This is a genomic window from Natrinema gelatinilyticum, assembly GCF_024266705.1.
In the GTDB taxonomy this organism is placed as follows: domain Archaea; phylum Halobacteriota; class Halobacteria; order Halobacteriales; family Natrialbaceae; genus Natrinema; species Natrinema gelatinilyticum.
On sequence record NZ_CP100756.1, the window covers coordinates 55,838 to 517,210 of the forward strand.

At 61.9% G+C, this 461,373-nt stretch carries 405 protein-coding genes, 3 tRNA genes and 18 pseudogenes (2 of these 426 only partly in view); 198 read left to right on the forward strand and 228 right to left on the reverse strand.

The features are described from left to right. From NJU76_RS00300 to NJU76_RS00320, 5 genes are all read right to left on the reverse strand, one after another. On the reverse strand, window positions 1–678 hold the 5' portion of the coding sequence (locus NJU76_RS00300; protein ID WP_254530832.1) for a universal stress protein. 219 nt of this gene lie to the left of the window's left edge; the window shows 678 of its 897 coding nt (coding positions 1–678); it begins with the start codon at window positions 676–678; its stop codon lies off the left edge, out of view. A gap of 53 nt (window positions 679–731) precedes the next feature. After that, entirely contained in the window at window positions 732–1,133 is a 402-nt protein-coding gene (locus tag NJU76_RS00305; protein ID WP_254530833.1) for a universal stress protein, read from the reverse strand. Between the two features lie 148 nt (window positions 1,134–1,281). Further along, a complete protein-coding gene (locus tag NJU76_RS00310; protein ID WP_254530834.1) occupies window positions 1,282–1,701 on the reverse strand; it encodes a universal stress protein in 420 nt (139 codons plus the stop codon). A gap of 334 nt (window positions 1,702–2,035) precedes the next feature. After that, window positions 2,036–2,488 (reverse strand): MaoC family dehydratase, encoded by a 453-nt coding sequence (locus NJU76_RS00315; RefSeq protein ID WP_254532513.1) that lies wholly within the window; start codon window positions 2,486–2,488, stop codon window positions 2,036–2,038. Window positions 2,489–2,603: 115 nt separating this feature from the next. Continuing rightward, window positions 2,604–3,926, reverse strand: a complete 1,323-nt coding sequence (locus tag NJU76_RS00320) for an MFS transporter (RefSeq protein WP_254530835.1) — start codon at window positions 3,924–3,926, stop codon at window positions 2,604–2,606. A gap of 340 nt (window positions 3,927–4,266) precedes the next feature. Here NJU76_RS00320 and NJU76_RS00325 point away from each other — a divergent pair, with 340 nt between their 5' ends. The 4 genes from NJU76_RS00325 (at window position 4,267) to NJU76_RS00340 (ending at window position 10,688) form a co-directional block, all read left to right on the forward strand. After that, complete coding sequence (locus tag NJU76_RS00325; protein ID WP_254532514.1) at window positions 4,267–5,196, forward strand: NAD-dependent epimerase/dehydratase family protein; 930 nt, start codon at window positions 4,267–4,269, stop codon at window positions 5,194–5,196. Window positions 5,197–5,840: 644 nt separating this feature from the next. Then, complete coding sequence (gene ppc, locus NJU76_RS00330; protein WP_254530836.1) at window positions 5,841–8,531, forward strand: phosphoenolpyruvate carboxylase; 2,691 nt, start codon at window positions 5,841–5,843, stop codon at window positions 8,529–8,531. Between the two features lie 120 nt (window positions 8,532–8,651). Continuing rightward, window positions 8,652–8,736: transfer RNA gene (locus NJU76_RS00335), tRNA-Ser, on the forward strand. Window positions 8,737–9,053: 317 nt separating this feature from the next. Next, window positions 9,054–10,688: a 4Fe-4S ferredoxin N-terminal domain-containing protein gene (locus tag NJU76_RS00340; protein ID WP_254530837.1), complete on the forward strand. Its 1,635-nt coding sequence runs from the start codon at window positions 9,054–9,056 to the stop codon at window positions 10,686–10,688. Window positions 10,689–10,738: 50 nt separating this feature from the next. Here the strand turns inward: NJU76_RS00340 and NJU76_RS00345 are convergent, their stop codons facing one another. From NJU76_RS00345 to NJU76_RS00360, 4 genes are all read right to left on the reverse strand, one after another. Next, the gene (locus NJU76_RS00345; RefSeq protein ID WP_254530838.1) at window positions 10,739–12,400 is read right to left on the reverse strand and encodes a right-handed parallel beta-helix repeat-containing protein; all 1,662 of its coding nucleotides are present in this window, start codon (window positions 12,398–12,400) and stop codon (window positions 10,739–10,741) included. A 261-nt stretch (window positions 12,401–12,661) separates the two neighbouring features. Continuing rightward, window positions 12,662–14,194 (reverse strand): (R)-citramalate synthase, encoded by a 1,533-nt coding sequence (locus tag NJU76_RS00350; RefSeq protein ID WP_254530839.1) that lies wholly within the window; start codon window positions 14,192–14,194, stop codon window positions 12,662–12,664. Window positions 14,195–14,416: 222 nt separating this feature from the next. Next, window positions 14,417–14,788 (reverse strand): DUF192 domain-containing protein, encoded by a 372-nt coding sequence (locus tag NJU76_RS00355; RefSeq protein ID WP_254530840.1) that lies wholly within the window; start codon window positions 14,786–14,788, stop codon window positions 14,417–14,419. A 146-nt stretch (window positions 14,789–14,934) separates the two neighbouring features. Next, window positions 14,935–17,397, reverse strand: coding sequence for a methyl-accepting chemotaxis protein (locus tag NJU76_RS00360; protein ID WP_254530841.1), 2,463 nt, complete (start codon window positions 17,395–17,397; stop codon window positions 14,935–14,937). Window positions 17,398–17,523: 126 nt separating this feature from the next. Between NJU76_RS00360 and NJU76_RS00365 the strand changes: the two genes are divergently transcribed. Beyond that, a complete protein-coding gene (locus tag NJU76_RS00365) occupies window positions 17,524–18,051 on the forward strand; it encodes a DUF7097 family protein (protein ID WP_254530842.1) in 528 nt (175 codons plus the stop codon). A gap of 74 nt (window positions 18,052–18,125) precedes the next feature. Here NJU76_RS00365 and NJU76_RS00370 read toward each other — a convergent pair whose 3' ends face one another. From NJU76_RS00370 to NJU76_RS00380, 3 genes are all read right to left on the reverse strand, one after another. Further along, entirely contained in the window at window positions 18,126–19,055 is a 930-nt protein-coding gene (locus NJU76_RS00370) for an SDR family oxidoreductase (protein WP_254530843.1), read from the reverse strand. A gap of 343 nt (window positions 19,056–19,398) precedes the next feature. Then, window positions 19,399–20,190, reverse strand: coding sequence for an endonuclease V (locus tag NJU76_RS00375; RefSeq protein WP_254530844.1), 792 nt, complete (start codon window positions 20,188–20,190; stop codon window positions 19,399–19,401). A 74-nt stretch (window positions 20,191–20,264) separates the two neighbouring features. Further along, window positions 20,265–21,206 (reverse strand): rhomboid family intramembrane serine protease, encoded by a 942-nt coding sequence (locus NJU76_RS00380; RefSeq protein WP_254530845.1) that lies wholly within the window; start codon window positions 21,204–21,206, stop codon window positions 20,265–20,267. A 156-nt stretch (window positions 21,207–21,362) separates the two neighbouring features. Here NJU76_RS00380 and NJU76_RS00385 point away from each other — a divergent pair, with 156 nt between their 5' ends. From NJU76_RS00385 to NJU76_RS00395, 3 genes are read left to right on the forward strand one after another with little or no spacing between them, the layout of a single operon-like run. Next, a complete protein-coding gene (locus NJU76_RS00385; RefSeq protein WP_254530846.1) occupies window positions 21,363–21,803 on the forward strand; it encodes a DUF5788 family protein in 441 nt (146 codons plus the stop codon). After that, window positions 21,800–23,551 (forward strand): DNA polymerase/3'-5' exonuclease PolX, encoded by a 1,752-nt coding sequence (gene polX, locus NJU76_RS00390; RefSeq protein WP_254530847.1) that lies wholly within the window; start codon window positions 21,800–21,802, stop codon window positions 23,549–23,551. Before NJU76_RS00385 ends, polX begins: the two co-directional genes overlap by 4 nt. A gap of 51 nt (window positions 23,552–23,602) precedes the next feature. Beyond that, entirely contained in the window at window positions 23,603–24,094 is a 492-nt protein-coding gene (locus NJU76_RS00395; protein ID WP_254530848.1) for a Mut7-C RNAse domain-containing protein, read from the forward strand. Window positions 24,095–24,130: 36 nt separating this feature from the next. Here the strand turns inward: NJU76_RS00395 and NJU76_RS00405 are convergent. Together NJU76_RS00405 and NJU76_RS00410 are read right to left on the reverse strand one after the other, a co-directional pair. Continuing rightward, a pseudogene (locus tag NJU76_RS00405) lies at window positions 24,131–24,860 on the reverse strand (enolase C-terminal domain-like protein); the annotation flags it as partial. Between the two features lie 226 nt (window positions 24,861–25,086). After that, a complete protein-coding gene (locus NJU76_RS00410; RefSeq protein WP_254532515.1) occupies window positions 25,087–25,839 on the reverse strand; it encodes a PHP domain-containing protein in 753 nt (250 codons plus the stop codon). A gap of 430 nt (window positions 25,840–26,269) precedes the next feature. On the opposite strand from NJU76_RS00410, the gene NJU76_RS00415 reads away from it, so the two are divergent. After that, a complete protein-coding gene (locus NJU76_RS00415; protein WP_254530851.1) occupies window positions 26,270–26,557 on the forward strand; it encodes a DUF7565 family protein in 288 nt (95 codons plus the stop codon). Between the two features lie 294 nt (window positions 26,558–26,851). Here NJU76_RS00415 and NJU76_RS00420 read toward each other — a convergent pair whose 3' ends face one another. Together NJU76_RS00420 and NJU76_RS00425 are read right to left on the reverse strand one after the other, a co-directional pair. After that, complete coding sequence (locus NJU76_RS00420; protein ID WP_179259903.1) at window positions 26,852–27,289, reverse strand: transcription elongation factor Spt5; 438 nt, start codon at window positions 27,287–27,289, stop codon at window positions 26,852–26,854. Further along, window positions 27,289–27,468 carry a protein translocase SEC61 complex subunit gamma gene (locus tag NJU76_RS00425; protein ID WP_254530852.1) on the reverse strand — a complete coding sequence of 60 codons (180 nt, stop codon included), beginning with the start codon at window positions 27,466–27,468 and terminating at the stop codon, window positions 27,289–27,291. The genes NJU76_RS00420 and NJU76_RS00425 overlap by 1 nt, the downstream gene beginning before the upstream one ends. A gap of 155 nt (window positions 27,469–27,623) precedes the next feature. Between NJU76_RS00425 and NJU76_RS00430 the strand changes: the two genes are divergently transcribed. Beyond that, window positions 27,624–27,806, forward strand: coding sequence for a hypothetical protein (locus NJU76_RS00430; RefSeq protein ID WP_254530853.1), 183 nt, complete (start codon window positions 27,624–27,626; stop codon window positions 27,804–27,806). Here the strand turns inward: NJU76_RS00430 and NJU76_RS00435 are convergent. The 3 genes from NJU76_RS00435 to NJU76_RS00445 all read right to left on the reverse strand — a co-directional run bounded on the left by NJU76_RS00435 (window position 27,803) and on the right by NJU76_RS00445 (window position 30,960). After that, window positions 27,803–28,975 (reverse strand): S1C family serine protease, encoded by a 1,173-nt coding sequence (locus tag NJU76_RS00435; RefSeq protein WP_254530854.1) that lies wholly within the window; start codon window positions 28,973–28,975, stop codon window positions 27,803–27,805. The genes NJU76_RS00430 and NJU76_RS00435 overlap by 4 nt on opposite strands. A 97-nt stretch (window positions 28,976–29,072) precedes the next feature. Beyond that, complete coding sequence (locus NJU76_RS00440; RefSeq protein WP_254530855.1) at window positions 29,073–29,726, reverse strand: bifunctional 4-hydroxy-2-oxoglutarate aldolase/2-dehydro-3-deoxy-phosphogluconate aldolase; 654 nt, start codon at window positions 29,724–29,726, stop codon at window positions 29,073–29,075. A 175-nt stretch (window positions 29,727–29,901) separates the two neighbouring features. Continuing rightward, window positions 29,902–30,960 (reverse strand): TrmB family transcriptional regulator, encoded by a 1,059-nt coding sequence (locus NJU76_RS00445; protein WP_254530856.1) that lies wholly within the window; start codon window positions 30,958–30,960, stop codon window positions 29,902–29,904. Between the two features lie 205 nt (window positions 30,961–31,165). Between NJU76_RS00445 and NJU76_RS00450 the strand changes: the two genes are divergently transcribed. Next, window positions 31,166–33,208, forward strand: coding sequence for a DUF7997 domain-containing protein (locus tag NJU76_RS00450; RefSeq protein WP_254530857.1), 2,043 nt, complete (start codon window positions 31,166–31,168; stop codon window positions 33,206–33,208). Between the two features lie 109 nt (window positions 33,209–33,317). Here the strand turns inward: NJU76_RS00450 and NJU76_RS00455 are convergent, their stop codons facing one another. Then, entirely contained in the window at window positions 33,318–34,454 is a 1,137-nt protein-coding gene (locus NJU76_RS00455) for an ABC transporter ATP-binding protein (RefSeq protein ID WP_254530858.1), read from the reverse strand. Window positions 34,455–34,753: 299 nt separating this feature from the next. Here NJU76_RS00455 and NJU76_RS00460 point away from each other — a divergent pair, with 299 nt between their 5' ends. The 3 genes from NJU76_RS00460 to NJU76_RS00470 all read left to right on the forward strand — a co-directional run bounded on the left by NJU76_RS00460 (window position 34,754) and on the right by NJU76_RS00470 (window position 37,931). Beyond that, on the forward strand, window positions 34,754–35,971 hold the full coding sequence (locus NJU76_RS00460) for an extracellular solute-binding protein (protein ID WP_254530859.1): 1,218 nt from the start codon (window positions 34,754–34,756) through the stop codon (window positions 35,969–35,971). A gap of 26 nt (window positions 35,972–35,997) precedes the next feature. Further along, on the forward strand, window positions 35,998–37,029 hold the full coding sequence (locus NJU76_RS00465; RefSeq protein ID WP_254530860.1) for a carbohydrate ABC transporter permease: 1,032 nt from the start codon (window positions 35,998–36,000) through the stop codon (window positions 37,027–37,029). A 62-nt stretch (window positions 37,030–37,091) separates the two neighbouring features. Next, entirely contained in the window at window positions 37,092–37,931 is an 840-nt protein-coding gene (locus NJU76_RS00470) for a sugar ABC transporter permease (protein ID WP_254532516.1), read from the forward strand. On the opposite strand, the gene NJU76_RS00475 is transcribed toward NJU76_RS00470, so the two are convergent. The 8 genes and pseudogenes from NJU76_RS00475 to NJU76_RS00510 form a co-directional block, all read right to left on the reverse strand. Beyond that, on the reverse strand, window positions 37,889–38,317 hold the full coding sequence (locus tag NJU76_RS00475) for a hypothetical protein (RefSeq protein WP_254530861.1): 429 nt from the start codon (window positions 38,315–38,317) through the stop codon (window positions 37,889–37,891). The genes NJU76_RS00470 and NJU76_RS00475 overlap by 43 nt on opposite strands. A gap of 212 nt (window positions 38,318–38,529) precedes the next feature. Then, on the reverse strand, window positions 38,530–39,768 hold the full coding sequence (locus NJU76_RS00480) for a mandelate racemase/muconate lactonizing enzyme family protein (RefSeq protein ID WP_254530862.1): 1,239 nt from the start codon (window positions 39,766–39,768) through the stop codon (window positions 38,530–38,532). Between the two features lie 91 nt (window positions 39,769–39,859). Then, window positions 39,860–40,102: an alanyl-tRNA editing protein gene (locus tag NJU76_RS26690; protein WP_340681225.1), complete on the reverse strand. Its 243-nt coding sequence runs from the start codon at window positions 40,100–40,102 to the stop codon at window positions 39,860–39,862. A 170-nt stretch (window positions 40,103–40,272) separates the two neighbouring features. Then, entirely contained in the window at window positions 40,273–40,803 is a 531-nt protein-coding gene (locus NJU76_RS00490; RefSeq protein WP_254530863.1) for a helix-turn-helix domain-containing protein, read from the reverse strand. A 115-nt stretch (window positions 40,804–40,918) separates the two neighbouring features. Next, window positions 40,919–41,286 (reverse strand): annotated as a pseudogene (locus NJU76_RS00495) (J domain-containing protein); the annotation flags it as partial. A 118-nt stretch (window positions 41,287–41,404) separates the two neighbouring features. Further along, complete coding sequence (locus NJU76_RS00500) at window positions 41,405–42,685, reverse strand: DNA polymerase Y family protein (RefSeq protein WP_254530864.1); 1,281 nt, start codon at window positions 42,683–42,685, stop codon at window positions 41,405–41,407. A 284-nt stretch (window positions 42,686–42,969) separates the two neighbouring features. Further along, a complete protein-coding gene (locus NJU76_RS00505; RefSeq protein ID WP_254530865.1) occupies window positions 42,970–43,299 on the reverse strand; it encodes a transcription factor S in 330 nt (109 codons plus the stop codon). Between the two features lie 287 nt (window positions 43,300–43,586). Further along, complete coding sequence (locus tag NJU76_RS00510; protein ID WP_254530866.1) at window positions 43,587–44,567, reverse strand: beta-ribofuranosylaminobenzene 5'-phosphate synthase family protein; 981 nt, start codon at window positions 44,565–44,567, stop codon at window positions 43,587–43,589. An 857-nt stretch (window positions 44,568–45,424) separates the two neighbouring features. Here NJU76_RS00510 and ilvD point away from each other — a divergent pair. Next, on the forward strand, window positions 45,425–47,152 hold the full coding sequence (ilvD, locus tag NJU76_RS00515) for a dihydroxy-acid dehydratase (protein WP_254530867.1): 1,728 nt from the start codon (window positions 45,425–45,427) through the stop codon (window positions 47,150–47,152). Window positions 47,153–47,552: 400 nt separating this feature from the next. Here the strand turns inward: ilvD and NJU76_RS00520 are convergent, their stop codons facing one another. Next, window positions 47,553–47,984, reverse strand: a complete 432-nt coding sequence (locus NJU76_RS00520; protein ID WP_254530868.1) for an FAD synthase family protein — start codon at window positions 47,982–47,984, stop codon at window positions 47,553–47,555. A 100-nt stretch (window positions 47,985–48,084) separates the two neighbouring features. Further along, window positions 48,085–48,582, reverse strand: a complete 498-nt coding sequence (locus NJU76_RS00525) for a Mov34/MPN/PAD-1 family protein (RefSeq protein ID WP_254530869.1) — start codon at window positions 48,580–48,582, stop codon at window positions 48,085–48,087. A 257-nt stretch (window positions 48,583–48,839) separates the two neighbouring features. Between NJU76_RS00525 and han the strand changes: the two genes are divergently transcribed. Next, window positions 48,840–50,744 (forward strand): Hef-associated nuclease, encoded by a 1,905-nt coding sequence (gene han, locus NJU76_RS00530; RefSeq protein ID WP_254530870.1) that lies wholly within the window; start codon window positions 48,840–48,842, stop codon window positions 50,742–50,744. Between the two features lie 316 nt (window positions 50,745–51,060). Further along, window positions 51,061–54,885 (forward strand): glycoside hydrolase family 97 N-terminal domain-containing protein, encoded by a 3,825-nt coding sequence (locus NJU76_RS00535; protein ID WP_254530871.1) that lies wholly within the window; start codon window positions 51,061–51,063, stop codon window positions 54,883–54,885. A gap of 80 nt (window positions 54,886–54,965) precedes the next feature. On the opposite strand, the gene NJU76_RS00540 is transcribed toward NJU76_RS00535, so the two are convergent. The 4 genes and pseudogenes from NJU76_RS00540 to NJU76_RS00555 form a co-directional block, all read right to left on the reverse strand. Then, window positions 54,966–55,289 carry a ribbon-helix-helix protein gene (locus NJU76_RS00540; protein WP_254530872.1) on the reverse strand — a complete coding sequence of 108 codons (324 nt, stop codon included), beginning with the start codon at window positions 55,287–55,289 and terminating at the stop codon, window positions 54,966–54,968. 203 nt (window positions 55,290–55,492) lie between these two features. After that, window positions 55,493–56,197 (reverse strand): annotated as a pseudogene (locus tag NJU76_RS00545) (RNA-guided endonuclease InsQ/TnpB family protein); the annotation flags it as partial. 184 nt (window positions 56,198–56,381) lie between these two features. Further along, window positions 56,382–57,548: an ISH3 family transposase gene (locus NJU76_RS00550; protein ID WP_254530873.1), complete on the reverse strand. Its 1,167-nt coding sequence runs from the start codon at window positions 57,546–57,548 to the stop codon at window positions 56,382–56,384. 48 nt (window positions 57,549–57,596) lie between these two features. After that, window positions 57,597–58,157 (reverse strand): annotated as a pseudogene (locus NJU76_RS00555) (RNA-guided endonuclease InsQ/TnpB family protein); the annotation flags it as partial. Between the two features lie 160 nt (window positions 58,158–58,317). Here NJU76_RS00555 and NJU76_RS00560 point away from each other — a divergent pair. The 4 genes from NJU76_RS00560 (at window position 58,318) to NJU76_RS00575 (ending at window position 62,948) form a co-directional block, all read left to right on the forward strand. Further along, window positions 58,318–59,316: an IS110 family RNA-guided transposase gene (locus NJU76_RS00560; protein WP_254530875.1), complete on the forward strand. Its 999-nt coding sequence runs from the start codon at window positions 58,318–58,320 to the stop codon at window positions 59,314–59,316. A gap of 616 nt (window positions 59,317–59,932) precedes the next feature. After that, window positions 59,933–60,856 (forward strand): HhH-GPD family protein, encoded by a 924-nt coding sequence (locus NJU76_RS00565; protein WP_254530876.1) that lies wholly within the window; start codon window positions 59,933–59,935, stop codon window positions 60,854–60,856. Between the two features lie 415 nt (window positions 60,857–61,271). Further along, window positions 61,272–61,970 (forward strand): helix-turn-helix domain-containing protein, encoded by a 699-nt coding sequence (locus NJU76_RS00570; RefSeq protein WP_254532518.1) that lies wholly within the window; start codon window positions 61,272–61,274, stop codon window positions 61,968–61,970. Window positions 61,971–62,381: 411 nt separating this feature from the next. Then, the gene (locus NJU76_RS00575; RefSeq protein WP_254530877.1) at window positions 62,382–62,948 is read left to right on the forward strand and encodes a DUF7344 domain-containing protein; all 567 of its coding nucleotides are present in this window, start codon (window positions 62,382–62,384) and stop codon (window positions 62,946–62,948) included. Between the two features lie 46 nt (window positions 62,949–62,994). On the opposite strand, the gene NJU76_RS00580 is transcribed toward NJU76_RS00575, so the two are convergent. Further along, on the reverse strand, window positions 62,995–63,444 hold the full coding sequence (locus NJU76_RS00580; protein ID WP_254532520.1) for a hypothetical protein: 450 nt from the start codon (window positions 63,442–63,444) through the stop codon (window positions 62,995–62,997). Window positions 63,445–64,248: 804 nt separating this feature from the next. On the opposite strand from NJU76_RS00580, the gene NJU76_RS00585 reads away from it, so the two are divergent. The 3 genes from NJU76_RS00585 (at window position 64,249) to NJU76_RS00595 (ending at window position 67,101) form a co-directional block, all read left to right on the forward strand. Beyond that, the gene (locus tag NJU76_RS00585) at window positions 64,249–64,980 is read left to right on the forward strand and encodes a GNAT family N-acetyltransferase (RefSeq protein WP_254530878.1); all 732 of its coding nucleotides are present in this window, start codon (window positions 64,249–64,251) and stop codon (window positions 64,978–64,980) included. A gap of 542 nt (window positions 64,981–65,522) precedes the next feature. Beyond that, complete coding sequence (locus NJU76_RS00590; RefSeq protein ID WP_254530879.1) at window positions 65,523–66,704, forward strand: redox-regulated ATPase YchF; 1,182 nt, start codon at window positions 65,523–65,525, stop codon at window positions 66,702–66,704. 148 nt (window positions 66,705–66,852) lie between these two features. Beyond that, on the forward strand, window positions 66,853–67,101 hold the full coding sequence (locus NJU76_RS00595) for a hypothetical protein (RefSeq protein WP_254530880.1): 249 nt from the start codon (window positions 66,853–66,855) through the stop codon (window positions 67,099–67,101). Between the two features lie 63 nt (window positions 67,102–67,164). On the opposite strand, the gene NJU76_RS00600 is transcribed toward NJU76_RS00595, so the two are convergent. Beyond that, the gene (locus NJU76_RS00600; RefSeq protein WP_254530881.1) at window positions 67,165–68,025 is read right to left on the reverse strand and encodes a UbiA family prenyltransferase; all 861 of its coding nucleotides are present in this window, start codon (window positions 68,023–68,025) and stop codon (window positions 67,165–67,167) included. A 109-nt stretch (window positions 68,026–68,134) separates the two neighbouring features. On the opposite strand from NJU76_RS00600, the gene NJU76_RS00605 reads away from it, so the two are divergent. Both NJU76_RS00605 and NJU76_RS00610 read left to right on the forward strand, forming a co-directional pair. Next, window positions 68,135–69,823: a thiamine pyrophosphate-binding protein gene (locus NJU76_RS00605; protein WP_254530882.1), complete on the forward strand. Its 1,689-nt coding sequence runs from the start codon at window positions 68,135–68,137 to the stop codon at window positions 69,821–69,823. Window positions 69,824–69,993: 170 nt separating this feature from the next. Continuing rightward, window positions 69,994–70,233, forward strand: coding sequence for a histidine kinase N-terminal 7TM domain-containing protein (locus tag NJU76_RS00610; protein ID WP_254530883.1), 240 nt, complete (start codon window positions 69,994–69,996; stop codon window positions 70,231–70,233). Here the strand turns inward: NJU76_RS00610 and NJU76_RS00615 are convergent. Then, a complete protein-coding gene (locus tag NJU76_RS00615; protein ID WP_254530884.1) occupies window positions 70,202–71,749 on the reverse strand; it encodes a TrkH family potassium uptake protein in 1,548 nt (515 codons plus the stop codon). The genes NJU76_RS00610 and NJU76_RS00615 overlap by 32 nt on opposite strands. A 441-nt stretch (window positions 71,750–72,190) precedes the next feature. Further along, the gene (locus tag NJU76_RS00620; RefSeq protein WP_254530885.1) at window positions 72,191–73,618 is read right to left on the reverse strand and encodes an FAD-binding oxidoreductase; all 1,428 of its coding nucleotides are present in this window, start codon (window positions 73,616–73,618) and stop codon (window positions 72,191–72,193) included. Window positions 73,619–73,878: 260 nt separating this feature from the next. On the opposite strand from NJU76_RS00620, the gene NJU76_RS00625 reads away from it, so the two are divergent. Together NJU76_RS00625 and NJU76_RS00630 are read left to right on the forward strand one after the other, a co-directional pair. Then, the gene (locus tag NJU76_RS00625) at window positions 73,879–74,886 is read left to right on the forward strand and encodes a TIGR04024 family LLM class F420-dependent oxidoreductase (RefSeq protein WP_254530886.1); all 1,008 of its coding nucleotides are present in this window, start codon (window positions 73,879–73,881) and stop codon (window positions 74,884–74,886) included. 134 nt (window positions 74,887–75,020) lie between these two features. After that, the gene (locus tag NJU76_RS00630) at window positions 75,021–75,422 is read left to right on the forward strand and encodes a DUF7344 domain-containing protein (RefSeq protein WP_254530887.1); all 402 of its coding nucleotides are present in this window, start codon (window positions 75,021–75,023) and stop codon (window positions 75,420–75,422) included. A gap of 54 nt (window positions 75,423–75,476) precedes the next feature. On the opposite strand, the gene NJU76_RS00635 is transcribed toward NJU76_RS00630, so the two are convergent. The 6 genes and pseudogenes from NJU76_RS00635 to NJU76_RS00655 form a co-directional block, all read right to left on the reverse strand. Continuing rightward, complete coding sequence (locus NJU76_RS00635; protein WP_254530888.1) at window positions 75,477–76,442, reverse strand: NADPH:quinone reductase; 966 nt, start codon at window positions 76,440–76,442, stop codon at window positions 75,477–75,479. A gap of 274 nt (window positions 76,443–76,716) precedes the next feature. Continuing rightward, on the reverse strand, window positions 76,717–77,253 hold the full coding sequence (locus NJU76_RS00640) for an IS630 family transposase (protein WP_340681236.1): 537 nt from the start codon (window positions 77,251–77,253) through the stop codon (window positions 76,717–76,719). Further along, on the reverse strand, window positions 77,217–77,735 hold the full coding sequence (locus NJU76_RS00645; RefSeq protein ID WP_254530415.1) for an IS630 family transposase: 519 nt from the start codon (window positions 77,733–77,735) through the stop codon (window positions 77,217–77,219). The genes NJU76_RS00640 and NJU76_RS00645 overlap by 37 nt, the downstream gene beginning before the upstream one ends. A gap of 55 nt (window positions 77,736–77,790) precedes the next feature. Next, window positions 77,791–77,930: pseudogene (locus tag NJU76_RS26830) on the reverse strand (DUF2080 family transposase-associated protein); the annotation flags it as partial. Between the two features lie 130 nt (window positions 77,931–78,060). After that, window positions 78,061–78,390, reverse strand: a complete 330-nt coding sequence (locus tag NJU76_RS00650; RefSeq protein WP_254530889.1) for a DUF7344 domain-containing protein — start codon at window positions 78,388–78,390, stop codon at window positions 78,061–78,063. Window positions 78,391–78,535: 145 nt separating this feature from the next. Then, window positions 78,536–79,657 (reverse strand): pyridoxal phosphate-dependent aminotransferase, encoded by a 1,122-nt coding sequence (locus NJU76_RS00655; protein ID WP_254530890.1) that lies wholly within the window; start codon window positions 79,655–79,657, stop codon window positions 78,536–78,538. Between the two features lie 267 nt (window positions 79,658–79,924). Between NJU76_RS00655 and NJU76_RS00660 the strand changes: the two genes are divergently transcribed. Further along, the gene (locus tag NJU76_RS00660; RefSeq protein WP_254530891.1) at window positions 79,925–80,548 is read left to right on the forward strand and encodes a DUF6517 family protein; all 624 of its coding nucleotides are present in this window, start codon (window positions 79,925–79,927) and stop codon (window positions 80,546–80,548) included. 264 nt (window positions 80,549–80,812) lie between these two features. Here the strand turns inward: NJU76_RS00660 and NJU76_RS00665 are convergent, their stop codons facing one another. Together NJU76_RS00665 and NJU76_RS00670 are read right to left on the reverse strand one after the other, a co-directional pair. Further along, window positions 80,813–81,676 carry a 2-oxoacid:ferredoxin oxidoreductase subunit beta gene (locus tag NJU76_RS00665; RefSeq protein WP_254530892.1) on the reverse strand — a complete coding sequence of 288 codons (864 nt, stop codon included), beginning with the start codon at window positions 81,674–81,676 and terminating at the stop codon, window positions 80,813–80,815. After that, window positions 81,676–83,430 (reverse strand): 2-oxoacid:acceptor oxidoreductase subunit alpha, encoded by a 1,755-nt coding sequence (locus NJU76_RS00670; RefSeq protein WP_254530893.1) that lies wholly within the window; start codon window positions 83,428–83,430, stop codon window positions 81,676–81,678. Before NJU76_RS00670 ends, NJU76_RS00665 begins: the two co-directional genes overlap by 1 nt. A 289-nt stretch (window positions 83,431–83,719) precedes the next feature. Between NJU76_RS00670 and NJU76_RS00675 the strand changes: the two genes are divergently transcribed. Further along, entirely contained in the window at window positions 83,720–84,358 is a 639-nt protein-coding gene (locus NJU76_RS00675) for a ferredoxin--NADP reductase (RefSeq protein WP_254530894.1), read from the forward strand. 166 nt (window positions 84,359–84,524) lie between these two features. Beyond that, on the forward strand, window positions 84,525–85,439 hold the full coding sequence (locus tag NJU76_RS00680; RefSeq protein WP_254530895.1) for a hypothetical protein: 915 nt from the start codon (window positions 84,525–84,527) through the stop codon (window positions 85,437–85,439). Between the two features lie 16 nt (window positions 85,440–85,455). Here the strand turns inward: NJU76_RS00680 and mce are convergent, their stop codons facing one another. The 5 genes from mce to NJU76_RS00705 form a co-directional block, all read right to left on the reverse strand. Further along, window positions 85,456–85,845, reverse strand: a complete 390-nt coding sequence (mce, locus tag NJU76_RS00685) for a methylmalonyl-CoA epimerase (protein ID WP_254530896.1) — start codon at window positions 85,843–85,845, stop codon at window positions 85,456–85,458. A gap of 177 nt (window positions 85,846–86,022) precedes the next feature. Then, the gene (locus tag NJU76_RS00690) at window positions 86,023–86,856 is read right to left on the reverse strand and encodes an aldo/keto reductase (protein ID WP_254530897.1); all 834 of its coding nucleotides are present in this window, start codon (window positions 86,854–86,856) and stop codon (window positions 86,023–86,025) included. Window positions 86,857–87,024: 168 nt separating this feature from the next. Further along, entirely contained in the window at window positions 87,025–89,289 is a 2,265-nt protein-coding gene (locus tag NJU76_RS00695) for a PQQ-dependent sugar dehydrogenase (RefSeq protein WP_254530898.1), read from the reverse strand. A 288-nt stretch (window positions 89,290–89,577) separates the two neighbouring features. Next, on the reverse strand, window positions 89,578–91,260 hold the full coding sequence (locus NJU76_RS00700) for an acyl-CoA mutase large subunit family protein (RefSeq protein WP_254530899.1): 1,683 nt from the start codon (window positions 91,258–91,260) through the stop codon (window positions 89,578–89,580). 238 nt (window positions 91,261–91,498) lie between these two features. After that, window positions 91,499–91,924, reverse strand: a complete 426-nt coding sequence (locus tag NJU76_RS00705; RefSeq protein WP_254530900.1) for a DUF7967 family protein — start codon at window positions 91,922–91,924, stop codon at window positions 91,499–91,501. Between the two features lie 56 nt (window positions 91,925–91,980). Here NJU76_RS00705 and NJU76_RS00710 point away from each other — a divergent pair, with 56 nt between their 5' ends. Next, window positions 91,981–92,220: a DUF8142 family protein gene (locus tag NJU76_RS00710; RefSeq protein ID WP_254530901.1), complete on the forward strand. Its 240-nt coding sequence runs from the start codon at window positions 91,981–91,983 to the stop codon at window positions 92,218–92,220. On the opposite strand, the gene NJU76_RS00715 is transcribed toward NJU76_RS00710, so the two are convergent. From NJU76_RS00715 to NJU76_RS00740, 7 genes and pseudogenes are all read right to left on the reverse strand, one after another. After that, window positions 92,221–92,811 (reverse strand): GNAT family N-acetyltransferase, encoded by a 591-nt coding sequence (locus tag NJU76_RS00715; RefSeq protein WP_254530902.1) that lies wholly within the window; start codon window positions 92,809–92,811, stop codon window positions 92,221–92,223. Between the two features lie 446 nt (window positions 92,812–93,257). Next, the gene (locus NJU76_RS00720) at window positions 93,258–94,142 is read right to left on the reverse strand and encodes a M48 family metallopeptidase (protein WP_254532522.1); all 885 of its coding nucleotides are present in this window, start codon (window positions 94,140–94,142) and stop codon (window positions 93,258–93,260) included. A gap of 267 nt (window positions 94,143–94,409) precedes the next feature. Then, a complete protein-coding gene (locus NJU76_RS00725) occupies window positions 94,410–94,739 on the reverse strand; it encodes a DUF5789 family protein (protein WP_254530903.1) in 330 nt (109 codons plus the stop codon). A gap of 1,687 nt (window positions 94,740–96,426) precedes the next feature. Beyond that, window positions 96,427–97,598, reverse strand: a pseudogene (locus tag NJU76_RS00730) (ISH3 family transposase). A 55-nt stretch (window positions 97,599–97,653) separates the two neighbouring features. Beyond that, a pseudogene (locus tag NJU76_RS26835) lies at window positions 97,654–97,893 on the reverse strand (RNA-guided endonuclease TnpB family protein); the annotation flags it as partial. 229 nt (window positions 97,894–98,122) lie between these two features. After that, window positions 98,123–99,052: a DUF7983 family protein gene (locus NJU76_RS00735; RefSeq protein ID WP_254530904.1), complete on the reverse strand. Its 930-nt coding sequence runs from the start codon at window positions 99,050–99,052 to the stop codon at window positions 98,123–98,125. A gap of 183 nt (window positions 99,053–99,235) precedes the next feature. Next, window positions 99,236–99,889, reverse strand: a complete 654-nt coding sequence (locus NJU76_RS00740; RefSeq protein ID WP_254530905.1) for an HAD family hydrolase — start codon at window positions 99,887–99,889, stop codon at window positions 99,236–99,238. A 167-nt stretch (window positions 99,890–100,056) separates the two neighbouring features. Here NJU76_RS00740 and NJU76_RS00745 point away from each other — a divergent pair, with 167 nt between their 5' ends. Next, complete coding sequence (locus NJU76_RS00745) at window positions 100,057–101,724, forward strand: aldehyde ferredoxin oxidoreductase C-terminal domain-containing protein (protein ID WP_254530906.1); 1,668 nt, start codon at window positions 100,057–100,059, stop codon at window positions 101,722–101,724. A 23-nt stretch (window positions 101,725–101,747) separates the two neighbouring features. Here the strand turns inward: NJU76_RS00745 and NJU76_RS00750 are convergent, their stop codons facing one another. The 3 genes from NJU76_RS00750 to NJU76_RS00760 form a co-directional block, all read right to left on the reverse strand. Continuing rightward, entirely contained in the window at window positions 101,748–102,029 is a 282-nt protein-coding gene (locus NJU76_RS00750) for a MoaD/ThiS family protein (RefSeq protein WP_254530907.1), read from the reverse strand. Window positions 102,030–102,243: 214 nt separating this feature from the next. Next, window positions 102,244–102,747 (reverse strand): YciE/YciF ferroxidase family protein, encoded by a 504-nt coding sequence (locus NJU76_RS00755; RefSeq protein WP_254532524.1) that lies wholly within the window; start codon window positions 102,745–102,747, stop codon window positions 102,244–102,246. A 135-nt stretch (window positions 102,748–102,882) separates the two neighbouring features. Next, complete coding sequence (locus NJU76_RS00760) at window positions 102,883–103,455, reverse strand: NAD(P)/FAD-dependent oxidoreductase (protein ID WP_254530908.1); 573 nt, start codon at window positions 103,453–103,455, stop codon at window positions 102,883–102,885. Between the two features lie 176 nt (window positions 103,456–103,631). On the opposite strand from NJU76_RS00760, the gene NJU76_RS00765 reads away from it, so the two are divergent. Continuing rightward, entirely contained in the window at window positions 103,632–105,197 is a 1,566-nt protein-coding gene (locus NJU76_RS00765; RefSeq protein ID WP_254532525.1) for an FAD-dependent oxidoreductase, read from the forward strand. A 29-nt stretch (window positions 105,198–105,226) separates the two neighbouring features. Here the strand turns inward: NJU76_RS00765 and NJU76_RS00770 are convergent, their stop codons facing one another. The 5 genes from NJU76_RS00770 to NJU76_RS00790 form a co-directional block, all read right to left on the reverse strand. Beyond that, a complete protein-coding gene (locus tag NJU76_RS00770; protein WP_254530909.1) occupies window positions 105,227–105,973 on the reverse strand; it encodes a hypothetical protein in 747 nt (248 codons plus the stop codon). A gap of 171 nt (window positions 105,974–106,144) precedes the next feature. Further along, window positions 106,145–107,278 (reverse strand): sugar-transfer associated ATP-grasp domain-containing protein, encoded by a 1,134-nt coding sequence (locus tag NJU76_RS00775; protein WP_254530910.1) that lies wholly within the window; start codon window positions 107,276–107,278, stop codon window positions 106,145–106,147. A 302-nt stretch (window positions 107,279–107,580) separates the two neighbouring features. Next, window positions 107,581–108,756 carry a molecular chaperone DnaJ gene (gene dnaJ, locus NJU76_RS00780; protein ID WP_254532526.1) on the reverse strand — a complete coding sequence of 392 codons (1,176 nt, stop codon included), beginning with the start codon at window positions 108,754–108,756 and terminating at the stop codon, window positions 107,581–107,583. 328 nt (window positions 108,757–109,084) lie between these two features. After that, window positions 109,085–111,001 (reverse strand): molecular chaperone DnaK, encoded by a 1,917-nt coding sequence (gene dnaK, locus NJU76_RS00785; protein WP_254530911.1) that lies wholly within the window; start codon window positions 110,999–111,001, stop codon window positions 109,085–109,087. Between the two features lie 613 nt (window positions 111,002–111,614). Then, window positions 111,615–112,715 carry a nucleotide exchange factor GrpE gene (locus tag NJU76_RS00790; RefSeq protein ID WP_254530912.1) on the reverse strand — a complete coding sequence of 367 codons (1,101 nt, stop codon included), beginning with the start codon at window positions 112,713–112,715 and terminating at the stop codon, window positions 111,615–111,617. Window positions 112,716–112,925: 210 nt separating this feature from the next. On the opposite strand from NJU76_RS00790, the gene NJU76_RS00795 reads away from it, so the two are divergent. Continuing rightward, window positions 112,926–114,383, forward strand: coding sequence for a DEAD/DEAH box helicase (locus NJU76_RS00795; RefSeq protein ID WP_254530913.1), 1,458 nt, complete (start codon window positions 112,926–112,928; stop codon window positions 114,381–114,383). 236 nt (window positions 114,384–114,619) lie between these two features. On the opposite strand, the gene NJU76_RS00800 is transcribed toward NJU76_RS00795, so the two are convergent. After that, the gene (locus tag NJU76_RS00800; protein WP_254530914.1) at window positions 114,620–114,781 is read right to left on the reverse strand and encodes a hypothetical protein; all 162 of its coding nucleotides are present in this window, start codon (window positions 114,779–114,781) and stop codon (window positions 114,620–114,622) included. A gap of 206 nt (window positions 114,782–114,987) precedes the next feature. On the opposite strand from NJU76_RS00800, the gene NJU76_RS00805 reads away from it, so the two are divergent. From NJU76_RS00805 to NJU76_RS00815, 3 genes are all read left to right on the forward strand, one after another. Further along, window positions 114,988–116,568, forward strand: coding sequence for a DUF790 family protein (locus NJU76_RS00805; protein ID WP_254530915.1), 1,581 nt, complete (start codon window positions 114,988–114,990; stop codon window positions 116,566–116,568). A gap of 96 nt (window positions 116,569–116,664) precedes the next feature. Continuing rightward, entirely contained in the window at window positions 116,665–117,633 is a 969-nt protein-coding gene (locus NJU76_RS00810) for a malate dehydrogenase (RefSeq protein WP_254530916.1), read from the forward strand. Window positions 117,634–117,766: 133 nt separating this feature from the next. After that, window positions 117,767–118,213, forward strand: a complete 447-nt coding sequence (locus NJU76_RS00815; protein ID WP_254530917.1) for a response regulator — start codon at window positions 117,767–117,769, stop codon at window positions 118,211–118,213. 74 nt (window positions 118,214–118,287) lie between these two features. Here NJU76_RS00815 and NJU76_RS00820 read toward each other — a convergent pair whose 3' ends face one another. Beyond that, on the reverse strand, window positions 118,288–119,952 hold the full coding sequence (locus NJU76_RS00820) for a hypothetical protein (protein WP_254530918.1): 1,665 nt from the start codon (window positions 119,950–119,952) through the stop codon (window positions 118,288–118,290). A gap of 432 nt (window positions 119,953–120,384) precedes the next feature. Here NJU76_RS00820 and NJU76_RS00825 point away from each other — a divergent pair, with 432 nt between their 5' ends. From NJU76_RS00825 to NJU76_RS00835, 3 genes are all read left to right on the forward strand, one after another. Continuing rightward, a complete protein-coding gene (locus tag NJU76_RS00825; RefSeq protein WP_254530919.1) occupies window positions 120,385–121,497 on the forward strand; it encodes an OBG GTPase family GTP-binding protein in 1,113 nt (370 codons plus the stop codon). 134 nt (window positions 121,498–121,631) lie between these two features. Further along, window positions 121,632–123,347 (forward strand): Na+/H+ antiporter NhaC family protein, encoded by a 1,716-nt coding sequence (locus tag NJU76_RS00830; protein ID WP_254530920.1) that lies wholly within the window; start codon window positions 121,632–121,634, stop codon window positions 123,345–123,347. A gap of 48 nt (window positions 123,348–123,395) precedes the next feature. Continuing rightward, entirely contained in the window at window positions 123,396–124,190 is a 795-nt protein-coding gene (locus tag NJU76_RS00835; RefSeq protein ID WP_254530921.1) for a VOC family protein, read from the forward strand. Window positions 124,191–124,322: 132 nt separating this feature from the next. On the opposite strand, the gene NJU76_RS00840 is transcribed toward NJU76_RS00835, so the two are convergent. From NJU76_RS00840 to NJU76_RS00860, 5 genes are all read right to left on the reverse strand, one after another. Further along, window positions 124,323–125,801: an NAD-dependent epimerase/dehydratase family protein gene (locus NJU76_RS00840; protein WP_254530922.1), complete on the reverse strand. Its 1,479-nt coding sequence runs from the start codon at window positions 125,799–125,801 to the stop codon at window positions 124,323–124,325. Between the two features lie 91 nt (window positions 125,802–125,892). Then, the gene (locus tag NJU76_RS00845; protein ID WP_254530923.1) at window positions 125,893–127,119 is read right to left on the reverse strand and encodes a DegT/DnrJ/EryC1/StrS family aminotransferase; all 1,227 of its coding nucleotides are present in this window, start codon (window positions 127,117–127,119) and stop codon (window positions 125,893–125,895) included. Window positions 127,120–127,255: 136 nt separating this feature from the next. Beyond that, window positions 127,256–127,639, reverse strand: coding sequence for a universal stress protein (locus NJU76_RS00850; protein ID WP_254530924.1), 384 nt, complete (start codon window positions 127,637–127,639; stop codon window positions 127,256–127,258). 418 nt (window positions 127,640–128,057) lie between these two features. Beyond that, on the reverse strand, window positions 128,058–128,369 hold the full coding sequence (locus NJU76_RS00855; protein WP_254530925.1) for a DUF7521 family protein: 312 nt from the start codon (window positions 128,367–128,369) through the stop codon (window positions 128,058–128,060). After that, window positions 128,366–128,713 carry an ArsR/SmtB family transcription factor gene (locus NJU76_RS00860; protein ID WP_254530926.1) on the reverse strand — a complete coding sequence of 116 codons (348 nt, stop codon included), beginning with the start codon at window positions 128,711–128,713 and terminating at the stop codon, window positions 128,366–128,368. Before NJU76_RS00860 ends, NJU76_RS00855 begins: the two co-directional genes overlap by 4 nt. A gap of 702 nt (window positions 128,714–129,415) precedes the next feature. Between NJU76_RS00860 and NJU76_RS00865 the strand changes: the two genes are divergently transcribed. The 4 genes from NJU76_RS00865 to NJU76_RS00880 are packed head-to-tail and all read left to right on the forward strand — an operon-like array spanning window position 129,416 to window position 132,337. Continuing rightward, window positions 129,416–129,595 carry a signal peptidase complex subunit 2 gene (locus NJU76_RS00865; protein WP_254530927.1) on the forward strand — a complete coding sequence of 60 codons (180 nt, stop codon included), beginning with the start codon at window positions 129,416–129,418 and terminating at the stop codon, window positions 129,593–129,595. Then, window positions 129,592–130,395 carry a cupredoxin domain-containing protein gene (locus tag NJU76_RS00870; RefSeq protein ID WP_254530928.1) on the forward strand — a complete coding sequence of 268 codons (804 nt, stop codon included), beginning with the start codon at window positions 129,592–129,594 and terminating at the stop codon, window positions 130,393–130,395. Before NJU76_RS00865 ends, NJU76_RS00870 begins: the two co-directional genes overlap by 4 nt. Next, window positions 130,392–132,146, forward strand: coding sequence for a b(o/a)3-type cytochrome-c oxidase subunit 1 (locus NJU76_RS00875; RefSeq protein ID WP_254530929.1), 1,755 nt, complete (start codon window positions 130,392–130,394; stop codon window positions 132,144–132,146). Before NJU76_RS00870 ends, NJU76_RS00875 begins: the two co-directional genes overlap by 4 nt. Then, entirely contained in the window at window positions 132,146–132,337 is a 192-nt protein-coding gene (locus tag NJU76_RS00880; RefSeq protein WP_254530930.1) for a CbaC protein, read from the forward strand. The genes NJU76_RS00875 and NJU76_RS00880 overlap by 1 nt, the downstream gene beginning before the upstream one ends. A 30-nt stretch (window positions 132,338–132,367) precedes the next feature. Here the strand turns inward: NJU76_RS00880 and NJU76_RS00885 are convergent, their stop codons facing one another. Further along, window positions 132,368–133,132 carry an alpha/beta hydrolase family protein gene (locus NJU76_RS00885; protein WP_254530931.1) on the reverse strand — a complete coding sequence of 255 codons (765 nt, stop codon included), beginning with the start codon at window positions 133,130–133,132 and terminating at the stop codon, window positions 132,368–132,370. 438 nt (window positions 133,133–133,570) lie between these two features. Between NJU76_RS00885 and NJU76_RS00890 the strand changes: the two genes are divergently transcribed. Further along, window positions 133,571–133,735 carry a hypothetical protein gene (locus NJU76_RS00890; protein ID WP_254524272.1) on the forward strand — a complete coding sequence of 55 codons (165 nt, stop codon included), beginning with the start codon at window positions 133,571–133,573 and terminating at the stop codon, window positions 133,733–133,735. Window positions 133,736–134,238: 503 nt separating this feature from the next. Further along, window positions 134,239–135,363 carry a tyrosine-type recombinase/integrase gene (locus NJU76_RS00895; RefSeq protein WP_254530932.1) on the forward strand — a complete coding sequence of 375 codons (1,125 nt, stop codon included), beginning with the start codon at window positions 134,239–134,241 and terminating at the stop codon, window positions 135,361–135,363. Window positions 135,364–135,441: 78 nt separating this feature from the next. Here NJU76_RS00895 and NJU76_RS00900 read toward each other — a convergent pair whose 3' ends face one another. The 10 genes and pseudogenes from NJU76_RS00900 to NJU76_RS26940 form a co-directional block, all read right to left on the reverse strand. After that, window positions 135,442–137,268, reverse strand: a complete 1,827-nt coding sequence (locus NJU76_RS00900) for a Na(+)/H(+) antiporter subunit D (RefSeq protein WP_254530933.1) — start codon at window positions 137,266–137,268, stop codon at window positions 135,442–135,444. Continuing rightward, window positions 137,268–139,259 carry a proton-conducting transporter transmembrane domain-containing protein gene (locus NJU76_RS00905; RefSeq protein ID WP_254530934.1) on the reverse strand — a complete coding sequence of 664 codons (1,992 nt, stop codon included), beginning with the start codon at window positions 139,257–139,259 and terminating at the stop codon, window positions 137,268–137,270. The genes NJU76_RS00900 and NJU76_RS00905 overlap by 1 nt, the downstream gene beginning before the upstream one ends. Continuing rightward, a complete protein-coding gene (locus tag NJU76_RS00910; protein ID WP_254530935.1) occupies window positions 139,259–140,860 on the reverse strand; it encodes a proton-conducting transporter transmembrane domain-containing protein in 1,602 nt (533 codons plus the stop codon). The genes NJU76_RS00905 and NJU76_RS00910 overlap by 1 nt, the downstream gene beginning before the upstream one ends. Further along, on the reverse strand, window positions 140,853–141,230 hold the full coding sequence (locus NJU76_RS00915; protein ID WP_254530936.1) for a cation:proton antiporter subunit C: 378 nt from the start codon (window positions 141,228–141,230) through the stop codon (window positions 140,853–140,855). The genes NJU76_RS00910 and NJU76_RS00915 overlap by 8 nt, the downstream gene beginning before the upstream one ends. Beyond that, the gene (locus tag NJU76_RS00920) at window positions 141,223–141,750 is read right to left on the reverse strand and encodes an MnhB domain-containing protein (RefSeq protein WP_254530937.1); all 528 of its coding nucleotides are present in this window, start codon (window positions 141,748–141,750) and stop codon (window positions 141,223–141,225) included. Before NJU76_RS00920 ends, NJU76_RS00915 begins: the two co-directional genes overlap by 8 nt. Further along, window positions 141,751–142,290, reverse strand: coding sequence for a DUF4040 domain-containing protein (locus tag NJU76_RS00925; protein WP_254530938.1), 540 nt, complete (start codon window positions 142,288–142,290; stop codon window positions 141,751–141,753). Beyond that, on the reverse strand, window positions 142,287–142,667 hold the full coding sequence (gene mnhG, locus NJU76_RS00930) for a monovalent cation/H(+) antiporter subunit G (RefSeq protein ID WP_254530939.1): 381 nt from the start codon (window positions 142,665–142,667) through the stop codon (window positions 142,287–142,289). Before mnhG ends, NJU76_RS00925 begins: the two co-directional genes overlap by 4 nt. Next, window positions 142,664–142,942 (reverse strand): cation:proton antiporter, encoded by a 279-nt coding sequence (locus NJU76_RS00935; protein WP_254530940.1) that lies wholly within the window; start codon window positions 142,940–142,942, stop codon window positions 142,664–142,666. The genes mnhG and NJU76_RS00935 overlap by 4 nt, the downstream gene beginning before the upstream one ends. Beyond that, a complete protein-coding gene (locus tag NJU76_RS00940) occupies window positions 142,939–143,973 on the reverse strand; it encodes a monovalent cation/H+ antiporter subunit E (RefSeq protein ID WP_254530941.1) in 1,035 nt (344 codons plus the stop codon). Before NJU76_RS00940 ends, NJU76_RS00935 begins: the two co-directional genes overlap by 4 nt. 144 nt (window positions 143,974–144,117) lie before the next feature. Then, window positions 144,118–144,393 (reverse strand): annotated as a pseudogene (locus tag NJU76_RS26940) (zinc ribbon domain-containing protein); the annotation flags it as partial. A gap of 419 nt (window positions 144,394–144,812) precedes the next feature. Between NJU76_RS26940 and NJU76_RS00950 the strand changes: the two are divergent. From NJU76_RS00950 to NJU76_RS00960, 3 genes are all read left to right on the forward strand, one after another. Next, a complete protein-coding gene (locus NJU76_RS00950; RefSeq protein WP_254530942.1) occupies window positions 144,813–145,145 on the forward strand; it encodes a (2Fe-2S) ferredoxin domain-containing protein in 333 nt (110 codons plus the stop codon). A 179-nt stretch (window positions 145,146–145,324) separates the two neighbouring features. Continuing rightward, entirely contained in the window at window positions 145,325–146,683 is a 1,359-nt protein-coding gene (locus NJU76_RS00955; RefSeq protein ID WP_254530943.1) for an MmgE/PrpD family protein, read from the forward strand. Window positions 146,684–146,828: 145 nt separating this feature from the next. Then, entirely contained in the window at window positions 146,829–147,902 is a 1,074-nt protein-coding gene (locus tag NJU76_RS00960) for a quinone-dependent dihydroorotate dehydrogenase (protein WP_254530944.1), read from the forward strand. 102 nt (window positions 147,903–148,004) lie between these two features. Here NJU76_RS00960 and NJU76_RS00965 read toward each other — a convergent pair whose 3' ends face one another. Next, window positions 148,005–149,372: a dihydroorotase gene (locus tag NJU76_RS00965; RefSeq protein WP_254530945.1), complete on the reverse strand. Its 1,368-nt coding sequence runs from the start codon at window positions 149,370–149,372 to the stop codon at window positions 148,005–148,007. A gap of 661 nt (window positions 149,373–150,033) precedes the next feature. Here NJU76_RS00965 and NJU76_RS00970 point away from each other — a divergent pair. The 4 genes from NJU76_RS00970 (at window position 150,034) to NJU76_RS00985 (ending at window position 154,066) form a co-directional block, all read left to right on the forward strand. Continuing rightward, a complete protein-coding gene (locus tag NJU76_RS00970; RefSeq protein ID WP_254530946.1) occupies window positions 150,034–150,237 on the forward strand; it encodes a hypothetical protein in 204 nt (67 codons plus the stop codon). A gap of 55 nt (window positions 150,238–150,292) precedes the next feature. Next, complete coding sequence (locus NJU76_RS00975) at window positions 150,293–151,282, forward strand: NAD-dependent epimerase/dehydratase family protein (RefSeq protein WP_254530947.1); 990 nt, start codon at window positions 150,293–150,295, stop codon at window positions 151,280–151,282. 440 nt (window positions 151,283–151,722) lie between these two features. Beyond that, on the forward strand, window positions 151,723–152,223 hold the full coding sequence (locus NJU76_RS00980) for a helix-turn-helix transcriptional regulator (RefSeq protein ID WP_254530948.1): 501 nt from the start codon (window positions 151,723–151,725) through the stop codon (window positions 152,221–152,223). Between the two features lie 178 nt (window positions 152,224–152,401). Continuing rightward, window positions 152,402–154,066, forward strand: a complete 1,665-nt coding sequence (locus NJU76_RS00985) for a DUF7282 domain-containing protein (RefSeq protein WP_254530949.1) — start codon at window positions 152,402–152,404, stop codon at window positions 154,064–154,066. Window positions 154,067–154,829: 763 nt separating this feature from the next. Here NJU76_RS00985 and NJU76_RS00990 read toward each other — a convergent pair. The 3 genes from NJU76_RS00990 to NJU76_RS01000 form a co-directional block, all read right to left on the reverse strand. After that, the gene (locus NJU76_RS00990; protein ID WP_254530950.1) at window positions 154,830–155,660 is read right to left on the reverse strand and encodes an IS5 family transposase; all 831 of its coding nucleotides are present in this window, start codon (window positions 155,658–155,660) and stop codon (window positions 154,830–154,832) included. 85 nt (window positions 155,661–155,745) lie between these two features. Then, window positions 155,746–156,249, reverse strand: a complete 504-nt coding sequence (locus NJU76_RS00995; RefSeq protein ID WP_254530951.1) for a DUF7344 domain-containing protein — start codon at window positions 156,247–156,249, stop codon at window positions 155,746–155,748. A gap of 402 nt (window positions 156,250–156,651) precedes the next feature. Then, window positions 156,652–156,813 carry a DUF7563 family protein gene (locus NJU76_RS01000; protein WP_254530952.1) on the reverse strand — a complete coding sequence of 54 codons (162 nt, stop codon included), beginning with the start codon at window positions 156,811–156,813 and terminating at the stop codon, window positions 156,652–156,654. A gap of 606 nt (window positions 156,814–157,419) precedes the next feature. Here NJU76_RS01000 and NJU76_RS01005 point away from each other — a divergent pair. The 3 genes from NJU76_RS01005 (at window position 157,420) to NJU76_RS01015 (ending at window position 159,457) form a co-directional block, all read left to right on the forward strand. Next, window positions 157,420–157,752, forward strand: a complete 333-nt coding sequence (locus tag NJU76_RS01005; RefSeq protein WP_254530953.1) for a winged helix-turn-helix domain-containing protein — start codon at window positions 157,420–157,422, stop codon at window positions 157,750–157,752. A 234-nt stretch (window positions 157,753–157,986) separates the two neighbouring features. Beyond that, a complete protein-coding gene (locus tag NJU76_RS01010; protein WP_254530954.1) occupies window positions 157,987–158,262 on the forward strand; it encodes a PadR family transcriptional regulator in 276 nt (91 codons plus the stop codon). A 205-nt stretch (window positions 158,263–158,467) separates the two neighbouring features. Next, window positions 158,468–159,457: a DUF1616 domain-containing protein gene (locus NJU76_RS01015; protein ID WP_254530955.1), complete on the forward strand. Its 990-nt coding sequence runs from the start codon at window positions 158,468–158,470 to the stop codon at window positions 159,455–159,457. A gap of 623 nt (window positions 159,458–160,080) precedes the next feature. On the opposite strand, the gene NJU76_RS01020 is transcribed toward NJU76_RS01015, so the two are convergent. Beyond that, window positions 160,081–160,605 carry a DUF7344 domain-containing protein gene (locus NJU76_RS01020; RefSeq protein WP_254530956.1) on the reverse strand — a complete coding sequence of 175 codons (525 nt, stop codon included), beginning with the start codon at window positions 160,603–160,605 and terminating at the stop codon, window positions 160,081–160,083. Window positions 160,606–161,070: 465 nt separating this feature from the next. Between NJU76_RS01020 and NJU76_RS01025 the strand changes: the two genes are divergently transcribed. Genes NJU76_RS01025 through NJU76_RS01045 form a run of 5 tightly spaced genes read left to right on the forward strand, consistent with a single transcriptional unit; the run spans window position 161,071 to window position 166,513 of the window. Beyond that, complete coding sequence (locus tag NJU76_RS01025; protein ID WP_254530957.1) at window positions 161,071–161,661, forward strand: acyltransferase; 591 nt, start codon at window positions 161,071–161,073, stop codon at window positions 161,659–161,661. Continuing rightward, window positions 161,658–162,866 (forward strand): DegT/DnrJ/EryC1/StrS family aminotransferase, encoded by a 1,209-nt coding sequence (locus NJU76_RS01030; RefSeq protein WP_254530958.1) that lies wholly within the window; start codon window positions 161,658–161,660, stop codon window positions 162,864–162,866. Before NJU76_RS01025 ends, NJU76_RS01030 begins: the two co-directional genes overlap by 4 nt. Then, on the forward strand, window positions 162,863–163,888 hold the full coding sequence (locus NJU76_RS01035) for a Gfo/Idh/MocA family protein (RefSeq protein WP_254530959.1): 1,026 nt from the start codon (window positions 162,863–162,865) through the stop codon (window positions 163,886–163,888). The genes NJU76_RS01030 and NJU76_RS01035 overlap by 4 nt, the downstream gene beginning before the upstream one ends. Continuing rightward, window positions 163,888–165,438: a nucleotide sugar dehydrogenase gene (locus NJU76_RS01040; RefSeq protein WP_254530960.1), complete on the forward strand. Its 1,551-nt coding sequence runs from the start codon at window positions 163,888–163,890 to the stop codon at window positions 165,436–165,438. Before NJU76_RS01035 ends, NJU76_RS01040 begins: the two co-directional genes overlap by 1 nt. Then, window positions 165,431–166,513, forward strand: a complete 1,083-nt coding sequence (locus NJU76_RS01045) for a glycosyltransferase family 2 protein (RefSeq protein ID WP_254530961.1) — start codon at window positions 165,431–165,433, stop codon at window positions 166,511–166,513. Before NJU76_RS01040 ends, NJU76_RS01045 begins: the two co-directional genes overlap by 8 nt. On the opposite strand, the gene NJU76_RS01050 is transcribed toward NJU76_RS01045, so the two are convergent. Both NJU76_RS01050 and NJU76_RS01055 read right to left on the reverse strand, forming a co-directional pair. Beyond that, window positions 166,498–166,704, reverse strand: a complete 207-nt coding sequence (locus NJU76_RS01050; protein ID WP_254530962.1) for a hypothetical protein — start codon at window positions 166,702–166,704, stop codon at window positions 166,498–166,500. The two genes, NJU76_RS01045 and NJU76_RS01050, sit on opposite strands and share 16 nt — an antisense overlap. Before the next feature lie 320 nt (window positions 166,705–167,024). Beyond that, complete coding sequence (locus NJU76_RS01055) at window positions 167,025–168,125, reverse strand: DUF354 domain-containing protein (RefSeq protein ID WP_254530963.1); 1,101 nt, start codon at window positions 168,123–168,125, stop codon at window positions 167,025–167,027. A 228-nt stretch (window positions 168,126–168,353) separates the two neighbouring features. Between NJU76_RS01055 and NJU76_RS01060 the strand changes: the two genes are divergently transcribed. Beyond that, window positions 168,354–169,340 carry a glycosyltransferase gene (locus NJU76_RS01060; protein ID WP_254530964.1) on the forward strand — a complete coding sequence of 329 codons (987 nt, stop codon included), beginning with the start codon at window positions 168,354–168,356 and terminating at the stop codon, window positions 169,338–169,340. A gap of 121 nt (window positions 169,341–169,461) precedes the next feature. On the opposite strand, the gene NJU76_RS01065 is transcribed toward NJU76_RS01060, so the two are convergent. The 4 genes from NJU76_RS01065 to NJU76_RS01080 all read right to left on the reverse strand — a co-directional run bounded on the left by NJU76_RS01065 (window position 169,462) and on the right by NJU76_RS01080 (window position 173,544). Then, complete coding sequence (locus NJU76_RS01065) at window positions 169,462–170,445, reverse strand: NAD-dependent epimerase/dehydratase family protein (RefSeq protein WP_254530965.1); 984 nt, start codon at window positions 170,443–170,445, stop codon at window positions 169,462–169,464. Further along, on the reverse strand, window positions 170,442–171,377 hold the full coding sequence (locus NJU76_RS01070) for a DUF362 domain-containing protein (protein WP_254530966.1): 936 nt from the start codon (window positions 171,375–171,377) through the stop codon (window positions 170,442–170,444). Before NJU76_RS01070 ends, NJU76_RS01065 begins: the two co-directional genes overlap by 4 nt. Next, the gene (locus tag NJU76_RS01075; RefSeq protein ID WP_254532528.1) at window positions 171,374–172,480 is read right to left on the reverse strand and encodes a Gfo/Idh/MocA family protein; all 1,107 of its coding nucleotides are present in this window, start codon (window positions 172,478–172,480) and stop codon (window positions 171,374–171,376) included. Before NJU76_RS01075 ends, NJU76_RS01070 begins: the two co-directional genes overlap by 4 nt. A gap of 134 nt (window positions 172,481–172,614) precedes the next feature. Next, complete coding sequence (locus tag NJU76_RS01080; RefSeq protein ID WP_254530967.1) at window positions 172,615–173,544, reverse strand: polysaccharide deacetylase family protein; 930 nt, start codon at window positions 173,542–173,544, stop codon at window positions 172,615–172,617. 268 nt (window positions 173,545–173,812) lie between these two features. Here NJU76_RS01080 and NJU76_RS01085 point away from each other — a divergent pair, with 268 nt between their 5' ends. Beyond that, the gene (locus tag NJU76_RS01085) at window positions 173,813–175,405 is read left to right on the forward strand and encodes an alkaline phosphatase family protein (RefSeq protein WP_254530968.1); all 1,593 of its coding nucleotides are present in this window, start codon (window positions 173,813–173,815) and stop codon (window positions 175,403–175,405) included. Between the two features lie 121 nt (window positions 175,406–175,526). On the opposite strand, the gene NJU76_RS01090 is transcribed toward NJU76_RS01085, so the two are convergent. Together NJU76_RS01090 and NJU76_RS01095 are read right to left on the reverse strand one after the other, a co-directional pair. Beyond that, complete coding sequence (locus NJU76_RS01090; RefSeq protein WP_254530969.1) at window positions 175,527–176,924, reverse strand: PAS domain-containing protein; 1,398 nt, start codon at window positions 176,922–176,924, stop codon at window positions 175,527–175,529. 216 nt (window positions 176,925–177,140) lie between these two features. Beyond that, window positions 177,141–178,448, reverse strand: coding sequence for a hypothetical protein (locus NJU76_RS01095; RefSeq protein WP_254530970.1), 1,308 nt, complete (start codon window positions 178,446–178,448; stop codon window positions 177,141–177,143). A gap of 358 nt (window positions 178,449–178,806) precedes the next feature. Between NJU76_RS01095 and NJU76_RS01100 the strand changes: the two genes are divergently transcribed. The 4 genes from NJU76_RS01100 (at window position 178,807) to NJU76_RS01115 (ending at window position 186,068) form a co-directional block, all read left to right on the forward strand. Then, window positions 178,807–180,609, forward strand: coding sequence for a hypothetical protein (locus NJU76_RS01100; RefSeq protein WP_254530971.1), 1,803 nt, complete (start codon window positions 178,807–178,809; stop codon window positions 180,607–180,609). Between the two features lie 654 nt (window positions 180,610–181,263). Beyond that, on the forward strand, window positions 181,264–182,217 hold the full coding sequence (locus NJU76_RS01105) for a hypothetical protein (protein ID WP_254530972.1): 954 nt from the start codon (window positions 181,264–181,266) through the stop codon (window positions 182,215–182,217). Window positions 182,218–182,754: 537 nt separating this feature from the next. Continuing rightward, on the forward strand, window positions 182,755–184,566 hold the full coding sequence (locus tag NJU76_RS01110) for a hypothetical protein (protein ID WP_254530973.1): 1,812 nt from the start codon (window positions 182,755–182,757) through the stop codon (window positions 184,564–184,566). A 341-nt stretch (window positions 184,567–184,907) separates the two neighbouring features. Next, complete coding sequence (locus tag NJU76_RS01115; protein ID WP_254530974.1) at window positions 184,908–186,068, forward strand: glycosyltransferase family 4 protein; 1,161 nt, start codon at window positions 184,908–184,910, stop codon at window positions 186,066–186,068. A gap of 262 nt (window positions 186,069–186,330) precedes the next feature. Here NJU76_RS01115 and NJU76_RS01120 read toward each other — a convergent pair whose 3' ends face one another. From NJU76_RS01120 to NJU76_RS01130, 3 genes are all read right to left on the reverse strand, one after another. Continuing rightward, on the reverse strand, window positions 186,331–188,097 hold the full coding sequence (locus tag NJU76_RS01120) for a hypothetical protein (RefSeq protein WP_254530975.1): 1,767 nt from the start codon (window positions 188,095–188,097) through the stop codon (window positions 186,331–186,333). Window positions 188,098–188,385: 288 nt separating this feature from the next. After that, window positions 188,386–190,209: an asparagine synthetase B family protein gene (locus tag NJU76_RS01125; protein ID WP_254530976.1), complete on the reverse strand. Its 1,824-nt coding sequence runs from the start codon at window positions 190,207–190,209 to the stop codon at window positions 188,386–188,388. 687 nt (window positions 190,210–190,896) lie between these two features. After that, a complete protein-coding gene (locus NJU76_RS01130) occupies window positions 190,897–191,493 on the reverse strand; it encodes a DUF7344 domain-containing protein (RefSeq protein ID WP_254530977.1) in 597 nt (198 codons plus the stop codon). 1,543 nt (window positions 191,494–193,036) lie between these two features. Between NJU76_RS01130 and NJU76_RS01135 the strand changes: the two genes are divergently transcribed. After that, window positions 193,037–193,996 (forward strand): transcription initiation factor IIB, encoded by a 960-nt coding sequence (locus tag NJU76_RS01135; protein WP_254530978.1) that lies wholly within the window; start codon window positions 193,037–193,039, stop codon window positions 193,994–193,996. Here the strand turns inward: NJU76_RS01135 and NJU76_RS01140 are convergent. Then, window positions 193,989–194,165 carry a hypothetical protein gene (locus NJU76_RS01140; RefSeq protein ID WP_254530979.1) on the reverse strand — a complete coding sequence of 59 codons (177 nt, stop codon included), beginning with the start codon at window positions 194,163–194,165 and terminating at the stop codon, window positions 193,989–193,991. The genes NJU76_RS01135 and NJU76_RS01140 overlap by 8 nt on opposite strands. A 553-nt stretch (window positions 194,166–194,718) precedes the next feature. Here NJU76_RS01140 and NJU76_RS01145 point away from each other — a divergent pair. Both NJU76_RS01145 and NJU76_RS01150 read left to right on the forward strand, forming a co-directional pair. Then, on the forward strand, window positions 194,719–196,635 hold the full coding sequence (locus NJU76_RS01145; RefSeq protein ID WP_254530980.1) for a DEAD/DEAH box helicase: 1,917 nt from the start codon (window positions 194,719–194,721) through the stop codon (window positions 196,633–196,635). Between the two features lie 138 nt (window positions 196,636–196,773). Continuing rightward, window positions 196,774–198,531, forward strand: a complete 1,758-nt coding sequence (locus tag NJU76_RS01150) for an ATP-binding protein (RefSeq protein ID WP_254530981.1) — start codon at window positions 196,774–196,776, stop codon at window positions 198,529–198,531. 147 nt (window positions 198,532–198,678) lie between these two features. Here the strand turns inward: NJU76_RS01150 and NJU76_RS01155 are convergent, their stop codons facing one another. Further along, complete coding sequence (locus NJU76_RS01155) at window positions 198,679–199,803, reverse strand: DegT/DnrJ/EryC1/StrS family aminotransferase (RefSeq protein ID WP_254530982.1); 1,125 nt, start codon at window positions 199,801–199,803, stop codon at window positions 198,679–198,681. Between the two features lie 259 nt (window positions 199,804–200,062). On the opposite strand from NJU76_RS01155, the gene NJU76_RS01160 reads away from it, so the two are divergent. Together NJU76_RS01160 and NJU76_RS01165 are read left to right on the forward strand one after the other, a co-directional pair. Continuing rightward, a complete protein-coding gene (locus NJU76_RS01160; protein WP_254530983.1) occupies window positions 200,063–201,691 on the forward strand; it encodes an alkaline phosphatase family protein in 1,629 nt (542 codons plus the stop codon). Continuing rightward, window positions 201,688–202,698 carry a lipid II:glycine glycyltransferase FemX gene (locus NJU76_RS01165; RefSeq protein WP_254530984.1) on the forward strand — a complete coding sequence of 337 codons (1,011 nt, stop codon included), beginning with the start codon at window positions 201,688–201,690 and terminating at the stop codon, window positions 202,696–202,698. Before NJU76_RS01160 ends, NJU76_RS01165 begins: the two co-directional genes overlap by 4 nt. 27 nt (window positions 202,699–202,725) lie before the next feature. On the opposite strand, the gene NJU76_RS01170 is transcribed toward NJU76_RS01165, so the two are convergent. Further along, window positions 202,726–203,031, reverse strand: a complete 306-nt coding sequence (locus tag NJU76_RS01170; protein WP_254530985.1) for a MarR family transcriptional regulator — start codon at window positions 203,029–203,031, stop codon at window positions 202,726–202,728. A gap of 380 nt (window positions 203,032–203,411) precedes the next feature. On the opposite strand from NJU76_RS01170, the gene glmM reads away from it, so the two are divergent. Beyond that, window positions 203,412–204,758 (forward strand): phosphoglucosamine mutase, encoded by a 1,347-nt coding sequence (gene glmM, locus NJU76_RS01175; RefSeq protein ID WP_254530986.1) that lies wholly within the window; start codon window positions 203,412–203,414, stop codon window positions 204,756–204,758. 89 nt (window positions 204,759–204,847) lie between these two features. On the opposite strand, the gene NJU76_RS01180 is transcribed toward glmM, so the two are convergent. Next, window positions 204,848–205,054, reverse strand: a complete 207-nt coding sequence (locus NJU76_RS01180) for a DUF7563 family protein (RefSeq protein WP_254530987.1) — start codon at window positions 205,052–205,054, stop codon at window positions 204,848–204,850. 332 nt (window positions 205,055–205,386) lie between these two features. On the opposite strand from NJU76_RS01180, the gene glmU reads away from it, so the two are divergent. Next, window positions 205,387–206,568, forward strand: coding sequence for a bifunctional sugar-1-phosphate nucleotidylyltransferase/acetyltransferase (gene glmU, locus NJU76_RS01185; protein ID WP_254530988.1), 1,182 nt, complete (start codon window positions 205,387–205,389; stop codon window positions 206,566–206,568). 526 nt (window positions 206,569–207,094) lie between these two features. Here the strand turns inward: glmU and glmS are convergent. After that, window positions 207,095–208,906: a glutamine--fructose-6-phosphate transaminase (isomerizing) gene (gene glmS / locus NJU76_RS01190; protein WP_254530989.1), complete on the reverse strand. Its 1,812-nt coding sequence runs from the start codon at window positions 208,904–208,906 to the stop codon at window positions 207,095–207,097. A 626-nt stretch (window positions 208,907–209,532) separates the two neighbouring features. Here glmS and NJU76_RS01195 point away from each other — a divergent pair. Beyond that, complete coding sequence (locus NJU76_RS01195) at window positions 209,533–209,712, forward strand: DUF5786 family protein (RefSeq protein ID WP_254530990.1); 180 nt, start codon at window positions 209,533–209,535, stop codon at window positions 209,710–209,712. Between the two features lie 358 nt (window positions 209,713–210,070). On the opposite strand, the gene NJU76_RS01200 is transcribed toward NJU76_RS01195, so the two are convergent. The 7 genes from NJU76_RS01200 to NJU76_RS01225 all read right to left on the reverse strand — a co-directional run bounded on the left by NJU76_RS01200 (window position 210,071) and on the right by NJU76_RS01225 (window position 217,369). Further along, a complete protein-coding gene (locus NJU76_RS01200; protein ID WP_254530991.1) occupies window positions 210,071–210,805 on the reverse strand; it encodes a helix-turn-helix domain-containing protein in 735 nt (244 codons plus the stop codon). A 240-nt stretch (window positions 210,806–211,045) separates the two neighbouring features. After that, a complete protein-coding gene (locus NJU76_RS01205; protein ID WP_254530992.1) occupies window positions 211,046–214,252 on the reverse strand; it encodes a bacterio-opsin activator domain-containing protein in 3,207 nt (1,068 codons plus the stop codon). A 269-nt stretch (window positions 214,253–214,521) separates the two neighbouring features. After that, window positions 214,522–214,944: a universal stress protein gene (locus tag NJU76_RS01210; RefSeq protein ID WP_254530993.1), complete on the reverse strand. Its 423-nt coding sequence runs from the start codon at window positions 214,942–214,944 to the stop codon at window positions 214,522–214,524. 86 nt (window positions 214,945–215,030) lie between these two features. Beyond that, entirely contained in the window at window positions 215,031–215,162 is a 132-nt protein-coding gene (locus tag NJU76_RS26485; protein ID WP_256566120.1) for a hypothetical protein, read from the reverse strand. A gap of 140 nt (window positions 215,163–215,302) precedes the next feature. Further along, entirely contained in the window at window positions 215,303–215,977 is a 675-nt protein-coding gene (locus NJU76_RS01215) for a cytochrome c biogenesis CcdA family protein (protein WP_254530994.1), read from the reverse strand. A gap of 1 nt (window position 215,978) precedes the next feature. Next, on the reverse strand, window positions 215,979–216,596 hold the full coding sequence (locus NJU76_RS01220; protein WP_254530995.1) for a TlpA disulfide reductase family protein: 618 nt from the start codon (window positions 216,594–216,596) through the stop codon (window positions 215,979–215,981). A 2-nt stretch (window positions 216,597–216,598) separates the two neighbouring features. Beyond that, on the reverse strand, window positions 216,599–217,369 hold the full coding sequence (locus NJU76_RS01225; RefSeq protein ID WP_254530996.1) for an SCO family protein: 771 nt from the start codon (window positions 217,367–217,369) through the stop codon (window positions 216,599–216,601). Between the two features lie 299 nt (window positions 217,370–217,668). Here NJU76_RS01225 and NJU76_RS01230 point away from each other — a divergent pair, with 299 nt between their 5' ends. Next, entirely contained in the window at window positions 217,669–218,811 is a 1,143-nt protein-coding gene (locus NJU76_RS01230; protein WP_254530997.1) for a DUF7350 domain-containing protein, read from the forward strand. A gap of 584 nt (window positions 218,812–219,395) precedes the next feature. On the opposite strand, the gene NJU76_RS01235 is transcribed toward NJU76_RS01230, so the two are convergent. Continuing rightward, on the reverse strand, window positions 219,396–220,544 hold the full coding sequence (locus NJU76_RS01235; RefSeq protein WP_254530998.1) for a M24 family metallopeptidase: 1,149 nt from the start codon (window positions 220,542–220,544) through the stop codon (window positions 219,396–219,398). 285 nt (window positions 220,545–220,829) lie between these two features. Between NJU76_RS01235 and NJU76_RS01240 the strand changes: the two genes are divergently transcribed. From NJU76_RS01240 to NJU76_RS01250, 3 genes are all read left to right on the forward strand, one after another. Beyond that, entirely contained in the window at window positions 220,830–222,527 is a 1,698-nt protein-coding gene (locus tag NJU76_RS01240) for an alpha,alpha-trehalose-phosphate synthase (UDP-forming) (protein WP_254532530.1), read from the forward strand. A gap of 3 nt (window positions 222,528–222,530) precedes the next feature. Continuing rightward, complete coding sequence (gene otsB / locus NJU76_RS01245) at window positions 222,531–223,394, forward strand: trehalose-phosphatase (protein ID WP_254530999.1); 864 nt, start codon at window positions 222,531–222,533, stop codon at window positions 223,392–223,394. A gap of 186 nt (window positions 223,395–223,580) precedes the next feature. Continuing rightward, window positions 223,581–223,931, forward strand: a complete 351-nt coding sequence (locus NJU76_RS01250; protein ID WP_254531000.1) for a winged helix-turn-helix domain-containing protein — start codon at window positions 223,581–223,583, stop codon at window positions 223,929–223,931. A 115-nt stretch (window positions 223,932–224,046) separates the two neighbouring features. On the opposite strand, the gene NJU76_RS01255 is transcribed toward NJU76_RS01250, so the two are convergent. The 4 genes from NJU76_RS01255 to NJU76_RS01270 all read right to left on the reverse strand — a co-directional run bounded on the left by NJU76_RS01255 (window position 224,047) and on the right by NJU76_RS01270 (window position 227,873). Beyond that, window positions 224,047–224,796, reverse strand: a complete 750-nt coding sequence (locus tag NJU76_RS01255) for a peptidase M10A and M12B matrixin and adamalysin (RefSeq protein WP_254532532.1) — start codon at window positions 224,794–224,796, stop codon at window positions 224,047–224,049. 111 nt (window positions 224,797–224,907) lie between these two features. Continuing rightward, window positions 224,908–225,174, reverse strand: coding sequence for a hypothetical protein (locus NJU76_RS01260; protein WP_254531001.1), 267 nt, complete (start codon window positions 225,172–225,174; stop codon window positions 224,908–224,910). Window positions 225,175–225,354: 180 nt separating this feature from the next. Further along, a complete protein-coding gene (locus tag NJU76_RS01265; protein ID WP_254531002.1) occupies window positions 225,355–227,460 on the reverse strand; it encodes a bacterio-opsin activator domain-containing protein in 2,106 nt (701 codons plus the stop codon). Between the two features lie 161 nt (window positions 227,461–227,621). Continuing rightward, window positions 227,622–227,873 (reverse strand): MTH865 family protein, encoded by a 252-nt coding sequence (locus NJU76_RS01270; RefSeq protein WP_254531003.1) that lies wholly within the window; start codon window positions 227,871–227,873, stop codon window positions 227,622–227,624. A gap of 192 nt (window positions 227,874–228,065) precedes the next feature. Between NJU76_RS01270 and NJU76_RS01275 the strand changes: the two genes are divergently transcribed. The 4 genes from NJU76_RS01275 to NJU76_RS01290 all read left to right on the forward strand — a co-directional run bounded on the left by NJU76_RS01275 (window position 228,066) and on the right by NJU76_RS01290 (window position 231,029). Next, complete coding sequence (locus NJU76_RS01275) at window positions 228,066–229,058, forward strand: transposase (protein ID WP_254531004.1); 993 nt, start codon at window positions 228,066–228,068, stop codon at window positions 229,056–229,058. Window positions 229,059–229,116: 58 nt separating this feature from the next. Further along, entirely contained in the window at window positions 229,117–229,590 is a 474-nt protein-coding gene (locus tag NJU76_RS01280; protein WP_254531005.1) for a helix-turn-helix domain-containing protein, read from the forward strand. Continuing rightward, entirely contained in the window at window positions 229,580–230,248 is a 669-nt protein-coding gene (locus NJU76_RS01285; RefSeq protein WP_254532533.1) for an IS630 family transposase, read from the forward strand. The genes NJU76_RS01280 and NJU76_RS01285 overlap by 11 nt, the downstream gene beginning before the upstream one ends. Before the next feature lie 391 nt (window positions 230,249–230,639). Then, window positions 230,640–231,029, forward strand: a complete 390-nt coding sequence (locus NJU76_RS01290; protein ID WP_254531006.1) for a ribbon-helix-helix domain-containing protein — start codon at window positions 230,640–230,642, stop codon at window positions 231,027–231,029. 72 nt (window positions 231,030–231,101) lie between these two features. On the opposite strand, the gene NJU76_RS01295 is transcribed toward NJU76_RS01290, so the two are convergent. Both NJU76_RS01295 and NJU76_RS01300 read right to left on the reverse strand, forming a co-directional pair. Next, window positions 231,102–232,703, reverse strand: coding sequence for a cobyric acid synthase (locus tag NJU76_RS01295; protein WP_254531007.1), 1,602 nt, complete (start codon window positions 232,701–232,703; stop codon window positions 231,102–231,104). Between the two features lie 139 nt (window positions 232,704–232,842). Beyond that, window positions 232,843–233,532 (reverse strand): cob(I)yrinic acid a,c-diamide adenosyltransferase, encoded by a 690-nt coding sequence (locus tag NJU76_RS01300; protein ID WP_254531008.1) that lies wholly within the window; start codon window positions 233,530–233,532, stop codon window positions 232,843–232,845. A gap of 146 nt (window positions 233,533–233,678) precedes the next feature. Between NJU76_RS01300 and NJU76_RS01305 the strand changes: the two genes are divergently transcribed. Next, window positions 233,679–234,038: a winged helix-turn-helix domain-containing protein gene (locus tag NJU76_RS01305; protein ID WP_254531009.1), complete on the forward strand. Its 360-nt coding sequence runs from the start codon at window positions 233,679–233,681 to the stop codon at window positions 234,036–234,038. 283 nt (window positions 234,039–234,321) lie between these two features. Then, complete coding sequence (locus NJU76_RS01310) at window positions 234,322–234,771, forward strand: universal stress protein (protein ID WP_254531010.1); 450 nt, start codon at window positions 234,322–234,324, stop codon at window positions 234,769–234,771. A 185-nt stretch (window positions 234,772–234,956) separates the two neighbouring features. On the opposite strand, the gene msrA is transcribed toward NJU76_RS01310, so the two are convergent. Then, window positions 234,957–235,490, reverse strand: coding sequence for a peptide-methionine (S)-S-oxide reductase MsrA (msrA, locus tag NJU76_RS01315; RefSeq protein ID WP_254531011.1), 534 nt, complete (start codon window positions 235,488–235,490; stop codon window positions 234,957–234,959). Window positions 235,491–235,634: 144 nt separating this feature from the next. Here msrA and NJU76_RS01320 point away from each other — a divergent pair, with 144 nt between their 5' ends. Then, the gene (locus tag NJU76_RS01320) at window positions 235,635–236,405 is read left to right on the forward strand and encodes an enoyl-CoA hydratase/isomerase family protein (protein ID WP_254531012.1); all 771 of its coding nucleotides are present in this window, start codon (window positions 235,635–235,637) and stop codon (window positions 236,403–236,405) included. 57 nt (window positions 236,406–236,462) lie between these two features. Here NJU76_RS01320 and NJU76_RS01325 read toward each other — a convergent pair whose 3' ends face one another. Next, window positions 236,463–237,128 carry a 2,5-diamino-6-(ribosylamino)-4(3H)-pyrimidinone 5'-phosphate reductase gene (locus tag NJU76_RS01325; RefSeq protein ID WP_254531013.1) on the reverse strand — a complete coding sequence of 222 codons (666 nt, stop codon included), beginning with the start codon at window positions 237,126–237,128 and terminating at the stop codon, window positions 236,463–236,465. A gap of 204 nt (window positions 237,129–237,332) precedes the next feature. On the opposite strand from NJU76_RS01325, the gene NJU76_RS01330 reads away from it, so the two are divergent. The 5 genes from NJU76_RS01330 (at window position 237,333) to NJU76_RS26945 (ending at window position 241,187) form a co-directional block, all read left to right on the forward strand. After that, entirely contained in the window at window positions 237,333–238,022 is a 690-nt protein-coding gene (locus tag NJU76_RS01330) for a metallophosphoesterase family protein (RefSeq protein WP_254531014.1), read from the forward strand. Next, window positions 238,019–238,954 (forward strand): hypothetical protein, encoded by a 936-nt coding sequence (locus NJU76_RS01335; protein ID WP_254531015.1) that lies wholly within the window; start codon window positions 238,019–238,021, stop codon window positions 238,952–238,954. The genes NJU76_RS01330 and NJU76_RS01335 overlap by 4 nt, the downstream gene beginning before the upstream one ends. A 294-nt stretch (window positions 238,955–239,248) precedes the next feature. After that, window positions 239,249–239,476 carry a DUF7511 domain-containing protein gene (locus NJU76_RS01340; RefSeq protein ID WP_254531016.1) on the forward strand — a complete coding sequence of 76 codons (228 nt, stop codon included), beginning with the start codon at window positions 239,249–239,251 and terminating at the stop codon, window positions 239,474–239,476. 390 nt (window positions 239,477–239,866) lie between these two features. Beyond that, window positions 239,867–240,862, forward strand: coding sequence for a phosphate uptake regulator PhoU (locus tag NJU76_RS01345; protein WP_254531017.1), 996 nt, complete (start codon window positions 239,867–239,869; stop codon window positions 240,860–240,862). A gap of 79 nt (window positions 240,863–240,941) precedes the next feature. Next, window positions 240,942–241,187, forward strand: coding sequence for an outer membrane protein assembly factor BamB family protein (locus NJU76_RS26945; RefSeq protein WP_425604306.1), 246 nt, complete (start codon window positions 240,942–240,944; stop codon window positions 241,185–241,187). Between the two features lie 57 nt (window positions 241,188–241,244). Here NJU76_RS26945 and NJU76_RS01350 read toward each other — a convergent pair whose 3' ends face one another. The 3 genes from NJU76_RS01350 to NJU76_RS01360 all read right to left on the reverse strand — a co-directional run bounded on the left by NJU76_RS01350 (window position 241,245) and on the right by NJU76_RS01360 (window position 245,623). Next, window positions 241,245–241,616: a 30S ribosomal protein S8e gene (locus NJU76_RS01350; RefSeq protein ID WP_254531018.1), complete on the reverse strand. Its 372-nt coding sequence runs from the start codon at window positions 241,614–241,616 to the stop codon at window positions 241,245–241,247. A 279-nt stretch (window positions 241,617–241,895) separates the two neighbouring features. Continuing rightward, on the reverse strand, window positions 241,896–243,260 hold the full coding sequence (locus NJU76_RS01355) for an outer membrane protein assembly factor BamB family protein (RefSeq protein WP_254532535.1): 1,365 nt from the start codon (window positions 243,258–243,260) through the stop codon (window positions 241,896–241,898). 107 nt (window positions 243,261–243,367) lie between these two features. After that, on the reverse strand, window positions 243,368–245,623 hold the full coding sequence (locus NJU76_RS01360) for an NADP-dependent malic enzyme (protein WP_254531019.1): 2,256 nt from the start codon (window positions 245,621–245,623) through the stop codon (window positions 243,368–243,370). A gap of 151 nt (window positions 245,624–245,774) precedes the next feature. Here NJU76_RS01360 and NJU76_RS01365 point away from each other — a divergent pair, with 151 nt between their 5' ends. Beyond that, on the forward strand, window positions 245,775–246,239 hold the full coding sequence (locus tag NJU76_RS01365) for a phosphopantetheine adenylyltransferase (RefSeq protein ID WP_254531020.1): 465 nt from the start codon (window positions 245,775–245,777) through the stop codon (window positions 246,237–246,239). A 172-nt stretch (window positions 246,240–246,411) separates the two neighbouring features. On the opposite strand, the gene NJU76_RS01370 is transcribed toward NJU76_RS01365, so the two are convergent. Beyond that, window positions 246,412–246,720: a cyclin family protein gene (locus NJU76_RS01370; protein WP_254531021.1), complete on the reverse strand. Its 309-nt coding sequence runs from the start codon at window positions 246,718–246,720 to the stop codon at window positions 246,412–246,414. Window positions 246,721–247,177: 457 nt separating this feature from the next. On the opposite strand from NJU76_RS01370, the gene NJU76_RS01375 reads away from it, so the two are divergent. The 5 genes from NJU76_RS01375 to NJU76_RS01400 all read left to right on the forward strand — a co-directional run bounded on the left by NJU76_RS01375 (window position 247,178) and on the right by NJU76_RS01400 (window position 251,488). After that, window positions 247,178–247,262: transfer RNA gene (locus NJU76_RS01375), tRNA-Leu, on the forward strand. A 174-nt stretch (window positions 247,263–247,436) separates the two neighbouring features. Further along, window positions 247,437–248,198: a class I SAM-dependent methyltransferase gene (locus tag NJU76_RS01380; protein WP_254531022.1), complete on the forward strand. Its 762-nt coding sequence runs from the start codon at window positions 247,437–247,439 to the stop codon at window positions 248,196–248,198. A 1,177-nt stretch (window positions 248,199–249,375) separates the two neighbouring features. Then, entirely contained in the window at window positions 249,376–249,522 is a 147-nt protein-coding gene (locus NJU76_RS01390; RefSeq protein WP_254531024.1) for a hypothetical protein, read from the forward strand. Window positions 249,523–249,906: 384 nt separating this feature from the next. Beyond that, on the forward strand, window positions 249,907–250,719 hold the full coding sequence (gene dacZ / locus NJU76_RS01395; protein ID WP_254531025.1) for a diadenylate cyclase DacZ: 813 nt from the start codon (window positions 249,907–249,909) through the stop codon (window positions 250,717–250,719). A 1-nt stretch (window position 250,720) separates the two neighbouring features. After that, window positions 250,721–251,488 (forward strand): mechanosensitive ion channel domain-containing protein, encoded by a 768-nt coding sequence (locus tag NJU76_RS01400; RefSeq protein WP_254531026.1) that lies wholly within the window; start codon window positions 250,721–250,723, stop codon window positions 251,486–251,488. Window positions 251,489–251,595: 107 nt separating this feature from the next. Here the strand turns inward: NJU76_RS01400 and NJU76_RS01405 are convergent, their stop codons facing one another. After that, complete coding sequence (locus NJU76_RS01405; RefSeq protein ID WP_254531027.1) at window positions 251,596–252,417, reverse strand: nucleoside phosphorylase; 822 nt, start codon at window positions 252,415–252,417, stop codon at window positions 251,596–251,598. 59 nt (window positions 252,418–252,476) lie between these two features. Here NJU76_RS01405 and NJU76_RS01410 point away from each other — a divergent pair, with 59 nt between their 5' ends. The 3 genes from NJU76_RS01410 to NJU76_RS01420 all read left to right on the forward strand — a co-directional run bounded on the left by NJU76_RS01410 (window position 252,477) and on the right by NJU76_RS01420 (window position 254,290). After that, entirely contained in the window at window positions 252,477–252,905 is a 429-nt protein-coding gene (locus NJU76_RS01410; RefSeq protein ID WP_254531028.1) for a DUF488 family protein, N3 subclade, read from the forward strand. Window positions 252,906–253,049: 144 nt separating this feature from the next. Continuing rightward, window positions 253,050–253,604, forward strand: coding sequence for a winged helix-turn-helix domain-containing protein (locus NJU76_RS01415; RefSeq protein WP_254531029.1), 555 nt, complete (start codon window positions 253,050–253,052; stop codon window positions 253,602–253,604). After that, on the forward strand, window positions 253,511–254,290 hold the full coding sequence (locus NJU76_RS01420) for a M23 family metallopeptidase (RefSeq protein ID WP_254531030.1): 780 nt from the start codon (window positions 253,511–253,513) through the stop codon (window positions 254,288–254,290). The genes NJU76_RS01415 and NJU76_RS01420 overlap by 94 nt, the downstream gene beginning before the upstream one ends. Window positions 254,291–254,340: 50 nt before the next feature. Here NJU76_RS01420 and cdd read toward each other — a convergent pair whose 3' ends face one another. The 3 genes from cdd to NJU76_RS01435 form a co-directional block, all read right to left on the reverse strand. Further along, complete coding sequence (cdd, locus tag NJU76_RS01425) at window positions 254,341–254,730, reverse strand: cytidine deaminase (RefSeq protein ID WP_254531031.1); 390 nt, start codon at window positions 254,728–254,730, stop codon at window positions 254,341–254,343. A 103-nt stretch (window positions 254,731–254,833) separates the two neighbouring features. Beyond that, a complete protein-coding gene (locus tag NJU76_RS01430; protein WP_254531032.1) occupies window positions 254,834–256,237 on the reverse strand; it encodes a phosphohexomutase domain-containing protein in 1,404 nt (467 codons plus the stop codon). 79 nt (window positions 256,238–256,316) lie between these two features. Beyond that, complete coding sequence (locus NJU76_RS01435; RefSeq protein WP_254531033.1) at window positions 256,317–256,955, reverse strand: MaoC family dehydratase; 639 nt, start codon at window positions 256,953–256,955, stop codon at window positions 256,317–256,319. A gap of 279 nt (window positions 256,956–257,234) precedes the next feature. Between NJU76_RS01435 and NJU76_RS01440 the strand changes: the two genes are divergently transcribed. The 5 genes from NJU76_RS01440 to NJU76_RS01460 all read left to right on the forward strand — a co-directional run bounded on the left by NJU76_RS01440 (window position 257,235) and on the right by NJU76_RS01460 (window position 261,054). Further along, a complete protein-coding gene (locus NJU76_RS01440) occupies window positions 257,235–257,549 on the forward strand; it encodes an AbrB/MazE/SpoVT family DNA-binding domain-containing protein (RefSeq protein ID WP_254531034.1) in 315 nt (104 codons plus the stop codon). 2 nt (window positions 257,550–257,551) lie between these two features. Beyond that, a complete protein-coding gene (locus NJU76_RS01445) occupies window positions 257,552–258,037 on the forward strand; it encodes a hypothetical protein (RefSeq protein WP_254531035.1) in 486 nt (161 codons plus the stop codon). Window positions 258,038–258,080: 43 nt separating this feature from the next. Further along, complete coding sequence (locus NJU76_RS01450) at window positions 258,081–258,629, forward strand: poly(R)-hydroxyalkanoic acid synthase subunit PhaE (RefSeq protein ID WP_254531036.1); 549 nt, start codon at window positions 258,081–258,083, stop codon at window positions 258,627–258,629. After that, window positions 258,626–260,077: a class III poly(R)-hydroxyalkanoic acid synthase subunit PhaC gene (phaC, locus tag NJU76_RS01455; protein WP_254531037.1), complete on the forward strand. Its 1,452-nt coding sequence runs from the start codon at window positions 258,626–258,628 to the stop codon at window positions 260,075–260,077. Before NJU76_RS01450 ends, phaC begins: the two co-directional genes overlap by 4 nt. 233 nt (window positions 260,078–260,310) lie before the next feature. After that, on the forward strand, window positions 260,311–261,054 hold the full coding sequence (locus NJU76_RS01460; protein ID WP_254531038.1) for a 3-oxoacyl-ACP reductase family protein: 744 nt from the start codon (window positions 260,311–260,313) through the stop codon (window positions 261,052–261,054). Between the two features lie 192 nt (window positions 261,055–261,246). Here the strand turns inward: NJU76_RS01460 and moaC are convergent, their stop codons facing one another. Both moaC and NJU76_RS01470 read right to left on the reverse strand, forming a co-directional pair. Further along, the gene (gene moaC, locus NJU76_RS01465; RefSeq protein ID WP_254531039.1) at window positions 261,247–261,795 is read right to left on the reverse strand and encodes a cyclic pyranopterin monophosphate synthase MoaC; all 549 of its coding nucleotides are present in this window, start codon (window positions 261,793–261,795) and stop codon (window positions 261,247–261,249) included. Beyond that, the gene (locus NJU76_RS01470) at window positions 261,788–263,215 is read right to left on the reverse strand and encodes an NAD(P)H-hydrate dehydratase (protein ID WP_254531040.1); all 1,428 of its coding nucleotides are present in this window, start codon (window positions 263,213–263,215) and stop codon (window positions 261,788–261,790) included. Before NJU76_RS01470 ends, moaC begins: the two co-directional genes overlap by 8 nt. Before the next feature lie 205 nt (window positions 263,216–263,420). On the opposite strand from NJU76_RS01470, the gene NJU76_RS01475 reads away from it, so the two are divergent. Beyond that, window positions 263,421–263,582: a hypothetical protein gene (locus NJU76_RS01475; protein WP_254531041.1), complete on the forward strand. Its 162-nt coding sequence runs from the start codon at window positions 263,421–263,423 to the stop codon at window positions 263,580–263,582. Between the two features lie 107 nt (window positions 263,583–263,689). Here NJU76_RS01475 and NJU76_RS01480 read toward each other — a convergent pair whose 3' ends face one another. Further along, complete coding sequence (locus NJU76_RS01480; RefSeq protein WP_254531042.1) at window positions 263,690–263,968, reverse strand: acylphosphatase; 279 nt, start codon at window positions 263,966–263,968, stop codon at window positions 263,690–263,692. A gap of 148 nt (window positions 263,969–264,116) precedes the next feature. Between NJU76_RS01480 and NJU76_RS01485 the strand changes: the two genes are divergently transcribed. The 3 genes from NJU76_RS01485 to NJU76_RS01495 all read left to right on the forward strand — a co-directional run bounded on the left by NJU76_RS01485 (window position 264,117) and on the right by NJU76_RS01495 (window position 266,147). Next, entirely contained in the window at window positions 264,117–265,208 is a 1,092-nt protein-coding gene (locus tag NJU76_RS01485) for an MBL fold metallo-hydrolase (RefSeq protein WP_254531043.1), read from the forward strand. After that, window positions 265,208–265,456 carry a hypothetical protein gene (locus NJU76_RS01490; RefSeq protein WP_254531044.1) on the forward strand — a complete coding sequence of 83 codons (249 nt, stop codon included), beginning with the start codon at window positions 265,208–265,210 and terminating at the stop codon, window positions 265,454–265,456. The genes NJU76_RS01485 and NJU76_RS01490 overlap by 1 nt, the downstream gene beginning before the upstream one ends. A 529-nt stretch (window positions 265,457–265,985) precedes the next feature. Continuing rightward, window positions 265,986–266,147, forward strand: a complete 162-nt coding sequence (locus NJU76_RS01495; RefSeq protein WP_254531045.1) for a hypothetical protein — start codon at window positions 265,986–265,988, stop codon at window positions 266,145–266,147. 75 nt (window positions 266,148–266,222) lie between these two features. Here NJU76_RS01495 and NJU76_RS01500 read toward each other — a convergent pair whose 3' ends face one another. Further along, a complete protein-coding gene (locus tag NJU76_RS01500; RefSeq protein WP_254531046.1) occupies window positions 266,223–266,468 on the reverse strand; it encodes a hypothetical protein in 246 nt (81 codons plus the stop codon). A 208-nt stretch (window positions 266,469–266,676) separates the two neighbouring features. Beyond that, on the reverse strand, window positions 266,677–267,657 hold the full coding sequence (gene twy1 / locus NJU76_RS01505; protein WP_254531047.1) for a 4-demethylwyosine synthase TYW1: 981 nt from the start codon (window positions 267,655–267,657) through the stop codon (window positions 266,677–266,679). A 374-nt stretch (window positions 267,658–268,031) separates the two neighbouring features. Between twy1 and NJU76_RS01510 the strand changes: the two genes are divergently transcribed. Then, entirely contained in the window at window positions 268,032–268,862 is an 831-nt protein-coding gene (locus NJU76_RS01510; protein WP_254531048.1) for an IS5 family transposase, read from the forward strand. Between the two features lie 85 nt (window positions 268,863–268,947). On the opposite strand, the pseudogene NJU76_RS01515 reads toward NJU76_RS01510, so the two are convergent. The 4 genes and pseudogenes from NJU76_RS01515 to NJU76_RS01525 all read right to left on the reverse strand — a co-directional run. Next, window positions 268,948–269,043 (reverse strand): annotated as a pseudogene (locus NJU76_RS01515) (DUF234 domain-containing protein); the annotation flags it as partial. A 44-nt stretch (window positions 269,044–269,087) separates the two neighbouring features. Continuing rightward, a pseudogene (locus NJU76_RS26950) lies at window positions 269,088–269,294 on the reverse strand (hypothetical protein); the annotation flags it as partial. Window positions 269,295–269,513: 219 nt separating this feature from the next. Continuing rightward, window positions 269,514–270,692 carry an enolase C-terminal domain-like protein gene (locus NJU76_RS01520; protein ID WP_254531049.1) on the reverse strand — a complete coding sequence of 393 codons (1,179 nt, stop codon included), beginning with the start codon at window positions 270,690–270,692 and terminating at the stop codon, window positions 269,514–269,516. Between the two features lie 290 nt (window positions 270,693–270,982). Further along, complete coding sequence (locus NJU76_RS01525; RefSeq protein ID WP_254531050.1) at window positions 270,983–271,318, reverse strand: hypothetical protein; 336 nt, start codon at window positions 271,316–271,318, stop codon at window positions 270,983–270,985. Between the two features lie 273 nt (window positions 271,319–271,591). On the opposite strand from NJU76_RS01525, the gene NJU76_RS01530 reads away from it, so the two are divergent. Further along, window positions 271,592–271,942, forward strand: a complete 351-nt coding sequence (locus NJU76_RS01530) for a hypothetical protein (RefSeq protein ID WP_254531051.1) — start codon at window positions 271,592–271,594, stop codon at window positions 271,940–271,942. Between the two features lie 79 nt (window positions 271,943–272,021). Here NJU76_RS01530 and NJU76_RS01535 read toward each other — a convergent pair whose 3' ends face one another. The 4 genes from NJU76_RS01535 to glpK form a co-directional block, all read right to left on the reverse strand. Then, window positions 272,022–273,356 (reverse strand): metallophosphoesterase, encoded by a 1,335-nt coding sequence (locus NJU76_RS01535; RefSeq protein WP_254531052.1) that lies wholly within the window; start codon window positions 273,354–273,356, stop codon window positions 272,022–272,024. Between the two features lie 169 nt (window positions 273,357–273,525). Continuing rightward, window positions 273,526–274,209 (reverse strand): HAD-IIB family hydrolase, encoded by a 684-nt coding sequence (locus NJU76_RS01540; RefSeq protein ID WP_254531053.1) that lies wholly within the window; start codon window positions 274,207–274,209, stop codon window positions 273,526–273,528. Between the two features lie 179 nt (window positions 274,210–274,388). Then, window positions 274,389–275,462 carry a DUF7973 family transport facilitator gene (locus NJU76_RS01545; protein ID WP_254531054.1) on the reverse strand — a complete coding sequence of 358 codons (1,074 nt, stop codon included), beginning with the start codon at window positions 275,460–275,462 and terminating at the stop codon, window positions 274,389–274,391. A 3-nt stretch (window positions 275,463–275,465) separates the two neighbouring features. Then, window positions 275,466–277,007: a glycerol kinase GlpK gene (glpK, locus tag NJU76_RS01550; protein ID WP_254531055.1), complete on the reverse strand. Its 1,542-nt coding sequence runs from the start codon at window positions 277,005–277,007 to the stop codon at window positions 275,466–275,468. A 311-nt stretch (window positions 277,008–277,318) separates the two neighbouring features. On the opposite strand from glpK, the gene glpA reads away from it, so the two are divergent. The 6 genes from glpA (at window position 277,319) to NJU76_RS01580 (ending at window position 285,176) form a co-directional block, all read left to right on the forward strand. Further along, on the forward strand, window positions 277,319–279,028 hold the full coding sequence (gene glpA, locus NJU76_RS01555) for an anaerobic glycerol-3-phosphate dehydrogenase subunit GlpA (RefSeq protein ID WP_254531056.1): 1,710 nt from the start codon (window positions 277,319–277,321) through the stop codon (window positions 279,026–279,028). Then, on the forward strand, window positions 279,029–280,321 hold the full coding sequence (glpB, locus tag NJU76_RS01560) for a glycerol-3-phosphate dehydrogenase subunit GlpB (protein WP_254531057.1): 1,293 nt from the start codon (window positions 279,029–279,031) through the stop codon (window positions 280,319–280,321). It begins immediately after the preceding gene. After that, on the forward strand, window positions 280,318–280,461 hold the full coding sequence (locus NJU76_RS01565) for a hypothetical protein (protein WP_254531058.1): 144 nt from the start codon (window positions 280,318–280,320) through the stop codon (window positions 280,459–280,461). Before glpB ends, NJU76_RS01565 begins: the two co-directional genes overlap by 4 nt. Continuing rightward, window positions 280,458–281,834 (forward strand): anaerobic glycerol-3-phosphate dehydrogenase subunit C, encoded by a 1,377-nt coding sequence (locus tag NJU76_RS01570; RefSeq protein WP_254531059.1) that lies wholly within the window; start codon window positions 280,458–280,460, stop codon window positions 281,832–281,834. Before NJU76_RS01565 ends, NJU76_RS01570 begins: the two co-directional genes overlap by 4 nt. Then, window positions 281,834–283,003, forward strand: coding sequence for a Cdc6/Cdc18 family protein (locus NJU76_RS01575; RefSeq protein ID WP_254531060.1), 1,170 nt, complete (start codon window positions 281,834–281,836; stop codon window positions 283,001–283,003). Before NJU76_RS01570 ends, NJU76_RS01575 begins: the two co-directional genes overlap by 1 nt. Before the next feature lie 67 nt (window positions 283,004–283,070). Further along, complete coding sequence (locus NJU76_RS01580; RefSeq protein WP_254531061.1) at window positions 283,071–285,176, forward strand: hypothetical protein; 2,106 nt, start codon at window positions 283,071–283,073, stop codon at window positions 285,174–285,176. Window positions 285,177–285,254: 78 nt separating this feature from the next. On the opposite strand, the gene NJU76_RS26490 is transcribed toward NJU76_RS01580, so the two are convergent. The 5 genes from NJU76_RS26490 to NJU76_RS01600 form a co-directional block, all read right to left on the reverse strand. Next, complete coding sequence (locus tag NJU76_RS26490; protein ID WP_256566128.1) at window positions 285,255–285,389, reverse strand: DUF7503 family protein; 135 nt, start codon at window positions 285,387–285,389, stop codon at window positions 285,255–285,257. A 581-nt stretch (window positions 285,390–285,970) separates the two neighbouring features. Further along, complete coding sequence (locus NJU76_RS01585) at window positions 285,971–286,324, reverse strand: OsmC family protein (protein WP_340681237.1); 354 nt, start codon at window positions 286,322–286,324, stop codon at window positions 285,971–285,973. After that, complete coding sequence (locus NJU76_RS01590; protein WP_254531062.1) at window positions 286,325–286,576, reverse strand: hypothetical protein; 252 nt, start codon at window positions 286,574–286,576, stop codon at window positions 286,325–286,327. A gap of 230 nt (window positions 286,577–286,806) precedes the next feature. Then, complete coding sequence (locus NJU76_RS01595) at window positions 286,807–287,601, reverse strand: helix-turn-helix transcriptional regulator (protein ID WP_254531063.1); 795 nt, start codon at window positions 287,599–287,601, stop codon at window positions 286,807–286,809. Window positions 287,602–287,851: 250 nt separating this feature from the next. Continuing rightward, on the reverse strand, window positions 287,852–290,761 hold the full coding sequence (locus tag NJU76_RS01600; RefSeq protein ID WP_254531064.1) for an oligosaccharyl transferase, archaeosortase A system-associated: 2,910 nt from the start codon (window positions 290,759–290,761) through the stop codon (window positions 287,852–287,854). A gap of 141 nt (window positions 290,762–290,902) precedes the next feature. On the opposite strand from NJU76_RS01600, the gene NJU76_RS01605 reads away from it, so the two are divergent. The 8 genes from NJU76_RS01605 (at window position 290,903) to NJU76_RS01640 (ending at window position 300,594) form a co-directional block, all read left to right on the forward strand. Beyond that, entirely contained in the window at window positions 290,903–292,057 is a 1,155-nt protein-coding gene (locus NJU76_RS01605) for a glycosyltransferase (protein ID WP_254531065.1), read from the forward strand. 406 nt (window positions 292,058–292,463) lie between these two features. Then, window positions 292,464–293,612 (forward strand): glycosyltransferase, encoded by a 1,149-nt coding sequence (locus NJU76_RS01610; protein WP_254531066.1) that lies wholly within the window; start codon window positions 292,464–292,466, stop codon window positions 293,610–293,612. Between the two features lie 64 nt (window positions 293,613–293,676). Continuing rightward, complete coding sequence (locus NJU76_RS01615) at window positions 293,677–295,056, forward strand: sulfatase (RefSeq protein ID WP_254531067.1); 1,380 nt, start codon at window positions 293,677–293,679, stop codon at window positions 295,054–295,056. A 68-nt stretch (window positions 295,057–295,124) separates the two neighbouring features. After that, the gene (locus NJU76_RS01620) at window positions 295,125–296,033 is read left to right on the forward strand and encodes an alkaline phosphatase family protein (protein WP_254531068.1); all 909 of its coding nucleotides are present in this window, start codon (window positions 295,125–295,127) and stop codon (window positions 296,031–296,033) included. Further along, window positions 296,033–296,956 carry an alkaline phosphatase family protein gene (locus NJU76_RS01625; protein WP_254531069.1) on the forward strand — a complete coding sequence of 308 codons (924 nt, stop codon included), beginning with the start codon at window positions 296,033–296,035 and terminating at the stop codon, window positions 296,954–296,956. The genes NJU76_RS01620 and NJU76_RS01625 overlap by 1 nt, the downstream gene beginning before the upstream one ends. Further along, entirely contained in the window at window positions 296,956–297,981 is a 1,026-nt protein-coding gene (locus NJU76_RS01630; protein WP_254531070.1) for a glycosyltransferase family 4 protein, read from the forward strand. The genes NJU76_RS01625 and NJU76_RS01630 overlap by 1 nt, the downstream gene beginning before the upstream one ends. After that, window positions 297,971–298,900, forward strand: coding sequence for an LTA synthase family protein (locus tag NJU76_RS01635; protein ID WP_254531071.1), 930 nt, complete (start codon window positions 297,971–297,973; stop codon window positions 298,898–298,900). Before NJU76_RS01630 ends, NJU76_RS01635 begins: the two co-directional genes overlap by 11 nt. 254 nt (window positions 298,901–299,154) lie before the next feature. After that, window positions 299,155–300,594: a lipopolysaccharide biosynthesis protein gene (locus tag NJU76_RS01640; protein ID WP_254531072.1), complete on the forward strand. Its 1,440-nt coding sequence runs from the start codon at window positions 299,155–299,157 to the stop codon at window positions 300,592–300,594. Window positions 300,595–301,550: 956 nt separating this feature from the next. Here the strand turns inward: NJU76_RS01640 and NJU76_RS01645 are convergent. The 5 genes and pseudogenes from NJU76_RS01645 to NJU76_RS01665 form a co-directional block, all read right to left on the reverse strand. Further along, complete coding sequence (locus NJU76_RS01645; protein WP_254531073.1) at window positions 301,551–302,654, reverse strand: IS630 family transposase; 1,104 nt, start codon at window positions 302,652–302,654, stop codon at window positions 301,551–301,553. 239 nt (window positions 302,655–302,893) lie between these two features. Beyond that, the gene (locus NJU76_RS01650; RefSeq protein ID WP_254531074.1) at window positions 302,894–304,435 is read right to left on the reverse strand and encodes a hypothetical protein; all 1,542 of its coding nucleotides are present in this window, start codon (window positions 304,433–304,435) and stop codon (window positions 302,894–302,896) included. Window positions 304,436–304,485: 50 nt separating this feature from the next. Continuing rightward, window positions 304,486–304,920, reverse strand: a pseudogene (locus NJU76_RS01655) (ISH6 family transposase); the annotation flags it as partial. A gap of 161 nt (window positions 304,921–305,081) precedes the next feature. Continuing rightward, window positions 305,082–306,332 (reverse strand): arylsulfotransferase family protein, encoded by a 1,251-nt coding sequence (locus tag NJU76_RS01660; protein WP_254531075.1) that lies wholly within the window; start codon window positions 306,330–306,332, stop codon window positions 305,082–305,084. 696 nt (window positions 306,333–307,028) lie between these two features. Next, entirely contained in the window at window positions 307,029–308,282 is a 1,254-nt protein-coding gene (locus tag NJU76_RS01665; RefSeq protein WP_254531076.1) for an RNA-guided endonuclease InsQ/TnpB family protein, read from the reverse strand. A 429-nt stretch (window positions 308,283–308,711) separates the two neighbouring features. Here NJU76_RS01665 and NJU76_RS01670 point away from each other — a divergent pair, with 429 nt between their 5' ends. After that, on the forward strand, window positions 308,712–310,256 hold the full coding sequence (locus NJU76_RS01670) for a glycosyltransferase family 39 protein (RefSeq protein ID WP_254531077.1): 1,545 nt from the start codon (window positions 308,712–308,714) through the stop codon (window positions 310,254–310,256). A 633-nt stretch (window positions 310,257–310,889) separates the two neighbouring features. On the opposite strand, the gene NJU76_RS01675 is transcribed toward NJU76_RS01670, so the two are convergent. Beyond that, window positions 310,890–312,149 (reverse strand): Zn-dependent hydrolase, encoded by a 1,260-nt coding sequence (locus NJU76_RS01675; protein WP_254531078.1) that lies wholly within the window; start codon window positions 312,147–312,149, stop codon window positions 310,890–310,892. A gap of 1,460 nt (window positions 312,150–313,609) precedes the next feature. On the opposite strand from NJU76_RS01675, the gene NJU76_RS01680 reads away from it, so the two are divergent. The 3 genes and pseudogenes from NJU76_RS01680 to NJU76_RS01695 all read left to right on the forward strand — a co-directional run bounded on the left by NJU76_RS01680 (window position 313,610) and on the right by NJU76_RS01695 (window position 316,816). After that, the gene (locus NJU76_RS01680; protein ID WP_254531079.1) at window positions 313,610–314,950 is read left to right on the forward strand and encodes a coiled-coil domain-containing protein; all 1,341 of its coding nucleotides are present in this window, start codon (window positions 313,610–313,612) and stop codon (window positions 314,948–314,950) included. A gap of 115 nt (window positions 314,951–315,065) precedes the next feature. After that, the gene (locus NJU76_RS01685; RefSeq protein WP_254531080.1) at window positions 315,066–315,539 is read left to right on the forward strand and encodes a hypothetical protein; all 474 of its coding nucleotides are present in this window, start codon (window positions 315,066–315,068) and stop codon (window positions 315,537–315,539) included. Beyond that, window positions 315,536–316,816, forward strand: a pseudogene (locus NJU76_RS01695) (MFS transporter). Before NJU76_RS01685 ends, NJU76_RS01695 begins: the two are co-directional and overlap by 4 nt. Before the next feature lie 197 nt (window positions 316,817–317,013). On the opposite strand, the gene NJU76_RS01700 reads toward NJU76_RS01695, so the two are convergent. Next, the gene (locus tag NJU76_RS01700; RefSeq protein WP_254531083.1) at window positions 317,014–317,190 is read right to left on the reverse strand and encodes a hypothetical protein; all 177 of its coding nucleotides are present in this window, start codon (window positions 317,188–317,190) and stop codon (window positions 317,014–317,016) included. Between the two features lie 65 nt (window positions 317,191–317,255). On the opposite strand from NJU76_RS01700, the gene NJU76_RS01705 reads away from it, so the two are divergent. Together NJU76_RS01705 and NJU76_RS01710 are read left to right on the forward strand one after the other, a co-directional pair. Further along, window positions 317,256–317,513, forward strand: coding sequence for a sulfurtransferase TusA family protein (locus tag NJU76_RS01705; RefSeq protein ID WP_254531084.1), 258 nt, complete (start codon window positions 317,256–317,258; stop codon window positions 317,511–317,513). Next, a complete protein-coding gene (locus tag NJU76_RS01710; protein WP_254531085.1) occupies window positions 317,514–317,903 on the forward strand; it encodes a DsrE family protein in 390 nt (129 codons plus the stop codon). Window positions 317,904–317,943: 40 nt separating this feature from the next. Here NJU76_RS01710 and NJU76_RS01715 read toward each other — a convergent pair whose 3' ends face one another. From NJU76_RS01715 to NJU76_RS01725, 3 genes are all read right to left on the reverse strand, one after another. Continuing rightward, window positions 317,944–318,378 (reverse strand): CBS domain-containing protein, encoded by a 435-nt coding sequence (locus NJU76_RS01715; RefSeq protein ID WP_254531086.1) that lies wholly within the window; start codon window positions 318,376–318,378, stop codon window positions 317,944–317,946. A gap of 643 nt (window positions 318,379–319,021) precedes the next feature. After that, window positions 319,022–320,389 carry an FAD-dependent oxidoreductase gene (locus NJU76_RS01720; protein ID WP_254531087.1) on the reverse strand — a complete coding sequence of 456 codons (1,368 nt, stop codon included), beginning with the start codon at window positions 320,387–320,389 and terminating at the stop codon, window positions 319,022–319,024. 89 nt (window positions 320,390–320,478) lie between these two features. Then, complete coding sequence (locus tag NJU76_RS01725) at window positions 320,479–321,792, reverse strand: DUF389 domain-containing protein (protein ID WP_254531088.1); 1,314 nt, start codon at window positions 321,790–321,792, stop codon at window positions 320,479–320,481. A gap of 640 nt (window positions 321,793–322,432) precedes the next feature. On the opposite strand from NJU76_RS01725, the gene NJU76_RS01730 reads away from it, so the two are divergent. The 4 genes from NJU76_RS01730 (at window position 322,433) to NJU76_RS01745 (ending at window position 324,738) form a co-directional block, all read left to right on the forward strand. Next, window positions 322,433–322,720: a DUF357 domain-containing protein gene (locus NJU76_RS01730; RefSeq protein ID WP_254531089.1), complete on the forward strand. Its 288-nt coding sequence runs from the start codon at window positions 322,433–322,435 to the stop codon at window positions 322,718–322,720. A gap of 252 nt (window positions 322,721–322,972) precedes the next feature. Then, entirely contained in the window at window positions 322,973–323,950 is a 978-nt protein-coding gene (locus tag NJU76_RS01735; RefSeq protein WP_254531090.1) for a transcription initiation factor IIB, read from the forward strand. A gap of 105 nt (window positions 323,951–324,055) precedes the next feature. Then, the gene (locus NJU76_RS01740) at window positions 324,056–324,235 is read left to right on the forward strand and encodes a DUF7836 family putative zinc-binding protein (RefSeq protein WP_254524387.1); all 180 of its coding nucleotides are present in this window, start codon (window positions 324,056–324,058) and stop codon (window positions 324,233–324,235) included. 266 nt (window positions 324,236–324,501) lie between these two features. Continuing rightward, window positions 324,502–324,738 carry a UPF0058 family protein gene (locus NJU76_RS01745; RefSeq protein WP_254531091.1) on the forward strand — a complete coding sequence of 79 codons (237 nt, stop codon included), beginning with the start codon at window positions 324,502–324,504 and terminating at the stop codon, window positions 324,736–324,738. 181 nt (window positions 324,739–324,919) lie between these two features. On the opposite strand, the gene NJU76_RS01750 is transcribed toward NJU76_RS01745, so the two are convergent. Further along, entirely contained in the window at window positions 324,920–325,405 is a 486-nt protein-coding gene (locus tag NJU76_RS01750; RefSeq protein WP_254531092.1) for a DUF555 domain-containing protein, read from the reverse strand. Window positions 325,406–325,564: 159 nt separating this feature from the next. On the opposite strand from NJU76_RS01750, the gene NJU76_RS01755 reads away from it, so the two are divergent. Both NJU76_RS01755 and NJU76_RS01760 read left to right on the forward strand, forming a co-directional pair. Continuing rightward, window positions 325,565–326,461 (forward strand): DNA-3-methyladenine glycosylase family protein, encoded by an 897-nt coding sequence (locus NJU76_RS01755; RefSeq protein ID WP_254531093.1) that lies wholly within the window; start codon window positions 325,565–325,567, stop codon window positions 326,459–326,461. A 691-nt stretch (window positions 326,462–327,152) separates the two neighbouring features. Then, on the forward strand, window positions 327,153–327,533 hold the full coding sequence (locus NJU76_RS01760) for a PaaI family thioesterase (RefSeq protein ID WP_254531094.1): 381 nt from the start codon (window positions 327,153–327,155) through the stop codon (window positions 327,531–327,533). Window positions 327,534–327,570: 37 nt separating this feature from the next. On the opposite strand, the gene NJU76_RS01765 is transcribed toward NJU76_RS01760, so the two are convergent. The 9 genes from NJU76_RS01765 to NJU76_RS01805 are packed head-to-tail and all read right to left on the reverse strand — an operon-like array spanning window position 327,571 to window position 337,380. Further along, a complete protein-coding gene (locus tag NJU76_RS01765; protein WP_254531095.1) occupies window positions 327,571–329,013 on the reverse strand; it encodes a lipopolysaccharide biosynthesis protein in 1,443 nt (480 codons plus the stop codon). Continuing rightward, window positions 329,010–329,927 carry an alkaline phosphatase family protein gene (locus NJU76_RS01770; protein ID WP_254531096.1) on the reverse strand — a complete coding sequence of 306 codons (918 nt, stop codon included), beginning with the start codon at window positions 329,925–329,927 and terminating at the stop codon, window positions 329,010–329,012. Before NJU76_RS01770 ends, NJU76_RS01765 begins: the two co-directional genes overlap by 4 nt. Further along, window positions 329,924–331,048 (reverse strand): sulfatase-like hydrolase/transferase, encoded by a 1,125-nt coding sequence (locus NJU76_RS01775; RefSeq protein WP_254531097.1) that lies wholly within the window; start codon window positions 331,046–331,048, stop codon window positions 329,924–329,926. The genes NJU76_RS01770 and NJU76_RS01775 overlap by 4 nt, the downstream gene beginning before the upstream one ends. A 3-nt stretch (window positions 331,049–331,051) precedes the next feature. After that, a complete protein-coding gene (locus tag NJU76_RS01780; protein WP_254531098.1) occupies window positions 331,052–331,660 on the reverse strand; it encodes a methyltransferase domain-containing protein in 609 nt (202 codons plus the stop codon). Continuing rightward, window positions 331,657–333,075 carry a sulfatase-like hydrolase/transferase gene (locus NJU76_RS01785; RefSeq protein ID WP_254531099.1) on the reverse strand — a complete coding sequence of 473 codons (1,419 nt, stop codon included), beginning with the start codon at window positions 333,073–333,075 and terminating at the stop codon, window positions 331,657–331,659. The genes NJU76_RS01780 and NJU76_RS01785 overlap by 4 nt, the downstream gene beginning before the upstream one ends. 22 nt (window positions 333,076–333,097) lie before the next feature. Beyond that, window positions 333,098–334,252 carry a glycosyltransferase gene (locus NJU76_RS01790; protein WP_254531100.1) on the reverse strand — a complete coding sequence of 385 codons (1,155 nt, stop codon included), beginning with the start codon at window positions 334,250–334,252 and terminating at the stop codon, window positions 333,098–333,100. Further along, window positions 334,245–334,952: a glycosyltransferase family 2 protein gene (locus tag NJU76_RS01795; protein ID WP_254531101.1), complete on the reverse strand. Its 708-nt coding sequence runs from the start codon at window positions 334,950–334,952 to the stop codon at window positions 334,245–334,247. The genes NJU76_RS01790 and NJU76_RS01795 overlap by 8 nt, the downstream gene beginning before the upstream one ends. Then, entirely contained in the window at window positions 334,949–336,223 is a 1,275-nt protein-coding gene (locus NJU76_RS01800) for a glycosyltransferase (RefSeq protein WP_254531102.1), read from the reverse strand. Before NJU76_RS01800 ends, NJU76_RS01795 begins: the two co-directional genes overlap by 4 nt. Continuing rightward, window positions 336,220–337,380 (reverse strand): glycosyltransferase, encoded by a 1,161-nt coding sequence (locus NJU76_RS01805; protein WP_254531103.1) that lies wholly within the window; start codon window positions 337,378–337,380, stop codon window positions 336,220–336,222. Before NJU76_RS01805 ends, NJU76_RS01800 begins: the two co-directional genes overlap by 4 nt. Before the next feature lie 229 nt (window positions 337,381–337,609). Between NJU76_RS01805 and NJU76_RS01810 the strand changes: the two genes are divergently transcribed. From NJU76_RS01810 to NJU76_RS01825, 4 genes are all read left to right on the forward strand, one after another. Then, window positions 337,610–338,317 carry a DUF120 domain-containing protein gene (locus tag NJU76_RS01810; RefSeq protein ID WP_254531104.1) on the forward strand — a complete coding sequence of 236 codons (708 nt, stop codon included), beginning with the start codon at window positions 337,610–337,612 and terminating at the stop codon, window positions 338,315–338,317. Further along, window positions 338,314–339,033, forward strand: a complete 720-nt coding sequence (ribB, locus tag NJU76_RS01815; RefSeq protein ID WP_254531105.1) for a 3,4-dihydroxy-2-butanone-4-phosphate synthase — start codon at window positions 338,314–338,316, stop codon at window positions 339,031–339,033. Before NJU76_RS01810 ends, ribB begins: the two co-directional genes overlap by 4 nt. 336 nt (window positions 339,034–339,369) lie before the next feature. Further along, a complete protein-coding gene (locus NJU76_RS01820; protein WP_254531106.1) occupies window positions 339,370–339,738 on the forward strand; it encodes a hypothetical protein in 369 nt (122 codons plus the stop codon). Window positions 339,739–339,844: 106 nt separating this feature from the next. Then, entirely contained in the window at window positions 339,845–340,777 is a 933-nt protein-coding gene (locus tag NJU76_RS01825) for a branched-chain amino acid transaminase (protein WP_254531107.1), read from the forward strand. A gap of 283 nt (window positions 340,778–341,060) precedes the next feature. Here NJU76_RS01825 and NJU76_RS01830 read toward each other — a convergent pair whose 3' ends face one another. Then, window positions 341,061–341,786 (reverse strand): DUF502 domain-containing protein, encoded by a 726-nt coding sequence (locus tag NJU76_RS01830; RefSeq protein WP_254531108.1) that lies wholly within the window; start codon window positions 341,784–341,786, stop codon window positions 341,061–341,063. A gap of 105 nt (window positions 341,787–341,891) precedes the next feature. On the opposite strand from NJU76_RS01830, the gene NJU76_RS01835 reads away from it, so the two are divergent. Together NJU76_RS01835 and NJU76_RS01840 are read left to right on the forward strand one after the other, a co-directional pair. Then, window positions 341,892–342,032, forward strand: coding sequence for a hypothetical protein (locus tag NJU76_RS01835; protein ID WP_254531109.1), 141 nt, complete (start codon window positions 341,892–341,894; stop codon window positions 342,030–342,032). A 12-nt stretch (window positions 342,033–342,044) separates the two neighbouring features. After that, window positions 342,045–343,421: an MFS transporter gene (locus NJU76_RS01840; protein WP_254531110.1), complete on the forward strand. Its 1,377-nt coding sequence runs from the start codon at window positions 342,045–342,047 to the stop codon at window positions 343,419–343,421. Between the two features lie 127 nt (window positions 343,422–343,548). Here NJU76_RS01840 and NJU76_RS01845 read toward each other — a convergent pair whose 3' ends face one another. Then, window positions 343,549–346,470, reverse strand: a complete 2,922-nt coding sequence (locus NJU76_RS01845) for a PAS domain-containing sensor histidine kinase (RefSeq protein ID WP_254531111.1) — start codon at window positions 346,468–346,470, stop codon at window positions 343,549–343,551. Window positions 346,471–346,688: 218 nt separating this feature from the next. Then, window positions 346,689–348,218 carry a stage II sporulation protein M gene (locus NJU76_RS01850; protein WP_254531112.1) on the reverse strand — a complete coding sequence of 510 codons (1,530 nt, stop codon included), beginning with the start codon at window positions 348,216–348,218 and terminating at the stop codon, window positions 346,689–346,691. A gap of 146 nt (window positions 348,219–348,364) precedes the next feature. On the opposite strand from NJU76_RS01850, the gene NJU76_RS01855 reads away from it, so the two are divergent. Beyond that, window positions 348,365–349,507, forward strand: coding sequence for an MBL fold metallo-hydrolase (locus tag NJU76_RS01855; RefSeq protein ID WP_254531113.1), 1,143 nt, complete (start codon window positions 348,365–348,367; stop codon window positions 349,505–349,507). Window positions 349,508–349,564: 57 nt separating this feature from the next. Here NJU76_RS01855 and NJU76_RS01860 read toward each other — a convergent pair whose 3' ends face one another. From NJU76_RS01860 to NJU76_RS01870, 3 genes are all read right to left on the reverse strand, one after another. Next, window positions 349,565–349,735, reverse strand: coding sequence for a hypothetical protein (locus tag NJU76_RS01860; RefSeq protein ID WP_254524538.1), 171 nt, complete (start codon window positions 349,733–349,735; stop codon window positions 349,565–349,567). A 39-nt stretch (window positions 349,736–349,774) separates the two neighbouring features. Beyond that, complete coding sequence (locus NJU76_RS01865; protein ID WP_254531114.1) at window positions 349,775–349,963, reverse strand: hypothetical protein; 189 nt, start codon at window positions 349,961–349,963, stop codon at window positions 349,775–349,777. Between the two features lie 144 nt (window positions 349,964–350,107). Then, window positions 350,108–350,431, reverse strand: a complete 324-nt coding sequence (locus NJU76_RS01870) for a nuclear transport factor 2 family protein (protein WP_254531115.1) — start codon at window positions 350,429–350,431, stop codon at window positions 350,108–350,110. A 114-nt stretch (window positions 350,432–350,545) separates the two neighbouring features. Between NJU76_RS01870 and NJU76_RS01875 the strand changes: the two genes are divergently transcribed. The 3 genes from NJU76_RS01875 to NJU76_RS01885 all read left to right on the forward strand — a co-directional run bounded on the left by NJU76_RS01875 (window position 350,546) and on the right by NJU76_RS01885 (window position 353,158). Beyond that, on the forward strand, window positions 350,546–352,348 hold the full coding sequence (locus tag NJU76_RS01875) for a Rieske (2Fe-2S) protein (protein ID WP_254531116.1): 1,803 nt from the start codon (window positions 350,546–350,548) through the stop codon (window positions 352,346–352,348). A 65-nt stretch (window positions 352,349–352,413) separates the two neighbouring features. Further along, window positions 352,414–352,917, forward strand: coding sequence for a DUF367 family protein (locus NJU76_RS01880; protein ID WP_254531117.1), 504 nt, complete (start codon window positions 352,414–352,416; stop codon window positions 352,915–352,917). Window positions 352,918–353,008: 91 nt separating this feature from the next. Further along, window positions 353,009–353,158, forward strand: coding sequence for a 50S ribosomal protein L40e (locus tag NJU76_RS01885; protein WP_254524543.1), 150 nt, complete (start codon window positions 353,009–353,011; stop codon window positions 353,156–353,158). Window positions 353,159–353,268: 110 nt separating this feature from the next. Here the strand turns inward: NJU76_RS01885 and NJU76_RS01890 are convergent, their stop codons facing one another. Both NJU76_RS01890 and NJU76_RS01895 read right to left on the reverse strand, forming a co-directional pair. Then, window positions 353,269–353,496: a hypothetical protein gene (locus tag NJU76_RS01890; protein WP_254531118.1), complete on the reverse strand. Its 228-nt coding sequence runs from the start codon at window positions 353,494–353,496 to the stop codon at window positions 353,269–353,271. After that, on the reverse strand, window positions 353,496–354,107 hold the full coding sequence (locus NJU76_RS01895; RefSeq protein WP_254531119.1) for an MBL fold metallo-hydrolase: 612 nt from the start codon (window positions 354,105–354,107) through the stop codon (window positions 353,496–353,498). Before NJU76_RS01895 ends, NJU76_RS01890 begins: the two co-directional genes overlap by 1 nt. A gap of 240 nt (window positions 354,108–354,347) precedes the next feature. Here NJU76_RS01895 and NJU76_RS01900 point away from each other — a divergent pair, with 240 nt between their 5' ends. From NJU76_RS01900 to NJU76_RS01910, 3 genes are all read left to right on the forward strand, one after another. After that, window positions 354,348–354,539 (forward strand): DUF5786 family protein, encoded by a 192-nt coding sequence (locus NJU76_RS01900; protein WP_254531120.1) that lies wholly within the window; start codon window positions 354,348–354,350, stop codon window positions 354,537–354,539. Next, window positions 354,539–355,120 carry an endonuclease dU gene (locus NJU76_RS01905; protein WP_254531121.1) on the forward strand — a complete coding sequence of 194 codons (582 nt, stop codon included), beginning with the start codon at window positions 354,539–354,541 and terminating at the stop codon, window positions 355,118–355,120. Before NJU76_RS01900 ends, NJU76_RS01905 begins: the two co-directional genes overlap by 1 nt. 76 nt (window positions 355,121–355,196) lie before the next feature. Then, window positions 355,197–355,793: a uracil-DNA glycosylase gene (locus NJU76_RS01910; RefSeq protein WP_254531122.1), complete on the forward strand. Its 597-nt coding sequence runs from the start codon at window positions 355,197–355,199 to the stop codon at window positions 355,791–355,793. Between the two features lie 99 nt (window positions 355,794–355,892). Here the strand turns inward: NJU76_RS01910 and tsaA are convergent, their stop codons facing one another. Then, window positions 355,893–356,324, reverse strand: coding sequence for a tRNA (N6-threonylcarbamoyladenosine(37)-N6)-methyltransferase TrmO (tsaA, locus tag NJU76_RS01915; protein ID WP_254531123.1), 432 nt, complete (start codon window positions 356,322–356,324; stop codon window positions 355,893–355,895). A gap of 164 nt (window positions 356,325–356,488) precedes the next feature. Here tsaA and hisH point away from each other — a divergent pair, with 164 nt between their 5' ends. From hisH to NJU76_RS01930, 3 genes are all read left to right on the forward strand, one after another. Continuing rightward, entirely contained in the window at window positions 356,489–357,151 is a 663-nt protein-coding gene (gene hisH / locus NJU76_RS01920; RefSeq protein WP_254531124.1) for an imidazole glycerol phosphate synthase subunit HisH, read from the forward strand. Between the two features lie 218 nt (window positions 357,152–357,369). After that, entirely contained in the window at window positions 357,370–358,473 is a 1,104-nt protein-coding gene (locus NJU76_RS01925; protein ID WP_254531125.1) for an IS630 family transposase, read from the forward strand. 663 nt (window positions 358,474–359,136) lie between these two features. Continuing rightward, the gene (locus tag NJU76_RS01930) at window positions 359,137–360,135 is read left to right on the forward strand and encodes an IS110 family RNA-guided transposase (protein WP_254531126.1); all 999 of its coding nucleotides are present in this window, start codon (window positions 359,137–359,139) and stop codon (window positions 360,133–360,135) included. A gap of 255 nt (window positions 360,136–360,390) precedes the next feature. Here the strand turns inward: NJU76_RS01930 and NJU76_RS01935 are convergent, their stop codons facing one another. The 4 genes and pseudogenes from NJU76_RS01935 to NJU76_RS01950 all read right to left on the reverse strand — a co-directional run bounded on the left by NJU76_RS01935 (window position 360,391) and on the right by NJU76_RS01950 (window position 363,451). Next, window positions 360,391–360,801, reverse strand: coding sequence for a HalOD1 output domain-containing protein (locus NJU76_RS01935; RefSeq protein ID WP_254531127.1), 411 nt, complete (start codon window positions 360,799–360,801; stop codon window positions 360,391–360,393). A gap of 6 nt (window positions 360,802–360,807) precedes the next feature. Further along, a complete protein-coding gene (locus tag NJU76_RS01940) occupies window positions 360,808–361,266 on the reverse strand; it encodes a DUF7344 domain-containing protein (RefSeq protein WP_254531128.1) in 459 nt (152 codons plus the stop codon). Between the two features lie 1,091 nt (window positions 361,267–362,357). Further along, window positions 362,358–362,528 (reverse strand): annotated as a pseudogene (locus NJU76_RS01945) (transposase); the annotation flags it as partial. Between the two features lie 566 nt (window positions 362,529–363,094). Next, entirely contained in the window at window positions 363,095–363,451 is a 357-nt protein-coding gene (locus NJU76_RS01950) for a hypothetical protein (RefSeq protein WP_254531129.1), read from the reverse strand. Between the two features lie 255 nt (window positions 363,452–363,706). Here NJU76_RS01950 and NJU76_RS01955 point away from each other — a divergent pair, with 255 nt between their 5' ends. After that, a complete protein-coding gene (locus tag NJU76_RS01955) occupies window positions 363,707–364,822 on the forward strand; it encodes a tRNA (guanine(26)-N(2))-dimethyltransferase (protein ID WP_254531130.1) in 1,116 nt (371 codons plus the stop codon). Window positions 364,823–364,828: 6 nt separating this feature from the next. On the opposite strand, the gene NJU76_RS01960 is transcribed toward NJU76_RS01955, so the two are convergent. After that, on the reverse strand, window positions 364,829–365,029 hold the full coding sequence (locus NJU76_RS01960) for a hypothetical protein (RefSeq protein ID WP_254531131.1): 201 nt from the start codon (window positions 365,027–365,029) through the stop codon (window positions 364,829–364,831). A 364-nt stretch (window positions 365,030–365,393) separates the two neighbouring features. On the opposite strand from NJU76_RS01960, the gene NJU76_RS01965 reads away from it, so the two are divergent. After that, a complete protein-coding gene (locus NJU76_RS01965) occupies window positions 365,394–366,701 on the forward strand; it encodes a YihY/virulence factor BrkB family protein (RefSeq protein ID WP_254531132.1) in 1,308 nt (435 codons plus the stop codon). Window positions 366,702–368,559: 1,858 nt separating this feature from the next. Here NJU76_RS01965 and NJU76_RS01970 read toward each other — a convergent pair. The 3 genes and pseudogenes from NJU76_RS01970 to dcd all read right to left on the reverse strand — a co-directional run bounded on the left by NJU76_RS01970 (window position 368,560) and on the right by dcd (window position 370,995). Further along, window positions 368,560–369,552: an IS110 family RNA-guided transposase gene (locus tag NJU76_RS01970; protein WP_254531133.1), complete on the reverse strand. Its 993-nt coding sequence runs from the start codon at window positions 369,550–369,552 to the stop codon at window positions 368,560–368,562. A 569-nt stretch (window positions 369,553–370,121) separates the two neighbouring features. Continuing rightward, window positions 370,122–370,244 (reverse strand): annotated as a pseudogene (locus tag NJU76_RS26955) (Vms1/Ankzf1 family peptidyl-tRNA hydrolase); the annotation flags it as partial. Window positions 370,245–370,392: 148 nt separating this feature from the next. Then, a complete protein-coding gene (dcd, locus tag NJU76_RS01980) occupies window positions 370,393–370,995 on the reverse strand; it encodes a dCTP deaminase (protein WP_254531135.1) in 603 nt (200 codons plus the stop codon). 253 nt (window positions 370,996–371,248) lie between these two features. On the opposite strand from dcd, the gene NJU76_RS01985 reads away from it, so the two are divergent. Both NJU76_RS01985 and NJU76_RS01990 read left to right on the forward strand, forming a co-directional pair. Beyond that, window positions 371,249–372,064 (forward strand): hypothetical protein, encoded by an 816-nt coding sequence (locus NJU76_RS01985; RefSeq protein ID WP_254531137.1) that lies wholly within the window; start codon window positions 371,249–371,251, stop codon window positions 372,062–372,064. A 1,029-nt stretch (window positions 372,065–373,093) separates the two neighbouring features. Continuing rightward, a pseudogene (locus tag NJU76_RS01990) lies at window positions 373,094–373,415 on the forward strand (zinc ribbon domain-containing protein); the annotation flags it as partial. Window positions 373,416–373,652: 237 nt separating this feature from the next. On the opposite strand, the gene NJU76_RS01995 reads toward NJU76_RS01990, so the two are convergent. After that, entirely contained in the window at window positions 373,653–375,365 is a 1,713-nt protein-coding gene (locus NJU76_RS01995) for an asparagine synthase-related protein (RefSeq protein WP_254531138.1), read from the reverse strand. A gap of 123 nt (window positions 375,366–375,488) precedes the next feature. Continuing rightward, window positions 375,489–376,040 (reverse strand): HD domain-containing protein, encoded by a 552-nt coding sequence (locus NJU76_RS02000; protein ID WP_254531139.1) that lies wholly within the window; start codon window positions 376,038–376,040, stop codon window positions 375,489–375,491. A 160-nt stretch (window positions 376,041–376,200) separates the two neighbouring features. Between NJU76_RS02000 and pth2 the strand changes: the two genes are divergently transcribed. Continuing rightward, window positions 376,201–376,539: a peptidyl-tRNA hydrolase Pth2 gene (pth2, locus tag NJU76_RS02005; protein WP_254531140.1), complete on the forward strand. Its 339-nt coding sequence runs from the start codon at window positions 376,201–376,203 to the stop codon at window positions 376,537–376,539. Window positions 376,540–376,591: 52 nt separating this feature from the next. Here the strand turns inward: pth2 and NJU76_RS02010 are convergent, their stop codons facing one another. After that, window positions 376,592–377,584 (reverse strand): DMT family transporter, encoded by a 993-nt coding sequence (locus NJU76_RS02010; RefSeq protein ID WP_254531141.1) that lies wholly within the window; start codon window positions 377,582–377,584, stop codon window positions 376,592–376,594. Between the two features lie 242 nt (window positions 377,585–377,826). Here NJU76_RS02010 and NJU76_RS02015 point away from each other — a divergent pair, with 242 nt between their 5' ends. After that, window positions 377,827–378,621 carry a helix-turn-helix transcriptional regulator gene (locus NJU76_RS02015; RefSeq protein WP_254531142.1) on the forward strand — a complete coding sequence of 265 codons (795 nt, stop codon included), beginning with the start codon at window positions 377,827–377,829 and terminating at the stop codon, window positions 378,619–378,621. Between the two features lie 6 nt (window positions 378,622–378,627). On the opposite strand, the gene NJU76_RS02020 is transcribed toward NJU76_RS02015, so the two are convergent. From NJU76_RS02020 to NJU76_RS02045, 6 genes are all read right to left on the reverse strand, one after another. Next, on the reverse strand, window positions 378,628–380,319 hold the full coding sequence (locus NJU76_RS02020; RefSeq protein WP_254531143.1) for a spermidine synthase: 1,692 nt from the start codon (window positions 380,317–380,319) through the stop codon (window positions 378,628–378,630). Window positions 380,320–380,496: 177 nt separating this feature from the next. Further along, complete coding sequence (locus NJU76_RS02025) at window positions 380,497–380,985, reverse strand: Lrp/AsnC family transcriptional regulator (protein ID WP_254531144.1); 489 nt, start codon at window positions 380,983–380,985, stop codon at window positions 380,497–380,499. A gap of 79 nt (window positions 380,986–381,064) precedes the next feature. Beyond that, entirely contained in the window at window positions 381,065–382,318 is a 1,254-nt protein-coding gene (locus NJU76_RS02030; protein WP_254531145.1) for an RNA-guided endonuclease InsQ/TnpB family protein, read from the reverse strand. Window positions 382,319–382,455: 137 nt separating this feature from the next. Further along, the gene (locus NJU76_RS02035; RefSeq protein WP_254531146.1) at window positions 382,456–383,655 is read right to left on the reverse strand and encodes a redox-regulated ATPase YchF; all 1,200 of its coding nucleotides are present in this window, start codon (window positions 383,653–383,655) and stop codon (window positions 382,456–382,458) included. 261 nt (window positions 383,656–383,916) lie between these two features. Continuing rightward, window positions 383,917–384,891 (reverse strand): ArsA family ATPase, encoded by a 975-nt coding sequence (locus NJU76_RS02040; RefSeq protein WP_254531147.1) that lies wholly within the window; start codon window positions 384,889–384,891, stop codon window positions 383,917–383,919. After that, complete coding sequence (locus NJU76_RS02045) at window positions 384,891–385,187, reverse strand: DUF7990 family protein (protein ID WP_254531148.1); 297 nt, start codon at window positions 385,185–385,187, stop codon at window positions 384,891–384,893. The genes NJU76_RS02040 and NJU76_RS02045 overlap by 1 nt, the downstream gene beginning before the upstream one ends. 74 nt (window positions 385,188–385,261) lie before the next feature. On the opposite strand from NJU76_RS02045, the gene NJU76_RS02050 reads away from it, so the two are divergent. After that, the gene (locus NJU76_RS02050) at window positions 385,262–386,491 is read left to right on the forward strand and encodes a CobW family GTP-binding protein (protein WP_254531149.1); all 1,230 of its coding nucleotides are present in this window, start codon (window positions 385,262–385,264) and stop codon (window positions 386,489–386,491) included. Between the two features lies 1 nt (window position 386,492). Here NJU76_RS02050 and NJU76_RS02055 read toward each other — a convergent pair whose 3' ends face one another. Then, the gene (locus NJU76_RS02055; protein WP_254531150.1) at window positions 386,493–386,696 is read right to left on the reverse strand and encodes a hypothetical protein; all 204 of its coding nucleotides are present in this window, start codon (window positions 386,694–386,696) and stop codon (window positions 386,493–386,495) included. A gap of 205 nt (window positions 386,697–386,901) precedes the next feature. Then, window positions 386,902–387,222 carry a hypothetical protein gene (locus NJU76_RS02060; protein ID WP_254531151.1) on the reverse strand — a complete coding sequence of 107 codons (321 nt, stop codon included), beginning with the start codon at window positions 387,220–387,222 and terminating at the stop codon, window positions 386,902–386,904. Window positions 387,223–387,386: 164 nt separating this feature from the next. On the opposite strand from NJU76_RS02060, the gene NJU76_RS02065 reads away from it, so the two are divergent. Next, on the forward strand, window positions 387,387–387,611 hold the full coding sequence (locus NJU76_RS02065; protein ID WP_254531152.1) for a DUF8107 family protein: 225 nt from the start codon (window positions 387,387–387,389) through the stop codon (window positions 387,609–387,611). A gap of 21 nt (window positions 387,612–387,632) precedes the next feature. On the opposite strand, the gene NJU76_RS02070 is transcribed toward NJU76_RS02065, so the two are convergent. After that, window positions 387,633–387,860, reverse strand: coding sequence for a DUF8007 family protein (locus NJU76_RS02070; RefSeq protein WP_254531153.1), 228 nt, complete (start codon window positions 387,858–387,860; stop codon window positions 387,633–387,635). Between the two features lie 313 nt (window positions 387,861–388,173). On the opposite strand from NJU76_RS02070, the gene NJU76_RS02075 reads away from it, so the two are divergent. Further along, window positions 388,174–388,782 (forward strand): DUF8052 family protein, encoded by a 609-nt coding sequence (locus NJU76_RS02075; protein WP_254531154.1) that lies wholly within the window; start codon window positions 388,174–388,176, stop codon window positions 388,780–388,782. Window positions 388,783–388,865: 83 nt separating this feature from the next. Here NJU76_RS02075 and NJU76_RS02080 read toward each other — a convergent pair whose 3' ends face one another. After that, the gene (locus tag NJU76_RS02080; protein ID WP_254531155.1) at window positions 388,866–390,716 is read right to left on the reverse strand and encodes a carbon starvation CstA family protein; all 1,851 of its coding nucleotides are present in this window, start codon (window positions 390,714–390,716) and stop codon (window positions 388,866–388,868) included. 462 nt (window positions 390,717–391,178) lie between these two features. Then, a complete protein-coding gene (locus NJU76_RS02085) occupies window positions 391,179–392,246 on the reverse strand; it encodes a pyridoxal-phosphate-dependent aminotransferase family protein (protein ID WP_254531156.1) in 1,068 nt (355 codons plus the stop codon). Between the two features lie 131 nt (window positions 392,247–392,377). Here NJU76_RS02085 and NJU76_RS02090 point away from each other — a divergent pair, with 131 nt between their 5' ends. Both NJU76_RS02090 and NJU76_RS02095 read left to right on the forward strand, forming a co-directional pair. Next, on the forward strand, window positions 392,378–393,055 hold the full coding sequence (locus NJU76_RS02090) for a class I SAM-dependent methyltransferase (RefSeq protein WP_254531157.1): 678 nt from the start codon (window positions 392,378–392,380) through the stop codon (window positions 393,053–393,055). A gap of 96 nt (window positions 393,056–393,151) precedes the next feature. Beyond that, window positions 393,152–393,592 (forward strand): universal stress protein, encoded by a 441-nt coding sequence (locus NJU76_RS02095; RefSeq protein ID WP_254531158.1) that lies wholly within the window; start codon window positions 393,152–393,154, stop codon window positions 393,590–393,592. 89 nt (window positions 393,593–393,681) lie between these two features. Here the strand turns inward: NJU76_RS02095 and NJU76_RS02100 are convergent. Beyond that, window positions 393,682–394,001, reverse strand: a pseudogene (locus NJU76_RS02100) (NAD(P)H-hydrate dehydratase); the annotation flags it as partial. 114 nt (window positions 394,002–394,115) lie between these two features. On the opposite strand from NJU76_RS02100, the gene NJU76_RS02105 reads away from it, so the two are divergent. Continuing rightward, window positions 394,116–394,757: a phosphoribosyltransferase gene (locus NJU76_RS02105; RefSeq protein ID WP_254531159.1), complete on the forward strand. Its 642-nt coding sequence runs from the start codon at window positions 394,116–394,118 to the stop codon at window positions 394,755–394,757. A gap of 244 nt (window positions 394,758–395,001) precedes the next feature. Here the strand turns inward: NJU76_RS02105 and NJU76_RS02110 are convergent, their stop codons facing one another. From NJU76_RS02110 to NJU76_RS02125, 4 genes and pseudogenes are all read right to left on the reverse strand, one after another. After that, on the reverse strand, window positions 395,002–395,142 hold the full coding sequence (locus NJU76_RS02110; RefSeq protein ID WP_254531160.1) for a rubrerythrin-like domain-containing protein: 141 nt from the start codon (window positions 395,140–395,142) through the stop codon (window positions 395,002–395,004). Further along, window positions 395,139–395,405 (reverse strand): annotated as a pseudogene (locus NJU76_RS02115) (hypothetical protein); the annotation flags it as partial. The gene NJU76_RS02110 and the pseudogene NJU76_RS02115, both read right to left, overlap by 4 nt. 127 nt (window positions 395,406–395,532) lie before the next feature. Continuing rightward, the gene (locus NJU76_RS02120; RefSeq protein WP_254531161.1) at window positions 395,533–396,888 is read right to left on the reverse strand and encodes a DolP-mannose mannosyltransferase; all 1,356 of its coding nucleotides are present in this window, start codon (window positions 396,886–396,888) and stop codon (window positions 395,533–395,535) included. Window position 396,889: 1 nt separating this feature from the next. After that, entirely contained in the window at window positions 396,890–397,981 is a 1,092-nt protein-coding gene (locus NJU76_RS02125) for an NAD-dependent epimerase/dehydratase family protein (RefSeq protein WP_254531162.1), read from the reverse strand. 493 nt (window positions 397,982–398,474) lie between these two features. Here NJU76_RS02125 and NJU76_RS02130 point away from each other — a divergent pair, with 493 nt between their 5' ends. Genes NJU76_RS02130 through NJU76_RS02140 form a run of 3 tightly spaced genes read left to right on the forward strand, consistent with a single transcriptional unit; the run spans window position 398,475 to window position 401,064 of the window. Continuing rightward, complete coding sequence (locus NJU76_RS02130) at window positions 398,475–399,389, forward strand: decaprenyl-phosphate phosphoribosyltransferase (protein WP_254531163.1); 915 nt, start codon at window positions 398,475–398,477, stop codon at window positions 399,387–399,389. Between the two features lie 26 nt (window positions 399,390–399,415). Next, on the forward strand, window positions 399,416–400,102 hold the full coding sequence (locus NJU76_RS02135; protein ID WP_256566134.1) for a PHP domain-containing protein: 687 nt from the start codon (window positions 399,416–399,418) through the stop codon (window positions 400,100–400,102). After that, on the forward strand, window positions 400,099–401,064 hold the full coding sequence (locus NJU76_RS02140; RefSeq protein WP_254531165.1) for a lysylphosphatidylglycerol synthase transmembrane domain-containing protein: 966 nt from the start codon (window positions 400,099–400,101) through the stop codon (window positions 401,062–401,064). The genes NJU76_RS02135 and NJU76_RS02140 overlap by 4 nt, the downstream gene beginning before the upstream one ends. A 75-nt stretch (window positions 401,065–401,139) precedes the next feature. Here NJU76_RS02140 and NJU76_RS02145 read toward each other — a convergent pair whose 3' ends face one another. From NJU76_RS02145 to NJU76_RS02170, 6 genes are all read right to left on the reverse strand, one after another. After that, complete coding sequence (locus tag NJU76_RS02145) at window positions 401,140–402,444, reverse strand: arylsulfotransferase family protein (protein ID WP_254531166.1); 1,305 nt, start codon at window positions 402,442–402,444, stop codon at window positions 401,140–401,142. 696 nt (window positions 402,445–403,140) lie between these two features. After that, a complete protein-coding gene (locus NJU76_RS02150; RefSeq protein WP_254531168.1) occupies window positions 403,141–406,155 on the reverse strand; it encodes a bacterio-opsin activator domain-containing protein in 3,015 nt (1,004 codons plus the stop codon). Between the two features lie 156 nt (window positions 406,156–406,311). Then, window positions 406,312–406,485 (reverse strand): DUF7556 family protein, encoded by a 174-nt coding sequence (locus NJU76_RS02155; protein WP_254531169.1) that lies wholly within the window; start codon window positions 406,483–406,485, stop codon window positions 406,312–406,314. Between the two features lie 145 nt (window positions 406,486–406,630). After that, a complete protein-coding gene (locus tag NJU76_RS02160) occupies window positions 406,631–406,837 on the reverse strand; it encodes a DUF2196 domain-containing protein (protein WP_254531170.1) in 207 nt (68 codons plus the stop codon). Between the two features lie 135 nt (window positions 406,838–406,972). Beyond that, window positions 406,973–407,374 carry a peptide-methionine (R)-S-oxide reductase MsrB gene (gene msrB / locus NJU76_RS02165; RefSeq protein WP_254531171.1) on the reverse strand — a complete coding sequence of 134 codons (402 nt, stop codon included), beginning with the start codon at window positions 407,372–407,374 and terminating at the stop codon, window positions 406,973–406,975. A gap of 716 nt (window positions 407,375–408,090) precedes the next feature. Beyond that, a complete protein-coding gene (locus NJU76_RS02170) occupies window positions 408,091–408,360 on the reverse strand; it encodes a hypothetical protein (RefSeq protein WP_254531172.1) in 270 nt (89 codons plus the stop codon). A 185-nt stretch (window positions 408,361–408,545) separates the two neighbouring features. Here NJU76_RS02170 and NJU76_RS02175 point away from each other — a divergent pair, with 185 nt between their 5' ends. The 3 genes from NJU76_RS02175 (at window position 408,546) to NJU76_RS26495 (ending at window position 411,501) form a co-directional block, all read left to right on the forward strand. Beyond that, window positions 408,546–410,147, forward strand: coding sequence for a bacterio-opsin activator domain-containing protein (locus NJU76_RS02175; RefSeq protein WP_254531173.1), 1,602 nt, complete (start codon window positions 408,546–408,548; stop codon window positions 410,145–410,147). A gap of 141 nt (window positions 410,148–410,288) precedes the next feature. Beyond that, entirely contained in the window at window positions 410,289–411,239 is a 951-nt protein-coding gene (locus NJU76_RS02180; RefSeq protein WP_254531174.1) for a phytoene/squalene synthase family protein, read from the forward strand. 136 nt (window positions 411,240–411,375) lie between these two features. Beyond that, a complete protein-coding gene (locus NJU76_RS26495) occupies window positions 411,376–411,501 on the forward strand; it encodes a hypothetical protein (RefSeq protein WP_256566135.1) in 126 nt (41 codons plus the stop codon). 175 nt (window positions 411,502–411,676) lie between these two features. Here the strand turns inward: NJU76_RS26495 and NJU76_RS02185 are convergent, their stop codons facing one another. The 3 genes from NJU76_RS02185 to NJU76_RS02195 form a co-directional block, all read right to left on the reverse strand. Next, the gene (locus tag NJU76_RS02185) at window positions 411,677–412,414 is read right to left on the reverse strand and encodes a sugar phosphate isomerase/epimerase family protein (protein WP_254531175.1); all 738 of its coding nucleotides are present in this window, start codon (window positions 412,412–412,414) and stop codon (window positions 411,677–411,679) included. A 234-nt stretch (window positions 412,415–412,648) separates the two neighbouring features. Continuing rightward, a complete protein-coding gene (locus tag NJU76_RS02190; protein ID WP_254531176.1) occupies window positions 412,649–413,701 on the reverse strand; it encodes an NAD(P)/FAD-dependent oxidoreductase in 1,053 nt (350 codons plus the stop codon). Window positions 413,702–413,781: 80 nt separating this feature from the next. Further along, the gene (locus NJU76_RS02195) at window positions 413,782–415,068 is read right to left on the reverse strand and encodes a cation:proton antiporter domain-containing protein (protein WP_254531177.1); all 1,287 of its coding nucleotides are present in this window, start codon (window positions 415,066–415,068) and stop codon (window positions 413,782–413,784) included. A 185-nt stretch (window positions 415,069–415,253) separates the two neighbouring features. Here NJU76_RS02195 and NJU76_RS02200 point away from each other — a divergent pair, with 185 nt between their 5' ends. From NJU76_RS02200 to NJU76_RS02215, 4 genes are all read left to right on the forward strand, one after another. Beyond that, window positions 415,254–415,769: a hypothetical protein gene (locus tag NJU76_RS02200; protein WP_254531179.1), complete on the forward strand. Its 516-nt coding sequence runs from the start codon at window positions 415,254–415,256 to the stop codon at window positions 415,767–415,769. A gap of 355 nt (window positions 415,770–416,124) precedes the next feature. Then, entirely contained in the window at window positions 416,125–416,730 is a 606-nt protein-coding gene (locus NJU76_RS02205; RefSeq protein WP_254531180.1) for a uracil-DNA glycosylase, read from the forward strand. A gap of 597 nt (window positions 416,731–417,327) precedes the next feature. Further along, window positions 417,328–418,794 carry a flippase gene (locus tag NJU76_RS02210; RefSeq protein ID WP_254531181.1) on the forward strand — a complete coding sequence of 489 codons (1,467 nt, stop codon included), beginning with the start codon at window positions 417,328–417,330 and terminating at the stop codon, window positions 418,792–418,794. 504 nt (window positions 418,795–419,298) lie between these two features. Continuing rightward, the gene (locus NJU76_RS02215) at window positions 419,299–419,856 is read left to right on the forward strand and encodes a hypothetical protein (RefSeq protein WP_254531182.1); all 558 of its coding nucleotides are present in this window, start codon (window positions 419,299–419,301) and stop codon (window positions 419,854–419,856) included. A gap of 254 nt (window positions 419,857–420,110) precedes the next feature. On the opposite strand, the gene NJU76_RS02220 is transcribed toward NJU76_RS02215, so the two are convergent. Further along, window positions 420,111–420,377, reverse strand: coding sequence for a cytochrome C oxidase subunit IV family protein (locus NJU76_RS02220; protein WP_254524856.1), 267 nt, complete (start codon window positions 420,375–420,377; stop codon window positions 420,111–420,113). Between the two features lie 134 nt (window positions 420,378–420,511). Between NJU76_RS02220 and NJU76_RS02225 the strand changes: the two genes are divergently transcribed. Then, complete coding sequence (locus tag NJU76_RS02225) at window positions 420,512–421,912, forward strand: hypothetical protein (RefSeq protein ID WP_254531183.1); 1,401 nt, start codon at window positions 420,512–420,514, stop codon at window positions 421,910–421,912. Window positions 421,913–421,966: 54 nt separating this feature from the next. After that, entirely contained in the window at window positions 421,967–422,254 is a 288-nt protein-coding gene (locus NJU76_RS02230) for a DUF7410 domain-containing protein (RefSeq protein ID WP_254531184.1), read from the forward strand. A gap of 228 nt (window positions 422,255–422,482) precedes the next feature. Here the strand turns inward: NJU76_RS02230 and NJU76_RS26695 are convergent. From NJU76_RS26695 to NJU76_RS02250, 5 genes and pseudogenes are all read right to left on the reverse strand, one after another. After that, a pseudogene (locus tag NJU76_RS26695) lies at window positions 422,483–422,623 on the reverse strand (RNA-guided endonuclease TnpB family protein); the annotation flags it as partial. Between the two features lie 203 nt (window positions 422,624–422,826). After that, the gene (locus NJU76_RS02235; protein WP_254531185.1) at window positions 422,827–425,313 is read right to left on the reverse strand and encodes a cbb3-type cytochrome c oxidase subunit I; all 2,487 of its coding nucleotides are present in this window, start codon (window positions 425,311–425,313) and stop codon (window positions 422,827–422,829) included. Beyond that, window positions 425,313–426,341, reverse strand: a complete 1,029-nt coding sequence (coxB, locus tag NJU76_RS02240; protein WP_254531186.1) for a cytochrome c oxidase subunit II — start codon at window positions 426,339–426,341, stop codon at window positions 425,313–425,315. The genes NJU76_RS02235 and coxB overlap by 1 nt, the downstream gene beginning before the upstream one ends. A gap of 328 nt (window positions 426,342–426,669) precedes the next feature. After that, window positions 426,670–428,913, reverse strand: coding sequence for an amino acid permease (locus tag NJU76_RS02245; RefSeq protein ID WP_254531187.1), 2,244 nt, complete (start codon window positions 428,911–428,913; stop codon window positions 426,670–426,672). 276 nt (window positions 428,914–429,189) lie between these two features. Beyond that, window positions 429,190–429,651, reverse strand: a complete 462-nt coding sequence (locus tag NJU76_RS02250) for a DUF7975 family protein (protein ID WP_254531188.1) — start codon at window positions 429,649–429,651, stop codon at window positions 429,190–429,192. 58 nt (window positions 429,652–429,709) lie between these two features. On the opposite strand from NJU76_RS02250, the gene NJU76_RS02255 reads away from it, so the two are divergent. Continuing rightward, window positions 429,710–430,345 (forward strand): adenylate kinase, encoded by a 636-nt coding sequence (locus NJU76_RS02255; RefSeq protein ID WP_254531189.1) that lies wholly within the window; start codon window positions 429,710–429,712, stop codon window positions 430,343–430,345. Between the two features lie 9 nt (window positions 430,346–430,354). On the opposite strand, the gene NJU76_RS02260 is transcribed toward NJU76_RS02255, so the two are convergent. Beyond that, window positions 430,355–431,593, reverse strand: coding sequence for a DUF7289 family protein (locus NJU76_RS02260; RefSeq protein ID WP_254531190.1), 1,239 nt, complete (start codon window positions 431,591–431,593; stop codon window positions 430,355–430,357). Between the two features lie 39 nt (window positions 431,594–431,632). Continuing rightward, on the reverse strand, window positions 431,633–431,827 hold the full coding sequence (locus tag NJU76_RS02265; protein ID WP_254531191.1) for a hypothetical protein: 195 nt from the start codon (window positions 431,825–431,827) through the stop codon (window positions 431,633–431,635). A 184-nt stretch (window positions 431,828–432,011) separates the two neighbouring features. On the opposite strand from NJU76_RS02265, the gene NJU76_RS02270 reads away from it, so the two are divergent. The 11 genes from NJU76_RS02270 to NJU76_RS02320 all read left to right on the forward strand — a co-directional run bounded on the left by NJU76_RS02270 (window position 432,012) and on the right by NJU76_RS02320 (window position 441,638). Continuing rightward, complete coding sequence (locus tag NJU76_RS02270; protein ID WP_254531192.1) at window positions 432,012–432,959, forward strand: DUF106 domain-containing protein; 948 nt, start codon at window positions 432,012–432,014, stop codon at window positions 432,957–432,959. Window positions 432,960–433,097: 138 nt separating this feature from the next. Continuing rightward, on the forward strand, window positions 433,098–433,673 hold the full coding sequence (gene cmk, locus NJU76_RS02275) for a (d)CMP kinase (protein ID WP_254531193.1): 576 nt from the start codon (window positions 433,098–433,100) through the stop codon (window positions 433,671–433,673). Beyond that, entirely contained in the window at window positions 433,673–434,581 is a 909-nt protein-coding gene (locus NJU76_RS02280) for an RNA-guided pseudouridylation complex pseudouridine synthase subunit Cbf5 (RefSeq protein WP_254531194.1), read from the forward strand. The genes cmk and NJU76_RS02280 overlap by 1 nt, the downstream gene beginning before the upstream one ends. Before the next feature lie 452 nt (window positions 434,582–435,033). Further along, window positions 435,034–435,207: a hypothetical protein gene (locus NJU76_RS02285; RefSeq protein ID WP_254531195.1), complete on the forward strand. Its 174-nt coding sequence runs from the start codon at window positions 435,034–435,036 to the stop codon at window positions 435,205–435,207. Window positions 435,208–435,360: 153 nt separating this feature from the next. Then, window positions 435,361–436,710, forward strand: a complete 1,350-nt coding sequence (locus NJU76_RS02290) for an ABC transporter substrate-binding protein (protein ID WP_254531196.1) — start codon at window positions 435,361–435,363, stop codon at window positions 436,708–436,710. A gap of 9 nt (window positions 436,711–436,719) precedes the next feature. Beyond that, window positions 436,720–437,568: an ABC transporter ATP-binding protein gene (locus NJU76_RS02295; RefSeq protein WP_254531197.1), complete on the forward strand. Its 849-nt coding sequence runs from the start codon at window positions 436,720–436,722 to the stop codon at window positions 437,566–437,568. A 19-nt stretch (window positions 437,569–437,587) separates the two neighbouring features. Beyond that, entirely contained in the window at window positions 437,588–438,286 is a 699-nt protein-coding gene (locus NJU76_RS02300; protein WP_254531198.1) for an ABC transporter ATP-binding protein, read from the forward strand. Then, window positions 438,283–439,320: a branched-chain amino acid ABC transporter permease gene (locus NJU76_RS02305; protein ID WP_425604288.1), complete on the forward strand. Its 1,038-nt coding sequence runs from the start codon at window positions 438,283–438,285 to the stop codon at window positions 439,318–439,320. The genes NJU76_RS02300 and NJU76_RS02305 overlap by 4 nt, the downstream gene beginning before the upstream one ends. 178 nt (window positions 439,321–439,498) lie before the next feature. After that, window positions 439,499–440,683, forward strand: a complete 1,185-nt coding sequence (locus NJU76_RS02310) for a branched-chain amino acid ABC transporter permease (protein ID WP_425604307.1) — start codon at window positions 439,499–439,501, stop codon at window positions 440,681–440,683. Between the two features lie 137 nt (window positions 440,684–440,820). Continuing rightward, window positions 440,821–440,891, forward strand: a tRNA-Pro gene (locus NJU76_RS02315). A gap of 483 nt (window positions 440,892–441,374) precedes the next feature. Further along, complete coding sequence (locus tag NJU76_RS02320; protein WP_254531200.1) at window positions 441,375–441,638, forward strand: HalOD1 output domain-containing protein; 264 nt, start codon at window positions 441,375–441,377, stop codon at window positions 441,636–441,638. Between the two features lie 106 nt (window positions 441,639–441,744). On the opposite strand, the gene NJU76_RS02325 is transcribed toward NJU76_RS02320, so the two are convergent. Beyond that, a complete protein-coding gene (locus tag NJU76_RS02325; protein WP_254531201.1) occupies window positions 441,745–441,990 on the reverse strand; it encodes a hypothetical protein in 246 nt (81 codons plus the stop codon). A gap of 347 nt (window positions 441,991–442,337) precedes the next feature. Here NJU76_RS02325 and NJU76_RS02330 point away from each other — a divergent pair, with 347 nt between their 5' ends. From NJU76_RS02330 to NJU76_RS02340, 3 genes are all read left to right on the forward strand, one after another. Further along, a complete protein-coding gene (locus NJU76_RS02330) occupies window positions 442,338–445,361 on the forward strand; it encodes an ATP-dependent helicase (RefSeq protein ID WP_254531202.1) in 3,024 nt (1,007 codons plus the stop codon). 303 nt (window positions 445,362–445,664) lie between these two features. Beyond that, complete coding sequence (locus NJU76_RS02335; RefSeq protein ID WP_254531203.1) at window positions 445,665–446,519, forward strand: alpha/beta fold hydrolase; 855 nt, start codon at window positions 445,665–445,667, stop codon at window positions 446,517–446,519. Window positions 446,520–446,549: 30 nt separating this feature from the next. After that, window positions 446,550–447,074, forward strand: a complete 525-nt coding sequence (locus NJU76_RS02340; RefSeq protein WP_254531204.1) for an Lrp/AsnC family transcriptional regulator — start codon at window positions 446,550–446,552, stop codon at window positions 447,072–447,074. 43 nt (window positions 447,075–447,117) lie between these two features. Here NJU76_RS02340 and NJU76_RS02345 read toward each other — a convergent pair whose 3' ends face one another. The 5 genes from NJU76_RS02345 to NJU76_RS02365 all read right to left on the reverse strand — a co-directional run bounded on the left by NJU76_RS02345 (window position 447,118) and on the right by NJU76_RS02365 (window position 452,953). Then, on the reverse strand, window positions 447,118–447,573 hold the full coding sequence (locus NJU76_RS02345; protein ID WP_254531205.1) for a PaaI family thioesterase: 456 nt from the start codon (window positions 447,571–447,573) through the stop codon (window positions 447,118–447,120). A 1-nt stretch (window position 447,574) separates the two neighbouring features. After that, complete coding sequence (locus tag NJU76_RS02350) at window positions 447,575–449,530, reverse strand: 3-hydroxyacyl-CoA dehydrogenase/enoyl-CoA hydratase family protein (protein WP_254531206.1); 1,956 nt, start codon at window positions 449,528–449,530, stop codon at window positions 447,575–447,577. Between the two features lie 225 nt (window positions 449,531–449,755). Beyond that, a complete protein-coding gene (locus tag NJU76_RS02355; RefSeq protein ID WP_254531207.1) occupies window positions 449,756–450,817 on the reverse strand; it encodes a phosphotransferase family protein in 1,062 nt (353 codons plus the stop codon). Window positions 450,818–451,004: 187 nt separating this feature from the next. Next, window positions 451,005–451,754, reverse strand: a complete 750-nt coding sequence (locus tag NJU76_RS02360) for an HAD family hydrolase (RefSeq protein ID WP_254531208.1) — start codon at window positions 451,752–451,754, stop codon at window positions 451,005–451,007. Next, window positions 451,751–452,953, reverse strand: coding sequence for a lactate 2-monooxygenase (locus NJU76_RS02365; protein ID WP_254531209.1), 1,203 nt, complete (start codon window positions 452,951–452,953; stop codon window positions 451,751–451,753). Before NJU76_RS02365 ends, NJU76_RS02360 begins: the two co-directional genes overlap by 4 nt. A 171-nt stretch (window positions 452,954–453,124) precedes the next feature. On the opposite strand from NJU76_RS02365, the gene NJU76_RS02370 reads away from it, so the two are divergent. The 5 genes from NJU76_RS02370 (at window position 453,125) to NJU76_RS02390 (ending at window position 458,297) form a co-directional block, all read left to right on the forward strand. After that, complete coding sequence (locus NJU76_RS02370) at window positions 453,125–453,901, forward strand: SDR family NAD(P)-dependent oxidoreductase (RefSeq protein ID WP_254531210.1); 777 nt, start codon at window positions 453,125–453,127, stop codon at window positions 453,899–453,901. Between the two features lie 420 nt (window positions 453,902–454,321). Beyond that, window positions 454,322–454,744, forward strand: coding sequence for a flavin reductase family protein (locus NJU76_RS02375; RefSeq protein ID WP_256566671.1), 423 nt, complete (start codon window positions 454,322–454,324; stop codon window positions 454,742–454,744). A gap of 211 nt (window positions 454,745–454,955) precedes the next feature. Further along, window positions 454,956–455,957, forward strand: coding sequence for a TIGR04024 family LLM class F420-dependent oxidoreductase (locus NJU76_RS02380; protein WP_254531212.1), 1,002 nt, complete (start codon window positions 454,956–454,958; stop codon window positions 455,955–455,957). Between the two features lie 273 nt (window positions 455,958–456,230). Then, window positions 456,231–457,232 carry an AIR synthase family protein gene (locus tag NJU76_RS02385; protein WP_254532540.1) on the forward strand — a complete coding sequence of 334 codons (1,002 nt, stop codon included), beginning with the start codon at window positions 456,231–456,233 and terminating at the stop codon, window positions 457,230–457,232. A gap of 348 nt (window positions 457,233–457,580) precedes the next feature. Next, window positions 457,581–458,297 carry a bacterio-opsin activator domain-containing protein gene (locus NJU76_RS02390; RefSeq protein WP_254531213.1) on the forward strand — a complete coding sequence of 239 codons (717 nt, stop codon included), beginning with the start codon at window positions 457,581–457,583 and terminating at the stop codon, window positions 458,295–458,297. Between the two features lie 90 nt (window positions 458,298–458,387). On the opposite strand, the gene NJU76_RS02395 is transcribed toward NJU76_RS02390, so the two are convergent. Both NJU76_RS02395 and NJU76_RS02400 read right to left on the reverse strand, forming a co-directional pair. After that, window positions 458,388–458,702 (reverse strand): HalOD1 output domain-containing protein, encoded by a 315-nt coding sequence (locus tag NJU76_RS02395; RefSeq protein WP_254531214.1) that lies wholly within the window; start codon window positions 458,700–458,702, stop codon window positions 458,388–458,390. Window positions 458,703–458,913: 211 nt separating this feature from the next. Then, a protein-coding gene (locus NJU76_RS02400; protein ID WP_254531215.1) for an AAA domain-containing protein crosses the window boundary here: on the reverse strand, window positions 458,914–461,373 show its 3' portion. 423 nt of this gene lie beyond the right edge of the window; the window shows 2,460 of its 2,883 coding nt (coding positions 424–2,883); the start codon falls outside the window, past its right edge — the gene reads right to left on this strand; its stop codon occupies window positions 458,914–458,916.

Genomic DNA, 461,373 nt, shown 5'->3' on the forward strand with positions numbered 1-461,373 from the left:
CGTCTCTGTGATCCCACTCGCGACCGCATCGACGGCGTCTCTTCCCTCCATTTCGAGTCGGTCGATGAATTCCGCCTCGAGGCCGCCCGCGCTGAACGCCCCACCTGCGTTCTGTATGTCGACGACGTTCAGCACGTGGACGGCGCCGCCGCAGTACCGAGCGATCGTCACGGCGGGGTCGATGGCGGCCTCGGCGTTCTCGCTGCCGTCCGTCGGAACGAGGAGGCGGGAGTAGTCCGTCGCCTTCGTCGTCGCACCGTCGCTGTGGGGCACGACCAGAACGGGTATCTCACTGCGGTGAAGCACGTACTCCGTAACACCACCGAGGAGACGCTTTCCGAGCCCCGTTAGTCCCTGTCTACCGATGACGATCATCGTCGCGTCCCGTTGCGCTGCGTACTCGCAAATCTGCTTGCCGGGCTTACCCTCGGCCAGTTCCGTCCGCACCGGCTGCCCGAGGTCCGCTGCGATCTCCGCGATCTCCTCGAGAACCGACTCACCTCGTTCGCGGAGTCGTGTCCGTTCCTCGGTCGAAGTAGCGAGTCGGATCGATTTCTTCTCGACGACGTGTACCACGTCGACAGTCGCATCGACGACGGTCGCTAGCTCGAGGCCCCGCGTTGCGGCTCGCTTTGATTCGTCGCTTCCGTCGACGGGGATCACGATATGGTCGACCATTCGTATAGGGTGTTCGAAGCCCGCACCCTTCACTATTTGTGGCGGTCTCGTGCTCAGTCGACGACGAGGACCTGAGCCGTCGCCTCGTCGGCGACCTGTTTCGAGACGCTTCCTCGGACGAGGTGGTCCAGTTCTCTGTGCCTGCCCATGACGATGAGATCGACGTCGTTTTCGGCCGCGTATCTCAGGATCGAGTCGCCGCGAAGGCCGTGTGTTACGCACTGCTCGACGCGGTCGACCCCGGCTTCCATGGCACGGTCGCGCACGTACTCGACCGCCTGCTGTCCGATCGTCTCGAGGTCCGCAAACGTTATTCCCGGAGCGATTGCGGCCGAGTTGATCACGTACATCGTATGGAGCGTCGCGTCCTGATCGGCCGCAAGTTCGATGGCTTCGTCGATCGCCCGCTCGGTGTTCGTTCGCCCGTCGGTCGGAATGAGGATATCGTGGTACATACGACTCCGTCCATCGAGGAGTGTGATAAAGACGGTGAGCGCACTTCCATCTTCAGGCGGGGTTCGAGCGGTAGGCCGAGCGAATCGCGGCTAAGATACCACCCGTGAGTAGTGCTGACTGGCCGACGCGCCGACGTCGGATACCGGTTCAGGCGGTCAACACCGGCCGATCTGCCGTTCGAACGACCCGTTCGGCGGTGCTCCCGATCCGCCGGTCGCGGGTGTGACTCTGGCCCTGGTATCCGATCACGATGAGATCCGCGTCGACGTCCGCAGCACGCGCCAGTATTTCCTCCCAGGGACGACCGTGACAGAGACACGTCGACACGTCGGTCCCGTAATTGTCGGCGCGCTCGGCCAAGTCAGTCAACAGGTCCTGGCCGCGGTCCTCGAGTTCGTCGAGCACGATTTCGGTGCTGCTCAGCGCCGGTTCGCCGTACCGGAACGTCTCGACGCAGTAGAGGAGATCGATCTGTGCGTCGTATTCGTCTGCAATGGCCAACGCATGTTCGACGGCACGGTTCGCCGGGTCGCTTCCGTCTATGGGAACGAGGATCGTCTCGTACATTATCGGAACATCACGTACAACGTGAAATCGCCGCAAATAGTTTTCACCCCACCGCGTGACACGTCCGGCGGTAGAGGCGCCGTGAGAAAACGGAAGTCCTGCGTATGGCGACCGGCCGTTCATCACCGATCACCTCGAACACGACGAGTGAATATGCGTTCTCACCGAACACATCGAAGGGCAGACTCGCCCGCCCGACACGACGCGTCACGTTCCGGTCGATCCAACGGCCGCGAGCATCCAACCGTCGTCGACGACTCCAGTATCCAGGTGGATACTCCTCGAGCGGATCGCTAGCCTCGAGTCGCGGACCGCCGAGGCACTCCACCGCGACTCACTCCTCCGGTGGATTTCGGCGCGCGATCATGCCGAGCCCGATCCACGAAATGACGACGTCGCCGTTCTGCGTGATGCCCTCAAGACGGCTGTCGACGTATCCCCGCCGGGGATCGCTTTCCGAGACCCGCTTGTCCAGGACCTCCGTGCGGATAGAGAGCGTATCCCCGGGTTTCACTGGCCGTTTCCACCGAAGTTCGTCGACGCCGCGGGCACCCATGCTCGCTCGATCCTGTATCGGGCCGTCGACGAGCATCCGCATGCAAATCGAGGCGGTGTGCCACCCCGAGGCGACCAGTTCGCCGAATGCCGACTCCGCGGCGGCGTCCTCGTCGACGTGGAACGGCTGCGGGTCGTAGCGTTCGGCGAACTCGATGATTTCCTCTTTCGTGACGTGGTATTCGCCGAATTCCTGTGTCTCACCGACTTCGATGTCCTCGTAGTACCGCATGGACGTCATATGGACGTCGTACCGGCAAGAATCTGTGGACCGAGGTAGAGCAAGTTGCCGAGCTGGTGACTGGATGCGAGTCCGAGTCAAACACTCGACGGCCGGTTCCGTACGGTCATCCCGTCGATCGATCGATGTCGGTGTTCGACTCGAGCGACCGTTCGTCTTGTGTCCGAAGGGACAGGAGAATCGCACAGGTGGCGGCGATCAGCCCGGAAACCGTCGCGATCGTGAATGCGATCCGGTATCCGAACTCCGTGTAGACTCGCGCGCCGTTGACGGTTTCGCCGGTCCAGTAGGCATCGAGTGCAGCACCGAGAATGACCGGAAAGACGGCCGCGCCGATCCAGGCCATCGTGTTGATCAGTCCGATGACGGTGCCGCTCGCCCCGTCCGGGTGGCGTTCCTTGATGACGGTGTAGGCAAGCGGGATGCCGCCGCGCAGGACCCGTGAGAAAAGGAAAATCGCGCCGACGAGAATGAGGGGGACGGTACCGAACGCGGCGAAGACGCCCCATGTTAGGCCGAAGACGAACGTCGAGAGGACGATGAGGCCAAATCGCTTGCCCGATCGGTCCGAGAGCCAGCCGAACAGCGTTGGGCCAACCATGCCGCCGACGTTGCCTAGGAGGAGGTAGACCGACGCTTCCGTCACCGAAATGTCGTGCGTCTGAACGAGATAGGGGATTCCCCAGAGGCCGAAAATCGTGATTCCGATGCCGGTCATGAAAAAGAGCATGACGCCGAGCAGCCACGTCTCGGGTTCTCTCACTGCGGCCGTGACGTACCGTTTGAGCGTCGCGGCCGAGGTTACGTCCGGCCGGTCGGGGACGTTCTCGATCGGTGGCAGGTCGGCGGCCGACGGTGAATCGTGCGAGAGCAGGGTGATACCGACCGCGGCCGCGAGACCGACTGCACCGAGCCCGATCATCGCGGACCGCCAACCGACGGTCGTGACGGCCACCGCCAGCGGCGTCGTAGCCGCCAACCCTCCCAGGATGCCGACGCTGAACGTCACACCCGTCATCGTGGCGAACTCGTCCGGACGGAACCAGTTCGCACAGAACCGGAGCGCGGCGACGAACAGGACGCTCGCACCCATTCCGATCAGCAGCCGTCCGACGAACGCCAGCACGTACGTCGGTGAGAGGCCGAAGACGAGCGCGCCAACGCTCATCAGTATCGTCCCCGCTGCGGCGATCACTCGCGATCCGTATCGATCCGCAAGCAGACCGGCCGGTACTTGAAAGGCCGCATAGAGGTAGAAAAACGACGAGTGCAATAAGCCGAGACTCGTCCCCGTCGTGTCGAACGACCGCATCAACTGTTCCGACAGGACCGCGGTCGACGAGCGATGGAGGCTTACCAGGAAAAACGCCGAGACCAGCACACCCCACCCAATCCACCGCCGACGATACGGATCCGAGAGCGTATTCACCTGCAGAAATTTGCTACCAGTTTTATTAAATCTAGGTCCGGATTGGGATTCTCCGAGTCGCCGTGAGAGTGTCCCGATCGTGGCTCTCCACCTGTCGAGTCTTCCCTACCGCTCGAGCCGGGATGCGTTCGATGGGCAGTGGAAACGATCGAACGCCGGCGGAACCGAGCGAGCGGTGACTGTGGCCGGTCCAGTGGCGACGGAATCGAGCGACGGTAACTGGGCCGAGCGAGTACTGATTGGAACGGACGCCGTCTGCGAACTGTCGGTCGTCTCCTCATACTGCCAACGACGCCTGGGCTTTCATAACACCTATGCAGCGCCGAATTGGGATTTCGGTATGGACCTCGAGGATTACTCCGTTCTCGTCACCGGCGGGGCAGGATTTATCGGATCGAACCTGGCGAACTATCTATCGGATGCGAACGACGTGACCGTCGTCGACGACTGTTATCTCGGAACGCCGGAGAACCTGGCCGAGGACGTCGATTTCGTCGACGCGAGCGTTTTGGACGACGATCTGCCGACCGACGTCGACGTCGTCTTCCATCTGGCGGCCCTGTCCTCGTACGCGATGCACGAGAACGATCCCACGACCGGCGCACGGGTGAACGTCGAGGGCTTCGTCAACGTGGTCGAACAGGCGCGACGGGACGGGTGCGAAACCATCGTCTACGCCTCGACGTCGTCGATTTACGGCAGCCGAACGGAACCCTCACCCGAGGAGATGGACGTCAGCGTCAACACCGGCTACGAGGCCTCGAAGCTCGCCCGTGAACGGTACGGTGAGTACTTCTCGAACCACTACGATATGACGGCGGCCGGCATGCGCTTCTTTTCCGTCTACCAGGGCTACGGGGGTGCCGAAGAACACAAGGGCGAGTACGCAAACGTGATCGCGCAGTTCGCCGACGACATCGCCAACGGGGAGTCGCCCGTGTTGTACGGCGACGGTACGCAGACCCGGGACTTCACTCACGTCTCCGATATCGTCCGCGGACTCGAGGGCGCTGCGCTCTACGAACTCGACGGTATCTACAACCTCGGAACCGGCGACGCCTACGACTTCAATACGGTCGTTGCGATGATCAACGACGAACTCGGAACCGACGTGGAACCGGAGTACGTCGACAATCCGATTCCGGAGTCCGTCTACGTCCACGACACCTGCGCCGACGTCTCGAAGATTCGGGCGGAAACGGGCTGGGAACCGCGAATCGATTTCGAGGAAGGAATTCAACGAGTCTGTGCGCAGTACACCGGCGAGTAACGGAATGAAGGAGGACCCGATGTCGGTACGCCGCGGCGGTCGCGCGGCAGTTTCCCGTTGTGCGCCACTCGTCGAACGCGTCCCTTCCCGTAGGAAGCGCCATCGAGGCTGCGCGACGAGCACGAACAGGACCGGTGATTTCGCCGCTGCTTGCATCTCCCGTCCGAGCGGCCCGTACGGACGACCGCCAGGGAAACCGGCGAGGGCCCCGACAGTGACGCCGATCTGACCGGACCAACTCGGCTCGGAACCGTCTCTCGTCCGGAGAGTACGTACGAGCTCGGGGGGAGCAGATCCCGCTTCTCCGTCCGTCGTCTTTTTACGTGCCGGTGCTCAGTCGGTTCTTCGCCGCGGTCCGTATGCGTAGTGGGGAAGACCAGCCTCGCCGCCGGGTCTGTGATCGCTATCGGTATCGGAACGCTCGGGGCGCTCGGGAAGGCTTTCGGGCAGTGCGGTACGCCCACGTCGATACGCTCCAGTCCTGATACGTCACCGTCCCCAGTTCGCCGCGAGAAAGCGGTTAGAATCGACGAACGTATCGATCACGATTCTGGTGCTCGATAAATATTGTCATGAAAAACGATAGATGAATTGGCGGGTGGCCTTGCAAGGAGTTTTTAGTATGGCACGCTCATTCTCGCGATATGCGACTCCACAACAGGGACGTCCGACAGGACGTCCGCGAACTCGGCGCCTTGCTCGGGGACGTCCTCGAGGACCAGACCTCTCGTCGATCGTTCGAGACGGTCGAGTCGTGTCGGCGGGCCGCGATCGATTACCGGTCCGGAGAACTCGAATCTCGGACGCCACTGATCACGGAACTCGAAGGGTTGTCGCCCCATCAACAGCGGATCGTCGCTCGCGCGTTTACGACTTACTTCGAGTTGATCAACCTCGCGGAGGAACGCGAACGGGTCCGAACGATCCGGACGGAATCCCACGAAGGTTCGTTAGACGACAGTCTCGAGACCGCAGCCGAGGAACTCGGCGAAGCCGACGTCGAGACGGTCGAGCAGGTGCTTTCCGACGTGCTGATCGAGCCGACGTTCACCGCCCATCCGACCGAGGCCCGGCGCAAGACGGTCAAATCGAAGCTTCGAACGATCTCGACCAACCTCGAGACGCTCGACGAACGCCTGCTGACCAACAAAGAAGAGGGACAGGTCTGGCGGGACATCGACGCCGAGGTGACGAGCCTCTGGCAGACGCCGCAGGTCCGCAATCGACAGCCGGAGCCAGAAGACGAGGCGCGCAACGTACAGTGGTACCTCGAGAATACGCTGTTCGAAGTCGTCGGCGAGGTGTACGACGAACTCGACGACGCCATCGATGCGGAAGTTCCCGGCAACATCGATATTCCGAAGCTCTTCGAGTTCCGATCGTGGGCGGGAAGCGACCGCGACGGTAATCCCTACGTGACCCCCGAAGTCACCGCGAACACGCTCGAACGCCAGCGGTCGGTCATCCTCGAGCAGTATCACGAACAGCTCAAGCGTCTCTCGGGCGTCTTGAGCCAGGACGGCAGTCGGATCGATGCTGGGTCGGCGTTCCAGGCCTCGCTCGAGGAAGACCGAGATCGATTGCCCGGCAGCGCCCGCACTGCCAGAGAGCGGTATCCGGGCGAACCCTACCGACAAAAGCTCAAGCTCATGCGCGAACGGCTTCGCCGCGTCGGCGACGTCCGTCCGGGCGGCTACGACGAGGCCGAGGCGCTCCTCGAGGATCTCTCGGTCATCGCCGAGAGCCTCCGCAACAACGCCGCCGAGAGTGTCGTCGACGCTCACGTCGATCCGATCCGGCGCCAGGTCGCGACCTTCGGGTTCTCCCTGGCGAGCCTCGATCTGCGGGACCATCAGCAAAAACATACCGACGCCATCGCCGAGGCCCTCGAGACCGAAGGGATCGACTATCACGGGCTCTCTGAAGACGAGCGCGTCGAGTTCCTGACCGACGCCATCCTGCAAGACGAACCAGTGCTCGACCTAGGTGACACCGACGACCTCTCGGAGGCGTCGGCGCGCGCTCTTACGTTGTTCGATAGTCTCGCGGAGTGGCAGACCGAGTACGGCGTCCACGCGATCGACACGTACTGCATTTCGATGACCGAGGAACCGAGCCACGTTCTCGAGGTGCTGTTCCTCGCCAATCAAGCCGGTGTCGTTTCCCTCCCGGAACACGCCGGAATCGACATCGTTCCCCTGCTCGAGACCGAGTACGCACTCTCCGGTGCGCGGCGGATCATGGGGACGCTGTTCGAGAACGAGGCCTACGCGAAAGCGCTCGAGGCCCGCGGCCGGACCCAGGAGATCATGCTCGGCTACTCGGACTCGAACAAGGAGAACGGCTTCCTCGCGGCCAACTGGTCGCTGTACAAGAACCAGCGCCGACTGGGAGAGATCTGCGACGATTTCGACGTGACCATGCGGTTGTTCCACGGCCGCGGCGGCTCGATCTCGCGAGGGGGCGGGCCGATGAACGAGGCGCTGCTTGCGCTTCCGAACTCGACGGTAACGGGTCAGGTCAAGTTCACCGAACAGGGCGAGGCAATCGCGGAGAAGTACGCCAATCCGCGCATCGCCGAGCGCAACATCGAGCAGATGCTCAACGCCCAGCTCAGGGCGCGGAAACGTGCGATGGACCAGCCGGAAGAGGAGATCCGAGAGGAGTGGATCGACGCGATGGATACCATGACCGACGTCGCGCGAACGGAATATCGTGATCTCCTCGAGAGCGACGGGTTCGTCCGCTATTTCGAGCAGGCGACGCCGATCACCGTCATCGAGGATCTGGATCTGGGGTCGCGCCCGGCTTCTCGGTCGGGTGAACGGACCGTCGAAGATCTGCGGGCGATCCCGTGGGTGTTCTCCTGGACACAATCGCGGTGTATCCTGCCGGGGTGGTACGCCATCGCGACGGGACTCGAGGCCTATCTGGACGATGATGGCTCGATGGAAACGCTCCAGACAATGTACGACGAGTGGCCGTTCTTCCGAACGACGCTCGACAACGCGGCGCTGTCGCTGTCGCGTACCGAACTCGAGATCGCCGACCGATACGCCGACATGGCCGACGCCGAGCTTCGTGAGCGGTTCTTCCCCCGGATAACCGACGAGTACGAGCGGGCGGCCGATCTGATAACGGAAATCGGCCAGCGCGATCGCCTGCACACCCGCGATTGGCTTGGAGAGAATCTCGAACGGCGAAACCCCTACGTCGACCCGCTCAACCTGCTCCAGGTGTATTTGCTCGATCGGACGCACCGAACTGATATCGAAGAACGGACGCTTCGGTTGACGGTGAAGGGGATCGCCGCTGGGATGAAGAACACGGGATAAGGGTCGGGCCGAGTCGGATTGCCGACCGGTCTCGAGTCAGTCGATCTCGAACGCGAATCGGTCACAGGCGGAGCGAAGAATCGAAACGGGTAAAAACGTCTCTCGAGTAGCAGTGAGTGAGCCGAGATAGCCTAGCCCGGCCAAGGCGGCAGATTCGAAATCTGCTGTCCTCACGGACTCGGGAGTTCAAATCTCCCTCTCGGCGTTTTTGCTGCAGTAGACGACGAACGGAACGGGCCGTCCGTATCCCAGAACGGGCCGCGAAGCGCAGACTCGGAGCGCGTTGTGTCGCGCTGCGATCATACCGCGGCGAAACAAGGTCGTGAGCAACCAATTTCACTCCTAGTTCGAACTACCACCGTAGTGGTTCGTCTCTGTGGGACCGCAGTCGAGGGTGGGACCGGAGGTCGGTCACCCGTCATGCGCAAGGGTGGCTTCTAAGCAAATTCTTGTGGTAGGGATTTCGATACGAGAAATCAATGTCCGTACTTCCATATTCGATCGACGAAGGAGGAGGCTGCGATGGGTTCTGACGACACTCGCGACGACCCCGCCGCCGGGGAGGAGACATTTCATCCGCTCGGCGAGGCGTGGCAGGACGACCTCGAGGACATGCTCGACGACACCGAGTACGATACCGAACTCGGGATGGAGATGGGGAGAGACGCCATGCGGGTGACGAAGGGCGAACTCTCCGAGGAGGAGTTCCACGAGCGGTATCACGAGGACGTGATGGAGGAGTTCGACGAGGACGAGCGGCCGATCGCCAGTCCGGACGACGTCGACGAGAAGGAGTCGGAATCGTTGCTCTCGTCGCTTACCGGCGACGAGTCTCGTCGGGAGGTGCTCAAGAAAGGCGCTGCCGGTGCCGGGTTCGCCAGCCTCGGTTGGGGAGCCGTCGACCAGCAGGAGCCAGAGACAGAACACGCCGTCGAAGACCCGGGCGAAGTCCACATGGATGAGGAGGATACCCAGTGGGGAATGACGATCGACCTCGAGTACTGCGACGGCTGTCTCTCCTGTGTGACCGCCTGCAACGCGGAGCACCAGTGGGACGAGGGGGCGAACTGGATGTACGTCCTCGCTTACGAGGACGGGAACGTCGAATCGCCGGAACCGGACAACTACGACAGCGTCCACGACTTCAACTACCTCGTTCGTCCCTGCCAGCACTGCACCGACGCGCCCTGCGAGAAGGTGTGCCCGACGACAGCCCGCCACACCCGGGACCGAGGCGGCCTGGTGTTGACCGACTACGATGTCTGTATCGGCTGTCGATACTGTCAGGTGGCCTGTCCGTACGGCGTCAACTACTTCCAGTGGGACGACCCGAACGTCTCGGAGGAAGAACTCGATCCGGAAGGGGTCTACGACTATCGCGACCGACGTGTCAGCCGGCGCGCTCCCCGTGGCGTCATGTCGAAGTGCATCTTCGACCCGGCTCGCCAGGACGGCAACCACGGCGAGCAACTGATCGGCACGACGGCCTGCGAACAGGCGTGCCCGCCGCAGGTGATCCAGTTCGGTGACAAGAACAATCCCAACAGCGATCCGGAGCGCTACCGGGACAATCCGGCCAGAGCGCGCACCCTGATCCGGTTGAATACGAGCCTGCCATCGCCGGACGAACTCCCGTCGATGCTCGAGGGCGTCGATTCGACCATCGAAGCGGTGTCCGAATCCGTCGAGGGACTCGACGAGCAGTCCATCGCCCTCACGACGGCGGTCCTGATCACGACCGTGGATTACGACGAGGAGGCACCGCCGGGCGATACCCTGGTGGGATACGAAGCGACGATTCTCGAGGTCGCAGAAATCCTGCAGAATCACGGGATCGCCCTCGAGAGCCAGGAGGTCCTCACCCAGCTCGACCTGACGGTCGAGCAGTTCCAAGGCCCGACGGAGGATGTCGATGTGGCCAATCGAGAGGAGGTCGCCCAGGAGCTATTCGAAGACTACATCGACCCGCCGGTCAACGAGTACGAACTCCTCGCGGACATCGGGACGAACCCGAACGTCACCTATCTCGGGAAAGAGCCCGGACCGAACGCCCACCAGGTCCCCGGTCCGACCTCCTACCAGGAGGTCGGCATGCTCGACAAACGCCAGGAGGCACTCGACGACAGAACGGTTGGCCTGGGACTGCGAAACGAGTGACGCGTTCCGGCGGGCCGACGGTTCTGCTGTGGCCCGCCCCACGGTCGGTGTCACAGGTCAAAGCCGAAGTTGAAACCCCCCTCCCACTGGAGACGCTGACCCCGGAACCTGGTGTCTCCGCCGTGTCGGTTGCCGACCCACAGCACCCTCGAGAGCGTAGTATCGGGGTCGCTCATCACGAGTCCGTCGAAGCGCGAGTGGGTGACGTTGTGGTTCTCGCCGGTTTCGTCGAACCGGAGGCTGGCCCCGTCTGCATCGATCGTGACGTTGTCGAGTGTGAGCCGATCGATATCGGTCTCACCATCGGTGACGAAAACGCCGTGTCTATCTGTGGCGGACTGCGGTTCGATATCGAACTCGCAATTGGTGAACGTGACGTTCGACGACCCGACGTAAACCGCATAATCCGAAACTGTTGGACTCGACTGGTCGGTAATCGTGCAACTGTCAAAGTAGGTGGGGGCAGCGTCGTTGTCGTTAACCCGGATCGCACGACCGTCGGTTCCGCGGTCGGTGATGTGGACGTCTGTCAGCCGGGCCGGGCCGTCCTGGGTCAAGCGGATGATCTCGGTATCCTTTCGGACCTGGTTGTTTATTAACAACTGGGAGACTAACTGCCCGCCGCCGTTCTCGAGCCAGAGGCCGGACCAGGGGTATCCCGGATAGTCGTTCATCGTGATGTGACAGTTTTCGACGCGGTCGTTCGCGCCGATTCGAATCGATGCGCCGGCGCAGTTACGCACGTGGCAACCGGTAACGATATTTCGGCCGTCGTTACCTGACACGTAGATTCCGTTGTCGATGTAGTCCGAAACCTGGCAGCTTTCCCAGATGTTCGTCCCGTGGTTGTATATGTTCGTGGCGAAGGGAATCGCGTGGCCGACGTGAGTCGGTCGGTCGTATTCCGTATCGCCGTTACTGAGCGTGCACCCGCAGATGATGTTGGTGGTCGAATACCGGACTCCGGCCACCATAATCGTATACCGGTCGCCACCGTACGTTGGATTCAACCTGTCGCGCTGGCCGCGCATCGAGACGTTCTCAATGTGGCTGTAGTTGTAGGTATACCAGCGCCCGATTCCGGCGTCGTAATCGCCGCGGATATCCACCTGGAGGTCGCTCATGACCGTCCGCTGTGCGTGCGGCAGCGACGCCTCCGACGTTCCGACGGTCATCAACCGGTCGACGTCCTGATCGGTTACTTTGAGGACGGCGAATGGGCACCCGACGAGCCCGAAATATTCGTGGGCATCGAGGTGGATGTTGTCCGTCTCGACGTGCCACGTTCCGGGTGGGATCTCATACCGGTGGTTTCGTTCCGTCGGTCGGAACGACGAATAGTGGGCGTAGATCGCAGCCATTATGTCGTCCTGTTCGGGCTCGACACCGAGGTCGTCGCGTACGTTGACGATGTTCGGGTTCTGATTTACGGCGTCGATAGTGACGGAGTCGTCGTCGGACTCGGTCGCCGTGAGTGAGTCGTCGAAATTCAGGTGGGAGACGGACGTGTCGATCATCGTTCCCGAGTCGCTCACGGAGAGTCTGTTCGCGGGGTTGGACTGGGCCGAAGCGACGCCGACGCCGGAGCCCGTCGCCGCTGCGCCGGTGAGGGCGCCGCCGATGCCGAGGGCACCGAGCAAGCCGATGTACGATCGTCGTGAGGTCTCACCGGCTGTGCCGGTCGACTGGTCTGGTTGGGTATCGTCTTCCATCGCAACTTGACTGTCATGATTTCTTGGGATTTGTTATAGATCGTCTACCGTCCTTTGAGTCGCTTCGAACCGATACCGACCCGTTTTTCTCGTGCAACCGATCGTGACAGCGATCGGTAGGAACAGCCACACCGGTTCGTCGCGATTCGACCGCCGTCCTGGAGAAATTGGTGACTATATCTCGTTTGTCGGTGCAATCTCGACGGCCGCAGACATCTGACTGGTGCGTCCGCTCTCGAGGTCGAACCTGTGGCGGCCGGTTCAGTCGTCCGCCGGGGTTAGCGGCTGCTGGTCGGCCGCGAGCAGTCGGTCGAGTGCGTCCACCATCGCATTCACGCTCGCGCGTGTGATATCGGCCTCGCTTCGGGCAACGGTCACCGAACGGTCGTTTCGGGCCATCGTCACCTCGACGGTGACCACAGCGTCGGTTCCGCCCGTGACCGCATCGACGTGGTAGGATTCGAGTTCGGCGTCAGCCATCGAGCCGAGCGCCTCGCGAACGGCGGAGACGGCCGCGTCGACGGGGCCGGACCCGGTGCCGCTTGCCACGCGTTCCTCGCCGTCGACGTCGAGTCGGACGCTCGCGGTCGGGACGGCACCGCCGCTGGTGGCGGTCAAGTCAAGCAGGTCGACGACCCGGGTGCGGTCATCGCCGGTGACGTCTTCGGCCACGGCCAGCAGGTCGGCATCGGTCACACGACGACCGCGGTCGCCGAGTTCGGTCACTCGCGTTGCGATCTCGGCGATCTCGTCCTCGTCTGCCGCCACGTCATGTTCCTCGAGCGCCGCCTCGACGCCCGCCCGCCCGGCGTGTTTGCCGAGTGCGAGACGGCGCTCACGGCCGACGGTCTCGGGCGCGTAGGGCTCGTACATCTTGTCGTCTTTCAGCGTTCCGTCGGTGTGGATACCGCTCTCGTGGGTGAAGGCGTTCTCGCCGATGACGGCCTTGTTCGGCGGAAGCTGGACGCCCGTCGCTCGAGAGACGATCTGAGCGAGGTCGTACAGCTCGGCGAGATCGAGCGTTGAGACGCCATACACGTGCGAAAGTGAAATTGCGACTTCCTCCAGGGCGACGTTCCCGGCGCGTTCACCGAGCCCGTTGACTGTGCAGTGGACGAGGTCGGCGCCGGCCGAGACCGCCGCGAGCGCGTTTGCCACTCCTAGCCCGAGGTCGTCGTGTGTGTGTGCGCTGACTGGCCCGATTTCGCCGAGACGAGAGACCGCCTCGTGCGTCCGTTCCGGTCCGGTATGACCGACCGTGTCGGCGAAACAGTACCGATCAGCGCCCGCATCGAGAGATACCTCGGCCAACTCCTCGAGATAGTCGAGGTCGGCCCGCGAGCCGTCCTCTCCGAGGGCCTCGACCCAGAGACCGTGGTCCTTGGCGTACGAGACGATTTCAGCGGTTGTCTCGAGATTGTCCTCGCGAGAGGTGCCGACCTTTCGCTCGACGTGACGGTCGCTCGACGGGACGACGATGGTAACGCCGTCGACGTCACAGTCGAGCGCGAGGTCGACGTCGCCTTTCATCCCACGACAGAAGCTCGTCACTCGAGCGTCGAGATCGAGGTCCGTCACCCGGGAGATGGCCTGTCGCTCACCCGCGCCGGTACAGGCACTACCGGCTTCGATCACGGAGATACCGGCCCGTTCGAGTGACCGAGCGATCTCGACTTTTTCGTCCGGTGAGAGCGAGACGCCGGGTGCTTGTTCGCCGTCCCGAAGCGTCGTGTCGAGAAGTTGTACTTTACGGTCCGATGCGATCGTCTGTTCGGCGGAATGACGTACAGGCAAGAGTGATAAGTTGCGGTTACCGCAGTTACGTTCGTCGGAGAATTTCACGCCCAGCCGGGTCGCCCCGACTTCCTCTATCCTCATCGGATGGCGTATGACGTGCCATTGTATCTCGGTACAATGGAACACGCTGTCTTAAAGCCGCCGGTTCCGACTCCCGTTCGTCGGCTCAGTAGTCGGGCGGTGGCAGAAACTGCCATCTAACGGGCGGACGGTCGAATTTCAGTCGTCCTCGAGAACGAGCCTGTCTCCGGCGTCGACGTCATCGGCAGCACCGGCGGGAAGTTCGACGATCAAGTCTGCACGTTCGCGGGCGAAACTTCGCCACGGACGAAGCCGATCGACGCGCTGGACGACGTCGTCGACCACCCAGACGGCATCGATGGGGACGAAAACGAACAACATGTGAAGGTCGCGGGTCTTCGCCGATCCGAACGGGAACGCCAGCGCGTACTCGGCCGGCAGTGATCGGCGAACCATGAGCCCACGCGTCCGGCTCACGAGCGAGTCCGCGATCTCGACCCTTCGCGCTAGAACGGTTTCCCACCCGTCGAAACGGGAATCATCGGCGGCCGGCTCGTGGACGAGTCGCACGACCTCGATTCCGAAGGCGGGGAGCAAAAACCTTCTCGCCGGATTCGGGATCCGACGGTCGAGGAGGGACCGTCCCAGTTTCGAAAACAACAGATTAGATATCTCGTCGGACTTGTCCGCCCTAATCGGTTCGAGAAGAATGGCTGCTATCCCCGTCTATCGCCGAACGAAAACGTATCACTGCTGACGTCCGACTCGCTTCGCCTGCCGCCGCGGTCGGACGATCCGGACCCATCGTCCCCTGCGGGCTCGGTCATCGCCGCGGGTGAGTCGACGTCCGCAACGTTCACCTCGGTGTCGGTTTCGAATCGATCGAGCGCCTCTGAAAGCGTCACTGCCTGTTGAGAGAGGTCGTCCGCCGATTTCGACACCGCAGTCAACGCGGACGTCTGTTCTTCGGACGACGCGGCGACGGTCTCTGCCTCGGCGGTCGTCTCTTCTGCGATCGTCGCAACCTCGTCCACCATGGCAACGACCTCCTGTGTGGATTCTGCCTGCTCTTCCGTCGCGGTCGAGATCGATTGGATCCCGTTGTTGGTCTCCTGTGCGTACTCCGAGATTTCCTCGAGCGAAGAGACGGTATCCGCGACGAGATCCTGGACGCGTTCGATCTCTCGACTCGTGTTTCTGACCTCCTCTGTCGACCGCTCGGTCTGGTCCTGAATCCGCTCGAGACGGATCCCGATCTCTTCGGTGGTATCTTTGACGTCCTGAGAGAGTTCTTTGACTTCGGCCGCGACCGCTGCGAACCCCCCGTCGTCGGTGGTCGATGCGGATCTCGACGCCTCGATATTCGCGTTCAGCGCGAGCATGTTGGTTTGCTCTGCGATCTCGGCGATGCGTTCGGTCAGTTCGTCGATCTGGCCGACTTCGGTTCGGAGCTGCTGGAATTCCTCGACGACTGCGTCTCGCTCCGCTTCCAGGTTTCGGCAGGCTTCGATAGCCTCCCCGGCAGTATCGTGACCCTCGCGACTGGTTCTGGCGGTCTGTTCCGCGACGTCGGCGACGTCGTTCGACGTGGCGGCGATCTCCTCCGTCGTCGTCGAGAGATTGTTCATTTCAACGTCGACAGACCGTAGCGCCCCGTATTGATCGGCCGCACCGTTCGAAATTTCCTGGATCGACTCGCTGACCTGTTCGCTCGCAGTTTTCACTTCTTCGCTCGAAGCGGTGACCTCCTCGCTGGCGGTCGCGACGTCCCTGGCGAACCGACTGATGCGCTCGACGGTCCCCTCGAGTTCGGTGAGCATCTCGTTGAAGTCGCCGGCGATAGCTCGCATAGTTTCGTTGTCCGACGTACGCGGATCCATCCGAACGGTGAGATCGCCGTCTGCGGCCGCTTCCATCACCTCGCCGTAGGAAGCCGCCGCTCGCTGAAGGGTGACGTTGATCTGCTCGACGCGCTCGCGTTCGTGCTCGGCTTCGGCCCGCGCCTCTTCGGCCTCCGTGATCTTGCGCTTCAGTTCGTCTCGCATCGAGGCGAATCCGTCGTACAGCCGGCCGATATTGTCGATCCGTTCGGTCTCGGCTTCGGCGTTCAGGTTTCCGCGCTCCATCTCTCCGACCGCTCTCGTCAGCCGGTCGATCGAGACTGCCGTGTTCCGGCCCAACACCGCACCGAAGAGGCCGATCAGAAGCACGACGCCGACCGTGACAAAGATCCCGAATCGATTAACCGTGTTGACGAACCCGAGCGCCTCCGACTGAGACGTATGGACGAGGACGGTCCATCCATCGTCCGTCGTATGATACCCGACGACGTACCCGTTCGGATCGAAGTTGTACGGCTTCTGCTGGAGGACACTGGGCGGTGAACCGTCGACTTTCTTCGCATCCGGTCCCTTCTTGGCCTCCTCGATGAGTCCGAGGCGGTCCTCGTAGGATTTCTCGAATGAAACTGCCTCCTGGCTGTCCTCGTAGCCGAGATACTCGTCGTCGCCGATTATCCGGCCCTCTTCATCGAGGATCGTCACGATGGTGTCCGAATCCGTACTCGAGATCATCCCGACCGATCGCTGAGCGAGGTTGAACGTCACCACGAGCGCCTGATCGTCGTTCTCGTCACCGACGCCGATGTAGTAGGAGACGACGGGTCGCGTGTCGAACGCGAGGCCCGAGTCGTCCGGCATCGCGTACGGGTCAGTGTGCTTCACTTCGTGGGGGGAGAGGTTGTCGTCAAGAGAACTCGAGTTGGGAAATGCCACGTCCTCGAGGTTCGTGCTGTCGGTATCGACGCTCGCCTGGATTTCTCCAGTGGAGGTGTCGACGTACATCACGTCCATCTTCGTCCTGGGGAGATCACGATAGAAATCATCGAGATACGCGTCGATCGCCGTTTCGTTATCCGCGTCGAAGATGCGGGCATCACCCGCCGAGGCGACGATCTGCGCGTTTCGCTTGTGCCACTGATCGACCGCCTGTGCCTCCCGAACTGCATCATCTCGCTGGTCATCGAGTACGGTCGATTCGACGCTTCCAGTGAGTGCTGCCGTCGAGACGAGCCCGAGAGAGCCGACCAGAATTCCCAGTATAAGCAGTACGATTCCAAATTTGAGCGCGTATTTTTTCCTAATAGATGTTGGTACCAGTTGACGGAGACTCCTCATCATACTACAAGACTGAAATCCCATTTCTTATCACTTGTGAATTATCACCTCATGAATTGTTTATGATAGCAATCGAGTCGGTGTGCGCAGAGGATTCAAATCCGTTCGGCCCGAATCCGAAACCCGGGCATGGAGAAAACACCACGGGGAACCTCAGTCGGCGTCGACGACCCCTACGAGTTCGCGGGCGTCTGTGATCACCTCACTGGTGAAGGTCGATGTCGGTACGCCGTCGACAACTACGGACACGATCCAGAGTTCGCCCGCGAGCGCGCGACGGACGACTACGACTGTCCCGTCGTCGACCCCGAATCCAACTGGTCGTGGGCCGACTGCCCGCATTTTCGCTCGCGCAACCGCGACTGCGAGTGCGCCCGCTGCGGTCTCGAGGAAAAACGAATGGCCCACGACGACGAGCGGCCACTGCTCGAGGAACACCACCTCTCCTACGCGCGAGACGGCGAGACGCTCTCCCACGAGATCACGATCTATCTCTGCCGATGGTGTCACGCGAACGTCCACAATTCGTGGGCGCGGATCACCGACGACGCCGCACCCGTTCCGGAAGCGATCGCTGCACTCGAGGAGCGTCGGGGCCGCGAAGAGTCGGAACTCGGATTCGAGACGGCTGCAGATCGATACGATTCGGACGAGTAACGAACCGCCGTCTCGAGCGACTGATTCGATGGGGAGCGAGAGCGGGACCAGGCCTACGACCCCTGCTCCGAGGCTTACGCGAGCCTTTTCAAAATGCCGTACACCGCATCGCGCAGCCGATCCGGAAGGTAGCGAGCGTAGAGACCGTACTGCGCCAGCGGCCCGACCGGATACCGCGCCGGCGGGTCGGGACTTGTCGCGGCCTCGAGGATCACGTCGGCGACGTCCTCGGGATCGGACGCGAACGGACCGCCGGCTCCGCTGCCGATCAGTTCGGCGTCGTCGTACAGTTCGTACAGCGACTCGTAGGCGGGCGTTCGGTCGTCTTCGGGGAGTTCGTCGTCGGCCCGGTCCGAGAAGTTCGTCTCGACCGGTCCGGGTTCGACGACGACGACGTCGATGCCGAACTCCTCGACTTCGCCCCGGAGGGAGTCGCTCATCGCCTCGAGGGCGTGTTTCGACCCGGCGTAGGCTCCTGCACCGGGGATCGAGATTCGACCGATCACGCTCGAAACGTTGACTATCCGGCCCTCTCCCTGGGCTCGCATGTGAGGCACGGCGGCGCGGGTGAGCCGATGGGGGCCGTAGACGTTGACGTCGAACTGGCGGTGGAGATCGACGGTGGCGACGTCCTCGAGCGGCCCCATCTGGGCGTAGCCGGCGTTGTTGACGACGCAGTCGATCGCACCGGCGAGGTCGACGGTCTCTTCGACGGCCCGCGCCACGCCCTCCGGTTCGGTGACGTCCATCGCGAGCGTCTCGCAGCCCGCCTCCTCGAGCGACTCGATGTCGTCGACGTTTCGCGCCGTCGCGAACACCTGCCATTCTTCGTCGAGGAAGGCTCGAGCGGTCGCGCGCCCGATTCCGGACGAACAGCCGGTAATGAGGACCGATCTCTTCCGCGTGTATCGGTCCGTATCGCTCCGGTTCCCGCGGTCGTCCTCGACGACGGTTCCGTTCAGCCCGTCATCGGCTGTCCTGTCGACGTCCTCAGCGGTGGCCATACGTGACCGGTTCGGGAGACGATACCTAAGTATCGACGGTTTATCGCGATGGTCGGACTTTCCGATTTCGGATGAGATTCGAGCGTGTGATCGCCTGTTCGGGACGAGAAAAGAGCGCGTGATCGTCTGATTCGGTGCAGCAAGTAACCTGAAAGCCCTCGACTGGCTCGAGTCCCAGGGCTCGCTGCTGCGCTCCTCGATCACTCGCGTCGCTCGTTCCTGCGGTGCTTGCTTCGCCCGGGTTCCCCGTCCCAGCCGGCTCCTTTCATTCCCACCCGCCGCGTGCAGCCGGTCGGCGGGCTGTGGCCAGTGGTTGGTCGACGGGTTGGGGACAGTAGACGGCTCACCCGTCGAGTGACGTCTTGGCTTCGTCGGCGTACCGATCCGCCAGTCGGATCGGTTCTGGGAGTTTGTACGACGAGGTCAACTCGAGAACGATGTCGGTCGCCGTCTCGGGGCCCACGCGGTGACCGGAACTGACGTACACCGGGTTGATGTACCGATTCGGCGAGCCGTACTGGCGCGTCTGGACAGCGTAGCCGATGCAGGTTCCACCGGGCGCGTCGATCCGCGAGTTCGCGTCGATAGGGATTCTCGCACCCTCGGGCAGATCGTCCGTCTCTTCGCGGGGCGTGCCACAGAGGAGACTCTTCGCGACGCCGATGCTCGGTACGTCTCGAACGACCCCCATGTGGGTCGCGATTCCGGCCTGTCGGAAGTGGATGCGGCCGTTCCCGTCGAACAGGAGCAGATCCGGCTCGACGGTTAGCTCCTCGAGCGCCGCGAGGATCGGCCCGCCCTCCCTGAACGAGAGGAGACCTGGGATGTAGGGGATTTCGAGGGGGGTCACCGCGTGGACGCGCTCGACGACTTCGCCGCCCCGCATGGCGACGACGGCGCTCAGGGCGCGATCCTGGTCTCCGTCCTCGTTCGTGAGAAACGACTGGTCGACCCCGGCGACGACCGGCGGCTCGCCCGCACAGGCTGTCGCCTCGAGCGGGCTAGAAATTGCGTCTGGATCGAACGCGAAATCGTCCTCGAAGACGGCGGCCGAAGCAATCTCGCGCTGGAGGGCCTCCATCTTCTCGCGGGAGAGACCGGGGTCGGGGACGAGGTCTGGACGAGGATGACTCATCGAGTTGCTCGTCGTAGACGGCGCGGGAAAATCAGTTACGGGGTTTCGTCGGCGTAGGCAGGTACGGAGTGCGCTCAGAACCGGCGGCGACCGCCGGGACCACCCGGACCACCGGGTCCGCCGGGACCGCCACCGCCGAACTCGAGGCGGTTCGGAGCGCCGACGTTGCGATTCTGTTTGACGTACTGGCCGTAGGCCAGGCCGATCACGAGGCCCACGAGATGGGCCATGTGTGCAATACCCCCGCCACCACCGATCACGCCGGAGAGGAACGTGATGCTCATTACGGCGTAACCGGCAGTGAGCAGCCAGATCGGAACTGGGAATAAGAAGTAGAGATACACCTTTAGACCAGGGTTCAGGATCGTCAATACGCCCATAATCGCGAGTACGGCACCGCTGGCCCCGAGAACACCCCCCACTCCCGGCGGATACGGTCCCTGAAGTATCTGGATGAAGACCTGACTAAGCCCGGCGAGGACGCCGCTGATGATGAACAAAATAGCGAAGTTCCTCGAGCCAACGTATCGTTCCACGAGTGGACCGAAAAAGAACAGTACTATGCTGTTCCCTACGATGTGGAAGAATCCTCCCGGACTGTGGGCGAATATAGATGTGATCCAGGTCCAGACGTACTCTGGATGCTGCGGTGTGAGTACGAACAGCGTCCGAAAGAATGACGGGGCAACGAGTAGCGTTACGAATTCCGCAGCGAACGTCAGCCACATCAGTGCGAGGAACGTGTACGTCATGTTCCCGCGGAAGTACGCAAGCGGGCCCCCAGTCCCGGTATTTATCGGGATTTTACTCGCGAGACTCGAGACTCGGGACGTACTGCCGCCGTCAACGCTGTCGTCGAATCCGCTGTCGAAGACGCCTTTCGGATCGTTCCAGTTTTGCAAGCCGGAACAGTCGTGGTTTTCGGGGAGTCGGTGGTCCGCGCAGTAGGTACCACCACAGTGCCGACAGTTGTACGGCATGTTTTCGTTCTTCCCACACACGTCGCACTTTGCCATTGACCGGGGGTATGTGCGGAGTAGCTAAGGGATTTGGGGTTCGGTCCCGCCCTCGAGACGCCTTCGACGGGTCTCCAACGACACTGGTCTACCGGTTCGATGCTGGGCGTACCGACGGACTGCACATTTTTGCCTCCCCGTCTCCCATGTCGAGACGTGCAAGAGTACGAGCGAAAGCAACTGCTCGAGCGGGTCGAGCGCGAGGGCGCGACCGTCGGCGCGGACATTCCGGAGACGATCACGGTCCAGGAGGAAGAGATCGACCTCCGGACGTTCGTCTTCGAAATCAAGCGCCGCGAGACGGTCCCGGCGGGCGAGCGCGACCGTGTCGAGCAGGCCAAGAAGAACCTTCGGCGCGAACGACTCAAGCGACTCGGGCGCATCGAGGAGGGAGACATCACCCGAGAGGAGGGCGAAGACCTCGCCGCGAGTATCATCGGAATCGATCGCGCGCTCAACGCCCTCGAAAGTCTGGGCCCGACGGACTTAGAGCGAGAACAGAAGGTCCAGCAGGCCCAGGACCGCAAGCGCTGGATGTCCTTTCTCAAGAAGGCGCTCGGACAGGACGACGACGCCACAGCGCGGAGGGGACGATGACGACCAACGCCGAACTCGCCGCCCGATTCGAGGAGTTCGCCGACCTGCTCGAGGCCGACGACGTCGAGTACAAGCCCCGCGCGTACCGGCGCGCGGCGGAGAACATCCGTGCGTTTCCGTCGCCGATCGCCGACCGCGTCGAGGCGGGCGACCACGAGGCCGTCGAGAACATCGAGGGGGTCGGCGACGCAATCTCCTCGAAAATAATCGAGTACGTCGAGACAGGCGACATCGATGAGCTCGAGGAGTTGCGGGCCGAACTGCCGATCGACATGGCCGACCTGACCCGCATCGAGGGGATCGGTCCCAAAACGGCCGGCAAACTCTATCGCGAACTCGGCGTGCAGACGTTAGACGACCTCGAGGCGGCCGCCGAAGCCGGCGAGGTACGAAACGTGAAGGGATTCGGCCCGAAGACGGAGGAGAATATCCTCGAAAACCTCGAGTTCGCCCGCACCGTCGGCCAGCGTCAGTTGCTCGGCGAGGCGCGTCCGCTCGCGGACGACGTCCTGGCGTTTCTCGAGTCGATCGACGCGGTCGAGCGTAGCGAGGTCGCGGGGTCGATCCGCCGGTGGCGCGAGACGATCGGCGACGTGGACGTCCTCGCGTCGACGACCGATAACGAGGCGGTAATCGAGGCGTTCGTCGGCTGGGACTCGGTCGACGACGAGATCGAATCCGGGCCGGAAAAGGCCAGCGTCCGCGTCGGCGAAATTCGGGTCGACCTGCGTGTGGTCGTCCCCGAGGAGTTCGGTTCTGCGCTGCAATACTTTACTGGAAGCAAGGATCACAACGTCAGCCTGCGGAATTACGCGATCGATCGTGGAATGAAATTGAACGAGTACGGGGCATTCGACGTCAGCGAGATAGACGATCCCGATGCTGGACAGCGCGTCGGCGAGCGCGTCGCGGGCGAAACCGAGGAGGGGATGTACAACGCACTCGGACTGCCGTGGATGCCACCGGAGCTTCGCGAGAACCGCGGCGAAATTGCCGCTGCGGAGAACGGCGACCTCCCAGATTTGATCACGCGAGACGACGTCCGCGGCGACTTGCACACCCACACGGAGTGGTCCGACGGCAACACCACCATCTCCCAAATGGTCGAGGCCGCCGCAGAGCGCGGCTACGACTACTACGGGATCGCCGATCACGCGGAGGGCCCCGGAGTCGTCGGCGGAATGGGGCTCTCGGACGAGGAGATACTCGAGCAGGTGGACGCGATCCGCGACGTCGACGCCGAAACCGATATCGAGGTCTTCGCCGGAATCGAAGCAAACGTCAACGCCGACGGCAAGATCAGCCTCTCCGACGAGGTGATCGACGCACTGGACGTGATCATCGCCTCGCCCCACAGTGCGCTCGATCAGGACGCGGAAACCGCCACCGGTCGTCTCGTTCGTGCCGTCGAGAACCCGGCGATCGACGTGTTGGGTCATCCGAGCGGCCGCTTGCTCAACCAGCGCTCCGGACTCGACTACGACGTGACGGCGCTTGCACGCGCCGCCGCCGAACACGAGACCGCCCTCGAGGTTAACAGCGACCCTCGCCGGCTCGACCTCTGGGGAAGCGCCGTCCAGGCCGCGCTCGAGGAGGGTGCGAAAATTGCGATCGATACCGACTCCCACCAGCCATCGACGCTCGAGTACATTCGGTGGGGCGTCCACACTGCGCGGCGCGGCTGGGCCGAACCGGACGACGTAATCAACACCTGGGACGAAGAACGGATCATCGAGTTCCTCCACTGACGCGACCGATCTTGTCGATCGGCTGATATCCATCCACGGACTTCCATTTCCATGAAACTCCTCGTCGACGTCATGTGCGGCGGTGTCGTCTCGTACCTGCGGATGTGTAACCACGACACCGTCTACGCGGGCGACCGCGAACTCGAGGCCGACGACGACGTGGTCGCCGTCGCTCGCGACGAGGGCCGGACAGTCGTCACACGCGATACGGCGCTTGCAGATCGTACTGCGGAGTCGATCCTGCTCGAGTCCCGGGATGTCGCAGATCAACTTGCGGAACTCGCCGCGGCGGGAATCGATCTCACGCTCGCGAGCGAACCGGCGTTCTGCGGGCGGTGTAACGGGCCGCTCGAACGAGTCGATTCGACGGCCTCGACGCCGGAGTACGCGCCGAATCCGGCGGCGCTCGAGGTATGGCGCTGTCGCGACTGCGGCCAGCACTTCTGGCGGGGCAGTCACTGGGACCGGGTCGCAGAGACGCTCTCCGCGGTCACCGAATCGTCTCGGGAGTCCTTCCCCGGGGACCGCTCAGACGATCCCTAGCGCGACTCAGGCGAAACCGTCGGTCCCGGACAGCACCACCTCGAGCGCGTGATACTCGAGCACGTCGGCGTTGGGGACGACGGCCGCACAGAGGTGCACGCACGCCATCGTCCCCACTGGGCTACAAACGTTGTGCGATGAGAACGGAATGTAGCGCTCCTCTGCGCGGTCGGCGACGCGCTTCGCCTCCGCGAGACCGTCACACGTCGTCGGATCCGGCGTTATCACGTCGACCGCGTAGTTTTCGAGCAGTCCGGTCAGTTCGTGGACGCGAAATCGGTTCTCATTGGTGGCGAGCGGCGTCGCCGTATTCCGTGAAGCCGCCCTCGTCGACCGAGTACGCTTCGCCGGCGTGGCAGTCGCAGTAGATCCGGACCCGATCACGGTACCGAGAGCCGAGGAGTTGGTACACCGGCACATCGAGAAGTTTGCCGGCGGCGTCCCAGAGCGCGATTTCGATACCCGACGCGGCAGTGACGACCTTCCCCGTCGTCCCGCCGTGTCCCGACATCTCCTGGACGATGTATCGGAACAACCGTTCGACGTCCAGCGGGTTTTCACCGACGAGAAACCGGTTCGTATACTCGACGAGTTCCGGGACGCCGCCGCCGCGATATGCTTCGCCGATACCCGTGACACCAGCGTCGGTGTGGACCTTCACGAGATTCCATTCGAAGGTTCCCTTGACGACCGCCGCTTCGATATCGGTAATTTCGACGTCGTGGCCGGCCGGACGATCCATCGCGTGATTGGAAATGTCTCTCACCGCGTATCAGTTCCGGTGATCCCTCCCGAACCGCTCGTATGACGATTTCTGACGGTCACGGCCCAACGTTCTCCCATCCCGTGTAAAATGATATCGTCAGCCAGGCTATCAGATGGGTGGCCCCGAATCGGAACACTCGACGGTCGTGTCCCTGGCCAGAACCTCGTCGACGGATCACCACCTTCGAGCCGCCTCCTGCGTTCGAGTATCGTACTGCGGGTATCGATCAGTAGACAGCGACGTCGTCAAATCGCCCACCGTAGGCGATATGCTGTGGATGGGTCGGCTCCGTTCCCGAAAGAAACAGTCGATCGACTTTCTTCCACGTATTCTCGTATACGAGGTGGCCGAGTTCCGTCGTCGTCGTTCGCCAGCGCTCGAGGCCGTTATTGTAGACGACCGTGCGTGCGACCCCATCCCCGAGCGCCTGTACGAGATCGGCCTCGCTTTTGATAGCCGTCTCGAATGCGGTGTGGGCCACACCGATGGACCGCGGGAAGTGGGCGTACGACGACGTAAACGGCGGCATCGAAAGCGTCTCGGCGAGGCCACGTGCGCGGCGGTTGTGCGACGGGAGATGTTTCGGGTTGAAGATCTCGATCGCGTCGATCGTTTCCGCGTGCGCACGTAGACCGGACTCGCCGAGACTTACAGTCGCGAAATTTGGATGCGGCACGAGTACCGCCGCGTTCTGCCGGTCGAACTCGTCCATCGCCGCCTCGAGCGGGATGAAATCCGGCACCGGCTCGTCGAGGCCGATCGCGAGGACGTGACGTCTATTCCGCCACGAACCGGTAAAGACCTCGCGGGCGGGGATCACTAGCAGGTCATCGGTCGAGTAGACTGCCGCCCGCTTTCGGATCTGCGGGAGACGGGTGAAGTGAGGTGCATAGACGATCGCGTCGAGGCCGGCCCGGGTCGCCCGTTCGACGACGCGATCGGTGAGCACTTTCACGTGACAGTCGACTCGATGCGTCACTCCGTCAGTCACGAGGCGTACTTTCGGGACAGTCGAGTTATGAATTCTGGTTTGCCGGCCACTCGACGGTGGCCTTGATCGTGTCCACGATCGGACGTACTGCACGTATCGCCGCTTCGCGTCGATCGATGAGAACGACGGCCACTTCGTGAACCGGTTGAAGCAGAGTGCAAACCCGATCATAACGGAGGTTATTCGCCACCGCCGCTGCTGGAGCGATTGATCGAAGACGCACAGAAAATTCACCAGCAACGATCGCTACTGCAAGAGACGCTCACTACCGCTACACAACCGAGGTGTGAGGCCCACCGAAAGACGGATCGCCCCCGCGTAAAGACCCGACCGCTGAAAATCTATCGTCACAGGTATTCTGGCCGACGGGTCGGCGGCGAAAGGATAATTATGACTGCGCGTAGAACTCCGTCATCGTATGGCCTGGGAATGTGGAATCGACGGCTGCGGATCGGTATTCGAGGACGTCGAATCGGCCATCGTCCATCAGGCAATGGAACACCAGCGCCGCGAGTGCGAAGTCTGTGGCACCATCGTTCCGGACGGCTATCTTGCGATTCGCCACTCCTTTACCGAGCACAGCCGCGCCGAGTACGTCCGCGCCTACGGTGCCAGCTCCGAGGCAGTGCGAGAGCGCGAACAGTTACTCGAGGAGATCGAATCGGTCGCAGACATGCAGGCCATCGCGGCTGAGCTAAAACGATAGATACGTGGATCCCGTCGGTCTAGTCGTCGTTCTGAAAGATTTGAGAGACACAGCCCCGGCTACTCGTGTACGAGACGTGGTTCGGGACTGAGCCACCCACGTCGACGTTCCAGAACCCGTGGTACCCCTCTCGACGAAACCCGCCGCGTTTCGTGCCGGTTAGCTGATGGAGTGGTCGTCGTCTGATTCCAGCACACGTCTCTGCTCACATCGTACCATCACGTACCAATATGGTTCCCGCGAGCCGACTCACGTCGCGTCAGCCAGCAAGTTCGCTCCGAGAAACGCGACTCGCTACCGTTCGTCGGAATCTAGCACGCGAATCTGATCGCCTCGAACCGTCACCGGAATCGGAACCGTCGCTTCGTACAGTTCGACTGTCACCTGGTCTTTGCCCTCGTCGATGCGTTGAACCTGTGCCTTCTCACCCTTGAACGGGCCGGCGATGAGTTCGACGATGTCCCCCTCGGCGATCCCCTCGACGTCGGGTTTCGGCGACAGGAAATGTTCGACCTCCGAGATATCCGATTCCCCGGGAACGATGCTGCGCGCGTGCGGTATGTCCTCGAGGACGCGTTCTAACACCGCGTTCCCCTCCGCTTCGACCATTACGTAGGACGTCAGCGAGTCGGGCGCGAGAGCAGCGTGGATCTCGGGCTCTTCGCGATTGATGATCATGTCAGCGACGGTGCGCTCCTGGCTCGCCGTCGTTTTGACAGCGAAGATGCCCATTAAACGCCACCACCGTTGGTCAGGAACAACATGATCGCGCCGATGAGGAACCCGACGAGACCGATCAGAATGACACCTGCACCGGCGATTTTCGATACCTGGAGGAATTCCTCGGTAGTGGGTGTTGTCGCCATCTTCAACACCCGAACGTACGAGGTCAGGTCGTACGGAACGTCCATATCTATCTGTTCACAGCGTAGGGTCTTTTATCTGTCTTTCGAGGCTTGCGAACTTCCACCGGGACCCCGCCCGAACGTCGACGTCGTCCACCGGTGGCATCGACGTTGCACTCGATGGCCCTACGTCCAAACCGATCAGCTACGAACCGACCGGCATGGCTGAAGACGATGCCGACAGAGCGACCGAGTACGAAGCAGAGCGAGAAGCCGAAATCGAGGACGACCTCGAGCGAATCGACCGCGATCCGGAGGAGGGAGAGGAGGGCGACGACGGCCTCGGGGCACAAAACGCGCCGAGGCACTCGCCTCGTTCGTCTGTAGAACCTGAACGCGGTTAGCCGCGATCGGGACTGGGGATGGACGGTCTGTCAGCGGGCCCGCCCCCGTTTGGCATCTGCGCCCGATCGAACTCTTGTCGCGATGCGAGCGTCAACTCGACGGACTGGGTCTCACCGTCACGGACGATCTCGAGAGCGACCGTCTCGCCGGGTGAGGTCTGGAGGGCGAGATACGTCTGGAGTTGTGCCTGGGTGGTCACCTCTTGATCGTTGATGGCGACGATCACGTCGCCGGTCGACGGTCGGCCGCGACTGACCGGCTGGAGGACACCGTCGGCAGGCGAACCGGGAACGACCTGGACAATCAGCACGCCAGTCGCCTCGTCAAGTCCGTGTGCTTCGGCGATGTCCGGTCCGACGGGGACCACGCCGACGCCCATGTAGGGGTGCTCGTACGAACCGTCCTCGATGAGCGCGGGGACGACCCTGTTCGCGAGGCGCGAGGAGATTGCAAATCCGATCGTCTGACTGGCTCCGGCGAAGACGACACCGAGCACCTCCCCTTCGAGGTTCACGAGCGGGCCGCCGCTGTTGCCGGGATTGATCGGTGCGTCGGTCTGGATGGTCGCAGGGATCGACGTCCCGGCCGGACTGGGGAGCAGCCGGTTGGTCCCGCTTACGACCCCCTGTGAGACCGAGGCGTTGAGGCCGAGCGGATTGCCGATCGCGAGCACTTCCTGTCCGATCGCCGGTTCGGACTCGACGAGCGGGAGACCCGCGGCGATGTCGGGCATATCCTCGACGCCGAGGACGGCGAGATCGCTGTAAGGATCAGTCCCGACGATAGACGCGAGTCGCCACTCCTGATTATTGAACTGGATTTCGATGCCGCCTTCGCCGGCGCTCTGGACCACGTGATTGTTGGTCACGATATGCTGCTCGTCGATGACGAATCCGGAGCCGAGTCCGCCACCCCCGCCACCGCCCCGATCACCGCCGATCGTCCTGGTGACAGTGACCAGCACGACGGAATCGATGGTGTCGCGATACGTCTCCGTGTACGGACTGTCGGTGTCGGCGGCGCCAGAGTCATCGTCCTGAGCCGCGGCGCTCGAGGCGACGCCGGACCCGCCCAGACCGACCGCTGCGGCAGTCCCGACCGTTCGTAGCACATGTCTACGAGTGAACCGATTTGAGGTCACGCACGTAGCGACCCCGACGAGTACCATAAAATGATAACCAGCACGAGCAGCCAGTCAAACCGCAGTTGATGGCAGTCTGTGATGATTCCGTTGGTATCGCCGATCGCGTATCGTCGCCACGTCTCTAGCGGTCTCGTGCTGACTCGACTGCCTCGAGAAACGACGCGGCCGTTTCCCGGACGCGATCGAAGTCGCCGTCAGCGACGGCCTCGTCGTCGATGATCGCACCGCCAGCACCGACCGCAACTGCGCCCGCATCGAAGAATGCGCCGACCGTTTCACGCGAAACGCCGCCCGTGGGAACGATGTCGACGTCACCGAGCGGTCCCGAGAGCGCACCGATGTGTTCGGGGCCAACCGTCGAAGCAGGGAACAGTTTGAGGAGGTCCGCACCGGCCTCCATCGCAGTCACCGCTTCCGTGGGAGTCATGACCCCCGGCGCGACGAGCGTGCCGAGTCGATTGCAGGTTCGAACGATATCCGCGTCGGTGTGCGGTGACACGACGAACGACGCCCCCGCATCGATCACCGACTGTGCGGTCGGCACGTCGAGAACCGTTCCCGCGCCGACGACTGCATCCGTGTCCGCGAGTTCCCGGTTCACGGCGGCTATCTTCTCGGCTGTGTGAGCCCCGTCAGCCGTAATCTCGAGCGCATCGACACCCGCGTCGTGGATCGCGCGGGCGGCAGGGACGATGCAGTCTTCGTCGACGCCGCGGAGGACCGCGATGACGCCGCTGTCGACGATGCGATCCCTCGTTGCGGGTTTCGCGGTCATCTGTGGCCGCCCTCACCGTTTCGGCGCCCGCCGACGAACGGTATCTTATATTCGGTGATTTGACGAATGGTTGACGTTGCGGAACGTTCTCTCATACGTGGCGTTCGGAGCCATGATAAATAAATTTACTCACAATCGAAAAAACAGTAACCATTCCGTCCCGTCGTCCCGCCGGTCACTCCTCGAGAGCCCGGATGGTAACCGACTCGGCTTCGAAGTCTTCGAGGAACGCGCCGGTGCCGCCGACGGTGTACTGTTCGCCGTCGACCTCGAGCTTGAACGCGTTCTCGATCGGAAGCGTCGACGTGACGGGTCGAACGAGGCTCTGTCGGACGTCGACGACCTCTCCGGTGAACGACGATGGGATATTCCGGTCGCCGACCGGCGAGCCAGTGACGGACGCTTCGATTCGGGTGTCAGTCGCTCGATGGAGGGCGATCTGGAAGACTGCACTCCGGAATCCGTCGTACGTGTACGGAAGTTCGTTCGGCGTTGTGACGTACCGCTCTTCGGCCGTCGGCCAGTAATTCGCCAGGAACGAGCCGGCGAGGACGGGGACCAACTGATCCTGGGAGAGGGCGATCGCCCGCGTATCGCTCGTGGACGTCGTCAATATCTGACTGGGTGCGAGCAATCCGTGGTTGCCGTCGACCGTCAGCATCGTCGGCACGAGCGCGTCCCACGTGCGGACCGTACTGGCGGTGCCAGCCAGAGACGCGATGTCCTGATCACCCTTCGTCGCACCGAGCAGGAGGAGGACGAGAACTCCCCGTTCGACCGTCGCCTCAAGCGTCGATCGGATTCGCGGCAGGACGGCCGCCGGCAACGAGAGGGTCACTTCCGTTTCGGCACTGGCGAGCATGCTCTCGATTCGTTTGAGTACCGTCTGTCGGGACTTGATTACCTCGAACTGCTCGCCGGAACGCTCGGTCGACGTGTACCGCGATTGGAGTTCCGGTTCGATATCCTCGACGCTCTCTGTGAGTCGATCGACGACGGTCTCGGGTCGAACCGGCCGAATTACCGTCGGCACCGAGTGATCGTCGACTTCGACGAAGCCGCGCTTCTCGAGTTCCTCGCTGATGCTATAGACGTAGCGCTTCGATACGTCGGCGGCGTCGGCGATCGTACTAGCTTTCGACTCCCCCCGTTCGAGAATCGCCAGGTACGTGTCAGTCTCCGTTTCCGAGAGGCCAAATCGTTCAAGTAACCCGGCGAGCTCGCGATCATCCATGAGTACTTAGTACATCGATAATCGAGCGTTCGATGTAAAATATGCTCGGTCCGCTACGACAGTTCAGCTCGAAATCGATGTATTCTACGATTCGCAACCGGCTTCTCGAGTCCCCTCCGATTGACCAGCCTGAACGCCCACGGTCAAAAAGTGAGAATAGATTTTTCAACAAAGTTTATTGCTCCGGGAGCGATCTGAGAGAACGATGGAATTACACGGTGCCCTCAACGACTACAAGCGCTCACAGGGGAACCCACGGCAGTTTCCCGGCGAGCGCAGGTCGACGACGGGACTTTTCTCCGGACTCGACGAACGGCTCGTTCACGTCGCCCTCGACGGATCGATCAGGGACTACTCGTATCCACTCTCCGGCCTGGCCGGACTCGATCGTTCCAGATTTGGACTCGAAATCGACGGCGACGTCGACTGGTTCGACGCCGACGAAAGCGATCAGCGATACGTCGAGAACACCGCCGTCGTCGAGACGAGACATACCGTCGGAGAATCGACGTGTGTCCAGTACGACGTCACGATCGGACGTCTCCACCTGACTCACTTCTCACTCGAGGACGGACATGCGGACGACGATACCAGTCTACACGCGTGTTTCGGATTTGCTCCCGAGGGGCGAGCAGGGCGGATCGGTCAGCTCTGGCACGACGATGCAGTCGAGGTTCACCACGACACCGAACACGATTTCCTCGCGGCATCGACCGGGCTGTCCGTGACCGGACAGGTTCCCGAACGCTTCGACGAATTACTGGCCGCAGAGCCCGCTGACTTTCCGCGCTCACCGACAGACGACCGCTACGAGGAAGCACGACTCAGCCCGATCGTGATGACCGAACTCGAGCTGGCCGGGTCGTCGCCGAGTGCGACGGTCGCGACGCTGCTTTCGGACGATGGAGACCGAACCGACGCACTCGAGCGAGTCCGGGCCGCTGCGGTCGATCACGAAAGCAGCGACGCGATACTCGAAGCGGGCCGCGAACAGGCTCGCGACCGGCTGCTCGTTCCCGATCACGGCATCGAAGGCGGGGTTTCGGATCTCCGTGCGCTCGCGCTGTTGCGCGCGCCAACGGGAGCCCGAATGGCTGGCCCCGAGTTCGACCCGTTCTATCGGTATTCCGGTGGCTACGGATACACCTGGTTCCGCGACGACGCCGAAATCGCCGAGTTTCTGTTAGATGCCGACCTGCGGCTAGACCTTGGACTCGAGGAGTGGCACGAAATGAGCGCTCGCTTCTACGGCGAGACACAACTGTCAGACGGCACCTGGCCCCATCGGGTCTGGCCCCACAACGGCGAACTCGCACCCGGCTGGGCACACGGTCGACTGGAGGAAGCCGAGTCCGAAGAGTATCAGGCGGATCAGTCCGCGAGCGTGGCCTCGTATCTCGCGACGTACCTTCGGCACGTCGATCCCGCGGACGAACAGGTACGGAAAACGCTCGCCGCTGCTCTCGATGGTCTGGGCGACTCTCTCCGGGCTGATGGTCTCCCCGGACGTGTCCAGAACGCCTGGGAGAACATGACGGGCCGGTTCGTTCATACGGCGGCGACATTTCTCGAGGCGTACACGGCGATCGCTCGAGCGCCGGTTGACGAGGTGCTCGTGGTGCGGGCACGAGAGCGTGCACGAACTATCTATGCGGCTCTCGACGATCTCTGGGTGCCCGAGCGTGGTGTTTACGCCATGCGGGCGGACGGCGGCGATTTAGACGACCGACTCGACGGGAGTACGCTCGCGCTGGCTACGGCCCATTTAGAGTACGCCATGCTCGAAGAGGTCGACGACGAACGGCTCGATCGCCTCGTTTCCCACGTCGAAACGACGCTCGATGGCCTGTATCGGAACCCGGATGGACCGATCGAAGGACTTACTCGCTTCGAGGGCGATCCCTGGCGAGTCCGCGAACAAGACGCCGAAAAGATATGGACGGTGACGACTGCGTGGGGCGCTCGTGCCGCCATCGATCTGAGTGAACTTCTGGCGGCAAACGGCCGGGACGAAGCCGAGGCGTTCCACGAACACGGTCGGGCCTTACTTGCACTCGTCGGGCCCGGCGGACCGCTCCGGCGACCCGGCGGGTACCTTTCTGAGCAACTGTTCGACGACGGGACACCGGACAGCGCAACGCCGCTCGGCTGGCCCCACGCAATCCGGCTTGCGACGGCGAGCGCTCTCGAGGCACCCCTGTCATCGTCACCCGCCGATACCGGAGACCGTACCCCCATACGGGACTGAATCGCTGCTCGCGCTGGACACCTCGGGTTCGGCCGTTTCGCACAGACGAAGGGACGGAAGACGAGAGTTCCCCATACTGCATTTCGGGTGATGAAAACTGCGTCCCGGTTCAGGTGGTGACGGTTGGGGCGTCACGCTTACTGGCGAAGACGTTACGACCGGTTTCGGTATCGAACAGGTGAATATCCGTTTCGTCGAAGGTGATCGTCACTCGATCGCCCGGATCGAGGTCCGCGTTCGAGTCGACGCGAGCGATGAACTCGTCGTTCACGTCGAGGTAGAGGAAATTGTCTGAACCGACAGGTTCGACCACGTCGATCGTCGCCGTTATGATGTTCGCTGCCCCCTCGGTCGCCAATTCGACATCCTCCGGTCGGACACCGAGCGTGTGCCGATTCGAATCGAGTGCGTCTTTGCGATCGTTGATGTACGAGGCAGAGAGGTCGAACTGGAATACGCCGTCAGGACCGGTGAGGTGCACTCGGGAGCCAGACGTTTCGACCCCAACGTCGACGAAGTTCATCGACGGAGACCCGATGAAACCGCCGACGAACTCGTTGACCGGGTTTTTGTAGACCTCGGTCGGTCGACCCTGCTGTTGCAGTTCGCCGCCGTCGAGAATAACGATTCTGTCGCCCATCGTCATCGCCTCGTGTTGGTCGTGCGTCACGTAGACGGCCGTAATCTGGAGTGCGTTCTGGAGGCGCTGGATCTCCGCGCGCATGCTCGTACGAAGTTTGGCGTCGAGGTTGCTGAGCGGTTCGTCGAACAGGAACAGATCCGGTTCCCTGACGATCGCGCGCCCGAGAGCGACGCGCTGTTTCTGACCACCGGAGAGTTCGTCCGGATTGTCCTCGAGCAGATCCTCGATGTCCATCATTTCGGCCGCTTCGACGACCCGCCGTTCGCGTTCCGTCTCGCCCATGTCGGTACTCATCCGAAGCCCGAACTCCATGTTCTCGAAGACCGTCTTGTGGGGATACAGCGCGTAGTTCTGGAACACCATCGCGACGTCCCGGTCTTTCGCGTGGACGTCCGTGACGTCCTCGCCGCCGATTTTGATTCTCCCGTCGGTAGGTTGCTCGAGCCCCGATAACATCCGAAGCGTCGTCGTCTTCCCACAGCCCGAGGGTCCGACGACGGTAACGAACTCGCCATCTTCGATCTCGAGGTCGAGGTCGTTGACGGCAACGACCGACCCGGTGTCGTATTCCTTCCGTAGCGATTCGACCGTTACTCGTGCCATTTCCCCGTTCGTTCGATGAGGGGGCGTAAAACCTTTTCCCAAAAAGCCGAATTTGAGAAGTAAAATTACACCAAATATATTGCTCTCTATCATTTATAATACAATTACGATATGTTTTGAGGTAACTCATCACATTCTCCCGGAATCCCAAACGAGCAAAGTTACGGATCGAATCTCGTTTGGGGCCGGAAAACGCCGGTATATGGCGTTTGATGCCAGTTACTATTGCTATTTCCCGAACCGGAAAGTCGGCATCCTAACAACTAAATATACGAAGATATTATTCATCACTGTTTGCTATGACGGCGAATCGCAGGAACGTACTAGCGGGGATGGGCGGGATGGCATCGGTTACCGTCGCAGGCTGCCTCGGCGAAATGGTCAGCGGCGGCGGCGAACAGGAGACGGTGCTCTGGAATCAGTTCACCGAAGGAGAACAGAAAACCCTCGACAAGCACCTCAAGACGTTCAACGAGGGACGGGACGACGAGTTGCATTCCGAGAACCTCTCGGACGTCAAAAAGCAACTCAAGACGGCAATTCCGGCGGGGGACGGCCCGCACACCTTCCCGTGGGCGCACGACCGTATCGGCAAGTACGAAAGTCAGGATTTCGTGTACAACGCGAAAGACGATGTCGAAGTCGACCTCGCGGGAACATATACTGAAAACGCCGCGTCCGCAGTGCAGTGGAACGACGGTGTGTACGGACTTCCCTACGCATCCGAGACGGTGTCGCTCATGTATAATCCCAAACTCGTCGAGCAGCCTCCAGAAACGCTCTCGGAGATGGTCTCTATCATGGAAGATCACCACGACCCTCAAAACAGCAAATGGGGGCTCTCGTGTCCGCCGAAAACGGCTTACTTCGTGAGTGCCTTCTTGCAAGCATTCGGCGGGAATATCTACGACAAGGAGAGCCGCGATGTCGGAATCGAAGACGACGCGTTCATCGAAGGGATCGAACTGCTTCAGAACTCTATCTGGCCGTACGTCGCGGAGGCGACTAAATATGCGGAGCAAATGCCGCCGTTCGCCGACGGCAACGCACCGTTTGCGATCAACGGTCCGTGGCAACTAAGCGGTTTCCGTGATAGCGGTGTCGACGCGACTGTTGCACCGCTTCCCGATATCGAAGGCGGCAGTCCGAACCCCTACACGGGCGTGCAGACGTGGTACTTTACGTCACAACTCAACGGCGCAAGCGACGTGTCGCTCGACACGACCGTCGAGTGGGCTGAGTGGTATACGACTACCGAAGACGTCATCCTCGGCAATGCCCAGGAGCATGGCCTGATCCCCGTCCACAAGAACTACACCGAGTCCGACGAACTCGGTGACGACGTCGCAACGTTTGCCAAGACAGTCGCGATGGGGACACCGATGCCATCCGATCCACGCATTGACACGGTGTGGACGCCGTTAGAGAGCGGTCTTCAGCAGATATTTACCGGGCAGAAAGAGCCCGAAGAAGCGATGTCGGCGGCTGCCGATGAGATTCGTAGCCGTTGGGAATAATTAACTGCATCTGAAACGAATACGTTATGTCAACGTCATCATTCTTTAGACGCGTGTCCGACCGAGGGCAGCAACGGCTTCCCGATCGCACAGGGGATTTCGATCCGTTCGGCCTTTTGCTCGTGTTGCCCGGGTTCGTTCTATTCTTTGCATTCATGCTGTTCCCGATCACGTTCCTCGTCTATCTGTCGCTGACCGACGCGACCCACGCGGGCACGGTTATTGGTGGCGGTTCGGACCTGATCGGCCTCAAAAATTACGTCAAACTCTATTCAGATCCGAACTTCTGGAATTCGTTCGCGATTACCTGGTTGTTCGTCGCGGTGAGTCTAGTGGTCAAGATCGTACTCTCGCTCGGACTTGCAATGGTCTTGACGCACGCTCGAGTGGTAGGCAAACGCTTCATGCGAGCGGCCGTGATAATTCCGATGGGGTTTCCGACGATATTCACGATCACCGTCTGGAGTGGCCTGTTCAGCGCTGCTCGATACGGTCCGCTGAACCAGTTTGTCGATCACTACAATAGCGCCATCAAGGGCCTCGTCGGTGTCATCGATACCATCATCTTCGCGACGATATCCGCACCGGACGTATTACTCGTTGACGTCCCGGTCGCATGGCTATCTGGAAGATGGAGCGCCTTCTTCGCGTACATCTCGACGGAAGTCTGGTTAGCGTATCCCTTCATGGTGATCATAATCGTGAGCGCACTTCAAGACGTCCCGGCAGAATTGCACGATGCGGCGAAAGTCGACGGTGCCGGGTATCTCCACCGATTCCGTCACGTTACGCTCCCGTCCATCAAACGCCCAGTTCTGTTCGGCGCGATCCTCACCGGGGCGACATCGTTCCAGCAGTTCCTCATTCCGTGGATCTTCAACGAAGGCGGTCCCGCTCGCCAGAACGAACTCCTCCTCGTGTACGGGTACCGTGAAGCGACCAAATTTAGCGAGTACGCGTTCGGTTCCGCAATCATGGTTACCGCTATCGCATTCATCGGTCTATTCATGTGGCTCGCGGTGAAGAAAGGAAACCTCGCCGAGGGGGTGAACGCATAGTGACGTCATCTGAAGCAGAGTTACAAGCCGACGAACAGGTCAGTAGTCACACTCGAGATCCGATCGACACCATCAAGACGGTTGCTGGAACTGGCAGTGCGATCGGCATTCTAGTAATCCTGATGTTTCCGATCTACTGGGTCGTCACAGCGTCACTCTCACAGGGATCCGGTCTCATGAGCTCTGAGGGGATATTCGCCGATCCAACCACCTACAATCTCGATGCGTACCGGTGGGTAATCTTCGAATCTGCATTTCAAGATGCGCTGGTCAACAGCCTGGTCGTCGTCATCGTAACGGTCAGCGTATCGATGTCAGTCGTTATCCCCGGTGCATACGCGCTCTCGCGGCGGAATTTCATCGGTCGCGAGAAAATCCTCTACGGTTACGTCCTGTTCACGCAGGTCGGTGCTGGCCTTTCGATCGCGACGTTGATTGCCCTGTATGCGCTCTTCGTCAATCTCGGGTTGAACAACAACCTCCTCGTGCTTGGACTGTTTTACGCGGCGAGTGCGATTCCGTTCAACACGTGGTTGCTCAAGACCTTCATGGACAACATCCCCGTGTCCTACGAGGAGGCGGCGATCGTCGACGGTGCAGGCCGGTGGGACGTTATCCGCGAAGTGATTCTACCGCTGTCGAAACCAGGAATCGCCGTCGTTCTGGTCTTTACCTTCTTGGCAGGATGGAACGAGTTCATCATCGCGCAGACCTTGCTCAGTCCGGAACAGTACACGCTATCGGTTGAGCTCTATTCTCTCACAACTGGCGGACGGTTCGAGACGCCATGGACGCAGTTCTCTGCGTTTGCAATACTGTTTGCCCTGCCCGTTGCGTTGATTTACTTCTTCGCACAGAGCTACGTCGAGAGCGGCCTCTCCTTCGGCGGCATGGAGGGGTGAACTACCCAACCCTCCCGCGCTCGGGCCGCCCCGGCACTTGCTTGGTGAGGGTGGAGCTTCACGGAGTGGCGCACGTCCACTGCAACGGCGTGGACGCGGATCGGTTCGTCGATCGCACTGACCGGAATCGTCCCGCCGGCCTCGAGTACGTCCTCGTTCCGATCGTCGACGTAGAACTCGACGGTGGGATCGCCGTCGCCGGTGACGGTCGCGGTCGCCGAAAGGTGAACCTTCCCCTCGTCGACCGCCGCGTCGAGTTTGACCCGCGGTCGCGGTTCATCCTCGTCTGCTTTCGGAGACGCACGAACCGTTCGGGTCGACGATCCCTTCGCCGACGGTGACGAAGCGCGGCAGACCGGGATGGTGCGTGCCGTCTCCGCTCTCAAAGCTCGTGTCGGACGCGGGTTCGCCGCCGTCTGCGAGAAGTCGTCGACGGTCACTTCTCATCGTCCGATCCGATGGAAATGGCGTCTCGGTTCGTCGGTCCATACCCCACCTTCCATTCCGGAGATTAAATGTATGATGAACTAGGTAATCATAATTTCTACACCTCGCTGTACGTCGGCGAACTTCGGAATGTCGATACTTTCAGCGGGCCTTACGCGTCGTCGAACAGTTCTTCGCCATCTACCATGCGTTCTTCGACGGCATCCATGTCGAGCGTCACGCCGAGTCCAGGCTCCTCCGGAACCTCGATGTAACCGTTCTCGATGACGTCCTCCTCCACCAGGTCCTCCCACCAGCCGAGTTCGTAGGAGTGGTACTCGACGGCCAGTGCGTTCGATATCGCCGCACCGACGTGAACGCTGCCCATCGTCGCCACGGGCGAGGCGACGTTGTGCATCGCGACCGGCACGTAGTACATGTCGGCGAGATCCGCGATCTTGGCCGTCTCGCGCATGCCGCCGACCTTCGGCATGTCCGGCGCGATGATATCGACTGCCTGCTCCTCGAGCAGGCGGCGTTGACCGTGCTTTCGGTAGACGTTCTCGCCGACGGTGATCGGAGTCGTCGTCGACTGCGTAACCTCGCGCTGGACGTCGTGGTTCTCCGGGGGAACCGGGTCCTCGAGCCACCAGACGTCGTACTCCTCGAGTCGCTTCGCGAGCCGCTTCGCGCTCCCGCTGGAGAACGACCAGTGACAGTCGAAGGCGACGTCGGCTCGAGAGCCGACTTGCTCGGTGACGGCTTCGACGATCGACGCCTTGTGTTCGATTTCGGGCGCTCGGAGGTGCCGGTTCGCCCGATCCTTCTCATGACCGCTCGGCACGTCCAGGTCGAACTTCAAGGCGTCGTAGCCCAGTTCCTCGACGACGCGCTCTGCCTCGTCGGCGCAGGCGATCGGGTCGGCCTCCTCCTCGGTGTGACAGTCGCAGTAGACGCGGACCTCGTCTCTGTACTTGCCGCCGAGGAGCTGGTAGGCCGGCACCTCGAGAATCTTCCCGGCGAGGTCGTGGAGCGCGACCTCGATTCCCGAGATTGCGGTGACCGTGACGCCGCCAATCGATCCCTCGCCGGACATCTTCTGGACGAGGTGTTCGGTCAGTCGGTCGATGTCGAGCGGGTTCTCCCCCTGCAGGAACGGTTTCATCCGCTCGATCAGTTCCGGCGCACCGGCCCCCCAGTAGGCTTCGCCGGTACCAGTGATTCCCGCGTCCGTGTAGATCCGGACGAGCGTCCACGGGAAATTTCCGTCGACCATCGTGGTCTGAATATCGGTGATCTCGACGTCCCGTCCGCCACTGCGCTCGCGGGTGACCCCCATCGCCTCTGCGGAGAGATCCCGCATCGTGTATTCGGCGTTCGGATCGTGAAGTTGTGAATAGTCGACCCTCATGGGAATCCATTCACTCTCATCATAGTAATAGTTTTCACCTTCCCTAGGCAAGTCCTCTCAATCTCGGGAGACGGCGAGACGTACGAGAGGGCTACAGTGGCTGGCAGAGAACTCTCCAGAGGCGGGTTGTGACTATTCGAATGATCGACCCGCACTCGCGTGCCTCCGTAACCGGAACGTCGTCCCACGAGATCGGCCGCGACTCCCAGATCACCCGATTGATCGTTTCGTCCAGTTCGATCAGGGTTTCGTCGTCGAGAGTCGCCCACGCTTCGGGGTCAACGAAAATCGTCTCCGACCCGATTTCGAGCCCGACAGCCGCCAGACCGTACAAGTAACTGCGCTCGAATCAGACCCGGTTGCCGTCATTGACGCCACTTCGGTTTCGAACTGCGTGGCGCATGGCTCCGCTGCCGCCCGTTGCTCGGTCATCGGTTCGAGTCTGTCAGTACTCGTTAAAAATCTGCTCGCCGTAAACGTCACGATCCGCGACAGAAACACCCTCTATTCGGAGAGGGACACGTCGAGTCGCTCTTCTAGCGCCTCGATCAGGCCGCCGCCGATGCCGGCTTGTGTCGCACGACCCTGTTCGACGGCGAGGATGTCGGTTTCGGGAGCGCCGAGTTCGTCGGCGAGTTCTTCGCGCTTGAGTCCGGCGTCTTGGCGGGCCTCGACGAGCGTCTCACCATACTCCGAGACGAGATACGGCAGCGGATCCTCGTCGTAGTTGGTCCCCTCGTTTTCCCAGTGTTCGGAATCGCCGTCCCATATCGGATTTGCCTTCGCGACGTTCTGGGCCGCCTTCTGCTTTCGACTCGTCTCGTCGGCGGGGCCACCGCTCGAGTCCTGCCCCCTTCGATTCCGGTTCCGATTCCGTCCGTGCGTTCGCGAATCGTCGTGTGGTGCACAGTCTGGGCAGACCTCGAGTTCGGCGCCGGCGACCGACGCGAGCCTGAGCGAGTCGCTCTCGGTACCGCAGAGTTCGCAGTTCGTCCCGCCGCCACCGCCGGACGAACCAGTCGAGTATTTGGCCATGCGACACTTTGGCATCTGCGCCATTTCAACTAATCGGTAGCGTCGACGGTGCAGATACGCTGAACTCGCCGCCGACTGCCATCGAGAAGTCGGGTCGTCACGTCTGACTAAATTGTCAACCGAAGCGTTTCCTGACAGTCGTCCGCAATGGGAGCGCCAGCCTGCCGACCAGCGGGAGTATCACGAACGCCGTGAAATCGAGAGGGAGGGAAGCGGTGCCGGCCGCAGCAACACCGAATCCGGCGAACGGCGCGAGGATGGGGACGACGTACAGGTACGACGGCTTCCAGCCGGGGAGCTACCACGTGTGCCGGATTACGACGCCGAACAGGAACGGCGTGAGCAAGGGGTCACCGACGAGCGTCGTCGTCGCTGCCAGAACGAGTGCGACAACGATCGTCTCGTTGATCGTCACCGCCCCCAGGTCTGCTGGCGGCGGACGGCTCGAGCGACGAGCACGGCAAGCAGCGTGAGTGCCACTACTCTGCTTCGAGGCTAGGTGGGTCGAATGGACGATTTCGGTGACCGTTCAAATCGATTTGGGTATCGTCGTCGCTCGAGGTACGTGGGTATTTCGGCCGCCGGTCGTTTCGAACGCCTCTCACGAGAAGTCAGCGAGCGACGATTGGCCAGCCGATCGGTCACCGCGAGTCGGTTCCGAATCGTCGTCCGACGAGTCTCCGGCCGTTTCCGTCCCGTGAGCGGCCTCATCTCCCTCCCAGCTCTCGAGGCTGGCCTGGTCTGCCGCGGCGAACTCGAGGTTCGCCACTCGAACACCGAGTTTGCGAACCGGGTCTGCCTCGAACTCCGTAAACAGGTCGCGAGCGATACGATCGACCAGTTCGGGATCGTCGATCGGACCGGGGAGCGACCGTTCTCGCGTGTTGACGTCGTACGGCGGCGTGACGGCCTTGACGCCGATCGTCCTGTACAGCGCGCCCTCGCGGCGTGCGCGATCGGCGACGGCTAACGCGAGCGTCTCGATCTGTTCGTATTTCGGGGCCGGCGCGTCGACCGGTTCGGCGAACGCTGATTCCCGAGAGAAACTCTTGGGATCGCCTTTCGGCTCGACCCGTCGGTCGTCTTCGCCGCGAGCGCGGTCGGAGAGTTCCCTCCCGCGCTCGCCGAACTGCTCGACCAACAGCTCCTGATCGGCCGCTGCGACGTCGCCTGCGGTCTCGAGGCCCATTTCCCGAAGCTCGCGGGCGGTCACTGGTCCGACGCCATGGAGCAGGTCGACCTCGAGCGGGGCGAGAAAATCTCGTCCCTCACCGGGTTCGACGATGGTGAGTCCGTCGGGTTTGTCGAAGTCGCTGGCGATCTTGGCGGCTGACATCGATGGCGCGACGCCGACGCTGACCGTCACGCCGACTTCCCGACGGATGCGGTCTTTGATATGGCGTGCGAAGCCGTCCGCCACCTCCCAGGCGGTTCGGTCGGTCACATCGAGGTAGGCCTCGTCGATGCTGACTTTGCGAACGACGTCGGCACAGTCGTGGAGGATCTCCCGAACGTCGTCCGCGACCGACTCGTAGTAATCCATGTCAACGGGCCGGTAGTAGCCGGTCTCCGTGTGCTCTCCGTCCGCGTCGTCGACCGCGACGGTTTCGTCGTCTGCGCGTCGGGGGAGTCGCTCGAGCGCCGTCGAGATTGCTTGGGCGCTCTCGACGCCGAATTCGCGGGCTTCGTAACTGGCGGTGGCGACCGCGCCGACCGAGTCGCCTTCCTCGTAGCCCATTCCGACGACGACCGGTTCGCGGCGGAGGTCGGGCTCGCGAAGCCGCTCGCAGGAGGCGTAGAAGCAATCAGCGTCGACGTGACAGACGATTCGATCGTCTTCGTCTTCGCCCTCGACGCCCGGTAGCCGCGGCCCATCGGACATTCGTCTATCGGTCGATTCGTCCGGACCGACGTGAACGTTGCGCCCTCCGTGTCGTCACCAGGTGTCACTCTCTGCTTAACGTGATGGTCACCGATGTTGTCAATCTCGATTCTGTCGTCGAACTCCGGAAACGGAAGGGCGGTCGACGCGGACACGGACCGGGAAGTCCCACGGAACGTATCGGTCTGTCGACAGTGTCACGGTTGCCTCCGGTCGTTCGCACGCTCTAGATATAGAGTCTCTCGTGCGTGCAGTACGATAGTTCGAGACGGCCGCCTGAGCGTTCAGTTGTACTCCCGCCAGCGATGGCCGCACTCGGTGCATTTGAAAAAGCGCGTTGGCGGTTCGTCGGCAGAGGCGGTCTGTTTGAGGGTGTACCACGCCTCTTGATTCCCACACTCGTCACAGACGACGTCGGTCGCCTTCGGTTTCCCCTCGAAATTCGCATTCTCGTCGGACTCGATCACGTCGTCGTCGGTCTGCGATTCCGTCGTGACGAACGCGTCTTCTCGTTCGCGATCCCGCTCCCTCGAGGCTCCGCAATCGTCGTTCGTACAGACCATGCGATCGCCCTTCGCTTTCATCATCGAACCGCATTCTTCGCAAAACTGCATACCAGCTGTCTACGAACTCGAGACGCAAAAATACACCACTCCCGGCTGCGGGACCTGACGACAGTTTTCGGGCGCGTCTCCGTCTCTCGATCGACCCGAGCTGGCTCACGTACTGCTGATCGCCGCGAGCGAATTCCCGTGCCTCTCCGATCGGTGCAGGAGGAGTTCGCCTCAGGAGTCCTCGAGTAGCGTGTCTCCGAGGACGGACAGTTCGCATCCCGGAACGTCCTCACGGCCGCCACGGCAAGGATTTCTGCTGTCTCTCCCTTACGCGCCACGTTCTCTCCTCACGCTCCATCACCGCTCACCCGTGCCCCGGACTCGGCCGGTTCCGTGAGAACGACCCGACCGTCGAGTCCGCGGTCGGCGAGTGCATCGCGGGCACTGGCTTCGGCCTCGTCGGCGTGAGCCGCATCGGTCACGCCGTACACGACCGGCCCCCAGGACGATTGTCCGATCCCGGAGAGGACCGGACAGTCCTCGAGGGCTTCCACGAGTTCCCCCGCGGGCGGCCGGAAGACGCCGCCCTGTGCGTCGGCGTACCAGGCACCGTTTTTGCGGCCGATTTCGGCAATCGCGTCCCCGAATGCCTCGAGTCGGCCCGCGGCGGCGGCCGGGAGGAGCTTGCGGGTTACGACGCCAGCGATTTCGTCGGCCACGGCGGGATCGGCTCGGTCGACGACGGCGCGCATGCTCGCATCCTCGTCGTCGCCGCTACGGCCGGGTTCCGCGTCGGGGACGACGACGAGAAATCGCCACTCCGTCGGCAGATCGTGGCGGGCGACGATCGGCGGGACCGTCCAGTTGCCCTCCGCGGGTGGCTCCGTCGTAAATCGATTCGTCGGGTGCCCGGCGTCGACGACGAACCCGCCACGTTCGAACGTCGCGACGCCGACGCCGCTGCGCCCTCCCCGACCGATCGCGGGTGCGTGGTCTCGTACTCGAGGGCGGCGACCGTGTGCGCGTGCCGTCGCAGCGAGGACGGCGAGCGCGAGTTGTGTTCCGCTTCCCAGACCCACGTGCCGTGGGAGGGACTCCACGAGCGCGATCGTAACGCCGGAGACGTCGAGGACATCGACGGCGCGGGTCGCGTACTCCTGAACCAGCGGATCGTCAGCGGTGACGGTGGCGGAAGGTTCGGCGGTAACGGTGACTCGCGGCGCAGTGAGACCGACGCCGATTCCACCGTAGAGTCGCTCTCGAGCGAGCGACAGGTTCTGAAAGCCGACGTGGAGTCGCGCACCAGCGCTAACAGTGGCGGTCGCCATATCGCCGCGTAAGGGGTGGGCCGTCAAGGGGATTTCGACGGTGGCAACGGGGAGAGGGACCGATCACGTCGTAGGATCAGTACGAAGCGTGAACCGCTTCGGGGTCACGCCCCGAGGCACTCGCCTTGCTTATCTGTAGAGACCGACCGACGACAGGGTGACGACTCACGGCCGCTCCGACGCAAGAAACGAAATGCAACGCTCGATTCACTCACACGCCTGACCCTCGATAGCCGCTCGAGGGTATCGTCGTGGCGAACGGCCGAACGACGGAGCGGGTGGCCCGAGCGCATCCGATGGTCGACAGGGTCTGTGTCGACAACCACAGGACTGATCCTGGATCGGTCAGAAATATGGGGCAAGCGAAGCTAACAGTGAAATATTGCTGTTCACCGACGCCGATACGGTCGTTCCGGCGAAGTGGATTCGACGTCACTGGCGTCATTACGCCACCCCGTCAGTCCTCGGTGTCGACGGGCCGCTACGACCGCTCGGGGACGGACTCCGACACCGAGCGTACTTCACGTCCTCTCTAACTGGTGGTATCGGGCGTGCTGGCTGCTCGGCTTCGTTCAGCAACCGGGCTCGAAGATACCGATCTTTTGCTCCGGGTACACCGCGACGGGACCGTCGTATAGGACCACCCCGTCCCGTCACCACGTCGGCCCGCCGCCAGCGACGGATCGACTACGGACTGCTCTTCGTGACGTATCTTGTCGGCTCCCTCGAGTACGCGTTGCCCGGTCGCTCACCGTCTGGAAACTCCTTGTGACGGATCGATATCGAAGCGAACGTGACCCGCACGATCGGTTGACCAAGAGAGGGTGACTTATATCCTTTCGAAGTAAGGTCAGACCATGAGCAGCGACAGCGAGTTCGACTACGGAAAAGACGAACGGTTGCGGAGTCGCGAAGTGACGGAGGGCCCTGACAAGGCCCCACACAGAGCGATGTTCCGCGCGATGGGCTTTGACGACGAGGATTTCGGCGCACCGATGATCGGTGTGCCGAACCCTGCGGCCGACATCACGCCGTGTAACGTCCACCTGGACGACGTCGCCGAATCCGCGCTCGAGGGGGTCGACGAGTCCGGCGGCATGCCGATCGAGTTTGGCACGATCACCATCTCCGACGCCATCTCGATGGGGACGGAAGGGATGAAAGCGTCACTGATTTCTCGAGAGCTCATCGCCGATTCCGTCGAACTGGTCTCGTTTGGCGAGCGGATGGACGGACTGGTCACCATCGGCGGCTGTGACAAGAACATGCCCGGCATGATGATGGCGTCTATCCGGACGGACCTCCCCAGCGTCTTCTGTTACGGTGGTTCCATCATGCCCGGCGAACACGAAGGCAGGGAAATCACCGTCCAGAACATCTTCGAGGGCGTCGGTGCCGTCGCGGACGGGGAGATGACGGACGAGGAACTCGACGAGATGGAACGGAACGCCTGTCCTGGTGCCGGTTCCTGTGGCGGCATGTTCACCGCCAACACGATGGCCTCGATTTCGGAAGCGATCGGTTTCGCGCCGCTCGGAAGCGCCAGTCCGCCCGCCGAAGACGAATCGCGCTACGCAGTCGCTCGCGAGGCGGGCGAACTCGCCGTCGAAGCCGTCCAGAAGCAACGCAAGCCCTCCGACTTCATACGCAAGGAATCGTTCGAAAACGCCATCGCGCTCCAGGTCGCGATCGGCGGCTCGACCAACGCCGTTTTGCACCTGCTGGCGATGGCCGCCGAAGCCGGCGTCGACCTCTCGATCGAGGAGTTCGACGAGATCAGCCGACGGACCCCGAAGATCGCCGATCTCCAGCCCGGCGGGACGCGGGTCATGCAGGACCTCCACGAGGTCGGTGGGGTCCCGGTGGTCCTCAACGCCCTCTACGAGACAGATCTACTCCACGGCGGCGCGCTAACGGTCACGGGCAACTCGATCGGTGCGGAACTCGAGCGACTCGACCCGCCCTCGATCGAGGAGCTCGACGCGGACTTCCTCTACACCGTCGACGAGCCGAAAAACGAGCAGGGCGCCATCCGTATTCTGACCGGGAACCTCGCGCCCGAGGGTGCCGTCCTCAAGGTGACCGGCGACGACGACCTCCATCATGAAGGACCCGTCCGCGTCTTCGAGGAAGAGGAAAACGCCATGGAGTACGTACAGGAGGGACACGTCGAGAGCGGTGACGTCATCGTCATCCGAAACGAGGGCCCGCAGGGTGGCCCCGGGATGCGCGAGATGTTGGGCGTCACCAGCGCGGTCGCCGGTCAGGGCCACGCCGAAGACGTCGCGCTCATCACCGATGGTCGATTCTCCGGCGCCACGAGGGGATTCTCGATCGGCCACGTCGCGCCCGAGGCGTTCGCGGGCGGTCCCATCGGCCTCATCGAAGACGGGGACGTGGTTACCATCGACATCGAAGAGCGCACCCTCGAGGTCGACGTCGACGATGGCGAACTCGAGGCCCGACGCGAGGATTGGGAACGACCCGAGCCCAACTACCGGAACGGGGTCCTGGCCAAGTTCGGCCGCGACTTCGGGTCGGCCGCGAACGGTGCGGTGACCAACCCCGGCGTCAGCGACGAGTAAGCGGGCGGACGCGCGTCGATTCGATACCGGACCGACGATACGTCGCCACCGAACGACGAGCCTTCCCTTCGATTTCCTGCACGAATCTTTCCGGTCCGTGTGACCGAATAGCAGATAGACCGCTCTATGTGTAAATACTGTCTCCAGTGCGAGTGGAATATTAGCACGACCGATGGGTTTACCGAAAAAGAGGTGTCCGAGAAAGCGATCGAACACTTCGTCGAAACGGGACACACGGTCGATTCGCTCCGACTTCCACCACCGCCATCGATACTCCAGAATTAAGCCGAGACTGAGGGCCGGCCATCAGTGCGTGAACCCGATCAGTGCCCGCATCGTCCCGTCGGTTCGTTTCGAACCGCTCGACGCAACGCATGGGGCGAACGGCCGACCGACCTCGTTAGCCTCGCTGCTCGAGGATTCGATCGATGATCAGTCGCGTCGACAGCAGTTCGCCCTCGCCGGTCGACTCTCGGGGGCTCGCCCGGCGAACCTCGCAGTCGATGCCGCGTCGGTCGAGTTCGGCCACGATGGCCTCGTCATCGTGGTGCTGGTCGTGGCCCAGCGCGATCACGTCGGGATCGATCTCCTCTATCGGAACGAAGATGTCCTCCTCGTGGCCCAGTAGGGCTTCGTCCACGGTCTCGAGCGCGTTGACGACGTCTCGGCGCTGCGTCGCCGGACAGATCGGTGCCGACTTGTGATCGACGTTCGCCTTCCGCGCGACGATCACGTACAGTTCGTCACCCATCGCCGCGGCCTCCTCGAGGTAGTGAACGTGACCCGGATGGAGGATGTCGAAGGTCCCTTGGGCGATGACTGTCCGTGTCATGCGGTCCTCGCGTTCGGCGTCGCGGTTTGCAGTTTGCACGTCGGTTCGGTCGCCGTTCGTCCGGTAATCACTGGAAGCATCGTCTCGGGAATCGCAAATCTCATCGTCGCAGTTCCTCGTCGATATCCGCCTGTGTGAAATCGAAGAAGTCCTCCGTCTCGGGCAGATTGACGTCGATCACGCTCAGCTGCGTCGGCTTTCCCTGCGAATCGAACGCCTGCCAGTCCGTTCGGCGGTAGGGCGCGCCGATGATGACGTGGATGCTCCCTCGGCCGAAAGTGTCCAGATCCGCGTCGCTCGGGCTAATCACGCCATTGGGATGGGAGTGAATGCTTCCCAGCGCCTTCACGTCGTTCGGAATTTGATTCGTCTTGACGGTCGCGCTGACGCTATTGGACTCGGTGCCGGGCACCACGAGGACATCAGTGATGACTAACCCGTCCCGGTCCACTCCCAGGCGGTCGGCCTCGGTCCCTCGGAGAAAGCCCATGTACTCGTTCGGATGCGTCGCCTCCGAGGACTCGAGGGCGAACTCGAGGGTTTCCTCGGCGATTCCGAGGATCTCGCTCGAGCGAAACAGCGCGTCGAACAGCCCCATACACCCACTTCCGGCCTTGCGGTTGCTAAACGTTCCGATGCGCGCGTTATCGTACACCGGTGGCTACAGCCCGTCTCGCTACCGGGAAGAGCCGAATCGCCGTCGGATCGAAACGACGTGCTGTCAGGAATCGCAGAAATGCTCGCCAGTGTGAAGCGACTCGACCACGCTGACGGATACCCGCTACCGTGGCGACTCGAGACGACATCCCTTCTTGACAAGGGTTATACGCGACCACCCCCAAACGGCGAAATAAGATGACGCGTGACTCCGCCGGGGAACCCGGCGCAGACGACGGGGATTCCGTCGTCTACGATCTCGCCCCCGATTGTACCGCCGAAGACGTCGAACAGGGCCGCCCATATCTATCCGAGATCAACGGTATCGTCGACTACGGTGTCTTCGTCGATCTCTCCGACTCAGTCTCAGGTCTCGTCCACGAATCCGTCCTTACGGGAACGTACGGCGTCGGCGACGAACTCGTCGTCGAACTCGAGTCCATCCGCGAAAACGGCGATATGGCTTTCGAACCGGTCGACATCGACGAGTACGAACTCGAGGAAGTCGATCACGATTACTCGCTGACCGGCACCCACCGTCTCGAGAGCAACCTCGGCGAGCAAATCCACGTCGAAGGAGAGGTCACGCAGGTCAAACAGACCGGCGGCCCGACGATCTTCCACGTCGCCGATGAGAACGGCGTCGTTCCTTGCGCCGCCTTCGAAGAGGCGGGCGTCCGCGCGTATCCGACGATCGAGGTCGGCGATGTCGTCCGCGTGACGGGTATGCCGGAACACCGCGAAGGGTCGGTACAGATCGAAGTCGACGGTCTCTCGAAACTCGAGGGCGACGACGCTGACGAGGCCCGCGAGCGCCTCGACGACGCGCTCGAAGCTCGCGCCGAACCACACGACGTCGCGCCGCTGATCGACTGGCCGGCCTTCGAAAAGCTCCGCCCGAACCTCGAGGAGGTCGCTCGACTGCTCCGCCGTACCGTCCTCGAGGGGCGCCCGATCCGGGTGCGCCACCACGCCGACGGCGACGGAATGTGCGCCGCCGTCCCCGTCCAGATCGCTCTGGAGCGGTTCATCGCCGATGTCCACGAGGACGAAGACGCACCGCGCCACCTCATCAAGCGGCTTCCAGCGAAGGCGCCGTTCTACGAAATGGAGGATGCGACGCGGGACCTCAACTTCGCGCTCGAGGACCGTGAGAAACACGGCCAGCAACTCCCGCTGTTGCTCATGCTGGACAACGGTTCGACGGCGGAGGACGTCCCGGCTTACGAGACGCTGGCCCACTACGACATCCCGATCGTCGCGATCGATCACCACCATCCCGATCCCGAGGCAGTGGGCGACTTGCTCGATGCCCACGTGAATCCGTACCTCCACGACGAGGATTACCGGATCACGACGGGGATGCTCTGCGTCGAACTCGCGCGGATGATCTATCCTGAGCTTACCGAGGATCTCCGCCACATTCCAGCCGTTGCAGGCCTATCGGACCGGTCGAAGGCCGACGCGATGGACGACTACATCGAACTCGCCGCCGCCGAAGGCTACGACGAGGATCGCCTGCAGGACGTCAGCGAGGCGCTCGATTACGCCGCCTTCTGGCTGCGGTACAACTCCGGCGATCAGCTGATTCAGGATCTGCTCGAACTCGACAGCGACGACGGAGCGCGCCATCGAGAACTCGTCTCGTTCTTCGCCGACCGCGCCCGCGAGGAAGTCGACGAGCAACTCGAGGCCGCGATGCCCCATCTCGAACACGAGACGTTGGACAACGGGGCACACCTCTACCGGATCGACGTCGAGAACTATGCCCACCGATTCACCTACCCCGCGCCGGGGAAAACCACCGGTGAAATCCACGACCGAAAAATCGAAGAGACGGGCGATCCGGTCATCACGGTCGGGTACGGTCCGGACTTCGCCGTGTTACGGAGCGATGGCGTCCGACTCGACATCCCCACGATGGTCTCCGAACTCGAGGCCGAAATCGCAGGCGGTGGCGTCTCCGGCGGCGGCCACCTCGTCGTCGGGTCAATCAAATTCGTCGGCGGCAAGCGCGAAGAGGTAATCGACGCCCTAGTCGAGAAGATGGCCGAGGCCGACATCGACGAAGCTCTCTCGAGTGCGGCACCGATCGACGACTGAAGCTGACCTTTTTACGCCGTTTCGGACGGTTTCGGTAGTTCGTTGCGCAAGCCGTTGCTACGGGGACGACGTTCGAAGCGAAGACCCGTACACCAGAACCGGGCGGATGACGACCGCCCGCGTCTCGTAGACGCGAGTGTCCGTTACGGCCGGCCGATTTCGGATCGGAGAGATCGGTTCATCGCGACCGGGTTGGTTCGTGCTCACGTGTGCCGGTTCCTTCGTTCGAGCCGGATTACAGCACGGTCTTCAGTAGCCATTACAATTATCTTCAGTAGTAAATTTTTTGTGTGGTCGGCCTGATTTCCACGTTGTAATGGTTGATGAATGTTCTCATCACACATTCAGGGAGTATCGACGTCGGGGGTTGCTCGGCGGAATGGCATCGCTCTTCGCCGCGGCAGCGTACTCGTTAGACATCTCGGCGGACGCTGCGGCGCCAGTCGACGATGGTGACGATTCGGTGACACAGACCGTCACTTCGCCGGATGAGCGCGTGAGTATGACAGTCAACGTCGCCGACGGAATGCCGACGTACAGCGTCTCGTTCGAGGGGAAAACCGTCATCGAAGCCTCGCGCATCGGATTCGAATTCCAGAACCAGTCTGCGTTCGGCGTCGGGAGCGACGCGCCGATCGTGACCGTCACCGGCAGTGAACGGACGACCGACGATACGACGTGGAAGCCGGTCTGGGATCGATACGACGAGATCCGAAACCACTACCGCGAACTCCGACTCGGACTCGAGGAGACCAATGGGAAGGGTCGGGGCGGCACCCTCGAGATACGGGTGTTCGACGACGGTCTCGGGTTCCGGTTCCTCTTCGACGAACGCTTCGGCAATCCGTTCGTCATCACGTCCGAACGGACCGAATACACCTTCGCAGACGATTACGAGTCGTGGTGGATTCCGAACGATTACAACAACTTCGAGGTCGAGTACGAGGAGACCTCGCTTTCCGAAATCGGTTCCACGCTCGAGACGGACATGGGCGGCGCGTTCGACGGCGTCCACACGCCGATGACGATGCGAACGGGCGACGATCACTACGTTAGCGTTCACGAGGCGAACCTCGACGATTACGCGTCGCTCGCGATCGCGCCGCAGGCGAGCGGTGACACCGACTTCGAGTCGACACTCGCCCCACTTCCGGACGGGACGAAAGTATCCGCGTCAGCACCGCACGTAACGCCGTGGCGGACGATCCAGCTCGGCACGCGGCCGGGCGAACTCGTCGAATCGAATCTCATCGTCAACCTCAACGACGATCATAGCGACGACATGTTCGTCCAGGGAACTGACTGGATCGAGCCCCAGAAGTTTATCGGAGTCTGGTGGCTGATGATCACCGGCCGCGCCGACTGGGAGTATCAGGGACCACAGACCGGCAACCACGGGGCACAGACCGAGCGCGCGATGCAGTATATGCACTTCGCGAGCGAGCACGATATCCCCGGCGTCCTCGTCGAGGGCTGGAACAAAGGCTGGTCGAGCTACCCGGGCGACGGAAGCGAGTTCGACTTCACGGAGCCATATCCCGACTTCGATCTGGAGCGAGTGACCAGCTACGGCCCGAGCCTCGAGCCGTCGACCCAGATGACGATGCACAACGAGACGGCGGGGGATTTCAAAAATTACGGGTCACAGCTCGACGACGCATTTGACCTGTACGACGATCTCGACATCCGAACGATCAAGAACGGCTTCGTTTCCGACAACGGAAACCTGGCTGGGGAGGGGCACAATCATCACAATCAGGTGCTCGTCAACCACCACACGCTGGTCGCAGAGACTGCGGCAGCCAATCGGCAGATGCTCGATATGCACGAGCCGATCCATCCGACCGGCCGCCGCCGTACGTACCCCAACCTGATGACCCGCGAGGGTGTGAAGGGCCAGGAGTACGATGCGTTCGGGGAGGTCAGCCCTGCCCACCACGTCACGTTCCCGTTTACCCGCATGCTCGGTGGCCCCGTAGAGTACACGCCGGGTATCTTCGACATGAACTCCGGTTCCGGCGGCATCGAGACGACGCGCGCGAAGCAGCTCGCGATGTACCCGACCTACTTCAGCGGCCTCCAGATGGTCGCGGATCTCCCGAGTTCGTACCTGGCAGACCAGCCCGCAACGCTGCGAGTCGGTGAGGTCGCCCAAGCCGAACACGCCGAACTGGACGGATTCGATACCGAGTCGGAGTGGGCCAACGCGCAGGGAGAAGCGTACGTCCCGTTCGACGCCAACAGCGTCGACAGCGGTTCGACGGCCACTTGGACCGTTGAGAACGTCGCTGCCGGCGAGTACGACGTTCACCTCCGGATCGCAAACTACGAGGCGGACAACGGACTCGATGACGGCCTGAGCGCGACGGCCACGCTCCAGATCAACGGGGAACCGGCCGAGCAGCTATGGATCCCGGGAACCGAGTACTGGGACGGCTGGACTACGGTGAAGACGACCGTTCCGCTCGAAAACGGCGATACCGAGCTCGGAGTAACCCTGACGGCCGATGACACGGGCGGGTTCAATCTCGATGCGGTCGCCGTCACGGAGTCCGGACAGCCGATGCCCGAGCCGGCCGAACCGCCGATCACGGGGCCAACTGTCCCCGAGTTCCAGTTCATCGAAGACGTTCCGGCCGCGGGCTGGGACGACACGCGCGTCCTGGACTCGTCGATCGGCGACTACACGATCATCGCTCGGCAGAAGGACGATGAGTGGTACGTCGGTGCGATGACCGACGAGAGCGGGCGCGCACTCGACGTGCCACTCACTTTCCTCGATGACGCGCCCGGCAAAGGCGACGCCGGGAACGGGAACCGAGACCGTGACCGAAACCGGGTTCAGAACGGAACGATGAGTGCCGTGTCCCAGAAGAGCCACAAAAACCGCAATCCAAGGTCTCCCGACGAGAGTCAAGGTCCCGCCACTGGTCAGGGTCCCGACAACGGCCAGCCGAACGGTCGGTACGTTGCCGAAATCTACTCCGACGGGATCGACGCGGACTACGACGACACTCTCGAGGACGTTCGAATCGACGAGGCGATCGTCCACAAATCCACGTCGCTGCTCGTGTCGATGGTCGGGTCCGGTGGCACTGCCGTTCGCCTCCGTCCGGCGACGCAGGAGGACCTCGGATCGCTACCGCGGTACGACCGTCCCTCGCAAGAAATCGACGTGTCGATCGACGGTGAAACGTTCGTACGGGAGCCGTTCATCTCCGCAATCGGCTCGAACGACGGTGACTACATCGGCGGAACGAACGTCGAGGTCGTCGTGGATGATGACCTCGTCGGTTCGGAAAACGTTCGGATCGCACCGGGCGCGAGCGATCAGCAGTTCGCGTTCGGGTCGACGATCGACACCCCGGGGACCTCCCACGTGATCGTCCGAACATCGGACGGAGAGATCATCGCCAACCGAACGGTGACGGTGAACCCGCCCGAAATCGTCACCACGATCGCCGATTCGAGCGGCGACGACCACGGCCCAGGCGATTATACGTATCCCACCAACGGCGTGTTCGAAGACGGCGTCTTCGACCTTCGGTCCTTCGAGGTGACGCGGACCGACAGCAGCGTTCAGTTCACGTTCGCGGTTGAGACCCTGAACAACGGGTTCGGGAGCGACCGCGGCTTCTCACCCCACATGTTCGTATTGTGGCTCCGCGACCCGACCGCCGATGGCGGTACCACTACCGAGGTCGGCGACATCGCCCTGGCCGCTGACTTCGACTCGGCGTGGCACTACCGCCTCGAGATCAGCGGCTTCACGAAGAGCGCCGTCGATGCCGGCGGCAATCCGTTGACCGACGAAAACGGAGACGCAGTCGCCGTGCGCGAGGACGTCGATTCTGACGCCAATACTGTGTCGCTTTCCGTCGATCAGACCGCCTTCGGCGGGGCCGATATTTCGGACCTCGAAGTCGTCGCGATGCTCCAGTCCGAGGACCGAGGGACGCTTCGACCGGTCGCCGAAACCGCCGAAGAATACGCGTTCGGTGGCGCAAAGGCCGGTGCAGCCGAAAACGCACCTCGCGTCATGGACCTGGTGACTTCCGATGACGTCAGCCAGGCGGAGGCGCTCGCGTACTCGGCTGAGGAACGGGCGACGCTGCCGTTCGTCCCGCTTTCCGACGGCTAGTGGTGTTCCAAACCTGCACTGCAGGGTCGAATGCGGCGGTGCGAGACGATCCGTCCCTGCGTTCACCGTTTGAAACGGTACTAGAACTGGTAGCGCCGCTCGTCGTCCATCGCCGGATACTGGTCCGCGCCGGTCATTTCCTCGAAGGTCATCCCGGAGAGGTACTCGTCGTACGTCACGTCGTAGGCCGTCCGGAGCTGGAAGTCGAGTTTGCCGGTGTCGACGGTCGACTGGAAGAACATGTGTATCGCCCGACGGACTAGCTCGTCTGTCTCCTCTGGTTCGAGTGCCGTCTCGAGCAAGGCGAGTTCGGTACGCGTTTCGCGATCGAGCGAAACGGACAGTTCGTCGCCGATATCCGAATACGATTCCGTGACGTCGTCGGTGAGACCGTCGAGGCTCATACAAGAGGGGACTCGAGCGCGCCGGATAGACCTTTCTTGTCGCGGCGACGGGGTGGCGGTAACGACGCGGTCGACCACTGCGTCGATTCGACGAGTAGCTCTACCCTAATCATACGCGTCTGCGTCGACTATTGCGCTGCAGTTGGCAGAATTCGTCTGCTCCAGGCAGGTGACCTCGTCGGAATCTCTGACATTCAAGTGAACTACCCCGCCCTACTCGTCGCCTTCGGCGACTCCTTGAGGGCAGGGCTTCCTGCTTCGACGACGCGACGTGCAGACACTTCAGAAGTATCTACAGCGGTCGCAGTCTCCACAGGCGTTGCTTCGGAGTGAACCACTCCTAGGTTCTCCAGACCACGCGACTGGATATTCAACGCCGCGTTCCAATCCCTCTCCAACTCGAACCCACACGACGGGCAGGAATGTTCCCGAACCCACACCGGCTTCTCAGTCTCCACGCCACACGATGCACACTCTTTCGTCGTGCCATTCGGTTCGACTTCGATGACGTGACACCCGTTCTTCCGACCGTGATGTTTCAGAATCGTACTGAAGTTTCGCCAGCCGACTTCGGCCTTGTTTCGCGCGTTGCCACTGTCTTCAAGCATCGGCTTCACGTTCAAATCCTCAACGAACACTGCCTCGTACTCTGAGGTGTAAAAGTGCGCGAGTTTGTGTTTATAATCTCGCTTCTTGTTCGACATGCGAGCATGGACCGTCGCGACTCGCCGCCGTTGCGTCTCCCAGTTGTTCGACTCGTACTGTTTGCGAGAAAGAGCGCGTTGCTCGCGCTCGAGGCGTTTTCGTTCATCGGAGAAGTCAAGACGTCCGATAGACCGTCCATCCGAATCGTGGACGAAGGTGAGAACGCCAAGGTCGATCCCAACCGTGTCTTCCGGCTCAATGTCAGCTGAGTCTCAGTACCTCACAAAGCATCGCCAGTTAGCCTGACCTGAGCCACCTGTTCTGTTGTGATGAGTCGCCAGCAACGGTTGAACAACGCTGATCGAAGATGGAGCTGTCGCTGTCGGCGGCGGTTAGCCGCCGACGCGACAGCGTTGCCACTTGCGAAGACGCTTGCTCGGTCAGTGACTACCGGTAGAACCGGTCATCAGGTGGTCGGTTCGCGGGGACGGCCCGACGCACCGCGAGGGCCGTCCACGCGGCCCGTCGAACCATATTCACGAACTCTTTGTATGGCCACCACCAGAGGCGACGCCCGCCTCGGCGGGGCGTCGCTACGTATTCGTAGTGGAGATACCGCCACGCGTTCTGTAACAGCAGGCTCACCACGACGTACAGCAATCTCACCGTTGCGTCTCGTGTCGTTGTCGTCGCTATCGCTTGCTCGGACAAGCGATAGCTCGACTCGATACCGAAGCGTTTGCTGTAGTGGTATCGAGCGTCGCGTGGTGTCTCGATGAACGGCGCGTCAGCGGCGTAGCCGTGACGCGCCACGCCGTGCTCGTCATATCGTCCGTTCAGGTACGTACAGTCGATGTAGACGGGAAACTCGACGGTCCAGCTGTGACCGTCGAGTTTCCCTGTCAAGTCGTGTTGAATGATGCGACTCCACCCTTCCGAGAGTTCATGCTGAATCGTCTTCCCCCACCGGATGATCGGGACAACGTAGGCGCAGTTGTGCGCCTGTAGCAGCGTGAGACACTTGCTGTCGTAGAATCCGCGATCAAGATAGACGGCCTTGATTTCGGTGTCAAGGCCGTCGAGAACACCGAGGAACTCAGCGAGGACGCTGCTGGCGGTGTCGCCGTCTTCGAGACGGCGCACCGCCAGCGTGTAGCGTTTGTTTTTTACACGCGCGTAGAGTGTGGCGTAGGCGTGGAACGAAGTGGTTCCACGCTTCGCTTCCGAGTGGTAGAGAGCGTCTGTGTTGTCTTCGTCACCGTAGTAGGGCCGCAGGTGGAGGTCTGCGCAGACCTCCACCTGCTCGGGGAGCAGTTCCACAATATCTCGCCGAAGAAGCGTGTTTGCGACTCGTTCGAGCCATTCCGGCTCGAACTTCGTCCGGAGATGATAGAGAATCGTGTTTGCTGATGGCGAGTTCTCGCTGGAGTTGCAGAGCGTAGAGATCGAGGTCCCGTCGGCGGTCGCGCCGACGAGGACCTCGTAAATGTCCTCTGCGTCGATTTCAGCGTTGTTGGCAAGGTTCAGAGCAACTTCCTCGTCAAGCTGGTTGACGAGGAAGTTAAGGAGCTGGTCCTCGTGGATTTCACTGTCTGCTTGTTGGGTCTTGAACACACCTTCAGCAAGCAGATGTTCTAACTAACCGGCTTTGTGAAGTACTGAGTCTGGTTTCGCTGGCGTGTCGGTGCTGATACAGAACGAAGCGTACCACGCTCCTGTGGGCTCTTTCTTCACCGTTATTTCTTTGATAGCATCGTGGTCGGGAAGGTCACGGTGAAGGCGGAGTGGGATTTCAAGGGTTTCACCACGAACTTTTGTGAGGCGGAGTCTCGCTCGGTCTCGCGGGCCACTCTTCGTGTCGAGTTCGAAGCCCGATTGCCGGTACGTGAAACTCCGATACTCACGCGGTGACTTCCAGTTCAGCGAGCCAACATCGTAGCCCTTGGCTTTGAGTGTGCCGAGGTTGTTGATGTTGGTACGGATACGCTCAACAGCTTTCTGCAAGACGGTGGAGTAGACCTGTTTGAGGTCAGTCCACTGTTGTTTGAGTTGTGGGAGTTCGTCTCGGACGTGCCAGACGCGCTGTCGAAGCGTCCCCTCGTCTTCTGGTATCTTGGTGAATTCGTGGAGGGCGTGGTTGTAGAGTTGTCGCACGGTGTCACGAGTCCAGTCGAGACTCTCCCGTTGCTCTGACTTTATGAGAATCCTGTTTAAGCCCCAAATCGGTGAACGAAACGCGTTGGGGTTGAAGGAGGCCGTCTTTCAACATGTGTCCGAGAACACGCTGCTCTGACTGGCCCCTTGCAAGAATCCGAAGGATTGGGCAAACAGCCCGTATAGGTGTCTATTCGGTTCGTTCACCCAACCCCAGAGACATCATATCATGTACATCGGAATGGATACGCATGACCGCTACTCGCAGGTAGCGGTCATGCGACAGGACGGCAGCCTCGTCGATGAATTCCGCCTCTCCCATGGCACTGAGCGCGCCGAACTCGAAGAGTTCGCGCGCGAGTATGTCGGGTCGGCGGTTGCCATCGAAGCAACTGGGCACTACCGCCCGATTTACGAAACGCTCGACGACCACATGGACGTTACGCTCGTTAACCCGAGTAAAACACGTGTCATCGCCGACGCGAAGGTCAAAACCGATCGCGTTGACGCAAAGATGCTCGCGCATCTTCTGCGTGCAAACCTCGTCGCTGAAAGCTACGTTCCGCCCAAGGACGTGCGCGAACGACGTGACCTCGTTCGCGCACGCAAGGCACTCGTCGAAGATCGAACCCGGGAGAAAAACCGTGTCCGAGCAGTTCTCAAGCGAACTGGTAACCAATACAGCCGCGAACTGTTCGGCCCGACCGGGCGTGAGTTCCTCGCGGAACTCACGCTCTCCGAGGTCGATCGAGCGGTTCTTGAGGCACATCTCGCGGTGATTGATACGCTAAACGAACAGATCACGAAACTCGACAAGCGTATCGAAGACACCGCCGCTGCGCGTCACGACGCGCAGCTGCTCATGACTATCCCTGGCGTGAGTTATTTCACGTCGCTGTTGATCACGTCCGAACTTGGCGAGATCGACCGGTTTAGCAGTGCAAAGAAAGTGATCAGCTACGCCGGGCTTGATCCATCTATTCGGCAATCTGGCGACAAAGAGGTGCGTGGCGGAATCTCGAAAGAGGGCTCAGCGCCGTTGCGCTGGGCCCTCGTTCAGTGTGCCAACGTGGCTGTACGGTTCGACGACTACCTAGAACAGTTCTACACCCGCCTGAAACAGCGGAAGAATCACAACATCGCAATCGTTGCAACAGCTCGGAAAATGCTCGTCGCAATGTTTCACATGCTCAGCCGTGAGGAAGTCTACGATCCGCCAACAGCATAGTTGCTGAGTGGCACCGCGATGGTGCCACTCAGCAGGGCATTCGCCCACTGTTAGCAACTGCTCTCGCTTTCAAGATAGCCTCCGCCTGAGGGCTGTTTCCACTCAATTGTAGCGACATCGTGCGGTTCTACGTCACCAACACGCGCCGGACACCATCGACGACGAAACAGCTATGAGACGATCCGTGGTTTGGTCAATCACAGGATTCTCATAGGTGTTGGGAAGAGTCGGTATCGGGGACTGTACTCCATGTGACTTATTCTCTGCTAGTATTTGTGTTTAGTTAACTGTTCTGGCTAGAGTAAGTCGGCGCTCGTGCGGACGCTGTATCCCCGCCCTACTCGCTCGCGGCTAACGCCGTTCGCTCCTCGAGGACGGGGGCTTAGCGCCCTCTCTTTCAACTAATCCGTATGATCGTTTGCCGGGCGCCAGAGCTGGGAGGGAAATAACATACGAGATCTGTTCCAGTTATTGCTCGACAGAGTGTCTAGAGACACTCCGACTAATACTGGAGATCCGGGCTGTACAACTCATCCGGTCTCCCAGACAGTCGGCAGGGATACTCCCATGACGATCGATCACCACCCATAAGCCGCCGCTACCCTAAGCCCCGCCGATGACAGCAGAGGCCCGGGAGTGGACGATCCCCGACGACCGCGAGGCCGTCCGTGACGCGCTCACTGCGTGGTACGCGGACGATCACCGCGACTTCCCCTGGCGACGAACGGACGATCCGTACGCGATCCTGGTCAGCGAAGTGATGAGCCAGCAGACACAACTCAGTCGGGTCGTCGAGGCCTGGGAGGAATTCCTCGAGCGCTGGCCCACGACCGCCGAACTGACGGCGGCCGATCGAGCGGCCATCGTCGGGTTCTGGACTGATCACAGTCTCGGATATAACAACCGGGCGAAGTACTTGCACGAGGCTGCCCAGCAAGTCGAGGCGGAGTACGACGGTGACTTCCCCACCACGCCCGACGAATTACAGGAGTTGATGGGCGTCGGTCCGTACACGGCCAACGCGGTGGCGAGTTTCGCGTTCAACGACGGCGACGCGGTCGTCGATACGAACGTCAAGCGAGTGCTCTACCGCGCCTTCGACGTCCCTGATGACGATTCAGCGTTCGAAACTGCCGCGCGCGAACTCATGCCCAACGATCGGTCTCGAGTCTGGAACAACGCGATCATGGAACTGGGAGGTGTCGCCTGCGAGCAGACCCCGCGCTGCGACGAAGCCGGTTGTCCGTGGCGCGAGTGGTGTACGGCGTATGCGAGCGGCGACTTCACCGCTCCAGACGTCCCCAGCCAACCGAGTTTCGAGGGGAGCCGTCGACAGTTCCGCGGCCGCGTGATCGCGACACTGCGAGCGTACGACGACCTCGATCTCGATACACTGGGCCACCGCATTCGTGTTGACTACACTCAGGACGGTGAGTACGGTCGCGAGTGGCTCGAAGGATTGGTGACCGACCTCGAGTCGGACGGGTTAGTCGAATTCGACCGAAACGGCGACGAGTTCACCGTGCGATTGAAGCGGTGACGAATTTATCGGCCCGCTGCCAAACCGTCCCCTTCGGATGGCAGTCATCGTGACGAGGGCCGACGAAACTGACAGCCAGTGACTGACGTCGTGCATTCCCTGTTGCCAAATTGCCAGACGTTGGCCAAGTAAAACAACAATGGCGATACTACTTGTAACTGACCAGCAATTGCATGAGCTGAGAACGGTCGAAGTCGGTAGCCACGCTCGGCGGGCAGGCCGTTCCTGCCTCGGCCCAACGATCCAGGGTCGAGAGACGTGATCCAACTGCCCGGAGTCATCGAACTGAACCGGCCGGGGCCGTCACGTTACCGAGAGTGATACTCTCGGAAGAGTGACAGTCAGCGGAGTTGGGTGGCGGGAAAGGCTACCGGTAACCAAATCCGTCTATACGCCTTTGTGGTGGTCTTCGATGATGACCACAGTCGTCGAACTCGAGATTCCAGCCGATCGGCTCGGACTCTCCCGGACGTTCGATCGAGTATCGACGTTCCAGTTTCAGGTCGGGGGGATGATCGGAGGCTCTCCGCCCCTCGTGTGGGCAGGGGGACCGGATTGCCCGACCGTCACAGCAGCGCTCGAGTCGGATCCGTCGGTAGAGGTGATCGCGAACGTAGCCGACGACGGCACGGGGTCGGCACCGAACGACGACGTCGGGGCCATTCCGAGTGATCGCTGGTTGTTCCGACTCGAATTCGGTGACGGAGTGAAACTGTTCGAAGAAATCGTCACGAAAAACGACGGCGCCATCCTGACGGCTCAGGGTCGCGACAATCGGTGGATGCTGAAGTTGCTCTTTCACGACCGAGAGTCCATCTCGGAGTGTCACGACCTCCTTGAACAGTATGAATTCAGGGCCAACGTCACCCGGATAAGTGGCGTCGACGATTTGGCGACGGCGCGAACTCCGCTGACCCAAACGCAGTACGAAACGATCTGTAAGGCACACGAACTGGGGTATTTCGACGTCCCGAGGGGAGTCACGCTCAAAGAGTTGGCCGCGGAACTGGACATTTCCCACCAGGCGCTTTCAGAACGGCTCCGCCGAAGTCACGCCGCACTCGTCAGCGCGGAGCTATCCGATCGAACCGCACCGATGGAGATTGATCCCTGAAAAGCTGGCCGACTCGCCAACACGCTCGAGTTCGACGACCGGGCTGGCTGTATATCGAAACGGCAACAGAAATCCGACAGCGGACCCAGTCACGAGGAGACGATACCTTCCCGCTCGATTGGAACGGTCGTCCAATTCCTCTCATCAGCTCACGATATTGTCTGAGAATAATACAATAATTTAGTACCGAAACTGATATGAAGGCCTGCTACGATCAGTAACTGGTAGTCTGTCACATTGGTTCAGTACTCCCACCTCATCGATCCGGTTCGACAGGCTCTCTCGCGACTGCCTCCGACGAATCGCGAGATTGACCGTGTTCCCGGTTTTCGCATCCGTGCATCGTGTAAAGTGTTCAATAAGTGCGTAGTTTTATCTGTTGGATAGGGTTATTGTCCGCAGTGAACGAACGTGCTCGCGCGCAGGCAGGCTGATGCCGTCGACGAGGCGGCTCGAGCGTCGGACGAAATCGATACGCCGGCAGATCTGGACCTGGACGATATCTACCATATTCTTCAGACAAAACGCCGACGGGACGTCCTCAACTACCTCCGCGAGTCCGACGGACGGGTTCGCCTCCGCGAACTCGCGGAACAGGTCGCTGCCTGGGAACAGGGGACGACCGTCGACAACTTGAGTTCGAGCGAACGGCAGCGCGTCTATATCTCGCTGTACCAATCACATCTTCCAAAACTCGACAATCACGGGATCGTCAACTACGAGAAAGACCGCGGCTGGGTCGAACCGACACCAGTGACGTCCCAACTCGACCCGTATCTGGATTTGTCACGCGGGACCGACACGACCGATCGGTGGCCGCTGCGGTACGCAGGCACGGTCGCCCTCTGTAGCATCTTTCTCGGTTCGGTCGCGACGGGGGTGGTTCCGATCGACGGGCTTATCGGAGCGGTCATCGTTCTCGGTGCATTCACGCTTCTGACCGGCGTCCACGCCTGGTCGACCGTCCTTACCAGGTGACGCGAGCGAAAACGAGTAACGTCGAACGAAACGTCAGCGACGACCGTCAGTCGGCACGGGAGAGGAGCGGCGCGTTCGATTCGCGAGTTCGCTCGAGAAGCCGATGGGCGTGAATTGCGACCGAAAAGTCCTGTGGGCTGGGAAGCGCACAGGCGAGCCAGCCGACCGCGGCGGCAGTGACGATCGGCGTCTCGGTCGTCACGTGACCAGCGAGGCCAAGTCCGAAAACGGGAATCGCGAGGAGAGCAGGTGCGAGCGCAGCGAGGCGTAGGATCCAGGGCGGTTCGCCACCGGTCGGACGGGGGTGGACGGCAGCCCAGGGACGCGTCGTGAGGACCGATCGGAGTCCGTCGGCACGGCCGGGAAAGTACGAGACCGAGTACTCGACGCGGCCGAGTCGGAGCACGAGCGCGTGCATCCACTCGTGGGCTAGCATACCCGCTGCTACCGCGAGCGAGAGCGTACAGCCAGCGATCACCACAGTCGATCCGATCATGGGGAACGCGAGACGGACACCCGTCTGGACCACCCCGTCGAATCGGGGCGGGAACGTATCTCGCGCAATCAGGTCGATGAACTGATAGTAGAAGGGTGTCCGGCTGTACACGTTGTCGTCTTAAGGTGCCGGACGGGGGCGGAAGACGGAAAGAACACCTCGGCATTCAGGGCGAGACGGGTATCAGGCGACCGAATGGACGGTCCAGCGTTGATTTGCACCACCGGTGTGTGGCCACTGGATAGCCTTCCACCATCTTCCGTCGACCCTCCTTCGAGGTCGTCGACCGTCCTGCTGTGAACAGACTCGAGGACGAATTCACCTCGCCGGGACCGACTCGAGAGCGAATGTACTGAACCGTGATGACCCGAACGTCTCCGTTCTCGAGCCAGGGGTGTCCGCGAAGCCGTTGTCGAGGCCGTACTGTGATCCGTCGCCGGATTGTCCCGCCCGCGGATCCGACAGAGGATGTTCGCCGGTCCCGTCCCGATCAGTGCAGATACCGCCGTCGCTTTCAGAGCGGTCCGTCGCGGTTCGTTCACCGAATTCGCGTTCCGACAGACGAAGACGTGTGCGACGTATAAGTCCACCAGTTCCTCCGATAATTCCCTCCGGAACGGTCGTGTTCTCACAACTGGTCGTTGCGGATGCTAATCCCGTTGTTTCGCTCTGAAAACCTTGCCAAACGTGGACGAATCCTCGTCGATTCGATGCGAGTTTCCGATATCGGTATCCTCTCTGACGGTTCCGATCCGAAGAATTTCGCTGACAAGGATTAAGTGATGCCGAGTGGTACCGCATGTCATGGCTACTACTAACGCGCTCGAGTTCGGCCACGAGGACCGCAAGCGAATTTACGAATACGTCGAGCGTCACGGCGCGGTCGATCCCGACAAGGTACAGGAGCGCCTTGGCCTCGATCCAGGCGGATTTCGCCACCACGTAGCGATCCTCAAGCGAGACGGGCGACTCGAGCAGGAAGACGGGACGCTTCGAGTAACGATCGATGCAGGCGCCGAAGAGGAGTACGTCTCGGAGGACCTCGAGTTTCATATTCGCCCGGCACGCCAGGAGGATCTGACAGGAATCGTCGGTGCGATCAGACAGGTCGCCGAAGAAAAGACGTACATCGAAGCCGAGAGCGTCGCCGACGAAATCGACCACGAGGACGCCTTGCTCCGGCACAACGAACTCGAGTCTCGCATGTTCTTCGTCGCCACGGTCGAAGAGGACGTGATCGGCTGGGTTCACCTCTACGCACCGGAACTGGAGAAGTTGAGCCACACCGCCGAACTCACCGTCGGCGTCTTAGAAGAGTACCGCACCCACGGCGTCGGCTCACACCTCCTCTCGCGAGGACTCGAGTGGGCCAGCTCCAACGGCTACGAGAAAGTCTACCAAAGCGTGCCCTCGACCAACGAGGAGGCAATCGCCTTCCTCGAGGAACACGACTGGGACACCGAAGCGGTCCGACAGGACCACTACAAGTTGAACGGCCACTACGTCGACGAAGTGATGATGGCCGTCAAACTCTAGCCGCGCACGTGGTCGAAATCCGGAACGTGTCGGGTCACAACCAATCTGATTTATGTAATCGACAGGGCGAGGCGGTCGTCACCATCGGAACCGATCTCGAGTCTCGAAACCGTCGCGGCAGTTCCGACGACTGCGGAGACGATCCTTGAGGTGCTGGGCGACCAACAGGCCCGCATCGCCCTCGCGGTTCTCTATCACGGACGCGCCGGTGGATCACTGACGGTCGCGGATCTCACTCGCGTCGTCGCCCAGTACACGGACGTCCGCGCCGGTGTCGTAGCGAGATCGCTCCGTCACTCGACGTTACCGCGTCTGCACGAGATTCGAGCCATCGACCGGGACCCGTCCACTGACCGTATGACGCCATCGGACCAGGCTGTCTTCGAAGAAGGCGTTCGCGAAGCGCTGGTTCTACTCGAGACGTTCGAACCGGGAACCAGATGGCAGAGACCGTACGGACCCCCCAGACGACAGACGTACGGACCGTACTCCGGTATTGGGGAATCGAAAGGTAGTTTTCCCGGACCCTGCTACCCTGAGCCATGCTTTCGATCGCGCTTGCCGGGAAGCCCAACGCCGGTAAGTCCACGTTCTACACGGCGGCGACGATGGCTGACGTCGACGTCGCCAACTATCCGTTCACCACGATCGACGCCAATCGCGGGGTGAGTTACGTCCGGACCGAGTGCCCCTGCCTCGAACGCGACGAGCGGTGCAACGCCGACAACTGTGAAAACGGTAAGCGCTACGTCCCGATCGAACTCATAGACGTTGCGGGACTCGTCCCGGGGGCCCACGAGGGGAAGGGACTCGGCAACCAATTTCTGGACGAACTCACGAACGCGGACGTGATCGTCAACGTGGTCGACGCCTCCGGCGGGACCAACGAAAAGGGCGAACCCGTCGACATCGGTTCCCACGATCCGCTCGCCGACATCGACTTCGTCGAAGAAGAGATGGACCTCTGGCTTGCGAGTATCGTCGAACGCAACTGGGAGTCCGTCGAGCGGAAATCCCGCTCGCCCGACTTCGACATCGACGACGTCCTCGCGGACATGCTCTCGGGCTTCGGTGCCTCGCCGACACAGATCGCGACCGTCCTTCGCGATCTGGACTATCCCGAGGATCCGATCCAGTGGGAGGACGCACACCGCGAGGCACTCGCCCGAGACGTTCGCCGGCGGACCAAGCCGATCGTCGTCGCGGCGAACAAGATCGACATCGCCCCGGAGGAGAACGTCGATCGTCTGCTCGAACTCGACAAGCCGGTGATCCCCACGACTGCCGAAGGTGAGCTCGCACTCCGTCGGGCGGCCGACAGCGACCTCGTCGAGTACGACCCTGGCGACGAGACGATCGAGATCGGCGACGACGTGACTGACGCCCAGCGGGAGGCGCTCGAGGGTCTCGCGGAGACGATGGTCGAGTGGGGCGGAACTGGCGTTCAGGCGGTGCTCGATTACGCGGTCTACGACCTGCTCGACCACCTCACGGCCTATCCGGTCGAGGACGCCTCGAAATGGTCCGATGGAAGCGGGAACCTCCTGCCCGACGCCTTCTTGCTGCCCCGGGGATCGACGCCGGTCGACCTGGCGTATACCGTCCACTCCGATATCGGAGATGGTTACCTCCACGCGGTGAACGCGAAGACGAATCGCGAGGTCGCCGAAGAGTACGAACTCGAGGAGGGCGACGTAATAAAGATCGTATCGACTGCATCCTGACGAGGTAGCGAGTCAGGGCACGTCAGGGTGCCTGACCGTGTGGTGACCGCTCTTCGCGAGGAAATGAGAACGGACGTTCTCGCGGAGTTTCAGGGCGACTGGCGGGTAGAGATGTGCTTTTCGTCGGTGGCAGTGTATACTCCACACGATGTCACCCCAGATCCGATTTCCCCAGACGAAACGCGAACGCACGACAACGGCACAGCTGATCGCGCTCAACGAGCGGCTCGAGGTGATCGAGCGGCGCCACTGCATGCTTCAAAACACGGTCGAAGCGCTCGGACGCGAAGCGGGGGTTTCGGTGGGATCGCCGTGCAGTCACTGCGACCAGAGCCACATGCTCATCAAAGACGGCCACATGTACTGTCCGCACTGTGGTCACCGTCGGACGATATAGTGTCCCAGGACTGTGTCCGAAAGGGCGTACTGACGCATCACTGGTGACCACCGCGAAGTCGGCTCACACGAGGTCGCCGATCGGGTCGAACCGGACGGCGGCCACGAGCACGGCGAGGAAAACGTACGAGCCACGGATGAGCAACATGGTCGCGAGTTCGGGGTCGGCTCGCCGCGCGACGAGCGCGACGACGGCGAACGCGAGCGCCGCGAGCATTGCTGTCACGGGAAAGATACGAGCGACAGCGAACCCGACGACGGCGACCAACGCGAGGGTCATGAGGCCGTACGCGACGGTGTACGCCCGGTCGGGGCCGACTACCACCGCGACGGTCCGTTTCTCGATCGAGCGATCGTACGCGTAATCCTGGGCGTCATCGATCACTTTGACCCCGGAGAGGAGGGTCAGAAAGATCAGAGCGAACGCGAGTGGAACGACGGTGAGCGTCGACGCCTGCACGTAGAACCCCCCGACGACGGCGAGTGCGATCCCGAGCGGGTAGCCGGTCGTCGCAGTTACGGGATTCGTATCGAGTTGTGGGGCGTGATGGTACGCGATCAGCCACGTCGGAACGACCAGCACGACTGCGGTCGCATCGACGAGGACGCCCAGGGCGATACAGCACAGTACAAACGTCACGGTCGACAGTCCGAGCGCGACGTGACATCCCGCCGCAGTCAGCGGGTGATCGTCGTCCTCGTCTCGGACGTGGAAATCGACGTAGCCGTCCTTGACATGGGCTGTATAAACAGCCGCGAACATTGCGAAGACGTGAACCGCCGCGAGTACCGGATCAACAGTTCCGGCGAGGACCGCGCCGAATAGCGAGGCGGCCAACGGCGGCGTCATGAAGACGGGATGTACCTGTGACCAGAACGCTCGAGCCGTTCCACCGATTCCGGTCCCATCCCTCACGAGTGCCATACGGGAGCGACAACGAACTGATGTATAATACCCAGGTCGGATCCACAGACGCTGGAACCGGAGTGCCGAAACACACAGCTTGATGTGAAATGCCGTGTGACGTGGGGGCATGTCTGAACGGTACACCGGCGCGGATCTCTTCACCGATGCGCTCGAATCCTACGGCGTCGACTACATTTTCGGGAATCCGGGGACGACGGAATTGCCAATTATGGACGCGATCGGCCGGAGCGACCTCGAGTACAGGCTCGCGCTCCACGAGGACATCGCGGTCGGAATGGCCTCGGGTTACGCCCAGCGACGGCGGTACCACGCCCACCACGACGACTCGATCACCCCGGTCGGTGTGGCGAACCTCCATATCGCCCCCGGGCTGGCGCACGGACTCGGGAACCTGTATGCGGCCAAGAAGACCGGCGCACCACTGGTCGTGACGGCGGGGAACCACAGTACGGACTTTCGCCACGAGGAGCCGATCCTGTCCGGTCGACTTGCCGACATGGCCCGGGAGTACTGTAAGTGGTCGGACGAGGTGCTCGACGTCTCGGCCCTGCCGACGATGCTCCGTCGGGCGTTCCGCGTCGCATTGACGCCGCCGACTGGCCCGGTCTTCCTCGCCCTGCCGCTCGACGTGACGATGGCAGAAACCGACGCCGAACCCGAACGGCTCGGCGCGATCCCAAACGCCGGCCGCGGCGATCCTGCACAGCTCGAGCGCGCCGCAGACCTACTCGCCGAGGCCGAGAATCCGGTGATGGTCGTCGGTGACCACGTCGCTCGCTCGGGCGTTGACGCCGTCACCGCAGCGGTCGCCCTCGCGGAGGCGACGGGCGCTCGCGTCCACGGCGAGATCCTCTCCTCGGAGGTGAATTTCCCGACCGGTCACGAGCAGTGGGTTTCCTATCTTCCGACCAGCGAATCGCTCGCGGCAGCGCTGATGGACACCGACACGCTCTTTTTTGCCGGCTGTTCGACGAACACCACGCTAACGCGCCACGAGGAGGAACTGGTCGGATCCGACACGACCTGTATCCACGTGAGCGACGACGCCTGGCAGAGCGGCAAGAATCAGTCCGCGGACGCGGCCGTGATCGGAGATCCCGGACTCGTCCTCCGGGATCTCGCCGAACGCGTCCAGAAGCGCCTCTCGGACGACGTCGTGTCGAATCGACTCGAGGATGTCGCTGCGACGAAGGAGATGGTCGAGGCGAAGATGGCCGACTACTGGGAGGGAAACGGGGACGAACCGGGCACATCGAAAGCCCAGTTGGTCGACGCGATGGAGCGCGTCGCGGGTGAGGCGGCAATCGTTGACGAGGGAGTCACCTCGAAATATGCCATGCTCACCCGGTGGGAGTTCGGTCCGGAGCAGTACATCTCGAACAAGGGTGGTGGCCTCGGCTACGGGCTTCCGGCCTCGGTCGGTGCCGCCATCGCCGAAGGCCAGCGAGACGAACCTCGGGACGTGATCGGGTTCATCGGCGACGGGTCGTACCAGTACTACCCACACTCGATCTACAGCGCCGCCCGCTACGACGTGGACCTGACGGTCGTCATCTCGGACAACCGTAACTACCGAATTCTGAAGGACAACACGCTCAAGCTCCTGGGCGGCGAGGAAGCCGACTACGACTTCGTCGGCATGGACTTCGATCCGACGGTCGACCTCGTGAAAAACGCCGAGAGCCACGGTTCGCGCGCCCAGCTCGTCGAATCGCCCGACGAAATCGAAAGCGCACTCGAGGACGCACTCGCTCGCGACGGCCCCGACGTGCTCGACGTGCTGGTCCACGACTGATACGGTCTGCTGTACCGATGTACCGGTGGACCCGCAGGACGGTTGCGGTTGCACCGGCAGTGACGTACAGTAGTCCGTATGACGCGTTCGGACCGTTCGTGAAGATGTACCGACCAATCGTTGGCCGGTAAACACTTGCGTCTCGTTCGTGCAGACATACCCGTTTACGGATGATCCAGGTGATCAACCCGTACAGTATCGTTCTGTTACTCTCGCTCGTCGTCGCAGTCGGTACCACCGTCGCGGCGTGGCAGATGCGTCCTGCCGCCGGTTCGCCTCCGCTTACGGCGCTCATGGCCAGCGTCGCGTGCTGGCTCTGCGCTCACATCTTCGAGATTGCCCCTATCGCTCGCAGGCGAGCGCGAGTAGCCGTCCGCGTTACGATCGCCAGTACGCCGGCGTCAGGATGACCAGGACGGAGAGAATCTCGAGTCGGCCGATCCACATGAGGAAGATCATGTACAGTTTCGCCGCGTTAGAGAAGGATTCGTAGCTGTTCATCGGCCCGACGTCGCCGACACCCGGGCCGACGTTGCCGAGCGTCGCGATGACGGCGCTGATCGCCTCGAGCGCGGACAACGAGAGACCGGGCGTTCGATGAGCGTCGACGAGGAGGACGACGGTCGAAACCACGAACAGCGTCAGAAAGAGCGCGACGAAGACGAAGATTCCGAGAATCGTTTCTTCGTCGATGACGTCGCCGGTGCCACCCATTCGGACCGGGCGGACCGCCTGTGGGTGGACGAGCCTGAAGAGTTCCCGTCGCATCGACTTCTGGATCACGTACCAGCGAACGATTTTGATCGAGCCGGCCGCGGAGCCCGCGGACCCGCCGAGGAACATTGCGAACAGGAGGATCACCTGCGTCGAGTCGCTCCACGTGTTGAAGTCCATACTCGCGTACCCGGTCGTCGTCACGATCGCGATGACCTGGAAGAGCCCGTGACGGAGCGAGCGCTCTATGCTCCCCGGAATCGTCGCGATACCCTCGGGAACCGCCGAAAGTCCGACGCCGAGGAACAACAGCGCCGAGATCAAGCCGCCGACGACTCCCATCGCGAGGACGTAGGATCGGAATTCGGCGTTTTTCGTCAGCCGAGATGGCCGACCGCGCCAGGCGTACCAGTACAGCGCGAAGTTCGTTCCGGCGACGATCATGAAGAGCATGACCGCCCACTGGACGATCGGAGAGAACGCCTCGACGCTGCGGGCTTCCGGTGAAAACCCGCCGGTCGGCAGCGACGTGAGCGCGTGTGCGACGGCGTTGTACAGACGCATATTCGGCGCCACTCCCGCGAGGTGAAGCCCGTAGTAGGCCACTACGGCGGCGAGCGTGAACCAGGCGTAAATCAGCCACAACGCTCGCGCGGTTTCTCTGATCCGTGGGGTCAGCTTTTCGACCTCGATCCCTGGCGCTTCCTCTCGGATGATCTGCGTTCCGCCCACCGAGAGTTCCGAGAGGATCGCAACCATGAGGACGAGAATCCCCATCCCGCCGAGCCACTGCGTGAGCTGGCGCCACATCATGATCGACCGCGAGTGGGTCTCGACGGAAATACTGCCCATGACCGTCGCACCCGTCGTCGTGAACCCACTCATACTCTCGAAGAACGCGTTGACGGGGTCCGCGACCGTACCGGTGGCCGCGACGAGGTACGGAATCGTTCCGACGAGTGGGACGACGAACCACGTCAGCGCGACCAGCAGAAACGCCTCACGGTGACCGAGACTCGGATCCGTCTCGAGGCGCTCGAGGACGATGCCCACCCCGACAGTGACGACCAGTGCAATAATAAACGGCAGCAGACTCTCCCGGTAGTACAGCGCAATCGCCGTGGGAAACAGGAGCGCCGTCGAGAGATACTTCAATACCGTGCCGAGAAAGCTGCAACTGGACCGGACGTCGACGTGAAGCCTACGTATCATGATGTATTGTTCGACCGACCGCGACCCGATCGGGTTTCGACTGGACGGTAACTGTCTCCGACAGATTCGCGGTCCGACAATAAATACTGCGTCTCGCAGCCGCGATCGATTTGCCGGTGTCCGCGTTTCACCGACACCGTGTCTGACCCCGCGTGGGAGTTCACAGATTGCCGTTCGCCTCTCTCGAATTGGACTGTCGATCCTGTGTTCACGTTTCACGAAACGGACTGTCGGTAACGTCGAACATCGACATTCGTCGCCCCGAAGACGGCGACCTGCTGATACGGACTACTGTACGTCATTGCCGGTGCGACCGCGACCGTCCTGCGGGTGCACCGGTACATCGGTACAGCAGACCGTATGAGTCGTTCCCTGCCCACCGACCGATAGAATACCGGCCAACCGGACACCCGATACAGAGATGCGAACCGACGGCCGGGGTCAGCAGTCCGGTTCCCGAACGCGTTCTCCGTCGGTCGTCTCCGGAAATATCTTCCCCGGGTTGAGCGTATCGGTTGGATCGAGCGCCCGCTTGATCGTCCGCATCGTCTCGACCGCGTCAGCGCCGTGTTCCGGCTCGAGGTACGTCTGTTTCCCCTGGCCGATACCGTGTTCGCCGGTTGCGGTCCCGCCACGCTCGAGCGCGAGTTCGACGACGGACCGATAGAGGCGCTCGCCGCGCTCGAGTTGCTCGGCGTCGCGTGGGTCGACGAGAACGCCGTAATGGAGATTGCCGTCACCGGCGTGGCCGAAACAGGGAACGAGCAAGTCGGCCTCGTCGGCCAACCGTTTGACCTCGTGGACGACGTCGGGATAGGCGCTTATCGGAACCGTCACGTCGCCGGGGTGGAGGGGCTCGAGGTCTGAATCGTAGCTGGAGACGGCGTAGGCCAGTTCTCGTCGGGCCTGCCAGAGGTCCGCCATCTCGGCGTCGTCGTCAGCCATCTCGAAGCGGGCGACATCGTGATCTTCGAAGATCGTCCGACAGAGATCGATCTCCGCATCGATACCGTGGTTGGCGTGGAACTCGAGAAAGACCATCGGCGCGTCGGGTAGATCGCTTCCGAGGTAGTCGTTCGCCATGGTCGCGCTCAGGCCGTCGACGAGTTCGATTCGGGCGACGTCGACTTCGGTCCTGATCGCATCGAAGACGGCCGCTGCGGCGTCATCGAGCGTCTCGAAGATCGCCCGCCCGCCGCGAATTTGCTGGGGCCGACCCGCGAGCGAGAGCGTCGCCTCGGTAACGACCGCGAGGGTCCCCTCGCTGCCGACGATGAGATCGGTCAGGTTGTACCCGCTCGAGGTCTTGATCGCCCGCGAGCCGGTCTCGATGACGGTTCCGTCGGCTAAAACGGCCTCGAGGCCGAGGACCCAGTCTGCGACCTCGCCGTAGCGTACGGTCTTCATGCCGCTTGCATCCGTCGCGATCATGCCTCCGATCGTCGAAATGTTACCCGACGACGGAAGCGGCGGAAAGAACAACCCGTCACCGGCGACGTATTCGTCGACGGCCGTACCGATGATTCCCGGTCCGACGTCGATCTGAAAGTCATCTGGTCGGTAGTCGACGACGTCGTCCATTCGTGTGAAATCGAGGCTGATCCCGCCGTGGGCCGGAACGGCGTTCCCCTCGAGCCCGGTTCCAGCAGCATACGGCGTCACGGGGATGCCGCGATCGGTCGCAGCGGCAAGCACGGCCGACACGTCGTCGGTCCGCTCCGGCCAGACGACGGCGTCCGGAAGATTCTCGCCGCCGTCGTTCCGTTCCGTGCCGAAGTCGGTCGCGTGCGATTCCCGCCGCTCGCGCGCGAACGAGAACTGATCGTCCGCAAGCGGGAGGTTCTCGAGGAACTCGCAGTCGTATGTCATACGGCCACGTTGGGCACGACCGGTATCAACGTTTCCCACCGATTCAACCCGCGAGAGCGCCACCAGTCGATCGAGCGTGGATACGGGAAGCCGGACACGAGACTCGAGATCACCCGGTATCACTGATGAGAACCGCAACCGTGTCCCCGTCGACGAGTCGAGATCGAAGGGAACCGTTCCGTTTTATGTGAGTGCGTGACCCGGTGCTTGATGATGCAACTGCGATACCCAACTCGAGCGCCGGTGCGGAGGGACGGACTGTGAACGCCGAACTGGACTTGCTGATTAGTCTCGGTGACTACGATCGTCCACAGGAGGTCGGCGACCGGGCGGTTCAGGCGGAAGAACTGGGTTTCGACCGGATTACGGTCGGCGAGACGACCGGGTGGAACATCGTTCCGCCGCTGACGCTGGCCGCTGACCGCACCGACGAACTCGGCATCTCGACCGACGTCGTCTCACCGTATGGTCGAACACCGGCGATGCTCGCTCAGACTGCGCTCACACTGCAGGCGGCCGCCGACGGCCGCTATCGGTTCGGCATCGGCCCGAGTTCGCCAGCCATCACGGAACGATGGCACGGGATGGACTTCGATCGTCCGCTACGCCGGACTCGAGAGGTGATCGAGATCATGCGCGCAGTCTACGAGGAAGGGAACCCCGCTTACGAGGGCGAAATTTTCGACATTCCGGGGCTCGGCTATGAACGTGGACCGACCGAGAACCCGCCGCCGATCGACGTCGGCACGCTCGGTCCGAAAGCCACCGAGATGGCCGGTCGATTCGGCGACGGCTGGACACCGCAGATGTTCACCGCCGACGGTCTCAGGGACCGACTCGAAGATCTGGAACGCGGGGCAAACCTCGCCGACAAGGATCTCTCGGACCTCCGAGTGGCCCCGATCGTCCGTGTGATTGCGGGGGAAGACCGCGAAGAAGTGCGCGAGAAGGCTCGTAGCTCGATTGCGTTCATGCTGGGTGCGTACGGCCCCTACTACGGGAATTCGGTCGCGAAACAGGGACACGAAGACGTCGTCGAAGACATCCGTGCGGCCTGGGACGACCGCGACACTGACGCGATGGCAGCGGCGTTGCCCGACGAGGTTCTCGACGACCTCGCTCCCGCAGGCACCCCGGACGAGGTCCGCGAGTGGATCACATCCTACAGCAAAATCGATAGCCTCGATGCTGTTCGAGTCGGCTTCGTCAACGGTATGTCCGAAGACGAAAAGCGAGTGACGATGGAAGCAGTCGCCGACCTCGTCTAACGGCTGCGTTCGGTCCATTACGGTACCGGGGTCGGTGTGACCCACCGAGTGGGGCGTCGCAATACGACACCGCGAGTGAGTGTTCCGATCGGACTCACACTTCTTTTAAATACTGGTCGGGACCTAACGGGGACATGATTCCATTCCTCCGTTCACCTGACAGTCACACCGCACTCGGGGACACCCGCGGTGACGACGTCGATTCGGCAGTCGATCTCCTTTCGAATCGACGACGTCGTGCGGTCTTACTGTCTCTCGATTCGACTGGCGGCTCGGCCACCATTTCGGAGTTGGCTGCGGAGATCGCCGCACAAGAATTCTCTAGCGATCCGAACGTGATTTCGGACCACAGGCAGGTTTCCACGCAGAACCGCCGCGCCGTCCAGATCACGTTACACCACACTCACGTGCCGAAATTGGCCTCCGAAGGCGCGGTCGAATACGACACCGCGACGAAGACGGTCTTGCTGACCGATCGCGGACGGACACTCCTCTCTCGACACGACGCCGTTTCCGGTTCGCCACAGCGCGACTAGATCACAGACACGGTCAGCGTCGCTCCGCTGACGGTACCTTCGAGACCTCGAACGCTACGGTTCGAGGACCACTTTCCCGAAGAAACTGTCCGCCATGACGGCACGGTGCGCGTCGGCGGCCTCCTCGAGATCGTACGTCCGATCGACGGCGATCGAGAGTGCGTCGGTGTGCATCAGGTGTGCGACTCCTCGCAGCGGAACACGAATATCCGGCGTGTTAAACATGCTCATGAACTGGTAGGAGACGTCTTTCGATCGAGCCGGACCGTCGTTCGTAAAGCCGGGGTCGGGAGCGTTCTCGCCGATACCGACAACGCGGCCGTTCGGCGCAGCGACCTCCGCATCGAACTGCAGGTATTCGTCGAGCCGGTGGTCCAGCACGACGTCGACCCCACCCTCCGACGCCTCGAGAACGGCGTCCGCCAGATCATCGCGGCTATAGTCCAGCATCGTTTCGGCCCCGTAGTTATCCAGGGCGTCGTGGTACGCATCGGCTGCGGTTGTGATCACCCGTGCGCTCACGGCGGCCGCCACCTGGACGGCTGCGTGGCCCACACCGCCGGAGCCGCCGTGGATCAGGCAGTACTCGGCCGGATCGAGGCCCGCGTGGTCGATCAGGGCGCGCCAGGCAGTGACGGTGACGACGCCTGCGGCGCCCGCCTCGGTCACGTCTACGCCGTCGGGAAGGTGAACCACGCGATCGGTCGGGACCGTCGCGTACTCCGCAGCAGAGCCCTGGAAACTGCCGTTGCCGATCCCGGTACCGTACACGCGGTCACCCTCGTCGAACCCCTCGACGGCTGCGCCCGTTTCGCTGACGACGCCTGAAAAGTCGACGCCGGGCGAAAACGGAATGTCGACCGGCGTATACGATCCGTCCCGAAAATAGGTATCCACGGGGTTGACGCCCGCAGCGGCGATTTCGACCAGGAGCTCCGTCTCGCCGGGCTCTGGTCGGTCGATTTCGTCGACCTGAAGCACGTCCGCATTTCCGTGTTCGTGAAGGCGTACAGCTCGCATGACGATAGAGACCACGTGACCGGACGCCAAAAGGATGTAACTTCCTCCCACCCTACTCGCTCACCGCTGACGCGGTTCGTTCCTCGAAGGGGCATCCTGCTCCCATGACGTTGATTCTGAAACAGCCCGTCCTTGTTTTTTCGAGTTCACGGGAACGAAGGTTCCACGACGCATTCACGTCCCTATCGGCCACGAAGAGCCTGAACAGGAATGCTCGCGAATCCACGGCGGTTCGTCCGATTCGCTTCTGACCGTGACGGTCTTGCTATAGTGATTAGCAGAGATACTCATAGATTTGCGGTGAGTTGAGTGCTGGCAGAGCCATTGAGAGATATTCGTTGACGTCATCGAGTGTTCGAAAGAGGTGGTTGGCTCGGCCCTCACGGAGCTGTCGCCAACAGTTTTCGAGCGGGTTCATTTCCGGCGAATGCGCCGGCAAGAATTCCAGAAGCAGGCCGTCTGCGGCGGCCTGCTTCTTCAGCGTCTTCGCGATGAAGTAGCTCGCATTGTCCAAGACAATGGCGAGCTTCTTGCCGAACTCGTGCTGTATCGCCCGAAGAAAGTGCTTTGCGATTTCAGCGTTGAACCGATTCGACGTCAGAGCAACAAAGCGCTCACGGTCGTCGGTGACTGCTCCGAGCATGTTCACCTTCTCACGAGCGCCCGAGACCGGCAGTCTCGGGCGCGAATTCACCGGGAACCAATCGGGTTTTTGCTCGGTTGCGACTTTCTGCGTGTGTTGGTCGATGGCGACGATTCGATACCCTTCAGCCTTCAGCGTCGGCCACTTTTTTTGAACTCCGCACGCCAGCGTCGCTGTTCTTCTGGGTCAGCCTGGTAGTGAATCGGCCGGGCTGTCTGGACCGACAGCCCGGCCTTTTTCATCAGGCGGTACATGTGCGCGAGAGAATACTTAACGCCGAAGTTCTCGGCGATGTATTCACGGACGAGGGATGGTCTCCAGGCTGGTGCGTCGATGCCAGCTTCTGACGGCGGCGCCTGAAGCGTCGCCGTCAGTTCGTCCCACTGGTCGTCGGTAAGGCGAGGACGGCTCCCGCCACGAGGGAGGTCGCCGAGCGCGACGCCCTCGCGCTCGGCGACAGTGTCGATCCAGTCGTAAACGGTCTGTGCGGGGATCCCAAGGAGACGTTCGATCTCGTATGGAGAAGAGCCATCGGCGTAGAGCAGTGCAACGGTCAGACGTTTGACTGCCTTTGGATCAGTTTCCGTGCGCAGTTGCTGGCGCAACTGCTCCTCATCGACATCAGCCAGCTTCTTTCCCCATCCGGTCATACCCGTCTCTACGCACCGTGAAGATATGAACCAGAGTGCTGATCCCTATAGTAGCGTCGTCGGGGTCGGAAGGACGGACGACTTTCACGTCTGTACCACGCCAGCATTTGAGGATGGTGACGGGACGCTGTTCCCGAACGGTTCGACTTCACCGTCGAGAACTTCTTCGCCCTCGATTTCAAAGTGTCTCTCCATACTATGCTCTATTCTTCAACTGCATTTAATATAATTAACGACGAGTATCGAAATTTCCGAACGACACCGAGACACTGGTCTATTCAGCCTGTAGCGCACGTACGAAACGATACGGATACTGGTTTCGACGTCACTCGTCCGGTTCCTCGATCAATCTTGCGATAGTCACGAGTACATCGAACTTCGGGGGTGTCCCCTGGATCTGCACGGTCCCCTCGTCGGGATGATACTGGATGAATTCGACCTCAGCGGACTTCGGAAGGTGAGTGTGTTTCAAATCGACTGCGATTCTCTCGTATCTGTCATCCGGACCGTCCCGTTCCGGACCGTCTTCCCACTCCTCGATTTTCTCGACGAGTTCGTCAATTCTGACTGGACCCTGCTGTTCGTAGAGGTAATACAATACGTACCGTCGTCGTTCGTCTTTGAGTAGTTCGAATATCGAACCCAGGGTAACCATAAACCGATCTCGACCAGCGAGAACTTAGCAATTATGACCGCAACGGTGCAATCCACACAGTCTTGATCCAGCCACTTGCGGTGTTTTCCGCCCGCAATACGTCGATAGAAAACCGTCGTCTCGGTCGAAAACCCGTTATCGAACGTTACCGGACCGCTCGCGTCGCGTCGTCGATGATTTCGAGTGCCTGCTTCAAGTCCTCCGTTCCGGTCGCATACGACAATCGCGCGTACCCCTCACCGTTCGCGCCGAACGCGTCGCCTGGGACGACGATGACTCCCCGGTCGAGCACCTCGTCACACCATCCTTCGGGCACGTTCGGCATCGCGTAGAAGGCCCCTTCTGGGGTCGGTACCTCGAGACCGGCATCCGTGAGGCCGTCGATGACGAGGTCCCTGCGTCGTTCGAACGTGTCGACCATCTCCCGCACCGTCTCCTGCGGTCCAGTCAGCGCGGCCTCGGCGGCGTACTGGGCGGGCGCGGAGGCGCAAGCCTGGCCGTATTGCTGGACGCGGAGCATGCGCTCGATCCGGCGGTTGGAGGCGACGACCCAACCGAGTCGCCAACCGGTCATCGAGTAGGTCTTCGAACAGGCGCTGATAACGACCACGTTGTCCGTCTCGGCGAAATCGAACGGCGAGTGATGGCGTCCCTCGAAGAGGATGTGCTCGTAGACCTCATCGGAGAGACAGAGGACGTCGTGTTCGTCGGCGATGCGAGCGAACTCGCGCATATCCGCCTCGCTCTGGACGGCCCCGGTCGGGTTCGCAGGGCTGTTGACGACGAACGCCGCCGTGTCGTCCGTAATCGCCCCCTCGACCGTCGCAGGGTCGAGCGTCAGGTCCTCGCGCAGCGGGACCGGCTTTGGCGTGCCGTCGGCGATACGGGTCAGCGCGTCGTACGAGACGAAGCCCGGATCCGGAAAGATCACTTCCTCTCCCGGATTGACGTGGGTCTCGAGCGCGAGGTGTAAGGCCCCGCTACCGCCCGACGTGGCGATGACGTCCGCCGGGTCGATATCGTAGCCGTAATCCCGGTCGTACTTCGCGGCGATCGCCTCACGTAACTGGAGCGTTCCCTTGTTCGATGTGTAAGCGTCGGCCATTCCGGATTCGATCGCCTCGATGGCACCGCGGCGCGCGTGGTCCGGCGTCGGGAAGTCGGGCTGTCCGAGCCCGAGATTGATTGCGTCTTCGCCCGCGGCTTCGAAGACCTTCCGAATGCCGCTGATCGACACGTGTTCGACTCGATCTGCAAACCCAGTCATGGCTAAACCGCTGGTGCCGACCCCGATAACTCTTGATGTGTTCGTCGACGCGTTCGGCCGGCAGATCGTTACGAGAAACGAACGGTCTTGACTGCGGAGGGAAGTGAAGTACCACGGGCGCGGTGGCCCGTGGCTTCGCCGTGGTCTCTGGCACGAGGCCAGCGCAACGACCGGGAGCGACTGTAATTTCGCCCTCGCTCGTCCCCACGGGGACTCGCGTGGAACCAGTAACACCCGAATACACCGCGTCTGCCACCGCAACAGAGGATGTCTGTTGCCACCGTGGCGGGATATCTCGGGTTCGTCCCCGGTAATAAGCCGCTCACGTTTCACGCCGACCGCGTCTCACCGACCGACCAGGCGCTCTCAGAGACCGGGTCCGGGGAGCAATCTGTCAAAGAGGACGTCATCGAGCGGTCCGGTGGAGTCGCCGGGACTGAGCGTGACTTCGAAGCCTCGTTCTGGCGCTCAATCTATACGAAACGCGTCGAGTACAGGGGCCAAGAACGCGAAGGGGCCGCCTTCGCTGCCGTCTCGATCCCGGAAATGGAAGTCGTCGGCCAATCGCTCAACCCCCTCGACGGAACGTCGAACAAGGAACTGCTCGACCGGTTCACGAATCAGGTCCAGACCGACCAGGGCGCGATCAACGACGTCACACATCAGGAGTCGTTCGACCTCGAGATTCTCGGCGCCGCTCGCACAGTCGACAGCTTCATCGGTGACTCCGTGCTCGAAGGAGAGCCCATCGAAATCGAAAGTACCGTAACTTCGTTCAGTCACGACGGAGACATGCTGGTACTTCTCGGCCTTCTCCCGAAGATGCTCACCGAAGAGTCAGCGACCGTCGAGGTATTGATGGAATCTGCGGAGCATCCGCTCGGCAGTTGAGGGTCACGCTCGGTGTGTGCTCGACCCGGTGCTCGTTCTTCGAACCGACGTCCGTCCGAACCGTCTCCCCATCGTTACGACAGTCACGGTACCTGTCTCCGTCTCGAGCCGACAGTCGTCCCACCCGACGGCCACTCGAGAGGCGAGGACGCGAGTCCCGAAGGCAGTGTGGACTCGTAGCTAATTCGTGCCACGATTGTACTCCCCTAGCGACGTCCCTCCGAACCCGAAACGACGAACCGATGAACGTACCGTCCAAGAGGACTAGTAAAACTCGCGGACGAGGTCCATCGCACCGTCGGGGGCACCGTCCGGAATGTCGGACATGTCCTCGGTGACGCCGTGTTGTTCGTGATACGGCACCGAGTTCTCGTCCTGGTACATGATGCCCTGATATTCCTTCTCGCTGTCGAGGATGACCTTCTTCGCGGCTTCGTAATCGTTCGGATCGTGGTCTTCTTCCTGCAGGTCGACGAGGCTGTCGCGGAAGTAGTCGTACGTGTCGACGTCGTTGAACGTGACGCAGGGACTGAAGACGTTGACGAAGCCGAAGCCATCGTGTTCGATCGCTTCCTGGACGATTTCTTCGTGACGCAACGCGTCCGAAGCGAACGACTGGGCGATGAACGACGCACCCGAAGCGAGCGCGAGCGCGAGCGGATTGACCGGCGGCTGCTTCGGTCCCTCCGGCGTCGTCGAGGTTTCGAAGTCCGACCGCGAGGTCGGTGAGGCCTGCCCCTTCGTCAGGCCGTAGATTCGGTTGTCCATGACCACGTAGGACATGTCGACGTTACGGCGTACAGCGTGGACGAAGTGACCGGCACCGATCGAGTACCCGTCACCGTCACCGCCGGCGACCATAACCTCGAGATCGGGACGGGCCATTTTGACGCCGGTCCCGACCGGGAGCGCACGGCCGTGGACCCCGTGGAGGGCGTAGCTGTGCATGTAGGTCCCGATCTTGCCGGAACAACCGATTCCGGCCACGACGAACGTATTGTCTGGGTCGTTGCCGGTGTTCGCGAGTGCTTTCATCATGCCGTTCATCGTCCCGAAGTCGCCGCATCCGGGACACCACGTCGGCTGCTTGTCGGATTTGAAGTCGGTAAAGCGTACGTCGGAGCTCATTATGCTGGCACCTCCTCGGAGAGTTTACTGGTAATTGCGTCGGCGAGTTCGTCCGCTTTGAAGCGAACGCCCGTATACTTGTTGATGCGTTTCACGCGGGTAAGTACGTCGTGTTCGATCACATCGGCGAACTGACCGGTCGCGTTACACTCGACCACGATCGTGTCCGCCGCGGCGTCGATTTCCTCGCTCAAGTCCGGCCGTGGGAAGAGGTACGGAACCGAGATGACGCGCACGTCGATGCCGTCGTCCTCGAGGTACTCGAGCGCCTCGACGAGTGCACCTTCGTTCGACCCCCACGAGATGACGAGGTTGTCGGCGGACGGGTCGCCGAACTCGCGGTAGTCCCACGACTCCTCGTTCCGTGCGGTCTCGACTTTTCGGTTGCGCTTGTCGACCTGTTGTACGCGTTCGTCTTCCTCTTCGGTTCGGCGCCCGAGTTCGTCGTGCTCGAGGCCAGTCGACATGTGCGCGCCGTCGGTCGTGCCGGGAATCGCTCGCGGGCTGATTCCGTCTTCTGTGATGGCGTGTGCGCGGAAGCGACCCTGTGCGTCGAGCCAGTCGTCGACGTCGTCCTCGTCGACGAGTTTGCCGCGGTCGATCTCGACGTCGTCCATGTCGAACGTCTCCGGCGAGAATGTTTGCTCGGTGACTGCGAGTGCGAGGTCGGCAACGAGGTAGACCGGCGTCTGGTACTTTTCGGCGTAGTTGAACGCTTCGACGGTCTTCCAGAAGCACTCCGAGATGGTTGTCGGGGCGACGACGAATCGCGGAACCTCGCCGTGGCCACCGTAGAGAGTCATATTGAGATCGCCCTGTTCCTGTTTGGTGGGCATGCCAGTCGAGGGACCGGAGCGCATGACGTCGACGATGACGAGCGGCGTTTCGCTGGTTGCGATTAATCCGAACGTTTCGGTCATGAGGTCGATTCCCGGACCGGACGTCGCGGTCATCGATCGCGCGCCCGCACGGGCCGCTCCGAGCGCCATGTTGATCGCCGACAACTCGTCTTCGGCCTGAACCACGTGGCCGCCGTAGTCCTCGATACGACCGGTCAAGTACTCCATCACGTTCGTCGCAGGCGTAATCGGATACCCAGCGTAGAACCGACAGCCAGCGGCGAGCGCACCCATGCCGATCGCCTCGTCTCCGTTGAGCAGGACGTAATCGTTGTCGGTCGTCTCGACGTCGTAGCCGAGGTGGTCGAGATCGTAGTTTTCCTGCACGTACTCCTGACCGAGCCGTGCAGCTTCCTTGTTGTTCTCGACGATCTTCGAGCCCTTTCCGCCGAAGCGCTTTTCGAGCGCTTCGTCGAGGTATTCGACGTCGAAGCCGGTGATCTCACACGCAGCACCGAGTGCGACGATGTTGCGCATGATCGCGCCACCGGCGTCTTCGGCCAGTGTCTTCAGCGGAACGTCGACGGGCGTCATTTCGTCCGGTATTTCGGCTTCCCACGAGCGTTCGCCGTCGTAAATGATGGCGCTCCCGTCGTGAAGTTCGTCGAGATTCTCGTCGATCGTCCGCTGGGTGAGTGCGACCAAAATGTCGAGTCGATCGACCACGCTCTGAACGCGGTCGACCGATGTTCGAATCTTGTAGGCAGTGTAGCCGCCGCGGATTCGCGACGCGAAGTCCTTCGACGTGAACACATGCCGTCCGGCTCGGGACAGTGCCTGAGCGAAGATTTTTCCGGTCGAATCGATACCGTCGCCGGCCTCGCCCCCGATCGCCCAGTTGAGATCCTCAGCCATGTTATCCTGAGCCTTGCCCCCCATAAATGAAAAGGCTTCTGAAACCCTAACCGGTCAACCCAAACGGTGGGATATCTGGTCACCAGGAGTGAAGAGTTCTGAGTAATCGTTATGGATTTCGATCTGACGGTACCCGAGGTAAAAAAAGGCCCCGTTCGGACGTGTTTCGACCTCACTTTCGCGATTTCTCGCGACAACCTACCTCCGCCGATTGCACGTTACGACCGAGTCGCATACAACCGGAGACGGAACAGAATGTCTTTTCAACCGGCCGCCAAACGGATTCGACATGAAGGGCACGCCAGTCACCGTGACATCAGTCACCGACGTCGGTTCCGACACCATCGCGATCGAACTCGAAACGCCCGATGGGTTCGACGCCTTGCCGGGCCAGTTCGTGTTGCTCCGAGCAGCGCCCGAAGACGAGGAAGTCGCCCGCCACTACACGCTCTCGTCACCGACCGTGGACGAAACCTTCGAACTCACGGTCGGCATCGACCCTAACGGGGATCTCTCGCCGTGGCTCGCCGACCGCGAGAGCGGCCAAACCATTCACGTCGAAGGCCCGTTCGGCCGGATCACGTACGACGGAACGAGCGACGCCGTCGCGGTCGCAGGCGGGCCCGGCGTCGGCGCAGCGGTCGCGATTGCCGAAGCCGCCTTGGACGCGTCCCACGACGCAGTCGTTATCTATCAGGCTGCTGAACCGGCTCACGCCGATCGTCTCGAGGCGCTCGAGCGAGCTGGCGCAACGGTCGTCTTCGTCGACGATGGTGCGGACGAGGAACTGGCAGCCGCAGTTGCGTCCCACCGAGAGGCGGGTCAGCTCTACGCGTTCGGCTTCGAAGACTTCGTCACGGCCGTCGCCGAGGCTATCGAGGACGCCGGCGGCGACCCCGACGACGCTCAGATCGAGAACTTCGGCTAACGAACCCCGTCGTCGGGACTATCGAAGACGAGGGCGGCGACCCCGACGACGCTTTCGTTCCGGAGATTCGCGCCCTCGCTATCGTCTCGATCGAAACCACGGATTTCGTGTTCGGACGTGGCGTCCCGGCCCAAGGTGTATATATCTTATCGTCGTCGAACCAGATATGCGACGGCGCGACGTACTCGCCGTTCCGGCAGGCGCAATGTGTGGAGTAGCCGGCTGCACCGGTTCGGCGTTCGAACGCCACAAGGCGCGCGATACACGCAATTCGAGGACCGTTGATTCGACCTCCCCGAGAGATTCGAGTGACGACACTGACGCGAATGGTCTCGAATCCGATTCCAGAGAGACGATCGTGATCGGCGAGTCCGACGACGTTGTGTTTTCGGACGCGCACCCGCCCCACGAACTTGCTTTCCGGAACGAGAGCGGTACCGAACTGCCGGTTTCGGTCGAAATCACCACTGACAGCGGCGAGGTCCGTTTCGAACGCGACCTCGATATCCCGGCAACGAGAACGCTCCATGTACTCATCGTCGAACCCGGATCGTACACCGTTACCGTCACCGCGAACACTCCGAGCAGTGGCGAGTCGAAGGCAACCATCGGAATCGACCGATGCCCCTTCGATTGTACGGAGTCTCGCACGACCGTCGTCCTCAGTGAAAACGGCATCCAGACGCAGACGTCGTCGCGATCGATCACGTGTCCCGAGCCACAGATTGGAGAAACGTCGATCGAACTCCTCGAGCAAGGGTGTGCGACCCGGGGCGACGTCGACGGTGCCACGGTCGAATTCGCGAACGAAACCGTGACCGTAACCGGACGGATCACGACGTCGACGCCGTGTTCAGAACCGTCGCTTGCCAAGGCTGCCTACGACGACCGTCACGACGCTCTCACGGTAACCATCGGCCGCGGTGAGCAGTCGGGCAGCGGGTGTATCGACTGCATCGGCATCGTCGACTACAGGGCTCAAATCGATCTCGAAGGGCGCTATCCCGGCCGCGTCGACGTGTACCACGAAACGCACGACTCGAATCGGCTGGTTGGGGCGGCGGAGTCGGAATCGGAGTGACTGCTCGGTCGGGAGCTCAGTGCTCGACGAGTTCCATCAGGAACCCGCCAGTGTCTGCGGGATGGAGGAAGGCGACCGTGTGGCCCCACGCACCTGGGCGTGGTTCCTCGTCGATCAACCGCACGTCGTGATCGCGCGCCGTCTCGAGGGCAGCCTCGATGTCGTCGGTTGCGAGCGCCAGGTGGTGGATGCCCGAGCCGTTCGCTTCGACGTAGCTTGCGATCGTCCCGTCGTCGGTGAGTGGTTCGATCAGTTCGAAGTAGCCGCCGCTCCCACAGTCGAGAAAGACGATGTACATGTCGTCGAATTCCTCTTCGTGTGCGACCTCGAGGCCGAAAAGGTCGCCGTACAGTTCCGCACACTGCTCCGCGTCATTCGTCGCCATTCCCGCGTGATCGAAGTGCATCGGTATCTCCTCTTCGCGGCGCCCGTGTTACTGTTGTGATTTTTCGCCGGAATTCGATCGCACTCGAATGCGAGGGGGCGGAAACCCCATTCGACCACCGCCGCTTGCACGGCGCTCAGACGAATGGAACGAGCGTGGCCGTCAGTTCACCCCACTCGTGTCGAACTGGATCGGCCGTCAACTCAACCTCAGCCGACCGGCCAGCTCGTCGGACAGCCCACCGCCGAACTCGAACACCTCGTGCATCTCCCCGTCCGAGAGTTCGAAATCGAAGATATCGGCGTTCGACTCGATGTGTCTCCGTCGCGCGGCTTTCGGAATCACCGCCACATACGGTTGCTGAACGAGCCACCGCAGGGTCACCTGCGCAGCCGACTTGTCGTACGGTTCGCCGATCGCTGCCAGCTGGTCGTCTCCGATGACGCTTCCCACCGCGAGCGGACTGTACGCCGTCAGAAGAATCTCGTTTTCGATGCAGTACCGAAGGAGGTCTCGAGGCTGATGATACGGATGGTACTTCACCTGGTTCGTGACGATCGGCGTCTCCGAGTGCGCCATCGCCTCCTCGAGACCGTCGACGCCGAAGTTGCTGATGCCGATGTGCTCGACGAGCCCCTCGTGCTGGAGGCGGTTCATCGCGTCGATCGTCTCCTCGAGTGGCGCCGCGTCGCTCGGTCCGTGCAACAACAGGAGATCCACCGTCTGGAGGCCGAGTCGCTCGAGGCTCGCCCGCGTCGACTCGTGGACGGCCGATCGAGCGGCGTTGCTGGGATGGACTTTCGTCACGACGAACACGTCATCGCGGTCGACCTCGCTCTCAGCGATCGCCCGCCCGACGGCCCGTTCGTTGTCGTACATCTGGGCGGTGTCGACGTGGCGGTATCCGAGCGATAGCGCGACCTCGACAGCACGTCGACAGTCATCGCCCGTCATACGCGCCGTGCCGAGTCCGAGCGCCGGCACCGTTGCTCCCTGCGCGATAACCGTCCCAGTAGTCGTGTCCGTACTCACGACAGGGGGTTCGATACCGACTGTAATGAAAGTCGACCCGGCGACCGTCGATCCGAACCGAGATCGCGATCGGGCTCGAGCCGTCGTTCGCACAAAGGTCGGTGATCGGAGGGGGGCGGCGGGATGCCTATCACGGACGGTCCGACCCGACGTCGACTCGAGCGATCGTTACGAGTCGTCGGTCGCGTTGCCGTCCGATTCGTTGTCGCCCGTCGCGTTCCCATCGGTCGTTTCGTTCCCGTCAGCGGTCTCGTTCGTGGCCGTTTCGTTTCCGTTGGCGGTCTCGTTCCCGCCGGCGCCCCCGTTACCGTCCGCGGGCATGGCGAGCGAATCGCCCTCTCCGGGCGGGACGATCTGCATGACGACGCCGGTCTCTCCTTCGGGGACGCCGCGCCTGTTCGCGAGGACGTAGACGTTGCCGTCGTCGTCCTGACCGAACATGCGGACGAAATAGGGGAACGATCCGTCTTCGCTTCCCGCGACCTGAAGTTCCTCCATCTCCCAGAGCTCGTCTCGCGGGACGACCTGGTCTTGGCCGCCGGCATCGGTGCCGGCCGCTCCGTCGCTCGCCGTTTCGTTCCCGTCGGCGGTCTCGTTCGTGGCCGTTTCGTTCCCGTCAGCGGTCTCGTTCGTGGCCGTTTCGTTGCCTCCGTCGATCGACTCGTTCTGCGTGTCTTCGGTGGCGTTCTCCGGCGTGCCTTCAGTGTCGGGGTTGGCACCTTCGGTCTGGGTATCGACGTCTTCTCCAGCCGTCGGTCCACCCACACCGTCTTCGGGCTCGGTCGCTGCGAGGAGCCGCCCCTGCGGCGATTGTCGGGCCGGATCGGACGTCCAGTCGCCGAAAATGTATTTGTCCTGCAGGCCCTCTACTTGCTCGGCCTCGTAGACGTGGCCCCCCACGATCACGATGCCGACCATCTGCTCCTGATAGACGTGCGGGTACTCGACGATCGGGTCCTGAAGCTCCTGGCCGTCGTAAGGCGGCTCGTCGGGAGCCGTGTCCGGGCAGTCCTCCGGCGGCTGACTGGGGCTATCCGTACTGAAGCAATGGGTTCCCTCCGTGACGTTCCAGCCGTAGTTGCCGCCTGATTCGACGATGTTTGCTTCCTCGTAGAGATCCTGACCAGCGTCGGCGACGAACAACCGGTCGTCGCTGTCGAACGAGATTCCAAACGGGTTCCGGAAGCCCCACGCGTAGTGTTCGTCGAGTCCCTCCTCCGCGTCGACCAGCGGGTTGTCGTCCGGGATGCCGTACGGTCGCTCCCCGTCCTCGCCGTCGTCCCCGTCTCCTGACGCCCCGCCGTCGACGTCAATGCGGAGAACGCTTCCGAGCAGGTTCTCGCTGACGTCCTGGCCGTTCCCGCCGGCGTTGCCGTCGTACCAGTCGTCGACGTGTCCTTCCATGTCGTCGTTCGCGCCGCCGCCGTCGCCCATCGGCACGTACAGGTACCCCTCAGGTCCGAACGCCATCGGTCCGCCATCGTGATTGTATTGGGGTTTCTGGAATTCCATGAGGACCCGTTCGGACTCCGGATCGACACTGCTCATATCGTCGCTGGCCCGGAATTCGGAGACGACCTCGACGTGACTCCAGCCGTCCGGCGTCTCGTCGTTCGGCGGCGCGCTGTAGTGGACGAATACGCGGCCGTTGTCGGCGAATTCGGGGTGGAAATCGATTCCGAGCAGGCCCCGCTCGTCGTAGTCCTGATTCTGGTCCGCGTAGCTCCCTTCGAACGTGCCGAGTTCGACCATTCGATCGCTCACGTCGAGAAACGGCTCGTCCTGTAGCCCCTCGTCGGTGACGATCCGAACCTGGCCGGTCTGGTCCGTGACGAAGTACCGATTCTCGTCCTCGTTCGCGACCGCGAAGTCCGTCGGCGCCGCCATCCCCTCGGCGATCGTCTGCACGCCGATTTCCGTTCCCTGCTGGAAGAACGGCTGCGCCTCACCGTCGCCGGTCTCCTGTTGTCCTCCGCGACTGCCGCCGACCGAAATTTCGCCCCGCATCGTCGCCGAATGCGGCTCGCAGAAGTACTCTGCCATCTCGCTCGAGGCCTCGAACTCGAGCGTCTGCGTCTCTCCCTGTTCGCTCATAAGTTCGGTCCGCTCGAGTTCCTCGCCGTCGCCGTCTACGATGACGAAGTTGTGCGCCAGTCCGTCCAGGTTTTCCCACGTGAGTTCGTACGTGGTTCCCTCCTCGAGTTCTAGAGTCGGGTTCGTCTGGTCCGCGATCGATTCGGGGGCGACTCCCTGCCAGCCGCTCGTCTGGCCGCCGAGTTCGATCGTCTGGGTCTCCTGTGCGAGTGCGAAGGGACCGACACCGGCGATCCCACCGACGGCGGCTGCCGCTTGTAAGACTCGCCGACGAGACGGCTGCGAGTACTCCGACGACTCCGATACTGGGACCGATCGCTCGTCTGAGTTGTCGCTCATTGTGATCTCGCACTGCCACCGTGGTTCGATTTGTGGATAAACGAACCCGACTGTTTCCCCGAATTCCCATCTCAACAGAAAATTAGATTTGACTCGGCGGCAGGAACGAGTGTAAAACTGTATTACTCGGGTTCAGGCGATGACGGTACTCGATACTGATACGATTCTGACGCGGTGTTGAAACAGAGATGAAGCGAGGATAATTCAAAGTTGACACAAAGATAGTGCGAAGGTAATTCGGTATTGATGTAAAGTTGATATGAAGCCGGCTCGATGCTGCTTCGGCGTTCAGACCGCGCTGCCGGGCTGGTACTCGCCGAACTCGTCGCGCATAACGTTACAGATCTCGCCGACTGTCGCGTAGGCCTTCACCGCGTCGATGATGTACGGCATCAGGTTCTGGTCGCTCTGCGTCGCATCGCGAAGCGCTTCGAGAGCCGCATCGACAGCCTCGTCGTCGCGGTCCCCGCGAACGCTCTCGAGATGATCGATCTGGCGCTGCTGGTCTTCCTCCGTAATCTCCTGGATGTCCATTTCGGGTTCTTCGTCGACCTCGAACTCGTTGACGCCGACGATAATACGATCTTTCTCCTCGATTTCCTTCTGGCGGCCGAAGGCCGTGTCCTGGATCTGGCGCTGAACCCACTGTTGCTCGACCGCCTCGAGCATGCCGCCACGCTCTTCGACGTCCTCGAGGATCTCGTAGGCGTCTTCTTCCACCTCGTCGGTCAGCGATTCGACGTAGTAGCTGCCCGCCAGGGGGTCGATGGTGTCGGCCGCGCCGGACTCGTGGGCGAGAATCTGCTGGGTTCGCAGGGCGGTTCGAACGGATTCCTGGGTCGGCAGGGCCAGCGCTTCGTCCTTACCGTTGGTGTGAAGGCTCTGGGTACCCCCGAGAACGGCCGCGAGCGCCTGGTAGGCGACGCGGACGACGTTGTTCTCGATCTGCTGGGCGGTCAGCATCGAACCGGCGGTCTGGGTATGGAATTTGAGCTGCTTCGATTTCGGGTCGTCGGGATCGAAGCGCTCCTCGACGATGTCGTGCCACATCCGGCGAGCGGCGCGGAACTTCGCGACCTCCTCGAAGATGTTGTTGTGGCCGTTGAAGAAGAAAGAGAGCTGCGGCGCAAACTCGTCTACGTCCAGCCCGGCTTCGATCGCCGTCTCGACGTACTCGATACCGTTACCCAGCGTGAAGGCGAGTTCCTGAGCGGCCGTCGACCCGGCTTCGCGAATGTGATAGCCCGAAATCGAGATGGTGTTGAACTTCGGCGTTTCGGCGGCACAGAACTCGAAGATGTCCGTGATGATCCGCATCGACGGCTCCGGCGGATAGATGTACGTGTTGCGCGCGACGTATTCTTTGAGCAGATCGTTCTGGATGGTCCCTCGCAGTTCTTCGCGGTCGACGCCTTGCTGGTCACCGACCGAGATATACATCGCGAGCAGCACCGACGCTGGCGCGTTGATCGTCATCGACGTCGAGACCTCGTCGAGTGGAATACCGTCGAAGACGGTCTCCATGTCCGAAAGGGAGTCGATCGCGACACCCGCCTTGCCGATCTCGCCGGCAGCCATCTCTGCATCGGAGTCGTAGCCCATCTGCGTCGGCAGATCGAACGCCATCGAGAGGCCGGTCTGGCCCTGATCGAGCAGATAGTGGTACCGCTCGTTGGTGTCCTTCGGCGTCGAGAACCCTGCGTACTGGCGCATCGTCCACAATCGACCGCGGTAGCCCGTGGAGTACACCCCGCGCGTGTACGGCGGCTCGCCTGGATTTCCCAGGTCGGATTCGTAGTCGAGACCGCCGACGTCCGCAGGCGTATAGAGCCGATCGACCTCTTGACCGCCCGTATCAGTCGTAAACATTTCCTTGCGCTCGCCGAACCGCTCGAGGACGGGTTCGACTTCCGTCTCGTGCCACTCGTCCTTGCTGGCACGAATCTCCTCGAGTTCGTCGGGGTCGAACATTATGGATACCGTTGACGGGATGGGGCTTGAACTTTGATGAACACGGCGGCGCTCCGAGCTCGGGTTCCCACTCGAACGACAGACCGGTCCGGACGGCTTCGATCAGAGCCGGGCACGGTTTCGTCCGGAGTCGACCCACTTTCGCTCGAGACCATCTCATACGGACTACTGTCAGTCATTGCCGGTGCAACCGCAGGACGGTCGCGGTTGCACCGGTACATCGGTACAGCAGACCGTATCACACACTGTCGTTCAGATCGTGTCGCTCGGCCATTCGGGACGCTTCCTCGGCGTAGCGCTCCCGGGTCTCTGGGTCACCGACGGTGCCGACGTCAGCAGGCGAAACGAGAAGGCTGGCGCGGGTTTCTCGAGCCGGTCCGGAAAAACTCGTCAGCGCTCGCTCGCGACGGTGGTATCGCCGGCCGTCCTCGGTTGCGTAAACGAGGATGATGAGGTTGAGTTCGTCGTCCGAGTAGGTTCGTTCGACGAGCCACACCCGAATCTCGTCATCGACACCGGACTCGCTCTCGTCGCCGTCGGATTGACGCTCGTCACCGTCTGCATCGGTCTTCTCACCGGACAAGCCGTGCTCGGTACCGTCTGCTTCGCTCTCGTCAGCGTCGGTTCTGCTCGCCTTCATCGAATCGAAGCTGTTTTCGTTCATGAATGTCGTGTGAATCACCACAACCGCTTATCCCTCGAGTCGTCGTTTCGTCTGGCATGGGAACGGAGCCGTCAGTTCGGGCCGACGACGGGGCCGACTATCGCCGCGCCGCCCGTTACGTCGCGCCATTTTTCGTCATCGGACTGGTCAACCTCGTTATACTTCTCAGGTGGGGACTGGATCCCCTCTGGGCATTTGCCATCCTGCCACCGATGCTATTTCTCTCCGGTATCGCATGGGTCGCGTTCGGTCACGGCTTCCACGAGCGACCCGGCAGATCAGACTCGAGCAGGTGACTATCGGCCCGTGTCATATTTGTATGTGGCCGAATCGGGATCGATCCCGAAGTCCTCGGCCGATTCCTCTGACCCGCCTTCCTCGCGTCCCTCCGGGGCCCGCTTAAACGCGTCTCGGAGCCGTTTCGGCATCCGAAACTCGGCGACGTCGATCGAGAGCGGCACCGCGTCCGGGTCGGAGCCGTCGCGTTTGGCCGAGAGACGGTCCTGCAAGATCGTCGGGAGGGCGGACTCCTCGATCCGCTGGAACCTGAACTGGGCGAGGTATGCGCCTTCCCCGGTCAGGGCGTAGACGGTGTCGAACCCCTCGTCACCGGCGTATTCTACGAGACGCTCGACGACGTGTGCCCCTACGCCCTGCTTGCGCCAGCCCTCGAGAACGCCGATGCTGGTCAGTTCGCAAACGTCTTCGGCGGACTCCTCGTTGGGCTTGTGGACGCGGATGCGGCCGAACCCAGCCTTCTCGCCCGATTCCTCGTCGACCGCGATGACGTAGTCGCGCGAGCGGAACGCCGTTTCGTCAAGTGCCATCGACTCGATGTGATCCAGCAACCAGACCTCCTCTCTGTTTTTCGCGTCCCGGACGTACATGACTCGATGTAGGGGATGTGCGGCCAAAAGCGTTTGTGGGTTGGCAGTATCCCACGACGAGGCTGGCTGACCTCGGGCGATGGAGTGCACCGGGCAGACCTAACTGAATACCGCACGCGTTTCTCGCCTCGAAACTGTCACGAACTACATGAACTGGAGTCTGCTCACGTCCCTCGAGACACCGACCGTTGACCGCACCCACGCGGTCGTCTGCCACCGATGAGTGGTCGAGGAGAGCGACGAAAATCGAGCGACGAGACTACCCAGTGGTCGTCCAGGATCGATTGGCTGCCGGTTCGGCGGTTTCTGGACCGGGTACCCCTTTCACTGACGATGCGTTCGTTCCGCGACCCACGCCGATTGCGGCCGTCAGGCGCTCGATCGTGTGACTTTACGTTCGGTCCGCCGATGATCGAGACGAGGTGTGACGTCCGCCCACCGGCGGATCAGGGTCGAGAAGCCAGCCGTTCGACGCGCTCGTCCGTCGGGGGATGGGTTGCGAGAAGTCGATTCAACGTATCCTCCTCGGTGTGAACGTACAACGTCGCGAGCAAGCCCTGGTGGGACACCGAAGCACGTTCGATGGTCCTGAGCGCTCGCGCAAGCGCCATCGGCTTTCCAGTGACTGTCACCGCGCGGTCGTCGGCGGCGTACTCTCGGCGACGCGAGTGTGCGCGGACGACGAGCGTCAGCGCCAGCAATGCGATCAGCACTCCACCCTCGATGAAGCCAAGCAGTCGGCCGAACAGCGTCCGCGACCACGACCGTGGGGTTCCGCGAACCCACGCGACCGCTCGAGCGATGCCTGCAATCGCCACGAGCCAGGGGACGAGGACGAGGAAGACGAGTCCAGCGGCCGTCCGAAAGACGCTGTATGCGAGCGTCTGGACGAACGCGTCGTGACTCTCGAGGTGGGCGAATTCGTGGGCGACTAGCGCCTCCAGTTCGTCGAGCGACAGTAGCCGAAAGAGCGAGCGGTCGAGGACGATGACTCCGTTTCGTGCGCTTCCCAGCGCGAATGCGTTGGGCGTCGGCAGTCGTGCAATCAGGACCGTGGGAGAATCGACGTCCATTCGGGACTCGAGACGATCGACCCGACGGTAGAACGCGGGCGCCTGGGACCGCGGTAGTTCGACCGCCTCCAGCCTCGAAAGGAGTTGTTTTGTCCCGAACCGGTAGCTCAACACGCCGCCGACGATGGCGACGGTGAGGATCAAAAGCAGCGTCGCACCCGGACTGGGTGCAGAATCGCGGAGTATCGAAAGCGCCCAGTAGCTGACGGTCGCGAGGGCCAGATACCACAGCAGCAGGAACAAACCGACCAGCGCCATCAGGGGTCGGGTTCCGATTCGACGGTCGGGCATCGTTCTCGAATCGAACTACGGCCGGCCGTCTGAAACGGGTATCGAATGCGCGGATCGATCGGTCGAGATTGTCGAGCGCCGTCCGCTCGTCTCACGCACGGCGCCTGGAGTCATCGGGAACGCGAACCACGAACCTTCACGACGGAAGCGACCGGTACACGCCGTGAGCGGTGTACCTGGACGAGAGTGGCCCAGCCGACAGATTACGAGCGATCGATGGACCTCTTCGGGCGATCAGAACGATTGTTCCGACCCCTCCCTCTCTTCACCGAGCGCCGGTGGTGTGCGGTCGCTGTAGCCTTTCCGTCCGATCGCGTCGTCGGCGACGTTGTTGAAGATGGCCATCCGGGCTTCCGTGACCGACGCGAATCGCTCCGCAGGCACCTTGTTCAGGACCTCCTCGAGGGACTGTTCGCCGTTCTGGAAGCGAAGGACCTCGGTTCCGTAGGCCTCGATCAGTTCCTCGCACGTGGCCGGATACTCGTGTTGCTCGAGTTGGCGAGCGAGCGAACCGAATTCGATGCCGAGTTCTCTCGTTCGGTGGCTCTCGGTTGGATCGGGCATTGCAGCATTCCTCCACTATCTACCATTATAAATTGCCCCGTGATGTTTCACGGTGGTCGACCACACTTCGAGAGATTCCTCACAATCGCGGATCAAGGCGGAGGAGAACCCACGTAATCACTGGTACGGAAATTATAAAGAAGATAACGGCAGGGGCCAGAAACGGCGGGAGAACGGACCAGAGTAGCACTGAGAGAATCAGAAGCAAAAGAGCGATGATCGAATCGAGGCGGAGTCGTATCGTATCAACAGCCATCATTTCCCATCGAACTATAAAATAACATAGTTACTGTGCCGTGAATTCATTTTCATCACTCGAAACGAACAGATTCGGCCGTTCTCGCCCTCCTCGATAGTCCTGCGACGAACCCGAACCATCGACTCGAAATCGGTTTCACCGCGTGAACGGTGACGACCGACTCAGGCGTCTAGTGGCTATTCGTGCGCGTTTCCGTCGCGTACGCGCTCAGAACGTTGCCCAGTTGCGGATATTCCGTGCCCGCCCGGTCAGTGCCCAGAACCGGTGACCTCCGATGGGGGGTCGAAGGCGGACGGATAGGCCTATTCAGATTGCGTTTCGGACTCGTGTCTCTCGTGGTCCAGTCACGATAGCAGGCGCGAAATAATCGGTACAGGTTCCGCGTACAACAGTCTGTTGCTCAGAAAGTCATGACACACGCCGCTTTCTGGATATCTTGGTCAAGTTCGCCAAATTCCGATTGAATCTGTCTCCCGAACCGCCGTCATGTGTTCCGCTAGTGGATTAAATCATTGCAGATTACTTCAAATGATACAGTCGACTGTAATGATGAATATGTTTATATTTCGAATCAGCTGTTATGTTGGTTGCTAGTTGATTAAATCATTGCATATTGACATCTGTAACGAAGTGAGCTACTAATACACACGGCGGGTGGAAAGATTTCCGGGTGCAAATAATGCGCCTTACGAGTTGAGAGTAAGAATGAGTTTAAAAGAGATACTTCGCATCACGATCGCGCTCTGCGTACTATTCGCATTAACGATCGGTGGTATGGGACTAGTAGCTGCCGACCCACCGGGGAGTGACACGAACAACCCGAACGACGGGCCAAAAGACAATGGAAAATGCTAGGACAACACAAAAAAGAAGTCATGCCCTGACAAACCTGGGAATGACCCGCCGCACAGTGGAGGACCAGCGGATTAAGCTAAGTGAGAAGTCGGCATAGACTCTCACTGGGGAAGTTTAATTTTTGAATTGGTGTTTTGATTGCGATTCCGTTATCTGCTTGACCTGCACTGAGCATTCGCCGCTCCTCAGTAGTCGCTTCCTTCACCGTGCCACATTCGCACGTTGTATCTCCCACGCCCATAATATCAAATTATATATTATCGGACAAAACTATGGCTTGTGCTGCTAATCACTAAAGTTACTGACTACGAATAGAAACGGCAAAAGGATGAAAAGCGTCGGGAGAAGTGGCAAAAGGAAGACTACGAGTATTACGACCAACAGAACGATACCCATGTTCAGTACCTCACAAAGCATCGCCAGTTAGCCTGACCTGAGCCACCTGTTCTGTTGTGATGAGTCGCCAGCAACGGTTGAACAACGCTGATCGAAGATGGAGCTGTCGCTGTCGGCGGCGGTTAGCCGCCGACGCGACAGCGTTGCCACTTGCGAAGACGCTTGCTCGGTCAGTGACTACCGGTAGAACCGGTCATCAGGTGGTCGGTTCGCGGGGACGGCCCGACGCACCGCGAGGGCCGTCCACGCGGCCCGTCGAACCATATTCACGAACTCTTTGTATGGCCACCACCAGAGGCGACGCCCGCCTCGGCGGGGCGTCGCTACGTATTCGTAGTGGAGATACCGCCACGCGTTCTGTAACAGCAGGCTCACCACGACGTACAGCAATCTCACCGTTGCGTCTCGTGTCGTTGTCGTCGCTATCGCTTGCTCGGACAAGCGATAGCTCGACTCGATACCGAAGCGTTTGCTGTAGTGGTATCGAGCGTCGCGTGGTGTCTCGATGAACGGCGCGTCAGCGGCGTAGCCGTGACGCGCCACGCCGTGCTCGTCATATCGTCCGTTCAGGTACGTACAGTCGATGTAGACGGGAAACTCGACGGTCCAGCTGTGACCGTCGAGTTTCCCTGTCAAGTCGTGTTGAATGATGCGACTCCACCCTTCCGAGAGTTCATGCTGAATCGTCTTCCCCCACCGGATGATCGGGACAACGTAGGCGCAGTTGTGCGCCTGTAGCAGCGTGAGACACTTGCTGTCGTAGAATCCGCGATCAAGATAGACGGCCTTGATTTCGGTGTCAAGGCCGTCGAGAACACCGAGGAACTCAGCGAGGACGCTGCTGGCGGTGTCGCCGTCTTCGAGACGGCGCACCGCCAGCGTGTAGCGTAGCGTTTGTTTTTTACACGCGCGTAGAGTGTGGCGTAGGCGTGGAACGAAGTGGTTCCACGCTTCGCTTCCGAGTGGTAGAGAGCGTCTGTGTTGTCTTCGTCACCGTAGTAGGGCCGCAGGTGGAGGTCTGCGCAGACCTCCACCTGCTCGGGGAGCAGTTCCACAATATCTCGCCGAAGAAGCGTGTTTGCGACTCGTTCGAGCCATTCCGGCTCGAACTTCGTCCGGAGATGATAGAGAATCGTGTTTGCTGATGGCGAGTTCTCGCTGGAGTTGCAGAGCGTAGAGATCGAGGTCCCGTCGGCGGTCGCGCCGACGAGGACCTCGTAAATGTCCTCTGCGTCGATTTCAGCGTTGTTGGCAAGGTTCAGAGCAACTTCCTCGTCAAGCTGGTTGACGAGGAAGTTAAGGAGCTGGTCCTCGTGGATTTCACTGTCTGCTTGTTGGGTCTTGAACACACCTTCAGCAAGCAGATGTTCTAACTAACCGGCTTTGTGAAGTACTGATGTTGAGGCGGAGAATAGCGGCTTGGACGAGTTGTGCCCGTGAGTCCGTCTCCTCTCGAAGTTCGGAGCAGAGCGCGTCCCGGACTTGCCGTTTGTTAGTCTTGGACTCAGTGTATGCGGTGTCCGATCAACAGTATTCGGCGGTTCGGTTCGTACAGTATAGGTACTGCTCGGCGGTGTGGTGGAGTGCGTCGCGTTGCTCGGCGGAAACAGCGAGTTTCACGACGGCGGTTCGACGCACGTCTATACTTCAGAAGGTCTCCGACGGGACTTGAACGCGTGGGTGTCGGTCAGCCGCAGTGTGCTGGTTGTGTCCTACCATGTCGGGTTCCGCTCCAGCCTACTCACTCCCTTCGGTCGCTCTCTTCTCACGGGCGCAAAGCGCCATTTCGAACGGTCAGAGGGACCGACGATCCCTCTCGACGTGAGGCCGGTGGTCCACCTTGAATTACGCTGATCCGCAGTTTCTCGGGCGCTCATCCCGCGGACAGCGCATCCTCGAGTCGATCCTCGATATCGTCCAGTTCGGCCCGTAATTCCTCGCGCTCTGGCCCCTCTAGTTCGTCGATTCGATCAGCGATGCCCTGGAGCCGCGAGTACTTTTCGTCCTCGTCGACGGCGGTTTTCTGGACGTAGACGTCCTCGTCGACGTCGTACACCTCCGACTCCTCGAGATCGGTGACAGCGAGGACGACGTCTAACTTGTCTCGATCGACCCCAGTGACCCACTCGCGGGGAATACCGCGCTCGTCGAGAACGTCGAATATCGTTTCCTCATCCTTCGGCTGACGGCGCTCGCGGGTCGTCCGCCTGACGGTTCCGTATCGGCCGTGAAGCTGTTGGTCGGGTCCGAGTCGCTCGAGCAGCGCGTTGCGAATCGAGCGCCGAACCCGGTTCGATCCGTGTTGGACGTCCGACGCGAGGACGTAGAGGTCGGTGGCGCTGTCGGTGTCAAGCGCCGAGGGATCGTCGGCGTCGTGGCGTTCGAGCTGTCGGGCGAACAGCAACGCGTCGTCGTGAACCCGTTCGGGCGTCGATCGAGCGGCGACAGCCGGGACGAGAAACGGGCTCTCACCGGCGGTCGCCTCCTCGGGATCGTACCGGATCTCGTCGTCGTCGGCCGTGTAGGAACCAGTGAGCGTTGCGATGCTCGCGTACGGCTCGACGCCCGGCGGCAGCGTCGCGAGGGGGATCGATCCGTCGGCGAGTTGTTCGAAGAAGACGACGAACTGCTCGCGCCAGAGCGGCCGCCGCTCGCCGCTGTCACCGAAGCGGACGACGATTCGATCGTCTGCAGTCCGTTCGATACCGAACGGGCGGCCGGAGACCGGCGTGACCAGTTCGGCACGCGGCTCGAGGGCCTCGCACTGCCGCCGGAGCGTGATCCAGGTGTCGTCGGATCCCATGGGCTAGGTACTGCGAGCAGGGCAAAAAAGCCAAGCACGAATCTGCCACCAGGGATCGACCGCCGCCGGTCGCGGACCCGGCGTGAACCGCCTCGGGGTCACGCCCCGAGGCATTCGCCTTGCGTATCTATAGACTTGGCCGCACGCTCGTCGCGAGTCAGAGCACGCGGGGCGAGTACGCGCTTACTCGAGAATCGATGGGAGGCCAGCGAGCGACGTGAGATGATAGGTCGGGTCCACGTCCGTCTGCGGTCGGTCGCCCTCGTCACGAGTGATCAACACCGAGTCGATGCCAGCGTTATCGGCCGCGCTCACGTCGACGGCCCGATCGCCGACGTAGAGCGCGTCGGCCGCCTCGAGGGCGTTCATCGCGGCGTCGATATTCGTCGGATCGGGTTTGCGTCGAGCCAACCCGTCCGACGTCAGCGGACAGCCGTAGACGGTCTCGAAGAGCGATCGAAGGCCGAATCGGTCGAGCAGTGTCGAGATGACGGCCGGGTGGTTGTCGCTGACGATCCCGAGCGGTGCCTCGAGCGATCGGACTGCGGTGACGTCGTCGTAGGCCGACCGGAACCCGCGCTCGACCTCGTCACGCTGGGACTTCACCATCTCGCGGGCGGCCCGGGCGCAGAACACGTCGGCTTCGATACCAAGGCTGCGACACCGTCGAGCGATCGACTCGAAGTCACCGCGAAGAAAGGCCTGGATCGTCTCCGGCGTCGGCCCGGATCGTTCGAGTTTCTCGTACGTTCGACCGAGAGCGTCCGACAGTCGCTGGGACGAGGGGCCCTCAACGACGACTCCGTCGAAGTCGAACAGGACCGCGTCGTAGTGCATCAGTATAATTTCTCGAACGACGAGTAATAACGTTGGCTGGTCGCGGTGGCAACGTTCCACCGGCGGACGCGCGGGTCAACCGAGGCGGCGGTATCGACGTCGTGTCGTCCCCGGCCAGGGAGCGTGATCACTCACAGCTAAGGGCTTTCGGTAGCTACTGTATAGCAATGCTCCACGCCGAAGGGCCGCTGCTCACCGTCGATGTCGGTGAGCGAACCGCAACTGAAACGAACATCGACGACCTGCTCGAGACGTTCGTCGGCGGGCGGGCCGCTGCGACGGCGCTCGCGCACGAACGGATCCCGTTCGACGCGGATCCGTTCGGCCCCGAAAACCGAGCGTATCTCTCGACAGGACCGCTACAACAGTCGCGCATGTCGTTTACCGGCCGGATGAACATGACGGGGCTTTCACCGTTGACCGACGGCCTCGTCTCGACGAACGCCGGCGGTTACCTCTCACGAAACTTCGTCGGAACGGGGATCAGCGTCCTCGAGGTAGCCGGCGAGAGCGACGAGTTGATAGCCGTCCACGTGACCGACGAGGGCGTCGAGTTCGAGGCGGTACCGGAACTCGAGGGGGCGACAGTTCCGGAGACATCGGACTACGTGACCGACCGGCACGACCTCGGCCCCGACAACTGTATCGCCATCGGGCCCGCGGGCGAGAATCGGGTCCGGTTCGCGTCGGTGATGACGTTCGACTCGCGGGCATTCGGTCGGGGCGGACTCGGTGCCGTCCTCGGGTCGAAGAACGTCAAGTGCGTCACCTTCGAGGGGGACGCGGAACCGCCGGTCGAAATCCCGAACCCGCCGGAGATGGACGTCCACCGCGAGGCGGCGCAGTCGGACGACTTGATGCGCCGGCAGGGAACGACCGGCAATACCGAGTTCATCAATGAAAACTTCGCGCTGCCGACGCGATACTTCCAGGAGTACGAATTCGAACACGCAGCGGGCATCGGTGGGAGCGCCGTCGAGGAGAAAAAGTACAAGAAGGGCGCGTGCTCGGCCTGTGCGTACGCCTGCAAACTCCCGACACAGGACGAGGAAACCGGCGTCGAGACCGAAGGGCCTGAGTTCGAAACCGTCTACGCCTTCGGCTCGAATCAGGGCGTCGGCGACATCGTCGACGTGATGCAGGCGAACGAACTCTGTGACACTCTCGGGATGGACACGATCTCCGCCGGCGTCACCGTTGCAGCCTACCTCGCTAGCGAAGACGAGTTTGGGAACGCGGAACTCGCGCGCGAAACGACGGAGAAAATCGCCCACCGGGAGGGGATCGGCGACACGCTCGCGGAGGGCGTCGACCGCTGTCACGACGACCTCGAGGTCGACAACTACACCGTCAAGGGAATGGAGTTCGCCGCCCACGACGGGCGTGTTCTGCATGGTCAGGGTCTCTCCTACGCCGTCGCGAACCGGGGCGCAGACCACATGTACGCCGGGATGCTCTCCCTCGAGTACAGCGGTCAACTCGATCCGGAAGGCACTCTCGGCAAAGCAGAGACTCTCGTGCAGGAGGAAAACGCGTCCGCATTCCGGGACACCGGAATCGTCTGTGCGTTCGGCAGCGACTACGTGACCGACGATCGTCTCGAGACACTGTTCGACGCCGACCACGAAGACCTCCTCGAGATCGGCGCCCGAACCGTCCGCTTCGAGCGCCACTTCAACAATCGGCGGGGCTTCGACCGAGACGACGACGGCCTTCCGTACGAAATCCCCGATCTCGAGGACGCGATCGCGGAGTACTACGCGACTCGAGGCTGGACGGACGATGGCACCGTCCCCGAAACGGCGATCGAACGAGTTGCGCCCTCCGCCGACTGACGATCACTCCTGGTCGCTCCCCATCACCCGCCGTATACTGACGGAACGAGCCGAATCACGTCGTCCGCCGCGATGCTCGTTTCGAGGCCATCGAGATGGGTAACGTGTTTCTTGTCCTTCGTCACGACCGTCTCGCCCGCCAGTCCGGTCCTATCGTTGTCGAGGAGTCGTCCCTCGAGTTCCGGAAACGCAGTCTCGAGTTCGATCAGCAGTTCACCGACGGTTTCGGCGTCCGTCTCGTGGAGGACGGTCTTTCGGCCGATGTCGTCTCGAAACGGCCCGAAGAAGAGGCACTCGAGTTGCACGACGTGCTATTCGACGCGCTAACCCTTGTATTCGACGGACCCTGGCGTCGATCGGCGAAAACGGAATCCGAGAACGGCGGCGATCGGAGCCCTCAGCTATCGACGATTGCGTTTGCGTCGCCCCGTCCTGGCGAGGAAGACACTCCGAGCGCGGACGGGACGCCTCTCGCACGGCGGCCCGACCGAGCCTCTCCCGGTCACCGCGTCTGACGGCTCACGACGGCGTCAACCGATCCCACAGGGACTTTAGATCCTTGGCCGCCGCCATCGTTTCGAGTTCGCGGTAGGCGGACTTCTCCTCGTCGTAGTTCGACTCGAGGGGTGTCTGCACGTCGTTTCCCAGCTCCAATTGTTCAGCGATCGTCGTCAGACCCTCGTAGGCGGTCATCTCGATGCGCTCGGTCATCATTCCCGCGTTCAGGTAGACCATGTTGAGCAGCTCGTCGTCCTCGATCTCGGACTCGAGTTCACTCCGCTCCGCCTCGAGGCCGTCGAGGACGGCCGATTCCCGCGCCTCCGCGGGCCGATCGAGCGCCGCGAAGACGTCCTCCAGGCGCTGTACCTGCGTTCGGGTCTCGTCGCGGTGATCGGCGAATCCCTGGCTCATCCGATCGTTCGTCGTGTGGCGGGCCATCTCGTCGAGCGTCTCGACGAGTTCCTGTTCGACGTAGTACTGCTGGGCGAGCTTGTGCACGAACAATTCGTGGAGGTCGTTCATTGCCATCGTAAACACTGGGTCGACCAGTCGCTTAGTCGTCCGGCCCGAACACGCAGGCGCGTCCCGGCGCCGGTCCTCGACAGTCGAGGCCCCCGATCAGGTGTCACCGTCTCTAACCGACCGCGGCGACCGCGGTCACTCGGACTCGAGACCCGGGACGTCGTCGGGAACGTCGAAGTCGTGGAAGTGTTCGCCCTTCTCTTTGCTGAGTATGTTGAGCGCCGCCGCCGCGCCGTCTCCAGCGGCAATCACGGCCTGCCACTCTTCGGCCCTGACCATCGCGCCGGTCGCGTACAGGTCGTCGACGCTCGTCTCCATCTGCAGGTCGACGTTGACGGTCCCCTCGTCGTCGAACTCCACCCCCAGATCCTCGGCGACCGAGCGATCCGCGCCGGTCGCGAGAACGACGTAGTCCGCCACGTATTCGTCATCGTCGGTCTCGATCCAAAACCCGTCGTCATCCGGCTCGATGTCCGTCACCTCCTCGCCGACTCGAACGTCCGCGCCGCGGTCGCGAACCTGCCCGCGCGTGAGTTTCATGAACTCCTCGCCGCTGATGCTTCGAATACCTGGATAGTTGAACAGGTGGGCCTTGTGCATCCACGTTTCGTCAGTATCGAAAACGACGGTCTCGAGTCCGTTCTTTCCGGTGAAGAGCGCCGCGCTCAATCCTGCGGGACCGCCGCCGACGATTGCGACATCTGGCATGCCCGAAACGACCACGACTGACGAAATAAACGATTTTGTAATATTTTAAACAGCAATTCCAGATGTTCTCGCCCGCGTGGACGCGATTCGCAGTCAGCCTCAGCCCGCGCAGGCCAGGCAATATCAGCCCGCGCGCCTTTTGGCTCGAGTGTGGACTGCTCGATAGGCTGATCCACATGTCGGACCAGATTTCACCGGAGTCCCCTCACGAAGAGTCGCTCTGGCTTGCGACGACACCAACGACCGAGTACGGTCCCCTCGAGGACGGACTGGACGTCGACGTGGCCGTCCTCGGTGGGGGCATCACCGGCCTGACCGCCGCGATCAATCTGACCGAGGCCGGACGGACCGTCGCGGTCCTCGAAGCCGATCGGATCGTCGAAAGTACCACCGGTCACACGACGGCCAAGCTCACCGCTCAGCATGGGCTGATCTACGACAGGCTCGTCTCGCGGTTCGGCGAGGAGCGGGCGCGCCAGTACGCCCGTGCGAACGAGGCGGCGATCGACGAGGTTCGACGACGCGCCGAGAACGGCGCCATCGACTGTGACTTCCATCGCACGCAAGCGTACGTCTACACCGATTCGTCGGCCGACCGAGCGAAAATTCGAGACGAAGCAGCGGCCGCCCGGCGCGTCGACCTCCCCGCCTCGTACGTCGAGGACACGCCGTTGCCGTTCGACGTCGACGGGGCGATTCGCTTCGACGACCAGGCAGAGTTTCACCCGCGGAAGTATCTCCTCCGGATCGCCGAGGAAATCCACGGCGACGGCAGTTACATCTTCGAGGAAACACGTGCACTCGACGTCGACCCCGGTTCGCCGTGTCACGTCGAGACTGATCGCGGCGACGTGATCGCCGACGACGTCGTCGTCGCGACGCACTTCCCCGTTCTGGATCGCGCCGGCTACTTCGCGCGGATGCACCCTCACCGCGCGTATCTACTCGCCGCCCGGGTCGCAGAGACGCCCCTGGAGGGGATGTACTACAGCACCGGTTCACCGCCGGCGACGATGCGAACGTATTCTCATACGACGGCCGCCGGTGGTGATTCCGGGACCGGCGAGCTCCTTCTCGTCGGGGGTCAGGGCCACAAGCCGGGATTCGACGGACCGCCGACCTCTGAGCGGTACCGGCGCTGCGAGGCGTTCGCCCGCGAGCACTTCACCGTCGAATCGGTCGAGTATCGCTGGTCGACGATGGACTATTCGCCGGTCGATCGGGTGCCATTCGTCGGACAGATCGATCCGCTGGCGGATCACGTCTACGTCGGTACCGGGTTCGGTGGCTGGGGGATGACGGGGGGCACTGCCGCGGGCATGATCCTCTCGGACCTTATCACGGAGGGATCGAGCCCCTGGGCCGACGTGTTCGATCCCCAGCGCCTTACGCCCGGGGCCTCTGCGAAGGATTTCCTCGTGGAGAACGCGAAAGTCGGTGGCAGCTTCGTCGGCGATCGGATCAAGTCACTGCTCGCGACGCTCGAGTCGGGGTGCGGAGACGGTCTTCAACCCGGTGACGCCAACGTCGTCCGCCGTGGGACGCAGCCGGTGGGACTCTACCGCGACGAGGGCGGCGCGACCCACGCCGTCTCCGCGACCTGTCCACACATGGGCTGTCTCGTCCGATGGAACGACGCCGAGCGGACCTGGGACTGCCCCTGTCACGGCTCTCGATTCAGCTACGACGGCGACGTGCTCTCGGGACCTGCGCTCGAGGGATTGCTGTACCGAGAACTCTGAGGGGGTGACGGTGGGGAAATCGCGTCTCGTTATGGGGCCGAAACAGCGTCGAGATCGATGCGGTTCGGCTCGGGTACGGACTCGCTCGAGACGGCGTAGGCCCCGCGTTCGGCCGGAATCTCTGCCTCGCGGTCGGTGTCCGAGAGCACGATTGGGGCCCTGGCCAGCAGCGGCGCGATCACGCCCGCTACGACCGTCCGGGAGTCGGAGAGCGGCGCGCGGACGACGACGCGCTCGTCCGACTCGAGACCGAACTCCTCGATGACCGCGCGTCCGGCCGCCAGAACGTCCCGGTGTGTCACCGTCCGGTCGCCGTCCGTCAGGATTGCGGTCTCGGGTTCGGTCGAGAACGGCGGAAACGACGGATTCTCGCTCCAGAGCCCGGCGTCGAAGTGATGAACGTCTGGCGCGTCGGGCGGCGAACCATAGCCAACTCGCTGGGCTCCACGAGGGAGTTCGTAGCTTTCCAGCGTATCGACCGGGGCAACGAGGGCCCGAAAGTCGGCCGCCTCAGTGAGGTCGGTCGGCGGCTCGAAGCAGGTCGTTCCTTCGAGCAGCGTCGTGCCGAAAAAGGCGAGCAAGGCGAGGGGGTCGTCACCGACGACACCGACCGTGACGCCCTCCCGGACGCCCATGTGGCGCAGGAAGTTACCGGCCTTCCATGACGTCGTACACAGCCAGTGGTAATCGTACTCCCGGCCCGTCGCGTCGACGAGTCCGATCCGATCGTCGCGGAGTTCCCGGATGAACAGGTCATCGACCGTCCCAGCGTTCATATCGGAATCTGGGTCCGGGACGGAAAAAGCGCGCCGACTCGCGTCGGTTGCGCACCTACCTCACCCCCCATACGACGGGACTACCGCCGGCTGCGAGTGACCGGTGCCGGCCGAGGCGTTCGCGGTACACGCGGGGCCATTCAGGCCGGTCAGATCTTACCCGTCCCCGTCTCAGATCACGTCGTGATCACGGTAAAACTGCCGCGTTCGGTCGTTGGACAGCAGCGGTCGGTGGACTTGCAGCGAGGTGACGTCCGGGTGACTGTTGGCCTCGAGGATCTGGAACTCGCCCTCGGCAGTGACGACCAGGTCCCAACCGACGTACGGAATGTGCGAGAACGTCTCGGCGATCTCGAGCACTCGGTCCCGAATCTGGGCCCAGCCCGGAACTGCCGTCCCCTGAATGCGAACACCGGAACTGGGATGGGTCCGATGCCAGTCGAGCGACCCGGCGGTCGGATATTTAGCGGCCTCGCTGAGCGTGCCAGACGTCCGATCGATTCGGGCGCTCAACCCCTCCTTCGAAAAGTTGTCGACCGGAGCCGAATCGGTCGTTCCAATCCGATGGATCGCCATCGGAATAAACGCCGCCCCCTCTCGGTCGTCGAACATGGTCACGATTCGGATCGTGTTCGTCGTCTCGGGGAACAGTTCTGCTGCGTAGTCCGCCTGGTCGACGTACTCGCAGATGAGATACTCCTCGAAGTCGGAAAGCGTCTTCGCAAGGGCCAACTCGCTCATCCGCGTCCCGTCGAAGACGTATTCGTCGTCAGCTCGTGCCACGAAGTGGACGTTGTCTCCCCCGCTGCCCCGAACCCGCTTCACTACGATTCGGTCCCCGTCCGAAAGCGTATCGGTGATCCAGTCGATGGGTTCTGTGGTCGGACGCGAGGTCGTCGACGCGGACGATTGCTTCAACTCGAGTCCGCCATCGGCCAGTTGTGGCCGACCCTCGGTCGGAGCGACCGCGTGGAACCGACCGTCGGTGAGCAGCCCATACACGGTCGGACGATGATCCGGAAATTCGCCCAGGAGACGATGAAACGCGAGTTTGTTGTCGAGTAACGCGTTCCAGTGCCGACCGTTGATCCACTTCGTTCGGACGAACCGCTGGTAGTCGGTGAGATACTCGCCGGGATCGTTCAGCTCGAGTGAATATATGACGCCGGACTTTCGCAGAAATCCGTGTTGGTAGAGCCACTGACGCTCCCCCAGAGACAGCTCGAACGACGACCCGGTCCGTCGTTCCGCCTGAAGTAATTTGTTCACCTGACCGATAGTTTGGCAGGCTCGGACGAGGTCCATGTGGATTAGTGGCAGGAATGGTATATATTTATCGACAATGTAACCTACATTACCAATTTCAAAACCTGTCCTGAAACAATTTTACTGATCAGAATTCTCTCCAAGGTCATTCTCTATCTGATACGTACCGCCGCGTTTAACATTTCGATAACGCATTCAGTGCCATTGTGACGATAACTATAAGGAATACTACTAATACACATTAGCACCGACCATTCCGAACGGTTCGACTCGAGAAACGTCGTTCATCGACTATCAGGATGCGGTGACGGCGTTCACAAAGGCAGCAGTCCCCCTGGTGATTAGAACGCCCGTTTGATCTTCTCGAAGAAGCCGTCCTTGATCTCTATCTCGTCACCGCCGGCCTCGGCGAAGTCCTCGAGCGCCTCGCGTTGCTCCTCGTTCAGGCGCTCGGGGGTGACGACCTGCACTTGTACGTAGAGATCACCGTATCCGCGCCCGCGGAGACGCGGCATTCCCTTCCCCTCGAGGCGGAACGTTTCGCCGCTTTGCGTTCCGTCGGGGATGTCGAATTCCGCTGCGCCGTCTAAGGTCGGAACCTCGACAGTGTCGCCGAACGTCGCTTGCGGGAACGAAACCGGGAGTCGGTAGTACAGATCGGCACCTTCGCGCTCGAAGTCCTCGTGGTCGCGAACCGAAACGTCGATCAGCAGGTCCCCGTGTGCACCGCCCTCGGGGCTCGGTGCGCCCTCGCCTTCCATACGAAGCGTCTGACCTTCCTGAATGCCGGCCGGTACCTCGACGCTCAGCGTCGCCGTAGTACGGACGTAGCCCTCGCCGCGGCACTCGCTGCAGGTTTCGGAGTACAGGGTACCCTCACCATCACAGCGGGGGCAGGTCGTCGTCTGCTGGACCCGACCCAGCGGCGTTTGCTGGACCTGCGTCACCTGCCCACGTCCCTGACACTCCGGACAGGTCTCGGCGTCGGCCTCGGGCGGGTGGCCCTCGCCGTGACAGACCTCACACGCTTCCGGGCGCTCGACCGTGAACTGTTTTTCAGCCCCCTCGTAGGCTTCCTCGAGGTCGATCTCGAGTTCGGTCCGCAGATCGCGACCCTTGCGAGGCCGACGGCGACCGCCACCGCCACCGCCGCCGAAAACCTGCTCGAAGAGATCGCCGAGACCGCCACCACCGCCCATGCTTCCACCCATTCCACCGCCCATACCGCCGAACGGGCCGCCGCCCATTCCGCCGGCTCCGCCCACGTCGCCAGCATCGAAGCCGTGCTTTTCCGCCTGTTCGTAGCGGTCGTGCCCCATCTGGTCGTACGCCTGCCGCTTTTCCTCGTCGGTCAGTATCTGCTTTGCCTTCTGGATCTTCTTGAACTTCTCTTCGGCATCCGGGTCGTCGCTGACGTCCGGATGGTACTGGGTGGCCTTCTTCCGATACGCCTGCTTGATCTCCTCGGTAGACGCGTCCGAGCTCACGCCGAGTACGTCGTAGAAGTCCTCGCTCATTCGTTGTCTCACCGATAGTCGGTTGAGACACTTGAAATGAACGTTCCCCGTCCCCTTCCATCCCGTTGGTCCCGGTCGGCCCTTCGCTCGTCGGACATCGCCCTCGCAGATGGCGTGTACTTCGCGTCGGGTTCGGGGGAGGCGGATCAAACTTGAGTCGGATCGCTATCGTACTGGCCACCACAGGATGCTCCGAGACTGGCACACGTCACATCGAAGTTACGGTACCGAGTGGCTGTGACTGCAGCCAATTCCTTAACGACGGACCGTCCGTCGAAACGGAGCGAACGCAACTGAACTGGCGGGAAAGAACTCGAATCGCGAGGCGTTACTCGTCGTCTTCGTCCTCGTCGAAGTCCACGTCTTCGAAGTCGGCATCGACGAACTCTTCGTCCTCTTCCCCGGCCGCACCAGCACCGGCATCGGAGCCGGGGTTCGGACCGCCGCCCATACCGCCGGGGCCCGCGCCCGCGGCACCGCCAGCGCCCGCAGCGCCGGCTTGCTGCTGATAGATCTGCTTTCCGATCTCCTGTAGTTCCTCGCTCAGGTTCTCCGTCGCCGCCTCGATGTCCTCGGCGTCGGCATCGCCGTCGTCGACCGTCTCCTCTAAGTCCTCGATTGCGGCCTCGATGTCGGCGCGAAGGTCGTCGTCGACCTGTTCGTCGTTCTCCTCAAGCAGCGTTTCGGCGCGCTGAATCGTGGCCTCGGCCGTGTTTCTGGCCTCGATGCGCTGGCGCTTTTGCTGGTCCTCCTCTGCGTGTTCTTCGGCTTCGCGCTGCATCTTCTCGATCTCGTCGTCGGAGAGGCCGGCGCCGCCCTCGATCGTGATCTCCTCGGTGGTCCCGCTACCTTTGTCCTCCGCGGAAACGTTCACGATGCCGTTCTCGTCGATCGAGAACGTGACCTCGATCTGTGGCGTTCCTGCTGGGGCCGGTGGGATGCCCGTCAGGTGGAACTCGCCGAGCAGTTCGTTCTCCGCGGCGAGTTCGCGTTCGCCCTGGAAGACCCGAACCTGAACTGTCGTCTGATTTGCCGCCGCGGTGGTGAAGATCTTCGACTCCTCGGTCGGGATCGTCGTGTTCTTCTCGATGAGTCGCTCGAAGAGACCGCCTTTGACCTCGATACCGAGCGAGAGCGGCGTCACGTCAAGCAAGACGATGTCGTCGACATCCCCACCCAGCACGCCACCCTGAATCGCTGCCCCCAGCGCGACGGCCTCGTCGGGGTTGACGTTCTTCTGGGGTTCCCGACCGGTTAGTTCCTCGACTTTCTCGGCGACCTGGGGCATCCGCGTCGAACCGCCGACGAGCAGCACCTCGTCGATATCGTCTTTTTCGTAGCCAGCGTCCTCGAGCGCCTGTTCGGTCGGCTCGACGGTCCGGTCGATCAGATCCTGTGTCAACGACTCGAACTTCGCGCGAGTGAGCGACTCCTCCAAGTGGATCGGACCGTCGTCGGTCGCGGTGATGAACGGAAGGTTGATCTCGGTTTCCTTGCGCGAAGAGAGTTCGATCTTGGCCTCTTCGGCAGCGTCCTTGAGTCGCTGGAGGGCCTGACGGTCCTCACGGAGATCGGTTCCGTGTTCGTCCTTGAATCCTTCCGCGAGCCAATCGATGATGGCGCCGTCCCAGTCGTCGCCGCCGAGATCGTTGTCACCGTTGGTCGCCACGACCTCGTATACGCCGCCGCCGAGGTCGAGAATGGAAACGTCGAACGTGCCGCCACCGAGGTCGTAGACGAGGACGGTCTGATCTTGATCGTCCTCGAGGCCGTAGGCCATCGATGCGGCGGTCGGCTCGTTGATGATGCGCTCGACTTCGAATCCGGCGATCTCACCGGCGTCTTTGGTCGCCTGTCGCTGGCGGTCGGAGAAATACGCAGGGACCGTGATGACGGCTTTCTCGATTTCGTCACCCAGATAGTCCTCGGCGTCGCGTTTGATCTTCTGGAGGATCATCGCCGAGATCTGTTCGGGTGTATATTCCTCGTCCTCGATTTCGACGGTGTAGTCTTCCTCGCCGATGTGGCGCTTGATCGAGGAAATCGTCTTTTCTGGGTTCTGGATCGCCTGGTTCTTCGCCGGTTTGCCGACGAGTCGCTCGTCGTCGTCCGTAAAGGCGACGACCGACGGCGTCGTTCGTTCCCCTTCGGCGTTGACGATGATCTCCGGATCGCCACCTTCCATCACCGCAAACGCGCTATTCGTCGTTCCGAGGTCGATTCCGAGAATCTTGTTGCTCGCCATCGTGGAGGGGTATTGTGCGCACTTTGTTTTAAAGGTTACTAGAAACGAGCAAGAACCGAACAAAATACCGTACGGGCGCCTCAGACCCGTGAATTCCACACTTGCCGTTCGATAAAAACGAGCTCGTAATCAGACGACTCGGAGCGTGCCGGTCAGAGAAAATACGTTCTGTGTTGTGCTCCCTCGGCTACGACTGTAGGCTTCCCGCCCGGTGTCGCACGGGCCGGTCGATATGGATGGTTGGGAATCTACGCTTTGCGACCGACGGCGCTGGCTCCGCCACGAAGCCGGTACTCGTACCCCGTGTGGGGCTTCGAGGTATCTTGTGTCGGTCGGCGTGGTCGGCTGACTTGGGTGATACCGGCTCTCGCCGTCGCAGACGCCGAGTCAGCTGCCAGTTTTCCACGCACGAAGCTATCTATGTGTACAGTGGATGAATTACGTGTACGTCGCATATTTCACTACCAAAGTGGTGAGTTTTGTGCCTGCTATCCGCTAGAACTCGCCCAGTGTGAACTGTTTCCGGGGGGAGAAGCCGCCCGAGAAGAGCCATTCCCGGAAAGAAGTAGCCCGAGGAACCGTTTCCAGGGAATTCGATCCCCCGAACAGGCCCTCACTCGTCAGCGTCGTCGGCAGACGCCTCGTCACCCTCATCTGTCCGTCCATTCCTCGTCGGTTCGGACTCGTCGACAGCATCGTCACCCCCGACCGAATCGTCGGTCGAGTGGTCGGTTTCGGCGGCTCCGTCGGCCTCGGCTTCCGCATCCTCCTCGAGGTCGCCGTTCGAAACGGTCACCTGAGCGTTCTGAATGACCTTGTCGCCCATCTCGTAGCCGGGGGTGTAGACGTCCGCGATGGTCCCCTCCGGCAGGGCGCTCTCGACTCGCATCATGACTTCGTGGCGCTGCGGGTCGGTCTCGGCCCCCGGATCCGGGTCGATTTCGGAGACGTTCTCGTCCTCGAGAATCCGGTCGAACTCTCGGAGGGTCATTTCGACGCCCTGCTGGAGGCTTTCTGCGTCACCGCTCTCTTCGTCGAGTGCTCGTTTCAAGTTGTCACGGACGCCGATCAGACGGCCGACGAGGTCCTCGGTGGCACGGTCTTTGATCTGCTGTTGGCGTTTTTTCGCCCGTTTCTTGTAATTCTGGAAGTCCGCCTGTTTGCGCTTCAGGCGGCTCCGTAACTCCTCGACCTCCGCTTCGTATTCCTCGAGTCGCTCGTCGCGGTCGGCCAGGGCCTGTTCGTACTCCTCTAGTTCGTCGTGTACCTCGCTGATTGTTTCGGCCTGGGACTCGATGCGTTCCTCGAGGTCCTCGATTTCTTCGCGCTGGTGGTTGACCGTGCCGTTTAGCGAGCGGGCCTCTTCGACGATCGAGTTGACCTTGTGTGCGAGTTCGTCGTCGTACGCGGCGATTCGATCGAGGACCCGTTGGACGTCATCACTCGTCTTGGGTGCCTGCCCGGTCGAATCGTCGTCATCGTCGGCAGGCGGGCCGGTTTCGGCCGCGGATCTGCTGTTGTCGTCGCCAGGTTCTGCACTCGAGTCGGCATCCGTTGCAGCGGGCTCCGAGTCGGAGTCGCTCAAGTCCGGAGTCGGTTCCGATTCCTGGTCCATCGACTCCTCGGGAATGACGTCAGCCGTCTCGCCGTCGTCGGATTCCTCTGCTGACGGGACACCCTGGGCGGACGCGTTCGTTCCCTCGTCTTCGCTCATGTGGGGGTCAACGAACAGCGATAATAAAAGGGTTGAGGTACGGGTGTCGTGGACAGAACGATCGCGTGGGCGTGAGACGGTGCGCGAATGAGGGACGGAACCGCGATCTCGGCTCTCAGCGCGTCGTGCTTCGGTCGTTCGCGTGAAGATCGATGAAAGACCATCACTGGATCCGACCAGTATATGTGCTCCCTGGACCGAATGTGACACGTGAAACGGGCTTTACCCGACGGCTCGAGCGCGGTCGAACTCCGGTACGAAGACGGGACGATCCGGATCGACGGCCTCGCGGAATCGTCCGTTTCGCCGGCTTCGATTTGGACCGCCGTACCGGACCTCGAGTCCGATTCGCGGACCGACTGCTGGCGGGCCCCCGCAATGTGCTACGCCGATCTAGTGGCTATCCTCGACGACCTGGACGCTGCGATCGACGATCGAGTCCTCGACCTCGCGTCCGTTCCAGACCTGCGATCTGCTTACGAACTCCGCGACTATCAGGCGACAGCGCTCGATGCATGGCTCGAAACCGATCGCTGGCTCGATCGCACCGATTCCGGATCGGTCCATCGAGCGCCCGCCGGCGTCCTCGAACTCCCGACGGGCAGCGGCAAGACGGTCATCGCGCTGTCGGCGATCGAACGGTTCGCCGTACCGACGCTCGTCGTGGTTCCGACGATCGATCTGCTCGAGCAGTGGGAACGCGAACTCGAACGCGAATTCGGCCGGCCGGTTGGCCGCTTCGGCGGGGGTGAACAGCGACTCGAGCCGATCACCGTCTCGACGTACGATTCGGCCTATCTGAAAGCTGATTCGGTCGGCGACCGGTTCGGGTGCGTGGTCTTCGACGAGGTTCACCATCTGGGCGCCGAGGGCTACCGCAACATCGCACAACTGCTCGCCGCCCCCGCACGCCTGGGCGTGACGGCGACCTTCGAACGACCCGACGGCGCACACGACGTGGTCGAGGAAATCGTCGGTCCGCTGGTCCACCGCGTCGACGTGGAAACGCTGGCAGGCGATCACCTGGCTGAATACGATATCAAACGACTCGAAGTCTCGCTCACCCCCGCGGAACGCGATGAATACGAGCGAAATCAGGACGTATTCACTAGCTACCTGGCGAAATCGAACATCGACATGCGCGGCGGTTCGGGCTACCAGGCCCTCGTCAAGCGGTCGGGGAACGATCCCGAGGCGCGCGAGGCGTTGCTCGCTCGCCAGCGCGCACGCGAAGTCATGCTCGGAAGCGAGGCGAAACTCGAGGCGCTCGCCGAGATTTTAGACGATCACCGCGGCGACCGGATCATCATCTTTACGGCCCACAACGACCTCGCGTACGACGTTAGCGAGCGATTCTTGATCCCCACGATCACCCACCAGACGGACGCCATCGTCGCGGACGGTCGGACCGAACGCAACTACGTTCTGGACGCTTTCCGAGACGGCGAGTACACGAGACTCGTCACGACGAACGTGCTCAACGAGGGTGTCGACGTCCCGGAGGCCACTGTCGGCGTTATTCTTTCGGGGACCGGGAGCGAGCGCGAATTCAGACAGCGCCTCGGTCGGATTCTTCGCCCGAAGGCGAACGGCGGCCGTGCGATTCTCTACGAGATCGTCTCGACGGATACCGGTGAGGAACGGATCGCGAATCGACGCCGTGAGTGATCATCGAGCGCCTCGGTGGGGGTTCGCCAGTCGACGAAGTGGCCCGGCGGTACGGCAGGTGCAGTGTCAGTGTCCGCTGCACCCTGATAGTTACACGATCTGAGAACTCCACGCGAACCGAGGGGGTCGAGACGTGTCCCCCTGGATCGATCACTGCCGACGTCGCAACCGGCTTCCCAGTGATTAGTCGCTGTCACACTCGAGCGCAATCGTTCAGCTGTGTGCGCTGGCGACACTCAGTCCAAAACCGGCTTCACCCCGGCCGTTTCGTGGAGATACGCGAGGTACCGTGCGACCTCTCCGTGAGAGTGATTTCCGACGAGGTGATCTTCGAGCGTCCGATCCAGTTCGAGTACGTCCCTGCAGATCGGACATTCGACCGGTGGTGTGAATGCCATTTCTTCTTCTCTATCCGCTCGTCCGAGGGAAATCGATACAGCATGCATATGCCCACCGATCGGCCGTCTCGCAGTGACGATGGCCGTTCCCCCATCGAACCGGTCTCGACCACCGGCCCGTCTCGATCGAAAACCGCAGGCGCCGGAGGTCCCGTCCCCGTTACCGTCCGGGTGACTTTTGACGATACCGCGCCGACTCCAGGTAAATGCTGACGAAGGACCTGCTTCGCATCTCGCGGGCCGGCGGCGGGTATCATCCCCAGTTCGCCAGTCGCGAGCATCGACCGCTCGCGGCCCGCGTTATCGGGACCTATCAGGGTCATACCGGTGAGACGCGCGCGAAACTGGAGGGAGCACTGACGGCCCTCGAACGCGAGGCCGACGATTTCAAACTCGTCCGCGGGCTGGCGGCGCTCCTCGAGCGAGGGGCCACGTTCGAGACGGAGACGGCGGTCGAGCCCGAACGGGCACGGCGAGCCGTGTTCGACGCTGCCGAGGCGGTCGGCGTCGTCAGCGAAGACGAACGCGCGATGGCGTTCATCCGCGCAAGCGAGGCGCTCGACGTGTCGGTGGACGATCTCGAGACCGTGCTGTACGCCGATCTGGAGGAGCGCCAGACGTTGGCTGCGGTCGAGTCGCGGTGGGATCCGTCCGAGCTGATCGCCCAGTACAACCTGTCGCTCGCCCAGACGGCACTGTTCGACGCGACCGAGCTCCGGGTGCGCTCGAGCGATCCGAAGGCGCTGATTTCGGCGATCAAGCGACTACGGTTGATGTACGAAATTCACCGGCTTCCGGACGAGGACGAGACCGAGTGGAGGGGCGGCCCGGAGCGCGAAGTCGTCGTCACGGGACCGACCCACCTCTTCCGCGCAACGCGGCGGTATGGCACCCGTTTTGCGCGACTACTGCGAACGGTCGCGAGTGCCCGCGAGTGGCATCTCGAGGCGACGATAGACGACCGCAGCACGGACCGGATACTCGAGTTGTCCCACGAGGCCCCCGTCGAGGTGCCCGACGCGGAGCCAGTTGTTGACGTGACCTTCGACAGCGGCGTCGAAGCCGATTTCGCCGCTCGGTTTTCCGGTCTGGACCTCGACTGGAACCTCGTTCGGGAACCGGAGCCGCTCGCGACGGGCACGCGTGTAATGATACCCGATTTCGCCTTCGAGTACGATCCCGCGGGTGCGGCCACCGGCGGCTCTTCGACCCCATGCGACGGAGCAGCGGGGGATTTCCGCGTGTATTTCGAAATTATGGGATTCTGGACGCCCGAGTACGTCGAGAAGAAACTCGCCCAGCTCGCCGACCTGGAGGATGTCGATATGCTGGTCGCCGTCGACGAGTCGCTGGGGGTCGGCGAGGAGATCGCCGCCCGCGACCACAGAGCGATCCCCTACTCGGGAACGGTACGGGTCAAGGACGTCGCCGACGTCCTCAGGGAGTACGAACGACAGCTGGTGGCCCAGAGCGCCGCCCGACTTCCCGAGGAACTTCGACCGCAGGAGGACGCCATCACGCTGGACGCGCTGGCCACTCGCCACGGCGTGAGCCCTGCGGCCCTCGCGGACAAATCGTTCCCCCAGCACGAACGGGTCGGTCGCACGTTGATTCGATCCGCCACCCTCGAGTCGCTCGCCGACGACATCGAATCCGGGATGGCGCTTTCGGACGCCCAGGCGACGTTCGACGAACACGATATCACCGACTCGAGCGCGATCCTCTCCCGACTGGGCTACCGCGTCGAGTGGGAGGGACTCGCCGGTGGGACGATCGAAGAGCAGTAACTAACTACTCGGACAGTGCGGCGCGGGACCCGAATAGTGCAGAGCAGGAGCTGATTACCCGAATATCTTAGACGTCCCGCCGACGTTGGCCCTCGTATGAACGTCCTTCTCGTGGGCGGTGGTGGAACGATCGGGAGCACCGTCGCGCACACGCTCACGGCGCAGTATCCGACGGCGACGGTCACGCTCGCCGATCCGCGAACCGACGTCGTCGACGCTCACGCGATCGATCTCCGTCACTCGCTCTGTCACGTGGCCCACGCCGCGGGTCGGTCCTCGTTCGGCGACGAGCGCCCGGGAACCGTCACGACGATCGATCCAAGCGCGGATCCCACGCAGGAACCCATCGACGCGGCCGACGTGATCGTCGTCACCGCAAGCGTCGCACGCCCCGCGGACAGCTTCGAGCGCGGCGGCCGACTCTCGGTCCTCAAGCGAAACCTCGAGATAGCCGCCGACGTGGGCGACTGGATCGGCGACGCAGAGCCGACGCCGACCATCGTCGTCAGCAACCCGTCAGATCGAGTTACCCATCGTCTGTGGGAAAAAAGCGGCTGGCCGCGACGATGCTTCCTCGGGTATTCGCTGTCGGAATCGGCCCGAATCGCCGACGAACTGGCCCGGCGATTCGACGTGTCTCCCGCGGACGTCTACTGTCCGATCCTCGGCGAGCACGGCGAACACATGGTTCCCCTGTTTTCTCGGGCGACCGTCGACGGCGAGCCAGTCGACATCGCACCGACCGACCGTGAGGCCATCCTCGACTACGTCCGAGACGTCCCCTACGACGTCATCGGCATGCGCGGCGGGGACGATTCCTCCCGCTGGGTTACCGGACGGGGACTCGCTACGATTGTCTCTCGACTCGTCGACGGCGGCACCGACGAACCGGTCTGTCTGTCTACGCCGCTCGATGGAGAATACGGCCTCGAGGGCGTCAGCGTGAGCGTCCCCGTCCTGCTCGGTGCAGACGGCGTCGCCGAAATCGTCGACTGGGAGCTCACGTCGACGGAGCGGGAGCAACTCGAACGCGCGGGCGCGGCCGTTCGGCGCTCGATGGGCTGACATCCTCCCACGACTGCAGTCGTGGGCTTTCTCCTCGAACCTCTGTAAGTAAGGCCTCACCGCCGCCGCGACCCAACGTCTGTAGTGATCAGTGTTATCTAGCTACGCCTACAGACGTTCAAATAGCCCTGTCGTGTCAACGCAATCGTCCAGTGAGCAGGTTGAGATCCTGCTCGTCGAAGACAACCCCGGCGATGTCCGCCTGATACAGGAGGCGTTCAAAACGGCCGGATTCGAAACGGTGTTTCATACGGATACCGACGGCGACGACGCGCTCGAGTTCCTTCAGACGGCCGTCGAGTCGGGCCCCGCGGTCGACCTCGTGCTCCTGGATCTGAACCTTCCGAGAACGAGTGGATTCGACGTACTCGAGACGATACAACAGGACCCGGAACTGACGCCGCTACCAGTTCTCGTCCTCACGAGTTCACACGCGCCAGAAGATATCGTCCGGAGCTACGAACTGAGCGCGAACGCGTACTTGACCAAGCCGTCTAATCCCGACGAGTTCGCCGAGATCGGCCGCGCGGTCCAAACGTTCTGGATCGACGAAGTGACGCTGCCTCCTCTGCTCATCTGACTGCGTCCACGACGTCGGCCGCGGAACCCAGCAGCTACGGGCCACCGTACCCCGAATTTGAATATCCTGCGGTCTCATCTCGTTCCGTAAACGGTTACAGTCCGCGTGTCGCTGCCCCCCGAGGTTCGCACCGTCACCGGGAACACGTCGTCTGTGGTTACCGGATACGTTTCGTACCCCAGTGAGATCGTCGCGGTCTCACCGGGTGCGAGGCTGATCCGCGAGGAATCGACGACCTCCGGCGACCGACCCACGACGAGCTCGACCGTCTCCGTGCCCGCGGCAGCCCCCGCGTTCTCGAGTGCGGCGCTCACCGAGAGCCGCTCCCCGCCGGTTACCGGGGCGTTCGTTCCCGTAATCGACACAGCGATCGACGCCGTCCCATTGCTGCCGTCACCGCCCGCGCCACCGTCGCCCTCGTCGCCCCCGTCGTCGAGCCCGTGGACGAGAACCGATCGCGAGGCGGTGTCGTCGCCCGTCGCCACGCGGACGGGGAACTCGTCGTCGTTCCTGACGGGATACGTCTCGTACCCCAGCGAGACGGTCGTCGTCTGCCCCGCAGCGACGAGAACCCGTTGCGTGTCGACCGTCGTGGGATCGTCACCAACGACGAGTTCGACCTCGCGGTCCGCCGGGTCCTCGGCCGGATTCGCGAGTGTCGCGGTGACTTCGAGTCGGTCGCCGCCCGTCACTGGCGCGTTCGTCTCGAGGCCGGTCACCTCGAGGGACCCGTGATCGCCGGCGTCGTCCGTTCCGACGACGGTCACGTCGGTTTCCGAGGCGGCGTGGCGCGTCTCGACGCGGACTGGGAACGTCTGTGTGTTGCGAACCGTCGCCGTCGTGAACGCGAGCTGGACCGATTTCGTCCGGCCCGCGTACACCTCGACAGACGCGCTGTCGACGTGGGTCGGATCGTGGCCGACGATCAGGTCGGCCTCCGCGTCGACGAACGCGTGGTACAGCGAATCGCCGTGGATCGCGACCTCGGCGTCGACGACGAGTTTCTCGCCTGTCCGGACCGGCGCGTTCGTGCCCGTGATGGTCACGTCGCGCATCGCCTCGATCGACGGCCCCTCGGTGCGCGACACGGCCGCTCGACCGTCGTGGCAGACGATCCACGCCATCATCGGGTAGCCCCCGATGAACCAGATCGCATCGCCCGCCGAAACCGCGTACGTCGCAGTCGCTTCCGATCCCGACACGTCGGTCGTGTCGACGTACGTCGCGTTTTCCCCTTCCTGCCAGATCACGCGCTGGAGGGCCTCACCGTCGTCGGTGGCCGTTGCGGTCACTTCGATCTCGTTACGGGTGGTGACCGTGGCGTCCGGTCCGGGATCGGTCGTGACGGTTCCGCTCGGCGCCGCGGGTGCGTCCCCGGAGACCTCAACCTGCCAGGCGATGGCGGCCTCGCCAACGGTCGCGACAACCTCGTAGGTCCCGCCGTCGTCGAAACGACCGTGGGCTGCCGGATTCCCCGTCCGACGGGTGTAACTCCAGAACGGTGCGGCCGGCGCGATATCGGCCGCTCCCGTGCCGTCGGTTCGCCACTCGACGCCCGACGGCTCGAGCCCCGGCCCTGCGTCAGCTTCGAACACGACCCTGTTTCCGGGTTGGACGGTCGTCGTGTCGTCCGCCGGACAAACTCGTTCGAGGGATCGAAGCTGGGGCCCAACGAGCCCCGCCGTCGCGAGGGTTCCGACGCCACTGCCCAGCGACGTAACGTATTCTCGCCTGCGCATGCCACGTTTTACGGTCTCCAAGACGGTATAGCTAATAGAACCTTGGCGATACGAATCATATCGAGGAAACGAGTGTTCAGTGAAGCGATTACCGCGACCCCCGCGGTCAGGGCGGCGCCAACCGCCCCCGTGGGAAATCGGGATACGCAATCGCCGCTCGAAACGCTACGCGTACGAAAACGGGGGGGTCGCCGCCGAAACTATCGTCCGTGGCCGCGTCGCGACGACTATACACCCCATCGCCGTTCGTGATGGAGTCGCCGGTCGTCCGCTCCGCACCTCCGAATGCGTCTGCCATCGACCACACCAATTTGCAGACCCCCGTTTTCCGAATAGGTCGCTTCTCGAGGCCGCCGAGGGGGTCGAGAACCGATGCAGCGACCATGGCGGTCTCGAAAGGGTTTTTCGGCCCGGCCGGTTGTGTAGGGATAAATGGGGCTCGAGGATGAAATCGAGGCAATCGAGGAGGAAATCGCCAATACGCCCTACAACAAGTCCACGGAGGCCCACATCGGTCGGCTGAAGTCGAAACTCGCAGAGAAAAAGGAGAAACTCGAGAACCAGCAGTCCGGTTCGGGCGGGGGCGGAGGCTATTCCGTCGAGAAACACGGCGACGCGACCGTCGCGCTGGTCGGGTTCCCGAGCGTCGGTAAGTCGTCGCTGCTGAACTCGCTGACGAACGCCGAGAGCGAGACGGGATCGTACGAGTTCACGACGCTGGACGTCAATCCGGGGATGTTGCAACATCAGGGAGCGAACATCCAGATGCTAGACGTGCCGGGCCTGATCGAAGGTGCAGCTGCGGGCCGCGGCGACGGCCAGCAAGTGCTCGCGGTCGTCCGAAACGCCGACTTGATCGTCTTCATCCTCTCGGTGTTCGAGATCGAGCAGTACGACCGCCTCCAGAAGGAACTGTACGACATCAACATTCGCGTCGACCAGGAGCCGCCGCGAGTCACCATCAGGCCGAAGATCAAAGACGGTATCAAAATCACCTCGAGCACCGAGCAGGACTTGGACGAGAAGACGATCCAGGACGTCCTCCGCGACCAGGGTTACGTCAACGCCGACCTCAACCTCCAGGAGAACGTCACCATCGACCGGCTGGTCGACGGGTTGATGGAAAACAGAGAGTACATCCCGTCGATCACGTGCGTCAACAAGGTCGACCTGATCGAGCCGTCCTACAAGGAAACCGTCGACGATCAGTTGCGCGAACGAAGCCTCGACCCCGAGGACGTGACCTTCATCAGCGCCGAGAAGGAGAAGGGCCTCGAGGCGCTCAAGGACCGAATCTGGGAAAATCTCGGCCTCATCAGAGTCTACATGGACAAGCCCGGTCGAGGCGTCGACTGGGAAGAGCCGCTCGTGGTCGAGGAGGGAACCACGGTCGGCGAGGCGATCGAGAAGCTCGGCGGCGAAATGGAAGAGCGGTTCCGCTTCGCTCGCGTGACGGGCCCCAGCGCGACCCACGACGAACAGCAGGTCGGGAAAGATCATGCGCTCGCCGACGAGGACGTGTTGAAGCTGATCTTGCGGCGCTAGCCATCTCGGCCGATCAGACTGCGCCCTCGCGAGCGACGCCGGGTGACCGTCCGAATAATTCACGAATCCAGTGAATACGATCCGTGAATATCATAGGCAGTAATATTATTTACTCATCCTGTGTGTACTGAGATATGCCCGAGTTCGGAGCTCTCTCGCTCGTACCGCCGCTGCTGGCGATCGTGCTCGCGATCTGGACGCGCCGGCCGATCCTGTCACTGTTCGTCGGAATCTGGTCGGGCGGCGTCATCGCGACCGGCAGTATCGGCATCGGAAAGACATTCAACTGGATCGCTGAATCGATGGCCGACGTGTTCCACGCCCAGATCCTCATCTTCACGCTCCTGCTGGGATCGGGCGTCGCCCTCATCTGGCGCCTCGGCGGGGCGGCCGCCGTCCGCAACTGGGCGACGACGCGCCTCGAGACCCAGCGCAACGCCGGCGTGGCGACGTGGGTGCTGGGAATCCTCTTGTTTTTCGACGACTACGCCAACACGGCCATCGTCGGGAGCACGATGCGCGAGATTTCCGACCAGATGCGCATTTCCCGGGAGAAGCTCTCCTACATCGTCGACTCGACGGCCGCGCCCGTTGCGACGATTGCCCTCTCGAGCTGGGTCGCGTTCCAGCTATCGATGATTGGCGAGGGGTACACCGCTCTCGTCGAGAGCGAGGACTACGATATCGCCGCGGCCGATACGCCCGGGATCTTCGAGACGTTCGTCGGTTCGATCCCGTTCAACACCTACTCGCTGCTCGCGATCGTCATGGTAGGGGTCATCGTCCTGTCGCAACGAGATTTCGGCGAGATGCTGGACGCCGAACACCGCGCCTGGCAGACAGGGAAGGTGACCCGCGACGATGCGCAGCCGCTCCAAGAAGTCGAGAAGGACCTGGGCGCACCAATCGAGGACCGGCCGATGCTCCGGACGTTCTTCGTTCCGATCGTCGTCCTGATCGCGGTCACGCTGGCCGGCGCGTTCTGGACCGGCTACGAGTCGTGGGTCGGTGAGCAGGCTGACGCAGGAGCGACGACGTCGATCGGGACAGCCATGAGCGACGACGGCGTCGTGCAGGTACTGGTCGACGTCGTCGGCGCCGGCGACTTCGCGGCTGCGCTCGTCTGGGGGTCGTTCGCGATGGTCGCGACCCTGATCACGATCGGGCTGGCCTACGACCTCTTCGATCTCGGCGACGGCATCGAAACGGTGCTCCAGGGGTTCAACCTCATGCTGACCGCGGTGTCGATCCTGGTGCTGGCCTGGTCGATCAGCGCGGTCGCGGAGGAACTCGGCACGGGGAGCTACGTCGCCGGCGCGGCGGAAGGCGTCGTCTCGCCGGCCATCCTCCCGATCGTCGTGTTACTCGTCTCTGCGTTCGTCGCGTTCACCATGGGCTCCTCGTGGGCGACGATGGGGATCGTGACGCCGATCGCGATCCGCGTCGCCTACGAACTCACCGGGACGTTCGACCTCATGCCGGTGATGGTCGGCGCGGTGTTCTCGGGGGCGATCTTCGGCGACCACACATCGCCGATTTCGGACACCTCTGTGCTCTCCTCGACGTTCACCGGGGCCGATCTCATCGATCACATCCGGACGCAGCTGTACTACGCCGGCACCGTCCTGTTCGTCGTGATCGTCTGCTACGCGCTCTACGGTTTCCTCTCCGTTCCACCCATCGTCTTCCTCCCGTTGGGCGTCGTCTTGCTCGTCGGCCTCGTCACCGTCCTCTCGGAGTTCGACGCCCGCCGCAAAGGCGTCTCTCCCAGGGCCTCCTCGATCGAGGCGGATTTCGGCGGCCGTGGGGCGGAAACGGAGCCCGGCTCACTCTCCGAAGAGGTCGACTAGACCGCCGCCTTCGCCACGCTTTTGCCGCCCGCAGGAGACGTGTCGGGTATGGACGGAACGCTCGACCACACGATGATCCGCGTCGCCGACCTCGAGGAATCCCTCGATTGGTACCAGACCCACTTCGAGTACGAGGAGAAAGATCGCTACGAGGGCGACGGCTTCACGATCGTCTATCTCGGGCCCGAAGAGATGCACGAGGAGGGGGCGATGCTCGAGATCACCCACAACGAGGGCGAGGAACCGGACGTGGGCGACGCCTGGGGCCACATCGCCGTCCGCGTTCCCGAGGGCGAACTCGAAGAGTACTACCAACAGTTGCTGGACGAAGGCGTCGGCGACTACCGCGATCCCGAATCCTGTGGCGGCCGCTACGCGTTCGTCAAAGATCCCGACGGCCACGAGATCGAAATCGTTCAGCGCAATCCCGACGAGGGCGCGCTGTGGTCGATCGATCACACGATGATCCGCGTGGAAGACGCCGACGAAGCGCTCGGCTTCTGGACGCGCAAGTTCGAGTACGACGAGGTCGGCCGCTGGGAAGCCGACACCTTCGCGAACTACTTCGTGGAACCTCGAGACGCCGTTCCCGAGGCGATGTCCGTGGAACTCACCTACAACTACGACGGCCGTAGCTACGAGATGGGCGACGCCTGGGGCCACCTCTGTGTCCGGATCGACGACCTCGACGACGACTGGGAACAGCTTCTAACACGCGAGGCCGCCGACTACCGCGACCCCGAAAGCTGCGACGACATGTACGCGTTCACCAAAGACCAGGACGGCCACGAGATCGAACTGATCGAGCGTGACCTCGAGGCAGATTCGCTGTTCCCGTTCTAGGACGCCTTCTGTGGCGCGAAACGAATACACCGGACCGCCTCCCGTTCGACCGAGACGCCGTCGGTCTGTCCGGGCCGGGACCTGAGCGCTGCATCGAGTATACGATGTGGAACAGACGATGGATCGTTCGCGTCAGGCACGTCTCGAGGCAGGGGCCTCGCGGGTCGGCGGTTCGTGGTGGTCGGGTACCGTCACCGTCGCATCGAACGCATCGATCTTCTCGAGGGTCGCGACATTGTTGTACCGATCCGCCGTGTACTCGACAAAGTCGCCATCCTCGAACGCGGTTCGGAGGTCACGACAGTGGTCACGGATAGTCAATCGGGTCTCGAATCCGAGTTCGTCGGCGATTCGATCGAACGAAACCCGGTAACTCCGTTCGTCCGTCCGGTCCTCGTGATAGTCCAGTTCGGCATCAGGGAAGCAGTCGGCGACAATCGTCGCCAGTTCGTCGATACGGAAGTTCTGTGGCGCGGAACCCACATTAAATACCGTCTCGCCGACGTCCTCGAGGGGTGCAGTCAGGCAGTTTACGTACGCGCGTGCGGCATCAGCGACGTGGACGTTCGGACGATATTGATCGCCACCGAAAACGGGAATGACGCCGTCGTAGTAGGCCTTCGCGGGAAGAACGTTACCGACCAGATCGAATCGCATCCGGGGAGACCGCCCGTAAATCGTCGCCATCCGCAGGATCGTCGGCGAGAAATTTCCGTCTGCGAGGTCCATGAGCGTCCGTTCGGACTGAATCTTTATCCGCGCGTACAGTGAAACCGGGTTGAGCGGTGACGATTCCGTGCAACGGCCGCTTTCGGTTTCCGCTCGTCCGTAGACGCTACAGGTCGAGGCGAACAGGAACCGATTTATCTGATAGTACTTACAGAGAGATGCAAGCAGTTGCGTCGAGTGGTAATTGTACTCGAGGGTCTTCTGCGGGTCGAGTTCGGACGCTGGATCGCCGACGATCCCGCCGAGGTGAATCACCGCGTCGACGCCGTCGATTGCGTCGACGACGGTGTCGATCGACCGAGCATCGCCGCGGATCACGGAAACCCGATCGTGACCGACGAACGCCGCGATACCGTCGTCACCGTACAGAAGCGGATCGAGAATCCGAACCTCGAATCCGTCTTCGAGCAGGTGGCGACAGAGAACGGAGCCGACGTACCCCGCTCCGCCGACGACGAGGACCGTCCGGACGCTACTCGAGTGGCCCTCCCTCTCTCGCGAACGTTCGGTGTGACCGGCACGCACGGTCACGTCGAAGTCGGTCCTGACTGCATCGACTACTGATTCCGTTTCGGACGCGGTCTTCTCAGCGTCCGTCTCAAGCGGGGGATGCCCTCGGTCGGTCGTATCGGTAGCTCCGTCCGCGTCGAGAGAGGGTGAGTCCACACCGTTGACGACCGATTCCTCGTCGAGGACGACCGTCAGCGGTGCATCCAGTGCAGCGCCCTGGTGAATCTTTTGCCGAAGTCGATGGTCCGTCGTGGTTTCGACGAGACGGTTTTCGTCGTCGACCACGACGATCTCGCTCGATTCACAGCGATCTATCTCGGCCATCGCATCGCGGATCGATGTCCCTTCGTGCGTTGTAGTAAGCCATCTCATGGTTTTCGTCTTGGCATCAACTGCCGCTCAGCGTCGGGGTTGTACCGACAGCGCCGCGGCATGATCACAGAAAACTGACTGTCCCCCTTTGTTATGGGTCGTCTGTGTGACACGGCCGTTCCGTTAAGCGGTGCCGGTCGGTTCGAGTACGGTTCTCTTGGGTTGACAACCGGGCGTCGGACCGACTGCGTTCGGCTCCGTCACTGAGGGCCAGCACGATTCGGTCGATTTCGTCGGGTCGGAGCTCGGGATGAATCGGAATAGAGAGGACCCTGCTGGCGACGTCCTCGGTGGCCGGGAGCGATTTCGAATTGGTGTCATCCCGTTCGCGGTAGACGTGTGTGCGATGGACGGGAGGATCCCAGTACACCTTCGAGGCGATGTCTCGCTCGGCTAACGTCTCAATCAGGGTGTCCCGATCGATCGTCGGGCCGAGCGTGATCGTGTAGAGTTGATATACGTGTCGACCGCGACCGGCGGCTGTATGCGGCCGGACGCCTGGAACGTCGGCCAATGCCGTTGACAACTGCTGGGCTGCGCGTCGTCGGCCCGCGATGAGGTCGTCGACCTTCTCGAGTTGTGCACACCCGATGGCAGCCACGAGATCCGACATTCGAACGTTCGTCCCGTGGCGGACGTACTCGCCGCTGTCAGCGGATTCGAAATAGCTACTCGAGGTTCGACCGTGCGACCGATACTGCTCGACGGTGTGTGCTATCTCGTCGTCGTCCGTGACGACCGCACCGCCTTCACCTGTCGGCAGCACCTTGTTTTGACAGAAACTCAACGCTGCAGCATCCCCGATGGTTCCGAGCATCCGACCCCGATAGTCCGCACCGAACGCTTCGGCGACGTCCTCGATCAACGGGACACCCGCGTCAGTAGCGAGGTCCGCAAGTGCGTCGATTTCGCAGGGCGCGCCGTAGGGGTGGACCGGAACGATCGCAGCCGTCGCCTCGGAAATCGCATCGGAGACGGCGTTCGGATCGAACCCATACACCGGCCGCTGGATATCCGCGAATACGGGCTGTGCGCCGACGTGCCGAACGGCATTAACCGTGGCAATAAACGTAAACGACGGTACGATTACTTCGTCGCCGTCCCCGACGCCGTGAGCCGTCAGCGCAGCCACCAGTGCGGTCGTCCCCGAGTTAACAGTCACTGCGTGGTTGACGCCGAGATAGGTTTCGAGTCCCTCCTCGAATTTCTCGACGTACGGCCCGTTTGCCCAGTATCCTCCTCGAGTGATCGAGTCGATAGCGTTGGCCACGTCCCGCTGATCCCACGAAATTTCGAACATCGGTATCGAGTTACTCATCGTCCGAACGGTCACGAATGCGTAAAGTAAGTAGCCGGTTGCTACCGGCGAGAAAACGCTTATTTCTCCGTTTCACTCGCCAGAACGATCGTCCGATTCGACTCGATTTCGAACAGTCTTCCCCGTTCGGAAACGGTTACAGGCTGGGAATCGGAACGACGATCACTGGCCTGTCCGCCTCCTCGAGAAGGTGTCGAGCGGTCGATCCGAGATCACGCGTCGCATCGGGGTCGCCGCTGTGGGCGCCGATGACGATCTCGTCGGCGTCGACGTCACGCACAGCATCCAGCAGTACGTCAGCAGGATTGCCGGATCGAAAGTTGGTTTCGACATCGCCGACGGTTGCGAGGCGGACGGGAGCCACGTTCAGCGCTTCCTGACCATCTCTATGTGCGGTCTGATCGGTCGCGTTCGCGACTGCGAGCACGGTGACGGTGTCCTCGGCGGTCGCCCGATCGACGAGGTAGTCACAGATCGCTGCCGTCGTGTGGACGGAGTCCGTTCCGACGAGGTAGCGCATAGCGTCCCTACAACCGTGGAGACGAAGAATCCTCTGAACCATCGGGAACGCCGGCAACGAGGTGTACCTGAGCGAACGAGATGTACGCCGATAGATAGGCACGGCAGCATTTTCTCCCTCGGAAAATGCGCTCGTATACTTACTATGTTCACATCGAAAAGAACGTGTGAGGGACGAGACGGACTATCCATCGTGTGCCGTGATCGGTCCCCTGCACTGCACCACATCGTCCCTCAGGGTCGTTATCCCTGCATCTCGCGACGCGTCCGCGCGGACGCGTCACGCCGGTTTCCCGCATCGGCCAACACATCGGCTCCCGCATTGGTCTCCCGAATCACCCGACGACGACGTTGCAAGCCAGAGTGGATGCTCGACCTGATCACATCGCTTCGGCCCGACCGCGTTCGTGGAACGTTTTTCAATGCCGACCGTACAGGGAGTACGTAATCGCGACGAGACCGAGCAGTCGGCTCACGTTCTCGAGCAATGCGATGACAATCTGCTTCGGGCTGACGAGCGTCGTGACAGAGACGTTGAGCAGGAACGGGAACAGCGTCAACAGGAGAAGCCCGACGGCGAGATAGAGCATCGACGGTGCGTCGTTCCGACGATACCCTCGGTACGCCTGATAGGCGATAATCGTACCGAAGAGGGCAACGAGGAAAAGACTCGTTACCGTCAACAGTTCGAATATCGTCGCCTCGTCGATTCGGACGACGTTTCGGGTCATCGCATTCCCTCCCACATGCGAGTGAACTTGTCGGCAACGTCTCGCTCACGGTACGTCAACTCGAGTGCGAACGAGCCGTCCTCCAGAGACAACTCCAGTCGGTCGAGGTTCGCACGGTAGACGCCGTAGTGGTTCCCGTCCGGTGCGAGTTCCGTCTCTTCGGTAACGAGGTTACATTCCTCGAGGCGGTCGAGACGACGATAGATCGTGGGGAGAGAGGCATCACACCGTTCGCTCAGTGTACTGGCAGACATGGGTTCGACGCTGGTATGGGTGAGGATATTTCGCGCGTAGTCGTCGTCGAGAACGGCGAGTAGTGTCGACAGGTCGGTGTCCTCACTCACTGGTATACGTGTTCCTTCCGGTATTACTATGAAAAGCAGTCCGGTTTCTCTGAATGAGAAAACACGACGAAACCGGTCGGATCCGACTCGACGTGGGCTCCGTCGACGGTGTACCGGGACAGCAACCACTCGGTCTCGCTTGGGTCTCGAGCCACGAAACCACTACGAGCGAAGCGGGAGGGTCGGTAGTGGAATGAGGACAGTGAATTCTAAGCTACGGAGTCCGTCGACGGACCCCGGTCCAGATATTACGGCAACGGTCCCAGATCGTTGCAGCCAGTCAACAGGATCTTGTCGTTGCAGTCCATCGATACAATCCGTCGATATAGTCAGGGTCTGTACGGAGACATCCGTCTCGCTGCAGTGGTGTCGAGCGGATCTTTTCGGCTCGGCACCCGAAACGGACGTCACGGGAGAAAACGATACAATGCAGAAGCGTCCGCTTCGTTCGCTTTCCAACCACGGGTCTCAACCGACCCATACTCGCGGACCGCTCGGAACGATCTACTGCGTGATCTGTGCGGTCTCCTCCTACTGGAAATTCCGACCGGGGATCGAGGCGCCAAATCGGTCTCTGGATCGCCGGTTTCCGTCGACGGGACGGCATATCTGTAGTAATACGCTACTGTAGCCGACAAGCACCTATTTTGCATGTGAACTCTCCGCAGGGATTATTTCGACGTTCGTATTCGCTACTCCAGTATGGATTCAGCTCGGACACGAGAAATTGGTCACGACGAGTTCGATCCATGGGGAACGCTCGCGCTGGTCGCGCTTTACTTCCTGGTTCTCACGTTGATGTGGTTGTTTACGTATTTCGTCGAATTCCTCGGACACGGCCCCACCGTCATTGGCCTGATCCAGCCAGTGATGGTCGGATGAGGATTCATTCGTACGAGAAACTCTGGCTCGCCGCATCGATGGTGCTCATAGTCGGGTTCATCGCGACGATCACCTACGGAGCGGTGGGGCTCGGCATCGAGATGATCGGCGAGGAAGACGAGACGGTCGCCCCGAACGAAATCAACGACGACGAGCGCTTCGGCGAACCGCGAGTCGAACAGGTCGGCCCGAACGAGTACGAGGTGTACGTCGTCGCCCAGACGTTCATCTTTCAACCCGATCCGATCGAGATTCCTGCGAATAGCAGAGTCACGTTCTACGTGACCAGCCGTGACGTTATCCACGGCTTCGAGGTTCCCGGAACGAACATCAATTCGATGGTCATTCCGGGGCAGGTTTCACAGCTGACCGTGGTATTCGACGAGCCCGGCGAGTACGGGCTCATCTGTACCGAATATTGCGGCGACTTCCATCACGAAATGGAAGGGTCGATAGTCGTCGAGCCGGCGGACGAGTTCGATCTGACCGAACTGTCCGTCGAGGCTCCAGACACCGTCCGTTCGGGCGACGAGGTCGAATTGACCGCGACAGTTCGGAACGGCCAACTCGAGGAACTCGAAACCACCGTCGTCGCCGAGATCGGTACCGAAACGTTCCAGCAGGACATTTCCGTCGACGGCAAGGCCGCCGAGAACGTGTCGTTTACCGTCAACAGCGACGTTCTCGGCGAGGGCGAACACGACTGGTCCGTTACCGTCGACGAGTACGAGGAGGACGGTTCAGTGACGGTTGCGGCGAACGAGACGAATAACGGAACCGTGGGCGGTGATAGTTCGTGACGACGCAGTTCGCCGACAGGTACCCCGCAGAGGCGCGACTCGTTCGGGCCGCACTGCTGAACTCGTTCGTCGCGTTCGGAATCGGTGCGGTCTTCGGGCTCATTCAGGCGTTGCATCGGACGGACGTCTACAGATTCATCGAGTCCCCGGAGTACTACACGGTACTGACCGGTCATGGCGTCTTCCTCGTACTGACGTTTACGATCACCTTCCTCGTCGGAATCTATCAGTGGGCAGTGACCGACAGTCTCGAGCGGGGACCCGTCGACATCCGATTTAGCTGGTTCTGGTACGGGTTGATGTCATCCGGAACGATCATCGTCGCGATAACGATTTTTGCCGGCTTCCTCGAAGAACCGCCGGAGGTGTTCGGTTCGACGTTGACCGCGGACGTTCTCTACACGTTCTACGCACCGTTGCAGGCGAATCCGCTATTTTACATCGGACTTGCCGTGTACCTCATTGGCGTGTGGCTCGCGGGTTTCGACTGGTTCCGCACGTGGCGGTCGTGGAAACGGGACAATCCGGGCGAACGGATCCCGCTTCCGACGTTCATGGTATTGACGACGATGCTCATGTGGTATCTCAGTTCGATCGGCGTCGTGGTTTCCGTGGTCGTGTTCATCCTGCCATGGTCACTCGGAGTAGTCGAGAGTATCAACCCGCTTTTGACCCGAACGCTGTTCTGGTACTTCGGTCACATGGTCGTGTATTTCTGGCTACTGCCGGCATACCTCCTGTGGTACACCGTTCTGCCGAAGCTCTCGGGCGGTCGGTTGTTTAGTGACCCCCTCGCCAGAGTCGTGTTCATCCTGTTCGTCCTCCTCTCGACGCCGGTCGGAGTTCATCATCAGTACGTGGACCCGGGTATCGCGGAGGGGTTCAAGTTTATCGCGATGTCGAACACGATGTTTCTGCTGTTACCGAGCCTGCTGACGGCCTTTACCGTCGTCGCCAGTATGGAACACGGGGCTCGCCAGCGCGGCGGGACTGGAACGTTCAACTGGCTGCGGGCGCTCCCGTGGCGAAACCCCTCGTTTACGGGGATGGCGCTGGCCGGGCTGATCTTCGCGTTCGGCGGGTTTACCGGCATCGTCAACGCGGGGATGAACATCAACTATCTCGTGCACAACACGCTGTGGATACCCGGACACATCCACACTCAGGTAGGAACTGCAACAGCCCTGACTCTCATGGCCGGTTCCTACTGGCTCGTTCCACAGTTGACCGGGAACCGACTCGTCGGTCGGCAAGTTGCCCTCTTCCAGGTCGTCCTCTGGTTCGTCGGTATCGTGTTCATGACGAACGCGATGTACCGATCCGGTCTCGTCGGCGTTCCACGACGGACGGCGGAACCGCAGTACAGCTTCGAATACAACGTCGGAGTCGGTTCGATGGGCGAACTCAACGCCCAGATCGTTCTCGGTGGTACGTTGCTGTTCATCTCCGCGTTTCTCTTCCTTACCCTCATGATTCTCACGGTATTCAACACCGATAGCGAACCGGTCGTCGACGGAACGATCCCGACGGCACTGTCCGGACCTGAAGACTCCCCACAGATACTCGATAACTTGCGGCTGTGGTTCGGGATCGGTCTCGTCCTGGTCATACTCGCCTATGCCCTTCCGCTGGCCAATATCGTGGCTCAGGGAGGGCCCTTCGGACAGGACGTTCCCCCGTTTCCCGTCTCCATCGATGTCGTCATGTATCTACAGTTCGGAGTCGAATACGTCGGAGCGTTACTCACCTGATGCGCACCACTCCCGCAAAACTGTTGATCCTCAGTGCATTCGTTCTCGTGATCCTCGTCGAGGCGCGAACGGTACTCGCGTTCTTCGGTATCGAACTAACGCCGCTCGAGACGGTTCTGATCGGGAGTGGGGTAATCGGAGCCCTCCTCATCTGGGCGGTATGGCCCATCGGCAGTGATCCATCCGATTAGTTTTGTATAGCGTGATAGCGTGTATGGTGGTCAGCGGATGGTGGATCCACTTCCTTCGGGACGACGTCTCACCCACTCGAGCCATCCGAACGCACGCTCGAGCAACCGATCCTCGCCCGCCCGCGAGAAACGGTGGCTTTCCCCCGCGAATCGTTCGAGGAGGACGTCGGTCTCGAGTCGTCGTGCAGCGTCGAAGCTATCAGCCGGATCGATGACGTCGTCGCTCCCGCCGTGAAAAATCGCCGTCGGAACCGACAGCCGACCGACCACGTCGGAAAACGGGTGGCGGTCGAGGTCGTCGAAAAAGCGATGGTCGATCCGTTCGCCCGTGTCGAATGTCGCTTCCCCTTCGCGCTCGACGGTGCCACGGTACTCGTCGAACGTTTCAGCGGTCGTCACAGGAGCACGTGTGACGACAGCCTCGACTCGTTCGTCCATTGCAGCAGTGTGAAGGGCGACGGCCCCGCCGAAACTCGAGCCGAACAGGGCGTACGTGCCCGGATCGAAGTGGTCGACGACGTGGCGGAGATCGATCAATCTCGCCTCGAGCGTCGATTCGACGAACGCACCGTCGGATTCGCCACAACCCCTACTGTCGAATCGGACTGCATTGTAGCCGGATTCGACCGCGCGCCGACATCGGTGTTCGTAACTACCCGACTTGTTACTGCGAAGCCCGTGGCAGAAAAACAGCCAGTCGTCGGACTCGGCCTCGTGGCAAACGGCGACCAGTTCTGGGGCCGCCGTGGTTTTCGTCGCAGCACTCCCGATCGGAACCACGTGTCGTTCGGGCATTCGTACTCCCTCGGATGGGGGCCGTCGTCTTGATATCCATGGTCGGACACGGTGAAGTCCGTTGGTATACGAATCCCGGTCGCCCGTTGGACGTCCGGCGTTCCCGATCCGATCAGGCCGGTTCGAGGTATCGCGACCGGTCGAGTCCGACTCGGTCGAGAAACGAGACCGACCGTACCTCGACGAGTCGTCACGGGAGGGTCACGAACGGACGACCTGAGTCCGGCCAGTCAGAAGCGGGTTTGATACAGGGGACCATACGGAGACCCGTGCGACAGCCGACGATCCGAACGCAGTAACCGCCACAGTATGGGAGCAGTACAGAGCCGGTCGAGACGATGTGGACGAAGGGCCGTTTTTCGCACAGTCTTCCGACGAGTGCCGGCGCGTTTCAGAATCGGCGAACCGTTTATCGCTCCTCGTCGGGTTGATTCGGCTATGACCCGGACGACGTATCAGTGTCCGTGTGGCGCACACATCGAGTTCAAACAGGACCTCGAGAAAGAACCGGGAACGACGACGCCGAGTTGGAAGTGCAGAGACTGTGGGACACCGGTTCCGGGGATAACGGCCGAAAAAATCCGTCATCAGAACCCGTCGTGAGCGACGGGCTCGGTCGCAGCTGCTGTTCGCGTCGCGGATCTATCTGAAATTGGCGTCCGTCGTGACGTTCGATCGGGACGAAAAAGCCGTCCGTACGCACGTCGCGGCACTCCGACTCCCGGCGGGACGTGACTACAGCGGTCGAACGTCGCTCGAATCACGTGCTCAGTTATACGATAAACCAAATAATACGATACGGAATTCGGTGCCGCGCCCGCTCACTCTCGAGACAGCGGCGACCGGCGAACCCCTGCGTTCGTCGACTGGGTCCGGTCGATCACGGCGCGAACTGCCGAGCGGTCCATTGATCGGCCAATGTGTTTTCCGATCTGAGACACCGAAACACGGATTTAGGTTCGCGAACCAGTAGTGACCGACGTAATGATTCGCGGCCGCTCCCTCGTGATCCGTTCCGGCCGTCCCGGCCGGCCTGACGGTGATCGGCACATGACCCAGCGATTTGCCTCGGTCGCACGGACCGTATCCAGGAGGGTGGTCCGTCCGTGACCGAAATCGCGATCGCGGATGCGGTCGACGTCTATCTCCAGCGGAAGGCCGTCGGAGATCCCGACGGCTCCGGCGCTGGAACCTACGCGTCCAACGCCGAGTCCATACTCCGACGCTGGACCGAGTGGCTCGCGGCGGAACACGACATCGGATCGATCGCCAGCCTCGAAGTCGACCACATGCGCGCCTACGCGGTAGAACTCCACGAACGGACGGATCGCGGCGAGTACACGCCCTCTACTGCCGGCACCTACTACGCGGTCGTCCGCGCGTTTCTCTCGTGGTGCGTGCGGGGGGGTATCCGCGAGGCGAATCCCGCTGCGAGTACTCGCGCCGAGGCGGCGCTGCCGAGCGGGAATCCACGACCCGCGAGCGATACCTGGACGGCACGGCAACGCCGCGAACTCGAGCGGTACGTCCGCGACCGGACGCTCGAAAACACCTCGCAATCGACGAGCGAGCGGCGTTCCAGACTGCGAGAGTACGCGATGGTGGCCGTCCTCGCCCATTCGAGCGTCCGGGGCGCGGAACTCTTCCGCGTCCCGGACGACGACCGACGGACGGGCGCGACCTGGCAGGACATCGATTTCTACACGGGAACGATTCGCGTCCTGGGAAAATCTCAGCGACTCGAGGACGTGCCGCTACCCGCTCGAGCGCGAACGCCGTTGCGTCGGTACCGGGTCGTTCTGGATCCGCCGTCGAACGATTGGCCGTTGTTCCCGACCGCCCATGCGCCGTCGATTGCGGGGACGGTGCGGTCGGTACTGAGCGAGCGGGGGTACGACGCGGAGACGATCGAGACCATGTTCGACGACGCGACGGCGATGGAACTCACCCGCGACTATTCGATCGCGCCGCCGGCGATCACGACGGAAGGGGCACGGTCAGTCCTGAAGCGACTCTGCGAAGCAGCCAGGATCGACGTCGACGGAGACCATCTGACGCCTCGCGGTGTCCGCCGAGACCAGGAGACCGTCCACTACCGGCGGGAGGCGACGGCATCGAAGCCCACGCTTCGCGCATCCGTACTCGAGCAGTCGATGGTCGTTCCGGCGGACGAACCGCCGATCGTCGACGCCGAATCCGGTTCGGAGGACGAATCGACGGAGACGAAGTGAGGGCGCGACCAATGGCCACCTCACCCAGAAGCGAGACGCGGATACAAAAAGCGCCACCAACTCGAAAGAACGACCAGTTCATGCCACGAGAAGCCACAGGATACCGGTCAGGACGACCGTCAGCACCAGAACGGTCGTTCCGATTCCCGCCCGAAGGTGGATCGTCGACGGACGACCGCCGTCGGTTGGCTGACGTTCGTCGACGTCGATCATCCAGTTCGGGAGCCGATGTGCGGCTGCATCGGCCGCGAGAACGGGGTTGTTGCCGATCCAGTAGCAGCGTGTGACCGCGCCGACGACGGCAGCGTCGACCGCGGCGTAGACGCCGGTGACAGCGAGCATCGTCCACCGGCTGACGTAGTAGGTTGCGGGATAGACGATCATCGCCGGGTCGCCGAGATCGAGTTTCGAGAGGGGCTTCCGGACGACGACGAACGCGATCACGGAGACCGCCGTCAGTACACCTGCCGTTTGCAGGTGGCTCGGACTGTACGGATGGAGGTGACCGGTACTCTCGCCGCCATGATAGGTGAACTCGAGGTGGTGGATCGTCGGAATGAGGTCGGCAAGCCCCTGCCACCAGACGCCGAACAGGAGACAGGCACCGCCGAGGCCAAACATCGCGATGGTCTGACCGAGTTTCGCGTCCGCGACCTCGAGGTCGCTCTCGCCGTGGAAGAAGACGTAGTAGCCGAGTTTGAGAAACGACAGGAGGGTACCAATGGCGCCGAGGTAGAGCAGCCAGTACAGTGCCTGGAATTGGGGTTCTCCGTAGTAGTGGGGATCGGCTGCGTCGAAAACCATCCCCTTGCTGACGTAGCCGTTGAAGCCCGGAATGGCGGTGATCGAGAGCGCGCCGAACCCGAAGCCGATCGCTGTGAGCGGCATTTCGCGCCAGAGACCGCCGAGTTCGTAGAGGTCGTTCTCCCCGGTGCGGTAGATCACGACACCGACGGCCATGAACAGCAGGCTCTTGAAGAGGATATTGTTGAACAGGTGTCCCATGGCGCCGGCGACGGCGATTCCCGAGGTCATCCCGATCCCGGCGATGATGTAGCCGAGCTGGGCCTGGATGTGATACGACAGCAGCGCCCGCATGTCGTGCTGGAGGAGGGCGAAGGCCGCGCCGTATACGGCCATCAATCCGCCCATATAGGCGAGGAATAGCGTGCCCTCGCCTTCCGGGAACGCCCGATAGAGGACGAACGCGCTCGTCTTGGTCGTGTACACGGAGAGAAACACCGAGGCCGCGAAGTGCGGTCGCGGGTAGGTGTCGGGCAGCCAGGTGTGGAAGCCGACGAAGGCGACGTTGACGCCCATTCCGAGCACGGCCAGCAGCGCCGGCAGTCCGTCCGCGATGCCGCCGCTTTCGTAGACGAACGTGCCGACCTCGACGTAGTGGGCGGCGACCGCGAGCATCACGAGCACTCCGCCAGTTCCGTGAAAGAGCGCGTACCGGAAGCCCGCGCGGACCGCGTCCCCGCCGTAGTGCCAGATCAATAGCGTGCTCGTCACGGCCATCAGCTCCCACATGAACAGGAGCACCAGCCAGTCGCCGGCGAACGCCGCCCCGATCGACGAGGAGACGTACACCAGCGCGAACGCCGTCATCGACCTGCTGGCCTCGCTCGAGTAGGCGTAGATGACGGTACAGATCCCGAGGAATCCGAGTCCGATCCCGATCATCTGTGAGAACGGGTCGACGTAGAACGGAACGACGTCGAACCCGAGGAAGGTACCGGTCAGGTAGCTCCCTTCGGGAATGACGAACGAGATCGCAAGCACCGTGGCGAGGCTCAGCGTCCCGATGGTAAACCCGGCGATTCTCGGCAGCACGAGCACTAACAGACCGGCGGCGAAGACCAGCAACGGCGGGTAGGCTATCGCGAGCAGGTCGGCTTCCATTACGCGGTCACCTCCGAGACGAGTTGGTCGAACGGAACGGACTCCAGTTGATCGAACGGCATCCCAAAGACCCCCTCGACGATTTCGGTCGCGAGTTCGAGGAAGACCGCGTAGTCGGGGACGACGCCGAGGACGATCGCACCCGTGGCGATGACGGCGATCGGGGCGAGCATGAGCCACGTGGATTCGGCTAGCGGCGAGGTACGCGGCCAGCCACCCACCGGCGGACCTCCAGTGAGATGGTCGTCGTGATCTCCGTGGTGATCGATCGTGCCGACGGATTCGCCGCGATGGTGGCCGGCGTCGTCGTGGTCCGACTCGTCGACAGCATCTTCGTGGGCCTCGTGGTCGCCGCGGTCACTCTGTTCGTCGTCAGTTTCCCCCGTCGCGTCGGCCGTCGTATGATCGCTCGGATACTCGTCGACGGCGTACTCGTAGTCCATCTCAGTTTCGCCCGTATCCGTGCCGTCAACGCTCGGCTCGCCGCCGTCCGTGGCCACTCCCTCGTCGGTCGACTCCTCGGCACTGTACGATTGGAGGAGGCCACCCCGCGGGAACTTGAGGAGAGGTTTCGCGTCGTGGCGGTCCTCGCTCTCGAAGAAGGCGGTGTAGACGACCGGCCAGAAGTACGCGATATTGAGGACGGCCGAGAGGAGCAACGCGCCGGCGAACAGCCAGTACTCGCCGCCCATGTAGCCGGCGCCGATCAGCATGTAGAACTTGCTGACGAACCCCGCGATCGGTGGGACGCCGGCCATACCGGCCGCACCGACGGTGAAGGCGGTCATCGTCATTGGCATTCGCTTGCCGATGCCGGCCATTTCGCTGATGTAGTCGGTGTGGGTCTCGACGTGGATCGCTCCCGCACAGAAGAACAGGGTGAGTTTCGCGAACGCATGGGCGGGAATGTGGAACAGCGCCCCCACGATGGCGTAGGGATGAAGCATCGAGAGGCCGAGCACGATGTAGGAGAGCTGAGCCGTCGTCGAGTAGGCCAGCCGCCGTTTGAGGTGATCCTTGCGCATCGCGATGATACTCGCCGCGGTCAGCGTGAACGCGGCGACGATCGCGACGGGGATATTCAGGCCGACGTGTCCGACGAACGGGACGTCGAGTGGCAAGTCGTGGATCAAACCGGGACCGTAGACGTCGAGGATCACGCGGGCGATGCCAAACGCACCGGACTTGACGACCGCTACCGCGTGAAGGAGTCCGGAGACGGGGGTCGGCGCGACCATGGCGTCGGCGAGCCAGGAGTGAAGCGGCATCAACGCGGCTTTAACGCCGAATCCGGCGATGAGCAGGAAGAAGGCGGCCTGTGCATAGACCGGCTCGGCCTGGGCGGCAGCGGCGAGGGCCTCCATGCCACCCGCCTCGAAAGCGAGCGTCGGCCCCCCAGTCACCGTGCTCGTGAGCCAGTATACCATCGCGGTTCCTGCAAGCAGGAAGACGCCGCCGCCGAAGAACGTGTACGTGAGGTACTTCCGGCCGGCGATGCGGGCTTCGCTGTCCTCGTTGTGGGCGACCAGCGGATAGGTTACGAGCGACAGCAGTTCGTAGAAGACAAAGATCGTCACCAGATTCGCCGCGAAGGCAATTCCGACTGCACTCGAGAGGCTGGCCGCGAACGAGGCGAAGAACCGGGTCTGGGCGTGTTCGTCGAGTCCGCGCATGTACCCCGTCGCGTAGAACGACGTGAAGATCCAGAGGAAACTCGCGAGGAGCGCGAAGAAGATCCCGAGCGGATCCGCTCGCAGGGCGAAGTCGATGCCCGCGAGGAACTCGATCCCCGTCGACTCCGCCAGACTCCACCGGAAGACGGTCCCCGACATGACCGCGGGCAGCATGCTGACGACGATCCCGAATTTCGCGAGGGCGGCCAGCACTGACCAGCCCTCTCGCAGGTTCGGACGACGATGCGACGCGACGATCAGGACAATCGCGACCGCGGATACCAACACGGCGGCGAGCGGTCGAATGTCTGCTACCATTAGCTAATGACCTCCGTGAGAAACGGCCCGAGCAAGTCGGCGAACGTCCCGCCCGCAAATCCGAGCGCGACGGCACAGAGCGCGGCAACCACGACGACCGCGACCATGCCGATCGAAACCGCGGCCGGATCATCCCCACTGGACGCGGTGGCGGGGACCGTGCCGTCGGACCCGGGTCCGTCGGACGTGTTCTCGACTCGACCGTCGCCGTCGGACCCGCCGTCCGTCGCGACCGGTCCCCCGGCCGGGGATGAGACGGTACGCGACGGTGTGAAGTACATCTTCTCGAGCAGGCGAGCGGCGTAGGCGAGCGTGAGCATGGTACTGAGGAAAATGACCGCGGCAACGGGCCACAGCTGAGACTCGACGGCGCCGAGTGCGATGTACCACTTGCCCACGAAGCCGACGCCCGGGGGAACGCCAACCAGCGAAAGCAGGAGGACGGCCATCGCGCCGGCGACGACCGGGCGGTGTTTCGCGAGCCCAGCATACTCGTCGACCGTGCGGGCACCATAACTCGTCGCGACGAGTGCGGCCGCCAGAAAGAGTCCGGCTTTCAGCAGGCTGTGACCTACCAAATGGACCGTCGCACCGATCAGTGCGGTCTCGGCCGCCTCGGAATTGCCGGCGATGACGACCCCGTAGGCGGCGATGACGAGCCCGAACTGCGAGACCGACGAGTACGCGAGCATCCGTTTGACCTCGGTCTGGATCACGGCCAGGGCCGTGCCAGCGAGGACGCTCACGCTGCCGACCACGACGACGATCGACGCCGCGTTCGACATCGCGGTCAGGTAGTCGACGCCGAAGACGGTCACGATCAGGCGGCCAAACGCGTACGCGGAGGCCGTCGAAACCAGCGCGGCGATGAGCGGCGTCACGCCGTCGGGAGCCTGCTGGTACGCGCTCGGTTGCCAGGTGTGTAACGGCCACTGAGCGACCTTGACCGCAAAGCCGACGACGACGAACCCGAAGGCGGTCCGGATCAGCACCGGGCGTTCCGCCGCCGGAATCGCCGTCGCGAGTTCGATCATGTTGAGCGTCCCCGTAGCCATGAGCAGGAACGCGACCCCGATCAGGTACATCGACGCGGCGACGGTCCCCAGAATCAAGTATTTCAACGCAGCGACGGCCGATTCGGGCCCGTCGCCGCTCGCGACCAGCGCGTAGGTCGCGATGCTGGTGATCTCGAGGAAGACGAACAGGTTGAAGACGTCGCCGGTCATCGTGATGCCGAATAGCCCGCCGACGAGCAGCAGGTACGCAGTGTAGAAGGTGTTCCCGCGCGGGCCGCCACGGCGCGTGTACGCGAGGACGCCGACGGCGACCGCTGCGACGAGCAGGGCGATCAGGGTCGAGAATCGGTCAGCGACCAGTTCGATTCCGTACGTTCTGGGATAGCCGCCGAGCGTGTGCGTTACCTGCCCGTCGGCGAAGACGACGCTCGCAAGTGTGATCGCAGCGCCGAAGAGGCCGATCGTCGTCACCGCAGCGATGGGCCAGCCGGTCCGATCGAACCGGAGCCCGAGCGCGACCGGGAGGGTCGCCGCGAGCAACGGCACGACGATCAGCAGCGGTGGAATCAAGTCGACGCTACTCATCGGCGCGCACCTCTCTGAGCGTGTCCTCGCGCAGCGTCCCGTACTCCGCGTAGATGCGGATGATCAGCGCGAGGCCGACCGCGGTCAGCGCGATACCGACGACGATTGCGGTCAGGACGATCACCTGCGGGAGCGGGCTCGCGACCATGAGTTCTCCGGGATTCTTCTCGGCTGGGACGATAGGCGCCGACGCGCCATCGACGTCGATGTAGGCCATCGAGATGAAAAACAGGAAGATCGCCGACTGGAAGAGATTTACACCGATCAGCTTCTTCACGAGGTTCTCGCTTGCGATCACCATGTAGATCCCGATGCCGAGTAACACGAACAACAACACGTACGTGTAGCGGTTCGCGAGCAACTCAATCATCGTCGCTCACCTCTCGGTCGGCCGACTCGCGGCGCTCGCCGGCCATACTCGTCCCGCCGGTCCCGCTCGGCCGGTCGGGAGAGAACCCCGACGCCATCGCGAAGAAGAGGGTGATCATGGTTCCGGCGACGATCAGCGAAATACCGGCGATTTCGACGGCCTCGAGCCCCCACTTCGGCTTGACGTGGAAGACCTCCTTGAGTTGATAGAATTCGAGGAAGTTACCGCCGAGCGCCACCATCGCGAGGCCGATCACGCCGAAGATGACGACCCCGCCGGTGACGAGGCCGACGAGCAGGGAGTTGCGGAGCCACTGTCGGGTCGGTTCGATCCCGAAGGCGAACGCGAGCATGAGTACCGTAACGCCGACGATGGTTCCGCCCTGGAAGCCGCCGCCCGGGGCGTCCCCCCCGTGGAAGGTCATGAACAACCCGTACGTGAGGGTAAACGGTGCGATAATCTTGACCGCGGTCATGATCACCTGACTCTCGGTGTAGGTGTCGTCGTAGGGTGTGGGCATTTAGGCGAACACCTCGCGTTTCAGGACGAGCAACGTCGAGACGCCGGCGGCGAAGACGACGACCGCCTCGCCGAAGGTGTCGAACCCACGATAGGCCGCCAGGACGGACGTCACCGCGTTCTGAACGCCAGTCTGCTCGTAGGTCTCCCTGATGTAGTGTTGGGTCACGTCCGGGTTCGACCAGACCGGCGTCTCCGTGAGTCCGACCGCATACATCTCCGGTAGGACGACGGTACCGAGCAGCAGAACGAACGCGCCGACGGCTACGACGGCCGGGACGTGAATGCGCTCTCGTATGTCGTCAGTCGAGGGCCGCGACGTCCGCGCGATCGTCAGCAACAGGAGGAGCGTCGTGACGCCGGCGCCGATCGCGGCCTCGGTCATCGCTACGTCGGGTGCCAGCAGGTACGTATAGAGAATCGCCATGCCGAGACTGTAGGCCCCGAAGACGATGATAACCGAGAGCACGTCGCGAAAGAGCGCGGTCGCAACCGCAGTCGCCAGGATGAAGACCACGAGCGAGTACGCGAGGACGCTCATTGCGGCTCACCACCGGTTTCAGTACCGCGTTCTACCGGCTCGGTATCGTGGCCGCGATCACCGGTCCCATCATCGTCGAGTCGCGCCTCGACGCCCGTTTCGGCGGCCGAACGCGCGATCGCGTGCGCCGCCGTCGGGTTCGTGATGAAAACGAAGAACAACAACAGGACGCAGTATACCGCCGCCTGCTGCCACCCCAGTGCCAGCGCAACTGCCGCAAGCGTCAGGCCGGCCCCGAGGGTGTCTGCCTGTGACGCAGTGTGCGTGCGCGCGTAGACGTCGGGTAACCGGATGACGCCTACAGTCGCGATGAACGTGAAGAACACGCCGAGTCCGATGAGGACGATGATTGCCCAGAACCGTATGGTCTCGATCACAGCACTCCACCCCGTTCGACGGTGAATTTGGAAATCGCGATCGACATCAGGAAGTTCAAGAGCGCGTAGATTAGCGCGACGTCCAGAAACCACGGCTCGTCGAGCGCAACGGTCAGCAGGGCGAGAATAACCACCGTATTCGTCCCGATGACGTTCACCGCCAGCAACCGGTCCTGCGTCGTCGGGCCCATGACGGCGCGATAAAACATCACGATCGCGAGGACGACGAACAGCGCCGTGGCGATCAGGAACACGTCCTCGAGCGGGGGCGTCACAGTTCGTCACCTCCGACGATCTCCGCGTCGTCGCGCTCTTCCGGCGACGGAATATCCGCCGATTTCCGGCCGTAGAAGACGAAGCGGATCCCGCGTTCGAGTCCGCCGTCGAACAGGTCCTCGCGGGCCGCTGGAATGAGCGTGTGGACCAGTAGCTCCTGGTTGGTGGCCCGGACCGTCAGCGTGCCCGGCGTGAGCGTGATGCTGTTGGCTAGCGCGGTTAACGGGAGTCCGCTCCGGACGCGGGCGTTGACCCGGGTTAGCGTCGGCTCGATCGGCATCGAGGGCCGGAGTATCACGACCGAGACCGCTATATTGGCCTTGACGATCTCCCACAGGAGATACGGAACGTAACAGACGAACCGAACGGTTCGTAGCGGCGACTGAACCCGATCCAGCGGTACCGAAAACGTGACTTGCGCGAGCGAAACGGCGACGATGGCGGCGACCGCCGCGCCGGTAACGAGATCGAACCAGTAGGTTGGATCGCCCAGAACGAGATAGAACCCGTAGGAAATCCAGAACGTCGCGAACAGTCGGTCGAAGCTCTCGCCGCCCCTGACGAGCCGCCCGTGTCTGGCCGGTCGCTCGACCGGGGCTTCGTCGTAGGGAAGACCGACGCGCTCGAGTTCGCGCTCGAGGGGTTGGAGCATCTGGGCCGTGACGCCCGGTTGGTACTCCGGATCGATGACGACGCGGTCGATTTCCTCGTCGTCCGCGTAGGCGCTGAATATCTCGGCGTAATCCCGGGGACCGAAGAGATATTCCGCTTCGCCGAGCGTCGCGGTCTCGACGATCACGTCCGCGTCACTGGCGTCCTCCTCGACCCAGTTACGTGCCCGTGTGAGCAATTTCGCTGCGTCTTCCCGATAGCGCGCACTCTCGGGGACATCGGCGTCGTACGGAAGCGCGACGACCAGGTGACATTCGAGCGTATCAGCCGCTTCGAGCCCCGATCGAACGGCGTATCCGACCGTCTGCCGGACGGTCACCGTGTCCGACAGCGGGACGAGCAGGCGTTCAATCGCCACGGGAACTCCCTCCGGGTGACCGTCGTTTGATATTCATGTCTCTCGTCGATAGTCGAGTGAAACGGTAGCCGCAGGAAAACGATTTCGTTATCCACCAGCAATCCCGCCTTCCAACGCGCTTGTCAACTACCCCACCTACTTCGCTCACCCCGAGGAGTTCGCTCGTGGAGGGTGGGGCTTGTCCATGAACTCAGCCTCGAACCCGTCCGGGTGGGCGGTGAATCCGCCACTTGGCGTCATCGTTCCAGACTTCAGGGCAAGCTGACTGTTGCCCGTCCGCCGAGACGACTGTTGGCCCCGACGGACATACCGCAAACCAGTATTCTTTGCCGCGTTGTAGTCCGCGTTCGCTTCCGACTCGCATTTCACGCATCGGAAGTCGTTTCGAGTCGGGCGATTCTCGTCCGCCGTGAATCCACAACCGTATCGTCATCGAACAGTGTCATGGTCCGAGTGTCGTACTTCACCGTGGGTGCGGTGAACGTCGGCTTGCTCACCTGCTTGCCTTTGGACCGGCGTTCAATAAGCCGGTGATAGCTTGGGCAGCTTGGTGGGTGGCAAGAATCGCGTGCTGACTCCCGAGGTCACCTCCCTACTTACTCGCTTCGCTCGTTCCTTGAGAAAGGGGACTCCGCGCGACCGCTTCAGTTGAAATGCACCCGACGGGTCTCGACCGGTCGTGGTGAGAATTTTACACGAATGGGATTCGGTGACGAGGTCCGATCGGCAGTTTTACAAATTAATCTTCAATAAATAAAACGTGCTTGTATGACGACGGCCAAGATCGGATACGATTGCGACCGCGCCTCGACTGCGCGCGACGACCCCCCGAGTTGCCCATGAACGAACGGACCGAACAGCACCGCGAGCGCCTCGAGGCGCACGTCTTCGTCTGCCTGAACGACCGCGATTCTACACACGCCAGTTGTGCGGCAGCCGGTGGTGAGGAGACGCACACCGCCGTCACGGAGTGGTTGCGCGAGCGGGACGCCTACTGGACGGCGGTGTCAGTCAGCACGACTTCGTGTCTGGGACTCTGTAGTGAGCGCGGGGCCGCGATTACGATCCAGCCGCGAAACACGTGGTACTCCGACGTTACGCCAGCCGACGTCCCCGACCTGCTCGAGTCCGAATTCGGCGCTGACGCGGAGCGCGTCCGCGACGACAGGTGAGCGTGCGGACGCGGATGGCAGTGGCAGCCGTCGCTCGATTCCGGGTTCAGTAGCACCCCGGTCGACTCACCGATTCGTTTCCGTACAGATTCTCCACGCGCAGGAGTGCTCGCAGACCCTGGAACCGGGGCCATCGTCGACACGTACGATTATGGGGGTCGACCGCAGAATTGACACTAATGACAGAGACACCCTCAAGTGGGGTGGCAGCGGAACTCAGCGATTTCGTCGCCGCGCTCACGACCGAATCTATTCCCGACGAGGCGCTCAGATCGGCCGAGCGAGCGATCCTTGATACCGTCGGCGTAACGCTCGCCGGAGCCGATACCGACGTGGGGACGGTCTCCGTGGCCGCGGCCGCCACAGAGTCCGGCGAGACGACGGTCCTCGGACGCGACGACCGATTGCCACTTTCCGATGCCGTCTTCGCAAACGCGTCCGCAGGCCACGCACTGGATTTCGACGACGTCGCCCTGGCCGCGATGGACGGGCACCCGAGCGTTCCGATGGTCGCCCCGCTGCTGGCCATCGGTGAACGGGAAGGTTCGACGGGCCGGGACCTGTTGGCCGCCTACGTCGCCGGGTTCGAAACGCAAGGCTACCTCTCGCGACCGATCAGCCCCGGCCACTACGAAGGGGGATGGCACGCCACGTCGACCATCGGCCTCTTCGGGGCCGCGGCCGCCGTCGCCAGACTGCTCGAACTGACCCCTGAACGCATCGAACACGCGCTCAACATCGCCGCCTCGATGCCGGCCGGCCTCAAGCGCAATTTCGGCACGACGACCAAACCGATCCACGCCGGTCAGGCCGCGCGATCCGCAACGACAGCGGCGTTGCTTGCCGCCGAGGGGGCGACGGCAGATCCGACGGCGATCGACGGCGACCGAGGGTTCTTCGACCTCTACCGGGGCGAGACACGGCCCGACCTCGAGCGACTGCCCGACCTCGGGTCTCGTTGGGCGCTGCTCGAGGACGGCATCGACGTGAAAAAATATCCCTGCTGTTATTACACTCACGCAGCGATCTATGCCGCGACCGGGATCGCGGAGACCACCGACGTCCAGGCCGACGACATCGACGACGTCATCGTGACCGCCTCCCAGGGCGCCGCCGACGCGCTCGCCCACGACGATCCCGAGACGGGACTCGAGGGCAAGTTCTCGATGCCGTACCTGATCGCCAGTGCCATCGTCCGTCGAGGGGTCGGCCTGTCCGCGTTCGAAGACGATCGGATCGACGAACCGGCGGTGCAGGCCGTCCGCGAACGCGTCACCCTGACGGTCGACCCCGACCTGCCGTACGATTCGAACGCCGCGCACGTCGCCGTCACGGACCGCACGGGAGACGTATACGAGCGCATGCAAGAACGACCGCCGGGGACACACGACGATCCGCTCTCGAGCGACGAACTCCACGAGAAATTCGGAATGTGCGCCAAATATGCGCCGGGTTCGGTCGCGGTCGACGAGGCGGTGTCAGCCCTGAACGATCTCCGGACGGTCGATGACGTGAGGGGCGTCTTGGAGTCGCTCTGATTCGGAGATCCGACACAGTCTCTCGAGGCAGGTCGCGCGACGGACTCTCGAAGACGGTTACGCGGCGGTATCTCGAGGCGGGATCGGTGGCGATCACTTCCGTAATTTCGAGACGTTTACCTAGCAGCCGTTCCGATTGCAACCAATGACGCTGTACTCGCGTGTGCGCCCCTTCGCGTTCACACTGCCGGCCGAGACGGCCCACGATCTCGGCAAGCGAACGCTCCGGGTGGCACAGTCGACCTGGGCGACGCGGACGGCCCTGTCCGCCGCATACCAGTTCGAGCACCCGGCACTCGAGTGCGATCTGTTCGGGACGCAGTTTCCGAACCCCGTCGGTATCGCCGCCGGCTTCGACAAGAACGCAGAGGTGACTCACGCACTCGCGGCGCTCGGCTTCGGCTTCGTCGAAATCGGAACCGTCACGCCGTATTCCCAGTCCGGGAACGACCGGCCACGGCTGTTCCGACTGCTCGAAGACGAGGCGATGATCAACCGAATGGGTTTCAACGGTCAGGGAATGGAACGGGTCAAGTCGCGGCTCGAAGCCGACGGGACGCCCCAGATACCCCTAGGTGTGAACATCGGCAAGATGAATTCCTCGAACGAGCGCGAGGCGATCGAGGACTACCGTCGTGTCTTCGATCGGCTCTCCCCGTTCGCCGACTACGTCGTAGTAAACGTCTCCTGTCCGAATACGCCTGACGAGTTCGACGAGGGATCGCCCGAGCACCTCCGTTCGATCTTCGAAACACTCGAGACGGAAAACGAACGCGGGGTGCCGATTCTGGTAAAGATCGGTCCCGACTCGCCCGAGGAGTCGATGTTCGACCTCGTCGATATCGCCCGGGAGTTCGACCTCGACGGCATCGTCGCGACCAACACCTCGACGAGCCGTACCGGCCTCGAGTCACCCCGACGGGAGGAGTGGGGCGGGCTCAGCGGTAAGCCGCTCCAGGACCGCTCGACCGAGGTCGTCCGATCGCTGGCCGAGTACATGGACGGCGAGCTACCGATTGTCGGGATCGGCGGCGTCGACTCCGCGAGAAGCGCGTACGAAAAGATTCGGGCCGGAGCCTCGCTCGTCGAGTTGTATACCGGATTCGTGTACCGGGGACCATCGACAGCGAAGCGAATCAACCGCGGACTCGTGGCGTTACTCGAGCGTGACGGCTTTACGTCAGTCGAAGAGGCGGTCGGCGCGGATCTGGACGACTGATGGACGATTGATGGACGCAGGTCCGTCTCACGGCAGTTTGTGGGTTAATGTGGGTGGCTCGGCACGTGAGTCGAATCGGGACGACCGAGACCCATCTCGGTGTTATTCGACGTCGACGCGCGTTCCGTACCCTGCCTCGCCGACCACATCGCCGTCCGCCGCGACCACCTCGCCGCGAACGACTGTCGCCACCGCTTTTCCGACGAACGACTCGCCCTCGAACGGCGTTACCGAATTCTTCGAATGGAGGGCAGCGCGGTCTTCGAGGGTCCACTCAAGAGCCGGATCGACAATCGTGAAATCGGCATCGGTGCCGACCTGCAGCGATCCCTTCTGCGGATACATGCCCCAGATCTGGGCCGGCCGGGTCGAGTGTCGGCGAACCCACCCCTCGAGCGTGAGTCGGCCCTGATCGACGAAGGTGAGCATCGCTGGCACCTCGGTCTCGAGGCCGACGAATCCCGAAATCGCGTTCCACGTGTTCCCGAACGGATCGTCGACCAGCTTCTCTTCGGGGGTGTGTGGCGCGTGATCGGTGGCGATGCAGTCGATCGCGCCGTCGTCGACGCCGACCGACCAGAGTTTGTCGTGCTCGGAAGCGTCCCTGATGGGGGGCTGAACGCGCGCGACGTTGCCTTTCTCGTGCATCACGTCCTCGGTGAACCAGAGGTAGTGCGGGGTCGTCTCTGCGGTCACGTCGACGCCGCGGTCTTTTCCGCGGGCGACGGCCTCGGCGGCCGAACCCGACGAGACGTGAAACATGTGAATTTTCACACCAGTTTCCTCGGCGAAGGTGATCATTCGCTCGACGGCCTCGCGCTCGGCGATCACGGGCCGCGAGTGAGAGTGATCGATAGGATCGTTTCGTCCCTCGTCCTCGAACTTCGTCGTGTAGTAGTCGATGATCTCGCCGTTCTCTTCGTGGAATCCGAGCCGTTTGCCCGTTTCGCGGACTCGTTCCATCGCTTCGAGGATCTCGCCGTCGTTCGGCGGCGGGACGTCGCCGACGGTCGAGCCAAGGAAGATTTTGTACCCGACCGCGCCGGCCTCGTCGATCGCCGGTATCAGGTCCAAATTTTCGGACGTCACGACCGCGTAGCTCTGAAAATCGACGTGAGCCGACGCTTCGCCGCGCTCGAACTTCACCTCGAGGTGCTTCGCTCGATCGATGACCGGGTCAGTGTTCGGCATCCCGACAACGGTCGTCACGCCGCCTGCGGCGGCCGCTCTCGTCGCGGACTCCCAGTCCTCCTTGTACTCGAGGCCCGGTTCGCGGTTGTGGATGTGGCAGTCGACGATTCCCGGCACGAGGACGTTTCCGTCGCCGTCGAAAACGCGATCCGCCTCGGGAAGCCGGTCGCTCCGACCGACGGCGACGATGGTTCCGTCTTCGACGGCGACACCCGCGTTAGCGGTTCGGCCCGCGGGCGTGACGATGGTACAGTTGCGCACGACGAGATCGACGGTCATTGCCGTGGAGTTGCCGAGGGCCGGGCATATAGCTTCCCCAAACTGATCGTATTCCCGTTCCCTGACCGCCGCCCGTCCGATATGTGATGCCGCCAATCGGGCAGAGTGACGATGCGCCACACGGCCGATACCGACGACCCGCTCGCGTCGTGGGTCGAATCTAAAATTCGAGCGGGCGGGTTCTCGCTCGAGACCGAACCTGCGCTAGTCCGCTTCCTGTTGCTGACGCGTGCGGTGCTAGATGATGAGATCCGGTGTCACCGAACAGCCACAGGACCGACGGTGCCGGTGTCGGGTCCCCTGGCAATGATCGTCGCGACCAGTCGGCCACAGCGCAGACACTCGAGAAGGGACGAGGACGGTTCGCCGGTCGAATCCTGCTCGTTATCCGCCCGACAATACTCACTCATAACGACCTGCACCCGGGGTCCGTTTTGGATTCGAAAGTGGCGGCGTCGCTGCTCGAATCGGGCGACACTGTGGTCTTTCAGGATAGTTATATCCCGGTAGTATGTCCGCAATCATGCTTGCCAAGCCGAGGGGCTTTGGAAGCCAGTCTCGGGTGTCCCCGCACCCAGGACGTTTGTGAAGCGTCCCATTTCTCGAGGCTGGCTTCCGTCCGAATCGTTGACCTAGTGTTACTTGTAAGAATTATGGTCAGTTGAGTCGAACAGAAGACGGCAGCGACGGCAATCGACGGGACTTCTCGGACACAAGCGGACGGCGAAGCGAGCCGGTGTACAACGAAGAGTCGACGGGAGTCCGGGGGTGGCGGCCTCGAGAACTCCCGCCGTTCGTGTGCAACGCCCTCGAGAGCGCAACCCTCTCGACCGTAAGCTGGGCCTTCCAGCGCCTCAGACACTGAATACGCGGGGGTACGAGTCCAATACTAAACAGCGAGGTACTGGTAGCACGCGGTGATGGACACGCCAGCGATCAGCGACAGAACGATACTCGTGACCGGCGGTGCCGGCTTCATCGGTAGCCACCTCGTCGACGCCTTGGCCCCGCACAACGAGGTCCGGGTCATCGATACGTTCGCGACGGGCGACCGAGCCCACCTTCCTGACGACGTGACGGTGATCGAGGGCGACATCGGCGATCCAATCGCCCTTCAGCGGGCCGCCCGAGGTGTCGACCTGATCTTCCACCACGCCGCGCTGGTCAGCGTCTCTCAGAGCGTCGACGCGCCGCGCCAGAGCAACCGCACGAACCTTGAGGCCAGCCTCCTCGTCCTTGAGCAAGCCCGTCAGGAGGATGCGCGGGTCGTCGTCGCCTCGAGCGCGGCCGTCTACGGCCACCCAGAGGAGTTACCGGTCTCGGAGTCGGCATCGACGAATCCGCCGTCACCGTATGGGATTCAGAAGCTCGCACTCGACCAGTACACGCGCCGCTACGAGGAACTCTACGGTCTTCCGACCGTGGCGTTGCGGTACTTCAACGTCTACGGTCCGCGCCAGCAGGGACCGTATAGCGGCGTCATCTCGACGTTCCTCGAACAGGCGCGAGCCGGGGACCCGATCACCATCGAGGGGGACGGCCAGCAGAGCCGCGACTTCGTCCACGTCAGCGACGTCGTGCGTGCGAACCTTCGTGCGGCGACGGTCGACGCGGTAGGCGAAGCGTACAACGTCGGGACGGGAGAACGAACGACCGTCCGGGAACTCGCTGAGACGATTCGAGACGCGACGGGGTCGTCATCGCAGATCGTGCACCGCGATCCTCGGGCTGGCGACATCAGACACAGCGGGGCGGATACCGCGAAGGCGACCCGAAAGCTCGGATTCGAAGCACGGATCAATCTCGAATCGGGAATCCAATCGCTGGTCGAGGCCGACTCGGCGGCTTCGACCGGGAAGGACGTAGGCTCGCCACCGGAAACGAACTCCGAAAGCGGAACCTACAGCTAATTCCCGTCGAAAAACCGGGTCGTACCGAGCGATCGACGTCGATCGTGTCCGATTGCTCGAGAGTCAGTGAAGCGATCACTTACTGACTGAATCCAGAGCGAATCCGCGCTAACCGTTTCAAACGTCCAGTCGAGTTTATTCGGTCTGTCGAGCAAAGGCTGCCTATACCATGCCTGGAACGTATTTTCGTCGACAGAGACAGGCGACCTACCGTCCTGCTCTCCCGACCGAGGGCGATGGAATAAGGGGGGAGCGTTGAGATGCGGGACGGTCTCGGCGTCTCGCCCGGGTCTCATCCGAGGCCCATCAGCGGCAACGGATTTACGTTCGAAATCATATATAATCGAAATAATAACAGCACATGGGTTATAAAAAGGGATTTGTGGAACGGTAACGACGGTATCAGATATGAATCATAATAACACAGCTCTTCGTCAGCCATGAGTATCTGCCGACGAGTTTCCACAGCTGTCGATACGCTCGAGGCCCCGACCGGTGGGGTAGTCGCGTCAGCTACTGTCGCGAGTTCGGAGCAGGGAATCGTTCCGGAACCCGTGCTACCGCTTCAACTCGACGGAAGCGCACACATCGCTGCGCTCGTCGGTATACTCGCGCTCGCGCTGCTCGGTGGGATACTCGTCGCTCGAAACCGATACGATCAACCGACCGCACTCACGACCGAGGCTGAACCGGACCGCGAAGAATTTATCACCGATCGAGAACGCGTTCGACAGCTCTTGCAGGAGAACGACGGTCGGATGAAGCAATCCGCTATCGTCGATTCCGTCGACTGGTCGAAAGCGAAGGTCAGCCGACTGCTCGCCGACCTCGAGGAGGACGGCCAGGTCACGAAACTCCGCCTCGGACGAGAAAATCTGGTCTGTTTACCGGGGCACGAACCTACGGCGTCAAAGTCACCGAAACACCCGACCGACGATTAGCAGCCACTGTGGCCGTGACGGTGAGGTCACCGTTCCTATCAACAACCGTTGTTTTCTTCGGACATATGCGTCACTGAATCCGCCGCTCCTGGACCGTAGTATCCAATTTCTCCGCGTAATGGTTCTGCTGGTTTATCCGCAGAAGCCACGACGGAATGGATGCCTTCACACGGCAATCATGAATGCACGCAATCAGCTACTCGTCGTAGTGACAGCGCTGATGCTCGTGTTCTCGAGCGGGGCGATGGTCGCGGCAGCGTCAAACGCTGGGGCCATGGACGAGGACACAGAGGTCAGCGACGACGAGTCCGAACTGACGAACAATGAAACGACAAACGAGACAGTAGAGGACGGCGCTGACGTCGCAGAGGACGACACCAACGAAACCAACGAGACTCAATGCCCGTGTCAGCCCGCATACGTGACGTTCGAGGATCAGACGACCGACGGTGACACGGTCGTCGTCCAGAACGTCACGCTGGCGAGTCCAGGGTTCGTGACGATCCACAACAGTAGCCTCCTCGTGGGTAACACCATCGGGAGCGTCATTGGGACCTCCGAATACCTCGAGGCGGGGACGCACGAGAACGTGACGATCACGCTCGACGATCCGCTCGAGGAAGACGAGACCCTGATCGCGATGCCACATCGCGATACGAACCAGAATCAGACGTACGACTTCGTCGAAACGGAGGGCCTGGAAGATGGTCCGTTCCTCACGGCCGACGGCGAGCCGGTGACCGACGATGCGGTGGTCACGGTGGAAACGGCCGCAGATGAGGAACCCGTCGACGACGAACCGATCGACGACAACGTCACTGACGACGAACCGATCGACGACAACGTCACTGACGACGAACCGATCGACGACAACGTCACTGACGACGAACCGATCGACGACAACGTCACTGACGACGAACCGGTCGAAGAACCGATCGACGACAACGTCACTGACGACGAACCGGTCGAAGAACCGATCGACGACAACGTCACTGACGACGAACCGATCGACGAGATGCCGATGGAGGAACTCCCGGCCGATGGAGACGGTGGTCCGATCTTCATCACCGTGGAAAACCCGACCATCGAGAACCTGAACGTCGAGAACGTTACCGTATACGTCCTCGTCGTCGGTGAGGATGTCGACGCTGATGAAATCGCAGATCAGGTCGACAATATCACCGATGAGGAGAACGTCACTGTGAAAGAGCCGGTCGACGAAGAGGAGAACGTCACCGAAGACAACGTGACTGACGAAGAGCCGATCGAGGAGAACGTCACCGAAGAACCGCCGGCGATAGGTGACAATATCACCGAAGACAACGTCACCGAAGACAACGTCACCGAAGACAACGTCACCGAAGACAACGTCACCGAAGACAACGTCACCGAAGACAACGTCACCGAAGACAACGTGACTGACGAAGCGGAAGAACCGGCGGTCGATGCGTTCAACGTCACGGATCTCTCGGCACCCGAGAGCGCGATGGTCGGTGAGACAATCACCGTGAACGCGACGGTCGAGAATCCCACTGACGAGGAGCGAACCGAGGCCATCCAGTTCCGTCTAGAAGGTGACCTCGTCACTGAACAGAACCTGACGCTCGAGAGCGGTGAGAGCGACACTGTCGAGTTCGAGGTCGACACCAGTGGCATCCCGCCTGGCGAGTACATCCACATGGTGCTTGCCGACGAAACCGGCGAGGTGGCGATGATCGAACTCACCGAGGACACCGACACGGAGGAGATAAACGAGACCGAAAACGGTGACCTCGAGAACGAAACGGACACCGATAACGAAACGGTCAACGAATCCACACCCGCGCTCGGATTCCTGGCCTAAGCGAGGATCGGTCTACTGGACAGAGCGTCTTTTACGCCGTCATCACGGAACGAACGACGGCATGCATTCTTTCGGGCTCCAGGGTACCGGAGCCCCGACTGCGCACGTCTCACTCCTGTTCTCGATGCTCGGTGCGATGCCCGACCGTCCCAAGTGGCCGCGAACCCGTCTGATCGCCTGCGACGACACGGCATGTGAACTACTCCGCCCTCCCGCGCTCGGGCCTCCCCGGCCCTCGCTTGTTGCGGACGGAGCGTCCTGTTTCTGTGTCGGAACGTGCAGGAACAGATCCCACAGCGTCCACAAGACGCTCCGCGTCTCGTGCGGCCCGGCAGAACGCCAACGGCGTTCTGCGGACGGTTCCAGACTCCACAGGCGGCTTCCCTTGACAGGTGGTTCGGAGTGTCCCACTCCTACCGGTTGGATACTCGACCACAACCGACGATGCACGCTTGTTGTCGCGTTTGAACACCGCCGGAAACGTGGTGAGCATCTTACTTTCACCTTCGACCAGAGGGAAATAAAGGTGCCGATTCACACGAAAACAAGACGTGCGGGCGCTGTCTCCCCTCCCTGCTCGCTTCGCTCGCTGAGGATAGCGCGGGACCGTCGGTCCCGCTGACCATGCGAACGGCGTCGCCGTGAGCAGAAGGGGCCTTAGCGCCCTCAATTACAGCGAAGACGAATGACCGCCTCGAGAGGGAACAAAAGTCTGTTCGACGGGAACAGATGGCTCTATTGAATCCGCAGAGGGCGACGGGATTCATTGTTTGACGGCTTGTTCGACGTTATAGACTGCGGCTACGAGAGTGATTTCACGGAACTGGCGATACCATGCACGCGCTCGGACGGCGGAGCCGTACGAGCGCTTGATCACCGAGTTCACGGTTTCACAGATTGAGCGCTGGTTGTAGAGTTCATCCTCTATCCGCGCATTGTGCGCGTGATCGTAGGGTGCGAAGACGCGATGTTTGATCAGTGGTCTTACTTCTTCAGCACGAAGCTCTTCGCGGAAGCTCATGTCGTCGTAGCCTTTGTCAGCGGCGAGGCTGAGCAGGTCGCCGGCGTTGCGCCGGGCGACCTGCGGCCCGATGTTGGTTCCGTTAGGCCACTTCGTGCTGCAGTGAACGTCGATAACCGCGCCCTGCGCGGTATCGACGAGAAACGTCGCTTGTATCGTCCGTACGTCTCGGTCACACCGGTTGAGATAGTGGGTTGATGCCTGTCGACGGTCGAAGTACGTGGCATCAATGGCGGCGTGACCAGACTGCTTGAGCAGCTCCGACGAAAGTCGGAGCAGCTCTCGCCAAATCTGCATCGGCGCTCGGTCAAACGACTTGCAGAGCGCGGATGGGCCGGGGAACTCGCCGCGCTCGAGATTGAGCGCGGCTCGTACCCGCTCCATCTCTTCGGCCCAATCGAGGACTTCTTCAAGCGTTGCTTCCATGTGAAGCCGAAGAAAATGCAGGACAGCGTGCTTCCAGCCGGCAACTCCGTTGCCGGCAGGATGGCTGATCTGCATCAGCGCTGCATCAGTAAGTTTTCGTGCGATCGACACAGCCTGTTTAACGAAGCGGAAGAGAGTCTTTTGCACAAAGCTTCCTCTTCCGCTTCAATTCAATCATTCTGACGACTTACCCTGACGCCGTCAGTGGATTCAATAGAACCGAACAGACCAGTCACCCGAGGAGCCGATAGAGACTGCTTGCAGCGACGGCGAGGTACACGAGGACGCTCCAGAGCACCACGTTGATATTCGAGATCACTGGGATACCGAGTCCGACCAGCGCGATGACAGCGAGTCCGAGCACACAGAGCCCGAGATGAAACTGCAGGATCCTGGAGTGGGAATCGCTGTGGCCGTCGACGTACGTGAGAACGTCGTCGAAGTGTCGGCCGGGCTGGATCGTCTTCGCATCCGAATCGTATTCGATCACGGCATCCTCCTGAAGTTGGGGAAGATGCGTCTGTTGGAGGGAAACGTAGACACTCTTGTAAAGGTTGTTCGGGACAGGCGTCGTCTCCGATTCGGTCGCAGCGATTTCGCTCGCGACGTCGGAAACGTCGATCTGGCCGCCTTCGTCAGCGAGTTGCTGGACGATGGCTCGACGTCGATCGTTCCCGAGGATGTGAAACACCTCACTCTCCTCGAGTGGTTCAGTCCTGTTCGTTTGAACTGACATCGATTAGGGAGAAGGGGCACTGATTCTCGAGGGACAGTCCACCACCAATGACCATGTGTCGCCTCTTCTCCCACCACTAACTTTAACTTTTGCAGGTTACGACACCGTCCGCGATAGACGACGCTCCGAGATCGGTCGCGCGATATCGTAGGAAGCCATTACAGTGAGAAGTCGTTACAGTAAAGAATTCGATCACTTCTGTCGAAACGATAACCGATCTACGTCGAGCCAATCGCCTCACCAGCGGCGGATGTCGGACGGTGACGTTCCGGATTCGGTCGAACGAGGTGGCCAGTGAGTCGGCTCGCTCCACTCGAGCCCGACCGAAGTCGGGGTGTATCGAAATCGAATACGTCGCGAGAAGTGGATTCGTCGGGCGAGCGGAACACAGAGAGTACGACCCTAATCGCCGGGGAGATGGCTACCGGATTGCATCTCCCGGTAGGTCGTACAGGACGGGCACCCGTGGACGACGTCGCCGTTGTCTCCGAAGACGCGAGCGAACTGCTGTGTGACGTGAGTGCCGCAGTTTTGACATCGCGCACCTGCTGTCGACGATTCCATGGGCTTCCAGTCGTGTTGTGGCGAGTTCATGGTTTTGGGGGTGTACACGGAAGAGACTCGTGCCGGTCAGCCGCAGGGCGGAACCGATCCAGCCCGTCTGTGGCGGCCACAGTGCGGCGATGAACAGCCGCCGTACTGCCACGAGACTCGTCCGAGCATCACCGTATCGAGAGGAGCAAGCGCGAATAAAGGACGTAGACCGTTCACCTGTGGAGCCAGACTTGGAACCGGGAAACTAATGCTTTCTGGCGGTGACACGGGAGGACCGTCTCATTCGATGGTGAATAGGGTGAAGCGAGGGCGATCGCCGTCAATTCGAGTTCAGCCGTGTTATGCAGTATTCGGGGTTCAAACAGGTTATTTCTGATTCGTCGAACTGTAGAAAGCCGAAATTTCCGGGCCGAAATACAATCTTACGTCGTGGAACGGAGTTCCGGGGGTGGATAAGGTACATCGTTATAAAATACCACTACGGCTTACCGATCGATGTGCCCGAATGTATAGAGGAATACTCGACAGTGGTGGACCCGATGCCGTCTGTTTCGAATCGTCCCCTCTCTCGGAGAGCGAACGGACCCTGCCCGTCATCGACGGCCGACTAAGACTATGTCAACGCAAGTGAGCAACACCCCATCGGAGTCGACTGCCAACCCGTCCGCACAGCTCGACGTTCTCGGCGACGACTGTGCGAGGACGATTCTCACCGCGACGAGTGAGGCTCCGAAAACAGCAAAGGAGCTGACGAACCGAACGGACAGTTCGTCGGCAACAGTGTACCGACGAATCAACAACCTCCTCGAGAGCGACCTGCTCGCCGAGTGTGTACGGTTCGACGATGACGGATCGCACACGACCGCGTACGAGGCGACGGTCGACGTCCTCCGCGTTCGGATCGACGCTGATGGTATCGACGTCGTGATTTCAGACGCGGGCGAATGACGGGCTGGCTAACCTGTCGGAAAACAGTCTCTTGAACCGCGGCGACGAACACTGGATGTGAGCATTCGTTACGTATTCCTTCGAACGCGACGTTGAAGACATCCTCCGCAGTCGCGTGACTCTCGCTGAAACAAACAATTTTGTTCGAGTAAAATAGTTTCAAATACCGATCGAGAAGCTGTACGATACGGATAACAAATATCTATTCAGTAGAACGGTCAGTGTGATTGAGAAATGCACGATCTGACCGGCTTCCAGCGTGACCTCTTGTACGTCATCGCAGGTGCTGACCGTCCGTCGGGACAGACCGTCAAAGACGAAGTCGAGATGTACTACAGTTCCGAAATCAATCACGGGCGGTTGTATCCAAATCTGGATACGCTCGTCAACAAGGAACTGGTCGAAAAAGGGCAACTCGACAGACGAACGAACTACTACGCGATCACCGATGCCGGTCGACAGCAAATCGAAGAACGTCGCGAGTGGGAAGAACAATACGTCGGCTTTTAGCGTTCTCGAGTAGCGCCGACACGACCGAGTGTTCGAGCAAGTACCTGCCACACCGTTTCGTGACGGTCCGGTGACTCGTCAGTACACGGTGTCTCGGTAATTCGGCCATAACAAAGCACGCAAGCGTGTATCGGCCAATGAAAATGGTAACCGCACTGTTCGCACGGAGATCTACCGCTGACCAGCGAACGCCGGTGTATATTCGATGAGCCATCGAACGAATACGTCGACGCGGTTCGGATTCGTCCGCCGCTATCCGTTCGATCTCGCGGCCGTTTCTGTCGCCGCATTGCTCGCGTACGTGATCGTGACGACCTTCGGGAGCGACAGTACCCTCCGACTATTCGCGACGTTCCCACTCGCGCTGTTTCTTCCCGGGTATGCGACGGTCTCGATCCTGTTCCCAGCCGGCAAGCGAAATGCACGGAGAACGGCGTCGACGGCGGCCGTCGCTCGGCCACGCGGGATCGACCTCGTCGAACGCGCTGGGCTGTCGTTCGTCCTCTCACTCGCGATCACCCCGGTGTCCCTCCTGGTGTTACCGCTCACCGAGTGGGGGCTGACCAGCACGTCGGTCGCCGCGGGGCTCTGTATCGGGACGGTCGTCATCGCCCAGATCGCCGTCGTCCGGCGGCTTCGGACGCCGGAAGGTGAGCGCTTTTCCGGATCACTTACTGCGGTCGTAGATCGCCTCCGCCGCGACGAAAGCGGGGGCTCGACGGTGTCGTCGATACTGCTCGTGTTAGCGATCGGGATGGCGATTAGCTCGCTGTTCGTCGGGTTTTTGATGCCCGTTTCGGCGGGTGGGTTCACCGAACTCGCACTGTACAGCGAAGACGAGGACGGCGAAATGGTCGCCGGCCGGCTCCCCAGCGAAGTCGAATCGGGCGAATCGATCCCGTTTATCCTCTCGATCGAGAATCAGGAGGGTGAACCCCAGGACTACACAGTCGTGGTCCAACAACAGGTCGTCGAGGACGGTGAGGTCGTCGAACGAACCGAGTTGAACCGCATCGACGCGAGCGTCTCGGACGGTGCGACGGAGACCGGCGAGCGGTCTGTGACGCCGACTGTAGCACCCAACCAGACGGTTCGGATCAGTATGCTCCTCTACCACGGTGAGCCGCCCGACGAACCGACGAACGAGAACGCCGACCAGGAGACCCACTTCTGGGTGAGAGTTACCGGAGGGTGAACTGTCCTACCCTACTACTCACCTGACGGCTCGCGCTTGAGGGTGGGACTTCCTGCTTTGAGGACGTTGTCAGACGTCGTCTGACAGCCTGTCGAGGTTCCCTCGACAACCGCGCTTAGCAGGAACCGAGATGGTTCCCGTCGGGAGCGCAGTCTCCACAAACGTGCGAAAATCCCAACTGGTTTTCGCAGCCCATCCAAATCAGTCTGCAGTTATCTCGGTGGCGGTCCGACTCCTCGCGTTGGCAGCCGGACGGCGCCAGACGATACTTGTGGGCGGCGTCCCTCAGTTCTTGCGTCCCTCAACGAGTTCGTCAAGTTTGCCACGGACGAAAGACGAGAGGATAAGGTGGTTTCCTCGACCCACTCGGCTGGGTCCTCTCGGATCGTGATGTTCTTCCGTCTCACTCGTCTTTCTCCCGTCGAAGTAACTTGAGCCGGCTGTTCGGCCGAGAAATCCCATCTCAGGAGAGTGCTGGAGTTCGGTTGCAAAACGGAAAACGGGTTCGACTCGGCTCGAAAACGAAAGCGCCGTCCGATCGGACCGACGAACGACGAGGGAAACGCGACTGCCGGTGGGACGACGGCGGTCGAAGTCGAGAACCGGTTTCGTCTGCCGATTCGTCACGCCGAACGGAAGAGCCGTCCGGGACGACGCGAGACGCGTTGGACCGCGGAGAGGACGAGAACGACGACACAGAGCGCCACGGCAACGACAGGGGCGTGGCCCGCCGTCAGCGGCCCGACCGCGAGGAACGACGACCCGAACGCAGCAACGCCGACTACGGTTACTGACGCATAGAAGGTGTGCCATGGCTGTTGGTCCTCGAGTCGACGATCGAGATACGGATCGAAGTGTTCCTCGTTCGGGAGCAATTCGATTTTGTGTGCGTCCGGATTCCAGTCGACGATGCCGTGGTCTTCGAGCATCGGGAGGTGGGTCTGGTACAACGAGATATAGACTCGCCGTCGCTGCGTTCGGGTCACGTCGTCGGTGTTCGTGTCGTTTTCCCAGGCGGCGACCTGCTCGACGAGCGGTGCGAGATCGCAGGTACGTCCCTGTCGTTTCAGATACTGGACCGTCCGTCGTCGGCGTGCGTTACTGAACACGTCGAACAGTTCGGCCTGTGTAAACTCGCTGTCAGCCATGTCTGCCCTCGTCATATCGTATCAGGTCCGGTTCCCGTCTGACGGGTGTAGTCGGATACCTCACAGCATCGAATGCCAGACAGTGACACTTTACTATCACTCGGCTACCCTATCGAAAGGAGAATATACCAGTTAGGGTCCGTGACTGACGGGATAGTCGATATATCGGGGAACGAACTCGCGGGGGACACTCGCTCGCTCCACCGAATCTCCGATTTGCGACGGATACGCCGAGGGTATCTCCGACCTGCTGTAGTTCGTGGCTACGGAACGCTCAGGACGGGGATAACAAAGCCTCGTTACCGGCTGTATCAGCACGATTGCCCACGCGGGTATCGATTCCACTATGAAACCACTACGCGACCGACTACGACGTCGATTAGCGGTTCGAACGAGTGCGACGAACCACCGTCGTCGCGTTCGATCGAGCGGGAACTACGGCGACCGAGACGGAAGGAGGCCATGATGAGCGAAACGGTGCGAGATGTCGTCCACGGTGACGACTGCACGATTGACGCCGACGCGACCGTCGGCTACGGCGAGTTCGCCGAACCCACCAGACTCGGTGACGATGCAACGATCAGGGCCGGGTCGACCGTCTACGGCGACGTGACGATCGGCGACGAGTTCGCGACCGGCCACGACGTGCTGGTCCGCGAAGAGACGACGATCGGCGACGATGTCCTCGTCGGTACGAAGACCGTCATCGACGGACGGACGACGATCGGCTCCCACGTCAGCCTCCAGACGAACGTCTACGTTCCGACCGACACCGTGATTGGCAGCAACGTCTTCGTCGGCCCGGGTGCTGTGTTGACAAACGACGAGTACCCCATCCGGACGGACGCGGGACTCGAGGGACCGACCATCGAAGACGGCGCGTCGATCGGCGCGAATGCGACCCTGTTGCCGGGCGTCACGATTGGCGAGAACGCGTTCGTCGCGGCCGGCGCGGTCGTTACCGACGACGTTCCCGCAGACAGTCTGGCCGTCGGGACGCCCGCGACAGTACAGCCGCTTCCAGATCCACTGGAGGGGGAAAACCAGATCGCATGACGGACACCGAACCGAACTCCGAGGCCGAGCGCATCGAAGCGAGCACGGACGGCGGAACGGGCGCGGAGACCGGCATCGACTCCAAAGCGGACGCGGCGACGCCGGTCCCGATCGCCGACCCCGACCTCAGCGCCGACGCCGTCGATCGGGTTACGTCGATCCTCGAGACCGGTCAGCTCGCCGACGGACCGGAAGTCCGAACCTTCGAGGACGAATTTGCGGCTTACTGCGGAACTGACGCGGGAGTCGCGACCGCGAACGGAACGACCGCATTGCACGTTGCCCTGGAGGCCATCGGACTCGAGAACGGTGACGCGGTGATCACGTCACCGTTTTCGTTCGTCGCGAGCGCGAACGCGATTCGAGTAGCCGGCGGGACCCCCGTCTTCGCAGACATCGATACAGAGACGTACACGTTGGACGTCGCCGACGTCGAACGGGTCCTCACAGAGCGAGACGACATCGTTGGCATCCTCCCCGTTCACCTCTACGGTCTCCCCGCCGATATGCAGGCGATGTGTGAAATCGCCGAGGAACACGACCTGTTCGTCGTCGAGGACGCGTGTCAGGCCCATGGAGCGGCCGTCGGCGGCCACCGTGTCGGCTCGTTCGGTGACGCAGCGTGTTTCTCGTTCTACCCGACGAAGAACATGACGACCGGCGAAGGAGGAATCGTCGTCACCGACCGTCAGGACATCGCCGAGCGGGCCGCGAGCTACGTCAACCACGGCCGAACCGAGAGCGGGACTGGCGGCTACGATCACGTCGACCTCGGCCACAATTTCCGCATGACGAGCATCGAGGCGGCGATCGGCCGCGCGCAACTCGAGCGCTTGCCCGAGTTCAATCGTGCGCGTCGGGAGAACGCCGCGGTTTACGACGAGCGACTGGCCGACCTTCCGATCGAAACGCCGACGGAACCGCCCGGCTACCGCCACGTCTATCATCAGTACACGATCCGGACCGACGACCGGGACGGGCTCGAGGCGACGCTCGCGGAGCAGGACGTGGGAACCGGCATCTATTACGGGACGCCAATTCACCGCCAACCGGCGTACGAGGGCGTCAGTACGGCCGCGGCGCAGCTTCCGCGAGCGGAGCGGGCGGCCGACGAGGTACTCTCCTTGCCCGTTCATCCGGGGCTGTCCGAACGCGACCGACGGATCGTCGTCGAATCACTGCGGGATCACTTCGCCAGTCAATGAGTACGGACCACCGAGCGGACGCGAGGACCGAAGAACCGATTCGAGCCGGCGTCATCGGCGTCGGCTCCATGGGCCGAAACCACGCGCGCGTCTACGACGAACTGCCGAACGTGGACCTCGCCGGAGTCACCGACCGCGACGAGGAAGTCGCGTTTCGCGTCGCAGCCGAGTACGGGACCGATCCGGTCGACTTCGAGACGCTGTGCGATCGCTGTGACGTTGTGACCGTGGCCGTTCCGACTCACGTCCACTACGAGACCGTGTCAGCCTGCCTCGAGGCCGACGTCCACGTCCTGGTCGAGAAGCCGATCGCGGAGACCGTCGAGGAGGGCCGACGACTGGCCGAGCAGGCCACCGATGCGGGACTGGTTCTGCAGGTCGGCCACATCGAGCGGTTCAATCCCGCAGTTCAGGCCGTCGAGGAGGTGACCGAGGATCTGGACGTGATCGGCGTCGAGGCAGAGCGGCTCGGCCCGCCGATCGATCGAACCGCCCCTGGAAACGTCATCTTCGATCTGATGGTCCACGACGTGGACGTGGTCGGCTCGATACTCGACGAGCGGCCGCACTCGGTGGCGGCCATGGGCACCGCAGACGGGCAGTACGCCACAGCCACGATCGAATACGACGACGTCGTCGCGACGGTGACGGCGAGTCGGGTTACGCAGAAGAAGGTGCGAAAACTCACTGTCACTGCCCGCCAGTGCCTCGTCGAGGTGGACTACCTCGAGCAGTCGGTATTGATCCACCGGGACTCCTATCCCGAATACCTCACCGACGATGGCCAGCCCCGCTACCGCCACGAAAGCGTCGTCGAGCGGCCCCGCGTGGAAAGCGGTGAACCGCTGCGGAACGAACTCGAGTCGTTCGTCGAGTCCGTCCGAACCGACACCGAGCCGGAAGTCACCGCGGAAGACGGGATCGCGGCCCTCGAGACAGCTCAGTTGATCGACCGACTGGCCATGGGACCGGCGGACGAAACCGACGACGAGCCGTCTCGAGAGTCGGAGGTGGAAGTCTAATGGGGGAGACATCGTCCGGCCGATCAGACCGTGATGGGGGTGACGAGACGCGACGGGGCGTCACCGATGACTCGGGAAGTAGCGCGACGAGCGATTCGAAGCGTGGTGCCACCGGCGGACTGTACGGCTCGAGACGATCCTCCGACCGACAGCGCGAGCGCCTGACCAACGGCGAGATCCCGGTCGCAGTCTACGGCCTCGGCAAAATGGGGCTCCCGTTAGCTGCGGTCTACGCGGAAACGACCGGGAACGTGATCGGCGTCGACGTCGACCCGGACATCGTCGAGACGATTTCCGGCGGCGAGAGTCACGTCGTCGGCGAGCCCGGGCTCGGGGACCTCGTCGCTCAGCAGGTCGACGACGGGCGGTTCACCGCGACGACCGACGGACCGGCGGCAGCCGAGGACGCGCGGATTCACGTCGTTATCGTTCCGACCCTGTTGGACAACGAGAACGACCCCGATCTGGCGACGGTCGAATCAGTCGCCGACGATATCGCGGCCGGACTCACCCCCGGCGATCTCGTGATCGCGGAATCGACTCTCCCGCCCGGGACCTGTCGCGACGTCATCGAGCCACACCTCGCGAGCGAGAGTGGCCTCGACGCGGACGAGTTCGGGGTCGCATTTTGTCCGGAGCGGACCGCCTCGGGGACCGCGTTGCGGGACATCCGTGGCCAGTATCCGAAGGTCGTCGGCGGCGTCGACGACGAGAGTACCCGGGCTGCCGCGATCGTGTACGACGAACTCTCGAGCAACGAGGTCCACCCCGTCTCGGACGCGACGACGGCGGAGGCGGTCAAAGTGTTCGAGGGAATCTACCGCGACGTGAACATCGGTCTCGCGAACGAACTGGGTCGCCTCGCGGACGAACTCGGAATATCCGTTCGCGAGGCGATCGACACGTCGAACGATCTGCCGATGTGTCAGCTTCACGATCCTGGACCGGGAGTCGGCGGCCACTGTATTCCTTACTATCCCCACTTTCTACTCGGCCGGACCAATGAGCCGATGGACGTAATCCGAACAGCCCGCCGCGTTAACGACGAAATGCCGTCCGTCGTCGTCGACCGTCTCGAGCGTGAACTCGAGCGGATGGGAACCGACCTCTCGTCTGCGTCAGTCGTCGTCCTCGGGATCACGTATCGCCCGGGTGTCGAGGAGACTCGCGCGTCACCCGCGATCGGCGTTATAGATGACCTCTGCGAGCGCGGCGCGGACGTTTCCGGAATCGACCCACTGGTCGATCCGGCCGACTACGGCGCACGTCCGGTCGGAATCGACGACCTGTCCGCGGAGTCGTTCGACGCCGCCGTGGTCGTCACCCCCCACGAGGAATTCGATCGTATCGACTGGAATGCCCTCGAGCAACTGATCGTCGTCGATGGCCGGGATGCGGTCGACCTCGACGAGACCCACCACCGAGCGTACACGCTCGCGGGCACGAGCGATGGCCGGCCACCGCAGAGGCATGGTGATCGTCACCGGCGCATCGAGCGAGCGGAGTCGGACGAGATGAACGCGACGGCCAACGGAGGCACGGATGTATAAGGACAACCGGATCGGCGTCGTGGTGACGGCGTACGACGAGGCGACGTTCGTCGGACGCGTCATCGAAACGGTGCCGGAGTACGTCGACCGGATTTACGCCGTCGACGATAGATCTCCGGACGAGAGCTGGGAGGTGATCCAGCGGGTTGCCGAACGGATAAACCGCAAGCGTGACCGTGAGACCGCCGAACTGGAACTAACGGTGGCCGACGGGGGCGACGACCGACGCGTCGTCCCCATCCGTCACGAGCAGAACCGGGGCTACGGCGCGGCAGTCAAAACCGGCTATCGTCGGGCCGCGGCGGACGGGCTCGACGTCGTCGCCGTAATGAACGGCGACGGCCAGATGGATCCCGCCATCCTCGACCGAATCATCGACCCGGTCGTCACCGGCGATGCGGACTACGCCAAGGGGAACCGGTTGCTCAGCCCGGAAGACAGAGACGACATGTCGACGTTTCGGTTCATCGGGAACGTGATGCTCACCGGGCTCTCGAAGTTCGCCACGGGCTACTGGTCGATCGGCGATACGCAAAACGGCTATACGGCCATTTCGCGGGACGCGATCGAAGCGCTCGACTTAGAGGAGATAACAGACCGATACGGGTTCCTCAATCACATCCTGACGCACCTCAACGTGGCCGGACGTCGGGTCGCCGACGTCCCCATGTACGCCGTCTACGGCGACGAGAAAAGCAGTATCCGGTACGCGTCGTTCATCAACTTCGTGTCCCGCCTGTTGCTTCGGAGTTTCTGCTGGCGATTGAAAACCAGGTACGTCGTCCAGTCGTTCAATCCGGCCGTCGTCTACTACGGCGCGGGGACCATCGGCTTGCTCGGCGGGTTTGTCGGCCTGCTCGGCTCGGTCGCCCGGGCGGTAGAGGGGAAAGACGGCTTCATCAGTGGCGTCTCCTCGTTCGTCGCCGCGTTGATCGGACTCGTCTCGCTGTGTACCGCCATCCGGCTCGACGCGGAGGCGAGCGAGGAACTGACGGTGTCGGGTGCCGACTGGGACGATGAACGTTCACCGGCGGTGGACGACGACGATTCAGCGGTGGATCAGTCGATCGAGTAGGACACGATATCCTCACCCTCACAGGTGGGACAGCTGGTCGTTCCAGTCGACACAGTCGTTCCGCAGTCGCGACACTCGTTCACGACGACCGAGCCGTCGCTGTCGTCGTTGCGTTCCGTCGCCGATTCGGAGGCATCGGTCCCGGACTTCGATACAGCGAACAGTTCACCGAGGATGGTAGACAGGCGCATAGAACGGGAACTGAACGCAGCTTTTCAGGAGACGTGCATAAGCGTTTCGTCATCTACCCACGGCTAACGTACTCGGCAGCATTCCGCTCGATCTGTTCCCGTAACTCGCGGAGCCCAGCTATGCGTCTACCGGTGAGTTTGATCGTCGCCGTGCCAGGCCCGTTCGTGGATATGTGTCAGGCGTTCGATGGCGATGTACGAACAGTCGCCAGTTGCGGGCTTCCACCTCGCATCTCTGGGATCGGCAACGACGCGTTGGGTTCCGGTATCGCTCGCGGTTCCCGACGAGAGCCGAGAACGCGGGTAGCCGAGAGTACGGATCAGAGCGACTGCGACCGCGGCTCGAGGATTCGCTTCGTAGAGCGGTCCAGTCTCTCGATCGCGCCGCGAGACGCGGCGACGTCGACGAGCAGATCGGTTAGATTGACGAGTTCGCCGACGTACTCGCGTCGTCGACGTCGCCACCGATCGGTCGCTCCCTCGTCGGCGAGGATCTCGAGGCTCCGGTCGCGAATCCCCTCGTAGAAGTCGAACTGCTCCGCGAGATCGGCGCGCTCGAGTGCTCGAAACTCACCATATTCGTGAGTATCGGTGCCCCGATATCGGAGCGCGGGAGTTCCCAATAGCGCCGCCTCAGTGGCCATCGTTCCGGTGTCCGCGACCAGCAGGGACGCATCGGCCATGGCGTCGTGGATCAGCGCGGGGTGGAGATCGTACGGTCGGGCCGGCAGGCTCGACAGATCCATCTCGCCGCCTTCGTCGGAGACGAAGACGGTCGCGTCCTCGCTCACTCGTCGGATCAGGTCCCGGCGCTGTTCAGGCCGGAACCCCTCGATATCGGTGTCGTGGAGGGCGTCGAGCGCATTGAACCGGACGAGGACGTACGGCTCGTCGGAGTCGACGCCGAGGTGGTCCCGAACGGCTTCGGTCGGCTCGAATACGTCGGGGTGGAGATAGGCGCATTCTTTGAACCCGTCGAAGGTATAGTGATCGTCGCCGAGATCCCGACGAGTAACAGCAGGAGAGAGAATGCAGTCGGCGAAGGGACGCGAGACCGTGTGGTTGAAATCCCCGGGTTCGTCGTCGAGGACGAGGACGACCGGCGTCCGCGTGAGCGTTCCGGCGTAGGCCGCGTAGGGGCCACGTCCGAAGACGACGTCGGGGTCGAAGCGGGCCGCCTGTCTCCCGATCGAGAGGAACTGCCCACCCAGCTCACGGGCGAACTGAAGGGCCGAGTATCCCTCCGTTCGGTGGTTACCGTATACCTGGTACGGCATATCGAAATAGTCGAGTAGGTCGGTCGTACAGGCGTACTCCCGAGAAAGGACGAGAACGTCGTGTCCCGCCGCCTCCAGTCGGTCGACGGTGTGTCGATACAGGTGGACGTGCGCTGGCGTATTGGCAAAGACGAGGAGCCGCATCGCTCTCGGCTATCCGCCGTCGGCCCTTTGTAATAGCATCACTACGCAGATGAGCCGGTAGCGTGCTCCATCTACGGGCTGAACAGACACGAGTACGTAGAGAAAACCGTCTGCGAGGAAACGGACGTCGAACGGCTCGAGACGGTAGACGGCGCCTGAACGTCGTGTCGGCGAGGCTGTTCGGCGGATAACAATACCCTTCCAGTCCGTCCGCTCCCGTATCACGAGATGCACGTCCTCACACTCACGACGAATGTCGATGCCCCGTTCATGACCCAGCAAATGGAGGCACTCGAGGACCGAGGCGTCTCCTTTTCGACGGTCTCGATATCCGGCACCGCCGATGCCGAAACGTCACGGTCGCCGGCGGATTACCTCAGGACCGTCCCCACGGTCCTCCGGGAAGCAGGAAACGGCTACGATCTGGTCCACGCACACTACGGACTGACGGCGCCGATGGCGCTCGCACAGGTCCGCAAACCGGTCGTTCTCTCGCTGTGGGGATCGGACGTGCACGGCCCCGTCGCACCAATCAGCCGTGCGTCAGCACCGTTCTGTGACGAGGTCGTCGTCATGTCTCGGGAGATGCGCGAGGTTCTTGGCCGCGAGTGTACGGTGATCCCCGACGGCGTCGATCTCGAGAAGTTCCGACCGGAACCACAGGACCGTGCTGCGAGTGAAGTCGGCTGGGACGACGCGAACGGATACGACGTTCTCTTTCCCTACTCGCCTGCACGGCAAGTGAAGAACTATCCGCGGGCCGAGCGCGTCGTGACTGTCGTCGACAACCTCCTCGAGCGGCCGGTGCGACTTCGAACGGTTTCCGGTGTCGATCACGACGCCGTCTCCGACTACATGAACGCTGCCGACGCCCTCATCTTGACCTCCCACAGCGAGGGGTCACCGAACTCGGTAAAGGAAGCCCTGGCCTGCAACCTCCCCGTCGTCGCCGTCGACGTCGGTGACGTCCGGGAGCGCCTGTCGGGCGTCGAGCCCTCACGCGTCGCCACCAGCGACGAAGAACTGATTCAGGGCTTGCTGGAAATCCTCGAGCGCGGCGAGCGATCGAACGGCCGCGAGGCTGCCCGCGAGGTGAGCATCAATCGAACGGCCGAGCGGATGCTCGAGGTGTACGAGCGGGTCGCGGGAACGGTGGTCGAAACCGAAGATAGCGGTGACGAGCTACCCGTTCAGGGAATCCCACGACTCGAGTGATCGACCGAAGGCCGGTTCTCAGGAGCCAGTTCGATCGCAGTGCGATCGAACTCGAGGGCATCGCGCTCGGTGGCGTGGCCGCTCGAGGGGTTCGATGTACGTCTGATTCGCCCGCGCGCGATTAGCCACCGACCTCCGATCGATACCACGCCATCGTCTCCGGCAGGTGGGCCTCGAGCGGCTGGTACTCGTATCCCAGCTCCTCGTTCGCTTTCCGCGACGTGTAGAACAGCCGCTCGGTCGCAAGGGCGGCCATCCGTCGATCGAACGGGAAGACCCGCCGATCTGCGACGGTGTCGACGAGTTCCGCCACCGGCCCGGCTGCCCGGATCACGGTCGGTGGAACGCGGATCCGTGCAGGGGATCCGTCGACGGCGTCGGCGATCCGGGACACGGCCTGGTCGTACGTGAAGTTCTCGCCGCCGAGAATGTAGTGCTCGCCAGCGTTGCCCCGCTCGTAGGCCGCGAGCAGGCCGTCGACCACATCCGAGACGCCGACGATGCTCAGACCGCCGGGGAGGTGGGCGGGCATCGTCGGTTCGACGCCCATCGCGAGCAGTTGCGCGGTGAACGCCTCGTCGCCGGGGCCGAAGATAGACGTCGGATGGACGGTGAGGGCGTCCCCGCCGGTCTCGGCGTACCAGTCGACCAGCCCCTCCGCCTCGGCTTTCGACGCCTGATACGCACCGATCGGCTCGGCGACGTCGGTCTCGTCGGCGAACTCGTGATCTCCCTGCGGGCGACGTGTCCCCGACGTACTGGTAAAGACCACGCGACCCGCATCGGTGACACGGCAGGCTTCGAGTACTCGCTCCGTGCCGTCGCGGTTGACCGTCCAGACCGTGTCGGGACCGGCACTCCAAAGACCGATTCCAGCCAGATGGAAGACGGCGTCAGCTCTGTCGACGAGCGACCGGAGCGTCCCGTCGTCGAAGAGATCGCCGACGTACCACTCGATCCCCTCGAGGTCGCCTCGATTCGAGGTCGGCCGGCTGAGTCCGCGTACCTCCCAGCCGCGTTCGAGCAGGCGTTCGCAGAGACGAGACCCGAGAAAGCCGGTCGCGCCCGTGATCGCCGCGGTCTTCGGGTCGCCGGTCGCAGTCATCGACGTCCCTCGAGTTGGGGCGGAACGGCGTCACCGGCCACCGTGGCGTAGATTCGATAGGCGGTCGTGACGGCGGGGTGCGTCTCGTCGGCTGGCGGGAGGTCACCGTCCGGAACCAGAGTCCGGAGCCGATCGAAATCGACGGTGCTCCCGACGACCGTGACCGATTCGGCATCGGCACCGCGGACCGACTCGAGCGCCGCGTCGGCACCGGGCGATCGGCCGAGCAACGAGGTTGCGACGGCGTCGACGGCGGGAGCGGCGCCTGCGAGCAGCGTATTCGCAGTCGCGGGTTCGCCGCCGTAAACCGTCGTTGCGTCGACGATGGCGAGAGCGGGCTCGACGATCCGCGTCGTCGCGACAGGCACTCGATCCGGGTCGTCAGCGCCGGTGACCAGCGACGACAGGGTTCGCATCGCGCCCGCGACCGGCCCGTTCTCGGTCGGCCGAAGCGACGGCACGACGCTCACGGTGCTCTCGACGAGCCGGTTTGGGACCGAGAGCGAGACCGACCGGCCGTCGACCGAACGAACGTACTCGATTCGGGGTTCGTCGGCCAGATCGACGAGCTCGGCATCGAACTGCTCTAGCAGGTCCACGTAGCCGAGGTATCTCGCCGTTCGGTCGAACGCCGTGCGACTATCGCTCGCGCCGGCGACGGCGATATCCGCGTCGGTCTGCCGACGCAGGGTGGCGACGATTGCCCCGATCACGGCCGGATCGGTCACCATCCCGGACGAGGGGTGAAACGGGTAGTGTGCGTCCGGGACGAGCGTGATCCGGTCGGCACTCGAAACCGTCTCGAGGTCGGGCTCGAGCAGGGTGCGAACGGGCTCCTCGAGCGCAGCAAGGCGGCCGTCGACGTCGGGGATCCAGCCGCCGTGGCGGCCGGCCGCATCGACGGCGACCGCACGGACCCGCGCCTCGCTCATAGCGTCACCTCCAGCGCCTCGAGGGCGTCCGCGTCGGCCTCCTCAGCAGCCAGTTCGTAAGCCGTCTCGGCGAGGGCCAGCGTGCGGCGTCCGTCCGCGCCATCGACCGGCGGCCGTTCGTCGGACCGGACAGCCTCACAGAAGTCGGCCAACGCGTCATAGTGCGCCTGCAAATAGAACGTCGGGCCGAAAACGTCCGGCTCGTCGTTGGTGAATCGACTGGCCACGTTCGAAAGGGCGGATCTGGCCGCGTCAGCGTAGAACTGTTCCGGCAAGTAGTCCCGATTGCTTATCGTCCCGGTCACGCCCTCGAGGCGCAGTCGTGTGTTGACCTCCGGAAGTTGCTCCCACTGGTAGGACCCGCAGTGAAGCGTGACCGTCGTTCCCGTCTCCGGTGCCTCCATGAGGACCGTCGCGGCGTCCTCGACGTCGATGTCGAGCGTCTGTCCCATCGAGGCGTCTCGGACCTCGAGGTCACCAAACAGCCACTCGAGGACATCGAAGCAGTGGACGCCCAGCTCGAGCAGGGATCCGCCGCCGGCCGCGTCCGGGTCCAGCGGCCACGATGGCGGTGCGTTCGTGACCGGTGGCCGACCGAGTGGCCCGTCGTTGAGCCGGGTGATCGACGCGTAGGGGACGTGTCCGACGCGCCCGTCGTCGTAGGCCGCTTTGACACCTTCCATGTCCGGCTGGTAGCGAAGCGTGTGATCGACGCCGACCACGATTCCGGCTTCGCGGGCGGCGTCGAGTAACTCGTCGGCCTCCTCGGTCGAGCGAGCGAGCGGTTTCTCGACGAAAACGTCGACGCCGAACTCGGCGGCCCGCCGGACGGCCTCGGCGTGGAGAAACGGTGGCAGGGCGACGACGGCGGCGTCCAGATCCTCCGACTCGAGCAGTGTCGCGTAGTCGTCGTACGTCCGGGAGACCCCGGCACGTTCGGCTCGAGTTCGATTCTCGGGGACGGCGTCAGCAGCCGCAGCGACCTCGACGTCCGGCATCGCCAACGCCGATTTCAGGTGTACCATGCCGATGTTTCCGACGCCGAGGACGCCGAGCGAGAGCGCACTCGAGTCGGACCATCGATTCAAAATCGGTAGTGCCATCTGCTCGAAACCCGGCCGGCTGTAGGCTTTGTTATCGTCGTCGTACCCATTCTCCTCGAGGAGTAGTACCAGCATTCGGGCGATGAGGTATCACCAATCGACCGACGGCGCCTGTGTCGTGCTGTCTCGACACGTCAGCCCCATCTCGCCGTCGCACGCTCCCCCATCGTCGGTTCCGTCACTCGACCAGCGATCTCGGTCATGGTCTCGACGGTGAGGTCCGTTTCGGACCGCTTACGCTCGAGGTGCGACAGGATAGCGCGCATTCGCCGATCGTCCCGCTGGTGAGTCAGGTTGTTCGGATGAAGCCACATGTGAAAGAGACCGTCGGTCCGCGCCGCCTCGTCGATTCCGCGGCGAGCGAGGACGACCATTGGATCCTCCCAGATCGACTCCGCGACCGTCCGTGCTGGCCCTTCGAACCCGAAGAGGAACATCGAGGCCGGAACGTCGACGAGCCCGTACTCGTCGACGGTCGGGGTGACCAGCATCGACCGATCTCGAATCGTGGAGTCGAATACACCGCGAACGCCGTCCCGGGTCGGCGAGGAACCCCGATACGCGGTAATCCCGTATTCGGCCAGCACGTCGCGGTGGCCGATGCTGTTACGCGGATAAATGAACGAGTCGATCGACCGGTCCCACTCGGCCGCGAGTTCGCGACTGCGCTCGAGTTCTGCGATGGCGAGTTCTCGATCCGTCTCCGGTCGCCCGAACAAGACGTGAGAGAACGAGTGGCTGGCGAACTCGTGAGCGACGTCGGACTCGAGGATGTCGCGGACCAGGTCCCTGCCGAATCGGAGATCCTTCCGGTCGGCCCAGTCGGTTCGTTCGCGATCGAACCAGCCGTCTGGGGCCGGATACTCCGCGTGGTCGGCATCGCAGTCCTCGAGCATGAGATGACCGACGACGGCCCAGGTGGCCGGCACGTCGAACTCGTCGAGCAACTCCAGCATGGATTTCCATCCCCGGCGGCCGGATTCCACCCGTTCGATCGGCGGTTCAGGGAGATCGTGAAATCCCCACCCGAGCTCGGCGTCGAGAGAGATTACAACGCTTCCCACGGATTCCACCACGATTGAATGCGTTTCATATCGGAACGGTCGTGTGTGGGTGGCTTTGTTATGGAGGACCTGTCGGGACACCGACGAAACGGCACGAGCCGATCAATCCGCTTACGGAAGGGACGGACGAGAGCGGGGCTGGCCGCGGAATTAATTGGTACCAACAGGCACGTCTCGTGTCGACCTGTGGGTGAAATCTCTCTATAACAAAGCGCTCATCGGGCAACCTGGAAGACAGCAGGCGTTATTGACGTCTCAGAATTCAATCATGAGCGGATATCAAACCTCTTCCGAGCGGGCGTTCGTGCTCGGACTCGACGGTGTGCCGTGGAGACTCATCGAACGATGGAGCAACGAGGGTGAGCTTCCTGCCTTCGCCCAATTGCGCGAGGAGGGGGCCGCCGGCCCACTCGATAGCACTCGCCCGCCGACGACGCCGCTGGCGTGGCCGTCGATCGCGACGGGCGTCTGGCCGGATAAACACGGAATCTACGGCTTTCAGAATCTCTCTTCTGGATACAGCCACGAAATGTATACCAGTCGGGATCTCGCCCAGCCCCCCCTCTGGGACCAGCTCGGGCCCGCACACGTCGGGAACGTTCCGATGACCTATCCGGCTCACGAGATAGACGGAACCATGGTCACGGGGATGATAACGCCTTCGACCGACCGAGAATACACGCAGCCGCCGGATCTGCGAGACGAAATCGATTCGCGCATCCCCAACTACGAGATCAGCCTCGACTACCCAGAGTACGCCGATCGGTTGGACGACTTCCAAGTGGCTGTCGAAGATATGCTCGCGAAACGCCGCTCCCTGATGCGCGTCCAGATGGACCGCGCTGGAGCGGACTGGCAGTTGTTCTTTTTCGTCTACACTGCGCCCGACCGGTTCCAGCACCTCGTCTGGGACATGGACAAACTGCTGGCCCACTACAAGCAACTCGACGACATCCTCGCCGAAGTCATCGAATACACCGACGATCACGATGCAGACCTTTACGTCGTCTCAGATCACGGATTCGGGCCGATCGATGCGCTCGTGTACGTCAACCGGATTCTCGAGCGGGAAGGCTATCTGGTCCGACGAGACGACGACGGCACTCGCGGGGCGCTCGCGAGCCTCGGAATCTCGCGGGACGCCATTACGGGTGCGCTCAATCGCGTCGGGATCACCGAAGAGGCGCTCGTCCAGTCGCTCCCCAGACGTCTGGTCGACTCCGTAGCCGAGCAAATTCCCGGTGATCACGCCCTCTACGACGTCGATTTCGATCGAACCGTCGCGTTCGTCCACGACACGGGCAACTGCTATATCAACGACACAGAACGATTCGACCACGGCACCGTCTCGCCGGACGAGGTCGAGACGGTCAAAGCGGAAATCACGGAGACGTTCGAGTCGGCGACCGGTGCAAACGGCGAGACGCTCCTCGAGGTGTTCGACGGCGACGACCTGTTCCCGACGGACGAAGCGTCGCCGGATCTGGTCGTCGGCGGCAGAGGGTCGTTCGAGTCCCGTAGTACGGTTTCAGATCAGATACTCGGAAACACCGGGACATACGCTGCGAGCCATCGCAGCGAAGGGATCGTCCTCTGTCGTGGTCCGTCGATCGAATCCAACGCGACACTGCACGGCGCTCGCGTGGTCGACATCGCCCCGACACTGCTCCACGGGATCGGTGAACCAGTACCTGAAAATACGGACGGCCGAGTATTGTTCGACGCCTTTGCGAAAAACGCACGACCGGCGGAAACGAAAGTGGAATGGACGACGGTTTCACGGACCGAAAGCGATGCCGACGTGGACGACGACTTCGACGACGTCGAGGACCGTCTGAAGGGACTGGGCTACATGGAGTGATGGCGGCACAGACGTGGTACCGCGTGACGATTGATTTAGACAGCGACTGGGATGACCGTCGCTCGAGAGTGATGAGCTCCGGAAACTGACGGAGAGGTCCTGACTCGAGAGTGACGAGACGTTAGGATTGCACTCGAGGAAGTGAGACGGTTATCCTGTTTCCGGTTTCGGGCCGGTCGAACGTGATGTGGCCGTCCGAGAGGTCCACGGTCCAGTAAACGAGCCATAACCCTAGCCCGGACGTGTGGTACACGTCGTCCATCTCCCAGTCACCGGTCAGGACGCGAAACTCGATTTCTGGTATCGGCGGACAGTTATCCTGGATTTCTACGTCGATCGTCTCCCGATTGCGACGGATCGTAACGGACAGTTCCGGGAGGCCGTCCGGTTCGTGTTGGATCGCGTTCTCGAGGAGTTCTGAGACCGCGTCTTGGATCTCGGAGACCGTACAGGCGACCGCCGATTCGGGAACCGTCCGTTCGATCGTCGCGTCAGGATACCGATCCTGGATCGTCTCGACCGCCCTGGACACGATCGCGACGAGGTCGCTCGACTCCGGGACCGGCCGGTCGCTGAGCAACTCGATGATTTCTCGTTGCTTCGCGGTCGTATCGAGGAGTTCCTGTCCTTGCCGATGGATGATCTCTGCGCGTCGGTGAAACGGGTCTTCGACTTTACTGGCGATGCACTCGGCATTGCCGAGAATAACGGCCAGGTCGTTTCGCAAATTGTGCCGGAGGAAGTTGTCCATGACCGCCAGTTGCCGTTCCCGCCGCTGCCGGTCCGTAATGTCCTTGCTGAACCCGACGATTCGGACGACCTCACCGTCTTCGAAAAGCGGGGCCGCCTGCACCCAGACCCAACGTTTGTAGTCCGTTTCGGGATTGACGCGATACTCGAGGTCGACCGACTCGCCTGCCGACGCGCGGGCCATGGCATCACGAACCGTGTCGGCGTCGTCGGGATGGACGAGGTCGAGGAAGCTTCGCGGATTCGCCTCGAGTGTCTCGACCGACTGTCCGAAAACGTCCTCGTAGGCAGGATTGACGAATAGCACGTCGGACCAGTCGTGATTGAACATCCATAGAACGTCGCCGACCGTGCCAGCGATCGTTCGCAGTCGACTCTGGGCGTTCCGGCGTTCTCGCTCCGCGATAACCTGCTGCGTGATGTCCCTGGAACTGACGACGTATCCGTCCAGGGCGTCGTCTGGAGGGTTCGAAAAACGGCTCTCCAGCCACACCCACTCGTCGTCTCGCGTGACGTGCCGATAGCGGATGGGCGACGAAGACCGGGCGACTCCGCTTACCTGTCCGAATCGGTCGACGACCCCACGCCTATCGTCCGGATGGATGTATTCGATCGCGGGTTCGTCGATCAATTGCCCTGGCTCGAAACCGAGGATGGATGTGCTCGCCTCGTTCACATACACGTACGTACCCGCTTCGTCGACGATGGCGAGTTTATCCCGGGCGTACTCAAGCAAGATGTTACCCAGGTCGTCGATCTTCGGGTCCATCGAGATAGTCTAATACAATTTCGGGACTAACTATGAAAAACGTACTGCTGTCACAGACGGATACCGGTGAGAAGTGGACAGACGCGTCATCCGTCACTGCAGGTACTCAGCGGAAACGATCACCGTCTGTCCTGAGTCGCGACCGTCCTATCTCGCTCGAATCGGTCGCGACGATCACACGACAAAGCGCGGAACCGCGTGTCGGCATCTGGGCAGCTACCGATCGGACCGGACGAGTCGAAGCCCGGCCTTCGCCGTCGTCCAGGCCGGATAGACGGTGTTGTAGACTGAGTTGGGGGCGTTTCTCGCCCCCGCTCGGAGCAGTCGGTGGGTGAGCGGCGGACCCGACGTGGAAATCATCTCGTCCAGATCGACGTCATCGAGCCACTCGAAGAAGGACCGTTCTGCCGACGTTGCAGGGTCGGTCTCGCGTGCGCGCTCACGAATGTCCGCCCACATGTGGCGTTCGTCCTGACCGAGGACCCAGTCGCCGCGCTCGAGTGACCGGCGGAGGTCGTCGTAACCCGCATCAGAGAATGGATAGCCGTGGTTCGACGGATCGAGCCCGGACAGACGGAGGCCGACTGCAGTCCGGTAACACTTTTCACACCGGCCACAGTTGCCGTCCATCCGGTCGTTGCAGGTCTGGAGCTGGAGCGTCGGGTCCTCGCTGTGGACGTAGTCTGCGATGACGTCGAGGCGTTCCTGCCTGGTGAGTTCGTAGGCGTCGTGGTGACACTCGGTCTCGGCCCACCTGACGCGTTCGTCGACGTCGGGCCGGGACCCCCACTCGAGGTCGATCCCGTCCCAGTGGGTCGCGGCGACGTATAGATCCTCGATTCCGCGCGCGTAGGCCAGCGGGGCACAGAGCCCGAGGAGCCCCAGTCCGTGACCGACGGAACTGTACCAGCCGCCGTCGACGTAGCGCTTGTAGTGGGCGAGCAACATCGGATGATCGAGAAACGAGAGCATGTTCGACTCGACGAAGGCGGTCTCGAGGTCGTGGTCCTCGGCGAACCCGGAGACACGCGTTCGGAGGGCGTCCCACTTCCCGTCGTCGGCCACGTCCGGCGTGATCGTCCATCCCCGAATGCTGATCAGCGTCGGCGACTCCTCGCGGTGGCGAACGTACGAACACGTCGAATCGACGCCGCCGGTAAATAGCAGGCCGCTCTCGCCTCCTCGGTCGGGCTTCGGGTCGATCGTCCGGCGAGTGTAGAGCGTCCCACCCTCGAGGAAGTCGTGCATCTCGCACAGCGACGTCTCGACCTCCTCGAGTGCGTGCGCGAAAGTCGCATCGACCTCGTCGACGTAGACGTCGGCCCCGTTGGCCCACGCCACCGGACAGAGCTGTGCGAGGACGGGAATCACGAGGACGCCATCGGGGACGTCTTCGATCGGCACGTCGTACTGCGTTCGAAACGGTTCGTCAGTGATGAACCGCTCGAGGTCGGTCGAGGCGCGAACCGAACACTCGAGGGTCTCGCCGTCGGCGGTGAGTTTGTCGATGAGGATCGATGACATAGGTGAGAGGCGTCGGTGTACCTGTCGACTGGATCACGACCTGCTACAAAAACCATCAGAATCGTTGATCAGTCTCGCGTCGAGAAAGCGGACCGTAGCGTTCCGGTCGACGTCGACAGGGACGGCATATATCGTCGTCTGTTGCCGTATGTGAAACCGACGAGATGTACTGGTGGGCTTTCCTCGCTGACCGTCAGCCGACAGTCCATTTTCGGTACAGAAGCGACAGCATCCAGTTTCGGAGGTAGGACAGCATCCGGTTTCGGAGGTAAGTTCTGTATAACAAACCGCGACAGCGCCATCGACTGGGCAAACACATGCGTATCGAGACTCGCAGAGACGGCTCCGGTGAGAGAACATGAGCCGATCGACGCTCAACGTGACGTTCGCAGCCGGGTTTCTCGCGGTTTCGATGGCAATTCTCGTCGCGAGAGCAAATCCGGCGACGAGTTACGAATCGTCGGTGTACGCGGGAACGCCAACAATTACCTGGTTTGGGCTCGCACTTGCGCTCGCTATTGCGGTCGGAACGTGTCTCACGTGTCGTGGCCGAGCGCAGGGATACGGGATCGGCCTCGGCGCGATCACGGTCACGGCAATCGTGAGCCTCCCCGTGATTCGGAACTACCACTACGCCGGAATGGGGGACGCGCTCACGCACCTGGGCTGGACGCGGGACATCGTCACCGGTGGGACCGCACCCCACGAACTGTTCTATCCCGGATTACATGCCATCGCGTCGACGCTACACTTCGCCGGCGGGATCTCGATCGAGCGCGGCCTCCTGATCGGGATGGTCGTCCTGTTCGTTCCGTTCGTGATCTTCGTGCCGCTGGTGGTTCGCGATATGGCCGGCGGTGGACTGGCCGTCGGTCTCGCGGCAATCGTCTCGTGGATGGTGCTCCCGGTCAACAACATCGCGACGCACATGGGCGTTCACACGAATTCGAACGCGCTGTTCGTCGTGCCCGCGGTCGTCTTCGCGCTCGTCGCCTATCTCCACCGACGATCGACGATCGAGCGACTCCCCTTCGGTGTCTCGCCGTTCAGCGTCCTCATCTTCTTGACCGCGCTCGCCCTCCTGTTGATCCATCCCCAGCAGATGTTCAACGTGGTCGTCTTGATCGGCGCGATCAGCGGCGTCCAGTACCTCGCTCGGCGTCGCTTCGACGACCACCCCATGGTCGATCACCCGACGACGTACGTCCACACCATCAGTCTCGGGGGCATGTTCGGCCTCTGGGCGCTCGGCAACGATCGGTTCAGGCGGGCAGCATTCGGTCTCGTTTCCGGGCTGCTCGCGCAGGACATCGGTGGCGGGACGACCGTCAACCAGCGCGGGTCGTCGTTGACCGACATCGGTGGCAGCCTCGGCGAACTGTTCGTGAAAATGTTCCTCGCCGCGGCTATCATCGGCCTCGTCGTCGGTCTCTTCATTCTGGTGGTCTGGCTCGGTCGATCGAGCCTCGACGGCGAGGCCAGGTCCTTCGTCAACTACTTCTCGCTCGCCCTGTTCCCGCTCTGTGGCATGTTTCTCGTCTACTTCCTCGGGACGCCGACGATGGCGTTCCGACAGGTAGGCTTCATCTACGTCCTGTTGACGATTCTCGCCGGCATCGCGCTGGCACAGTTCATCGGCGGACTCTCGAACGTGATCACGACGCCCGGAGCGAACGCAGTCGCGGCGCTCGTACTCGGGACCTGTCTCGTTCTCGGTTTGATGACGGTGTTCGCGTCGCCGCTGATATACAGTCCGGGTCAGCACGTGACCGAAGAGATGATGAGCGGCTACGAGGACGGGCTGGATCACGGAGCGGAGGGCGTTCCCTACGCGGGGATGGGATACGACCCCTACCGGTACGATCACGGAATCAACGGCCTCGACGGCAGCGATACGCTCAGCGGTGCATCGAGGGCGACCGGTAGCGTAAACGCCACCGTCTTCGGCGAGGGGAACTACAGCGGTGCCTACCCCACCGGCGAATACTACTTCGTCGTTTCGGAGTGGGACAGGACGAAAGAACTCGAGGTCTACGATGAGCTGAACTACGAGAGGGACACGGTCGAAGGAGTCGAAACCGAGCCTGGCACGAACAAGGTGATCTCGAACGACGAGTTCTCGATGTATGCCGTCGACGACGAACCCCGGGCAACCGGCTGACGGGTCACGACCGTCATCGTCACCGCAACGTTTCGAAGCGGGCCGCGTTTGTCGATGCCCTTCGATCCGACCGGACGTACTCGAGGAGACGATCCTCTATGTTATGCTGCTATACTAGTTTTAGTCTTTTGCGCGCGCGAAGCAGCCGAACCGAACGAACCGCGAACAACGGTGGATGGAAGACGGGAAGACCGATGGAACCAGGCTGGCCCAAGCCAACGGGTAGATCCCCGGACGCCGGAGAGCGAACGCACCGTTCACGTCGCAAGAATTCTGTCTCCGAAAGCTCACCCGCCGGGCCCCTCTTGGCCGGTGCGGCAGGTCTCCGTCGGGCCGACCGGCGAGTAAAACGTTATTACGTAACGGAAACGGTAGGCTTGAGCAACTGAAACAATCGATTCCTCGTGATCAATTGTGAGAACGCGAAGATGGCGAATCCGCGACCCAGGACCCGCTCAAGTCGGAGATATTCCCCTATTTCCTCGGAAAAAACTGTATTACGTGTCCAAAGTCAAGTACGTATGAATTTCTCATATTCTTAACAATATATGCGTAATTTACTCGCATTTGTGTAGAGATATCAATAATGTATGGAATTATTTGGGATAGGAGCAAGGAAAAGTTTATGAGCGTAAGGTGACGTTGCGGGAATGTATGGTGCAGAATCCCCGTACGTCCGAGACGGACTCAACTCCGACTACAGGCCGTAATACCAGATTTACCCGCCGTAACTACGTTCGCTCGCTCGCCGCAGTGGCGACCGCGACGACCGCAATCGGCGGTACCGGTTCAGTTGCGGCCCAGGACGACTACGAGGTCATCGAAGCTCAGGGACAGACGATCACCATCGATGCCGGTCAGACCTGGGAGAACAAGCTCATCGACATGACGACCGGTCAGGACATCGTCATCACCGCCCACAGCAGCGACTGGACGATCCGAAACATCGGTTTCAAAGGCGAGAACACGTCCGCCACTGGGACCGCCACCTTCGGAATCTCCGACACTGCCGGCGGAACGTGTACCGTCGAGAACGTGTATCTCGGCGACGGCTCGAGCAGGGGCAATGGCAACCCGAACGGTCACGGCCAGACCGCCTTCTGGGTCGCACCGAACCACTCGGGACACATCGACTTCACGAACGTCAACATCCAAAACTTCGCGGATAACGCGATCTACGGTTCAGCTCCGGGTACCAAAGGCGGCGGCACGATCCATATCGATAGCTGCTTCGCTGCGAACTGTTACGTCTCGCACTTCCGTCTGGCCACCGAAGGTAGCAAAGTTACGAACTCGAGCGTCTACGTCGACAGCGACGAGGGCTACGTCGGGCGCGGCATCTGGGGCTGGGCCCCGGGACCGATTGAGGTCAAAGACTGCCAGATCGAAATGAACGGGCAGAACTCGTCTATCGTTGCTGGAGCGAACGGCAAGCCGACCGAACTCGTCGTCAAGAACTCCGACTACGACGAGCAGGCGGGCATCAACGAACACGCCGGTTCGAACGTCAAACTCGGTGAAAACGTTGGAACGAACCCCGAAGCCTCCATCCCCAAAGGCGTCCCGACATCGCCGAAACAAGCCGCATCGGGGAGCAACAACAACTGATCTTCTGACCCACCCGTACTCTCGGGACACCCCCCGCTGACGTCCTCCCGCTACGGTCGTCGGTCTCACCGACGTCACTCCGCAGTTCACGATTCCTACTGACGCATCGATTTATTCACTCGAGCGCCGCGGGTGCGATGTTCGTTCAGCCCTGCGTCCCTGCCCGATTCTCCTCGTCTGCCGAAACCGTCAGCTCGGCAATCGACACGTCAAATCAGTTTCCGGAGGTATTGATCTGGAGGTGTGACGGGCGCAGCATCCCGAGATCAGCGGAGGACGTGCCGCGTCGATGCAGAGTAATATGATATTACCGACGAACGGCGACCGATCCGACCCCGTCCGAGACGTTCGATGCCCGCTGCCTGCGTGAGTAATATACTATTACTGTCTACAACACTTATTCCTCGCATATATAATTTTTCGTGAAATATTATCACTCATTCTTCTATAAATAGTACAGATTATAACTAAAGTCTGTAAATTTTACTTTTCCATATGGGGAAAGTTTATACCATTAGTTGCATATTACCCGTTTGTATGGCACGCGACTCTTCGGTACTGGATGATGAGTCGACCGCCTCCACCGACGAGGAGGCGATCGGCGGCGATAGTAATAATGAATTACTGCATCGGCGGTCGTATATGAAGTTGGCCGGAGCGACCACGGCTGCGGCGACGCTCGCGGGAACCGCAAGCGCCGCTGAAGACTACGACGTACTCAAAGCACGCGGCCAGACGATCCGCGTCGGCCGCGACGAAACGTTCGAAAACAAACTCATCGATCTGACGACGGGTGGTAGTTTCATGATCTACGTCGAGGGGGCTAACTCGGTTATTCGAAATATCGGGTTCAAAGGGCTCTACCGCGGAGACGGTTTCATGATCTCGATCAATGCCGGACCGGGTGACATTCTCATCGAAAACGTCTACCTCGGTGACGGTGCAACGAAAGAAGGCTCGGACTTCGTTCACGGCCCCGGCGCAGTGTTCATGCACAAGGGGAGCGAAGCGGATCTCACCTTCCGTAACTGTAACGTGCAGGGATACCCGAATAACGGGTTCTACTGCTCCAACACGCCCTACGGCGGCAGCGTCCGCTTCGAGAACTGCTTTGGCAAGAACAACGGCGTGACGACCTTCCGGTGCGGGAGCGAAAACGACGAAATCGTAAATTGCGTCGCGTACAACGACAACACCGACTACGGCCGCGGCTACGGTGGCTACGGCGAGACCAACGGCCGTCCCGTCTGGGTCTGGAACGGTGGGACCGTAACGATCCGAGACTCGCACTTCGCCGACGGACCGTACCCGTATGCGCTCGTCGCCGGCGCGAGCGGATCGTCCGGCAGCATCGACTTCCAGAGCGGCGGGATTCGCGGGCAGATCCGTCGCGCGAACGGTTCGACTGTCTCCGTTTCCAGCGACGTCTCGAGCGATCCCGACCTTTCGATCCCGAACGGGGTTCCGACGTCGCCCAAGGCCGCAGCAACCGGCGGCGAATCAGGGGACTCGAGCGGGGAATCCGACACAGGTCGATCGGATAGCGAACCAGCCCAGCTTCCGAACGTCCTCCTCGTCGACGGCAGCCCATCGGCCGCAACCCGGTACGAATTCAGCGTCGACGGCGAACTCGAGCACTCGAACGACGAAGGCGCGTCGCTCGACGACGAGGACACGATCGACGGGTCCACAGTCTCCGGCACCGTCGCCGACTGGAAAGACGCCTTCCGGTTCGACGGCGAACTCACCGGACTCACCGTCGACGGGCCCGGAACCGTACTCGTCAACGGCGAACAGGTCGATCCGGCCGCCTACGGCCAGCGGCTCCCCCACACCCTCACGGTCACGGGGCGGGGCTCGCCGTCGAGTTACGAGATTACGGTCGACGGCACGATCGAACTCGTCTCGGACGACCAGCCCACGGAGGATGCGACGACGATCTCGGGGTCGACCGTCCAGAGTTCGCTCAGCGACGGCAGCCAGTCCTTCCGATTCTCCGGGACGTTGACGGACGTCACGTTTACCGACGGCGAAGCGGACGTCACGTTAGACGGAGAGCCGATCGATCCGAGCGACTACGGCGACCACGCGATGACGCCCCACGCGATCGTCATCGACGGGAACCAGGCCGATGGACCGAGTACGTACTCATTCGAAATCGACGGAACGGTCGTCAAAACGACCTACCGTGGCGCATCGATCGACGACGATGACGTGATTGAGGACAGCGCGGTTCGTGGCGCCGTCGAGAACTGTCTCGACGCCTACTGGTTCGACGGTGACATCACGGACTTCCGCCTCTGCGGCGACGCCGCCGTCGAGGTCCAGTACAACGCACGCGACCAATAAGCGACTCGGCGATACGTCGATCCGGGCATCTCGTTTTCAATTCCGCAATCCCGTGAGCGATGGCACGTCTCGAAATCACTCGAGTGCCACGACCTACTCACTCGATGCGAGACCGGCGACTCGAGAATTGCGCCGTGTTTGTATCGACAGCACGCGGGCTGGACCGATCGATAGCGTATGCGGAGCGCCTCGAGTGTAAGCAGGTGCCGAATTCGTCAGAGGGAGCGATCCTCCGAGTTACGCGACAGTAGCTGGGAGATCCTTCCACACCGTTTCGGTAGGGACGTTGTACTCTCGGTACGAGAGTAATAACAAACAAATTGATACGGCTGTGTTGGACTATGAACTTCGGCTTCTATCACGAAGCTGCGGGCACTCGCCATGCCGGGGGGATCGCCGTCTACACCCAGCGGATGGCACTCGAACTTAGCAAGCGAAACGACGTGACGTTGTATACCGGTGATGGAAGACTATCGCCCGTTCTGGCGGATTCCGACGTGACCATCGTCGAGACACCCTCGTTCGACGATCATCTGACGCGGTTGCTCGATCCGTTGAGCCCGCTCGGCGCTCAGAACCGAGAGAAGTTCCTGATGACACTGTGGGCGGTTCGTAACGACGTCATCGATCATATGAACGACTCCCTCGACGTCCTGTGTACCTCCCAGTTCCTCGACGATCTTCTCCTCTCGAATCTCGTCGACGTCCCCACCGTGTACACGTTCCATAGGGCGACGGGCGTCAGCCCCGCAGCCTGGCTTCGCGATCGGTTCTCCCAGACGTCCCTTCTCGTGGCCAATTCTGACGACACTGCTCGACAGGTCTCTGCGGCCTTCGACGACGACATCGATGGCATCGTTTACCCCGGCGTCGATCCCACCCAGTTTCGGCCCGGCGTCGAACCCGCCTTCGAAAGCGACGGGCCGGCGATTCTGTTCGTCGGCAGATTCGTCGACTCCAAGGGAATCGACGAACTGCTCGAGGCCGTCACGGGCCTCGAGGGACGCCAGGAAATTCACTTCGTCGGCCGGGGCGAGCGTGACTGCATCCAGCGGCGAGCGGCCCGACTCGGGATCGACGACGCCGTCGTCTGTCACGGGGAGATCCCCCATCCCGACTTGCCGTCGTATTACGCCGCGGCCGACGTCTTTTGCCTTCCGAGCCACACTGAGAGCTTCGGACTGGCGAACATTGAAGCGATGGCCTGTGGGGTGCCAGTCGTCACTACTGATCTCGAGGGGATCAAGACCTACCTGGCCAACGGAGAGAACGGGCTCCTGGTGCAGGTCGGTGACCCGAAGGACCTCGCGGACAAGCTATCCATGCTGCTCGACTCTCCCGAGCTGCGGTCGCGTCTCGGCGAACAGGCCCGAGCGGACGTCCAGGAATTTACGTGGGCGACACAGGCAAAGCGACTGGAACAGATCTGTCGCGACGGACTCGAGACTGTCGACGAGATCGATCACCCGTCGGCCGTGCCTGCCAGCGCGGACACTGTCTGAGACTGATCGACAGTCCGAGGATGAGCCGTAATCCGCAGGACTGCGTCGATGGAACGGTCCGTAGGCAGCACTGTTTTAGCCGACACCCGGTAACGGCGGTGCGAGACGGAGATATTGGCCGCTGCTCGGTTCCGATGGACGTGAGGACGTCTTTAGCGGGGACGGGGTGCAGGTGTCTTCAGAAAGCCGTCCGTCGGGGAAAGAAGAGATCCGAGAAGAGATTTCGATACGGCAGTTCGACTGAAAATCCGAGAGAAACGGGCTATTTGCTCCGAACGTTGTACTCGACGTCGACGGCGGCGTCGCCGCGGAGGCGGAAGTCCGTGATGTCGCCGTCGAACCAGTAGGCGTCGATTTGGTCGTCGACGCTACCGCTAGCATCGTTGCCGGTAATCTCGTCGCCAGGATCGATCGACGCGTCTCGATAGCTCGACGTGACGACCTCACCGTCGACGCTGAACGAGTACACAGACTCACCGTCGGTATCAGTTCCATCGATCACGATGGCGTGGGGGAGAAGTTCCTGCTCGCCGTACTGGTCGGGATCGATCCGCTGATCGTCGAGGTACACGTGCGCAGAGCCGTCGAGGAAGGTCACGTCGGTGAGCGTCCCGGAGAATCTGAAGTGTTGGGCACCGCATTCGATGGATCCCTCGACTGTGTTGTCCGATACCACCGTCGCATACTCGTTGGAGTCGTTGCCGGCGACCGTGTCGATCATCCCGTCGACCGTGATCTCGTAGTTCGCAGCGGAGCCGTTGCCGACCAGGGTCAGTACGTGGGGCTGTCGCTCGCCGTAGTCGGCGGGGTCGACTTGCTCTCCGTTGACGTAAATGCGGGCGTCGCCGTCGATCGTGAGTTCCTCGAGTTCGCCGTCGAACCGGAAGACGTCTTTCCAGTTGGCGACGGTGCCGGTGACGTGACCGCTTTCGATCGTGTCCTCGTCCTCGATCATCGCGCCCTCGATCGTTGCTTTCTCAGCGGCGCTGGAGACCGAAAACTCGTAGCGCGTCCCGCCGGACGTGCCAGTGCCGTCGACCAGCAGGGTGTTTTCCGGGAGGGCATCGGTTGCGTCGTCCCCGTCGTCCCCACCGTCCGCCGACCGACTGGACGCCTCACCACCGGTTCCTCCCGATGCGGCTTGCTCGCCGCTTTCCGGACAGCCGTCGGGAACGAAGTGGCGCGGGTTCGACCCGTCACCGCGGCCGTCGTCGGTGTGGACGTTCTCGATCGTCAGGTCCGGATTGCCGCGCGTGAGGAGCGAGCCGCCGGTGCCGTTCGTGATGAAGTGGGAGTTGCGCACGGTCGCGCCGCCGCCGTAATTGCCCTCCCAGACCCAGGCGTTCCGGTTCGCGGCGCGTGTACCGCTCTTGTAGCTTACGCAGTTGTCGATCGACATTCCGCAGTCACCGATCCGAAACGCGGTGTGATGACAGTCGTTGCCGTAACAGTGATCCAGTGCGATCGTACCACCGTCACCATTGTATGCAGGTGCCGAACCGTAGATACCGTTGTTCCCGGGGACGTTGAAATTGACGTATTTCACGTCGAGGTGGCCGGAGTGATCTGGGTCGACCCAGATACAAATCGAACGCTCGCCCGCGGGCTGTTCGCCGGTCGATTCTCCGAAGTAGATGTTCTCCATGACCGACGTTCCGGAGCCGGAGTCACAGACGCCGAAAACGCCCTCGTTGTACGGGATTGTACCGGTAAAACCGATGTTGCGGATCGTCCAGTTCGTCCCCTTGGCGACGATCGTAATTGTGTTTCGGTCGCCGAAGTCGATGAGCTTGTTCTCCCAGGTTTCGCCGGAGTCGATGCGGATCGTCTGCCCGCGTGCCTCGATAACGTCGTAGTCTCCGCTCGCCGCGCTCGCAGTGGTCGCTCCGACGCCCGCGGTGATCGCCGTCGCGCTGGCTAACTTCATGTAGGATCGGCGGTCGATCACATTCCTGCTGTTCCGTTCGTCGTCACTAACTGTCGTTTCAGTGGGACTACCGCTGTCCCGATCCGGTTGGTCGCGTGCCATGCCACATGAGAAAGAACACTACCGAACTATAAACTTTCCTTCCTCGTTATTGATAAGATTTCGTGATTATAATTATATCGTTATAGAAATTCTCTTTTGTTACCAGATTTATTCATGGTTTTTTATATTCAAAACCGAGGGGCGGGAGCAAGGGGAACGATAGTTACACAAAAGCTACACAATAGATAAAGAGAGTAGGAGTATCACAACTGTCAAAATCGAACGCACGAGGGCGAACACCAGAATTGTGATCTGACGCAGTGCGTGTCTGACAGACAATGCTGACAGTCAGCCGAATACGGCATCACGACGGGATTCGAGGACGCTCTGTGAGGAATGGATATCGTCGATAAACGACGTCAGCGCGAAGAGCCGGTACACAGATACCCGGTCGTGGTCGGCGTTCGCATCGAGGAACGCGTGGAGTTCGTCGGTTGAAAGGACGTCGTCGATGGCCTCACACTGGTCGACCTGTGTTCGAATGCAATCGACCGTATCCGGTCGGAGCCGTGAATCCGTCTCGAGGCCGTTGATCGACTTGACGATGGGTCGGACCGTCTCGAACAACTGCGGATATCGCGAGAGGAGATCGTCGACGAACGCCACCGCTTGATGACGGGTGGACGCGACGGGAACCCCGTAATCGGGGTGCGGTAACGCTGCGGCGCTAGGCTCCAGTTCCGTGAGGAACGATCGATAGAGGTTGTACTGGGCCTTCTGGCTGGGCGGGCAGTTCATCGCGTACCGGAAGAAGTCGATCGAGTAAAACGGGGTCGTACTCCAGAAGAAAAACCGGTTCCGATCCTCGCCTTCGAACAGAAAATTGACGCCCCGTTCGTAGACGAGAAAGTGGACGTACGCCGCAGCGGGGTCCGTCTCGGGATACATCTCGAGTCGATCTCGAACGCTCCGTCGGATAGCACCCGCCGACAGCCCCGTGATCCGGGCGACCTGCTCGAGCGAGAGAAAGAAGTTCTCTTCGATGATGTACTCGACGAGGTCAGATTCGTCGGCGATCGGCCTCGCCGGAGTCAGATCCGGGAGGACCTTGTCCCCGCCGTCGCCGGTGACGTAGGTGAGACCGACATCGTACTCCTCACGAAGTTGGCGGAAGAACTCGAGGATGAACGAGGTCAAGAGTCCGATTTGACCATTTTTCGTCTTGATTATCCGGTTCAGATCGGACCCGTTGGGCGGTCCGACCTCGTATCGCCGCCACTCGACATCGAGTTTCGTTGCCAATTTGCGGGCGATATTCACGTCGGACGGAGACACGAATTCGTCCGAGGACATCGTTGCTGCAGTTGTCGGCAATCCCTCCGTCACGAAACCGGCCAGCACGGCTCGAGAATCAAGTCCGCCGCTCAGCGAGATCACGTCGTGGCTACCACACCCCGACCGCTGTCGACAGGCTCGTTCGAACCGATCGACGAGTTCGGCGGCGTTTCTCGATCGACTTCGATCGGCGTAGGAGTGGTCCTCGAAGTCGAATCGGTGCAGCGCTGTTTCGGTGACCGCGCCGCGATTCGGGTCCACGGTGAGTTTCGTCCCCGGCCGAAGTCGATTGGCTCCGTCCACGAGCGTTCGGTCGCCCAGTGAGTAGCCGAAGAGCAGACACTGCGCGACGCCCATTGGATCGAATCCTTCGATCGGCGCTTCGTTGATGAGATACCGGAGTTCCCTCGAGAACAGAAATGTCGCTCCGTCGTGGAAGTAGTACGTCGGCAGTCGGGCAAGCGGGTCGTTGAGTAACCCGAGTCGGCCACTGTCCTTGTCGACTGCGACGAGCAGGAACTCCCCGTCGGTCTCCAGGAGCCACTCGGTGAGGAACTCGTCACCGTCCGCGGCGAGAACGTGCGCCGCAACCTCGAGCAGTTCGCGCTCGAGTGAGTCGGCGTCGCGATCGTAGATCCGACCCTCGAAACAGACCCAGCAATCCCCATCTTCGAGGATTCGAATCGGATACTCCGGATAGGCCGTCGTTCCGATCGAACTGGACGGCGAATCGAAGACGACGTCGGCCTCGTACCGATCCGTGTGGACGAGCGACTCGAGCGAGCCGGCGAACGATCGGTGCCCGCAAGACGGGGTTCTGCCAGTAATACCAACCATATCAGTTGGTGAGTGAGTAAGCTGCATTGTAATGTCGACGTTTACCGAGACCAGCTGAAGGCTACCGTTTTCGAAGCGTTTTGTGCGAAATTTCCTTCCGTCAGTAGCTGTCGGATCAGACCAGATTCGACCGCAGTACGCTCTCCATTGCGGCTATCATCGCACAAAACCTCGACACGCAGCCGGAATGGCGGGGACGATGGATTCGGTGGGTCGGACGCATCGCTTTCAGTGGGAGTACGGAACTGGCGATCGCCTCGTGCGCCGTGTGAGAAGGCTCCCGCGCCTGGAACAGCTGCTGGCACGCGACTGTCCCGGTACTGGATGACGGTCGTCGGGAGCCATTCGGACGTATGGAACCCGGTAATAAAAACCCTTCTCAGCAACCGATCGACGGACGTCGGCGCGAAAACGGGACGAAAATTGCTGTGCCAACCCATCCCTGATACAGTAGTAGCAGTGTTCGGTGACCGTCCGACCGACCCGCAGTCGAACGTACGAAGGCATGCATCTGCGATCGAACGCTCAGGAGAATAAACCAGCGGTTGCACGCTGACCGAGTCGCTTTGTGACGCCACACGCTGTACCATGCGGTGCCGCCCGAGTAGTACGCGGTATCCGGGGCGGTCGTCATCGACTGGGAACGGGTACCATCGGCGTTGATGTGCTACGGTCGTCGGAGGGGAACTATTCGATTCGGGACAGTTTGCCGTCGACGTTCCGTTCGCGCCGGTGGTTCGAAACGACGTGCGTGATAGAGAGAAGGAGAAACGCTGTGATAACTGCCCCAGCGAGGCCGATCATCGGAACGGCCGACACGACCGGGACACCGAGAAACGCGGCGCCAAGGAGGGATGCACCGATCAGGCTAACTCCGGCGTACCATCGATCCCACCGGTCCTGACGGTGGCTATCGGTGTCGAGGTACATCATCAGCAGGTCGGCGTTATCCGCGAGCGAGATCAGCCCGCGATCCTGATCGTATTCGACGATCCCGGCATCGTCCATTTTCGGCAGGTGGGTCTGATAGAGAGCGACGTAGACGCGTTTCCGTTGGTCGGAACTAAGCGCGTTGACCTCTGTATCGTTCTCCCAGGCAGCTATCTGTTCGGCCAGTTCCCCCAAAGTGACCGTTTCGTCGGCTTCTAACAGGTATGCGAGGACTTCTCGACGACGACGGTTTTTCAAGAGTTCGAAAATAACGTCTTTGGATAGACGTTCGTCCTCGTTGGCAGTAGTAACAGACGTAATCTCGTCGGGGAGCGACGTATCGATTGAGGACATTATTCGGAACCTCCGGCTGTAAAGACGCCTTGCGAATTCGATGGCCCCTGTTTCTTCCGTAGCACGTCACGAGAGCCTCGACTCGACGGCGACCGCTGTACGTTCGAACGGCGGGTCGAAATCACGATTGACACACCAAGTTGTACACCAACAGAGATACTCTTAAACACGCCCACGTTTCGCACCGTCTGCAAAGGAGGTACGGACCGTCTTCTCGACGGGGGCGACGTGACTGCCCGCCTCCCTCTCGAATGGTGATCACCGTCGCTCTCGAATCCGGTCGGTATCAGTCGATTGTGTGGCTGTATCAGATGCGTACGACGGGGGCGTCGTGGGAAACCGGACGCTGAATGGCCACGGTGGACGGGATGGCACACGGCACTGGGTCTGAACGTTCGAACCAACCAATATAAAGTCGAGCGACAGTTCATACGCGAAAGAGGGTTTTACGGAGTGTCAAGGTGAAAATCCGGGGTAGAGCACGGAGGATGAATCCGACAGCACGGCTGCAGACTACGTTCACCAGTTTGAGTGTAGTTTTTACGCAATCTATGTCTGTACAAATAGACGTCCGAGGCAGTCTACCTGCTCACGAAAACGGACAGTCTCGCGTTTCCCGTTTCCTGACGGAAGATACCATCTCTGTACCGGAACGAGGATGTAACATCCTCCCCGGCGTGAACGCGGGGTTCCTCTCGCGTGGTGGCGGCCGCTCCGACACCATTGGAGGCACGATTTCCCTCACGGGTTCTCCGGGTTGCACGCATGCCACCGGGCCTCGTCTGAGGCGTGGTATGCGTGAATATCCGCGTGGCCCGTGCGGGCGGTACCATCCACCTGACTCGGACTCACGTCCGAATCTGACTTGGGCAGGCTCGCGTTTGTGGGACCAGGTGAACGCCAACCCACACTCACGTTTCCCGAGTTAGTAGCTTCCAGTGCAGCCGCGGAATACATGAATTCGAGGGATGCAGGGTGAGCAGGATGAAAATGAACGTGGACGCGAGTCACGCCCGCTGAGCAAACCGACGGGTTGCGATGCCCAGCAGAACGCGACGTGTTCTGCGGACGCCGGACACGGCGGGACTCTCTCGCTGTTACAAGGAGTAAGCGAATGTATCTCTGAGTCCCATCACGGGAGAGGAGTAACAGCTGGTTGGCACAGCCAGTAGTCGTCTATCGTGATAGCTCCAAACCTGAAATTTCAACGGTGGAATCCTCGCGCTTCGGCGCGGGGTGGACGTTGAGCGGTGAACCAGTGATTGACTTCCAATGTCACGGGGCAACAATCGCCACATTTCTTGTGCTATGGGCACACTGAACATAGATGGGCGAAGCGACCGGGGAGCGGTCGTTTCACCCGAACGCGACCGATGGGACACGGTCTCGATGCGGTCGTCGTGTCGGCTCGCTCGAGGCGTCAGACGATCGCGTCTTTCTTCTCGGCTCTCTCTTCCGGCGCGAAGGCCAGGACAGTAAGTCGGTGTTTCTCCCGAAACCATGTGAACCCCTTACAGTGGCGGCACGGCTTCGTCCGGTACTGATGACGCGGTCTATCATCGATCAACACAGCGGCGAATCACAGTCACAGGAGGTCGAGACTGGTCTGTGTCCCGACTGCGAGACCGACACGGTCGTTCACGATCCGGACCGCGGCGAACAGGTCTGTGAGGAGTGCGGCCTCGTTCTCACGGAGGACCCCATCGATTACGGCCCGGAATGGCGTGCGTTCAACGCCCAGGAACACGACGAACTGTCGCGGGTCGGCGCCCCATTGACACAGTCGATGCACGATCGCGGTCTGACGACGACTATCGACTGGCGCAACAAAGACGCCAACGGCCATTCGATGTCGGCCGACAAACACGGCCAGCTCCATCGGCTCCGCGTCTGGCAGGAGCGAATCCGAACGAAAAACGCGGGCGAACGAAACCTGAAGTACGCCCTCTCCGAAATCGATCGAATGGTGAGCGCGTTAGGCGTTCCGAAGCCGGTGAAGGAAACGGCGAGCGTTATCTACCGACAGGCGCTCGAGCAGGACCTCATCCGCGGTCGGTCGATCGAGGGCGTGGCGACCAGCGCACTCTACACGGCGTGCCGTAAAGAAGACATTCCCCGGAGTCTCGAAGAAGTAACGTCTGTTTCACGGGTCGACCAGCGAGAGATCGGACGGACCTATCGGTACATCGCAGATGAACTGGACATTAACCTGGAGCCGACGAACCCCCGCCAGTTCGTCCCGCGGTTCTGCTCCGAACTCGACGTCGACAAAAACGTCGAGACCAAAGCGATAGAGATTATCGACCGGACGACTGAACAGGGACTCCACTCGGGCAAGTCACCGACGGGCTTTGCCGCGGCCGCAATCTACGCCGCCGGGCTCCTCTGTGACGAGACGATTCCGCAGCGAGCCGTCGCCGACACCGCACAGACGACCGTCGTCACCGTCAGAAATCGGTATCGCGAGCAACTCGAGGCTATCGACCAGCAGCCAGCTACATGACCGATCGGTCGTCCTCCTCGTAGACCTCGTCGTCGAGGAGTGCGTGCAGGTTACTGTACGGAACGAACGCGAGGAACTGGTCGTCGCCGTCGTATAGTTCGAGCCCGTTTTCGGTGTGATCGTACCGCGTGCAGGCGATCTGTCCTTCGGGAAGGATGGCACGGTACATACGAGTCCCCAGGCTGGCCAGACAAATATAGACACTGCCTCGGGAGGTGATGGGACCCGCTGGTGACCAGTCACCGAACGGGCCGAAACCGAAATGTCGCCCTATTACGTCTCGACCGACCACGACGATGCGTATCTGGCGATAGGAACCACGTCAGCGGTGCCACGATGACCACGTGTCAGGTGTCACGGCGCCAACGCGCCTGTCGGCACATGGGTCGAAGACGTGCAAGGCTGTGATCCGGTTCAGCAACCGTACGCTGCCCGTTCGGCACCGTAGCCGCCGTTGAGTAGTATCGACGAAGCGAACGCCGCTGACGACGAACCGAGCACCGTCGTGAAAGGGATTCAGTTCGATCGACCAGCCGTGCAATTCGAGAAGGCACCGAACTGAGCCGACCCCGATTGAACGGTTCGTTCAGCTGGCAGACACGGCCAGAGGAGACCGCAGTCTCATCGGTCCGACCGAGAGTGCGGACGGTGACGGTCCGCGGACACCCGGTAACTGATTGCGAGCGAAATCGGTTTACCCTCACCGGCGCTACGACCCGGCAGTGACCGACGAACGTTCTTCGACGTCTTCCGACGAGCGGCGAATCGATATCCCGGAGCCGACCGATGGGGAGCCGACCGTTTCCGGCGCGGAAGCCGACGAGAACGACGCGGGAAACGAGTTCACGATCGCCGACTTTCACGACGCCAGCCAGCGAGAGGGACGGCCCGTTCTCACGGCCGCGGCAGTCGCCCGCTCGCTCGAGATTCCCCACGAGCAAGCCAGCGCCCAGCTCGAAACGCTCGCGGACGCGGGCGACCTCGAACGGCTCTCTGTTTCGGCGGACCCCGTGGTCTGGTACCCGAGCGAACTCGAGGATCTCACGGATCGCGAGCGGGTGATCGTCTTTCCGAAACGGCGGGAGATCGTCGTCGATCGGCCGGACCAGTTCACGCGGGCACAGCTCTCGCAGTTCGCTCACCTTGCGGACGCCAATGGAGAGTACGGGTATCGCTACGTCGTTCGACCGGCCGACGTCTGGGGGACACCCCACGATTCGTTCGACCAGCTCGCGCGGACGATGCGGCAGGCGCTCGGACAGCGCTCCGAGGGACTCGAAGACTGGGTCGAGAGCCAGTGGGATCGGGCCCACCAGTTCCGGCTCGTGACACACGAGGAGGGCTACACCGTACTCGAAGCCCAGAGCCCAGAGATCATGGGGAACGTCGCACGGCAGAAACTGGACGAGGAGCACGTTCACGCGCCGATATCGGACACCGAGGACTGGGTTCGCGAGGGGGCCGAAGCCGCGATCAAGCGCATTCTATACGAGGCGGGCTATCCGGTTCAGGACCACCGCGAACTCGAATCGGGCGAGGAGTTACCGATCGACCTCCAGGTTCGGCTGCGCGACTATCAGCGGACCTGGGTCGACCGCTTCGATGAAGCTGGCGAGGGCGTCTTCGTCGGTCCGCCCGGCAGCGGGAAAACGATCGCCGCGATGGGCGCGATGGCCCGCGTCGAGGGCGAGACACTGGTACTGGTACCGAGCCGAGATCTCGCTCAGCAGTGGGCCGACGCGATCGGAGACTACACGTCGCTCGAGCGCGACCAGATCGGACAGTACCACGGCGGGCGCAAGGAGATTCGTCCGGTCACGATCGCTACCTATCAGATCGCAGGGATGGATCGTCACCGATCGCTGTTCGACGACCGAGAGTGGGGGCTGGTCGTCTTCGACGAGTGCCAGCACGTCCCGTCGGACGTCTACCGTCGGAGCACGCACCTGCAGTCCACGCATCGGCTCGGCCTGTCCGCATCACCGATCAGGGAAGACGACCGCCAGACCGAAATTTTCACGCTCGTCGGGCCGCCGATCGGCACCGACTGGGAGGCGCTGTTCGACGCAGGCTTCGTCGCCGAACCCGAACTCGAGATCCGGTACGTGCCGTGGGACGACGACGAACAGGCCAACGCCTACGGCTCTGCGGACGGCCGGGAGAAGTACCGGATCGCCGCGAAGAACCGGGGAAAGATCGACGAGGTTCGCTACCTACTGTCCGCTCACCCCGACTCGAAGGCGCTCGTCTTCGTCGATTACCTAGAGCAGGGTCGGGATCTCTCCGAGGCACTCGAGGTCCCCTTCCTCAGCGGCGAGACGCCCCACCACGAACGTCGACGGCTGCTCGAGGAGTTTCGGCGCAGCGAGCGCGACCTGCTGATCATCTCGCGGGTCGGCGACGAGGGGATCGACCTGCCGACGGCCGACCTCGCGATCGTTGCCTCGGGTCTCGGCGGCTCGCGGCGACAGGGTACCCAGCGCGCGGGTCGGACGATGCGCCCCGCTGGCGGGGCGCTCGTCTACGTCCTCGCGACGCGAGGGACGCGCGAAGAGGACTTCGCTCGGAAACAGCTCCAGCACCTCGGGCGCAAGGGGATGACGATCCGCGAGCAAGCGGTCGAGCGAGGCCCGAACTGATCCTGCGAGGGCGTTCGAGGAGACAGGACCGACAGACCGTCGAGGAACGAACCCCGAACCGAGGCCAATATTCAAGGTTGCGCATTCGGACTGTACAGATAGCATGAACGTACCGCGTTCGCTCGAGGTGGTGTGGCGGTGAGCGACGAACCGACGCAGCGCCAGATTCTGGTCGGTGAGACGTCCGACGGCGCGAACCTGAAACTACCGGTGGTCGAACTGCTCACCGGCCGCGGGTTCGTCACCGGGAAGTCCGGCTCCGGGAAATCGAACACCGCGTCGGTCATCGCAGAAGAGTTACTCGAGGCGGGCTATCCACTGCTCATCGTCGATACGGACGGGGAGTACTACGGGCTGAAAGAGGAATACGAGATGCTCCACGCGGGTGCCGACGAGGAGTGTGACATCCAGATCGGACCCGAACACGCCGAACAGATGGCCACGATCGCACTCGAGGAGAACGTGCCAGTGATCTTAGACGTCTCGGGGTACCTCGACGAGGACGTGGCGGACGAACTGCTCCGCGAGGTGGCCCGCCAGCTGTTCGTCAAGGAGAAGAAGCTCAAGAAGCCGTTCCTGCTGGTCGTCGAGGAGGTTCACGAATACATTCCGGAGGGCGGCGGCGTCGGCGAGACGGGCAACCTGCTGATCAAGATCAGCAAACGGGGGCGCAAACACGGCCTCGGAATTCTTGGAATCAGCCAGCGGCCGGCCGACGTCAAGAAAGATTTCATCACCCAGGCGAACTGGCTCGTCTGGCACCGGCTGACCTGGGACAACGATACCAAGGTCGTCGGCCGGATCATCGACACAGAGTACTCGGAACTGGTGGCTGATCTCGACGACGGCCAGGCATTCGTCCAGACCGACTGGACGGAGGTCGACGTCCGCAAGATCCAGTTCCGTCGGAAGCGGACCTTCGACGCCGGTGCGACACCCGGTCTCGAGGACTTCGAACGGCCCGAACTCAAATCCGTCTCCGACGCCCTGGTCGGCGACCTCCAGGAGATTTCCGAACGCAAGGACCGGGAACAGGACCGGATCCACGAACTCGAGAACGAACTTGACAAGAAAGAGAAGCGAATCGAGACCCTCGAAGACGAGTTATCCTCGGCGCGGGACGTTTCGAGTGCGGCCAAACAGATGGCCGACGCCCTGCAGAACACGGAGACGGTCCAGTCGCAACTGCCCGGCGGTAGCGAGGACCTCCGTCGTCTGCACGAAGAGATCGCCGAACTCGAGGCCGAACGCGACGAGTTACGGGAGAAACTCGACACCAGTGACGACCGGATCGACCGTCTCGAGGACGAACTCGCCGCTCGGACGGCGAAATTGAAGCGAATCCGGTCCGAAAACGATCAATTGCGCAACGTCGTCCGCGAACTCGAGCGCGAGCGGCCGTACGCGGCGAGCGACGAAAATGGGACGAGCGACGAAGGCGAAGCGAGCGACGGGGACGCTTCGTCGCCGATCGTTCAGGCCGGCGGCGAAGCCCACGAGTACGGATACACGCCGGTTGACGCGGACTCGAATGCGTCATCAGACGATGCCGAGGAGGCGGCCACGGCCGATGACGCTGCGTTCGTCGTCGCCGACGAAGAACGCGAACTCACAGATTTGCTCGAGGTTTCCGCGATCCGAAACCGGGTAGAACGCGCGTGCGAGGGCTCTCAGTGTTCGATCGAGACCGCCGAGGAGATCCTCGGCGTGTTCGCACGCGACGGGGCGCTCGAGACCGGGCCGGTTGCCGATCGGGTCGACCGGTCGGCGGTTGCGGTACAGAGTCTCCTGTCGGAACTCCGGACGGAAGGAATGCTCGAGCGAACCGGCGAACGGACGTACGCGTTGAGCGACGAGGTTCGCATCGCGCTGGCCGAGACTGCGACGGCTGAGTGAAGACCGTCCGTATCGAAATTCCTCGGGGAGTCGACGGGGACTCGGTGCTGTGGCGGAGACGACTCGGCACTACTGAAACGGCGACGCGGACCTGATGCCAGCGAGGAGCCAAAGCGAACGTTGCACGGCCGAAACGCCGAGGCGCACTCAGCGTCGCAGTCGATCGCCGACGGCCTCGATCGCCGACGCGTCGATCCCCTGGTGGACCGGGAGTACGATCATTTCTTCCGAGAGCAGGTTCGAGGTCGCGTACGCATCGTTTTCGTAAACCGATCTGCGGAGTATCGGCCAGTTGTGGGCCCCGACGACGCCGCAGTCCTCGAGTTCCGCCTGAAACGCCTCCGGTTCGTCGGCTCGGACGGGAAATTCGTACGGACTGATCCCCTCCGGAAGCCGTTCGTAGACGACAGCAACGTCGTCACGAGTGGTCAGGACACGTTTCCAGGCTCGGTAGTTTTCCCGTCGGGCCGTTCGGATCGCCGCGGGATCCGCGGTGTCGGTGACTGCCTTGGAAATCTTCGACATCGGGACTTTAGTCGCCTCGTATCGGGCTTCGGGATCGACGCTCGACGGGTCACAGTCACTGTCGGCCAATAGCGTTTCGACCGATCGGTGGAGCGATCGACTCGACCCGAGAACCGTTTCGGCGACAGAGGTGGCCACGAACAGGCAGTCGGTCGCGGCGACCCAGTTCGACGGGCCGGCGAGCGACGACGGTTCGAACGCCTCGCGAACCGAATCGGCTGTGCGGTACAGGATCGCTCCGTCGGGAACCGGGAGGAGTTTTCGCAGCGTCGTTATCCCGAGATCACCGGTCGTCCCGAGCAAGGTCCCGTCGGCGACGCTGAGCGGCGCGTGTGCGTTATCGTCGATGTGATAGCAGTCGTACTCGTCGGTCAGCGATGAAATCGTCTCGAGACCGGGCTGTGGAAAGCCGAAGTAGTTGACCGACATGATGGCGACGGTGTCGGCGTCCATTCGAGATTCGAGGTCGGCGAAGTCGGGTGCGAACGTTTCCTCGATCGCGTAGAATCGCGTCTCGAGACCGAGGTCGCGAAACGGTTCGACGACCGCCGGAGAGAGATAGGCTGGAACGAGAACGTTTTGACCGGGCTCGACGAGATTTGCCATGCCGTCTCGGAGCGCGACTTTCCCGGCGCCGTAGTACGTATAGTCGACAGTCGGGGCGTGTTCGTCGACGAACGAGTCGATTCCGACGTCCCCCGACCGCGTGAGTGAAGCATCGAACACGGAGGGGGTAGCACTGATCATACGTGTAACTGTAATTCGGATAACGATACGGTGATCATCGTCGTAACGGTAGCGGTCACAGCACCCATCGACATAATACAGAAACGACCGACCCCTTAGTGATACAGTCAGTACCGTTCGTGGTGATTTTGCAATCGATACTTACAGTCGCCGGCGACGACACGGCCTGTGCCACAATATCGACCTTACAGTCTACAGTACGAGCCTATAGACGGCCAGCACTTGCATAACAAAGCACGGGCGGACGAATACCGCGTCTATGGCAGGTTCGACCGACGAAGAAAACCTTCGTCTGCTCGTCGTGGGACTCGATGCAGGCTGTCGGCCGATACTCGAGCCGCTGTTCGAGTCGGGCGAACTCCCGACCCTTCGGCGACTGTTCGATACCGGGACGTCGGGGCCGCTCGAGTCCCAGATTCCACCGTGGACCGCGAGCGCCTGGCCGTCGCTGTACACCGGGAAGAACCCGGGAAAGCACGGCGTCTACGACTTTCTCACGTTCGATGGGTACGACTGGGACGTCGTCAACGCGACCCACGTCAGAGCGCGACCGATCTGGGAGCTACTGAGCGACCACGGATTCTCGAGCGTCATCGTTAACGTCCCGGTGACGCATCCCGCTCGAGAATTCGACGGTGCCCTGATTCCGGGGCTGACAGCCCCCGAGGACCCGGACTGTCACCCGGCCGGGATACTCGAGGACGTCAAGATGGCTTGCGGCGGTGAGTACTGGCTCTACCCTCAGAGCGGTCCGGTATCGGACCGGTCGATCGAGGGGTACGAACGGACGATCGAACTGCGGGGGACGGCGTTTCGATATCTCTGTCGACGGATCGATCCGGACTTCGGATTCCTCCAGTTCCAGCAGACCGACTCGGCGTTTCACGAGCGACCGGGCGACAGGGACGCGATCGAAGCGGTGTACCGGGAAGTGGACCGACAACTGGACGAGACGCTTCAGAAAGCCGATCCCGAGAACGTCCTCGTCGTCAGCGATCACGGAATGGGAACCGTAACGGGGACCGAGTTCCGCGTCAACGAATTTCTTCGTGACGCTGGATACGTCACTGCTCAAAGCGGCGGTGAGGGAATGCCGAACTGGTCGAAAGCCTGGGAGAACGACCTGCTCGAAGGGGCCGAAGCCGGAGCGCACGAGCCAAGTCCACTCGAGCGAGTGATGAACCTCGCGGCGAAAGTCGGAATCACGACGCAGCGCGTCGCGAACGCGCTCGACCGCGTCGGACTGAAAGAACCGATCGGCAAGCGAGTTCCAAACGACGTACAGCGGGCGGCAAGCGAACAGGTGGACTTTCCGAAGTCGCGTGCGTTCCTCCGTTCGAAGAGCGAACTCGGCGTCCGCATCAACCTCGAGGGGCGCGAACCGAACGGGCAGGTTCCCGAGTCGGCGTACGAAACCGCTCGCGGGGACATAATCGACGCGCTATCGGAGGTACGGACGCCGGATGGGGAGGCGATGTTCGACGCTGTCGAACCCCGTGAGGCGTATTTCGAGGGGCCACACGTCGACAAGGGACCCGACATCGTGACGGTTCCAGCGGAATTCGACAACGCGATCTCCGCCGACCTGGGCAAGGCACAATTCGGCGAGCCGATGGAGCCATGGAACCACAAGCGAACCGGCGTCGTTGCGGCCACCGGACCGGCGTTCGAAGACGCGGTCAGGCTCGAGGGTGCGACGATCCTCGACGTTGCACCGACGATCTGTTCGCTGTTCGACGTTCCGATCGATGCGGCGATGGACGGCGACCCGCTCCCAGTGATCGATGGGGGCGAGGAGCAATCGTATCCGGCCTACGATCCGGCACCGATCACGGCGACCGACGATGGAGCGGTCGAAGACAGACTTTCCGATCTTGGCTACCTATGAGCGTCGAGATACGCGTCCTCGATCCAGACACCGATGCCGAGGAGTGGAACCGCTACGTCGAACGATCCGACGGATCGAATCCCTTTTTCCGAGCCGAGGCGCTCCGATTACAGGCCGAGGACACCGGGACGAAACTGCACTTACTGGCCGGGTTCAAAGGGCAGGAGCCGGTCGGCATCTTTCCCGTCTTCGAGTACAGGAAAGGGCCGATCAGCGGCGCGTTTTCTCCGGCACCCTACTCGTGGGCGAGCTACCTCGGTCCGTCCCTGTTGAACGTCGACAAACTCAAACAGCGAAAGGCCGACAGGCGGACCAAACGGTTCCTCGATGGCTGTCTCGAGTGGATCGACGAGGAAATTTCACCGCTGTACAGCAAGTTCGTCACTGCGGAGTTCGACGACATCCGCCCGTTCGTCTGGAGCGAGTACGACGTCAAGCCCGGCCACACGTACATCGTCGATCTCGAGGGAAGCGAGGACGATCTACTGAAACGATTCAGCAGCGACGCGCGGAGAAACATTCGAAACGCGGACGATGACGAGTACGACATCACGGTTGGCGACACGGACGACGTTGAACGCATCGTCGATCAAGTCCGCCAACGGTACGAGAATCAGGGGCAAGCGTTCCAATTGAGTTCCGACTTCGCGTGCTCTCTCCACGAACAGCTTCCCGACGGTTCTCTTCAACCGTACGTCTGTCGGGCCGACGGCGAGTTGCTGGGAGGCATCCTCGTCCTCGAATCCGATCGGATGCGGTACCGGTGGCAGGGCGGCGTCAAGCCGGACGCCGACGTCGACCTCGCGATCAACGATCTGCTCGACTGGAACGTCATGCGCGACGGACTACGGAACGGGATCGGCGAGTACGACCTCGTCGGAGCCGGCGTCCCGAGCATCAACCGGTACAAGGCGAAGTTCAATCCACGCCTCGAGACACACTACGAAATCACGGCGGGGACGTTCGGGATCAATTTGCTGGTCGATCAGTACAAGAAATATCGATAGCACGGAGTGTGCTCCCCCGAGCGCTTCTTATTCTGTTTCGGAAATTCGGTATCTCGATTTTCGAGCGTCCTCGAGGCAGGCTCTGCTCGTGACCAGCTCCCTGTCCTCGAGTTTGCCGAGCGCGTAGCGGACGGTTCGTGGGCAGAGCCGGGATTCGGCCACGATGCCTGCTTGGGTCAGCGGTTCCTCGTACTCGAGGACCTTGTAGACGAGTTTCGCACTCGGTGGGAGTTCGTCAGGGACACCGTCGGTCTGGCGAGGGGTGCGATCGCGACTGTGTTCGCTGGTCTCTGCGGCCTCGTCGACCTCGGTCTCCGATTCGGTTGCGCTCATGGATGCCATCTCGATCGTTCCTCGGAAGCGCGTTCGAATTGCAGCGTTCGCGTTCTCGGTCCGCCGTGACGTATCGCGATAGTCGGCGGAGTCACAGTCGTGTCTGTTCCCGGAAATCGGTCGTCTACAGCGAGCCGTAGCGATTTCATTTTCGGTCAAAATTACCGGCGTGGAACACATATACCGCACCGACAGTTCAAAAATACAGGGAGGAACTAACAGCCGTTCAACGGAGTTTGAGCGCTCGGTGGCCGGAGCGAGAACGGCGGCTGAACGTGCTATGAGGCCGTCTGCTTGCCGAGAGACGAGAGTCGAAGTTCGTCCGCCGTTACGGTGTTAATCCGTGCATAGTAAGGCGATAGCTACCCTCATTGAGGCATATGTTTGGAACCAGTGGGATTCGAGGTCGGATCGGTGACGAGGTGACCGCGGAGTTGGCACTCGCCGTTGGACGCGCAGTCGGTTCGGAGGGGTACGACCGGGTCGTCATCGGTCGGGACGTCCGCGAAAGCGGATCGATGCTCGTCGATGCAATCGTGGCGGGACTGTGCGAATGTGGCTCCGACGTGCTCACGGTCGGGGTCGAATCGACACCGACGATTGCCCGTGCGGTCGCTCGCCTCAAAGCCGATGCGGGGGTCGTAGTGACGGCGTCGCACAACCCGGAAACGGACAACGGGATCAAACTCTGGAACCCGTCGGGGAAAGCGTTCGGTTCAGCACAGCGCGAGGCGATTGAGCGACGTGTGAGGCAGGACGAGTACGAACTTGCCGCCTGGAACGGTGTCGGGAGTCGCCATCGTCGCGACGGCGTTCGAGAGAGTCACGTAAAGACGCTCCGGAAGTCGGTCTCCCTCGAGCGTTCGCCTAGCGTCATCGTTGACGTCGGAAACGGTGCCGGTGGGGTGACGGCATCAGTTCTCGACGACCTGGGCTGTCGAGTTCGGACACTCAACGGGCAGGAGGACGGTTCGTTCCCCGGACGGCCGAGCGAGCCGACGGCGGAGACCCTCGAAACGCTATCGACGCTCGTCGAGCAGACGAACGCCGAACTCGGGATCGGTCACGACGGCGACGCCGATCGCATGCTGGCCGTCGACGAGTCAGGGACGTTCGTCCCGAAAGACGCGTTGCTCGCTCTGTTCGCTCGAGAGGCAGCGGGTAACGGTGATCGGGTCGCCGCACCCGTCGATACGAGCCTCGCCGTCGACGACGCGCTCGCAGACGTCGGCGCGTCGGTAACCAGGACGCAGGTCGGCGACGTGTACGTCGCAGCGCGGACGACGGAAGCCGACGTCGTCTTCGGCGGCGAACCCAGCGGTGCCTGGATCTGGCCCGAGGAGACGTTGTGTCCGGACGGACCGCTCGCGGCCTGCAAACTGGTCGAACTCGTCGCGAGCCGAGGACCGCTCTCCGACCTCGTCGCAGAGATCGACAGGTATCCGATCCGACGAACGTCGGTCGAGGTCGAAGACAAAGCTGCGGTGATGGCCGAGATCGAGGACAGGGTGACCGAGCGATACGACGAGATCGACACGCTCGACGGCGTCCGGATCGAAACCGCCGACGGCTGGTTCTTGCTTCGCGCGAGCGGAACGCAACCGCTGATCCGAGTGACGGCAGAAGCGCGTTCGGAATCCGACGCCGATGCGCTGTTCGAAGATGCGCAGACGGTGATAACCGAGAGCCACGCAGCGAAATCTGAGGGATCGAACTCGGACGGATAAATCAACGCTTGCGAAGTTGGATAGCGTCCGATCGGTCGGAGAAAAACTGGACGGTGGGAACGTATTCGAGACGGCAGGTGATGGGACGGTTATCTTCGCTCTTCGGGGATGAAATCGGACGTCTTCATCTCACGGTACGTTGCGCAGTCAGGGCAGGCATGGACGACGTCACGGTTGTCACCGAAAACGCGGGCAAACTGTCGGGTCACTTGGTTGCCGCAGTTGACACATCGGGGGGCGGTCGTTTGCTGGCCGGACGTCATTGGCGTCCAGTTCGCGGATGGGTCCGTCGACATCATCATTTCATAACCATACTACGGTATTTACTATAGACCGCATAATCGGAATCGCGGATAGTAGTCCCGTATTTCGCCCGTTTGGCACCTGTAAGAGAGACTGTTCGGATATCGAGAGTATCAGTAGCTCATCCGTGAGAAATACGATATTTCGGTCGAGTAATCAAGTATTTAGCACCGATAGACGAGCAATAATAACAGTAGGGAAACACCTACAAGCCGGATTCGAGGATCGGTTGGTGACGTGCGCACGGCTCCTGGCTCTCTCGGCCGCGAGACGGGACAGTGTAACAGCCGTATAATTATCCACCGGATCGAGGTACATCGATGCGATGATCGCGATCGTTCTTACAGCAGGTGAGGGGACCCGGATCAGACCCCTCTCTGCATCACGGCCCAAACCGATGCTCCCTGTCGCTGATCGGCCCCTCGCTGCACATACGGTCGACGCAGCTATCGACGCCGGTGCCGACGAAATCGTCCTCGTCGTCGGGTACAAAGGCGAGACGGTCCGAGAGTACTTCGGCCGCGAGTATCGCTCCATCCCGGTGTCCTACGCCGTCCAGACGGAGCAGGCAGGAACGGCCGACGCCGTCAGCACCGCCCGTGAACACATTGACGGTCCGTTTGTGGTGTTAAACGGCGACAATCTGTACGATCCAGCCGCGATCGGGCACCTGTTCGCGCGGTGTCCCGCGGTCTGTGCCGCCGAGGTAGACGCCCCCCAACACTACGGCGTCCTGAGCACGACCGACGGTACCGTCACCGACATCGTCGAGAAGCCTGATTCTCCTCCGTCAAATCTCGCAAACGCCGGCGCATACGCGTTCCCCCAGGCCGCCGCTGAGTGGCTCGAGGTGCCCGAAAGCGAACGAGGCGAACACGAGATCACGGACGTCCTCGCGCGCGTCATCGAGAACTACGCCGTCACACCAGTGACCCTCGAACGGTGGCTGGACGTCGGCCGACCCTGGGAGTTGCTCGAAGCGAACGAGTGGAAACTCACCGAGATCGACCGCCGAATCGATGGTTCGGTCAGTGACGCGGCCCACCTCGAGGGCACCGTGGTCGTCGAGGAAGGGGCGACGGTGAAGCCGGGCGTCGTAATCGAGGGTCCGGCGCTGATCCGTACGGGGGCGACCGTCGGACCGAACGCCTACGTTCGCGGGGCGACGATGATCGGCCCGGACGTCTCGATCGGAAACAGCGTCGAGGTAAAAAACAGCGTCATTTCGCGCGGGACGTCGGTCAGCCATCTCTCGTACATCGGCGACAGCGTCCTCGGGCGGAACGTCAACGTCGGTGCGGGGACCAACGTGGCGAACCTGCGCCACGACGACCGCGATATCAAATTCACGGTCAACGGTGATCGAATCTCGACTGGACGCCGGAAATTCGGCGTCGTCGCCGGTGATGGCGTCAAGACCGGTATCAATACGAGTCTGACACCCGGACTGAAACTTACATCCGGCGTAACCACCACATCCGGCGAAACGGTCGAACGAGACCGGTGATCGTTCGGTCCGTCGCCCGTTCGAGACTCGATTAGCCGAGCGCACCGGCCGTAGCTATCAGGTAGTCCCTTTATACACCGGCGAACCCCTAGCCTAACTGGAGGGTGTCGGTCGATACTCACGATCCGGACACACCGTAACCGGGGCCTCGATCGCTACAGTAACCCTCCACGTTCGATTTCGACATCGTTCGAGTACGGGTCGCTCTTTACCGATGCCGTGTGGACCTGAGATTACGGGGGTGGTCTCTCGTCCTGCGGCCTCGAGACCCTTACTCAAGGCGGAGTCCGACAGGTATCCGAGTCGTCTTCCCAATCGAAGAGCGGAGTGTGTCTCTCACGGATCGACGGGGGTCAATTCTCGACCGATCGTTTGCGGCGACGTGAGTGGGTCCGTGGATTTACCCCCCCGAGGAAATCCTCGGGGAGTGCCAGAACGGGAACGGCTCCTCGAGCGAGATCCGAAGCCGGAACGGAAACGGCCCCGTCCAATTATCGACACCGTGAGGAACCGGTAGAATGGCCGGTTATTCGACTGTGACGCTCTTCGCGAGATTTCGAGGTTTGTCGATCGGTCGATCGAGGAGGTCGGCAGCGTGATAGGAGACGAGCTGAAGCTGGACGTTCGCGAGCAGCCCCGCGAGGTCCGGGTCGGTGTCGGCAATCTCGAGGTGCTCGTCTGCGACCTCGACCGCTGGGTGGTCGGCCGGACAGACCGCAACGACGGGCGCACCGCGTGTCTGAGCCTCCTCCGCGTTTTTCAGGGTCTTTTCGTCCTCCTCACCAGTGAAGATCGCGAAGACCGGCGTCGCGGGTGTGACCAGTGCCAGCGGACCGTGTTTGAGTTCGCCAGAGGCGAATCCTTCGGCGTGCTCGTACGTGATCTCCTTGAATTTTAGTGCTCCCTCGAGTGCCACGGGGTACCCGAGGCCGCGTCCGATGAAGAAGTACGCCTGGCTGTCCTCGTAGCGTTCGGCGATCGCTGCGGCGTCCGAGTCGTCGAGCACGTCGTCGATCGCACCGGGCATCGACGCGAGCTCCGGCAGAAGCGACTCGAGGTCAGCCGGCGGTTCTCCCTGGCGATCGCTGGCGATGCGCTGGCCAAGCAGCGTGAGGATGACGGCCTGCGAGGAAAACGTCTTCGTTGCTGCGACGCCGATCTCGGGGCCTGCCCGAATGAAGAGGGCGTCGTCGGCTTCGCGAGCGGCCGTCGATCCGACGACGTTCGTCACCGTCAGCGTCCGCGCACCCTCGGCCGTCGCCTGGCGAAGGGCACTCAAGGTGTCTGCCGTCTCACCGCTCTGGGTGACGGCGATCACTAGCGTGTCGTCGTCGGTCGGCGGGGCCGAAACGCTGTACTCGTTCGCCAACAGCGCGGTCGACCGCACACCGGCCTGGTTTAGTATCAGCGAGCCGTACAGCGCGGCGTGATAGGACGTCCCGCAGGCGACGAACTGAACAGTGTCAATTTCCTCGAAGGTCCCTGGTTCGAAATCGGAGAGCGCGATCCGGCTGTTCGTGGGGTCGATTCGACCTTCGATCGCCTGTGCCAGCGACGTCGGTTGCTCTGTGATCTCCTTGAGCATGAAGTGGTCGTAGGCACCTTTGCCAGCCTGCTCGGGGTCCCAGTCGACCGTCTCCGACGTGCGCGTGATCGGATTCCCGTCGAGGTCCGTGAACTCGACGCCGTCTTCGTCGACGACGACGACGTCGCCATCTTCGAGGTAGACCACGCTGTCGGTGTACTCGAGGAAGGCCGGAACGTCGCTTGCGAGGAAGTACTCGCCGTCTTCGATCCCGACCACGAGCGGGGAGCCCTGTCGAGCCGCATAGAGGACGTGTTCGCCCGACACCATCGCGGTGATAGCGTAGTTCCCCTCGAGTTCGTCGATCGCCTGTCGGAACGCCGTCTCGCTGTCGAGCCCCGCGTCGAGGTAGTACTGGATGAGATGCGGGATGACTTCGGTGTCCGTCTCGCTCGAGAACGCGTAGCCGTTCGCCACCAGCCGCTCCCTGAGCGCAGCGTAGTTCTCGATGATCCCGTTGTGAACTACCGCGACGTCCTCGCTTTCGTCGGTATGCGGGTGTGCGTTCGCGTCGGTCGGCGGTCCATGGGTGCTCCAGCGGGTGTGTCCGATCCCGACTTCCCCCCTGAGCGGTTCGCCGATCGATTCTTTCAACTCCTCCACCTTTCCGGAGCGTTTCTGTACGTTGATGCCGGAGCCGTTCTGGACTGCGATACCGGCCGAATCGTACCCCCGATATTCGAGGTTCTCGAGCCCGGTCAAGAGGGACTCGAGAGCGTTACCGTCGCCCACACGCCCGATGATCCCACACATGATCAGATCACCGCCTGTGGGTCCGTCGGGAATGCTGGTGTAACTCTTCCGTCGCGTCGGTTCCCGCCGACGCTGCAACGACTCGACCGCTCTCCGAATGTGATGGTAGAGATGACGTGGTGTTCTGCCTGTCAATGGCGATTGTTCGAACCGCCGAACGGTACGCAACCATGAGAGGAGTTCAAACCTCCCGAACCCATTACTATAGACGGGCTACTGGCCCCCGTAGTCTTCGTGTACTTCACCGGTAGCGTTTGGCTGTGTTTCTAGTCGACGACGACCGGCTCCGAATCGGGAGGCCGGCCTCGGAAAGCGAATCGACGGTTGGTAGTGCTTTCGGAGCCTCTTTTCGTGGACCATCGGGACCGATGGAAAAGTACGGTGAACGAACAGTGTGTTCCTCTCGAGTACGGAGCGACGAACGGGACGCAACGCCCATCTCGTGGGAGTTAGGGAGTGAAAACTGTCATCGGCAGTCGAGGGTGGGACACTCCGTCGCGACCGAGCCGTCGGCTGCTCCCTGCGCAAGCTCCATCCGCTATGACGCCCCAGGGTAGGGTCGAAGGTGAGTGCTCGAAACGAAATGAATCGCCACACCTTTTGCAGTGGGTCTGGCACTCGCCAGTATGGGTTTTGGTAGCTACGACGAATCTGAGCAACAAGAGCAAACGACCGACGACGAGGACGTAGACGCCGTTAACGTCCACCAAAACGACCATCAGGGAGAGATGTCGTTCGAGTCCGATGTCTCAACGGACGAACTGGTGTCCCAGCTCGGCTCCATGAAAGACGACGACGACGAATAATCAGGGCGTACACTGACAGCGGCTCGAATTCAGTCTGCTTCGAATTCCCCTCCACCGACGCGACAATGGGCCGTGCCGGGTCGGCCCCGGTCGATGCCGCCTCGAGACGGTCACCGAACCGATTGCTCCGGTAGATTCGATCCGAGTCGGAGAGAAGTCTCGATCGAACCAGTCTCAGAATCAGACGAGAAGCCGTATCTGGCCACTCCACGGGGCGCTCGTGCGCGACGAGAGCTCGTCCGGACTCTCCAGGGATTGTCCCCGTACCTGCGTGGACAATCGTTCGAACTCTCCGTGTGCCCGCCTCCGTAGTCGCTCGAAACCATCGGTCCGCGTGTCGAACCACCGCACGTCTCGGTCAGGAGAGGGTTGCACCGCAGAGTTCGCCGATCGCTCGCCGCAGTCGCTGGGAGATTGCCGACTTCGAGACGTCGAGTCGATCCGCGAGTTCGTCCTGAGAGATGCCGCGTGGAACGTCGAAATAGCCTTCCTCGTGTGCGACGGCCAGCAGTTCCTGTTGCTTGTCGGTCAGAGCGACGACGCCGTCGTCCCGGTCATCCGACACGCGAAGGTGATCGACCGTGACCGAGATATCATGGTCACGACAGTAGTCGTTGAACGCCACGAGCCGTTCCCGATCCGGGAACCGAAGCTGAACCAGCCAGCCGTCGCGGGAACTCGAGAGTCCGAGCAAACGACCCCCGACCTCGGCGGTCGCGGCAATGAACGTGACCGCACGGTCGGCCAGTGTGACTCGATAGACTCGTCTGTCGGGGTAGCGATCGACGAGGACCGGATCGGTGACTGTCGAATCCGTCTCGAGGACGGTCTCGAACCGCTCGAAGTTTGTTCCGTAGACGGTGACGAAGACGAGCGTCCGATCTGATTCGACGGAAGTCCAGTACTCGGGTTCGACGGTGACGTCTCGCGTTCGTCCGAGTGTCGGGCGCAGGAACAGGTTCGGGTGGTCGAGGCGGAGTTGAGCGACAATCCCGCCGTCAGCCTCCGACCGAATTTTCGTTCGATCACCGTCGGCGTCGACGTCGGTTACGGCATCGCCCATTTCCTCAGTATCGGCGAAGTCAATGCTCATTCGACCACCCGCGGTGCGGGTGCCCGACCGCCGTAATAGCTTCTTACCTCGAGCGCACTCATTGAATGGCTCATTAGGACCCGAAAAGATGATGGTGGCCGCTAGATACGGAACCGTCGCGTACAGTGATATAAATACGTATTCATCGTTCAGATCTCGTGAAATTCTCTCAATACGGAGAAATATCTTATTTCCCGGCGAAATTCGAAAGTAAAGGCCTTCTACAGACGGTGTCGCAACTCACTTCTCCCTGGCGTCCTCGAACAGCAGCGCGAACAATTTCCGCTGAGCAAGCCGAAGATGCCGGCTGAACGTCGGCTGCGAGATTCCAAGCGACTCGGCGACCTCTTCGCCGGTGTGCTCGCGGGGCCACTCGAAGAACCCGCTGTGATACGCCGCTTCGAGCGTCCGCCGCTGTCGCTCCGACAGGCGGTCGCTCAGTTGGTCGAACGGACGTGTCGTTCGTGTCGGTCTGTCCCGTTCCCGGCGTGCGACGAGGTGCGTGCCGGAATACGTTCGCTCGAGCGCCTGAACGAATGGCCGGACGGCGATCGGCTCCCCCAGTTCGATCACGAGCCTGGTGCGGTCGTCGACCGGCGTGAGCGACTCGAGAACGCCACCGTGGTCCGCGATCGTCCGCGCGACGGTCGGCTCCGTCACGGCAATCTCGAGAACCGTATCACCGTTACCGGTGCCGACGACCGAGGCCGTCTCGACCGCAGCCGTCGATCGGACCGACTCGAGCGTGGCGTCCGAATCGAGCCCCGAGACGGCACAGAACACCGTCGAACCGCCAGACGAGCGTGGAATGACGGCCCGGACGTCGATCCGGTCACCGACCCGATGGGCGATCGAAGAAAGCGGCTCCGCATCGGTGCGCATCACGACCTCGAGTTCCGTGATGCGGTTGGCGAGAAGCGCGCGCCTGGTTTCGATCGCCCCGATCGCGCTCCCGGCGACCGCCGCGAGGTGCTCGCAGGCGCGCCGAGTACGGTCGTCGAACGCTGCGGGCAAATCCGCGTACGCGGTGAGCGTCCCGTACCGAAATTCGCCCGAGGTGAGCGGGACGCTCAACACAGACCGAAACCCGCGCTCGAGGGGACGTTGTCGCCACGGTCGCACCTCGTCGGCGTCGCTCGGGCCGCTGGCTTCGAGATCCTCGATATCGGCCGGTTCCCGGGTTATCGCTGCGATGCCCGTCGGTCCAGCGGTCTGTCGATCCAGCGGAAACGCGGTCGACTCGAGAAACTCACCGCCGCGGCCGGACCAGGTCGCTGGCACGACCGTCTCGCGACCCTCGTCGACGCGGCCGACCCAGGCGAGTTCGATCTCACCCGTCGATTCGAGCGGTGTCAGCGAGCGGACCGCATCGCAGAGTCGCCGCTCGACCGCCTCCCGAGCGTCGGCATCCAGAATCGAGCGTTCGGCATCTTGGAGCCGATCCGTCTGCTCGGCGATAGTCTCGAGCCGAGACCGAGCGTGTCGACACGCCCGGAGATCGGCGGCGTGGTCGACGCCCTCGAGCGCAACGACGGCGGTTTCCGACAACGTCTCGAGATGATCGAAATCGAGGCCGTCGAAGGCCATCGGGTCCGTGCTAGTAGCGATGACGACGCCGCGGCGGTCGACCGGAACGGCGAGCACCCGTTCGGCGCGCAGTCCGGTCCGCGCGAGGAGTTCCTCGAGCGCCGTCGCCTCGAACACGGTCGGCGTGCCGTCTTCGAGACAGGCGGAAAGCGGCGTCCCGTCCGGTTCGATCGACGGCGGTTCGACCGGCCCCCAGTCGTCCGACGTAACCCGGTCCGCCACGGCGACCGCCGCCGGACGAAGGCCGTCGTCGAGGGGGAGATACCAGGCCGCGATGTCGGCGTCGAGGGTCTCGCGGACGGCGTCGACGACGGTCGACCGAACGTCCGACGGCGTGGTGGCTTCGCGGAGGGTCACAGCGGTTCGGCGGAGGATGGGTAGCGCCGCGCCCGGCGATCCCCGTCTGTCACGAACCACGCACAACGTTTGGTCCGGATCGGGAAGCGGCGCGACGAACACGTCGACCGGCCGGTGAGTCTCGGTCGCGAGTTCACCCGTGACCGGCCCCATCCACCTGACGACCGGCGACCGTGAACGCTCTCGAACGGCCGTCGCGAGATCGTCGGCGAACAGCGCCTCGAGCGTGCGACCGACGAGTTCGTCCGTCCCGGCGAGTGCCGCGAGCGCTGGGTTCGCCAGCCGAATCGTCGAGCCATCGAGGACGGCGACACCGTCGTGCAGCGCATCGACGACCGACTCCAAGAGGGTGAGGCGATCCCGCTCCGTCGAGACGGTGGCAGCGACCGGCCGCCCGCTCAGGTAGACTGTGACGCCATCTTCGCCTGGATGAATGGAGATCGTGAGGCGGCGCTCGAGCGACGGAACGGTCGTTTCGAACGCGACGACCGAGTCCGTCGTCCGAGCCTCGCGGATCCGATCGGAGAGCGGGCCGCCGAGATCGTCCGGCATGAGTTCCCAGACGACCGTCCCGCTCGAAACCTCGTCGCTCGACAGGTCAGCGGAGTCGGCGAGCAACTGAACCGCTGCGTCGTTGGCGTATCGAATCTCCCCGCGTGGACCGAGTGCGACCACCCCGTCGGCGAGCCGATCCAGTGCCGCCCGGACATCGCCGCGGGCGGCCGAATCCGCGCTCATCGCACCCGTCCGCGTGACGACGAGTCCCTCGACGGTCGGATCCGCAAGCCGATTCGTACAGGAGAGCTCCGAGACGTGCCAGGTGCCGTCTGCGTGGCCCAGTCGAGGGCTGACGCGCTCGGTCGTTCCGACCGGGGCTTCCGCGACGGACGCGAGTGTGTCGCGGAGTGACGCTCGATCGTCCGGATGGACGATCCTGGTGATCGAGGTTCGCTCGAGTTCGGCCGGCGTGTATCCCATCTGCGCTTCGACCGCTGGACTCGCGTACTCGACCGCTCCGTCAGCGTCGAGGACCCAGACGACCGCCGCTGCGCTCTCGAGGATTGCCCGACGTCGCCGGTCAGCGCCCGATGTGGCGAGTCTATATCGTTCACACTCGGCTGCGTTCGTGACTCGAGCCGTCAGGACCGTCGCGGACGTATCGTGGCCGACGACGTCGCTCGCCCCGGCGTCGAGCGCCGCCTCGACGTCCCGCCGGTCGGTCACGGCGATGATCGGCCGCTCGTCCGTTCGATCCACGATCCGCTCGAGCGGTGAGTCGGACGGAGCCGATCGGTCGCCCGGCGAGACGTAGGGACAGACCAGACAGTGAACGTCATGATCGTCGAGTCGCTCGAGAGCATCCTCGATGGTACGTTCTCGTATCAGAGACACGTTAGACACTGCAGCAGAGAGGGAATCCATGATGGCATCGGCCGAGTCCGACTCGCCCACGACCAGCACACATGGGACGTCACCGACGACCGTCGAACGACCGTCACTCACTGGCCGGCCACCTCCGATCGAGCGATTCTGATCGCGAGACGGACGCCCTGAGGCGGGGTGAGACCATCGGCTGCACCAGTCGCTTCGATCCAACAGTGAACCCAGTCGGTACGACTACATACGAGTTCGAGGCCGAGAAACCGGGTTCCGTGCGAAGCGGGACTGGGGGACAGTACCACGATAGCGGCCGAATTGCAGCCGGTCGACTTAAGTAGCGGTGGCGTATCCACGGGTAGCACAACATTACGAGCCACCGGTGACGGAGATTGCTACGACTGTTCGCGAACTGTGACTACCGGGACCGGCGCGTTTCGGACGATTTCCTCGGCGACGCTACCCGAGATCAGGTGATCGAGACCGGATCTGCCCGCCGTCCCGACGACGATCATATCGACCGGGTTCGTCTCGGCGAACTCGACGACCTGTTCCTGGGGGACGCCGTGGCGGATCGCCGTCGTGGTCTCGACGTCCGCGCTCCGTGCCTCCTCTTCGGCCGCTTCGGCAGCCGTCTCAGCCTCGGCGTCCGGCTCGTTCCGAAGCCTGTCCTGCTTTGATTCAGCCTGCGGCCCCTCTTCCGAGACCGATAGCACGTGCAGGGTCGCGTCGAGCTGGGACGCGAGTTCCACCGCGTGTTCGGTCGCTCGACGAGCGGGGTCACTGCCGTCCGTTGCGAGCAACAAATCCTGATACATCGTTCGCCTTCTGGTTCGTGAGACGAACCCATACATCCCTGACCTGCCGTTGCCTGCCTCGTATCGTCGAGCGGCGACTCGCGGTCCTAAAACACGACCTCCCACATGTACAGGCAGTTCTGGCACTCGAACCGCCTCTTCAATCCGGCCTTGATCACTGATCGTTCGATTTCCGTCCCCGCCTTCTCGAGGCAGTTCGGACAGCGGTGCCAGTTCATCGTATGAATCTACGTGCGTTTCCGGATAAAGATACCTCTTCCACAGTTTGGATTAAGACGAATCGATCGTATTCGAAGGGGCGAACGCGCCCGGTATCGGGGGTTCGCTCGGTCGCCATGCACTCGAGAGAACGTCCGGTTCAGAGCACGTCCAGAACGACGATAGCGAGATACAGTTGGCCGACGCCGGCCACGATCATGACGGCACCCGCGAGACGCTTGAGCGGAGCAGCGTAGGCCGAAAACCGTCCTGCACTCGCGACGAGTCCCATTCCGGTCGCGACGGTAAGCGAAACCATGAGGGCCACGAGGCTACCGACGTACGTCCCGAGAAGGACTCCCGCCGAGGTGGTCGAGACCGAGAGCGCACGGCCAACGATGCCGAAGAACAACGGCGCCACGCATCCCGCGGCGGCCAGCGCGTAGCCCGCGCCGAAGACCGCGAAGCCGATCACGCTCGAGCGCCGTTTCGGGAGCGGGACGGAAAGCGACGGGGCACGATCGGTGACGACCAGCAGGCCGAAAGCGATCAGGACGACGCCAGCGATCACCTCGAATAGGGTAACCGACGAGAGCGTGGAATACCCGACTGCGACCGTTGCTCCCAGAAGCACAGTGAACGTGACCAGGACGCCGGCACCGGCGACCAGTCCCCGACTCAGTGCCCCCCCGAGCGATGCGCGCTCACCGTCGGTCTGGCTCACGTAAAACCCAACGTACCCCGGCAGCAGCGGGTACGCACACGGGGAGAAGAACGTCGCGATCCCGGACGTCAACCCGAAGACGAGCGAGGTGGTGACTGCCGCGCCGACCATCCTACTCGCCTCCGCTCTCTCCGGCGCGTTCGATTCCGGCGACGAGTTCGTCCGCCGTTTTGATACCCGATTCCTTCCAGCGGACGCGCCCCGAGGCGTCGATCGCCACGGCGGACGGATAGGGTGTCCCCCAGTATCTGGACGTGAGTTCGGCGGCCGGATCGAGGCCGACAGTCCAGTTTCCGTCGTTTTCTTCCCACCACGCGGTGAGTTCCGCCCTGCTTACCGACTCGCCGACCGGTTCGTTCGTCACGGAGAGAAAGACGACGTCGTCGCCGACTCGGGCGTGTGCCTCCGCGAGCGCGTCCATCTGCTCGACACAGGGGGAACACCACGTCGCGAAAAAGTCGACGAACGTCGGGCGTCCCGGTGTCGGGACGCGGGCGGTGCCAGCCTCGCTCCCCGCGGCGTCGACCGTTTCGATCTCGTAGGGATCGTACTGTCTTCCGATGAGTCCCGACGACTCGTCGGACCCGTCGGGCCCGCCGGATCCGCCGGTCGTGTCGGCGTTGTCGGTACCGAATAGATCACCTGACGGGACGCCGAACGCTGCAACTGCACCGCCACCGACGAGGACGCCCGCACTGCCGAGTCCAGCCAGTACGTCACGTCGGCGCATCGCTATTCGTTCACCCCGACGACCGTCCTCGTATCTTCGACGACGACATTCGTATTGACGGCCTCGCGCTGTATGTTTGCTCTTGGATACGCGCGCTCGACGATTCCGCGGTCGTTGACGAGTTCGACGATGGACGTGTGCGTGAACATGTATTCGCCGTGGTCGTGGTCCATCGATTCGTTCTGGCTTTGGTTAGTCGATCCGTTTCCGTCCGGCATTTCGTCCGTCTTCTCGAGCGGCACACCGAAGGTATCTCGCATGAGCGTTTTGGCGGTCTCGTAGCTCTCCGGTCGGAGAAAGTGAAAGTTCTCCGCCTCGTAGTCGACCCCGACCTGTCCGCCGAAGGTCTGGAGCGCATCGGCGGTATCGCGTTCGGGATCGAACGACATGGCGAGCAGAGCGACGTCGTCTGCGTAGCCGTTTTTCGCGGCGTCCTCCTGTACTTGGCGCAGATACTGCAAAAGCATCGGACACGCGCCATCGGGACAGGACGTATAGATGTACGTCATGAGGAACGCGCGCTCACCGACGAACTCCTCGAGCGAGACCGCTTCACCCGCGAGCGGGTCCTGAATCGAGAACGAGGGGAACTCCTCGCCGTAGCTCGGATACGAGGGATCGTACGAGGGATCGCCTCGCTTTCCGTCCGGCGGGCTGAGAACGGTATTCGAATTTTTCCCGCCGGTATCGCTGTTGTCAGTTATGCCGAGGCAACCGGCTATACTCGTCATCCCAACGATACCGAGCGAGCCGAGGTATGTCCGCCGATCCATACATCATTCGTGGGAACGCCCAATCAAATGTTCGTTGGTTCAGTTCACGAAGCGGATCCAATCGTCGCTTCGATTCCGACTGGTCGCCGTCCCGACACCTGTCCCGGCAGAGCCCGATCCATACGGAACGGTCCGGACGTCACAGTTCGCCCGAACCGACTCGAGACGGTCGACGTTTTTCCCGGTAGCTGGTTCGACGTATCGACCTGAATCGTGACCCGTGTCGGCGAACCGGTCGAGACGAATCTTCGACCGACGAACCAACAGGCGTTTTGTCGCCCCTTTCTTAGACGCTCGCAATGAATCGCCGAGGGTATCTCCGTGGCACGACTGCAGCCGCCGTCGGGATTACCGGGTTCGCAGGCTGCCTCGAGCGATTCGGCTTCGAAGAAGAGTCGGCCTGGGCGAACCCGCCGCTCGTCGAGAACCGCCCCGACGCCGTGTACCTCCCCGCCTCTCGCGAAGAGATGGGGATGTACGGGATGGCCGCCGACGGCGATTATGCCGTCTCGCTCTCGTACACGTTCCCGCACCGGTTCTGGATCGTCGAAGCCACCGAGAAGGGAAAGAAACTGGTCGAGGTCGACGCCGACGACAGTCACCACCTCATGGTCACCGTCTGGGACCGCGAGACGCACACCGTCCTCCCGGTAGACATGCGCCTCGAGATACTCCAGGACGGCTCTCCCGTCGACATCGGCGTCTCGTCGCTCTGGCCGATGCTCTCCCAGCGGATGGGCTTTCACTACGGCGACAACGTTCGGCTCCCGGGAGAGGGGAAGTACACGGCCCGCATTCGGGCCGGTCCCGTCACGCGGCCCGCTCGAACCGGGGCGTTCGCAGGGCGACTCGAGTCGATAGCCACGCTCGAGGTCGACTTCGAGTACGAACGATCGGACATCAACGGACTCGCGTTCGAGACGATCGACGAAGACCGGCGCGGCACCCGTGAGGCGATGTCGCTGATGACCCACGGGAGTCAGGGCGACCACGATGCCGGAAGTAACGGGGGACAAGGCGGTGACGAGGCGCTCGGCAGTCCGCCGACCGGCCAGGGCATCCCGGTCGAGGAGTTGCCCGGCGAGCTGCTCGGAGCCGAGCGCAGCGGCGACGCGAAGGTCTCCACGCTCGTTTCCGGCGCCGATCGATTCACCGACGGCGGTTCGTACCTCGCCGTCTGTCCACGGACGCCGTACAACGACATCATTCTCCCCTTCGTCTCGCTGACTGCGTCCGTCGAGCGAGACGGGTCGGTCGTCCGGGAGGCACCGCTCACTGAGGCCCTGGACGGGGAATTCGGTCACCACTACGGGCTCCCGGTCGACGAGTTCTCGGCCGGCGACCGCATCACGGTGACGATCGATTCACCGCCGCAGGTAGCCCGTCACGATGGCTACGAGACTGCATTCTTCGAGTTCGAACCGGTGACGTTCACGGTTTGAAAACGGTTGTGCCGAGTTCGGGCCGGAAATCGAGGCTTGGACTCGAGCCGGGAATGACCGCCGAGAGCCCCGATACTCGACCGGGGACGCATCGCGCTCTCCACGCATAAACTCGATCATACCGCGATCGAACGATCGGAAACGAATCGTCTCGAACCCGTATGGTTCAGATAACTATCGGGGACTATCGAATACGAACAGGGCATGTCCAGTACAGGCCACACAGATATGCACGTCGGATGTCCGGAGTGCGGGGCGACGATCGACGCTTCCGTTCCGATGGGCCCGGGCATCCACACCGAGAATGATTCGAACCGCTTACGTGGGAAACAAACGCGATGCCGAAACTGCGGTCACGAACTCGAACTCTACTATTACTGATTGCGTGCACGCGCGCGATTCGAACGAGCGAACAACTGAACAACCAGAGAACCAGGCTCTTCGGCATTTGACCACACCGAGACACGTTCCGGAGATTCCGCTGCGGGGTGGTGCTCATGTCATCTCGAGGGATGATCCCTGAGACACGTCGCTCGTCGCATCCACACCGCGTCCGGCCTCCCGACGATCACACCGCGTCCGGTTCAATGGCCGGTCTCCCAGCCCCGTGGGGAATCGTTCAGTCGCTCGACGCCGGTCTCGGTTACTGTGACGAGGTCCTCGATTCTGACACCAAACTCCCCCTCGAGGTAGATTCCCGGTTCGATGCTGAAGACCATTCCCGGCTCGAGCTCGCGGTCGTTACCCGCGACGATGTAAGGCGGTTCGTGGACCTCGAGGCCGACGCCGTGCCCGGTCCGGTGGACGAACGCGTCGCCGTAGCCCGCCTCCTCGATGACCGACCGCGCAGCGCCGTCGATCGAACCCGCGGTAACGCCCGGTTCGACGGCGTCGACCGCAGCCTGCTGTGCCTCCCTGACGGTTTCGTGAACGGCCACGTACTCGGCAGGGGGGCCGCCGACGACGACCGTTCGCGTCTGGTCGCCGGGATACCGGGCCGTTCCACCCTCGAGACTAGTCGACACGAACGCGCCGAAATCGAGGACGATGGGGTCGCCTGCTCGGATCTCCCGCGAGTCGCTACGGTGGTGCGGGCGCGCACCGTTCGAACCGGCGGCGACGATGGTCTCGAAGGCCGGTTCCCCGCCCCCCTCCGCGGCGAGCAGTCGGTCGATCTCGGACGCCAGATCCGCCTCCGTGGTCCCCGCGAGGTCGCCCCCGCGCTCGCGAATGCGCAGCGAGACACGATCCGCGATCCGTCCGGCCCGTCGAAGCGTCCGGAGTTCAACGTCGTCCTTGCGGACGCGCATCGGCTCGAGGACGGTACTCGCGAGGCCGAATTCGCCGGCGGGGAGCAGCCGTCGGAGATCCTGCGTGAACGTCGCCCACATTTGGTCGTCGAGAAGAACGGAGACCGGCTTCGTCGACTCGAACGAGTACCTCTCGAGGATGGCCGCGGCGGTCTCGAGCGGGTGGTCTGCGTCCGACCAGGAGTGCAGTTTCAGTCCCGAAATCGGTAGTTCGGCAAGTTGCGCGTCGTACATCGCCGGCGCAAGGAGTGCGGGATCTCCGTCCTCGGGAACGAACAGCAACAGATGGCGTTCGGACGGCGACTCTTCGAATCCGGTCAGATAGGTCAGGTTCGGACTCGGAAAGCAGACGAGCACGTCGGCTCCTGTCTCCCGGAGCCGTCGTTGACAGGCGTCGATCCGGCGCTCGAACGGAGCGTACATGACTCCTGATTCGCTCGAGCGAGGAATTAACGTTCCGGCGGGATCCGCGGATCGTCCCTTCCCACCGATCCCTCGTCTCGCAAGCAGCCGACTCAGTGGGCCGTCGGACTCCAGCACCGACTGTCGTATCGGACAGTCAGCGAGGTTGGTCGGACGTGATTTTCACCCGACGGTGACTGGCGCGTCGCACGAACTGTCGATGTCGATCGATCGCGAAAACCTATTAGTCTCCCTGCGGTTGCAGGCCACGAAGCAACCCGTCGGGATGCTGTGATCATCCAGCGAATGCGAATACCCGAGCGGTTGTCGTCGACGATTGCATGCAATCGAATGCAGCGGGCCGACGGCCGCGGCCGATCCGACGAAACAGCGAGTGCCGACGGGCCGACCTGTCCCGGTTCGTTGATCGTCGTCTCGAACCGGCAGCCGTACCGCCACGAGTACGAGGACGACGAGCAGCCGTCTGTCGCCGACTCGTCCCGATCGAACGAAGTCGGAAGCCCACAGACCGGCGCGGACGGTGGATCCCGTGCAACGGCCGAGTCACGATCCATAACGGTCGACGAACCGACCGGCGGACTCACCGCCGGCCTCGATCCAGTCGTGAAACGAACGGACGGCACCTGGATCGCCTGGGGAGACGGTGACGCGGACTTCGACGTTACCGACGAAGAGAACCGTGTGGCCGTCCCGCCGGACGAAGAGGCCTATACGCTCCGCCGACTCGATCTCTCGGCGGACGCGGTCGACGGGTACTACTACGGATTCAGCAATCGCGTCCTCTGGCCGCTCTGTCACGGCTTCTCGGACCTAATCGAGGATCGCCCGACCGATTTCGACTGGTATCGAACGGTCAACGAGCAGTTCGCCGACGCCGTCAGCGACCACGCCGCGGACGATTCGGTGATCTGGCTACAGGACTATCATCTCGCGCTCGCACCGCGGATGATCCGAGCGTCGGTTCCCTCGAGTGTGACGGTCGCGCACTTCTGGCACATACCGTGGCCGACGCCGTCGATCTTTCGGCACTGTCCCGCCGGCGGTGACGTTCTCGAGGGGCTATTGGGCAACGATCTGCTCGGTTTTCACGTCGAACCGTACGCGGACCGGTTCCTGAACTGCGTCGATCAGTACCTGCCCGACGCCGCTGTCGACCGTGCTCACCGTAGGATCCGATACGACGGGCGGACCACTCACGTCGTCGCGACCCCGATGGGTGTGGACGCAGAGTCACACGATCAAGAGGCCCGATCGGCCCGTCCGGACCAGTTGTCGGTGCTATTCGACACGTACGGTATCCCGGAGAACACCGCGATTGGACTCGGACTCGATCGACTCGACTACACGAAGGGCGTTCCGGAACGATTGCTGGCGATCGAGCGGTTCTTCGAGCAGCACCCGAGCTGGCTCGGCGCGTTCACCTTCGTCCAGAAGGCGACTCCGTCGAGAACGGACATCGAAACGTACGAGCAGTACGGTGAACACGTTCGCAACGAAGTCCAACGGATCAACCGCCGCTTCGAGACCCCCGACTGGCGGCCGATCGTCTACACCGAGGACGTCCTGCCGCGGGAGGACCTCTGTGCGCTCTATCGCCGCGCTGACGCGATGATCGTGAGTCCGCTGGTCGACGGGATGAACCTGGTCGCACAGGAGTACGTCGCCGCGAGCGTCGACAGCGACACCACCTTACTACTGAGCGACCGGACCGGTGCACACGAGCGACTCGGGTCGCACGCGCTGACGATCGATCCGACCGACACCGACGACTTCGCAGCGCAGATCGAGCGAGCGCTCACGATGTCGCCGTACGAACGACAACGACGGATGAACACGCTTCGTCAACGCGTTTTCAGCGGCGATATCGAGTCCTGGATGAACACCCAGTTCGATTGGATTCGACGCGTCCACGATGGCGTGGGCGAGCCCGATACGTCGACCGATTATGGATCTGATTCCCGTGAACCCACGCCGCCAGTATAGTCGATGACCCGACAGGAATCACCTCCACAGCCGATCGACGAGCGGTTGCCGGGGATTCGAACCACCCTCGAGCGAGCCGCCGGTGTGCTCGTCTGTCTCGACTTCGACGGAACGCTCGCCCCGATCGTCGAGGATCCGGACGCCGCGGTACCGACCCGGCCCAATCGGGAGGCGGTAGCCACCCTCGAACGAACCGACGGAGTGACGACGGCAGTCGTCAGCGGCCGCGCCCTATCGGACGTCCGCGAGCGCATCGACGGGCCGACCATCTACGCGGGCAATCACGGGCTCGAACTCGCCCGCAGCGGCTCGGTTGCCGTGCATCCGGTTGCGCGGAAACGCGCCGACAGAATCCAGCGCGTCTGTTCGATCATCGAGACGGTCCTCGAGTCCGTCCCGAATTGCCGGGTAGAGAACAAGCGCTTTACCGGGACGGTTCACGTCAGATCCGTCCCACCGTCGACCCAACCGATCGTCCGCCGGGTCACACGCAATGTCGTCGATCGATTCGGCGGCGACGTCCTCGAGATTTCGACGGGAAAACGGATCCTCGAGATCGGACCGGACGTGCCGTGGGGAAAGGGCAACGCAGTGGAACTGATCGCCGCCGACGAGTCGCCACAAACGGCGGTCGTTTACGTCGGAGACGACGTAACGGACGAGTCGGCGTTTCGGGCGGTCGAACCGGATGGAATTGGAATCCGGGTCGGCGGAGACGAGCCATCGAGTGCGTCCTGTCGAGTCGAGTCACCTGCGGAGGTCGCATCGGTGCTATCGTGGTTCGCCTCGACCGGAGCCAAACTGGTCGCACACCCCGTCCCCGCGACCGCGGCGCGCACGGAACCGACACTTCTGAGAGGTCCGTGATCGTGATCGAACGAAAGCCGACTTCTGGGGTCGGGCGGCATCAGCTGATCGCCCCGGATCGAATTCGAATAGATCGTTCGTCGACAGGGGTGAGCGACCAAAAAATTACCAATAGATATACATGCCGGCCGAGCCGAAAGTATTAGTTACCACTGGAAATATAGTCCGGTACGAGAGTGAACCATAGTGAAACTCCGTCAACCAACTGACTTCCTGATCCTCGAAGCGCTCGAGGACAAGGGTCGAAACGTCGCAACGAATCTGGCAGCACACACGGGCAAGAGCCGGAAAAACATCAATACGAGGCTGCCCGTCCTCGAGGACTACGGACTCGTGAACAAAATTGGGCCCGCCGAGCGGTCCGGTCTCTACGAGATTTCCTCGATGGGGAAAGCAGCGCTGGTCTACCAGGATCAGTACAACGAGGTCGATGACTTCGATTCGCTCATCGAGGGCCCGACCGCCAGTGCCGATCAAGACGTAGAGGCACAGGCGAGTTTCGCCCGCGGCGAACCCGACGAGGACGACGAGGAGTAACGACACGAGCCGTTCGAACCCACACCGCTTTCGTATCGATCCGGCTCGAAACCGTCTTCATGGACCCGTGTGAGCGGCAGCGATCATTCGAACCGTCGTGCGGCCGCCGGTCCGTTCAGGAGACACCTCCATCGTAGGTCGCCAGTTCACGGCGGGCACACAGCGAAAAAGAGAGGCCCAGTCTGTGATCTCGGTCGGTTGCGTCCGGTATCGCCGTTCCACACCGCGACCTCTCACCGCCGTACTCGGGGTCCCATGCGTACGGACCGAGCATCGGCGTTGCGACCACGGCCCCGTTCCGAACGAACGCGACGCCGTGATCGTGGTCCAGTCCGAGTGCATGTCCGATCTCGTGGACGACTACTTGAATCGTTCGTGCCGGTTTTTCGTTCGGAACGATCGGCCACTCTCGGTCCGAAACGAGTTCGTCGTACGGGTCGAGTTCGGAAATGTGGCGGGCCCCGCCGACGGATGCGACGTGGGGAATTCCGTATCCAGTCGGTGCTTCTTCCATCCCCCCGTCAGTCACTAGCAGATTGACGTCGGCCGCCGGATCGAGGTCGCGCCGACCGAGTGCGCCCTCCGCAATAGCTATCGGCCACTCCCCGCGACTCGTGAGGATCGCGGCGTCCTCAGTCGAAACCGATATTGGTCCCCCGACGGAGATCTCGAGCGACCAGTATTCGAGGTCGAGTATCTCGCCGACGTACTCCAGAATCCGATCAGAGACCCCGTCGTACGTCGCGGCCTGCTCAGAGAGCCAGACGCGAACGGAGAGCGTTTCGGTGGGACGCCGCGTCGCGTACGCCAGGGTCCCAAGGGAGACGACGGATCCGGCGAATCCGAGGAACGGGCGGCGTTTCACGGGCGAGACACGTGCGAGCACCCCCAGTTCCTGCGGGTGAACATTGCCACACTTTATGATGGCCAGTACCACTGGCCTGTAACCGACGACGCGGAGACGAGAGCGACCGATTCACTCTGGTAGGCCACAGCGGACGTTGACGACGCGAGCGCGACCGTCTCGGACGCGAATTTCGAGTCCAGGCGGGAGCGTTTCGGGATCCGTCGGCGCGAGCAACAGCAGCGCACCGCCGTCGGTTTCGACCAGTTGCCGATCCGGCGTTCGCTGTCGCATGCAAAGCGTCCACTCCCCCGTCCGGCGGCGTCTCGCGACCTGCCAGTCAGTGTAGTATCGGCCGTTGGAGCCTTCGAAGAGTGTTTCGAATGGGCGCGCTACCACCACAGTTTCCCCCAGATCGAGTGGATGAGAGTCTCTGTTGTCCGAACGTCATTCGTCATGCCTCGTCGATCCATCGGTCGTCGCGTCCATCACCTCACGGGTTCACATGGCGTACCTTTAAGAAAAGCTGACTCTCAGACTCTCGCGAATAGAGTTTCGCGACACGAACACGGGGATCGGTCACTGCTCGTTGACCTCGAAGAATTCGCCGAGAATCGATTTCAGACCTTTTCGCAGATGCTGGTGCATCGTCGGCGGTGAGATGTCCATTGCGTCGGCGATTTCCTCGCCCGTACTCTCGCGGGGCCAGTCGAAAAAGCCGCCGTAGTAGGCGAGTCGCAACGTCGTCAACTGGCGATCCGTAAGCCGATCCAGGATTCGATTTCGACGTTCGGCCGCCGTCCGGACCGGTCGATCGACCCCCCGTCTGGCGACGAGTTCAGTGTTCTCGTAGATCCGAGTCAGCGCCTCGGCGATCTCTCTGATGTCGGCATCCTGTGAGACCTCGACCAGACAGGTCCCGACGCCGGCTTCGACCGAGACGTCCCGGATCGTCGCCCCGTGGTTTGCGAGCGTTCGAACGCCAGACTTCGAGAGTCGCATCTCGATCGTACAGCGTTTCTCCCCGTCGTAAATGAGTCGACACGCCTCGATAGAGTCGTGTGCCTTCGCTTCCTCGAGGACCGTCTCGCCGTCCAGGTCCTCGATCGTCACGTACTGGAAGGCTCGTCCGTTCACAGTGGTGCCGGCCCACTCGAGCGAGCAGGTACAGCCGTACTCCTCGGAGAGGTCGAACGAGAACGTGTCGCCGCCGTCGATCCGGAACTCGAGTTCCACGACGGTGTCAGCGAAGAGCAACTGTCGATTTTTCACGGCCATGATCGTGAATCCGATCGTCTCACCGAGCACCCGAAATTCCGCTCGTTCGCGCTCGCTGAAGGCATCGTCTCGGCTCGCCAGAACGGTGAGAACACCGTACGTCGCGTCCTCGTGGGTGATCGGGACGACGATCGCCGACCGGATGTCGTCCTCCTGAGCTGCTTTCTCGAGCGCATCCGGGACGGTTTCGTCGTCGAGGAGGCGATTTATCGTTCGAATCTCGCCTGTTTGTGCCGCCCGTGCGACCGGCCTGTCACGATCGATCGAGTGATCACGGACACGTTCGAGGTAAGTGTCGGCCTCGCCCGCACCGGTGCGATAGGAGAGTCGCCCGTCGCCAGTCCGTTCGGCGATCCACGAACCGCAGTACAGCTCCGAGTCGACCAGTTGTTCGCAAACCTCTCGCTCGATGGCGTCACGAGCCGGTGCCTCGACCAGCGTTTCGATCACCTGTCTGACGACTGCATTAATACGGTTGAGCGTCTCGAGTTGATCCTGTCGCGAGCGGAGCTTCCGCTCGCGGCGGACCCGCTCGGTGATGTCCCGAGCCAACCAGACGACCGCCCGTCGTCCCTGTATGCGTTCCTCGATTGGAACGACGCGGGCTTCGAACTGCCTGCAGCCATCGGTCGTTTCTGCTTCGTACTCGACTGACTGAACCCCGTCGGTCCGAATCGCACGGTCGACACAGTCCTGCAGGGACGTGGCGACCTGCTCGGGAAACACGTCCCAGAGCGTGGTTCCCGGCAGTTCATCGGTGGCGACGGAGTCCAGTTCCGCCGAGTTGGGCCGATCCTTGGCCTCGAGATACGTGCCGTCTTCGCCGATGACGAACGCCTCGTCGGGTAACTCGTTGGCGAGGATACGGTGGTAGCGCCCGTGTTCGCCGTCGGACGGTTGCTGTGAGTGGACCGTCGAAACGATCCGATCGACCGGATCCTCGTCGTGTTCGGTCGGAACGTATTCGGTCACATCGGCCCGGAGCGATACGGTGGCGAGTCGTTCACTCCCGTTCCGGGGTGCGACGATCGTCGAAACTGTTGGCAACGTGGCGTGGAGACCACGGAGAATCGTTTGTATTTCCCCGGGACAGTCGAGTTCGAGAACGACCGTCACCGGTCGGGCCGCTACCGTCTCGCTGTCGGTCTCCGACGCGTGTTCTGCCGCCGAAGAGCAGTTACCGTCCGTCGACCGTCGATTCGCCTCCGACACCAACTCGTCGTGCTCGTCGATTTCGACGTCGGTACCCTCCGTGGCTGACTCGAGGATGCCCTCGAGCCCATCGGTTGCGGGAATCGTTCGAACGTCCCAGTCGGTCGCGTCGCAGAGTCGCGTTCGTAGTTGGCTTTCTCCTTCCCGGTCGTCGGTAACTAGAACGATCCGTCCCGCTCGATATACAGTTGTCATCCGTTTTCCGTCTCCGTTTCCGCTATCGAAACTATCCGATACGATGCGTCTTTCTAGCGAAATGGCACTACGGAATAAAAGTCTGCTGGTAAAGCGCTAACCGTCCGACGTCGCCGTGATAATTGCCGGCTTCGATTCGAATCTTCGCCAACGAGTACCGTTTACAGTTTGCCCTGGGCCTTTAGTTCCTCAATAAGGTCGTCGACGAGTGACTCGACGTCGTCGTACGGGAAATCGCCGCCCGACGTCTTGGTGCTCAGTTCCATCGCGGTCATCGAAACATCGCCTGACTCGAATTTCGTACTCGGACCGTCGGGAAGTGCCGGAACGAGTTCCATCGGTCCCGAAACGGGATAATCCGCGCCTTCGAACGCTTCGGTCAATTGCGCGCGGAGTTCGGCTTCGTCTGCCATCTCGTTCCGTAGTTGGACGTGGTAAACAATAAATCCGGAGGGAGTGGCAGCAAATTCGCGTGGGCGAGTGAGTCGGGCCGACCGAGCACGCGTTGGCACCTCGCGAACTCAGTGTAGCTTCAACCCTTGACCTGCTAGAGGGTGTCATAGAACAGTTCTCATACCAGAGAGCAGGGTGAACGCTGAGATGATATGAGCCCAGCGACCCTGCAAGATAATCCCACGGTAGAGACGTTCTTCAATGTCGTGGAAACAGAGACGCTCGCGCTGTTTGAGCACCTCTCCTTCGAGTTTCTTGAAGAGTTCGACGTGTTCGCCCCGGCGCAGACGGGGCGAACACGAGATCACGAACCACCGGAGATGATGCGTGGGTTTCTGCACTGCTACTACAAGGACATCTACGGCATTCGTCCGGTTGTGCGAGAACTGAACAACACAGTCGTCTGGCTCAGCTGTGGCTTCGATCGACCGCCGTCGAGAGACGCGGTCGATCGCTTCCTCACTGACCTCGAACACGTCGGTGACGAGATCTTCGACCATCTCGTCGAGCAGGCCGCCTTACGGGGCCTGCTCGACTCAACCTACTCTATTGATTCGACAGACGTGAGAACGATGCCAGCTGATCGAGACGCGTCGAAATGCTACGATCCAACGGCTGAAGAGTACTACTACGGCTACGGCTGCACGATCGTTTCAACCGGTTCGAAGATCCCGATTGCAGCTGAATTCACCGAGAGCAAACAAGCGCCAGAAGAGACGGCGATGCGCGTCACACGTGACGCGCTCGCCGTAGACACACCGATCTGGATGCTTGGAGACAGCGCCTATGACACACTCGATTGGCACGACTACCTGCTGGCCGCAGGAGTCGTGCCAATCGCCCCGTACAACGCACGAAACTCCAACGATCCACTGGACATAGAGTACAGGGTCGAAGACCGTATCAAAGAACACAGCAAGGACGTGAAGCTGAAGCAATCGACGTTAAATGAGACGTACAACCGTCGGACAGGCGTCGAACGAACTAACGACGCAGTCAAGGACTGCGGCCTCGGGCACGTTCGCGCCCGAGGCCGCGTCCATGCACGAGCACAGGTGTTCCTGTCCTTGTGTCTGCGTCTCGTTATTGCGATCACCAACTACGAACGAGGAGACAATCCGGGAAGCACGATCATCACGGTGTGACAAGAGTTCTATGACACCCTCCTGCTAGGTTAACCTTTCTGAGAGCCTATCTCCAAGAATGGGTGCGAAGAAGCACGTCGTTGATCTCTCTGATGAAGACCGCAAGACACTCGAGTGGTTCATTTCGACCGGTGAACGGAAGGCCGAGGACAATACGCGAGCACGGATTCTCTTGAAAGCAGATGACGGGCTCACTGATTCAAAAATCAGTGAGCACGTTGGTTGTCACTGGAAAACAGCGTATAATACGCGCAAAGCCTACTGTGAGAGAGGGCTCGCAGCGATTCATCGCTGCAAGCCCGACCGTGAGTACGAACGCAAACTCGACGGGAAAGCCGAAGCTCATCTCATCCGCCTGGCCTGTAGCGAACCACCGGAAGGACACTCCCGTTGGACACTGCATCTTCTAGCGGACGAACTCGTGACTCTCGACGAGATCGACTTCGAGTCGATCTCTCACGAAACCGTTCGACAGCGTCTAAAAAAACACCCTGAAACCGCATCTCTCGGACTACTGGGCGATTCCGCCTGAACAAGACGCTGACTTCGTCTACTACATGGAGGACGTTCTCGACCTCTACCACGAACGGTACGATGAGAACCGTCCGGTCATCTGTTTCGACGAGTCCAGCAAAGCACTCCGTGGCCACAAGCGCGACCCGCTCCCGGCAAAACCGGGAGCGGTCGCTCGCGTCGATCATCGGTATGAACGCAATGGAAAACAGCGGATTCATCTCGCAACGGAACCGTTGACTGGGTGGGTCAACGTCGAGATTACCGAGCGGAGACGTACTGCCGAATGGATTGATCGGATGGTCGAACTCGCGGATGACCACTACCCGGATGCGGAGTGCATCCGGGTGGTGGTCGATCAACTCAATACGCACAATCCCGCTGGATTCTACCAGTTTTTCCCGCCAGACCAAGCCCAAGCGTACCTCGCTCGGTTCAAGTTCCACTACGTCCCCAAAAAAGGAAGTTGGTTGAACATGGCCGAGATCGAGCTGGGCGTCCTCAAACGGCAGTGTCTCGATCGCCGGATCTACCACGCAGCGACCCTCCGCTCGGAGGTCGCTGCGTGGCAGGCTCATCGAAACGCGGTTGACCGACTCATCGACTGGCAGTTCACGACCGACGACGCACGAATCAAGCTACGCCAACTCTACCCGGTTGAAATCGAGGAGAACTAGCAAGAATACGGTTGAAGCTACACTCAGATTCGACGCGTGAATCCCCCCTTCGGTCGTCGTGAATTTCGTCCAGCACCATCTCGAAGACGAGGACCGCGAGCTGTATCAGCGGTGCCGCGACCCACGACGGAAGGGAACTGAGAAGACGGAGTTGCACGTCGATTGCATCAACTCGTCTGAGTGGAATCGGGTCGTTCCCTTTGCCGCTCGTTCGGTTTCGAAACTCGATGCGAACGCCGACGGACGGCCCTGGTGCCGTGGAGCGCTTCGAGGACGAGCGGTGACTCGGAGATGAGAGCGACTCATCGCTCGAGGACCTACCGAGTGGTTGGGCAGTATCGACAACAGGTCACCGAAACAGTAAATAGTCAGGAGAGAACAGAGTCGGGACATGTCAAAAGATACCGTCAGGTATCCCGACGACGTGGTCGAGCAAATTGACGCGCTCGTCAAAGACGGTATGTTCGAGAGCAAATCGGAGTTCTATCGCTTCTCCGCGGAGTACGTCCTCACACTGATCGATCCAAACCACGAGGTCAAGACGTTCAATTTCGACGAGATCAAGTCCGAACTTGATATCAGCAACCGCACCCACGCCGACGCGGTCGGATCCGACGGCGGGACCTTTTTCCTGGACGCCGTGATAACAGTCCGGAAACAGGGCCTCCGCGGAAACTACGAGGCTGCAGAGCGATTCATCGACACCCACTACGACGCGACCGATCAGGAGTGTATCATTCTCGAGGAACTGCTCGGAACCTACCGCGACAGCGCCCCGTAATCGACCGGGCGCATCGACCACTGTCCGGTGCTCAGACTACTGCAAGTTCCGCCGACCGCTGCCCACCGTCGGTCACTCGATCCGATGGAACGGGTCGCCCAGGGCCGTCAGATCGACGTGATCGCGGATGAGTCGCGCCGCACGACCATACGGCGTCGTCGAAGGTGCGTTCGCCGCCGCACCATCGCGCGTCGGTCGATCGACGCCCGCCGTCGTCGCGACGTAGTCGAGAAAGGCCGTTCGCACCGACTCGTTGTCGAACAGGCCGTGTAAATATGTCCCCAGTACGCGTCCGCGGGCTGCGCTCGAGTCGCCAAGCGGACGGCTCACGTCGTCTACGGCCCGCGTCAGACCGGCGTGGATTTCGTAGCCCGCCGCGGAGCCGTCTGCCCCTGAAAGCAGTGGCGTCGCTGAGCCGTCGACGGAGACCGTCGTCTGCTCGAGGCGCTTGTCGCCTTCGAATCTGGTTTCGACCGGCAAGAGACCGAGTCCCTCGACGACGTCCTCGTCACCCGTCCCCTCGAGTGCGGCGTTGGTGATTCGTTCGCCGAGCATCTGATACCCGCCGCAGACGCCGACGATCGGCCCGTCGAACGCCGCGAGCGCATCGGCGAGTCCAGCCTCGTGCATCGTCAGGAGGTCGTCGACCGTATTCTTCGTCCCCGGAAGGACCACCGCGTCGGCGTCTGCCTTCTCGAGGAGGTCGTCGCGAGTGTGCCCATCGATACTGACTGTGCCATCGACCGGGACGTAAACGACCGAGACGCCTGGCTCGTCGGACAGTGCTTCGAGGTCCGTCGCGTTCGAAATTCTGGGCAGCCGAGGAACGGCAACCCGAATCCGTCGGTCGGGGGGGACGCCGTCGTCGCCGCCGACAACGCCTCCCGCTTCGCTGTCGGGCAGACCGACGCTATCCTCCTCCGGAAGGCCAGGATCGTCGTAGGGAAGCACGCCCAGGATCGGCACGCCGGTCCGGGATTCAATCTCCTCGATTCCGGGCTCGAGCAGGGAGGGATCGCCCCGGAATTTCGTGATGAGCGCGCCGACGATTCGGTCGCGCATCGCGTCCGGAACCAGTTCGATGGTTCCATAGAGGCTGGCGAAGGCCCCGCCGCGTTCGATATCTACCAGCAGAAGGACGTCGGCGTCCGCAAACACGGCCGTCTCGACGTTTGCGAGGTCCCGGTCGTGCAGATTGATCTCGCCGATGCCACCCGCTCCCTCGGCGACGATCACGTCGTTGTCGGCTGCCAGCCTACGGTACGATTCTTCGACGGCCTCGCGCGCTCGGTCCCAATACTCGTCGTAGTAGGAGCCGACGGACACGTGGTCGTGGGCCGTCCCCTGCAGTACGAGCTGGCTCTCACCGTCGCCGCGCGGTTTGAGCAAGACCGGGTTGCAGTCGGTCGTCGGCGTCGTACGAGCCGCGCGGGCCTGGACGAACTGCGAGATGCCGATCTCACCCCACCGGCCGACAGTACCGTCACCGGATTCGCCGCCTCGTCGGCCCTCCGTGTCCGGCCGAACGACGACGCGCGCGTTGTTGCTCATGTTCTGGCCCTTGAACGGGGCGACGTCGATTCCGCGGTCGGCGAGCAACCGGCAGAGGCCGGCGGCGACCGTCGACTTGCCGACGTGGCTCGCGGTTCCGGCGACGAGAAGCGTTCTGGTCATCCGCGTTGGACGGTAGTCGCGCTGCCGACGGTATCGTCCTATCGATTCGGTTTCTCCAGGCGACGGTCCGATCGATCGCGTCGCCGACCCGAATACCCGAAGCGAGGCGTTCGACACCGGACATCGGCAATCGAACCAATCAGAACTCCGTCCCGCGTCGCGCCCGCTGTCCGTCCTCGATCGGGTGTTTCACCTTGCGGACGTTCGTGATCAGGTCCGCGCGATCGGCGAGATACGATGGTTCAGCGTGGCTTCCCGACAACACGAGTTCGAGGTCGGCTGGCTTCGCGTCGATCAGTCCGTGAACGTCGGCCTCCGAGATCAAACCGCGATCCGCAGCGTAGAGGATCTCGTCGAGGATCAGCATGTGCATCCCCGCCTCCGGCGCCGCGTCGAGATCGATCGGTTCGCCGAGGTCGGCTTCCTCGGCCGCCTCGAGGAGTTCGTGAGTCCGGTCGAGGCCAGCCACGGCTTGCGCTTCGTGTTCGTTCTCGTCGCTCCCGTCCGCCATCCCGTGCCAGCCGTAGTGACCGAGATTTTCGTAGCTGATCCCCGGAAGCGCGGCGATCGCGTTGTACTCGCCGCGGACCGCTTCGACGCTCGAGGCCCCACCTTTCATGAACTGGAGCATGTGTACACGGTAGCCGTGGCCCGCAGCCCGCAGGCCCATGCCCAGTGTCGCGGTCGTTTTTCCCTTTCCGTCGCCCCACCAGACCTGTACGAAGCCGAACTCGTCCGGTGCGGCCGGTTCGATCTGCTCCGCTTCCGGCGTCCGTCCCTGCCCGGGTGTGTTGTCGATTGGGGCGTCTGGTGTTCGGTCGTCGCTCATATGCACCCGGTGGGCCCGACCGTACATGTAGTTGATTACGCTCGATCCGTATCGATTCGGCGGTATGCACGACCGACGCGTCTCGGTTCAGTGACGTTCATAACCAAACGTGTCTTTAGGCCTCGCTCCATACCTGCGGTCAGGTCATGTCGCTCGAGTTCTCGTCGTCCGACGATGTTCCCGCGTTCGAGTGTGTGATCGCCGCACTCGACGACGGTGCGTGTCGGGAGATCGTGGCCGTACTCGAGGAGCCTATGACGGTCCACGAAATCGCGGAGGCGACGGACCGGCCGCTTTCGACGACCTACCGCAAACTCGATTCGCTGTCCGAGGCCGGTCTGGTAGCGGAAGTCGTCGGTGTCCGCAAGGAACGTCATCGAAAGTCGCGATACGTCGCCAGCTTCGAGCGGATCTCGATCGGGCTCGCCGACGGCAACGAATTACACGCCGATGTCGACCGATCGACAGAACTCGGTCTCTGGTCGAACGTCACGAAGGAATTCTGAGCCTACTTCGAACGCGGTGCCATCGGAAGGCCCCGCCTCCGACCATCGCTCTCGGCACGGAGACCGCGCCCGCCGCCTCGATGGTAGCGTGGAAACTCGAGCGGTTGGCGCGAGAGCGCGGACGCACACTGGCGGACAACGGCCGAACGTCACGACCCGAGCCGGGACAGATCGGCCCCGGCCGAAGTGGCTCGGAGAGCGGCGGACTCTGGGTGTCGGGTAGCTCCGAAACCGATCGATTCGTGCTCCGGTTTTTTCTCCTCGCACGGTGGAGTGACGGACCGTGACCGAACGCATTCTCGTTCCGACGGACGGGTCCCCCCTCTCGCGGCGGGCCCTCGAAACGGCGCTCGCGGAATACCCGGACGCGGATATCGTCGCGCTACACGTCGTGGATCCATTCGAGCCGGGATACAGCGTGTACGACGCTCCATACGACGTCGAGAACGAACCGATCCACGGTTCAGAAGAGTGGTACGAACGCGCCGACGAACTCGCAACCGTCCTCCTCGAGGACCTCCAGGACGTCGCCGCGGGATACGATACGGAACTCGAACTCGAGACGATCACCGGGGACCCGAGCAGGGAAATCGTCGAGTACGCCACGGACAACGACGTCGATCAGATCATCATGGGAAGTCACGGCCGAGAGGAGGGCGCTCGTATTCTGCTCGGGAGCGTGACCGAAGCGGTCGCGTTCCGCGCGCCGATGCGCGTCAGCCTCGTCCGGTGACCCGACCGCCTCGAACGGTGTCCGAGAACGAGTTCCGTCGAAGCCGACCGGAGCACCGAGAGGGTACTGTATGACTTCCGGTTCTGCCGTGGATGTGGAAGCGCGTTAACGCAAGAACCCCGGCCGCACCCGAGAACGACTGAGCCGAAATACCGATCGGCGACACGGGCTTCAGACCGACGGTCTCACTCAGTCGTGATGACGTTCTCGTCGAACTTCTCCCGGACTTTCTCGACTTTCGGGGCCGCGTGCATCCGGCAGTAGGCGTCGGTGGGATTCTTTTCGAAGTAGTTCTGGTGGTACTCCTCGGCCTCGTAGAACGTTTCCAGCGGCTCGATCTCGGTGACGATTCCGTCGTAGAGTCCCTCGGCTTCGAGTTCCTCTGCGAACGCGCGAGCGGTCTCGAGTTGCTCGTCGCTATGGGCGTAGATCGCCGAACGGTACTGGGAGCCGACGTCCGGCCCCTCGCGATTCAGGGTCGTGGGATCGTGGATCGAAAAGAAGACCTCGAGCAGGTCTTCGTAGGCGATCCGGTCGGGATCGAACGCGAGTTGCACGACTTCGGCGTGGCCGGTCTCGCCGGAACAGACCGCCCGATAGCTTGGATCGTCGGTGTGACCGCCGGCGTAGCCCGACGTGACGGACTCGACGCCCTCGAGTTTCTCGAAGACCGCTTCGACGCACCAGAAACAGCCGCCGCCTAATGTAGCTCGTTCCATACGATCCATTGGACGTGCGTAAGGAAAGTTGTGACGGCGAGGGATCCTGTTGTGACAGACGAGCGACCGTGACGGGTTCGTGACCGCGTTGGGCAACTGCGGGCGTCAGAAAGGATTTGACGGTGGCCACTGAAACGGCGGGACATGTCCTGGAATACGGTACAACTCGAGTGGGACGATGACGTAGCAACGCTGACGGTCGACCGACCCGATGCGCTCAACGCGTTGAACGTGGCGACGCTCGAAGCGATGGGCGAAGCGATCGAGGCGGCGGCGAACGACGGCGCGCGCGCACTCGTGCTGACCGGAGCCGGCGACGCGTTCATCGCCGGTGCGGACATCAAATACATGCAGGACCTCTCCGCAGAAGCGGCCCAGGAGTGGGGTGAACTCGGCCACGACGTCGCCGACGCCCTCGAGGCCTTTCCCGCGCCGACGATCGCCGCGGTCAACGGCTACGCCTTCGGCGGCGGCTGCGAGATGGCGCTCGCCTGCGACCTGCGGGTCGCGAGCGAGTCGGCGCTGATCGGCAACACCGAGATCGATCTGGGGATCATTCCCGGCTGGGGCGCCACCCAGCGGCTGCCGCGACTCGTCGGCGACGAAACCGCCCGTCGGATGATATTCTTCGGGGAGCGCCTCGGTGCCGATGCCGCCGCGGAGGTCGGCCTGTTCGGCGAGGTCGTCGCCGACGACGACCTCGCGGACGCCGCGGCCGAGCTGGCCGACAGAATTGCGGCGAAGCCTGCGTTCGCGATGCGGACCGCCAAACAGGCGCTCAATCAGGGCTACGAGGGACCACAGGCGAGCGGGCTCGAGTACGAAAAGCGCGCGTTCGCGAGCCTGTTCGGGACGCACGACCAGCGCGAAGGGATGGCGGCGTTCGTCGAAGATCGGGACCCGGAGTTCGAGTAACGAGGCTCCGATAACCCGCTTTTCGATCGTCGACACATATACCGTTCGTCGACTCGGCTACCGATCGTCGACGCGCCAGGTGAGCACTACACCGCCGTCGAGCCGGTCGATTTCCTCGAGTTCGAGGGTTGGAAAGTCGGCGACGAACCCCTCGCCATCGGTGAGCGTCGGTGCATCGCGACCCCCGATTATTTTCGGGCCGACGAACACCCGGAGCTCGTCGACCAATCCGGCCTCGAACAGCGAGAAGATGAGTTCGCCGCCTCCCTCGACCATGAGCCGCTCTATACCCTGTTCCTGCAACGTCGCGATCGCTCGCAAGAGGTCGACCCGCTCGTCACCCGCCGTGATCAACTCGGCGCCGTCGGTGAGATCCGCACGGCGTTCCACGGGCGCGTTCTCGCTCACGCAAACGTAGGTCGGCGCCGCATCGTCGAGGATCGCCGCGTCCGTCGGCGTCCGGCCGCTCGAGTCGACGACGATCCGTGCGGGGTTCGCCGACCGGCCGTTCTCGCGCCGTCTGGCGCGCAGTTCCTCGTCTTTGACAGTGAGACGAGGATCGTCAGCGAGGACGGTCCCCACACCAACCGCGACGGCGTCGCTTTCGGCTCGGAGCCGATCGACCCGGCCGAAGTCTTCGCCACCGCTGATCGCAATCTGGTCTCGACGGCGCGAGGAGAGCTTGCCGTCCGCGCTCACGGCTGCGTTAACGACGACGTACATACTCCGGCTGGGTCGTCGGTCCTAAAGAATCCCCGCGTCTCGGCTCAAGCCGGCCCTCGTCTCGGCCCGGAACAGTCGACGATTCGGCACTGATCGGCCATCGTCGCTTCTCGCGTCGGCCGGCTATAGACCTATATATAGGCACTCATATCGAACATATAAACGACTTATCCGGTCTTGCGGAATTATTCCGGTGCATAACGCGTGACGACCGATACCACCACGTTCGGCGATCCGGTACCGTTCCATCACCGGCACATCGCCCTCGAGAACCGGGACGACGTTCACGGGTGTCTCGACTCGCTCGAGGCGCTGCTCTCGACGCTCGATCTCGGCTCGAACGACCTCGCCGTGTTCGTCGGCGATCTGGTGCGAAAGGGACCGGAGAGCAAGGCCGTCCTCGACCGCATCAGACGGTCGCCGCGGCTCGTTTCGGTCCGCGGAAACAACGAACAGAAACTGATCGACGGCGAGGCCTCGCTGCCGGCGCTCGACGCGGTCGACCTCCAGTATCTGGAGTCGTTGCCGGCCGCGATTTCCTGGGACGACGGACTCGTCGTCCACGGCGGAGTCGATCCGGACCGGCCGCTGTCGGCCCACACTGAAGACGACGTGTTGACGATGCGGTCGCCGAACGGGGACGGCTACGACGGCCCGTTCTGGTTCGAGACGTACGAGGGACCGCCGCGGGTCTTTTTCGGCCACACAGTCCTCGAGGAGCCGTTCGAGCGAGAGTGGACGGTCGGCCTCGATACCGGCTGTGTTTACGGCGGCACCGTAACAGCCTACGACGTCTGCGGGGAACGATTCCTGAGCGTCCCAGGGAACGATCACCTGGGGCAGCCTTCGGAAAAATCGTCGCGCTCGATCGCTGATACGGGAAATCTCGAATGAACGAACGAGACTCGACGGAGACTGACGATTCACCTGCAGGATCGGACGACCACGGAGACATCCCATCAGCCGGCGACGAGACAGCGTTCGCGTTCCAGTCGGAAACGACGAACGAATCGGAGTCCGGAGAACGCGCGGCCGATGCCGAACGGGCTTCGAAGGGAGCCAAACTCGAGGGGGCGGAGACGGAGGCCGACGGGAATCGATCACGTCCGTCCGACGAACCCGACGCCCGCGGACCGGCCACTGACACCGACGCAGACGCTGCAGATCCCGCGGAGGAGTCCCGCGCTGACGCTGCGGTCGAACCGGCCGGTGGGGACGGGACAGCGGACGACGGTGAGGCCGCCCCGATGGACGCGGTAGCGGAATGGGGGCGGACCGACAACCCAGCCATCGTCGCGGACGACTCGACGGCGGACGCGTCGACCGTCGACCTCTCCGATCCATCGTACTACCTGCATCGAGAGCTCAGCGAACTCGTGTTCCAGTGTCGCGTCCTCCACGAACTGTCCGGCGGCGACAGTCCGCTCTTAGAGCGCGTGAGGTTTCTCGCGATCGTCACAACGAATCTGGACGAGTTCTTTCGCAAGCGCGTCGGCGGGCTGAAACAGGGGATCGCGGCCGGCGTGACCGAGAAAACGCCCGACGGATGCACGCCGCACGAACAGTGGAAAGCAGTGCTCGAGGTGGCCCGGCCGTTGCTCGAGCGCCAGGCCGAGCGGGCTCGCGACGGCGAGAAAGCTCGCATCGTCGCCAAGATGAACCGCCTCGAGGATCCCGAAATCGTCCGCGAACTGTACGAAGCGTCGATCGCCGGCGTCGACACTCGAGCGACGAATCGCCAACCGACAGTCACGAGATATTCATGCGATCCGCCCGCCAGGATGGGCGGTCCGGTAGCTGGGAGTGACGCCGACGAACTCGCTTAGTTCCAGGCCGGGCCTCGGTGGATACGGGATTGTGGGCCCCGTCACCCTCGCTGTTGGGACTCGGTGATCACGTTTCAGTTGGCTCCGGCGAGTGTTCGAACCGATTCGAATCGCTCGCGGGCAGAACGTAGTTCGAAGCCGGTTTCTGGTCCTACTCGAGCCACTGCGAGCGAGCCGGTACGAGCCGTTCGTACGGAGGCATTCGCACCGATACTGACCGCTCAATATTACAATTAGCAGTGACTTTGTAGGTGTCGTTGCTGTGTTCGGGTACGCGACCTGTTACCCGAAACTATGAACGGATCCACCGGCGGTTACGACGATCGGTCCACCCGACAGCGACTGGCTGCGGCCACGCAGTATTCGAGCGACGAAATCGATCTGGAGTCGGTCGTCGTTCGGTACGAGAACCGACCCGACCGATGCACGATCGTGCCACGAGAGTGCCCTGAGACCGATCGGGTGACCACGTGGCTAACGGCGGACGTTCGGACGTTCGTCGATCTAGAAGACGTTCGGTAATCGAACGCTGTGGTGCGATCGAGTGCCGTGCTGGAGTGAGTGATACGGACTGCTGTACGTCAGTTCTGGAGTAACCACGACCGTCCTCGTGGTTGCTCCGGTACATTGGTACAGCAGACCGTATGAGCTGTCGTCGACTCGGACGGCTAGCCGACGGATCGAACGGCCGAGTTCCGGGAGCCGAACTCCGCTCGATCAGATCCGATAGTGGACGCCACATACTTGTGCGAATCTATATATAGATATGTTTGTGAACAGTTATCGACAGAGGTATACGAAATGGTTGGCACCAAAAATAACCAAAATGCCGGTATTGAGCCCATTTTTCTGCCGATCTGCACCTCTCTATAGTCTAGTGGATTTATATTGTTGCAGTTGAAAGCCGCCCGCATGGAGACGCGAAAGGTGCAGGTGACAGGCGGATCGACGTTCACGGTCTCGCTGCCCAAGACCTGGGCGACCGACAACGACGTCAGTAGCGGAACGACCGTCGAATTCTACCCGGAGGAGGACGAACTCCTCTTGACACCCGAACGCGAAACGCGACGACAGGAAGGCACGCTCGACGTCTCGGGCCTCGAGGACGAGCAACTGAAGCGAGCTGTGATGACGATGTACGTCAGCGGCTTCGACATCATCAGACTCGAAGCCGGCCGCATCACGACCGAGCAGCGAAGTGCGATCCGTAATGCGACTCAGCGCCTCGTCGGCGTCGAAGTTCTCGAGGAAACCAGCGGCAGTGTGGTCATCCAGGACCTCCTCGATTCATCGGAACTATCAATCGTCGACACAGTTACCCGGATGCGACTGATCGCACAATCCATGCTCGAGGACGCGGTCACCGCGCTGATCGAGAACGACGACGATATCGCGAACGACGTTATCGAACGCGACGACGACGTCGACCGCCTCTGGCTGGTCGTCTCGCGAATCTTCCGCGCCACGCTCCGGTCGCCTCGTGCCGTCGAGGAACTCGGCGTCTCCCGCGAGGACTGCTTCGACTTCCACTCGAGTGCCCGACAGCTCGAGCGGATCGCCGACCACGCCGTCAAGATCAGCGATATCGCGCTTAAACTCGACGGGCTCTCGGCGGACGTCGCCGACGCCATCCACAGCCTCCACGCGGAAGCGGCGACCATTTTCGAGCAATCGATGGACGCACTGTTCGCCGACGATACCGACGAGGCAAACCGACTCGGCCACGACGCCCTCGCAGCCGTCCTCGAGATCGACGAATACACCCGAAAAATCGACGACAGGCTCCGCGAACTCGAGCCCGCACAGGCCCAATCGCTCGGACTCATCGTCGACTCGCTGTCGAGAAGCGCCGACTACGATGGCAACGTCGCCGAGACGGCGTTGCAAAAGGCCACACCGCGGCCGTAACCGACGACAAAATAATCATTGGTTTGAGTAGTTTCTTCGTCGTTGTCCGCTATGGACGTCGAGAGAACGCACAGACGTTCTGTACTGGGACCTCGTTCAGGAATATCGCAGCGTCGCTCGCTTCGGCGGTTCGTCGACCGTCGCGGATGGACCCCGCTACGTCGGAACCAGAGACAAAGATCGCTACGCGATTGACATCTCGGATGGTTCGAGGCGCTGGACTTACGACGCCGAGTACCCCCTATCGGGGTCAGTCGCGGTGGCCGACGGGGTACTCGTGTCCGGCGACGACGACGGCAATATCGTCGTACTCGTGGAGCCGTAGCTCGCGAACGGAGCCGGAACTCGACGATTCGAGTACGAAACTGTGAGCGAAGTTGCGTTATTCGACGAGAACGGCGTTGACCTGTCCGGTCTGACCGGGACGGGACGTGACTCGAGCTTTTCCTTCCGACGTTTCGATGACGGCACCCTTCGTAATGATGTTCCGTCGCACGTAGTTCGGGTTCGCGTCGTTCTCCACGACGTCTTCGATGTCCGCAGTCACCGTTTCGCCGTCCTTGTTCACGCTCGCGACGTTCGTCGCGAGTGCGCGCGTCTTCGTTCCGTTGCCCCGGATGTCGACGGTCCGGAATCGCGGCTCGCCGACCTGCGTCTCGGTTGGCAGCCGACCGAGTTCGTCCTTTCGGCGCTTTCGAACGTTCTTCAGTCGTCCACCGGTTCGCTTCCGGGTAGAGCGTCCCTGATCTTGCATACCCGGTAAAAAACCCGGCGCATACTTGAATGCACTGCTACGAGAGTGGACGGCTCGGTCAGGGACTAACGGGCTCGAGAGGGCGTTCCTGTCACGATGGCACCGTCACTCGGTCGCAATTTGACCGACCGAACCCGCGTTCCCACTGAATCGGTCGTCGGCTCGCTCGCACCGGTCGCTCACGGTCTCGACGAACGCGTTTCCGAGACAGTTGAGTCGCCACGCATCGCTCTCGGTGCAATTCCGCGGGTGTCTCACCGCCGACCGAGTTTCAAACCGTCATTCGTCGGGAACCAGACAGTACGCGTGACCCGCTTGCTCAAGCACGGTCTCCTCTTCCTCGTCGTAATAGTTCGAAAAAACGCCGCGCTCGGCGTAATAGATTCGGCCGTCACGGGGGATCGCGCCGCTCGTGACGTGGCCGCGGTTTTCGACCCGCCAGCGGCGCTCGCCAGTCGCTCTGTCGAGCGCGTAGAGGTAGGTATCGTAGGAACCGACGAGGATCGTCTCAGCGGTCGCGGTGATCGAGCCGATGACGTGGCCGCCGACGTCTGTCGCCCACAGGACGTCGCCAGTAGCTGTATCGAGCGCCCGAACGTAGTGGTCGTCACCGCCGACGTAGACGATTCCCGAGTCGGGATCGATCGCCGGGTTCGACATGACGACGTCACCGGTGTCGATCGACCACTCCTCGTTCCCGTCCGCGAGATCGAGCCGGTAGAACCGGCCGTCCCAGGAACCGACGAACGCCGCACCGTCGTACACGGGGATCGTTCCCTTGATCTGAGCACCGAGTCGGAATTCCCCGTCGGCCATCACGTCGCCGTCGGGGCCGTCCTCGCCGCCCGCCTGGAACGACCAGGCGAACTCGAGCGAAGGGAACTCCCAGCAATAGACGACGCCGTCGTTCGAGCCGGTGACGAGCCGGCCGGCCTCGCAGTCGATCGCGGGCGAGGGATGGGGCATCCCCCAGAGGCGGTCGTCGCTCCAGGTCGGATTCCCGGTCGCGGCGTCGACTTCCCACAGCACGCCGCTAGCCGGGTTCTTGTGTTCGGTGAGGAAATAGAGCCGGCCGTCGACGTACGCGGGGCTCGAGCCGATCGCGATCGAGCCGCCAAACTCGAGGCGCCGAGTATGCCAGACCAGATCGCCGGTGGCGATTTCGAAGGCGTACAGCTCCCCGTCGTAGCCGCCGATATAGGCGGTGTCGTCGACGATCGTCGGCGTCCCGTGAAATCCGAGACTGCGGCCGGCGCCCGTCTCGAGGCGCCAGCGGTGTTCGCCGGTCGGCCTGACGGCGTGGATCACCCCCGTGTCGCTCGCGATGAGGATTATCTCACCGTCCGGCGTCGGTCGGGGCGTCGATTTAGCCGCAGTGTGGCCGATGTGGTTGAGCGGGAACGACCAGTCGACCCGCACTGACGATGGGACGACCTCGTCGGGATAGTAGCCGTAGCGGCGCAGTCCGCGTCGAAACATCGAAACATCGTCGTCCATCGGAAGCGGTGCGTACCCGTCAGTAGTCGTCCCAGTCGCTTCGACGGAGCCACAGTTCGGCGGTGATCGGTACTGCTGCCCGGTACAGCCAGCGAGACCGACGGTTCCGGCCGAACCGGCGGTACGGAGCAGCGCTCGCCTGCTCACACGGGTACCGGCGACGGTCCGATCCTCCGCGTCGGAGCACGCACCCCGCGATCCTCGATCGGATTCGCGTTCGTGGTGGTCGGCGGCTAGCTCGTGCACAGTCGTCCCTACTCCTGTTGGGCGTCGACGACCGCGACGCCGGCCAGATTGACGATGTCTTTGACCTCATCGCCGCGCTGGAGGACGTGGACCGGCTTGTCCATTCCGACGAGCATCGGCCCGATCGCGTCCGCGCCGCCGAGTCGCTGAAGCAGTTTGTAGCCGATGTTCCCCGATTCGAGGTTTGGGAAGACCAGCACGTTCGCAGGTTCTTCGAGGTCGGAGAAGCCGTAGGTCCCCTCGAGAATGTCCTCGACGACGGCGGTGTCGGCCTGCATCTCGCCGTCGACGGAGAAGTCAACTTCGGGGTCGTCCTGCAACATGGTGGCCGCCTTCCGTGGCTTTCGGGTCCCCTCGTTGTCGACGCTGCCGAAGTTCGAGTACGAGAGCAAGGCGGCGCGAGGTTCGACGTTGAACCGGCGTGCGAGTTTCCCCGTCTGTTTGGTAACTTCGGCGAGGACGTCCTCGTCGGGGGCCTGGTTGACGGTCGCGTCGGCGACGAAGATCACACGATTCTTGAACGTGAGCATGTAGACGCCCGCCGCGTAGTCTACGTCCTCGTCGGTTCCGATCACTTGCAGCGGCGGCCGAAGCGCCGAGGGGTAGTGGTGGGACAGTCCCGTAAGCATCGCGTCGGCGTCACCGCGTTCGACCATCACGCTCCCGAAGTAATTCGTATCGCGTTCGATGAGTTCGCCGGCCTCGCTCCGCGTAATTCCCTTGCGGGCGCGGAGTTTGTGCAGCCGATCGGCGTACTCTTCGTAGTCGCCGACGGACGGATCGGCGACGGTCGGTTCGAAGTCGAGACCGAGGTTCGCGGCCGTTCCCTTGATATCGTCCTCGTCGCCGATGAGGACCGGCAGGGCGATCCCCTGCTCCTGGATCTGATAGGCCGCCCGAATCATCTTCTCGTTTTCGCCCTCCGCGAGCGCGACCGTCTGCGGGTCTGTTTTGGCTTTGTTGAGGACGACGCGCATCATCTCGCGGGACTTGCCCAGCCGCGCCTCGAGTTGTTCTTCGTACTCCTCGGTGTCGATGTCGGTGCGGGCGGCGCCAGACTTCATCGCGGCCTCGGCGATCGACGGCGCGACCCGGAAGAGGACGCGGGGGTCGACCGGCTTCGGGATGATGTAGTCGGGGCCGTACTGGATCGGCTCGTCGCCGTAGGCCTTGACGACCGCGTCGGGGACGTCCTGACGGGCGAGTTCGGCCAGCGCTTCGGCGCAGGCAACCTTCATGTTCTCGTTGATTTCGGTGGCGCGCACGTCGAGTGCGCCGCGGAAGATGAACGGAAAGCCGAGAACGTTGTTGACCTGATTGGGGTAATCGGAGCGCCCGGTAGCCATGATGACGGTGTCGTCGCGGGCCTCTTTGGCCGTCTCATAGTCGATTTCCGGATCCGGGTTCGCCATCGCGAAGACGATTGGATCCGATGCCATGGACTGGACCATCTCTTCGGAGACGATGCCGCCGATCGAGAGGCCGACGAACACGTCCGCACCGTTCATCGCGTCGGCGAGGTCGCCTTCGGGAACGTTGCGGGCGAACTGTCGCTTGTACTCGTTTACCTCACCCCGTCGCGCACGCTTGTCGGTGATGATCCCCGTGGAATCACACATCGTGATGTTCTCTTTTCTGCACCCGAGCGAGACGTAGAACTGCGCCGTCGCGATGGCGCTCGCACCGGCACCCGAGAAGACGATCTCGAGATCCTCGAGGTCTTTTTCCGCGATGTCGGCGGCGTTGAGCAGCGCCGCACCGGAGATGATGGCCGTCCCGTGTTGGTCGTCGTGGAAGACCGGAATGTCGATTTCCTCGCGGAGGCGCTCCTCGACGGTGAAACACTCGGGCGCTTTGATGTCCTCTAGGTTGACGCCGCCGAAGGTCGGCTCCATCATCTTGACGGCTTCGACGAGTTTGTTGGGGTCAGCTTCGTCGAGTTCGATGTCGAAGACGTCGATGTCTGCGAAGCGCTTGAACAGGACACCCTTCCCCTCCATGACCGGCTTTGAAGCCTGTGCGCCGATGTCCCCCAGGCCGAGGACGGCCGACCCGTTCGAGACGACGCCAACGAGGTTCCCTTTCGCCGTATACGTGTAGGCCTCGGTCTCGTCCTCGTCGATCTCGAGACACGGCGCGGCGACACCCGGCGAGTACGCGAGTGACAGGTCACGTTGCGTGTTCGTCGGTTTCGTCGTCGATATCTCTATTTTTCCCGGCGGGTCTGTCCGATGGTACTCCAGTGAATCCTCGTCTAATCCCATACTGGGGACACTGTGGGGGACTACTAAAAACAATACGAAGGGGAGTTTCGACGGCTGTCGAGGGCGATGGGCGACACAGCGTGTGGACCACCCCCGCGAGCAGACATGTCGATTCGACCGTTTTATACGCAGGGCACATGTGAGGTGGGGTATGGACGTCGCGCTTGGTGGGACCTTCGACCCCGTTCACGATGGCCACAGACGGCTATTCGAACGGGCATTCGAACTCGGAGATGTGACCGTCGGGTTGACCAGCGACGAACTCGCGCCGAAGACACGCGCCGTCGAACGACGAGTGAGATCGTACGAGGACCGGAAACGGGACCTCGAGACCGAACTCGAAGCGATCGCGACCGAGTACGACCGCGACTTCCAGGTTCGAAAACTCGAGAAGCCGACGGGGATCGCGACCGAACCGCAGTTCGACTACCTCGTCGTCTCGCCGGAAACCCGCGAGGGAGGCACCCGAATCAACGAAATCCGAGACGAGCGCGGCCACGATCCGTTGGAAGTCGTTGTCGTCCCGCACCTCCGCGCCGACGACGGCGACATCATTTCGAGTACCCGAATCGTCAACGGGGAAATCGACGAACACGGGAACATCGTCGACGAGTGAGCCGCGGCGAACCAGTACCAGTCTGCTGGAGAATTCCGTGGTTCGAGACTGGTATCAGCCACGTTTAGCTACCGCATTTGGTGATTTCCGATGGTGGGATAATGTTTTGTTCGCATTCTTACGCCGAATCAGTACGGCACTGTCGCGTGAAACGGTCACTCGTACGTGACTGTTACCAGCGCGGGGGCTCGAGACCGGCGGACTCAAGCAACCCCTTCCATCGGGATTGAATCGAGAGCCGAGAGACGTTGGCGGCGTCGGCCACTGCACCTTGTGTGCGGCCATCACCGGCGACGAGCGAGCCGGCGTAGACGCTCGCGGCGAGGACCGCTCGCTTGGACCGATCGGACGACGGGACGTCGGCGAGGAAGAGATCGGCCGCGGTCGATTGCGCGTCCGACGATAGCTCGAGCCGATCCGCGATGGCCTCCAGTTCCTCGAGCCACGATTCGTGTTCGACGCGGTCCCGCGCGCTATACATACCGTTAGGTATCGGATCAGTCAAGATAAAACTACGGTCGTGACGATGCGCGGAATCGAGCCAATCGGTCGGATCGTCTCGCGGTCGCAAATATGGTACTACCGCGGGCAACATTCTACTACGGATATTTCGGTAAATCGGCTGTTCTCCGCGGATTTCACTAGGAGACAACTACTAAACCGCCGGAGACTCGAAAGGGCAGGCGGCGCGGTCGACCGATGTCGGTTCGCACCCCATATGAAAGAGCCAACATGTAAACTCGTCTGTACCGGTTGCGGCCTCGAGATGCCGTACCGGGAGCGGTCCTTGGCCGAACAGGCCGCCGAATTACATCAGCTACGCGACTCCGAGCACGTGACGTTCATCGTTCCGCCCGATTGGTCACCAGAAGAGCCGGTGAAACACAGTTAGTGCGGACCGACAGGTTCATACCCGAATCGGGAAAACTCGGGGATGCGCGCGGGTAGCCAAGCCAGGCCAACGGCGCAGCGCTTAGGACGCTGTCCCGTAGGGGTCCGCCGGTTCGAATCCGGTCCCGCGCATTCTCCGCGAACAAAATTGAAGACGAATGGGAGTCGAAGCCCGGAGAAGGTGAGTCAGTTCACAAAGTAGTTGAACACTCGGAAAATCCATGCGATTGTTCCCAGCTACTATTTGTGTGTCAATAGAAGACATACCATCAGTAGAATCAATTGGTCACTCAGATATAATCAACCATGCACATGGACAGCGACCGGTTGCAGGGAGAGTTCATGGATGTCGTCTACACGGACCCTGCCCGCGACGACGTGGACTACTACGTCGACCGCGCTACGGCAGTCGAGGGATCGGTGCTCGAGTTAGGTTGTGGCACCGGCCAGATTTACCACGAACTACTCGAAGCGGGCGTCGACGCCGACGGTATCGACATCTCAGTGGACTCACTTGCCGTCCTTCGGAAGAAAGCCAAAGAGAAGGGGCTCGAACCGAGCGTCTGGCAGGCGGACATGACCGAGTTCAGTGTCGATAGGGAGTATGCCCTCGTCACGTGCCCGTTCAACGCCATCCAGCAACTGATACTGGCCGAACAGCAGCAGTCACTCTTCGAGTCGGTGTACGATGCGCTCGCACCCGGCGGGACGTTCGTCTTCGATACGTTCGTCCCCAACCTCGAGTACATCGCCGAGATGTGGGGCGAGTGGCAACAGCGGACGATCGAGTTCCAGGGGGAACCCGTCGAGTTCCACACCTGCACCCGTATGGTCGACGAGGTGACTCAGGAGTACGTCTCTGAAAAGAAAGCTATCACGAAGGACGGTGAACAGTTGTTTTCCACCGAAGAGCAGTCGACGCTGCTTCCTTACCGTGAAATCGAGTTGCTTGTACGCCTGTCGTCATTTGAATCCTGGAACGTGACCGGCGACTACACCGACGAGCCACTGGCCAACGGGCACTCGACACAGGTCTGGACGCTCGAACGGACGCCAACGTGTGACTGAGTGCCATGATTTATTGCCTACGTTAGCTGAAGCTGATCGCTGATGAGGCGTTCGTATCGGAATTTCGGTAATTGTTCTTGTAGGGAGGAGTGTCACGCGCGGATACAAACCGCTGTCAGCACTTCTGCCAGTCACTACTCACGTTCGCCGCCTCGTATCGAAAAAGGAGCGAATAGTTATTGGGTAAAATGCGGCCAGTCTTTTTCAGGGATCAGCTCCGTTGAACCGCAGCAGCCACACTTTGCAGGTGCTTCGTACTGGTGGCCGTTATCGGTTCGTTCGGAAACCGTGCCGACGTGCACCGTTTGGCAGGCCGTGCAAACGTATTTTCTCGGGAGTTCTGGAGCGTGAGCCATGTATATGGTACCCGTGCTAACAATATATAACTCGGGTGCAAATCTCACATGGAATATCTGATATAATCGATGCCGACACGCTGACACCCACATCAATGCGTTCCACATCTCTTTATTATATGAAATCAATCACCTATCGTGTTCTCCATGCGCCGTCGCCAGGTTCTTGTGGTCGGTTCCACAGCAGCTGTCGGCCTCGCCGGCTGCACGACGGTTCGGGACCGTCTCGGAGACGTCCGCCGTAATCCTCCGGACCGCCGTGTCGATTCCGACTGGGACCCCGAGCAAGGAACGTGGGGTGAACTACTCCGCCCTACCGCGCTCGGGCCTCCCCGGCCCTCGCTTGTTGCGGACGGAGCTTCCTGTTTCTGTGTCGGAACGTGCAGGAACAGATCCCACAGCGGTTCCAGACTCCGCAGGCTACTTCCCTTCACGGGTGGTTCGGAGTGTCCCACTCCTACCGGTTCGACACTCGGCCACAACCGACGATGCACGCTTGTTGTCGCGTTTGAACACCGCCGGAAGCGTGGTGAGCATCTTACTTTCACCTTCGACCTAAGTGATAATAAGAGTACCGATTCACGCGAAAACAAGCGTGCGGGCGCTGTATCCCCTCCCTGCTCGCGCCTTCGGCGCTCGCTGAGGAAGGGGGCTTAGCGCCCTCAATTACAGCTAAACGAGATTATGGACTCCAGAAACGCCGACACAGTCCTCACGCAACGCCACCATGGACCGAGCCTGACATCGACTGGCAGCACGAACTCGACTATTCGCTCGGCGATGGCTGGCTCGTCGTCGCCGATGACACGGTGTACGGTGGTGTGGTCGACGCTGAAACCGATGGGAACGATCAGGATGCGGCTCCCGGAGCCGTCCCGATGGTCTTTCGTCGCGGCCGCAGTGTGAATTCGGTACTCGGACCCGACGCAGACGTCTTCGAACGCGACTGCGGGAACGAGGACGACTGAGGGAACCGATGGGGGTGGAGGACGGGAGGACCTGGCGGGATCGATTGCATATCCTGACGAGAGTGGCGGGGTGGCCCGACGGAATTCTTTCGACGTTGTGAGCCGATACGTGTCGAGAGACGATGGTAATCGGTCTCAAGTCAGTTCACTTCGCATACCCGGCCACTCGGACACCCAGAGGCGTGTTGCAGTAGGGGGAACCGGGTCACGAGGTGTCGCGGCCGCCGCCGAGAGAAATCAACGGGGCGAATACGGGCTCCAGAGCAGTAGTGTACCGATCAGCCTTCGGTCTCGAATTGAACCCGGTAACAACCAGAGAGTATCGAAAGACACACGTCAGACGTCCCACAACGCTTATTCGAACAGGAACAGGTTGTAGTATTAATGGCCGGCTTAGACGACGTGTTTGGGGATCTCTATACGGATGTGGACGCTGTCGTGCTCTTTTCGCCGAGCGGGTCGTACTACGAGCGGTTTACGTCCATCGACGACATCGACGTGATCGTCGTCGGAACGGAAAACGCCGTGGGCGCGGAGACGTTCGTCGAGCTTCCCCTCGCGTTCGAGGAGGTCACCGAACGGATCCGATTCGGGCTCGAGGGGGCGCTTGATCAAAGCCTGATCGAAGACGGCGACGAACTGGCCTGTGCGACGAGCATCTTCAGCGACGGAATCGACACGGTGTCCCGCGTCCGAGCGGACGCAGAGACCCAGACCGGGATCTACGACCTGTTCGTCAAGTCCCGCGCCGAACCGGAGGTCATCAAAGCGGTCCTCGAGTTGGCGATCGAACTGGGTCAGAAAGGACAGAAAGGGAAGCCAGTCGGGGCGCTGTTCGTCGTCGGCGACGCGGGAAAAGTGATGAACAAGTCGCGGCCGCTCTCGTACAACCCCTTCGAGAAGTCCCACGTTCACGTCGGCGATCCGATTGTGAACGTCATGTTAAAGGAGTTCTCGCGCCTCGACGGCGCGTTCGTCATTTCGGACGCGGGCAAAATCGTCTCGGCGTATCGCTACCTCGAGCCGTCTGCGGAAGGGGTCGACATTCCGAAGGGGCTCGGTGCGCGACACATGGCTGGCGGTGCGATTACGCGCGATACCAACGCGATTTCGATCGTCTTGTCGGAGAGCGACGGTCTCGTTCGGGCGTTCAAGGCCGGTGAAATTATTCTGGAGGTCGATCCGGAGGCGTACTGATATGGTAGACTGGCAGGTGCTCGTCGACGAACCAGCGATCATAGCGGCGGCGGTGCTGGCGCTCGGCTTCGTCGTCGGCTATCTCGTCGGCCGGCTCAACGAAGAGTTGCTGTCGGCGTCCGGGGTGCCGGAAGCCGTCGAGGGGACTCCGTTCGAGCGAACCGCCCAGTCGATCGGCACGTCCACGGTCGAAATCGTGGCACGGCTGAGTTCGTGGTTCATCTACGGGATCGCGGTTCTCACGGCGATCCACATCGCGCAGTTACTCGATACGGACGCCTTCTGGCTCCGGGTCACAGAGTTCATTCCGCAGCTTTTCATCGCTGTCCTCGTCCTCATCATCGGCTTTATCATCGCGGACAAGTCCGAACTCATAGTCAGCGAGTATCTGCGCGGAGTCAAGCTCCCCGACGTGTTGATCATCCCGAAACTAGTCAAGTACTCCGTACTCTACGTCACCTTCATCATCGCGCTGGGCCAGATCGGCGTCCACGTCCTGGCCCTTCTGATCCTCCTGACGGTGTACGCCGTCGGGGTCGTCATCGTCGGGACGGTGGCGTTCAAGGAATTCCTCGTCTCGAGTGCGGCCGGGATCTACTTGTTGCTCAACCAGCCCTACGGGATCGGCGACGAAGTCCGGATCGGCGACCAGACGGGTATCGTCCAGGACGTCGATCTGTTCGTCACCAAGATCGAAGACGATTCGGAGGAGTTCATCGTTCCGAATCGGCGGGTCTTCGAGGATGGGGTCGTTCGGATTCGGGACTAACGTGTGTTCCGGACGATTCGATCACGAACGGGGCTCCGGAAGCATCTACCCTGATCGAGTTTCGACACGGAGGGCGCGACCCAGCGTGACGTCGACGGTAATCGAGGTTACTCGAGCGATAATCCGGCGTGCCAGCGAACGACGCCGGCCTCGCGCTTGACGGCGTCCATCCGTACCAGCAGATGCGTTGCGAGCGTGGCGGTTTCCGCAGCTCGCGACTCCCCCTCGGTCCTGAACTCGCCGGTTTTACGGTTCGCGTAGACGGTACAGACCGCGCCGGCGCGGAGTCCGTACAGGCTCGCGAGCGTCAGAATCGCGCTCGCCTCCATCTCGATGTTCTTGACGTTCGCCGCTTCGAGATCAGCGACCAGGTCGTCCGAACCGGCAGCTTCGAATCCGTCGAATCCGGGCCGGCCCTGGCCCGCGTAGAACGAATCGGCACTCATCGTGACACCAGTGTGGTAGTCGTAGCCGAGTCGCTCGGCAGCAGCGACCAGCGCGGAGACGACCTCGTAATCCGCCGCGGCCGGATAGTCTTCGCGGACGTACTCGTCGCTCGTCCCCTCCTGGCGAACCGCACCGGTCGTGATGACGAGATCGCCGACCGCTATCTCGGGCTGGATCGCCCCGCAGGAGCCGACTCGAATGAAGGTCTCGACGCCTACGCGGGCCAGTTCCTCGAGCGCGATCGCGGCCGACGGACCGCCGATACCGGTCGAGGTGACCGAAATCGGCGTTCCCTCGTAACTGCCCGTGGCCGTCCGGTACTCTCGGTGGTGAGCCCGGATCTCGTGGTCGTCCCAGTCGGCGACGATCGTCTCGAGGCGGTCCGGATTTCCCGGCAGGAGAACGGTGTCTGCGACGTCGTCGGGGCCGACCTCGAGGTGGTACTGTACGTCGGTGTTCGGGTCTTCGCTGTCGCGAGCCATCGGTTACCGCCGGTTCGATTCGTCACCGTATATAAATGCGGGGCCCGTGTAGGACGCGTATGACACGGGGAACGCTCGCGGACACCTACGTCGCCGCCATTCAGCACGACCTGGTCGACCTGCCCGCGGACGCGACCCGCGTCGGCGTCGTGCGGCGACCGACGTCGTGGTTTCACGCGGCGGTCGACGAGAACCGACCCGAACTCGGCCCGCCCGAACCGCTGCTCGAGTCGATGCGCGACTGCGAGGAGGAGATGAAGATGCAAGGACTTTGTGAAGAGGGAGCGCACAACGCCGCCTGGGATCAGGTCGGGTTCGAGGAGGCGTACCGGGAGTACCTCGGGACGGAAGATGCACGGGCAGCACTCGCGGCGCTCGACGACCGACTGGCGTCCGGCGAATCGCTGGCGCTGGTCTGCTACGAGAACACCGAGAAAAAACGGTGTCACCGGACGATTCTCCGAGAGGTTCTCGAGGAAACCGGGTGACGAATGTGGCCGGTGGTCGCACAGACCTCGAGCAGGATGTTCGCACCAATTTCGAATGCGCGACGGCCGTCTCGGGACCCAGGAATCACGTATGGAAGAACCAAGAGAACGGCGGGACGGACCGCGTCCACGGAGGACGAAACCGTGACCCGACCGAGTGAAGACGCGCCCGCAGACGGTGACGCCACCGGCGACGAGGAGTCGGCCGACCGCGGATCACCGGCGGACGCGTTCGCCGCGCTCAGCGATCCGCTTCGGGTCACCATCCTCCGGGAACTGAGCGCTCACCACCGGACAGCCGGCGAGGACGCCGTCGGATTCGCCGATCTGCGCCGACGAGTCGGTGTCAGGGATTCCGGTCGGTTTCGGTACCACCTCAACGAACTCCGCGATCGATTCGTCGAAAAGACCGAGGGGGGGTACCAACTCACCCACGCCGGCATTCAGGTGGTGGCCGCGATCCTCGCGGGGACCTACACCGACGACGTGTCGATGGGTCCGACCGAACTCGACAGCGAATGTTCGGACTGCGGTCGACCGGCGATCGCGACGTGCGAGGACGGCCGCTGTCGCGTCACCTGTGCCAGCGACCACGCCCTCTTCCAGTGGAGCGTCCCCCCGAATGCCACCGCCGATGCGACGCTCCCGGAAATCGTCGATCTCGCCTGTTCCTTCAACTCAATCCCGTCCTCCAGCTGAAGGGGATCGCACAGCTCGCCGGACACGTTCCTGTTTTCCTCCGGTACCGGTTCCGACTGCCGGACCCGGACCGGTTCGAGCAGCGGGGCGACTACCGACTGCCGGTCGAGGGGGAGTGGACGGTCGTCAATGGTGGGCCGACCCGCGAATCCTCACACTCGTGGGGGATGCTCGCCCAGCGGTACGCCTACGATCTGGTCGTGACCGACGAGCGGGGGCGATCCCACGAGGGAAGCGGCGAGAGTCCGGCAGCGTATCACTGTTTCGGCGAGCCAGTCGTGGCACCCGCCGACGGCACGGTCGTCACGGCCGGAGACGGCCACCGCGATTATCACCGGGCCGGCGGCTGGCTAGATCCGCGCCAGCGCGACCCGCGGGGGAACTACGTAACGATCGAACACGAATCCGGCGAGTACAGTCTCCTCGCACACCTACAGGAGGACAGCCTCGAGGTCTCCCGGGGAGACCGCGTCGAGCGCGGAGAACGTATCGCCCGGTGTGGACACTCCGGCAATTCGACGGAGCCACACCTTCACTTTCAGCTTCAGGATCACGCCTCGTTCTTCCGCTCGATGGGGCTTCCAGTCCACTTCTCGAGCATATGCATCCAGAATTCCGACGGGAAGAAACGGTCGCACGAGCGAGCCTACATTTCTGCGGGCCAGCGAGTCGCATCCACGGAGTGATCGATGACCCGTTCCGGCAGGTCTCGGGGAGTCGTTGCTCGTGCGAGACGCTACTCGAGCGTCTCTTGCGTGATGGTGTTCGGGAGTAATTCGCCGAGCGTATACTCGGTGATGTCGTCGCTGCCTTCGTCACAGATGACCACCAGTTCGTCGTCACAGAACTCCCTCAGCGTCTGTCGGCACATGCCGCAGGGAGTGACGCCGTCGCGCCGGCCGGAACTGACAGCGAGGCGTGAGAATTCGCGGTGGCCGTTCTTGACCGCCTCCGCGACCGCGACCTCCTCGGCGTGGAGGCTATTGCTGAAGTTCGCGTTCTCGAGGTTGCAGCCGACGAACACGTCACCGTCTTCGGTCTCGAGGGCTGCACCGACCGTATAGCCGGAGTATGGGACGTGGGCGCGGTCCTGGATGTCGCGAGCGGCGGCGATCAAGTCGTCCATGACGACCGGTTGGTGCGCCGGCTACCAAAGAAGTTGGGTCGAGAGATTGGAACAGCGGCCCAAAGACCTCAGTAGCTACCAGATAGCAAAGAACATCGACCGTTCATCGATTTTCCGTGATCGCCGTTTCGACGACTGTGCGCGCATCGCCGACGAGTTCGTCGACGGTATCGCTCTCGGCGTAGAGTCGAACGTACGGTTCCGTGCCACTCGGCCGAACGAGTAACCACGAGGCGTCGTCGAACTCGAGGCGGACGCCGTAATCCGTATCGACCGCCGCCTCCGGGAACGCGTTCGGGAGCGCCACCTCGAGGGCGGCCATGGATTCGGATTTCGCGTCGTCTGGGCATTCGACGCTGACCTTTCGGTACGGTCGTTCGGTAACCGGCGCACGGAGCGTTTCGGTGTCCCCGGCCTCGGCGACGAGCGTGGCGACGACCGCGGCGCTGACCACGCCGTCTATCCAGCCGCCGAACGCGGTGTGGATTTGTTTCCAGGGTTCGGCGGCGAAGACGATCTCGGTGCTTTCGCCGGCGAGGTCTCGTTCGCGGGCGATCCCCTCGTGGAGCGCACCCAGTCGGACGCGTTCGACGCGACCGCCGGCCGCACGGACGCGCTCGTCGATGCGGGCCGAGGCGTTGGGAGTCGTGACGACGACCGGATCGCCGGCAGTGCTGGTGGCCGTGTAGCGGGCGGCGACCACCGCGAGGATCGTATCTTCGTGGATCACGTCGCCGTCGGGACCGAGGACGACGAGTCGGTCGGCGTCACCGTCGTGAGCGAGGCCGAGATCGAACGTCCCCTCCGCGAGGAACGCGGAGAATTCGGAGAGCGTCTCCGGAGTGGGTTTGCTCTCGCGACCGGGGAAGTGTCCGTCGACGGAGGCGTTGACCGCGACGACCGACGCGCCGAGACGCTCCAGGACCTGCGGCGTCGCGAGCCCGCCCATTCCGTTTCCGCAGTCGACGGCGATCCGAGCCCCTTCGAGGAGATTATTTGGGGTCGACGTCTCGGTCTCGGTCCCCGCGTCTCGAGGGTGAAACTGCTCGCGAACGTACGACACGACGGCCTCACGGTATCGGTCGAGCACGGGGAGTCGCTCGGCGGCGCCCCATTCGTCCCAGCTGGCGAGCCGCGAGTCGTCGGTCGCGACGCGGTCGTCGATGGTCCGCTCGGCGTCGGCGTCGTACTCGACACCGTCTACGAAGAGTTTGATGCCGTTGTCCGCGGGGGGATTGTGGCTCGCCGTGAGCATGACCCCGCGTCGGCCCCGCGAGGCGAACGCGAGTGCGGGCGTCGGCACCTGGCCGACGCGGCGAACGTCGGCCCCGACGCTCTCGAGGCCGGCTTCCACGGCTGCCGCGAGCGCTGAGCCCGTTTCCCGCCCGTCGCGGCCGATCACGTACGTTTCCCCGGATTCGCCGGCGGCCTGGCCGACCGAGAGCGCCAACGACGGCGTCACCTCCTCGATCGGACCGCGAATTCCTGCCGTCCCAAAAAGCGTCATATACATCCGTTCCGCGAGGAGGTACTTAGCAACACTGCCCGGGCCCCTATCGACGAACGCGGTCGCCGAACCCGTCCCGTTACTCGGCGGGCAGGTCGTCGATCAGGACAACCGCCTCACCGTCGATCACGGTGGCATCGTCGTCCTCGTTACGTACGACCGTCTCGAGTCGGTACTGATCGTTGCCGAGGTTTTCGACGATTTCGACGCGGGCAGAAACCCGGTCGCCGACACCGACCGGTCCGCTGAACTCGAGATCCTGAGAGAGGTAGATGGTGAGTCCGGGGAGCCGAGCGAGCGCCGCACTGATGAGGCCAGAGGCGAGGGTCCCGTGGACGATCCGCTCGCCGAAGCGGGTCTCGGCTGCGAACGCCTCGTCCAGGTGGAGGCGGTTCGTGTCGCCGCTGACGGCGGCGAACGCGCGAACGTCTTCGTCGGTGATCGCTTTCTCGAAGATAACGGTGTCGCCGACGCTGATGTGGTCGGGGTCGTCGACGGTGCGGTCGAACTGCCAGTCGAGATCGGAGTACTCGATCGACGGGATGGAAGGGGCAACTCGATTCTTCTCCTGACCGTTTTCGCCGTCGATAGACGGAAGCATCGCCGAAACAGCCGCTTGATTCGCCGCCGTCGCGGTTCGAAGGAACCCGCGCGTCATCGCCGACCACGCGGTCGTCATAGCACTCAAGTTATCTCCTCGAGTATTCTGATGGGACATCTACGGGCGGCTAAGTGTGGGGCGTATATGACTTCTTTGGCTGTTCTAATACCAATTTGTCGACACCAAGGTCCCGTAATAGCACCCTACAGGGCCACTCGAAAGTCCTTTCGATCAGCACAGTGTCGGAATCTTACTCACTGGCTTAACACCTCCATAACCGTCGTTCGAGCCACACACCGTCATGGAAAATCATCAAGTGGAGTCTGATGCCATTTGATGGTATCAGATGGATATCAGTGTAAAAGCTTAAGAGGTCTGCTCTCCAAGAAGCTGTTGATGACGGACGACTCCGACCGATCGCTCTGGTTCCCACCCGCGATGTTTGCCGAGGGGATGCAGGAAGCAGGAGAGCAGGTCGCGGAATCTCAGCAGGAGATGATGAAGCAGTTGATGCAGGCCACGTCGGCGAATCCGTTCAAAAGCGGGTCCACGTTTGGCCCGATGAACATGGGTACGGCGACGTTCAAAGCCCGCGTCCAGAGTGGCGGTCGGGTCAGTATTCCCGGCCCCGAACGGGAGGCCCTCGACATCGAAGAGGGCGATATCGTCCAGACAATCGTCATCCCCGTCAAACGAAACCGAGAGGAGTAACCATGACTCAGAACCCATTCACCGCAGTCTTCGACGCACAGCGCACAGCAATCGAACAGAGCCAGAACATGACCCACGATGCTCTCGAGGCCCAGCAAACGTCACTCGGCGCGATCGCCGACGCCGTCGAGACGTCGGGTGCGATGTTCGAATCCAACGCCGAAGTCACCCGCGGTGCCGTCCACGCCTACTTCGACGCCATCGAAGCCGGGCTCCCCGAGGGAAGCGCCAACTTCGACGAACTCCGCGAACTCGTCGACGAAGGCTTCGACTCCGCCACCGAAGCGCAGTCCCAGTCGCTCGATGCGGTCGTCGAAGCGGTCGAGGAATCGGAAGTCGCCTACGAGGAGTTCGCCCGGAGCTACGCCGAAGTAGTCGATACGTCGTTTGACGCATACCTCGACGCCCACGAGCAGGTCGAACAGAACGTGACTGCCGTGGCAGAGAACGTCGAAGAGGCCGCCGACGAGTTCGACGTCTCGGCCTAACGTAGGGACGCCGTTTTTTACAGTACACCGCCAATTTTCACCTATGGCAGACTCACAACCCCCGGCACAGAACTGGAACACGTTCGTCGAGCAGTGGAACGAGCAATTCCTCGAGGCGCTCGAGGACAACATGGAAGCACAGGCTCGATTCGTCGAGAGCTGGTCCCAGACGGTCGGCGATATCAGCGAGGACACCGAAGTCTCGGATGGCGTCGAGGGCTACGCCCGCGCCTACGAGACGTGGATGAACGCCTCGAAACAGATGGTCGAGCGCATGAACGACCAGCTCGAGGGCGAGGACGTCGACATAGAGGAGTTCCGTGACATCTGGCTCAACACGGCCAACGAGGCGTTCAAGGATGTCATGTCGACGACCGCGTTCGCAAAGATGACCGGCGAAACCGTCGGCGACGTTCTCGAACTCCAGCAGCAGGCCGACGAGGCGTCCCAGGAGACACTCCGGACGCTCGGCTTCGCGACCGAAGAGGACATCGTCGAAGTCGGCGACCGACTCGTCGAGCTCGAGCGCCGCCAACACGCCGTCGAGCAGAAACTCGACCGTGTCCTCGATCACCTGGAAGACGAGCAATGAGGAACCCGTATTCGTACGCACTGAACATGCAGCGTCAGGCCTGGGAGGGCGCTGCCGACCTGGCGGACAAGACCAGGGTAACACCAGAACGGACCGAAACGGTCGAGAACGTCGCCGTGGGTCAGACCCCGAGCGAGGTTGTCTACGAGGAGAACAAGCTGCGACTCCTCCACTACGAGCCGATGACGGAGGAGCAACACGATATTCCGATCCTCATCGTCTACGCGCTGATAAACAAACCGTACATCCTCGATTTACAGCCCGACCGCTCGGTCGTCCAGACGCTTCTCGAGTCCGGCTTCGATGTCTATCTGATCGACTGGGGCGAGCCTTCCAAACTCGATCGGACGCTCTCGCTTTCCGACTACGTCAATCGCTACATCGACAACTGCGTCGACGTCGTCAGCGAGCGCTCCGGTCAGGACGCGATCAACATCCTCGGATACTGCATGGGCGGCACGATGTCGGCCATGTACGCGGCGCTGTACCCCGAGAAAATCAAGAACCTGGCGTTGATGGCCGCCGGCCTCAGTTTCGCGGGTGAGGGCGGCATCCTCGAACTCTGGGGATCCGAAGAGTACTACGACCCGAACGCCGTCACCGACGCGTTCGACAACGTCCCGGCAGAGTTCCTCGACGTCGGCTTCGCGCTGATGGACCCCGTCGCGAATAACGTGACGAAGTACGTTCGGTTCTACGACAACGTCGAGGACGAGGACTTCGTCGAGAACTTCGCTCGAATGGAGCGCTGGCTCGACGAGGGAATCGACGTCGCAGGCGAAGCTTACGAGGAGTTTATCCGCGACATCTATCAGGAGAATAAGCTCTACACTAACGAACTCACGCTGGACGGCAAACGCGTCGACCTCTCCCGAATCGACATGCCCGTGCTTCAGATCGTCGCGGAGTACGACCACCTCATTCCGCCCGGGGCCTCCAAGCCGTTCAACGACGTCATCGAATCCGATGACACGGAGATCCTCGAGTTCGCGACGGGCCACATCGGCATGTCCGTCTCCTCACGGAGCCACGACGACCTCTGGCCGCGGGTCTCTGAGTGGTTCGAGGACCGCTCGAACGGGACGGGGGCCGATCGCGAGTCCGAGTCTGTCGGCGAACCGACACGCGAAGCGGACGCCGCGCTCGCTGAGGACGTCAGCGGATCCGAATCGGGTGTCGAGGATCTCGCGGACGGCGGCTCGAGCGTCGAAACGGCCTCGAGTTCCGGCGCCGGAACCGAAACTGAAACTGGGGACGAGAGCGAGGCGGAGACTGACGATCTCACCGAACTGACCGGAATCGGTCAGGCGTACTCGGACGACCTCACCGCCGCCGGTATCGAGACGTTCGACGATCTCGCCGATGCCGACGTCGCCGAACTCGCCACCGAAACGGGAATCTCTCCGAATCGGATCGAAGGATGGGTCGAACAGGCCCGACAGCAGTAGCGGGTTCGCCGCCGTGATCACGTCAAGTGGATCGGAGACGGAGTTCGACTGATCCAGGGGGGACGAGTCATCCAGGGGGAGGTTACGACTGGTCACGATTCCGACGGATGACGGCGACCATCGGGACAGGCGATCGTTCGAGCGCCGGTTCGTGGCAAATATTTTTAGATTGACATTTGCAAAATATTCGTTGACAGGTCGTTATTTACCATGGGACGTTGAACGTACCAGGTATGTCCATGGATGGTCGCACCTGCGTAATCACTGGCTCAGCACGGGGTATCGGTCGCGGGATCGCCGAGCACCTCGGCGAACAGGAAGCGAACGTAGTCGTCAACTACCGCTCATCGGAGGGGCCAGCACACGACACCGTCGAAGCGATCGAATCGAAGGGTGGGTCCGCTGTTGCGGCGAGAGCGGACGTAAGCGATCGCGCGGAGGTCGAACACATGATCGAGGTCTGTCACGAAGCGTTCGGCCAGTGTGACGTACTGGTGAACAACGCCGGGATCACGGCGGACAAGCAATTCACCGAGATGTCACGCGAGGAGTGGGACCGCGTGATGGACGTCAACCTCGGCGGCATGTTCAACTGCACCCAACTGTTCTACGACGACATCTGGAACGCAGAGGAGGGCCGGCTGATAAACATCTCGAGTGTCGTCGGGAAACAGGGTAACTTCGGACAAGCGAACTACGCCGCCGCGAAAAGCGGCATGTTCGGCTTTACGCGAACGATCGCCCTCGAACTCGCCCAGGGTGGCTCGACGGCCAACTGCGTCGCACCGGGCTTTACCGCGACCGACATGCTCGAGAGTGTCCCCGACAGCGTCCTCGATCGGATTATCGCGGGAATACCCCTCGAACGACTCGCGGAAGTCGAGGACATCGCAGCGGTCGTGCGCTTCCTCGCGAGCGAGGAATCGTCGTACGTGACGGGAGAAGTGATCGACGTCAACGGCGGCATGGACCTATAGAGACACCGTTTCAGTTCGATTTTAGAACCTCCGGACTCGCCTTCGGACCCCGATTGGCCAGTTTCGTAGAACGCCGTACGAAGGGGCCACAGTATCCGACCCGAGGTGGATGCCCGCGCGACGTGAAGGCGACTCGAGGTCGGTCCGAGTTCGCTTCAGTCACGCTCTACAGCCGTCTCGTTCGAATTGTCATCACGTCCGGTGTTTCGCTTTCTGCAGGACTCGCACGTTATCGATTCCAGTGTCCGGGTACTGGCCATCGTCGTCTTTCTCGACGGCCTTGACCATGTCCCAGACGACGTTCAAACCGGTCGTCACCCCCTCGAGTGCTTCCATCTCACAGCCCGTCTTGCCGGTGGTCTCGACGGCGACCCGCAATTCGACCCGGTCGTCTCCGAGTGAGAAGTCGGTGTCGACGTTCGTAATCGGGATCTGGTGGCACATGGGGATCGTCTCCCAGGTGTGCTTGACGGCCTGGATCGCGCCGATTCGGGCGGTCGCGAGGACGTCTCCCTTTCCCACCTCGTCTTCTCTGATCGCTTCGATCGTCGACCGGCGGAGACGGATTTCCCCGGCCGCGACCGCGCGGCGCTCGCTATCCGGTTTGTCGCCGACGTCGACCATCTGAACGTCGCCCTCCGCGGTCGTATGGGTCAGTTCGTCTGCACCGGCATTCGTACCCGTATCCGAATGCTCGTTTCCGCCGTCTCTCGAGTCGCCCGCATCGTCGTTCTCACTCATCTGTCTCACCCCATAGGGCCGCGGGAATTTCCTCGAGCATCTCCGACGCGAGGAACCCGTTCGATGCCGTCGGAGCAAGCCGTTCGCCGGCGCGGCCGTTGACGAACGCTGCTGCCGCCGCGGCATCGAGCGGATCGGCGTGTTCGAGCAGTGCCGCGACGATCCCCGCCAGCAGATCGCCGGTTCCGCCGACTTTCATTCCTGGGGCACCTGTTCGACAGATTCGGGTTCGCTCGCCGTCCGTCGCGACGTCGTCGACGCCTTTCGCGAGAACGACGTGACCCAGTTCGGCCGCGAAATCCGTGACGTCGTCCGCAGCCTCACGCAGCGAATCAGTGTCCGGACCCCCCATCCGGGTGAGTTCCGCCCGGTTCGGCGTACAGACCAGGGTCGCATCCGTTTCGAGGTCGGGGACGATCGATAGGGCGTCCGCGTCGACGACCGCCGGCCCCGTGTAGGACTCGAGAAACCGGCGGGCGGCCTCAAGCGTCTCGTCTGCAGTCCCGAGGCCCGGACCGAGCACGACCACGTCGTCGTGGCGCTCTGCCGTGTTCACGAGGTCGCCGACCTGCTCGGGCGAGAGCCTGTCGCTCCCGTAGGGCTGGACGATGAGGTCCTCAGCGTACCCCTGGATCTCGCCGGCAACCGACTCCGGTGCGGCGACGAAGGAGAGTTCCATCCCGGCCCGCAGGGCCGCTTGCGCTGCCAGCGCCGGCGCACCGGTGTAAGGGCCGCCACCGATGATGAACGCCCGCCCATCGCGGCTCGCCGGGCGAGCGAGGTCGACGTCGCCGGGGCCGACGAACTGCTCCGCAGCCGCGGGGATGCCGATGTTGGCGACGGTGACGTCGGCCGCGAGGTCCTCGAGACCCGGTTTCGTCCGGTGGAACGTGACGACGTGGTCTGCCACGATACCGTTGTCCGCGTGCTCACCGCCGTCTGCGTCGAAGCCCGACGGGACGTCGACCGCGATGACAGTCGCGTCGGCCTCGTTGATCGCTCGCGCGCCGGTCGCTGCCGGTTCTCGGAGATCGCCGCTGATACCCGTTCCGAGCATCGCGTCGACGATCACGTCCGATTCGGGGAGGTCGAACCCGCTCGAGTCGGTCACTTCTCGCGCGTCGTAGTCGGCCCGTCGCAGCGCGTCCCAGTTCTCGCGAGCGATGTCGGTCCCGATCAGCTCAGCGCGGCCGAGCAGCAGCGTCGTGACCCGATACTCGTCCAGGAAGCGAGCGGCGACGAATGCGTCACCGCCGTTGTTTCCGCGGCCGGCGACGACGACGACTCGAGCACCTGGATCGGCGACCGCCCTGATCTCGCGGGCGACCGCATTTCCGCTCGACTCCATCAACTGTTTCCGCGGGACGCCGAGCGCCGCGGCGTTTGCATCGACGGCGGCCATTCGATCGCCAGTAATCATAGGACAGGGTTCGACCGGCCGACCGTTGAAGATTGCGGACATCAGTGTGAAGTTCATCGGTTCGGCGACCGGCTGCGTACCGATTCGACCGGTGGAAATCGACGGGTCCTAGACCCGTGGGCCAATTTATCAATAATGATCTTTAGTTTTCTATCTCAAAACAATATTTGCAAATATATAAATTCCCTACCCTACTACGAACGGTATGGAAACGAGAGAGATCGACGACCCCGCCGACACCGTACCTGCAGACTGGTTCGATAGCACGTTCGACCAACCCGACCTCCAGATGTATCTGCCGGGTACGCCGACAGTCAATTTCGTCGAGTACGTCGAACTGGCGACGAAGCTGTTGCTCGGACGGTAGTGCGCTCGGCGACGTTCGTTCTCTCGCACCGATTCAAGGCCTCGAGCGAACGGCTTCGACCGAGACTGGAAAGATGGCGACGATTGGCCACTCGTTCGGTCGCCATGTTAGTACCGAATTTCGAACCCGTCTTTGCCTCGCGGGTCCTCGAATTCGGACTGGACGTCCTCGACGTTGGCCGCCGGGCTTCCCACGTGACACCACTCGATCATCTCTTCGACGACGTCCTCGGGCCCCTCAAAGATTGCCTCGACGCGACCGTCTTCTAAATTCGTAACCCAGCCGTCGACACCCTTCTCGCGCGCTGCGTCGCGAGTATTGGCGCGGTAGTAGACGCCCTGTACCGTCCCCGAGACGAATACGTGTGCGCGGGTTCGACTTGCCATGCCTCAGCAATCGACTTCGAGCATGAAAAATCCGGGACCGTTCCGTCCGCGGTCGCACCGTTCGAATACCCGAGAGTCAGTCCGGCTACGATGGTTGGTCGGTCCCGAAGCGATACAGGCAGGTATCTCGAGGGCCTACTCGAGTCCAGTGACTGTACGGCACCGAGACGGCATCCATTTCGAACGGGGCGGCGAGCCGTGCGTCGTCGCCGACGCACGAAGCGCCGCGGGCAGGGTCAACGTCGTGAGCCACGCCCACGCGGACCACACGTTTCGGACGGCGCCGGAATCGATCGTCTGCTCGACCGAAACCGCCGCGATAGCCGAAGCCAGGACCGGCACCGGCTTCGAATTCGTCGAACGGGTCCCTGGCATCGAACTCGTTCCGGCCGGCCACGTCGTCGGCTCCCGCGCGGCGATCATCGACCTGGATGACGTGTCCGGTAGTCTCGAGGACGTGACCGATGACGACGGTCCCCGACGCTACTGTTACACCGGCGATTTCTCGACGCGCGATCGGTGTTACCTCGAGGGGTTCGATCCCCGCGCCGTCGACGCGGACGCGCTCGTCATGGAGACGACGTACGGGCTTCCAAAGTACCGATTTTCGCCGCAGGAGGAACTCGAGGCCGCGATCCTCGACTGGCTTCGCGACAACGACGACCGGCCGTGCTTCCTGTTCGGCTACTCGTTGGGCCGCGCCCAGAAGCTCCAGTGGGTGGCCCGCGACGCGACGGGCGACGGGGGCCGGGAGATTCTCGTCTCCGAGTCCATCCGCGAGGTGAATCGGGTTATCGAACGCGCGACCGACGGCGACTCCCCGAACGGAGCGACCGATCGCCCGGCGGACGGGTCGGCTTCGGGCGGCCTTGAGTTCCCTGGGCGACGCTACGACTCGCTCCGCGGACTGACCGACGAAATCGTGATCCTGCCGTCGAATCAGGCTCGAGCCGACTGGGTCGAGACGGCCGTCGACCGCGAGAACGGACTGAAGGCGGGCTTTTCGGGGTGGGCGGTCGACGACTCCTTCCGCTATCGAGGACACTACGACGTGACGTTTCCGCTCACGGACCACTGCGACTTCGATGAACTCGTCGAAACAGCTCGCGCGATCGATCCGGAGGTCGTCTACACGAACCACGGCTTCGACGAGGCGTTCGCCGACCACCTCGCGACCGAGTATGGCTATCGAGCGCAGCCGCTGAAGCGAAACCAAACGACCCTCGAGGAGTTCTTCTGATGGGCCTCATCGACCGCTTCGAATCGGAGTATCTCGACGTCTCGAGTGGGCGTGCGACGGTCCGGGAGCTGCTCGAATTACTCGTCGGCGCGGTGCTGTTCGTCGTCGTCGCGAGCGCGCTCTCGTACTACCTGCTCAGCCGGCAGGTTGCACTCTGGGTCGCGGGAATCCTCGTCGTCGTCTTCACAGTGATGCTCGTTTCACAGGCCTACTGGGCCGTGACCGGCCGCGAAGACTACGCGGAGTAACTGCCCTGCTCCCGGCACACCTGAGGGGATCGCTCACCTGTTCGCAAGTGGCAGAAGAGAGACTTCTGCAGGCGGAGCAGGCCGAGTGCCTCGGGATCGTACGGATAGCGGAGATTTCCGTGACGAAGCGAAGCGACGCTCCGCGAGGTCCGCGAGACCGACGGTCTCGCTGACGAGACGCTCCGCGTCTCGAACCACGTGACACCGAGGCGGTTCACCAGGATCGAGTTTGTAGTCGTAGAGACGAGAGCCGCGGATACTGGAGAGACTAACGACCAGCAGGATTTCGCCGGCGGACTCCAACGGTACCATCGGCCGCTCGAGGAGTCGACAGAGATCCAGGAGGTGATCGACCAGTGATCGAGTGCTGGCTCCGCGAACGATGGGGCCGTCACAGTCAACCGCCCCTGGGTCACCTCTCTTGGAACAGTATTGATGGATAGTGAACGATGATTGGCGTTCAGGAGACACTGGTCGATCGTGAACTCGCCAGCTATTTACTTTTCAGAGCAGAGGTTCTGTCTCCAGTATGGCAACGAAAGCAGCTTACGAGTGTCCCGTGTGTCATGAGGAACTCGAGGATGGCGAACAGATGGAGGAGCACCTGCTCCGTACCCACCCGAAGAAAAAGCTGGCCACGTTCGTCGCCACTGAGACGGTTACTAGGGAAGAAGAAGGCGTCTCTGAGTAAGCTAGTCCATCTTCGATTTTCGAACGACCTCGAGTCATTCGGCCTGTTCAGCCTGTCGGACATATAAGGGGGTTCTCAGTCCGTCCAGTTGGGGAGATAGCCGCGCAGCCGCGTGTTCTCGAGGTCTGCCAGCACGTCGAGTGATTCGATTTCACCGACACCGCGTGACCTGGTCCTGAACAGATCGGAGTCGATCGCGAGCAGCGCGTCGTACAACTCGAGCATCGATGACGCGGCGATCGGCCAGCCGTCTTCGAGCAAGACGGCCGTGTCTCCGTTGGTCTCGAGCGCGGCGGCGATGTCTGGGTGCGTTTCGGCCACACCGTTCATTCCACTGCGCTTTCGACGGTAATCTATTGCTCCGTGAACGTCTCGACGAGCACCTCCCGGAGCGGCTCGGTCGCATCGTGGCCGATAGCTGCGATGGTCTAGACCGCCCGTCCGTCCTCGTCGATGAACGATCGAAGTGCCACCTGTTCACGTCGTCGAATACGGCTCATAACCGTTCTCGCCACGTGGATTTCGGACGTCAGTCGCCGGTGACGGGATCGCGTTCCCAGAACTCGCTTCCCTTTTTCAGTTTCGGAACCCACGTGTCGGTCGTCTTCGCCAGCAGCGCGACGCGGGACGCCGGAACGCCTTTCACCTCGGTAAACTCGGGCATGTGTTCGCCCACGGCCTCCGCGAATTCGACGACCTCGTCGTGGTCGGGCATCGCGGAGCGGTCGAGCCGACCTCGCGAGTGACCGACGTGCATGTAGGCTTTCAGCTCGATGAAATCCGGGTCAGCTTGCTGATAGAAGCCGGCGTACCAGTCTGGATGATGCATATTTTCTCCGTCGACGAGCGTCGTCCGCAAGACGGTTCGAGTGTCGTCTTTGTCCGCGAGCACGCCCATCGTCTCGAGCAGTTTCTCCCAGGCGTCGTCCTCCATTGCGCCGACCACCTGATCGAACGTGTGGCGCTCGGCCGCGTCGACGCTGACGTACAACTGGGTCGGATCGCACGCTCGGAGAACGTCGGGGCGGGTGCCGTTCGAAACGAGAAACGTAGTGATATCACGGTCGTGGAAGGCCTCGATGAGTTCGGGCAGGAAGGGATAGAGCGTCGGTTCGCCGTCCAGCGAGATGGCGACGTGTCGGGGTTCCATCGCCTGATCGAACACCTCGCGGGGAACCTCGTCGTTACCGCCGTACCCCGAGAGGAGCTTCTTCTGGAGAGTGATCGATGCGTCGACGACGGCTTCCGGGTCGTCCCACTCCACGTCGTCCATTTCGTAGGCGTGACCGCTGTGGTCGCGCCAGCAAAAGACACACCGCTCGTTACACCGGACGACGGGTGTCATCTGGATACAGCGATGGGACTCGATTCCGTAGAAAATATTCTTGTAACACTTGCCCTCGCCGCGCAGCGCGTTCGCCGTCCAGCCGCACGTCTGTGCTGCCGTGTGATTTTCGTTGTGATAATTCGGCGAGTCGACTTGCATCGGCCCGCTGTCGGAGTCGCTCATTAGTCCGTTCGTTCGAAACCCACAGCAATAACAGCCACGTTCACCGCTAGATCGAACGGCCGAATCTCGCTCTCTACGTTAGCGGACTGATCCTGCGATTTGATCGGACACGTCGGGTGTGGTGATACAGATTCGATCTCACGGATCGGGGAGAGGGTACCTTCGAATCCAGTGAGACGAAACAGAGACCAGTTTTCGTCCAATTCCGGTTCGAGTCCGTCGACGAATACGTTTTTCGAGACGAGTGCAAACCGCTCATCTCGAGCGGACGGTCCCCATCGGACGGTTTTACTTTTCGCCGGTTCTATTGAATCCACTGACGGCGTCGGGGTAAGTCGTCAGAATGATTGAATTGAAGCGGCAGAGGAAGCTTTGTGCAAAAGACTCTCTTCCGCTTCGTTAAACAGGCTGTGTCGATCGCACGAAAACTTACTGATGCAGCGCTGATGCAGATCAGCCATCCTGCCGGCAACGGAGTTGCCGGCTGGAAGCACGCTGTCCTGCATTTTCTCCGGCTTCACATGGAAGCAACGCTCGAAGAAGTCCTCGATTGGGCCGAAGAGATGGAGCGGGTACGAGCCGCGCTCAATCTCAAGCGCGGCGAGCTCCCCGGCCCATCCGCGCTCTGCAAGTCGTTTGACCGAGCGCCGATGCGGATCTGGCGAGAGCTGCTCCGACTTTCGTCGGAGCTGCTCGAGCAGTCTGGTCACGCCGCCATTGACGCCACGTACTTCGACCGTCGACAGGCATCAACCCACTATCTCAACCGCTGTGACCGAGACGTACGGACGATACAAGCGACGTTTCTCGTCGATACCGCGCAGGGCGCGGTTATCGACGTTCACTGCAGCACGAAGTGGCCTAACGGAACCAACATCGGGCCGCAGGTCGCCCGGCGCAACGCCGGCGACCTGCTCAGCCTCGCCGCTGACAAAGGCTACGACGATATGAGCTTCCGCGAAGAGCTTCGTGCTGAAGAAGTAAGACCACTGATCAAACATCGCGTCTTCGCACCCTACGATCACGCGCACAATGCGCGGATAGAGGATGAACTCTACAACCAGCGCTCAATCTGTGAAACCGTGAACTCGGTGATCAAGCGCTCGTACGGCTCCGCCGTCCGAGCGCGTGCATGGTATCGCCAGTTCCGTGAAATCGCTCTCGCAGCCGCAGTCTATAACGTCGAACAAGCCGTCAAACAATGAATCCCGTCGCCCTCTGCGGATTCAATAGAGCCCTTTTCGCCCGAAGAGCCGTGACGAGCGAGTGCCCGACCGATTCACTGGTCTATTTGCAATCGGCGAACTGGATACGATCATCGGTCGGCGCGAGACCGACGATATCGATATCGTGTACACCGTACCACCATCGACCGATCTCGGAATGACATCCTCCCCGGCGTGAACGCCGGGGTTTCCTCCGTGAGAGTCTCAGCCGGTCTCCGACTCACCGGAGGCGACAGTCCCGTCACGGTGGATGATGCTCGGGTTTGTACGCTGGTCGGTGGGACGGTGAGAGCGTGATAACTCCGACCAGTCGTGGTCGTCCCACTCGAACCGTGCTCGAAAACGCGACGCGTTTTCGCCATTCCGGTAATCGGTTATTTCCGAGGTCACGGGCCGTGCCGTCGGCCTTATTAACGTGGTCGGGGAGACCAGGGTCGATGGTTCCCCCGGGGACAGGGTAATTCACACTGTTTCACGTCCCCACCGGACGTCTCACCCGTCAAGACTACGCACAGCCAGGAATACTCGACCCACCTTACTGGTCGTCATCGGTCCCTGAGGGGACGTGCAACGTCTCTTTGACATCGGAGTCTCGTTTCACGATGTCTACGGCTACTCCCACCCGTTCGATTACACGGCTTCGCCTTCGCTCGTCGAATCGATCAGCGTCCGACCGGTCCGTCGAGCCTCGACGTACTCCCGATCTATCTCGACCCCGAGTCCCGGCCCGTCGGGAACCGTCACCGTTCCGTCGTCCGAGACGGATTCGACGTCGCTCACGAACGCTTTCTGATTCATCCAGTTCACGTCCTGGGGATGGACGAGCGCGTGCTCGAAGTAGTTCGAATTTCGGATCGCGCTCATGCAGTGCATCGTCGCTGGTCCACCGAGGTGAAGTTCGACGTCGAGGCCGAACGCCTCGGCCGCTCGGGCGATTTTCAGGACGCCGGTGATACCGCCGTCCTGGTGGACGTCCGCACGGACGAGTTCCACCGCCTCGGCCGCCATGTGATCGACCCGTCCGAACGGCCCGCTTCGAACGTGTTCGAGCCCCAGGAGCGGCGTTCGTAATTCCCGCGTCAGGGTTTTCGACAGGGTCATGCTATGACCCGTATCGGACATGGGATCTTCGTACCAGTAGAACCCGAATTCGTCGAGGGCTCGACCGACCTCGAGCGTATCCATGTACGTCTCGTAATTGCTCGCGGGATCGAGCATCAGATCCATTTCGTCTCCGACCCGCTCGCTGACCGCCCGACAGAGTTCGATATCTGACTCCGGTCGCCCGTCGGGATGCCCATGTAACTTGAACGCCGGGTAGCCGCGGTCGAGGCATTCTTCAGCGAAATCGGCGAACGCCTCCGGCGAACTCAGCCCGTCCGGGGCCTCGTCCACGAAGAAGGTCGATGCGTACGCCGGCAGTTCCGTCCGATACCCGCCGAGAAGTGCAGAGATGCTTTCTCCGTAGTATTTCCCCGCGAGATCCCAGAGCGCGATATCGATCGGTCCGAGCCCCATGTGATCGCTATGTCGAAGTCCCCGCCAGATGTCCTGCCAGATCCCTTCACGCTCGAGCGGATCTCTCCCGATAAGGAACTCCGAGGCCGCCATCTCTATGTGGGTGATCATCGACCGGGCGTAGGTGATGCTCCGATAGGTTCCCTCGAGGCCGTCCGCGGTGCGGATCGTCAGGATAAAACCGGGCGTCTCGAGGGTATTTCCGGGGTCGTAGACCTGGTGCCCGTGGCTGTTTCCGATGTCTTCGAGTTCGTAGGTGAATTCGTCGATCTCAATGTCACTGATTTTCATTGCGGACGTGTTCCGTGGTAGTCGGTCGTGGTCCGAGAACTGGGTTCGCGGACGTGTTTCCCGCGTAAGGGTACCGGTTCAGGACCTGTCTCTCCCTCGAGAAGGATAAAAGAGCGCTCCTTGTAGAGTTTTGCTGCCAACAAAATAATTATCATCGGTTACCGTCATCTGCCGGTAATTCAGTTCGTATCCATTACTGTATTCGTCGGTTCCGATACGGAATAGGGATCCGTCGCATCGCTCCGGCACGCTCGGAGACGGGATGGTGACTCGACCAGCGAATAGATCGCTCACTCATCGTCGCTGCGCCCGCTCGAGGACTCGTCAGCGGGCGCGTTCGGCAGCGTCGTCGGATCGGCGGGTTCGCCGCCGTGGATGGCGTCGTCGCGTTCGAACAGGTACAGCGCCGGCCCCGCGAGTACGATCACGAGCAAGCCCGGAATCGGCACGTCCAGCGGGGAGAGATAGATGGCGAATCCACCACCACAGGTGACGGCGACGAATCCCGCCCAGAGGAGAGGTCTCGAAATCTCGAGTCGCTTCGCGTCCCGGTACACGGCACCGCTACAGCCGAGGACGACGACGAATCCCAGAAGTGCGACGGCAACACCCTGCAGCGAGACCATACGTCGTCTTACGCGAACGGCGGCAAAAGGGTTCTGAGACAGCGGTCTGTGACCGGCCCGCACGTCGTTTGCGGTCGTCATCCGATTCCGATTTTCCGTTTCGACTTCCGACTTCGATCACCACTCTCCGATTTCGATCACCCGTCTCGCCTTCCGGCTCAGATTTCCCCTCCCGGACTCGGATCACCGCTCTCCGACTCGGATCGTCTCGTCACCCGATCGCTCGCGTACGAAAGCCTCGTCCTCTTGTCCGGGCAGGCCGTTCGATCGTTCATGCTCGGTGCCTATACGCTCGGAAAGAAAGCGGCAAAGTTCGGATACAAACGCTACGGAGTACCGGGGGCAATCGCCTCCGGTGGGGTGGCGCTGGCGGGATATCTCGTGGTGCGGCGAGCGCTCAAATCGTCGACGAGCACGGACGACGTCGACTCGGCAATCGATGCCTCCGAGGTCACATCCGCAGTCGAAGAGAAGGGCCTAGGTGCGGTGACGGATCCCGAGACGCTGGATCGAGCGATCGATGAGGAGGCAGTCGACTCCCCAATCGACATGGACGACGTCCAGTCGTCGGCCGAGTCCGAGACCGACGAGGTCGCCGGTGACTCGAACGCCGGAGAGAAGTAACGACTCGCAGAACGCGTCGCAATACCGAAACAGAAGTGAATTTACGTCGATCGAGTCGTCGTCGGAGCAGCAACTCCGCTTAGTCTTCCGCGTCGGAAGCGGATTCGGGGAGTGTGTCGGTGACGACCGATCGTTCCGGCAGTTCCGGATCTGGTTCTCGACCCAACGTGAGAATGCGCTCGGTGAGGGTAATCTCTTCCGCACTGGGATCGGCCTTCTCAATCTGCTCGTACTCGACTGCGACGCCATCGAAAACGGACGAAATGCGGACGACACAGAGCTGATACGACGGGTAGAACACCGGCGGGAGAAGCCCGGCGATAACGTCCCGGCGATGGAGACGCTTGAGCCACGTCCCGCTGTTGACGAGCAATCTGTCTTCGACCTCGATCACCGTCGGGCGGTGAGTGTGACCGTAACAGAAAATCGCCGTCTCCGGCCGGTCGGCGAACACCTCGCGAGCGGCTTCCTCGTACGGTTCGTCAGGGTCAACGGTGAGGTCCGTCTCGGAAATGCCGAACCGATCGACGGTCGTCCCGACGTCATGGAGAATGAAATACACGGGAACAGCACCGAGAAGGATTACGCCGGCGACCGCCGCGTTGACGACGAGGACGAAGTGAACGGCCCTCCCGACGAGGCCCAACTGGGCGAGAACTGCATCCGCCGTCTCGACCGGCATCGCCCAGATGCCAGCCACGTCCAGCCCCGCCAGTACCGCGAGAATGACGCTGATATTGAACAGCAACAGAAACGGGATCACGGCGTACCGAAGCATGGGGTTCATCTCCCGGTAGAAATACTTCGAGAGGAGCCAGTGAGGCACACGCTCGGTCGGCGTGACGGCCTGAACATCCTTCAGCCAGTTGTACCGCCCTCGGTCGGACAGCTGACCCGCCCGGCTCGTTACGTGGGTATTGTAGAAGTACCCTAACGGTGTCTCGTACGGATTGCCGAAATCCTCGAATCGGTTGTTGGGATCCCGCTGGTGACCGTGTTCGAACCAGATCATCCGATCACCGACCGGTCGGACGATCCACTCGGACTGGACGAGGTCGACGTTATACTCGGCCAATCGCCAGACGTACTCGTCATATGCGGCGAGGTCGTTATCATGATTTCCGGGTAGTAGCATGATCGGGACCGATTCGCCGGTCGCACGCAACTGTTCGAACAGCTCGGGATAGCGCTCCGTCAGGACGTCGAATTTCTCCAGTCCGTCGATCTCGGTGAACTCCCACAGTCCGAACGCGTCGCCGTTGATGAGTAACTCTGCGTCCTCATCGGTCCTCTCCAGGCGCTCGAGAAATTCGAGCAACTCGTCGAGAAAATCCACCTGCCCCAGTTGCTCGTCGCCGCCGATGTGGAGGTCACTGATCACGTAGTAAACTGGGCCGTCGACATCCTCAGCCATATCGTCAGTCTTTCGATAGCAACACGCATAATGCTAATCCCGGCAGTCCGAAAGACATCCCGCTCGTCCGGTGTATCGGCCACCGGCCGCGGTCCGAAGAAATCTGTCCAATTCAGTCGCTGAAACTGCTGCTATCGGAAACGAGGTGACAGATGTGTGTACAGACGCCCTACCTCGAGCCGCGGACCCGCTTGAGGACGGCGAGTGTGGCGTCGGCGTGAACGCCGTCGAGGACCTCGTCGGCTGCGTCTTTTGCGGCCTCGTCGGCGTTGTTGACGGCGAATCCCCGGCCGACGACCTCGAACGTCGAGACGTCGTTGATCGAGTCGCCGACGGCGACGCAGTCCGCCAGGTCGATTCCCACGTGATCGGCGATCGTCGCGACGCCGTCGCCCTTGTTCGGACCGGTATCCTTGACGTGGTAGGCGTAGCCAGTGTCGATCACCTCGAGACCGTGCGCAGCAGCGATTTCACGCAGCGGTTCGATCGGCTGCTCTATGTTGACGGCGATTTCAGTCTCCCGCCAGCGGTTGACGGTGTCTTCCGCTCCCCAGCCGAGGTCGTAGCCGGCGGCGCGATACTCCTCGGTGACGGCCCGGGCGGCCTCGCGATCGGCAGTGAAGAAGACATCGTCGCCGGTGTAGACGACGCCGCCGTTTTCGGCGACGACCAGTTCGGGAATGCCGACGAAATGACAGAGTGCGACGGGGTAGGGGAACGCCTTCCCGGTCGCGAACACTACCGGCGCGTCCCACTCGCGAAGCGGGTCGAACACCCGGGAGTCGATCCCCCAGCCCTCGGGACGAGTCAGCGTGCCGTCGATGTCGAGAACGAGCGGCGGGTCGGCGGCCATGTCCTCATTCGAGGGCTACGCGACCTAAAAGAGTCGGTTCGACGGGAGGGACGAAGCGTCGATTCGGTAACGGGGGAATCCGACGAGCCGATTCGCGATAGTGGGGCTCGAGAGGGCGATTCGTGACGATGAACGATGGGGAGATTCGCGAAAGGGAGACTCGATTCGGAAGCGGACGTTCACAGCGCGAGATAGCCCGCGTTGGGGAGGACCCCAATCAGATAGAGGACGCCGAGGACGAACATGAACGCGGCGATCGCCATCGCCGGCGGATCGACGTGTGTCCCGGAGTGCGAGTAGAACACTCGCTGGCTCACTTCACCGAGGAGACCGCTGATCGCCCCAAAGGCACCGGCGACGAGCAGCGCGGCCGGTTCACTTCCGATAGCTGGCATCGCGATTATCGCACCCACTGCGCCCAGGAGTGTGATGTGGTGGGTAACTGGAATCTTCTCGACGCCGAGATTGAGAAACAGCAGGCTCATCGCGGAAATCGCATAGCCCATGAAAATGCTTCCCGTCTCGAGCCAGATGTAACCGCCGAGGATCCCCCCGATGATGCCGATAGCGGTGACGCCGGACCACTTGTACTGGTGTGGGAGCCAGGGTTCAGTCGCCAGCCGACTCGTTTCGGTGCCGCCGTCTGCCGCTACGCGGTGTTCCTCCCGTTCGAACGGCGACATATCGAGAATGCTCGAGCCGCCGACCTTGCCCACGAGCGGGTAGCCGAATACGAGTCGAGCCAGGAAGGCCGTCGCCACGACCGAGAGGGCGATGTTGTCCGTGGGGAAACCGATACCCCCCATAAAGAGTGTGAATACCATCCCGAGCACACCGAAAATAGCCCCGACGGCGAGAATGTCGGGTTTGGTCCCGAACGCGTACAGGATGTCCTTCCCGAAGTGGTAGTCCCAGTCGTCGGGTTCCATTTCTGGATACTTTTGCCCGGCGTAGGCGGTCGCGGCGACACCGCCGGCGAAGGCGATGTGGGGACCGGTGACCATTCCGAACCCGATCGTCCCGGTAATGTCGGTCGCGAGCGCCCCCGACGAAACGGCATCGGTCGCGCCGATTTCTCGCTGGAGGATAGCGACCCCTTCCCCGAGGAAGACGACGAAGCCAGTGAAGATGAACGCGGGCAGGGCACCGATCGCCGCGCCGAATGCGCCGCCTGCGAGGGCGGCGATCAGGAGGAGAACGAACTCTTCGAGACCGACCCCGATGACCGGAAGCTGGAGGAGCACCTGAAACATGGTTCACTCCTCACTGTCCCGCGCCCAGTCGCGCGAACGGTCGACCGCTTCCGACCAGCGGCTGTATCGCCGGTCGGCCGCGTCCGAATCCATCTCTGGCTGGAACTCCGCGTCGACCTGCCAGTTACTTCGCAACTCGTCGGGATCGCTCCAGTAGCCAACGGCGAGCCCGGCCGCGTAGGCAGACCCGAGCGCCGTCGTCTCGTCGACGACCGGTCGAACGATGTCAGAGCCGATGATGTCGGACTGGAGCTGACAGAGGAAGTTGTTCTTGACCGCCCCGCCGTCGACCTTCAGCGACCGCATCTCGATTCCGGAGTCCGCCTCCATCGCTTCTGCAACGTCGCGCGTCTGGTAGGCGATCGACTCGAGTGTCGCTCGGACGAGGTGCTCCTTGCGAGTGCCGCGGGTCATCCCGACGATCGTCCCTCGCGCGCGCTGATCCCAGTGGGGCGCGCCCAGTCCCGTAAACGCAGGGACGAGGTAGACGCCGTCCGTCGAGTCGACGCTCCGGGCGAGCTCTGCCGTCTCGGCCGGGTCGTCGATCAACGTCATGTCCTCGAGCCACTCGATCGCCGCGCCGGTGATGAAGATGGAGCCCTCGAGCGCGTACTGGACATCTTCACCGGCACGCTGGAACCCGATCGTCGTCAGGAGGCCGTGATCGGATTCGACGGCCTCGCTGCCAGTGTTCATCAGGAAGAACGAGCCGGTGCCGTAGGTGTTCTTTGCGTCTCCGGCGTCGAAGCACGTCTGGCCGAACAGCGCCGCCTGTTGATCGCCGAGCGCCCCCGCGACCGGTATCTCGGCTTCGAGGAAGCCCTCGGGATCGGTCGATCCGTACGTCGCGTCGTCGCTCGAGGGACGCACCTCGGGGAGCATCTCCGGCGGCACGTCGAACTCCGCGAGGAGGTCGTCGTCCCACTCGAGGTCGTGGATGTTGTACAGCATCGTCCGCGAGGCGTTCGTGACCTCGGTGACGTGCTCGCCCGTGAGGTTGTATATCAGCCAGGTGTCGATCGTTCCGAACAGGACCTCGCCAGCTTCCGCGCGGTCCCGGATGTCCTGTGGCCGCGAGCGCTCGAGTTTGATCGGATCGGCGTTGTCGAGCAGCCACTCGGCTTTCGTCGCCGAGAAGTACGCGTCAGCCTCGAGGCCGGTCTTCGAACGGATCGTCTCGACCTGCCCACCGTCCTCGAGTTTCTCGACGCGATCGGTCGTCCGGCGGTCCTGCCAGACGATGGCGTTGTGAACCGGTTTTCCGGAGTCCGCGTCCCACAGCAGCGTGGTTTCCCGCTGGTTGGTCACGCCGATGGCGGCGAGTTGGTCGGGGCTGATGCCCGCTTGGGCCAGCGCCTGCGTGATGACGTCTTTCGTGTTTTCCCAGATCTCCATCGGGTCGTGTTCGACCCAGCCCGGTTCTGGATAGATCTGTTCGTGCTTTTCGTATGCGTTCGCGACGACCTGCCCCCCGTGATCGAACACGATGAAGCGGGTCCCGGTCGTTCCCTGATCTACCGCACCGACATAGGTTGTGTCTGTCACTTGCTGTCACCCGATTATGGTCGCCACGCGACCCGTTTACTGTCGATCGCGTGCTACTGGTAAACAATAAGTACGATCATTATAAACGTTATCGAACCCATACGAATTTTTTCATAAATAAAAATGAATTGAGATCCGGTTCGAGGGCGATATCCGGCAGTATCCACTTTGTCGGACAATCGGTCATCGTTCCATCGGCGACTTCGACCACGGACCGGGCCGTGATGCGACGCGGATCGGACGATTGTTATGGTAGTTCGCCAACCGCCGATAAAATAAAGACGAGGCTCCCCATAGGGTCCGGTGAAGGAATGGCACGCGATACCGAGGTCCTCGTGCTCGGCGGCGGCTCGACCGGTTGTGGCATCGCCCGCGATCTGGCGATGCGCGGCCTCGAGGTGACACTCGTCGAGCGAGGCACCCTCACAGATGGGACAACCGGTCGGATGCACGGCCTTCTCCACAGCGGCGGTCGGTACGCCGTGTCCGACCGGGCCAGCGCGACTGAGTGTATCGAAGAAAACGAGATTCTCCGGGAGATTGCCGGCCACTGCGTCGAGATGACTGGCGGCCTCTTCGTCCAGCGCCCCGAGGACCCGGACGACTACTTCCGGGAGAAACTCGAGGGCTGCAAGGCCTGCGGGATCCCCGCCCGCGTCCTCTCGGGCACGGAGGCTCGGGAGATCGAACCCTATCTGGCCGCGGACGTGAAACGGGCGATCGAGGTCCCGGACGGCGCGGTCGATCCGTTTCGGCTCTGCGTCGCGAACGCGATCGACGCCGAATCCCACGGCGCACGCATCGAGACCCACGCCGAAGTAATCGATCTCTTGCGCGACGGCGACGATATCTACGGCGTCGAGGTCCGATACAGGTCGGGCCCCGGAATGCGCGCGAGCGAGGCGACCGGTACGACTGAGGAGATCACCGCCGAGTACGTGGTCAACGCGACCGGCGCGTGGGCCGGCCAGATCGGCGCGATGGCCGACCTCAATATCGAGGTTAGGCCCTCCAAGGGCGTGATGACGATCATGAACGTCCGACAGGTCGACACGGTCATCAATCGCTGCCGGCCGAAGGGAGACGCCGACATCGTCGTCCCCCACGAGACGACGGCGATCCTCGGAACGACCGACGAGGAGGTCTCGGATCCGGACGACTACCCCGAAAAGCGATGGGAAGTGGATCAGATGATCGATACCCTCTCGGAACTCGTCCCGATCCTCGCAGAGGCGAGAACCATCCGTTCGTTCTGGGGCGTGCGCCCGCTGTACGAGCCGCCGAGTACCGGGACCACGGACCCGACCGACATCACGCGGGATTTCTTTCTGCTGGATCACGCCGACCGCGACGGCGTGTCGGGGATGTCGAGCATCGTCGGTGGTAAGTTCACGACCTACCGGGCGATGGCCGAGGAGATTTCGGATCACGTCTGTGAGGCGCTCGGCGTGTCCGTACCCTGTGCGACGGCCGACGACCCCCTGCCGGGAAGCGAGAACCTCGAGGTCCTCGAGCGGGGGATGGACGACTTCGGCCTGCGGTCGCCGATCGTTCGCCGGAGCACGCAACGGCTGGGGAGTCGATCGCGCGAGGTCCTCGACACCGACGAGCCGAACCCCGTGGTCTGCGAGTGCGAAGGCGTCACGCGCGCGGAGATTCGGGACGCCGTTTCACAGTCGGGATCTGACCTCAACGCGGTCCGCATCCGCACGAGAGCCTCGATGGGCAACTGCCAGGGCGGATTCTGCTGTGGACCAATGGCCAACGAGCTTCATCCCACGCACGACGAGGAGACAGTCCACAATGCCCTCGACGAACTGTTTCAGGAACGCTGGAAAGGACAGCGCCACGCGCTGTGGGGCGAACAGCTCTCACAGGCGATGCTCAACTACGCGCTTCACGCGACGACGATGAACCGCGATCGCGATCCGGCGAGCGAGACGGAGGAGATCGATTTCGCGGACTTCGACGACGGCGGCGCCGAGCGAAATCGGATCGACCCCTCCGGGAGGACTCCCTGAATGGCGATCGAAGACGACGTCCTCGTCATCGGCGGCGGACTCGCTGGCGCGACCGCCGCGCTCGCTGCGGCGGGCCGGGGCGATCGAGTCCGACTCGTATCGGCCAAACAGAGCACACTCCGACACGCGAGCGGCCTCATCGACGTGCTGGGGTACACACCTGCCGGCGACGGCCCGCTCGTGGAGCCGTTCGCCGCGCTCTCCGATCTCCCCCAGGGTCACCCGTACCAGCGCGTGGGGCCGGACGCGGTCCGTGAGTCCCTCGCTTTTTTCGATTCGATCGCGGGCGAAGCCTACGCGGGATCGGGAACGGATTCGAACGCGCTCGTGATGACCTACGGCGGAACCGTCAAGCCGACCGTGAGGTACCCGGTCTCGACCGCGGCTGGGCTCGCGAGCGACGACCGCGACACGCTGCTCGTCGGCTTCGAGACGCTGCCGGATTTCGACGCACCGCTTTCGGCAGCCCACCTCGAATCCACCGGCGTCCCCTTCGCAGTCCGCGGCGTTACCGTCCAGTTCCCCGGTCTCGCCCGTGACGACGCGAAGCTCACGCGCTATGCACACCTGCTCGATCGCGACGAACGAGTGTGTGCGGTGGGCGATTCCGGCGCGCGCGAGGCGCTGGCCGCGGCGGTCGAACCACACGTCGAGGGTACGTCTCGCGTCGGCTTCCCGGCGATCCTCGGGGACGAACGCGCGGACGAGGTCAGGGCCGACCTCGCGGACCGACTCGGCGCCGATGTCTTCGAGGTCCCGATGGGTCCGCCGAGCCTGCCCGGAACGCGACTCGAGGATCTGCTCTACGATGCGCTCGAGGACGCCGGCGTCCGGGTGACGACCGGTGTGCCGGTGGTCGACTACGAACCCAACGCTGAGGGGGAAAAACGAGTCGACCACGTCATCGTGGATCGCAACGGAACCAAAATCCCCCATCGCGCGGACCAGTACGTGCTCGCGACGGGCGGACTGGTCGGAAAGGGCATCCGATCGGAGCGCGAACGGGTCTTCGAGCCGATCTTCGACTGCCACGTCCCGCATCCGTCGGACCGCTACGACTGGTTCGTCGACGACGCATTCGGCGACCAGCCGTACGCAAAATTCGGCCTCCCAGTCGATCGTGACCTCCGCCCGCTCGACGCGACCGGCAACCCGGAATTTTCGAACCTTCGCGCGGCGGGTGCGATCGTGGGCGGCTACGACTTCGCGGCCGAGAAATCCGGGGCCGGCGTCTCGCTCGCGACCGGCTACGTTGCCGGCCATAGCGCCGGCGCGGAGGTGAGCGACCGATGACAGACCCGACCGAACCGCCAAAACCGATGGACGAACTGCCGAAATCGATCGCGGAATCGAACGACGATATGAACCGACGACGACAGACCGTACCGGCCGACTCGAGGGACAGCAAGCGACTGATCCAGGTGATTCGATGAGCGATGCAGAACGGCCGACCGATGGCGGCGCGACGGACGAGTTCGAACCGATTCAGGTCTTTTCGGAGGCCGAGGAGATGGACCTCCGTCCAGGCGCGGACAACTGCTACAAGTGCTCGACCTGCGACACCAACTGCCCCGTCGCCGAAGTCGACGACGAGTTCCCAGGACCGAAGTTTCAGGGCCCCGAACAGTGGCGACTCAAACGCAAGGACGACCACGACGTCGACGATTCGGTGATGAAGTGCTCGAACTGTATGCGCTGCGATAGCGCCTGTCCGTCCGACGTCCCGCTCTCGCAGATGCACAACACCGCTCGAGGGGAGTACGTCGACGAACAGATGGACACGTTTTCCAGGGAGTACGTTCGAAACCGAATCCTGGCGAACTACCGGCGACTCGCACCGCTCGGATCGATGTTCCCCCGAACGACGAACTTCGTGATGAGCCTATCCGCGACGCAGTGGCTCGGCGAGAAACTGCTCGGGATCACGAGTGAACGAGAGTTTCCCTCGTTTGCAACCGAGACGTTTCGAGAGTGGTGGGAAAAGCGAGGTGGCACCGCCACCTCGAGGAAGCGAGCGCGGGAGGCGCGAGAAAAGCGAGGCGGCGCACAGCGCCGAAACGATACGACGCGGATCGCCTACTTCCACGGCTGCTATTCGAACTACAACACGCCCGAGGTGGCGAAGTCGCTGGTCCGGGTCTACGAATACTTCGGCTACGAGGTCGTGGTTCCCGATCAACACTGCTCGGGAACACCGATGTTTGCCAATGGGATGCTCGACGACGCTCGGCGCTCGGCCGAGACCAACGTCCGCGAACTCGCCGCGGCCATCGAGGAGGGCGCTGACATCGTCGCCTCCTGCAGTTCGTGTTCGATGTCGCTTCGCCAGGAGTATCCGGAACTGTTCGACCTGGCAGGAATCGACGACGTCGCCGCGAACACCTGGGACGCCGTCGAGTATCTCCGGGTCCACGAGGACCTCGAGGCCGAACTCGAGGGAACGACCGTCGAGGAGGACCTGTCGTTTGCCTACCACGCGCCCTGTCACGCCAGGAATCAGGGCCTCGACGGCCAGACGATCGAACTGCTTTCCCGCATCGACGGCGTCGAGGCCCACGACGTCGGGGACTCCTGCTCGGGTATTTCCGGTACGTACGGCTGGAAGGCCGAGAATTACGACACGTCCATGAAAATCGGCGCAGAAATGTTCGAGCACATGGCCGACGCGAACGCCGACACCGGACTCACGGAGTGTCCGACCTGCTCGATGCAGATGGAACACGGAACTGGCTACGAGATAACGCACACGCTCGAGGTTTTCGACGCGGCGCTCGTCGGGACGAAAACGGAGGGCCGCATTCAGTAATGGACCTCGGGGAGCGAATCGCTCGACGGCGATTGGCCCGGCAGAACGGCCGCCTCATCGTCGACCGGGACCAACTCAGCCCGGTCGTCCATCGACCGGAACCGGTCGGACGCGGCCCCGTTCTCGAGCAGTTACTGGACGCACTCGAACCCGTCTTCGACGGCGAGTTACCCCAGCCAGTCGCCGTCGTGGGCCCGGCCGGGTCGGGGACGTCCGCCATCGTGACCGCGCTGTTCGATGCGTTGAACGACCAGTTCGGTGGCTCGAATCGAGCGATCGGCACGACGACGCGCGCCGGAAGCGCCGACCCGGTGACGTGGTTCGTCGTCGTCGACGGCCGACAGGTCGAGAGTCCGTTCGCCTTCTACCGGGCTGTTCTCGACGGGATTTCGAGCGATCGAATCCCGGAGAGCGGTGTCGGCACCGACGAACTGCGCGAGCGCCTCTGTAACAGGTTCGCTCGCCCGGACCGGCGCGCGGTCGTCGCGATCGACCACCACGACGAGCCCGAAACGCTCGGGGCGGATCGCGTCCGGGAGCTGCTGGCTCCAGTAGCTGAAAGCGTCTCCACCGTCACTGTCGGGCAGCGCGAACCGGCCAACCACCGGGGTACGACAGTCACCGTTCCGGCCTACCGCAACCACGAACTCGTCGACGTGATCACCGACCGCGAATCGAACGGACTCGCCGCCGGCGCGCTCGATCACGGTGCCGTCCGGGAACTTGCCGCCTGGGCGAACGGAAACGCCCACGACGCGCTTGCGGCGTTGTTCGGTGCCGCGATCCTGGCGACCGAGGACGGTGCGGATCGGATCGAACCCGTTCATCTCGAGGCGGCCCGGGCCGACGTTCCCACGGACGGCGTTCACGTCGGACGGCCGCTCACGTTGCCCGAGACTCGCCAGCGGGTGCTGGTCACGCTCAGCGGAATCGACGCCGCGAACCGACCGATTCGCGAGATTGCGACCGCCATCGCGGATCGGTCGTCGCTCACCGCCGGAACGGTCAAGCGCTTCCTGTACGAACTCGCGGACGAAGGCATCATCGAGCGGGTGCCGCTGCCGACGGACAGAACTGGTGGTCGCCAGCCGAGTACGGTCGAACTGCGGTTTCCGACGACCGCGTTTCGGTCGCTTGCGGCGACGGCAGTCACCGACGGCGATGGGTGAACCTAACCGTTTCATACGATACTTTTTGAGCATGCGGCCGAATGGTGTCGCTATCAGCGGGTGACCTATGACGATCGCGTTTACGGAAACAACCGACCCGACCGGGATCGAGGTATACGATTCGATCGAGCAACGCCGTCTGCAAATCGGAGCCTCGGGGACGGTATCGTTCGATTCCATCGATCCGGAGCAGTTTTGCTTCCCGGTCGACCGAACCTGCCGGCTCGAGACCGACTGCCTCTCGTTCAGTCAATTGTACTCGGTCACCGTCCACGACGAGACCGGGCGAACGGAAGCGAACTTCGACGCCGGCGAAACGACCCGGCTCGAGGACCGCCCCCAGTTCGTTGGCCTGAGCGGCCCGATCAAGCTCTACTGCCGAATCGACGCACCCGGAACGATTGACATCGGACTGACGTCGATCCAGATACGTACCGATCGGGAGACAGCGATCGAACTCGGCGCGCGGTCACCGCACGACCAGCCGGTGGGGACGATAACCACACCCCCCGATATCGAATCCGTCATGGAGGCCGTCGCCGCGCTCCCGTCGGCGCTGAAGACGGACACGGCAGAGCGGACGTGGCCGACCCTGCGCGGCCATCCACCGTTGATCGAACTCGGTGAACAGTTTGACGTTCCGGACCCCGTCGACCTCCCAGACGGCGATATCACGCTCACGATTCCGTCGGAGTTCTCATCACTCTACCAAACTGCACCGCTCGCGTTCTTCCTGGGAGCGACGATCCGTCCGGGGAGCGAACCGATGCTCGAGACGTCGCAGTTCGACTATTCGCTCTCGACCGACCGCTCGTTCGAAGACGAGATCGCGACCCTCCTGAAGCGGTTCTTCTTGCTCGATTGTCTTACTCGAACGGAGGGTGTCTTCCAGTACGAACTTCTTGAACGGACTGCACTGGAAGAGGACCTGCCGTTCGACCTCGCGGAGACGTACGACCTGTCACTCCCCCGGCGCCTCGAGCAGTACCTCGAGGTCCCCTTCGATGTGGTCGAACCGCACGTCCCGCGATGGCCGTTGACCGCCCACGTTCCGTCGACGCCGGAGAGCGCCACGTTCCTCCCGTTCATCGTCAACGAACTCGGAATCGTCCGCGACACCACCGGTCGGCCGCCCGAGTCGATCCCGCAACCCGAGACCCCGAATTCGGGGCTGGTCCGCACCATGTCGACGGTTCCCTCGACGACGGTTCGCTCGACGACGGTTCGCTCCACCTCGTCGCTGCGAGACGAGTCGACGTTCGTCGTCCCCTCGGTGACGGACGAATCCGTCGAACACGCGTGGTTCGGCGACGGCATTCCACAACGGGCCTCGAAAGCGACGCTCGAGGCGTATCGCAATCAACTGGACAACCGGGATCGAAGTTCTTCGATCGAGATCCTGCTCGTGTGCAACGACGCCCGGATGATCGACGAACACGACCTCCTCGACGGAACCTACGGCAATCGGGACGCGCTTCCGTTCGAAATCCACTCCGAGTTCGGGGTCGAAGCAGAGCGCCTGGCTGATCTCCTCACCGGCGGCGGCTTCGATTTCTTCCACTACATCGGCCACGCGACCGAAGACGGTATCCGCTGTTCCGACGGCGATCTAGACGTCCGCGAACTCGAGTCGGTCGACCTCGGCGTCTTCTTCCTCAATGCCTGCCGGTCGTACGAGCAGGGACTCGCACTCACGCGGCGAGGCGCGTTCGGCGGCGTCAGCACGTACGCAGACGTCATCAACGAACACGCCGTCACGGCCGGCGAAACCATGGCCAGATTGCTCAACCGCGGTTTCCCGCTCCGCGCGGCACTCGAAATCGCTCGTACGAACGTCGGACTCGGCGATCAGTATCTGATCGTCGGCGACGGATCGGCGGACATTGCGCAGTCGGACGGCGGGGCCCCGATGGTCGTCGAACTCGAGCGGAACGGGGCCGATTCGTTCGACTTCGCCGTCCAATCGTATTCGACGAAGGAATTCAAACTCGGGACGGCCACGGAGTCGACGCTCCCGTCGGTCGCGGATCGCCACCTCAGTCCCGGCCAGACCTCGTACTCTTCGGCCGACAGCGACGACGTTCGGGATTACCTCATCTGGAACGAGACGCCGGTCCGCATTGACGGCGAACTACAGTGGAACGACGGCATCGGCTCGCCGGTCTTCGAGTAGCCAATTTCCGCAGAACAAAGAGTCGCGTTGTCTCGGTTCGGTGTCGTTGCGAGCGTCTGGTTTATTGTACCGATAACTTTACGGTCCGATCTGCGAGGAACTCCCTGCGGCGACGGATCCGGCCTGACTGAGCAGGACGAACAGGGTGAACAGGGCGCCGATCATTCGTGGGTGCTTTGCGAGGTAGTCTTGCATGTTGTCTTTCGCGGACATTGCATTCCAACGGTTGGCGCCTGTGGTAATAAATTTTTCTAATATTTACCTATATGAATTATTATGATTCAAAGAAGGAAAAGACCGTAGTGTCAGCCCGTCCGCGAATCGGCCGTCTCGACGGCCTCGGCTGGGACGCCGGGCCCGAATTCGATGACGTCTACCGACGGCCGTGCCATGTCGCCAGTCTCCGTCGCGGAGCCGGTCCTGGCTCACACGGAACCGCTCGAGCCCCAACCGACCTCGTTGACGGTGACGAATCGTCAAGCCCGGGCACCGTTACGACGGGTTGGCGATCCGCGTGTACGCGAGTGAAACCGTAGGAACTGGACCGCCGCGAGTCCACTGTTTACCTCGCGTGAACCTACCGTAAGCAGTCACTTTATGCTATTCATCATTCTCATACTGTATACTTCTTTGAATCCTGCGCTCTCTGCACGCCATACGCGTGATGCTAGTGTCAGACTACTTGCCTGGTTCGACTAACACCGGACCAGGCACGCACATCATCACGGTAAATCGACTTGACCTTGCGTTCAAGTTTGTCCGTGTCGAGTGATTCACTCATTGGTGTGTACCCATTAGTCGTCGCCCGCCACCGGGGTGGGGGCATTGATAGTCATCTCGACGTCCTGTCCGAGCGAGACGAGCGTGTAGACGGGTGCTCGCTGTGTCCATTCGTCGATCTGGTCTTCGTCGAGGTCAGCGCCCTCGATTTCGATTTCGGCGGTGACGTTCTCGAAGACCACGTCGGCTTCGGTGAGATCCGCGAGGCTAAAGAGCACAGTGGGATCGAAATCGGACCGGACGTGCGTCTGGAGGTGTTCGATATCGACGCCGTGTGCGACGGCATTGATGCTGATGCCGACGTTAATGCAGGCGGCTAGCGCGGAGAGCGCGGCCTCGATCGGTTCCAGCCGATCGGTCCCGCCGATCTATCCGCTTGCATCCAACACTTCTTTCGACGCTCCATACGGAATCGTGTACTCGCGGGTTTCGCGCGCGACAGTCTCGCCGCCGAGTTCGTAGCTATCCACCTTCGCCAGACTGTAGATACACGTCCCTTCGTAGGTCGCGGACGCCCCGAGACCGAGTTGAACTTCTTCGGGATGTTCTGCCGCGTGGTTGGCGAACGTTTCGAGTGTTTCGAGGTCTACACCGTGTGTGATTTGCTGGTCATCAGTCATGGTTTTGTGTCGCCTTTCGGCTAACCGCAGTAAGATAACGGGGATATTGTAGCTACTCAGTGGGATGTTGGCGGTCACTGCCAGCTGTGCAGCTACTGATCGGGAGTTACCAGAGGCTACCGGGAACTGGCTGAAATGTCGATCGTACAACTAGTCATCAGCAGTCAGGAAAGCGTTGCGGGAAAGAGCCGACCAGCCTGTTCGAAACTCCGCTCATACTGCTGGGATAGTCACTCCACGATGGATTCGGTGGTGGGTGGTCGCGCCTCCCCTTCGAAGGAGGCATACATCGATTCCGCCCACTCGTGGACCGACGGTACGTCGGTATCGATCAACGCCTGGACCGTCCCGCTGTCCTGCTTGTACCAGCTGATGACGACCTTGTCATCGAGAAGACCAATTCCGTACGAAGGGAGTTCGTCGTGCTCTAGAACCGTGAAATTATCCCGATTCACCATTTCTGAACTGCGCTCCGGATACGTCGAAAAAAAGTACGTGTGACAGCTTGGACGATCGATCAACGTTATGTCCACTTCGTCCTGTATCAGTCGAAAGAGAACCTCCATACAGGGCTCCATCAAGGCGACCTCGGGATGAAGAAATCGGAACGTATTCGTCTTCTGGAGAAGCGATTTGAATCGGTTCACCGGGCAGTACGGCGAATCGGGTTCAGCAACGGTTACGGTCATCTCTGACCACGTTTCGATCGTGAATCCGCTAACCTCGTCAGGGAGCCAGTGCCAGACTTCACGCAACTTCCGCTCGGCTTCGACGAGATCGATCAAATCGTCCATCCCGGACGCGATTGCCTCTCCCAGCCGCGTTGCCACATACTGGTATCCCTCCATACGGATCCAGGTACGGTCTTCGAATTCCCGCAGCGTCCGTCGAATCGTAGACGTCGATACCCCGGTTAGTTCACAGAGTTCAGCGCGACTCCGGGGACGGTCCGTCAGCGCGTTGAGCGTCTCGACGCGGTGCTCGGATCGCGCGAGATATGCGATGTCTCCGACCGGAGAATCCATGGGACTCGGTCGTATGCCATCTGGCACCATGATATAACTACATACGCCCCCACAATAACAATTTCCTCAGCCAAAACTAACGCTTTGAGCCGGAAACAAGGTCGAGATGGAGACATCATTCCGCAAGTCTCGAGAGTCAGTTAGCCGACTTCGCCGAAACCCGTCCCTGTATAAGTCCTGCCCGTGTATGCATGCGATCTGAGAGGAGGGACGCCCGCTTTGTCGACCGAAAGGTCGTTCTCGGATGCGCTCAGCGCGCCGGTTCTGCCGCGACCGATGTGAGCGCGGCCGCGGTCTCGTTGTCCGACGAGTTCGTGCTGCCCGAATCGGTTCCGGCGTCGGTCTCGTTGCCGCTGGTCCCGTCGCCGTCCGTTTCGTTCCCGTCCGTCACGTCGTCCGGAGGCGACTCGACTCGTTCGAGGGCGACGTCCACGGGCTCTCCCTCGACCACTGCGGTCTCGGGGACGGCCGTCTGGCCGCTGTAGTAGGTCGGTTCACCACCGCCGGTATCGACCACGGTAGTAGTGTAATTACCGGTCGCCTCGACGCTGCTGTTCGTGTAGCCGTCGTCGACGCCGAGTTCGTCGTTGGTCGCGTACGGGACCGTCACCTCGAACGTGCCGTCCGACGCAAGGTCCGCTTGCTGTCTGTACGTGAACGTGCGGCCCGTGTCAGTCTCGAGTTCGACTGCGACCACGGCCGTCGCGTTGTCGGTATCGATCCCGTCGGCACCGTCGACGCTGCCGGTGATCGTCGCACCTTCGACGCGCTCGAAGGTTTTCACCGACGAGACGACGTACGCGTCCCACATCGGCGTGCGGAGGCCCTGGTACACTTGGTTGTTATCGCGCGCCTGCGCGAGCCCGTCCGCAATCGTCGCCGTCTGATCGTCCCACCCGGATCCGCGAAGCTGCAGTGAGTAGTGGGGCTGCGCCTGCCCTCTAATGCCCATACTGCCGACGATCGCGTACTTATCGTTCTCGTGAACCAACCGGTAGTGTTCCATCCCGGTCGCATCTTCGAGGTACAGGGACGAAATCATCGTGTTGTCGTAGTTCTCGTTCGGACTCGGTAGCGGTTGCGTCTGGTTCTCTCCGACCTGGAATTGCTCGTTCCCGTAGTAGTGGCTGTAGTTGGGACCGGTCCACGCCGTGATCGGGCTGAACTTCTGTGCGGCCATCGCGTTGTCGATCATCACGTACCGCATCTCCTCTTGCTCGTCCGAATCGTTGCCCGATACTGCCTGCCGGAGTTCCTCCGTGGACCGATCGACGACCGGCTGCCCTTCGGCGATCCCCTCGAGGATCAGCTCGGCTCGCTCTTCGGACTCTGCGGTCAGGTATGCTGAGGATGATCGAGCGTTTTGCTGGAACGGGTTCGAATGGGGAATCCGCTCGCCTTGCGTCGTTATCAGGTGGCCGTAGTCCCACCACGACATCACTCCGTAGGCGCCCTCGGGATACTCGTAGTTGCCATCACCTGGCGTATAGGTGCCATAATAGTCGAGTTGGTCTCCGTTGTTCGCACCGCCGTAGGTACCGGGCGTGGGCGTGTTCGCTTCAAGCCAGTGGGTCGACTCCTGCCAGAGCATCGCGTCTGACTGTGGCCCTGTCGCCTCTGCTTGCTCCCAGGCGGTCGCCTGAGCCAGCGGCGGAAGCAGCGGCGCGAAGAGGAGCAACACCACCAGGAAGATCACTATTACTTGGTACGTCTCGACGGACCTGAGCGTCTCGAGGCCGCTCTCGAGGTCGAGGTTAAATAGCTGGACGAGTTCCGAGACGAACGCCGCGTTGACAATTGCGACCGCGAGCACGAGGTAGTACATGAACCGCACCTGCGTCGCGGCCATGCTGATCATGAACAGCGACCAGACGATCACGAGGGTGTGTTCGGCGCGGAACTCTCGGTCGAAAAGAGGGCGGATCGCAAGGAGTGCGAGGCCCGCGACCATGGTGTAGAACGCGCTTCCGAACTCGATGAAGACGCGGTTGAAAAAGTCGTCCGGCGGCTGAGCCTCGATGATGGTGAGGTCGGTCGCCGTCCCGCCGATAGGGAGCATCCGACGGAGCGCGTTGCCAACCGTTGCGTCGAACAGACCGGGAAGAGCGAGCCACAGCACCAGCACCACCGCGGTAATGAGGCTGGCGATGGTGACAGGGTAGTACCGGCGCTCCAGGCCACGATCGTTCCACTCCCGGGCGAGCCAGGCCATGAAGACACAGCCGGCGGCCACGAGGAGGGCGAGTAGCGGCTGCAGGAAACCAAAGCTCGTTGTCGTTATGCTTGGCTGTTCGAACAGCAGTAACGTCGTAATCGCGGTGACTCCGAGGCTCACTGCACCGACGAATGCGATGTGATCCGGTGAAACACCGCGGACGTAATCGAAACAGAGCTGAACGGCGAAGTAGACACCGAAGATACCAACCAACAGGACGCCCGATGGCCAGACCCAGATATACAACGTGAGGGCGACCCCGGCGAGCGCGCTGTAGATTGCAGGTGTTCGGAGGGCGTCCCAGTCGCGGTCATCGACCAGTTCGTAGATCGGCTTCTCGCGTTCACCGACCGTGACGGCGACCATCATCGCAACGACGGCGATCGCCATGAACAGCACTTCGCCGATATGGTGGTCGAGCTGGCCGACTGTCGAGCGCGCGAGGAACTGTCCCTTCGCAACCGCGAGGATTATGATGGAGACGAGCCCTCCGAGCGTGCCACCGAGACGGCGACCCGCGTAGAAGACGGGGACCGCGACGAGTGCGGCCATAACCGGAATGGAGAGCAGCGAGACCGCATACAGGGTTTGCTGTGACGGGTCGCCAAGGCCGACGATCATCGCCACGGTGACGATGAGTTGGTCGTACAGGGTCCCGAACTGGCCGACGTAGTTGCCGGTCGGAAACCCCGTCCAGACCTCGTAGGGCATCGTGTGCGGATAGTTCTCCGCCGTCCAGTTGATCGTCCGCCAGTGGTACCACGAGTCGACACCCGCCAGGGCAGGGGTACCGTCGTCCGTGATGAATCGGTCGTACGACTGGGTCCGAACCCAGACCATGAACAGCATCACAATGCCGATTACGGGGAGGTGATACCAGTCCCGCCACGACTCGAGGACGGATGCCGCGGTTCCCTCCTCGACATGTTCGGTATCTGTACTCATTAGCAAGTACCAACTCCAAGCGAAGAATAAGCTTTATCATCTATTCGTGGTTCTCTCGTGCTCTGAAGGCCGAGAAAAAGCCGGGTACGTCCGATAATGGATACCGTCGGGGTTTTTGTGTAGCTATGCGAAGGACCCTCCATGCGAAAACTCGTTCGGCGTCTCTTCGGTGCCATAGTGGCGCTCTTGTCTTTCACAGGACTCCCCTATGCAGTCTACCTCCTCCTTGTTAAAGTATGGAACCCGCACGGATCGCCCGCCGACAAGCGTCCTGCTGAACCGGAGGTGAGCATCGTCTTACCAACGTACAACGAGGAACGGATTATCGAGAACAAACTCCACGATATTCTCTCTCTCGACTATCCGATGGAGAAGGTTGAGGTAGTGATCGTCGATTCTAGCGATGACGAGACACGTGAAATCATCCGCAATTTCTTCACGGATCGTCAATATCCCGAGCTGACATTACTCGAAGAGGACGAGCGCCGTGGACTCGCCCCTGCATTAAATGATGCATACGCTGCTGCCGAGAACGAGATGGTTGTAAAAACCGACTGTGACTCGGAAGTAGCCGCTGATGCCCTCCGTGAGGCCGCTGCGAACCTCGCCGATCCTGATATTGGTGCGGTGACAGGCCGGAACGTCGATGTTCTTGGGGGAAGCAATGTCGAAGAAGGATACCGGAACGTACAGGCGACGATCCAGACCCTCGAGTCTCATTTAGATTCAACGTTCATCTTTCATGGGCCATTTTCGGCGTTCGAGAACGACGAAATCGTTCAGATTGATCCAAACTCGATCGCCGACGATACTGAACTCGCGCTGAAGATCCGAAAGAATGGTAAGCGCGTCGTGTTCGATCCGGATGTACGATACAAGGAAGCGTCACACTCTGCATTCAGTAAGCGTCGTACACAGAAGGACCGCCGTGCGATGGGACTAATTCGGTTACTGCTTCAACAGCAAGATATGTTGGGGAATTACGGCCTGTACGGTGGTGTCGTACTGCCGTTTAACTGGTGGTTCATGCTTATCTCGCCGTTGCTTTTAGCCTCGACTATTGGTCTACTGACTCTTCTCGGCGTACTCGTTGCAGGGCCACTCGGCCTGACTGTGCCGGCGGGGGTTGGAGTGTTTACGCTGTTAGGATCGCGCGAACGGCTCGGGCTCCTACAGTCCGTGTATGCGGTGTTTGACACACAAGTATCGCTACTCTTTGCGGCGGTGAAGTTGGTACGTGGAGGTGGGTCGGCCGTGTGGGACATAGACGAGGAGCTGCGAGACGTGTACGAGTAATACTTCAGTGAACGACCAATGAAAAGAAAGGTGACATCCCATTCAGACTTCGTCAAACGACAGCTCCAGAAAAACTGCGGCGGGCTGGGCCTCGTTCGTCCGCAGCCGAGTATCACAGCACACTCAGTGAATATGGGAACTATGGGAGGCCAGTCCTGCCGTTCAACTGGTGAATCAGGATACTCTCGCCGTGGTTTGTCACGCTCGGCGTGCTGGCCGTGATTATGGTCGGAGCGGCTATCACCAGTCTCGCTGGACTCGATATCCCGGTATCACTCGCCGAGTTTGTCTGGGTAGGCCGAAACGATCTAATCGGCCTTCGGCAAGCGCACTACGCGGTCTTTGACTCGGCGGTGGCGCCCCTTCACGCCATGACCGAACGCCTTCGTGGCGAGGGCCACGGCACATGGGAGGCTACCAAGGAGTTATGGAGGACCGTTGCGTGACGGCCGACGAGCGAATTGCGGTCATCCATGATGGGTGCAAGGAGACGCCCGGTGGGGCCGCCAAGGTGAGCGTCGAACTCGCGCAGGTACTCGACGCGGATCTATACGTCGGCCGCACGGGGTGTCGGGACTGGTACGCCGAGCACGCGCCACGTGAAGTAACCGTCTATTCGCCGCGCTCGAACCGACTCCCCGCACTCCTACGGGACGCCAACGTCGCGTACCAAACCGGGAAGCTCCACCTGCCAGCGTACGATACAGTCGTTACTAGCGGCGTCCCCGCGAAGTTCTATCAGCCCGAATCGTTCCAACGTCACGTCCACTACACCCACCACCCGCCACTGTGGTACGCTCAGTGGCTCGGCCGGGACTCGCTGAACGGAATTCGGGGCAATCTCCGATACGCCACGCGAAAATTCGGAATGTACGTCGATTGGCTGGAGATGCAACGAGTCGAGACTGTACTGGCGAACAGTGAGACTACCCGGTCCCGGATTTGCCGCCACTATCGCCGGGACGCCACCGTGGTCAATCCACCAATCGCGTACTCCGACGACCCGGTCCTGTCGAGCGACGAGCGTGATGACTACTTCCTCTATGCAGGCCGACTCGGAGAGCGCAAACGTCTGGAAACGCTTATCCAGGCACTCGCACAGACCGACCAACGGCTGGTCGTCGCTGGCGATGGGCCGCTCCGGAGCAAACTGACCTCACTGGCCAATGCTCGTGGTGCCGACGTGGAGTTCCGCGGATTCGTCGACGAGGACGTACTGGAGGATCTTATGCGCTGTGCACAATGCGGCGTGTTCGTTCCCGAGGAAGAAGACTTCGGGATGGCCATCGCGGAACTGCTCTGTTGGGGTACCCCGCTCATCGTCGCCGACGAGCCGAACCCTACGTACATGGTCGGCAACACCGATGGAGTTCGAGTCGACCCAACAACGGACGCAATCGCTCAAGCGGTCGCAACGTTCGATAGAGCAGATTACGATTACACCGACATCGCCGAGCGAGCGCGCGACCGATACGGCCGGGAGCGCTTCTCCGACGAAGTACGCCACGTTCTCTTCGATGACGGTTGCGACCCGAGCGGATGGCCAAACGAATGATTTAACACCGTCACACGGAACGGACGCATACGAACTCCCGTCTCCTTCCCACTCGGAGGTCAGAATGAACGACTCGAATATCATTATCCTGTCCGGAGACAGCTTACGATACGACCGTGCGATGGACGACAACGTGATGCCCTATCTGGCCTCAACCGCCGAAACAGCCACAAACTTCCAGAATGCCGTCTCGAACGCCGGGTTTACGCCAGGATCATTTCCTTCCCTGATGGCGTCGCGATACCCGAGTAGCATCGACGGTGTGGGCATCCCCGAGGATGGTGGCGTCACCACGCTCGCCGAGGAGCTCTCGCAGGCAGGCTACGACTGCGGCGTCTGGTCGGACAACAAGTTCGTTGGGGCCGATTACAATTACGACCGCGGATACGGAACTGGACAGAGTTACGAGGACAATCTCCGGGACAACGTCCGGAAGTATGTGGACGAGGACGGACTCCTCTTCGAATTACTGGAGAAAGGCTACATGCATGTCTGGCAACGGGTCAAGAACGCGCTCACGGAATCTCACTACTACGCCACGGCCGAAGAGATAAACAAGTGGGCGAAGACGTGGCTCGCCGACAAAGATCCTGAGGAGGACTCAGTCCACCTATGGCTCCACTACATGGACAGCCACCACCCCTACGAACCGCCCGCCGACTGGATGCCCGACGGTCTCGAAGTCGTCTCCAACCGGACCGAGGCGAATAACGTCACCCGGAGGGTGTGCCAGGACGATGGTGTGGGCTGTTCTGACGCCGAGGTTCGGGATGCAGTTCGGCTCTATGACGCAGAGTGTCAGTATCTCGATAGCCAGATCGAAGCGTTCGTCGAGAACTTCCTCGAACCGAATGGATGGTTCACCGACGACGACGTACTCGTCGTGACCAGCGATCACGGCGAGATCATCGAAGAGTACGATAAGTGGGGCGAGTTCGGCCATGGCAACTTCTTCAACGAGGAGTGTACCCGAATTCCGTTGGTGATCGACGCGCCCAGCCTCGATTCGAAGACCGTCGATTCGCAGGTTTCGCTCATCGACCTCATGCCGACACTCCTCGACCTCGTGGGCGTCGAAGTCTCGGCCGACGAGTTGGTGATGGGCGAGTCGCTGATCAACGTCGTCGCCGGTGACGAACGCCGCGAGACCATCTTCTACGATGGGACACTTGGATTCCACGGCGCTCGCAGCGAGGATGGCGTAAAGCGTTTCAATACCGAGTACGTCGGCGAGGATACCTACCTCGACACCGAGTTCAAGGCGGCGCTCGACGGTGACTACGACGAGACGCTCGTCAAGGGCGGTCTGGGCCATGATAGACTAGGCGCCTTCGTCACGGAGCGACTCGACGAGTGTGCGACCCTCTCGGACGAGAGTACGGCCATCGACCCCGACAGCGTACAGGTCAAACAGCACATGAAGGACCTCGGGTACCTGAAGTAGTCGTCCCGAACGACCACGGTCATGGGGGAGACAACTATATAGTAGTCACTACGAAACCCAGCGCAACGATGACCTTTGCCGAATGGATGTCGGACACGAAACGCCGTATTAGTGAAAACGGAGGAGACGGCGTTACACGTTCGGTTCATGAACTCTACGTTGGTGCCCTCCGCCGCGTCGATAGATTTCACAACTTCGGAGTCCCGATATACGAACGCGATTGGGACCTGCTGGTGGTTCTCGACGCCTGCCGCGCTGACCTTATGGCCGAGGTTGCGGACGAGTACGATTTCGTGGATACCGAACGCACGACCTCGCTAGCCGGGGGCTCGAAGCGCTGGATGAAGCGCAACTTCGTGGAGAACCCTAACTCCAAGATTCGAAACACGGTGTACGTAACCGGAAACCCGTTCTCCGACGAAATGCTGTCCCACCAGCCATTCCGCAATATGGAGGAGGTCTGGAAGTACGCGTGGGATGAAGAGCTAAACACGGTGCCCGCGAGGGCAGTGACCGACGTGACCGTCCAACAGGCTCGCAAGTACGATCCCGACAGTCTCATCGCCCACTACATGCAGCCCCATCACCCATTCGTTCCAACCCCACTCGATTCTGGAATGAACCGCCACGACCTCAAGAATCCCGACCGCCCCGTCTGGGACAAGTTGCGCGACGGTGAGATTGACCCCCAGGCCGCGTGGGACGCCTATCGGGAGAACCTCCAGTACGTACTCGACGATGTGGAACTTCTGCTGGCGAACGTGGACGCCGACCGCGCCATCATCACCGCCGACCATGGCAACGCCTTCGGCGAGTGGGGGATGTGGGGCCACGGCGACATCCCTCTCTCGGCGGTTCGGGACGTGCCATGGTGTGTGACGACCGCAACCGACACCGGCGAACACGACCCGGACATCGTCCCCGAGCGGGACGAGGTCGCAGTGAGTGACAAACTTAGAGACCTCGGTTACCTATAATGTCGCTGCGAGATTGGCTGCGCGAGTCCACGGACGACGTTCGCGAGCGAGGGTGGGATGGCCTCGGGGAGTCGGCCTACCAATTGTACCTCGGCGCGTGGAAGCGGACCGAGTGGGTATACGACTACGGCCAGCACGTCTACGACGAGGAGTGGGACCTGCTGGTGGTTCTCGACGCCTGCCGGTACGACCTCGCCACCGAAGTCGAGGATGAGTACGACTGGCTGAGCGTCGAGTCCAGCTACTCCGTTGGCGGTGCCTCCCACGAGTGGATTCGGAAGACATTCAGTGACGGCTACCGAGACGAGGTAGCCCGGACGGCGTACGTGACCGGTAACCCCTTCTCGGACAATCTCCTCAGCGGAGCCGAGTTCGCTCTCCTCGACGAGGTGTGGGAGCGTGACTGGGACTACGAGGCGGGGACAATACGGCCGAATACGCTGACGGACCGGGCCATTCACCACCACCGCGAGCGCGACCCCGAACGGATGGTCATTCACTACATGCAACCCCACCACCCATTCGTCGCTGACCCGCTCGACGGAGGGCCAAGCAAAAACAACCCCGGCGAGCCGGGCAAGAACGTCTGGCAGCGGATTCGGGAGGGTGAGGTGGATCCAGACGCCGCGTGGGACGCCTACCGGGAGAACCTCCGATACGTCCTCGACGACGTGGAGCGACTGCTCGAAAACGTGGACGCCCCCGAGGTCGTGATTACCTCGGATCATGGGAACCTATTCGGCGAGTGGTTCCTCTACGGCCACGAGAACGGGGTCCTCGCGCCCACACTCCGACGCGTGCCGTGGTGTCGGACGAGCGCGACCGATACCGGGTCGGTCACCCCCACGTTTGACGAGAGCGAACCGACCAACGCCGACGACGAAAGCGTTCAGCAACGCCTCGCAGAACTCGGGTACCTGTGATGACAGTACACATCTTCGCCCCGCCGAGGTCACACGGCGGTGTCGGCGCGTATACTGACGACCTCCTCGCTCACGTCGACGCGGACGTGCGCAGGATACCGGTCAATCGCGAGTGGATAAATCCGCTCCGCTACCTCCGGGCCGCCATCGGCGCGAGACACGCGTCGGCGGCGCACGTCCAGTACGTATACGGGATGTTCGGACCGAAGGGAGTGTTCACGCTGTTCTTCCTGCCGCTGGTCTTTGCGTTCACTCGCGGTCCAACAATCGTGACCGTCCACGAGGTCTGGCAGCGCACGGACGCGGACGGAAGCCGACTCAAGTATGCGTACCTCCGACTCGTCCACGAAACGCTGGTCCGATCTACCGATCAGCTTTTGTTCCTCTCGGCCAACGCCGAGCGTGACTTTCTCGCTAGCGTCACAAGGGCCGACACGCGAATCATGCCTCACGGCGTCAGGACGGAGCGCAGGGACCTCTCCCCGGAAGCCGCCAAGGAGTCGTTCGGCTACGACCCCGACGACACCGTGATAACCCACCACGGATTCCTCGCCCACCGGAAGGGGTGTGATCGGTTCGTCGATCTCGCCGAAGCTATGCCTGACTACGAGTTCCTCCTCGCAGGTGGGAGTCGACGCGAGAACCTCGAAGATCGCCTCCGCGAACGCGCACTGGCTAACCTCCGGATAACGGGCGTCCTTGACGATAAAACGTTCGAAGCATCGTTCGCTGCCAGCGATCTCGCAGTACTCCCGTACCGCGACATCAATCAGAGCGGGACATTTAATCGGTGTGCGACCTACCAACTCCCGGTCGTCGGCACGCGAATTCCGTACTTCGAGCGGTTGGCGAACGAGTACGGTTGCGTCGCACTCACCGACGCCGACGACCTCGAGGAGACGGTTCGGGCAATTCTCGAAGACGATGAGCGACGACGGCGACTCGCCGAGCGGATGACCGAGTACAGAAACGAAAACTCGTTTACTGCGGTTGCAGCCGAGATGGAAGCGATGTATGACGCTTAGTGATTGGTATCAGGACACGGTAACGCGCGTGAAACAAAACGGTTTCGTCGGTATCCGAGAGTCGGCGTACCAACTGTACCTCGGTGCGCTCCGCCAGATGGACGGGATGTACGAGTACGGAACCCCCATCTTCGACCGCGAGTGGGACGTGCTCGTGATACTCGACGCCTGTCGGGCAGACATGATGCGAGACGTCGCCGACGAGTACGGTCTCGACGGGGAGGCGATTTACTCGAACGCCTCGTACTCGAAGTCGTGGATGGACCGCAACTTCGCTCCGCAGTACGACGACCAGAAGCGCCGTACCGCGTACGTTACGGGGAATCCGTTCTCGTCAGAGACGGTCCAAGACGACGAGTTCGCCGCGCTTCGGGAGGCATGGCGGTACAGCTGGGATGCCGAGATCGGCACGATCCACCCCCGGCCAATAACCGATCACGCCGTCGAGGTCTGGCGGACGGTCGCGCCCGACAGGATGATCGTCCACTATATGCAACCCCACGGCCCGTTCGTCTCGAAACCGGACCTCGCGGCTGGATTCGACGACGCAGATACGTTCGCCAACCGCGAGGAACGCGGTATCTGGGAGCGGATCCGCCACGGCGACGTGGACAAGGCGATTGTCCAAACGGCCTACCTCGATAATCTGCGGTATGTGCTTGACGAGGTCACCGAGACACTACTGAGGAGTATCGACGCTGACCACGTCGTACTCACCGCCGACCACGCCAACGCACTCGGCGAGTGGGGAATCTGGGGCCACCCTCCGAACATCCCGATCCCAGCGATACGCCGCGTCCCGTGGTACGTCACATCGGCCGCCGATGCCGGAGACTACGACCCAGACCCCCAGATGGGCGAGGCTGAGACGAACGACGAAGCGGTCGTCGAACGGCTTAGAAATCTCGGGTACGTCTGATCCGACGTACCGTGCAGTACCCTTATTGCCAACGGTCACGGGCCAAGCATCTCCAATGCCTCATGGTACTTCGTAGCGATGTGTCCAGACGCATATCCATCGCGACCGACGGCGGCTGTGTCGCCAGTTCGAAGCACGTCTCGAACGCACGACGGGATTCGAGGGACGAGGACACATTTTACGTATATTTGACATTCAGAGCTACAGAACAAAGTAACTAACCTCCTCGGGGAAGTGCTCCCGGCCGAATAGAAATGTCGGACGACGGCGCGGGCAGTATGAGTCTCGGACTGGAGACATTGAAGGGTGTCTCCGGGAAGATGGTACAGGCAGTACTGGGATTTGTCGGGGCAGTCGTCTTCGCGCGCGTCCTCGGCCCAGCAAATTTCGGCGGATTCTACCTGCTTCTCACCCTCGTTCAGGTGACTGACCGCCCGCTGGCGGGAATTGGCGTCGCGGCCAAAAAGCGGTTCTCCGAGGCCGACGCGCGGAAGGGTGAAATCCTCGGCAGTCTCCTGCTCGCGAACTTGCTGGCCATCGGCAGCATCACGGTCGGTATCGCGGTCGCGGGTAACTGGCTTGGGGGATTCACCGGCTTTGACGCCGCAGGACCACTGTTCATGATCCTCTTTACCACGCTAGTGTTCTTCCATCCCTTCCAGCAGCTCCTGGTAGCTGACGGTTACCTCGGCCTTGAAACGTGGAACGACACTCTCCGGTCGGTGCTGACACTCGGCCTCCAGCTCGGATTCGTCGCAGCGGGATTCGGTGCGGCCGGGATGGGATATGGGCTGGCGGCCGCGACCTTGCTCACAGTTCCGGTCATTCACTACTTCCTCCGGGTTCAGCCGGTCGTCCCCTCGGTAGAGACGCTCGGATCGCTGTGGGAGTACGCCCGATATAGCATTGTCGCCCGATTTATCGGGAAGACGTTCAAACGACTTGATCTCCTCGTTCTGGGGTGGCTTACGACGACTACTGCAGTCGGCTACTACGAAGCAGCGTTCAAGCTCACCGTTCCGGCTATGTTCGTCTCGTACGTCGCGGGGTCGGGGCTGATGGCCAAGGTGAGCAACCTCGAAAGCCGTGGCGAGGCGGTCGCGACGGATATCACTAACACCGTCTCGTTCGCTAGCATCCTCGCGGTACCGATGTTCTTCGGCGCGCTCGCGCTCTCCGAGGGACTCATTGTCACAGCGTTTGGCGCGGAGTACCGACCAGGTGCAATTCTGCTAGTCGGCCTCGCGTTGTATCAGCTCCTCGCCACCCAGTCGAACCCATACCGACAGGGACTCGACGGACTCGACCTCCCGAAACTCGGGATGATGATCGATCTAACCACACTGGCGCTCAACCTCGTAGTCGGAGTCGCACTAACGCTTCAATACGGTCCTATTGGCGTCGTCATCGCTACGGTACTTGCCGAGTCTACGCGATACGTCCTCTGTGCGCTCTCGCTGAACCGCCGAGTTCCGGAGGTGTCGCTGTTCCCGCGGCTTCTCTTCGAACAGGTATTCGCCGGGGCCGCGATGTTCGCCGTCGTCACGCTCGCACGCATGAACGTGCAGGTGGACTCGTGGTTCGTACTCGGGTCGCTCGTTGCGGTGGGCGCAGCCACGTATGGGGTCGTCCTCCTCGTACTAAGCGATCAGTTGCGGCTCACCCTCAGCTCGGTGCTCTCGGAGGCAATGTGACCCTGCAGGTGTCTCGCTGTTCGAATTCCCACGTCTTTTCGAAGGCGGTCTACAGGCGGAGCAGGCCGAGTGCCTCGGGGCGTGATCCCGAGGTGGTTCACGAAACACCCAGTGTAACGCGAGCGGTACACGCGATGTGGCGTACGGCATACGAAAACGACAACTCCGGGCGACTGAACTAATTCTCAAATCCGCCATAAAATGGTCTGAACTGTCGTAGGCTTTCTCGTCTGTGACGCTGGAGTGTTTGATCGTCTAGTCGGTGATGCTCAGGAAAGGAATGTACCGCAGTGAAATTCTACAGTGTTACAGCAAGAGCGCCTCGGTGCTTGACCCCGAGGGTGAATCGAGTAATAATTACTTTCCGGTCTATCGTGCTGGATCATACAGGTATCGGGTTACCGACCGTACTTCGTCGCCCCTGTGTACAGGTGCGGAGGAATGTGGCTCTCTCACAAACCACGTCTTCGGCGTGGTGCGACGGACATCATGGGGCCGTAGTGGAGCGGCCGACCCTCACGGACAAACCCAGTTTTCGGGTGGTACTTCCAGACGACCCACTCGGGAGGACCGAGGGGAATTGCCTTCGCTTGCGGCCATCTGGCCCGTTTTTAGCTGTAATTGAGGGCGCTAACCCCACCTTCTGCTCACGGCGACGCCGTTCGCATGGTCAGCGGGACCGACGGTCCCGCGCTATCTGCAGCGAGCGAAGCGAGCAGGGAGGGGAGACAGCGCCCGCACGTCTTGTTTTCGTGTGAATCGGCACCCTTATTATCCCTTCGATCGAAGGTGAGAGTAAGATGCTCACCACGCTTCCGGCGGTGTTCAAACGCGACAACAAGCGTGCATCGTCGGTTGTGACCGAGTGTCGATTCGGTAGGAGTGGGACACTCCGAACCACCTGTAAAGGGAAGTCGCCTGCGGAGTCTGGAACCGTCCGCAGAACGCCATAATGATCAAGATAACTTTTGCAAATATGGACTGAGGAATTGATCGATCCAGGACTTGGCAAATCCGAGTCGATCGGTAAGGGTGTCAAAGAGACGGCGAGCGAGAGTTCGGAACGCGCTCTCGCTCGCCACCACGATTGGCGAGGCAGTGCGTTTGAGTACTTTCCAGACCTGTTCAATCGGGTTGAGATGCGGTGAGCCGACCGGAAGAAAGACGAGATCAATACCGAGTTGATGTGCGCGCTTGCGCGTGTGTTCACAGATGTGAGACGAGAAGTTATCCAAGACGAGCAGAATCCGTGTTCCCGGATTCTGCTCGCGGACTTGCTCCAATAGCGCACAGATGTTCTCTTTCGATTGATCTTCAGGGAACGTCAGGACACTTTCGCCGTTGAGCGTATAGCATCCGACCGCTGGTTCGTCAAGTTTCACCAGCGGTCGTTCCAGTGTCGGATCATCAACGTACCACAGTCGATGCGAATTGTCGTATGGTTGTGGATGCGAAGCATCACAAAAACCGACGACAGTTCCCCCATCCGTGCAAATATCGTCGTCGAGGACCCATCCTTCGTCCTCATCATCAGGACGCTTGTTATGTGCCGTCTCTGTCTCCTCGTCGAACGCGTCTGCGACGCGTTCTTCGAGGATTTCATCTGCGTTTTGTGGCCGAGAGGGGCGCTTTGGACGTGGTTTAGCGTAGGACAGTCCGAGATTCCGGAGGAATCGACCGAGATAATCCGGATGGTACTCTACACCAAACTCTTCGTCCAAGAGCTGATGAACTTCCTGTGCTTTCCAGGGTTGCCCCTCCCGGAGAAGTTCTAAAAGACGCTTTTGTTCCTCGTCACCGAGCTTCGGGGGCCTTCCGCCCCCGAAGTTCGGTGTCAACTGACCAAGTCCGCCATCGTTCCATCGACGCGCCCAGCGACTTCCAGTCGACGCAGATTTGCCAACGTCGTCGGCTGCTTCCTCGTACGTTGCTCCCTTGTAGAGACGTTTGACAAAGGTGAGTCGCTTGATGATCTTTGGATCGTCTGCTTCGTCCAGCAGACGATCCAACTCCTGCTCACTTAGATGACGAACAAGATCGCCTCGCCGGTCTCCTCCCATTACTCGCCCGTCTCAGTCTATGCCCATAACTTCCGTCACTCATTACGGCGTTCTGCCGGGCCGCACGAGACGCTCCGCGTCTTGTGGACGCTGTGGGATCTGTTCCTGCACGTTCCGACACAGAAACAGGAAGCTCCGTCCGCACCAAGCGAGGGCCGGGGAGGCCCGAGCGCGGGAGGGCGGAGTAGTTCACGCCTGCCGCCAACACAGCGAAGCAATGGGAGAATCCCCGTGGTACTTTACGGGTTATTGATATCGGTGACTTTCACCGCTTCAATACTGAAACCGTACGTTTCGTCGTTGGCAGAAGCAGAGTATTGCCATCCCGTGAGCGTAAAGTCTGCCGTTTCCCCCGGTTCGAGATCAACCGTTTTCTTGTGATATTCACCATCCGGTCCTTTAACAGAGAGACGATACTTCTCAGTGATGTTTTTCACTGTTGCAGACTTGCGGCTGAACTCAACATCGTAGACCGGAGCGTACTCGTTTGACTCTTCAAAGCTGATCGAGTGATCCGTGATCTCGAGTTTTCCTTCGAGTTCGGGGTCTAGGTCGAAGTCGGGTTGCAGTTCATCGACGTGCACGAATGCGTCAAAACGCCTAAGCTCGGCCCCATATTTCGGTGCTCCCTCATAGCCATCGAAACTAGTTGAGTACACTCGGCTCTCATTTTCCTCGAGCTGGGTGTACTGTTCACGAAAACCGAGTCTTCCCGTAATGTATTCACCGGTGTCAGAATAGAGCTCCACCTCGCTATCAAAGGAGAGAAGGTACTTATCAACACTCGTTTTCTTGAGTTCTACGCGAACTTCACATTCGTCTTGGTCCGAATTACGTCGGACAAGCGCATGATCTCGAACCACTAAGTGCTCTTTCGCTTCCTCGGGGAGAACCACTTCTCCCACTGCCTCGATCTCCTCGTGGTAATCGTTAATCAGGTTGTTTTCTTCGATCTCGTGGTCCGACGTCCCGATCCGAACCAGATAACGCTCAACATCCTTGGTACAGGATCCCTCGATCTTCTTGCTATCGACTTCACCTGGCTCGAGGGTAGTGAACCCGAGATCGAGATCATCATTATTCACGGTGGCACTGATGACGTAATCCTGAGTGACGTTTCTGGCACGGATAGTGATCCGACATTGGCCACTCCCAGGTTCGCCCACCCAACTGAACTCGTGACTGACGTCGAGCTTATCCTCGAGATTGGGATGGATTTTGACGTCCGCCTCCACCGCGTCGGCTGAGAGGACGACGCTAAAATTCACAATCTCGAACGTATACTGATCAGCTCCTTCGCAGGCGTCGAAACTAATCGAGTAGATTCGGCTCTCCCCCTGTTCGAGATTATCCCTACCTACACTCGGGCCAGAGCGCTCTCCGATCGTCTCACCGTCGTCGGAATAGAGCGTCACCTCGGTATCAAATGAGACGTGGTACTTGTCGTCGCTGCTCACTCGCTCGAGTTCTACGTAAAACTCACACCCAGTTCTGTTCGAGTCGAGTTCGTGGTTGAGAACGTCTAGATGCTCTTTAGCTTCCTCGGGAAGGATTACGTCGGGTCGTTCTTTCAGCTTATTGTCCTCATCGTCTTCGGCATCCGCTTGCTCTTCTTCCTGGGTGTCATGCGCTTTTCTCTCATCATCCTGGTCGGTATCGTTCCCCCGATTATGGAGATTGTCGTCATTCTCGTTTTCGGCGGCCGTCTTGCGTTCGGAACAGCCAGCGAACGCAGCAGAGAATGCGAGTCCCGACCCCGCTAATACCGTTCGTCTATCCATACCAGAAATACACATCACGAGAATTGATAATTATATCGGGATAACTGGTCTCACCGCAACGTCGTCTCGTGTTCGCCTCTGATTTCCTCAACTGACACTTCCATCGTGATGGCTGTTTTGGCTAATCGCTCGAGCGGTTCGTCGGCGAACGCCGCGAACTACTCAGGATCGACATACTGCACCAGATTCGCCCAGAGAAGCGACTTTACCATAGCTTCTGACCATCGCATCGACTGATTCATACACCGCTTCGAAACGTCACCCACGGCTCGTTCGACCACATTGGACGTCCATAGAGCCCGGTGTTGGTCAAGCGCAACTTTCGCGAACATCACGGGTGCTTCTACCAAGTCGTGGAGATACACTGCAGCTTTCGGGGACTCTTGATGTTCTCACCTCCAGAACTCCATCCGCAGATTCTCGAGTGATTGGTCGATCCGCTCACGGATCGCAAAACGCTCATTCTTCGGGCAATAGAGTGCGACCAAGTACCGAGGTCTGACTTGGGTAGCGTGCAGTGGCTCGAGGTCGGCATAGTGCGCTGATCTATCGATATGCCGGACAACTCTTCGAAGAATCGTTACTCCCCGTTTTCGTGGAGTCCCCTTCCGAGCGACCGCTGCGAGGCGGCCCATCACTTACCTGATCAACCTCTCCGAACGAGCGCCAGCCCGATCATGGCCGTCGGAATCGCTGCTGCGATTACAGCGAGGTGCCACGGGAGAAGCCAGTAGGGAACGCGAACGACGTGAGTCAGCGACTCGTGGACCGTATCGAACAGCGGGAGACCGCCGTCGAACGGCGAGAAGTCGTCTCGGCCGCCATTCGACGGCCCACCGTCGAGCACGACGGCGTCATCGTACTTCTGCGCGCCAACTCGCTCGCCCTCCGGGATACGGTCGGCCTCGTAGACGAGGTGAGGACCGCGGACGCTCCAGGCGGTCGAGCCGTCAGGCGTGACCTCGACGACGCGGTGGTGTCGGGAGTCGGCGATCAGTGTGTTGCCGTTCTCCAGGCGGTCCGCGTCGCGCGGCCAGTCGAACGCGAGCCCGTTGGCCGACGTGATGCTCCAGGCGATGGTCCACTCGTCGTCCTCGCGATGGATTTCGACGATCCGGTCGTTCTCGCTGTCGGCCACGAGCAGGGCGTCGTCACCGAGGTACTGGGGGTTGTGCTGGGCCTCGAACAGCACCCTGTCGGCTCGCCCGTCGGCGACGCCTTCGATCACCTCGACGACGCCCTCGCCACGCTCGACGATCAGGAGTTCGTCGGCGTTCCTGACCGAAACGAGGTATCGGCCGTCGCCGAGCGTATCGACGTCGTTTACGTGGAGCCAGTCGGTCGCGGTGGTGTCCGCTGGCTCGTCGTACCGTTCGCTGGCGTTCCAACGCCAGGTGACCGCCCCGTCTTCGGCCACGGTGAACAGGCTCTCGTACTCCATGTCCGCGACGAGGATCTCACCGGAGGGGAGCCGTTCGACGTCGTGGACCTCGCTGTTGTGGGCAGTCCCTACGGGATACGTCCACTCGCGGACTACCCGCGGTTCCGGCTTCGGGTCGATGATCTGGAACCCGGTCCGGCCACAGGGCGGATCGAACCGGCCGCAGTCCTCAACGTCTTCGTACGTCGCCGCGACGAGGACGGTGCCGTCGTCGAGACGCGTCGCGTCGAACGCCTTGTCGCCGACGTCGAGGCTCCAGACGACATCGCCGGTCCCGTCGAACGCCGTCACGACGCCGTCGCTCTGCCCGGTGGTGAGCGTAACCCTGTCACGAGAATTGTCGGTCTTCTCGATGGCCGGTGCCACCAGGGCGGTGCCGCCGAGTGAGAGCGCAACCGCAGCGACGGCCACGGCAACCAGAGCCCAGCCGACTCGGCGACGGGAGAGCGATCGCATGGTATGTGTAGTGCCCCCGGCCCTCAAGTAATAATCTTTTGCAGGTATATTTCCGACTACGGTTTGTATTGACATCCTCCTCCGCGTTCACGCGGAGGAATCCTGAGCGGTGGAGATTTCAGGTGTGCAGTTCCACCGACCCCCGACACGGTGCGAATCCGTGCGGGGTTCATGGACTGTGGCGAGTGGGACTGCTGGGAGTGCCAAACTCCTGGTACTCCTATCCTCGACCGTGTTCGACCCTCGTGGTTGTTTGTGCCCGGCGAGGGTCGAGTGGGCTTCGACAGACTCGGAGTTACGTTCTGTGGTGCTTCCAGCAGTCGACTCCGCGTCACCCCTGTGAGGGGTGGGCGGTCATCGACTGGTTCCGATTAGTGTCTGATTGCTTGGGGCGGCCAGGCCGCCATCGTCGGACTGGCGGGAATCACTCTATTCCCTGCCTGACTCCTCCGCTCTCAGAGGATTACCTGCCACTTCAACGTATGGGAAAGAAATCTCGGACTGGTCATCGAAGCGTGGATTCCGTCCGAGTTGTCGGATTCATCCCGCGCCGAAACGCGCAGGTATTCTCCTCGCATCTCTATAACCAGATCTAAGTGAACTACCCCGCCCTACTCGCTCCCTTCGGTCGCTCGTTGAAGACGGGGGCTTAGCACCCTCTCTTTCAGCTAATTGGCTTTGGTCAACTACCCCACCCTAAGCACCTTCGGTGCTTTGAGGGTGGGGCTTGTCCGTGAACTCGGCCTCGAACCCGTCAGGGTAGGCGGTGAATCCGCTCTTCGGCGTCACCGTTCCAGACTTGAGGGCGAGCTGACTGTCGCCCGTCCGCCGAGACGACTGTTGGCCTCGACGGACGTACCGCATACCGATGTTCTTCGCCGCGTTGTAATCCGCGTTCGCTCCTGACCCACACTTCACGCACTGGAAATCGGTGCGCGACGGGCGATTCTCGTCTGCCGTGAATCCACACTCGGAACACCGCTTTGACGTGTACGCCGACCCCACTTGCTTCACCGATATTCCGACCGATTCGGCTTTGTACTCTACGTATTCGTAAAGTGTTCGGAACGCCCACTTGTGCCCCCATGACGCACCCGTTCGGTCGCGGATGTGGGTTAGGTTCTCGAACGCGATTACGTCGCAGTCGTAGCGGAGTGCTTCGTCTATCAGCGAGTTCGACGCTCGGTGTAGTACGTCGCGGACGTAACGGAGTTCCCGACCACTCGACTGTACGAGAGTCCGGTGGGCGCTTCGCGTCCCGGTCTGTTGCAACCCGGCGCGTACCTTCTCGAACTTGCGGAGGTTGTGGGTGAGCTCCCGTCCGCTGAAGAAGTAGGCGGTACTGGTAACGGCGAGGTTTTCGATACCGAGGTCAACCCCGAGAACCGTTCCGTCCTCGGCGGTGTTCCGTTCGGTATCGTTCTTGTACCGGCGGAAGCCGATATGCAGGAAGAACTCGCCATCTCGGGCGGTGAGCGTACTTTCCGTAACACTCCATTCGTCCGAGTCGAGATACTGACACTGGTAGCCATCGTCAGCGTCGGGAAGGTCAAGCGGACACCGGACCCGGCTCTCCGTCGTGGAGAGGGAGACGGTATCGTCATCGAACACCGTCATCGTCCGCGTATCGTACTTCATGGTCGGCGCGGTGAACGACGGCTTGCTGACCTTCTTGCCCTTCGACCGGCGATCGATGCAACTGGTGATGGCTTGTGAGGCTTGGTGGGTGGCGAGAATCGCGTGCTGACTCCCGAGGTCGGTCTGGTCGCGCACAGAATCGTAGGCGAGGGGTTGCACGTCACTCTTGGTGTTGCACCGTCCCCATGCGAGGTCTGTGGCGATTTGGCACCCCCGCTTCCACTCGGAGATGGTATCTTCGAGCAAGTCGCGTTGCTCACCATTTACCGAGAGGCGGGTAATTGCCGTCCGACGCACGTAGTCGTCTGCCACTTATTCAATGTAGTCCCGTGGCTATTTATAGATGCATGAAATGCCCAGCTATACGAACGCGCTCCTCCCCTCCCTACCGCTCGCATTCACTCGCGCTTGAGGAAGGGGACTCCGCGCTACCGTTTAGTTGAAACCAGTACTGAGAAACACGACGGGTGAGTAGTGGGAGGGAGGATGGATATTCTCCCGAAAGCACGACTCCTCCGATTCGTCGAACGTGCTTTCTTTAAACAGCGAGAGAGTCCCGCCGTGTACGGTGGGCGAGGACGTCACACCAGTAGCCGCTGCGCTGATTTTGCAACGGACGCGACTCTCCGATTCGCTCGACCAGGGATGCCACCGCCCGAAGGAGGCGAAAGAGGACGGTACTTCATCGGTATCTCCGAGAGACCGCCAACCTTCATACGCTAAATCGTTGCACGCGGAATCATGTCGCTGCCCTCGGTGACTGAAAACGTAGGTGAGATAACCCAGGATCGCTCCCTGCAGGATATACCGGTCGAGCTGTATCCGATTACGCTCCTCGCGGCTGCGCTCCGGCTGTTCCGGCTGGAGTCCGAGAGTTACTGGCTCGACGAAGCCTTCTCGGTGACCACCGTACTGTCGAACACGCCGTCCGAACTCCTGTTCAGCGTGCCGGGGAACGACCCCCATCCGCCACTCTACTATCTCCTCCTCTCCGCCTGGACAGCGATCTTCGGAACGAGCGAGTTAGCCGCACGACTGCTGTCGGCCCTCGTCGGCATCGCTACCGTCGTCGTCCTCTACGGGGTCGGTCGACGCCTCTTCGACCGGGAAGTCGGGGCAATCGCAGCGTTGCTCGTCGCCGTTTCGCCGTTCCACGTCTGGTACTCCCAGGAAGTGCGGATGTACAATCTCCTCGCACTGCTGACCGCGCTCTCGTTCTACTGGTTCGTACGGATACAGACGGAGCGCCCGACCGACGAGGCAGGTGGTCATACAGACATCGGGTACGTCGTCTCCACGGTCCTCCTCGGCTACACACACGTCTTCGGTCTGTTCGCGATACTCGCCCAGAACGCGTACGTCTTTTCTCGGTACCTCGACCGAATCGTCCCCCGATCGCGACTGACGGGACGCCGCTGGATCACTCTCCAGGGGATCACTGCCCTGTTACTTGCTCCGTGGTTGATGCAGTTGTTCCGCCGTATGATGGCGGCACGCGGCGGCGAAGCGAGCAACGTCTCGTGGATTCCGCTGCCGACGGCCGAGACTGTCAGGGAGACGTTCGCCGCCTATCTCGGCGGCTACCTGTTCGGTGAGTCGTTCCCACTGCTGGTCTCGCTCGTCGCTGCGGGCTGTCTGGTACTCGCGCTCTCGAGCGACCGTGGGACTACATCGGAGACCGAGCGCCAGAACGAACCGGTAAACGCCACGTACGTGGTCGTCCTCTGGTTCGTCGTGCCGATACTCGTCCCGATCGCCCTTTCACACGTCGTCACGCCAATCTTCGTGGATCGCTACTCGATCGGAGCGTCGCTGGCGTTTTTCCTCTTGATCGCCAAAGGAGTGCGGACGTTCTCGCGCCCGTCGCTTCGGTACGTCGTCGTCGGGGTGCTCCTCGTCTGCCTCGTGACGCCGCTCCCCGCGTACTATCAGAATGACCAGAAAGAACAGTGGCGGGAGGCCGCCGTCGACGTCGAGTCGGCCGTCGATGGCGACGACGTCGTCCTCGTGAGCAGACCGTTCACGGAACGGACATTCGACTACTACTTCGATCGTTCAGACATCCCCACGGTCCGGATCGATGCGGACGCGACGACCGACGAAGTACAGGAGTCCGTCGACGGACACGATGACGTCTTGATCGTGTTATCGTACACCGATTCGTCGACGAATCAGCGGATTCTCCGGGCGGTGAAGAACCGCTCCGACTACCGTGGTCCGGTGCAGGTGACACGGTACAATGGAATCACGGTGGTCCGGTTCGAGCGGACGTCGAACGACGGATGAGATCGCCGTCGGCATCGTCACCATCGACGTCTCCCCGAGTCAGTCGCCATCGTGAATCACCTCGGGACGTGACCCCGAGGCGATTCACGCACCACCGTCGCGGGTATTTGATCCAGCTCCCCGGATCTCGGCGGCAGGTTCGCTGTCGCCGAAACAGCGCCGACCAATGCCGACATGCCGGCCGCGCCCGACCGGGATCCACGCGGCCCCGACGACAGCTGACGTCCACGGCGAGTCCCGACCGCAGACCAACTGGCGCCTCGAGAGAGTCCACCGATCACGACGTCACCGCTACACATCGGGCTGGCAGCCGTTCACGGGGAAGAGGTGCGGTGGGTATCTCGTCTCGAGCAGGCTCGGCAGGGCACCGCTGTAACGGACTCGCGGAGCCGTCCAGAGACGACAGGTGTCCACGGGGCGTGACGATCGAACAGATCGAACAGTGTCTGCGTGGGGACAGTCACGACGATTGGGGACGGTATCGCAGGTGGGACACGTAGCTCACGTGCTTCCGTGGGAGGTCTGCGGTGGCGCTATGAGCCGTCCGTCCTCGCCGTGATCCCGTTCGCAATCGGTGTCGCCGGCGTGAGAGGTCGCTCTTCACGACCGGAGCAGGAGTGAACGGTGCGGTTCTCATCCATTTCGTTCTGCTCCAGCGTCGGCGTCACCAGCGAGGTCGAGGGCGGCATTCGCCAGTGTATTCGCTGCCTTGTAGCAGTCATCCCAGCTCGTGTACTCCTCTGGAGTGTGGCTCTTCCCCGCCTCGCTCACCGCGAACACCATTCCGGTATCGCAGACGCGGGCCGTATATGTCGCATCGTGGCCCGCACCGCTGACGAGTTCCTTGCCCCCGTAGCCGAGGGTAGTGACCGCGGACCGCACGGCATCGACACACCGGTCAGCAAACGCGACGCTTTTAGCCTCCATCCGCGTCTCGTACTCCCACTCGACGTCCTCGCGTGCGGCGGCAGCCTGAACCTCGTCTTTCACGCGCTCGACCGCCTCGTCGGCGACATCGTCGACAGGGTCGCGGAGGTCGACGGTGAACCGAACTTCCGCTGGGACGATATTGATCGACGAGGGGGCAACGTCGACGACGCCGGTCGTGGCAACGGTTCGCTCGCCGAGTGTGCCGGGGATGCGTCGCACCTGCGTGATGACATCGCTCGCCGCGACCAGCGCGTCGCTCCGATAGTGCATCGGTGTCGTCCCTGAATGATTGGCCTGCCCTCGAAACGTGACTTCCCCCCAGCGAAGGCCGACGATGCCGGTCACGATACCGACGTCGCGGTTTTCCTCATCGAGAGACGGGCCCTGCTCGATATGAAGTTCGAGATACGAATCGTAGTCGTACTGTGGCTCGGCCGGAACGTCCCCCCGGTAGCCGATTCGCTCCAGTTCGTCCACAAATTGCTTGCCCTCGTCGTCAGTCGTCCGATAGGCCTCCTCACGCGGAATTTCGCCGGCCCAGACCCCACTCGACATCATGGCAGGTTGGAACCGTGACCCCTCCTCATTCGTCCAGTTGACGATTTCGACGGGATGGGCAGTTTGAATATCTTCGTCCTCGAGCGTTCGCACGAATTCCAGCGCGCTGATGACGCCAAGCGGGCCATCGTAGATACCACCGTGGGGCTGTGAGTCGAGGTGGGAGCCTAGCAGGACGGTTCCCGCATCGGGCTCGGTTCCAGGTCGGCGCCCGAACATGTTTCCCATCTCGTCGACGCGGACGTCCAACCCAACTGCCTCCATATGGTCCCGGAACCACTCTCTGACCTCGCGGTCGGCGTCCGTCAGTGTCAACCGATCGAGACCGCCGCCGTCGATAGCACCGATCTCGGCTTGGTCTTCCATCATTTCTACCAATCGGTCTCTATCGATGTCGATACGCATACCGTTCACTAGATATGCGGGCTGAAAAACCTTCACCAATCTGAGAACATTTTCGAGAGACCGGGAATCAGACAGTCACAGGAGAATCCTCTCCGGAGAAACTGCCGTGTCGGCGACGTCGTTGGGTGACGGAGATCGGTTGTGGCCAGTCGCAATTCTATCGCGTTCCACCCGCCGCAACTGGGTATTTCTCCAGCGGATACCTGCAGCCATCGATATGCCGCAATAATTGCTGTGTCGGTCTCGGTCGGCACCAGCGATTGCCCCCATTGCTTTCGTGTTACGTTTCGCAGACCGAAGCTCAGAGCCGTCTGTCACCTCGATCGAGAACCGGTGTGTACGACCCATGTCTCCATTGGATCGTAACACACTACCGGTGGGGCACTCGTGTCAGGAGGTTTCCAGCGGTCAGTGGCGTGGGCTACGTTCTACCGTCGATGGCTGCAGTCACCCTACGCTGCGGTGATCAAGAGAGCAGACGCACGGAACAGTTGGCGGGGTGTCGACAGGTGGTCTCCGCCATCGCGGCCGAGTGAGACGAGGCCGTACGGCACCCACCACGTAACATGCCGATGGTCGACTGGCTCCTGAGAGAATGGGCTCAGCCTATTCACTGAGTGGGTGCAGTGGCGCTCTCGACCTTCGATCGTTCACCGCAATCCGAAAGAGGATTCAAACCGCCACCCCTGTCGCCGATTTTCCGATGCAACACGACAGTGGGATTGGGGAAGCGACCAGTAGGACGACTCACAAGTACTGTCGAGACGTGCACGGTAGAGGGAGGTAATTCGGCCAGTGCGGTCCGATCCACACCGAGAATTGCGTTTCCATTTTCATCGCTCGGGGTATCGAGGGAAGGCAATCTAGTGCTCGGTGGTCACTGTTTCCCACGGGGCCTAATTCTTTTGGCGACGTGCGTTTCACCGGGGTCCCGTTATACAGAGATACGGCAGGGCGCCACATCTGATGGTGCCGCTGCCAGCGTACCCCTTCATAACCACCCCTTCGATGAGCGTCCCCTCAAGCAGTGACGGGTCCTGCCGTTTCTGTACGGATCCGCAGCATCGCCGGTGAGACCACTCATCGATCACTACGAACCGCTCCCGATGGCCGTCACACCGACCGAATTCGCGGTGCACGCACGCTTGACAGATCGCTCGCGAACGCTCGTGATTGGCGTTGCAGCTGGCTGCCGACTGGCCGTTGGTTGCGTTAGCAAGCAGAAGCCACAGAATTGCTCGCAATATCACGTCAGTTGACATACGTCTCGTCGGCCAGGCTCGGGCGGTCGACGCCCCCCACCAGCCGCGATTGCCACACCAGCCGCACGCCACCGCGTACTGTTTCGTTCAATTGATCAACTATCGGTATACTCTTGGCGACTCGAGGCTCGTGAGTATCGGATACCCAAATAGTTTAGTTTCATTATACGAACCCACAGGTGAGAGAGGAGAGGTTTGATGGCAGAACTATTTACCACTGAGGAGGCCGGCGTTGCGGTGACAAAACACGTCGACACGAACGGCGACGCGGTGCAGATCGGACTGCGACTCAACTCGTCGCGGCAGCAGTCGGTGACAGTCCACGTCCTAGAGACGGTTTCGGCTGACGCGACCGTCAAAGTTCCGACGACGGATCCGTCACGCTGGTCGGTATCCGAGGGGACGGTCGCGTACGAACGGTGCCTCAAGCCCGAGGAGTCGCTCACGACAGAGTATACAGTAACCGGTGACGACGCCGAGATTGAAGCCGACAATAAGCAGCCGCCGACGCTCAGAGTCGACGCCGCGCAACCGCAACCGGAAACCGCGGGGCCGGACGCCGCCGATCGCGAGGCAACCATACAGGCGGAAACCGCGGGGTCGGACGTCGCGGATCACGAGGCAGCCATATGGGCGAAAAACGCGGGGCCGGACGCCGCCGATCACGAGGCAGCCATACGGGCGGAAACCGCGGAGTCGAACGCCGTGGATCACGAAGTAGCCATACGGGCGGAAACCGCGGAGTCGAACGCCGCGGATCGCGAGGCAGCCATACGGGACAATTCGTTTACGATGCCTGGCGACGAGGTGTCTGTCTCGGATATCGTGGCCGAAGCTGAGGGCGCCGCGGACGACGACGGCGCCACAGCGACCGGAACTGACGGGCGTGAGGCAGCGACGCGTGCCGGCGACGATGCGGTCGCCGACCTCGTCGAGGCCGTCCTCGAGACGCTGGATACGGACGCGTCGCCAGCGCAACGCGACCAGTTAGCGGAGACCCTCGGTGGCATCGGTGGTCCGCGCACAGGTCTCGAGGTGCGGGTGATGTACCTGCAGTCGCGGTTTCAGGACCTCGCCGCCTATATCGACGCCATGGAGGCGTTCCTCGACGATCACGGGACCGCCCAGGACGTTCTCACCGAGGTGTTGGACGAGCTGCACGGAGTGCGCGAGCGACTCGAGGCGGTACAAGACGAGCAAGCCACTCAAGCCTCACGGCTCGCGGCCGTCGAGGATCGGACGGCGAAACTCGAGACACAGGTCGAGCGTCGTACCGACGCGGTCGACACAAAGCTCGACGACCTCGAGACACAGGTCGAGCATCGTGCCGACGCGGTCGACACAAAGCTCGACGACCTCGAAACACGGGTCGAGCATCGTACCGACGTGGTCGACACAAAGCTCGACGACCTCGAAACGACGCTCGAGAGCGTCGAAGCCGCCCAGAAGACGGTCCAGACCGAACTCGAGCAGTTCACTGAGTTCCGAGAGGTCATGCAGGACGCGTTTCAGGGCAGCGTGCCCACCGACCGGGAATAGGGAATCGCCATTCGACCGACGACGCCCTCGGTGGTGATCGAGGCTCGCAGTTTCACAATATCTCTTGTTGCGCTGGGCGTGTCAGACTCCGGAGAATCGGTCGGCGGCGTCTCCGATGATCGACGCGTGGCGAACCGTCGCTCGAGGCCTCGGGGCGACCATAACCGGCACGATCGGGACGGTCGGCAGGACGGTCCAGGAGGGGTTGCCCGAGAACGATGCGAAGGTCGTCGTCCGCCGAGTCGACGAACACGGCCTCCACATGACCGCCGAACTTCGAGACAGGGCCAACGAACTCATCGGCGAAGCCGCCTCGCGACGCTACCTGTCCTGGCAGCCGATCGGATCCAGTGTAGCGGTGACCGCGTCCAGCGTCGAACCCATCCGTCGAGACACGACCCGGTCACTCATTCCGGTCGAACAGGTACCTGGAACGCGGTCCCGACGGGGACGGGACCGAAACGTACAATTCTGTGGCCAACAGGGCTGCGATATGGCGACGATCCGGACCACTGCAGCCCGACGGCCTCGGCTTCCCGGCCGCGGGGGCACTCACCCGAACCGCGTTTTGCGGAGGAGAGCCGCGTGAACGCGAACGAACGGTCCATTACGGGCTTCTCGCTGGTCGCCCACTGGCTGGTCCACAAGTACGATCTGTCGATTCCGATCCTGATGACGATCTGGCTGCGAGAATTTTCTGTCACCGCTGCGGTGCTCGGGACCGTCGTCACGGTCGGCTACGCTGTTTTCGGCGTCGGCGTGGTCCCGAGTGGGATCCTCGGCGATCGGTACGGCTCACGCCGGCTGATCGTCGGGTGTCTGCTCGGAATGGGCGGCGCCTTCCTGCTCGTGGGACTGTCACAGACCGTCGTGACGGTCGCGGTCGCGCTGGGCGTCTGGGGGCTGGCCGCCAGCGTCTACCATCCGGCAGGCCTCGCCCTCATCAGTACCGGCGTCCGGAACGACGTGCGGGGGAGGGCCTTCGCCTAACACGGGATGGCGGACAACGCCGGGATCGCGTTCGGCCCGCTCGTGACTGCGCTGTTGTTGCTCGCCGTCGACTGGCGACTCGTCGTCGCGGTGCTCGCCGTCCCGGCGCTGATAGCCGCCGTCGCGGGGCTAGTGACTGAATTCGACAAAACTGCCGCAGTTCAGGTCGCTGACGGCGGCCGCGACGCGTCCGGGAGCCGATCGCTCGCGGCGTTCGTCGCTGACTTGAGGCGCGTGTTCGCGGGCGGGTTCGTGCTCGTGTTCCTCCTCGTCATGGGCAATGGGCTCTACTACCGTGGTATGCTCACGTTCCTACCCGAACTACTCGATGGGTTCCTCACGTCTCATCTCGGACCCGTCGATCTGCAGTCGATCATTCCGGCGAGTCAGGCCGCCGCCGATTTCGATCTCGCCAAGTACCTGTACGTCGGCCTCCTCACCATCGGGATCGGGGGCCAGTACATCGGCGGCCGGCTCAGCGATCGGATCCGACCTGAACGCGGCGTGGCCGCGATGCTGGTCACCCTGGCGCTGCTCGCCCTCGTGTTCGTGCCCGCAGCCCGGGCGAGCCTCGAGACGCTGCTCGCCGTCAGCGTCGGGCTCGGCTTCGCGCTGTTCGCGATGCAGCCACTGGTGCAGGCGACGATCGCGAAATATTCGCCCCCGGACGCGCGCGGGCTCTCGTTCGGCTACACGTATCTCGGCATCTTCGGCGTGGGGTCGCTCGGTGCCACAGTCGCCGGCTGGATCCTCACGTACGCGTCCGTCGACATCCTCTTCGTCGTGCTCGCCGGCTTCGCCGGCGGCGCTTGCCTGCTGGCGACGATCCTCGCTACGGAGGACGGTCCGCCCGTCGCCGCAGACGCCGACTCCTGAGTCGGCGGTGGCGCTATGTCATCGGTTGCGAGCGCCACTACCGTCGCCCGACAGAGGACGCGCTCACCGGTCCAGCCTGTCGGCCGTCACCTCGCAGCTGGTGCCACGGATCGTGAGCGTCTTGGGATTCGTCTGAAGCGTCACACTGAAATCGGGAGTACGGCGCCGCGCAGACGTGGGCCGACGAGAGGCGATTGTCACTCATCGTCAGCGTCGGGAACGTGGATCTCGTCAGGAACGAGCGTGAGTCCGAGCGTACGAAAGTAACTAGCAACGGCGAAGACGTGATCGATGCTGCGTTCATCGGCAAGTACCGCAGTCAGATGGTCTACCAGTGTGATCAGCTGGTCGTCGAACAGTGTCGTGTGAATCACCCCCGCACTTTTTACTCGAACGCGTCCTACATTCACCGTTCGACCGAAACGGAGGTCGATGTCTCATGCAAACAGACTACGAAACTGCCGACACGCTCGACGTACGAGGCGAAAGCTGTCCGATGCCGGTCGTCAAGACCAAAAGCGCCGTCGACGCCCTCGAGCCGAACGCGGTGCTCGAGGTGCTCGCGACCGATCCGGGGAGCGTGAGCGACATCCGTGGATGGGCCGATGCGACCGCGGACGTCGAATTGCTCGACCAGCGCGAGGCGGTCCTCGACGGCGAAACCGTGTACGAGCACTACGTCCGGAGGGTAGAGTGAATGACGATGGATAAGATCGGTATCATCGTCTCGAGCGACGATCCGAAGAGCCTCGCGATGGCAGTGAACCTCGGGCTCACCGGGTTGGCCTCCGAGATGGAGGTACTCGTCTACTTTACGTTCGACGGGTTGACCCACCTGACGGAGGGCGAGAAGGACCTTTCACGGATCGAACCCCTCCTCGAGGAGGGCATGCCAAACCCCTACGAGTTGCTCGATCAGTTCGTCGCCGACGGCGGCGAACAGGTGACGACGGTCGCGTGTACCACCACGCTCGACATGCTCGAGTGGGACCAGGACGCGATGGACGACGCGGTCACCACGAAGTTCGCGGGCGCGGCGACTTTCCTGGAGGAAGTCGACGATGCGGACCACGTGTTCACCTTCTGACGTCCGAAACGCCATCACCACTGGGGTCGGCACTTCAGGTCTACGTGTGCTCGTAGGGCGGGATTTCGGACTCGACGACCTCGCCGAGCAGTTTGAGTTCGCGGCCGAGCAGGACGACGAAGTCGTCGAACGTGACGATTCCGGCGAGTTCGCCCTCGGAATCGGTGGCGGGGATCCGTCGTACCTCCGCGTCCGTCATCGTGCGGAGCACGTCGAAGATGCCGCTCTCGGCGTCGACTGTCACGACGCTTTCGCTCATTGCGTCCGCGGCGGTCGCCGACGAGGGATCGGCTCCGTGCGCGGCCGCCTCGAGTGCGATATCGCGGTCCGTGACGATCCCTTGCGGGCGGTCGTCCTCGACGATCACGACGCTGCCGACGTTCTCATCTTCCATCAATTGTGCGAGGTCGGTCAGGGAGGTGTCTGGAGCCGCGTTCACGACAGTTTCGCGGACGATCGATTTGATTTCGGGCATGTGAAGATCACCGTTGTATCGCGGCGGTGATCGACCGCCGACGACAGGCCTCCCTACGCCTTCAGAGAGGATAAAGCCAGGACGCCACCCGAACGGGGTATCGCTACACCCGACAGACGCACCGCTACGACCGCCGGATTCGGTGCCACGAGACCCACGGAGAAAACGGAGGGGCACGACGACCGACGACGAACTCGACTCGAGCCACCCCATACCTGACTCGAGTGATCCCGAATCCACGGAAGACGTCCACGAGGACGGTAGGTTGACACCGCCGATGAGTCTGACGCTGTGTCCGAACTGCGGAAGGCCGGTCAGGACCGCTCGATGACTGCGGGATCACGTTCCGGAGCCCTGTGGCTGCCGGCTCACGCCCGCCGAAGTCAGACGGCTCTACGGCGCTGATATCCCGGTTTCACTCACCTCACCTCTGGCAGCCCCTGTGGTCGGTATCTCCCCGTGCACTGGAGAGTAGATTTGACACTGAGGTCTCGACTGGAGGCTCGGAAAGATCGACAAAGACGTCGTCGACGAGGGGTTCGTGGGTGACGTCTCTCGGAGTATGAGTAGAAACACGAGCAACGCACCGATAGAAGCGATACAGTAATTCGGAGACCGAATCAGGAGAGACGTAACGAACCGATCAATCGTCAGCCGCAGCGGTATCGGCTTTTTCAGCACTCGAGTCGGCCCGTGCCTGGTCCTCGAGGTACTCGTCGGCGTCGAGCGCGGCCTTCGAACCCATGCCGGCGGCGGTCACGGCCTGCTGGTAGTGGAAGTCGACGACGTCGCCGGCGCCGAAGATGCCAGGGACGTCGGTGGCGGTCTGGCCGCCGCCGTCGCCGCCTTTCGTTTTGAGGTACCCTTCGTCGTCCATCTCGACGCCGGTGTCCTCGAGGTAGCCCGTGTTAGGCGTGTGGCCGATGGCGAAGAAGACGGCGCCGACGTCGAAGTCGAACTCCTCGGTCTCGGGGTCCTCGAGCCGGTCGGTGGGGTGGCCTGCCGGGTTCTCGACGAGCGTGACGTGGTCGACGCCATCTTCCTGTGTGCCGTGGATTTCGATCAGTTCGGTGTTTTTCATGATCTCGATCTCGCCCTCCTCGACCTTCTCGTGGACGCGATCGACCCAGTAGTCTTCGGCGCGGAACTCTTCGCGGCGGTGGGCGATGTAAACTGTGTCGGCGAACTTCGTGAGGAAGGTCGCTTCTTCCATGGCGGCGTCGCCGCCGCCGACGACGAGCATGTCCTCGCCGCGGAAGAACGCGCCGTCGCAGGTCGCACACGTCGAGAGGCCGTAGCCCATGAGTTCGTCCTCGCCGGGGATACCGAGCGTGCGGGCACTTGCGCCCGAAGCGGCGATAACGGCGTCGGCGGTGTAGACGTCGCCGTTCCTGAGTTCGACCCGGAAGGGACGGTTTGAATCGTCGACCGACTCGACGATACCGTTTTTCAGTTCAGCGCCGAATTTCCGGGCCTGCTCTTTCATGTTGTTGACCAGCTCCGGACCGCTGATGCCCTCGGGGAAGCCCGGATAGTTGGCGACGTCGGTGGTGAGGGTGAGTTGGCCGCCGGGTTCGTCGCCTTCGATGACCAGCGGTTCGTTGTTCGATCGGCCGGCGTAGATCGCCGCGGTGAGGCCCGCGATCCCGGTGCCCGCGATGATGAGTGTCCGGTGCTCGAGGACCCCGTCACTTCCGTGTTCGGCTCCATCGCCGCCGTCCGGACAGACTGTCGGTTTGTCGCGTGCGAGACCGAGTTTGGCGTCGAGGGTTCCCGCCTCGTCCAGCGCGTTCGTTTCGTCCCAGCCGCCGAGTAACTCGTCGTCGACGAAAATCTCCGGAGCGGTTTTGCGTCCGTTCGCTCGCTCGACCATCTCCTCGAAGCGTTCGTCGTCCCCGGTGACGACGTACTCCTCGTACGCGACGCCCTTGCTGTCGAAGAGATCCGTAGCCTTCACACAGTACGGACACCCCTCTTTCGTATAGATTTCGACGCGTGGCTGGTCGGTCATGTTCCACGATTGGGACAGTAGCCCTAAACCGATTGCGTTCTCAGCAACGAAGCCCTCTTGCTGTGACGCTCCCGATACGTCAGCGGTTGTTACGAGTCCCCTGCCGTGTCGGCGGTGGTCGTATCACCCTCGACGAACTCGACGGTGACGGTCACTGTCCGACCGGTCTGCTCCTCAAGGGTCCGCTCTATGGTCTCTGCGAGCGTCGGATACGGGTGGTCTGCGGGTCGGTGAACGACGACGGTGACCGCGGTCTCGTCGGTCACGATGCCGCCGTCGTTGAATTCCGTCCGCACTTCCGCCAGTTCGAGGCCGTCGTACTCGGCGTCGTTCAGGACGGACCTGACGCCGTCGTTGACGTCGTTTTCGAAGGCGACGTGGTGGCCGAGGACGACGCCGGCGCCGGTCAGAACGATCGCGCTCAGAACGACGACGACGGCGAGCGAGCCGAGGCGGTCTCGAGAGACGTTCTCGCGAATCGTTCCGGTCGTCCAGCCGTCGGGTCGATAGCCGAGGTGCCAGAAGACGGCGATGCCCGCGAGGAGGATGGACGCAGCATTGACCGCGACCAGGACGAAGGCGCCGAGAGCGACGGTCGCGTGGCTCCAGGCGAGTCCGATTCCGACCGCGGCGGCGGCTGGAATCAGCGCGACGGCGATCATCACTCCGACGAGCGAGACGGGAATCGCCGTCGCGAGGCCGAAGGCGCCGGCTGCTCCGGCACAGATACCGACGACGAGCGCGAGTACCCCGGGTGAGATCCGGTTTTGCACCTGGGCGATGGCCGTGATGTCGACCGTCGAAGGGACGGCACCGCTGAACCGAATCAGCCAGGCGAACGCGAACGCACTCGCGATGGCGGCGACGAGGCCGACCGCCAGCGACGAGAGTCCGTCGCGGACCATGGGGCGGTCGTCGAGAACCAACCCGACGGTGCCGGTCAGCGCCGCACTGACCTGTGGAGCGATCACCATCGACCCGACCACAATTGCGGGCGAGTCGAGCAGCAGGCCCGCCGTCGCGACTAGCGCGCTAAGCACCGTCATCGAGTAGTACGTCCCCCGACCGGGCGTCATGTTCAGCGCCCGCGTCCGAATCTCGTCGCGGGCGATGCTGTCGTCCTCTTCGGTGCCGTTGACGTATCGCTCCTCGAGTTTTTCGATTTGCGGGGTCCTGGCCGTCTCGATCGACGAGACGACGATGAAATCGTCCTCGATACCGATTTCGTGAAGCGACGTCAGGACGTGATCGACCGCCTGGGTCGGAATCGGAAAGGACACGAGTTCGCCGTCGTCGCCGTTGCTCCGCTCGTCGATCCGAACGTAGTCGAGGTCCTCTTTCTCGAGGATGCGGAGGGCCTCGTCTCGAAGAGCGGACGGGACGAACACCTGTATGAGGCGCACTGGAAGGTCGCTCGAACGGATACGTAATATCTATGCGCTCGTTATATCGGCCGCCGTCCACGTCGTGTCGATCGTCAGAAACGATTCCGATTCCGACAGAGTAACCGTCGGTACTCCCCATAGTATGTAATATATACGACATTATTTCGTGACATCTTCGGTTCGAGTGCGTTGCTATTTCCACGACGTACGTCCGTCTAAGTGCGACCACAACTGGGGCGGAAGTTCAAGGTATTACGGCGGGGTACAAGATTGCTACTGTCGACTCCCACTCCGGACCGGTTCAGTTGCGGCTATCTTTCCCCGTAGTGATACGTTGCGAGAGCCAAGTGACTCGACTTCGGCAATGGAGCGGCTCTATGGTGCATGCTGACAGGAACCCGCAGCAGTACGAATCGCGCCCGCATCCTCAGCGCGCTCGACGATCGGCCACGAAACGCGAATTAGCTTGCCGAGGGAATTGCCGTCGGAGACCCGGCCGAGGAGCCAGAAGAACCGACCGAACGGCGTCTGGGACAGACTGAACGGAACCGACGAACCATCGAACGGTATCGGAAGACGGCCGACCGGATTTCGTGAACTATGGCCCAATACCCGATCGAGACGACGCACTTACGGACTCGAGCGACGAGTATCGGGTATGAGTGCCGATCTCGAGGAAAAGACGAACCGGTACGGCGAGTTACTCGCGGAGGCGCTCGAGGCGGCCACGGTCGCACCGCCGGAGGGGACGCCGATGGAAGCGGCGGCAGCGGACTGTTACGAAATGGCGGCGTCCTATTTCGAAGATGGGAAACACTTTCGAGACCAGGGAGACCTCGTCAACGCTCTGGCGTCGTTTTCCTACGGTCACGCGTGGCTCGACGCGGGCGCCCGCGTCGGACTCTTCGATGTCCCGCGAGACGGCCACCTTTTTACGGTCGAGTAGCTTCGATGCCCCGCGAGATTTTTCCGGTCGACGGCAGCGGAGATGGGTCGGGAGGGAACTGTCGATTGCCTACTGATCTCAAATGATTAATCACCATATAACCGGAACATATATAACAGTAAATCGGGTTAGTTTATAAAGTAGGCGAAATCTTTATATGGTTTACGGCCTTACCCTATGTTAGCTGAGGCGTCCGGGTTTCTTCTGGTTACCCCACCCGGAAGTCCCGAGTAACCCACCCGATCCAGAATCATGACAGACACGAGCATTCGAACGTATACGAACGAGCGAGAGACCGACGAGGAAGAAACCACCGCGGTATCCGACGAGCGGGAGCGCTGCCCAGAGTGTGGCGGCCGGCTCGTCTCGGACGACGAACACGCCGAGACGGTCTGTGTAGACTGCGGGCTCGTCGTCGAGGAAGACGAGATCGACCGCGGCCCAGAGTGGCGGGCGTTCGACGCCTCGGAGAAGGACGAGAAGTCCCGCGTGGGCGCGCCCACCACCAAGATGATGCACGACCAGGGACTGTCGACCAACATCGGCTGGCAGGACAAAGACGCCTACGGCCGTGCCCTCTCGAGCCGCCAGCGCCAGAAGATGCAGCGCCTTCGCACCTGGAACGAGCGATTCCGCACCCGCGACTCCAAGGAACGAAACCTCAAGCAGGCACTCGGCGAGATCGATCGGATGGCCTCCGCGCTCGGTCTCCCCGAAAACGTCCGCGAGACGGCGAGCGTCATCTACCGACGCGCACTCGAGGAGGATCTCCTGCCGGGTCGATCGATCGAAGGCGTCGCAACCGCCTCACTGTACGCGGCAGCACGCCAGGCCGGCACCCCCCGCAGCCTCGACGAGATCTCGGCCGTCTCCAGGGTCGAAAAGATGGAGCTGACCCGCACGTACCGCTACATCATCCGGGAACTCGGCCTCGAGGTCAAACCAGCCGACCCCGAACACTACGTGCCGCGGTTCGTGAGCGACCTGGACCTCTCCGACGAGACCGAGCGGATGGCCCGCGAGTTGCTCGAATCGGCCCGCCACGAGGGCGTCCACAGCGGAAAGTCCCCGGTGGGACTCGCCGCAGCGGCAGTGTACGCCGCCGCACTCCTGACCAACGAGAAGGTCACCCAGAACGAGGTCAGCGAGGTCGCGAGCATCTCCGAAGTCACCATCCGGAACCGGTACAAGGAACTGCTCGAGGCCTCCGATACGGCCGCGCCCGCATAAACACGGCTACGACAAGTATCTGTCACCTCGTGCTGACGCGGGTGGTCTGTTTCGGCGTGTGCTGTCGCGGTAACGTTTTTCAGTTCTCCTGTGAAAGACGATACCATGGATAAAACAACCGTCCAACTGTTGTGTCCCGAATGTGCGAAAGACTGGCAGGCATCTCCGGACGAACTCCCGACTGCCGCCGAGATGTTCCACTGTCCGAACTGTCACGCGTCTCGGCGCACCGCCGAGTTTATGCGAACGGATCGTGATCTGCAGACGCTGAAACAACTCGGGTAATCCGTCGTTTCCACACTCGTTTATGACTGTTCTTCCACCGGTAGTAATGGTTTTACGCTCCGAACATAGTATATCGAAATGAGGAGAGAAAGTATCTTTTAACCAAGTAATAAGGAATATATGCACTTCAGGTCTCGTGGTTTTCTCGCGTAGGCCCAGCATTCGAAACGTTCCGGGCAGTGATACAGCAAAAAGCCGATACAGGTCGCGTGTTAACGCAACTCAAGATAATAATATAACCCTGCAGTGGGTAGGACCGCATGGTTATGAAGAAACAGGAGCTCATTCACCTTCACGGCCTTCTCGCGGAGGTATCGAATCAGTGTACTGAATGGAACGATTGTAAGATTGACCTTGCAGAGTACGAGTCCCGGGGGATCCGACCGACGTCAATTCACAAATCGAAAACTGATCACAAAGCTGCTGTTTTTGCGCTCGCCGGTGGAATTACGACGAACATGCGAGAAGGTGAGCAGGAAGCAGTCGCCGCAACTGCAGACTGAGACACGGATCGAATCCTCCGGACGATAGGTTTCCTCACTGGCAAGACTACCGACTCACGGTTCGTATCGTTTCTCTCGTATCGCGATATTTTCGCGCTTTAGCGTCGGATCGATGCGTCCCCGACCGGAGGTTGTGCCTCGAGTGACGCCGGTTTTCGACTCCGGTCGGCGTTCGGTTCCGCTACTCGACTAAATCCTCGAATTCGGGGAGGATTTCCTCGTCGTCGTCTTCGCCGTCTGTTTCGGCCGTCGTGTCTCGGTCCTCACTGTCCGCTGACGAGTCGTTCTCGGTCGACTCGCTCGAAGCAGTATTCGAGCCCGATTCGTCCTCGTCCTCTAACACGGTGACGTGTTCGACCTCGAGCGGGATGTTCTCGAGTCGTTGGCCGATTTCCTTTCGTGCGATCCGCGAGGCGTGTTCCTCGCGCTCGACGTTGAAGACGGTCATCTCCAGTTCGAGCGCGACGAGCGCCTCGTCGGCCGCGATAAATGCGGGTGGAAGTTCCTCTCCAGATGGGGAGGTTCGCTCACCCATGTTGATCTCCACGTAATTCAGGTCAGGGTTCAACATCTCGCCCGTCTTCGAAATGGCGATACGGATCGCCTCGTCTTCCGTTTCAACGTCGAATACCGGCACCGCAGCTTCGACGACGACCCTGCAATCCATGCTCACTCATTCTATCGCCTCCAGTAAGAAGGTTCGCCTCGCAGCGACGGCCGAGGCAGGTGTGTTCCCGATTCCGATGTATCACGGCCTCCGAGCGACGGATCCGTTCACCGTGCAGGTTCGAAAAGCAAAAGCCGACGCCCTCGAAGGAACGAACGAATGGAGACGGGAACGATTCCGGTCGACGACCTGGCCGGTGGACTGGACCTGTACCAAACCCTCGAGAGCGGTCAGAGCTACCTCTGGCGACGCGAAGACGGTGACATGTACTCCGGGACGGCCGCTCTTGAATCGTGGTACTCGACTGTCGTCGACGGCGAGGTGATCCGCGTTCGGACCCGGAGTGGCCCGGCAGACGACGTCCTCGAGTGGGAATCGACGACGGACGCCGAGTCGACGGTGCGCCGACTCTTGCGATTGGACGACGATCTCGAGGCGATCGTCGCCGCCGCGCCTGACGATCCGTTGCTCCAGCAGGCCTACGAGGCCCATCGAGGGATGCGATTGGTCGCCGATCCCGCGTTTGGAACGCTGATCTCGTTCATTTGCTCGGCACAGATGCGAGTGAGCCGGATTCACACGATGGTCTCGACGCTGGCGCGCGAGTACGGTGACGAACGGACGTTCGAGGGCGCCGTCTACGCCGAATTTCCGACGCCGAAACGGCTCGCGACGGCGACCGAATCCGAACTCCGCGAACTCGGACTCGGGTATCGAGCTCCCTACGTCGTCCGGACGGCCGAGATGGTCGCAAACGGTGAGGCAGCTCCGGAGGAGGCTCGGGACCTCGAGTACGAGGCGGCTCGAGACTACCTGACGCAGTTCGTGGGCGTCGGCGACAAAGTCGCGGACTGCGTGCTTCTCTTTTCGCTGGGATTCGACGAGGCCGTTCCGCTCGACACCTGGATCAACTCGGCCATCGCGGACTACTACCCGGACTGTGATCGGTCCTCGTACGCCGAGACGTCGCGAGCGATTCGGGACCGGCTCGGTGGAGAGTACGCTGGATACGCCCAGACGTATCTCTTCCATTTCCTCAGAACAGGTGGGACATAGTCGCATAGTCGTGACGTGGTTCGCGTAGTCGAGTAACGCGATTCAGGCCCGTTTTCAGCCTTGCAGTCTGGGGATTCTCTCGCCGTTCAGACATGGTGCATAGTGCGACGTGGTCACTGAGCGACGCAAACGCAACTGGAGTCGTGGTGGGTGACTTCGAGCTGTGCCAACCTGCCGGTACACCTGTTCCCTCGCACACAAGAAAACGTTCTCTTATCCGGGGTTTTCGCCACATCGGAACAGCAGGCCTGGGAAGCCGGCAATGGGATGCTACACGGCGCCTTTCAACGGCTGTCACGCATCGACGGCGAGATCGGTATTTACGAACCCTCCGGTCGTATCGCTGCGACCGACGTCAACGGCGGCGACGGCGACAGTAGCGACCGACGCCGATCGGTTTCGCCGTGACCGAGCACACCGGGACTGACGCGGTCTATCGAGATGCCTGACTCGTCGTCTTCCGACCGGACGGTCGCGCCCCGTCCGATTTGAACAAGAGGGCGCTCGTCTGTCTCGAGACCGAATCGCGAGCCTGGGACGGCTTCTGGACGACCGACTGGGAGCCGTCGCACGGATCGAAAACACGTGGCTCGAGAACTCCAACGGGGATGTCCGACCGAACGAACGGCCGGTTCCACGGATCGTGAGTTTCCAGGAGTCTTGAAGTAGATGAGTGTCGAGGATCGAACAAATGACGGGAGAGAGACCGACGGTGTTCTCAGATCTGATCGGCCTGGAATTCACGGAGGTCGACGACGGATACAGTCACGGGACAATCGAGGTCGTCGACGATTTGATGAATCCGAACGACGTACTCCACGGAGCCGTTCTCTACACGATGGCTGACAACGGAATGGGGGCGGCGCTACACACCGAACTGGCCGAGGGCGAGCAGTGCGCGACGATCGAGATCAAAATCAATTACCTGAAGCCAGTACTGAGCGGCCGCGTGACGTGCGAAACCACCCTCCTCCGAAAGGGACAGTCCGTCGCGTATCTCGAATCGGATCTCATCCACGACGGGGAGACGGTCGCTCGAGCGACCGGTTCGTTCTCGATATTCACTCCCTGACGGCACCCCCTCCGGTCCGCGCGAGCGGGTCCTCGAGCTACAACTCGAGTCGCGAACTTCGAACGACGCCTTCGATCGTCACACGGAGTTTGCGACTGATCGCCGCCAGCGTGAGGGCGTAGACCGCCCCACCCAGCGCGACGATGGCGAGAAGATGGTACCAGCGTTCGACGGCGATCGCGTCCGCCGTGGGGACGACCACGACGAACATGAGGAGGCTCGCGGCGAACTGCTCGGCGAGGGTCCGCGGGAACAGTTCCGCGCGTGGAACGTATTGTTTGACGACGTAGGCAGTCGCAACGTATCGAAGCGACTCCGCGGCGACCGTCGCGACGACGACACCGATCGCGCCGTACGAAAGCGTCAGCGCGATGCCGAGGAGGATATTGAATCCGAGCGTTAGCGCGGAGATGCGGGTGTTGACGTCGGGCCGGTCGATCCCGTCGACGATCTGCGAGAGGGTCCCACTCTGGGTCCTGACGAGCTGATAGAGCGCGAGGCCGATCAGCAGTGACGCCGCGTCCGCGTATTCAGGACCGTAGAAGGTGATAACCAACCGATCGGACAGCGCGAGCGCGCCGAAGAACATCGGAATCGCGACGATGCTCGTAAACGCCAGCGTGTTCGAGACGTCCTCGCTCAGGCCCTCGCCCTTGCTGTGGCGGTGGCTGACGCGGGCCATCAGCCCGCTCGAGGCAGCCATCATGACGAACGTCGCGGGGACGGTGAGTTTGAATGCGACCTCGTAGTTGCCGGCAGCGGCGGGGGCCAGCAGCCAGCCGAGCAAGAGGACGTCGAATCGGTCGTAGGCGGTGCCGAGAAACGCGTTGACGCTGCTGTACCGAGCGTACGACCAGAGGTTCTCGAGTGTGTCCCGAGAGGGGATCGCAGGCGCTGTGGAGATGAAGTACCAGAGCACGGGCAGCGAGAGGACGGTCGCGGCAGCGAGACCGTAGGCCATCCCGGCGGCGCCCAGTCCGAGGAGAACCAGCCCGAGTTGCAACGGGAACGTAAGCAGCGAGCGGAGGGTATCGGTCCACATCGAGGCCCCGATGCGGCCCCTCGCCTGAACGACGCTATCGATCGGCTCGTAGAGGGAGACGGCCGCGATCAGGACGACGAACAGAATCGGGGCCTCCGGCAGGGCCGTATACGCGATCAGCCACGGTGCGGCGACCGCGACCGCGACGGTGGCGAGGAGGATCCAGCCGACGGAAAACGCGAGTTGACCACCGAGCAGTTCCGCCTTCGGGGACCCGGCCTCCGAGTAGCGTTTCTTGACCGCGACGCCCCAGCCGACCACGGCGCGGTCGGCGATCTTGACGAGCGCGAACAGGAGATAGAACCCGCCGAACGCCGTCGGGCCGAGGATGCGCGCGAACACGACCGTCCCAAGGAATCCGACGGCAGCCATCGTGAACTTCGCGGCGGTGGCTTTGACGGTCTCGCCGCCGAGACTCACGCTCGAGGCGTCGGTCATTCCAGGTAGCCGAGTTCGCGCAGTCGGTCGGTCGGCATCTCGATAGCCTCGTCACCGTCGTCGACCGTAGTAGTGGCGGTCGCGGCTCGCGTTTCCACCCACTCTCGAACGCCGTAGACGGATTCCGGACGGGAATCGGCCGTCGTACTCGCGTAGGCCCGCCAGGAGTGGCTCGCGGGATCCTCGCTGGCGTCGGGCGGATAGAACGCCGTCCGCATGCCGTGATCGGAAAGGACGATCAGTTCGTCGTCGGGACCGAGCGCGTCGACCACCTCGTCGACGAAGCCGCCGATCCGCTCGTAAGCGTGCCCGAGTGCGGCCTCATCGTCGGCGTAGGCGTGACCCGCCGCGTCGAGCGCGTGGACGTGAACGCCGGCGATGGAGACCGGATGGTGCATCATCTCCCGGGCCCAGCCGAACTGGCCCGCGGCCTGGCCGAACAGTTCCCGCTCGAATTCGCGTCGACCCATGCCCGCCGACACGGCGTTCATCAGGTCCCAGGCCCGTTGGAGCGGGCGGCCGTCGTGGACGCCGGGCCAGTTGTGGACGACCGCGTCGTCGGCGTCGAACATCGACTCGCGGTCGGTCTCGCCGATTCGTTCGCGCTCGCCGGTTCGCGTTCGGACGAACCTGCCGAGAGACCCGCGCGTCCCCTCGGAGAGGCGACCCGTAAACCGCGAGGCGAACTCGAGCACCGGGTTGTTCCACTCGCTCGTCCCCGCCGCGGTGATGCCGTGTTCCTCAGGCGGGAGCCCCGTCGCGACGGTCGCCCACACCTCCGGCGTGTACGGCACGTCCTTGGTGTAGGCGTACGTCTCGAGCGAACCAGACGACTCGAGCCGTAAGCCGTCGACGTCGAAGTGGTCGATCAGTCCCTCGTCGAGCGCGTCCAGCGCGAGGATGAGCACCGTCATGCGTAGCCGAGGTCCTCCAGGTCCTCTTGCAACGCGTCCTCTTTCACGACGTAGTCGGGATCGAACCGCTTAAGCGCCCGCTCGAGGTCGGGATCGCTCGCCGATTCGCCGGTCTCCAGCGTAACGGTCCCGTCGTCGCTCGCCAGCAACCTGTCGTTCATCGCAGCTGTCCGGTCTCCGTAAGAGGCGAACGCTCGCTCACGCTCGAGCGTGCCGACGCCGTGTTCGCGCCCAGCCAGAATCGAGGGGACGTCGACGAGCGAGACCACGTCGCCGAGGTCGGGGGCGTTCCGGGTGCCGAACGGAACGTGGAGTAGCTCCCGGCGCAACTCGCCGGGATGGCCCCACAGGTCGTCCTCGCCGAGTAACTCCCCGTGGTCGGCACAGAAGACGACACACGCGTCGTTCGGAACGGCCTCCCAGAGGGTCTCGAGGGACGCGTCTAGCTCGGCGATTTCACGTCGGTAGAGCGTTCGAACCAGTTCTTCGTCGGATTTGGAGCCGCCACCGGCGAGCACGGTCCGTGTGACGCGCTGTGCCTCGTCGCGGCTCACCGGCGCGTCGTCGGGATCGTAGGGATGGTGGGGCTCCATGAAGTGGAGCCAGCCGAACCACGAGTCTCGGCCGTCGATTTCCCGCTGGAACGACTCGACGACGTCGTCGGCACGGCGGAACGACTTCCCAACCTCGCCGACGACGTTCAGGACCTGCTGGTAGCGGTTCCATCCCCACGTCGCGACGCGGTGGGCGAGCGTCCCACGTTCCAACAGGACTGCGCCCCGCTCCTTTATCGACTCCCCGCCGCCCTTCGGCGACGTGAACGAGTCGAAGCCCGCATCGTACCCGTACTCAGACGAAAGCAGATGGTTGGTGGTGATTCCGGCACTGTAGGGCTCGAACTCGTGTGCCACACTCCGCTCGCTCTGGAGTCCGCCTCCCGACGCGTACTCGCCGCCGACGATGGCTGGAACGCTCCCGAGCGTCGCCGTACTGGTCGCGAACGCCCGGTCGTGGGTGTGTTCGAGAAAGCCTCGTGTTCGGGGCATGCATTCGAAGTGGTCGTGGCGAAGCGAGTCGACGGTCACGAGCAACGTCCGGTCGTGTATGGTATCGTCTGCCATCGGTTACACCTTGCGTAGCGTGAAGAGAATCGAACCGCTGACCGACGGTCGGTAGATGACGCCGTCGGTCCACTCGAGCAGCCGGTGGATCGTCCGAAGCAGCACGGATCGAGGCCCGCTGAGTGGTGTGTCCTCGAGCATCCAGACGGTTACCTCGCGGTCGACGAGATCGATCGCGCAGTCGTCGTACCACGAGAAGGTGCCGTCGGCGAAGTACTCCGGCGTGCCGTAGGTCCAACTCGAGCGGTGGGTCGGGTCTTGATCGTTCAGCCTGGAGGCCGCGTGGGAGACCCACGCGGCGAGGGGACCGCCCCACTGGAGGACTCTATGAACGTCCTCGAAGACGTCACCGAGTTCCGATGGCGGGACGTGTTCGAGCACCTGAGCCATCTCGACGACGTCGAACGTCTCTTCGGCGAACAGGAGCGTCGTCGCAGTTCCCTGAACGTCTGGCTCGACCGAAGAGTGAAAGTCGAGTGACACGTGACCCGTTCCATGCTCGCCCGCGCCGACGTTCGATTCCGACGCTGGATCGACGTCGCTGTCGCTCGTCCATTCGGTGTCGGTTCGCGAGCCATCCGCAGCGGCCGTTCGGCCGGTTCCGTCGATCATCGGTACCCGAGCTCCTCGAGTCGGCGCTCGACCGTCGCGTCCACGTCCTCGTCCCTATCCGTTTCGCTCGCTCGTGCGCGTTCTTTGTACGCTGTGATCTCGACGTCGAAGAACGAGCGCGCCCACGACGGGACGACGACGTCGTCGGCGACGCGACGCTGCCAGCAGGGCCGGTCGTGATCGATCTCGTACTCACGACTGCCACCCAGCGAGTCCCATACGTACTTCGTCTCGCCGTCGTACGTACAGCGAAGCATCCTGTCCCAGTAGCGGTGTTCTTCGGGGTCGCGCGGTGCACCGCCGACGCCGATTCCGATCAGTTCCGCGGGGACGCGCTCCCTGAAGACGTCCGGCGTCTCCCCGTTCGCCAGTCCGACGATCAGGTCGCCGAGCTCGAGATGGCTGACGTACTGGGTCTCGGCGGCTTCGTATCCTGTGGGCGGGTTGATCAGATAGCACGGAACGTGGAGCAGCGATTCCGTGAGACTACTCGTGTGGCCGAACAGCTCCTCGTCTTCGGGGTATGCGAGGTTTTCCCCGTGATCGGCGGTGACGATGAACGTCGTCTCGCGGTCCGTGTTCCGCTGAATCTCCGTGACGAACGAAGCGACCGTCCGGTCGAGGTAGTCGATCGCCGCCCCGTAGAGCTCGCGGTGATATCTGAGGTCCCGTTCGTGGTCCGCGGAGACCCCCTCCGTGTTGATTTCCCAATCGTCGAACGCGAAGGAGGTCCAGTCGTTCGGCGCGGAGTGGAGGTCGCGGTCGTAGCCCAGTACGTGGTGGACCGGGCCGTGGGCGTCCATGAAGTTCGTGAAGAGGAAGACGGGTTCCTCGATCGACTCGACCATCGAAACCCCTTCGCTCGAGACGATCGAGGCCCCGTCGTCGAGGAGTTTCGGCACCGGCGCGCGCCGAAAGAGATCATTTGCCTTGAAGAGCACCCCGTTTCCGAGGCTCTCAAGCGTGTGGTCGTGGCGGAGGGCCTCGCGGAAGAACTCGAGGAACCGGCGTGCGCCCGCTTCTTTCCGGTCCTGGATGAACTTTTCCATGTCCATCCCGTCGGGGAATCGGCGGTGGGGTGCGATGTCCGAGTAACGGTCGAAGACGGCGTCGAAGCCAAAGGTGGAACTGGCATAGACGTTTGCGCTGGCGCCCAAAGCGGTGTGATCTGGGATCTCGGCCAGGAAGGTTTCCGACCGCGAGAGGCCGGAGAAGTCCCGGTTGTGGGTGTGGATTCCGTGCTGGTGGGGCAATGTGCCCGTCATAATGCTCGCGTGACTGGGCGTACTCCACGCGCTCGCGGCCCGACACTGCTCGAAAGAGACGCTCGCCATATCCTGCAACCGGGGTGCGTAGTCGTCGAAATAGTCCTTGCGGACCGTATCGAGACAGATCAGGACGACGTTTCGTGTCATACTCGTATCACGGTCGTTCGAGTCATGCGACCACCTCGGTCATTGCGCGCCGAAACGCTGCGGCCTGATTCGATTCGGTGAGGGGCTTCACTCGCTCCCGGAGGGCGTCCCCTCGCTCTCGACGCTCGTCGGCCGACAGCGAGCTGGCATATTCGATCCCCCACCGGACGTCCCGCGCAGTCGGCGCGCGAACTAGCAGCGGATCGACGGCCTCGACGAGTTCTCGAGTCCCCGTTTCCGTCGAGACCACGGTCGGGAGTCCCGCGAGCATCGCCTCGAGGCTCGCAACCGGGAACGCGTCGCCCGAACTCGGCTGGACGTAGACGTCAGCCGCCGCGAACTCCGCGGCAAAGTCCTCGAGCTCGAGGTAGCCAGGCGTCTCGACGCCGGAGCAGCCACTGTAGTCGAACTGATCGTGGCCGGAGCCGAGCAGTCGGAGCGTCCAGTCCGGACGGGCGCCAACCACTCGAGCCAGGAGGTCGACGTTCTTCTTCGCGACGGCGGCCCGGTCGCTCACCGTTCCCGCGTGGAGGATTCGAACCGATTCGCCACGAGCGTTGGAGCCGGTGACGGCGCAGTCAGTTCCGGATTCGTCGGCGACAGGACCGGCGGCGACCCCAGATCCGTTGGTTCGTGTCGCTGCAGCATCGTCGGGTTCCCGGCCGACTCGATCGACCGACGAGCCGATCCGGCAGCCGATCGGCTCGAGCGCGTCGTACTTCGCGTCGGCGATGGGCGGGTGAACGATTTCGAAGGGGACCGCGAGATATCGGCTGGCCCACGAACGCGCGAGGTCGCCGACGGCGATGGCACCGGAGACGGCGCGGCTCATCACGGGTCCGAGTACGTGACGCCAGACGCGGTGCGTATGCTGACTGCGGATCGTCAGGAACGTCTCGTCGGCGATCAGCGGGACGACGCGAGCGTCCCACCGATTGAGCAGTTTGTAGAACAGTAGGGTGTAGATCGGCGTCGTTCCCTCGCCGATTACGACGTCGTAGGCCTCGAGATCGACGGCGGTCCTGAGTCGCGCTAGCATCGAGTCGAGGTTCGCTTCGGGGCCGCCGATCTCCGCCCCTCTCTCGAAGTGGCGGTAGTCAGCATCGACGGCGTCACCGAAGACGCGGTGTGCGTGATGCGGTCGATGGAACTGGTGAAGCATCAGTACGTCAGCCACGCTGTCTCACCCCCGTCCCGTAACGAACGGCATCGACGGCGTCCCAGACGCCCTTCCGCCAGAGCCAGTCGTTGACTCGGCCGGCGAGCGTGTCCGGAACGATCACCACCTCGTATTTCTCTGGATGGCGACGCCGGAGCAATCGCTCGTTTTCCCGGTCGATCGACGACCGCGGTCTGTCGGGGTGGACCATTCGAACGCGCTCGTCGTAGACGGCAGTTCCGTACTCCTCGACGCGCCAGCCGAACTCGGTGTCCTCGCGCCAGTACTCGAAGCGTTCGTCGAATCCCCCGGCGTCGATAGCCGTCCGGCGGTCGACCGCGAGGTTACAGGTGGGGTACTTGCGTCGTCCCTCGTAGGTCATCCCGCCGTCGACGGGCCCCTCGAGAACGACGAGGTCATCACGTTCGTCGAACGCGCGGCGGATCGCCTCGATCCAGCCCACCGGCGGCCGGCAGTCGTCGTCAGTGAAGGCAACGATCTCTCCGTCGACCCGCTCGAGGCCCAGGTTTCGCGCCTCACAGACGCCCAGATCGGGATCGTTCACGACGAGAACGTCGTAGGCGTCGGCGGTCTGGCGCTCGAGCGCTGCGACGACTGCATCGTGATCGTTCTCGGGGATCGTCGGAACGACGACGGAGACGGCGGGGTCGGAATGTACGATCGGCTGCAGAAGGGCCGTCGTCGCCCTCGCCGTCACTGGTCGGTCACCCCTTCGAGTTCGTTGTCAGCGGTGTCGTCGTCGCCTCCCGTCAGTTCTCCGACCGCCTGGGTCCGGGTCTCGTCACGCTCCTGCGTCGTCTCCGACGATCCCGCGTCGTCGCTCCGATCCGCCTGGCTCGATTCCAGTTCCGGAATGTCGACGTCGGCGACAGCCGTCTCCCCGATAACGGTCCGGAGGTTCTCCGCGAAGCACTCGTATTCGTAGCATCTGGCGGCCTCGCGAATCTCGACGGAATCGAAGTCGGTGGGGTCGAACCGCCGAACCGTCTCCCGGATCGACGCGACGGTCGGCTCGAAGAGCAAGCCCGTTCGTCCGCCTTGCACCTGGTACCGGGTGAACCCCTCGTTCACGCCGAGCAATGGTTTGCCGGCCATCATGGTCTCCGCGCCGACGAGGCCGAAGTCCTCCTGTTTCGGTGCATAGACGACTGCGGTCGCGCGAGCGACGAGCGATTCGATGTCGTCGACGTATCCCCGGACCTCGATATTGTCGTAGGCGGCCGCGAAGTTCTCGAGTTCGTCGCGCTGTTGGCCATCGCCCGCGATCACGAGCCGTTCGTCAAGCCCCGCGAAGGCCTTCGCGATCAGTTCGATCCGTTTTTCGGGGGCAAGTCGCGACCAGGTGACGAAGTAACCGTCGTCTCCCTCGTTTCGCCAGTCACCCGTGACCGGCGGATAGACCACCGCCGCGTCACGGCCGTAGAACCGCCGGAGCCGGTCTCGGACTAGTTCGCTGTTCGCGACGAACTGGTCGACGTAGTCGTTGGCCTCCTTATCGAGTGCCCGCCACCCCTTCGCGTAGGCCTTGATACTGGCCTCGAGGATCGGCGTGTCGAACGACGAGAGCCGGTCTCGGTACAGGTCGTACAACCACCGCGGCGGACTGTGGGGGTAGTGGACGATCCGCTGGTCGACGTGCGGGACGTAATATTTCGACAACGGCGCGCTCTCGAGGATCACGTCGTACGCGGCGAGATCTGAGTGCGCGTCGGTCATGTCGAGCGCCACGTTGAGCGTCTCGAGCGGGTTCATCCCTTCGTTCTTCCACTCGAGGAAGGGCCGCCACGGCAGCGAGGTGTACTTAGACTGCCGAAACGGGATCAAATCGACGTCTGGGGGGAGGTCCGTCCCGTCGGCTACGTAGGTCGTGTAAATCGGCGCCTCGAGGACGCGTGCGGCCTCGATGGCGAACTCTTCGCCGCCACCGATTCCGGGAAACCGGTCGTGGAGGATCGCCACGTCGGTCACTGTAACACCTCGCGGAGTTCTCGGTCGGGTTCCCAGGTACCGTCGTGGGATTCGGCATCGTCGCCGCGAGCGCGGACGAGGGAGACGCTCGCACGGAGCAGCGAGAGTTGCGTATCGAACAGCGAGTAGAACGGCTGGAGCGGGCCGAGCGCGTCGCGGGAGCCGAGCGCCGTGAACCCGAGGACGCCGGCCGGCGTTGCCAGTCCGAGCGGCCCGAGAACGGCCAGCGAGCCGATCGTGGCCACGGTTATTCCGGTGGCGACGAGCCACGGTGAGACCATCATGAACCACCAGTTGAACGGCAACACGACGCGGCCGTATGCCCCGTGTCGGCCCAGCGCGTCGCGCTGTCGCCACAGTAATCGAAGGAGTCCCATCGCGCGCCGATCCTTTTGCTCGCGGCGCTTGCCGAACGCGGAGTGGGCCGCCTCCCTGTAGTGGATATCGGGATCGAAGACGACACGGTCGCCGTTGCGCCGGATTTTGAGGGCGAGTTCAGTGTCGTCGGCGATCGAGTCCTCGTCGATCGGGACGATCGCCTCGCGTTCGAACGCTGAAAACGGGCCGTGAAAGATCAGCGTCGAGTCGATATGCGACTCGAGGACCTGGATCATCGTCTGGATGTCTCGATAGCCCTGCTCGACTTCGCTATCGCCGATGACATCGGCGTTCCGCCCGGTCACCCCCGCGACATCGGGATCGGCGAGGTTCGCGACCGCCTTCCGAACGGCGTCGGAAGCGAGGCGTGAATCACAGTCGGTCTTGATGACGACCTCGTTGCTCGCGGCGGCGTAGGCTTCGTTTAGCGCCATCGCGAGTCCCCGACGCTCGTCCTCACGGATGAGTGTCAGCGACGGTTCCAGACGACCGGCGAAGAAGGTGTCGACCAGTTCGGCTGTCCCGTCGTCGCTCGAGTCGACGACGACGATCTCGACCTTCTCCATGGGATAGTCGAGGCTGACCAGTTCCTCGAGTTTCGATTCGACGATCGTGGCTTCATTGTACGTCGGAAGGACGATACTGACCGACGGCTCTTCCGGCCACGTATCCGCCGGCGTTCCGGACGGCTGCCGGAGGTAGTACACACCGAGGTAGATCAGATACGGGAGACCCGTCAATGCAACTAACCCGGACAGGGCCTCGACGAGACGCTTCATGCAAGTATACCTCAACAGAGTACAGCCCTCGGGAAGGACGGACTCCTTGCCATAGAAAGTCGTCTTAAATCCCCACGGTTAGCTCCCGGATCGAGCAGTCCGACCGGTGGGTTTTTCCACCCTGCTCGGCATGTCGGAGTACGAAAGAAACAGTCGTGAACGCCATCACAGTTTCGTGATGCATCCCACATTCGATATTCTTTTACGGGACTACCGTATAGCTTCCTGTATGTCAGTGGTAACCGAGTCTGCCATCGGCCACGACGAGCTTGCGGTGCTCAAACTCCTCGCACTCGAAGGCGGGCTCGAAGGCGACGTCAAAATCTCTTGCTCTCACCTCGCCGACCGACTCGGCGCGTCGAACCAGACCGCCTCGCGTCGGCTGCAACGACTCGAGAGCGCGTCGCTGCTCGAGCGCGACACGGTCAGCGACGGACAGTGGATCTCGATCACCGACGCGGGCGAGCGAACGCTTCACGCCGAGTACGAGGACTACCGTCGCATCTTCGAGCAGAAGTCGACGATCGAACTCGACGGCACCGTAACGAGCGGAATGGGCGAGGGTCGCCACTACATCTCCCTGTCGGGCTACCAGCGCCAGTTCGAAGACCGGCTCGGCTACGAGCCGTTCCCCGGGACGTTGAACGTCGATCTCCGCGAGGACAGCATCCGCCGGCGGAGCGCCATGGCGTCACTCGAACCCATCCCCATCGACGGCTGGGAAACCGACGAACGGACCTACGGCCCCGCAGTCTGTTACGCGGCGACCATCGAGACCGCCGACGGCGACGTCTACGAGGACGCCCACACCATCGCTCCCGAGCGCACCCACCACGACGACGACCAGCTCGAAGTGATCGCGCCCGAAAAGCTCCGCGAGGACCTCGACCTCGCGGACGGCGATCACGTGACCGTCTCGGTGGGTGATCGTAAATGACGGGCTACCACGCCGGTCCGCGGTCGAATACGGACGGCACGAACGCGGCCACCTCGAGCGCGAACCCCACGGCCGACCCCTTCGAGAACGCCCTCGAGTCGCTCCGTCGGGGCGAGCCGATACTCGTTCACGACGCGGCGGACCGAGAAGGCGAAACGGACCTGATCTATCACGCCAATGCGGTCTCGCCGCGGGCTGTCGCCCGACTGCGAAACGACGCCGGCGGATTGGTCTGTGTCGCACTCGCCCACGACGTCGCGGAGGCGTTCGACCTCCCGTTCTACTCGGATGCCGTCGATCACCCCGCGACCGCCGATCACGAACTCGGCTACGACGATCGGTCCTCGTTCTCGCTGACGGTCAACCACCGCGATACGTACACCGGAATCACCGACGAGGATCGCTCGACGACCATCCGTTCGCTTGGCGCCGCCGCCGCGTCACCCGATGAGGTGGCCTTCGCCGATGAGTTCCGGGTCCCGGGCCACGTCCACCTGCTCAAAGCCGCACCCGACCTGCTCGCCCAGCGCGAGGGCCACACCGAACTCGGGATCGCCCTCGCCACCGCCGCGGACCTCACGCCCGCCGTCGTCGTCTGTGAAATGCTCGACGACGAAACCGGCGAGGCGCTCTCGCCCGCCGACGCTCTCGGCTACGCGGATCAGTACGACTTCGCCTACCTCGAGGGCCACGAGATCGTCGAGCGACTCAAATAGTGATCGTCGTCGGTTTCGAACGCGACGGCGCACCCACCTCACGCCTTCCGAGCCAGTCGCGCCACGCATTTTTCGGTCTACACGCGGCAGACCGTTCATGCCCGCAGTCGCGCGATCGTTCGTCGACGTGTTGCTCGACTGGTATCGGGACACTGGTCGACACCACGTACCCTGACGCGAGTCAGACAGCTCGGCGTTCGGGTTACTGATCGGGGAGATATTGTTACAGCGGACGAGCGCGGCCACGGTGGCCGGAAGCGTATACGGCCTTTGTCGCGCGGTACCCGACGCCCGAGGCCGTCGTCGGCTCTCGGTCGGAGGTGCTCGAGTGGAGGGTTGAACCGTTCGGACTCACCAAACGCGTGGCGTACATCGAACGCTGTTAACGCTGTTCAGGACAGTTACTCGCTCGGCAATCGGGAGAGGTATTACGACAGCGACCTGACCTTCTCGAACGCCACGGAGTCGGAGACGACACCGCGCTCCGCGGAGGTTCACGCGTTCGATGACGGCTTCGGGATCGATCCCGAGACGGATGCGGTCGCAGCCTTGGTCGACGCAATCGTTCTTCCCGATCGGAGTAGCGACCTCCTGCACGCCGTGTTGGACTCCGCGGCCGACGTCCGTACTCTGTACACTCCCGGCTGCAGTGACTGCCTGCTCGAGGGAGACTGTCGCAAACACGGTATCGCGGGAGACGATTGATCCGCCGACTCACCCGGCCGACCGACGGCGAATTAGGATCGTCCTCGTCGGACGATTCGAGCAGAACCGCGAATACTTAGTATAGTGACTTGCAACACTCTTGATTATGGGATTCGACGAGATGGACGTCGACACGATCTGGATGGACGGCGAGTTCGTCGACTGGGACGACGCGCAGGTCCACGTTCTCACACACGGACTCCACTACGGGAGCGGCGTCTTCGAGGGCGCGCGCTGTTACGACACCGAATTAGGTCCAGCACTCTTTCGCTGGGAGGAACACCTGGAGCGGTTGTTCCAGTCCGCGAAACCGTACGAGATGGACATCGACTACACGAAAGACGAGCTCACCGAGGCGACGAAGGAACTCATCACGCGCCAGGGACTCCCCTCCTGTTACGTGCGACCGATCGCCTTCTACGGCTACAACTCGCTGGGCGTCAGTCCCAAGGACTGCCCGACGCGCACCGCCATCGCCGTCTGGCCGTGGGGTGCCTATCTCGGCGAAGACGCCCTCGAGAACGGAATCGACGTGATGATCTCCTCGTGGCGAAAGCACTCCTCGAGTCAGATACCGACCAACGCCAAGACCACCGGCCTCTACGTCAATAGCATGCTCGCGGGCGAGGAAGCGCGCCGCAACGGCTACGCCGAAGCGATCGTTCTCAACAAAGAGGGCAACGTCGCCGAGGGCCCCGGCGAGAACGTCTTCCTGGTGCGCGATGGCGAACTCTACACGCCCGGTCTCTCGGAGTCGATCCTCGACGGCATCACTCGCGACTCCGTGATCCATATCGCGGAGGAACTGGGATACACCGTCCACCAAAACGTGTCCATCTCCCGTGGCGAACTCAACACGGCCGATGAACTATTTTTCACTGGCTCCGCAGCCGAAGTCACGCCGATCCGGAAAGTCGACAACGTCGTCGTCGGCGACGGCACTCGCGGCCCCGTCACCGAAGAACTCCAGCAAAAATTCTTCGACATCGTCGAACAGGGGCCCGACGAGTACGACGAGTGGTTCGAGTACATCGAGTGACGACGGGTTCGGTCGAACAGTTGCGGTAGTGGCGATTTCCTCTCCGGTTACGCTTCGAACTCGTAGCCGAGAGCGCGTATCGAATGACTGCGAGCGGCGCACGACTCCCCGAAAGAGCGTATTCTCCGAGCATCGCGAACGCGTAGCGTCCGTTCAACGGGGAAAGACAGGGCGAGGTACCGTTCACCGCCGCGAGCGAACGAACGGGCGACGCAAAGCGCCGCGACCGGGACGGCTCGCAGTTCGAGAGAGTTGCATCTTTCGAACGACAGCGTGGTCGTTGTCAGTCGTCGTTCGCCCGCTCGACCTGATCGGTCTCGTCGCCTCGGTCGTCACGGTCGACCCGCGCCTCGTCGATGACGTCGATCGAGACGCCGGCGTTCATGTCGCGACGGTTGGCGTCGCCGAAACCGGCGCTCAGAATGCGGGTCAGAGCATCCTCGACGTCCTCCTCGAGTTCGGTGATTTCGTCGGACTGGACTTCGACGACGTATCCGGTCGTGATGTTCGGCGAGGTCGGAAGGAAGAGGACTTCACGGCCGTCGCTGGTCACTTGTCCCGTTTTGAACGCCGTCATCCGCAACCCCTCCCAGGTTTCGATTTTGACCGGTTTCTGGAGCGATTCCTGCTCGCCGAATGCGGTCTCGGCGGCCACCTTCGAGGCGTTGTAGACGACGCGAATCACCGGCACGCGGTTCGCGACGTTGTCGACGAGCCGTTCGACCAGCCCACCCACGGTCGTCCGCATGAGGTATCCGACCGAAAACGTGAGGATGATGAAAACTGTCAGCGCGACGATCACGCGGAGAAACTGGGCGATTTGTTCGCGCGTCTGGATGGCCTGCTCGGTCGACCCGGGGATCAACGGCTTGAGCGCCGCCTGATCGAGAATGAGACCGGGGGTTACACCGGCGACCAGTCCGTAGAGCCAGTAAATAGCGTAGAGAGTGATGAGGATCGGGCCGAGGACGATCAGCCCACTCGCGAAATCCCGCTTCCACGAAGCCATGTCCATCACCTCACACTACTGGCTAATGAGCCCTTCCCTTTGTCGTATACGCCGAGACACCGCCGCTGCGTATGCCATTTGTAGACACACCGAACCTCGATCGAGATGTTCGAGCGAAGCTCACAGATCGAAGGCATCGTCGTATTCCGGCCGGGTGTCGTCATCGTGCTCAGACAGGGTGCCGTCATCGGCTTCCAACCGTGGACCGAAGCGACCGGCCCACCAAATTTGATGTCCGCTCGCTGAACACTGATGCGTATGAGTCTCGAGCAGGAGCCCTCGGATGCGGAGGCCGATCCGCTGGACGCGTTCCGTCAATTTTTTGCTCTCGAACGGGACGTGCTCGTTCTCTCGGTCGCGATGTTCGCGTTCAGCCTCGGGTTTCAGATGACCAGCCGGTACATGGCCGAGTACATGGCCGCGCTCGGCACATCAGTGTTCGTCGTCGGCCTGTTCGGGACGGTCGGCAACGTGATCAGTGCCGTCTATCCCTATCCAGGCGGGGCGATTTCGGACAGACTCGGCTCGCGGTACGCGCTGACGGCGTTCGGGCTGTGTTCGACGCTCGGGTTCGGCGTCTGGCTCGCGGCCCCATCGGTCGCGGACGTCTCCGTCGGTCCGACGTCGCTGGCGGTCGTCGCAATCTTCGTCGGTCTGGTGCTCGCACAGGCCTGGAAGTCGTTCGGGCTCGGGGCGACGTTCGCCATCGTCAAGCAGTCGGTGTCCCCATCGCACCTTGCCGCCGGCTTCGCGAGTACCGAGACGTTCCGCCGCACTGCCTTTCTCGTCGGACCGCTGTTCGCGGCGGCGCTCTTCTACCCCTTCGGTTCGAGCGACGGCGAGATCCGCACCGCATTTCAGCTCATCTTACTCGTCGCGATACTCTTCGGCGTCCTCGGAACGATACTCCAGCACGTCCTCTACGAGGCTGACGAAGACAGTATCGGGACGGGGTTCGAAGGGGTCAGCCAGCTGATCGTCGATCTTCGGGCGATGCCGGACGAACTCCGACCGCTGCTCGTCGGCGATACGCTGGTCCGGTTCGCCAACGGGATGGTCTACGTCTTCTTCGTCATCGTCGTTACACGTTTTCTCGAAGTGGGGCTCTCGTTTTCCGTCCCGGTCGTCGACACCGTCGAACTTTCGCCCCAGTCGTACTTCGGCGTCCTGCTCGGACTCGAGATGCTGGTCGCGTTGCTGACGATGGTTCCGGTCGCCAAAGCCGCCGAGCGGATCGGGCTCAAGCCCGTGGTCGCGCTCGGATTCGGGGTCTACGCGGTCTTTCCGATCCTGCTGATCAACGCGCCACGGGACGCGGCCATCCTTGCCGTCCTCTTTGCGTTCTCCGGACTGCGATTCGCCGGGCTACCCGCGCACAAGGCGCTAATCGTCGGGCCTGCCGAGCAGGGTGCCGGCGGTCGGGTGACCGGCGCGTACTACCTCCTTCGGAACGTGATCGTCATTCCGAGTGCGGCGATCGGCGGATTGCTGTGGGACGGCTTCTCGAATCCCCTGACCGGCGAGCGAGTGCTTGCCGGCGACCCGACGGTCGCGTTCGGCATCGCATCGACAATCGGATTGCTCGGGACGGTTTATTTCCTCCTCTTCGGTGAGGAATTCGAGGCGTATCGGTAGCGCCTCCGCCTCGAGTGAGTCGATGACCGCAGCAACGACTGACCGAGCCGATTTCGGGAGGCGAGGTCGACGGATCGGCCGTCTCCGAGAACAGATCAGTCGTATTCGACGGTCTCGAGCCGCCTGTTCAGCGCCCCCCCTGGTCACCGCGACGTGTCTCCACCGCTGGAAGGGTGCATGAGACCACCGTCCCGACGCCGGGTTCCGAGTTCACCCAAATCTCGCCGCCGTGGCGGTCGACGATGCGCTTACAGAGTGCCAGCCCAATGCCCGTCCCGGGGTATTCCTCGTAACTATGTAATCGGCGAAATATCTCGAAAATACGATCCGTCTGGTCCAGGTCGATCCCGATGCCCTCGTCGCGAACCGAGATTTTCCACATCTCGCCCTCGCGTTCGGCCGCGACATCGATCACCGGCGGATCGTCACCACTGTACGTAATCGCGTTACTCAGCAGGTTTTGAAACACCTGGCGCACCTGGCTGGCGTCGCCCTCGATTCGAGGAAGATCCTCGGTCGTGATCTCCGCGTCGTGTTCGTCGATTTGTATCTGCAGGTCCGCGAGCACGGACTCGAGGGCGTCGTGCAGGTCCACTGGTTCGAACGGATCGCCACGCGTTTCGACGCGCGAATACTCGAGCAAGCCTTCGATCATCTCGTGCATCCGCTCGGCGCCGTCGACGGCGTACGCGAGGAATTCCTCGCCGTCCTCGTCGAGCGAGTCACCGTAGCGCGTCTCGAGCAGTTGCAGGTAACTCGTGACCATCCGCAGGGGCTCTTGCAGGTCGTGAGACGCGACGTACGCGAACTGCTCGAGGCGTTCGTTCGACGCCTCGAGCTTCTGGCGGTACTCCTCGCGCTCGGAGATATCCTGTATCACGAGCATTCCGACGTCGACCTCGTCGTCGGCGTTCCGAACGGGAAGCGTGTGTGCAAGCAAGTATCGGCCGCGATACTTCGTCTCGAACGAGTTCGATTCGCCATCGAAGACCCCGCGGATGTCCGGCTCGACCTCCTCGAGGAGATCTGCAGGATAGCGTTCCTGTCTGTTCGCACCGACGACGTCGTCCGTGGAGATACCGAACTTCTCGAGCAACTCGCCGCCGGCGACGGTGTAGGTCAAGTTCTCGTCGTACAGCCCGACCGCACCGTTTGGAAAATTCTCCGCGAGGATGCGGTATCGACGCTCGCTCTCCTCAAGCGCCCGTTCGCGCGCTTTCCGGTCCGTAATATCGCGGACGACGCCGACTCGTTCGTGCAGATGGTCAGACAACATCGAGAACGTCGCTTCCGCGGGAACGGACTCGCCGTCCGCCGTCTGGAGCGAGGCCTCCAGCATCAACCCCTCGGCCGTCCCCGCTGCCATCTCCATTTCCACTTCGCGTGCCCGTTCGATCGTCTCGTCGTCGGCGACGAGGGAGACGTGCGAACCGAGAAGTTCGGCACGGGAGTAGCCGGTCAACTCCGCGTAGGCGTCGTTGACCATCGTGAATCGACCCTCCTCGTCGACCACGTAGATGCCGTCGTCGACGGTTTCCACGATCGTCTCGTACTGTTCGAGTTCGCGTTCGTATTCGACGCGGTCGGTGACATCGCGGACCGTGCCGATCCGTCCCTGCTCGCCGTCGGCGAACTCGAACAGCGTGAACCGGCTCTCGACGATCACCGTCTCGCCGGTAGCCGGATAGATTTCCTCTTCGAATACCGTGATAGAGGCCCCCGTATCCTCCATCTCGGCCTGTTTGGCGTTCGCAGTTTCGACGTACTTTACGCCGAAAATCGACTCGGCGTGCAACCCGATGAGATCGTCGCGATCGTAGCCGGTCATGGACGCGAACGCGCTATTGACCATCGTAAACTCGTGGTTCTCATCGAGGAGATAGACGCCGTCTCCGACGGTTTCGACGACCATCTCGTACCGTTCCAGTTCGCGTTCGTACGCCTTGCGTTCGGTGACGTCTCGCGTGACGCCGACGCGACCTCGTTCGGCTCCAATCTCGAGGGTGACGAACCGGTTCTGAACGGTGCGCGTCTCTCCGCTCGGGCCGGTAACCTCCGTCTCGAACTCGACCGAGTCGTCCTCGCCGTCCACCAGTTTGCGCCACTCTTCCTCGTCCGTGTCGACGAATCGGTCGCCGAAGAACAGCGAGCCGTGAGCACCGAGTAACTCCTCTCGAGAGTATTTGCACAGCGCGACGAACGCGTCGTTGACGAAGACGAATCGGCCGTCGTGATCGGTTACGTACACGCCGTCGTCGATGGTTTCGACCATTCGTTCGAACCGTTCTAATTCCCGCTTGCGTACCCCGGACTCGATCCCCTCGTGAAGGATGACGGAAACGCCGGTCGTGGAGGGAGAAAGATGCGCTTCGATCTGCGAGTCGAGCACGTCGTCGTAGCGGTCGTAGCGCGTAGGTTCCTGGGACCGCATCGCCGTTCGGAACGCGTCCCGAATCACGTCGACTTCGTCGGCGGGACAGACGTCCCAGACGCGCTCGCCGAGCAACTCGCCAGTTGTGCGTCCGAAGTATTCTTCCGCACGGTCGTTGACGTAGGTGAATCGAAAGTCGTCGTCGACCGCGTAGAATGCGTTGGAAGTCCCGTCGATGTGCGATCGAAGTCTCTGCTCTCGCGTCGACTCGGACCGCACTCGAGCGACGGAGATCGTGCCCAGAAACTCGCCGTCGTCCGTAACCGGGTTGACCCGTAGTTCTAACGGAACCACCTGCCCGTCAACGGTGTGGGCGGGAAGCTCCACGCTAATAATCGTGTCATCTCGGGTTTCGATTCGCCGTAAAATTTCGCGTTCGATCCGATCGACATCGGCGGCGGCGAGAACGAGCGAGATGTGTTCGCCGACGAGTTCGTCGCGGTGATACCCCGTCATCTCGATGAGCGCCTCGTTTACCGCGACGACGGTCCCGTCGGGATCGAGGTAGCAGACCCCGTCGTCGATCGTCTCGACGAGCGTCCGGTACCGCTCGAGCGCCACCTCGTCATCGGCGTCTCCCCAGTACACCTCGTTGGTAGCGATTGTACGCGTATTCATTGCTGCTAGATAGTCAATCCTGGGCATAAAATACATGCCGCGCGGTGTGGTTCGCAATTCCGTTCTCACTCGGTGATCACCAATTCCGGTTTCGACTGCCACACTCACGAAACAGGTTCGCGCAGCGTCCGTTCGTACTGCGCGGTCGCGTACTGCGTGTTCGTTCGGGTCGCGGAGCGTTCGATCCGACTCGACCAGCGTTTCGTCCCGCCGGCGACTCACGGGAGAAACAGCCGGTAGTAGTACGGACTGACGAACCCCTCGATCGCCGCCGCGATGGCCAGCACGATGCCGATGCCGATCAACACCCAGAACGCGCGCTCGAGGGCGTCGGCCAGGTCCGATCGACCGTCGCGACCTCGCCACGTCCGCCAGGCGGTGGCGCCGACAGAGATGCCGAGTGCGCTGGCGACGAAGATTGCCGGAATTTCGAAGATGCCGTGCGGGACGACGAATGCAGCCAGTTCGAGCGGATCGACCTCGAGGCGGGCGATGATCCCCAGGAAGAGGCCGTTGAAGAGCAACGAGACGACGGCTGGAATCACCAGTGCGACGCCGGCATAGGCCGTCATGAGGGCGACCAGCCAGTTGTTGCCGAACAGGTTGAGGGCCATCGTCGGCGGGAAACGACCGTCGAGGCGGGCCGTGATCGAGGCATCGAACGTGGCGACGAAGGGGTCGGCGGCCGCCCAGCCGGCCCCGAATCCGACGAGTCCGAGGACGACGACGAACGCGTGCGTTCCCGGTGTTTCACGGACGAACGACACCATCTCACTCCAGCCGTGGCGAAGCCCAGCCCACAGTCGCTCGCGAAGCGATCGAGTCGGCGGATCCGGTGGCGTCAATCGGTCTCGATGGTCGCAGTAGATCGCGGTTTTCAGTAGATCGAGCGCCGGAAACACGAGCAGAGCGGACATCAGCGACCCGATCGTTGCCACCTTGATGTACGAGAGCAGGCCGGTAAAAATCGAGAGTCCGACGAGCGCGACGACTGCGAGGAGATAGTAAAACACCGCGCCGCCGGGTTGGGCCCGGACGAAGCCCGCGGTGTTTCGGAGCGAGCCGAAGACGCCGGCATCGTCGACGACGACCGCGACCGGTGCGAACGCGAACATCGCACGGACGGCGAGCAGAACGACCACCGCGATGGCCACCGCTCCAAGAACGATCGGAATCGCGAACACCGGCGATCCGGTCGCGAGCGAGGTGACGCCGGCGAGCAGCGCCGTTCCGATTCCCGTAATCGTCAGAACGACGACCCAGCACAGAAACTCGAGGACGAACAATCCGAGAAACCGGAGCCAGTAGCGGCGGGCACCGTCGAGGCCGGCCAGGAGCCCGCGGTTGTCGCGCAAGCGGCTGTAACAGGCAGAGAGCTGCCCCGCCGCGATGGCCGACGTCAGGACCACGAACAGCAGAAAGCTGACGACGACGGTGACTGTGGCGAGTGCGAGCAGCGGCGGAGCGGCGAGCTGGCTGACGATTGGTTCGAGGCCGCTCGTCCACGCATCGAACGCTTCGGGATCGGCGTTGGGGTTCGGCGGCGACTCGAGGTCCGCGACGTCCGATCGAATCGACTCGAGCCGGCCGGTCGAGACAAGAAAGAAATAGGCGATCGCTATCGCGAGAAATGGAACGACGCGGACGATCGCTGGAATCGCGACGCTTAACACGTACATCGGGAGGAGATCACTGGGCCGGCGACGAAGGACGGCACCGACGGCGGCGAGGAAGTCTGACAGGGCCATACCGGCCCTTGGAGCGCGTATCAGATAAATGAACGCTTGTACCCACGCGAGAGACGCCCCGAAGACGGACCAATCGGACGCTCCGAACGGCGATCCAGGCAAATGTCACCTCATGGTTTACCCCGCTGGCTCGACTAGAGCCGTGTATGGTCACTACAATTTCACCCGAGCGACTCGCGGAACTGCAAGACGAGGACGCGGAGTACGTCCTCGTCGACACCCGACCCGCCGACAGCTACGAGTCCTGGCACATCGCAGGTGCGGTCCACTTCCCGTTCGGGCCCGAGGAGGAACTCGACGGTCGTCTCGAGGACTTAGAGGAGATGGTCGGTGATACAGAGCGCGTAATCGCCGTCTGTGCCAAGGGAATCTCGTCGAGCAATCTGGCCACGCGCCTCGAGTCGGCGACGGACGAGTTCGATGTGGCGGCCGTCGACGGTGGGATGAAGGGGTGGAGCGGCGTCTACGACCGCGTCGAGATCGACATCGGGGGTGATCTGACGATCGTGCAGGTGCAACGGCGCGCAAAGGGGTGTCTGGGATACGTCGTCGGCTGTTCGGAGACGGGTGAGGCAGTGGTCGTCGATCCGACGGCGGACACCGACGAGTTCGAAATCGCCGCCGAGGAAGCTGCACTCGAGATCATCGGCGTCATCGATACGCACGTCCACGCCGATCACATTTCCGGCGGCAGCCAGTTGGCTGACAACCTCGGAGTCCCCTATTACCTCGGCGAACGCGCTGCCCAGCGGGACGTCGAACGCGAGTACACTCCGCTCGACGGAAACGAGGTCCTCACGGTCGGCGACCACGAGGTCAAAGCAGTGTACACCCCCGGGCACACGAGCGAGATGATCAATCTCCTGGTGGACGACGCGGCGTTACTGACCGCCGATACGCTGCACGTCGACTCGACGGGCCGAACGGAACTCGAGTTCTCCGACGACGAAGGCGAACGTGGCGCGAGGATGCTTTACGAGACGCTGCATCGAACGATCCTGGCCGAACCCGAGAGCGTCGTCGTCCTCCCGGGCCACGTGACGGTCACCGCCGAAGGCGAGTTCGCACACGGCGCACCCGGCGAAGCGATTCGGACGACAATTCGAGACGCTCGAACGGAGATCGACCTGCTCGGTCTTGATGAGGACGCGTTCGTCGACCGGATGGCCGAGGCTGGCGAGAAGCCGTCGAACTACGAGGAGATAATCGAATACAACCGCGGTGCGGCCGACATCCCGCCGGAAGAGCGGGTCGAACTCGAGTTGGGGCCGAACAACTGTTCGGCTTGACCCGGCCGATTGGACCCCGACCGGTCGGGGACCGGTTCACACACCGCGAGTAGCAATCTACGCCTTCGCGCCGGCGACGCCGCTGCCGATCGCCGCGCCGCACTCGTTGCACGCGACCAGATAGAATCGCTTCGAGGCCGCGAAGAAGCCGGTTGTGGCGTCCATTTCGACGAAGTCGACGTCGGTCTTTTCCGAGAGGGTCGCCTGGCATTCAGGGCAGTGTACCATAGGTGACAGTCATGATAGAACCACTATATTTCTTGCCCCTCAGACAGCCCCGCCCCCGCCAGCTTTCGCGCCGGCGACGCCGCTGCCGATCGTGGCACCGCAGGCAGCACAGGTCGTGACGTAGAACCGTTTCGAAGCCGCGAAGATGCCGGTCGTCGCGTCGGTTTCCACGAACTCGATGTCCGATCGCTCCGAGAGGGTCGTCTCGCATTCGGGACAGTGGACCATACTCGCGGAATGGGGTGCTCGACCTGAAAGTCTTTGCGTCAATCACGCGTCGCTCGTCGGTTGTTCGATTACGGTGCCCACCCCGTTCAGTTCGAGAAGCCACGGACGAAGCGTCGAGACGTTGGAAGTAGTACAACCAAGCCGTCACCGAGAGTAGGTCTCGAGACGGGCGAGTCGTCCGTCGGTGACCTCGAAGAAGTCGGCGAATTCGAACAGAGTCATCCCGTCGTCGGTCACACGACCGCGAACGGCGATCCGATCGTCCGCCGTCACGACCGACTCGAGGTGGTGGCTGGTATCCGGGTTCGGTCGCTTCTCGCGCATGAAGCGGACGAACGCCTCGCGGTCGTCGAACGTCCGGTCGGGACGGTGCTGGGTGAACCCAGGTGAAAGTATCTCCTCGAGCGCGTCGTAATCGTGGTCGTCGAGCGCGTCGTAGTATCGCCGGACGAGGGAGGCCGAAGCCATACGGACCGTTTCGTGGCGAACGCCAAAAGCGTGCTATTCTCCTGACCGGTCCGACAGCTGGCTCGAATCGTCGGTGGAGGTATCCTTACGTCGCTATGGGACGATACCGTTCGTATGACAGCCGACGACTTTCGGGCGACCGTTTCGCTCGACGACCTCGAGATGACGGGCCGCGAACTGGTGACCGTCGACGGCGCGTCGATCGCCCTGTTCCACCACGATGACACGGTTCGGGCGGTCGACAACCGCTGTCCGCACATGGGTTTTCCCCTCTCCGAAGGGAGCGTCAAAGACGGCGTCCTCACCTGTCACTGGCACCACGCGCGATTCGAACTCTCCTGTGGCGACACATTCGATCCCTGGGCTGACGACGTGCGAACGTATCCGACCGAAGTCCGGGACGGAACCGTCTACGTGAACCCGAACCCGTCCCGCGAGTTACCCCCCGACGAGCACTGGGCGGACCGCCTCGAGACGGGGCTCGAGGAGAACCTGCGCCTCGTCGTCGCGAAGTCAGCGATCGGGCTGTTGGACGCCGATGTCGAGTATCGCGAGCCGATGGCGACGGCCCTCTCGTTCGGAACCCACTACCGGGAATCGGGCTGGGGGCCGGGGCTGACCGTCCTGGGATGTATGGCGAACGTGATCGACGACCTCGAGCCCGACGACCGAAAGCGGGCGCTGTACACCGGCGCCCGCTACGTCGCGGACGACTGTGCCGACCAGCCACCCGCCTTCGATCAGCCGTCGTTTTCGACCGACGAGGTCGCCTTCGACCGGCTGAAATCCTGGTTTCGAAACTGCGTCGAGGTTCGCGACGCCGACGGTGCCGAGCGCTGTCTCCGGACGGCCATCGCGACGGGTCGTTCGGAGGCCGAAGTCGCCGAACTCCTCCTCGCGGCTGCGACCGACCACCCCTACCTCTCGAGCGGACACGTCCTCGACTTCACTAACACAGCCTTCGAGAGCCTCGAGCACGTCGGCTGGGAGGACGCCGACGAGACGCTGGCAAGCCTGGTCGACCCCCTTGCAAGCGCCGACAGGAGCGACGAACAGTCCTCGTGGCGACAGCCTGTCGATCTCGTCGCGCTGCTCGAGGACGTTTACGGCGGCGACGTGACGGCGACGGACGGCCTCGAGCAACTTGCGAGCGAGGGGGCGGAGCGGTCCTGGTCGCCGCCAGTGGCGTTCCAGGAGACGCTCCGGTCCGACGATCCCGAAGCGATCGTCGATGTGCTTACGACCGCCATCCGCGAGGGGGCGACCACCGAGGCTCTCGCGGCGGAGGTGGCCCATGCCGCCGCAACTCGCGTCGCCCAGTTCGGTACCGCGAACGAGTTCGCCGATTGGAACACCGTCCACCACACGTTCACGTACGCCAACGCGGTCCATCAGAGCACGCGCCGGACGGACGCCATCGAACTTTACCGCGGCGTCTTCGATGCCGCCATCAACGTGTACCTCGATCGATTCCTCAATACGCCGCCGACGCCGATCCCCGATCCCGGTGCGAACGATACCGGGCGAGACCCCGAGGCGGTCCTCACCGATCTCCTCGAGACGTTCGACGTCGAAGGCGCAGTGAACGAGGCGGGGCGTCTCGTTGCCGAGTTCTTCGACCGCAATGGCGACCCCGGCCGGTTGAAGCGGACGCTCGGTCACGGCCTGCTACGCGAGGATGCCGAATTCCACACCCTCCAGAACCTCGAAGGGGCGTTCCGACAGTTCGATTTCGCAGAAGCGCAGATGGCCAAACGCGAGGACGAACCCGCGTTCGATCTCGAGCGACGACGGCGCGTTCCGCTGGTCGCGACTGCACGCTACATGGCTGCGCACTTCCCAACCCGTCGGCAGGCCGAGCAGACGTTCACGATCGCTGCGCGACTCAATCGCGGTGAGACTATCCACGACGAATAGTCGCCGCGCCGTCGAGGCTCTCGCGTTCCACACTCCTTTTCTCTCGGCTTCCCCTATCCCCACGCGTGGAGTGCCACGTCTACTACGAGGGCGACGACGACCCGGAGAAGTGTACTGCGCGTCGTCTCGAGAAATTCGACAAGGCGACCCTCTACCGTTCGATGAAGCAGGTACCGTACGGAATCGTCCTCAATCCCCACGCCGAGCGAGCGCTCTCGCCGGCCGACGCTGAGGAGGGACTCGGGACGCTAGTCGCTCTCGACTGCTCGTGGGAGTCCGCGGAGGCAGCGAAGTTCGAGATGCGTGGGGTCCACCGAGCACTCCCCTTTCTGGTCGCCGCGAACCCGGTCAACTACGGTCGACCGTTTCGGCTGACCACGGCCGAAGCGCTAGCTGGCGCAGCCTGCATTTTCGACGAATGGGACCTGGCGGCGGACCTACTCGAGCCGTTTCGGTGGGGCGAGACCTTCCTGACGCTCAACGAAGAGCCGCTGCGGCGCTACAGCGAGTGTGCGGACTCGAGCGAGGTCGTCGGAGTCCAGGCGGACTATCTGGCCGACGAGGAGTGACCTCGTCGGTCGTATTCGCGCTCCGTGCCCATACACCGTCGGACAGCGGCGTAATCACAGCGGTTAAATGCTCCACGGAAAAATGGAGTGTATGGCCAGTTTCGACGCCGCCGAGAAACGGACGCTCGAGAAGATGATCTGCATGCGCTGTAACGCTCGCAACTCGCCACGGGCAACGCGCTGTCGAAAGTGCGGCTACGAGAAGCTTCGTCCGAAGGCGAAAGAACCCCGCGCAGCATAATCGAGCGATCACTTCTCGAGCGTTCGCTTTTGTGGAGTCACGTCACCGGTCGGGAACAGGCCGAGTACCTCGCAGTCGTTCGGGGCGGTGACGATGATTTCGACGATCAGCTATGCGGGCACCGTGCCGTCCCTGCTGGTGAAGTACGTCATATCGAAGATCCGGTCCCGTTCGGCTGCCGGAGTGGCGCATCCATCGTGTTCGACGTACAATCCGTCCGTGACGGTTTCGACGGCGATCGTCACGTCCTGCACGTCGTGTTCGACGGCGTCGTCGAGAGCGTGCGAACGAGGCTTCGCCGACCGCTCACAGCAGAAATCTGTACCAGAAAACGCCACTATTCGTCGGGGTACTTCGGCTCCCGTTTCTCCGCACGCTTCAGGGACGTTTCGACGACGTCGCGTACGTCCCCGTGGAAGACGCTCCCGTGACCCGCGTACATGTGTTCGACGCCGTCGGGCATCCGCTCGAGCAGTTCCCGGATACTTTCGATGAGTCGTCCGCGCGACTGACCGGCCATGTCGGTGCGGCCGAAGCTCCCGTAGTCGAAGGCACCGTCGTCGTGGACTACGACGTCGCCCGAGAACAGCGTTGAATCGGAGACGAACGAGACGTGGTCGTCAGCGTGGCCCGGCGTGAAGACCACGTCGAATTCCTCGTCACCGATCCGGACCGTGTCCCCGTCGTCGATCGGGTGTGTTCGCGCCGGATGATCGGCATAGGCGTACACGTCGGGATCGAACGATTCGACTACGGTCTCGAGTTGGGCCACGTGATCGCCGTGCTGGTGGGTCAGAACGACCGCCTCGAGATCGTCGGTGTGGCTGCGGATCTCGTCGACGACCCCGTCCATCGCACCCGCGTCGACCAGTGTCGCCTGTTCGTCGACGGCGAGATACGCGTTACAGGTGAACGTCTCTGCGTCCTCGGTGACGTGGTATACTTCCATACCCGGACATTCAGCGGGGGATGGCAAAAACGATGTCATCGTTGTCCCGGTTCTCCGGTATTCCGGTTCTCGTGAGCTGCATATCGTCCGCCCGGACAGTGGGTGATTTGACGGGTGACTTATACGTAGTAACTCCGCCATCTGAATTGACCGCTCTTCCGGAGGTGTTGGCTGATTGGGAAACCCTAATAAACGGGTAACCAGGGAATTTTTCAACCTGAGATCCATACTGAACACTGTATGGGATTCGGGAGCTACGACGAATCCGAACAGCAGGAAGTCGACACTGATTTTGACGACGACGATGCCGTGAAATCGGGAGAGAACAGCCACGACGGAACGATCGAGTTCGAAAACGGGGCGTCAAGTGACGAGTTACTCGACCGGCTCAAAGAGATCAAAAACGAAGAAACGGAGGAACCGGACACCTGATGAAAGCCGGGGTACGGGCGCTCGGTATCGCGGAATCGTACCGCCCCGGCCGCGACCGAAGCACGCTGGCCGGTGCCGTCGTTCGCTCCGACCGGGTCTGTGACGGGTTGGCCTACGGCGCCTGTACCGTCGGGGGCACCGATGCGACCGACGCCGTCGTCGCCCTCATCGGCGACCTGGACCGGCCGGACGTCCGGTACGTCCTGCTGGGCGCTGTCGCCCCGGCGTGGTACAACCTTCTCGATCTTTCGCGCGTTCACGAGGCCGCCGACCGACCCGTGCTGGCCATCACGTTCGAGGAGTCCAGCGGGCTCGCGGCGGGTCTTCGGGACGCCTTTTCGGGTGCTGAACTAGCAACTCGCCTCGAGACCTACCGAGCACTGCCCGACCGACACGACTTGGTGGTCAACGAGGAAACGGTTTACGTCAGAACCGTTGGCCTAGAGCCTGACGCTGCAGGTACGGTTGTCGGCGCGTTCACGCCCGAGGGCGGCCGACCGGAACCGATCCGCATTGCGCGACTCGCGGCTCGAGCCGCGGATTCGTACGCTGGACCGGCGGACGCTAGCCCGGATACCTGATCCGAGCGAGAGTCGCCGGCAGCGGCCGAGACGGACGAGTCGAAAGAGGTAGGAAGCGGCCGCCTGAGCCACACGTATGGGTCAAATGAAGGATTGCCGCGTCACGGAGTGTCGCCGCTGTCCGGCGCTCGTCGACTCCCGAAGCCGGATCGTCAATGGGACGGGCCCCGGGGACGCCGACCTCCTGTTCGTGGGCGAGGGGCCGGGAGCCAACGAAGACGAGCAGGGCGAGCCGTTCGTCGGCCGGAGCGGCTCCGTCCTCGACGACGGTCTCAGGGCCGTCGGACTCGCGCGCGAGGACGTCCGCATCACGAACTGCGTTCGTTGTCGACCGCCGGAGAACCGCGATCCGTCCGCGGACGAACTCGAGAACTGCCGGGGCTACCTCGAACGGGAGATCGAACTGCTCGATCCCGAAGTGATCGTGACGCTCGGAAAAGTCCCGAGTGAACACCTCGTAGAGCGTTCGGTCGCAGTGACGAAGGAAGCGGGCGAAGTGGAGGAGATCCGAATCGACGCCACGCCACATCGAGTGTTGCTCTGTCTCCATCCGGCCGCGACGCTGTACGACAGGAGTCAACTCGAGACGTTCGAGCGGACCCTCGAGCGGGCGGCGGATCTCGCGGGAGTCGATGGGGCCGAAAGCGGGCAGACGCGACTCGACGGGTTTTGACGGCGGACGGCGAAATTTCGCCGGCGGTTGGACGAGACCGTCGGTCGCCAGGAAACACCCGCTCGCGGCCGGTCGCCGAGTGTCGTCCGCCGCCACCCTTCAGCGGTCTTCGAGCCACCCGAGTGAGACGCGATCGTCGTCGATCGAGCCGACGTAGGGCTTCACGTCGAGAACGGGCGTCCCGTCGACGAGATCGAGTCCCCTGACGCGGAGCGTCGTCCCGTCGCGATCGAGTAGTTCGACGGTGGTCTGGGCGATCGGATTCGGTCGGAGCGGGCTCCGCGACGCGAAGATGCCGACCTCCAGGTCGTCGGCGTGCGGCGGTCGGGCGGTGAGTCGGTACTCATCGACCTCGTCGAGATGGGCGAAAATGACGACGTGAGAGAAGTCGTCGATCCCCTCCAGACCATCCGCGTATTGCTCCTCGAGGACGATTTGGCCCGTCGTCTCGTCGACCTCGTCGTAGGAGACGTCCTCGGGGGAGTCGTGCGGTGAGCGAACGTATCCGATCGGTGTGTAGGTAATCGTCATGGGTGTGGTGTGGCTGCTGCGTGCGGGCGGGTAGTCGGGCCGAGAGCAACACTCCGTCGATGGTATTCGACCGGCAGCAACGGACTGTAGACGGTGCCGAGGCCGCCCCCGAGACCGATTGCCCGAAAGGTAATTCACTTCAACCGGCCACACCGAGTAGACGTATGAGCACCGTCTCGTCTCCACCGGAGGAAACGCTCGCCTCCGTCGTCATCGTCGACTACGGGCTGGGAAACCTCCGTAGCGTCACTCGTGGCTTAGAGCGCGCGGGTGCCGACGTCGAGATCACCGACGACCCTGCCGCTTTTACCGCGGCCGACGGCGTCGTCCTTCCAGGCGTCGGTGCGTTCCGCGAGGGTGTCGAGAACGCCGATCCGCTTCGCGAGGACCTCCTCGCGGTCGCCGAGAGTGGCACGCCGCTGTTCGGGATCTGTCTCGGCATGCAGATGCTACTCACGACGAGCGAGGAGGGCGAAACCGACGGTGAATCGGCCGTGCAGGGCCTGGATCTAATTCCCGGCACGAACGTTCGATTCGCCGAAGGCCAGAAAGTTCCCCACATGGGTTGGAACGAACTCGAGGTCCAACGCGAGCACCCGCTCGTCGAGGGCGTCGACGGGAACTACGCCTACTTCGTCCACTCCTATTACGCCGCTCCCGACGACGAGAACGCGGTGGTCGCGACGACGGCGTACGACCGGGAGTTCCCCTCGATCGTCGCGAACGAGGCGGGCACCGTCTTCGGCACGCAGTTCCACCCCGAGAAGAGCGGGGAGACGGGACTGCAGATTCTGCGGAACTTCGTCGAGATCTGCGCCACTGAGTAGTCGCAACGACGCGAGTGCGACCGTTGTGAACTACTCCGCCCTCCCGCGCTCGGGCCTCCCCGGCCCTCGCTTGGTGCGGACGGAGCTTCCTGTTTCTGTGTCGGAACGTGCAGGAACAGATCCCACAGCGTCCACAAGACGCGGAGCGTCTCGTGCGGCCCGGCAGAACGCCATAATGAGTGACGGAAGTTATGGGCATAGACTGAGACGGGCGAGTGATGGGAGGAGACCGGCGAGGCGATCTTGTTCGTCATCTAAGTGAGCAGGAGTTGGATCGTCTGCTGGACGAAGCAGACGATCCAAAGATCATCAAGCGACTCACCTTTGTCAAACGTCTCTACAAGGGAGCAACGTACGAGGAAGCAGCCGACGACGTTGGCAAATCTGCGTCGACTGGAAGTCGCTGGGCGCGTCGATGGAACGATGGCGGACTTAGTCAGTTGACACCGAACTTCGGGGGCGGAAGGCCCCCGAAGCTCGGTGACGAGGAACAAAAGCGTCTGTTAGAACTTCTCCGGGAGGGGCAACCCTGGAAAGCACAGGAAGTTCATCAGCTCTTGGACGAAGAGTTCGGTGTAGAGTACCATCCGGATTATCTCGGTCGGTTCCTCCGGAATCTCGGACTGTCCTACGCTAAACCACGTCCAAAGCGCCCCTCTCGGCCAGAAAACGCAGATGAAATCCTCGAAGAACGCGTCGCAGACGCGTTCGACGAGGAGACAGAGACGGCACATAACAAGCGTCCTGATGATGAGGACGAAGGATGGGTCCTCGACGACGATATTTGCACGGATGGGGGAACTGTCGTCGGTTTTTGTGATGCTTCGCATCCACAACCATACGACAATTCGCATCGACTGTGGTACGTTGATGATCCGACACTGGAACGACCGCTGGTGAAGCTTGACGAACCAGCGGTCGGATGCTATACGCTCAACGGCAAAAGTGTCCTGACGTTCCCTGAAGATCAATCGAAAGAGAACATCTGTGCGCTCTTGGAGCAAGTCCGCGAGCAGAATCCGGGAACGCGGATTCTGCTCGTCTTGGATAACTTCTCGTCTCACATCTGTGAACACACGCGCAAACGCGCACATCAACTCGGTATTGATCTCGTCTTTCTTCCGGTCGGCTCACCGCATCTCAACCCGATTGAACAGGTCTGGAAAGTCCTCAAACGCACTGCCTCGCCAATCGTGGTGGCGAGCGAGAGCGCGTTCCGAACTCTCGCTCGCCGTCTCTTTGACACCCTTACCGATCGACTCGGATTTGCCAAGTCCTGGATCGATCAATTCCTCAGTCCATATTTGCAAAAGTTATCTTGATCATTACGGCGTTCTGCGGACGGTTCCAGACTCCGCAGGCGACTTCCCTTGACAGGTGGTTCGGAGTGTCCCACTCCTACCGGTTGGACACTCGGCCACAACCGACGATGCACGCTTGTTGTCGCGTTTGAACACCGCCGGAAGCGTGGTGAGCATCTTAATACCACCTTCAACCGAAGAGATAATAAGGGTGCCGATTCACACGAAAACAAGACGTGCGGGCGCTGTCTCCCCTCCCTGCTCGCTTCGCTCGCTGAGGATAGCGCGGGACCGTCGGTCCCGCTGACCATGCGAACGGCGTCGCCGTGAGCAGAAGGGAGCTTAGCGCCCTCAATTACAGCTAATATTCCGACGCGAAATAAACGAGGTCGATGTGCTGTTTCCATCCTCTAGATCTCACACCATTCCTGAGCGATTCGAGTAGAACGCTCAGACGATGCTGACTCGATGGAAATTCTGCTATCCCATAAGAGCGTGAAACAAGTATGGGACGCAAGAGACCGAGATCTATTCCGTGCCCGAGAGCACGTGCTGCTGACTGGTCCGAGTGCGTAGGAAGCCGAGTCCTGGGCAGTACAGCCCGACTGCCGCCAGGAGCGGCAGTCGGGAAAGCCCGCATAGGTGAATCTCTGTTTCACGCACCAGCGTTCCGAGGTGAATCCAATGTTCATTGGAATCGACGTACACAAGCGGTACTCACAAATCGCAGTATTGGACGAAAGCGGTGAGATCGTCGAAGAGGTTCGCGTCGAAAACGCGAACCTCGACGACTTTGCCCAGCAGTACGTTGGGTCAAAAGCCGCGCTTGAAGCGACCAGCAACTATTACCACATCCACGATACGCTTTCAGAGTATCTGGATGTGACCGTCGCTAACCCCGGCGAATTAAAACTGATCTCCGACTCAGATAAGAAAACTGACCGCGTCGACGCGAAACAACTCGCTCGGATGGTTCGGTTGGGCTCAATCCCTGAAAGCTACGTCCCAACCGATGAGGTTCGGCAAGCCCGCGCACTTGTGCGCGGGCGCCAGAAGCTCGTTGAGAACCGGACTGAGTATGCGAACAAGATCCACGGTTTGTTGAGTGATCACGGGATCACTCAGGAGGTGAAACCGCTGAGTGTGGAGGGACGAGAGTTCCTGGCGGAACTCTCGCTCCCGGCGCCGTGGGATACGTTGTTGGAGTCGTATCTGGAACTCATTCAGGCGCTCACCGAGCAGATAGAGTCGTTGGAAGCGGAGATCGAGGTGCGGGCTGGGTCTCTGAAGGAGACCCAGCTCCTGATGACGATTCCTGGTGTGAGTTACTTTACGGCGTTGACGATTTACGCGGAGTTGGGAGAGATCGCACGGTTCGACCGGGCCAAGGAGGTCGTAAGTTACGTTGGGTTGAACCCGATAATCCGCGAGTCTGGCGACTCGCGGTTTGAGGGAAGCATCTCGAAGCGAGGATCAGGACGAGTCCGGTGGCTGCTTGTTCAAGCGTCGTACACAGCGGTTCATACGTGCGAATACGAGTACCTTAGCCGGTTTTACAACCGATTAGCCCGAAAGAAGAACTCGAAAACAGCGATTGTAGCAACCGCTCGGAAGCTGCTGGTTTCAATGTATCATATGCTGGACCGTGAGGAGGTGTACGATCCACCAGGGGTGAGTGCCTGAGCGCCGCCGGGGCGGCGCTCATTGGCCGGCTGGTGGGTAACGTTAGCGACTGCTCTCACTACCAAGAAGTCTCCCGCCTGGTGGCTGTTACAGTAGCAATCGGTTCGCAGGTTGTCGATTCTACGCTCGAAAATTACAGCAAGTCCTCGTCGCCCGAAGAATTATCTTAGCAAACGTGGTTTGTTTAACCAGCAGAATTTCCATAGGTGAATAGATAGCGCGTGTCTCGCAAGATTGATCGATGCTGCGTCCGTCTTACTCGCCGTCAACTGCTGAGTCCTCGGAGCGGTCGGAGACTGTCACCCAGCCGTCCGCCTCGACGCTTACTTTGTAGCCGTTGTACCGAAACTCGACCATCGAATTCGTGCCGTTCCGGTTGGCCTCGGGGCGCCCGAACAAGGCGTCGTCGATGCCTGTAATGTCCACCACCTCGTAGAGGGGCGGGTTCGTGAGCTCGGTTATGGGGACGTCCTCGGCTTCCGCGACGGCACCGATGATCACTGTGGTCAGATCGCGGGGTTCGTCGGGGTCGTAGTGGGCCTGCGTCACGAACGTCCAGCCTCCATTTGGTACTCTTGCCTCAAGCGTGTCGTCGGCAGCGGGAGTCTCAGTGGGTTTCTCCTCGGTTTCGGTCGAGGGATTTGAATCAGATCGCTTCTCATCCATCAGTGGTCACTCCTGTTTGTAATTACTCCGTGCGTGTGTTTCCTGTAACACGTCGATACTCGCCCCGGCGCCTTGCAGGGCCGCGAGCACCTGCGGGGCGTTTGTGCTCGCGATGATGACCTCCTCGCCGCCAGTATCGTACTCGACGATGTCTAAATCGACTAACTTCGGGACGTGGGCGTGGTGAAGCGAGACGTACATCTCGTCGCGGTTGAACTCGGCAACGTCCTCTTCGGGGATGTCCCGCTCCCAGGCGACGAGTTTCGTCGCCAATTCCGTGAGCGTCCAGCGAGAACTCGAGAGGAGCGAGTAGCAGAGGTAGCGTCGTCTCGGATGAGCCAGCGCCTCGTAAACGAAGTTCAACTCCAGAATTTCCGCCGGCGGTGGATGCGCCTTTCGGATGTAGGCCTTGACGTTTCGGCGCAGGTCATCTCCAGCGTTTGGCCGCTCCGATTCATCGTCCATACTGCCTGTTAATCCCATACACGCTTAACTTCACCGAACTCCATCCGAACTGATTGGTCTGGGTTCACTGACAATGAGGTTTAGCAATGATTCGCATTGTGCCACTGCTCCAGAAAAGCCTCGGCCGGGAGCAAATAGGTTCGATCCCCGGTCGTACGCTGCTGACCCCACCTCTGTATCTCCTACGCACCTACCGACAGAAAATCGATAGCTCGCTACACCTCTGCAAGATACAAAGCGCATATCGGTCAGTGGACTCGTATCGCACTGTGCGGGGTTAGCTCCATGTATCGGGCTGGAAGGGACTCGAACCCGGAGAGCCTCATTCCGCAGAGGCGACCGGAGGCCCTCTGTACTCTCCGTACATCGGCACTTCCGTCGAGTCCATCGGTACGTTTTTGTTCACTAGAAAGCTACTCAAGGATATAAATTCCTGAATACATGATTGATACAGTATTTGAGGGAGTCTTCGACCTTGTGCTCGGATTCGTTCCTAACGTCGTATGGGGGTTCTTGTTGATGTTAGGAGGGGTTGCGACGACGGCAGTTGGTGTGGGTATCTTCAGCAAATCGGCATGGAGTGGCGGGATACTCGTCACGGTCGGTGTGTTGGTGATGGTGAGTGTACTGGTCGTGTGGTACCGATAGCCGAGCTCGTGTCAAAAGGTCCTGCCGTCCTTTAGCACGGTGAAGTACCTCGGGGACAAGCCCCGAGGCTTCACCGTTTTGACCGCACGTCCCAAAACGGGTCATGCTGTCGCAGGCGAATGTAATTCCCCTCGACCTCCCCGTACCGGGTCGGCTGGAAGTAACACCCGAACGCCCGGTGCGTCCGTGAGGGTCGGCCGCTCCACCACGGCCCGATGGCGTCCGTCGCACCACGCCGAAGACGTGGGTTTTGAGAGAGCCACATTCCTCCGCACCTGTGCACAGGTACGACGAAGTACGGTCTGTAACTCGCCGAACTGCAGCTCTAAACACGTTAGAAACGCTACTAAAGCGTACCCGATTCACCCTCGGGGTCACGCCCCGAGGCGCTCTCGCTGTAGTTTTGTAGATTCACGTCCACCTCCTCCCTTCTCGTCAGATGTGAGGATCCATCGTAACCGACTGTTCCCTCGTTTTGAGATGCTCACTTCCGTCCGCGAGTCGGCTGACTCACGGACGGTCGGATCCAACCCTGCATAGCTCACTACCTGTTTGTCTTCGTCGAACCGATTGATCTCGCCTAACTCGGCCGTGATCAGTAATCCTGAGAAGAATGGCGGTTTCATCACTGGTCGCCCGCTGAATGCACCCCCATCTTGTAGGCCGTTTTCTTCAGGCGTTGACACTATCTAACCGTTGAAGAAGTGGTGAACTCGCAAAATGAGGGTTGTAGCTCTATTAGCGGTGGATTCAGTCGATTCCGTTCCCCGCAGTGACCCCGCCTACTCGGTGTGAAAGCGGTCGTGGCGACGGCCTCGAGACGAATGGTGGCGAACGATATCGAACGATTCACAGGGTGAACGGGACCGGAATCGATGGCACCAGAACTGAAGCGAGATACGCCCCGCTGGTGTGACAACAGAGTGATAACCACGCCCTCCGCAGCCGATTTCACCGCACGCGGCCTTCGACACGTTCTGCCGGGTCACAGAACCGCCGGTCCAACGCGACTGCTCGCTCACAGCCGCTCACTCGCTCATCCCTCGCACGACGTTGGCCTGCGCCTCGGACCCACTTGGCGCAGATCGGCGCGCGCCATCGCGCGACGGCGAGCCGAGTGATGAATGGATCGTCCAACGAGTACGAGTGCTACGAGTGGAAATCGGGTCATGCGACGGTCTCAGAGCAGTTCACGAACGTCCGAGTACCACATGTCGTGGTAATCGACGTGACCGACGCGTCGGGCGATCGCGACGGCTAGCGAGTGCCAGCAGCGCTCGGTCGGGTCGTCGTCGTCCAGGTTGTACTCGCTGTCTTTGCAGGTGCAGTTCCCGTCTTCGACGATGTACTCGTCGTCGTAGCCGACTACGATCGTGAAGTCGCGATAGGCTTTCACGCGGTTTTCGCCCACCGCCTCGATGGCGCGAACCCCGCGGTCACCGTGAATCCGTGAGATGTCGCCCACGACCTCGGGCGTCAACTCGCCGGCTTCCTCGAGGGCAGCCTGCCATCGTTCGACGGGATTGGCCTCCGACACGACAGGAACTGTGTCCCGAACTGTAAAATTGGTTTGGTTGTCCAACGCGACCGATTCGGTCGTGTCGATGTGCAGTGGGCCATCGGGACCGCCGGAGTCCCTCCGACGCCGTTATCGCACTACCGTTTCCTCTCCTCACTTACGGGTGGCCGACCGGCTATCGCGACCGGGCCCAGCGACTGCCGAAAGCGGATCGGCTCCGAATCGTCCGCGCGAGACCACACTGCTTTTCGCGCGCTACCGACGAGACGTGATATGCGCGTCACCGAGGGCGGGATCGAACTCGAGGTTCCCGGCGAGCAGACCGAGGGGATCGAAGAGGCGGTGTTCTACAATCCACGACAGGAACTAAACCGGGATTTGACGATCGCGACGCTCCGAGCGTATCGCCGTCGCGAGGAGCGCGCGACGACGTATCTGGATGCGATGACGGCGAGCGGTGTCCGCGGCGTCCGAGCCGCAGCGGACGGCTGGGATGTCACCTGTTGTGACGTCGACGAGGCGGCCGTCTCCCTCGCGCGGGAGAACGTCGATCGGAACGGCGTCGAAGCGACGGTCGAACAGCGGAACGTCAACGCCCTGATGCACGAGTCCGCGTTCGACGTGATCGACCTCGATCCCTACGGGACGCCGATGCCGTTCACAGACGCCGCGTTCGCCACCTGTCGGGACCTCCTCTGTGTGACCGCGACCGACACTGCGCCCCTCTGTGGCGCACACTTCAACAGCGGCGTCCGCTCGTACTCCGCGGTGCCGCGAAATACGGACTACCACGCGGAGATGGGCGTGCGGATCCTCATCTCAGCGCTCGCACGTAGTGCCGCCCGCTTCGACGTCGGCGTCGAACCAATCCTGACCCACGCGACCAGCCACTACGTCCGGACCTACCTCGACCTCGAGCACAAAGCGACGGCGGCCGATGCGGCGATCGACGAACTCGGTTACGTCTACCACTGCGAAGACTGCCTCTTCCGAGAGACCGATCGGGGGCTGATCGCCGATCCGCTCGAGCGCTGTCCCCACTGTGATGGCACGCGGCTGCTCACTGCCGGTCCCGTCTGGCTCGGCCCAGTACGGGACCGGTCGTTCGTCGCGAGGGTTCGCGAGGGAGTTCCGGACGCGTTTGGAACGGCAGACACCGCACGGGACCTCTGTGAGACGCTCGAGGCGGAACTCGACGAGCCGATGCACTACGATCAGCACAAACTCTGTCGAAACTGGGGGCTGCCCGCCAACGCGATGGACGACTTCTTGACAGACCTGCGAGACGCAGGGTACGCGGCCTCGAGAGCCCACTACGGCGGGACGACGTTCAAGACGGACGCGAGCGTCGGCGAGATCCGCGCTGCGACCGAGGAAACCCTCGATTGATCGCGATCACTCCGCGCTGGCGTACAGGCGGACGAGCCCGCACTCCGGACAGCAGACGCCCTGTAGCGTCGTCGAATTCTGGAAGCCGATCTTGCCCAAGAGTCCGTCGCGTTTTCCGGTCGCGATCGACGGCTTCATGCCCTCGCCGTCGCGGACGGACACCGATTCCATCGACACGCCGCAGTCTGGGCAGCGTCGTTGTTCCATGCGATATAGTTCGTGCGCTGATGGAAAAGCGGGACGGATTAGATCTGTTCGACGCGGGCCACTCGGGGGTCTCGATACCGCGTCGCCGATGGGGCCGCGATGAATCGCGAATACGAGTCGACGACCCCTCGAGTGCGGGTCCTAATGCGATGACCGTGCGGAATGCGCCGCGTCCAATCGCCCGAGACCGGACGTGAATTCGCCGATCGAGACCGGCGTCGAAGTTACCTCCGGATACGACCGATTCGTGGGACCGGACTGCGGAACCCAACACGAGGGAAATCACGAATCTGAGCGCGATCGAACGCCGTCTCGATCCGGCGGCGCTTCGTGCCGAGGGAGGGCATAATGTGGCGCGGATCGAATGGAGCACGTGATCGATCACAGCCGGGGACTCGAGCTGACGGAGCGGGCCATCCGGCTCGCCAGGGACGAACAGATGACGTTGCTGGCAGCCGGCGTCGCATTCTACGGGTTTCTCTCGCTCGTCCCGCTGGTGTTGCTCGCGCTGGGTATCGCCGCGTCTATCGGTGGAGAGGCCCTCGCCGCTCGACTCATGGTGGCGGTTGACAACGTTTTTACGCCGCCGGCCCGGGAACTGCTCGCCGAGACTATTTTCGACGAGACCAATCGTCAAGGGGCGACCGTCGTCGGTATTTTCGGCTTACTGTGGGGATCGAGTCGCGTCCTGAGGGGTCTCGATCGAGCCTTTTCAGAGGTCTATGGCACTGCGGGATCGAAATCATTGTTCGACAGCATCTGGGACGCGACGATCGTCGCGCTCGTCATCTCGCTCGGCCTCGTGCTCGTCGGCGTCCTCGAATTCCTGCTCCGGTTCGTCCCCGGTTTCGAGATGATGATCGTCGGCCAGCTGTTCGTCGTAATCGGGCTTGTCGCGACGTTCTTACCGTTGTACGTCGTTTTTCCGGACGCGAACGTCGGCGTCCGAGAGGCGATCCCGGGAGCGGTCGTCGCCGCCGTCGGCTGGTTCGGCCTCAGCCAAACGTTCTGGGTGTATGCCAATCTCGTCACGGAATATACGGTATACGGCGCGCTCGGGGCCGTATTCCTCGTCCTCGTCTGGCTCTACGTCGGCGCGGTGCTCCTCGTCTTCGGAGCGATTCTGAATGCAGTGCTCGCCTCCCGTGAAGTGGATCGGCAGCTACAAAGTCCCAGCGGACGACAGGTCTCGACAGAAGCGATGACCGACGACGCCACGGGTGCCGACGAGGGAGCCACGGAGGACCGCGGGACCGACCGCGCAGCGACGAGACACGCGGGCGCTCGGACGCACGATCGGGCGGACGATCCCGAGGTGCTGCGCGAAGAGATCGAGCGGCTGCGCGACCGCATCGACGACTTCGAGGACGACGTCGAAGATCGCACCGTCAGAAAAGAATCCCTCGAGGGCGAACTCAAACGCTACGTCCGAAAACGGATTCGCCGCGGCCACGCGCGCGACTGGGGGCCATACATCGTCTTGCTATACGGGACAGCCATGTCCATCGGCGCATTTTACTTCCTCGAGGGCGGCTGGGCGATTCTCGCGATGTTCGTCGTCTGGACGTCGACGCTCGGGGTTTACGTCCTGATGGTCCTGTTCGGATTCGGAATCTCGCTGCTCGATGCCCCCGGCCACCTGCGCGATCTGATCGGCGAGCGGCGTTCGTAAACGACCCTGCCCTCCTCGCTCGTTCCGCAAGGCCAGGGGACCTCGAATGATACTGAGTGGTGTTTCAACCTTCGACTTGTGAGTATCAGCATCCGTGCAGTGGCAGATTTGAACTGTGAACTGACAGTAACGGCGTGCAAGACTTAGAGGATGAGTTCAGCAGAATGGCATCATTTATTCCGGGCGATTTGTGATGAATCAGCCAATTAATCGACCTGCGTATTGATCAGCTGGAGAGCGTGCTGTTCAATAGTAGTCGTTTGAACGCTACGAGGGTACTATCCATACGCCCGACCGAAGAAAATAGCACCGAAGTGTTAGTCGAGCAGCGATTCAAGCGCTTTTCCCCGCAGTCCCAGTGGTGCCAGAATCAAGAACGGCGTCATGGCGCCCCCCTTTTGGCTGCCGGGACAGTTAGGGCCCGAATTCGGGCCAGCGTTCGGACCATCACCGCCTTTGTAGTTATCACAGTGGTTGGACTGTGGATGGTGTTTCGGTTTGTCTGCGGCTACTTGCGGCGCTCCCACGCTCGCCAGTACCGTTGCGACGATTACTAAGACGAGGAGGATTCGAAGTGCTTGTTTCATGTATACGTGGTTCTCTTTCTCTGTTTGCTCGCGTGTTCGTGATCGTTTGGAACCGACCTAGTTCCCTCTCCCTTTTCGGGCGCTCTGAGGCTGACTCCGCGGGTTGCCACCGCTGCCGCCTCGGCCTGCACCGCGACGACGTCCCTGAGCAGTCGTGGCGCCGGTCAATCCAAGCAGTGCAGCGCCGCTCAGAATTTCGGCTAGCATCGCATCATTCCTCGACGCGAGTCTCGTGCCTCTTTTAGGGTTGGATCGGGTTCTGGCATCGGTACATCCGGGCAGCCGACTCGTGTCCGCGTATCGCTGAGTCGATACTGCCCACAGCCATGGGAACCGACCCTGGTATTAAACAGAGACATTTGTTTCAATTACCATCCATAACCGATATCGACCTGGCGACACTGTTTCCGAGTTCAAGAATATTCACCATCTGAGGCGGCTATGGTTACTTAATATGTGCATATAGTATCTCGCAAGAAAGCAGTTCGAGGCGGCGATGAAGTATGGAGGCCATTCCGAAAGACGAACATTATTTTCTTTTTTCACTGACACTACTGTCTTATCGACCAAATCAGAGCATATACGGGACGAGAGTCCGTCTACGTGTCCAACGACTAACCTTGTACTCCGGCTTATCTTTTTGCTGGGTGGTAGAAGCCACTTTCGCAACCATACTTTGACTCACGATATGGGTGACACGACTGTGACGAAGCCCGTATAAGAAGAAATTATACTATATAAAATATCTTCTTCAGGTGACTTCCAAAATACGTCATATAAGAACATGTTCAAAATCTAACAGATCGATTATGACTGGCGCGTCAGTACCATGTTGCCAAGTGAAACTCTGACGATGCGCCTTCTCCAGCCAACGCATTCGTAGCGGTCTCACAGTCCTTCCGTTCGCCATACTGCAGCGCCATATCACATCTTACTCTCCACCTTGCGGATAATCGAGTTGTGTGTCGTGGCTAGAGGCTACGAGATTTGAGTCGCCAGACAGTGCCTACACTGAGCACTCACCACTCCTCGATAATCGCCTCTGACTCGTGCTGCATTCGCGCTCCTATGAAAATCCCGCACCGATCCATCCCACACCATTGACAATAATTGTTTGGGTGAACTGCTAGCTCACCCAAACACAGCTGCGAAATCACCTGACGGCGGCCACTTCAGAGAAAGAACCTCCCGGCAGGCGGGGGAATTCTTGTTGCGGTAGCGGTAGCTGTGCGGACGAAAGCAAGCCGTGCCTGAGCGACGTGAACCGTCGCTCAGGCACTCACCTCCGGTGGATCGTACGATTCCTGTCGCTTCAGCATGTGGAAGATGGAGACCAGCATCTTCCGAGCTGTTGCAACAATCGCTATCTGGTGGTTTTTCCGCCGTTTCAACCGTGTGTAAAAGTTGCCGAGGTAATCGTCGTACCGGACGGATACATGAGCACACTGGACGAGGGCCCAGCGCAGTGGCGCTGAGCCCTCTTTGCTGATGCTTCCATGGACTTCCATATCGCTGGACTGGTGAACCATTGGATCGAGTCCAGCGTAACTCACCAGTTCTTCCTGCCGGTCAAACCGATCAATCTCACCGATTTCTGCAACGATTAACGCAGCCGTGGACTGTCCAACACCCGGAATCGACAGCAGCCGCTGGGCTGCTGGCGATTCCAGTGTCTTCTGCTCGATTTTTTCTTCGAGCTTCTCAATCTGCGCGTCGTACTCATTGATCACGGAGAGGTGTGCCTCAACGATCGTTCGATCAGCCTCACTGAGCGAGAGTTCCGCGAGGAACTCTCGCCCAGTTGGGCCGAACAACTCGCTGTCGTAGGCGTTGTCGGTGCGCTTGAGGACGGCTCTAACGCGGTTTTTCTCTGCTGTCCGTTCTTCGACCAGCGCCTTCCTCGTTCGGACGAGATCCCGCAACGTGCGGATCTCGTCCGACGGGATGTAGCTCTCAGCGAGCATATCCGCCCGAAGCATGTGCGCGAGTCGTTTAGCGTCGATGCGATCGGTCTTGACCGTCGCATCGGCGATGACCCTGTTTTTTGATGGGTTAACGAGTGTAACGTCGAGATGCTCGTCGAGCATCTCGTACACCGGGCGGTAGTGACCAGATGCTTCGATCGCAGCTTCGCCACCGGCGTACTGTTCGGCGAGTTCGTCAAGACGATCGTTTGGCAAGCGAATCTCGTCTTGCAAGTTGCCGTCGTCGTCCACGACGGCAACTTGCGAGTATCGTGTGTGCGTGTCTATTCCGAGGTACATAGGACGCCTCCGTTGGGACTGATGCGTGAACAAGAGATCCTCCTATACGTGCTTGATGGCACAAGATTCCGCGTCTTATCACGGGCTCGGACCATTCTGTGTGACGTGCTTGATGCACCGCGCGAATTACGGTCTCAGCCAGTCCCTGTAACTTGTTCACGCTTCAGGGACTTAGATGCGGGATTTTCATGGATTCTGTGTATCTTGCAGGGCTTCAGAAAAATGAGTTGGAACTGGCAGTTTGATCGGAGGATGATGTGCTCACAAGTTCGTGGTTGAAGCTAGACTGAGCGGTACTCGGCGTGCCCACCGTGATCCGCTCGACTCCGTGTGTGCACCTCGATGGCCATCACTCGCCACTCGAATCGAGTTGTCCCGAAAGAGTAGCAACCGTTTCAGCGCCGCGATCCGGAGACACCGCCTGTGTCTTCGCCGTGCCAGTCGAGACGGCGCCAGATTCCGGTCGGTCCTCCAGCAACGGACGATGCGCTTCCGGGCAACGCGTGGGGTAATGGTCGACGTGATCGCCGGTTCGGGCCCCACCTGGCCGGCGGAAAGCCGAGCGGACGTCAGTCGATCGGAAATCGCAGCAGTGCACCGACGCCGTCGAACACCTCGACGAACCGATCGCCGTCAGAGAAATCGGCCGGAATCACCGCCGTTTCGCCGCCCTGTGCCGTCGTGCGGTCGCCGTCTCGCAGCCTGACAACGCCATCCGAGACAGTGGCGGTGCCGTGGCGCAACGGCGAGTACCAGCGGTTACGGGCGGCGAGAATTGAATCCCATGCCGGCGTGGTCACCCCTCGAGCTGGTCGCCGGTGAGGGCGAACGTCCCGCCGATCACTCGTCGCGCTCGAGTTGGTCGCCGCCGAATTCGTCGTCGCTCTGGATGCGCGACGCCTGCGGCCCGTCCTGATCCTGATACTTCGAGCCGCGCTCACTGCCGTAGGGCCGTTCGGCCGGCGTTTTGAGCTCCGTAAAGGTGAGCTGCGAGATCCGCATCCCGGGCGTAAGCGCGACCGGTGCCGACCCGAGGTTCGAGAGCTCGAGGGTGATCTGCCCCCGATACCCGGGATCACAGAGGCCAGCTGTGGCATGCACTACCACGGCAAGACGTCCCATTGACGAACGGCCTTCGACGTGTGCGATCAGATCCGCCGGAATCTCGACGCGTTCGTGGGTCGTGCCGAGGACGAAATCGCCGGGATGGAGGATGAAGTCGTCGCTCTCTGTAACGAGGGTTTCGGTCACGTACTCGTCGACTTCCTGTTCGGAGTTGGGGTGAATACAGGGGATGTTCGTCCGCTGAAATTCGAGGAACTCCCGCCCCAGACGGAGGTCGATACTCGCAGGCTGGATCTGCAGTTCTGGGTCGTCGAGCGGTTCGACGACGAGATCGCCGGCCTGGAGGCGCTCGATGATGTCCGCATCCGAGAGGATCATATCGAGTAAGAGCGAGTATGCGGTCTTAAAAGCCTTCGGTCCGCCTCCGACCTCGACTTCGTTTTCCCTTCCGACGCTCGGCGGCAAGCATCGGTCACCGGATCGTGCGTCTCGAACACTCGAAGGATAGCACGGTCGTTCCCCGTTCCGCGCGAGGGAATGGTCATCGTCGCGGACACACACCTCCGCTGAAATGATCGACTTTTATCAGGTGGCCTCATCGGTTATCAAACAGTATCGCCAATGCAGTCCCATGAAAGGGAAGCAGGACCGATTCAACGGTAACTCGAGGGTTCTGCACCGACGGGCGGTCAGAACACCACTTCCTGACGCGGCGGCCGAACGGGTCTTTCACGAGAATATGATGGCGTTGGCGGACGCACGGGACCGAAAGGCGGACTTGCTTGCCGATCCGGACGTAACGTTGCTGGACGCCTACGACGCGGAACTCGAGCGGATCGCGGACAGCGTCGAACGGCAGTTTCGAGTCGTGGCCGGTGAAGAATTCGAGGAGGCCGCGATGGCGTACAACCGCGGCGAACGCGACGATCCGACGGGGGCGCTCGCCACGTATTACTCCGAAGGCCTGTGGCGGATCCAACAGCGGACCACTATCACGGAAATGCTGTTTTCTCCGCTCATCCTTCGCTATCCCGATTGTGTCACGGTAAATATCCGATTCGCGACCGGGTACAGCACGCAGAAGTCGATCCACTACGAGTCGCCGGAACACTCGACCGAGGATCTGCCGGACGAACACGCCCAGACGTATTACCAAGAAAGCCTGTACTCACAGAAGCGAGCGGCCGCATACCTTCGTGAGACGTCCCAGATCATTCGGGAAGAGTTTCCCCACCCGGACGAAACGACGTTCGAAGAGCGGAAGTACGGCGGGATCGTCGCCGCTGGCGGGCGGCGAGGCTCGGTCTTCTCGGCGTTGCTCGAGCGCGTCGACCCGGATCCCGATCGGTTTTCGGGACCCGCGACCGGGACGACCCTCGTCCAGGAGGGGCCGGAGGCGAGACGGACGGAACGGGAACTCTTTTCCGACGGTGAACTCGTGTACTGAGGGGTGACACCCCGGAATTCGGTTACCCCGTGTCGGCCGTTCCACCGAACGGCTGTAAGCGACCCGAGTGCCTCGATGTGACCGGACCGGGAGCAGTCCGTGACCCCTCGAACAGCCTGTGCGACGCGCCGACGATGCCGGGCGACGCACTCGAGGCAAGCCGCTTTCCTCGCCCGATGGTCACCGTATCTCATCCGTCGAACGGATCACCGCCACGATACGAATCGCTCGACACGGACGGATCGTCGACACGCGGATCGCGCAACGACGCACGTGTTCCCCTACCGGGACAGTGCGCGGAATTTGAGCAAACAGCTATGTTGTGTTAAATCATACCATGAACCATGAGGGTGAGATGTTCGCTGTGTCGACACACGATTCCTGACCAGTCACTGCAGCGGTGGTGTACGTGCGGATGGTGCATGGACCCGAGATGTGAACGGAATCATCGATCGTTCTGTCCAGTCCACGGCACTGAGCGCTGGATCGGTGCAGTTGAAATATAGCAGATATTTTGCCGCGATGACATCTCGTCCCGGTTAGGAGGCAGTGAAACGGGCCAGTGAACTACCCTGCCCTACCGCGCTCGGGCTTACCCAGCCCTCGCTTGTTACGGACAGGGCTTCCTGCTTCGGTGTCGGAACGTGCAGGGAACGTCCCCACAGCGTCCACAAGACACGGAGCGTCTCGTGCGGCCCGGCAGAACGCTGTTGGCGTTCTGCGGACGGTTCCAGACTCCACAGGCGGCTTCCCTTGACAGGTGGTTCGGAGTGTCCCACTCCTCCCGGTTCGACACTCGGCCACAACCGACGATGCACGCTTGTTGTCGCGTTTGAACACCGCCGGAAGCGTGGTGAGCATCTTATTACCACCTTCAACCGAAGGGATAATAAGGGTGCCGATTTACACGAAACCAAGACGTGCGGGCGTTGTATCCCCTCCCTGCTCGCTTCGCTCGCTGAGGAAGGGGGCTTAGCGCCCCCAATTACAGCTAAGAACCGCACGCCGCAGCCTGGAGACGTTCCTCCGTATGCTTGTATGCTTGAGTACAAGTGTGAACATGAACGAACGCACTTCGTACCCATTCGACCTCACGGGACGACCAAAGAGTGTGTGAACGGTGGCGTCTAAACGGCTAAGCCGCTCTGGGTTCGGGACCACTCATGCCCGGCGTATGTTCGAAGCCGATTGTGACGCAAACGCCGCGGTCAAGATCCTGAATCATGGCCTGCGCAACGTAGGAGTGGATCACTCCGAATCTCTGCCCGTGGAGACTGGTGTCTCTACGCCAACCGTTTCGTTCGGTGCAAACGCCGTCGTAGAACCGGGAAGGCCCACCCTCAAGATACGAGCACCTCAACTGCGAGCGAGGAGGGTGGGTAGTTCACTCGTTTCACCGCGGATAGGGATTGGAACGCGGTTTCCAGTATATTGGTTCGCAGGTCGAAAAACACAAAATGGGCCGAAATTATGCGACTCACCGCTTGGGGAGACTACGCTCCCTGCGGGAATTCATACGGTTCTGCACAGCGCGTCGTAGAAGCAGGAATCTCATCTTCAACGTGTGAAGCGCGTAGGACGGAGTAATTCACATTACCTGCTGGTGCCAACTTCCGATTGATGAAAGCACGGCAATTGGGTGGAGAGCATCGTCGTCGCCGGATAGTACTTCGTCTTGAAGTTGTGCTACTGCGTGTTTGTTTATGAAGTCCAGTTCGGTCATGTTGGCCAGTCGGTCGTCGACTGTTCGTCGGAGGGTGGTATTGGAGCGGTACCAGTTGGCTTTAGTTCCGTAACGGTCGTGACGGAGTTTAACATATGCGGCGCCCAGAAGTTGTATTGGCTGAGGCCATTTTGGTTGCAAGTTCGTTCGTTCGTATTTTATGTCACTAAGCGAGTCTGTTCGTCTGGCGAGTTTGAGCTTCAGTGGCGCGACTGGCTGCGGGATTTTTCCTCCGGTCATGGGGAAGTAATGTTGACGGAGCTTTGGCGGCAGAGCTGCGGTGCGTTCCAGGAGAGCGCGGCTTGTTAGTGGCGATCGAGTATCAACCTGAGAGCCGACGAGATCTCCTCGGTAATGATTACGGAAGTAATTCGCGTAAATGACGTCTGAACCGGTTTCATAGACAGTATTGCCAACTGCGTTGTCAATTGCTTTTGCGGTCGTCTGGCGGCCGGAGTATGGTGTTTTGAGAATTTTATTTGCGTCAAATGCAGCCAAATCGTGATAAAGTGAGTCCACTAAGTCAGCTTTATTCGATTGCTGGAGTGTTTCGGAGAAAATATCATCGCCGAATACTTCGCCCTGGCCTGAGATGTCCAGCATGACATCAACGTTGTCTGAGAGGTCATTGAAAATGTAGTCTACGCCATGAATATATCGCCATGTTTTCATTCCGTCCGTGAGCAGTGCGGCCTTATCGAGATATTCTGCTGTGCCGTTCGGTGTGAACTCACAGATTTCATGATCGATGTTCAGTTTTGCAGCGATTCTTTTTGCTGGTTCGACGTTGGTTCCGTCTGCCGGATTTCCATCATATGTGAAGGTTCGAATATTTTTTCTCGACCGGCTAAGTTCCTTCGCAGCGAATCGACTATCGAGGCCACCGGAAAGCCACATTCCCATATGGTCACCGGCCTCGACACTATCCGTACACGATTGGACAGCGTTTCGGTATTCTAAAGCAACGTTATCCACAAACGACTGTGACCCATTTGACTCTCGAGAAACATAGGACGAATAACGGCGCGGGACTTGGTTGGACGCTTCGATATAACTTGCTATCGGCATTGTATCCACGCTCTTGATAAGCGAATTGTCGTTCCAAGCATAGCCGAAAGTTAAGAGGTCACCAACCGTCTTCGGGTCGATTTCCGGATCGGTCTGGTGACGTGCGAGTGCCGCAAGCGATGAACTGGCAATAAAGGGGTCCGTAGAAGTATACAGCCGCTTCGATGCGAGACGATCAGTGGCGATAACAAGATCGTCATCATCGAATACACAGAGAAGAAACGAACCATCAAGCTTCGGTAATACTGACTCAGGACTATCAAGCAGTTCGGTCGCAAGTTCTTTCTCAGAATCATAGGAGCATTGACGAATGATCCCATGGCGAAGATACCGGATCGATCCTGTCTCGACTGCTTGATGAGAGGCTGGTGCTCGCTCACCGTGATGAACATGAACGGCGCTGAATTCGTCGGTAGATAATATGGTAGATTCATACCAAGACTCGGAAGCAAATTCTGTGAGCTGGGCGTGTTCTAGTGTTCCAGCATCCCCAACTAAGATTCCACGCATTAAAACTGGTAATAGATATAGTCATGATAAATACATCGTTCTTGTCGGAAGACATTACCCATCATCTATCCCGTACTCGTCGTCTCGGTGGGGACGAGCGCTCGAGCCTTGAGCCCCGTCCGGTCACACCGTCCGGAGGTCGTCCGTCGCCCGCGATCGGATGGCGGCCGCGGCGATTTCGTCGGCGTGTCTCACGATTTCGGCTTCCAACGTCGCCGGTTCGACCGTCGTTCGACTCGTATGCGAGAGCACGATGTGAGCGAGTTCGACCGGTAAATCCGCTTGCGCGACGCTGTAGACACCGTAGTGGGGGTGACCGAGCAGGCCGGAAATCGCTGTTTCGTCCATCCCGTCGAACTCTGCGAGTTTACTCACGTCGTGGACCAGCGCCCCTGCGATGACGGTATCCAGCGAGACGTCGGCTGGCCGTCGCTCCAGTAGCGTCTCCGTGACCGTGATCGCACAAGCGGTCACGTCCCGCACGTGGTCTACAAGATACTCGTCGTCCAGCCCCAACTCGCGCTGAGACGGCGGAAACCACGGCACCGCAGTGATGTCGTCGATGTCGTGTTCCGCGACGGCTGTCGTCCACGCATCGATGACGCCGGCTCGCAATTCGTCGTCCTCGATAGCCTCCAGTTCGGGGAAGGCCGACCGAATCGGTTCCTCGTTCATGCCCATGCCATTGCATCACACTACAAAAGACTATGTGACGTTCGGGGCACAACTCCGACGGATGGAACCCGGACCTGCCGTCGATCTCGCTGGCGCGGTACCCGCAGATGCGCCCAGCGATATAGGTACGGATAAAGGTGTCCCCGTCCTCGAATCAGCCATGAAACAGGCAATCGTTGCCCGCACAGACGTCGGAATGGGGCAGGGAAAACTCGCCGCACAGGTCGCTCATGCGTCGTTATCGGCCTACGAGAAAGCCGACTCACAGTTGCAAAACCAGTGGAAGGAGGGCGGTCAGAAGAAAGTCGTCCTGAAGGGCACGAGCGAACGCCAGCTTCACGAACTCGCCGAAATCGCCGAGCGTGGTGGTATTCCCCACGCCATCGTCCGCGACGCCGGCCACACGCAACTCGAGCCCGGGACCGTCACTGCGCTGGCCGTCGGACCGGCCGCGGACGACCGCGTCGATAGCGTGACCGGCGAACTCTCCCTGTTTTGACCGTCCCCGAGTAGCCCGGCCAGGGCAGTCACGCTGTCGCGTATCGTGACGGTCAGTCCGACCGATATCCTCGCGGTTCGTCTCTGACGCGAGAGTCGCTTTCATGGCTGACGTCGGAAGCGGACGTGTACGCGCGGGCTCGAGCTGCGAGCGCGTCGGCATCGATCGATCCGCTGCCGAGCACCGCGAACCCAACGAAGATAGTCAGGAAGCCGACGATCGCCAGCGCGTCGATCGTTTCGCCGAGCAGCGCCCAGCCGCCGAGCGTCGAGACGACAGGCACGACGTAGAAGATCAGATTCGCGCGGATAGCGCCCGCCGAATCGATGAGTCCGAAGTAGGTGATGTACGCGAAGACGCCCGCGAAGATGGTGACGTAGCCGAGCGCCAGAACAGCGTTCGGGGTCCACTCGATCGTCGCCGCCGACTCGCCGCCCAGCCAGGCCAGCAGGTGACAGAGTGCGGCCGCGAATGGCAGCCCCCAGGCGACGCGAACCGTACTCGAGAGGTCGCTGTCGGCCCACCGAATGAGGACGGCACCGAGCGCAGCACTGACCGCACCGACGAACAGGATTCCCTTGCCGACGGCGCCGCCGAGCAGGTTCGCGGGATCGGGGCTGACGACGAGGCCAACGCCGAGCAGGCCGATACCCATGCCGGCCGCACCACGAGCGGAGAGGCGCTCGTCCGAGAGCATGGCCGCGGCGAACACCGGCGTCATGATCGGGTTGAGACTGTACAGGATCGAGGCGACGGCACTGGAGACGTACTGCTGGCCGACGAACAGCAGCGCGTTGGTCAGTCCGATCGCGAGGACGCCGGTCGCGAGAATACCCACGACGTCGCCGCGCGTCCGTGGGAACAGTTCCGGTCCGGAAGTGGTCCAGCCGACGTACGCCAGCATCAGGATCGCTGCGATGTCGAATCGAGCGGCGACGAACAACAGCGGCGGGAAATACGCCAGTCCCGCTTTCGCAGCGACGAACGTCCCTCCGAAGAACAGACTCGAGAGGGCGAAATAGGTGATGATGCGACGGGAACTCACGGGGAGTCCGCCACCTCCGTTCGAACCGCGTGTGCAGATACTGAGGCGAGTGCTGCCCCGATAGCGGGGATCATGATAGGAGACCGTACGAGCGTCGGGGTTATAATTTCGTTCAGAAAATATTTCACGGGAAGAAAGGATTAGTAGACCGGGAAAGGACTCCGGTACTGCGAGAGCGAAACAGGTCGTGAAAGGATTTCACGGTGCGAAAACGGTTTACGACCGGGGTAACGACAGAGTGTATGGAATCGGCCCTCGCGGAGATCGAGTTCCTCGCGCTCTCGTCGAACCGCGTCGAGGTGCTCGGGTTGTTGTCGGAGGGACGATACGCGCGCAACGAACTGGCGGCCGAAACGGGCGCCTCGCAAGCCACGCTCGGTCGGATACTCAGGGATTTTCGGGACCGATCGTGGGTCAGACGGGACGACGACGAGTACGTCGCGACCGCAACCGGGCGACTCGTCTCGACGGGGTTCACCGACCTCCAGGAGATTCTCGAGACCGAGCAAACACTGAGAGAGATCGTGGACTACTTGCCGACCCACGCGATGGACGTCGATCTACGTCGGCTCGCGGACGCGACGATTACCGTCCCCAGCGCGACGCGACCGAACGCACCGTTGCGACGATTGCTCGCCCTCCTTCGCGAAGCCGACGAGGTTCGGGCGTTCTCTCACACGTTCAACGAACAGACCCTGGCGGTCGTCAGGGAGCGGGTAACGGACGGCGACCAGCGGTTCCGTGGCGTCTTCGGCCGGAGTGCCATCGACGCGCTCGCGGACGAGTCCGAACTCCGTGACCAGCTCGAGTCGCTGCTCGCAGCCGAGACCGCAGAAATCAGGGTTCGCGAGGAGGGCGTTCCGCTCGCGGTCATGATCGCCGACGAGACCGTCTCACTGCTGCTTCGCGACGAAAAGGGCGTCCTTCGGGCCGCCGTCGATACCGACGACGACGCCGTTCGTTCGTGGGCCGAGGACTCGCTGAACCACTACTGGCGGACAGCGACGCCACTCGAACCCGAGGGCCTGTTCGACTGATCGCCGTCAGCCGCTAGCGCTAGCGCTGGTGGGATGGACCGTCGATGTCGGATCGACCCCCACCGAATCGGAAGCCTCGATCGTCGGTGCCGGCCGTGCGAGCGTGGCCGGCCGGATCCCGGTCGCGATGGACGAAGCAGGTTCCGATTCCCGATCACCCTCGGTCTGTTCGATGACGTAGTCCTGGCCGATCGTCGACGCCTGGAGGTTGTCGACGGGCGCGTGGTCTTCCGTCAGGATCGGAACGTCTCCGGTCGCTGGGTCATCCATGTAGCTGTCGACCTCGGCGTTCAGGTCGATTCCGAGGTCGCGGCGTTCGTTTCGCGCCGCGAGTTCGGCCTCGGTGAAGCTCGTTTCGTCCTTCGTCGCGACCACTTCGATGTTCTGAACCGAGTCCCAGCTCGATGTCCGGAAGCTGTACGTGGACTCGAAGGCTTCGTCGATGGTCTTGTATTGTGCCCGGTAGAATTCGGACCCCGTGCCACTCGGCGCGGCGATAACGTTCGCGAGGAAGACGCCGTCCTCGGTCAGATGCGATTCGGCGAGTTCCATAAACCCGAGTTGGGTCAAGTGAACGGGCACCTGATCCTTCTGGTAGGCGTCGAGGACGATCAGGTCGTATTTCGTATCGGTATTCTGTAGGAACACTCGCCCGTCTTCCGTGTGGGCGGTCAGGTTGTCACCTTCCTCGAGTCGGAAGTACTCCTTTGCGGTCCGGGTCACCGCGGGATCGAGTTCGACGACGTCCACGTCGACGTCGTACTTCCGCTCGAAGTCCTTCGGTCCGGTGTAGCCGCCCCCGCCGATGAACAGCACGTTCTCGACCTCCTCGTGGTCGTCGACCATCAACATGGGGATGTGGAAGTACCGCGTGTATTCGAAGACGTGCCGGTCGGGATTATCGAGATCCATCGCGCTGTGCCGGGCACCGTCCAGATACAGCGTCCGGACGTCCCCGTCATCGATCACCTCGAGTTCCTGATAGGCCGTCTGCGTCTGGTAGACGACGTCGCCGCGATGATCGAACGTAACCGGGCCGACGCCGGCTGCAAGCACGAGCAAGAAGGCGATGGCGACGCTTGCGACCGCGGGACGCGGCGGCAGCGTGGGCAGCGTGAGCGCGAAGGCGGTGCCGACGAGGACGAATCCGAACAGGATGCCGATCATCTCGATGCCGAGCGCCGGGACGAGGACGTACGTCGTCACGCCCGCACCGACGATGCTGCCGATGGTGCCGAGCGCGTAGACGTGGCCCGACGCTTCGCCGATCCCGTCTTTCTGGGAGAGTTCGGCCGAATAGGGGCTAATAAAGCCGAGCAGGTAGGTCGGCGGCCCGAAGAGGATGAGCACGGCCGGCACTGACGCGTACCGGGTCGGCAGTGGGAGCATCGACGCGGAGAGCAACAACTGGTCGCTCCCGTAGACGACGATGGCGACGTATCCCGCCGTTCCGAGCAGAATCCAGGTCATTCGGCGGATCGACGCGGTTGCGGCCCGTTTGCCGCCCTGCCAGTAGCCCAGGCTCAACGCGGCGAGGAAGACGGTGATGATGCTCCCCCAGGTGTAGACGCTGCTCCCGAACTGCGGGGCGATGATCCGGCCCGCGAGAATCTCCAGCCCCATACTGGTCACGCCCGAGACGAATACCGCGACGTCTGGTTTCGTCGGCCGGAACACGGAGGGCTGGCGCAGACTCATTGTCGGGACAAAGCGGGCCCGCGACGAGAACCTGTCGCCTCGCCATCGCCGGTGTCGAGGTACCGGGTCGGGACCGGACGCCACTGGAGCGTGCCGTGACGCCTCTGATCGCTCGTCGAACCCGATCCCAGCGACACGGAATCCGTCTCGGATCGGCGCGTTTCGACGGGGTTCCAATCAGGGAACTGGCTGGTCATCGAGTTCTCCGACGATTTGTTCGCCGAAGTGATCGAACGGCTGAACGGACGCGCTCTTGATTAGTTTGGAATTGACCACGGTCAGGCCCAGATCGCTCAACTCGTCGGTAATGCGAGCGACATCGTCGGTATTCGTTCCGACAGCTTCGATCTGAACGTTGGCTGATCCGTTGAGAACTTCCCGAATACCCACGACGCCGCGGACGGTTCGCGCTTCGGTTGCGAGCGCCTCTCGCCCGAGTTCGGGCGCGCGACAGATGAAGAGCAGATGGAGCTGGAGACCCGCTTTGTCGTAGTCGATCGACGGATAATAGCCGCGAATGATTCCCTCGTCTTCCATCTGCTCGATACGGGTCCGTATCGCACTGGCCGACACCCCGATTCGCTCGGCCATCTCCTGGGTCGTGGTGCGGCGAGAATCCTGTTGAAGGAGGTATAAAATCGCCTTGTTCACGTCGTTTCCGTTCATGAATCACGGTTTCGCAGTCACAGCATTCCCTGATGATAGTTCCTCCAACATAACGCGGTAGTCTGTCAACTACCCCACCCTAAGCACCTTCGGTACTTTGAGGGTGGGGCTTGTCCGTGAACTCGGCCTCGAACCCGTCAGGGTAGGCGGTGAATCCGCTCTTCGGCGTCACCGTTCCAGACTTGAGGGCGAGCTGACTGTCGCCCGTCCGCCGAGACGACTGTAGGCCTCGACGGACGTACCGCATACCGATGTTCTTCGCCGCGTTGTAATCCGCGTTCGCTCCTGACCCACACTTCACGCACTGGAAATCGGTGCGCGACGGGCGATTCTCGTCTGCCGTGAATCCACACTCGGAACACCGCTTTGACGTGTACGCCGACCCCACTTGCTTCACCGATATTCCGACCGATTCGGCTTTGTACTCTACGTATTCGTAAAGTGTTCGGAACGCCCACTTGTGCCGCCATGACGCACCCGTTCGGTCGCGGATGTGGGTTAGGTTCTCGAACGCGATTACGTCGCAGTCGTAGCGGAGTGCTTCGTTTATCAGCGAGTTCGACGCTCGGTGTAGTACGTCGCGGACGTAACGGAGTTCCCGACCACTCGACTGTACGAGGGTCCGGTGGGCGCTTCGCGTCCCGGTCTGTTGCAACCCGGCGCGTACCTTCTCGAACTTGCGGAGGTTGTGGGTGAGCTCCCGTCCGCTGAAGAAGTAGGCAGTGCTGGTAACGGCGAGGTTTTCGATACCGAGGTCAACCCCGAGAACCGTTCCGTCCTCGGCGGTGTTCCGTTCGGTATCGTTCTTGTACCGGCGGAAGCCGATATGCAGGAAGAACTCGCCATCTCGGGCGGTGAGCGTACTTTCCGTAACACTCCATTCGTCCGAGTCGAGATACTGACACTGGTAGCCATCGTCAGCGTCGGGAAGGTCAAGCGGACACCGGACCCGGCTCTCCGTCGTGGAGAGGGAGACGGTATCGTCATCGAACACCGTCATCGTCCGCGTATCGTACTTCATGGTCGGCACGGTGAACGACGGCTTGCTGACCTTCTTGCCCTTCGACCGGCGATCGATGCAACTGGTGATGGCTTGTGAGGCTTGGTGGGTGGCGAGAATCGCGTGCTGACTCCCGAGGTCGGTCTGGTCGCGCACAGAATCGTAGGCGAGAGGTTGCACGTCACTCTTGGTGTTACACCGTTCCCATGCGAGGTCTGTGGCGATTTGGCACCCCCGCTTCCACTCGGAGATGGTATCTTCGAGCAAGTCGCGTTGCTCACCATTTACCAAGAGGCGGGTAATTGCCGTCCGACGCACGTAGTCGTCTGCCATCTATTCAATGTAGCCATGTGGCTATTTATAGATGGATGAAATGCCCAGCTATACGAACGCGCTCCTCCCCTCCCTACCGCTCGCGTTCACTCGCGCTTGAGGAAGGGGACTCCGCGCTACCGTATAGTCGAGTGGCGTCAGTTCGTCGTAATAACTTCGATCACGTCCCGCGATTCGACCTCGTAGTCTTTGCCTAACTGGCGGTTCGTTCGGCAGTCGATGGCGTGTAGAAAGCCGGCGCCGATATCGGAGTGGAGGCTGTACGCGAACGCTTCCGCGGTCGAGTTCGGCGGTATCAGATAACAGTCCGGCAATACTTCGCCGTGTTCGTTCCCCAACCCGTTCGCGCCGCCGGGAAACACCGGTGTCACACCGAGGACGTCGAACAGCGCCGTCTCGAGAGCCGCCTGAACGCCGGTCGCGCCGTACTCGGTGAGGAATCCCCGGATCTGTTCGAGGCCCTCTTTCTGTCCGGCAGAAACGTCGCCTGTGATCTCGAAATCCGCGTCCCCCGGCCGGTAATCGACGACGCCCGCCTTGTCGGCCGACTTCAATGCTTTCTCGGCGTGAGCGCTGCAGGGGACGATCGTCAGGTGGTCGTAGTCCGGATCGTTCGCGATCTCCTCGAAGTTCTCCTGGGCGGCAGGCGTATCCATTTTGTTCGCCGCGATCATCAACGGCTTGGTCGCTGTCCGAATTTCGCGAGCTAACTCGAGTTCGTCCGTCTCGTCCCACTCGTCCGGATCGAAGCCGATGTCGACCCGTCTGATGAGGCGCTTGATTTCGTCTTCGGTCGTCTTGAAGGCGCTCATCTGCTCGGCGAGTTCCTCCTCGATGGCGTCGTCCTCCGTGGTGTAGCCCGACGCGTAGCGTTCGATACCCTTCTCCAGGATTCCCAGGTACCACTGGTCGAGTTCCTCCTCGAGGAAGGCGATGTCGTCGCGGGGGTCGTAGCTCTCGGTCGGCTCGCCCTCTGCGTCGGTCGTGCCGGAAAAGTCGACGACGTGGACGAGCACGTCGGTCTCGTTTAAGTCCGTGAGAAACTGATTCCCGAGCCCGTTCCCCTCGTGTGCACCGGGGATCAGTCCAGCGACGTCGACGAGTTTCGTCGGCACGAACCGCGTCCCGCGGTCGCAGTAGCCGACGGAGGGAGTACACTCCTCGTCAAACTCCGGTGCGGCGCAGTCTACGCGCACGAAGGCCTCGCCGACGCTGGGATCGATGGTTGTGAACGGATACGCACCTTCGGGAACGTCGTTCATCGTCGCCGCGTTGAAAAAGGATGACTTGCCGACGGACGGTTTCCCGACCAGTCCGATCCGGTAACTCGTACTCATTATCCATTCTGGTCGCGGGATGACTAAACGGGTTTCTGTCCGACAGCGGCGTGGTATGGAGTCGCCTCACAGGCCCCGGTGTGGATCGGCTGGGTTCACTCGAGACCGAAGCACAGTCGTCGAGCCCACCGGTCTGGGCCCCCGACACCCGAACTCCGCCCTCCAGGTCACAAGTCCGTTCTCCGGGGCCCATTCACTCTGTGAGCTCGGAGCCTCCGTGCTGGGAACCGGTCGACTCCAATCCGTTCGATGCCGCTCGAGTCAGACGTGCGTCGGTGGCTCCACGGCCGTTTCGATGTCGAGTTCGTCGGCCACGTCCTCGAGCAGGTCGCCTTTGACCTCCGAGCTCCGCCAGCCGATTTCGGCAACCAGGGGCGGTTCGAACTCGGTTCGAATCGTCTCGAGTCGCTCCCGTTCCGTCGCCACGCGCTCGCGAAGGTAGCGTGCGCCGCGGCCGTTCTCGTCGGCGTCGGGCGACGGCGTGAGTTTGTTTGCGACGAGCCCGCGGACCGCGAGATCCTTTTCCGCGAGGTCGACGATGGCTCGTCGGGTCTCGTTCAGCGACAGTTCGTCGGGATTCAAGACGAGAAAGAACGCGGCGTCGTCGTGGAGCGCCGACCCGGCGAATTCGAAGAACTCCTTGCGCTCCTGGAGGCGCGCGAGGACAGGATCACCCTCCATCACGCGCCGCGGCTCGTTGGCGCCGACGGCGGCCTTCTCGAAGAGATCGATGCTCGTCCGCCGTTTGTGCATCAGCCGATCGATCCACCCCTCGAGCAGCTCCGGTAGCCCGAGGAGTCGGAGTGTGCTGCCCGTCGGCGACGTATCGAATACGACGCGTTCGTACGGATCTGCGCTACGCATCACGTCGACGAACCGGTCGAACAACGCCGACTCGTAGGCACCGGGGGTCCCGTGTGCCATCTCCAACTGGCGGTTGATCTCGTTGACCATCGCCGCCGAAACCTGCTCCGAGAGGTCCTGTCGAATTTCGTTTAAGTGTCGCGTCACCTCGTCGTCGGGATCGATCTGCATCGCGTCGAGTCCGTCGATTCCCGCGACCGGTTGCGGGGAATCGTCGAACTCCTGGTCGAACACGTCGGTGACCGAGTGGGCCGGGTCGGTCGAGACCACCAGCGTTCGGTGCCCGTCGCGCGCACATCGTAGCGCGTACGCACACGAAACGGTCGTTTTCCCGACGCCACCTTTGCCGCCGAAGAAGACGAAAGGTTCCATCAGAAGTGGTACTGCTGACCCTTGCGTTCGATATACGAGTCGCGATCCCATAGCCGCCGTTCCCACGATTCGAACTCGTTTTCGAGGTAGGGCAATAGCTCCGACGTGTAGTACGAGACCGGCGACGGAATGCCGAACGCGTCCGGAAAACACGCAAGAATGAACGCGTCCTCGGTGTCCTCGGCTTCCTTCTCGATTTTCTCGTAGGCCGGATGCGATATCATTCCGTGGTAAAGGCCTCGCAACCACTCCTCGAGCGTTTCGCGATACCGTTCGATCCGGTCAGCCAGGGTCATGTCAGTGTGTGGGTCCTGAAGGCTAAAAACCCTCTTGGATCGGTTTCAAGGCGCTGCGACCCCAGTGGTCGAACATGGCTACGGAAACGGCCGAGAACATTCCTGTCACGATTCTCTCCGGGAGTCTGGGGGCGGGCAAGACGACACTCCTCAATCACCTGCTGTCGAACGCGGGCGATCGGACGCTCGCGGTCCTCGTCAACGACATGGGGGCAGTCAACGTCGACGCCGAACTCGTCGCCGAGGGCTCCGAACTCGAACTCGAGGGAGGCGTCGCGGAGCTCTCCAACGGCTGTATCTGCTGTGAACTTCAGGACGACCTCGAGACCGCCGTCGTCAGACTGGCCCGGGACCGGTCGTTCGACCACCTCGTCGTCGAATCGTCGGGGATCTCGGAACCCGCACCCGTCGCGCGGCTGTTTACGACCGAGTCCCGCGTCGCCGCGCGCTACGACGTTGACACGCTCGTCACCGTCCTCGACACGCCCGCCTTCCTCGAGGCGTTCGCCGGCGACGAAACGCCACAGCGGCGAGGTGAGGAGGGAGACCGGCCGCTTTCGGACCTGCTCGTCGAGCAGGTCGAGGTCTCGAACGTCGTGCTCCTCAACAAAGCCGACCTGTGTACCGAGACGGAACTCACGGAGGCTGCGGAACTCGTCCGCGCCCTCCAGCCGGACGCAGAGACGATCTCCACGACGTTCTCGGCGGTCGATCCCGATCGACTGCTCGGGAAAGACCTGTTCGACCCGAAACGTGTGAACGACCTCCCCGGATGGAAACGGGTGCTGGCGGCGGCCGACGCCGATCACGAGCACGGCGACGAGGTGGCCCACGACTCCCATCACGGCCACCACCATCCGGACGAGGTCTACGGCGTCTCGTCGTTCGTCTACCGTCGTCGCCAGCCGTTTCATCCCGAGCGGTTCGCCGCGTTCCTCGAGACGCTCCCGGCGGCGATCGTCCGCGCGAAGGGGACCGCATGGATCGCCGACAACGAGATGCGTGTTTCGATCGCCCAGGCCGGGCCGTCGGTCAGAGCCACCGCACGGGGGCCCTGGATCGCGAGCCTCCCCGAGGTCGAGCGCGACCTCTACAGATCGAACCGTCCAGACCTCGAGTGGCACGACGACCACGGCGATCGGCGGACGGAACTCGTCTTCATTGGCACGGACCACGACGAATCGGTGCTCCGGACGGACCTCGAGAACGCGCTCGTCACCGACGACGAGTGGAGTGATCCTGCCTCTCTCGAGAGTCGCTTCCCCGACGAACAGGGTGCGGAAGTCCTCGTCCGCGAGCCCTGAATCAGCACGCGCAGTTGCGACCCGTGGCGCGCTCGAAGCGCATCTCGGTTTCGCACTCCGGACAGACCGGCTCCCCCTCGAGGTCGACGTCCCTGATCCTGATATCGCAGTCGTCACACCAGTAGGTACCTCGCGACTTGTCGTCGGGACGATCCGTCGGCGATGCGGAGACGAGCGCCGTTTGTATCGACTCAATGAATCCCATAGTCGACCGATCACCGAGGATTCGAATAAAATCATGGTATTCCTTGGCATAGTTGAGAGGTCGCGGATCGACGTCGGTCGGAACCCGTTCTGATGCAAACGTCGAGTACGCATCTATTCGGCCGCGCGACCACGCTACCACCCGATGACCGGCCCTCCGACGCTACCTCACCGACTGAGTACCCGATTCCCCATCTCTGGCACTACTACCGGACGGCTAACGGAACTGCGAGCGCGACGATGAGCGCCGCAAGGATCGGAATGAGGTGGAACAGTCGTTCGGCGCGGACTGCAGACGGGACCGCACTGGCCGCCTCGGGGCAGAACGTCCACACCTGTCGGTAGAACGCGGCGACGGTTGCGACGGCGAACAGCGCAGCGGAGGCCGTGATTCCGAGCTCGAGCGACAGGCCGAGAGCCTGCCCGTACAGCGGCCCGAACGACAGCAGGATCATGAAAGAGAGCCCGACGACGACGAGGAACGGGACCGGATCGACCGCCGATCCGTGGCGGTTTCGCAGGTTCATACGAGTCTTTCACCGTGGGAGTGCAAAGAGGTATGCCGAGCATTCTCAACTGGCGCTCGAGGTCGAGGGACGAGCAGCGCGAGTCCTCGGACGTGCGGGAGCCAAGCGACACAAGAGCCGCGAGGGCGGCGAACAGTTAAGTGTCGGTACCGTCCTCACCCTGTATGAGCGATGGGGACTCGGAACGGGACGGATTCGAGGCGGGCGTCTCGTCCTCGCAGGGTGATCCACGCGTCCTGCTCGTCATGAACGCCGTCCTGTCGACGCTGTTTGCGTGGACCGTGGTCTGGGGGCTGTCGTTTCTGGGTATCGTCGAGTTCGGAATCGTCAACGTCGGAACGGCCGCGATACTACTGTTCACGATAACGTATCTCGTGACGAACGCGTAACGTCTTGCGCGCTCGTCGGAATTACCGCCCGTAAATGAGCTTGCGCCCGATGTCGTCGACCCGATCGGTCACGCGTTCCGCCCAAGCAGCTGGCGAGACGCGGCGGAGCGTCTCGTCGTCGATCTCGATGGCGGCCTCGTCGAACGGGCTTCGGTTTGGGTTCTCCTCGCCGTCGTCGCCGGACGACGCGACGTCGACGACCGCCGACATCGAACAGCGGCCGCACGCTTCAGTTTTCTTCCCTCCCATGCGTATTCCTCGCACGCTAGTTCGTCTCCATCGGCTAAAATCTACCGTCCGGATCCATTCGGACGACCGCCCCGATTGGAGCGATTGGGTCGATCGGAGCAGTCGGTCGACCGCGGCTATTGGACCGATCCGATAACGGGAGACCCAGCCCCGTTGCAACCGAGCGACCGGGACCGCGGACGGAGGCCATCCACCGACGAATACTTGCTTTCCCGGCCGCAATCGATGGTATGAGAAAACAGGTCAAGGAGCTAGTCGAAGCCGAATGGGCACCGGGTCGTGGGCAGGCACCATCACACCACGCCGGCGTACGATGAGCGAGAAAGCGACGCCGGATGAACTGCCAGCGGAGATCCGCGAGGCGGTCCCCGACTGGGACGACGAGTACCTGGACCGCGTGTCCGACCGGCTGATGTACAACTACGACCTCGAGAAGGATCACCGCAGCGACGGCGAGCGGTGGGACCTCTACGGGGAAATGCGCGTTCGCAGCCAGAAGCAGTTCTTTCATCCGGCACTTTCCTACGCCGACCACGAGGCCGAGGAATATCTCTTCGCCCGACGCGACCCCCGGCCGACGGTGGCGGAACTCGAGCGCCTCGTCGATCTGGGTCACGAGATGGCGGACGAGCGCGTCGTCCCGGACGAGGAACACTTCGGGACGGATTTTACGTTCGTCCTCGTGGCCGACGAACTGTCGGCGGCCGTCCGCGAGTACGTTTCCGGGTTCCGCGATCGGACGTTACTGAAGTTCGGCTATCACGGCCACTACGAGATCAATCTCGTCGTCGTGGTCCCCGACGCGGACGAGCACGCCGCCAGCGAGGCCGCGGACACTGTGGAAGCCTTCGCGCTGTGGGACGACGTCAGTACGCCCACGGAAGGAGTTCTCTCACGGTTCGCGAAACGATTCTGGAGGTAGCCTCGCCGCGAGACGGGCCGCGGCGATACCCACCGGTCGCTGGCGACTCGCGAAACGCGAAAAATTGAACGTGGTCGATTTCGTCAGTCGTCGCCCGGTTCGGCCGCTGCCGGTCCGGGTTCCCGACGGACGTGACTAATATTCCTGTACCCGAGCCTGACGAGTGCGAGCGCGAGGCCGATCAACACCAGCCCGAGGACCATCTGCACGATCGCCGAGAGCGTTCCCTCGAGTGACGTCGCCCCGCCCTGAAGCAGATTCAGGTAGAGGTTCTCGTAGAAGACCAGGATCAACAGACCGAGGGTGGTGATCGTGACCATGATCGCCATCGGGACCCCGGTGGAGATGAGCTGCTTGTTGTCATCCCAGTTGGCCAGCCAGACGGTCGCAGTCAGCAGCGCGAGCGCCGCGAGTAACTGGTTGGCGCCGCCGAATAGCTGCCAGAGAACGACCCACTGGCCGGAGACGACGAGCAGGTACGCAGGGACGATCTGGACGAGCGGATTCGTGTAGCGCCCACGAGCGAACGAGCGCGGATCCGCGCTGAGTCCGGTATCGGTCCGTCCGGCGGGCGTCCCGACGATCTCTTCCATCATGTAGCGGCCGAGGCGGACGGCCGTGTCGGTCGACGTGAGCAGGAAGCTCACGAGGACGAGCGCCATGAACACTGCACCGATCGTTTCCGGCACCCCGAGACTGGTGAGGATGAGCCCGCCGCCGGACGCGAAGTTAGGGAGCGCAGCGCCGATCCCGCCGGCCGGGTCGGCAAAGCCCCACACTGCGAGCGTCGAAAGCGCAACCGCGGCGAGCAGCCCCTCGCCGAGCATCCCGCCGTAGCCGATCAGTCGAGCGTCGGTTTCGTTGTTGAGCTGTTTGGCGGTCGTCCCAGAGGAGACCAGCGAGTGGAACCCACTGATCGTCCCGCAGGCGATCGTGATGAAAAGCAGCGGGAACAGCGGCGCGTATCCGGCCGCTTCGACGCCCCAGAAACCTTCGAACGCGCCGATAGAGCTGTCGATGACGAGCGGTTCGGCAGACGTTCCGAGGAACGTTCCGACGATGACCGCGACGATCGTGCCACCGACGCCCGCGTACAGCAGGAACGATGATAGGTAGTCCCGCGGCTGGAGCAACACCCACACCGGGAGTGCGCTCGCGATCGCGGCGTAGACCATCACAATCGGGATCCAGCCCGCAGTGTTCGCGCCGAGCGCGCTCGCACCGGGCACCCACGCTCCCTCACCGCCGAGGAGGACGACCATTGAGAGGTCCGCCGTTCGATCGGCAGTCGGCTGGAAGAGTGCAACCGGGAACTGAATCCCAATCCAAACTGCCGCGAACACGCCCGCGACGAAAGCGATCGTCCCAGGGACGAACGGACCGTTGAACTGGTACAGATAGGCCCCGAAGGCGAGCGCCAGCAGGATATAAATGAAGGAAGCCGTCACCACCTCGGGAAACGAGTTGAAGACGATTCCGACGACCAGCGCGAACACCGCGACGACGAGGATGATCGTTATGAACGCGAACCACAGCAGCATGTTCTTGCCGCTCTCGCCTACGTACTCGCCGATCATGTACCCGATCGACTTGCCCTCGTGACGGAGGCTTCCGGAGAGCGAGACGAAGTCGTGAACGGCACCCATCAGCGGATTCCCGATCGCGATCCACAGCAGCGCGGGCACCCACCCCCAGATGGCACCCGCCGTGATCGGGCCCACAATCGGGGCTCCACCCGCAATACTCGAGTAGTGATGGCCCAACAGGACCGGTTTTTTCGAGGGGACGTACTCCTGTCCGTCCTCGTATTTGTGTGCCGGCGTTTCTGCCTCTTCGTCGAGTTCGACGAACCGTGTCAGGTATCTCGAGTACCCCACGTATCCAGCGGTAAACGTCACCAGTACTGCCGCGATGATCCAAATAACCTGTGTCATGATTGCCCCACGCACATCAAGGGATTGCATAAACCTTAATTGTTTTTTATAATCATTTGGGAGGCGGGAAGAATATTTAACTCTTTACTGTATGCAATATATAAAGATAAGTCAGCTAATAGATTGCGAGCGCCGTCGAAGCGGAACAGCCGTCAACTGAATCATCGTATATCGGTAGGGTTCTCCCTGCCCACAGTATTCATAGGTTTTCTGTAGAATTTAATTATTTGAATCGCGAGAGTTGAATTCGCAGACGTCTCTCGATTCGGTTGAACTGACCCGACGGCCGGTTTGGGCCGTGATGGCCGGTCGGTTCAGACGGAGATACCCACTCGTTACGGAAGGCGAGAACTAAGCCCGACGCATCTGATACGGACTACCGAAAGTCATTACCGGTGCAACCGCAGGATGATCGCGGTTGCACCGGTAAATCGTTACAGCAGACCGTATGACGCACCTGTCCTACTCGAGAACGGTTCCGAGTGCGTCCATCGTCCGTTCGACGCGGTCGATGCGTGCGTTGTGGCCCATGTGGCCGACCCGGAGGACGTCCTCGGCGAGGTCTCCGAGCCCGGTCGCGAGAACGATATCGTGGTGGTCTGCGAGCCGCTGCTGAACGGACACTGCCCGTCCGGGTATCTCGAGTGCGGTCACGGTCGGAGACGATTGCGCGCCGTCCGGGTACAGCGACAGGCCGAGGTCGTCGGCTCGCTCCCGACAGCGCGTTGCGGCTTCGTCGTGGCGCTCGAAGACACGCTCAAGGCCTTCCTCGAGCAGCAGGTCGGTCGCCGCGTCGAACCCGTAGAGGTTCGACGACAGATGCGTGTATGGGAACCACTCGTCGTCGGCGGCGTCACGCCACGGTTCGAGGTCCGTATACAGGCTGTCCGTCTCGAAGGACTCGATTTTCGCCCAGGCGCGGTCGCTGATCGAACAGACGGTCAATCCCGGCGGCGCGCTGAAACACTTCTGGGAGGCACCGAGGGTGACGTCGATTCGATCAGTAGGCACCGGTGTCCCGCCGAGCGAGGAGACTGCATCGACGACGGTGATGACGTCGTGGTCGTCGCACAGGCCGAGAACCGGTTCGAGGTCGTTCAGCACGCCGGTTGGCGTTTCGCAGTGGACCATCGTCGCGACGTCGAACGCGCCGTCTTCGAGGTGGGACTCGATCGCAGCGAGGTCGAGCGGCTCCCGCCACGGCGACTCACAGACGACCGCGTCGCCGCCGTACATCTCAACGAAATCGCCGAACCCCCCACCGTAGAGGCCGTTCGAAATACACAACACCCGGTCACTGGACTCGACCAGCGACGCGACTGCGGCCTCGAGACCGAGGATTCCCTCGCCGCCGAGGACGACGATGTCGTCGTCCCCGTGGATCGCCTCGAGCTTCTCGGTCAAGGCACGGTAGAACGCGAAAAACTCGGGTTCGACGTCGGGGTTCGGCGTGGGTTCGGCCATTCGCTCGCGGACGTCGGCCGGCACCTCGGTCGGCCCAGGCGTCATGCGAAGTCTATCGTCGGACATACTGAGGATGCTGGTCCGTCCGGCCATAAAACCCTTCGAGACTGGGTGCGGACCTGTCGCCGCTCCCCCAACTGGCGGATCGACCCTGTCGGGACGGAAACGGTATACGTCCGTCGGACATCGTGTTGACCATGGCGAGTTGCGACCCACGCCGCGGCGCGGGCAACGAGGTGACGGGCCACCCGGCGTTCGCCGCGCTGTACGACCGGCTCATGCCAGATCGATTCCTATTTGGTCCCCATCGCGAGTACCTCGCGGCCGACCTCTCGGGACGAGTCCTCGATCTAGGTGCGGGAAACGGTGCGATGTTTCCCTACGTCGCCACCTCCGCCGACGCCGACATCGAGTATCACGCGGTCGAACCGGACCCACACATGCGCCGCCGGGCCGCCCGAAAGGCAAAACAAACCGACCTGTCGGTCGATCTCCGCGGTGCTCGCGGCGAATCGCTCCCCTACGCCGACGATAGCTTCGACGTCGTCATCTCGGGGCTGGTGTTCTGTACGATCGACGATCCAGACGCTGCACTCGACGAAGTCACCCGCGTCCTGCAGCCCGGCGGCGAACTTCGATTTCTCGAGCACGTCCGTAACGACGGCTGGCGCGCGTGGGCCCAGGACCGCATCAATCCGATCTGGACCCGTGCGGCCGCCGGCTGCCAGTTGAACCGCGAGACAGTTGAACGGTTCGTCGGGCACGACGAGTTCGACGTTCTCGAGATCGAGCGTCTCGGCGTCGGTCTGTTCCCGGCGACGCCGATCGTCCGCGGACGACTTCAGCGCAGATCGGACGGGTTCTCGACGAGCTAGCGCGTCCTTCCTGCCTCCGTGATCGGGGTTCCATGCCGGTAGATCGGCGGAAACGACGGAGTATTTATTAAGAGGCTCGGTGTGGTATGAGAATTCATGGTCATGCAAACCCTCGTCGCGATGGACGATTCTCCACAGGCCTCGGCCGCGCTCTCGTACGCGCTCGAAGAGTTCCCCGAATCCGCAGTTACGGCACTGCACGTCATCCAGCTCCCGGAAGGGTACTGGACGTCGTTCACTGATTCGGAGACGGAGTTACCGGGGTACGAGAGCGCACAGGAGCGCGCCCGTGAGCTGCTGGAAACGGCTGAACAGACGGCCGCGGAGCACGACCGAGAACTCGAGACGACCGTCGAAACGGGGAAGCCGGCGCGAGAGATAATCGATTACGCGGTCGGAAACGGATTCGACCAGATCGTTATCGGAAGCCACGGACGAACGGGTGTCGACCGGGTCTTGCTCGGGAGCGTATCCGAACAGGTGGTCCGTCGGGCACCGATGACCGTCGCCGTCGTTCACGAACAGCTCAATCACTAGCTGTTCGAGACGGGGACCGGTCGGTTCGGATCGGGAAAACGCCGGATCGGTTCCATCCTGGACGTGCGGATGGAGTCGTTTCGATCCGGTCACCGGATCGTACTCAGAATCCGCGCGATCACGTCCGTGGCGACTACACCGGGGCCGTACTCGGCCGTCGCGAGTTTGCCGGCTTTACCGAGTATCCACGCGCCAAGTTCGGCGGCCTCGCGGCGATCCATCCCCCGACCGAGCAGCGAAGCGACGATGCCGACCATCGTATCCCCGGTCCCGGCGACGGTCAAGGCCGACGTGCCCGTCTCGTCTCGGATTCGGTCGCCGCCGGTGACGACCTCGTCGCCGTCCCCGGTCCGCGCGACGACTCACCCGTCTCCTCCGAGAACAGTTCGAGCGAGCCGTAGGTCTCGGAGAGGGGTTTGGCCTCGCCCGGTCGAACGGGCCGTCCGAGGATCGGTCGCGGGTCGGCCCCAGCGTGTGCGACGCAAACGCATAGTACGATGCGGGCGTAGCACCGTTTAGGTCAATGTTCGACGACAGAACCGACGCCGGCGGACGACTCGCAACGGAACTCGAGCGCCGCGGCTTCGACGCGGACGTCGTCCTCGGCATTCCACGCGGTGCGCTACCGGTCGCTCGGCCGGTCGCGGACACGCTTGACGCATCCCTCGACGTGGTCGTCGCGCGCAAGATGGGGGCGCCCCGGAATCCCGAACTCGCGCTGGGAGCAGTCGCCAGCGACGGGAGCGTCTGGTACAACGACCACCTGATCGATCGGCTGGGAGTCTCCGAGAAGTACCTCGAGGAGATTCGCACCGAGGAGGCCGAAAACGCGCGTCAGAAAGCAGATCGCTATCGTGAGTCGGAGGGGCTGCCCGAGTTACGGGGGAAACGGGTCGTGATCGTTGACGACGGTGTGGCAACGGGCGCGACCGCGACGGCCTGTCTCCGGCAGGTGCGAGAAACCGACGCGGAGTGGGTTGCGCTGGCCGTCCCGGTGGGCTCTCCCCGGTCCGTCGAGGACCTCGAGCGAGAGGCGGACGAGGTGATCGCCGTGGAGACGCCCGCGGACTTCCGCGCAGTGGGACAGTACTACCGGAATTTCGGACAAGTGACTGACGAGGAGGCAATTCAGTATCTCCGGGGCGATGCGAGCCGTGATTCCTGACGGGATGCCGGAACGTCGCCAGCAGGGACCGCGTCGGACGTCGAGGGCCGCTGCCGGAAGTGATTCGTTGGCCATCGACCCGAGCGGCGGACCGTTTCCGGGATCGAGCCAGCGCGTCCGCGGGCGCCCGGACCTGAATCGACTCGAGCGCGAGTTCGAAGTCGACCGAGCGCGGGTTCCGCGGGGACCGCCTGGGCAGTCGCTCAGACGGTGGCCGACGAAGAACGCGGGTGAGACGGTATCCTTACTCGATCGGTGTGTGACGGTTGCGCATTTCCGCGCCGCAATCGGGGCAGGCATTCGGCGCGGTTGCGCGCACGACGGTACCGCAGCTGAAGCACTCGTAGGTCGATTCCGCCTCGGGATCGAGTTTGATATCTTTCATGATGGATACGACGGACGGCATCGCGTCGAGACGTTCGTCGCATCTAGGAATAATAGGGATATTAGGATGAGCGTGTTCGTCAGATAACTAGCGCCGAGAAAATTTACCTGTTCACTATTCAACCCCAACCGTCGCCTTTGCCGGAAGTTCCATGTCGTCGAAGACAGCGACGAAAGGTCCCGCTGCACCGTCCGGACGTGGCGGTAGAACGCGAGCGGTGAAATATCGAGCGTTTCGGCGTCGTCTTCCCCGGAGCGTTCGTATGGCGATTCGAAGTAGCCGCGGTTGGACGCGGGGAAAACGACCTCGAGCGGGGGATCAGTGCGTCGACTAGGTCGAACTCATGGGTGGTGAAGTGCCGGACGTCGAGTCGCTGATGACGCCGAAGCGCTACCGATCGGTCCGTTTCGGCCACCCGTCGCACGTCCGTCTGTCCAGTCGGTCGTCGGTCATCGAGACCCAGCGTACCTCGTTCCAGCTCAATCGGTAGTGACAGGTCTCCGGTTGCAACTTCTCCCAGTAAATCGTCTGCATTGAGGGAGCGTCCCCATCGCCCGGCGTTATCGGCAGTGGTTCTCCCTCCGGCTCGGCCGCCTGTTGCTTCGTCTGGAGCGTCGATTGCAGGGCCGGCGAGCCGAGGTGCCAGCTCAGTCCCGACAGGACGAGCACCCCGACGACTGCGACGGTGCCAACGGTCATCCATCGACGACGGTCGGTCCGGGTAGTATCGTCGCCGCGGTCCGCTGGCGCCGCAGACAGCCACGTCGACACGCGTTCGACCGTGATGGCCACGCCGAGCGCGACGAAGGCGAGATAGAGGAACGCGTCCGTCGAACCGTCCAGATCGACGAACAGCACCTGGAGTAAGAGAAACGCGCCGCCTGCGGGTATCCACCACCGCTCTCGGACGTCGCGGACGGCGGCGGTCGCCCAGCCATAGAACGCTACTGGCAGGAGCAAGGATCCGTAGCCGAAGACCAATAGGAGCGAGTAGATGCGCTCGGCCAGCGAGTACGGTGAACCGGCGGACAGCGTCGCGACAACCGTTTCGACGAACATGGGGACGAACGCGCCCGCGGCTGCGAACGGAAGGACGACGGCGGCGGTCACGACGGCACCGCCGGCGACGGCCCAGAGCGCGCCCGTTCGTCCGTTTCGCTGGTAGGCCATCCCGATCACCAGGAGTGCGAAGACGCCGCCCGACTGCCACGACCCGGCGCTCAGCGCGGCGACGGCTCCGGCAGGGAAGGGTCGATCGCGAAGGGAGAGTGCGAGCGCGAGGGCGCCGAAGAACAGTGCGTAGACCTGGGCTCGCACCCCTCCCGGAGAGAGGAGGAAGAGTTCCGGGACGACGAGCATCGTCAGACCGGCAGCGATCGCCGGTGCATCCTCTCCGGTCACGAGCGCTGCCACCCATCCGACGAGCAGAACGCTGGCGGCCGCGACGAGCGTCGTTACCACCGAGCTGAGACCGTGCAAGACGAGCATGTCCCCACCCGAGAAGAGGGCGAGGACGGCCGCGATCCCGAAGGGGACGGGTGGGTTCACGTCCCAGACGTCGATGTACGGAACGCCGCCGTTGAGGACGTACCAGCCCGTGTGCTGGAAGAACGCCGGATCGGTCCCGATCGACGGCCAGGTGTTGTGCATGAATCTGCTGAAGCCGGCGGCGAACAGGACAGCGACGACCGGTACGAGGACGACCAGCCACCTGGAGCGACTCGAGACGCGTGAACGTACGACCATTTCAGATCTGCTGTGATAGTTTCTTCGCGACGGCGAGGGCACCCTGATCCCACGCGACGCGGTGGTCGAGACCGGTCTCGTCGCCCTCCTCGTCGGCCTCGTAGTTCTCGAGATACCACTCGTAGGTTTCCACGAGCGCCTCACGGTTGGAGTACTCGGGCTCCCAGCCGAGCCCTTTCAGTTTCTCGACGGAGACGAACGAGTCCTCGTAGGCCGTCTCGTAGACCCACGGATACAGCGGAGAGAGGTTCAGCCTATCCAGTACGCGGAGGGCCGCGACCGTGAGAAAGGCAGGCGTCCCGATGGTTCGCTTGCCTGTCCCCGCGTAGTCGATGGGTGCCTGAAAGTCCTCTTTCATCGTGCCGTATTCGTCGGTGCCGACGTTGAACGTGTCGTTGACGCTCTCCTCGTCTCCGGTAAGCATCAATTCGATGGCGGTGACGAGGTCGTGAACGTGCAGCAACTGGTACCGGTTGTTCCCCCAGCCGACGAGCGGAACGTTCGCGCCATCTTCGATCCAGTCGAACAGCACCTGAAACACACCGAGTCGCTGTGGGCCGATAAACGTCTTCGGCCGGATGATGGGGACGCACAATCCCATCCGTCGGAAGTCCTGACAGACTTTCTCGGCCTGGATCTTGGCCTCGCCGTACGGTCCGACGCCGTCCAGCGGCGACTCCTCGGTGATGGGATGCGTATCGTGCGTTCCGTACACTGCGGTCGAGGAGATATAACAGACTCGCTCAACGCCGTGGTCGGTCGCCGCCCGGAGCACGTTTCGCGTCCCGTCGATGGTCGTCTCACGAATGCGGTCGGCGTCCCACAATGGGAGCGCGGCAGCGGTGTGTACGACCGCGATGGCGCCGATCTCCTCGAGTGCGTCGGCCACGGCCGACTCGCTTCTGACGTCTCCTTCGATAAACGCGATGCCGTCCGTGTCGTCTTCCTCCGCGAACGACTTGAGGTCGAACGCTGTGACGTTCCATCCCTGATCGCGCAAATACTGACATGTGTGGAGGCCGAGAAATCCGGTGCCGCCCGTGACGAGAACTGAGTCACTCGAGTCGTCGCTAGCGCGCTCATTATCACTCATCGTGTATCAAACGGGATGTCTATACGATGCCTCAATAGTGTATCGCCATTAGGAAACCTTAGGCTGAGCAAAGTGATTCTCACGCTCGTGAAACCGAGGGACGGTAGCCTGAAAGAGGCGAACGCCGGTCGCACAGTGCAGGCTCGGTTGCCGTCGTGAAACCGGAACCAACGTCTACGAGCTGAACCGTGGTTTCCGCTGTAATAGTCGCTCGGATCACTTTTGCTCTGTACAACTCGCTATCACTCTACCAAGCGACCCATGCTCGGCGCGCACGGCAACAAGATGTTATATCCGAAGGAAAGATCCTGTATCCTGATCTCCCGGTTTCCGTCACCGAAATATTACCACGACGTAACGGGAACCACTGCCCTCGATTAGAGCGAACCTCCTCTCTGGCGAGGCACCACGGTTTAACAGTCTCCTATCGTCGCAAATCGATGAAAACGAGTCGAATCTTTTTGTCCTCCCTTGTGGCAGGGGAGACAGATACATGTCCCGCGCCCACGTTGACCAGAACCTATTCGGGGGAACCGTCTCGGGTCTGGTAAAGGAGATGCGTCCCTGGCAGTGGTACAAGCAGAGTATTCTGCTCCTGGGTCTCGTCTTCTCCGAGAACCTGTTCGATCCAACAGCCGTTACGAACGTCGCTCTCGGGATCGTCGCCTTCTGCGCCATCGCAGGTACGACGTACATCGGAAACGACATCCTCGACATCGAGGAGGACCGCAACCACCCGCGGAAGAAACACCGTCCCATCGCCAGCGGACAAGTCACGATCCCCGTGGCAGTGTCGTTCGCGATCCTGCTCTTCGTCGGAGGCATCGGTCTTTCCTGGTATCTCGGCCCGCTGTTTCTACTCGTTGTCATCACGTATTTGGCTCAGAACGCGCTCTACTCCTCATTTCTGAAGGAGATCGTCATCGTCGACGTGATGGTGATCGCCATCGGATTCGTCCTCCGTGCTATCGCGGGCGTCGTCGCCATCGACGTCTACCTGAGCCCCTGGCTCGTTGTCTGCACGTTCCTTGGGGCGCTAATGCTCGCACTCGGCAAACGCCGCCACGAGATGGTCGAAAGCCGCGATCCGGCCTCGTCGCGCTCGATTCTCGCCGAGTACACGAGGGAAACGCTCGATCAGTTGCTCGTCGTCGTTCTCGCGGCACTGGTCGTCTCCTACTCGCTCTATACCTTCTACCGCAGTGGGATGTGGATGATGGCTACGCTCCCGTTCGCCATCTTCGCGGCGTTTCGCTACCACTTTCTCGTCCACACACGCGACCTGGGTGGCGACCCGAAGTTTCTCTTCTCAGATATGCCGTTTGTCGTCAATCTCATCGTCTGGGGAGTGCTCGTCGTCGCAGTCCTTTATGGTGTTCCGTCCCAATTCGTCGAACTGATCGGCTGACTATCTCCCTCCGTACTGAGTCCATCATGACACGACGATACGATCTTCAGGTGCACACGGACGCCTCACCCTGCTCGAGTACGCCTCCCGAGCGTGTGGCTCAGGCAGCAGTGAACGCGGGACTCGACGGCATCGCCGTCACGGACCACGACACGCTCACTAACGTCGACGCCGTTCGTGAAGCCGCACCGGACGACCTCGAGGTTATCTCGGCCGTCGAGGTGACGACGACCGAGGGCCACCTCCTGGGGCTCGACGTCACCGAGGCACCGCCTCCAACCGATCCGCTGGCGGTAGTCGATCACATCCACGATCAGGGCGGCCTCGCCGTCCTCTCGCATCCGTTCGACACGCTCCGTCAGTACTACGAGACTGACCTCGAAATTCTCGCAGACGCCGTCGACGGCGTCGAAGGGGTGAACTCCCGCTGCGTCCGCCGCAGGTTCAACGAGCGTGCGACGGGATTCGCCGACGACCACGACCTGCCGGTGACCGGAGGGAGCGACGCCCACTTCCCGATGGAAGTCGGCCGCGCGTACACTCGCATCGAGGGGGACGGGGCGCTCGCGGACGCGATTCGGGACGGGCGCGTCCGACCAGGTGGTCGCGGACGGTTCTTCTCGGGGCACGTCGCGACGAAATATCACCAGTTTCGGACAGCCACCGGTCGCGCTATGACGAGCCTCGCGTCAGGGGGGTTCCTGCGACGATGAGCGACTACGAGGGGACCGTCGTCAACCGCGGGAGGGCGATCGTTCGCAACCACGGCGTCTGGCTGACGGCACTCCTCTCGGTCATCGTCTTCCTCGGCCTCGCCGCGTACGCGAACGTCGGCGAGGTGACGAGCGCCCTCATGACCCTGCAATGGCGGACGTTCGCGGTCGTCATCGGCCTGACGACCGTCGGCTACGGCTTCCGGTTCGCCAAGTGGCACTATTACCTCCGACGCCTCAAGGTGGACGTCTCGCTCGAGACGAGTGCCATCGCCTTCTTCAGCGGCCTGATGATGGTCGTCACGCCGGGGAAAGCGGGTGAGATCTGGAAGGCGTGGTTCCTCCGCGACAAGCGCGGCGTGCCCGCGAGCAAGACCACCTCCGTCGTCGGCGCCGAGCGGATCACGGACCTCATCGCGCTGAGCGCGATGGCCGCGCTCGGGTTGCTGATCTACAGCCGTTCGTCGCTCCCCGTTGTCGTCGTCCTCTGTGCCATCGTGGCCGGTATCGTTCTGCTCCAGTGGCGACGGGCCAGCCTGGCGGTCCTCGGCCGACTCGAGTCGGTTCCAGTCGTCGGCGATTACGCGACCGAACTGGAGCGATTCTACGAGAGTACGTACCGCCTGTTCCGATTGCGCCCGCTAGTCGCCTCGACGCTGTTCAGCCTCGCGGCGTGGGGCCTCGAGGGCGTCGCACTCTGGCTGGTACTCGAGGCGTTCGGCGTCGAGGCCAGCGTCGTGATCGGCCTATTCGTCTTCGGTCTCGGGTCGGTCGTCGGTGCAGTGTCGATGCTCCCCGGAGGACTCGCGGCGGCGGAGGCGTCGATGGTTGGCGTCTTGCTCACGTTCGGCTACCCCGAAGCTGTCGCAGCCGCTGCCACGATCGTGATCCGCGTCGGAACGCTGTGGTACGCCGCAGCACTCGGTACGGCGGTGTTTCTCACGTACAAGGCGACCCGCTGAGCAGTCCGTCGGGTGGACGTAATCGTACTATTCGACGAACGCTACTAACGCAGGAGAATGCGAGACCGGGGTAGATTACTGGCCGACGTCGAACCGCCGCCAACCGAGGAGGAGTCCCTCCGCACAGAGCCAGAGCAACCCGAGGGCGATGCCGACGACGTGCAGTAACTGCGGAAGGTGCATCCACGTCGGGAAGACGTACTGGGCCAGGGCTTCCCCCGTCTCGATCGTCGACCTGACGGGGCCGGGGTCGTCGTCGACTTCAGCCAGTTCGGTCCCGGAAGGGGCGTCCGATGGTTCCCCGACCCCGATGCGGTCGGCCTCGTACGGGAGCGGAATAACTTCTCCGTCGTGGTCGTGGAACTGCCAGACGACCTCGCCGTCGGGATTGACCTCGAGCACACGGTTTTTCTGGGAGTCGGTGATCAGTGTGTTACCGTTCGGTAACCGGTCCGCGTCCCGGGGCCACTTGAGCCGCTCACTCGAGGGGCCCGTGTAGCGCCAGATGTACTCTTCGGACTCGAGGTCGAGTTCGATGATGCGATCGTTCCTGCTGTCGGCAACGACCATCGTTCCTTCATCTTCGATGTATTGGGGATTGTGCTGTTCGTCCAGTATGTCGTTGTTCCCGGGTTCGCCGGTTACGTCGACGACCTCATTGGTCTCCGGATCGACTTCGATGACCGCGTCGAAGTTGCGGAGGCTTATCAGAAAGTTACCGTTCTCGAGTTGGTCGATGTCGTTCGCGTGCGTCCAGTCGTCTTCTTCCCCCTCCTTTTCGGGGCCGCCGTACTTCTCGTAAAAGGGAGTTCCGGGGGTCAGGTGATTCTCGGCCTGCCACTCCCAGGTAATCTCGCCGTCGCGGTTGACGGTGAACGCGCGATCGTTCCCCATGTCGATGATCGCCGTCTGCCCGTTATCCAGACGCTCGACGTCGTGGACCTCATGGTCGTGTATGAATTCGTCGTACCAGTTGTACTCCCAGACGATCTCGTTCGTTTCCTTGTCGATTTCGACGACGCGATTGTTGACGCAGTGGTCGTCTTTCTCCTCGACCTCGAGATGCTCTTCGGCACACGCTTCGGCGGGCGTTTTGACGGCGACCGCCGCGAGCACTGTCTCCTCGTCTAGCTGTTTGACGGCAAACACGCGCGAGTCTGGCACCGACCACTCCCAGGCGACCTCGCCGTTCGGCGTCAGTTCGACGACCCGGCCGTTGTCGTCGTACGAATGAACGCCGACGAGCGTGTTGCCCGGGTACCGTTCGCTCTCGTTCACGACGGTTGGCTCACGATCGACGACGGACGCCTGGACGCCGAGCGATGCGGCAAGAAGGACAACGACGGCGGCAGCGACGGCGATACGGGTTCGCCGATTCATACGGACAGTGTGTCGCCGAGTCGATTTGAGGAATGGGCAGGTGATCGAGACGAATAGAGTATGTAGGTCACGGTTTTTTCGGACGGAGTTATGCAACGACTGTAGATAAATCTATGGAGCATAATAACTTGACTGCAGACCGTTATACAGTGGATTACCTCACGGTTGGCGGCGGTGAGGCTAAACGAGTTGGGAGCATACACTGGATTGGGCGTCACAGGGTGCAGTAGCAGCTCATTTGGCCTGCATGGACGGTGCGGCTCTCGCTGTCAGGCACGAACCACCAGTCGTGGGTGCTGACCCTTGCGCGTTCTGCAACGCCCCTTTTCGTGACTACCATATGAGTAAGTCAGGATAACGCTGTTTGTTGTCACTGGTGAAACTGACAACCACTCGACGTTCGAAGTCAAGGAATAAGACAGTGAGGCCGTGATCTCAGCGCCGAGTACGTTCTCAGTCGGTAGCGTTGTTGCCGTCGTCGCCGTTCGGATGGCGGTAGGCCGGATTCTGGATCGGCGATAAACCGATAAAACACTCGTCAACGTTCGTGAGGGCCGGAGACCGCTCATCTCGTGAATCTCTCGATTCGCTCGAGCGAGATCATCACCCGGTCGACCGCTACGGGGTGCTCGAGGACAGCATCGTCGATGGTCCGTCTCGCCGACGCGACTGATTCTCGGCGAAGAGAGCGGTTCGCTATTCGATTCCGTCCGTCGACGTCGCCGGAAGAGTGATTTCGTCGAAGATACTCTCGAAGAGCTTGCGCTGCACCGTCCGAACGTGTCGGTAGAACGCGGCCGGCGAAATATCGAGTGTCTCGGCGATGTCTTCGCCGGATTGTTCCCGCGGTGATTCGAAGTAGCCGCCGTAGTAGGCCAGGCGAACAACTTCGAGCTGTCGCTCGGTGAGACGGTCGCGTAGGTCGGTGTGGAAATCCCCGGACGTCGTCTGTTCGACGGTCTGCTTGGATTGGAGTTCGACTCCCGAAAACACCCTCGAGACGATGTTTGCGCTTTCTCGCGCATCGACTGACCTGGGAACATCGACGACGACTCGCGTGCTCGAGGGCGTTGCCTCGACGCTCCGGACGACGACACCGTGATCCGCGAGCTGCAGGGCGAACACCGGCCGTGAGAGATCGACGAGGATCGCGCCACCAACACCGTCTCCCACCTCGCTTTCGCTACCGAGTTCGTTGTTACCGTCGCTACCGCGTGCGTCCGCGCTGTCGCCAGCGTCCCGATCGAAGCTGATGACTCGTGCGCCGTCGACGGCGACGAGTTCGTCGGCCGCGGCGGCGACGGCATCTGGCCGCGCTCCGTCGACGGTGACGATCACCGATACACCGTCTTCGCGCTGGCGGATGCCCCCGTCGAACGAGAGGACACAGTCGGTTTGCCGGGCGAGACGCGAAAAGACGAACGCCTCGTCGGCTACCTCGAACTCGAGTCGTGTGCTCGCGTTCGACAGCAGGGCGTGCTTTCGCTCGACCGCGACGATCGCAGAGGCGATCGTCTCGCCGAGTTCCGCGAGGACGGCACGAATCATGTCGTCGAACGCCCCCGGCTGGTCCGCATAAACCGTCAGAACGCCGTACGTGAATTCGTCGTAAGCCATCGGGATGCTCACAGCCGACTGGTACGTACGTGCGAGCGCCTCCGAACGCCACGCTTCCTCGCGCAATCCATCGGCCACGTTCAAAACGACAGTTTCCTCGCCACCAGTCGCCGTCCTGACGGCGGGTTCGCTCCCGTCCGCGAGCGAAAGCGAGACGCTATCGAGGTACTCACGTCCCTCGCTCGTGCCACCGTGAGTCCGCGACTCGAGGCGGTCACCGCTCGCGTCTTCCGTGCCGATCCAGGCGAACGAGAAACGGTCAGCGGTCGTGAGCCGATCGCAAACGGCGCGTTCGATCTCCTCGCGCGTCTCAGCCCTGACCAGTGCCTGATCGAGTTCCCTGATTATCTCGTTGATCTCGTTGAGGCGGGTGAGCTGACGGTTCCGGCGCTCGAGTTCGCGATCCCGCTCGCGGAGCGTCCGCTCCCGTTCGACCCGATCGAGTGCTGCTTCCGCGGTCGCCGCCAGCAGGTCCGTCAGTTCGCGCGAGACCTCGTCGAACGTTCCCGACGTCGCCGATCCTACGACGAAGACGCCGTGATCCCCAAGTGGAACGTACGCCGCGCTGCGCAGATCGGTCCCGGGATTCGAAAGCGACGGAGAGTCGTGGACGTCCGAGAAGAACCGACTCTGACCGTCGACGAAGACGCGTCCGGGAATACTGTCTTCGGTTGCCCGATGATCGTGAACCGGACCGTGCAACCGCTCCATCCCCATCGAGGACGCGACCGGTCGGAACACGTTCTCGTCCGTGTCGAACAGGTACGCGGCGCTGGCTTCCAGGTCCAGTACGTCAGTCGCGTCCGCGACGACGATGTCGGCGATCTCGCGGTCGGTCTCGGCGTACAGGAGCTGGCGGGCGGTCCGGTGGAGCGCCGTCAACGCCTCCTCGCGGCGCTTTCGCTTTGTGATATCACGACAGCTGTAGAGGGTCGTCCCACCCTGGATCGAAACCTCGCGAACGTTGACCAGCAGGGTGTGTTCGCGACCCGCTCTATCTGTCGCCGTACACTCGATGTTGGTCAACACGCCGGCCGACTCGAGATCGGCGCGGTCGAAGAGGTCAGGACCGAGCAGTTCGTCGATCGAGCCCATTTCGTGAATCTCGTCGTCGGAGTACCCGAAGATGAAGTGGACGTTCGGACAGACGTAGGTGAACGCGCCGTCGTCGTCGGTGATGAGAACGGTGTCCGTCATGTTGTTGAGCGTCACCCGATGGAGCTCCTCGGACTGACGGAGATCCCGCTCGAGGCGGGCGCGCTCGGTAACGTCGGTCGCCCGCGCGAGTAGCGAGTCGACTTCGCCCGACTCGTCTCGAATAGGCCGGACGGTCATCTCGAGCGTGCGGACCGCCTCCGGTCGCTCGGTCCCGCTCGGCGATTTAGTCCGAGTCAGGTCGGCCACGCAGGTCTCATCGGCGGGGACCTGGGTCAATTCCCGGTGGGCGACCGCGCCGGTCGCTGCTCGCTCGATCGTCCCTCGAACTTTCGCGGGGCCATCGGCGGTCTGCTGCCACAGGGGAAGGTCCTGGAACGGTCGGCCGAGAACGTCGCTCGCGTCGGTCGCCGCGAGTGCGGGCTCGTTGGCCCGCCGCACGATTCCGTCCGACTCGAGTATCCACGAGTACGTCTCCGGATCCTCGAAGATCGCTTCGAACTGGCGAGCGCGGGCTCGTCGACGCCGCCGCGTCTGTCCCCTCGAGAGCGCCCGTTCGATCGCCGTCCGACAGTCCTCGATCGTCTCGTCTTCGGTACCATCGTGCGGAATGTACGCGGTGACGTCCGCGGCGATCGAATCGCTGGCCAGCGACTCGTCACCATCGGCTGGGGCGAGCACGACCGGGAGGTCGGGGTCACGCTCGCGGACCGCCTCGAGGAGGCCGAGACCAGTCAACTCCGACTTCGGGAATGATTGCGCGGTCAGGAGACAGTCGACGGAACGAGACGCGATGGACTCGAGCGCCGCGTCAGCGGTCGAAACCTCGATCACGTCGTACACGTCGTCATCGAGCGCGCTCGATAGGGTCACTGAATCCTTCTCAGGTGGTTTGACGACGAGGATTCGAGCGTCGTCAAGCGTCCATGCGGAAGCCATTCGGTTTCCCTACGAACCGCTGCCGATAGAAAGCATCGTTCCGTTCACGACGATCGGTCGCTGACTGACGCGAATCCAACGCGTCGGACGGGTCGAACGAATCGAAGAACAGGCGCGGCTGATCGGCCGGCGGTACTCAGACGGCCCCGTTTCGGATTATCGCTCGTCGTCCAAAACCGGCGTTTCGGACGTCGACATCGCGATCCAGGCGTCGTCGCGGCCGATGTCGGCGATGACGAGGTGCGACTGGCCGTCGATTTCGTCGATCGAGGCCACCACGTCGCTCGATGCGTCCACCGGTCGTCCGATTGGTTTGCCATCAGGTACCATAGGTGGTCCTTACTCAACAGCAACTATGAATGTATCGGAACGAGTTCGATTAGTGTTTGAATATCGGATACGATCACCGAGTTTCAAGGACACTTCAAACCAATATCCGATTTTATTAGAAATGTGAAACCAGTCAAATAGGCTACTATTCGTCGGCGACGACCGACTGGACGTGTCCGACGACGCCACTTTTCAGTTTGACCTGCGGCCCCTCCAGTTCGTCGCCGTACACTGAGGCGATCTCGCCGATTATCGGCTCGGTATCGCTGGACCGGACGTCTTGATCGCCCTGAACGATTTCGACGGTGAGTCCCCGACGCAGTTCCGCCGCCGTCGGTCGTTCATCGGACATACCCGCCACTGAGGCTGGTATCTAAAAAAGAACGCTGCCTGCAATTGCCCGTTCGGCGGCGCTCGTTTTCCGGTGGCTTTGTCCGCACTCGTTTCTCGAGTCGAATTCGACCGTTCGGTCCGACCGAGAGAGCGGTTAGGATTCGTCGAATCCAAGGGCGACCGAGTTGATGCAATATCGTTTGCCCGTCGGATCGGGGCCGTCCTCGAAAACGTGGCCGAGGTGGCCGCCGCAGTTTGCACACAGCACTTCGGTTCGGCGCATGCCGTGGCTCGTGTCGGTCCGAGTCTCGACCCGGTCGTCGTCGACGTCGTAGAAACTCGGCCAGCCGCATCCGGACTCGAACTTCGTTTCGGAATCGAACAGTTCGGCACCGCAGCCCGCACAGACGTACGTCCCTTCGTCAGTGTGCTCGACGAACTCGCCGCTAAAGGGGGGCTCTGTGCCGGCTTCGCGGAGGACTCGGTACTCCTCGTCGCTCAATTCCTCGCGCCACTCCTCGTCGCTCGCTGGGACGCGATTTGTCTCGTTGCTCATGATCGTCCCTTGGCGCGTCCGCCCCAAGAATCTGTCTGCGTGCGGGGTCCGCTCGCGTTCCTCGCGTCGAAGCGGTTCGCTTCACGCGCTGGAGAAGCTCCCGCCGATTCGAGTGACTGCAGTCAGCGACTCGTGATTACGTCCGTGCTTTCACACGAGGGGCACTGGGTCATTCGACCCAATTTCGGGACCGTAATCCGTTGCCACTCGTCGTCCCCGCCGGGTGCTTCGAAACCGCAGTTTCGACACCGTGACTGTCCGTGGGGTGAATGGGCACTCGCCATATCCATCGTTATGCCATAGATCCCCATAGTCGTTTGTCCACTCGACGATGAGTGTCACCGGTTCCAACGGGTCGAGCGGCCGATCACCGTGTGGTGATCGGCGGCGAGACGTCCGTGACAGGGGGTGAGCGTGGACAACGCGTTCGGTCGGTGGGATCTGAACGGAGGCGAACAGTCCTCGGCCCGCACCGTCCGTTCGCGCGGAGTTCGATCGGAGATCTCCTCGTCACCGTACCCACCGTCTTCGAGTACCTGTCCCGTGGCGGACCGTGATGACAGGAGTCCGCCGATCCGGCACCCGGATCGTCGTCGAAGTGGATCAGTATCCCAGCACGCCTGATCTCCGTAGAAGATGTCCACGAACGGATATAAAAGAGTTTCTGGAAATATAATATAATTTTTATTTCCAGATCCATCGTGCGGCGACAGTTATCACCGGCGACGAACCGCGAGTCCGCCGACGAGTGGCGCAACTGCGACGGAGGCGGCCGGTCGGCTGAATCTGGGGACGCCGTCGTCCGAGGCCGGTTCTTCGGAATTGGTACTCGTGTTCTCGACTTCCTCACTGTCGGTATCGGTACCGTCCGGACCGACTGAGTCGCCGTATTCGTCGGTAACGGTACCGCCGACGGTCTCGCCGAGGATAATCCGATCGTTCGTGGTCTCGAGAGACAGTGACGGCGTCCGTTCGATCTGGTACATGCGGCTCGTGTCGGTTCCCCCGGTCGGCAAACCGATCGAGGAGGGTCGAATTACTGCTGTGAAACTCCCCTCGCTCCGGGAGGCTGTCGGACCACAGCAGATGAACGACTCCGCTACGCGGACCGAGCGCCGCTCGCACGAGTCACTCGCGTTCGTTATGGGGTAGAAAGGCATAGGATCATCCGATGGATATCCGCCACAATCTCGCCGCAGCGGCCCTCGAGACGCTCCCGATCACCGTGGCTATCATCGACGACGACGGAGAGATCCTACTGACCAACCGGTCCTGGCGCGAGTTCGGTCCCGACGATGCGACGGTCGACCACGTGGGCCACAATTACCTCGCGACGACGGCCGTCGACAACGACGAATACGCCGAGCGGTCGATAGTGGGCATCGAGGCCGTACTCGCGGGCGATCAGGAATCGTTCTCGATGGAATATCCGTGTCACTCACCCGAGGAAAAGCGCTGGTTTTTGATGCGAGTCAATCAGTTCAGCCACGACGGCGAGCGACTGGCCTCGCTCGTCCACCTCGAGATCACCGAGCGAAAACTGGCGGAAATCGCCGCCTCGGAGACCGCCGATGAGTTGCGCCAGGAGCGCCAGGCGCTCGAACACGTCCTCGAGCGCGTCGACGGATTGGTCCAGGACGTCACCGACGCCGCCGTCGGTGCAGGGACGAGAACGGAAATCGAACGGGACGTCTGTCGGCGGCTCGTCGAGACCGACCCCTACGTTCTCGCCTGGATCGGCTGCGTCGACGTCACGAATCGACGATTATCACCCCGAGAGTGGGTCAGCGAGAACGAGTTCCCGCTCGAGGACGACGAACTCGTCCTCGAGACCGACGACGCTCACCCCGCCGTCCGGGCGCTGTCCACCGACAGTCCGCAGACGATCCAGGACATCGCGTCGTTCGACGGTGCAGACGAGTGGTGGCCGACGGGAGCCGGGGAGCATCTCCAGTCCGTCGCTGCACTCCCCATTACGTACGGCGACGTCGTCTACGGCGTCCTCGTCGTGTTCGCTGGCGAACCCGACGCGTTCGACGAGCGTGAACTCCTCGTCCTCGAGTCGCTTTCCGAGACGGTCGCAACCGCGATGAATGCACTCGAGACCAGGCGAATGCTTACGAGCGAAACCGTAGTCGCCATCGAACTCGCTATCGAAGACCCCTCACTGTTCGTCACGAACCTATCCGACGAAATCGATGCCGCGATCAGCTATCGTGGGCAGACGTACGACCGCGACGGCACGCCGCTCGTCTTCCTCACCGTCGACCGCGGCGTATCGGCCGACGACCTGTCCGCTACGGCCGGCGACGATCGAACTGTAACGATCCTTTCGGATGCGGAGGACAGCACCGTCCTCGAGGTCAGGGCACCGAGCGGACTGATACCGGCGCTGAACGAACACGGTGCGGTGCTCAGAGAGTGTACGGCTTCCGATGGGATCGCCGACCTCGAGATCGAACTGGCGGATGGACAGTCCGCGCGGTCTGTCTACGATCTGTTCGAGCGCCGGTACGATCGCGTGGAACTGGTCAGCTACCACGAACGGGAGGACCCAACGCAGGCGCCACGGGATACGACGGCCCGACTCGAATCGGCCCTGACGGATCGCCAACTCACGGCGCTCCGGACGGCCTATTACGCCAATTACTTCGAGTGGCCTCGCGACGTGTCGGGCGAAGAGCTGGCCGAGTCGATGGATATCTCCCGGTCGACCTTTCACCAGCACTTGCGGACCGCTCAGCGGAAACTGCTCGACGAACTCTTCGAGTGAGCCCCCCGAGCCGAGTCGGTACCCGTCGCGGGAATCCGTCCGATTCGATGTGAGTATACATAGTGAGGGACTGGTACTTTATATACACCTGTTGTAGGATGCTCATCCGACCGCCGTCAGACGGAGTCAACGAGGCCGAGGATGCAACAGGAACACATCAACGAAAGCAAGGCGATACAGAAGCGGACCGGCAAGACGTTCTATCTCGCAACGCGGTTTCTCCCCGAGCGAGTTCGACGCGCCACCCACGTCCTCTACGCGTTCTTCCGGATCGCAGACGAGGTCGTCGACGACGCCGACGGTGTCGACTCCGAGATCCAGCGGACCCAACTCGAGCACCTCCGGGCCCAGGCACTCGGCGAGCAGGCGCCCGACGACCCCGTTCTCGAGGCGTTTCAGGAACTCCGGGAGCGTTACGGGATCACCGACGAGGAGATCGACACCTTCATCGACGCGATGGCGACCGACATCGAGACGAGCCGGTACGAGACGTACGCCGATCTCGAGTCCTACATGCGGGGGTCGGCCGCCTCCGTCGGCGTCATGATGACCGCAATCATGGAACCCGACGCCGAGGAGACCGCGCTTCCCCACGCCGTCAAACTCGGTGAGGCCTTCCAGATGACGAACTTCCTGCGAGACGTTCGGGAGGACGTTCTCGAGCGCGGGCGGATCTACATCCCGCAGGAGACGTTCCGGGAACACGATGTTGATCCCGCACAGATCGAACGACTCGAGTACTCCGACTCGTTCGCGGCGGCGATGGCCAGCGAACTTCAGCGAACGGAAGCCCTCTACCGGGAGGGCGTCGCCGGGATTCGGTACCTCCCCGAGGACTGCCAGCTCCCGGTCTTGCTGGCGGCGGTCCTCTACGCCGAACACCACACCGTGATCCGATCACAGGATTACGACGTCCTCTCGTCCAAACCGTCGCTGTCGACAGCCCGGAAACTGTGGTGTCTCGTGAAGACGCGCTGGCACTGGCACTGGCACCGTGATCCGGAGGCAGTGTTTCAGCGGGTGTCTGCGGTCCCGACGGCTGAACCCGGCCGTCGCGGTCCCGAGCATGGAGACCGCATTCCGATGCGATAGCAACGAACGGAGGACGAAGTCCGACGCGGTGACAAACCGACGGCAATCAACCCCACGATATCGTGGCTCTCGTTTCGTAGGCTCGACGGCCCACGTGAGCACTACGTCCGCTGAAACGTTCTCCGCGTCGTGACCTATGGATGACAAACGAACGATGGCCAGAACGACGGCGATTACTCTCGGCGTGTGGATCGCCGTGACGATCGCCGCCGTGATACTACTGCTTCTGTTCGTCGACATCATCTCGAGTCTGTTCCTGTGAAACAGAGGCTGGAGTACACAACTACTCGATCAGTACCTCGCAACTACCGTTTCACTCACACACTCACACTCACACGATCCCTTGCTGGCGGCCTCGAGCCGAAAACTGTGTAGCGGTGACGAACCCGTTCTCGCGTTCGGCCCACGGGCAAAACCTTGGGCCGGCGAGCGACGAGTTAGTCGCGATATTCCGCCAACGTCTGTGCGCCGTGTTCCAGCGACGCAGCTGGATCCACTGGCTCGTCGTGCTCGTAGATCAGCCATTCGGCCCCGGCGTCGCGGGCGGCTGCCACACATCCATCGATGTCTACCACTCCGTCACCGAGTTCGACCGGGTGACCGTCGGCGATATCTTTGATGTGTACCAGTGGTGCGCGCCTCTCGAGACGCTCGAGCAGCGCGATGGGGTCGTGACCGGCCGCGGTCGCCCACCCGACGTCGAGTTCGATCGAGAGGGCGTCGTCGGTTACGTCGAGCAGCAGCTCGAAGGCGCTTCGGTCGTCGTCTACGAGGTCGACGAACTCGTGGTCGTGGTTGTGATAGCCGAGCGCGAGGTCGCGATCAGCGAGTCTGTCAGCGAGATCCGAGAGCCGAGTTGCGGTCTCCCGAACCGCCATCGAGTCTTCGAAGTGTTCCTCGGCGAGATGGGGGACGACGACGTGTTCGCATTCGAGGGCAGTGCACGCCTCGCGGACGCTGTCCGGGTCGTCCTCGAGTACGTCGATCCCGATATGAGCGCTCGCAGCCTCGAGTCCGGTCGCTTTCAGTACCTCGGCTGTCTCCCATGCTGACGTCTCGCCGAATCCGGCGAACTCCACGCCGTCGAACTCGGTTTCGCCGACGCGACGGAGGAGGGCCGGGAGTCCACCCTCGAGATCGCGCAGCGTGTACAACTGGATCGCGGTTCGCACCATGTTCAGCGTGCTACGATCTGGAGGCGGAAATTTCCTCCTTCGGTTTTCCCTCCTCGTCGCCGTCGATGGATGCGAGAATAGAAGTCGCAGACGTGCCCGAGTGGCCCGCCAGACGCGAAGACTGGTCCGTTCCGTCGGTCGGATCACGGATACGTCCCTCCCCATCCCCAGCACCGTCACTGACCTCGGCACCGTCGAGTAGACGGACAGCGGTGTATTCGGCGACGGACGTCGTCAATAGAGGGATTTCCAGAAGAACGGATAGCTCTCGACCGCGACGGTTCGAAGGAGCGCCGGACCACGACCGGCGTGAACGACCCCGTTCATCGCAACTATCGCGGCGTTGTCACCGAGGTGTACGACTCTCGGATGCCATCGGATGTCGTGTTCTCTCGGTCGTCGTCCCCGAACGTCACGAACGGCGTTCTTTGCAGCAGTTCTGGCTTCTCGCCCCGCCGAGTAGCCGTCGTTTACTTTTCCCGGATAATCGACCACGTCGCCGGCTGCATACACGTCGTCGGTCCCATCGCAGCGGAGGAAGCGATCGACTCGCAGGCCGCGGTCGGTCACCGGGAGGCCGAACCGTTGGATCACCGGATTCGGTCGGACGCCTCCCGCCCAAATGGTCAGGTCGCTTTGCTCGGCGCGTCCGTCGTCGAGAACGACGCGATCCTCCGTCACATCACTCACTCGAGCATCCGATCGAACGTCGACCGATCGGTGTCGGAGGTGTCGTTCGGCGAGCCGACCCGCCCGCGGCGGAAAGTCTGGGAGCAAACGGTGACTCGACGTGAGGAGCGTCGAGTCAACGTTTTCGGGGATGGTCGAGAGCGTCGCGGCCGTCTCGACGCCTACGGGCCCCCCGCCGACAATGACGACATCGTGAACGTCGGGAGACCTCACTCCGTCCCGTACCTCGCGTGCGTCGGTCCGGATATCGGAGACGTGTCTCCGATCGTCGATCGAGTACGTCGTCACGCCGCCGACCGCAATCAGGAGTGTATCGAAGGTCAGTGCCCCGCTCCGAAGTTCTATCTTGTGGTTCGATACGTCCACCTCGTTGGCGATACCCTGGACGAAGGTGACGTCCTTGTCGCGGAACACGCTTCGGAGGTCGAGGCACGCGTCGGCAAACGGCGTCCCCTCGAGCACATCGTAAAGGAGAAACGAGAACACGTGGAAATCCCGATCGGAGACGACGACCACGTCCGTCTCGTCGGCCCGCTCGAGGGACGCCGCCGCGATCAATCCCGCTTCGCCGCACCCGAGGACGACTGTCCGTTCCATCGTTTCTGGGACCCCCGTTCCGTGAGTCTACGGGTCCGAAACACGTCAGGTCGCTCGGACCCGCATCCGTGTCGCCGATCTCAGACGTTGGCGAACGTCGACGATGAGTCTGTTTCGTCTCGATCCTCCGACTGCTGTTGTACTCGTCCGATCGAGCGGCCGTATAGTTTCGTCAGGGGCGTCGCCGTGATGCCGTGGACCAGTATCGAACTCGCGACGACGAGGCTGGTCACGCCCCAGACGAGTTCGTTGCCCAGGAGCCGGTGAGTGATGGTCGCATAGAAGATCGCCGCAATACCGATCGGCCCGAACCAGCCGGCAAAGAGCGCACCGCGTGTCCCGATCGGATCGACGGTGCGGTCGAACACGACCATCATGGGCACGCGCCGGAACAGGAGGATGCAACCCGCGAGCGCAACACCCGACCAGCCCAGGGCGAGCCACTGGTCCCACGGCAGCGCCAGGCCGAAGAGGACGAAGATCGGGAACGTGAACAGGCGAAGCACCGTCTCCTGGACCTTCTGTTCGTCGACTTCGTCGGTCGCCTCGGCAAACCGGTTGAAGAGTAGCCCAGCGACGAATACCGCGAGGATGCCGTCGCTTCCGAGCAGTTTGACGCCGCCGAGGACGGCAAAGGTGAACGCGACGGTCACGCTGAGCAGCGACGACTTCTCGAGGAAGGCGCGTTCGCTGGACTCGCTCTCGATCCAGCCGGCCGTGGCACCGACGGCCGCGCCGATGGCGATGGCCGCGCCGACCTCCCAGAGCAGCGTCCCGACCACCCAGTCGACGATCGCTCGCTCGGGCGGGTACAGGAGGACCAGCAGCGGAAGGAAGACGAGCGGGTACGCGAGCCCGTCGTTAGCTCCCGATTCGGCGGTGAGAAGGTTTCGTATCGACGACGGAATGTACCTCTCCGCGATATTGCCCGTGACGATCGTGCCGGCGAGAACCGGATCGGTCGGCGTCACGATTGCGCCGATGAGAAGTGCGGTCCAGCCGGAAACGTTCACCAGTACGTAGACGAGCCCGCTGCTGACGAGCCACTTGCCGACCATCCCCGGGACGAGAACCGCCGACATCGCTCGAGCGTTCGTCGGAACATACCGTTGCGGGAGCCTGAGCGCGGCTGCCATGACAGCGAGTCCGACCGTGACTCTGGCGAACTGCTCCAGAACGGCGAAGGGATCGGATATCCCGCCGAGGTGGAGGATGTCCAGTCCGTAGGGGCCCAGAGCGACGCCCAGGGCCGCCGCAGCCATTGGTTCCGAGGGCAAGTAGGACCTGTCCTGTAGCAATTCGGAGACGAGGCTCAAGACGAGGGTCAGGCCGCCGATCGACAGGAGCGCAATGTTCAGGTCTCGCATGGTTCGATCCCGGAGTCGGACTGTGAGTGAACCCGTTCCGACGTCGAGTGTTCGAATGTCTGCGAGCGACGGAATAGGAATTCGGCCTGCGTTCGCACTCCTCTCGCGCTGCGTTCGCACGACGGTGGACGATCGGCAGTCGCCGGTGTGAGACCTACCTTCCTGCGCGGCGACGGTCCGTTCGAATGGTCAACGCCTTCTGGCTCGACCGCGACGTAGAGCAGGCAGCGGCGTGGCTCGTCGATCGGCACGTGACCAGCAGCGTTTTCGAGTGCTCGATGGTGCTTTCGACCGCGGTACGACTGAATGGCTTTCCGGAATCCGACGCGCCGTATTTCACCCATCAGAACCATCCGCTGACCCGCTGGGCGGCGCGGTCGGCCGCCAACTGGCGCTACCTGCGCGACTACACCGGGGCTGCCCACGAGGAGTGGCGCTACCGCTGGGACCACGACTCGACCGAGCGCCACGGCTGCTGGGACGCGGTCCACTCTCTGGACGGGGCGGCCGTCTTCGACCTCGAGTGGGCGGCCGAGGGTCGCGACGATCCGCCTCAGCTCACGGGAGAGTGGAGTGCCGACGACTACGTCGACGCCTACCGGTACTACTACGCGAACGAGAAACGACACCTGTTCAGCTGGTCGAAGGATCGGTCGATGCCCCCGTGGATTAGCGAGTACACGGTCGACGACGGCGGGTGAACGCCACGCAACGAAACGACGACGCGGCGAGCGCCGCTGGTCCATGCCAGGGACGTCGACGATGGCAGGTCGGTCAAATCGGCGACGGAGCGGTCGACCTCGAGGCTTGTACGGTCTGCTGTACCGATGTACCGGTGCACCCGCAGGACGGTCGCGGTTGCACCGGCAATGACTCACAGTAGTCCGAATGTACCGCCGCCGTTCGCGACGCGAAAACGGAGTGGTTCGCAGAGAGGGGCTCACCGCTGCCGGTGCTCTGGACCGTGACGGGGATGGCCGAGACGAATCAACTCGAGCGACTGTCGAGCAGAAGTCGGCAAAAGGGTGTTTGCCGACACCGGCGTAGTCCCGCACGATGACCGATCAGATCGAGTGGGAGTTCGAGACGGAGTTCGCGAACGCGCTCGAAGCAGTACCCGACGATCAATACGATCGAGAACGGTTCGTCCCCGGCGTCGGGCCGTTGTCCGCGGACGTGATGCTCATCGGCGAAGCCCCAGGCAAACAAGAGGTCGAGCAGGGTGAGCCGTTCGTCGGCCAGGCCGGGGCGCAGCTCGATCGCGTTCTCGAGGAGAGTGGGCACGACCGTTTGGAGCTGTACATTACGAATCTCGTCAAGGTGCGACCGCCCGAGAACCGCGATCCGTACGTCGCCGAGATCGAGGCCTGGTGGCCGGTCCTCGAAGCCGAGATAGAACGCGTCGACCCGAACGTGCTCGTTCCGCTGGGGAGTTTCGCCACCGACGAACTCCTCGACACCGACGAAACGATCACGGATCTGCACGGCCGGGTGTTCGAGAGCGGGTTCCAGCACACCACGGACTCCTCGAACGGGCGCGGTTCGCGAGAGGGCGAGGGGCGGACCGTCGTTCCGGCGTTCCACCCGGCAGCGGCACTCTACGACCGCAGTAAGGTCGACGTAATACAGTCGGACCTGGCGACCGCCCTCGAACGGGCCTGAAGCGAACTGCGAGGTCCTCGTCCGCCGCCATCAAAACCGGCTTCGGTCCGCCGACCGTCAGTCGGCTGTCGACGCTTTCCTCCCTCCGCTGGCGCGGGCATCGTCGATCAATTCCTGGACGTCGATTCTGCGACCCTGGTCGGCGTCTCGAAGTCGGCACCGGCCGCAATCTCGGTCTCGTAGGTCGTGGCACCGCGTTCAGTGACGCGGATCCGCTCACCGTCGTACGTGAGTCGACCGTCGGTCCCCTGGATCGCGTACCCTCCTGGGGACTCGCCGTCGACGCCGGCGCCGCTGACGGAGACGCTCGCGGTTACCGGCTGGCCGTCACGCTCGAATCAGATCAGGCAACCCGACGGAACTCGAGGGTCGATGTGCCGATTACGAGTTTCCTTCGTCGCGGCCACCGACCGCGGATTGCAGTAGGTTGGCGATAACAATGTCGTCGGTTAGTGACCGTCCGGGCAGTGATCAGGAACGTCTTCGCACGTCGAGACCGACGGGACAGTCCAGCAGTCCACGCTCGGTTCGTGAGAGCGAGACCGACGACGCCGGTCCATCGTCGTCACGTGACCGCTTCGGCGATTTCATCGATCAATGTCGGTTACTGAGCGGATCGTCGACGGCTTCAAGGCGACGCTCGGGGCTCGCCTCGTCACGAACATCGCCAACGGGGTGTTGATGTTGTTGCTCGCTCGCTTCTTGCTCACTCCCGACGAGTACGGGCTGTTGTTCTTCGTCGTCGCGGTCCTGGGCGTCGCGAGCATGGTGACCGACCTCGGAAGCGCCCGCTCGGCTGCGCGCTACGTCTCCGAGTACAAGGAGACCGACGACGGGAAAATTCCGTATATTCTCCGGACTTCCCTGGGATATCGTCTGGTTTTGATCGCTATCGTTACCAGTACGATGGTCGTCGGCCACGAGCGTCTCGCGGGCCTCCTCAACACGCCGGAGGCGGCAACGCTGTTGATAGTCGGCGGCATATACCTCGTCTTCCAGTCACTGAACTCCTACGGCCAGACGCTCTTTCAGGGGTTCAATCGCGTCGAACTCAGCGCTGTCGTCAGCGTCGTCAACAACGTCACGCGGGTCGCATCCGTCATCGCACTGACCGTCCTCGGACTGGGTGTCGTCGGTGCGATGCTCGGGTACGTGGTGGGCGCGGCGCTCGCGGCGATCGTCACACTGGTCGCTCTCTACCGCCGATTCTACACGGCCTACGACGACGACGGTGGTGAGAAAGCCCTTCGTAACCGGATGTTCAGGTACAGTATTCCGCTGACCGCGTCGACCAGCGCAAACATACTCGACAACCGAATCGACACGATCCTCGTCGGATTCCTCCTCAATCCGCTCGCAGTGAGTTACTACGTCCTCAGCAAGCAAATCTCCCAGTTCGTCCTCGTCCCCGCTGGCTCGCTCGGCTTCTCAGTCTCGCCCACCTACGGCGAGCAGAAAGCGACCGACGCGCTCGAGAAGTCGGCCCGAATCTACGAGTCGACACTGCAGTACGTCCTCCTCCTCTACATTCCCGCTGCCGTCGGGTTGATCCTCGTCGCGGATCCCGCCGTTCGACTGGTGTTCGGGGCCGATTACGCCGGGGCCGCACCCGTCCTTCAGCTGATGGCGATCTACGTCGTCTTCCAGGCCATCACTAACGTGACGACCAACGCCTTAGACTACCTCGGGCGTGCATCTGACCGCGCGGTCGCGAAGGGGGTGACCTCCGCAGCCAATGCCTGCCTCAACGTGCTCTTGATCCCGCGCTTCGGTGTTCCTGGTGCCGCGTTCGCGACCGTGGTCACCTACGGAATCTACACTACGGTCAACGTCGCCGTGATGTATCGGGAGCTCGGGTTCGATTACGCACGGATCGCCCGCTCAGTCGCTCTCATCGCCCTGATTTCTGCGAGCATGGGCCTCGCGGTGCTGTTTTTCGTCCCGTACGTGTCGAACATCGTCGCCCTCGCCGGCGTCATCGGCCTCGGTGTCCTCATCTGGGGCGTTCTCGTGACGCTAAGCGGGCTGGTCGATCCAAGGAAAACGATCGCCTTGCTCACCTGATCGGGTCCTCAACGGTCGTCACCAGTTCCGATATATATAGATATACCTCGTTCTTTCCGCTACCGAGTCCCACGAGCGGTGCGACTGGCATCCGTTCTCTCGTCTTTCGTTGCCGGCATCGGTGGGTAACAATACCATTATTGAGCACTCTATATCGGTAACACGATCATGTCAATATTTGATACAGTCAGTAGCCGGACTGTGCACCCGAATCCCGTCCACTCGATACCGATACGCCAGCCGTTCGGTCGTTCGTCGACCGATTCGTGCGGGACGAGCTCGACGCCGCGGTCGATTCGCTGCCCGAGGCGGCGTTCGAGCCGCGCTCAGTACTGACGTCCCTCTTCGGTGTCGGATACGATGGCTGGTACGCCCTCGTCGCAGACGATATCTCCGGCCATCGCCTCGATTGCACCCTCGGCTGGGGTCGGACGACGCCACTTCGTCTCGCACTCGCCGACAGCGTCTCCAGCTACCGGCGCTCGGACACGGGCCGTCGGTTCCTTGAGCCTATACGGAACTCGACGGCGACGACGTCGTTCCGATCGACGGCGACGATATCACGTCGGCGATCGACGGTCGCTCGTTCGACACGATCGTCACGACGGGACCGCGACCACTGGATCGCGAGTTCTTCGACCACGTCGATCGCTCGCCGCGTTCGCGTTCGGCGGCTTCGAGGCTGGCGTTCGAGCGACCCTGCTTGAGGAGACCCCATATTCGATCCGCGTCGCCGACTGCGATGCGACCGGCATCCGACCGCGAACGTTCGCCACCTCTCTCGGCCACTCGCTCGTGAGACAGATCGATATCCACTTCGAGACGGGGAGTCCCTGGCGCTTCCACGCGAACCCCCGCGAAACAGTCGACCGGCTCTCCGTTCTCTTCGATGGTCTCGACCAGGTATCGCGCCGGCTCGGCGAAGCGCGAACGAGCAGTGCCGGTGTCAGCCTCTCTCCGACGACCGAATCATCCCCAACCGATCCCGAGACACCGGCCGGTCACCACCGTCCGGAATCTTCCACCGATTTCGACGCCTCCCGCGAACCCGGTCATCGGTGAGGCGAACGGACCGACGTCGCCGTCGATGGCGGGTTCGGATTCGAACCAGAGGCGCGAGGCGTACGGGTGAAACTCGAGGGTGAGTACTGTAGGGGGGACGAAACACGGTTCGGCGACGATACCGTCGATAGCGACGAGAACGCAGACAGAACGATACCGACGTGCAAAACGAGAAGCCAGACAGACGGTCAGACCAGACAGACCGGACACGAATTGGGTCGATCACCGGCGACCAAAACTCGATACGCGCCCGCTTATTGGATCGAGTACCCGGCGGCGAGGGTCAATAGGAGCACCATGAACAATGCCGTGAGCATCAGGTAGGTGATCGAGCGCGGTTCGTCTTTCAGGTGCTGGAAATAGCCGGCGATCAGTGACGTCTTGGTGGCGGCCAGGATTAGCGTTCCGGTGACCGCCATCCCGTAGGTGAAGATGCCCTCGAAGTGGAAGAAGACAAATTTTCCCGTCGCTAACAACATCAGTGCTACGTAGACCAGGGCGTAGGTCCGAACGCTCGTCATTGGTGGGGATTGTGAGTGATGGCTACTTATACCTTCCTCATGCCATCGAATGGATCGCGGCACCCGACGTGAACGCGATCGGTTGAAAAACACAAAGCGACACGTAGATGCGTCGCCAGCGTGACTAGCCGGCAATGAGTGAACGTTCGGCTCTCGCTCGCCGGACCGGTATCGTACTGGCACTCGCACTCGTGGCCCTTACCGGAGGGATCGGCGTCGTCGCCGCGAGCAACGTCGCCGCGGGCCTCACCGGGTCGACCGACGTGACGGTTCCGACGTGGCTGTATCTCGCGACGGGAGGCGGTACCGTCGGCGCCTCGGCGCTGCTGACGATGCTCGTCACCGACCGCGGCGTGATCGGAACCTACCACGACCGCGCGCTCGAGGCACCGGCCCGACGACTGGTGGCCGCCGGGTCATTTCTTCTCGGCGCAATCGGTGTCCTCGGACTCGCGGTCATCGCCGTCGCCGGGATCGCCGGGCCGAATATCGGTCTGGTCAGCGCGACCGTCTTGGCGACGTTCGTCGGCGGACGCGCACTGCTGACGATCGTGACCTACACTGTCGGGAATCCGTGGCCGGCGCTGAATCCCTGGCGCCGGATCGCGGCGGCGCTGCCGAACGGCTACGAATCGTACCCCGAATCGTACCGCTCCTGGCCCGCTGTCGTGGCTCTGTTGACGTTCGTCTGGCTCGAGGTCGTCGCACCGTTGACGTCGTCTCCGGACGCGCTTCTCGCGGTTCTCGTCGTGTACTCGCTGTTTACGATCTCGAGTGCGGTCGTCTACTCGCCGGAAACGTGGTTTCGCCGCGGCGACCCGCTCTCGCTGTGGTTTCGCTGCTACGGTGCGGTTGCACCGATCCAGCGCACCGACGACGGCTTGAAACTGCGATACCCGGGATCGGCGCTGAGCGACGACGAGCTCATCACCGACGCCTCGCTCGTCGCGTTCGTCCTCGCGCTAGTCTGGGAACTGACCTTCAGCGGGTTCATCGTCACACCACTCGGCGTCAGTACGATCGAAGTACTGGTCGAGCTCGGGATACCGCCGGTCCTCGTCTATCTGGGCTTGCTCGTCGGCGGCTTCGGTCTGTTCTGGAAGGTATACTGGCTCGCCATCGATCGAACTCGCGAGCGAGCCGAGACGTACCTCTCACGACACTACCTCGGGCTCCGATTTGCCGCGCCGCTGCTGGCGATTGCAGCGGGCTACCACCTCGCCCACTACGTCAGCTTTGGGCTCTCATTGTGGCCGTCGCTGCTCGACGCCCTGGCGATGCCGCTGAACCCGCCGCCGAATCCGACCCAGTATGCACTGCCGGGCTGGTTCGGCTACGTCGAGATAGCCGGCATCCTCGTCGGCCACATCCTCGCCGTGTGGATCGCACACACCGTCTCCTTCGAACTGTTCCCCGGCAAACTGCAGGCGATCAGGAGCCAGTTTCCGCTCATCGTCGTCATGGTCTTTTTCACGATGGTGAGCCTCTACCTCGTCTCCCAGGGTTCGATGAGCCCGCCGTACGTTCCGAGCTGAGGTCCCACGTCGAACCGGCAAACACTTGCTCGCACCGCCGTAATGGTCGACTGAATGGCGACCGACGGCACGCTCGAGCGAGAGTACGACGTCCCCGTGGACGAATCGCCCAGCGCGACCTGTCCGTACTGCAGTCGTCCATTTCGATCCGAGCGATACGTGACGTTTCACATCGGTGTCGAACACTCCGACGTCTGCTCTGCAGACGAACGTGAGGCGTTCGACGACGAACGAGACGACGAGGAGTACGAACTGTTCACGTTCCACTTCAAGGCGGCAATCTCCGTGTTCCTGGTCTACTTCCTGTTTACGTTCGTCTACGCGCTCGTCTGGGCAGGTTGACAACCTCCCACCCTAACGGGCGAGGATTCCACGACGTAGATATTCGGGTTACGCGTTTCCCCTGGCCGCACGTACGCTTTCGCGTGGGCCGTCGACGGTCGCCACCGAATCGTGACCAACGGTTGTGCTTCCCAGCACGTGTAGCCCTGTCAATGGGATCTTCCTCCCTGTTACTCGCAGGCGTCAAAGATGGCTGGCTATGCAACCAGCGAGGGAGCACGATCCGCCTCACCCGAGGTGGTAGGCCGTGCATGGTTCACCCACTCGTCGTGCAATATTCTCCGAAGCGTTCAGGTCGACGTGTCGTCCACGGTTGCAGGCCGAACACGAAACGTGGTCGCCATCACGAGTTCCCATCGAGTCGCACGAGTGCGCGAGTGTGGCACATGCACAACCGACGGTGACTCGCCATCGACCGTCTGAAGACTCCTCGAGTAGCGTCCGGTCGCGATGGACGATCCGAAGGCGACCGATGCGGTCTCCGACGATGGAGAGACGAACTGAATTGCGACGGCAGAATCAAGAAGCGTCCACGAACTCGCGCGAACGGAACCCGGTGTAGCGCCGAGGCGCTACATCAGGTAGAACAGCGGGAAGAGGAACACCCAGACGATGTCCACGAAGTGCCAGTAGAGCCCGAAGTACTCGACCGGCATGTGATCCTCGAGGTAGGCGTCGATCGAGACGACCCTGTAGATCATGAACAGGGCGATCAGCAGTCCGAGGATGACGTGCAGCGCGTGCAAGCCGGTCGTTACGAAGTAAAGCGAGTACTCGATCCCGCTGAACCAGTAGTGACCGTCTGCGAACTTGCTGCTGTACTCGAAGGCCTTGACGCCCATGAACACGAGTCCGAGCAGGACCGTAACGCCGAGCGATGCGAGCAGTCCCTTCTTGTTTCTGCGTTCGGCCATCACGTGCGCCATGACAACCGCGAAACTCGAGGTCAACAGAACGTACGTGTTGAATAGCCCGGCGATGGTGATCGAGTCGAGATGCCAGTTACCCCAGCCGCCGTGGATGCGCATGAAGATGTACGCGCCGATAGCGGCACCGAAGACGACGACGTCCGACGCCAGGAAGAACCAGACGCCCATCTTCTCGTTGTTGATGCCCTCGAACGGCCAGCGCTCGGCGACCGCCATCTCGGGTGCATCGAATTGCTCGCGTCCGAACTGGAACAGCGTGACCCCGAGGAGGCCGATCCCGATCGCGGTCAGAGCCGGATAGACGATGCTCTTTGCCGGAGCCGAGTCAGACAGCGTCACGAAGTCGCCGGCGTGGATGTGATTGCTGACGAACGAATGGATGTACGGTGTCATCCCGCTTAAGCCGAGGAAGAACGTCGCAGTGGCGACCCCGATGCCGAACGGCCAGATACTCGCGTGATCGGCGTGTCCTTCCTCGTGGCTGACCGTCGCCGTTCCGGTTGCTTCTTTTCCGTGTGCGACGCCGCCGTCGGTCGCAGTCGCCGCGTCGTCGACGAACTCGAGCGACCCGCTGGCGTAGCTGGGCCGGTCAGGCCAGTTCTCGAGCGGCGGTGGCGAGGGAATCGCCCACTCGGCGGTTCGGGAGAACGTCCACGGATTGTCCGGGGCGTCGGGGCCGTCCACCAGGCTCTTTCCGAGCGTGATGAACACGAGGAGGAACGATGTGCCGAGGACGAACGCTCCGACCGTCGCCAGCTGGTGGAACAACTGCGTCCCCTCGGGGTAGTGGAAGACGCGCCGCGGCGTCTCCCAGGCGAGGAACATCGGGAAGTAAAGCAGGTTGAACCCGATGAAGTAGACGGCGAAGCTAAGCTTGCCGAGTGTCTCAGAGTACATCTTCCCGGTGATCTTGGGCCACCAGTAGTAGAGGCCACCGACCAGCGCCGTGACGCCCGAGACCATCACGTAGTGGAAGTGTGCGACGACCCAGTAGGTACCGCGGAACTCGTAGTCGAGGACGACAGCGCCCAGGAATACGCCCGTAATCCCGCCCAGGATGAACAGCAAGAGCGCACCGAGCGAGAACAGAAACGGCGTCGTAAATCGGACGCGCCCCTTGACCATCGTATAGATCATCGCGAAGACCATCAGGTCGAACGGCAGTGAGATTCCGATCGTCGTCGCCATGAACAACGTCTTGATCGGGAGATTGATCGTCGACAGGAACATGTGGTGCATCCAGACGAGGAACGACTGCACCGCGACGAGGACCATCGCGATAATGACCCACTTCCGGCCGACGAGTCGCCGACCGGTGAACGTCTGGAACGTCTCGAACATGATCCCCAGCGCGGGGAAGAAGACGATATACACCTCCGGGTGCCCGAAGAACCAGAACACGTGCGCCCACATCAGGCTCGAGCCCTCGTTCGTCGCGAAGTACTGCGTGAGGAAAAGGCGGTCGATCGACAGCAACAGAACCGCCGCCAGCAGCGCCGCGAACGCGAACAGCATCATCCAGACCGTCAGCAGCCACGACCAGGAGAACATCGGCATGTTCCACAGGCCGAGGCCCTCGGCGCGGGACCGATGCATCGTCGTCAGGAAATTGACCGTCCCCATCGTAATCGAGATGACGAACAGGGTCAACGCGAGGATCGTCCCGTTACCGCCCGCCGTCACCTCCATCACGGAGTTGTACATGGGAACGTTCAGCGGTGAGTACATCGTCCAGCCACCGGAGAACGATCCACCCTGGAAGAACGAGATTCCCATGATGACGCCCGAGAACAGGTAGAACCAGTAACTCAGAGCGTTCAGGCGGGGGAATGCGAGATCTTTCGCCCCGATCTGCAGCGGGACGAAGTAATTCGCGAAGCCCGACGCGATCGGCGAGAGGAACCAGAAGACCATCAACAGACCGTGACCGGTCACCGCCTGGTAGTACTGATCGTTCGAGAGCAGGCCCGTCCCGCCGGGCACCCACAGGTGTGCGCGGAACAGCAGCGCGAGTACTCCACCGAACACCAGGAAGAAGAGGGCGGTTCCCAGGTACAGGACTCCCACGTCCTTGTGATTCGTCGTGACTAGCCACCGCTTGATCGACCGCTTCGGCGGAAGGTCACTCATCAGTTCCCACCTCCGTCGTTCGATTGGGTTTCGTTTCCGTTCGATTGGGTTTCGTTTCCATTCGTGTTACTATCAGTCGCGTTCATTCCCTCGAGCGTGAAGGTTTCGTCGACCGGGCCGGTCATATCGATTTCTTTCGTGATCGGTTCGAACTGGCCGTCGGTTGACGTGAGCGTCGCGTTGTAGGGACCACCGTACTCGATTTCGGTGATCTCGATCGTCCCGTTCTCGAACTGGTCGGCCGAGTACGTCTGCTCGAAGTCACGCTCCTGGTGCTCGACAGTCAACTCGTACCCCTCCGTCACGGGCGTCTCGTTCGCGTCCTGAACCGTGTACGACATCGTCAGCTGACTGTTCATCCACTCGTCGAACGCTTCTGGCTCCATGACCTGGACGGTCCCGGTCATCGAGGTGTGGAACTCGCCACAGAGTTCGAAACACTGGATCTCGTGGGTCGCGCCAGCGTCTTCGGCTTCGAACCACGTCCTGTCGTACTCGCCCGGAATCGCGTCGGCTTTTACCCGTTGATCGGGTATGCCAAACGCGTGCCAGACGTCACCTGACGTCACATTCAGCCAGATACGTTCGTCGGCGGGAACGCGGAGCGTACTCGTCGTCTCGATTCCGGTATCGTACTCGAAGAACCACGCGAAGCCTTCTCCAGTGACTTCGACGTTGAGCGCCTCCTCTTGTCCTTGCTGCTGGCCGGGGTCTTCGACGTACAGCAGCATGCTATACGTCCAGACCACCAGCGAAATGACGATAATCGCGCTGATGCCGAACGAGAGGAACAGTTTCTTGCCGCCCTTTCCGCCTGTCGGTAACTCCCCGACCGATGGCAGGTTCTCGTCGGCGTCATTCTCGTCGGTATCGCGGTATTTGTACGCGTTGTACAATGTATACGCGACGACGACGATGCCGACGAGCGTTCCGAGTGCGAGGAAGACCAGAAAGATCTCCTGGAACACGTCAACTCGAGTTCGAGCCTGCTGCAGCGGGGTCGTAAATGCGCTGTAGATTGTATTCACCTCTTTTGAAGGTCGCTTATATGTCGGACGATGATTGCCGGGGCCACTTATCTATTTGGAAACCGCCCTGCTGCTGCCGTCTGCTGGCTGCCGGTACGACGAATCGTGCTGTCAATTCCTGGACTAAATACTGCCGGACGTTCCTGCTCCATCACTCCCTCGTTAGGGCCGATGACCTTCTGTCTATCGTTGTCTCCCAGGCGGCGTTTTCCCATCGTTGCCCGTCCGTCCCATCGTTGCCAGTTTTCGGTTCGTGCGTGCGAGCGTCCCGTGTTCGGGCGCCCACACGGTCCCTGGCAGGTCCCGTCCCTGACCTAGTCCGAATCGGTTACTCACGCCAGCCGAACAGCCGTTCGCGAAGCGAACGGTCGTGTCGTTTCTCGGCGAGCAGAACCGAACAGTCGACGGCTTCGGTGACGTCGCTGATCATCGAGCGGCTCACGAGGCGCGAGAGAAGCCCTCGTTCGGTCGCGCCGATCATCAGCATCGTGTGGTCGTCGGCCGCTCGTTCGATCGCGCTCTGGGGATCGCCGCTCTCGATCACTCTGTCCGCGGTCTCGAGATTATGATCGGTCGCCCACTCCTCGAGGAACGATTCGGCGTCCGCCATCGATTCGTCGTCGTCGCGAACGTACAACAGCGAAATGTCGCTGTCGTACTCAGCCGCAAGCAGCCGGGCAACGCTGGCGCCGAGTTCTGAGTCAGGCCCGCCGGCCGTCGGAACGAGGATTCGGGAGGCGTCGAATCCACGGTCCTTGAGAACGAGGAAGTCGCAGGGGAGGTCGCCGGTGAGTTCGTCCATCCGTTGTTCGGCTCGCCCGTGTGCGTGTGGTCCCCATCCCATCACGACGAGATCTGCGTCGTTCGTCCGTGCAGCGTCGAAGACCTCCTCGAACGATCGGTGTGAGAGGATCGTCCTCGTCTCGACGTCGACACCGAACGTCTCGGCGTCTCGACGGGCGCTTTCGAGCAACTGTTCGGATTCGGCGTCGAGCTGGTCGACGTGATCGGCACCTTTCTCGAGCGGCGTCTGGTCGGGAACCTGGACGATGTGAGTCGCGACGACCGTGCCGTCGCGCTGGTTCGCGATTGCGCTCGCGAGCGTGATCAGATTGGTTTCGTGATCCGGGTTGGCGAGCGGTACCATTACGCGGTAGGTGCCACCGTCGGGTTTGACGGTCGTGGCCGCGGTGACCGCGGGTTCGGGCATTTCATCGGCTCGATGGAGAATAAACTCGCTGAGGACGCCCTGGTCCTCGGTCTTGTTCCTGGCGTAGATGAGATACCACAGCGCCGCGACGATCACGAATGCGACACAGAGGGCGATCACCCGTGGATCGATGAACGCGATCAGGGCGATCGAGAAAAGCGCACCGAGAATCGGCGTCACGGGGTAGAACGGGACGCGGTAGTCCGGCTCGTACTCCGCTGGTTCGACTTCGCGCATCACGATCAACGCGACGTTCAACAGCCCGTAGATGACGAGGTGGAGAACGCTGCCGGCCGTCGAGAGCGTTCGAATATCCCCGATCAACAGGAAGAGAACGATGAAGCCGCCCGTGACTGCGATCGATCGATAGGGAGTCCCGTACCGAGGATGTATCTCGTTCAATTCCGGACTGACGAGCTTGTTCCGCCCCATCGCGAAGTTGATCCGCGACGACGCGAGGATCGACGCGTTCGCCGAGGAAGCCGTCGCTAGCAGGCCTCCGAGCAGGAGTGCTGCGGCACCGATCGGCCCGATGAGCCGGCTCGCAACGTCGACGACCGCCGTATCGTTGTTGGCGACGAGGTCGGTTTCGACGGCGGCGAGGACGGCGAGCAGGACCAGGACGTAGATGGCCGTCACGAGGACGACGCTGCCGATGACTGCTCGGGGGAGGTTTCGACCGGGGTCTTTGATCTCTTCAGCGACGGACGTGATCTGGACGAAGCCGAGATACGAGACGAAGATCAGTCCGGTCACTGGGAGGAGAGGCGTGAATCCCTCGTCCGGCGGAGCGATCGGCCGAAGTGTCGCGAGGTCAGCGTTCATGATCCCGAACGCGGTAAAGACCGCCAGAATGCCGACGAGCGTGATGACGATGACGTTCTGGAGAGTGCCGGTTTCCTTCGCGCCGACGTAGTTGACGGTGATAAAGAGTAGCGCCGCACCGAGTCCGATCAGCTGTGCGGCGGACAACGAGAGAACGGACAGTTCGACCGGCCCGAACGAGATGCCGGCCATGCGGACGATGTACTCGCCGAACCCGTAGACGTAAAACGCCGACGCGAACGCGAGGCCGATCCAGTTCCCCCAGCCCGCGATGGATCCAAACAGGGGCCCGAGCGCCCGGTTGACGTAGAAGTACGCGCCGCCCGATTTCGGCATCGCCGTCCCGAGTTCACTCGCCGAAAACGCCGTCAATAGGGCGATTCCGCCGCCGAGGACGAACGCGATTGCAGTCAGCGGTCCGGCCATTGCGACGGCCTCGCCGGGCAACACGAAGATACCGGCCCCGATCATCGTCCCGACGCCGATCGTCAGCGCGGCCAGCGGTCCGAGGTCCTTCGCTAATTCTTCGTCACTCATTGGAAGCGGACTGGCCGCCGGTTACTGATCGTCGAACGATCGCCCGTGGTGGTCCCCAGCACCGAGGTCTCGACGCTTGCGATTGCCTCGTAACCTGTCCTGCACGGCGAACAAGTTGGTCGTCACTTCGGGACAAGTCCATATCGGCACTTACTACTCATCGTATTATAACTTCTCGATACTGTTCGACGGCAGCATCTCGGAGCGAGACTATCCGCTGGTAGCCATATCATCCGACCCTTCAGTCCCAAACTGATTTGAGTGATGATAATCGTGTCACACTTCGGCTACCCACACGCGACTCGTCGCCGGCAATTCGTACACGTCGAGGAAGACCGCATCGATGAACTGGGCGATCCGGTTCGGATCCGCTTTCGCGCTGATCCGGACGTTGATCCCTTCGGCGTCTTCGGGTCGGATCAGGTCGTCGATCTTGAACGCCGGAAACTCCTCGAGAAGGGATTTCAGTGCATCGAGTTCCGACTCGGTGCAGTCCAGGTTGACCGTGCCGTCTCCGAACTGGACCCAGGGAACGCCGAGTACGGCGCTCTGGGTGTCTGCGTCGGCGCCTGGGTCGGGTCCGTCGACCGCCTCGTCTGTACCACTCGCCGCCGCATCCACGATGGCATCGTCGGCCTCGAGCGTCAGAAATCCGCTTTCGCGTTCCCGGTGAGCGGCGATGGCGTCGACGTACAGTTTCCGTCGTTCGATCGGTTCGGCGGCGTCAAAGCGAGTCATATCGAACGAACGGGCCCGATTCTTTAAGCCTTTATGTGCCGCCCCTGAACGATTCACTATGGCTCAGCCACGAATCCTGATCCTCGGAGCACCCGGGGCCGGTAAGGGAACTCAGAGTGCAAAGATCACCGCGGAATTCGATGTCGACCACATCACTACTGGGGACGCACTGCGAGCGAACAAGGAGATGGACATCTCCGACATGGACACTGAATACGACACGCCGGCTGAGTACATGGATCGGGGGGAACTCGTCCCCGATGATGTCGTCAACGCCATCGTCGACGAGGCACTCAACCAGGCTGACGGCTTCGTCCTCGACGGCTACCCGCGGAACATAGAACAGGCCCACGAACTCGAGGACATGACCGATCTCGACGTCGTCGTCTATCTCGAGGTCAGCGAGGAGGAACTCGTCCACCGACTGACCGGCCGGCGACTCGATCCCGAGACCGGCGACATCTACCACGTCGAGTACAACCCTCCCGAGGATCCGGCGGTCGAAGAGCGACTCGTCCAGCGCGACGACGACACTGAAGAAACCGTCAAGGAGCGGCTGTCAGTTTTCCACGAGAACACCGAACCCGTCGTCGAGTACTACGACGAACAGGGGGTCCTGAAGCGCGTCGACGGCGAGCAAGCGCCCGACGACGTCTGGGAAGAACTGAAGACGACGATACAGAACGCCGTGTAAGAAATCGGACTACTCGTTCGTCACATCAATTTTGTGATGGGCGTTGTTCAGATACGTGATCCGAGGCGGTAGCGTGTACGATTCCGGGTGAAGCGGTATATCGGCGGTATCAAGACTCGAGTCGTAGGCCAGTTCCGTACTCGTTGCGTGAATTTTCACTGACGACGCGACTATCGAGCCGTACACGTCGAGGTTCGAGTGAACACAGACCTGGCTTTCACAGCCGTTTCGTGTCGGCCAATCGTCCTCGTTGCTTGCAGCGTAGAGGACACCTTCGAAGCGGGAGTTTCCACCCGGTCCGAAGTCGACTTGCATTTCGGACGTTCCGAACACGTGGATCCGTTCTGCATCGACGTCCGTAGCGCAGGGATCGACACAGATGTCGCCGCCGTTCCTGGCGTCTAGATCACCCGTCGTGTAGACCTTCAGCGCGTTGTTGCCACTCCAATCGGTGACCGTGATCGTCGATCCGCTGGCGTCGATGTCTCCATCGACGAACAGCGTCGCGTTGCCCTCCGTGAGATCGAATCGAAGGTGTCCCGCCTCTTCGATACTGTCGGCGACGTAGGCCCCGTCCCCCCTCGTTAGAGTCGTGTCGACCGTTCCGAGGTCGTCGTCGACGTTCATCTCTCCCGATTCCGTATCGTTGATCATCTCACTGACGACGGTATCCAGCAGCGGCAAGTTTCCCTGGCTGGTCGGCCCGTCGACGTCCGCATTTTTGTGAACGGTGTAGTCGTCCGAATAGGTCACGCCCGAATCGAACGCCACGTCCGCTTCCAGGTACCCCAGCTCTACTGACACCGTTCGGTTCGAGTGATCGACATTCCGGATCACCGCATCACCGGCCTGGTGTCTAAAATACGACTCCCAGCCCCGGTAGTAGTCGCTGGTGATGGTCAACGTGACCGTTTCGTTCTGGACGACATCCTGTATCGGGACCGTTTTCTGGTGCACCATCGATAGCTTTTCCGACGACAGCCCCTCATCTTCGCTGACGTCCGAGACGGAGAGCCACAGCGTCTCTTTCTCGGCATCGTACTCGATCGGTGGTGCAGAGAGCATCAGTGTTTGGTTCCCTCGCTTGCGCCAGACGCCGCCGGCCTGATAGGCGACGATGTTCCCGTCGTCGCCGCTATATTCGATCGCGCCGAGTTGGATCGTTTTGCTGAAGTCACTGGATTGGATTTCGATCGAAACAGCGTTGGTCTTCGTGATCGCCCCCGACTGACCAGAATCGAACGACATGGAATGTGTCACATCGTCGTTGATAGCGGCCGACGATATCTACTGGCTCAATTTGACGAACGATTGTTCGACCCGGTCCTGTTGGGACTGATACTCGGTGTTCGTCATCATTTCGGCGCCGACGAAAAAGATCCCGACGCTGATCGTCGCCACCATTCCGATCAGCAGGACGACCGCCAGAATGGAGGATTGCCCTCGGATCTCCACGCACCTTTCTTTCACGAGATAATTCATACACAGAACTAGTTCACTGTGATTGATAAACAATCGGCTTCATCAAAAACTATATCCATTTGATAGTAAGGTGCTACATTACTAGATGAACGCTTGAAATAGACTGCTACGTGAGTACCAACGCCGTCACAGCTGCCGACCGAAGAAAAACACTTGTATACCGGACGATGCCTAGCACAACCAGATGACGCGTACAGCCGAGAAGATCGATGCCCTCGTTCGCGAGGATCCCGCGATGGCGGATGCCCTCGAGTCAATCCGCGAGGAAGCCGACAGAGACGCCGGCGAAGTCCAGTGGGCCGACGTCAACGACGAGTTGACGAGTGGTCAGTGGGGTCGACTCATCGAGAAGGGCGTACTGGTCGATGGCGACGAGGGGTTCGTGATAGCCGATCGCGACGCGTTCGATCGGGCCCTCGACGGAGACGAGGATAGCGTCGGTAGCGCCGCAGCAGACGTCGATATCGACGACGATGAGTCGAGTTGGTCGCAATGGGACAAACTGGCCGGTATCGGCGCGCTCCTGTTGATGCCCGGGTACTGGTTCGACTCCATTCGGAATGTCGTGGGGAACACGGTGGACATCGCGCTCGGTCCCCTCGATGCAGTGTTACCGTTCTACGCCGTGATCCTGATAGTCGCACTCATTACTGGCCTCTACTCGTCGTTGCTCCAGGCGAATCTGATGAACACGGAACTCATGGGTAAGTATCAAGAGCGGATGAAAGCGGTCCAGGAGGAGCAAAAGGACCTCCGTCAGCGCAAGAAAGATGCCGAAGACCGCGGTGCGAGTGACGCGGAAATCGAACGCCTCGAGAACGAGTTAGAGAGCGCCCGCGAGGAGCAAATGGAAGCGATGGCGGAAAACCTCGGGATGTTTAAACTGCAGCTCCGCCCCATGGTCTGGATCATGCTGTTGACGATTCCGTTGTTCCTCTGGATGTACTGGCGAATCCAGGCCGTCGGTCTCCAGGGCTCACAGGCCACCGTCGTCATGCCGATAGTCGGGGAAACGACCTGGCAAGCAGGACTCTTCGGTCCGATGCCGGCGTGGATCGTCTGGTACTTCCTGTGTTCCATGGGATTCTCCCAGATGCTTCGCAAGTCACTGAATATCGACATGTCACCGTGACCATCCGCAACTGATTCTCGGCACTCCCCTGTCGTCGAATCCAGTTTCCCACGGACGATTGTGGCTACTCGCCGACACGGCGAGAGAACCCATACGCGGATTCAAAACCCATTTTACCAGCCCCCTCGCAAACCAACTATGTTACTTACAGTCTCCGGCCCACCGGGAAGCGGCAAGAGTACGACCGCGGAGTTGCTCGCCGAGGCTTTCGATTTCGATCACGTCAGCGGCGGCGACATTTTTCGGACGCTCGCCGACGAACGGGGCTACACCCCGCTCGAGTTCAACAAACTCGCCGAAGAGAACGACAAGATCGACCGCGACCTCGACCGGCGGTTGCGCGAAATCGCCGTCGAGGGGGACGATCTGGTGCTCGAGTCGAGGCTCGCCGGGTGGCTGGCAGGCGACGAGGCCGACTTTCGATTCTGGTTGGACGCCCCAGTGCGTGTTCGCGGGGTGCGAATCGCCGATCGCGAGAACAAAGACCCCGACCGGGCGACCGAAGAGACGAGAGCCCGCGAGGCAAGCGAAGCCCAGCGTTATCAGGAGTATTACGGAATCGATATCCAGGATCTGACCATCTACGATCTCTCGGTGAACACGGCTCGCTGGGAGCCCGATGCCGTCCTCGATATGCTCGTCACCGCTGTCGAACGCTACGACGCCGACCGCGACGAAGGAAAAGCGCTCGTCGACCTCGAGTCGAATTTCTGATGACTCTCCGTGGCCCACCAGCGGATCGGTCGCCCGCCGAGTTGCTCACCTTCGGCGTCGTCAACCTCGATAAGCCGCCGGGTCCCTCCTCACACCAGATCAGTGGTTGGTTGCGAGACGCCATCGACGAGACGCTCGCCGAACGCGGTTCTGACGAGACGATCGACCGAGCCGCTCACGCTGGGACGCTCGATCCCAAAGTGACCGGCTGTCTGCCGGTCATGCTCGGCGACGCGACTCGGCTCGCACCGGTCTTTCTGGAGGGCGGTAAGGAGTACGTCGCCGTCCTTGAATGTCACGCGCCGGTCCCCGTCGACGCCGAGTCCATCGTCGCCGAGTTCGAGGGACCGATCTACCAGAAGCCGCCACGCAAGAGCGCTGTCTCTCGGCGGCTGCGTATCAGGGAAATTTACGAACTCGAGGCTCTCGAGGCCGAGGAACGGCGGCTCCTGTTGCGCATTCGCTGCGAGAGCGGGACGTACGTTCGCAAGCTCTGTCACGACCTGGGTCTTGCCCTCGGTACCGGTGGTCACATGGGCCACCTCCGTCGGACGGCCACAGACCCGTTCGACGATCGAACGCTCCACAGTCCGTCCGACCTCCTGGATGCCCTGGCGTTCTGGCTCGAGGACAACGATCCCGACCGTCTGTACGACGTTGTCGAACCCGCCGAACGGATCCTCGAGGGGATCCCGCGCGTCGTCATCGCCGAAAGTGCTGCTCGAGAGGTGGCCAACGGTGCGCCGGTCTACGCACCGGGTGTACTCGAGGTCGACGGCGGGATCGATACGGGGGCGCTCGTGGCCTGTTATACGCCAAACGACGCGGCAGTCTGCCTCGGCAATCTGGCCGGGAGCGTGGACGCGGAGCACGGGGTTGCGGTGGATCTCGAGCGCGTCCTCGTCTGAGTGCACTTGGACCGGAAGCGAGTCACAAGACTGTCTCCGCAGTGAAATTGGCTTCATCCGACCCGTGGGTCGGTCAACGAGTTACAGTGCTGTTCTCCCCAAACCACGGTGTGGGTGAAAGAGCACCAGTGAATACGACGCGAGGACTGATATTACCCGTACAATCGACTCACGCTGAACACGAAGCATACGACTGTCCGTTCGTCGATACGACGGACGACCACGACGTTTCGTTTTCCCTATTCAGTGGCGATTCGGTCCCGCCATCGTGGGCTCGAGTCATCGGCGTTGCGTGAACATCCGAACGTGCAGGAACTGACGCCGGTCAAGAAACGCGACGGGAACGGTGGGCAGTCGGTTTCGACGACGAAATCACGAATAATGCGCTCGCGAAACTCGAGTGTCATAACGAGTTCGCGGTCGAGTCGCGAGACTCCCTCGGACTCGGCCAGTTGTTTGCCCTCCTCGCAAATGCCGAGGCGCCGAGCGAACTACCTGACAGCTACCGGGACCGGACGGCCATCGAGTGGGTGACGCTCTCGGACGCGGCAGTCTCGAAGAACGTCCATCGCGTCGAGCGAACGGTCCTCCGACGCCTCGTGAACGTCCACAAGGCCGTCGATTAGGGAGCAGTCCCGGTCGCTGTCGGGGAACCGAACCTCCCTCTCAGATCGGTTGGCCGGTTCGCGGACCGCATAGACGGCTGGCTTGTTCGCCTACAACAGGTTAACATGTCAACCTTGTATGTCATGTTCCTTTTAGTCAATTCTTCGTTCGATATGGTGGATAATATCAATCGGCGAGTGGTACTGAAGCGGACAGGTGCACTGACGACGGCCGGCGCGATCGGGGTCGCAGGATGTCTGGAACAGCAGGGGTCCGGCGGTGACGGACTGCGAATCGGTGCGATCCAACCCGTCTCTGGCGACCTCAAGTACTACGGCCAAATCAGCCTAATGGGTTTTTACTCCGGGCTGGCCTACAGGTACGATCTCGATCCGATCGAGGAACTGACGACGGGGCGATACGAACTCGATCCGGACGACGGGCCGTCCATCGAGATCATCGTCCAGGACACGGAATTCGATCCCTCGACGGCACAGCGGGTCGCCGAGGACCTCGTCGTTGACGAAGACATCGACCTACTGTTCGGCGCCTCGTCGTCGGACTCTGCGCGACAGATCATCCCGAACGTCATCGACGAGGCAGACATTCCCTACATAATCGGCCCCGCCGCAGATGCGGACATTACCGCGTCCAGCGAATACTGTCACGAACTGGCGTTCCGGGCCAGCGAACACACGGCGATGGACGCCCGCGCCGGCGGCCGACACGTCGCCTTGCTGGGCGACGTGTCGACCGTCGCCATCTTCGCTGCGGAGGGGGCGTTCGGAGAGGGGGTAGCGAACAACTATCGAGAAGTACTCGAGGCGGAGGGCATCGAAGTCCTCGAACCCCGGTTCGTCGAGCCAGGGTACAGCGAATTCGGAGGGATGTTCGACGACGTCATCGATCAGGGTGCCGACGGTGTCGTGGGCGGATTCACGTTCATCACGCTTCCCGAATTTCTGCCGACGGCGATGGTGTACGAAGACATGCAGGTCTTCGGCGGCTTCGCGGAACTCGTCACGACACAGATCACTGGGAAGGCAGTTCAGGAAGCGCTCGGCGATGACTTCACCGCGGAGGACATTCAGGACGCTGGACTCGGCCCGTTTACCACGCGATACCACTGGAATCAGTACGACAACGAGATCAACGACGAGTTCATCGACATGCACATCGACGCCTACGGACAAGTGCCGGACCTGTTCAGTGCCGGTACGTTCGTCGGTGGCTCGGCCCTCGCACAGGCGATCGAGGAGAGCGGCTCGACCGACGGAACCGACATCGCCGATGCGATGCACGGGATGAGCGTCGAAGACACGCCGAAAGGCGAAGGTGCCTACACCTTCCAGGAGCACAACAATCAGGCCGCCTCCGAGATGACCGTCGCCTGGCCGGTGCCGACCGATTCAGTGTTCGAGGAGACCTGGGACGCCGCGGTGATGCCCGGCGAACCGATCGAGACGTACAGCGCCGACGAGGTCACGGTCCCGGCCGAGGAAGTCAGTTGCAATCTCAGCTGAGGTGATCCCATGTTACTATCAACGCACGACCTCACGAAGAAATTCGGTGGAATCACCGCAGTCGACGGTGTCGACTTCACGCTCGAGAAAGGGGAACTCTGTTCAGTCATCGGACCGAACGGGGCGGGCAAAACGACGTTTTTCAACCTGCTAACTGGCGTTCTCGAGCCGACGGCGGGGTCGATTGAGTTCGCGCCATCCAATCCCGAGGGCGACCGCCGCGACGACAGCGTTATCGATATTACTGCCGCTTCCCCCCACAAGACGGCGTTACTCGGACTCCACCGTTCGTACCAGATAACCAATATTTTTCCGACGGTGTCGGTCCGCGAGAACGTCCGCATTGCCGTTCAGGCCCATCGGGGCAGGGACTCGTGGCAGTTCTGGCGGAACGTCGGCGCGTTCGACGATCACATCGCGGAGGCCGAGCGGATTCTGCAACGCATCGGACTCACCGCCGCGGCCGACCGGCCCGCCGAGACGCTGAGCCACGGCGAGAAACGAACGCTCGAACTCGGCATCGCCCTCGCCGGCGATCCAGATCTGCTTTTGCTCGACGAACCGACGGCAGGCGTCTCGAGCGAGGACGTGAGTCAGGTCACGGCGATCATCGAGGATATCGCCGCCGATCACGCGGTCATGCTAATCGAGCATAACATGGACGTCGTGATGGGGATCAGCGACCGCGTCGCCGTGTTGAATCAGGGCGAGTTGATCGCACAGGACGTTCCCGAGACGGTACGGGAGAGCGAAGCCGTGCAGCAAGCGTATCTGGGCGGGTACGATCCCGGCGGTGTCGATGCGGGTTCCGAGACGGACGCTGACGATGGTGGCGAATCGGGGGTATCCGCCGGATGATCGCGGAGGTGATTCGTCGATGAACCTCCTCGAACTCGAAGGCGTTCATACCTACTACGACGAGAGCCACATCCTACAGGGCGTCGACCTCGCCGTCGAAGAGGGTGAGATCGTCGCGCTCCTTGGGCGAAACGGGGTCGGCAAGACGACGACGCTCCGGTCGATCTTGCAACTGACTCCGCCGCGGAAGGGAACCGTCCGGTTCGAGGGCGAGAACATCACCGGAGTGCCGACCCACGACGTTGCCGCGGGCGGTATCGGCTGGGTACCCGAAGAGCGGCGGATGTTCGGCTACCTCTCCGTCGAGGAGAACCTCCGCGTCGCAGTCGCTCCCGACGACGACTTCGAGGCAATGCGCGAGTACGCGTTCTCACTGTTTCCCGACCTCGAGCGGTTCCGGGAGAAGGAAGCGCGGAACCTGAGCGGCGGCCAGCAGCAGATGGTCGCGATCGCACGCGGCATGGTTGGCGACAACGAACTTCTGTTGGTCGACGAACCCAGCGAGGGGCTGGCACCGCAAATCGTCGAGCAGGTCGTCGAGGCGCTCCGGGAGGCCTCCGCCGAGACGACGATGGTCCTCGTCGAACAGAACTTCCCGCTGGCGATGGACCTCGCCGATCGGTTCTATCTGCTCGATCACGGGACGGTCGTCGAGTCTGGCACGACCGAGGGCGTCACGGCGAACGACGAGAACATCCGGAGGTACCTCTCGGCATGATGGGGATGACGACGGACCTCGCGCCGCTGGTAGATACTCCATTGGTCGTCGATGCTGTCGGCCGATTGCTCCAATTCGATACGCTCGCTCGAATCATCATCGAAGGATTCGGCAAAGCGGCGATCTACTTCATTATTGCCGTCGGGCTGACCATCGTCTTCGGCCTCATGGGGGTTCTCAACTTCGCCCACGGAGCGTTCGCGATGCTGGGAGCATATCTGGGCGGCGTCTTGATGGTCGTCACGATCTCGAGCGGCACGTCACCGGTGGCCCGGTTCGCCCTCTTCATCGTCGTCGCCGCGGTCATCTTTGCGCTACTGACCGCATTCGGCTCCGCCCTCGAGATCGGGCTCGTTCGTCCAATCTACGACCGGACACCGATGTACCAGATCCTGTTAACCTTCGGCGTTGGCCTGATCCTCGAAGAACTGACTCGGATCGTCACATCCGCTCGTGGTATTCAGCCGGAACCGACCTGGACGGGCGCGGCAGCGACGATTCCCCCGTCGCTGGAGCGGTTCTACTCGATCCTCGGCGCGAACATTCGCGGATTCTATCTGTTCGCAATCGTCGCCGGAATCCTGATCGCGGCTGTCGTCTGGACGTTCCTGACGCGAACTCTGTACGGCCTGTACATCCGCGCTGGCAGCGAGGACGACGAGATGGTCGAGGCACTCGGTATCGACGTCCGGAAGGCGTTCACGATCGTCTTCGGCCTCGGAACCGGACTCGCGGCTGTCGGCGGCGTCTTCCTCATGTGGGATCCGACGCAGGGACCGAGTGTCCTGCTCAACATCGAGGTCCTGCTATACGCCTTCGTCGTGGTCGTCATCGGCGGGCTCGGCTCGTTCAAGGGCACGCTCGCCGCGGCTGTAATCGTCGGAAGCGCCGACTCGCTGACGACGTGGGTGTTCAATACCGGTCTCGTCGATTTCCCGGGACTCTCGGAGGTCACGATCTTCCTGTTGTTGGTGATCGCACTCGTCGTTCGGCCACAGGGACTGTACGGCGTCGAGGAGGTGGGCGGCCATTAGCTCCACCCGTGACGGGGACGGTGACCGCGTCCAGGAGGGTGGCGGTTCGAACGCCGATATCGTCTTCGAGGAGTCGGCCGAACCGGAAGGTGGTGAGCCGACGCCCGGCGCAGTCGGGACCGCTCGAGACGGGACCTGGATCCGTAGCTACCTTCGTGATCACGTCGTTCACGTGTCGGTGGTCGCCCTATTCGTGATCTACCCACCGCTGTACGGTATCCTGCTCCGGACGCCGCTGGGTGCCGAGTTCGACGCGTTCCTGCCGGGAACGACGTTCCTCATCGCGATGCTCTACCTCGGCCTGTTTGCGATGAGCTTCGACTTCATCAGCGGCTACACCGGCTATCTCTCGTTCGGCCACGCCACCTTCTTCGGCGTCGGCGCGTACGTCATCGTCCTCACGGCCAACGGGAAGGTGCCAGGGGTTTCCGAGGGGATGCCATTTATGATCACGATGATTCTCGGCGGCCTGGTCGCGTTCACGCTCGCGCTGGCGATCGGAGCCGTTTCCTTCCGGCTCACCGGCGTCTACTTCGCGATGATCACTCTCGGCTTCGCACAGGTAGTGTACGAGCTCGTTCGCAATTGGGATTACGTCGCGGTGAATCCACAGAGCGGCCCGACGATCGGCGGTCCGACGCCCGAGATCGGCGTGCCGTACGTCGATTCGCTCTCGGTCGCGCTCGGACGGCTCGCCGGTGATAGCTTCGAGAACGTCCTCGGCCTCGGGATCGATATCTCGGCGACGCTGACTACCTACTACGCGATCGGCCTGGTCGTCCTACTCAGCTACTTCGCGATGCAGCGGATCATTCACTCGCCGTTCGGTCGCGTCATGATCGCGGTTCGCGAGAACGAAGAACGGGCGCAGGCCATCGGATACAACGTCTTCTGGTACAAGATGGCCGCGTTCGGCTTCAGCGGGTTTTTCGCCGCGGTCGCCGGTGCGCTGTTCGCCGCCTACGTCGGCACGGCCCCACCCAACGAGACCTTCCACTTCCTCGTGACCGCCGACGCCCTGATCGTCACGATCATCGGCGGTATCGGCACGCTGGCTGGTCCGTTCTTCGGCACCGTCTCCTACGAGTGGCTCGAGGACATCCTCTCGTCCGAACAGGGCGGGCTCGCTCCCTATCTCCGGGCGACGCTTCCGGACGGGGTCCTGACGACCGATATCGCCGGCGTCACCGTTGCCGACGTGATCAACACTGCCATCGACGGCCGCGCCCCGCTATATCTCGGCATCGTCTTTGTGCTGTTCGTGCTGTTTGTCCCTAACGGGCTGCTCGGCACGGTCCGTGATCGACTCGGCGACACCGTCGGGTCGGCGGTGGGCGATCGACTCGAGCGATATCGGCACTGATCTGAGAGAAGAGCGATTTCGCTCGAGCGGGGGCGCGATCCTCGAGCCGGTGTCACCGCCCAGCACGGTCGGTCTGGTCGGATCCCGTCGGGTGAAAACGACATCCTTAAACAGCAGACGCCCATCGGTCCACGTGCGGGACCGTGGGGTAGTGGTATCCTCTGCGGATGGGGTCCGTAGGACCCGAGTTCAATTCTCGGCGGTCCCACTTTTTGCGACGCAAAAACGGGAGTACGGGCTGCCGCGAAGCGGTCTCTCGATGGCTCCGCTCGAAATTAATACGTATTCAACTCATCGCGGCTCGCACCCTCGAGGCGGCCGAAAGCCCGATTCCCGGTTTCGAAACAGGCTCCGGAATCCGTCGGTCCGTCCGGAGGCGCCTGTGTCGTTCGAGAGACCGGTCGGTCAGTGCGTCGTCCGGTCCGGTCGTGACCTGCTCGCGAGATCTCACGGGGCGAATCCACATCCGTCCGTCTCGGGCACTGGTTCACGGGAGCAATAGCTGGAACCCTCGGTTCGCGTGTTCAGGTCGGTACTCTCTTTCCACGGTCCGACTGTTGTTTAACAAGTGGCCTCGATCGTTGGCCTGAGAACAACTGTCCTCTTCGTCCGACGTCTGTCAGTCGGACGTCAGTAAAGTATCGTAGGTCTTATTTGGGCCCTCGTTGCCGAGGGAGACATGCCGAAAACAATGCCCACCAGTATGCGGGTTGTCTATGCAGTCGCGGCTCAGGAAAACGTCGATCCGGCCGAACTGCAACCACCGCTTCACGCAGTCGTCGATGCGGATGCACTCGACGAACTGTTCCCGTTGGGGGGCGCTGACTCGAGCAGTCTCGCCAGGTCCGTCGAATTCACCTACCGTGGTAATCAGGTGTGTATCGACGACCGGGGCAACGTCGACGTGTTGGCACAGTCCGCCGAGTCAGGGGTCTCGACGACTCCCGACCAGTAGGGTACCGAACGGATCGTCGCTACGGCCACCAGACGTCGTTCGATTCCAAACCGGGGGACTCCCCGCGCTCGAGCGGGGGTGACTGCTGGAGGTCGAACGACTCGAATTAGCCACCGACGGCGACGGCCGATGTCGACGGCGTAAACACGTAGTCGTCGATGTACTCCCAGTCGTCACATCCGTCGCTATCGGCCGTGGTCGGACCGGTGTCGTGGTCCCGGCCTTCCGACCCGTCCTCGAGACTACCATCCGTGTCATCCTCGAGTGTGTTCGTTGCCGTCCCCGTCGAGGTTGGCCCCGTCCGTGCGCTCATCGCCGCCGGTCCAGTCTGTATCGGATCTGGTTTGGTCACCACCGTCGAACCCGTCCCCGTCCGTGTCTGCGGCCAGGACGGCGGGCCCGTCGTGGAGTTCGGTCAGTGGGGAACGCCGTCAGCATCGGGACCGACGGTCGTCGTCCCACCGACGAGTCCGGTCGTGAGAAGGCCGAGCGCGAAAGCGAATCCGTCCAGCTGCGATAGTTGTACTTCGTGAACGTCACGAATACGAGGGTAAGTGAATTACGGCTGTCGCAAGCGTCCGGTCGAGATGTCGGACGGGGGTCGCCCAAATCGCGACTCCGAGCACGACGGCCCGCGTCTCGTTCACTTTCGCTCTGCTGTCCAAACCCTCTTACACGCCGGCCCCGCAGACGTTCGTAATGGACGGGAACGAGCGCCTCGAGTTGCCGGTTTCCGACGACACCCTCCCCTTCGACGCCGACGCTGTGACGATCGAAGACGATGACGTATTCACTCTCCTCGAACCCGCGGTACAGGAGTGGTGGCTCGAGGAATTCGGCGAATTCGTGCCCGAGAACGGCGGCTTCTTTACGCCCCCGCAACGCGGTGCGATCCCGAAGATACACGAGGGGACGAACACGCTGATCTGTGCGCCGACCGGGTCGGGGAAGACATTGGCCAGCTTCCTCTCGATATTGAATACGCTCTACGAACGCGATCGGGAATCTGTCGATGTCGACGAGTGCAACTCGTCTGATCGGGAGACGGAGTCACCCGCCGGCCTCGAAAATTCCGTCTACTGTCTCTACGTGTCCCCGCTGAAATCACTCGCAAACGACATTCATCGAAACCTCGAGGTGCCGCTAGAGGGAATCGAAGAAATCATCGCACGGCGCGACGGCGACGGTTCAGTGGGCGAGATTCGTCACGCGATCCGCCACGGCGACACGGACTCGACCGAGCGCCAGAAGATGCTCGAGGAGACGCCACACATCCTCAACACGACACCCGAAACGCTCGCTATCCTCCTCAACTCGCCCAAATTCCGCGAGAAACTCCGTACCGTCGAATACGTCATCGTCGACGAGATTCACTCGTTAGCGTCGGGAAAACGGGGAACGCACCTCGCGGTGAGTCTCGAACGACTCGAAGCGATGGTCGACGGCGAGATCACCAGAATCGGGTGTTCGGCGACGATCGAACCGCTGTCTCGCGTCGCGGAGTTTCTCGTCGGGTGCGAGACGCCACGCGTCACAGACGACACAGGTCGCGAGGACAGCGTTACGACCACCGATCCGACCGATCGGAATGACGGGCCGCCAACGGACGACGAGCAAAGCGACCCGCGGATCGGCGAGAAACGGAGCGACTCGCCAGACTGCGACGAACAAAACGTCCTGCGAGAGAGCGGAGACCGAGGCAACTCGCGGGCGAGCAACGAACCCGACGCACGGCATCGCGACTACGAGATCGTCGACGCTCGATTCGCACGCGAGTTCGACCTGCAACTCGAGTGTCCGACCGACGATTTGATCGGCACGCCCCGCGATATCGTCCAAGAACGGTTCTATCGATCTCTCCACGATCACATTCAGGATCACACGAACACACTCGTGTTCACCAACACGCGGTCGGGCGCGGAGCGAGTGCTCCACACTCTCCGGGAGCGCTTCGACGCATACGACGACGGCAATTCGGGCTGCCACCACGGGAGCCTCTCGAAGGAGGTTCGCCAGGACATCGAAGGACGGCTGAAATCGGGCGATCTCGACGTCGTCACCTCCTCAACCAGCCTCGAGTTGGGGATCGACATGCCACACGTCGATCTGGTCGTTCAGATCGGGTCGCCGAAGTCGGTCGCCGCCTTGCTCCAGCGGGTCGGCCGCGCCGGCCACCGCGTCGGCCAGACCGTGACGGGACGCGTCATCGCCCTCGATCGTGACGAACTGCTCGAGTGTGCAGTGATGCTCAAAAAGGCCCGAGACGGATTCGTCGATTCGGTATCGATCCCCGAAAACGCCCAGGACGTCGCCGCCCAGCACGTCTACGGGATGGCGATCGCCGAGATTCGATCCGAGTCCGAACTCAAAGCGATCCTCAGACGCGCGTATCCCTATCGCAACTACACCGAGGAGGAGTACGAGTCGCTCATGCGGTATCTGACGGCAGAGTACGCCGGGCTCGAGGACCGAAACGTCTACGCGAAAGTCTGGCGCGACGGGAACGACCCACCCGACGGCGAACACCACCACGAGACGTACCCGGTCGGCGAGCGATTGATCGGTAAGCGCGGCCGACTCGCGCGGGTCATCTACATGACGAACATCGGGACGATCCCAGACTCGTTTACCTGCGACGTCAAGACGCGCGCGAGCGATGAGTGGGTCGGTCAACTGGACGAACAGTACCTCGATACCTTAGAGAAGGGTGACGTCTTCGTCCTCGGGGGCGACCACTTTGAGTATCGGTACCGGCGGGGGTCGAATGTCTACGTCGATCGCACGAGCGCGCGTCCGACCGTTCCATCGTGGTACTCCGAACGACTCCCGCTCTCGTACGATCTGGGCCGCGAGATCCTCGCCTTTCAGGACGAACTCTTGGAACGTTACGAGGGCGGTGGGCCGCCGCGAGTTCGCGCGTGGCTTCGGCGATTCTCCCTGGACGACGACAGCGTGCGAGCTATCGCTCGCCTGTTCGATTACCAGTGTCAGTACGCCGGCCCCGAGAGCGTCAGCACGCCCGACCGACTCGCGATCGAGGTCGTCCGCGATCGAGAGGAGTACGAACGTCACTACTACGTCCACTCGTCGTACGGTCGCAAGGTAAACGACGGGCTCTCTCGACTGCTTGCGTACCGCTGTGCGCAGGAGGCGACCGCGAACGTCCGCGTCGCGGTCGCGGACAACGGCTTCGTCCTCTCGATGCCGCTGAATCGAAAAGTCGACATCGAGGGAATCGTCGCCGACCTCGAGGCCGACGACGTTCGTGACGACCTCCGTGCGTCTCTCGCCGGCACCGACTTGCTCCAGCGATACTTCCGGATCAATGCGACTCGCTCGCTCATGATCCTCAAACGGTACAAGGGCTACGAGAAATCCGCGAGCGAACAGCAGGTCTCGAGCGAGATGCTGCTTGGATTCGCCGAGAGTCTCGAAAATTTCGCGGTGATCGAGGAAACGTATCGCGAGATCCTCGAGGACAAGCTGAACATCACGGAGATCGAGGACATCGTCGGCGCGATCGATGCAGACTCACTCGCGATTTCGCGACGAGTGCTCGACTCGCCGACACCGCGAGCGTTCGGTCTGGCGACACTGTCGGCGAGCGACGTCGTCCTCGCCGAAGACGAGAGCGCCGCCCTGCAGGCATTTCACGACCACGTTCTCGAGGAAATCGGTGACGAATCGCTGGCCGGGCTCACGACGGGTTCGGAGGACAAGTGACGTACGCTTACGACTCAAGGCGTGCGTTTTGTGTCTGCGATACTGTCACAGCGACCTCGTCTCGATGTCAGGCCAAAACGAACGTTCCCGTCGAGACGTCTAATTTTCGACGTCCGCTCAAGGCCGATTGTTAACAACGGAAGCCCACTTCCAAAATGGTTTTATGTTGGAAACTGAATGTGCGGTATGCCACCGATGATGGTGTGTGAAACAGCCACACATAAACGCCGTGACAGTTGGCACAACGAGAGCGACGACACAACTACTCCGGCGTGTCGCGTCCGTCCGGACGGAGGGGACTAGATGATCGATCACGACACCTGGAGCGACCGGCAATCGGTGACGACGGTCTCAGTCGACGGACACGATCTCGAGGTCGCTTACCACGAGGACGGGGTCGACGGAGGCGAGGGGACGCCGGTCGTGTTCGTCCACGGCGTTCCGACCTGGTCGTTTCTCTGGCGCGACATCGTCGCGGACGTCGCCACGGACCGATGGACCATCGCGCCCGATATGCTGGGCTACGGCAACTCCGCGATGAGCGACGACTTCGACCGCTCGATCCGCGCCCAGGAACTGATGCTGGAAGCCCTGCTCGACGATCTCGGCGTCGACCGGGTCGCGCTCGTCGGCCACGATATCGGTGGCGGCGTCGCACTGCGCGTCGCCGCGCACAATCCCGACGTCGTCGAGCAACTAGTTCTTTCGAACGCCGTCTGTTACGACTCCTGGCCCGTCGAATTCGTCTCGAATCTGGGTCTGCCGTCGACCGCGGACATCGAACGCAAGGAACTCGAAAGTCGTCTCGATTCGGCGTTCGTCGAGGGAGCGTACGGCGAGGCCGATCCCGAGTTCGTCGACGGAATGAAAGCACCGTGGCTGACAGACGAGGGCCACGTGTCGCTGGTTCGCAACGCCGTCGCGACGAACACGAACCACACGACCGAGATCGATTATGGCGCGATCACCGCCGAAACGTTGCTCCTATGGGGGAAAGACGACGTGATGCAGCCATACGCCTACGCTGAACGATTGGCCGACGACATCGACGATACCGAACTCGCGCCGCTGTCGGAGTCCTACCACTGGGTTCCGGAGGACCGGTCGGACGCGTACGCCGATCGCCTTCGCGAGTTCCTGACCGATGGGAGGTTATAAAATGCAGTGTCACATGAGAGGCACGTTAGTATGAGTAAGGAACCACCGAACTGGGAGTTCAAGGATCGCGACATCGCGATCCTCAGCGAACTCTCGAACGATCCACAGTTATCGTCGCGGGAACTCACGCAGGTCCTCGAGTCCGAGTACGACATCGACGTCTCCCACGTCACCGTCAGCGAGTCGATCCGGCGGATGCGTGACGAGGGTGTCTTCCGCGAAGCGATCATCCCGAACGAGGAGTACTACATCTTCGCGCTGTTCGAGTTCAAATTCAATCCCGAGCACTTCGCCGACCACTGGCGAGAGGCGATGGATTACATCCAGGCGGACAAACACACTCTGTTTTTCTTCCTCTCGGACGGGGAATACCAGTGGAAAACGGTGATGATGTTTCGCGACCGCGAGGAGATCTCGAAGTGGATCCACAACTGCTACAGAGACTATGGCAAAGTCATCACGAACATTCGAAATTCGGCGGTTCACAACGTCCTCAAGTTCCAGACCGATCCGCGAATCTTCGAGGAACTCGGCGACGATCCCGGGACCGAGTGACCACGCCTGCGTCGAGTGTTCGTTTCGAACGCGTCCGAGGCGGCTAGTTGCTTCCCCGTCCGTTACGGAACAGCCGATAGGTGGTTCGCCCGACGGCGGCCTCACCGTCCACACCTGCGATGGTAACGTCGGTAACTCCAGTCGAACCGCCCGCACGAAGCACTTCGGCCTCGGCCCGCAGTTCGCCGGTCGCCGGTCTGAGGTACGAGACGTTGAGGTCGGTCGTCGTCAGGAAGGCTTCCGACGGATCGTCGAACGTAGTGCGGAGCGCAAATGCGCTCGAGGTATCGATCAACGTCGCGACGATACCGCCGTGGACCGGATCGTGTCCGTCGCTGCCGATCGGGTTTTCGAAGTCCTCGTTCTGTGCGAGGACGAGGACCGCCCGTCCGTCCTCGAGGTGTTCGACCTCGAGATCGAGCCACGACAGATAGCCGTGGCGTGCGACGAACGAATCCCATTCCGGCCACCCGGACGGGTCGTTCGGTCCCCCGGTCATTTCACTCGCCCTCGAATTCGGGCTCGCGGTCCTCGGCGAACGCGACGGTCCCTTCGAGGACGTCATCGGTGCTCGTCAGGAGGCCAAAGCCCTGGCTCTCGAGGGCGAGTGCGGCATCGAGGCTCGCGTCCTGCCCCTCGTTCATGACCTTCTTGGCGACCTTGAGACCGATCGGCGGACCCGTACGCAGGTCGTCGACGAACTCGTCGACGGTCCCGTCGAACTCGGTCCGGTCGACCGATCGGTTGATCAGCCCCCAGTCCTCGGCGCGATCGGCATCGATGTGGTTGCCCCGGAAGACCAGTTCCTTCGCGCGCGTTTCACCCAGGATTCGGGTGAGCCGCTGCGTGCCGCCACCGCCGGGGATCAGGCCGAGCCCGATCTCGGGTGAGCCGAACGACGAGCGTTCGGTGGCGATCCGCAGGTCACAGGCCAGCGCGAGTTCGAGGCCGCCGCCGAGACAGAAGCCGTCGATTTTCGCGACGACCGGGCGGGGGAAGTCGTTGACCGTCTCGAAGGTAGGCGTGACGTCCATCAGATCGGTCGGATCCGCGTCACTGAAGCCGGAGATGTCGGCGCCCGCGCTGAATGCCTGATCGCCCGCACCTTCGATCGTCGCACACCGAACCTCGTCGGTGTCGACCGAAGCGAAGAGGTCGTCGATCTCCGCGAGCAGATCAGCCGAGAGCGCGTTCAGCCGGGACGGCCGGTCGAGTTCGACCTGCAGGAGGCCGTCCTCGAGTTGGTAGTTCAGGTTGTGAAACGGACCGAGTTCGCCGTCGTCGTCGTAGTCGTAGAAGCCGGCGCCAGCGTCTTCACCGGTGTCGCCGTCGTCGACGAGTTCCTCGAGGTAGTGATGGGGTTCGAAGCGTTCGGCGCCCGTTTCCTCGTGGAAGGTCTCGAGTTTCTCGAGGACGGTGTCGAGGCCGATCTTGTCGGCGCGTCGGCAGATGCCCTCGGGGAACCCGAGGCCGAGCTGGACGCCCGTATCGACTTCCTCGGGTTTAGCGACGCCCTCACCCACGAGGTAGGCGGCGCGATTGATCATGCGCGCTTCGACGCGGAGCGTATCGAATCCCTCGCCGTCACCGGGCTCGTAGTCGGCGCCATCGCCGTCCTCGTAGTCGTAGAAGCCTTTGCCGGTTTTCTGTCCGAGTTCGCCCGCTTCGACTTTTTCCTCCGTAATTGGCGGGATCGGGCTCCCGCCTTCCTTGCGGACGTGATAGCCGACGTCGATGCCGGTGAGATCGCCGAGTTCGAATGGGCCCATAGGGTACCCGCGCTGGTGGACCATCGCGGCGTCGGCCTGTCGGATCGTGGCCTCTCCCTCGGAGACCATCCACGCCGGCTCGCCGCCGAACGGACCGACGATCGTGTTGACGACGAACCCGCGGACGTCCTTGCGGACGTAGATCGGCGTCTTATCGATCGACTCGACCCACTCGTAGCCGGCTTCGGCCGCTTCGTCGCTCGTCTCTTCGCCGTAGATGACCTCCACGAGGTCCATCTTCACCGGCGGGTTGAAGAAGTGCAGTCCGAGGACGCGCTCGGCGGAATCGACGACCTCCGCAATGTCCGTAATCGGCAGGCTCGAGGTGTTCGTCGCGAGCAGCGTGTCGTCGCTCGTGTACTCCTCAAGGTCCGAGAAGATGTCGTGTTTCAAGTCGAGTTCCTCGGGCGCGGCCTCGATCACGAGGTCGGCATCGGCGACGGCCTCCGCGAGATCCGTCGTCGTCTCGATCCGCGAGAGGACCTCGTCGGCCGGTTCGTCGATCATCTCCTTTTCCTCGAGTTTTCGGAGGCTCCATTCAATCGATTCGTAGCCGTCGTCGACGAACTCGTCTTTGATGTCACGCATCGTGACGTCGTAGCCGGCCATTGCCGTTACTTCGGTGATTCCGTGTCCCATGTTCCCCGCGCCGAGAACCGCAACGCGGTCAATGTTTTCGAGTGACATGGGCGTGTCGTCGGTCGGAAGTGTCTTAATTCCACCGACACGGCCTTACCATTGTTAAGAGTTCAATCAAGTCCGCCACAAACCGTATACAAATTCCCGTCCCTTCGAAACTCCTGTAATGTTTTCTTTCGTTTCCTCCGATCGTTCCGATTCTTTCGGTTCGAGGCCAGTCATCTCCCAGTCGACGAGGGTCGAGAAACGCGCCGAAGATGTGGATCCGGGTCCCTACAGTGGCTCGTCGCCTTCGATGATCCGCTTCGCCCGCGCGGCGAGTGCCGGGACGCGTTCGCGCATTTTCGGATACATCGGATCGTCGCTGTTACCCTCGAGGTAGCGCCGGAAGAACATTTCACCGAGCCCAGCGAGCTTGTAGACTGCCAGCGTCCGGTAGAATCGTTCCTGTTCGAATTCGTAGCCGGTTCGGTCCTCCCACCGTTCGACCAGTTCGGGTCGATTCGAGTAGCCTTCCCGCTCCATGAACTGGGTCGTTAGCTCTGGGATCGACGGCTCGGGATCTTTCGCGTCGCGCCAGTACGACAGCATCCAGCCGAGGTCGGCACGCGGGTCGCCAAGCGTGGCCATCTCCCAGTCGAAGACGCCGATGAGTTCCGGTGGCGTTCCCGGCGCGAACATGACGTTGTCGAGTTTGTAGTCGCCGTGAACGAGCGTGTGCGGGTGCTCGTCGGGAACGGACTCCTGAAGCCAGTCGCCGACCTCGTGGAGGTCAGGTACTTCCCGCTCCTCTTCGGTGACCTCGAACGCCCACGATAGTTGCTTCCCCCAGCGGTCGACCTGGCGTTGGGTGTACCCCTCGGGACGGCCAAATTCGCCGAGACCGATCGCCTCGTAATCGAGGTCGTGGATCTTCGCCAGATTGTCGACGAGTTCCTCACCGATCCGCTCGCGGTGTTCGGGGACGGCGAACCGCTCGGGCTCGTCCTCGCGGAGGACGTCCCCCTCGAGTTGCTCCATCACGTAGAAGTCGCTCCCGATGATGTCGTGATCGTCACAGGCGAGGACCGGTGTCGGAACGGGAACGTCGGTTTCCGCGACGGCGCTCGTCACGCGGTACTCCCGTAGAACGTCGTGGGCCGTGTCGGCGGTTTCGCCCGGTGGCGGCCGCCGGATGACGAGTTCTCGCTCACCCCACGTGACGAACAGGGTTTCGTTCGAGTGCCCCTCCTTGTGCCGGGCGATGTCGTACGTATCTACGGTCCCTAACTGTTCTTCCAGATACGCGACCAGCGCGTCCTCGTCGACGAGACGCTCGTAGTAATTCTCGCTCATATGGCTCGATGAGTCGATACGGTGGCGGCCGTCGGATCACGGTTCGAGCTCGACATGGTATACGGTATCATAACTGCGCTGCCTAACGAAAATAGTTACGTTGTCTATCGTATTGTACAATGTTCAACCCATTAATACAGTTTCCGTCCGCTCTCGATCGAATCGTCGATTCGATGCACGGTCCTCGTTACGCACTGTCGACCCGCTCTCTCCGTCCACGTACGATCTCGAGTACGTCGTCGGGCGACTCGATCCGATACGAGACTGCCGGTCCGTCGTCAGCTCCGAACGCCACGCCGTGTATTCCCATTTCCGCTGCCCCTTCGACGTCGTGTTCGTAGCGGTCGCCGATCATCAGCGACCGCTCAGGGGCGACGCCGGCTTTCCCGAGCGCCGCTTCGAAGATGGCCGGATCGGGCTTCGTTCGCCCGACCTCCTCCGAGGTGGTTATCGAGTCGAAGTATCTGCGGACGCCGAACTGCTCGAGCATCTGGCGGCCTTCCGCGTCGTCGACGTCACTGATGACGCCGACGTGCAGCGTCCAGTCGGCGAGGCGCGCGATCGTCTCCGGCGCTCCGGGAACCGGTTCGATCGACGTTCGAACGACGGTGTCGAAACGAGGTTCCCACTCCTCCCGCGGCACTGGCTCGCCGACGATGGACGCGATTCCCCTGTGATAGCCGTCGCGGGCGGAGCGAAACTCGGTACTGTCACGCTCGCGGAAATAGTCGCCGACGGTCGTTCGCCACGTGTCGATGGCCTCCTCGAGCGTCGCGTCGACGTCGTAACGCTCGAGGACGTCCGCGATGAAGTCCGCGTGGGCCGCCTGGACGGTGTCGAGCGCGAGGATGACGCCGCCGATGTCCCAGAAGACGGCCTCCCACTCGTCCGGGTCAGGATCCGCCGCGCCGGCGTCGACGGTCGCGTCCTCGCTCATCGCTCGGCCCTCCGAATCGTCGAGCGATCGACCTCCTCGAGGCTCGCACACCCCGAGAGTCCGACCGTCAGGTCCAGATCGGCCAGCAGGTTCTCGAGGACGGCACGTACGCCGTCCTCGCCGCCGATACCGAGCCCGAGCGCGTAGGGCCGGCCCAGTAGCACCGCGTCGGCTCCGAGCGCGATCGCGCGGACGACGTCACTCCCGCGTTGGACGCCACTGTCGAAGAGTACAGGCACATCCTCGTCGGGCTCCGTCACGTCGTCGACCGCGTCGACGACCTCCGGCAGCGCGTCCAGCGCGGGAATCGCGCCGTCGACCTGCCGGCCGCCGTGGTTCGAGACCACCATGCCGTCGATGCCGCGTTCGACAGCCTCGCGGGCGTCGTCGGGGTGGAGTACGCCCTTGATGACGACGGGGAGGTCGGTCCCCTCTCGCAGCCACTCGAGATCGTCCCAGGTCAGCGAGGCGTCGCCGAAACACGACTGCCAGGAGGCGATCGCAGCCACCTCGTTTTCCTGTGGGTCCGCCTCGAGCCGGTCGCGAAAGGCCGGATCTTCGAAGTAGTTCGTCAGGCCCTCGCCCTCGAGGAACGGGAGGTAGCCGAGTTCGATGTCGCGTTCGCGCCACCCCATCTTCGGAGTGTCGAGCGTGACGACGACGGCCTCGTAACCCGCGTCTTCGGCGCGCTCGAGGAAGCTGGCCGCCACGTCCCGATCGGCGCTCCAGTAGAGCTGGAACCAGCCGGGGCTCCCGCCGAGTTCGTCGCTGACGTCCTCGGTCGAGTACGAGGAGACGGAGCTACAGATCATCGGCACGTCGAATGCGCTCGCCGCACGGGCGACGGCCAGTTCGGCCTCCTCGTGGAGGATCGACTGGACGCCGATGGGCGCGAGCATCACGGGCGATGGGTATTCGTGGCCGAAGAGGTCGACCGACAGATCGCGCTCAGAGATGTCCCGCATCATTCGAGGGACGATCTGCCACCTGTCGAAAGCACGGTCGTTCGCCTCGACGGTCGATTCCGAGCCCGCGCCGCCTGCCACGTAGGCGAACGCCTCGTCACTGAGTTCCTCGCGAGCGCGTTCCACGAGGTCCTCGTAGGAGACGGGGAACTCGGGCGGTTCGTCCTCGAGCATCCCGTTGAGATAGACCTCGGCCTGTCGATCCGGTCCGTAATCGGGGGTGTCTGGTGACATGGGTGTGTTCTGTCGCGACGACCGTTCCGCCGTCGTCGTCTGAGTACCTGTGTCAGTGCCACCCATTCACTTAACGGTACGGTATCCATACCCATCTTTATTAACAGTTGCTGCAAATGGGGGAGTGTAGCTAACAATGGTAACTACAGTTCGGGACACAGGTGATCGCGTATGAGCACCGGACAGTTTAGCGTCGACGGCGAGACCGCCATCATCACGGGCTCTTCGAGCGGAATCGGTAAATCTATCGCCGAACGGTTCGCCGAGGACGGCGTCGACGTCGTCGTCTGCTCGCGCGAGCAAGAGAACGTCGATCCCGTCGCCGAGACGATCAACGAGAGCGAGCGCCCCGGGCGCGCGCTGGCGGTCGAGTGCGACGTGACCGACCGCGAGGCCGTCGAGGCGCTCGTCGAGGCTACCGTCGGGGAGTTCGGCGGGCTCGACGTACTGGTCAACAACGCCGGTGCGTCGTTCATGGCCGATTTCGACGATATCTCGCCGAACGGCTGGAAGACGATCCTGGATATCAACGTTACCGGCACCTACCACTGCACGCACGCCGCACGCGAGTCTCTGAAAGACGGCGGCGGCTCCGTGATCAATATGGCCAGCGTCGCCGGCCAAGACGGCTCGCCACTCATGAGCCCCTACGGCGCGGCGAAGGCAGCCATCATCAACCTCACGACAAGCCTCGCTGTCGAGTGGGCTGACGATGACGTCCGCGTCAACTGCATCGCGCCGGGCTACGTCGCGACGCCGGGCGTCGAGAGCCAGATGGGCGTCTCCGCGGACGCCATCGACCGCGAGGAGGTCGCACGCCGGATCGGAACCGTCGACGAGATCGCGGACGTCACGCAGTTCCTCGCGAGCCCTGCCTCGTCGTACGTCGTCGGCGAGACCATCACGGTCCGAGGCGTCCCGCAGATCGGCGAAGACCTCGACGTGTGACCATTTCGTGATCACGTGGTTCGAGCGGCCGCGGGCCGCTCGTTAGCAATGGACTACAGTGGATTCGCGGACGGGGTGATTCCGTCGGCGCTGGCAGTCGGCGTGTAGCGCCGGTGACGCGCGAAGCCCGGTGGGACGGCGTCCTGCTGATCTCACGGAAGCATCGCTCGTCGACCGCTCGGGACGTGGACCGACGCCACAGCGGTGATTCGTCAGGAGGGCTATCTGCCGTGACTCCGGCCAGCTACCGCGACACGAACGCTTATGCGGTGCGATTGGATCACTCATCGGGTAGGCATGACGGAATTTAGCTGAAAGAGAGGGTGCTAAGCCCCCGTCCTCGAGGAGTCGCCAAAGGCGACGAGTAGGGCGGGGTAGTTCACCTCGTACAACTACGTCGGATCGAGACGACCGGTGGTCGTGTTCAACTCGCCGAGCGAATCCTCTGGTCGGATGAAAGACACCGCGCGGAACGTACTGGAAACAGAGGAGTTCGCCGTGAACGTCGTCACCGAAGTGACCATCGAGCAGATGGACCGGACCTCCGTGAGCGTCCCGCCGGAGGAGAGCGAATTCGAGTTCGCCGACATTGAACGCGCACCCTGCCGTCACATCACGCCGCCACGCGTGGCCGACGCCGTTGTCACAATGGAGTGTACGCTGTACGACTCGATCGAAGTGTACGAGAAACTGATGATACTCGGTGATGTACACCACTACCACGTCTCCGATGCAGTGCTGACGAACGGAGCGATCGACTCTCGGAAGATCGATACCGTCGGTCGCCTCGGTGGACCCCACTATACCGTCAGCGATCCCATCGACTTCGAACGCCAGTTTTGATCGATCGTCTTTCTCTCTCGGTTCGTCCGTCACGGCGGCGGGTCCTCTCACCGCTCTCCTCGGTGCACCTTCGTTCTCCCGACCCCGTCGCTGAGAATCGCCGGTCGCGCGACTCGCGGAATCGTCCGATACTCGAGCCCAGCATAAACGGTATACCCCGTGCCTCCGGTTCCCATACAGCCAAAAGGAGCGGCTCCATCTATGAATGACGATGACTGACAGAGACGTCCACCTCCCCGTCGCCGCACAACCGACGATAGACTCGATCGCTGACTACGCGCGGACGGCCGAGAACGCCGGCTACGACTGTGCGTGGCTCCCCGAAACGTGGGGTCGCGACGGCGTGACCGTGCTCTCGGCGATGGCCGAACGGACCGAGACGATCGATATCGGCTCGAGCATCCTCAACACCTACTCGCGTTCGCCGTCGCTGTTGGGGCAGACGGCGGCGTCGCTGCAGGAACTCTCCGACGGCCGGTTCCGGCTCGGCCTCGGCCCGAGCGGCCCCGTCGTGATCGAGAATTGGCACGGCGTCGAGTTCGGGAACCCGCTCAAACGAACCCGCGAAACCGTCGAGATCGTCCGACAGGTACTCTCGGGCGAGACGGTCGATTACGACGGTGACGACTTCCAGCTCTCGGGCTTCCGTCTGCGCTGTGACCCGCCGGATACGACGCCGCCGATCGAGGTCACGGGCATGGGTCCGAAGGCCGTCGAACTCGCGGGTCGGTTCTCCGACGGCTGGCACGGGATCATGCTCACTCCCGAGGGGATGGCAGACCGCATCGAGGACATCGAGCGCGGTGCCGACCTCGGCGACCGCGACCCCGACGACGTGCAGGTCACCGCCGGCGTCACCTGCTGTGTGCTGGACGATCCCGACGAGGCCCGCGCGCTCACCCGCCAGCACGTCGCCTTCTACGTCGGCGGCATGGGAACGTTCTACCGCGACGCCCTCGAGCGCCAGGGGTACGACGAGGCGACCGAGATCTACGATTCGTGGCAGGAGGGCGACCGCGAGCGCGCCCTCGAACTCGTCGACGAGAACATACTCGACGACCTCTGTGCCGCCGGCGATCCGGAGACCGCCCGCGAGCAACTCGAGCGCTACGAGAACGTGGACGGCATCGACGCCATCGCGGTCAGCTTCCCGCGCGGCGCGGACGAGGAGCAGATCCGGCAGACGATGGAAGCGGTCGCGCCCGAGAGCTGAGCGGCTCTCGAAATTTCTCCGTGGCCGTCACAGGCTCTGCGACAGCAGTCCGGCCAAACCACGTTCGGGTGGGAATGAAAGGGGCGATGCTGCTCGCGGTGCGAAACGACGCAAGCACCGCAGGCGAGCGAAGCGAGCCGAGGCGCACAGCGAGTTGCAGTCCGTGAGCGGCTCGGGGCTTTCAGCGTGTTCGCGTAACGAGTTCCGAGTCCCTCACCCGTGGAAGACGAGTTCTTCGACAGCTACAAACGGCGCATCGTCCCAGTTCGTGGTATGCCCGGCAAGGTGAGCCCGGACGACCTTCTCGCGCACGTCTTCGAGCGGACGGGGGCGGCCGAGTCCGACGAGACGGTACTGCAGGGGCCCGCGGACGGCGAGGACGCCGCGGCGATCGACTGGCCCGACGGCGACGGCACGCTCGTGGTCAGCTCCGATCCGATCTCGCTCGCGGCCTCGCAAGTCGGACGACTCGGCGTCCCCGTCGCGACCAACGACGTCGCGGTGTCGGGGGCCGACCCGCGCTGGCTGACCGCCGTCCTCCTCCTCCCGACTGGGACCGACGAGCGCACGCTCGAGGCCATCACCCGCGACCTCGACGACGCCGCCCGGGAGATCGGCGCGTCGATCGTCGGCGGCCACTCCGAGTACGTCGACCGGCTCGAGCGCCCGCTACTCTCCCTGACGGCGATGGGAACGACCGATCGATTCGTCCCGACCGCGGGTGCGGAGGCCGGCGATGCCATCGTCCTCACCAAGGCGGCGGGGATCGAGGGAACGGCGATCCTCGGGGCCGACTTCGGCGAAGAACTCGGAGTCGACCCCGACGTCTGCGAGCGCGCCGAAGCGTTCCTCGAGGAGATCAGCGTCGTTCCCGACGCCCGTGTCGTCCGTGAGTACGCGACCGCGATGCACGACCCGACCGAAGGCGGTGTCACAGCGGGGCTCCTCGAGGTGGCTCGGGCTTCGAACGTCCGACTCGAAGTAGATCGCGACGCCGTGGCGATACGCGAGGAGACGGAACGGCTGTGCGAGGCAGCCGACGTCGACCCCTTGCGAATTTTCGGCTCCGGTGCGCTGATCGCGACCGTTCCCGCGAACGAACTGGACGACTGTCTCGCGTCCCTCGACGAAACGGGACTCGAGGCAGCCGAGATCGGGACCGTCTGTGAACTCGACGGTGAGGTACCGGAACTCCTGCTCGGCACTGACTCGATCACGGAGCCAGTCGAGGACGACCTCTATCCGCTCTGGGAGGCGGCCGACGACGGGCAGTGATTCGGTCTCGGCGTACCACCCCGGGGAGACATAGCTGATCACCATGGCGTCCCGAAACGTTGCGCTTCCGTCCTCGAGTCGCATCTGTGGGCCACCGTTCGTTCGTCCGGAGCGTGAACGTTCGTTTTGGCGTGTCAGTCTTCGTGAGATGCGGGTCGCCCCGATCGAACCGCTGATGAGTAACTCGAGAAACACTGGCGGATCGCCGATAGGGTTCGGTCGTGTGACGCACGCGTCCGGTCGGTGGTGCTATCTCAGCGGTGGATCGGCGGACGTCACTGCCACTATTTCCCAAAGGGCTTTGGGACAAAGGTAACGATCGAATCCCGATTACCATGATAGGTTGCAATGACTGAACAGCGACGGAGCGATCGGTCGGCGTCCGTCCGAGAAATCGAGTTCGACGTCTCCGCTGCGGCGTATCCGTTCGTCGTCGTCTCCGAGACGGCCGACTGTCGAATCGAACTGGCGGAGATGTTGCCCCGTGACGACGGGCAGTACGTCGAGTTCTTCACCGTCACCGACGCTGCTGCATCGAGAATTCTCGACGTTGCGGACGAGAACGACGTCGACATCCGTCTTCTCAGCGAACACCCGAACGGCGGATTGTTCGAGTTCCACGTCGATTCGTCGTCTCCAACCGTAATGCTCGCTGAGCTTGGGGCGCTTCTGCGGGTCGTCCAGGGCGTCGACGGTACCGGACGAATCATCGCTGAAGTCCCGCCACGATACGACGAGGTCGAGATCGTCGATGCGTTTCTCGAGGAAAACCCGAACGCGGAACTCGCGGCGAAGCGCGACAAAGACGAACTGGAACCGCTGTTCAGTCAGACCGCGTTCCGACAGAAACTTCACGCCCGGCTCACCGAGCGACAACACGAAGTGCTCGAGGCCGCGTTCGACGCCGGGTACTACGACTGGCCCCGCAAGTGCTCGGGCGAAGATGTCGCGGCTGAACTCGGGATCACCTCACCGACCTTTTCACAGCATATCCACGCTGCCGAACGAAAACTCCTCACGATGCTGTTCGAGGAACCGCAGAGCGGATCTCACCCACGTGAGTGATCGAGGGGGTGAGAAAGAACGATCGAGACACCGAGAGATCGAGAGAGAACGAAATCGGTTTCGAAGTCGGCACTGTCACAGATGCCTTCGCTACTCGAGTCGCTCGACGTCGATCCGTCCCTCGGCATCGACGGTAACCTTACAGCGTTCGAATCGGAACGATATCGTTCGCGGGCGAGCACCCGGTTTCCCGTGGGTCAGGAATCGGTCTAACGCGTCGGGGTCGATGGCGTCGTACAACGGTCGAATGCTCGTCACTTCCCTTCCGGTAACGTCCGCGACCGCCCGAACGACCGCCGACGACGGACTGTCGACCGATTTCCAATCGCAGTGGACGGTGTAACCCCCGTTTCCGTGATCCTCGCCACGCGGATCCGTCGACGGGGACGAATCGTTCCCTGTCATCGGATATCCCTCATCCGTACGAGCAACTGATACGAGTGAGTGATATAACTTCACTACCTACATCTCGTGGCTTCGGTTGCGAGCGGTAGCGCCACGACGGCTGATTCTCCGACGGTGGCCAATTCGACACTCGAAGTAACCGACGTCTACCGGACCCACTGAACGGACGATTTCACGCTATCCGGGTGCTGTGATCGCCCGCCAGCTCTCGTCACCGACGCGCCCACTCGAGCATCCGTTCGTAGACAGGATCGGACGCGAGCGCCCGCGAGTCGCCGACGAGTACGAGGGCGCGTTTGGGCCGGGACAGGGCCACGTTGATCCGGCGGTAATCCTCGAAGATCGGTCCCTCGAGCGAACCGGTCGCTGTGAAGGAAACGATGATCACCTCCTGGCTCGAGCCCTGGAATCGGTCGACCGTGTCGACCGCGACGTCGTCGGGGACGTGGTTCGAAATTTCCGAGGCTTGCGCCCTGAAGGGAGCGATGACACCGATCTGAGCGCGCTTGAGGCCCGCCGACTCGTACGCCTCGATTAGATCGGCGATCTGCGCGGCCTCCTCGCTATCAGTGTACTGACCACGGTCGCCTTCGACGTCGACGAACGAAACCGGATCCCGGAGCAGTTCGGGTAACTCGCCTCGGGAAACGCCCTCGAGATCGTCGAGGGTTCGGCCTGCAACCTCGGGCGTCGCGGGGCGGAGCTGGCCGTCGTAGAACTCGTTCGACGAGAACACCTGGATGCGCTGGTTCATCCGGTACTGGCGATCGAGCATGACGCCGGCCGCAGGGTGGAGGTCGACGAGCCGTTCGAACAGCGATTCGGTGAGGTCCTGGCCGGACGCCACGTCACCGCTCGGCGAATTCGGGTCGCTCCCGGTCCGGCCCTCAGCGCGAACCACTGGCGGTAGTTGCTCGTGGTCGCCGACGAGGACGAATCGCTCGGCCAGATTGATCGCCGCACACGTTCCCGGTTCCGTGAGTTGGGCGGCTTCGTCGACGAGCGCGACGTCGAACGCTTGCTCTTTCATCACCCGCGAGCCGCACGTCGCCGTGGTCGCCGCGACGATGCGTGCGTTCTGAAGGGTCTTCACTCGGTCGTCGGGGTCCCCCGAGCGCTCGAGGCGATACGATTGCATGTCGTCGCGGACGCCGCTTTCGGAGCCCACACGGACGACTCGTTCTCCGTCGACCTCGTCCTCGAGTTGGTCGAGAACGGCCTCGAGCGCGTTGTCCACTGCGCGATTCGTAAATGCCGACAGCAGAACGCGCTCGCCGTGATCGACCATCGCGCGTATGGCGCGGGCGATCGTGTAGGTCTTTCCCGTTCCCGGCGGCCCGTGAATCAGTGCACAGTCCCGCGCACTCACGGCCTTCCGTACGGCCTCGTTCTGGGCATGGTTATTGCCGATGAACGTTTCGTCGCACGCCCGGAACTCCGGCCCCGCACGTCCGAACAGGATGTCCTTGCGCCGCTCGTCACCTTTCAGGAGCGCGTCGTGCATCGCGACGAGCAGCCGGTCGGTCGTCAGCTCCGAGGGATAGACGTCGAGTCGCGTTACTTCGACTGGTTCGTCCGCCGTGAGGACGATCTCGTCGCCTCGCAGCCCGCTCGATCCCTCCGCGGACCGTGGCTCTGTGCTTCCGAGCCGCTCGATGTGCGCTAACTCCGAATCGCCACGAACGGGGTGGCCGTCGCTCGCCAATACCAGATCACCCTCTCGCAGTTTCGACGTCGCACCGCCGGTCCGACGCGCTCTGAGTTCCCACCGGCCGCCCTCCAGGGGTCGTTTCTCGACGAACTCGAGGTCGATCAGCGCGCGGTCGTCGTCTGCACGCTCCTGTGCGCTTTGCTCCCAGAGCTTGGCGTACTCGCGGTGGACCGCCCGGCGTTCGTCTTCGATCGCGCGGTAGAATCGATCGAAGTACTCGAGTTCCTCGTCGGGCAGCGACTGCGCGATCTGGCCGGCTTTGGACTCCTGATCGAGTCGGCCGGAGACAACCATGCAGGTGTCCTGCTCGAAGCAGTACTCGCACTTCGAGTCGGCCTCGTAGCCGGTCGGGATATCACCTGCCATCTCCATCGCCGCGATCTCGTTGCGCAACCGCACGACGTACTTCAGGAGGCCGTCGCCCATCGCGAACTCCTTCGCCGGGGTGAGGTCGCCGGTCTCCTCGTTGCGATCGAGCGCCGAGTTCTTCGTATAGAGCAGCGTCCCCGTGTCGACATCGCCCCCGTGTTCTTCGAGCAACAGCGCGTAGCAGGCGGCCTGAACCTTGTCCTTGAACCGGGGTTCCTTTTGCAGGTTCTTGCCCGTCTTGAGTTCGACGGGGGTGCCCCGGCGGACGGCGTCGGCCCGCCCACGGATGCCGAACGTTTCGCTGATGAGGAGCTGTTCCGACCGCCAACTGCTCTCTGCGGGCCTGAATTCCCGTTTCGTGCTGTCGGCGGCAGTAGCCGCCCCGTCCTCGGCGGCCAACCGGCCCTGCTCGAGCCAGCCCTCGATCGCTTTCGCGTTTTCTCGGACGTCTTCGGCGACAGCTTCCGGAGTTTCGCCGAGCAGCCCGAGTTCGAGCCCCCGCTCCTCGATACGGGCCTCGATCGACTCTTCGCGATCTCGGCCGCGAAGCAGGTCGCCGAAGACCTCGTGGACGAGCGTCCCTTTCACGAC

Excerpts from the sequence above, each read along its gene's own strand:
- NJU76_RS02050 (WP_254531149.1), top strand. The coding sequence starts at position 385,262 with ATGGCTACGGAAACGGCCGAGAACATTCCTGTCACGATTCTCTCCGGG.
- NJU76_RS01055 (WP_254530963.1), bottom strand. The coding sequence starts at position 168,125 with ATGCGGCTCCTCGTCTTTGCCAATACGCCAGCGCACGTCCACCTGTAT.
- NJU76_RS01825 (WP_254531107.1), top strand. The coding sequence starts at position 339,845 with ATGGGATTCGACGAGATGGACGTCGACACGATCTGGATGGACGGCGAG.
- NJU76_RS01705 (WP_254531084.1), top strand. The coding sequence starts at position 317,256 with ATGCAAACAGACTACGAAACTGCCGACACGCTCGACGTACGAGGCGAA.
- NJU76_RS02195 (WP_254531177.1), bottom strand. The coding sequence starts at position 415,068 with ATGCGAGACCTGAACATTGCGCTCCTGTCGATCGGCGGCCTGACCCTC.
- NJU76_RS01930 (WP_254531126.1), top strand. The coding sequence starts at position 359,137 with ATGTTCATTGGAATCGACGTACACAAGCGGTACTCACAAATCGCAGTA.
- NJU76_RS02245 (WP_254531187.1), bottom strand. The coding sequence starts at position 428,913 with ATGAGTGACGAAGAATTAGCGAAGGACCTCGGACCGCTGGCCGCGCTG.
- NJU76_RS01070 (WP_254530966.1), bottom strand. The coding sequence starts at position 171,377 with ATGAGCGAGGCGCGGGTCCGTGCGGTCGCCGTCGATGCGGCCGGCCGC.
- NJU76_RS01715 (WP_254531086.1), bottom strand. The coding sequence starts at position 318,378 with ATGCCCGAAATCAAATCGATCGTCCGCGAAACTGTCGTGAACGCGGCT.
- NJU76_RS01720 (WP_254531087.1), bottom strand. The coding sequence starts at position 320,389 with ATGACCGACCAGCCACGCGTCGAAATCTATACGAAAGAGGGGTGTCCG.
- NJU76_RS01865 (WP_254531114.1), bottom strand. The coding sequence starts at position 349,963 with ATGGTCCACTGTCCCGAATGCGAGACGACCCTCTCGGAGCGATCGGAC.
- NJU76_RS01020 (WP_254530956.1), bottom strand. The coding sequence starts at position 160,605 with ATGGCTGACAGCGAGTTTACACAGGCCGAACTGTTCGACGTGTTCAGT.
- NJU76_RS01240 (WP_254532530.1), top strand. The coding sequence starts at position 220,830 with ATGCGAATACCCGAGCGGTTGTCGTCGACGATTGCATGCAATCGAATG.
- NJU76_RS00665 (WP_254530892.1), bottom strand. The coding sequence starts at position 81,676 with ATGAGCTCCGACGTACGCTTTACCGACTTCAAATCCGACAAGCAGCCG.
- NJU76_RS00315 (WP_254532513.1), bottom strand. The coding sequence starts at position 2,488 with ATGCGGTACTACGAGGACATCGAAGTCGGTGAGACACAGGAATTCGGC.
- NJU76_RS01600 (WP_254531064.1), bottom strand. The coding sequence starts at position 290,761 with ATGAGTACAGATACCGAACATGTCGAGGAGGGAACCGCGGCATCCGTC.
- NJU76_RS00610 (WP_254530883.1), top strand. The coding sequence starts at position 69,994 with ATGATCCAGGTGATCAACCCGTACAGTATCGTTCTGTTACTCTCGCTC.
- dcd (WP_254531135.1), bottom strand. The coding sequence starts at position 370,995 with ATGATCCTCTCGGATGCGGACATCATCGAGCGCCTCCAGGCCGGCGAT.
- NJU76_RS01220 (WP_254530995.1), bottom strand. The coding sequence starts at position 216,596 with ATGCGCCGACGTGACGTACTGGCTGGACTCGGCAGTGCGGGCGTCCTC.
- NJU76_RS00855 (WP_254530925.1), bottom strand. The coding sequence starts at position 128,369 with ATGACCCGAAACGTCGTCCGAATCGACGAGGCGACGATATTCGAACTG.
- NJU76_RS00830 (WP_254530920.1), top strand. The coding sequence starts at position 121,632 with ATGCCCGAGTTCGGAGCTCTCTCGCTCGTACCGCCGCTGCTGGCGATC.
- NJU76_RS01200 (WP_254530991.1), bottom strand. The coding sequence starts at position 210,805 with ATGAGCATTGACTTCGCCGATACTGAGGAAATGGGCGATGCCGTAACC.
- NJU76_RS02145 (WP_254531166.1), bottom strand. The coding sequence starts at position 402,444 with ATGAATCGGCGAACCCGTATCGCCGTCGCTGCCGCCGTCGTTGTCCTT.
- NJU76_RS02230 (WP_254531184.1), top strand. The coding sequence starts at position 421,967 with ATGGCGACCGACGGCACGCTCGAGCGAGAGTACGACGTCCCCGTGGAC.
- NJU76_RS00505 (WP_254530865.1), bottom strand. The coding sequence starts at position 43,299 with ATGCAGTTTTGCGAAGAATGCGGTTCGATGATGAAAGCGAAGGGCGAT.
- NJU76_RS01195 (WP_254530990.1), top strand. The coding sequence starts at position 209,533 with ATGGGTTTTGGTAGCTACGACGAATCTGAGCAACAAGAGCAAACGACC.
- NJU76_RS01435 (WP_254531033.1), bottom strand. The coding sequence starts at position 256,955 with ATGTCCCATCAGAATACTCGAGGAGATAACTTGAGTGCTATGACGACC.
- NJU76_RS02055 (WP_254531150.1), bottom strand. The coding sequence starts at position 386,696 with ATGGGATTCATTGAGTCGATACAAACGGCGCTCGTCTCCGCATCGCCG.
- NJU76_RS02305 (WP_425604288.1), top strand. The coding sequence starts at position 438,283 with ATGATGGGGATGACGACGGACCTCGCGCCGCTGGTAGATACTCCATTG.
- NJU76_RS00670 (WP_254530893.1), bottom strand. The coding sequence starts at position 83,430 with ATGGCTGAGGATCTCAACTGGGCGATCGGGGGCGAGGCCGGCGACGGT.
- NJU76_RS01440 (WP_254531034.1), top strand. The coding sequence starts at position 257,235 with ATGACGGACGACTCCGACCGATCGCTCTGGTTCCCACCCGCGATGTTT.
- dnaK (WP_254530911.1), bottom strand. The coding sequence starts at position 111,001 with ATGGCGAGCAACAAGATTCTCGGAATCGACCTCGGAACGACGAATAGC.
- NJU76_RS00430 (WP_254530853.1), top strand. The coding sequence starts at position 27,624 with ATGGCTGAAGACGATGCCGACAGAGCGACCGAGTACGAAGCAGAGCGA.
- NJU76_RS02130 (WP_254531163.1), top strand. The coding sequence starts at position 398,475 with ATGTCCCGCGCCCACGTTGACCAGAACCTATTCGGGGGAACCGTCTCG.
- NJU76_RS00765 (WP_254532525.1), top strand. The coding sequence starts at position 103,632 with ATGTCGGACCAGATTTCACCGGAGTCCCCTCACGAAGAGTCGCTCTGG.
- NJU76_RS02160 (WP_254531170.1), bottom strand. The coding sequence starts at position 406,837 with ATGTCCGATGAACGACCGACGGCGGCGGAACTGCGTCGGGGACTCACC.
- NJU76_RS00540 (WP_254530872.1), bottom strand. The coding sequence starts at position 55,289 with ATGAGCCTCGACGGTCTCACCGACGACGTCACGGAATCGTATTCGGAT.
- moaC (WP_254531039.1), bottom strand. The coding sequence starts at position 261,795 with ATGAGTGAGAACGACGATGCGGGCGACTCGAGAGACGGCGGAAACGAG.
- NJU76_RS01885 (WP_254524543.1), top strand. The coding sequence starts at position 353,009 with ATGGCCAGTTTCGACGCCGCCGAGAAACGGACGCTCGAGAAGATGATC.
- glpB (WP_254531057.1), top strand. The coding sequence starts at position 279,029 with ATGGCGATCGAAGACGACGTCCTCGTCATCGGCGGCGGACTCGCTGGC.
- NJU76_RS01110 (WP_254530973.1), top strand. The coding sequence starts at position 182,755 with ATGGCACGCGACTCTTCGGTACTGGATGATGAGTCGACCGCCTCCACC.
- NJU76_RS01925 (WP_254531125.1), top strand. The coding sequence starts at position 357,370 with ATGGGAGGAGACCGGCGAGGCGATCTTGTTCGTCATCTAAGTGAGCAG.
- NJU76_RS00910 (WP_254530935.1), bottom strand. The coding sequence starts at position 140,860 with ATGAGTAGCGTCGACTTGATTCCACCGCTGCTGATCGTCGTGCCGTTG.
- NJU76_RS01745 (WP_254531091.1), top strand. The coding sequence starts at position 324,502 with ATGAAGAAACAGGAGCTCATTCACCTTCACGGCCTTCTCGCGGAGGTA.
- NJU76_RS02250 (WP_254531188.1), bottom strand. The coding sequence starts at position 429,651 with ATGACTCGCTTTGACGCCGCCGAACCGATCGAACGACGGAAACTGTAC.
- NJU76_RS01545 (WP_254531054.1), bottom strand. The coding sequence starts at position 275,462 with ATGTTTCAGGTGCTCCTCCAGCTTCCGGTCATCGGGGTCGGTCTCGAA.
- NJU76_RS01905 (WP_254531121.1), top strand. The coding sequence starts at position 354,539 with ATGAAAGCCGGGGTACGGGCGCTCGGTATCGCGGAATCGTACCGCCCC.
- NJU76_RS00450 (WP_254530857.1), top strand. The coding sequence starts at position 31,166 with ATGGAATTACACGGTGCCCTCAACGACTACAAGCGCTCACAGGGGAAC.
- NJU76_RS01430 (WP_254531032.1), bottom strand. The coding sequence starts at position 256,237 with ATGACGCTTTTTGGGACGGCAGGAATTCGCGGTCCGATCGAGGAGGTG.
- NJU76_RS02345 (WP_254531205.1), bottom strand. The coding sequence starts at position 447,573 with ATGACCGGGGGACCGAACGACCCGTCCGGGTGGCCGGAATGGGATTCG.
- NJU76_RS00995 (WP_254530951.1), bottom strand. The coding sequence starts at position 156,249 with ATGTCAGTTCAAACGAACAGGACTGAACCACTCGAGGAGAGTGAGGTG.
- NJU76_RS01805 (WP_254531103.1), bottom strand. The coding sequence starts at position 337,380 with ATGAAGCGTCTCGTCGAGGCCCTGTCCGGGTTAGTTGCATTGACGGGT.
- NJU76_RS02255 (WP_254531189.1), top strand. The coding sequence starts at position 429,710 with ATGGCTCAGCCACGAATCCTGATCCTCGGAGCACCCGGGGCCGGTAAG.
- NJU76_RS00975 (WP_254530947.1), top strand. The coding sequence starts at position 150,293 with ATGGACACGCCAGCGATCAGCGACAGAACGATACTCGTGACCGGCGGT.
- NJU76_RS00460 (WP_254530859.1), top strand. The coding sequence starts at position 34,754 with ATGACGGCGAATCGCAGGAACGTACTAGCGGGGATGGGCGGGATGGCA.
- NJU76_RS02180 (WP_254531174.1), top strand. The coding sequence starts at position 410,289 with ATGCAACAGGAACACATCAACGAAAGCAAGGCGATACAGAAGCGGACC.
- NJU76_RS00440 (WP_254530855.1), bottom strand. The coding sequence starts at position 29,726 with ATGACCGCGAAACCCGCAACGAGGGATCGCATCGTCGACAGCGGCGTC.
- NJU76_RS00605 (WP_254530882.1), top strand. The coding sequence starts at position 68,135 with ATGTCTGAACGGTACACCGGCGCGGATCTCTTCACCGATGCGCTCGAA.
- NJU76_RS00500 (WP_254530864.1), bottom strand. The coding sequence starts at position 42,685 with ATGTCCGATGGGCCGCGGCTACCGGGCGTCGAGGGCGAAGACGAAGAC.
- NJU76_RS01640 (WP_254531072.1), top strand. The coding sequence starts at position 299,155 with ATGTCGGACGACGGCGCGGGCAGTATGAGTCTCGGACTGGAGACATTG.
- NJU76_RS02220 (WP_254524856.1), bottom strand. The coding sequence starts at position 420,377 with ATGACGAGCGTTCGGACCTACGCCCTGGTCTACGTAGCACTGATGTTG.
- NJU76_RS00340 (WP_254530837.1), top strand. The coding sequence starts at position 9,054 with ATGGGTTCTGACGACACTCGCGACGACCCCGCCGCCGGGGAGGAGACA.
- NJU76_RS01570 (WP_254531059.1), top strand. The coding sequence starts at position 280,458 with ATGAGCGATGCAGAACGGCCGACCGATGGCGGCGCGACGGACGAGTTC.
- NJU76_RS00800 (WP_254530914.1), bottom strand. The coding sequence starts at position 114,781 with ATGGCATTCACACCACCGGTCGAATGTCCGATCTGCAGGGACGTACTC.
- NJU76_RS00805 (WP_254530915.1), top strand. The coding sequence starts at position 114,988 with ATGCTGACGAAGGACCTGCTTCGCATCTCGCGGGCCGGCGGCGGGTAT.
- NJU76_RS01040 (WP_254530960.1), top strand. The coding sequence starts at position 163,888 with ATGGGGGAGACATCGTCCGGCCGATCAGACCGTGATGGGGGTGACGAG.
- NJU76_RS02280 (WP_254531194.1), top strand. The coding sequence starts at position 433,673 with ATGACTCTCCGTGGCCCACCAGCGGATCGGTCGCCCGCCGAGTTGCTC.
- hisH (WP_254531124.1), top strand. The coding sequence starts at position 356,489 with ATGAGCACCGTCTCGTCTCCACCGGAGGAAACGCTCGCCTCCGTCGTC.
- NJU76_RS01470 (WP_254531040.1), bottom strand. The coding sequence starts at position 263,215 with ATGATTACTGGCGATCGAATGGCCGCCGTCGATGCAAACGCCGCGGCG.
- NJU76_RS02355 (WP_254531207.1), bottom strand. The coding sequence starts at position 450,817 with ATGAGCGAGAATTACTACGAGCGTCTCGTCGACGAGGACGCGCTGGTC.
- NJU76_RS02150 (WP_254531168.1), bottom strand. The coding sequence starts at position 406,155 with ATGGCTTCCGCATGGACGCTTGACGACGCTCGAATCCTCGTCGTCAAA.
- NJU76_RS02360 (WP_254531208.1), bottom strand. The coding sequence starts at position 451,754 with ATGAGCGAGGACGCGACCGTCGACGCCGGCGCGGCGGATCCTGACCCG.
- NJU76_RS01680 (WP_254531079.1), top strand. The coding sequence starts at position 313,610 with ATGGCAGAACTATTTACCACTGAGGAGGCCGGCGTTGCGGTGACAAAA.
- NJU76_RS01370 (WP_254531021.1), bottom strand. The coding sequence starts at position 246,720 with ATGTATAGCGCGCGGGACCGCGTCGAACACGAATCGTGGCTCGAGGAA.
- glmM (WP_254530986.1), top strand. The coding sequence starts at position 203,412 with ATGTTTGGAACCAGTGGGATTCGAGGTCGGATCGGTGACGAGGTGACC.
- NJU76_RS01065 (WP_254530965.1), bottom strand. The coding sequence starts at position 170,445 with ATGACTGCGACCGGCGACCCGAAGACCGCGGCGATCACGGGCGCGACC.
- NJU76_RS26495 (WP_256566135.1), top strand. The coding sequence starts at position 411,376 with ATGGATGACAAACGAACGATGGCCAGAACGACGGCGATTACTCTCGGC.
- NJU76_RS00645 (WP_254530415.1), bottom strand. The coding sequence starts at position 77,735 with ATGACCGGATGGGGAAAGAAGCTGGCTGATGTCGATGAGGAGCAGTTG.
- NJU76_RS02080 (WP_254531155.1), bottom strand. The coding sequence starts at position 390,716 with ATGACACAGGTTATTTGGATCATCGCGGCAGTACTGGTGACGTTTACC.
- NJU76_RS02110 (WP_254531160.1), bottom strand. The coding sequence starts at position 395,142 with ATGAAAGATATCAAACTCGATCCCGAGGCGGAATCGACCTACGAGTGC.
- NJU76_RS00650 (WP_254530889.1), bottom strand. The coding sequence starts at position 78,390 with ATGGTTACCCTGGGTTCGATATTCGAACTACTCAAAGACGAACGACGA.
- NJU76_RS00380 (WP_254530845.1), bottom strand. The coding sequence starts at position 21,206 with ATGGCAAAGTGCGACGTGTGTGGGAAGAACGAAAACATGCCGTACAAC.
- NJU76_RS01475 (WP_254531041.1), top strand. The coding sequence starts at position 263,421 with ATGGAAACGAGAGAGATCGACGACCCCGCCGACACCGTACCTGCAGAC.
- NJU76_RS02090 (WP_254531157.1), top strand. The coding sequence starts at position 392,378 with ATGGCGAGTTGCGACCCACGCCGCGGCGCGGGCAACGAGGTGACGGGC.
- NJU76_RS00925 (WP_254530938.1), bottom strand. The coding sequence starts at position 142,290 with ATGAGCGTCCTCGCGTACTCGCTCGTGGTCTTCATCCTGGCGACTGCG.
- NJU76_RS00890 (WP_254524272.1), top strand. The coding sequence starts at position 133,571 with ATGACCCGGACGACGTATCAGTGTCCGTGTGGCGCACACATCGAGTTC.
- NJU76_RS00310 (WP_254530834.1), bottom strand. The coding sequence starts at position 1,701 with ATGTACGAGACGATCCTCGTTCCCATAGACGGAAGCGACCCGGCGAAC.
- msrA (WP_254531011.1), bottom strand. The coding sequence starts at position 235,490 with ATGGAACGAGCTACATTAGGCGGCGGCTGTTTCTGGTGCGTCGAAGCG.
- NJU76_RS01335 (WP_254531015.1), top strand. The coding sequence starts at position 238,019 with ATGAACGAACGAGACTCGACGGAGACTGACGATTCACCTGCAGGATCG.
- NJU76_RS01045 (WP_254530961.1), top strand. The coding sequence starts at position 165,431 with ATGTATAAGGACAACCGGATCGGCGTCGTGGTGACGGCGTACGACGAG.
- NJU76_RS00565 (WP_254530876.1), top strand. The coding sequence starts at position 59,933 with ATGACAGCAGAGGCCCGGGAGTGGACGATCCCCGACGACCGCGAGGCC.
- NJU76_RS00590 (WP_254530879.1), top strand. The coding sequence starts at position 65,523 with ATGCTTTCGATCGCGCTTGCCGGGAAGCCCAACGCCGGTAAGTCCACG.
- NJU76_RS02045 (WP_254531148.1), bottom strand. The coding sequence starts at position 385,187 with ATGACCCTGGCTGACCGGATCGAACGGTATCGCGAAACGCTCGAGGAG.
- NJU76_RS00745 (WP_254530906.1), top strand. The coding sequence starts at position 100,057 with ATGCTCCACGCCGAAGGGCCGCTGCTCACCGTCGATGTCGGTGAGCGA.
- NJU76_RS00715 (WP_254530902.1), bottom strand. The coding sequence starts at position 92,811 with ATGTACGTCCGGGACGCGAAAAACAGAGAGGAGGTCTGGTTGCTGGAT.
- NJU76_RS01300 (WP_254531008.1), bottom strand. The coding sequence starts at position 233,532 with ATGAGCGACGACCGAACACCAGACGCCCCAATCGACAACACACCCGGG.
- NJU76_RS02270 (WP_254531192.1), top strand. The coding sequence starts at position 432,012 with ATGACGCGTACAGCCGAGAAGATCGATGCCCTCGTTCGCGAGGATCCC.
- NJU76_RS01760 (WP_254531094.1), top strand. The coding sequence starts at position 327,153 with ATGACGGGAGAGAGACCGACGGTGTTCTCAGATCTGATCGGCCTGGAA.
- NJU76_RS01490 (WP_254531044.1), top strand. The coding sequence starts at position 265,208 with ATGGGCCTCATCGACCGCTTCGAATCGGAGTATCTCGACGTCTCGAGT.
- NJU76_RS00420 (WP_179259903.1), bottom strand. The coding sequence starts at position 27,289 with ATGGGCATCTTCGCTGTCAAAACGACGGCGAGCCAGGAGCGCACCGTC.
- NJU76_RS01735 (WP_254531090.1), top strand. The coding sequence starts at position 322,973 with ATGACAGACACGAGCATTCGAACGTATACGAACGAGCGAGAGACCGAC.
- NJU76_RS01900 (WP_254531120.1), top strand. The coding sequence starts at position 354,348 with ATGGGATTCGGGAGCTACGACGAATCCGAACAGCAGGAAGTCGACACT.
- NJU76_RS01770 (WP_254531096.1), bottom strand. The coding sequence starts at position 329,927 with ATGACGGTGCTCATCCTCGCGCTGGACGCGCTCGACGAGGGACTGATC.
- NJU76_RS00395 (WP_254530848.1), top strand. The coding sequence starts at position 23,603 with ATGAAACTCCTCGTCGACGTCATGTGCGGCGGTGTCGTCTCGTACCTG.
- NJU76_RS00915 (WP_254530936.1), bottom strand. The coding sequence starts at position 141,230 with ATGATTGAGTTGCTCGCGAACCGCTACACGTACGTGTTGTTGTTCGTG.
- NJU76_RS00655 (WP_254530890.1), bottom strand. The coding sequence starts at position 79,657 with ATGACTGGGTTTGCAGATCGAGTCGAACACGTGTCGATCAGCGGCATT.
- NJU76_RS02205 (WP_254531180.1), top strand. The coding sequence starts at position 416,125 with ATGACCGATCAGATCGAGTGGGAGTTCGAGACGGAGTTCGCGAACGCG.
- NJU76_RS01845 (WP_254531111.1), bottom strand. The coding sequence starts at position 346,470 with ATGAATACGCGTACAATCGCTACCAACGAGGTGTACTGGGGAGACGCC.
- NJU76_RS00950 (WP_254530942.1), top strand. The coding sequence starts at position 144,813 with ATGAACGAACGGACCGAACAGCACCGCGAGCGCCTCGAGGCGCACGTC.
- NJU76_RS02330 (WP_254531202.1), top strand. The coding sequence starts at position 442,338 with ATGGACGGGAACGAGCGCCTCGAGTTGCCGGTTTCCGACGACACCCTC.
- NJU76_RS01280 (WP_254531005.1), top strand. The coding sequence starts at position 229,117 with ATGGGTGCGAAGAAGCACGTCGTTGATCTCTCTGATGAAGACCGCAAG.
- NJU76_RS01875 (WP_254531116.1), top strand. The coding sequence starts at position 350,546 with ATGACAGCCGACGACTTTCGGGCGACCGTTTCGCTCGACGACCTCGAG.
- NJU76_RS01650 (WP_254531074.1), bottom strand. The coding sequence starts at position 304,435 with ATGGATAGACGAACGGTATTAGCGGGGTCGGGACTCGCATTCTCTGCT.
- NJU76_RS00365 (WP_254530842.1), top strand. The coding sequence starts at position 17,524 with ATGGAGAAAACACCACGGGGAACCTCAGTCGGCGTCGACGACCCCTAC.
- NJU76_RS00905 (WP_254530934.1), bottom strand. The coding sequence starts at position 139,259 with ATGGTAGCAGACATTCGACCGCTCGCCGCCGTGTTGGTATCCGCGGTC.
- NJU76_RS02350 (WP_254531206.1), bottom strand. The coding sequence starts at position 449,530 with ATGTCACTCGAAAACATTGACCGCGTTGCGGTTCTCGGCGCGGGGAAC.
- NJU76_RS02290 (WP_254531196.1), top strand. The coding sequence starts at position 435,361 with ATGGTGGATAATATCAATCGGCGAGTGGTACTGAAGCGGACAGGTGCA.
- NJU76_RS02095 (WP_254531158.1), top strand. The coding sequence starts at position 393,152 with ATGGTCATGCAAACCCTCGTCGCGATGGACGATTCTCCACAGGCCTCG.
- NJU76_RS01870 (WP_254531115.1), bottom strand. The coding sequence starts at position 350,431 with ATGGCTTCGGCCTCCCTCGTCCGGCGATACTACGACGCGCTCGACGAC.
- glmS (WP_254530989.1), bottom strand. The coding sequence starts at position 208,906 with ATGTGTGGGATCATCGGGCGTGTGGGCGACGGTAACGCTCTCGAGTCC.
- NJU76_RS02155 (WP_254531169.1), bottom strand. The coding sequence starts at position 406,485 with ATGGTACCTGATGGCAAACCAATCGGACGACCGGTGGACGCATCGAGC.
- NJU76_RS00675 (WP_254530894.1), top strand. The coding sequence starts at position 83,720 with ATGAAGGGCACGCCAGTCACCGTGACATCAGTCACCGACGTCGGTTCC.
- NJU76_RS02035 (WP_254531146.1), bottom strand. The coding sequence starts at position 383,655 with ATGAGTACGAGTTACCGGATCGGACTGGTCGGGAAACCGTCCGTCGGC.
- NJU76_RS00755 (WP_254532524.1), bottom strand. The coding sequence starts at position 102,747 with ATGAACGACCTCCACGAATTGTTCGTGCACAAGCTCGCCCAGCAGTAC.
- NJU76_RS01265 (WP_254531002.1), bottom strand. The coding sequence starts at position 227,460 with ATGACAACTGTATATCGAGCGGGACGGATCGTTCTAGTTACCGACGAC.
- NJU76_RS01340 (WP_254531016.1), top strand. The coding sequence starts at position 239,249 with ATGAACGGATCCACCGGCGGTTACGACGATCGGTCCACCCGACAGCGA.
- NJU76_RS02260 (WP_254531190.1), bottom strand. The coding sequence starts at position 431,593 with ATGTCGTTCGATTCTGGTCAGTCGGGGGCGATCACGAAGACCAACGCT.
- NJU76_RS01120 (WP_254530975.1), bottom strand. The coding sequence starts at position 188,097 with ATGGCACGCGACCAACCGGATCGGGACAGCGGTAGTCCCACTGAAACG.
- NJU76_RS00845 (WP_254530923.1), bottom strand. The coding sequence starts at position 127,119 with ATGAGTAACTCGATACCGATGTTCGAAATTTCGTGGGATCAGCGGGAC.
- NJU76_RS01685 (WP_254531080.1), top strand. The coding sequence starts at position 315,066 with ATGATCGACGCGTGGCGAACCGTCGCTCGAGGCCTCGGGGCGACCATA.
- NJU76_RS00535 (WP_254530871.1), top strand. The coding sequence starts at position 51,061 with ATGGTTGATGAATGTTCTCATCACACATTCAGGGAGTATCGACGTCGG.
- NJU76_RS00345 (WP_254530838.1), bottom strand. The coding sequence starts at position 12,400 with ATGGAAGACGATACCCAACCAGACCAGTCGACCGGCACAGCCGGTGAG.
- NJU76_RS02210 (WP_254531181.1), top strand. The coding sequence starts at position 417,328 with ATGTCGGTTACTGAGCGGATCGTCGACGGCTTCAAGGCGACGCTCGGG.
- NJU76_RS00965 (WP_254530945.1), bottom strand. The coding sequence starts at position 149,372 with ATGACCGTCGATCTCGTCGTGCGCAACTGTACCATCGTCACGCCCGCG.
- NJU76_RS01160 (WP_254530983.1), top strand. The coding sequence starts at position 200,063 with ATGGCAGGTTCGACCGACGAAGAAAACCTTCGTCTGCTCGTCGTGGGA.
- NJU76_RS00955 (WP_254530943.1), top strand. The coding sequence starts at position 145,325 with ATGACAGAGACACCCTCAAGTGGGGTGGCAGCGGAACTCAGCGATTTC.
- NJU76_RS02385 (WP_254532540.1), top strand. The coding sequence starts at position 456,231 with ATGCCCGGCAAGGTGAGCCCGGACGACCTTCTCGCGCACGTCTTCGAG.
- NJU76_RS00865 (WP_254530927.1), top strand. The coding sequence starts at position 129,416 with ATGGATTCAGCTCGGACACGAGAAATTGGTCACGACGAGTTCGATCCA.
- NJU76_RS00870 (WP_254530928.1), top strand. The coding sequence starts at position 129,592 with ATGAGGATTCATTCGTACGAGAAACTCTGGCTCGCCGCATCGATGGTG.
- NJU76_RS01840 (WP_254531110.1), top strand. The coding sequence starts at position 342,045 with ATGAGTCTCGAGCAGGAGCCCTCGGATGCGGAGGCCGATCCGCTGGAC.
- NJU76_RS01755 (WP_254531093.1), top strand. The coding sequence starts at position 325,565 with ATGGAGACGGGAACGATTCCGGTCGACGACCTGGCCGGTGGACTGGAC.
- NJU76_RS01450 (WP_254531036.1), top strand. The coding sequence starts at position 258,081 with ATGGCAGACTCACAACCCCCGGCACAGAACTGGAACACGTTCGTCGAG.
- NJU76_RS01940 (WP_254531128.1), bottom strand. The coding sequence starts at position 361,266 with ATGGACGATGAATCGGAGCGGCCAAACGCTGGAGATGACCTGCGCCGA.
- NJU76_RS00580 (WP_254532520.1), bottom strand. The coding sequence starts at position 63,444 with ATGATCGGATCGACTGTGGTGATCGCTGGCTGTACGCTCTCGCTCGCG.
- NJU76_RS01785 (WP_254531099.1), bottom strand. The coding sequence starts at position 333,075 with ATGACACGAAACGTCGTCCTGATCTGTCTCGATACGGTCCGCAAGGAC.
- NJU76_RS01030 (WP_254530958.1), top strand. The coding sequence starts at position 161,658 with ATGACGGACACCGAACCGAACTCCGAGGCCGAGCGCATCGAAGCGAGC.
- NJU76_RS01520 (WP_254531049.1), bottom strand. The coding sequence starts at position 270,692 with ATGAAAATCAGTGACATTGAGATCGACGAATTCACCTACGAACTCGAA.
- NJU76_RS26490 (WP_256566128.1), bottom strand. The coding sequence starts at position 285,389 with ATGTCCGCGAAAGACAACATGCAAGACTACCTCGCAAAGCACCCACGA.
- NJU76_RS00595 (WP_254530880.1), top strand. The coding sequence starts at position 66,853 with ATGTCACCCCAGATCCGATTTCCCCAGACGAAACGCGAACGCACGACA.
- NJU76_RS02075 (WP_254531154.1), top strand. The coding sequence starts at position 388,174 with ATGAGCGAGAAAGCGACGCCGGATGAACTGCCAGCGGAGATCCGCGAG.
- NJU76_RS01060 (WP_254530964.1), top strand. The coding sequence starts at position 168,354 with ATGCACGTCCTCACACTCACGACGAATGTCGATGCCCCGTTCATGACC.
- NJU76_RS01620 (WP_254531068.1), top strand. The coding sequence starts at position 295,125 with ATGACCTTTGCCGAATGGATGTCGGACACGAAACGCCGTATTAGTGAA.
- NJU76_RS01095 (WP_254530970.1), bottom strand. The coding sequence starts at position 178,448 with ATGTCATCGATCCTCATCGACAAACTCACCGCCGACGGCGAGACCCTC.
- NJU76_RS26485 (WP_256566120.1), bottom strand. The coding sequence starts at position 215,162 with ATGAACTGGCACCGCTGTCCGAACTGCCTCGAGAAGGCGGGGACGGAA.
- NJU76_RS01135 (WP_254530978.1), top strand. The coding sequence starts at position 193,037 with ATGACGCGGTCTATCATCGATCAACACAGCGGCGAATCACAGTCACAG.
- NJU76_RS00960 (WP_254530944.1), top strand. The coding sequence starts at position 146,829 with ATGACGCTGTACTCGCGTGTGCGCCCCTTCGCGTTCACACTGCCGGCC.
- han (WP_254530870.1), top strand. The coding sequence starts at position 48,840 with ATGACGCGTGACTCCGCCGGGGAACCCGGCGCAGACGACGGGGATTCC.
- NJU76_RS01860 (WP_254524538.1), bottom strand. The coding sequence starts at position 349,735 with ATGGTACACTGCCCTGAATGCCAGGCGACCCTCTCGGAAAAGACCGAC.
- NJU76_RS02390 (WP_254531213.1), top strand. The coding sequence starts at position 457,581 with ATGACTGAACAGCGACGGAGCGATCGGTCGGCGTCCGTCCGAGAAATC.
- msrB (WP_254531171.1), bottom strand. The coding sequence starts at position 407,374 with ATGAGCAACGAGACAAATCGCGTCCCAGCGAGCGACGAGGAGTGGCGC.
- NJU76_RS00435 (WP_254530854.1), bottom strand. The coding sequence starts at position 28,975 with ATGGTACTCGTCGGGGTCGCTACGTGCGTGACCTCAAATCGGTTCACT.
- NJU76_RS01965 (WP_254531132.1), top strand. The coding sequence starts at position 365,394 with ATGGAGCACGTGATCGATCACAGCCGGGGACTCGAGCTGACGGAGCGG.
- NJU76_RS01985 (WP_254531137.1), top strand. The coding sequence starts at position 371,249 with ATGAAAGGGAAGCAGGACCGATTCAACGGTAACTCGAGGGTTCTGCAC.
- NJU76_RS01000 (WP_254530952.1), bottom strand. The coding sequence starts at position 156,813 with ATGGAATCGTCGACAGCAGGTGCGCGATGTCAAAACTGCGGCACTCAC.
- NJU76_RS01675 (WP_254531078.1), bottom strand. The coding sequence starts at position 312,149 with ATGCGTATCGACATCGATAGAGACCGATTGGTAGAAATGATGGAAGAC.
- NJU76_RS02135 (WP_256566134.1), top strand. The coding sequence starts at position 399,416 with ATGACACGACGATACGATCTTCAGGTGCACACGGACGCCTCACCCTGC.
- NJU76_RS02200 (WP_254531179.1), top strand. The coding sequence starts at position 415,254 with ATGGTCAACGCCTTCTGGCTCGACCGCGACGTAGAGCAGGCAGCGGCG.
- ilvD (WP_254530867.1), top strand. The coding sequence starts at position 45,425 with ATGAGCAGCGACAGCGAGTTCGACTACGGAAAAGACGAACGGTTGCGG.
- NJU76_RS01460 (WP_254531038.1), top strand. The coding sequence starts at position 260,311 with ATGTCCATGGATGGTCGCACCTGCGTAATCACTGGCTCAGCACGGGGT.
- dnaJ (WP_254532526.1), bottom strand. The coding sequence starts at position 108,756 with ATGAGCGAGGACTTCTACGACGTACTCGGCGTGAGCTCGGACGCGTCT.
- NJU76_RS00880 (WP_254530930.1), top strand. The coding sequence starts at position 132,146 with ATGCGCACCACTCCCGCAAAACTGTTGATCCTCAGTGCATTCGTTCTC.
- NJU76_RS01320 (WP_254531012.1), top strand. The coding sequence starts at position 235,635 with ATGTCCTGGAATACGGTACAACTCGAGTGGGACGATGACGTAGCAACG.
- NJU76_RS01125 (WP_254530976.1), bottom strand. The coding sequence starts at position 190,209 with ATGGTTGGTATTACTGGCAGAACCCCGTCTTGCGGGCACCGATCGTTC.
- NJU76_RS00600 (WP_254530881.1), bottom strand. The coding sequence starts at position 68,025 with ATGGCACTCGTGAGGGATGGGACCGGAATCGGTGGAACGGCTCGAGCG.
- NJU76_RS01015 (WP_254530955.1), top strand. The coding sequence starts at position 158,468 with ATGAGCCATCGAACGAATACGTCGACGCGGTTCGGATTCGTCCGCCGC.
- NJU76_RS02395 (WP_254531214.1), bottom strand. The coding sequence starts at position 458,702 with ATGACAGGGAACGATTCGTCCCCGTCGACGGATCCGCGTGGCGAGGAT.
- NJU76_RS00735 (WP_254530904.1), bottom strand. The coding sequence starts at position 99,052 with ATGGGATCCGACGACACCTGGATCACGCTCCGGCGGCAGTGCGAGGCC.
- glmU (WP_254530988.1), top strand. The coding sequence starts at position 205,387 with ATGATCGCGATCGTTCTTACAGCAGGTGAGGGGACCCGGATCAGACCC.
- NJU76_RS01075 (WP_254532528.1), bottom strand. The coding sequence starts at position 172,480 with ATGGCACTACCGATTTTGAATCGATGGTCCGACTCGAGTGCGCTCTCG.
- NJU76_RS02380 (WP_254531212.1), top strand. The coding sequence starts at position 454,956 with ATGACTGACAGAGACGTCCACCTCCCCGTCGCCGCACAACCGACGATA.
- NJU76_RS01775 (WP_254531097.1), bottom strand. The coding sequence starts at position 331,048 with ATGGCAGACGATACCATACACGACCGGACGTTGCTCGTGACCGTCGAC.
- NJU76_RS00520 (WP_254530868.1), bottom strand. The coding sequence starts at position 47,984 with ATGACACGGACAGTCATCGCCCAAGGGACCTTCGACATCCTCCATCCG.
- twy1 (WP_254531047.1), bottom strand. The coding sequence starts at position 267,657 with ATGAGCGACTCCGACAGCGGGCCGATGCAAGTCGACTCGCCGAATTAT.
- NJU76_RS00585 (WP_254530878.1), top strand. The coding sequence starts at position 64,249 with ATGGCTACTACTAACGCGCTCGAGTTCGGCCACGAGGACCGCAAGCGA.
- NJU76_RS02185 (WP_254531175.1), bottom strand. The coding sequence starts at position 412,414 with ATGGTGCGAACCGCGATCCAGTTGTACACGCTGCGCGATCTCGAGGGT.
- tsaA (WP_254531123.1), bottom strand. The coding sequence starts at position 356,324 with ATGACGATTACCTACACACCGATCGGATACGTTCGCTCACCGCACGAC.
- NJU76_RS01480 (WP_254531042.1), bottom strand. The coding sequence starts at position 263,968 with ATGGCAAGTCGAACCCGCGCACACGTATTCGTCTCGGGGACGGTACAG.
- NJU76_RS02040 (WP_254531147.1), bottom strand. The coding sequence starts at position 384,891 with ATGGAACCTTTCGTCTTCTTCGGCGGCAAAGGTGGCGTCGGGAAAACG.
- ribB (WP_254531105.1), top strand. The coding sequence starts at position 338,314 with ATGACGGGCTACCACGCCGGTCCGCGGTCGAATACGGACGGCACGAAC.
- NJU76_RS01970 (WP_254531133.1), bottom strand. The coding sequence starts at position 369,552 with ATGTACCTCGGAATAGACACGCACACACGATACTCGCAAGTTGCCGTC.
- NJU76_RS00615 (WP_254530884.1), bottom strand. The coding sequence starts at position 71,749 with ATGATACGTAGGCTTCACGTCGACGTCCGGTCCAGTTGCAGCTTTCTC.
- NJU76_RS00810 (WP_254530916.1), top strand. The coding sequence starts at position 116,665 with ATGAACGTCCTTCTCGTGGGCGGTGGTGGAACGATCGGGAGCACCGTC.
- NJU76_RS02235 (WP_254531185.1), bottom strand. The coding sequence starts at position 425,313 with ATGAGTGACCTTCCGCCGAAGCGGTCGATCAAGCGGTGGCTAGTCACG.
- NJU76_RS00920 (WP_254530937.1), bottom strand. The coding sequence starts at position 141,750 with ATGCCCACACCCTACGACGACACCTACACCGAGAGTCAGGTGATCATG.
- NJU76_RS02340 (WP_254531204.1), top strand. The coding sequence starts at position 446,550 with ATGAGTAAGGAACCACCGAACTGGGAGTTCAAGGATCGCGACATCGCG.
- NJU76_RS01495 (WP_254531045.1), top strand. The coding sequence starts at position 265,986 with ATGGCAACGAAAGCAGCTTACGAGTGTCCCGTGTGTCATGAGGAACTC.
- NJU76_RS01210 (WP_254530993.1), bottom strand. The coding sequence starts at position 214,944 with ATGTATCAGGATTTGTTGCTCGCAACGGACGGCAGTGACCCCGCTCGT.
- NJU76_RS01085 (WP_254530968.1), top strand. The coding sequence starts at position 173,813 with ATGAGCGGATATCAAACCTCTTCCGAGCGGGCGTTCGTGCTCGGACTC.
- NJU76_RS01235 (WP_254530998.1), bottom strand. The coding sequence starts at position 220,544 with ATGTACGCTCCGTTCGAGCGCCGGATCGACGCCTGTCAACGACGGCTC.
- NJU76_RS01380 (WP_254531022.1), top strand. The coding sequence starts at position 247,437 with ATGCACATGGACAGCGACCGGTTGCAGGGAGAGTTCATGGATGTCGTC.
- NJU76_RS01615 (WP_254531067.1), top strand. The coding sequence starts at position 293,677 with ATGAACGACTCGAATATCATTATCCTGTCCGGAGACAGCTTACGATAC.
- NJU76_RS01165 (WP_254530984.1), top strand. The coding sequence starts at position 201,688 with ATGAGCGTCGAGATACGCGTCCTCGATCCAGACACCGATGCCGAGGAG.
- NJU76_RS01525 (WP_254531050.1), bottom strand. The coding sequence starts at position 271,318 with ATGGTCTCGCTGCAGGGTGTTGCCGTCGCACTTCTGGGATTCGTCGTC.
- NJU76_RS02125 (WP_254531162.1), bottom strand. The coding sequence starts at position 397,981 with ATGAGTGATAATGAGCGCGCTAGCGACGACTCGAGTGACTCAGTTCTC.
- NJU76_RS02025 (WP_254531144.1), bottom strand. The coding sequence starts at position 380,985 with ATGAACGGAAACGACGTGAACAAGGCGATTTTATACCTCCTTCAACAG.
- NJU76_RS01955 (WP_254531130.1), top strand. The coding sequence starts at position 363,707 with ATGCGCGTCACCGAGGGCGGGATCGAACTCGAGGTTCCCGGCGAGCAG.
- NJU76_RS01625 (WP_254531069.1), top strand. The coding sequence starts at position 296,033 with ATGTCGCTGCGAGATTGGCTGCGCGAGTCCACGGACGACGTTCGCGAG.
- NJU76_RS00480 (WP_254530862.1), bottom strand. The coding sequence starts at position 39,768 with ATGAGGGTCGACTATTCACAACTTCACGATCCGAACGCCGAATACACG.
- NJU76_RS01155 (WP_254530982.1), bottom strand. The coding sequence starts at position 199,803 with ATGATCAGTGCTACCCCCTCCGTGTTCGATGCTTCACTCACGCGGTCG.
- NJU76_RS02085 (WP_254531156.1), bottom strand. The coding sequence starts at position 392,246 with ATGTCCGACGATAGACTTCGCATGACGCCTGGGCCGACCGAGGTGCCG.
- NJU76_RS00705 (WP_254530900.1), bottom strand. The coding sequence starts at position 91,924 with ATGAACGAAAACAGCTTCGATTCGATGAAGGCGAGCAGAACCGACGCT.
- NJU76_RS00525 (WP_254530869.1), bottom strand. The coding sequence starts at position 48,582 with ATGGGGCTGTTCGACGCGCTGTTTCGCTCGAGCGAGATCCTCGGAATC.
- NJU76_RS00510 (WP_254530866.1), bottom strand. The coding sequence starts at position 44,567 with ATGGCGACCGCCACTGTTAGCGCTGGTGCGCGACTCCACGTCGGCTTT.
- NJU76_RS02030 (WP_254531145.1), bottom strand. The coding sequence starts at position 382,318 with ATGGCAGACGACTACGTGCGTCGGACGGCAATTACCCGCCTCTTGGTA.
- NJU76_RS00790 (WP_254530912.1), bottom strand. The coding sequence starts at position 112,715 with ATGAGCGAAGACGAGGGAACGAACGCGTCCGCCCAGGGTGTCCCGTCA.
- NJU76_RS02120 (WP_254531161.1), bottom strand. The coding sequence starts at position 396,888 with ATGGTCGTACGTTCACGCGTCTCGAGTCGCTCCAGGTGGCTGGTCGTC.
- NJU76_RS00820 (WP_254530918.1), bottom strand. The coding sequence starts at position 119,952 with ATGCGCAGGCGAGAATACGTTACGTCGCTGGGCAGTGGCGTCGGAACC.
- NJU76_RS01025 (WP_254530957.1), top strand. The coding sequence starts at position 161,071 with ATGAGCGAAACGGTGCGAGATGTCGTCCACGGTGACGACTGCACGATT.
- NJU76_RS01295 (WP_254531007.1), bottom strand. The coding sequence starts at position 232,703 with ATGACCAGAACGCTTCTCGTCGCCGGAACCGCGAGCCACGTCGGCAAG.
- NJU76_RS01960 (WP_254531131.1), bottom strand. The coding sequence starts at position 365,029 with ATGGAACAACGACGCTGCCCAGACTGCGGCGTGTCGATGGAATCGGTG.
- NJU76_RS01730 (WP_254531089.1), top strand. The coding sequence starts at position 322,433 with ATGAGTGCCGATCTCGAGGAAAAGACGAACCGGTACGGCGAGTTACTC.
- NJU76_RS00840 (WP_254530922.1), bottom strand. The coding sequence starts at position 125,801 with ATGAGATGGCTTACTACAACGCACGAAGGGACATCGATCCGCGATGCG.
- NJU76_RS01035 (WP_254530959.1), top strand. The coding sequence starts at position 162,863 with ATGAGTACGGACCACCGAGCGGACGCGAGGACCGAAGAACCGATTCGA.
- NJU76_RS00710 (WP_254530901.1), top strand. The coding sequence starts at position 91,981 with ATGGGAACGGAGCCGTCAGTTCGGGCCGACGACGGGGCCGACTATCGC.
- NJU76_RS01345 (WP_254531017.1), top strand. The coding sequence starts at position 239,867 with ATGGAGACGCGAAAGGTGCAGGTGACAGGCGGATCGACGTTCACGGTC.
- NJU76_RS01910 (WP_254531122.1), top strand. The coding sequence starts at position 355,197 with ATGGGTCAAATGAAGGATTGCCGCGTCACGGAGTGTCGCCGCTGTCCG.
- NJU76_RS01530 (WP_254531051.1), top strand. The coding sequence starts at position 271,592 with ATGCTCGGTGCCTATACGCTCGGAAAGAAAGCGGCAAAGTTCGGATAC.
- NJU76_RS01855 (WP_254531113.1), top strand. The coding sequence starts at position 348,365 with ATGGTCACTACAATTTCACCCGAGCGACTCGCGGAACTGCAAGACGAG.
- NJU76_RS01595 (WP_254531063.1), bottom strand. The coding sequence starts at position 287,601 with ATGGATTCTCCGGTCGGAGACATCGCATATCTCGCGCGATCCGAGCAC.
- NJU76_RS01610 (WP_254531066.1), top strand. The coding sequence starts at position 292,464 with ATGGGAGGCTACCAAGGAGTTATGGAGGACCGTTGCGTGACGGCCGAC.
- NJU76_RS00445 (WP_254530856.1), bottom strand. The coding sequence starts at position 30,960 with ATGGATGATCGCGAGCTCGCCGGGTTACTTGAACGATTTGGCCTCTCG.
- NJU76_RS02265 (WP_254531191.1), bottom strand. The coding sequence starts at position 431,827 with ATGAATTATCTCGTGAAAGAAAGGTGCGTGGAGATCCGAGGGCAATCC.
- NJU76_RS01765 (WP_254531095.1), bottom strand. The coding sequence starts at position 329,013 with ATGACCGACGCCTCGAGCGTGAGTCTCGGCGGCGAGACCGTCAAAGCC.
- NJU76_RS02175 (WP_254531173.1), top strand. The coding sequence starts at position 408,546 with ATGGATATCCGCCACAATCTCGCCGCAGCGGCCCTCGAGACGCTCCCG.
- NJU76_RS02335 (WP_254531203.1), top strand. The coding sequence starts at position 445,665 with ATGATCGATCACGACACCTGGAGCGACCGGCAATCGGTGACGACGGTC.
- NJU76_RS01215 (WP_254530994.1), bottom strand. The coding sequence starts at position 215,977 with ATGGTCGGCGCGGCAGTCACCACCTCGCTCGTCTTCGGGTTGACGTCC.
- polX (WP_254530847.1), top strand. The coding sequence starts at position 21,800 with ATGACGACCAACGCCGAACTCGCCGCCCGATTCGAGGAGTTCGCCGAC.
- NJU76_RS02320 (WP_254531200.1), top strand. The coding sequence starts at position 441,375 with ATGCCCACCAGTATGCGGGTTGTCTATGCAGTCGCGGCTCAGGAAAAC.
- NJU76_RS01400 (WP_254531026.1), top strand. The coding sequence starts at position 250,721 with ATGGTAGACTGGCAGGTGCTCGTCGACGAACCAGCGATCATAGCGGCG.
- NJU76_RS00835 (WP_254530921.1), top strand. The coding sequence starts at position 123,396 with ATGGACGGAACGCTCGACCACACGATGATCCGCGTCGCCGACCTCGAG.
- cmk (WP_254531193.1), top strand. The coding sequence starts at position 433,098 with ATGTTACTTACAGTCTCCGGCCCACCGGGAAGCGGCAAGAGTACGACC.
- NJU76_RS01225 (WP_254530996.1), bottom strand. The coding sequence starts at position 217,369 with ATGGATCGGCGGACATACCTCGGCTCGCTCGGTATCGTTGGGATGACG.
- dacZ (WP_254531025.1), top strand. The coding sequence starts at position 249,907 with ATGGCCGGCTTAGACGACGTGTTTGGGGATCTCTATACGGATGTGGAC.
- NJU76_RS01010 (WP_254530954.1), top strand. The coding sequence starts at position 157,987 with ATGCACGATCTGACCGGCTTCCAGCGTGACCTCTTGTACGTCATCGCA.
- NJU76_RS01105 (WP_254530972.1), top strand. The coding sequence starts at position 181,264 with ATGGTGCAGAATCCCCGTACGTCCGAGACGGACTCAACTCCGACTACA.
- NJU76_RS00825 (WP_254530919.1), top strand. The coding sequence starts at position 120,385 with ATGGGGCTCGAGGATGAAATCGAGGCAATCGAGGAGGAAATCGCCAAT.
- NJU76_RS01410 (WP_254531028.1), top strand. The coding sequence starts at position 252,477 with ATGACACGGGGAACGCTCGCGGACACCTACGTCGCCGCCATTCAGCAC.
- NJU76_RS00980 (WP_254530948.1), top strand. The coding sequence starts at position 151,723 with ATGAGTATCTGCCGACGAGTTTCCACAGCTGTCGATACGCTCGAGGCC.
- NJU76_RS02105 (WP_254531159.1), top strand. The coding sequence starts at position 394,116 with ATGTTCGACGACAGAACCGACGCCGGCGGACGACTCGCAACGGAACTC.
- NJU76_RS02065 (WP_254531152.1), top strand. The coding sequence starts at position 387,387 with ATGAGCGATGGGGACTCGGAACGGGACGGATTCGAGGCGGGCGTCTCG.
- NJU76_RS00425 (WP_254530852.1), bottom strand. The coding sequence starts at position 27,468 with ATGGACGTTCCGTACGACCTGACCTCGTACGTTCGGGTGTTGAAGATG.
- NJU76_RS00560 (WP_254530875.1), top strand. The coding sequence starts at position 58,318 with ATGTACATCGGAATGGATACGCATGACCGCTACTCGCAGGTAGCGGTC.
- NJU76_RS01130 (WP_254530977.1), bottom strand. The coding sequence starts at position 191,493 with ATGTCCTCAATCGATACGTCGCTCCCCGACGAGATTACGTCTGTTACT.
- cdd (WP_254531031.1), bottom strand. The coding sequence starts at position 254,730 with ATGGACGACTTGATCGCCGCCGCTCGCGACATCCAGGACCGCGCCCAC.
- NJU76_RS00635 (WP_254530888.1), bottom strand. The coding sequence starts at position 76,442 with ATGCGAGCTGTACGCCTTCACGAACACGGAAATGCGGACGTGCTTCAG.
- NJU76_RS01995 (WP_254531138.1), bottom strand. The coding sequence starts at position 375,365 with ATGCGTGGAATCTTAGTTGGGGATGCTGGAACACTAGAACACGCCCAG.
- NJU76_RS00985 (WP_254530949.1), top strand. The coding sequence starts at position 152,402 with ATGAATGCACGCAATCAGCTACTCGTCGTAGTGACAGCGCTGATGCTC.
- NJU76_RS01270 (WP_254531003.1), bottom strand. The coding sequence starts at position 227,873 with ATGGCAGACGAAGCCGAACTCCGCGCGCAATTGACCGAAGCGTTCGAA.
- NJU76_RS01565 (WP_254531058.1), top strand. The coding sequence starts at position 280,318 with ATGACAGACCCGACCGAACCGCCAAAACCGATGGACGAACTGCCGAAA.
- NJU76_RS02000 (WP_254531139.1), bottom strand. The coding sequence starts at position 376,040 with ATGAACGAGGAACCGATTCGGTCGGCCTTCCCCGAACTGGAGGCTATC.
- NJU76_RS02020 (WP_254531143.1), bottom strand. The coding sequence starts at position 380,319 with ATGAGTCTGCGCCAGCCCTCCGTGTTCCGGCCGACGAAACCAGACGTC.
- NJU76_RS01540 (WP_254531053.1), bottom strand. The coding sequence starts at position 274,209 with ATGGCCGCCGACCCGCCGCTCGTTCTCGACATCGACGGCACGCTGACT.
- NJU76_RS02370 (WP_254531210.1), top strand. The coding sequence starts at position 453,125 with ATGAGCACCGGACAGTTTAGCGTCGACGGCGAGACCGCCATCATCACG.
- NJU76_RS01100 (WP_254530971.1), top strand. The coding sequence starts at position 178,807 with ATGAGCCGATCGACGCTCAACGTGACGTTCGCAGCCGGGTTTCTCGCG.
- NJU76_RS01590 (WP_254531062.1), bottom strand. The coding sequence starts at position 286,576 with ATGACTGATGACCAGCAAATCACACACGGTGTAGACCTCGAAACACTC.
- NJU76_RS00850 (WP_254530924.1), bottom strand. The coding sequence starts at position 127,639 with ATGCGCTACCTCGTCGGAACGGACTCCGTCCACACGACGGCAGCGATC.
- glpA (WP_254531056.1), top strand. The coding sequence starts at position 277,319 with ATGGCACGCGATACCGAGGTCCTCGTGCTCGGCGGCGGCTCGACCGGT.
- NJU76_RS01580 (WP_254531061.1), top strand. The coding sequence starts at position 283,071 with ATGACGATCGCGTTTACGGAAACAACCGACCCGACCGGGATCGAGGTA.
- NJU76_RS01180 (WP_254530987.1), bottom strand. The coding sequence starts at position 205,054 with ATGTCGACGGACCCATCCGCGAACTGGACGCCAATGACGTCCGGCCAG.
- NJU76_RS01230 (WP_254530997.1), top strand. The coding sequence starts at position 217,669 with ATGAATCGCCGAGGGTATCTCCGTGGCACGACTGCAGCCGCCGTCGGG.
- NJU76_RS01605 (WP_254531065.1), top strand. The coding sequence starts at position 290,903 with ATGCGAAAACTCGTTCGGCGTCTCTTCGGTGCCATAGTGGCGCTCTTG.
- NJU76_RS02060 (WP_254531151.1), bottom strand. The coding sequence starts at position 387,222 with ATGAACCTGCGAAACCGCCACGGATCGGCGGTCGATCCGGTCCCGTTC.
- NJU76_RS02170 (WP_254531172.1), bottom strand. The coding sequence starts at position 408,360 with ATGTACCAGATCGAACGGACGCCGTCACTGTCTCTCGAGACCACGAAC.
- NJU76_RS02225 (WP_254531183.1), top strand. The coding sequence starts at position 420,512 with ATGAGTGAACGTTCGGCTCTCGCTCGCCGGACCGGTATCGTACTGGCA.
- NJU76_RS00415 (WP_254530851.1), top strand. The coding sequence starts at position 26,270 with ATGGCCTGGGAATGTGGAATCGACGGCTGCGGATCGGTATTCGAGGAC.
- NJU76_RS01575 (WP_254531060.1), top strand. The coding sequence starts at position 281,834 with ATGGACCTCGGGGAGCGAATCGCTCGACGGCGATTGGCCCGGCAGAAC.
- NJU76_RS00770 (WP_254530909.1), bottom strand. The coding sequence starts at position 105,973 with ATGAACGCTGGGACGGTCGATGACCTGTTCATCCGGGAACTCCGCGAC.
- NJU76_RS00465 (WP_254530860.1), top strand. The coding sequence starts at position 35,998 with ATGTCAACGTCATCATTCTTTAGACGCGTGTCCGACCGAGGGCAGCAA.
- NJU76_RS01935 (WP_254531127.1), bottom strand. The coding sequence starts at position 360,801 with ATGGATGAGAAGCGATCTGATTCAAATCCCTCGACCGAAACCGAGGAG.
- NJU76_RS01305 (WP_254531009.1), top strand. The coding sequence starts at position 233,679 with ATGTCGCTCGAGTTCTCGTCGTCCGACGATGTTCCCGCGTTCGAGTGT.
- NJU76_RS02140 (WP_254531165.1), top strand. The coding sequence starts at position 400,099 with ATGAGCGACTACGAGGGGACCGTCGTCAACCGCGGGAGGGCGATCGTT.
- NJU76_RS01740 (WP_254524387.1), top strand. The coding sequence starts at position 324,056 with ATGGATAAAACAACCGTCCAACTGTTGTGTCCCGAATGTGCGAAAGAC.
- NJU76_RS01365 (WP_254531020.1), top strand. The coding sequence starts at position 245,775 with ATGGACGTCGCGCTTGGTGGGACCTTCGACCCCGTTCACGATGGCCAC.
- pth2 (WP_254531140.1), top strand. The coding sequence starts at position 376,201 with ATGAAACAGGCAATCGTTGCCCGCACAGACGTCGGAATGGGGCAGGGA.
- NJU76_RS01645 (WP_254531073.1), bottom strand. The coding sequence starts at position 302,654 with ATGGGAGGAGACCGGCGAGGCGATCTTGTTCGTCATCTAAGTGAGCAG.
- NJU76_RS01895 (WP_254531119.1), bottom strand. The coding sequence starts at position 354,107 with ATGGAAGTATACCACGTCACCGAGGACGCAGAGACGTTCACCTGTAAC.
- NJU76_RS00370 (WP_254530843.1), bottom strand. The coding sequence starts at position 19,055 with ATGGCCACCGCTGAGGACGTCGACAGGACAGCCGATGACGGGCTGAAC.
- NJU76_RS00885 (WP_254530931.1), bottom strand. The coding sequence starts at position 133,132 with ATGCCCGAACGACACGTGGTTCCGATCGGGAGTGCTGCGACGAAAACC.
- NJU76_RS01050 (WP_254530962.1), bottom strand. The coding sequence starts at position 166,704 with ATGCGCCTGTCTACCATCCTCGGTGAACTGTTCGCTGTATCGAAGTCC.
- NJU76_RS00760 (WP_254530908.1), bottom strand. The coding sequence starts at position 103,455 with ATGCCAGATGTCGCAATCGTCGGCGGCGGTCCCGCAGGATTGAGCGCG.
- NJU76_RS01810 (WP_254531104.1), top strand. The coding sequence starts at position 337,610 with ATGTCAGTGGTAACCGAGTCTGCCATCGGCCACGACGAGCTTGCGGTG.
- NJU76_RS01635 (WP_254531071.1), top strand. The coding sequence starts at position 297,971 with ATGACGCTTAGTGATTGGTATCAGGACACGGTAACGCGCGTGAAACAA.
- NJU76_RS02295 (WP_254531197.1), top strand. The coding sequence starts at position 436,720 with ATGTTACTATCAACGCACGACCTCACGAAGAAATTCGGTGGAATCACC.
- NJU76_RS00740 (WP_254530905.1), bottom strand. The coding sequence starts at position 99,889 with ATGCACTACGACGCGGTCCTGTTCGACTTCGACGGAGTCGTCGTTGAG.
- NJU76_RS00775 (WP_254530910.1), bottom strand. The coding sequence starts at position 107,278 with ATGGACCTCGTCCGAGCCTGCCAAACTATCGGTCAGGTGAACAAATTA.
- NJU76_RS00375 (WP_254530844.1), bottom strand. The coding sequence starts at position 20,190 with ATGAGTCATCCTCGTCCAGACCTCGTCCCCGACCCCGGTCTCTCCCGC.
- NJU76_RS01405 (WP_254531027.1), bottom strand. The coding sequence starts at position 252,417 with ATGGCTCGCGACAGCGAAGACCCGAACACCGACGTACAGTACCACCTC.
- NJU76_RS01115 (WP_254530974.1), top strand. The coding sequence starts at position 184,908 with ATGAACTTCGGCTTCTATCACGAAGCTGCGGGCACTCGCCATGCCGGG.
- NJU76_RS02300 (WP_254531198.1), top strand. The coding sequence starts at position 437,588 with ATGAACCTCCTCGAACTCGAAGGCGTTCATACCTACTACGACGAGAGC.
- otsB (WP_254530999.1), top strand. The coding sequence starts at position 222,531 with ATGACCCGACAGGAATCACCTCCACAGCCGATCGACGAGCGGTTGCCG.
- NJU76_RS00720 (WP_254532522.1), bottom strand. The coding sequence starts at position 94,142 with ATGGCGCTGGTCGGTTTGTTCCTGCTGCTGTGGTATCTGGCCCTCGCG.
- NJU76_RS01850 (WP_254531112.1), bottom strand. The coding sequence starts at position 348,218 with ATGGCCCTGTCAGACTTCCTCGCCGCCGTCGGTGCCGTCCTTCGTCGC.
- NJU76_RS01835 (WP_254531109.1), top strand. The coding sequence starts at position 341,892 with ATGTTCGAGCGAAGCTCACAGATCGAAGGCATCGTCGTATTCCGGCCG.
- NJU76_RS00570 (WP_254532518.1), top strand. The coding sequence starts at position 61,272 with ATGACCACAGTCGTCGAACTCGAGATTCCAGCCGATCGGCTCGGACTC.
- ppc (WP_254530836.1), top strand. The coding sequence starts at position 5,841 with ATGCGACTCCACAACAGGGACGTCCGACAGGACGTCCGCGAACTCGGC.
- NJU76_RS01830 (WP_254531108.1), bottom strand. The coding sequence starts at position 341,786 with ATGGCTTCGTGGAAGCGGGATTTCGCGAGTGGGCTGATCGTCCTCGGC.
- NJU76_RS00900 (WP_254530933.1), bottom strand. The coding sequence starts at position 137,268 with ATGGAAGCCGACCTGCTCGCGATAGCCTACCCGCCGTTGCTGGTCTTC.
- NJU76_RS00620 (WP_254530885.1), bottom strand. The coding sequence starts at position 73,618 with ATGACATACGACTGCGAGTTCCTCGAGAACCTCCCGCTTGCGGACGAT.
- NJU76_RS01750 (WP_254531092.1), bottom strand. The coding sequence starts at position 325,405 with ATGGATTGCAGGGTCGTCGTCGAAGCTGCGGTGCCGGTATTCGACGTT.
- NJU76_RS01290 (WP_254531006.1), top strand. The coding sequence starts at position 230,640 with ATGTCAAAAGATACCGTCAGGTATCCCGACGACGTGGTCGAGCAAATT.
- NJU76_RS01535 (WP_254531052.1), bottom strand. The coding sequence starts at position 273,356 with ATGGCTGAGGATGTCGACGGCCCAGTTTACTACGTGATCAGTGACCTC.
- NJU76_RS00725 (WP_254530903.1), bottom strand. The coding sequence starts at position 94,739 with ATGCCCGATCCAACCGAGAGCCACCGAACGAGAGAACTCGGCATCGAA.
- NJU76_RS01710 (WP_254531085.1), top strand. The coding sequence starts at position 317,514 with ATGACGATGGATAAGATCGGTATCATCGTCTCGAGCGACGATCCGAAG.
- phaC (WP_254531037.1), top strand. The coding sequence starts at position 258,626 with ATGAGGAACCCGTATTCGTACGCACTGAACATGCAGCGTCAGGCCTGG.
- NJU76_RS00455 (WP_254530858.1), bottom strand. The coding sequence starts at position 34,454 with ATGGCACGAGTAACGGTCGAATCGCTACGGAAGGAATACGACACCGGG.
- NJU76_RS02365 (WP_254531209.1), bottom strand. The coding sequence starts at position 452,953 with ATGTCACCAGACACCCCCGATTACGGACCGGATCGACAGGCCGAGGTC.
- NJU76_RS01660 (WP_254531075.1), bottom strand. The coding sequence starts at position 306,332 with ATGCGATCGCTCTCCCGTCGCCGAGTCGGCTGGGCTCTGGTTGCCGTG.
- NJU76_RS00305 (WP_254530833.1), bottom strand. The coding sequence starts at position 1,133 with ATGTACCACGATATCCTCATTCCGACCGACGGGCGAACGAACACCGAG.
- NJU76_RS00680 (WP_254530895.1), top strand. The coding sequence starts at position 84,525 with ATGCGACGGCGCGACGTACTCGCCGTTCCGGCAGGCGCAATGTGTGGA.
- NJU76_RS02070 (WP_254531153.1), bottom strand. The coding sequence starts at position 387,860 with ATGGGAGGGAAGAAAACTGAAGCGTGCGGCCGCTGTTCGATGTCGGCG.
- NJU76_RS00360 (WP_254530841.1), bottom strand. The coding sequence starts at position 17,397 with ATGATGAGGAGTCTCCGTCAACTGGTACCAACATCTATTAGGAAAAAA.
- NJU76_RS01275 (WP_254531004.1), top strand. The coding sequence starts at position 228,066 with ATGAGCCCAGCGACCCTGCAAGATAATCCCACGGTAGAGACGTTCTTC.
- NJU76_RS01780 (WP_254531098.1), bottom strand. The coding sequence starts at position 331,660 with ATGATCGACGGAACCGGCCGAACGGCCGCTGCGGATGGCTCGCGAACC.
- NJU76_RS01170 (WP_254530985.1), bottom strand. The coding sequence starts at position 203,031 with ATGAGCGCAACCGAATCGGAGACCGAGGTCGACGAGGCCGCAGAGACC.
- NJU76_RS01360 (WP_254531019.1), bottom strand. The coding sequence starts at position 245,623 with ATGGGATTAGACGAGGATTCACTGGAGTACCATCGGACAGACCCGCCG.
- NJU76_RS01325 (WP_254531013.1), bottom strand. The coding sequence starts at position 237,128 with ATGTACGTCGTCGTTAACGCAGCCGTGAGCGCGGACGGCAAGCTCTCC.
- NJU76_RS00490 (WP_254530863.1), bottom strand. The coding sequence starts at position 40,803 with ATGGCCAAATACTCGACTGGTTCGTCCGGCGGTGGCGGCGGGACGAAC.
- NJU76_RS01630 (WP_254531070.1), top strand. The coding sequence starts at position 296,956 with ATGACAGTACACATCTTCGCCCCGCCGAGGTCACACGGCGGTGTCGGC.
- NJU76_RS02015 (WP_254531142.1), top strand. The coding sequence starts at position 377,827 with ATGGAATCGGCCCTCGCGGAGATCGAGTTCCTCGCGCTCTCGTCGAAC.
- mce (WP_254530896.1), bottom strand. The coding sequence starts at position 85,845 with ATGCACTTCGATCACGCGGGAATGGCGACGAATGACGCGGAGCAGTGT.
- NJU76_RS00700 (WP_254530899.1), bottom strand. The coding sequence starts at position 91,260 with ATGTTCGACCCCGACGAACTCGAGGAGATTCGTGCCAGCAAGGACGAG.
- NJU76_RS01350 (WP_254531018.1), bottom strand. The coding sequence starts at position 241,616 with ATGCAAGATCAGGGACGCTCTACCCGGAAGCGAACCGGTGGACGACTG.
- NJU76_RS01005 (WP_254530953.1), top strand. The coding sequence starts at position 157,420 with ATGTCAACGCAAGTGAGCAACACCCCATCGGAGTCGACTGCCAACCCG.
- NJU76_RS02190 (WP_254531176.1), bottom strand. The coding sequence starts at position 413,701 with ATGGAACGGACAGTCGTCCTCGGGTGCGGCGAAGCGGGATTGATCGCG.
- NJU76_RS01445 (WP_254531035.1), top strand. The coding sequence starts at position 257,552 with ATGACTCAGAACCCATTCACCGCAGTCTTCGACGCACAGCGCACAGCA.
- NJU76_RS00695 (WP_254530898.1), bottom strand. The coding sequence starts at position 89,289 with ATGAGCGACAACTCAGACGAGCGATCGGTCCCAGTATCGGAGTCGTCG.
- NJU76_RS00630 (WP_254530887.1), top strand. The coding sequence starts at position 75,021 with ATGATTCCATTCCTCCGTTCACCTGACAGTCACACCGCACTCGGGGAC.
- NJU76_RS01670 (WP_254531077.1), top strand. The coding sequence starts at position 308,712 with ATGTCGCTGCCCTCGGTGACTGAAAACGTAGGTGAGATAACCCAGGAT.
- NJU76_RS00660 (WP_254530891.1), top strand. The coding sequence starts at position 79,925 with ATGTCTGTTGCCACCGTGGCGGGATATCTCGGGTTCGTCCCCGGTAAT.
- NJU76_RS01140 (WP_254530979.1), bottom strand. The coding sequence starts at position 194,165 with ATGTACCGTGCCATCCTTCCCGAAGGACAGATCGCCTGCACGCGGTAC.
- NJU76_RS01090 (WP_254530969.1), bottom strand. The coding sequence starts at position 176,924 with ATGGACCCGAAGATCGACGACCTGGGTAACATCTTGCTTGAGTACGCC.
- NJU76_RS00325 (WP_254532514.1), top strand. The coding sequence starts at position 4,267 with ATGGACCTCGAGGATTACTCCGTTCTCGTCACCGGCGGGGCAGGATTT.